Consider the following 324,428-nt stretch of genomic DNA (forward strand, 5'->3'; position numbering starts at 1 on the left):
CGAGCGGCAGGCACACGCGGGCCAGCGAGTCGAGCATCTCGGCCATGTCACCGCCGGGCAGGTCGGTGCGTCCGATGGAGCCGGCGAACAGCAGGTCGCCCGAGAAGAAGACCGGCGGGATGTCCGCCGCCTCGGGCATGCCGAAGGTCACCGACCCCTTGGTATGGCCGGGCGCGTGGGCGACGGTCAGCTCCAGGCCGGCCAGCTCCAGCCTCGCGCCGTCGGTCAGCTCCCTGACGTCGCCCGGCTCGCCCACGGTCAGCTCGCCCATCAGCGGCATCCCGATGGAACGCCCGAGGGCCTTCTCGGGGTCGCTCATCATGTAGCGGTCCTGGGGGTGGATCCACGCCGGCACGTCGTGCGCGCCGCACACCGGGACGACCGAGGCCACGTGATCGATGTGGCCGTGGGTGAGGACGACCGCGACGGGCTTGAGCCGATGCTTTCTGACCGCGTCCTCGACACCCTGGGCGGCCTGGTGGCCGGGGTCGATGATGACGCACTCCTCACCCGCGGCGGGGGCGACCAGGTAGCAGTTGGTCCCCCAGGCCCCGGCGGGGAACCCGGCAATCAGCACGATCGTCCTTCGTTGTGTCGTTCGGGGGTGACGGTCTGTGGGGCTGAGCCTACCGGCGATGCGGATTCCTCAGCGAACCCATATACGGTACGGGTCACGCGCCTGCGATCAGTACGGCACCCGCACGCGCACCGGTCCGCGTACCAGACTCATGAGGAGAAGACCCCGTGGTCAGCCAGGAGCAGCGGCGGCGGCAGCTCGCCCGAGAGAAGTTCTTGCGGCAGCAGCAGCGGCGTACACAGGCGCGGAGCAAGGCGCGCGTGCGCAATTCCGTGATCGGCTCGGTCCTCGGCGTGGCCGTGGTGGGCGGCCTGCTGGTGTACACGACGGGGGTGTTCGCCGGCGACGGCAACGCCAAGGACACCAAGGACACGAAGGCGGCGGTGTGCGGGACGCCCGCCTCGGGCAAGGCGAAGTCGCTCCAGTGGAAGAAGGAGCCGGCGATGACCATCGACAAGTCGGCGAAGTACTCCATGAAGCTGGCGACCACCTGCGGTGACATCGACATCGCGATGAAGACGGCCGCGGCCCCGCACACCGTGAACTCGTTCGCCTTCCTGGCGGGCAAGGGTTACTTCGACCACACCAAGTGCCACCGGCTCACCACCGAGGGCATCTACGTGCTCCAGTGCGGCGACCCGAAGGGCACGGGCATGGGCGGGCCGGGCTACACGATCCCGGACGAGAACCTGAAGGACAAGAGCCTGAAGGGGAACGTGTACCCGGCGGGCACCGTCGCCATGGCGAACACGTTCAACGCCCAGACGAACACGGGCCGCAACAGCGGCGGCAGCCAGTTCTTCCTCGTCTACCAGGACAGCCGGCTGCCGCCCGACTACACGCCGTTCGGCACCATCTCGGACGACGGCATGAAGGTGCTCAAGAAGATCGCGGCGGTGGGCGCCGAGCCCCAGGACCCGACCACGGGCAACACCGCTCCGAAGGCGAACGTGGTGATCGACAAGGCGACGGTGACGAAGTCCTGACGGCGAGGACGGCGAGCAGGTGAATTTCGCCCGCGCTGGATGCGGACAGCCCGCCCGCCATTCGCCTATGTTGGCCGTGACGAAACTGTGGACGATGCCCGGGGGCGCTGAGGCCCCTCGCAGGCATCATGTGGAGGAGGCGCTGTGAGCAGCGACCCGTGGGGCCGCGTCGACGAGACGGGGACTGTGTACGTGCGGACGGCCGACGGCGAGCAGGTCGTCGGTTCCTGGCAGGCCGGCTCCCCCGAGGAGGCGCTGGCCTACTTCGAGCGCAAGTACGAGGGCCTGGTGGTCGAGATCGGCCTCCTCGAGAAGCGGGTGAAGACCACCGACCTCTCGTCGAAGGACGCCCAGGTGGCGATCGGTCATCTGCGCGAGCAGGTCGAGGCCCATCACGCGGTCGGCGATCTTCAAGCGCTGCGGACCCGCCTGGACAAGCTGGTGGAGAACGTCGAGGCGCGCCGCGAGGAGCGCAAGGCGCAGCGGGCCAAGCAGTCCGACGAGGCGCGGCACGCCAAGGAGGCGCTGGTCGTCGAGGCGGAGGAGCTGGCGCAGTCCGACCAGTGGCGCGCCGCCGGTGAGCGGCTGCGGTCCCTGGTGGACACCTGGAAGGGGCTGCCCCGGCTCGACCGCAAGTCGGACGACGAGCTGTGGCATCGCTTCTCGCACGCCCGGTCGGCGTTCTCCAAGCGCCGCAAGGGGCACTTCGCGCAGCTCGACGCGCAGCGCGAGGACGCCCGCAAGGAGAAGGAGCGGCTGGTCGCCGAGGCCGAGGCTCTGTCGGGTTCGACGGACTGGGGTCCGACGGCCGCCCGCTACCGGGAGCTGATGGCCGAGTGGAAGGCCGCCGGCCGTGCCCAGCGCGAGCACGAGGACGACCTGTGGAACCGCTTCCGCGGCGCCCAGGACGTGTTCTTCGCGGCGCGCGGCTCGGTCTTCGCGGAGCGCGACGCCGAGCAGACGGAGAACCTGAAGCTCAAGGAGGAGCTGGCCGGGGAGGCCGAGAAGCTGCTCCCGATCAAGGACCTCAAGGCCGCTCGCGCCGCCTTCCGCTCGATCAACGAGCGCTGGGAGGCCATCGGCCATGTGCCGCGGGACGCGCGCCCGAAGGTCGAGGGCCGGATGCACGCGGTGGACCGGGCGCTCCAGGACGCGGAGGAGTCCGAGTGGCGCCGCACGAACCCGGAGGCGCGTGCGCGTGCCGAGGGGCTCACCGGCCAGCTCCAGGCGGCCGTCGACAAGCTGCGCGCCCAGATCGAGCAGGCCCGTGCCGCCGGCAACGGCGCGAAGGCCGACAAGCTGGAGAAGGAGCTGGCGGGCCGCCAGGCGCTGCTGGACCAGGCGCTGAAGGGCCTCCACGAGTTCGGCGGCTGACGTCCTGCCGCCCTGGCCGCCGGGGCACATGAGTGAGGGGGCTCCCGTACGTGGTGTACGGGAGCCCCCTCACTCGTGCGGGCGGCGCCTACGACGGGCGGCGTGCCGAGGTCACCCGGTACACGTCGTACACGCCCTCCACGCCCCGTACGGCCTTCAGCACATGGCCCAGGTGCTTGGGGTCGCCCATCTCGAAGGTGAACCGGGAGGTGGCGACACGGTCGCGGGAGGTCTGGACGGCGGCCGACAGGATGTTGACGTGCTGGTCGGACAGGACCCGGGTCACGTCGGACAGCAGCCGCGAGCGGTCGAGGGCCTCCACCTGGATCGCGACCAGGAAGACCGAGGACTGGGTGGGCGCCCACTCGACGTCCAGGATGCGCTCGGGTTCACGGGAGAGCGACTCCACGTTCACGCAGTCCGTGCGGTGGACCGACACACCGCTGCCCCGGGTGACGAAGCCGATGATGGGGTCACCGGGCACGGGGGTGCAGCAGCGGGCCAGCTTGACCCAGACGTCGTCGACGCCCTTGACCACGACGCCGGGGTCCTGGTTGCGGCGCCGCTTGCGGGCGCGGCCGCGGGCCGGCGGTACCGCCTCGTCGATCTCCTCGGTGGCCGCCTCCTCGCCGCCGAGCGCCTGCACCAGCTTCTGCACGACGTTCTGCGCGGCCACATGGCCCTCGCCGATCGCGGCGTACAGCGACGAGATGTCCGGGTAGCGCATCTCGTGGGCGAGGGTGACGAGCGAGTCGCCGGTGAGGATGCGCTGGATCGGCAGGTTCTGCTTGCGCATCGCGCGGGCGATGGAGTCCTTGCCCTGCTCGATGGCCTCCTCGCGGCGCTCCTTGGAGAACCACGCCCGGATCTTGTTGCGGGCGCGCGGGGACTTCACGAAGCCGAGCCAGTCGCGGGAGGGTCCCGCGCCGGTGGCCTTGGAGGTGAAGACCTCCACCAGGTCGCCGTTGTCCAGGGTGGATTCGAGCGGGACGAGCCTGCCGTTGACCCTGGCCCCGATGGTCCGGTGGCCGACCTCGGTGTGGACGGCGTACGCGAAGTCCACGGGGGTGGCGCCGGCGGGCAGTGCTATGACGTCGCCCTTCGGCGTGAACACGAAGACCTCGTTGCGCGACAGGTCGAAGCGCAGCGACTCCAGGAACTCGCTCGGGTCCTCGGTCTCCTTCTGCCAGTCCAGCAACTGGCGCAGCCACGCCATGTCGTTGACGGCGTCCTTGTCCCTGGTGTTCGAACGAGGCGCGTCGGTACGGACCTTGGAGGCACCCGCGACGGCCTCCTGCTTGTACTTCCAGTGCGCGGCGATGCCGTACTCGGCCCGGCGGTGCATGTCGAACGTGCGGATCTGGAGTTCGACGGGCTTGCCGTTGGGCCCGATCACCGTGGTGTGCAGCGACTGGTACATGTTGAACTTGGGCATCGCGATGTAGTCCTTGAACCGCCCCGGAACCGGGTTCCAGCGGGCGTGGACGGTGCCCAGTGCGGCGTAGCAGTCCCGCACGGTGTCCACCAGGACACGGATGCCCACCAGGTCGTAGATCTCCGCGAAGTCGCGACCGCGGACGATCATCTTCTGGTAGACGCTGTAGTAGTGCTTGGGGCGGCCGGTGACGGTCGCCTTGATGCGGGCGGCGCGCAGATCGGTCTGGACCTCGTCGGTCACTATGGCCAGGTACTCGTCACGCTTCGGTGCCCTCTCGGCCACCAGCCGTACGATCTCGTCGTACATCTTGGGGTAGAGGATCGCGAAGGCGAGGTCCTCCAGCTCCCACTTGATGGTGTTCATGCCCAGCCGGTGGGCGAGCGGCGCGTAGATCTCCAGGGTCTCGCGCGCCTTCTTCTCCTGCTTCTCGCGCTTGAGGTAGCGCATGGTGCGCATGTTGTGCAGCCGGTCCGCGAGCTTGATGACCAGGACGCGGGGGTCCTTGGCCATGGCGACGACCATCTTGCGCACGGTCTCCGCCTGCGCGGCCTCGCCGAACTTGACCTTGTCCAGCTTGGTGACGCCGTCCACGAGCAGGGCCACGGTGTCGCCGAAGTCGCGGCGCAGCTGCTCCAGGCCGTACTCGGTGTCCTCGACCGTGTCGTGCAGCAGGCCGGCCATCAGCGTGGCCGGGTCCATGCCCAGTTCGGCGAGGATGGTGGTCACGGCGAGCGGGTGGGTGATGTAGGGGTCGCCGCTCTTGCGCTTCTGGCCGCGGTGCCAGCGCTCGGCGACCTGGTAGGCGCGCTCGATCTGGCGGAGCGTCGCGTTCTCGATCTTGGGGTCGTTGCTGCGCACTATCCGCAGCAGCGGCTCCAGGACCGGGTTGTACGGGTTGGCGCGCTGGACGCCGAGGCGGGCGAGGCGGGCGCGCACCCGGTTGGAGGAGCCGGAGCGGGCCGAGGGTGCCGGGGCGGGGCGGACCGCCTGGTGGCGCTCGGGGGCCGGCTTGGGGCGAGGCTTGTCCGCGACGTGGTCGACGGGCGCGGACGGGGCGTGCTCGACCCCCGCGTCCGGTGCGTTCTTCGCGCCGGGCGCGGACGCGGCCGCGGCCTGCGCCGACGGGTCGGCTTTCGACGACGGGTCGGGCTTTGCGGCGGTCAGTGGCTGGGCCTCGTCTGGCAACAGGGCTCCTCGTGCGCGATCCGGGTCCCCCGGTCAGGCTCCGGAGACCCCATGGTAGCGATCCCGGGCTCCGGGCTCGCCTCCAGGCCGCCCGCGCGGCCCTCAACAGCACAAACACCGAAGGCGGCCACCGGATTCCTCCGGGTGGCCGCCTTCTGGGTGTCGCGAGGTGTCAGAGCTGGAGCAGCGCCTCCAGGGGTGCTCCCGCGAGGGCGGGTTCGAGGCGGGCGCGCCCGCCGAGGAAGCCCAGTTCCATGAGCACGCTGACACCGGCTATCTCGGCGCCCGCCCGGCGGACGAGGCTGAGCGAGGCCTCGGCGGTGCCGCCGGTGGCGAGGACGTCGTCCACGACCATCACGCGGTCGCCCGCGGCCAGGTCCTCGGCGTGCACCTCGATCTCGGCGGATCCGTACTCCAGGTCGTACGCCTGGCTCAGGGTGGCTCCGGGGAGCTTGCCCGCCTTGCGCACGGGGACGAAGCCGACGCCCGCCCGGACGGCGGCCGGGGCGCCGAGGATGAAGCCCCGGGCCTCCAGTCCGACGATCTTCGTGGCGCCGTGGCGCACGGCCAGCTCCGCCAGCGCGTCGGTGAGCGCCGCGAACGCCGCCGGGTCCGCGAGCAACGGGGTGATGTCCTTGAACATCACCCCGGGCTCCGGGTGGTCGGGGACGTCGCGGATACGGCTGAGCAGCAGGGCCTGTATGTCGCTCATCGGCGCTTCCCGGACGGCCGGCCGCGACCGCGGTTGCGGGAGGGGGGCTGGTTGCGCGGGCCCACGACGGCGGGCGCGGAGTCCTGCGCGTCGTCGTCCGCGGGGCCGGTGCCCTCCTGCTGCGCGGTGTCGCCCTGCGCGGCGGCCTGGGCGCGCTTGGCCATGACCCGCTTCCTGAGGGCCTTGTACTGCGGCTCGCGCTCCTTGAGGTCCGCGACGAGCGGCGTCGCGATGAAGATCGAGGAGTACGCGCCGGCCGCGAGACCGACGAACAGCGACAGGGAGATGTCGTTGAGCGTGCCCGCGCCGAGGAAGCCGCCACCGATGAACAGCAGGCCGGCGACCGGCAGCAGCGCCACCACGGTGGTGTTGATGGAGCGGACGAGGGTGCTGTTGATCGAGCGGTTGGCGATCTCGCTGTAGGTCCAGCGGGTCTGCTTGGTGAGGTCCTTCGTCTGCTCCTTGAGGCTGTCGAAGACGACGACCGTGTCGTAGAGCGAGTAACCGAGGATCGTGAGCAGACCGATGACCGTGCCGGGGGTGACCTCGAAGCCGACCAGGGCGTAGATACCGGTCGTGATGGTGATGTCGTGGATCAGCGCGACCAGGGCCGCGAGCGCCATGCGCCACTCGAAGGCGACCGCGAGGTAGATCACCACGAGCACCATGAAGATGGCCAGGCCCTCCCAGGCCTTGCCGGCGACCTGCTCACCCCAGCTGGGGCCCACCAGGTCGGCGTTGATGGACTCGCCGTCGACCTTGAGGTCCTTGGCGAGGTCCGCCTTGATCTGGTCGGCCTTGGCGGTGTCGATGCCGGCGATCTGGATGCGCAGGCCGCCCGAGCCGAGCTTCTGGACGACCGCCTGCTCCCCCGAGGAGCTCTGGGCGTAGTCCTCCGCCTGGGCGACGGAGGCGCTGGTCTTCGGGGTGGTGAAGACGGCACCGCCCTGGAACTCGATGCCCATGTTCAGACCGCGCACCGTCAGGCCGAGGATGGCCGCGATGGTGATCAGGATCGAGACGCCGTACCAGATCTTGCGGTTGCCGACGAAGTCGTAGCCGACCTCGCCTCGGTGGAGCCGGGCGCCGAGGTTGCCGAGCTTCGACATCTCTCACGCCTCCTTCGTGTCGACGGGGGCGGAGGGACGGCGGGTCCGGCGCAGCGGCGACTTGGCGCCGAGGCTCTTGGGGTCGAGTCCGGACCAGGGGTGGCCGTTCGCGAAGAAGGGGCGGCGGGCGAGGATCGTCATCAGCGGCTTGGTGAACAGGAAGACGACGACGACGTCCAGGATCGTGGTGAGGCCCAGCGTGAACGCGAAGCCCTGCACCTTGCCGATCGTGACGATGAACAGCACCGCGGCGGCCAGGAACGACACGAAGTCGGAGACCAGGATGGTGCGCCGGGCGCGCGGCCAGGCCCGCTCGACGGACGGCCGCAGCGAGCGGCCCTCGCGGATCTCGTCACGGATGCGTTCGAAGAACACGATGAACGAGTCCGCGGTGATACCGATGGCGACGATGGCGCCGCAGACCGCCGGCAGGTTCAGCGCGAACCCGATGGTGGGGCCGAGCAGCGACATGATCACGTACGTGAGGACCGCCGAGACCAGCAGCGAGGCGATCGCGATCATCGACAGACCCCGGTAGTAGGCCACCAGGTAGATCACGACCAGGGCGAGGCCGATCGCGCCGGCGATCAGACCGGCGTGCAGCTGCTCACCGCCGAGCGCGGCGGTGACCGTGGTGACGCTCTGCTCCTCGAAGGAGAGCGGGAGCGCGCCGTAGGACAGGACGTTGGCCAGGTTCTTGGCCTCGGTCTGGTCGAAGTTGCCGGTGATCTCGGCGTTGCCGGTGGTCAGCGCCTGCTGGACGTAGGGGCTGGAGACGACCGAGCCGTCCAGGACGATGGCGAACTCGTTCTGCGGCGACTGGTTCTGGGCGAGCTTGCCGGTGATGGCCGCGAACTTCTTGGTGCCACCGGACGTGAAGTCCATGGTGACCTTCCAGCCGCCGGCGCCCTGGGTGTCGTAGACCGCGGAGGCCTTGCTCACGTCCGTGCCCGCGACCTCGGCCGGGCCGAGCAGGTACTTCTGCCACTGCTTGCCGCCGTTCTGGCCGCAGGCGACGGTGGGCTGGTCGGGCTTGGCGCCCACGCCGGCCTTGGCACGGACGGCCTTGGAGGTGCAGTCGAGCGTGGCGTACTCGCTCTGCAGCTTGGCCGCCGAGTCGGAGGAGCCGGTGCTCGCCGAGGGAGAGGCGCTCGCGGCCGGGCTCGACTTGGCGCCGGCACCCGCGGAGGCGGAGGACGACGGGGAGGCGGAGCCGGACGGGTTCGCCGACGGGGTGGCCTTCAGGGCGTCCGTGACGGGGCGGCCCTGCGAGGTGGCGCCGCCCGAGGGGGAGGACGAACCGGAGAGCTTCGGCGAGCCCGACGAGGAGGCGCTGCCGGACGGCTGGGCACTGCCGGACGGGGCCGGCTTGCCGGAGGCCTTGCCCGAGGGGGAGGCGCTCGGCGAGGTGCTCGGCGAGGTGGCCGGTCCGGACACCTGGGTCTGCAGGACGGGGCGGAAGTACAGCTTGGCCGTGGTACCGACCTGCTGGCGGGCCTCGGCCGAGTTCGTGCCGCGGGGGATGTTGACGATGATGTTGCGATCGCCCTGCGTCTGGACCTCGGCCTCGGTCACACCCAGACCGTTGACACGGCGGTTCATGATCTCGACCGCGGTGTCCATGTTGGTCTTGTTGATCGCGGATTCCTGGCCGCTCTTCGCCTTCAGCGTGATGCTCGTGCCGCCGGCGAGGTCGATGCCGAGACGCGGAGTCGTCTGCCCGGAGGCGAACATCCCCCCGGTGAGCGCCGCGATGGCGATCAGGATGAGAGCCAGCGCGCGCCCAGGCTTGCTCTGGGCTTTGGCGCTCCGGCCCTTCTTCGGTGCTGCCACCTTCTCGTACTCCCTCTCGGGCCGCCGCGCGCGAGGTCAGCGCGCGGGCGGCCATGCCATTGTGTCGGGATTCCGTGCGAAAGCCGCACAATCCGGGCACCGGGCGCGTGTCCACACGCCCGGTGCCGGGGTACAGCTACTTCGCGCCGGTCTCGCCGTCGGTCTTCTTCGGCTCGCTCGCGTCCGGCTTCGCCTCGGCCGAGGTGTCCGCGGCGTCGTCCGCGTCCTTCTTGCCGAGGTCCACGGGCTTGTCGTCCGCGGTGTCGGAAGAGGCGCCGGCGGCGGGCTCGTCGGTCTCGGTGAGGGAGGAGGCGTCGTCCGGCACAATGGCGCCGTCCGCCTTCAGGTCGTGCTCGATGCCGTGAACGATGCGGTTGTACTCGTCGTCGGTGAGGACGGCGCCGATGGCGTTCTTCGCGAAGAGCAGCTCGACGCCGGGGCCCGCGTCAACGAGGACCGTGTCGTCGTTGACCTCCTTGACCGTCGCGTACATGCCCCCGATCGTGCGGACGCCGCTGCCGGGCTGCATCTCGTTGCGCATGGAGGAGGCCTGCTGCTGCTTGCGCTTGGCCGAGCGCGTCATCAGGAACATGGCCCCGATGAGGACGATGAACGGGAGGAGGGTCACGAGTTTCACGGGACGGAATTTTCCTTCGCACGACCGCTCGATCGGGCGGCCTGGTGGATGGTGGTGGTCGGCACCGCCCGCATGGGCGGCATCGGCGGAGTCTAAGCGAGTCCGCACACAAGGAACAACGCCCAGCATGGCACCCGGGTTCCTGGCCCGGGGAGTCCCGCGCCGTCAGGCGCCGAACAGGTCCCGCTGTCCGTTTGCCCCGGTGGTCCCGCGTGGTGCGGGCAGACCGAGGTGTGCCCAGGCGGCCGGAGTGGCGACCCGGCCACGCGGAGTGCGGGCGAGGAGGCCCTCGCGGACCAGGAAGGGTTCGGCCACCTCTTCCACGGTCTCACGCTCCTCCCCCACCGCCACCGCGAGCGTGGACAGGCCGACGGGTCCGCCGCCGAAGAGTTTCAGCAGGGCTTCGAGGACCGCGCGGTCGAGCCGGTCCAGGCCCCGGCCGTCGACCTCGTAGACGCTCAGCGCGGCCGAGGCGATCTCCCGGGTGATCGCGCCGTCCGCCTTGACCTGCGCGTAGTCCCGCACCCGGCGCAGCAGCCGGTTGGCGATACGCGGGGTGCCGCGGGAGCGTCCGGCGATCTCGGCGGCGCCCCGCGGGTCGATCGCGACGTCCAGGAGGGCCGCCGAACGGTGGATCACGCGCTCCAGCTCGGCGGGTCCGTAGAACTCCATGTGCGCGGTGAAGCCGAAGCGGTCGCGCAGCGGGGGCGGCAGCAGGCCCGCGCGCGTGGTGGCGCCGACCAGGGTGAAGGGCGGCAGTTCCAGCGGGATGGCGGTGGCGCCGGGCCCCTTGCCGACGATCACGTCGACCCGGAAGTCCTCCATCGCCATGTAGAGCATCTCCTCGGCGGGCCGGGACATGCGGTGGATCTCGTCGAGGAAGAGGACCTCTCCCTCCTGGAGGGAGGAGAGGATCGCGGCGAGGTCGCCCGCGTGCTGGATGGCCGGGCCGCTGGTGATGCGGATGGGAGCGGCCATCTCCGCCGCGATGATCATGGACAGCGTGGTCTTGCCGAGGCCGGGCGCCCCGGAGAGCAGCACGTGGTCGGCGGTGGCGCCGCGGGCGCGGGCCGCCCGCAGCACCAGGTCGAGCTGCTCGCGGACCTTCTCCTGGCCGATGAACTCGTCCAGGTCCTTGGGGCGCAGGGCGGCCTCGACGGCCTGGTCCTCACGGTCGGCGGACGCACCGACGAGCCGCTCGGCGGCGGGGGTGTCGGTCTCGTCGTCCCAGTTCATCGGTTCTTCTGCCTCGCGGTCTCGTGGGGGCGCGTGCGGTGCCGGCGGGCCCGGGGTGTCCCGGGGCTCACCGGGCCCGGTTCAGGGTCTGCAGGGCCGCCTTGAGCAGGGCGCCCACCGGCGGGGTGCCCCCGGCCGCCTCCGCCTGCGGGGCCACCGCCGTGACCGCCTCGTCCGCCTCTCGGGTCGCGTACCCGAGGCCGATGAGCGCGGCGTGCAGCTGGTCGCGCCAGCCCGCGGTGACCGGCGCGCCGACGGCGGGGGCGCCGAGCGGTTCACCGAGGCGGTCCTTCAGTTCGAGCAGCAGTTTCTGGGCGCCCTTCTTGCCGATGCCGGGGACGGCCGTGAGCGCCTTCTCGTCGCCGGTGATCACGGCGCGGCGCAGGGCGTCGGGGCTGTGCACGGCGAGCATCGCCTGGGCCAGGCGCGGGCCCACTCCGCTCGCGGTCTGGAGCAGTTCGAACACCTGGCGTTCGTCGTCGTCCGCGAAGCCGTACAGGGTGAGCGAGTCCTCCCGCACGACCAGGGACGTGGCGAGCCTGGCCGGCCGGCCGAGCCGGAGCGCGGACAGGGTGCCGGGGGTGCACTGGACGGCGATGCCGACGCCGCCCACCTCGACCACCGCGGAGTTGGGGGCGAGGGCGGCGACCGGGCCGCTGACGAAGGCGATCATGCGGTACGGCCTTTCGATGCGCGCAGGGCCACGGCCTGCTGGAGTCGGTTCTGGGCGGGCGCGCGCCAGATGTGGCAGATGGCCAGGGCCAGGGCGTCGGCGGCGTCGGCGGGCTTCGGGGGCGCGTCCAGTCGGAGCAGCCGGGTGACCATGGCGCCGACCTGCGCCTTGTCGGCGCGTCCGCTGCCGGTGACCGCGGCCTTGACCTCGCTCGGGGTGTGCAGGGCGACGGGGAGGCCGCGGCGGGCGGCGCACAGCATGGCCACGGCGCTGGCCTGGGCGGTGCCCATCACCGTCCGCACGTTGTGCTGGCTGAAGACCCGCTCCACGGCGACCACCTCGGGCCGGTGCTCGTCCAGCCAGGCCTCGATGCCCTGCTCGACGGCGACGAGGCGCCGGCCGAGCTCGGCGTCCGCGGGCGTGCGCACGACGCCGACGCCGAGCATGGTCAGGGGCCGTCCGGGAACGCCCTCCACGACACCGACACCGCATCGCGTCAGCCCTGGATCCACCCCCAGTACCCGCACGCGCGCCCCTCCCGTCCCGAGTTCTCGATCTCCTGTTCACGCAGGCTATCGGGTGCCACCGACAACCCACCGCACAGCGACGGGCCGACGGGGATGTCCCGTCGGCCCGTTCGGCTTGTCGCGGCGTTACGCGTCGACCTTCTCCATGACCTCGTCGCTGACGTCGAAGTTGGCGAAGACGTTCTGCACGTCGTCGCTGTCCTCCAGGGCGTCGATCAGCTTGAAGATCTTCCGGGCGCCGTCCTCGTCCAGCTCGACCTGCATGGTCGGGACGAAGTTGGCCTCGGCGGAGTCGTAGTCGAGCCCGGCCTCCTGCAGGGCGGTGCGGACCGCGACCATGTCGGTGGCCTCGCTGAGCACCTCGAAGGACTCGCCGAGGTCGTTGACCTCCTCCGCGCCCGCGTCGAGCACGGCCCCGAGCACGTCGTCCTCGCTCAGCTCACCCTTGGGGACGATCACGACGCCCTTGCGGTTGAACAGGTACGAGACGGAGCCCGGGTCGGCCATCGAGCCGCCGTTGCGGGTCATGGCTACCCGGACGTCGGAGGCGGCGCGGTTGCGGTTGTCGGTGAGGCACTCGATGAGCACCGCGACACCGTTGGGCCCGTAGCCCTCGTACATGATCGTCTCGTAGTCGGCGCCGCCGGCCTCCAGGCCCGCGCCGCGCTTGACCGCGGAGTCGATGTTCTTGTTCGGGACGGACTGCTTCTTCGCCTTCTGGATGGCGTCGAAGAGAGTGGGGTTGCCGTCGACGTCCGCGCCCCCGGAACGGGCCGCGACCTCGATGTTCTTGATCAGCTTCGCGAAGAGCTTGCCGCGCTTGGCGTCGATCACGGCCTTCTTGTGCTTCGTCGTAGCCCATTTAGAGTGGCCGGACATCTGCCTGTCTCCTTCGCGTAACCCAACTCTTTAACGAACGCCAGAGATCCTACAAGGACTCGGCGGTCCGTCCCGCGCGCACCATGTCGACGAACAGGGCGTGCACGCGGTGGTCGCCGGTCAGTTCCGGGTGGAACGAGGTGGCGAGCGCGTTGCCCTGGCGCACGGCGACGATGTGGCCCTCGTGCTCGGCGAGCACCTCGGTGTCCGCGCCGACGGACTCGACCCACGGTGCGCGGATGAAGACGCCCTCCACCGGCTCGCCCGCGACGCCCTTCACGTCGACCGCCGCTTCGAAGGACTCGTTCTGCCGCCCGAAGGCGTTGCGGCGCACGATCATGTCGATGCCGCCGATGGTCTCCTGGCCCGAGCGCGGGTCGAGGATCTTGTCGGCCAGCATGATCATGCCCGCGCAGGTGCCGTACACGGGCATACCGGCGCGCACGCGGGCGCGCAGCGGGTCCATCACTCCGAAGAGGATGGCCAGCTTGGAGATGGTGGTGGACTCCCCGCCGGGCAGGACGAGACCGTCGACCTCGGCGAGTTCCTCGGGCCGCCGCACCGGCCTGGCCACGGCGTCGGCCGCGGCCAGGGCGATGAGGTGTTCCCGGACGTCGCCCTGGAGGGCCAGGACGCCGATGACAGGAGTGTTCATGTCTTCCAGGGCCTCTTACCAGCCGCGGTTGGCGTAGCGCTCGGTCTCGGGGAGGGTGTCGCAGTTGATGCCGACCATGGCCTCGCCGAGGTTGCGGGACGCGTCCGCGATGATCTTCGGGTCGTCGTAGAAGGTGGTGGCCTTCACGATGGCGGCGGCGCGCTTGGCCGGGTCGCCGGACTTGAAGATGCCCGAACCGACGAAGACGCCCTCGGCACCGAGCTGGCGCATCAGCGCGGCGTCGGCCGGGGTGGCGACGCCACCGGCGGAGAACAGCACGACCGGCAGCTTGCCGAGCTCGGCGACCTCCTTGACCAGCTCGTAGGGGGCGCGCAGGTCCTTGGCGGCGGCGTACAGCTCGTTGTTGTCGAAGCCGCGCAGACGGGCGATCTCGTTCTTGATCTGGCGCAGGTGGCGCACGGCCTCCACGACGTTGCCGGTGCCGGCCTCGCCCTTGGAGCGGATCATCGCGGCGCCCTCGGCGATGCGGCGCAGGGCCTCACCGAGGTTGGTGGCACCGCAGACGAACGGCGTGGTGAAGGCCCACTTGTCGGAGTGGTTGACCTCGTCGGCCGGGGTGAGGACCTCGGACTCGTCGATGTAGTCCACGCCGAGCGACTGGAGCACCTGGGCCTCGACGAAGTGGCCGATGCGGGACTTGGCCATGACCGGGATCGAGACGGCGTCGATGATGCCCTCGATCATGTCCGGGTCGGACATACGGGCCACGCCGCCGTCCTTGCGGATGTCGGCCGGAACCCGCTCCAGCGCCATGACCGCGACGGCGCCCGCGTCCTCGGCGATCTTCGCCTGCTCCGGCGTGACGACGTCCATGATCACGCCGCCCTTGAGCTGCTCGGCCATGCCGCGCTTGACGCGTGCGGTACCGGTCTCGGGGTTCTGGGGGGTGGAGAGCGCGCTGGACACGGGTTCGACCTCATTCTGGCAAGAGGGGGAATGCTGCTCGACCGAGCAAACGGGATGCGGGCAGGCCACGGCAAGGGCCAATGGACAGGTGGTGGATCGTTTTCCCCGCGGCCCTCGTGCCGGACACGCCCGACGGCGCGTCAGACCGTCGTACGGTTCGTCAGTGCCGTCGGGGCCTCGTCGTCCATCTCGAAGGCCATCGGGAACGGCGCGTGCCCCGCGAGACGGAACACGCGCACCTTGCGGTGCGCCCGCAGGGCCCGTGCCGCGCCCACCGCGTCGTTGTGGAACCGCCGGGCCATCGGCACCCTGCGCACCGCCTCGGTCAGCTCCCGGGCGGCCTCCTCGCCGCCGGGCGCCCGCCGGACCGCCTCGATCTGCTGGCCCTCGGCGAAGACGGCGCGCAGCGCCTGGCTCAGCTCGCTCTCGGCCACCTCGCGCTGCTCCTCCTCGCACTGCCGGGCCGCGTGCGCGGCCTCGTACAGCACGATCGACGCGGCCGGGTCGAGCACACCGGAGGTGGCCACCTCCTGGGCCACCGAGGCCCGCCGCAGCAGCTGCGCGTCCAGCGCGGCGCGGGTGGCGTCGATCCGGGCGTGCAGGCGGTCCAGGCGGCCGGCGGTCCAGCTCAGGTAGAGGCCGATCGCCGCGAGGACTGCCAGGGCGACGAGGGTCCAGGTAAGGGTCACGGGCGGCAACCCTATCCGCCGCCGGGCTCAGGACTGTCCCGGCCGGCGGTCGCGCTCAGTCGCGGGCCAGTCCCCAGCGGGCCCGCAGGCCGGTGCGCTCGTCCGCGGCCACCGCCGCCGTACCGTCCGTCACCGTCTCGTAGACCGACAGGATGTCCGCGCCCACCGTCGACCAGTCGAAGCGCCGCACATGGGCGCTCCCCCGCTCGCTGAGCTCGGCGCGGCGCCGGGGGTCGCCGAGGAGCCGGATCGCCGCCGCGGCCAGCGCCTCGGCGTCCTCGTTGGCGAACAGCTCCCCCGCCGCGCCCTGGTCCAGGACCTGGGCGAAGGCGTCCAGGTCGGAGGCGAGCACCGGGGCGCCCGCGGACATCGCCTCGACCAGGATGATCCCGAAGCTCTCACCGCCGGTGTTGGGTGCCACGTACAGGTCGACGCTGCGCAGGAAGCGCGCCTTGTCCTCGTCGCTGACCATGCCGAGGAACTCCACGCGGGAGCGCAGCGGTACCGGGAGGGTCTCCACCGCCTCCTTCTCGTCGCCGCGCCCGGCCACCAGCAGCCGGGCCCCGGGGCGGGCGGCGAGGATCTCGGGCAGGGCCTTCATGAGCACCGGAAGGCCCTTGCGCGGCTCGTCGATGCGCCCGACGAAGCCGATGGTCCCGCCCTGCCACTCGGCCTTCGGCTCGGCCTTCGCGAAGAAGTCGACGTCCACGCCGTTGGGGATCACCACCGCGTCCCCGCCGAGATGCTCGACCAGGGTGCGCCGCGCGTACTCGCTCACCGCGATCCGCGCGCTGATCTTCTCCAGGGCCGCCTGGAGGATCGAGTACGCGGCCACCATCGCCCGGGAGCGCGGGTTGGAGGTGTGGAAGGTCGCCACGATCGGGCCCTGCGCCGCCCAGCAGGCGAGCAGGCCGAGCGACGGCGAGGTCGGCTCGTGGATGTGGATGACGTCGAACCGGCCGTCGTGCAGCCAGCGCCGCACCCGGGCCGCGCTCAGGAAGCCGAAGTTCAGACGGGCGACCGACCCGTTGTACGGCACCGGAACGGCGCGGCCCGCCGAGACGACGTACGGCGGCAGCGGGGTGTCGTCGTCCGCGGGGGCGAGCACGGACACCTCGTGGCCGAGGCGGATGAAGTACTCGGCCAGGTCGCGGATGTGGAACTGGACGCCGCCCGGCACGTCCCACGAGTAGGGGCAGACGATGCCGATCCTCATGACGCCCCCTTTCCGGGCCCCACCGGCGCCCTGGCGGGGTCGAGGTCGGCGAGCCACAGATGCTGGAGCATGTGCCAGTCCTGCGGGTGCTCGGCGATCCCCGTGGCGAAGGCGTCGGCCAGCGCCTGTGTCATGACGGACGTCTTCTCGGCCCGGGTACCCGCTCCCGGCACCTCGATCGGGGGATGCAGGCGTCCCCGCATGACGGGTGAGTCGTCGTACCAGAGGGTCACGGGCACCAGCAGCGCCCCCGTCTGCTGGGCGAGCAGCGCCGGGCCCGCGGGCATGCGGGCCGTCTCGCCGAAGAAGTCGACCTCGACGCCGGAGGCCGACAGATCGCGGTCGGCGACCAGGCAGACCAGGCCTCCGTCGCGCAGCCGCCGGGCCAGGGTGCCGAACGCGGAGCCTCCGCTGTGCGGAAGCACCTCCATGCCCAGGCCCTCGCGATAGGCGACGAACCGGTCGTAGAGCGTCTCGGGCCTGAGTCGCTCCGCGACGGTGGTGAACGGTGTCCTCAGTTCGGTCGTGACCCAGGCTCCGGCCAGGTCCCAGTTGGCCAGGTGCGGCAGGGCGAGGACGACGCCCCGGCCCGAGGCGAGGCCGTCGGTCAGGAAGTGCAGGTCCTCGGGGTCGAAGCCGCTCCTGACGCGTTCGGTGCTCCAGGCCGGGAGCCGGAAGGACTCCATCCAGTAGCGCAGGTAGGAGCGCATGCCCGCCCGGCTGAGTTCGGCCAGGCGTTCGGGGCTCGCGCCGGGTACCACACGGGCGTAGTTGCGCTCCAGGCGCAGCACGCCCTTGCCGCGGCGCTTCCACACCTGGTCCGCGAGGGTGCGGCCGAGCCGGGTCGCGACCGGCTCGGGCAGGTTCTTGACCGTGCTCCAGCCCAGGCCGTAGAGGGCGTCCGTCAGCCGTTCCCGGACGCGGCTCACCCCGACGCCCCGTTCCCCTGCCCGGACGCGGACGCGGCCGCGTCCGCCTCGGCGGACTCCCTGCGCACCGTCACGACCCGCTGGATCAGCGTGACCAGGCTGCCCGCGGCGACGATCCACAGGGCGACGGGCAGCAGCCACTGGATGCCGGGGACGCCGAACTTGTGCAGTCCGGCGAGGCCCGCCGCGACCAGCGAGATCACCAGGCGTTCGGCGCGCTCCACGAGTCCGTTGACGGCGACGGGCAGGCCGATCGACTCGCCGCGCGCCTTGGTGTACGACACCACCTGGCCGCTGGCCAGGCAGAAGATCGAGACCGCGCACAGGACCGTGTCGTGGCCGTTGCCCGCGTACCACAGGGCGAAGCCGCCGAAGATCGCGCCGTCGGCGACCCGGTCCAGCGTGGAGTCCAGGAAGGCCCCCCAGCGGCTGGAGCGGCCGAGCTGGCGGGCCATGTTGCCGTCGACGAGGTCGGAGAACACGAACAGGGTGATGACGACCGTGCCCCAGAAGAACTCGCCCCGTGGGTAGAAGACCAGCGCTCCCGCCATCACGCCGGCGGTGCCGATCAGCGTGACCGTGTCGGGGCTGACCCCCCGGCGGATCAGAAACGCGGCGAACGGCGTGAGGACACGCGTGAAGAATGCACGCGCGTACTTGTTCAGCATGGCCTTCCCGACGGTCGTGAGCCGCGCGGCCCCGCTGGCCACCGGCTGGCCCATCGTAGCCAGGCACGCGTTCACGTGATGTCCGGGCACCCGCTCCCCGGGCGTCGCCTCACCCGCGACGGCGCCGTGCCGGTCGCCGGCGCGGCCGGATCACGGCGGCCGAGGCCACCCGGGAGACGGGATCGCGTCGTTCGTATGGACGCACCGTGACGCGAGTGCAAAGCTCGAATTCACCGCGGGCGTCGTCCGAGCCGCCGTCGCCGGGGCTGCCTGCCCGGGCGGAGCGCGGACAGCGACCGTACGATCCGCGCCCGCGGGAACCTCACCGTCTTGGGAGGCAAGGCCATGGGCGACAAGGCGAACGCACATCCCGGAGCCGCCGGCAGGGCTACGGCGGCCGACCGACCCGCGTCCGTGCGGAACGTGGTGCTGGTCGGCCACAGCGGATCCGGCAAGACGACCCTGGTGGAGGCTCTCGCGCTGACCGCGGGAGCGGTGAACCGGGCGGGCCGCGTGGAGGACGGCGGCACCGTCTCGGACTACGACGAGATCGAGCACCGGCAGCAGCGCTCGGTGCAGCTCTCACTGGTTCCCGTCGACTGGGACGGGATCAAGGTCAACCTTCTGGACACCCCCGGATACGCCGACTTCGTCGGGGAGCTCAGGGCCGGTCTGCGCGCGGCGGACGCGGCCCTGTTCGTCGTCTCGGCCTCGGACGGGGTGGACGGTTCGACCCGCATGGTGTGGGAGGAGTGCGCGGCCGTCGGCATGCCGCGCGCCATCGTGATCACCCACCTGGAGTCCGCGCGCGCCGACTTCGAGGAGATGACCCGCATCTGTGCCGAGGCGTTCGGGGGTGAGGACCCGGACGCGGTGCTGCCGCTGTACCTGCCGCTGCACGGCCCGCGGTCGGCCGACGGGCACGCGCCCGTCACCGGCCTGACCGGGCTGCTGACCAAGCAGCTGTTCGACTACGCGTCCGGCGAGCGCACGGTGTCCGAGCCGGGGCCCGAGCAGCTGCCGCGGATCGAGGAGGCCCGCGCCCGGCTCATCGAGGGGATCATCGCGGAGAGCGAGGACGAGACCCTCATGGACCGCTATCTGGGCGGTGAGGAGATCGACCTCGGCACGCTCGTCCAGGACCTGGAGCGGGCGGTGGCGCGCGGGACGTTCTTCCCGGTCCTGGCCGCGGCGCCCGCCGTGGACGGCGCCCGCCAGGGCCTGGGCACCGTCGAGCTGCTGGAACTGGTCAAGGGCGGCTTCCCGACCCCGCTGGAGCGCGACGGGCTCACGGTCACCACACCGGACGGCAAGCCGCGCGAGCTCGCGCTGTGCGATCCGGGCGGGCCGCTGGTGGCGGAGGTCGTCAAGACGTCGTCCGACCCGTACGTGGGCCGCATCTCGCTGGTCAGGGTGTTCTCGGGCACCCTGCGCCCCGACGAGACCGTGCACGTGTCCGGGCACGGGCTGACCGACCGCGGGCACGAGGACCACGACGTGGACGAGCGCGTCGGCGCCCTGTCCGCGCCGTTCGGCAAGCAGCAGCGCCCCCTGTCGCACTGCATCGCGGGCGATCTGGCCTGTGTGGCGAAGCTGGGCCGGGCCGAGACCGGGGACACCCTGTCCGCCAAGGACGACCCGCTGCTCATGGAGCCCTGGCAGATGCCCGACCCGCTGCTGCCGCTCGCCATCGAGGCGCACAGCAAGCCGGACGAGGACAAGCTCAGCCAGGGGCTGGCGCGGCTGGTCGCGGAGGACCCGACCATGCGGCTCGAACACAACCCGGACACCCGCCAGGTGGTGCTGTGGTGTCTGGGCGAGGCGCACGCGGACGTCGCCCTGGAGCGGCTGCGCACGCGCTACGGCGTCCAGGTCGACGTGGTCGACCACCGGGTCTCGCTGCGGGAGACGTTCGCCGGCAGGTGCGCGGGACGCGGCCGCCACGTCAAGCAGTCCGGCGGCCACGGCCAGTACGCGATCTGCGAGATCGAGGTCGAGCCGCTGCCCGGCGGCTCCGGCATCGAGTTCGTGGACAAGGTGGTCGGCGGGGCGGTTCCCCGGCAGTTCATCCCGTCCGTCGAGAAGGGCGTCCGCGCCCAGGCCGCGCGAGGCGTCGCCGTCGGCCACCCCCTGGTCGACCTGAGGATCACGCTGCTCGACGGCAAGGCGCACTCGGTGGACTCCTCCGACGCGGCCTTCCAGACGGCGGGCGCGCTCGCCCTGCGCGAGGCGGCGGCCGACACGAAGATCCATCTCCTGGAGCCGGTCGCCGAGGTGAGCGTGCTGGTCGGCGACGACTACGTGGGCGCGGTGATGAGCGATCTGTCCGGGCGGCGCGGCCGGGTGCTGGGCACCGAGCAGACGCCCGGTGGCCGCACCCTCGTACGGGCCGAGGTGCCGGAGATCGAGATCGGCCGGTACGCCGTCGATCTGCGCTCCCTCGCCCACGGGACCGCGCGGTTCAGCCGCGTCTACGCACGGCACGAGCCGATGCCGGCGCAGATCGCGGCGAAGGTGCGGGAGCGGATGGAGGAGGCGCCGTAGTCACGAAGCGGGTTGGTGGGGACGCGTGTTCCCCTGCGTCGCGTGGGCGGGCGGCTTCTCGGCCGTCCGCCCACGGGCGCCGGCACCTGCGGATACGCTGGCCACCGGATCGAGTTGGGACTCGATCGGCGCGCGGGCCCGTTCAACAGGTGTGCGGCGCGGGGAAGTCGGGAAGGCCGCAGAAGCGGGTTCGGCGGCGAGGGGGCGGCAGTGACGGACGGATTCGATTTCACCCCAGGGGCGCAGGTGCCCCTGTCGGGCTCCGCCGGACAGACGGCGGCGACCCAGGCACTGGCCTCGGCCGCCTACCGGGACGCTCCGGTCGAGACCATTCTGAACGCGGACAACGAGTGGCATCAGTCGACGCTCGTCCCGGGCCGCTCCTGGGCCAGGCTCTTCCGGCCCAACCTGGGTGAGGCGTTCTCGCTGGCGGTAAGGGACCGGATGCTGGGCGCCGACCGCAAGCCGCTCATCCAGTCCTTCGGCACCGAGCCCCAGGTGGTGGTGGAGCACTGCCTGGCCGCCCACCGCATCCGCCGGCAGCGCGACAACTGGCTCACGGCGGTGACCGTGCTGTGCGGGGTGCTGTTCCTTCCGGGGATGCTGGTGTGGCTGCTGGTGTTCCAGATCCGGGCCACCGTGGCCCGGCGCGACGACCGGCGCACCTCCGCCCTCGGCACCGCCCTGCTGTTCGCGGTGGGCGTCCTCGCCGTGCTCTTCCTGGTCCGCATGCCCTTCCACGGCTTCTGGGGCTGGTACGCGCGGGCGTCGGTGCTGCTGCCGGTCGCCGGCTGGTTCTGGGCGCGGCAGATCTGCGAGCGGACCGCGCGGGACCTGCGCGACCGGTGGGACAGTCTGCTCGCCGGCGGCGGCCTCGGCGCCAAGATCCCGGAGGCGGTGCCGGGCAGCCCCGGCGAGACGGCCGCCGAGCGGCTGCGCCAGGCGCTCGCCCGGCTCAGCGCCGAGCAGCAGTCCAACTCGGTCTTCTACGCCGGCCCCAAGGGGATACTCGGCATGGGGACCCGCTGGGGCAGCTGGAATCTCGCGGAGGATCTGACCCCGCGCGACCCGGACAAGGAGATCCATCCCTTCCGCAGCTGGGACGTGATCAGGGCCATCCACGACCAGCTGCGGATGCTGGAGCGCGGCCCGCTGAACACCGGGGGCTTCCCGACCCCCTCGATACGGCACTGGGTCGTGAGCCCCATCGGGGAGAAGGCCAAGGAGGTGTCACGCCCCAGCGGCACGGACGTGGACGCGTACACGGTCAAGACCCACGCGATACAGGACATCTGCAACAAGCAGCAGTTCGGCAGCGGTGAGCGGCACTACCTGGGGGTCCAGTGGACGCTCTGGGACGGGCAGCTGGTCCTCACCATGCTGGTCACGGTGACGGTCCTGCACGAGACGCTGCGCATCGAGGTCACCGGGCACGCGCTGGGTCCCGTGAACGCCCTGTTCACGACCAAGCCGGAGGCGCCGACCAAGAAGGTGCAGAAGCAGGTCAGGTTCTGGGAGACCCGCGAGGTGAAGCTGCCGCTGATGACCCCGGACGAGGTGGTGCGCCTCGCGGTCCGCGCCCCACTCACCTGGTACCCGCCGGTGCTGAACTGGCTCGGCGGCACGCTGGTCCTGCCCGAGCCGTTCGGGCTGCGCCACGCGTGGGCGGACCAGCCGTGGCGGCACCGGTTCATGGCGGACGACGCGCTGCGTGCCGCCGCTCCGGTGCTGCGCGTGGTGCATGCCGCGGCCATCCGCGTGCTCCGGGAGAACGGGGTGGACACCGACAAGTTCGGGACGCGGTCCACGGTGATCAGCGGGCTGGTGCAGGATGTGGCGCCGCGGAAGGCGGACGTGTACGACGCGTAGGGCGACGGGTGCCGTGCGGGAGCCACCGCCCCCGCGTCCCCGGCTCGGGCCGGCCGCTCGATCAGGCCGCGGGCCAGGCCTCCGCCAGCATCTTCCTCGTGTCCGCCAGGAGCTGCGGAAGGATCTTGGTGTGGCCCACCACCGGCATGAAGTTGGTGTCGCCGCCCCAGCGCGGAACGATGTGCTGGTGCAGATGGGCCGCGATGCCCGCGCCCGCCACCGTGCCCTGGTTCATGCCGATGTTGAAGCCGTGGGCGCCGGAGGCGGTGCGCAGGGCGGTCATCGCCTGCTTGGTCAGCTCGGCGAGTTCCGCGGTCTCCGGGGCCGTGAGCTCGGTGTAGTCGGCGACGTGGCGGTAGGGCACGACCATGAGGTGGCCGCCGTTGTACGGGTACAGGTTGAGGACCGCGTACACCCGCTCCCCGCGCCGCACGACGAGTCCGTCCTCGTCGGACTGGGCCGGGATGGAGCAGAACGGGCAGCCGTCCCCGGCCTCCGGGCCGGTGGGCTTGTTCTCGCCCTGGATGTAGGCCATCCGGTGGGGTGTCCACAGGCGCTGGAACGCGTCGGGCGTCCCGACTCCGATCTGCTGCTCCGGCTCACTCGTCATGCAGTGCAGCATATGGCTTCGCCCGATCGGGGCGTGTCGCCGGGGCGTGGGGCGATCCGTCCCGCGCGAAGCTGGGCCGATGGACGACGACAGCCGTACGGCCCGCTGGGAGCGGCGGGCGGACACTCCGCTCGCGGTGGCGTCTTTGCTGTATCTCGGTTCGTACGCGGTACAGGTGCTGGGTGAGGACAGTCTGCCCCGGCCCCTGATCGTGCTGTGCCTCGTGGTGATGCTCACGAGCTGGGCGCTCTTCGTCGTCGACTACGCGGTGCGCTGGCGCCTGAGCGGCGAGGGGGTGCGGTTCGCCCACCGGCACTGGCTGGACACGGTGGTCGTGCTGCTGCCGCTGCTGCGGCCGGTGCGGGTCGTGCGGGTGTACGAGGCGGTGCAGCGCCGCCGCGGACAGCCCAAGATGTCCTTGCAGGCCCTGGTGATGTTGTACGCGGGCCTGTCGTCCCTGCTGCTCGGATTCGGCGCCGCGCTGTCCGTGTACCGCTTCGAGCACCGGGTGCCGGGCGCGACGATCCGCACCTTCGGGGATTCCGTGTGGTGGGTGTGCTCCACGCTCTCGACCGTCGGCTACGGCGACATGGTGCCGGTGACGGTGCCGGGACGGCTGGTCGCGGTCGTCCTGATGGGCTGCGGTCTGGCCCTGCTGGGGGCCGTGACCGGTTCGTTCTCCTCGTACCTCATGCAGCGGTTCGCGCGGCAGGACGAGACCCGAAGGCCCCCGGGGGTCTGAACCTCCCGGGGGCCTTCGCGGCGGGTGCGGGTCAGATCTGCGCCCGCTCCTCGACGACCTTCGCGATCTTGGCGAGGGCCTCGTCGAACGGGATGCCGTTCTCCTGGGAGCCGTCGCGGTAGCGGAAGGAGACCGACTCGGCCGCCATGTCCTCGTCGCCCGCGATGACCATGAAGGGCACCTTCTGCTTCTGGGCGTTGCGGATCTTCTTCTGCATACGGTCCGAGGACGAGTCCACCTCGACGCGCAGGCCCTTCCTGCGGGCCGCCGCGGCGAACCTCTCCAGGTACTCCACGTGGGCGTCGCCGATCGGGATGCCGACCGCCTGGACCGGGGCCAGCCACGCGGGGAACGCGCCCGCGTAGTGCTCCAGGAGCACCGCGAAGAACCGCTCGATCGAGCCGAAGAGCGCCCGGTGGATCATGACGGGGCGCTGCTTGGCACCGTCGGGGCCGGTGTACTCCAGGTTGAAGCGCTCCGGCAGGTTGAAGTCCAGCTGGACCGTCGACATCTGCCAGGTGCGGCCGATGGCGTCCTTGGCCTGGACGGAGATCTTCGGGCCGTAGAAGGCGGCGCCGCCCGGGTCGGGGACCAGCGGCAGTCCCTGCTTCTCGGCGACCTGGCGCAGCGTCTCGGTGGCCTCCTCCCAGATCTCGTCGGAGCCGACGAACTTCTCGGGGTCCTTGGTGGACAGCTCCAGGTAGAAGTCGGTCAGGCCGTAGTCGCGCAGCAGGTTCAGGACGAAGGTGAGCGTCTGGTCGAGCTCCTGCGCCATCTGCTCCTTGGTGCAGTAGATGTGCGCGTCGTCCTGGGTGAAGCCGCGGGCCCGGGTCAGGCCGTGCACGACGCCCGACTTCTCGTACCGGTACACGGTGCCGAACTCGAACAGGCGCAGGGGCAGTTCGCGGTAGGAGCGGCCGCGCGCGTCGAAGATCAGGTTGTGCATCGGGCAGTTCATGGGCTTGAGGTAGTAGTCCACGCCCTCGTCGAGCTGCATGGGCGGGTACATGCCGTCGGCGTACCAGTCCAGGTGGCCCGAGGTCTCGAAGAGCTTCCCCTTCGTGGCGTGCGGGGTGTAGACGAACTCGTAGCCCTCCTCCTCGTGCCGGCGGCGCGAGTAGTCCTCCATCACCCGGCGGACGATGCCGCCCTTGGGGTGGAACACGGCGAGGCCGGAGCCGATCTGCTCCGGGATGGAGAACAGGTCCAGCTCGCTGCCCAGCTTGCGGTGGTCGCGCTTCTCGGCCTCGGCGAGGAAGTCGAGGTGGGCCTTCAGCTCGTCCTTGGAGGGCCAGGCGGTGCCGTAGATGCGCTGGAGCATCGGGTTCTTCTCGCTGCCGCGCCAGTAGGCGGCGGCGTTGCGCATCAGCTTGAACGCCGGGATGTTCCGGGTGGAGGGCAGGTGGGGACCGCGGCAGAGGTCCTTCCAGCACAGCTCGCCGGTCTTGGCGTCCAGGTTGTCGTAGATGGTCAGCTCGCCCGCGCCGACCTCGACGTCCGCGCCGTCGTCGGAGGAGGCGGAGCCCTTGAGGCCGATCAGCTCCAGCTTGTAGGGCTCGTTCGCGAGCTCCTCGCGGGCGGCCTCGTCGGTGACCACACGGCGGGCGAAGCGCTGGCCCTTCTTCTGGATCTCCTGCATCTTCTTCTCGACGGCCTTGAGGTCCTCGGGCGTGAACGGCCTCTCGACGTCGAAGTCGTAGTAGAAGCCGTCCTTGACCGGCGGGCCGATGCCGAGCTTCGCCTCCGGGAACAGCTCCTGCACGGCCTGCGCCATGACGTGCGCGGCGGAGTGGCGCAGGATGTTCAGGCCGTCGTCGGAGGTGATCTCGACGCCTTCGACGCTGTCGCCGTCGCGCAGCTCGTAGGTGAGGTCCTTGAGCTCACCGGCCACGCGTGCGGCGATGACGGAGCGCTCACCGGGGAAGAGGTCGGCGGCCGTGGTGCCCGTCGTCACCACGCGCTCTTCCCGCTCGGAATCGCGTTGGATGATCACACGGACGTCTGACACCGGTCTCTCCTGACTGCTGGGGGTGCGGCGCCGTACCTGGAGCGCGCGCTGGCGCTGAGATCGTACCGATCCCGGGCCGCGCTCCGCGAAACGGTTTGCGCCGGGCAGGCCGGCCGTCAGTCCCCGCCGCAGGCCTCCTCGAAGAAGTCGAGGTTCTCCTGGAGCGACTTGAGCAGCCTGTCCCGCTCCGCCTCGTCGACCTGCACGGGCGTCACGGAGGAGGCGTCGGCCAGGCGGCGGAAGCCGCCCCTGCTCTCCAGTCGTCCGCGCACCCGCACGGGCAGCCCCACGAGGTGGGCGTGGCCGGCGATCCGGTACGACTCCTCGTCCAGGGTCATCCGCACATGCGGGACCTCGGCCCCGGCGATGACCTTCAGCCGTACGGTGCCCTCGCCGCGCGGGCCCGCCCTGCGCAGCCGCACCACGGCGCCGGTGATCCGCACCGGCACGGAGGGTTCCTCGCGCTGGTAGCGGGCCCCCGCCTCGCGCAGGACCGGCAGGTCGCCCGGGGAGAACTCGACCGGTTCGGCCGGTGCCGCGCAGCCCTTGGGGGTGCCCGCGCCGGGGGCCCACGCGACGGCGATCCGGGCGCCCTCGCTGCCGCGCACCAGGGTGACGAGCGCCTCGGTCAGCTCCTGGCTCACCCCCGCCTCGACGGCGGCGTCGAAGGCCTCCATGCCGCCGGTGGCGCGCTGGTAGTCGATGGCCTCACGGGCGGCGAACAGGGCCTCGTGCAGGCGCACGGCGAGCGGGCGGCCCGTCTCCACGGGGGCGAAGGCGGTGAGCTCCCGCCCGCCGGGAGCCGCGCCGACCAGGACGCGTTCCAGGGTCGCGGCGGCGGGCCTGCGGTGGCGCGCGCCGTAGTAGCCGGCGCGGGCGCGGGTGGCGAGCGCGGCGGCCAGCAGCATCTGCCGGGCGGCCGTGCGCAGCCGTTCCTCGACGGCCCAGGGCGCCGCGCCGGCGGGTCCTGCGGGCACGTCCCGCCACCAGTGGATCTCGTCGCTGGGCACGGCGAGCGAGAGCAGCACGTCCCGGGCCGAGGGTGAGCCGCTGCGGGCCAGCGCCACCAGGGCCTCGCCGATCAGGTCGTCGCTGTCGGGGAAGGCCCTGCTCTCCGGTATCAGCAGGCTTGTGCGGTGATCGCCCCGCCCGGGCGGCGTCCAGCGGCCGTAGCGTCCGGGGGCTCCGCCGCGGCGCCGCCAGCCGTGCCGCTCGAGCAGGGCCGCGAGCACGGCGGGGTCGACGTCGTCGGGTGCGGGCGGCTGGTTCCACGGCGGTTCGACCAGGTGCGGTCCGACGCTCCGGCCGACCTCGTCCAGGGGGCGGTGGGTCACGGTCTGCCTCCCGTTCCGACCCGGGTCATGATCTCGCACAGGGCGCGGTCGTCGAAGATGCGTGACGTCGGGATGCGTACGGTGGTGCGTCGCCGGCCGGTGACGGGGTGCCCGGCGAGGTTGGTCCAGTAGCAGCAGTGCCGCAGGTCCAGGCGGTCGTGGCCGGCCCTGAGCCACTGGTCCTGCGACCGGGGGACGATCATCACGACGAGGATCTTGTGCACGGACACCGGGGTGCGGGCGAGCTTCGCCAGGTGCGCGTTGTCCAGCGTGAAGGAGAAGGACCGTCCCGGTGGGTTCGGCGGTATCTGGTAGGTGCACTTGAGCTGCACCTTGATGGTGACCTCGTCGTCGACCGTGTGCCCGGCGGCGCTGTGGCTGACGTGCCAGTCGATGCCGTTGTCCGGAAAGGGCTGGGAGAGCGAGCAGCCGGCCGCGGCGGCGACCGCGTGCAGATAGCCGACCTGGAGGGTCTCCATGCAGGCGGTGGTGGCGAGCGTGCCACGACGGGGTGCCGCGCGCTCGGGTAGCAGCCCGCCCCGCTCGGGCTGCGCTATCGCCATGTGCCTCCAGCCTTCCCTGCCGGACCGGTCCCCGTGACGGGCCGCTGAACTGCAAAGACCCGTACTCCTGTTGTCTCCTTCCGGCGTACGCCGCAAACAGCCCGGGTATCACCGAATCGGCAGAAGACGGAGCGTCAGCCGCCGTGGGCGAACGAGGAGTTGTATTGCCATGTCATGCTGGTACGAGGGGCCGCTGGCCGCCTTCGACACGGAGACCACGGGTGTGGACGTCGAGACCGACCGGATCGTCTCGGCCGCCGTCGTGGTCCAGGACGCCCCCGGGACCCGTCCTCGGGTGGGCCGTTGGCTGGTGAACCCGGGAGTCCCGGTGCCCGCCGAGGCGACGGCGGTGCACGGGCTGACGGAGGAGCACCTGCAGCGCAACGGCCGCTGGCCGTCGCCGGTGATGGAGGAGATAGCCAGGGAGCTGGGCGATCAGGCGGCGCTGGGCCGGCCGCTGGTGGTGATGAACGCGCCGTTCGATCTCACGCTGCTGGACCGGGAGTTGCGCCGCCACCGGGCCTCCTCGCTGGAGCGCTGGTTCCCCTCCGAACCGCTGCGTGTGCTGGATCCGCGGGTGTTGGACAAGCATCTGGACCGCTACCGCAAGGGCCGCCGCACCCTGACCGACCTGTGCGCGCACTACGGGGTCGCCCTGGAGGGCGCGCACGACGCGGCGGCGGACGCGCTCGCCTCGCTGGAGCTCGTGCGGGCGCTCGGGCGCCGGTTCGCGAGCCGGTTGGAGCGGCTGACGCCGGCCGAGTTGCACATCCTTCAGACGGGCTGGCACGCGGCGCAGGCGCGCGGGCTCCAGGCCTGGTTCGCGCGCAGCGGCTCGGACGAGGCGGTGAGCACGGACTGGCCGGTGCGCCCGGAGCTGCCGGCGGCGGCCTGAGCGGAGCCGCCCGCCCGCGCATCGCCTTCGCCGGCCGGCGGGAGGGGCGGCCAACAAGAAGGGCCGGCCCGCGCATTGCGGACCGGCCCTCTCCCGGTGGGCGATACTGGGTTCGAACCAGTGACCTCTTCGGTGTGAACGAAGCGCTCTCCCACTGAGCTAATCGCCCGGGAACGCACCGAACAATACAGGTCCCGGCGGGCTCACTTCAAACCGCTTCGAGGCGGGCCGCGAGCCCGCGCCGTCCGGAGCGCATCATGAGCCGGTGGTTGGCCCGGAAGAACGGCCGTCCGGGCACCGCCAACCGTCGGAGCGAGGGCCTGGTCACCTCGACCTCCTGGTCGTAGCGGGCGCGGCAGCCGTGCTCGTCCCCGGTCAGGGTCCAGCGCGCCCAGCCCTCCATGTCGCCGGCCAGCTCGATCTGCAGCAGCCCGGCGGCGGGGTCGTGGCGCGTCTCGCGCGCGGTGAAGACCAGGGAGTACGGCAGCAGGGAGCGGACGGTGATCACGGCCGTGGTGTCGTCGACCCGGTCCACCCCGCGCACCTGCGGCCACCACCGGGGGTAGTCCTCGGCCTGTTCCAGCACGGCGTAGGCCCGCTCGGGCGGCACGGGCAGCGCCCACACCGTGCGGAAGCGGTAGTGGTTCCAGTCCATGGGCCGAGTCTTGCGCAGCCGCCGCTCCAACACTCCCGAAGGAAATCAAAAATGACGTTCCGGAATACTTCCGGTCGTTTCAGGTGGTGCGGCGTTCCGGAACTCGGAGTTCTCGGTGAATCATTTCAGCCGTCACCCTGGACATGCGACGAGGGTGGTGTGTGCACACGGTATCCGTGCGCACACACCACCCTCGTTTCTGTGGGCGATACTGGGATCGAACCAGTGACCTCTTCGGTGTGAACGAAGCGCTCTCCCGCTGAGCTAATCGCCCGGGCGCAGGAAGAACATTACCCCATGTCAGGGGGTGCCCCCGACCAGGTACCGGCGGGCCTCGGACGCCCCGGCTCACCCGCTCCGGACGCTCCAGGGAGCCACGAGGCCGAACTTCCAGACGTAGACACCGGCGAGCGCCGCCGCGATGGTCGCACCGGCCACCGTGAGGATGACGTTGCGGCGGCGGACCCGGGGGTCGAGGGCACGCCGCGTCGCCTCGGTGACCTTGCGTTTCGTCCAGCGCAGCACCAGCTGGGCCCAGACGAACTCGGTCGCCCAGATCGCCATGCCTGCGAAGATCACCAGCCAGCCCGGGCCGGGCAGCGGGAGCATGACCACGCCGGCGGCGACCACCGCGAGGCCGATCACGAAGACACCGACCTGCCAGCCGAGGTGCAGCGCGCGCCGGGCCCTGACGAACGCGGGCGCCCTGGACCCGAGAGCCCGCGGGGCGCCCGGCTCCTTCACGGGCGCGGCGATCTCGCCGTGGTCGTCACTCCCCGTATTCATACAGCCAAACTACCGGAGAGAAACCGGTCACCGGAATGGTGGTACGCGGCGGACGACGTCTCGGCCGGAAGAGCTACGTAAAGACAGGCAAAACTCCCAGAGGGGTTTACAACGGCACCGTAGGTGGCATGTCGATTTCGCCGACGTGCGAATCCCCGAGCGCACACTGAGCGAAAGGCCCTGGCGCTTATGAACACCACGGTCAGCTGCGAGCTGCACCTGCGCCTCGTTGTGTCGAGCGAGTCCTCACTGCCTGTACCCGCAGGACTGCGGTATGACACGGCCGATCCCTACGCCGTGCACGCCACCTTCCACACCGGAGCCGAGGAAACCGTCGAGTGGGTGTTCGCCCGCGACCTCCTCGCGGAGGGCCTGCATCGGCCCACCGGCACCGGCGACGTCCGCGTCTGGCCGTCGCGCAGCCATGGACAGGGCGTTGTCTGCATCGCCCTGAGCTCTCCGGAGGGAGAGGCACTGCTCGAGGCCCCTGCGAGGGCCCTCGAGTCGTTTCTGAAGCGGACCGACGCGGCCGTGCCGCCTGGCACGGAGCATCGCCATTTCGATCTCGACACAGAGCTCTCCCACATCCTGGCGGAGAGCTAGCGCAGCATCGCGAACCGCCCGGCGCCGTCCACTCGGGGAGACGGCTCGGGCCAGGACAACCGCATACGGCACTACCAGGCGCCGTCGCCGCGAGCCCCGCGGAGGCGGCGCTCCGGCGTGCGCGCACGCCCACCGGGGCGAGGCAGGGGCACACGGGGCCGGGACCCAGCCACTGGGCAAGCCGGGGGGCGCGGGGCGGGAAGCTCCCGCCGGGGCAAGCCGCGGGCCAGGCGAGGCCGACTAGCAGCCGGCAAGGCAAGCCGGGCCGCGCGGGGGCCAGGCCGCCGGGGCGAGCAGGAAGCCGCGTGGGGCCCGGGAGCGGCGTGGTCCTCGGGAGCGTGCGGGGCGTCGCGGCGCTCCTGGGCGGCCGCGCCGGTACCCCGGGCTCGAGAGGCCCGCGGCCTAGTGGTGGCGCCCGTCGGGGCAGCCGGGGGCCGGGTGAGGCCGGGGAGCAGCTGCCGAGGCGAGCCACGGGCCGCGCGGAGCCAGAGCAGCTACCGGGGCGGGCCGGGAGGGTGCGGTGCGGGGTGTTGTGGGGGTTCTGGGGGGCCGGGCCGGCGCTCAGGGTCCGCAAAGCCGTCGCGGGGCCCGCGGGCCGGGAGGAGGCCGCACGGGGCCTCCCCCGCGGTGGCGCCCGGGTCGCCCGCGGTCGTCGGTGAGCGGAAGCCGCTAGGCTCGGCGGGCATCGGCGGGCGCCCGTGCCCGACCCAGGCCAGGGAGCGACACGTGCTGATCACCCACGACACCCGGTGCGCTCTCGACCTCGTGGTGGACCTGGTGAACACCGTGCCGGAGGCCGAGGAGCCGGACCCGCTGCCGGACGCCGCCGCCCTCGACGCCTTCGCACGCGACCACGACCTGAGCGACGTCGGCGTCCTCTCCCCGCTCGACCTCGCCGCGGTCCACGAGATCCGCGGACGCTTCGCCGCCGTCTTCGCCGCGCCCGACGCGCGCACCGCGGCCAACCTGATCAACGAGCTGGTCGCCGCGGCGGGGACGACGCCCCGGCTGACCGACCACGACGGCTACGACTGGCACGTGCACTACTTCGCCCCCGGCGCGTCCCTCGCCGACCACATCGCCGCGGACTGCGGCATGGCCCTGGCCTTCTTCGTGGTCGCGGGCGAACAGGAGCGGCTGCGACGGTGCGAGGCCCCGGACTGCCGCCGTGCCTTCGTGGACCTGTCCCGCAACCGCTCCCGCCGCTACTGCGACAGCCGCACCTGCGGCAACCGCCTGCACGTCGCCGCGTACCGCGCGCGACGCAGGGAAGCGGCCGGCTGAGTGATCATCCGGTAAGAACCCGCGTGGAACCGACGGCCGCCGCGCCACGTCTTAAAACAAAGGGCGGGTCCACCACGCTCCGTCACCGGCGCCCCGAGGGTGACGGGCCGACGGAGCCCTCGGCGGGTGGCGCCAGGGGCTCCGCATACGGCTCAGAGCATCAGCAGGTCGTGCAGTGATGCCATGAGAAGCAGGCAGCCGATCACCGCAAGGAAGATCATCAGCGGTGGCTGGGATAGCGCGAAGAGACAACCCCGGCGCTCCTCGACAGGAGTGCCGGTGTCGCTCTGGGATCTGTCCAGCATCTCGCGGCGATGATGACGCAGCCCCGGCCCGCTGGTCGGTCAACACGCCCGCACTGCCAGGGAGTTCGCCCACTTGTGAGCCCTACGGAACAAGGTTGATCTTGTCTGCGCGACCTTGACCGCCCAGCCGCGCTCCGCGATCACTGTGTCGATTCAACGCCCCGCGCCGCCGCAGCGCCCCCGTGTCATATCCCGTGCTTCTTCAGGATGGCCTCGATATCGCTGAAGTCGTCCTTGGAATCGGCACGGGAACCGGACGAACCGGACGCCCGGGGCGCGGCCTCGGGCCGGGAGGCGGGCCGGTCCGCGATGCCCGGCGCGGGCGAGGCGGGCGGTGCGGGCGCGACCGACTCGCGCCCCGCGGCACGGGCCGCCCTGCGCTCCTTGCGGGTGCCGCCTCTGCGGCGCTCCACGGCCCGGGTGCCCGCGAACAGCAGCCAGGCGACGCCGAGCAGGACGAAGCCCGCCCAGGCCATGGGGCTGAACGCGGTGTGGGCGAGCCAGCCCACCGCTCCGGTCATCACCAGGGCCACCGGCACCAGCGAGTAGGCGGCGAGACGGGCGGCGGACACGAAGCGCCTGCGGTAGGCCGTGACCGCGGCGATGCCCAGGCCGGCCACGGAAACGGCGGAACAGAGTGTCTCGGCGATCATCCGGTCCTCCACGCGGGTCGGTCGGGCTGGGTCGGTTCGTCCCTTCCATCCTGCACCGCCGCCCGCCCGGCATGCCACGGTCCCGCCCGACCTCAGGGACATCTCCGGGTCGATCTCGGGGTTCCCCCCACCCGCCTGCGCCCCGGACGTCCCGTTCGGGGCGGTCGCCCGGTCCTGGGACACTGGGGTCATGAGTGACTCCCCCGCCGCCCGCACCGCCGTCCCCGTCCTGGACGTGTGGTGCGAACTCCAGTGCCCCGACTGCCGCACCGCCCTCGACGACCTGCGCGCGCTGCGCGCCCGCTACGGCGACCGGCTGGAGCTGCGGCTGCGGCACTTCCCGCTGGAGAAGCACCGGCACTCCTTCGCCGCCGCGCAGGCCGCCGAGGAGGCCGCGGAACAGGGCAGGGGCTGGCCGTACGTGGAGGCCGTGCTGGAGCGGGTGGCGGAGCTGGACCGCGAGGGCGAGCCGCTCCTGGTCCAGGTGGCCGCCGAACTCGGTCTGGACGCCGACGAGTTCGACACGGCACTGATCGACGGCCGGCACATGCTGATCGTGGACGCCGACCAGGCCGAGGGCAAGGCCATCGGCGTGACCGGCACCCCGACCTATGTGATCGGTGGCGAACGCCTCGACGGCGGCCAGAGCCAGGAGGGGCTGCGCGAGCGGATCGAGGAGATCGTGGACCGGCTGCTGGCGGAGCCGGGCGCCTGAACCGGCGGGACGCGGGGCCCGGATCTCACAGCAGCGGCTTGTACAGGGCGATCCGGGTCGTCTCGTAGCCGAGCGACTCGTACAGCCGCTCCGCCGGGGTGTTCCCGGCGAACACGTTGAGACCGAGGACCCCTCTTCCGGCGCCGATCGCCTGGCCCTCGGCCAGGAGCATGAGCGTACGGCCGTGCCCCCGGCCCCGGTGGGCGGCGTCGGCCTCGACGTCGAACACGAAGGCGTGCTCCTCGCGCAGCGCCACCCAGAGCGTGCCCACCCGTGTCCCCTCGTGCTCCAGCACGCTGAACAGCATGTTCTCGGTGGCGAGCCCCTGGGGCAGCAACTGCTCGTGGTCGCGTCGCGCCTTGGCGTACGCCTCGGCCCGCGGCACACCGCGCTCGATCCAGGTGCGCGCGTAGTGCTCGGACTCGTACGCGTACCAGGCGTCGTACTCGGCCCCGGTCATCGGGCGTCCGCGGCTGCCCTCGGCGAGTGCGGGCGGCCGGTCGCCGAGGCGCTTCTCCATGCCGCGGTTGCGCGGGGTGTAGCCCAGCACCTCCGCGAGCCGCAGGGCCGCCGCGGCGGCGGCCGGAACGGACATCTCCATCTGGGTGCAGCCCCAGCCGCGCGCCACCTCCTCTGCGGCGAGCGCGGCCACCGTGCCCCGGCCCCGCCGTCGGTCCGGTTCCTCGATCCGCAGGTCCAGGATCACGGCCACCGTGTCGCCCAGGGAGTGCGAGGTGCCCAGATGTACCGCGCCGACCGGACGACTGTTCACACACACCTGGTAGTGGCGTGAACGTGTCCCGTCGGCCGCGCGCTGAAGCGGCCCGGTGGGCCGCAGGGTCGTGGTCATCAGGGGAGTTCTACCCGCCCTGGAGATCGACTTCAGCCGAATTACGGGTGATCTCAGGGGTCGAGGTCGTCCGCGGACCGCTCGGCGAACAGCCGCATGGCCTTCGCGGCCACCGACCCGGGCGCCCCGGGCAGTGCGCGGCCGTCGACGCGGTGCACCGCCTGGACGTCGCGCAGGCTGGAGGTGAGGAAGACCTCGTCCGCGTCCTCCAGCACGCTCAGGGGCAGGTCGGTCTCCTTCGCACCGGTCCACTCGACGGTGAGCGCGCGCGTGATGCCCGCCAGACATCCCGAGGCGACCGGCGGAGTGTGGATCTCCCCGCCGAGGACGACGAAGACGTTGGACCCGGTGCCCTCGCAGAGCTGTCCGACCGTGTTGGCGAACAGCGCCTCGGTGGCGCCCTGTTGGGAGGCCCGGGCGAGCGCGACGACGTTCTCCGCGTACGAGGTGGTCTTCAGTCCCGCGAGCGCGCCGCGTTCGTTGCGGGTCCAGGGCACGGTGACCGCGGCGGTGGAGTCGGGGCGCCGGGTGGTCGCCCCTACGGCCACCATGAGCGTCGGGCCCCGGTCGCCGCGGTCGGAGCCGAGCGGGCCGTGACCGCCGGTGTAGGTGATGCGCAGCCGCCCGAGGGCCACCGGCTCGGCCTCCAGCACGGCGGTGCACGCGCGGCGCACCTCGTCCAGGTCGGGGTCCGGCAGGCCGAGGCCGCGCGCCGAGCGTGCGAGCCGTTCGAGATGCCGGGTGAGCGCGAACGGCCGGCTCTCGGTGACCTTGACGGTCTCGAAGATTCCGTCGCCGACGGTCAGTCCGTGGTCGAAGACGGAGACACGGGCGGTCTCGCCGTCCCGCAGCCCTCCGTCGAGCCAGATCCTCACGTGAGAGTCCTTTCAGTCGCCTCGTGGACCTCGGTCGCCTCGTGGGCCCCCGAAGCCACCTCCAGCAGGCGGGCCGCCTTCAGCTCGGTCTCCCGCCACTCGTCCTCGGGGTCGGAGTCCCAGGTGATGCCCGCTCCGGAGCCGAAGCGCAGCATCGCCGCGCCGGCGGCGGTCCGCTCCAGCCAGAAGGTCCGTATGCCGACGGCCAGCCCGCCCGTTCCCCGGTCCGCGTCGACCCAGCCGATCCCGCCGCAGTAGGGCCCGCGCGGGGCGGTCTCCAGGGCGTCGATGATCCGGAGCGCGCTCGACTTGGGGGCGCCGGTGATCGAGCCCGCCGGGAAGGTCGCGGCCAGCAGCTCGGGCCACCCGACGCCGGGGCGCAGCTCGCCGCGGACCGTGGAGACGAGGTGGACCAGGCCGGGGTGCTTCTCCACGGCGCACAGGTCGGGGACGGTCACGCTGCCGGTGGCGCACACCCGCCCCATGTCGTTGCGGACCAGGTCCACGATCATCACGTTCTCGGCGTGGTCCTTCTCCAGGAGGTCCGCCTCGGTGCGTCCCGTGCCCTTGATCGGGCCCGACTCGACCGTGCGGCCGTCGCGGCGCAGGAAGAGCTCGGGGGACGCGGTGGCGATCTCGACGCCGTGTTCGGGCAGCCGGATCGTCCCCGCGTACGGTGCCGGGTTGCCGCGCGCCAGCACGGCGGTCAGGGCGTCCACGTCGGCGTCCGGCGCCACCGGGGCGGCGAGCACCCGGCAGAGGTTCACCTGGTACACCTCGCCGGTCGCGATGTGCTCTCGGATCCTGCGCACGCCCGCCGTGTACGCGGCATGGTCGAGCGAGGACGTCCAGTCCTGCCGCGCCGGTCCGCGCCATCCGCCGGGCACCGGGGCCGGCACGGGCGCCGTCCGGACGTCCGCGAAGCGGGCGCAGGTCAGACGGCCCTCGTAGTCCGCGCTGACCGCCCAGAAGCCGCTGGAGTCGAGGGCCGCCGGGTCGCTGGTGACATCGAGGAGGCCGGTGGCGACGCGTTCACCGAAACGCGCGAGAGGGGGAAGGTGGGGCACAGTGCCGAGTCTAGGACGGGTGTCCCCATGGTTGCCCGGGGATGACCTCGCAGCGTCGCCCGGACACCCCGGCCGTGTCCTTCGCCGGGCGCAACGGCGCACGCTGCGTAAACGCGTTTTTGTACTGGCCCGGGAATCCGCTAGAGTTCAACACGTCGCCGGGACGCGAGAGCGGACCGAAACGACAGGCGGACGTAGCTCAGTTGGTAGAGCGCAACCTTGCCAAGGTTGAGGTCGCGAGTTCGAGCCTCGTCGTCCGCTCGTAGGAACACAGGGGATCTTCCCGAACCCCTGCACTCCTGGTGGAGTGGCCGAGAGGCGAGGCAACGGCCTGCAAAGCCGTCTACACGGGTTCAAATCCCGTCTCCACCTCCAAGGACGATTAGCTCAGCGGGAGAGCGCTTCCCTGACACGGAAGAGGTCACTGGTTCAATCCCAGTATCGTCCACTGGTCCCCCGAGGACCGCGGCCCGCGAGGGCCGGTATGATCCCTCAGGATCCCCGCGCGATTAGCTCAGCGGGAGAGCGCTTCCCTGACACGGAAGAGGTCACTGGTTCAATCCCAGTATCGCGCACGCAGCATCCCCGGACGATTAGCTCAGCGGGAGAGCGCTTCCCTGACACGGAAGAGGTCACTGGTTCAATCCCAGTATCGTCCACACACCGGAGCCCCCGGCCATCACGATGGCCGGGGGCTCCTTCGTGTCCGCCTCAGCTGGAGAACAGCATGTGGCCGAAGCTCTTGTGCCGGTGGTGACCGCCGTAGTGGCCACCGTGGTGACCGCCGTGCGGGGCGGGGGCGCCCCACGCGGGAGCGGCGGGGTAGGCCTGGGGGGCCGGCGCGGGCGGCGGGGCGGGCTGGGTCCACTGGGACTCCAGGCGGGTCAGCGCCTCGAGCTCCCCGTAGTCGAGGAAGATGCCGCGGCAGCCGCTGCACTGCTCGATCTGGACGCCGTTGCGGTTGTAGGTGTGCATCGGCGCATGACACTTCGGACACTGCATGCTCGGCTCAACTCCTCGCCGGTCGGTGGTGCTTCGCCAGGTAGGGACTCGCCTCTGCCCTGGTCGGTTGCAGCCTACGTGGTGCCGTCGCGCGCCAACTACGCCGGAAGGCCGACCATTCGGGCACAGGCGTCCACGACCGCCTCCTCCACCTCTTCCAGGGGGCGGCCCGCGGCGCCGGACCTGGTGATGGCCAGGGCCGCCGTCTGCACGGTGAGGGCGCGGGCGGGCACGTCGAGCGCCGGCCACGGGTCGCCGTCGCCGGGCACCGCCGGGCCGCCGCTCTCCCGGTAGGCGGTGAGGAAACGCGTCCAGTCCTCGGGCGGCAGCAGCCCGCACGCGTACCAGGCGGCCGGGCGGGCCAGGTCCCAGGCGGGCTCGCCCACGCCGAGGTCGTCGATGTCGATCAGGAGCCAGGGGCCCGCGGGGGTGGGGTCGCGTACGAGCTGGCCCAGGTGGAGGTCGCCGTGGCACAGGGCGCCCGCCGTCGGCATGGGGGCCTCGTCCCGGGCCCAGGCCGGCAGGGCCTCCCAGGCGCGGAGCACGGATCCGGCGGCCGGGTGCGGGTCCGCCGCGATCAGGCGCCGTACGGCGCGGGCCGACTTGGCGGGCCCGCGCATCGGCGGAAGGCCGACGGGGGCGGGCGCCCGGTGCAGGCGGGCGAGGAGGGTCGCCGCGGCCTCCCAGGGTGCGGCCTCGGGGTGATCGGGGTCCACGGGGGTGCCGTAGGGCCAGAGCGTCACCAGGCGGCCGTGCACGGCGGCGGGGGCGGGGTGGAGGGGGGCGAGGAGCACGTCGGGGAGCCGGGCGGCGGTGGCCAGGCGGAGCGAGAGGGCGGCCGGGTCGGTGCCGGGGGCGTGGGCCTTGGCGACGACCGTGCCGTGGCGGACGACGGTGGCGTCGCCCCGGTCCGCGAGGACCGCCTCGGGCCCAGGGCCGCCGACGTGCCCGGACCCCGGGAGGCGGCGTCCGTCACGGGCCCCCGGGAGGCGGCCGTCCGCGTCGCCGGCCCCCTGCGCGGCGGCGCGCGCCTTCTCGGCGAGCGCGGACAGGAGTGCGGTCACGGATCCCCCGGGAATAGATCGGACAAGCCCTGGGGCTGTCCGGGGAGCGTACGCGGGGCGGCAAGTAGAACGCCCGCGCGGCTCCCCAGCCGCGCGGGCGTTCTGCCGTCCGCCGCACCCCCGTCCCCACGGGGTTTCATGGGTGGATGTCCCCGCCCGGACCGCTCTTCCGGGCCTGGGGCGCCGCTCAGCGCCCCAGCATCACTCCCACGGACGACGCTTGTGCGACCACTGCCTCCCAGCCGCCGAAGGCGTACACGAGCAGGGTCGCCAGGGGGAGGACCATGACCGCCGCCACCAGCGGGTGGCGGCGACCGGGACGGGCGCCGAACGCGATGCCGTGCACCTTGCGTCCCTGCACGCGGATCGGTGTCCGCGAAGCCGTCCGGGCCATGGTCCCTCTCCTGACCGGTGTGCCGTTGTCTGATCTCCAATCTAGGAGGCGGGCGGGGCGAGGGCGTCATGCCCTCGTATGGAATGCCGGGCCTCCCGAAGGATGAGCGATCACCCGCGGCGTACTCCCCTGGGTGGAGACGGACGACCTGCGACTCAGGGTTGTCCCTGCCTCCCGGCCGGTCCCCACGGCCGGGGGCCGGTGGCGCGCCGGACGTGACTTCACTCACTTCCGCCACTCCTTCGCGTGCCGCCGCCCGCGCCCCGCGGGCCGCCCCAAGGGGCGCGGTCCCGTGGGCGCGCGGCGTGCTCCGCGCGGCGCCGGACTTCTCCTCGCAGCCGCCCGCGTCCGCTTCAACCCCCTTCGCCCAAAGGGTGGTTGACGACATTGCGGTAGGCAAGTCCGGCTGCTCGGCGCGGCTCTGACAGCCCTTCACCGCACCCCTTCGCCGTCGACAATCGATCGGGGTGAGAGGGCGCGGCCTATGCGCGCCCTCGGCCGTGGAAACGTAAGCTGTGGCGCGTCAGACGGACCGGGCAGCGGGGATGGACATGGCGATGATGCGCCTGAGGCGTGAGGACCCGCGTGTCGTCGGCTCGTTCAGGCTTCACCGGCGGCTCGGCGCGGGCGGGATGGGCGTCGTCTACCTGGGTTCGGACAAACGAGGTCAGCGGGTCGCACTGAAGGTGATCAGGCCGGACCTGGCGGAGGATCAGGAGTTCCGGTCACGGTTCGCGCGCGAGGTCTCGGCGGCGCGGCGGATCCGCGGGGGATGCACCGCGCGGCTGGTGGCCGCCGATCTGGAGGCGGACCGTCCGTGGTTCGCGACGCAGTACGTGCCGGGCCCCTCTCTGTACGACAAGGTCGCCGAGGAGGGGCCGCTGACGGCCGCCGAGGTGGCCGCGGTCGGGGCCGCCCTGTCCGAGGGGCTGGTGGCGGTGCACGAGGCCGGGGTGGTCCACCGCGATCTGAAGCCCTCCAACATCCTGCTGTCGCCCAAGGGGCCGCGGATCATCGACTTCGGCATCGCCTGGGCCACGGGCGCGTCGACGCTCACGCACGTCGGTACGGCCGTCGGGTCGCCCGGCTTCCTCGCCCCGGAGCAGGTGCGGGGGGCCGCGGTGACGCCGGCCACGGACGTGTTCGCGCTCGGCGCGACGCTGGCGTACGCCGCGACCGGTGACTCGCCCTTCGGGCACGGCAGCTCCGAGGTGATGCTGTACCGGGTCGTGCACGAGGAGCCCCATCTGCACGGGGTGCCCGACGCGCTGGCGCCGCTGGTCCACGCCTGCCTGGCCAAGGACCCGGAGGAGCGGCCGAGCACGCTGCAACTGTCGCTGCGGCTCAAGGAGATCGCCACCCGGGAGGCGCACGGTCTCGTGGACGTCCGGCCGCCCGCCCAGCGCGGGGAGCCGGACCGGCCCACGGGGCGGCTCGCGGAGCAGTACGCCGAGCAGCGCACCGTGCGGCGGCCTCCGGGGCCGGGTACTCCCCCGCCGCGCGGCAACGGCTCCCGGACGGGAGCGCGGCCGACGCCGGCGGCCGGGCGGGGGCCGTCCCGGTCGGGCAGCCGGGGGGCTCCGCGGGGCGGGCCGCGCAGTGGCACCCACGGGGGTACGCAGGGCGGCGCCGGTGGGCGGGGAGCGCCGCGGGCGACCGGGAGCGGGCTGCGGCCGGCCAATCCGCGGCTGCTGCGGCAGCGGCTGTTCGTGTTCGTCGTGGTGACGTTGCTGGTCGCGTTGGGGATCGCGGCGGCGCAGTGGGTTTCGTCGGGGTGAGGGGGTGTCGGCGGCGGGGTGGTCGACGGGATGTGCGCAGTTGCCCGCGCCCCTGGACGGGGGGACTCGCCGTTGTCGTGTGCGCGTTCGTCCGGGGGATTGCGCCGCTCCCGCGCCCTGAACGGGGTTCGCCGGGACCCTGGACTGCGGGTGGTGTCAGGTCAGGGGTGGGGGTGGGTTGTCGCGACTGCGTAGAACGCCACTGCCGCTGCCGCGCCCACGTTGAGCGAGTCGACTCCGTGGGCCATCGGGATGCGGACCCACTCGTCGGCGGCCACCAGGGCCTGGGTGGACAGGCCGTCGCCCTCCGCGCCGAGCATCAGGGCCACGCGGTCCATCCTGTGCGGGGCCGTCTCGTGCAGGATCTTCGCCTTCTCGTCCGGGGTGAGCGCGAGCAGGGTGAAGCCCGCCTCGCGGACGGAGTCCAGGCCCCTGGGCCAGGTCTCCAGGCGCGCGTACGGCACCGAGAAGACCGCGCCCATCGAGACCTTCACGCTACGGCGGTACAGCGGGTCCGCGCAGTCCGGGGACAACAGGACCGCGTCCATGCCGAGCGCCGCGGCGGAGCGGAAGATCGCCCCTATGTTGGTGTGATCGTTGACGGACTCCATGATCACCACTCGGCGCGTCGTCGCCAGGAGTTCGTCCGCCGTGGGCAGCGGCTTGCGCTGCATGGAGGCGAGGGCGCCACGGTGCACGTGGTAGCCGGTGACCCGCTCGGCGAGCTCCGGGGTGACCGCGTACACCGGGGCCGGGAGTTCGTCGATGACGTCCCGCATGACGTCGACCCACTTGGACGACAGCAGCATGGAGCGCATCTCGTAGCCGGAGGCCTTGGCGCGTCTGATGACCTTCTCGCCCTCGGCGATGAACAGGCCCTCGGCGGGCTCGCGCCTGCGGCGCAGCTCGACATCGGTCAGACCCGTGTAGTCGCGCAGGCGCGGGTCCTCGGGATCCTCGACAGTGATGAGATCGGCCACGGAGGTGATACTGCCTTGTCCTGGGAGTGGTGCCAACGGCTGAAACGGGCCGGGTTACCCCGGGTTACTGAGGGCCCGGCACAGGCGGGCCCCGGGGTCACCCGGCGGGGTGCGGGCCGGTCCGGACCACGTCGCCGACGACGATGACCGCCGGGGGCCGTACCTCCTGGTCCCGTACGACGTCCGCGACCGTCGCCAGGGTCGCGTCGACCCGGCGCTGCGAGGCCGTGGTGCCTTCCTGGACGAGGGCCACGGGAGTCTCGGGAGCCTTGCCGTGGGCGACGAGGGCCTCGGCGATCTTGCCGATCTTGTCGACGCCCATGAGGATCACCAGGGTGCCGGTGAGCCGGGCGAGCGAGGGCCAGTCGACCAGGGAGCGCTCGTCGTCGGGGGCCACATGGCCGCTGACCACCGTGAACTCGTGGGCGACCCCCCGGTGGGTGACGGGGATACCGGCCGCTCCGGGGACGGAGATGGAGCTGGAGATGCCGGGCACCACCGTGCAGGGGATGCCCGCCTCGGCGAGGGCCTGGACCTCTTCCATGCCGCGGCCGAAGACGAACGGGTCCCCGCCCTTGAGCCGTACGACCGACCTGCCCTGCCGCGCGTGTTCGATCAGCGCGTTGTTGATGGCCTCCTGGGCCATGAACCGGCCGTAGGGGATCTTCGCCGCGTCGATCACCTCGACGTGCGGCGGGAGTTCGGCGAGCAGGTCGCGGGGGCCGAGCCGGTCCGCGATGACCACGTCCGCCTCGGCGAGCAGCCGGCGTCCGCGGACCGTGATCAGGTCCGGGTCGCCGGGGCCCCCGCCGACCAGCGCGACGCCGGGGGTGTGGGTGCGGTGGTGGGGCGCGACGAGCGTGCCGTTGCGCAGGCCCTCCACCACCGCGTCGCGGACGGCGGCGGTGTGCCGGGGGTCGCGGCCCTCCGCGTCGGTGGTGAGGACGGCGACGGTGACCCCCTCGCTGTGGCCGGACGCCGGGGTCCACGCGGTGGCCTCGTCGGCGTCGTCCGAGCGCACGCACCACACACGGTGGCGCTCCGCCTCGACGGACGCGGCGGTGTTGGCCTCGTGGTCGCTGGTGGCGACCAGGGCGTACCAGGCCTCGGACAGGTCACCGGGCTCGTATCCGCGCCTGAGCCAGGTGATCTCGCCCGCGTCCGCCATGGCCTCGACCGAGGGGGTGGCCTCCGGTGAGATCAGCACGATGTCGGCGCCCGCGGCGATGAGGGCCGGAAGGCGTCGCTGGGCCACCTGGCCGCCGCCCAGCACGACCACGCGGCGACCGGGCAGGCGAAGCCCTACGGGGTAGGGAGGGTGTTCGGCCATGGAGGTTGCGGCTCCTCGTCCAGGCGGTGCGACAGGGGTACGGCGTCAGGGGCCCCTCCGGCGTCGGGGCGTACCTGACGTGCGATTTTACGGGGTAGGCGGCCGGCCCCCGGACCGGGTCCCGGTCCGGGGGAATTCCGACGGCCCGGGACCGCTCTACTTCTCCGTGACGCCCGCCGAGTCGAACGTCGCCACCTCGTGCATGGCCCGTGCCGCGCTCTGGACGAGCGGCAGCGCGAGGAGCGCGCCCGTGCCCTCGCCCAGGCGCAGGTCCAGGTCGACCAGGGGGCGCAGGCCCAGCTTGTTCAGGGCGGCGACATGGCCGGGTTCCGCGCTGCGGTGTCCGGCGATGCACGCCGCGAGCACCTCGGGAGCGATGGCGCGCGCCACCAGGGCGGCGGCACCGGCGCTGACCCCGTCCAGGATGACCGGCGTGCGCAGGGACGCGCCGCCGAGCAGCAGGCCCACCATCGCCGCGTGCTCCAGGCCGCCGAACGCGGCCAGGACACCGATGGGGTCGGCCGGGTCGGGCTGGTGGAGTTCGATGGCCCGGCGGACGACATCGGTCTTGCGGGCCAGCGTCTCGTCGTTGATGCCGGTCCCCCGGCCGGTGACCTCGGCCGGGTCGGTGTCCGTGAAGACCGAGATGAGGGCGGCCGAGGCCGTGGTGTTGGCGATGCCCATCTCACCGGTGAGCAGCGCCTTGTTGCCGGCCGCGACCAGGTCCCGCGCGGTCTCGATGCCGACCTCGATGGCCTGCTTGACCTCCTCGCGGGTGAGCGCCGGACCGGTCGTCATGTCGGAGGTGCCCGGGCGGACCTTGCGCGGCAGCAGGCCGGGGGTCGCGGGCAGGTCGGAGGCCACGCCCACGTCGACCACGCAGACCTCCGCGCCCACCTGGCTCGCGAACGCGTTGCAGACCGCGCCGCCACCGAGGAAGTTGGCGACCATCTGGCCGGTCACCTCCTGGGGCCAGGGAGTGACACCCTGGGCGTGCACCCCGTGGTCACCCGCGAAGATCGCGACGGCCGCGGGCTCCGGGATCGGCGGCGGGCACTGCCGGGACAGGCCGGACAGCTGCGCCGAGATGATCTCCAGCATGCCGAGCGCGCCCGCTGGCTTGGTCATCCGTTTCTGCCGCTCCCAGGCCTCGCCGAGCGCCTTGGCGTCCAGCGGCCGGATGCTCGCCACCGTCTCCGCGAGCAGGTCGTGCGGCTCCTCGCCGGGCAGCGCGCGGCGGCCGTACGTCTCCTCGTGCACGACCCAGGACAGGGGGCGCCGCTTGGACCAGCCCGCCTGCATCAGCTCGGGCTCCTCGGGGAACTCGTCGACGTAGCCGACGCACAGGTACGCCACGACCTCCAGGTGCTCGGGCAGTTCGAGGGCGCGGACCATCTCGCGCTCGTCGAAGAAGCTGACCCAGCCGACGCCGAGGCCTTCGGCGCGGGCCGCGAGCCACAGGTTCTCGACGGCGAGCGCGGAGGAGTACGGGGCCATCTGCGGCTGCGTGTGGCGGCCCAGGGTGTGGCGGCCGCCGCGCGTGGGGTCGGCGGTGACCACGATGTTGACCGGGGTGTCGAGGATGGCCTCGATCTTCAGTTCCTTGAACTGCTTGGCCCGGCCCTTGGGCAGCGACTTGGCGTACGCGTCGCGCTGGCGCTGGGCCAGTTCGTGCATCGTGCGGCGCGTCTCGGCCGACCGGATGACGACGAAGTCCCAGGGCTGGGAGTGCCCCACGGACGGTGCGGTGTGAGCCGCCTCCAGGACGCGCAGCAGCACGTCGTGCGGGATCGGGTCGCCGCGGAAGCCGTTGCGGATGTCGCGACGTTCACGCATGACGCGCAGGACGGCTTCGCGTTCGGCGTCGTCGTATCCGGGTGCCGCCGGGCCGGTGGACTCGGTCACTTCTTCCACTGCGGCCGTGCTCTCTTCCTGTTCGGCGGCCCTGGTGTCCAGGTCGTCCGCCTGCTGTACGACTACGGTTTCGGGCGCCGCGTCCTGCGCGCCCTCCCGCCGGGGGGCGGGGACGGTGGCGCCGGGCGCGGGAGCCGTCTGCGCGGCTTCGGGCTCCTGGTCCGGCAGGGGCGGCAGCCTGAGGGCGTGCGGCGGGGTCGGGGCGAGGTGGGGGGTGACCGGTACGACGCCTTCGACGGGCACGAACCGGCCGAGCGTCGCCTCCTCGGTCTGCTCCTGCGGCGCGTCGGCCGGTGACGGGGCGTCGTGTGCCGGTGCGGCGTGCGGCCAGGCGGCGGCCTGGGGCGTCATGGCGTGGGTGGCGGCGACCGGGACGGCTGTCTCGGGCTGCGCCGGCGGTTCCACCGCGGCCGGGAGGCCGCTCTCCGGGTCCGCGACGGGGAGGTGCGGCGCGTCGGACACGTGCGCGTCCTCCTCGGCGGCGGCCTCGGCGTGCGGGGTGGCGTCGGCCGCCGGCTCCTCGGGCTCCGTGTCCGGCAGATGCGGGACGCCGTGGGCGGGCGTGCCGTCGACGAGGGGGCCGCTCTCGTGGACCGGCATGGCCTGAGCGGAGGACACGGCCTCGGCGGCCGGCATGTCTTCGGCGAAGGGCACACCCTCGGCAGGCGGCACGGCTTCGGCAGGGGGCACACCTTCGCCGGGCGGGACAGCTTCTACAGAGGACACGCCCACGCCAAGCGGCACATCCTCGGCAGAGGACACAACCTCACCAGGCGGCACGCCCTCGCCGGACGGCACAGCTTCAGCAGAGGGCACGCCCTCGCCAAGCGGCACACCTCCAGCAGAAGGCACGGCTTCGCCGGACGGCATGGCTTCAGCGGAGGACACACCCTCGCCAGGCGGCACAGCCTCAGCAGAAGGCACGCCCTCAGTGGACGGCATGACTTCGCCCGACGGCACGCCCTCGGCAGACGTCACGCTCTCAGCAGAGGGCACGCCCTCGCCGGACGACACGGCTTCGACAGAGGGCACGCCCTCACCGAGCGGCACAGCCTCAGCGGAAGGCACACCCTCAGCAGACGTCACGCCTTCGCCCGACGGCACGCCCTCAGCAGAGGGGACGCCATCGCCAGGCGGTACAGCCTCAGCGGAAGGCACACCCTCGGCGCTCGGCATGCCTTCAGCCGAGTGCACACCCTCACCAGCCGAAACAGCCGCGGCGGACGGCGTGGTTTCAGCGGAGGACACATCCTCGCCGGACGACAAGGCTTCGGCAGAGGACACGCCCTCGGCGCCCGGCACGGCTTCAGCAGAAGCCACACCCTCACCAGGCGGTACAGCTTCAGCCGAGAGCACGTCATCACCAGGCGACACGGCCTCAGCAGAAGGCACACCCTCGCCGGACGGCACGGCTTCGCCGGAGGCTGCGGCGTCCGGTGTGCTCTCGGGCGAGGTCCCGGACGGGTCGGGGGCGGTGGGCGGGATGTGCGGCGGCTGCGCGCCGGGTTCCGCGTCCTCGGCCTGGGGCGCACCGGACTCGGGAAGCGGCTCGGATGCCGGCGCGTCCGGGTCCGGCACCGGCGCCGGTGCGGACTCGGTCACCGGGTGCGCCGGGGACGCCGGATCCGACGTCGCCGGAACGACCGTTTCTGCCTGCTGCGCCTCCTGGCCCGCCGACGGCACACCCGGCGTCTGCGGTACGGCGCTCCACGGCATCGCGCCGCCCTGCGAGGAGTCGTCCGCGGGAGGCGGCACGTCGAGGTACTCGGGGCCGGACGTCGGCGGCCCCAGCGGGCGCATCGGCGCGTCGGCGGGGCCCCGGTCGGCGAGGGAACGCACCAGGCTGGTGGAGGAGTCGGGGGTGGGCGGGCCGAGGTGCAGCGGACGGCGGGACGGCGTCTGGGGCGCCGGAGCCGCCGTACGGACCGCGCTCAGGTCGATCGAGCCGCTGTCACGGCCGGCCGTCTCGTGCGGTCCGGGCTCGGAACCGAAGGGCGCCGGAGCGGCCTGCGGCATCTCGTTGCCCCACGCGCCCTGCTGGCCCGGCATCAGAAGGAGGTCGTCGTCCTCGGCGGAGGTGTCGGAGCGGTCGAGGTAGGAGTACGCGTCCGGCGCGAGGACGCCCGGCTGCTCCGTCCCCAGGCCCTCGGCGGGCCGGGGAGGTACCCCCTCGCCCGCGTTCTCCGGCAGTCCCTCGCCCGGGACCCGGCCGGTGTCGGTCATGCGTATCCCTCGCCCCATCGGTTTAGTGCTTCTACGGCCGACTCGCCCGGATCGGCGTGCCGACCGCCCGCTATGAAGAACGAGCGTCCGCCCCCAGCGGCACGAACGACTCGCCAACAATGACGACAAAGCCATTGAACGGTATTGTCGCGGCCCCGGCGCCCGCTCGGCGGCATGAACCTTGACGGCCCGCTGTGGACTGCGCCACGTTGCGCGCCCTCCGGTCCTGGCCGTACCGCACCCGACCCGAGCGGGTCAGGGCGGCCCGGACGACCCGGGCGGGCCGCGCCTCCCGGACCCCGGCCGGCGAAGTGCCGGACCGGTCACGTGCGGTACAACGATCGGCCACCCTACCGCGCCGGTACGACAACCCGATCACGGGGAGCGCTCGGGCAAATGCCCGCTGAGCAGGAACGCGACACTCCGTTCCTTCTCCGTCCAGGCCCGCGTGTCGAGTTGTACGGACTGCAGGAGGGCGCACTCGACGTCGTAGCCGTGCTCCGTCAGGTCCCTGCCGATGAGTTCGGCCTCGTCACGGGTCGCCGCGTGTGCGACGACGCGCCGCGGGCGGCGGTCGGCGACGGCCGAGACGACCGCGACCCCGCCTCCGCCGACCCGCACAACGTCGGGTTCCGGCAGGTTCTCCAGGATGTGCGGGGCGGTGCCGTGCACGGTCTGGAGCTGCACGCCGAAACGGCGCGCGGCGGCTTCGATCCGCGCGCAGTTGTCCGGTCGGCGGTCGACGGCGATGACGGCCGCCCCGCAGCGGGCGGCCTCCACGGCGAACGCCCCGCTGCCGGCGCCGATGTCCCAGACCAGGTCGCCCGTGCGGGGGCCGAGGCGGGCGATCTGGGCGGCGCGCAGCAGGTCCGTCTCCCCCTCGCCGAGGCCCCCTCCGTACTCCTCGGCGGGCAGTGCCCAGCCGCGGGGCCCGGCGCCCGGGTCGCGGCCGGCGATCCAGCCGCCGTCGGCGGCGCTCACGGGGCCCCCGATGACGATGACGACGTTGGGGTCGCGCCAGGTGTGGTCGGCGGCGTTCTCGGAGGTGACGACGCTCACCTGCTCGCGCTCGGTGCCGAGTTCCTCGCAGATGACGAAGGTGCGGTGGACACCGTCCAGCAGCAGCCCGAGTTCGGCGGGGCCGGCGCCGGGCGAGGTGAGGACGGCGACCTTGGTGTGGGCGCGGCACACGTTCACGGCACGGCGCAGGGTGCGCGGGTGGGCGACCACCACCTGGGCGTCGTCCCAGGCCATCCCGGCGCGGGCGAAGGCCGTGGCGACCGGGGAGACGGCGGGCACGACCTCGACCTCCAGGCCGTACTCGGGAGCCCGCAGGGTGCGGACGACGCCGAAGAAGCCGGGGTCGCCGTCGGCGAGGACGACGGCGGTGCCGCGGTGGGCGGCGATACGGCGGGCTCCCAGCGCCACGCTGCCGAGGCGGACGCGTTCGGCGGTGGCCGGCACCTCGGTCAGGGCGAGGTGGTGGGCCGCGCCCGCGACGAGCGTGGCGGCGGCGAGGGCGGAGCGCGCGGCGGCCGTCAGCGGCGAGCCGTCCCAGCCGATCACCGTGACCCGGTCGGCCATCGTCGTCAGTCTCCAGGAGGTTCACGCGGGTCGTCAGGGGAAAGCCCGCTCGGCGGGCCCTCGTGAGGGTACCTGGTCCGGGTGTACGGGCGGCCCCGGGAGGCGAAACGTTCCGTCCGGCCGGTGTACGGGCGGGGGCGGCGGGAGGGGCTCCCCGGTGTCAGTTCCAGGTGGAGAACGACGTGAATCCGTCGGTGTCGGCGAATTCCTCGCCGACACCGTCGAGGTCCTCGGGCAGCAGGCTCCACACGATGAAGTCGGTCCGCACGTCGCTCCAGGTACCGTCGTCGCCGCGCACATGGGCTATGCACGCGTTCCGCAGGACTCCCTCGCTGATGCAGCCGATCTTCTGGGCGACCTGCTGGGAGGCGGTGTTGTCGGCCGCGGTGCGCAGCTCGATCCGTTCGAACTTCTGCTCGCCGAGGAGCCACTGAGCGGTGGCGAGCGCCGCTTCGCAGGCGTAGCCCTCGCCGCGCGCCCAGGAAGCGACGACGTAGGACAGTTCGGTGGACCTGACGTGCCAGTTGGTCCTGCCGAGCTGGATCACGCCGACGAGGCGCTGGGTGAGGAACTCGGTGACGGCGAGGTCGATGCCGCCGCCCGTCTCCCGCTGCTCGGGAGCGTACTCGGTGATCCAGGTGCGGGCGCCCGCCTCGGTGAACGGCTGGGGCACATCCGTCCAGGCGGCGACCAGTTCGTCGTTCATCATCTCCGCCAGCGCGGGGGCGTCGCCCTCCTCGAGCGGGCGCAGTACCAACCGCTCCGTGCTGATGGACACGTTGGGAAAGGTGCTCGTCATTGCCCCGCTCCGTAACTTCAACCTCGGAAACCGGCGGTTCCTGTTGAACCGTCAGTGCCTGCTGAACTGCCCAGCATGCAGCATGAACGCATCCGGACGCACGACGGGGTCCGCACCCGTCGGCGGGTGCGGACCCCGTCGGTCGAACGACCGGATCAGGAGGGCCGGATCAGAAGGAGGGGATCACCGATCCCTGGTACTTGTCCTCGATGAACTTCTTCACCTCGGGCGAGGTGAGCAGCGCGGCGAGCTTCTTGACCCGGGGGTCCTTCTCGCTGCCCTTCTTAACGGCGAGGAAGTTGCCGTACGGGTTGCCCTTCGCGGACTCCAGGAACAGGGCGTCCTTGGCGGGCTTGAGCCCGGAGGAGATGGCGTAGTTGCCGTTGACGACGGCGGCGTCCACGTCGTCCAGGGAGCGCGGGGTCTGGGCCGCCTCGAGTTCCTTGAACTTCAGGTGCTTGGGGTTCGCGGCGATGTCCTGCGGGGTCGCCTCGTTGCCCACGCCGCTCTTGAGGGTGATCAGGCCCTTGTCGCCGAGCAGCTTCAGTGCGCGCGCCTCGTTGACCGTGTCGTTGGGGATGGCGACGGTCGCACCGCTCTTCAGGTCGTCGGCCTTCTTCACCTTGTGGGAGTAGAGGCCGAGCGGCTCCAGATGCACCGTGACGACGGGCACGATGTGGGTGCCGCGCTTCTTGTTGAAGTCGTCCAGGTAGGGCTGGTTCTGGAAGTAGTTGGCTCCGACCGACCCGTCCTCGGTCGCCGTGTTCGGCGTGACGTAGTCGGTGAACTCCCTGACCTGGAGGTCGAGCCCCGCCTTCTTCGCCAGGTGGTCCTTGACGTAGTTGAGGATCTCGGCGTGCGGGGTCGGGCTCGCGGCGACGATCAGGGGGCCGCTGGTGTCGGCGGACGAGGAGGAGCCACCGTCAGGGCCGCAGGCGGTGAGCCCGAGGGTGAGGGCTCCGGCGGCGAGGAAGGTTGCGGTGATCTTGGCGGTGTTACGCACGAAAAGTGCCTTTCCTTAAGGGTGGTGCAAGGGTGGTGCGACCCCGTCGTGGGTGCTGACGGGGAGATCGGGGGGGACCGCTCAGGCGGCCTGGTCCACGTCGGCCGACGCGGGCCGGCCCGCCTTCAGCAGGCGGAGCCTTGGCACGGGTCCGGAGCGGGCGCCGCGGCGGTGCAGGGAGCGGGCCGCGTAGTCGCCGGCGAACTGGATCAGGGAGATGACGACGGCGAGGATCGCGACGATGATCCACATGAGCTCGGTCTCGAAGCGCTGGTAGCCGTACCGGATGGCGAGGTCGCCGAGACCGCCGCCCCCGACCGTGCCGGCCATGGCGGAGTAGCCGATGAGCGCGATCAGCGTGGTCGTGGTGCTGGAGATGAGCGAGGGCAGCGACTCGGGGACGAGCACCTTGCGCACGATGGTCCAGGTGTTGCCGCCCATGGACTGCACGGCCTCCACGAGCCCGTCGTCCACCTCGCGGACCGCCGTCTCGACCAGGCGGGCGAAGAAGGGGATGCCGCCGATGGCGAGGGGCACGATCGCCGCGTCGGTGCCGATGGTCGTCCCGGTCACCCAGCGGGTGAAGCCCATCAGGGCGACCATCAGGATGATGAACGGCATCGAGCGCAGGACGTTCACGATCTGGCCGATCACCTTGCTGGCGAGGACGTTGCGCAGCAGTCCGTCGCGGTCGGTCAGCACGAGCAGGACGCCGAGCGGGAGCCCGACCGCGACGGAGATCAGCGTGGACCACAGGACCATCCACAGCGTCTCGTAGCCCGCCTGGGACAGCAGCGGCTGCATCTCGGACCAGGTCACTTGGCACTTCCCTTCACCAGGACGGACTGCTGGTCGGTCGAGGCGCCGACGACGTCGATCTGCAGGCCCTTCTCCCTCAGGAAGCCGATCGGCACGACGTTGTCCACGTAGCGGCCGGGCAGTTCGATGCGCATGCGGCCGACCTGGAGGCCGCCGACGGTGTCGATGGCGGCGCCGAGGATCGATATGTCGATGTTGTAGGTGCGGGAGAGCTGGGAGACGACCGGCTGGGTGGCGGCCTCGCCGTGGAAGGTGATGTCGAGGACGGTGCGGTCGGCGCCGGTGGCCTCGCCGCCGACCGGGAACAGCGCGGCGGCCATCTCGGAGCCCGGGGTCGCGAGCAGTTCGCTGACCGTGCCGGACTCCACGATGCGGCCGTTCTCCATCAGGGCGGCGGAGTCGCAGACCGACTTCACCACGTCCATCTCATGGGTGATGAGCAGGACGGTGAGGCCCAGCCGGCGGTTGAGGTCGCGCAGCAGCTGGAGGATGGAGCGGGTGGTCTCCGGGTCGAGGGCGCTGGTCGCCTCGTCGGACAGCAGCACCTTGGGGTCGCCCGCGAGCGCCCGGGCGATGCCGACGCGCTGCTTCTGGCCGCCCGAGAGCTGTGCCGGGTAGGCCTTGGCCTTGTCCGCCAGCCCGACCAGGTCGAGCAGCTCCAGCGCCTTGCGGGAACGTTCCTTCCCGGAGGTGCCCAGGATCTCCAGCGGCAGCTCGATGTTGTCCTGGACCGTGCGCGAGGCGAGCAGGTTGAAGTGCTGGAAGACCATGCCGATACGGCTGCGCGCCTGCCGCAGCTCCCGGCCGGCGCGCGGCCCCCGCCCGGCGAGGGCGGTGAGGTCCTGCCCGGCCACGGTGACCGTGCCGGCGGTGGGGCGTTCCAGGAGGTTGACGCAGCGGATGAGCGAGGACTTGCCGGCACCGGACTGGCCGATGACGCCGAACACCTCGCCTTCGCGGACGTGCAGGTCGACGCCGTCCAGGGCGGTGACCTCGCGGCCGCGTGAGCGGTAGACCTTGGTCAGGCCCGATGTGGTGATCACTGGGTATTCCGTCACTGTCGAGCGCGCGGGCGTGGGTGTGCCCGGGCACAGGGGATTCGTTCACGGACGCGGCACGGTTCTCGCGAGGGCGAGCAGACCGGCGGAGAACATGCGCGCGGCGGGGTCCCCACGCCGTGCGGGCGGTGGGGGCGGCGTCTGTCGTGTACGGCGTTCACGGCGTACGGACGTGCCGCGGCACTCGCTTCGGGGCGCGAGGCTCAGATGGTGCGAGGGCCCTCTAGAAGGCGCGCATTCGACACAGACAACGAGCACCGGGCGTCAGGGTCGCCTCGGTCGCAAGGGTGCGGCTGCTCGTCGTGGTCATGGGTTCAGTAAAGCAGAAGCCCGGCCGGGACCCGCCCGGCCTGTCCGGATGCTGGACAGTCATGGACAGTCCTCGGCCCCGCGCGGACCGGTCGCGCGGCCGGGCGCTCGGCCAGCGGGCGCAAGGCCGGCCGCCCCCTCGGCACCGGCCGCGCGACCGGTCCGCGACCTGCCGCGTTGTGGTCAAGGCCACGGCGATCACGCGGGCGCGGCGGCCCGGCGGGGGCGAGGGCACGGAGCCCCTCGGAGCCGTAATACAGTCACGGCATGCTTGATGCCCTGACGCTGGCGACCGGTGTCGCCGCGCTGCTGCTCGCCGCCTGGTGCGGCTGGGCGGCCTACCGTGATCAGCCGACGAAGGACTGGCATTTCATCGGCATGGCCGTGGTGTCGCTGCTGGCCATGGTCCAGCTGGTCGTGGGCGTGGTCCAGCTGGCGCGCGGCGAGAAGCCGGAACAGGGCACGACGATCTTCGTGGCGTATCTGCTCGGGGCGTTCGCGTGCGTCCCCGCGGTGGCCTTCATGTCGCTGGCCGAGCGCACGCGGTGGGGTTCCGCGACGGTCGCGGCCGGCGGTGTGGTCCTGGCCGTGCTGGAAGTGCGGCTCTTCGACATCTGGGGAGGCTGAGATGACGGTCACGCGCGACGACACCCGCGAGGACACCGGGGGCGAGCCGTCGAGGGCGCGGCTCATCAGCGGGCCGGGCATGCTGCTGGTCTGGCTGTACGGCGTGATGGTGGTGGGCGCGGTGTCGCGCTCGGCGGTGCAGATCGCCATGGACTTCGGCAGGGCCCCGCTCGCGTACTCGCTGTCGGCCCTCGCCGGGCTCGTCTACGGCTTCATCACGTACTCGCTGGTGCGCGGTGGGGAGAAGGCCCGCAGGGCGGCGCTGGTGTGCTGCGCGGCGGAGCTGGCGGGGGTGCTGGTCGTGGGCACCTGGACCCTGGTCGAGCCGTCCGCCTTCCCCGACTCCACCGTGTGGTCCTACTACGGCGGGGGCTATCTGTTCATTCCGGTGCTGCTGCCGCTGTCGGCGATGTACTGGCTGCGCAAGGCCTCCGCCCGGCGGAGCGAAGCCGCCTGAGCGACGGTGGCCGCGCCCCCTGTGGGGCGCGGCGCCTCGTCGTCACGCGGTGGCTGCGTAGGCCTCCGCCGTGGCCTGCTTCTCCAGGAGGATCATCCGGACTCCGTCGGCGCCCTGCGCGGTGCCGACCGTCTCGTAGCCGACACGTCGGTACAGCCGCAGGTTGCCCTCGCTGCGGTGGCCCGCGCTGAGGCGGAACTTCTTCGCGCCGTGCTCCTCGACCAGCGCCGCCTCCGCCGTGCGCAGCAGCCGGGCGCCGATGCCGTGGCCCTGGAGGCGCGGGTGCACGCAGAGGGTGCCGATGGACGCCGCGCCGTCCTCGGCCACGCTGCCGCGCACCGAGCCGATGACCTCCTCACCGAGCCGCGCCACGAAGACGCAGTCGGCCGCGACCTCCGCGCGGACGGAGTCCAGGCTCTGGACGAGCGGGGCGATGCGGTAGTTGCCGTACAGCGCGGCCTCGCTCTGGAAACACAGGTACTGCAGTTGGAAGATCCGCTCCGCGTCCTGCGCGGTCGCCACCGAGATGGTCACGCTCATGCCCATGCGCGCACGCCTCCCGCTCACCTGATCACCGACAGTCCCTCACTCCTATCCCCGCGCTCAGCGGGCCGCAACCTCCGTCGCCAGCAAACGCCGCAGACAACCGAGGCATTTGGAGCGTTCGGGGCCGAGACTGCCCTGTGAGATACCCAACTCCCCCGCGATTTCCCGGTAGGTCGGATCCCGCGGGGACAGCAGCGCGCCGACGAGCCGCGGGCAGCGGCCGGGAAGCCGGTGGACGGCCGCGTGCAGCGCCCGGCCGCGTGCGGCCATCAGCGCCCGCTGCTCGGGGCCGGGGCCGGTGTCGTCCACGGGCTCGTCGGGGTAGGGCAGTTCACGCCGGGCGGTGCGGCGGCCCCTGCGCGCCTCGGTGCGGACGGCGCGCCGCAGCCATGCCGAGGGGTCGGTGGGCGCGCGGTTCGCCCGGAGCCGTTCCAGCAGCCGCAGCCACACCGCCTGTTCGAGGTCGCACGGCTCCATCCCGCAGGCCCGCGCCTCGGCGGCGGCCTCCGCGAGCAGCAGCGGACGCAGGTCCGTGAGCAAGGGGTGGGTCATATGCCACGGGACGCGGCCGCCCCGGCGACGGGTTGCCGGGGCGGCCGCGCGTCACCCCAACCGGGGTGATCTCCGCCTGGTGTTGACGCCGGGCGGCTCAGCGGCGCAGGTAGTCCTCGCGGGCGAGCACTCCGGTGTCGGCGTTGTCGGTGAAGACGCCGTCGATGCCCGTCTCGAAGTACCTCCGGAAGGCGCCGAAGACGTCGCCGTAGGCGTTCGGGTCGGTGCCCTTCTGGAAGTCGGTGGGCAGGAAGGTGTTCTCGTCGCGCATCGTGTACGGGTGCAGGAGGAGGCCCGCGGCGTGCGCGTCGGCGACGAGCGTGGTCGGCTCGGTGAGATTGCCCTTCGCGTCCTTCGGGATGACGAGGTCCAGGGTCGGACCGATGCCCCGCGCGTACGACGCGATCTCGGCGAGGCCCTTCGGGGTGACGAGGTCGGCGACGGTGCGCGGGTCGTGCGTCTCCACGAAGTCCCAGGGGCGGCTGTTCGCCGTGGACAGCAGGACGAGGAGCGGGTTGCCGACGAGCTTGTGCATCCGCTGGAGGCTGGTCGGTTCGAAGGACTGGACGGCGACCGGGGCGCGCCTGCCGTCCTTGCCGTGCCGGCGCAGGATCTTCGCGAGCCGCTCCTCGAGTCCGAGCCCCAGCTTGCGGAAGTACGTCGGGTGCTTGATCTCGGGGTAGATCCACACCTGCCTGCCGCGCTTGCGGGTCTGCTCGTCCTGCCAGTGGAGCACCTCCTCGAAGGTGGGTATCTCCCAGCGGCCGTCGTAGAGGGTGTTGCGCTGGCGGGTGGCGGGGATGCGCTCCACCGCGCGGAGGGTCTTGAGTTCGGCGAGCGTGAAGTCCTCGGTGAACCAGCCCGTCGTGGAGACGCCGTCCAGCACCTTCGTGGTCTTGCGGTTCGCGAACTCGGGGTGGTTCGCGACGTCGGTCGTGCCGCCTATCTCCGGCTCGTGACGGCACACCAGGTGGCCGTCCCTGGTGGGCACCAGGTCGCCGGCCTCGACGATGTCGGCGCCCAGGTCCAGCGCCAGCTGGTAGGAGCCGAAGGTGTGTTCCGGCCGGTATCCGCTGGCACCGCGGTGGCCGATGATCGTGGGGACGGGCAGGCCCTCCAGTCCGCCGCCGTGCCGCGCGCCCGCGCTCGCGGTGCCGGGCAGGCCGAGGACCGCCCCACCCGCGCCGAGGACGGCGGCGCCGAGCAGCGCCCGCCGTCCGGTCGCCGCCCGTCCCTGCTCGTGCCGTCCCTGCTCGTACGACTCCCGCGTTTCCATGGGTTCCTTCCGTCGCATCCGTCAGAAACGGTCTCGATCGTAGGGGGAAGGGCGTGACGGCCGGGAGGCCCCCTCGGGAACACGTCGTGCACGCGGATCGTCGTGCGGGGTGCATGGGTGAGGGAGGGCGGGGCAACCGGATTGACGGAGCGTCACCCCCGGCGCGACATGTGTCACAGCCGTCCGGGGGATGTCGGACGTGCGACACGACGCCGTCGCAGGTGAACAGTGGTCGACGGGGCGTATCCAGGACGTGACCTGATGTGCGTCCCGCCGCCTTCCCCGAGTATCGTCCTCACCTGCACAGACTCATACCGCTTCCCTTGACACCGGAGGACCCGTTGTCCCGCTTCGCGCTCATCAAGGCAGTGCTCGGACCGATCATGCGCCTGATGTTCCGCCCACAGGTGGAGGGCGCGGAGAACATCCCGGGCGAGGGGCCGGTGATCCTGGCCGGGAACCATGTGACGTTCATCGACTCGATGATCCTTCCGCTGGTCTGCGACCGTCAGGTCCTCTTCATCGGCAAGGACGAGTACGTCACCGGCAAGGGGTTCAAGGGCCGGCTGATGGCCTGGTTCTTCACCGGCGTCGGCATGATCCCCGTCGACCGCGACGGCGGCAAGGGCGGGGTCGCGGCGCTGATGACCGGGCGGCGGATCCTGGAGGAGGGCCAGGTCTTCGGCATCTACCCCGAGGGCACGCGCTCGCCCGACGGCCGGCTGTACCGGGGGCGTACGGGGATCGCCCGGCTCACGTTGATGACCGGGGCGCCGGTGGTGCCGTTCGCGATGATCGGGACGGATCGCATCCAGCCGGGCGGGGCGGGGTTGCCTCGGCCCAGCAAGGTGACGGTGCGCTTCGGCGAGGCGATGGAGTTCTCGCGGTACGAGGGGATGGACCGGGACCGGTATGTGCTGCGGGCCGTCACCGACTCCGTGATGACCGAGGTCATGCGGTTGTCCGGGCAGGAGTACGTGGACATGTACGCCACCAAGGCGAAGGCGGCGTAGCGGGGGGGCTGCGACCGGCGGGGGCGTTGTCGGGTGCGGGTGCGTTCTGCGTTGAGGTTTTTTGCGCAGTTCCCCGCGCCCCTTTTCGGCCCACGCAGCGGCGTTGTCAGGTGCGGGTGCGTCGTGGGTTTTCGCGCAGTTCCCCGCGCCCCCTTTCGATCCCCGCACGCGCGTTGTCGAGTGCGGGTGCGTCGTGGGTTTTGCGCGGTTCCCCGCGCCCCTTTTCGGCCCGCGCACGCGGGTCAGGTGTGGGGGTGGGATTCCAGGTGTTGGTTCTTCAGGAGGAACCAGGCCGCCACCGCTGTGGCCAGCAGGACTGCCGCTCCTGCGCCGGTGGCCAGGCGCAGGCCCTCCACGAAGGCGTCGCGGGCCGCGGTCAGGAGGGGCTCGGCGGTGCTCGTGGGCAGTCGGTGGGTCGCCTCCACCGCGCCGCCCAGGGACTCGTGGGCCGCGTCGGGTGTGCCCGGCGGGGCGGTGAAGCCCCGGTAGACGCCGGTCACGATCGAGCCGAGCAGCGCGATGCCCAGCGCGGCGCCCAGTTCGTACGCCGTCTCCGAGACCGCGGACGCCGCGCCCGCCTGGTCCTTGGGCACGCTGGAGAGGATCACGTCCGCGGTCACGGTGAACGACAGTCCCGCGCCGACACCCACGACCAGCAGGGCCGCCCCTATGAGCGGGTAGCCGGTGACCCGGTCGAGGACGGTGAGGGCGGCGAGCGCGAGCCCCACCGCCGCCAGCCCGCCGGAGACCACGGCCCGCACGGTGAACCGCCGGGCCGCCGCGCCCGCGACCAGTCCCGCCGCGACCGCGCCGACCGCGGCCGGGAGTTCGGCGAGCCCGGCCTCGAACGGCCGCATGCCCTGCACCAGCTGGAGGAACTGCGAGAGGAAGAAGACCAGCCCGGACATACCGAGGACGGTCAGCAGGTCCGCGAGCACGGCACCGCTGAAGCCGCGGTGGCGGAACAGCCGCATGTCCAGCAGCGGGACGGGCAGCGTCAGCTGGCGGCGCACGAAGCCGTACAGCGCGGCGGCCCCCAGCACACCGGTGGCCGCGGCGGGCCAGGTGAAGCCCTCGGCGGCGGCCTCCTTGACGGCGTACACGATGGCGACCATGCCGACGAGCGACAGCACCACACTGGCCAGGTCCCAGGGACCCGGGTTCGGGTTGCGGGACTCGGGCAGTGTCCTGACGCCGACGACGACGAGGACCACCATCACGGGCAGGTTGATGAGGAAGACCGAGCCCCACCAGAAGTGTTCGAGCAGGAACCCTCCGGTGATCGGGCCGATCGCCGTGCCGGCCGAGGCGGCGGCGCCCCAGACGCCCACGGCGAGGCTGCGCTCACGCGGGTCGTGGAAGATGTTCCGGATCAGGGCGAGCGTGGCGGGCATCAGCGTGGCGCCGGCGACACCGAGCAAAGCCCGCGCGCCGATCATCGTCTGCGCCGTCGGGGCGTACGCGTTGAGGACGGATATCAGTCCGAAGGCGGTGGCGCCGCAGAGCAGGATCTTCTTGCGGCCGATGCGGTCGCCCAGGCTGCCCATGGAGACGAGCAGTCCGGCGATGACGAACGAGTAGACGTCACCGATCCAGAGCAGCTGCGTGCCCGACGGTTCGAGGTCCTCGCTGATGTACGGGGTGGCGAGACCGAGGACGGTCGCGTCCACGGCCACCAGCAGCACGGCGAGCACGAGCACGCCGAGCGCGATCCACCGCCCCGGACGCCGCTCCTGCGACATCGTGACGGCAGGACGCAGAACGCTGCTCATGATTCCTCTCTCCGCAGTGCGCCGCCGAGCATCAGCTCGACGGTCAGGTAGGTGAAGTCCTTGGGGGCGACACGCCCCTCCGCGACCGACCAGGCGCCCGAGGCCAGGAGGCCGTAGAGGGCGTCGGTGAGCCAGGTGGGGGTGAGGTCGATGCGGAACTCCCCGCTCGCCTGCCCCCGCCGGAACAGCGCGGCGATCCGGGTGTCGATGCGGGTCCAGCCCGCGTTCTGCGCCTCGCCCTCGAAGAGCTGGTTCTCGCTGTACAGGAAGGCGAGCAGGGCCGCGGCGGGCTCGACCTCGGCCACGAAGCGGCGCAGGGCCTCCCGGGCCGGTCCCTCGTCGGTCCGGGCGGCGTCCAGCGCCGCCTCGCACTCGGCGATGCCGAGGTCCTCCAGCGCGCACACCAGCGCGTCGCGCCCGGCGAAGTGGCGGTGCAGCGTGGCCCGGCTGATCCCGGAGGCCTTGGCGACCTCGTCCATCGTGGCGGTGGACTTCCGGGTGAGCAGGGTGGCTGCGCTGCGCAGCACGTGGTCACGATCGACTGCCATGAGACAAGGGTAACGCACATGAGACATCAATGTCTCATGAGAGGCGCGTGAGTCTCATGGCTCGTCGCTGACCTGCGCTTTTGTCGGGTGTCGGGCTCAGCCCTCAGTGCCAGGGCAGGTGCCCGCGCCGCTCCCAGTACGTCCGCGGCTCCTCGGCCAGGCGGTCCAGGCGGGCGAGCTGCTCCTCACCGAGGTCGACCACGGCGGCGTGCAGATTGGAGCCGAGCTGGCTGACGGTGGCGGCGCCGGACAGGACCACGCCCGCCCAGGGCCGGCGCAGGACCATGGCCAGGGCGACCGCGTCATGGCCGAACGAGGTCTCCTCGGCCACGGACCTCAGCGCCTCGGGCACGTCCGGGCCGGTCAGCCGCCCGTTCGCCATGGCTTCCTTGACGATCACCGTGAGCCCGGCGGCGTGTGCCTCGGCCAGCGCGGGCGCGGCCGAGGTCTCCAGCAGGTTGTAGGTGGACTGGACGGTACGGAACAGGGGCTCCCCGTCGACCGTGACCGCCATCGCGGCGCGGATCGCCTCGGCCTGCGCCGGACCGCTGGTGGAGAAGCCGATCGTGACACCGTCCGCCGCCGCCTCGGCGAGCCGGGCGTGGAGCTTCGGGTCGGTGAGAGCCGGACTGTCCGGGGTCACCGAGTGGATCTGGTAGAGGTCGAGCCGGTCGCCGAGCAGCTCGGCCGTCTCGGCGCGCTGCCGCTCGTACGTCTCGACCCCGTGGTCCTTGACCTCGTGCCGCTCGGCTTCGGTGCTCCAGTCGGCGGTGTAGGTGTAGCCCCACTTGCTGCCGACCACGACGTCGGCGGCGTCGGGGCGCGCCCGGAGCCACTCGGCGAGGAACTCCTCGGAACGGCCGTAGGAGCGGGCCGCGTCGACGTAGCGGACGCCCTGCGCGTAGGCGGCGTCCAGCAGGTCGTGGGTGCGTTCGCGCAGCGCGTCCACGCTGCGCACGGACGGCAGGTCCCGGTCGCGGCCGAGGTTGATGTACCCCGGTCGGCCGACGGCGGCGAGGCCCAGGCCGATGTGGCAGGTGGGAGTCGTCGCCGAGGCCAGGCGTGAGAAGGGCATCGCGGGCTCCGTTTCGGTCGGCTCCTTGCGGCTGACGACCAACCTATCCCGCGACACCCCTCGTGTTCGGCAGCCGCTACCTGTTCCGCTTGGCGGTGGCCCAGGCGTGCTGGGCGGCCAGGTCCGCCTTCACCTCGGCGAGTTGCCGGGCGACGGCGGCGGGGGCCGTGCCGCCGCGGCCGTCGCGGGAGGCGAGGGCGCCGGGCACGCTGAGGACGGAGCGCACCTCGGGGGTCAGATGGACGGAGATCTTCGCGAACTGCTCGTCGGTGAGTTCGTCCAGTTCCTTGCCCTCGCCCTCCGCGACCTTCACGCACTCGCCGGCCACCTCGTGGGCGACACGGAACGGAACACCCTGCTTGACCAGCCACTCGGCGATGTCGGTGGCGAGCGAGAAGCCGGCCGGGGCCAGTTCCTCCATGCGCTCGCGGTGCACGGTCAGCGTGGCCGTCATCCCGGTGAAGGCCGGGAGCAGCACCTCCAGCTGGTCGATGGAGTCGAAGACCGGCTCCTTGTCCTCCTGGAGGTCCCGGTTGTACGCGAGAGGCAGGGCCTTGAGCGTGGCCATGAGCCCGATGAGGTTGCCGATCAGACGGCCGCTCTTGCCGCGCGCGAGCTCGGCGATGTCCGGGTTCTTCTTCTGCGGCATGATCGAGGAGCCGGTGGAGAAGGCGTCGTGGAGCGTGACGAAGGAGAACTCCTTCGTGTTCCAGATGATGATCTCCTCGGCGATCCGCGAGAGGTTGACGCCGATCATCGCGGTGATGAAGGCGAACTCGGCGGCGAAGTCGCGGGCGGCCGTGCCGTCGATGGAGTTGCCCGAGCTGCCGTGCTCGAAGCCGAGTTCCTCGGCGACCGCCTCCGGGTCCAGGCCGAGGCTGCTGCCCGCGAGCGCGCCCGACCCGTACGGCGACACCGCCGTGCGCTCGTCCCACTGGCGCAGCCGCTCCGCGTCCCGGGACAGGGCCTGGGCATGGGCGAGGACATGGTGCGCGAAGAGCACCGGCTGGGCGTGCTGGAGGTGGGTGCGGCCGGGCATGGCCACGTCCGAGTGGGCCTCGGCGAGGCCGACCAGGGCGTCCTGGAGTTCGGCGATCAGCCCGCCGAGGGTGCGGGCGTGGTCGCGCAGGTACATCCGGAAGAGGGTGGCCACCTGGTCGTTGCGCGAGCGGCCCGCGCGCAGCTTGCCGCCGAGGTCGGGGCCGAGACGCTCCAGCAGGCCCCGCTCCAGGGCGGTGTGGACGTCCTCGTCGGCGATGGTGCCGGTGAACTCGCCCGAGGCCACGTCGGCTTCGAGGCGGTCGAGCCCCTGGAGCATGCGTGTCAGCTCGTCGTCGTCGAGGAGCCCGGCCTTGTGCAGGACGCGCGCGTGGGCGCGGGAGCCGGCGATGTCGTAGGGGGCGAGCCGCCAGTCGAAGTGGACGGACGCGGACAGCTTGGCCAGGGCCTCGGCGGGGCCGTCGGCGAAACGGCCGCCCCAGAGCCGTACGTCGCCGCTGTTGCTGCTCACTTGCGATGCTCCTCGGGTGGTGGCGGTGTGCGACCGCCTCCCCACTCTCGGCGAGCGGGGAGGCGGTCGTCAGGCTAGCGGGTGGACGGGGGCCGGCCCCTGTCCCGCGCGGGGTCGCGGCCTCGCCGCTACGCCAGGTCGCGCTTGGCCGCGATCTTCGACGACAGGCTGTAGATGTCGATGAAGCCCTTGGCCGCGGACTGGTCGAAGGTGTCGCCGGTGTCGTAGGTGGCGAGGTTGAAGTCGTACAGCGACTCCTGGGAGCGCCTGCCGGTGACGACCGCGCGGCCTCCGTGCAGGGTCATGCGGATGTCGCCGGAGACATGCTGGCTGGCCTCGTCGATGAAGCCCTCCAGGGCGCGCTTGAGCGGGGAGAACCACTGGCCGTCGTAGACCAGTTCGCCCCAGCGCTGCTCGACCTGGCGCTTGTAGCGGGCGAGCTCACGCTCGACCGTGACGTTCTCCAGCTCCTGGTGGGCGGTGATCAGGGCGATCGCGCCCGGGGCCTCGTAGACCTCGCGGGACTTGATGCCGACCAGTCGGTCCTCGACCATGTCGATCCGGCCGACGCCCTGGGCGCCGGCGCGCTCGTTGAGCTGCTGAATGGCCTGGAGCACGCTGACGGGCTTGCCGTCGATCGCCACCGGGACGCCCTGCTGGAAGGTGATGACCACCTCGTCGGGCTCGCGGATCTCGGCCGGGTTGGACGTGTACTCGTAGATGTCCTCGATCGGGGCGTTCCAGATGTCCTCCAGGAAGCCCGTCTCGACGGCGCGCCCGAAGACGTTCTGGTCGATGGAGTACGGGGACTTCTTGGTGGTGGCGATCGGGAGCTGCTTGGCCTCGCAGAAGGCGATGGCCTTGTCCCGGGTCATCGCGTAGTCGCGGACCGGGGCGATGCACTTGAGGTCGGGGGCGAGCGCGACGATGCCGGCCTCGAAACGGACCTGGTCGTTGCCCTTGCCGGTGCAGCCGTGGGCGACCGTGGAGGCGCCGTGCTTCTTGGCGGCGGCGGCGAGGTGCTTGACGATGGTCGGCCGCGAGAGGGCCGAGACCAGCGGGTAGCGGTCCATGTAGAGGGCATTGGCCTTGATCGCCGGGAGGCAGTACTCGTCGGCGAACTCGTCCTTGGCGTCGGCGACCTCGGCCTCGACGGCGCCGCAGGCCAGGGCGCGCTTACGGATGACGTCCAGGTCCTCGCCGCCCTGGCCGACGTCGACCGCAACGGCGATGACCTCGGCGCCCGTCTCCTCGGCGATCCAGCCGATGGCGACGGAGGTGTCCAGACCGCCGGAGTAGGCGAGTACGACGCGCTCGGTCACGGGTTTCTCCCTCTCAGTGCATTCGCTGATATGCATGAGTATGCAGAAGTCTGCATGATTCGTCAACCAGGCCGGGCCGGAGCATTTCGTTAGACAGGCGAAAGAACGTGCCGCATGATCGGGGCATGGGAAAGACCTACGAGCGCATCGACGGCAGGCTCCGGACGTTCATCGAGGAACAGCCCCTCTTCTTCACCGCCACCGCCCCCTTGTCCGACGCGGGCACGGTCAACCTCTCTCCCAAGGGCCTCAAGGGCTCCTTCGCCGTCCTGGACGAGCGCACCCTTGCCTATCTGGACTTCGCCGGGAGCAACGCCGAGACCATCGCGCACCTGCGGGAGAACGGCCGCATCACCCTCATGTGGTGCGCTTTCCAGGGCCCGCCGAACATCGTGCGCGTGCACGGCGACGGCGAGCCCGTCTTCCGCGACGACCCCCGCTTCCCTGAGCTCCTCGCCCGGTTCCCCGACATCGACCCGGCCGCGCACGGGCTGCGCGCGGTCATCGTCGTGACGGCGCGGCTCATCCGGGACTCCTGCGGCTACGCGGTCCCCTTCATGTCGTACGACGAGGACCGCGATCTGCACGCCCGGCGGTTCTCCCGCGAGGACGACACCACCCTCGACGGGTACTTCCGGGGGAAAGAGCACATCGAACACAGCCTTGACGGACTGCCAGGATTGCCCCTTCCGCTGCCTCCTTCTACGTTGTGACCCATGCGTCCCGGTATCGCCGCCGCCCTCGCCTGCGCCTGCCTCCCCCTGCTCGCCGCCTGGGCGGGCACCGCCCGGCAGGTGCCCCTGCCGGACCGGATGGCGGACAGCGGCGGCGGTACACAGCTGATCACCGCCGTGGCGGCCTCGACCGACGCCACCACGGGCACCCTCACCTGGTGGGACCGGCGGGGCGGCCGGTGGGTCCGGACGGGATCCGCGCCCGCGCGGTTCGGGGCGCGCGGCCTGGCCGAGGGCGCCTCGCGGCGGCAGAACACGGACACGACGCCGACGGGGCTCTTCGATCTGCCCTTCGGATTCGGCGCCAAGGCGGCGCCGGCGGGAACGCGGGTGGCGTACCGGCGGGTGCGGGAGGACTCGTGGTGGTGCCAGGACAACGACTCGCTGTTCTACAACCGCTGGACGCAGCCGCTCGCCGGGGACTGCCGGGCGTCGGAGTCCGAGCATCTGGCCGCGTTCGTGCCGCAGTACGACCACGCGCTGGTGATCGGGTTCAACTACGCCGAGCCGGTGCGGGGACGGGGAGCCGGGATCTTTCTGCACGTCGACGGGAAGGGGGCGACCGCCGGGTGCGTGTCCGTCCCGGAAGGGGCGATGCGCGCGCTGCTGGGGTGGGTCGATCCCGGGCGGGGAGCGCGTATCGCCATCGGGACCCGGGGCGGGGCGACCGCGATCACCCGGTACTGAGGCCCCGCCGCCCGCACCGGGTCGGCACCGGAGTCGGTGACGGGTTGAACGCGCGGCTCCTCCGCCACGTACCTGAGGACCAAGGAGGCCGCTGGCCTCGCCCGTCCCACGCAGGATCACGGAGGAGACCGTGTCCACGATCGCCGGTGGCCGCGCCGCGCGGCGCCAGACGATGCGCGCCATCCGCCCACGCCGCTCCCCCGCCGTCCCGCTGCTCGCCGCCGTCTGGGCGGGCGCGGCGGGCGTCGTCTGGCTGTGGTGGACGAACACGCCGTCCATCGCCGACAACAACAGCAGAATCCTGAACGCGGGACGGATCACCGGCCTGCTCGCCGGCTATCTCATGGCGCTGGTCGTCCTCCAGATGGCCCGCGTCCCCGCGCTGGAACGCCGGGTCGGCTCCGACCGGGTGGCGCGCTGGCACGCGATGAGCGGCCGCTACACCATCAGCCTCGTCCTCGCCCACATCGTCCTGACCATGTGGGGCTACGCCCTCCAGTCGGGCAAGGGCTTCGGCGGGATCGTCCAGCAGACCGTCGACTCCGTCGAGCAGCTTCCGGACGTGGGCAAGGCGGCCATCGGCACCGGGCTGCTGGTGCTGATCGGGCTCATCTCGATGGGCCCCGTGCGCCGCAGGCTGTCCTACGACCTCTGGTACCACGTCCATCTGCTCACCTACGCGGCCACCTATCTGTCGTTCTGGCACCAGTTGTCGACCGGCAACGAGTTCGCCGGGCAGCCGGAGGCGAAGACCGCGTGGTACGCGCTGTACGGGACGGTGACCGCGCTGGTGGTCTGGTACCGCGTCCTCATGCCGGTCCGGCTGAACGTCCGCCACCGGCTGCGGGTGGAGGCGGTCATCGAGGAGTCGCCCGGCATCGTGTCGGTGCTGATGAGCGGCCGCAGGCTGCACCGGATGGGCGCGGAGGCCGGGCAGTTCTTCCGCTGGCGGTTCCTCGCGCCCGGCATGCGCTTCAGCTCCCACCCGTACTCGCTGTCGGCGGCGCCCCGCCCCACCATGCTCCGCATCACGGTCAAGGCGATCGGCGACCACAGCTCGGCACTGCGCGAGCTGGAGCCCGGCACCCGGGTCTGGGCCGAGGGGCCCTACGGGGCGCTGACCGCCTCCCGGCGCAGCCGGGGCAAGGTGCTGCTGGTGGCGGGCGGCGTGGGCATCACCCCGATGCGGGCGCTGTTCGAGACGCTGCCGGGCTCCGCGGGCGATCTGACCCTGCTGTACCGGGCCAACAGCACCCAGGATCTCGCCCTGTGGGACGAACTCGCCCAGATCGCCGAGGAACGCGGCGCCCGGCTGATGTACGCGGTCAACAGCCCCGAGGGCGAACGTCCGGACATCTCGGCGGAGACGCTGCGCCGGAAGCTGCCGGACATCGACGACCACGACGTCTTCATGTGCGGGCCGCCCGGGTTCGCGCAGCAGGTGTACGACGCACTGCGCGGCGCGGGAGTCCCCGCCCGCCGCATCCATCACGAGTCGTTCGAGATGTGAGCGACGGGATCTCAGGAGCTCAGGAACGATGAGGAAGAGCCATCCCCTTCGGCGCGCCGTGCTCGCGGGCGCCGCCACGGTCTCCGGGATCGTGCTGCTGCTGTCGCTGAAGCCGGCGTCCGGACCCGCCTCGGCCCAGGCCGGAGCGGCGCCCCAGCAGAACGCGGCGGCCCAGGAGGCGCCGCAGGGCGGCAGCGGCCCGCAGACCGGCGCGCGGACCGTCACCGGCGATGTGGCCCGGACCGAGTACGGTCCCGTGCAGGTGCGCCTGACGGTCAGCGACGGCAGGATCACCCGGGCCGAGGCGGTGCAGGCACCGAAGGGCGGCCTCAGCGACCAGAAGACCGCCATGGCCGTGCCCAAGCTCAACCAGGCGGCCGTGACCGCGCAGAACGCGCGGATCGACGCGGTCTCGGGCGCGACCTACACCAGCGGCGGTTACAAGCAGTCCCTCCAGTCGGCCATCGACAAGGCGAAGGCGGCCCCCACCGGGGGCTCTTCCGCGGGCGGCTCCGCGCAGGCGGGGGCCCGCACGGTGACGGGCACCGTGGCGCAGACGCAGTACGGCCCGGTGCAGGTACGGGTGACCCTCCAGGGCCGCAAGGTCACCAGGGCCGAGGCGGTGCAGGCGCCCAAGGGCGGCCTCAGCGACCAGAAGACCGCCATGGCCGTACCGAAGCTCAACCAGGAGGCGGTGACCGCGCAGAACGCGGACATCGACGCGGTCTCGGGTGCGACCTACACCAGCGGCGGCTACAAGCAGTCCCTCCAGTCGGCCCTGGACAAGGCCGATGGCTGAATGGGCACGCGGATGACCGGGCCGGCCGAGGCGTCGCCCGCGCTGCGCCACGCGGAAGAGGTGATGGGCACCGTCGTCTCCTTCGACGTGCGCGGCGGCGACCCCGAGGTGACGCGGTCCGCGCTGGAGCAGGCCGTCGCCTCACTGCACCGTGTGGACGCGGTGTTCAGCACCTACCGCGAGGACAGCCAGATCTCCCGGCTGGCCCGCGGGGAGATGAGCGTCGAGGAGTGCGATCCGGAGGTGGCCGAGGTGCTCGCGCTCGGTGCCGAGGCGGAGCGGCTCAGCGACGGCTGGTTCAGCACCCGGTACAGCGGGCGGATCGACCCGACCGGGATCGTGAAGGGCTGGGCCGTGGAACGGGCGGCCCGGGACCTGGCGGCGGCCGGGGCGAGCGGAGTCAGCGTCAACGGCGGCGGCGACGTGCAGATGTACGGCGCACCGGGCCCGCACCGGCCCTGGCGGGTCGGCGTGACGGATCCGCTGCGCCCCGGCGGGCTGGCGGCGGTGGTGTCGGCGGCGGGCGCGGACGCGTCGGCCGTGGCCACCTCCGGGACCGCCGAGCGGGGCGCCCACATCATCGACCCGCGCACCGGCGGGCCCGCCGTCACGGACCTGGTCGCGGTGACCGTGGTGGGCCCCCGGCTGACCTGGGTGGACTGCTGGGCGACGGCGGCGTTCGCGATGGGGTCGCGTCAGGCGCTGGACTGGCTGGAGTCGCTGCCCGACGTGGAGGCCCTGCTGATCACGGCGGGCGACGAGGTGCGCTGCACGTCGGGACTGGCCGCGCGCCTGGGCTGACCCGTCCGATGTCGCGGGCCCCGCCGGTTCGGCGGGGCCCGCGACATCGGTGTACCGGTTCGTTCAGTGGTTCTTCTGCGCCAGCCCCAGCAGATGGTCGGCCAGCGCCTGCCCGCCGGAGGGGTCACGGCTGATCAGCATCAGCGTGTCGTCGCCCGCGATCGTGCCGAGGATGTCGTGCAGTTCCGCCTGGTCGATCGCCGAGGCCAGGAACTGGGCGGCGCCCGGCGGGGTGCGCAGGACCACGAGGTTGGCCGACGCCTCCGCGGAGATGAGCAGTTCCTGGGACAGGCGCCGCATCCGCTCCTCCTTGGCCGACCCGCCGAGCGGTGCGCGCGGGGTGCGGAAGCCGCCCTCGCTGGGGACCGCGTAGATGAGGTCGCCGTCGGTGTTGCGGATCTTCACCGCGTTCAGCTCGTCCAGGTCCCGGGAGAGCGTCGCCTGGGTGACGTTCAGCCCGTCGTCGGCGAGGAGCTTCGCCAACTGGCTCTGGGAGCGCACCGGCTGGCGGTTGAGGATGTCCACGATCCGCCGGTGGCGTGCGGTGCGGGTCTGGGGCACGGCCGGCCCGGTGTGCTCCTGGTCCTGGTCCTGCTCCTGGTTCATCGTCGTCTCATTCCCCGGATCGTCCGTCCCCGTTCACTGCGCCGAGGACGCCGGGGAGCGCCCGGAGGAACGCCGCCACCTCGTCGTCGCCGAGGTTCAGCGGCGGCATCAGCCGTACGACGTGGGGGGCGGGCGCGTTCACCAGGAGGCCGGCGTCCTGAGCCGCCTGCTGCGTCTGTTGTGCGAGGGGCTCGGTGAGCACGATACCCAGGAGCAGGCCCGCGCCCCGGACATGGTCGATCAACGGGTGGCCCAGCGACTCGATCCCCTCGCGCAGCTTCTCGCTCTGCCGCTTCACGTTGTCCAGCAGGCTCTCGGACGCGATGGTGTCGACGACGGCCAGACCCGCGGCGCAGGCGACCGGGTTGCCGCCGAAGGTCGTGCCGTGCAGGCCGGGTCCCAGCAGGTCGGCGGCCCGGCCGAAGGCGACGGTGGCGCCCAGCGGAAGTCCCCCGCCGAGCCCCTTGGCGAGCGTGACCACGTCCGGCAGGACGCCCTCGTGGGCCTGGTAGGCGAACCAGTGCCCGGTGCGGCCGACGCCGGTCTGCACCTCGTCCAGGACGAGCAGCGCCCCGGTGGCGGCGGTGATCGCGCGGGCGGCCTTGAGATAGCCGGGGGGCGGGACGACCACCCCGTTCTCGCCCTGGACGGGCTCGATGACCACCAGGGCGGTGTCCTCGGTGACCGCTGCGGCCAGGGCCTGGGCGTCGCCGTAGGGGACGTGGGTGACGTCGCCGGGCAGGGGCAGGAACGGCTCCCGCTTGCCGGGTTGGCCGGTGAGCGCGAGGGCTCCCATGGTGCGGCCGTGGAAGCCGCCCTGGGTCGCGACCATGTGGGGGCGCCCGGTCAGTCGGCCGATCTTGAAGGCGCCCTCGTTGGCCTCGGCGCCGGAGTTGCAGAAGAACACCCTGCCGTCCCGGCCGAAGAGCTGGAGCAGCCGTTCGGCGAGGGCGACGGGCGGTTCGGCGATGAACAGGTTGGAGACATGGCCGAGGGAGGCCATCTGCCGGCTCACGGCGTCGACGACGGCGGGGTGGGCGTGGCCGAGCGCGTTGACGGCGATACCGCCCACGAAGTCGGCGTACTCCTTGCCGTCGGCGTCCCACAGCCGCGCGCCCCGGCCCTTGACGAGGGGCAGACTCGGGGTGCCGTAGGTGTTCATGATCGCGCCCTGCCAGCGCTGGGTGAGGCCGGCGTTGGTCTCGGTCCCGGTCATACGGCGTCCCTCTCGTCCCTCTCGTGCTTGTCGGGCACGACCATGGTGCCGATGCCCTCGTCCGTGAAGATCTCCAGCAGGATCGAGTGCTGGACCCGGCCGTCGATGACCCGGGCGGTGTTGACGCCGCCCCGCACCGCGTGCAGGCAGCCCCGCATCTTCGGCACCATCCCCGACGACAGGTCGGGCAGCAGCTTCTCCAGCTCGGAGGCGGTGAGGCGGCTGATCACCTCGTCGCTGCGGGGCCAGTCCTCGTAGAGGCCCTCGACGTCCGTGAGGACCATGAGGGTTTCGGCGCCCAGTGCCGCAGCGAGAGCCGCAGCCGCCGTATCAGCATTGACGTTGTAGACATGTCCGTCGTCCTGACTGCGGGCAATGGAGGAGACGACCGGGATACGGCCGTCGGCGAGCAGCGCTTCGATGGCGCCCGTGTCGATCGCGGTGATCTCGCCCACCCGTCCGATGTCGACGAGCTCGCCGTCGATCTCGGGCCGGTGCCGGGTGGCGGTGATGGTGTGCGCGTCCTCGCCGGTGAGGCCGACGGCGAGCGGGCCGTGCTGGTTGAGCAGTCCGACCAGTTCGCGCTGCACCTGTCCGGCGAGCACCATGCGCACGACGTCCATGGCGTCCTCGGTGGTGACGCGCAGGCCCGCCTTGAACTCGCTGACGATGCCGTGCCGGTCGAGCGCGGCGCTGATCTGGGGGCCGCCGCCGTGCACGACGACGGGCCTGAGCCCGGCGTGCCGCAGGAAGACGACGTCCTGGGCGAAGGCGGCCTTCAGTTCCTCGTCGACCATGGCGTTGCCGCCGAACTTGATGACGACGGTCTTGCCGTGGTGGCGGGTCAGCCAGGGGAGCGCCTCGACGAGCGTCTGGGCCTTGGGCAGCGCGGTGTGCCTGCGGGTCGCGGTCATGACGAGTAGGCGCTGTTCTCGTGGACGTAGTCGGCGGTGAGGTCGTTGGTCCAGATGGTGGCGGTCTCCGAGCCGGCGGAGAGGTCGGCCACGATGTGCACCTCGCGGTAGCGCATGTCGACCAGGTCGCGGTCCTCGCCGACGCTGCCGTTCTTGCAGACCCAGACCCCGTTGACGGCGACGTTGAGCTGGTCGGGATCGAACACGGCCTTCGTCGTGCCGATCGCGGAGAGCACCCGGCCCCAGTTGGGGTCCTCGCCGTGGATCGCGCACTTGAGGAGGTTGTTGCGGGCGATGGAGCGGCCCACCTCCACCGCGTCCGCCTGGCTCGCCGCGCCCACCACCTCGACCTTGATGTCCTTGCTGGCGCCCTCGGCGTCCCGGATGAGCTGCTGTCCGAGGTCGTCGCAGACGGCGCGGACGGCCTCGGCGAACTCGGCGGTGTCCGGGGCGATGCCCGAGGCCCCGGAGGCGAGCAGCAGCACGGTGTCGTTGGTGGACATGCAGCCGTCGGAGTCCACGCGGTCGAAGGTGACCTCGGTGGCGGCGCGCAGGGTGGCGTCCAGCATCTCGCTGTCGACGTCGGCGTCCGTGGTGAGGACCACCAGCATGGTGGCGAGGCCGGGAGCGAGCATGCCGGCTCCCTTGGCCATGCCGCCGACCGTCCAGCCCTCCTTGGCCACGACGGACGTCTTGTGGACGGTGTCGGTGGTCTTGATGGCGATGGCGGCCTTCTCGCCGCCGTGCTCCGACAGCCGGCCGGCGGCGGTCTCGACGCCGGGCAGCAGCTTGTCCATGGGCAGGTGCACGCCGATGAGTCCGGTGGAGCAGACGGCGACCTCGATGGCACCGACGCCGAGCACGTCGGCGGCCTTCTCCGCGGTGGCGTGGGTGTCCTGGAACCCCTTGGGCCCGGTGCAGGCGTTGGCGCCACCGGAGTTGAGGACGACGGCGGAGAGCCGGCCGGTCCTGAGCACCTGCTGCGACCACAGCACCGGGGCGGCCTTCACACGGTTGGAGGTGAAGACGCCCGCGGCGGCGCGGCTCGGCCCGTCGTTGACCACGAGGGCCAGGTCCGGGTTGCCGTTCTCCTTGATCCCGGCGGCGATGCCCGCGGCCCGGAACCCCTGTGCTGCCGTGACGCTCACGGTGCGACTCCGATCGTGGAAAGCCCGGTGGTCTCGTCGAGCCCCAGGGCGATGTTCATGCTCTGGACGGCACCGCCCGCGGTGCCCTTGGTCAGGTTGTCGATGGCGCTGATCGCGATGATGCGGTGCGCGGCGGCGTCGTACGCGACCTGCAGTTGAACGGCGTTGGAACCGTGGACGGACGCGGTGGCGGGCCAGCGTCCCTCGGGGAGCAGGTGGACGAACGGCTCGTCGGCGTAGGCCTTCTCGTACGCGGTGCGGACGGTCTCGGCGGTGACACCGTCGCGCGCCCTGGCGCTGCAGGTGGCGAGGATGCCGCGGGGCATGGGGGCGAGGGTCGGGGTGAAGGAGACCGTGATCCGCTCCCCCGCCGCGGCGCTGAGGTTCTGGACGATCTCGGGGGTGTGCCGGTGGAGGCCGCCGACGCCGTACGGGGACATCGAGCCCATGACCTCGCTGCCGAGCAGGTGGGGCTTGGGTGCCTTGCCCGCGCCGGAGGTGCCGGAGGCCGCGACGATCACGGCCTCGGGCTCGGCGAGCCCCGCGGTGTACGCCGGCAGGAGCGCGAGGGAGGCTGCGGTGGGGTAGCAGCCGGGCACCGCGATGCGCTTGGAGCCTGCGAGCGCGGCGCGGGCGCCGGGCAGCTCGGGGAGGCCGTAGGGCCAGGTCCCGGCGTGCGGGGACGCGTAGAACCGCTCCCAGTCGGCCGCGTCCCCGAGCCGGAAGTCGGCACCCATGTCGATCACGAGGACGTCGGGTCCGAGCTTTTCGGCCACGGCGGCGGACTGGCCGTGGGGCAGGGCCAGGAAGACGATGTCGTGCCCGGCGAGGATCTCGGGGCGGGTCTCGTCCAGCACCCTGTCGGCGAGGGGCGGCAGATGCGGCTGGAGCGCGCCGAGCTGCTGTCCCGCGTTGGAGTTCCCGGTCAGGGCGCCGATCTCCACCTGCGGGTGCCCGAGAAGCAGGCGCAGCAGCTCTCCCCCCGCGTATCCACTGGCCCCGGCCACCGCCGCGCGTACCGTCATCGAACCCTCCTCCTTGATGGCATGACTATACGTATTGCCGCAGCTTTATGCAATCACGTCGTCGGGGCCGGGCGCCCCCGTCAGCGGTGGCCGACGTAGGCGACGAGCCCTCCGGCGTTCAGGCCCATCGCGCATCCGCCGCGGAAGGCTTCATGGCGCATGAGCGGGGTGTGCTGTGCGTCGCTCATCGCGTACGGCGCGTGGATCCCCAGTTCCACGCCGCACAGGCACACGACGTATCCGTGCCGCAGGGCGGCCGCCTCCCACTCGGGGTCGTGCGGGACCCAGGTCCGGGAGTAGATCTCGCCGTCGGGTGTCCGCAGTTCCAGCCTGGAGTAGGTGTCTCCCGAGTAGTACGACGGTGCCGGCTGGTCATTGGGCGACTCGTGCAGTTCCCATCCGGGGACCGAGCACAGGTCGCAGCCGGGCGGCAGGCGCCGCATGCCGAAGTGGATCTCGTCGTCGTCGCGTCGCGGTGGTTCGGGTATGCACAGCTCGTCGAAGACGGCGTGCCGCCTCTCCTCGAGGCGGGCCCCGTCGTCGTCGGATCGCGGCAGGTCGGGGAACTCGGGCGGCAGGCGCCGCATGCCGAACAGGATGGCGCCTTCGAGCTGCGGCTCCTCGGGCACCTCGAGCACGGGCCCCCTCCCCATCGTGTACCACATCCCGAAGATGCCCCTGCCCCGGGCGCGCCTGAACTCGAAGAGCGCGACGGGCATGTGACGCGTGTGCGCGGGATCGAGGGTGACGGTGCCCTCCGTGGTCTCCAGACCCATCAGGACGCCCTCGAGCCGCAGCGCGGGGTCGTCGGTGAACAGGATTTGCCCGAGGTCGTCGACCTCTTCGTACTGACGCCCACTCATCTCTGCCGGCCCTCCGGTCGGTTGCCGTTCCATGTCCGGTCCGCGAGGCGGACAGGGGGGACTTGCATCATGCTATTGAAGGATCGTTGAACGATCCATACATTGGACGCGTGCACCACCAGGCCGGCGATGTCGTCGAGAGCAGGGGTGAGGGTGAACGCGGAGGAAGCGGGCAGGGAGCGGACGGGCGCGGGTCGGCGGGTGCCGGCGGTCGCCGCGAGCACCGGCGCGGCGTTGGCGCTGTGGGCGGCCTTACGTCTGATCGGGCACACGGCCTTCGTCACGCACGCCTCGTGGATCGAAGCGCTGTGCGCGGTGGCGATCCTCCTCGGCTGCGTGCTCCTGTGCACGTGCTGGTGGGTGGACTCCAGATGGCTGCTGGGTGCGGCGTGCCTCCTCGGGGTGCTGATCCTGCAGCACCTGGAGATGGACCAGCAGGCACTGCACCGGTACGGGCGTACCGAACACGTCAGGGTCCTGCGGATCGGGTGGTCCGCCGGTGACGGCATGGGCGACAGCGCCCGCCTCTACACGGTCACCGTCATCGACGGCCCCCCGTTGGCCCCGTTCGAGGAGAACGGGCTCATGGGCTGGAAGTGGGTGGTGGGCGGCACGTACACGGTGACCGTCGATCCGCAGGACCGTGTCCCGCTCAGGCGGGGGGACAGACCCGGCCCGCCGGTGGTCCAGCGGCTGCTGCAGGTCCCGCTCGGCCTCGGCCTGGCCATCGCCCTGTGGCGGCCGGCGGGCCTCCTCCTGCGCCGACGACGCGTCCCCTAGGGCCTGTCCCCCCGTACGGGCGTGGCCCGGCCCGGGAGAGACTGGGAGGGGGGCGCGTGATCGTCGCCCCCGATGCGCGGTCGTGCGGGACGTCGGAAGGGTGTGGATGAGCGGGTTCTGGCCGGTCGAGGACGTGCTGGCCCATCTCGCGGGCCGGTGGGGCGTCGAGCGTGTCGTGCGGGATCTCGGATCCGGTGCGCAGGGGCGGTTCAGCGGGACGACGGTGTTCTCCGCCGCCGCGGACGGCGCCGGGCTGGTGCACCACGAGTCGGGCACGTTCGTGTGGCAGGGCGTGGCCCGTCCCGCCGAGCGGACCCTGCGGTTCCTGCCCGGCCCCCGCGCCGGCACCTGCGAGGTGCGGTTCGCCGACGGGCGGCCCTTCCACGACCTCGATCTCACCGACGGCCGGCACGTGGCCCGGCATCCCTGCGCCGCCGACCTCTACCGGGGCGAGTTCACGGTCCTGGACGAGGACCGCTGGCGTACGGTCTGGCGGGTGGGCGGACCGGCGAAGGACCTGGTGCTGGCCACCGACTACACCCGCGAGCCCGGCCCCGCGTCAGGCGTTCAGGGGTGAGGCGGCCTCCAGGCGCAGGTTCCAGCGCCCGTTGCGGCCCACGAGCGTGAGGGTCGACAGAGGGCGGACGTCGACGCTCCAGTACATGACCGGCTGCGCCTTGAGCGCGTAGACCAGCGCGGCCCGCACCACCGACGGCTCCGCGACGGCGACGATTCGGCTGCCGTCGTCGACCGGCCGGGTGTCGAGCCAGCCGCCGACCCGGGAGATGAACGACACCAGCGGCTCTCCCCCGTGCGGGGCGGAACGGGGGTCGGCGAGCCATGCGTCCACCGCGGCGGGCTCCCGCGCCATGGCCTCGCCCAGGGTCAGACCGCTCCAGCGGCCCATGCCGCAGTCCCTCAGCGCGAGCTGCGCCAGGGGCGCGTAGCCGAGCGCGTCGCCGGTCGCACGGCTGCGCGGGGTCGGCGAGCAGTAGCGCAGCTCGGCCGCCCCGAGCGGCACCAGGTCGTGGGCGGCACGCTGCACCTCGTCCCAGCCCTCCTGGTCCAGCGGCCGGTCGTCCTCGAATCGCTCGGCGAGCAGCGAGGAACTGCGCGCGGCGGCGACGAACGTCACCCGAAGATGCATGCGCAGATCGTGCGGCGCCCGCGAGGACAGGTCAAGAAAAGTTACTCAGCGGTGACCAAGGGACGGCCGCGCCCTGGCGTTGCAGGGGGGTGCCGTCGCCGCCCACACTGGTGTGGTCGGTGGGGGACGACTCCGCGTGTGACGAGGAGGTCCATCAGATGCGCGCGACCAAGGGCGACAAGCTGGTGCAGCACGGCAGGACCGTCGGACAGCACGACAAGGTCGGCGAGATCGTGGAGGTGATGGGCACGAACGGGACGCCCCCGTACCGGGTCCGCTTCCAGGACGGGCACGAGGGTCTCTGCTCCCCGGGTCCCGACACCGAGATCCGCCACGGCAAGGACATCGGCCGGCCGGTCGGACCGTGAGCAGGCCCCCGGACCGTGAGCAGGCCCGCGGACGGTGGGCGGACCTCATTCGATGACGAAGCGTTCCTCCCGCTCGGACGCCGGGAGCGCGACCATGCCCGGGACCGCCACGAGCCCGCCCTCGGGCGGGCCCCAGCCGACCTGCCCGCCGTCCGACTCGGAATCCGAGGAGGGCGGGCTGCTGTCGATCAGCGGAGCGTCGATGTCCTCGCCCTTCCTGGGCTTGCCGGCCCGCTCGTTCCTCCTCTTGATCCCGTCCTGGAGCAGGTTGGGGTTGTCCAGGGGGATGCCGAACACGTTCGGGGCCGCTCCTCCGGTGGCGGCGGCGTAGACACCTCGGGCGAAGCTGGTGCAGTTGTACTTGGCCAGGTTGTACGAGTGGGCGTGGTTGTCGTCGATGTACTGCATCGCGTTCTCGTACTGCTCGAGGGTGAGATCGACGGTGTACCTGGCGCTCGCCTTGTCCGGCTCGTCCTTGTTCTTGTGCACGCCGCCCCGCACGGTCCGCAGGGGATTGCCCCCGCGCACGTTCTCCTGCGGGTAGAAGCCGAACGTCTTGACCCGCTCCCGGCCGCCCTCCGTCGTGTAGATGGCCACCCAGGCGTGCCCGAAGCGGCCCGCCCAGTAGGCGGGTTCGTAGCTGCTGGCCGGCTTGGAGACCTGGATCTGCATGCGGTAGGAGGGGCCGGCGGCCGCCGCCGAGGTGCCGGTGTCCGCGGCCGTCGTCGCCGTCTCCACACGCTGGACCGGGACGGCCGCGGACACGCCCGCGGCCGTGTTGCGCCCGAGGCCCGCGGAGTGCGGCAGGGAGCCCGTCCGCAGCGCGCGGGTCACCGCCGCGTTGCCGGCCGTGCGCTGGAGGTCGGCGAGCGGTACCGCGGCGAGGGGCCCGGCCGGCGCGCCCACGACATGAGAGCCGCCGCGCGGCACCTTCTTCTCCTCGCGTGCGCGCACCTGGTCCGCTCCGTTCCCCTCGGTCGCTCACGGCCGGGCCGACCAGGAGACCCCTCGCGCACCCCACCGCTCGCCGCCCGTTCTACCAGCGGGCCCGCGCCCCGGCAGGAGCCACCGGGGCAGACCTTCGGGCAGACGCCGGCGGTGCGCCGGCCGACGCGGCGGCGACCGGCGGGGCGGTGTTCAGTAGTGGTCGGCGACCACGTAGGCCATCGCGCCGATCCGGTCGGCGGCGACGTCCTTGGCGGCGAAGAACACATGGCCGCCCACCTGGGGGTAGCGCCTGGCCAGGGTGAGGTGCAGGGAGAGCTCCTCCGGGTCCTGCCAGGCGGCGGGCTGCGCGGGGTCGCCGGCCTTGTACAGGGCCTCGCCGATGTACAGGCGCACGCCGGTGCCCTGGGTGACCTGGGCCCACCAGCGGACCAGCTCCGCGTAGTCGGCGGGGGCGAAGCCGATGTTCCAGTAGAGCTGGGGGCAGATGTAGTCCAGCCAGCCCGACTTCACCCACGCCCGGGTGTCCGCGTGCAGGTCGTCGTAGCTCTGCAGGGCGCGGGTGGCCGAGCCGCGGCTGTCGGTCGCGGCGTTGCGCCAGACCCCGAAGGGGCTGATCCCGAAGCGGGCCGCGGGCCGCACCCGCTTGACGCGGGCCGCCACCTCCCGCACCAGGAGGTTGACGTTGTTGCGGCGCCAGGCCGCGCGGTCGGCGAAGCCCTTGCCGTACGCCGCGTACGCCGCGTCGTCGTCGAAGGTCTTGCCCGCGACGGGATAGGGGTAGAAGTAGTCGTCGAAGTGGACGCCGTCGACGGGGTAGCGGGCCACGGCGTCGAGGATCGCGTTCTCCACGAAGGCGCGCACCTCGGGCAGCCCCGGGTTGTAGATCATCTTCCCGTCGTGGGCCACGACCCAGCCGGGGTGCTTGCGGGCCGGGTGGGAGGCGGCCAGCCGCGACAGGTCGGTGTGGCCGGCGACCCGGTAGGGGTTGAACCAGGCGTGCAGCTCCAGCCCCCGCGCGTGCGCCTCCCGCACCGCCGTGCCCAGCGGGTCCCAGCCGGGGTTCCTGCCCTGGGTGCCGGTCAGGTACTGGGACCAGGGCTCGTAGGGCGAGGGCCACAGCGCGTCGGCGCAGGGGCGCACCTGGAAGAAGACGGCGTTCAGACCGTTGCTCACCGCCGTGTCGAGCTGCTGGAGCAGCTGGGCCCGCTGGGTGGCGGCCGTCAGACCGGGCCGGGAGGGCCAGTCGCGATTGGACACGGTGGCCAGCCACATGCCGCGCATCTCGGTGAGCGCCGCGCTCCTGGCCGGGGAGGGCGCCGCACCTCCGGGAGCGGCGGCCGCCCCACTGGCGGTGAGCGCCGACACGGCCGACAATGCGCCCACCGTGAACGCCCGACGCGACAAGCGGTCCATCTTCACCCCTCACACGCTGCGGATCCGCGCCGTCACGGACCGTCTTCGCGCCTCAGGATGCTCCCACCCGGACGATCGATCATCGATACTTGGGAGTAACGTGCACGAACGGAGCAGGCGACCGGCACCCGAACGGACCTGCCACAGCCGTACAACAACGAAAGGGACGATGTGACCGACATCGAACGCGTCGGAGTGGTCGGCTGCGGCCAGATGGGAGCGGGCATCGCCGAGGTCTGCGCCCGTGCCGGACTGGACGTGAGGGTCGCCGAGACCACCGGCGAAGCCCTGGAGTTCGGACGGACCCGCCTGTTCGGCTCCCTCGCCAAGGCGGCCGAACGCGGAAAGATCAGCGCGCAGGAGCACGAGGACGCGCTGTCCCGCCTCACCTTCACCACGGACCTCGGCGAGTTCGCGGACCGCGATCTCGTGATCGAGGCGGTCGTGGAGAACGAGCAGGTGAAGACGGAGATCTTCCAGGTGCTCGACCAGGTGGTGACCCGCCCGGACGCCATCCTCGCCTCCAACACCTCCTCGATCCCGCTCGTGAAACTCGCGGTCGCCACCTCGCGGCCCGACCATGTGGTGGGCATCCACTTCTTCAACCCGGCGCCGGTGCAGCAGCTGGTCGAGCTGATCCCCGCGCTGACCACCTCCGAGGGCACCCTCAGCCGGGCCCAGGGCTTCGCCGAGAAGGTCCTCGGCAAGCACGCGGTACGCGCCCAGGACCGCTCCGGCTTCGTGGTCAACGCGCTGCTCGTGCCGTATCTGCTCTCCGCGATCCGCATGTTCGAGTCGGGCATCGCGGGCCGCGAGGACATCGACAACGGCATGGAACTGGGCTGCGCCCACCCGATGGGCCCGCTCAAGCTCGCCGACCTGATCGGCCTGGACACCATCGTCTCGATCGCGAACTCGATGTACGAGGAGTACAAGGAGCCGCTGTACGCCGCTCCCCCGCTGCTCCAGCGCATGGTGGAGGCGGGACGGCTGGGCCGCAAGACCAGCTCGGGCTTCTACTCGTACTAGAGAGTCCGACGATGCCGCCAAGTGGCGCCGTTCCAGGGCGAATTCACCTGGATCGGCGCCCACGGCGGTAGTGCAGTCAGGTGGCCCTGGCGGCACCCACAGGCCCTCGTCCGCGCGTTGCCCCCGGCCCCGACGTGAACTGCAGGGGACATGGCGCGGTGAGCAGCGGCCACGGACAGGAATCTGGCCCTGACCTGGGGTTTTGCATCTTTCGAAGCTGTCAGGGCCTTTCCCTCTTACTCAGCGAAAAATCCCTGAAAAGTCCCTGGGACAGAGCTGAAAGTCCCTGAAAGTCCCTGGTCCCGAGCGGCCTGACCAGTACTTGTGAGCCCCACACCGGTGTCGTGCCTGGCTCACGCTGACCGAAGACGGTTCACGCCGCGTTGGCACGGAGGACTCCTCGCCGAAGATCTCCTGCGCGTGACGGACGGGTTCACCCCCGCGTCGGCGGGGAGCACCGATGCTGCTGCTCGTCCTCGCCGACAACTACCGGTGGTCCCCGCCGACGCGGGGGTGTTCCGCCGCCCACGGACCTGAAGGCGAGCGCGATCACGTGGTCCCCGCCGACGCAAGGTGTTCGGATCACTCCCTGATGAGCGTCCGCAGCAGCAGTGATACAGGACTCTCATGTGGAGTGCCGGAGCACGGCCGAGCACTTGAGCGTCTCCGAAACCCGATCCCGAGACCTACGCATTACGAGGGCCTGCAAGATCGTGACGGGTGCTACTCCGTGATCCCCCTCGGTCCAGTTTTCCCTGGTCAGGGACTTGCCAATCTCACTGACGTGCCGCGCAATCCAACAGGTGCTGCCCCGTCCGCTCACGCAATCCCGGCCCTACGCACGAGGTCGGCAGTTGACTTGAGCCGCTTCTGCATCTCCTCGTGGCGACGCCGTGTCGCCTCCGCTTTCTGCTCTTCGCGCTGGCGCTTCCTCTTGTGCTACGACCAGTTCCCCATTTGATCAAACGAGGTCGGCATGCCAAGCCGTGTTGCGGGTCAGGTATCGGTAGCCGACCCACTCCTGCGCCAGGCGCTGACCAGCGACGAGGAGGCCGACCACCTTCGCCCGGTGCGCCGCAGGCATCCACTGAACCAGAGCATGAGCCTCTCCTGCATCGATGGCCCTCTCCTTCGCACCCCGTGCGCGTCCAAGTTCCAGTAGCGCACCGTAAAGTCGCTCAGTGGGCTGGACCGTTGGAAGGCCCCGCTCACTGGCGGTCTTGGATGCCGCGTACGGGATTCGGATCCCGCTGAGGTCGAGATCGCCGAAGTAACGGATCTCCGCAATGCCATGCCTGTCCGCAAGCGTGTTGACCGATGCACGGAATGTGCCGCCGAGCCCCCAGGCGACGTACCCCAGCCGGTGGCTGTCGGGGAGACTGTGCACGAGAGACCACCAGGTAGCCGAGTTCTCGACCACGAGCAGGATGTCTCCGCCGCCGACACGTTGGTAGTAGCCGTCCCCGATTTCGGTCAGGAACGTCTCTGTGAGCAGCGGCGGGTGCGTCGTGAACGTACGCAGCGTCGTGTGCAGCCGGTCGGAGTCGCCGAAGATCGGCCCCGAGCGCAAGGTGTCGAAGGTCTTTTCCGGCATGGGAAAATCCGCTTCGCTCCCGTACGTTCCGAAGATCTCCAGAGCCCTCTCCCGGAGCGGCACAGGGAAAAGGTCCGGATCGCTCATCAGCCAATGGTTGACGGCGACGTACGCCGAGCGCTGCTTCGAGGTAGCCGTCGGCCACTCCCGGGCGAGCTGGTAGAGATCGGGGTGCCAATGCGGCATGGACGGTACGGGGGAGCGCGGGGGTGCAGTTGCGCAGAGCCAGATCTTGAGAGGCAGGGACACTTTGTCCCGGGTACGTTGTTTCATCTGCTCGATCAGGCTTTGCTCTTCGAGTTCGTCCAACAGCCTCGACATGAGCAGGGGTTCGAATTCGCCCTCCGGATTGCGGTTGTTCACCTTTCGGAACGCGATCCAGATGTCGTCCAGCACGACGCGCGTCCTGCGTGCGCCGTTCCAGCCTGCCTCGGTAGCACCGGCTCTGAGGTGCCGGATGAACTCACTCTGCCTGTGCTTCACGGGTGTCTCCGTCCTCCGTCTCTCGCTTGAAGACTCTGGTGGTGGTGACGTTGCCCGTGCCGTCCGGTTCTGCCAACTCGTCGAGCGCCTCCTGGACCCGCTCGGTCACGGTCAGGTACTTGCGCCCTGCCCGCAGATCAGCGTCGTTGCGCAACCTCAGGATGAGGGGAAAGCGTTTCAGAGTGCCGTCGTCGGACAGCCCTGTGGTGTAGATGAGTTGCACACCCAGTGCCTCGGCGACCTTGCGTTGGAGGGCGAGCAGGTAGTCCGCGTTGGCCCGGCCGATCGGGTTATCGAGGAACAGGACACCGGAGTACGTTTCCCTCTCCCTACCCCGGTTGCTCGCCCGCAGGGCGGCCATAGTGCAGTAAAGGAGGATGGCCGCCGTAAGGTGCTGGCCGCCCGAGAAGACGTCCTTGATCTCGGAGACTCTGATGCGTTCGTTACGCAGCACGGCGTCGGGCTTGAGCATGTCGATCCGGAACCCCCTGGGGACGGCTGCCCTCACACCGGCGAGCAGCAACGACATCCCGTCCCTACGCACAGACCGCCCATCCGCGGTGCGGCCCTTCGCCGCCTCGTCGATGACCTCCCCGATGTGCAAGTGCGCGGTATCTTCTTGTGCCGGGGTGAAGCGGAAGCGGAGGAATTCCTGAGCGGCCCAGTCGTCCAGGCTGGCCGGCAGCCGCGACATCCGCTGTGCCTGACGCAGCAGGGCCAGCGCCTTGTCGACCTGTGCCTTGAGGTTGCGCACGATCAACGTGCGGTGCCGCTCCGTCTGGTCGATCTCCTCGCTCAGGGCGCGCAGGCGCGGCCTGAGAGCGTCGGACCACTCCGTGGCACGGGCCGCCACCGTTTCCCAACCCGCGATGCGAATCTGTGTCTGCACCCGAACGTGCAGGTCTTTGAACTCCTCGGCGCCGGCATGATGTGTGAGCCTCTCCGTTGCCGCCCGTAGGGTCTGTTCGTCAGTGTGGGCATTAGCTTCGCGTGTCCTACGCTCCTTGGCCAGCCGGGTGGCAACGTCCTGGGCAGCATCCGCGTCCCCCTCGTAGGGGGCGATGTCAGCGGCTTCGCCGTCGCCCTCGGACACATCCTTGGTGAACCCGTCGACGATAAACTGGAATGCCTTGGCGGATGCCTCAGCACCCTCCAGTTGATGCCCGAGCCGGGTGTGCGCTTCCTGCTGGGCCGCCACCTTACGAACGCTCGACGTCTCCTGTCGGTCGGCCTCCTCAACAGCTCCGGAACAGGACTCGATATCGGCTGGGTATTCGGGAAGCTTCACCGGGGTCGTCATGCGGCCCTGAGCAGTTGCCAGTTCGTCCGCACAGCGCGACGCGGCCACTGCCGCCTTGCGTACCGCGGTCTCAGCTTCCCGCATCGCCTGGTCCGCGCTCTCCAGAGCCGTCGCCCGTGCCGCTTCGTCGGAGCCCTCGGGACTCTTCAGTAGTGTGGCCGCCCTGCCGCGCAGTTCCTCGGAAAGCTTGAAGTAGCCTTGCTTCGCTTTGGCGGCGCGTTCGTTGGCTCGCTCACACTCTTCCAACAAGTCGCTCCCGACCTGAACACGGAGATAGCGTTCCGCGGCCTGGTCGTACGTGCTCCGCAGCAACGCCGTGGAGAGTTCGGGGACAGGATCGGAACGGAGCACGTCCTCGCTCCCGGGCAGTTTGGCCCGTTCGTCGTTGACAGAGTGTACGGTGCGCTGGTACTCGTCAGCTCTGCGTTGATGCAATGTGACGAGCTTCTGCAGCTCGACGACTTCGTCCTCCGCCTGACCGGCGGCTTCCTGGCGCTCCCTCATCCTCTCCTTCTCGGACGAGGCATGTTTCGTCCATTCCGGCAGGTGGCTGTTACGGTCGGCGAGTTCTTTGAGCCGGTCAAGCCGTTTGGTGAGCGAGTCCCGAATCTCGCGTAGAGGTGGGAGCTCCTCTTTGATCTTCTGCCGGCGTTCCTGGAGCGTCCCCAGCACTTCCTTGCGTTCCGTCACCCTCGCATCGGCGGCCGCGAGCTCCCGCACCACGCCTGCGTGTTCTTCCGTCAGCTCGGTGATGCTGCCTTCGGGGTAGCGCGTGCACCAGTCCGTGAGAGCGTAGGTCAGGTTGCCGTCCTGCTCGATGCGAGCCGTCAACTCTTCGGCACGAGCGCTGCGCACGGCGTGCCGGGCAGCGATCGCCTCGTGTTCGGCGGCCGCCGCGTCCACGTCGTAGAGGGCGGGGTGAGGTGGGATCACCACCTCGACGCCGTCTGTCAGCGCGGCCTCGGGGTCGGTGAAGGTCCTGGTTGTCGCAACCGACACGAAGACAGTCGGTTGGGGACGCAGTGCCGTGAGCACGTCCCGGGCCCGGTCGATGTCAGCAGGATCATGGAGAAGGATGCCCGAGGCCAGGTGCGGCAGCCGCTCCACGATGTCGCGCCGCCGGTCGGTATCGGGGATGGCGGCGAGGTAGCGCCATCCCGGGACCGCAACCACTTTGGCGTCCTCAAGAGACTTACAGGCGTCGGAGACCACTTGGGCCGGCGGCAGGAGGTCGCCCGAGGCCAAGGCGTGGCGTGCCCGTTCGTCGATGGACTCGGCGACCCTCAGCTCGGTCCGTTCTCGTTCGGCCTCAAGGCGTGAGGCGTTCAACGCCTCCAGGAGCGCGGCGACGTCGCGTTCGAGGTCGATGCCCGGCACGTCGAGGAGCGCCACGAGCCGGGGGTTCGTCTCCAATCGCGCTGCCTGTGTCCGGACCTCGTCCAAGCGGCCCGAGAGCTGCTTACGGCGCCCACGCAGGTCACCCGACTCCGACTCGGCCTTCCGTAACTCGTCCTGCGCGAGGGCCTCTCGGTCTGCGAGTTCCGCCCATTCTCGTTCCAGGTCAGTCACGCGCTGGGCTGTGTTGTCGCATTGTTCCTGAACGGTCTCCACGGTCCGGGACAGCGCGGCGGCGTCATGGAGCAGACCGTCGGAAACAGCTGCTTCGATGTCCTTACGCAGACACGTGATCAGCTGGTCGAACTGGGCGGCCGCATGTTCGGCCGTCGTAGCGGCCCGGTGCGCCGCGCGGGCACGCTCTTGTGCCGCACTCTTCTCCTTCTCCCGAACCGAGACCTGCTTCAGGTCGTCGGAGGCGCTCTGAGCAGCCGCGTCAGCCGTCGCCCACAGGCTGCGGGCCAGACGGCGGGCTGCGCCGTCGCGCTCTTCTAGTGCCGGGCGTGCCTTCTCCTCTGCGGCTCCAATGAGTTCAGTCAGTGTCTTGACCTGGGCGGTGCTGTCCTCGTACTCATGCACGGTCGAGGTCTCTTGCCACGCCTTCACATGGTCTCGCGCCCGGGACAGTCCCTTCTCCCTCGCCGCCAGCTCCCGCTGAGCCCTCTCGTGTTTCAAGTCGGCCAAATGGCGACGGAGTTCAAGGACGATCGCCTTGGCGCGTTCAGCGGTGACCGTCAGCTTCTTAAGTTCATCTTCCGACTTGACGAGCTTTGCCCGCTGCCCGAGCACCACATCGTGCTCGTTTCTCGCACGTACCCGAATCCGTCCGCCCAGTTCCGCTACATCACGAGCGGCCTCCTCCGCTCGGCGCCGGGACTGCCGGGCGGCTTCGGCCTGTTCGGCGATCGGGCCCAGGAGTTCGAGTGCACGGGCGACGAACTCCCGCTCAGTGACGAGCAACCCACGGCCTGCGAGCCGCTCCACATGTTCGGTAACCAGCGCCGCTAGGTCGTCCATCTCATCGGCCTTGACGATGGCCCGCAGCAGAAAGTCGACGAACTTCACGTCCGAATCGAGCTTGAGCCAGTTCGCCGCTTCACCTTCGTCGACGTTCATCTCCCTCTGGTAGCGGAAGAGCTCGGGGTCGAGTTCGAGCAGCTGTAGCCGATTGGTCCAGTCGCCCTGGTGCCGTGTCCAATACAGGGCCAGGCTCTGGTCTGCCGCGTACGCCTCTTGAAGCTCGTCCCGGTATGTGTCCAAGGTGCGCGACTTCGCGCCGACCGCCATCGGGAGGGTATCGAGGTTGATCTCGTCACTGGGCTGCAGGCAGTACCAGCGTTCCCGCAGGTTGTCGGAGACTTCGGAGGCGATCTGGTTGCGCCAGGCCAGCACCTTTCCGGTGAGCAGCAGCTCCCCGGTCAGCGGGTTCATCCATTCGAGGACGATGTGGGAGACGTCCTTGGGCATGACGAACTTCTCCACGACGCGCGTGTTGGTCGTTCCCACTGTGTGGCGACGTCCGGGAAGGACGACGGAGAAGACGAGCTTGAGCAGAACGGACTTGCCGCCCCCGTTCTCCAACAGAATCAGGCTGGCAGGCGAGGGCCGATAGGTCGTGGCGGTAGTGTCGAAGAGGGCTCCTTGCTCGGCGCCCACTGGGCGCCCTGCGCCACTGAGGTCCATGGTGACGTCGTGGAAACGGGCACCGGCCGGTCCGACCGTTCTCAACCGGACACGGGACAGCTCGTACATGGATACGGTTCTCCTAGTCGTACAGCGTCTCGGCGCGGGTAGTGCGGAGCATCCCGGTCCCAGTAGCGGGAGGCAGCACTCCAATTTCCGTCAGTTCCTCATAGGCGCGCGTACTGGCGAGTTCACGCACATGAACCTGGTAGCGGTGGGTGGCGAGGAAGATTTTCTCCCCGTCCTCGGAGTCGGCTCTGCCCTGGTGGAACATTCCACGGTCGACAAGGTGCGCAAGAGCCCGGCCAATGAGGGTGCGGGAGGCTGATGCCCCTGATCGTCCGGCCTTGGTGGGGGCGACTTCAGGCCGACGCTCGTAAGCCCTCCAAGCCCTCTCCAATTCCAGGGCATCGGCCAGTGGATCCTGCGACTCCTCGCTCTCGGCAACGCGTTCCGCCAGAACCCGGCACACCGATCGCACGAGCCTGTCGATGGACGACACCCGGACCTTGCCCTGATAGCCATCATCGGCCAAGTCCTCGGGCCGGGGGAAGGCCAGGGCCGCGACGGCCAGGTGCGTGATGCCGTACAGAATGCGTTCGGCCTCACGGCCCTCCCGCATCCGCACCTGCCGAGCGTACTGATCCATCCGAGTCTCGAAGGCCGATCCCGGCAACGCGGTATGCACCATGCCAGCACGCGTGGTGACCGCTATAACCCTCAGCCCCATTCCCGCCGCGTACCGAGTGACGAGCGTCTCGAAGTCCGGATCCTCGGCGTAGCGCTTCACGAGTGCCGCGTAGGCACTGTCGCGCACGGGTCGAACCTTGGGTCTGAAGCCGTAGCCGATAAGCCTGCCCGCAGCCTCTGCGTCGTCGGCGATGGTGTCGGTGATCATGATCGTCTGCTGTCCCTCTCCAGACGGTCGGCGTCCAGAGCCGCTCGATCGAACGCCGCAGACGTCAGCAACAGGTCGTCGCCCTCGAACCCTTGACTGTTCAAGGGGGTTCCTGCCGATACGGCTAGCAGGACGCGGTCGGCCCCCTCACTTAACGCCGAACTCAGTTGCGGGCTGAAGGCCCGCAACGCCAACAACACCAGTAGGTCGGGAAGTTCTGGATCAAGCGTGGCAGCCTCCTCCAGCAGTTCGGACAACGGTCTTGCCTCGTCGGTCAGATCGAGCAGGAACTCGGCGACGCGCTGCTGCTCGTCGGTGTACCCGCGCACTTCCACGACCGGGACGAGCTCCGGCTCCTCCCCCTCGCCCGTGAACCGGGCTCGTTCGGGTGACGGAGCGAGCAACGCGGGAACCAGCGTGGTCAGGCAGAACTGGTCATCGACCGTCGGCCCCACGGAATGCTCGTAGAAGGACCGCACTGGACGGGAAGCATCGGCCAGCGTGAGCCCGAGCACCGGTTGAAGGAGGTCGCCGTACACGTCCACCGGAGCTCTAAGGGCCGTGCCGGAGAACTGTTGGCGATCCTGTTCGTCGAGAAAGAGTGTGCGAGCGCCACGCAGACGGGTCTGCAGCCGGGTGTGCCGGCGAACGCAGTCCTCCAAAATGCCTACGAGGTCGGCGGCCTGTCTCCTGCGGACCGGATCCTCGGACTGGTCACGTTCGGTAGAAACGGACCGGGCGATCGCGGACTCTTCCTGGAGCCGGTGGTCGACGTGGTCCAGAGCCTCGTTGAGGAGGTCCGGTATCTCGTCCGTCCAGTCGACCGTCGTCACATTGCGGCTTGTGGCGTCGAGCTGGGCACGGACGATCTCCGCGTACTGAATAGTGCGAATGCGGGCCTGCTCGGCCACGGCCTTCGCGTCGGCCAGCCGCCCTCTGCCGATGAGATTGCGCAACCTCACCTCGGCGGCGATCTGAGCTGATTCCACATCGGTGTCCAACGCACCGACCAGAACGTTCAACGCCTCGTTGGAAGCACGCAGATACAGGTCCCCATTGCTGTCCGAACGCTCCTCGATCAGCTTGAAGTCCCACTTCCTCAGCGCATACGCGCCCGCCCCGTCCACTTCTCCGTAGTAGCGGCGGAAGCCTCTGTCCGTGTCGCGAACGTTGATCAGAGAGTCGAGCACCCATCCGGCGACCCGCCTGTGCTCATCGGCCGGGCGGTCCGGCGCCTGCCAGCCGACGAAATCCGCAGCCCTGAGCAGGACCTGTTCGTGGTTCGCTCCAGTGTCGTAGTCCATCGCGATAGCCACGTGATCGATGATCTGCAGGGCCACCTCGGCCATCTGGTACTGAGCGCCGTTCAACCAGGGCTGCTTCGCCTTGCGAATGTCAAGGTCATGCAAGGGCGCCGTGCAGGCCAGGGCCTTGAGCCTCCGCGTGAGCCCTTCGTCGGCCCATACTTTCCGATCGCCCCCGTGATCATTCATGACGTCACTACACATGCACGAAGCCGCAGGTGTCACCTGATGCAAATAAGTTGGCGAGAATCAGGGCGGTACCCCCTCATCGCGACCCACCAGTAACATTGACTCCATAGGACCGTTTCCTGCAGATTTCCCCACCCCTTAGTCCTCGTACTCATCCGTAGCAACCTCGCCGCCAGTTGCAGACTTGTCCGAATCGCGATCTGCCAGGAGCTTCAGCCGAGACGTTCCGTGGATCAAGCTCGCCTTTTGGTGCCGCACCCCTCCCAACAGGGCATATGCAACGGTGGGCGCCAGACCCTCTCGATGAGCAGCGGCTTCGCCCCCACTGGCGAGCTCCCGCTGAGCGGGCGGGATGGTCCATCACGTCAGTGACCTGCTCACCGCATCGATCAGCGACGCCGCACGCACATCCTCGGAGCCACTGATGATGTGATTCATGGCGTAGCCAAAGGCAATGCCAATCTCTGGATCGGCGAAGCCCAGCGAGCCGCCTCGGCCGTTGTGGCCGAAGGCGTTCGGCCCTGTCATGGGGTTGTCCTCGGTAGGCAGTTGGTATCCGGAGCTGAACCGGCTTGGCGCCACCAGCACCTGATCCATTCCGGCTGCCTGCTCCTTGGTCGCCAGAGTGAGGGTTTCGGGGGCGAGCAGACGAGTGCCGTCCACCTCGCCGATCAAGGCCGCGTACATACGGGCCAGCCCCCGCGCGGTGCCGATGCCATTGGAAGCCGGGAGTTCCGCGGCCTGCACCTCGAGTGAGTTGAAGTCGATCGCGGCAGGGTCGGTCACCATGTACGCCCTGTTGCTGAACGAGTCCGGGTCGCTCCAGGCGGCGACCTGATCACGGAGTTTCTCGGGGACAAGCTCCGGAGCCACAGTCGTGAGGTCCACGGCAGGCTTGCTGTGCACCATGTGACTGACCCGTTCGCGTTCATGCGCCGGCAGCCCGATGAAGAAGTCGAGGCTCAGCGGGGCGGCGATCTCGTCAGCGAAGAAGCGGCCCGGCGTCCGGCCGGAGACCCGGCGGATCACCTCACCGACAAGCCAGCCCCAGGTGCGGCCGTGATACCCATGAGCGGTACCCGGAGGCCACACAGGTTGTTGCGCTGCCAGAGCCGCTGCCATCGGGTGCCAGGCCAACGCGTCGTTCAACGGAACCGGTTGATCCAGTGCGACCAGGCCAGCCTGGTGGGACAGGAGCCAGCGCACCGGGATGTCTACCTTGCCGTTCGCGGCGAACTCCGGCCAGTACGTGGCGACGGTCGCGTCCAGGTCCAGCTCGCCGCGCTGGGCCAGCAGGTGTACGGCGGTCGCGGTCGCTCCCTTGGTCGCCGAGTAGACGAGTTGCAGGGTGTCACGCGTCCATGGTCGGCCGGTGCGGGGGTCGGCGATGCCACCCCACAAATCCACTACCGGGTGGCCATCCCGGTACACGCACACCGCCGCGCCGATGTCTCCGTGCCTGGCGAAGTTCTCCGCGAACGCCTCACGCACCGGTTCGAAACCGGCCGCGACCTCACCGCCGATCACCGTCATGCTGTCCATCGTGACACTCCCGACGCCTGCTTCCGTGGGCGGCCTGGCTCTCGGCGTACGGGGCCGTACTAGCGTCAGGTAGCGACGGACAGTGCCTTGAGACGCTCGCGGAACTCGCGAACGGCTGGGACAGACGTGTTCGGTTCAAGCCGTGCGGAGAACTCGTTCAGGCGGCCCAGCGCTCGCATGGAGCTGACCTTGTCTTCCAGGAGTTCCGCTCCGCGGTTCGCCGCTTCGAGCGCTCCCTCCAGGTCGTTGCCGGCGAGCCGGGCTTCGGCCAGGCGCGCAGTCCGTACGGCCATGTCGCGGGGTGCTGCCCTGTTGACAGACGTCTCCAGTGCGCTCGTCGCGCGTTCCACCTGGCCCGCGCGCAGCAAGACCTTGCCCTCGGTTGACTTGAGCTGAGCCTCGCCGAACCAGTCAAGCCAGTCTGGGTCTTCTCCTTCTGTGTGATGCCCCCAGTGAGACGTAGCGCGGTTCAGCGCCACGCCGGCCCTCTGGTGGTCGCCATCGCGGGACAGCGCTTCGGACTTGTGCAGGTAGAGGAAGGACTGGGTGTAGGGCGACAACGTTCGCGGTGCGTTGTCGATGGCGGTGGAGATGAGGTCGACCCGCTCGGCGGTCCGGCCGGCCTCCGAGACCTGGACCCCCATCTCAGCCAGGACGAAGGCGCCGAAGGCGTCGTCCCCTGCCGTACGGGCGCTGCGCAGGGCTCCGATGTAATACCGCTGTCCTGCGGAGCGCAGCCCAGCGTCATAGGCCATCCAGCCGGTCAGATGTGACACGCGGGCGGCCAGTGCGTAGAGGCGGAGGCGGATCGTGTCCGTGTACCGCCCTGCGTCAAGGAGACCCGTGATCAGGGCGAGGTCGCCCCGCGCTTGCTCCAGGAGCCGAGCTCCGCCGAGTTCGTCGTCGAGCGCGCGGAGGGTGCTGATGCGCTGCTCGATCGTCGAGACCATCGTGTTGGTGACGCGATCTCCGTTGAGCGCCGAGGCGAAGGCGGAGGGTGCCTCGGCCCAACTCGCCGCCAGTCCTGTCAGGGCGACGCCGGTGATCGTGAGAAAGCCTCGGCGGTCCAAGCATCCACTCCCCACCAGATCTGTCAGCGCCTCGACGGTCCCGGCCTCGTTCCAGGGAGTGCTGAGCCCGGTCACTTCCCATACCGGGAGCCAGTATGGCCAAGCCGTGGCCTGCGCCCGCTCGTACGGCACACGCAACAGGGCGGCGAGGACGTATCGCGCATCGGCGTCCGGCTCCTGGCCCTGCTCCCATTTCCACACGGTGGTGCGGTTGGTCGCGAGCGGGACGCCGAGCGACTTCCCCTGAGCCTGCATGAGTCGCGCGAACTCGGCTTTCCCCCAACCGCGCGACTGACGGACGTAAGCCAGTGGGTGGACTGCTAAGGGCTCACCAGGCACATCAGCTCTCCCGTCATCCCCTTGCGGCGTCGCTCGGAGGCTACTCGCCACGCACGTGCGTGGGAGGGCGTCCCCAAGAGAAACCCCCTAGAAACATTCCCGGCTTGCCCGCTCCGGCCGTTGACTGAGATCAGCCGCCCAGGAGCAGCGCGTCGGCGCCCGTTCCGGACGGTCACCTCAGATCGGCGGCTCCATCTCTGTGTCCCCCCATCGGGGATGGAGCCGCTCTCCAGCTCTTCGGAGGCGTCCGCCATGCCCACGCTCGTGTCTCACTTCGCCCTCACGGGCACGAAGGAAGAGGTACCGCCCGCTCGCCGCAGGGTCGTTGCCCAGGTGCGTGAATGGGGCGTCTCTCTGAATGACGAGACAGCCGACACAATTCGCCTCGTCGCCTCCGAGCTCATCACCAACGCCGTGGTGCATGGCAGCGGGCCTATCACAGTCACCTTGTCCCACAGTTCGGGCAGCTTGGTGATCGACGTGCTCGACACCAACTCCAAGGTGCCGAAGCCGGTTTGCTTCGAGGCGGAGGACGAGGGTGGTCGTGGTCTGGTCCTGGTGGATTTCCTCGCAGCTCGGTCGGGTTGGAAACGCGTCCAAGGCGGGAAGCACGTGTGGGCCGAGATCGCTCTTCCGAAGTCGGATCCTGCCGATGAAGCTGCCGCCCTAAGCCAGTTCTCCGGGGCTCGATCACCGAGTCCTCGCGGCCGAACCGTGCCGTCGTCGCTCGCTTTGGCTATCGCCTGATGGGGCGGCATACGTTACGCCTGGCGACGATGACTGAGCCCGAAGTCGTATTCAGGCCGACGCGTCGAGACATCGACCCAGCCACAGGTGAACTCACTGCGTACGCGCTCTGGGACCGCCACAGCTGGGAGCCGAGCGGCGAGTGCTGGCTCTGGTGCGGACGGCACGGCGTCGAGGTGACGTGGATCGGGCCTGTCCTCTCCAGCGGCATGCACGCGGCCCTCTACTCCTGCCGCGCCTGCCTGTACGAGCTGGACCAGCGCGTCCTGCAAGCCAACATGCGCCAGGACCTTGCTCTCCCCCAGGTTGACGGACCGAGACCTTCGCGCTGAGAGCACCCCTCACGATTCCGCGGTCCCCGCATCTCCGTTCCCCCGCGGCCGTGGAGACGGCTTGCAGTACGCACGTCTGCCATCGCGCAGGCACCGCCGGAGCCTGCGCGATCCAAAAGGACTTCCCGCCGGAACCCCGGCGGGAGAACCGAAGAGGAAGGAGCACGAGGTGGCACAGAGTACGACGACAACGCCGCCGGCCCCGAGTGGCCTCCTGGTGGCGGTGGAGGAACTGACCGCCGTCCACGACCGGTACGACAGTCTCCGGTCCGACAACCAGGGAAGCTCCGGCGACCAGCCGTGGCCGGGCGGTGACGGGAACCTGACCGACACCGAGTAGCACCCAGGCGGCGGGGGCGACAGGGCCTTTCGTGTCGCCCCCGCCGCGTCCACGTTCACGTAACCGCAGTCAAGGAGGCAGTGATGGAACACCAACTGATCAGCGCCATCGAGAGGGCGCTGGGATGGAGTGGCCCGGAAGAGATCGGCAAGGGCTTCGCGCGCGGGAACATGGGCGACCCTGGCCTCCTCTCCCGCATCCTCACCCCGAACCGCCTGCTCGACATGGCCATGCGCAGGAGCCTCAGCCGCCCGCAGTTCCGGTGCTTCCAGAACGGTGACGAAGTCCATCCCGCCGTCTACTACACCGACAGTGTCAGTCCCCGCGGTCAGAGCATCCCCATGGTCAACATGCGCAGTCTGGGCCGACTGCTGGACGAAGGTGCGACGCTCATCCTCGACCAGGCCAACGTCTTCGACCCGACGATGGAGGTCGCCTGCCGGGCGTTGCAGTGGTGGTCGCACGAGCGGGTTCAGGTCAACGCGTACCTGACGACGAACGATGCGGCAGGCTTCCCTCTGCACTGGGACGATCACGACGTGGTGATCGTCCAGCTCGCGGGCGAGAAGGAGTGGGAGGTGCGAGGCACCTCTCGCCCGGCGCCGATGTACCGGGACGCCGACCCCAACAGCACGCCGACCGAAGAGATCGTCTGGTCCGGCGTGATGAGGACCGGCGATGTCATGCACATCCCGCGGGGCCACTGGCATCAGGCGACCCGGACCGGTAGCGGCTCGGGAAAGAGCCTCCACGTGACGTTCGGCATCACCAAGCGCACCGGAGCGAGCTGGCTGGCGTGGCTGGGTGACTGGTGCCGCGAGCAGGAGATCTTCCGGCACGACCTGGACCGCCGAGACCAGGTCGGCGGCCAGGCCCTGCTCGAAGCCGCCGCCCGACTGATCGGCGAGCGCTCCCCGGCCGACTACCTGGCAGCGTACGAGCAGGCGACGACGCTCCCCCGACACGTCCCGTACCTCGACATCTTGGCCCCGCTCGACACCGTGGTGTGCACCACCCACTTCCCGCCCCAGATCCACGAGAGCGGGGAGACCGTCACTGTCGTGGCTTCGGGTAAGCGGCTCACCCTCGCGGCCAAGGCCGTGCCCGCGCTGCGGCTGCTGCTCAGCGGCCGACCCGTCTCCCTGGAGCGCGCGGCGGCCCTCGTCGGGGCCGAGGTGGCGGAGGTGGCGGAGATCCTGGTGAAGGAGGAACTGTGCGCGACACTGACCCCCGAGTTGTCCTCGGGCTACACCGGTCTCGTCATGAACGTCGGCTCTTGATCGGCGCGTTGGACCTCGGTGTGACCGCGCTCGACACCAGCACCAACTACCTCCGCTTCCGTTCGCACGAGGTTCTGGCACGGGTCGCCGGCGACCTGCTGCCGAAGTTCCATCTCTCCACCAAGGTGGGCTACTTCCCGGGCATCAGCGGGGCCGAACACTCCCTAGCCCCTGAACGACTGCACAGCGCGGTGGAGGAAGCGGCCCGTGACCTCGGGCGGGAGCCGGATCTGGTGTTCCTGCACAACCCGGAACACTCGCTCACGCCGGGGACTGCCCGGTCGCGCGAGGCCCTGGCCGAGGCGTGCGCAGCCCTCGACAGTGCGACATCACGCGGGCTGTGCTCCGCGTGGGGCATCGCGACCTGGGACCCTACGGCGCTGCTACCTCTGGTCGACGCATCCGTACCGACCCCCTCCACGCTCATGGTGCGGGCCGGCTTGCTGGTGGGCGCCGGAACACTCGATGCCGCCGAGGCCCTGATGGAGGCTTGGGGCCTGGGCACGGGCGCGATGTGGGGGATGAGTCCCTTCGGCGGCAGCACCAAGGCATCGGTGTGGGCTCGGGTCGACCCCCGCGTCTTCCTCCGCGACGGCGGCGGGTACTCCCGTGCACAAGCGGCCTTCCGGGTGGCCTACCAACTGCCGAACGTCAGCGCCGTAGCCATCGGTACGGACGAACCCGCGCATCTCGGAGAACTCGTCGGCGCCCTGGCCGCCGTCTCCGACGAACAGGCGGTCGCCGAGTACCGCACGCTGCTCCGTGACCGCCCGCGCACTCAGTCCGTCTGAAGGTCTTGGACGATCTGTTCCGCCATGTGCCGCGCAGGCTCCAGCCGGGGGTCCTGCGGGTGAGCGTCCGGACCAAGGATCTTCGAGCACACGAAGAGCGTCATCAGCTTGCCGTCCCGGCTCGCGAAGTCTGCGCGCCGCTCCCGCAGCACGCGGTCAGCCAGAACCGGGACGACGAGCGAACTCGCCCACAGCGATGCGGAATCCAACCCACGAGGCGCGCTCCCCCAGTCCTCCCAGTCGAAGAGACAGAACGTCGGCGCGCTCATATTGGCCCAGTTCAGGTCCGCGTGCGCCGGTACCCACTGCTCGACGGTGGTGTCGAAGGAGCTGGGAAACGCGGCGCGGATGGTCCCGGTGACGAGGGCCTGCGTGATCGTCTCGGTGTCCGGTGAGGCCACGCGGCTCGTCCGCTGTCCGGCGAGGGCGTCCAGCGAGGAGCTGAACGCACGCCACCATTCGTCCGGGAGTTTGGGGTCTTCGCTCAGCACGGCGGTACCGATGGGGTCTCCGGGCAGGAGCTCTGTCTCGTCAGCCCGCCACATGACGGGCTCATCCGCGTCCCGCCACACTACGCACGCCTGCCATTCGGGCTGCGCGACGCCCTTCAGACGAGCGGCACACTCAGTGCCGTTCCACCCCTGATCGCCGATCTTGTCCACGAGGCGCCGCTCAACCCGGACCCAGGTGTCACGATCAGTTCGTGCCCCCACGGAACGACGCTTGCGCACCACTGTGTCCCGGTCGAGCCGTGTCTGGAGTGATCGCTCGACCTGATCAAGAATCGTGTCGACCGGTTGCGCTCGCAGATCGACAGCCTGACCGGTGGGAGCCGAGAGCGTCATAAGGCGACGGTAGCAGCGTGGGATACGCCGTGATGGTCCCTTTCGCACCGCCACTCGTAGTCGCTGTCCATCACCTTGAGCGGCGTGCCGGACTGCGCAGCACACCGCTGTCGGCGCAAGCTTGTCACCGCCCGAGTCGGCGATGCTGTCCTGGTTCGGCCACGGGATTGGTCGACTGCGTGAGCGATGTGCCGGCGCCCATTGCCGGTGTCCAGGTGGTCGTCTTCCGCCGTGCCGCTTCGGCTCGGCGGTTGGGCACGGGGTTCCGACCGCCGCCCCCATGCGCAGCAAGATCTGGAACCACATCATCCCGTTCCTGGGTACAACCGCGCTCCGGGACATCGACGCTGCCGTGCTGCGCGCCTGGAAGGCCCAGCTGCTGACACGGGTCGAGGCGTCCGCGGCCCAGGTGATCTGGATCCACCTTTCCACGATCCTCGAAGCCGCCGTCGACGACGGCCGCCTGGTCAAGAACCCCTGCAAGGGCCGCCGGACTGTCAAGGCGCCCAAACCCGCGAAGAGGAAGGCCAAGGCATGGGCCAGGCCGACCGTGGAGGCCGTCCGGGCGGGTCTCCAGGAGCGATACCGCATCGCGGTGGACCTCGGTGTCGGCCTCGGCCTGCGCCAAGGCGAGGCGTTCGGCCTCGGCGAGGAGGACTTCGACTTCGATGCCGGCGTCGTACACGTCCGCCGACAGCTGCGGTGAGACTCCAAGGGAAGGCCATACTTCTGCCTGTCTAAGGGCGGCAAAACGCGAGACGTTCCCCTCTCCCCCAACCTCGCCAAGCGTGTCCAGGACCATCTGCGCCGCTTTCGTTCGGTCGCCTGCACGCTCCCGTGGCGCAACCCTGAGCCGCCGACGACCGAGTTGGAAGCGCGACAGCGCAAACCGATCAGCGTCCGGCTGGTCCTGACCACCTCGCAGGGCAATCGAATCAACTACTCGATGTGGAACAGGCTGAGCTGGCGGCCCGCACTCGCAACGGCCGGTGTCCTGAAGAAGGCCGGCGAGAAAGTCAGGACGTACGGAGGCGTCAGCCGTCGGTACCCCATCTACGAACGCTCCCGGGAGGACATGTTCCACGTCCTCCGGCACACTTACGCGAGCAGGCGAGTCGATCGTGAGCGTGTCGGCGTGGCTCGGGCATGCTTCGCCGCAGACCACGTTGACGCACTACGCTCACTTCATGCCTGGAGCGGGCAAGCAGGGCCTCGCCGCCATGGACGAATGGTTCGGCCAAGATCCACAACCGAATGTCCCTGAGAAGTCCCTGGGCGCCCCGCAGGCCCGCAACAAGCCATGAAACCGCAGGTGAGGGCAGTACTCGCGCACACTGACAATGTGTACGAGGAGTACAAGGAGCCCCTGTACGCCGCTCCCCCGCTGCTCCAGCGCATGGTGGAGGCGGGCCGCCTGGGCCGCAAGACGGGGTCGGGCTTCTACAGCTACTCCTGACCTGCGCCACCAGGGAGAACACTGAAGGCCGCCACCGCGTGATCGCGGTGGCGGCCTTCATGATCAGTGCCGCGGGTGGTAGAGCTCCCGGGCGCGGGTCAGGTCGACGGGGGCTTCCTGGGGCAGGTGCAGGAAGTGGTCCCGCTGCCACGCCTGCGCGCTGCCGGCCTGGCGGTTGGTGGTGGTCACCCAGGGCGGGTAGACGCGGAAGGCTCGTTTCCCCCCGGAACCGTTCACCGATACGACACCGTGTCGGCGGAGAGCGTCCATGGGAAACACGAACTGGCCGAAGTGATCGTGGTCGCGGGTGCTGACGACGAAGAGGTCGACGGGGTCCGCGGCGTCGAAGGGCTGGATGGGCCCGGCCGGGGACCTCTTCCAGACCGTGACGAACTGTCCGACCTTGGTGGGGGTCGTCTTTGCCGCGCGGAACCGGACGGAGAGCCCGTCGAGAGTGAACTCGTGGGCGGCGTAGGCGGCACCCTCGGCTTCGGGCACCGGCTGCGAGCAGGTGAACCCGCAGGGGTCGTAGACGAGTGCCTTCGCCGCGAGGAGATCTCCGTGGGCCGGGGCGGTGTCCACCCACGGTTCGGGGCGGAGATCGGAGGGGTGCTCGCGGTTCGTGGGCATGCGTCCACCCTGTCATGGCTGCCTGGACGTGGTCGGCTCGGCCGGGGGGACGCCGCTCTCCGCTGGTTTCGTCGCGGGTGATCGGAGCACTCGCCGGGTGTGTCTGGTACCCACGGGGCACACGGCGGTCGTCCCACGGAACCCCTCGGCGCGACGGGTGCCGGGCACGCGCGGCTGTGTTTCCACGGCTGGATCATCGGGATCGGCACGGCGTCCGGAACCCGGATCGTGCTGGGGCACTGGGAACGCTCGCCGTTCGGGTCGTTCAGCGATGTCATGATCGAGTGGGAGAACGGACACCGGCTCCTGCTGGCGCCCTCCCGGCAGATCGCGGACTTCGTCTCCGCCACCTATGTCTTCGACGAGGTCCGGACCGTCCCCGTGACCGTGCGGAAGGCGGCCACGACCTGGTCCGTCGTGGCGGGCCCCCTGAGCCTGGGCCTCACCGTCGGCCGCCGCGGTCTCCTGGGACTGCTGCTGCGCGCCGTACCCGCCGCGATCGCGGTCCACCCCGCCTGGGCGGCGGTGACGGACCCGCTCGCCCGGCTGCTGCTGGGCGTGCGGACCCGGTGCAGCGCGGGCGGCGGCAGACAGGAGCGGTACGGGGTGACGGATCTGCACCCGGTCGTCTCCGCCACCGCCACCTACGGGCGCAGAAGCCTCGGCCCCCTCGCTCCGGTGCATCCCGCCGTGCGGTTCGGCGCGGGGTCGACGCCGCGCAGGCCCAGCGTCGTACGGATCAGGACCACCGTGCTGACCTGAGGGGTGGGCCCGGGGCGCGGTGTCGGCTGCGGAACCGTCGCGGGGATTTGCGCGGTTCCCCGCGCCCCCAGGAGGGCGCCCGGGGTGCGTCTCGACCGTAGGGGCGCGGGGGTGGCCCGCGCCCCTTGGGGGTCAGCTGCGGAGGGTTGCGCCTGTGCGGGTGGCTGCCAGGGACACTGCCGCGTCGCGGGCCGCCGTGGCCTCCTCCACCGTCAGCGTCCGGTCGGGCGCCCGGAACCGCAGCGCGTACGCCAGCGACTTCCGGTCCGCGCCGAGCTGCTCACTCTCGTAGATGTCGAACAACCGGATGGATTCCAGCAGTTCGCCGGCCCCCTCCCGCAGCGCGGCCTCGACCGCGGCGTGCGGGACGGACCGGTCGACCACGAGCGCGACGTCCTGGGTCGCCATGGGGAAGGCCGAGATGCGGGGGCCCTTCACCGGCCCCGTGCCCGCCTGCTCCAGCACGTCCAGGTTCAGCTCCATCGCGCAGGTCCGGGCGGGCAGCCCGAGCGTCTTCAGCACCCCGGGGTGCAGCTCCCCCGCGTATCCGACGACCCGCTCCGCACCATCCGCCACCACGGCGAGTTCGGCGCAGCGGCCGGGGTGCCAGGGGCCGTACTGCCCCTGGCGCACGACGAGTTCGGCCCCGGCCTCGCGGGCGATGGCGCGCGCGGCCTCGATGGCGTCCGCCCAGTCGGACGGCCGGCCCTTGCCCCACCAGCCGACCTGCTCGCGGGCGCCCGCGAGGACGACCGCGGCGTGCCGGGGCTGCTCGGGCAGCGCGGCCGTGAGCGAGGCGATCTCCTCGTCGGTCGGGCGGCCGTCGACGCGCAGGCGCTCGGCGGGACGCCGCTCCTCGCGCGGGTGGAAGACCAGCCCGGTCTCGAACAGCGCCAGGTCGTGCGAACCGCGCCCGTCGTTGCGGCGCAGCGCGCCGAGCAGGCCCGGCAGCAGCATGGTGCGGAGGGCGGGCTCCTCGTCGGAGAGCGGGTTGACCAGCTTGACGACCTGGCGGTTGGCGTCGTCCTCGGCCAGTGCGAGCTGGTCGAAGACCTTCTCCCCGAGGAACGGGTAGCTGAGCGACTCGACGTAGCCGGCGGCCGCCAGCGCACGGCCGACCCGGCGGTGCAGCCGCTGCCGCTCGGTCAGGCCACGGCCCGCCGGCGGCTTCGGCAGGGTGGAGGGCAGGTTCTCGTAGCCCTCCAGGCGGATGACCTCTTCGGCGAGGTCGTTGGGGTCGGTGAGGTCGGGCCGCCAGGACGGGACGGTGACGATGAGCTCGTCCTGCCCGTAGACGTCGCAGCCGACCTCCTGGAGGCGGCGTACGACGGTCTCGCGCCCGTAGTGGACGCCCGCGACGGTGTCCGGGTGGTTCGCCGGGATGGTGATGGTGTGCGGCGCGGAGGGCGCGATGACCTCGGTGACGCCGGGCTCGGCGGTGCCGCCGGCCAGGAGCACCAGCAGGTCGACCGTGCGCTGGGCGGCGGCGGGGGCCGCCAGCGGGTCCACACCGCGCTCGAAGCGGCGGGACGCCTCGGAGGACAGCCTGTGCCGGCGGGCCGTGCGCGCGATGGAGATCGCGTCGAAGTGGGCGGCCTCGATGACGACGTCGGTGGTGCCGCCGTTCTCGTGGTCGCGGTCGGCGATCTCCGTGTTCGCGCCGCCCATGACACCGGCCAGGCCGATGGGGCCCCGGTCGTCCGTGATGAGCAGGTCGCCGGGGTCGAGGGTGCGCGTGACACCGTCGAGCGTGGTGAGCTTCTCGCCCTGCTCGGCGCGGCGGACACCGATCGCGCCCTGGAGGGTGGAGCGGTCGTAGGCGTGCAGGGGCTGGCCCAGTTCGAGCATCACGTAGTTGGTGATGTCGACGGTCAGCGAGACGGGGCGCATGCCCGCCTTCTGCAGTCGGCGCTGGATCCAGATCGGGGAGCGGACCTCGGGGTCGATCCCGGTCACGGTGCGCGCGGTGAAGCGGTCGCAGCCGCGCGGCTCGGAGATCTGCACCGGGTGGCCGGTGGCGTTGGGCGCCGGGACGTCGATCAGCGCGGGGTCGCGCAGCGGCAGGCCGTAGGCGATGGCGGCCTCGCGGGCGATGCCGCGCAGCGACAGCGCGTAGCCGCGGTCGGGGGTGACCGCGATGTCGAGCACCTCGTCCACGAGTTCGAGCAGCTCGATCGCGTCGGCGCCCGTCTCGGTCTCGGGCGGCAGGACGATGATGCCCTTGGTGCCGTCGTCGCCCATGCCGAGCTCGTCGGTGGAGCAGATCATGCCGTGCGAGGTCCTGCCGTACGTCTTGCGCGCGGCGATCGCGAAGCCACCGGGCAGTTCCGCGCCGGGAAGGACCACGACGACCTTGTCGCCGACGGCGAAGTTGCGGGCGCCGCAGACGATCTCCTGCGGCTCACCCGTGCCGTTGGCCTGGCCGACGTCGACGGTGCAGAACCGGATCGGCTTCTTGAAGCCCTCCAGCTCCTCGATGGTGAGCACCTGGCCGACGACCAGCGGCCCCTTGAGGTCGGCGCCGAGCTGCTCGACCGTCTCGACCTCGAGACCGACCGTGATGAGCTTGGCCTGGACGTCGCGCCCGGTCTCCGTCGCCGGCAGGTCGACGTACTCCCGCAGCCAAGAAAGCGGGACCCGCATCAGATCTCCATCCCGAACGGCCGGGTGAACCGGACGTCACCCTCGACCATGTCTCGCATGTCTTCGACGTTGTGGCGGAACATCAGCATCCGCTCGATGCCGAACCCGAAGGCGAATCCGCTGTACTTCCGGGGGTCGACCCCGCAGGCGACCAGCACGCGCGGGTTGACCATGCCGCAGCCGCCGAGCTCGATCCAGCCCTCGCTGGAGCAGGTGCGGCAGGGGCGGTCGGGGTTGCCGACGGACTCGCCCTTGCAGACGTAGCAGAGCATGTCCATCTCGGCGGACGGCTCGGTGAAGGGGAAGTAGTTCGGCCGCAGCCGGGTCTTCATGTCCGCGCCGAACAGCGACTGGACCATGTGGTCCATCGTGCCCTTGAGGTCGGCCATGGTCAGGCCCTCGTCCACGGCGAGCAGCTCGATCTGGTGGAAGACCGGCGTGTGCGTGGCGTCCAGCTCGTCGGTGCGGTACACGCGGCCGGGGCAGACGATGTAGACGGGGGGCTCACGGTCGAGCAGGGAGCGCGCCTGCACCGGCGAGGTGTGGGTGCGCAGCACGACACCGGACTCGCCGTGCTCGCCCGCCGGGCCCTCGACGAAGAACGTGTCCTGCATCTGCCGGGCCGGGTGGTCCGGGGTGAAGTTCAGGGCGTCGAAGTTGAACCACTCCGCCTCCACCTCGGGGCCCTCGGCGACCTCGTAGCCCATGGAGACGAACACGTCCGCGACGCGCTCCATGAACGTGGTCAGCGGGTGCCGGGCGCCGGCGGGCACACGGTCGTAGGGCAGCGTGACGTCTACCGACTCCTCGACCAGCACCCGGGCGTCCCGGTCCGCCTCCAGTTCGCCCTGGCGGGCGGCGAGGGCCTTGTTCACGGCGCCGCGCGCCATGCCGACGCGCTTGCCGGCCTCGGCCTTCGCGTGCGGGGGCAGGGCGCCGATCTCGCGGTTGGCGAGTGCCAGCGGCGAGGCCGGACCGGTGTGGGCGACCTTGGCCTCGTGGAGGGCGTCGAGGGAGTCCGCGGCGGCGAAGGCGGCGAGCGCCTCGTCCCGCATGCGCTCGATCTCGTCCGGTTTCAAGGCCTCGACCTCGACAGGGTCGTACGACTTATTGGGTGCCGACATCTCTTCCCGTGCTTCCGATTGGCTGGCTGAAGGTCCCCGTCACTCATCCGATGACCTGTCCCGCATGAGGAATCTCATCCGATGACGCGTCGTGGCCGCTTCGGGACACAAACTTCGGGACACAAAGGTGCCAAAGGCCGAGTCTAACGGGGTGGGAGGGGCGACCGGACCGGGCGTCCGCACCGCGGACCCGCGCCGGCGTCCCCGGGGCGTGGTGAGAAGCCCGCGAGCGGCGCGGCGTGATCCGTGGTTACTGCAGATACGCCGGGGTGCTCACGGGCAACGTAAATCGGAACTCGGCCCCGCCGCCGCGGGCGCGGCCGACCGTGATGGTGCCGCCGTGGGCCTCCACGATGCCCTTGACGATGTAGAGCCCGAGCCCGGTGCCACCGCGCTTGCTGCCCCGCCAGAAGCGGGTGAAGACGCGGTTCATGGACTCCTCCGGGATGCCGGGCCCCTCGTCGCTCACCGTGACCGACGTGCCGGTGTCCTCCCCTTCGCGGGGGGACGCCGAGGGCGTGACGTCGATCGTGACAGTTCCCTCGCCGTGACGCACGGCGTTTTCGAGCAGGTTGCTCAGTACCTGGTCGATCTTGTCGGGGTCGGCCCAGAGCGCGGGCAGCGGGTGCTCCACGCGCAGCAGGAAGCGGTCGGCGCTCTGGCCCGCGGCGACATACGCCTGGATGTGCCGTCCCACGGCCGCTCCCATGTCGACGGGCTGGCGCCGCACCTCCAGTCGGCCGGAGTCGATCCGGGAGATGTCCAGCAGTTCGGCGATGAGCCGGGTGACCCGGTCCGCGTCGGCGTCGACGGTCTCCAGCATCAGCCGCTTCTGGTCGTCCGTGAAGCGCTCCCACTTGGCGAGCAGGGTGGCGGTGAAGCCCTTCACGGAGGTGAGCGGGGAGCGCAGTTCGTGGGCGACGGTGGCGATCAGTTCGGCGTGGCTGCGCTCGGTGCGGCGGCGCGCCTCGGTGTCGCGCAGGCCGACCATCACACGGCGTACGGGGCCGGTGGGCTCCTCGCGCAGATAGCGCGCCGAGACGAGCACCTCCCGGCCGCCCGGCAGGAGCAGGTTGCGTTCCGGCTGCCGCACCCGGATCGCGAGGCCGCCGTAGGGGTCGGTCAGCTGCCACCAGCGGCGCCCCTCCAGGTCCTCCAGCGGCAGCGCCCGCTCCAAGGGACGGCCGAGGGCCTGGGCGGCGGGGATCCCGGTGACACGGACGGCGGCGGCGTTGAAGCAGATCACCAGGCCGTTCTCGTCGGCGACGACGAGGCCGTCGGCGAGGTCGTCGGGGTGGACGTGGATGCCCGGTGCGGCGGGATCACCGTGCAGGGGGGCGGGCGCGCGCCGCGTGTCGCGTGCTCCGGGTGCCCTGCTCGTGCCGATCATGCCCCTGCCCCACCTCTCGTCCCCTGCCGGATCGCCTCCCCGCCCGCGGGCACCCGCCGTTCGGGCGCGGCCGTGGACGGCGCCCGGCCGAGGGCCGGGGAGAGGGCCCCGAGCCCGCCACCCTACTAGCCGGGGGTGACGCAGCGGCACCCTCCGGCGGCACGCTGTGCACGCGCGGACGCGTAGAGACATACGGCGGCGGCCGTCGCGAGGTTCAGGCTCTCGGCCTGTCCGTGGATGGGGACGCGTACGACCGCGTCCGCCAGCGCGCGGGTCTCCTCGGGGAGCCCCCACGCCTCGTTGCCGAAGACCCAGGCCGTGGGGCCGCCCATGGTGCCGTGGTCGAGTTCGTCGTCCAGGTCGTGCTCGCCCGCGCCGTCGGCGGCCAGGATCCGCACGCCCGCCTCCTTGAGGCCGGCCACGGCCTGCTCCACGGGGACGCCGACGGCCACCGGCAGATGGAACAGGGATCCCACGGAGGCGCGTACCGCCTTGGGGTTGTAGAGGTCGACGGAGGCGTCCGTGAGGACGACGGCGTCGGCACCGGCGGCGTCGGCGCAGCGCAGGACCGTCCCGGCGTTGCCGGGGTCCCGTACGTGCGCGAGGACGGCGACGAGCCTGGGGCGGGCGGCGAGGACGGCGTCGAAGGGGGTGTCGAGGAACCGGCAGACGCCGACGAGGCCCTGGGGGGTGACCGTGGTGGAGATCTCGGCGATCACCTCCTCGGCGGCGAGGTGGACGTGGGCGCCCGCGTCGCGCGCCCCGCCGATGATGTCGGCGTAGCGCTCCGCGGCCTCGGGGGTGGTGAACAGTTCGACCAGCGTGGGGGCGCCGCCCGTCCGGTGCGCCGCCGCCTCCCGTACGGCCTGCGGGCCCTCGGCGAGGAACAGCCGGTCCTTGCCCCGGAAGTTCCGCTTGGCCAGCCGCCGGGCGGCGCTCACGCGCGCGGAGCGGGGGGAGATGAGGTCTGGGGTGGCCGGGGGCATGCTCTTCACCTTCGGAAGTACGGGGGAGCTGTGGTCGGCGGTTCGTCACCGGGCGGGCGGCGCGCGCCGCACAACGCGACGGACCCGCAGGCCGCGAAGCCTGCGGGTCCGTACGTCACATCGGCGTGGAGCCGGTGCGGCGTCAGGCCGCCTTGGGGGCGTTGACGTCCGCCGGCAGCGCCTTCTGCGCGACCTCGACGAGGGCGGCGAAGGCGCCCGCGTCGTTGACGGCCAGCTCGGCGAGGATCTTGCGGTCGACCTCGACGTTGGCGGCCTTCAGGCCCTGGATGAAGCGGTTGTACGTGATGCCGTTGGCGCGGGCAGCGGCGTTGATGCGCTGGATCCACAGCTGACGGAAGTCGCCCTTGCGCTTCTTGCGGTCGTTGTAGTTGTAGACCAGCGAGTGGGTGACCTGCTCCTTGGCCTTGCGGTACAGGCGCGAACGCTGACCGCGGTAGCCGGAGGCCTGCTCGAGGATCGCCCGGCGCTTCTTGTGGGCGTTGACTGCCCGCTTGACGCGTGCCACTTGTTACTCCTTGTAGCGGGGCCGCGGTGGAACTCACGCGGCCCGGTATCGATGTGGGTCCCGGTCCAGACGTACGGCGCTCGCGCGCCGTGACGTCACTTGCCGAGAAGCTTCTTGATCTTCTTGGCGTCGCCCGGGGCCATCTCGGCGTTGCCGGTGAGGCGGCGCGTCACGCGGGACGACTTGTGCTCAAGCAGGTGGCGCTTGCCGGCACGCTCGCGGAGCACCTTGCCGGAGCCGGTGACCTTGAAGCGCTTGCTGGTACCGCTGTGCGACTTGTTCTTCGGCATAGCGCCGTTCTCTCCTCGTCGGTGGCGCTCTCGTGCCCGGTCGCGAAACCGGGCACTGGGGAGCGTCGCTCTTGTATCGGTTACATCCTGGGACTGGTGTCCCGGGCCTTTTCCGGGGCCCGTACGCCCCTCCGCCCGGCGGTTCACCGTGCGGCGGTCGTACGTCCGTACGTCCGGTGTTCCCCCGGGGCGTCAGCCCTGGGATCAGGCCTCGGCGGAAGCCTCGGCGTCGGCCGGGGTCTCCACGTCGGCCGGAGCCTCGGTGTCGACCGGAGCATCCTCGGCGTCGGCGGCGTTCTGCGAGCGGCCGGGGTTGGCCTTCGCGTCCGCCTTGCGGGCCTCCTGCGCCTGACGAGCCTCGGCCATCGCCTCGGTCTTCTTCTTGTGCGGACCGAGAACCATGATCATGTTTCGGCCGTCCTGCTTCGGGTTCGACTCGACGAAACCGAGGTCCTGGACGTCCTCCGCGAGACGCTGCAGCAGTCGGTAGCCCAGCTCGGGCCGGGACTGCTCGCGACCACGGAACATGATCGTGATCTTGACCTTGTCGCCCTGCTTGAGGAACCGAACGACGTGACCCTTCTTGGTGTCATAGTCGTGCGGGTCGATCTTCGGCCGGAGCTTCATCTCCTTGATGACCGTGTGCGCCTGGTTCTTGCGCGCCTCACGGGCCTTCATTGCCGACTCGTACTTGAACTTCCCGTAGTCCATGAGCTTGCACACGGGCGGACGGGCGTTCGCCGCGACCTCGACCAGGTCCAGGTCGTACTCCTGCGCAAGCTCCAGCGCCTTGGCGAGCGGCACGATACCGACCTGCTCACCGCTGGGACCGACAAGTCGCACCTCGGGAACGCGAATCCGGTCGTTGATGCGGGGCTCGGTGCTGATGGATCCTCCTCGGTAGCACCATACGGCCGCCTGGCGGACAGCCGTGCATGTCTGGCTGACATAAGGACCAACCCATCACGGCGCATGAAAAATGCCCCGGACGGTACACAGGCGGAACTCCGAGCTTTCCGGAGCACCGCCGCGAGTGAACCGCGGGGCGCGCTTTCGGGCGACTCCACCGTCCGTACGGAACGGTGGGGGCCGCCTGACCGGTGACCCGCCGTCCCGGAGGACGGTCAGGTGGGAGATCGGAGCCTCCACTTGTGGGCCGGGCACTACCGTGTCCGGCCGGTCGTCACACAAGGTTAGCAGCTCCCGGGAGGTGGTGCGAACCGGTGTGCACGGCCGCCCGGCAGGCCCCGTCCGTGGTGCGGGGCCGGGCCGCCTCCCGTGCGCGGGGGCGCAGGTGGCGGGGCCTATCGTGGGGGCCATGAGTGACACCTCCCCCGAGCAGACCCCGGCCTCCGCCGGGAACTCCGACTTCGACGCCATGACCCGTGACATCGCGGAGGTCCCCGCGGTCGAGGTGATCGTGACGGTCGCCGTCAACCTGATGAGCGCCGCCGCGGTGAAGCTCGGTCTGACCGAGGAGGGCGACAGCTTCAAGGACCTGGACGAGGCCCGCAAGCTGGTGCACGCCCTGGCCGGTCTGCTCGACGCGAGCGCGACGGAGATCAGCTCCTTCCACGCGGCGCCGCTGCGCGACGGCCTGAAGTCGCTCCAGCTGGCGTTCCGCGAGGCCTCGATCGTCCCGGACGAGCCGGGCCAGGGCCCGGGCGAGAAGTACACCGGTCCCGTCTACGGCTAGTGCCACGGCAGGCAATGTTTGCCCGTTAAGGAGCGGTGCTCGGTGCGTGCTGTCGGTGTGCCGGCCGGAAGCCCTCGTACTGGACGTACTCGGGTTTTCGGCCGGTGCGGCGAGAGTGCGTGCCGGGCGCCGCGACGGGGCGGACGTTGCCTGCCGCGGCACTAGTCACCCGCCGCACCACCGCGGGGCCGGTCCGCCGGCTGCCGGTCAGGCGCGTTCGAACAAGGGCTCGCCCGGTGGCGTGGTCCCGGCCGGCAGTACCGCCAGGTCGAGACCGTGCACCAGGCGGGCCCTCAGCGTCTCGTCGGCCGCCAGGCGCTCGGCGACCCCGCGCACGGCGTGCGACGGGTCGCACGCCGGATCGAGGACGAGCGCCAGGATGCCGCCGTCCCGCCCCGGGGCGAGATGGGCGCGCAGCACCGCGGGCTCGGCGGCGACGGCGGCCCGCACGGCACCGGTCACGGCCGGATCGGCCAGTGGATCCGCCGTCGTACGGCCCTCCGCGAGGGCGAGCAGGGCGGGACCCGTCAGTTCGAACGGCACCGGACCGGCCATGTCCAGCACGATCGTGTCGGCCTTCTCGTGCGCGGCGGCCTGCAGGGCCTGGTGCAGGGGCACGGCGACGGGGCGGGCCGCCGGGTCCCAGCGGGCCAGGGATTGCGTGGAGGTGAAGGCGGGCAGCGCGGTGCGGCCCGCCGCCTTCAGGGTCGGTACGGCCATGTCGCTGGTCTTCTCGCGGCGCAGACCGTTCTCGTCGACCTCGACCTCCCCCAGGATCGCGACGACGGGCACGAGCAGCCGCGCGCCCTTCAGCGCCTGCAGAACGGGCCCGACCGCGGTGCGGTCCCCGGCCCACGCGGCCAGCGCGGCGCTCAGCGCGGGGTCGGCGCCGCCGTCGTCGTGGGGGAAGGGGGAGTCGGGAATGTTCTTGTTCGCCACGGTCACCGACCCTAGTCCAGGCGGCGGGCGGCTCGTCGCGGACCCCGCGGGATCGGTCGTCCGGGCGGCGCGGACACCGTATCGTCGCGGTCGCCCTCGGCGTCGTCCGCGCCGGGGTCCGACAGCGCACCAGGAGGCGTCGGTGGACTCAGCAGCGCAGCGGCCGACGGGGTCGCGGCAGCCCGGGTCGCGGCAGCCCGCGAAGGACCGGGACGCACTGCTGGCGAGGGCTCTCGGGGCGGTGTCCGACGATCACGGCGCGCGCCTGGCGGTGGCCGTGCTCGACCGGGACTCCGGTCGGGGCGCGACCTGCGGCGCGGGCGCCTTCGACACGGCCAGCATCGTGAAGGTCGACATTCTCGCGGCGCTGCTGCTCCAGGCGCAGGACGCGGGCCGGCACCTGAGCGCGCGGGAGGAGTCGTACGCCGCCGCGATGATCGAGGACAGCGACAACGACTCCGCGTCGGCGCTGTGGGCCGTGATCGGGCGGGAGGAGGGGCTGGACCGCGCGAACCGGCGCTTCGGTCTGACGGACACCGCGGGGGGTGGTGAGGGGTTGTGGGGCCTGACGCGGACCACGGCCGCCGACCAACTCGTGCTGCTCGGGCAGGTGTTCGGGCGCGACTCCCTGCTGAGCGACGCCTCGCGGGCGTATCTGCGGGGTCTCATGAGCGCGGTCCGCGCGGACCAGCGATGGGGGGTGTCCGCGGCCGCCGACGCCGGTGCCGGGTGGGCGCTGAAGAACGGCTGGCTGCCGCGCGGTACGACCGGTCTGTGGGTCGTCAACAGCGTCGGTGCGATCACGGCCGGTGGCCACGACCTCCTGGTGGCCGTGCTGTCGAGCGGCAACCCCACGATGGGCGAGGGCGTCTCGCGGGTGGAGGCGGCGGCCCGGGCCGCGGTCTCGGTGTGCGGCTGACGGCCCGGCCGCCCCGCCGGCGGGCCTTCGGGGTCAGATCCCGGGGCTACGGCGTGCGCGTTCCCGGCCCCGCCACAGCACCACGGACGCCGCCAGCAGCGCGGTCCCGAAGCCCGCGGCGAGGTAGCCTGCCCAGCCGGAGGAGCCGGACCCGCCGGCCGCCGGGTCGGGGCCCCTGCCGAAGTACTCATGGCCGTACGACGCGGCGCGCGGGTTCTGCGGCTGGATGCGCGCCGCCGCCTTCACGGCCGCCGCGGGGTCGACGAGCCCGAACCCGCGTGAGTCGTCCCGGCCGCCGCTCGGGGCGTTGCGGGCCGTCCGCTCCAGCAGCTGCTTGATCTGGGCCGGTGCCAGGCCCGGACGGGCGGCCTTGACCAGCGCCACGGCGCCCGAGACGAAGGCGGACGCCGCGCTGGTGCCCCAGCCCTCGTAGTACTTGCGGTCGGGGTCGGCGATGACGACGTCGACGCCGGGCGCGCTGACGGTGGCGTACCAGCGGCGGGTGGAGAACGAGGCCGGGGTGCCGTAGCGGTCGACGGCGGTCGCCGTGATGACGCCCGGGTAGGCGGCCGGATAGGAGACGTGGTCGCCCTTCTCGCCGCCGTTGCCGGCCGACGCGACGACGGCGACGCCCTTCTTCAGCGCGTACTGCACCGCGTCGTCCTCGGCCGCCTCGGGATGCGCGGAGCTGGAGTCGTCGCCCAGGGAGAGGTTGATGACGTCCGCACCGTGGTCGGCGGCCCAGCGGATGCCCTCGGCGAGGGCGTTGCCGCGGGCGGTACGGGCCTGGGTGCGGGCCGGGTCGGTGTCCTCCAGGATGACGCGGACCGGGAGGATCCTCGCCTCGGGCGCGACGCCGATGATCCCGTCGTTGTCGCCGCCGCCATGGCCGTGTCCGGCGATGATCCCGGCCATGGCGGTGCCGTGCCGGGCCCAGGAGCGGTCGCCGCGGTGGGCGCCGAAGCCGACGAGGTCCTTGCCCGGCAGGACGTTGCCGGCCAGGTCGGGGTGGGTGGCGTCGACGCCGGTGTCGAGGACGGCGACGGTGATCCCCTTCCCCTTGGTCGTCTGCCACACCTGGTCGGTGTGCAGGGCCTGAAGGGCCCACTCCTGGGCGCGTATGCCGTCGGCGTGCGCCGCGGTGGACGGCAGCAGGGCGAGGGAGCCGGCGAGCAGCACGGTCAGGAGGCGGGCGCCGGTCACGCGGGCGCTCATGACGACTCCTTGGTGGCGGTGTCGACGGTCCTGCTCAGCGCGGCCTTGATCGGGTCGGCCAGTCCGGCCGCCTCGTGGCCGAGGCCGGCCTGGGCCGGTGCGCTGGTGGCGCCGGCGGCCATGGCAGCGGCGGCGGGCTGCGGGTCGGTGACGGGGCGGCCGTCGGCGAAGCCGGAGACGGTGTAGAGGACGACGGGCATGTCGGTGAGCACGGAGAGCGTCCAGGACGCGCGCTGGGCGTCGCCGAACTGCTGGGCGACGGTGCCCTTCGCGGCGTATGGGCGGGGTATCAGATCGGTGCGGTGGTCCAGCTTCTGGCGCGTGAAGCGGCGGCTGACGGCGCTCGTGGCCGCGGCGTCGGCCCGGGTGAACAGCAGGCCGACGGTGGTGACATGGCTGCGGGTCGCGTCGGTGTAGGTGGCCCGCAGCAGCCGCAGGCAGCCGAGCGGGGCGAGTGCCCTGGCCAGCAGCGGGTCGAAGGCGTTCCGGCAACCGGTGTCGGGGGCGACGGCGACGCGCGTCCAGGTGCGGTCGGCACCGCCGGGACCCGCGCCGGGGCCCTGGACCACGGGCGGGAAGAGCCGGTCGACGGGGACGCTGTGCCACAGGCCTCCGGTGACGGCGAACGCGCTGTGCGGGCCGTCGTCGGAGCCGCCCCCGGTGAGCCAGCTGCCGGCCGCGGCGCCGCCGAGGAGCCCGAGGCCCAGGACCAGGCAGGCGGCGGCCGCGGCGGTCCGCGAGTGCAGCCGTGTACCGAAGGGCGTCCGTCGGCCGGGGACGGTGGGGGTGTGCGGCGGGGCGGGCGGCGCCGCCCGCCAGGTCTCGTCCCGCTCGGGCCGTACGACCCGAAGCCGCGCGGTGGTCTCCACGATGCCCTCCGCGATCGGCGCGGTGCGCTGCGTGGGTACGGCGCGGGGTGGCGGAGGGGCGTCGGGGAAGCGCGCGGAGGGCACCGGCGGCGGTTCGGCGGGCTGCGCGGCGGTGCGGTCCAGACGAAGGTTCGGGAACCGGGGGGAGGCCGGCGCCCGTCCCGGAACAGCGGCACCGGAACCGGCCGAGCCGGGGTGGGACCCACTCGCGGGGCCCGGGGCGGGTTGCCGGGGGAAACCACCGGTCGGGGCCGACGGAGCCGGGGTCGGGGTTGCGGGGCCGGATCCCGCCGAGCCGGGATTGGACCCACTCGCGGGGCCCGGGGCGGACTGCCGGGGGAAACCGCCGGGCGCGGCCGACGGGGCCGGAGCCGGGATGCCAGTGCCCTCCGGGCCGGGGTGGGACCCACTCGCGGGGCCCGGGGCGGGTTGCCGGGGGAAACCACCGGTCGGGGCCGACGGGGTCGGGGTTGCGGGGCCGGGGCCCGTCGGGCCGGGCTGGGACGCGCCCTCGGTACCCGGGGCGGGCTGCCGAGGAAACCCATCGGGCGCGGCCGACGATGGCGGAGCCGGGATGCCAGGGCTCGCCGAGCCAGGGTGGGACGCACTCGCGGGGCCCGGGGCGGACTGCCGGGGGAAGCCGCCGGGCGCGGCCGACGGGGTCGGGGTTGCGGGGCCGTGCGGGGCGTCCGGTGCCGGTGTCGTCGTCGGGGGTGCGGGGGGCGTGGGTATGCCTCGGCCGGCTGTCGGTGGCTGTGGGGGCCGGGGCGGGACGCCCGGGGCGGTGGACGGATCGCTCGCGGGGACCGGCGGGAACGCGGGGCGCGGCGGAACGGGGACGCGGCGCGCTTCCGTGCTCATGCACCCCCCGTTTCGTGACTGGCCGGGCCACCCCGGAACCACCGGGTCGCTTCAGCGTGGTGCGGGACCGCCCGTCCGCCCTGGGCAGGCATACCCGCGCGGACGGACCCCCATCCCAGACGCACATGCCCGGGCGGAGCCCCACTCCCGCGTGCGCGTCACTCTACGGGTTGAACCACCGCGCACGGGAACCAGTCCACGACGCCGGGGCATCTGCCCGTATCGTCCCTCTACCCCGCGGTAATCCCGTCTGGCAGGCTGCGTCCATGACTGCCCGCGCCGCAGACCGGGCCCGTTACGACCGGGCCACCGCCCACCTCGACGCGCCCGTCGCGATCGTGGATCTGGAGGCGTTCGACGCCAACGCCGAGGACATCCTGCGCAGGGCCGGCGGCAAGCCGGTCCGCGTCGCCAGCAAGTCCGTGCGCTGCCGTGCGCTGCTCGAACGCGTCCTGGCGCGGGAGGGGTTCGCGGGCGTGATGGCGTTCACGCTCGCTGAGTCGCTGTGGCTGGCCCGGTCCGGCTTCGACGACGTCCTGCTCGCCTACCCCTCGGCCGACCGGCGGGGCTTCACCGAGCTGACCGGCGACCCGAAGCTGGCCGCCGGGGTCACGGTGATGATCGACGACCCGGCCCAGCTGCGCCTGATCGACGACGCGCGCCGGGGCGGCACCGAAGAGGTGCGGGTCTGCGTCGAGTTGGACACCTCGCTGCGGCTGCTCGGCGGCCGGGTCCGCGTCGGCGCACGGCGCTCCCCGCTGCACTCCCCCGCCCAGGTCGCGGAGCTGACCCGCACGGTGGCCCGTACGCCCGGGTTCCGGCTGGTGGGGATCATGGCGTACGAGGGGCACATAGCGGGGGTCGGTGACGCGGTGGCCGGGCGGCCGGTGCGGTCGCGGGCCATCCGGCTCATGCAGTCCACGGCACGCCGGGAGCTGGCCCGGCGGCGCGCCGAGGTGGTGCGCGCGGTGCGCGCCGTCGCGCCGGATCTGGAGTTCGTCAACGGCGGCGGCACGGGCAGCGTGCAGTACACGGCCGCCGAGGACGCGGTCACCGAGATCGCGGCGGGTTCGGGGCTGTACGTGCCGCGCCTGTTCGACAACTACACGTCGTTCTCGGGCCGTCCGGCCGCGCTGTTCGCGCTGCCGGTCGTGCGCAGGCCGGGCGTCGGGGTGGTGACGGTGCTGGGCGGCGGCTATCCCGCCTCGGGCGTCGCGGGCACCGACCGGCTGCCCGTCCCGCATCTGCCCGAGGGGCTGCGCTACGACCCCCAGGAGGGACCCGGCGAGGTGCAGACCCCGCTCCTTGGCGCGCCCGCCGACGACCTGCTGATCGGCGACAAGGTGTGGTTCCGGCACGCCAAGGCGGGCGAGCTGTGCGAGCGTTTCGACACGCTGCACCTGGTCGAGGGCGACCGGGTGACGGCGGCCGTCCCGACGTACCGCGGTGAGGGCCACACGTTCCTGTGACACGGACGCCGGGCGCAGGGGCCGACAGGCTCCCGCACCCGGCGCTCCCGTCCGCGGCTACTGCGGCGTCACGTACGCGCCCGCGATGCCACCGTCCACCAGGAAGTCGGTGGCGTTCACGAAGGAGGAGTCGTCGCTGGCGAGGAAGGCCACGGCGGCGGCGATCTCCTCGGCCTCGGCGAACCGGCCCACCGGGATGTGCACGAGGCGGCGTGCCGCGCGCTCCGGGTCCTTGGCGAACAGCTCCTGGAGCAGGGGCGTGTTGACGGGCCCGGGGCACAGGGCGTTGACCCGGATGCCCTCGCGGGCGAACTGCACGCCCAGTTCCCGGGACATGGCGAGGACGCCGCCCTTGGAGGCCGTGTAGGAGATCTGCGAGGTGGCCGCGCCCATGCGGGCCACGAACGACGCCGTGTTGATGATGGATCCCCGGCCCTGGCGGCGCATGTAGGGGATGGCGGCCTTGCAGCACAGGAAGACGGAGGTGAGGTTGACCTCCTGGACCCGCTTCCAGGCCTCGAGCCCGGTGTCCAGGATGGAGTCGTCGTCCGGCGGCGAGATGCCCGCGTTGTTGAAGGCGACGTCGACGCTGCCGTAGGTGTCGTAGGCCGCCTTGAACAGGGCCTCCACCTGCTCCGGGTCGGTGACGTCGACCTTCACGAACAGCCCGCCGACCTCGTCGGCGGCGGCCTTGCCCCGGGTGTCGTCGACATCGCCGCACACGACGTGCGCGCCCTCGGCGGCGAGCCGGCGCGCGGCGGCGAGGCCGATGCCGCTGCCGGCTCCGGTGATGACGGCGGTCCTCCCGACGAGACGTCGGCAGACGTTGCCCGCGTTCCCGGTGCTCTCGGCGGTCTCGGCGTTCTGCGTGGTGTTCTGTGCGCTCACTGTGCGGGGCCCTCCGTGCTGATGAAGACGTTCTTGGTTTCGGTGAAGGCGCTCAGGGCGTCCGGACCGAGCTCTCGGCCGATCCCCGACTGCTTGAAGCCGCCGAAGGGGGTCCAGTAGCGGACGCTGGAGTGGGAGTTGACGGACAGGTTGCCCGCGCGGACGGCCTGGGAGACGCGCAGGGCCCGGCCCACGTCCCGGGTCCAGATGGAGCCGGAGAGCCCGTAGGGCGTGGCGTTGGCGAGGCCGATCGCGTCGGCCTCGTCCTCGAACGGCAGCACCACGGCGACCGGCCCGAAGACCTCCTCGACGGCCACGCGGGCGCGGGGGTCGACCCCGGTCAGGACGGTGGGCTCGAACCAGAAGCCGGGGCCCGTGGGGGCCGTGCCGCGGAACCCGGGCGCGTCGGCGTCGACATAGGAGCGCACCCGGTCCAGCTGGGCGCGTGAGATCAGCGGACCCATCTGGGTCTTCTCGTCGGACGGGTCGCCGACGCGGACGGACGCGACGGCGGGGGCGAGCCGTTCGAGGAAGCGGTCGTAGACCGAGCGCTGGACGAGGATGCGGGTGCGGGCGCAGCAGTCCTGGCCGGAGTTGTCGAGGAACGACATGGGCGTGGCCGCCACGGCGGCGTCGAGGTCCGCGTCCGCGAAGACGATGTTCGGGCTCTTGCCGCCGAGTTCGAGGGTGACGCGCTTGAGCAGGGCGGAGCCCTTGGCCAGTACCTGCTTGCCCACGGCGGTGGAGCCGGTGAACACGATCTTCGCCACACCGGGGTGCTCGACCAGGGCGTCGCCGGCGACGGGGCCCGCGCCCGGCAGCACCTGGAACAGGTTCTCGGGCAGTCCGGCCGCCAGGGCCAGCTCGGCCAGGCGCAGGGCCGTGAGCGGGGTGGTCTCGGCGGGCTTGAGGATCACCGCGTTGCCCGCCGCGAGCGCGGGGGCCGTGCCCCAGGCGGCGATCGGCATGGGGAAGTTCCAGGGCGCGATGACGCCGACGACGCCGAGCGGTTCGAGGATCGTGACGTCCAGGCCGCCGGGCACCGGGATCTGCCGGCCGGTGAGCCGTTCCACTCCCCCGGCCGCGTAGTCGAGCAGGTCGCGGACGTTGCCCGCCTCCCAGCGGGCGTTGCCGATGACGTGCCCGGCCTCGCGCACCTCCAGCAGGGCCAGTTCCTCCAGGTGCTCGTCCACGGTGGTGGCGAACCGGCGCAGCAGGCGGGCCCGGTCGCCGGGAGCGAGCGCGGCCCACGCGGTCTGGGCCTTCGCGGCCCGCGCGACGGCCGCGTCCACGTCGTGCGCCGTGGCGGCGGGGACGGTGGCGAGGAGTTCCTCGGTGGCCGGGTTGAGGACACGCAGTTCGTGCTGGTCGCCGGTCGGGGCGTCGTGCTGGTTCGACAAGGGAAGACCTCTCACAGGCGTTCGAAGGAGCGGCGCAGCTCCCAGTCGGTCACCGCGGCGTCGTAGGCGGCCAGTTCGACGCGCGCCATGTTGCGGTAGTGGGCGACCACCTCGTCACCGAAGGCGGCCTTGGCGATGGGGCTGTTCTCCCAGAGTTCGGCGGCCTCGCGCAGCGTGGTGGGCACGTGCGCGTAGTCGCCGGTGTACGCGTTGCCAGCGCAGGGCTCGGGCAGCTCCAGCCGCTGTTCGACGCCGTACAGTCCGGCCGCGATCAGCCCGGCGACGGCCAGGTGCGGGTTGACGTCGCCGCCGGGGACCCGGTTCTCGAACCGGGTGGAGCGGCCGTGGCCGACGACCCGGAGGGCGCAGGTGCGGTTGTCGTGCCCCCAGGCGACGGCGGTCGGGGCGAACGAGCCGGGCTGGAACCGCTTGTAGGAGTTGATGTTCGGCGCGTACAGGAGTGAGAAGTCGCGCAGGGCGGCGAGCTGGCCGGCGAGGAAGTGCCGCATCGTCTGCGACATCCCGCCGTGCTCGCCCTGCGGCCCGGCCATGACGTTGGTGCCGTCCTGGTCGGTGAGGGAGAGGTGGATGTGGCAGGAGTTGCCTTCGCGCTCGTTGAACTTGGCCATGAAGGTGAGCGACATGCCCTCCTGCGACGCGATCTCCTTGGCACCGGTCTTGTAGACGGCGTGCTGGTCGCAGGTGACGAGCGCCTCGTCGTACCGGAAGGCGATCTCGTGCTGGCCGGGGTTGCACTCGCCCTTCGCGGACTCGACGGTCAGGCCCGCCGCCGCCATCTCGTTGCGGATACGGCGCAGCAGCGGCTCGATACGGCCGGTGCCGAGGACGGAGTAGTCGATGTTGTACTGGTTGGCGGGGGTGAGCCCCCGGTAGGCCGCGTCCCAGGCCTGCTCGTAGCTGTCCTTGAAGACGATGAACTCCAGCTCGGTGGCGACCTGGGCGGTGAGCCCGAGGTCGGCGAGGCGGTCGAGCTGGCGCCGCAGGATCTGGCGGGGCGCGGCGACGACGGGTGAGCCGTCGCTCCAGGCGAGGTCGGCGATGAGCAGGGCCGTGCCCTCGTTCCAGGGCACCCGGCGCAGCGTGTCCAGGTCGGGGCGGAGCGCGAAGTCGCCGTAGCCGCTCTCCCAGGAGGACATGTCGTAGCCGTCGACGGTGTTCATCTCGGTGTCGACGGCGAGAAGGTAGTTGCAGCCCTCCGTGCCGTGTTCGAGGACCTCGTCCAGGAAGAAGGGCGCGGCGAACCGCTTGCCCTGGAGCCGCCCTTGCATGTCGGGGAAGGCCAGGACGACAGTGTCGATCTCACCGCTCGCGACGAGGGTACGCAGTTCCTCGACTGCGAGCGGGGCTGTGCGGTGTGCCACGGGAGGTCTCCTTAGGTCCGCCGAGAGCCATAAGGTATTTCCGAGAACCATTGCTTGGGAAGGGGGTACGGCCAGATGTCACAGAACGGATCCGCCGACGCCGACGACAGGACCCTGGACCGGCTCACGCCGGTGCTGCGTCCCGTGCGGGCCGGCAACGGCTTCGAGGAGGCCCTGGAGCAGATCCTCCAGGTGGTCCGGCTCGGCCTGGTGCCGGGCGGCGAACGGCTGCCCTCGGAGCGGGAGTTGGCGGAGCGCATGGGCATCAGCCGGGTGACGCTGCGCGAGGTGCTGAAGGTGCTCCAGGACCAGGGCCTGGTCGAGGCCCGGCGCGGGCGCTACGGCGGCACGTTCGTCCGTCCGCGCGCCGACGGCGGCGGCGGGGACGAGCTGCGGCGGCGCGTCGAGAAGGTCGACATCGAGGACGTCCTGCGCTTCCGCGAGGTGCTGGAGGTGGGCGCGGCGGGGTTGTGCGCGGCGCACGGGCTCACCGACGAGCAGGCCGGACGGTTGCGGGACGCGCTGGCGCGCACCCAGGACGCGCCGCTCTCGGAGTACCGGCGCCTGGACACGCTGCTGCATCTGACGATGGCCGGACTGTCCGGGTCGCCGACGCTCGCGGCGCAGTACGCGGCCGTACGGGCGACGGTGAACGACCTGCTCGACTGCATCCCCCTGCTGGTGCGGAACCTGGAGCACTCGCAGCGGCAGCACGAGGCCCTGGTGGAGGCGGTGCTGGACGGGGACGCGGACGGCGCGCGCGAGATGATGCGGGAGCACTGCGCGGGCACGGCGGCGCTGCTGCGGGGTTTCCTGGCGTGAGGGCCGGGATGCGGACCGGGGGGCTTGAAGCCGAGCCTCGGTTCGGTAATGGTATTCCTGTATGCCATTAAGGCCCGGGGAGGCTCGTATGACCGGACGACCGCTGGTCGGTGTCAGTACCTATTGGGAGGCGGGGGCGCGCTGGGGCGTCTGGGAGCTGGACGCGGCACTGCTCCCGGCCGGGTACCCGCGGCTGGTGCAGCGCGCCGGCGGGCTCGCCGCGCTGCTGCCCCCGGACGACCCGGCGCGGGCGGAGGAGACGGTGGCACGGCTGGACGCCGTGGTGATCGCGGGCGGCCCGGACGTCGACCCGTCCCGGTACGGCGCGGAGCGCTCGCCGCGCACCGGGCCGCCGGCGCCGGAGCGGGACGCCTGGGAGCTGGCCCTGATCGAGGCGGCGCTGGCGTCGGGCACCCCGCTGCTCGGCGTCTGCCGGGGGATGCAGCTGCTCAACGTGGCCGCCGGCGGCACCCTCGTCCAGCACCTCGACGAGCACACGGGGGGCGTGGGGGTCTTCGGCCGGCACGGGGTGAAGCCGGTGCCGGACACGCTGTACGCCTCCGTGGTCGCCGAGGAGACGTCCGTGCCGACGTACCACCACCAGGCGGTGGACCGCCTCGGCGAGGGCCTGGTGGCCTCGGCGTACGCGGCGGACGGCACGGTCGAGGCGATCGAACTCCCGTCCGCCGCGTGGGCCCTGGGGGTGCAGTGGCATCCGGAGGCGGGCGAGGATCTGCGGGTGATGGAGGCGTTGGTACGGGCGGCTGCCGACGGGTGACGCACCCCTGCCCGCTACCCCCGGGTCAGCCCGAGCAGATCCCGTCCCGGGCCCGCCGGCCGGTGCCCCGTGCGCCAGACCGCTCGCAGTGCCCGGTCCAGCCGTACACCCTCGACCGGGACGCTCACCAGGCGGCGGGCGGCGAGTTCCTCGCCGACGGCCAGTTCGCTCAGGACCGCGGGGCCCGCCCCGCTCACCGCCGAGGCCTTGACGGCCGTGGTCGAGGACAGTTCCAGGAGGGGGCGGGCCAGACCGCCCAGGGCCGCGTCCAGCACCTGGCGGGTGCCGGAGCCCTCCTCCCGGAGGATCAGGGGCGCCTCGGCCAGTTCCGCGGCCGCCAGCGGTCTGCGGCGCCGCGCCCAGGGGTGTCCCGGTGCCGTCACCACGATGAGGCGGTCGTGCGCGACGACCACCTCATCGAGACCCGCCGGTACGGACAGCCCCTCCACGAAGCCCAGGTCGACCTCGCCGGCGAGCAGGCGTTCCACGACCGCTGCGGAGTTCCCGGCCAGGAGCGAGACCGCCGTGTCCGGCCGCTGGGCCCGCAGCGCGATCAGCCAGCGGGGGAGCAGGTACTCCGCGATCGTCATGCTCGCGGCCACCTTGAGCCGCGAGTCCCGCCGGGCCCGCAGCGCCTGCGCACCCGCGTCGAACGCCTCCGCCGCCTCCACGACCCGCCGCGCCCAGTCGGTGACCAGTGCCCCGGTGTCGGTCAGCCGTGAACCGCGCGGCGAACGGTCCACGAGCGCGACCCCCAGGTGCCGTTCCATCGACCTGATCCGGCTGCTGGCGGCGGGCTGGGTGATGCCCAGCTCCCGGGCCGCCCGCCCCAGACTGCCCAGCCGGGCCACGGCGAGCAGCAGTTCCAGGGCGCCGAGATCCGGGACCCGGTGCGCCAGCCCGGCCACCGGCGACCGCCCGCCCTCGGCTCCGCCGGAGCCCCCGCTCCCGATCCCGCCACCGGTCCCGCTCCCGACCTCACTCATCAACCCAGCTTATGCCCTCATAGGAACGTAGTCCCTGGTGAGGGGCGCTCTCCGGCGGCAGGGTGGCCGGTATGGCCACCGCAGTCCGCCCCCTCGCCCCGACCTCCGCCCCCGCCGCCTTCGCCGCGACGCCCCCCACCACCTCCTCCTCCCCTCCCCGCCGTGCCGCCGCCGTCCGGCATCTCGGGCCCAACTGGTACGCCTGCGTCATGGGCACCGCGATCGTCGCCACGGCCGGAGCCGGTCTGCCGGCGGCCGGGGGGATACCCGCGGTGCGCACCGCCTGCGCGGGCGTCTGGGCGCTGTCGCTCGCGCTGCTCGCGGTGCTGCTCGTGGCCCGCGCGACGCACTGGATCCACCACCGCGACCAGGCACGCGCTCATCTTCTGGACCCCGCCGTGGCTCCCTTCTACGGCTGCCTGTCCATGGCACTGCTCGCCGTGGGCGGGGGCGGCATGGTCGTGGGCCGGGACTGGATCGGGGCGGGCGCGGCGCTGGCCCTGGACACCGTCCTCTACACCACCGGTGCGGTCATCGGTCTGGCCACCGCTGTCGTGGTGCCGTATCTGATGATCGTCCGCCACCGTGTGGAGCCGGGCCAGGCGGGTCCCGTCTGGCTGCTGCCGATCGTCCCGCCGATGGTCGCCGCGGCCCAGGGTCCGCTGCTGGTGCCCCATCTGCCCGCGGGCCAGCTCCGCGAGACCCTGCTGCTCGCCTGCCTCACGATGTTCGGGACGAGCCTGCTGGCCACCTTGGTGATGCTGCCGCTGATCCTGGCGCGGCTACTGGTCGTGGGCCCGTTGCCGCAGGCGCTGACCCCGTCCCTGTTCCTGGTCCTCGGCCCGCTGGGGCAGTCGGTGACCGCGCTCGCCGCGGCGGCGGGCGCGGCGACCGGCGCCGTCCCGGACCCCTACGCCCGCGGACTCGGTGTCCTCGCCCTCCTCTACGGCGTCCCGGTGCTCGGGTTCGCTCTGCTGTGGCTGAGCCTGTCCGTGGTGCTGACGGTGCGGGCCCGGCGCGGGGGCATGAGGTTCTCGATGACCTGGTGGGCCTTCACCTTCCCGATCGGCACGTGTGCCACCGGCGCGGAGGCGCTGGCGCGGCGGACCGGGCTCGTGGCGGCCGACGCGCTCGCGATCGGTCTGTTCGCGCTGCTGGCGGCCGCCTGGGCCGTGGCCGCGTCGGCCACGGGCCGGGGGGTGGTCAGCGGCGCGCTGCTCGCAGCTCCTCGGCGATGAGGTGCGGCGCCTCGGCCAGCGACGGCCCGTACCAGGTGAGGTGGCGCCCGCCGACCAGCGCGCAGGGTGTCCCGGCGAACGCCTCCGGGCCGTCGGCGGCGGTGAAGCGGTAGGGCTCGTCGGGGAGGACGACGAGGTCGGGCCCGACGTCCCGCAGTTCGTCCAGGGGGATGCGCGGATAGCGCTCGGGATGCGTCGCGTACACGTTGTCGACGCCGAGCCGGGCCAGGACGTCGCCCGCGAAGGTGTCCCGGCCCAGCACCATCCAGGGTCTGCGCCAGACGGGGATCACGGCCCTCGTCCGCGTGTGCGGCTCGGGCAGCCGGGACCAGGCGGCGCGGGCCTCCTCCAGCCAGCGCGGCGGGGCGCCCGCTCCGCACGCCGCCACCACCCGCTCCAGTTCGCGGAAGGCCGCCGGGACGTCGCGCACCTCGGTGACGAGCACCTCGATGCCCGCCTCGCGCAGGGCGGCGAGGTCCGGTGCGCGGTTCTCCTCCTCGTTGGCGAGGACGAGGTCGGGTGCGAGCCGGACGATCCGCTCGACGGCGGGGTTCTTGGTCCCGCCGATCCGGGGGACGTCGAGGTCCGCCGGACGGGTGCACCAGTCGGTCGCGCCGACCAGGGCGCCGGGCACGGAAGCGGCGACGGCCTCCGTCAGCGAGGGCACGAGCGAGACGACCCGCGTCATGGTGTCAGCGCCGTCCCGGGGGGTTCTCGAACGCCTCGATGTGGTCCGCCACGGCGACGACGACCACGCGGGTCTCCGGTTCCGTGGCCCGCCAGCGGTGGCGGACTCCCCCGCTCAGGTACAGCGTGTCGCCGCGCCCGAGCCGGTGCGCCCTGCCCTCCGCCTCGACCTCGACGGCGCCGTCCACGACGTACATCAGCTCGTCGTTGCGGTGCTGCGTCTCCCGGCCGCCGTCGTGATCGCCGATGAACTCCATCCCGTGCAGCTGGTGGTGACCGCGGACCAGGGCGCGCACGCGCGCCTGACCCGGTGGCGGCTCGTCGTCGTCGGCGCGCAGGACGTCCACGCTGCACGCGGGGTCGGCGGCGGCGAGCAGCGCGACGGCGGTGGTGCCGAGCGCGTCGGCGATCCGCTCCAGGGAGGGCCGGCTGGGGCGCGCCCGCTCGTTCTCCACCTGGCTGAGGAAGGGGACGGACAGGCCACTGCGCTCGGCCACCGCGGCAAGCGTCAGCTCCAGCTCGCGGCGTCGCCGCCGTACGGCCGCGCCCACCCGAAGGGGCTGTTCTTTGTGGTCGCCCATCGCTCCGGCTCCCTCCCTGGCTCGCTCCTGTTGAGTTGTCTGCACCCTACGCATGTTCGGCAAACCGTTTCATGCGCCCGTCACATCACTGCCCCGCAAGAGGGGTGAGAGCGAGGGTTCGCGCCACCTGACGAGCCGCCCCGCCTCCGGGCGCGCGCCTGCCCCGTCGGGGGATGAAGGAGCTGACCAGGGGTACGGAGCCGGGGGCGCCGACAGGTGTTCGACGCCCCCGGAGGGTACTGCGTGCGGGCCGGCCGGGCCACGGGTTGTCCGAATCCCTCCTCGCACGCCAGTGCGCAGGCGGGTCGGCCCCGTGGGCCTTCCGGGCCGGGGGTGCGGCGGGCTACTGCGGGGTCATCCGTCGCACCATGTCCGGGTGCCGCTTCAGCCACGCGGAGACGGCGGCCTCCTCATGGCCGTGGCCGGCGTCCTTGAACGCGCTCTCCAGGCTGCCGAGTTCAGCCTCGCTCATCCGGAAGTTCTTGATCCATCCGGTGAGCCGGGGGTAGCGGCCGGGGAAGTCGCGGTTCGAGATGGTGCGGATCGTGTTCCCCTCGCCGAACAGCTTCTTGTCGTCCGTCAGCTTGGTGAGCCGGTACTGGTTGTAGGCCCAGTGCGGGGTCCACAGGGCGACCGCGACGGGCTGCTTCGCGGCGTAGGCGCGCTTCAGCTCGGTGAGCATCGCGGGCGTGGAGCCGTCCACGACCTTGTACTCCTTGTCGAGGCCGTAGCCGGGCATGACCTTCGTCTTGAGGAGGTTCATCTCCCCGGTGCCGGGCTCGATGCCGATGATCCGGCCGCCGAAGGTCTTCGACCTGCCCTTGAGGTCCTGAAGGGAGTGCACGTCCTTGACGTAGGACGGTACGGCGATCTCCAGCGAGGTCGGCCGGTACCAGGTGCCGAGGTCGTCGAGGCCGTCCTTGCTCTTGTCCCAGTAGTTCTTCTGGGCGTACGGCAGCCAGGCGTCGAAGTTGAGGTCGAGGTCGCCGCTCGCCAGTCCGGTGTAGACGGGGCCGACGTCCATCTGCTTCAGATCGATCCGGTAGCCGCGCCGCTGGAGGACGTCCTTCCACAGGTAGGTCACGGCGACGTCCTCGTCCCAGGGGAACCAGGCGACGTTCACGGGACGCTTCGTCTCCGCCGCGGCGGACGCGGGGACGGGGGCGAGCTTGTCCACCACGCCGGGGTTCTTCTTCAGCCAGGCGCGCACGGCGTCCTGCTGCCTGCCCTGGTCCGCCTTGTTGATGTCCGCTTCCAGGCCGGTGAGCTGCTTCTCGTCCATGTGGAAGTTCTTCAGCCACCGGGCGACGACCGGGTCGTCCTGCGCGAAGCCCTTGCGGGCCAGGGTGTGCACGGCATCGCCCTTGCCCCAGGCTCCCTTGGGGTCCTTGAGCTTCTTCAGGTCGTAGTCGTTGTACGCCCAGTGCGGCGACCAGAGCGTGGCGACGATGGGGGCCTTCTTGCCGTAGGCCCTCTTGAGCTCGGCCAGCATCGCCTGGGTCGAGCTGTCGACGACCTTGTACTCCTTGTCGAGGCCGTACGCCTTGAGGACCTTGTCCTTGAGCAGGCCCATCTCGCCGGCGCTGGACTCGATGCCGGTGATCTTCCCGCCGAAGGTGGCGGACCTGCCCTTGAGGTCGTCCAGGGAGTCGATGCCCTTCATGTACGAGGGCACGGCCAGCTCCAGCGAGGTCGGCCCGTACCAGCTGCCGAGGTCGTCCAGCCGGCTGCCGTACTTCTTCCAGTACGGGCCGGAGGTGGTCGGCAGCCAGGAGTCGGTCTGGAAGTCGACGTCGCCCTGGGCGACGGCGGTGTAGAGCGGTCCCGGGTCGAACTGCTTGACGTCGACCGTGTAGCCGCGCCGCTCCAGGATCTCCTTCCACAGGAAGGTGGAGGCGACGCCCTCGTCCCAGGGGATGTAGCCGATGCTGATCTTCCTGCCCTGGCCGACGTTCTGCGCGCCGTTCGCGGTGTCCGCCTTGTCACCGGTGCCGACGAGGCCGGGGACCGCAGCGAGGAGGGCGAGGACGATCACGCCGATCACGGCCACGGCGGGCCGGGGGCGGTAGGACCAGATCCGGAAACCCCGGGCGGCGCGCAGACGGGCGGCGGCGCGGCGCCCGAGCGGCGAGACCTCGGTGCCCAGCGCGCTGGTCATGCGGTCCAGGTAGATCGCGAGGATGACGATGGCGACGCCGGCTTCGGAACCGAGGCCCACGTCGAGCTGTCCGATGGCCTCGTTGACGTCGCCGCCGAGGCCGCCGGTGCCGACCATGCCGGCGATGGCCGCCATGGACAGGCCCAGCATGATCACCTGGTTGACGCCGGCCATGACGGTGGGCAGGGCGAGCGGCAGCTGGACGCGCAGCAGGGTGTCGCGCGGGCTGGTGCCGAAGGCGTCGGCCGCCTCGACGAGTTCCTTGTCCACCTGGCGGATGCCCAGTTCGGTCATGCGGACGCCGGGCGCGAGGGCGAAGATCAGGGTGGCCACGATGCCCGCGGGGGCGCCGGTGCCGAAGAAGAGGATCGCCGGGATGAGGTAGATCATCGCGGGCAGGGTCTGCATGAAGTCGAGCACCGGCCGCACGATGCCGCTGATCCTGGCGGAGCGTGCCGCCGCGATGCCCACGGGCACCGACACCACCAGCGCGATGAGGGTCGCCACCAGGACCAGGGACAGGGTCGTCATCGCGTCCTGCCACAGCTGCAGCGAGTCGATGAAGGCGAACCCGGCGAAGGCGAGCAGAGCGGCGGACGTACCGCGCAGCCAGAACGCGATCACGGCGAGGATGCCCGCTAGCAGCAGCGGCTGGGGGGCCTGGAGGACGGCGTCGACGGCCTCGAAGGCGCCGTCGAAGACCGTCTTGCAGAAGTCGAACAGCCACCCCATGTGGTGCAGCAGCCAGTCGACGGCGGAGTTGACCCAGTCGCCGAACGGGATCCTAGGCACGGGCGATCACCTTCCCGCCCTTGCCGTCCTCGCGGCTCGGGGAGTCGCAGGGTTCGGGTTCGCCCGTCCGGTCGCCGAGGAAGCCCACGAGGCGCCCGCGGGGGACGACGCCCACGACCTCGCGGGTCGTCGGGTCGAGCACCGCGACCGGGTGGGTGATCCCGGCGCTGATCGCGCACAGGTCCACGAACGGCGTGTCGGTCGTCGCGGTCGGGCAGCCGCAGTCCGCCTCGTCTCCGGTGACGTGGGTGTCCATGACGGCGCCCGCGGTCAGCACACGGGAGCGGTCGACGTCCTGGGTGAAGGAGGCGACGTAGTCGTCCGCGGGGCGCACCAGGATGTCCTCGGCGGTGCCGATCTGCACGATGCGGCCGTCCCGCATGACGGCGATGCGGTCGCCCAGGCGCATGGCCTCGTTGAGGTCGTGCGTGATGAAGACGATGGTCTTCTTCAGCGTCGTCTGCAGTTGGAGGAGCTGGTCCTGCATGTCGCGGCGGATCAGCGGGTCGAGCGCGCTGAACGACTCGTCCATCAGCAGCAGGTCGGCGTCCGTGGCCAGCGCGCGGGCCAGACCGACGCGCTGCTGCATTCCGCCGGAGAGCTCGTCGGGCCAGGAGGCCTCCCAGCCGGCCAGGCCGCACAGGGCGAGCGCCTCGTCGGCGCGTCGTACGCGCTCGGCGCGGGGCACGCCCTGCACTTCGAGGCCGTAGGCGGCGTTCTCGCGGACGCTGCGGTGCGGGAAGAGCGCGAAGTGCTGGAAGACCATGCTGATCTTGCGGGAGCGGACCTCGCGCAGGGCGCGGCCGCCGAGCGCGGTGAGGTCCTGGCCGTCGAAGCGGACGTGTCCGGCCGTGGGTTCCAGCAGCCCGTTGAGCATGCGCAGCAGGGTGGACTTGCCGGACCCGGACAGCCCCATGACGACGAAGATCTGGCCCGGCTCCACGGTGAAGGAGGCGTCGATCACGGCCGCGGTGGTGCCGTCGCCGCGCAGTTCCTCGCGGTCGGCTCCTTCCCGTAGCCGCTCCACCGACGCGTGCGGTCTTCTGCCGAACACCTTGTACAGGTGCTCGGCCTCAAGCCTGGATGACACGGGTACCTCTCGTCTCGAAGCCTGCGAGCCGAGGGCGGCAGGCGTTGGCGCATCGCCGCACGCAAACGGTTGAACATGCAACGGGCAGCGCTCCGGAGGCGCGCCTGCCCGGCACTCACCGGCGCAAACGCGCACGTGGCCCGCTTCACATCGCGTCGCGGCGCGGGCGCCGCATCGTGTTCCCGGCGTTCGCGGCTGCCACGGGAGGGGCCGGGTCGGGCGTCGCCGCGTCGCTGTCGGTGCCGTGCGGCATGATGCGCAACGTGACCCGACGACTGATGCTCCTCGACACCGCCTCGCTCTACTTCCGCGCCTACTTCGGCGTGCCGGAATCCGTGCGGGCCCCGGACGGCACCCCGGTGAACGCGGTGCGCGGTCTGCTCGAATTCGTCGACCGCCTGGTGAAGGACCATCGGCCGGACGATCTGGTCGCCTGCATGGACGCGGACTGGCGCCCGGAGTGGCGGGTCGCCCTGATCCCCTCCTACAAGGCGCACCGGGTGGCCGAGGCGCACGAGAGCGGCCCGGACGAGGAGGAGGTGCCCAACACGCTGTCGCCGCAGGTCCCGGTCATCGAGGAGGTGCTGGACGCGCTGGGCATCGCCCGCGTGGGCGTCGCGGGCTACGAGGCGGACGACGTCATCGGCAGCTACACGGCGCGCGCGGCCGGCCCGGTGGACATCGTCACCGGCGACCGCGACCTCTACCAGCTGGTCGACGACGCCCGCGGCATCCGCGTCCTGTATCCGCTCAAGGGGGTGGGCACGCTCCAGCTCACCGACGAGGCGTTCCTGCGCGAGAAGTACGGGGTGGACGGCCCGGGTTACGCGGATCTGGCGCTGCTGCGCGGCGACCCCAGCGACGGGCTGCCGGGGGTGCCGGGCATCGGCGAGAAGACGGCGGCGAAACTGCTCGCCGAGTTCGGGAACCTGGCCGGGATCATGGCCGCCGTCGGCGATCCGGCCTCGAAGCTGACTCCGGCCCAGCGCAGGAGGCTGGACGAGGCGCGGCCCTACGTGCGGGTCGCGCCCGAGGTGGTCAAGGTCGCCGCCGACGTGCCCCTGCCCGAGGTGCGGACGGCCCTCCCCCGGGCGCCGCGCGACCCGGCTGCCGTGGAGGACCTCGCCGCCCGCTGGGGCCTGGGCGGCTCGCTGCGGCGGCTGCTGACCACGCTGGAGGCCTGACGGCAGCGGGAATGTCCCGAAAAAACGTGTACGGACGGGGGGTTCTCCATGAGGTACCGACACGCTCCGGGTGCTAACTTAGGTAAACCTAACGAAGCAACTGGGAGGCCACCATGGCAGAGCGCCCGGCACGGGGGGCCCGCAAGATCCACTCCGCGCACGTCGTCCGCACCGAGCGGCTGACCCCGCACATGCAGCGCGTGGTGCTCGGCGGCGCGGGCTTGGCCGACTTCACCGCGGGCACCTGCACCGACCACTACGTGAAGCTGCTCTTCCCGGCCGAGGGCGCGGTCTACCCCGAGCCCTTCGACCTTCAGCGCATCCGCGAGGAGTTCCCGCGCGAGCAGTGGCCCGTGACCCGGACGTACACGGTGCGCGCCTGGGATCCCCGACAGCGTGAGCTGACCCTGGACTTCGTCGTCCACGGCGACGAGGGCCTCGCCGGCCCCTGGGCCGCGCGCGCCGAGCCGGGCGACACCGTGCGCTTCATGGGCCCCGGCGGCGCCTACGCCCCGAACGGCGACGCGGACTGGCATCTGCTCGCCGGGGACGAGAGCGCGCTGCCGGCCATCGCCGCCGCCCTGGAGGCACTGCCCGAGGGCGCGAAGGCCCATGCCTTCGTGGAGGTCTCGGGGCCCGAGGAGGAGCAGGAGATCGACTGCGACGTGGACGTGGTCTGGCTGCACCGCGGGCACCGACCGCAGGGCGAGGCCCTCGTGGAGGCGGTGCGCGCCCTGGAGTTCCCCGAGGGCCGTGCGCATGTCTTCGTGCACGGCGAGGCCGGCTGCGTGAAGGAGCTGCGCCGTCTGCTCCGGGTCGAACTCCAGATCCCCCGCGAGGATCTGTCGATCTCCGGCTACTGGCGCCTGGGCCACAACGAGGACGGCTGGCAGGCGTCGAAGGGCGAGTGGAACGCCCGCATCGAGGTCGAGCAGGAAAGCGTCCGGCAGGAGCACGCGGCGCCGGCCGCCTGAGCCTCCGGGTCCGGGCGGTTCAACGCCCGGACCGGGCCGTGGTCCTGGGGCCGGGCCGTGGCCCTAGGGTCGCTCGTCGTCCTGGAGGCGGGCGTGCAGGTGCATGTCGTGCCAGCCGTCCTGGTGGAGCAGGGCGCTGCGCTTGACGCCCTCGAACGCGAAGCCGGTCTTCTCCGCGACACGGCAGGACGCCTCGTTGGCCTCGGCGTGCGTCAACTCCAGGCGGTGGAAGCCGATGTCGTCGAAGGCCCAGCGGGTCAGGGCCCGCACCGCGCGCGGGGCAACGCCCGACCCCCGGGCGGCCGGGAGGGTCCAGTAGGCCACCTCGGCCACGCCGTCGCCGAGCAGCATGTCGCGCAGCGCGACCCGGCCGAGGAGCCGGCTCCCGCCGGTGTCCGCCACGGCCCACTGGGCGGCCCGCTCCGTGCGCCAGACCCGGGTCCACTGCTCGATCCAGCCGCGCACCTCCTCCTCGGAGTCGGCGGAGCGGATGGCCCACAGGTGCATCACCGGGTCCTGGAACGCCTCGTACACCTGCGGCGCGTCGGCGGCGGTCCAGGGACGCAGCACCAGCCCGTCACCGGATATCTCGGGTTGAGGGGAGCGGGCGAGGGTTCCGGGGGTCAGTACGTCGCCGCGGGTGAAAGGCATGATCGTCATCCTGCCAGGGGGCCGGCCGCACCGACCAGCGGCCCGTGGGACTCGTAGGCTGGAGGGCGATGAGACGCCGATCCCGCACCCCCGCCTCTCCCCTGCCGCAGCGCGACGGAGTCGATCCCGTGCGGGTCCGGCTGCCGCAGGACGGGCGGTGGGCCACCGTACGGGACCACCTGGTGGCACGGCTGGCCGCCGGGGACGGGGTGATCGACGGGATGATCGAGGCGGGGCTGATCGTCACGGCGGACGGGCGGCCCCTCGCCCGGGAGGCCGCGTACGTGCCGGGCCTGTACGTGTGGTTCCACCGGGAGCTGCCCCCCGAGGTGCCCGTGCCGTATCCGGTCGAGGTGGTCCACCGCGACGAGCACGTCGTCGTCGCCGACAAGCCGCACTTCCTCGCCACCACACCGCGCGGCAGCCATGTCGCCGAGACCGCCCTGGCCCGGCTGCGGCGCGACCTCGGCCTTCCCGCGCTGTCCGCCGCGCACCGGCTGGACCGGCTCACCGCCGGGCTCGTGCTGTTCGTGGTGCGCCCCGAGGAACGCGGCACCTATCAGGCGCTGTTCCGCGACCGGCGGGTCGTCAAGGAGTACGAGGCCGTCGCACCCCACGACCCCGGCGTGGACCTGCCGCGCACGGTGCGCAGCCGGATCGTCAAGGAGCGCGGGGTGCTGACCGCGCGGGAGGTGCCCGGCGAGCCCAACGCGCTCAGCCGGGTCGAACTGCTGGGGCACCGCGCCGGCCTCGGACGCTACCGGTTGCTGCCCCGCACCGGGCAGACCCATCAACTGCGCGTGCACATGAGCGCCTTGGGCCTGCCGATCCTCGGCGATCCGCTCTACCCGGTGGTGACCGCCGCCGGACCGGGCGGCGACCCGCGCCGGCCTCTGCAACTGCTGGCGCGGGTGCTGGAGTTCAACGATCCGGTCACGGGGTGCGCCCACCGGTTCGTCAGCGGCCGGGAACTCGAGGCCTGGTCGTCGTACGCGTCGTACGGGTCGTGAGAGGCCCCCGGGCCGCCGGGGGCGCTCCGGCACCGCGCCTGGCCCGCGACGCCGCGAGGACCGGGGCACCTCCGCTCACTCGCCGCGCCACCAGCGCAGCAGCCGCTGCCACGGTCCCGGGCCCCGTCGCGGTGCGGCGGACGAGTCGGGCCGGGTCGGTGCCGCGTCCGGAGGCGTGTGCTGCCGTGGCGTCGCCGGCGGGTCGGCCACCGGCCGCGGCGCCGAGGGGGACGCGGGCCCCGGTGAGCCGATCAGCCACCCGGGGCGCTGCCGGGGCGTCGTGCGGAGTGCCGGCTTCTGGGTGACGTCCTGCGGCGGCCTGGGCTCGAACCGTACCGGCAGCTCCACCAGATGACGTGAGGCCAGGGTGGCCGTCCAGCGCAGTTCGTCCTCCTCGCAGTCGAGCCGGATGTCCGGCAGCCGTGTCAGCAGGGCGTCGATGCCCGTGTCGGCGATGGCGCGGCCGATGTCCTGGCCCGGGCACTCGTGCGGGCCGCCGCTGAAGGCGAGGTGGGAGCGGTTGCCCTGCATGTTCGCCGAGAGGTCGGGACGTACCCGGGGGTCGACGTTGCCGGGTGCGATGCCGAGCAGCAGCCCGTCCCCCTTGCGGATGCGCTGCCCGCCCAGCTCGATGTCCTGCTTGGCGAAGTAGCCGAGGATGCTGCCGAAGGGCGGCTCGTCCCACAGCGACTGCTCCACCGCCTCGGGCACGGTCATCTGACCGCCGTTGAGCTGGGCCCGGAAGCGGGGGTCGGTGAGCACCACGCGCAGGACGTTGGACAGGAGGTTGGCCGTCGCCTCGTAGGACGCGATCAGGACGAGCCGCAGATGCTCCCTGATCTCCTCGTCGCTCAGGCGCGCGGGATGGGTGACCAGGTGGCTGGTGAAGTCCTCCTGGGGCTCGGCCCGTCGGCGGGCGGTGAGCCGGGTCAGCGCGTCCACGATGTACTGGTTGCTGGTGATCGCGGTCTCGGTGCCCATGAGCATGTCGCGGGCGGCGTGCACGATGCGGTCGCCGTACTCGTCGGGCATCCCGAGGACCTCGCACATCACCGCCATCGGCAGGTGGTCGGCGAACCGGCTCACGAGGTCGGCCCGGCCCTCCTCGCAGAACCGGTTGACGAGGGTCTGGGTGGCCCGGTTGATGTACCGGCGCAGACCCCGGTGGTCGATGGTCGAGATGGCGCCGTTGACGGCCCCCCGCAGCCGCAGGTGCTCGTCGCCCTCGGCGTAGGAGCAGATGGGCTGCCAGGCGAAGTGCGGGGTGAGCGGGTGGTCGGGGGCGACGGCGCCGGAGCGCAGCGCGGCCCAGGTGCGGCTGTCCCGGGTGAAGTGCGCCGGGGACCGCACCATGTGCAGGTTCTCGCCGTGCCCGAGCACCACCCAGATCGGCACGTCGTCGTGGAGCAGCCCGGGGGCGACGGCGCCGTGTTCGGCGCGCATCTTCTCGTACAGGGCGCCCAGGTCGGCCGCCTCGGGACCGTACAGCCGATGGACGCCGCCGGGGCCGCGGCCGTGCGCCGGGCAGCCGGGGGGCGGCGTGGGGGCGGGGCCGTCCGTACCGGTGAGGTCCCTGCCGGTCAGGAAGTGGGATTCAGAGGTCACGGTGATCTCTTTCGAGGCTGAGGGGTTCCGGTGTACGGGGTGGGAGCGGGGGCTCGAAGGGCCTGTCAGACCGGCGCGCGGCTCACCGCCAGGCCGTACAGGAAGCGCATCAGCGTCATCAGGGTGTCGCGGCTGGAGGCCCGGCGCCGTGCGTCGCATTCCACGATGGGGATCTCGGGGGCCAGGTCGAGCGCGAGCCGGAGTTCCTCCACCGGGTAGCGGGGTGCGTCGGGGAAGGAGTTGACGGCGATCACGAAGGGCACCCCGCGTTCCTCCAGCCGTCCGATCACGTCGAAGCTGACCTCGAGGCGGCGGGTGTCGAGCAGCACGACCGCGCCGAGCGCCCCCTCGAACAGGCCGTTCCACAGGAACCAGAAGCGCTCCTGGCCGGGGGTGCCGAACAGGTACAGCACCAGTTGCTCGGTGATGCCGATCCGGCCGAAGTCCATGGCGACGGTGGTGGCCGTCTTGCTGTCGGAGCCGTAGTCGTCGTCGACCCCGATGCCCGCCTGGGTCATGGTCTCCTCGGTCGTCAGCGGCCTGATCTCGCTGACGGAACCGACCATGGTCGTCTTGCCGACCCCGAAGCCGCCCACGATCACGATCTTGACGGCGGCCTGGGTCGTGTGCGGCAGCTGGTCCTCGGCCCGCGGACCCGGGTCGGTGTCAGAGCTTTTGCAGTCCATGCATCACCGCTTCGAGAAGGGAACGGTCGGGCAGCGCCTTGCGGACGATCGGGGCGCGCGCCTGGACCAGTTCGGCCGCCAGCAGGTCGGTGAGCAGGGCGGTCACCACGCTGAACGGCAGGCTGAGGTAGGCCGAGATCTCGGCCGCGGACAGAGGGGTGCGGCACAGCCGCAGCAGCGCCGACTGCTCCGGTGACGCGGTGGGCGGGGCCTCGGCCCTGGCCACGATCAGGGTGACCAGGTCGATGGGGGCCCGTGCGTCGCCGTCCGCCGCGCCGGTGAGGATGTAGAGCCGTTCGGGATTCCTGCGCTGCCGGCTCTTGCGCTCGGGGGCTCTTCCCTCGGGGCCGGCCCCCTCGGAGGTCGTCCGTCCCGGGTTGTCCAGCGGGTCCGGGGTGTTCCGCCGGCGCTCGGTGCGGCGCCGGCGTCGTTGCGGAGGAGTCATACGGTCTGTCCGTTGCGCCGCGGCGGGCTCGTGAGGTGGGAGCCGATACGGATGACCAGGTCACGCATGCGGTTGCTCATGAGACCGGCCTCCGCGACCGTGTCGGCGAGCACCGCGAGGTAGGCGCCCGGACCGGCCGCCATCATGTAGAAGTAGCCGCCGTCGATCTCGATGATGACCATGCGCATCCGGCCGTCGCTGTCCGGGATCTCGGCCGCGACCGCCCCGGCCAGGCTCTGCAGCCCGGCGCACGCGGCGGCCAGGCGGTCGGCGCCGTCGGGGTCGCCGCCGTAGCGGGCGATGCGCAGCCCGTCGGCGGAGAGCACCACGACCTGGTGGACGCCCGGTACCCCGTCGGCGAGTTCCTTCAGCAACCAGTCCAGGTTGCCTCGCTGCTGGATCACGTGAAGTCCCCCTCGTCGTCGGCCTGGGCCGGGGCCGGTTCGTCGTTGATGAATGCGTGCGGGTCGCCGGCCGGAGGCCCGGCGGAGAAGGCGTTCGGGTCCGGGGCGGTCTTGAGGCCGTTCATGAACGCCTCGACCCACAGCCCGGGCGCGGGCTCCTCCTCCTTCGGCTCGGGCTCGGGCGTCCAGGGGGCGTGCGTGGCGGCCTCGACGGCCTGCGCGGCCGCCTCGGCCGCCTGCGCCTCGGCGATGCGCCGGCTCAGCGGGACCTTGACCTTGCTGCGCCGCTGCGGCAGGCCGCCCGGTGTCCACTCGGTGACCACGGGGACGTCGTCCTCCATGGCGAGCCGGTCCGGGATGCGGGGTCCGGTCGTCGGGTGCCGCTTCTTGGCCCTGCGGTCGGGGCCCTTGACCCCGTCGTTGTCCAGTGTCGGGACGGAGGTGGCGCCGATGCCGTGGGCGAAGCCGGGGGCCGGCTCGGTGGTGAGCATGTCGTTCGGGATGACGAGAATGGCGCGCACACCGCCGTACGCGGACTGCCTCAGCGAGACATGCATGTCGAACATGGACGACAGGCGTCCGACGACGGCGAGGCCGAGGCGCGGGGCCTCGCCCATCTCCTGGACGTCCACGCCCTCCTGTGCCTCGGCGAGCATCCGCTCGACCTTGGCGCGGTTCTCCTCGCTGAGGCTGATGCCGCCGTCCTCGATCTCGACGGCGATGCCGGTCTGCACCTCGGTGGCGGTGACGTGCACCTTGGTCTGCGGCGGGGAGTAGCGGGTGGCGTTGTCGAGGAGTTCGGCGGCGGCGTGGATGATCGGCTCGACCGAGACGCCCTTGATGTTGACCTGGGCGATGGAGTGCAGCTCGATGCGGCGGTACTCGAGGATGCGGGACATCGCCCCGCGCAGCACGCTGTAGAGCGGTACGGGCGCGGGCCACTGGCGGCCGGGCCGGCCGCCGCCGAGGACGGCGATGGAGTCGGCCAGGCGTCCGATCAGCGCGGTGCCGTGGTCGATGCGCAGCAGGTCGTCGAAGACCTCGGGGTTGCGGCCGTGGTCCTCCTCCATCTCCCGCAGCTCGGCCGCCTGTTGGTGGACGATGGCCTGGACACGGCGGGCGATGTTGACGAAGGCGCGCTGCATGGAGTCGCGCATCGCGGTCTCACGGTCGACGATCTTCAGCACGGCGCGCAGCAACTGCCGCTGCGGCTGGGGCAGTCCGCGGAACTGGGGGCTGCCGTCGACGACCGTCCGCATCACCTCCCGGGGCGGGACGCCGCCGCGCAGGCCGTGGAGGGCCTGCGGCAGCACCTCGGTGCGGAAGTACTCGATGTCCTCGTCCTGGGAGGCGATGCGCTGTTCCAGGTAGGCGGCGCGCTGCGCGAAGTCGGCGCGCAGGCGGCGCAGAGTCCGGCCGCGGCGCGCGGCGACGGTCGCGACGACGGTGACGAGGACCGTGGCGACGGCTCCGCACAGTCCGACGGCGATCCGGGCCCGGTCGGCGACCAGGGCGACGGCGGCGCCGGTGGCGGCTCCCATCAGTATGGCGGGCAGCAACACCTCGCGCGCGTAGGGAAGTTCACGGCCACCGGGAGGCGATTGAACACTCACCATGTATGCCCTCTGAGACGAATCGGCAGGATCGAGGATCTATAGGATCTTCTGGAAATCTGGGAACATGCGCACGATTTTGTCTCAACCTGGTGCGCCGCGGGCGAGCCTAGTCCGACCGGGTCATGGCTGCGTCACCTTCGGCAACCGCCTGAAACGCGCACCGCACCGGAGTACGCTCGACCCTATTTGCACAGTGGGCCATGATTCGAACACGTACCGTCACATCGCACAGGCGCACGAACGCGAAGAGCGCCCCGCGGTGTCGCGGGGCGCTCGGCCGGGTGCGGGGCGTCGCACCCGAAGGGCTCAGGGACTCAGGGACCCGGGGAAGGGCTACCCCACGGACGAGTACGCCACCACGCCACGCAGCACCCCGTCGACCGCCTTGCGCGCGTTCTTCGCCACGGTCGACCCCTCCCGGGACGGCGCCGCCGCCGCGATCTGCCCGAGGACGTCGATGACCTGCTTGCACCAGCGCACGAAGTCCCCGGCGGGCATCTCGGCCTCGCGCAGCACCTCGTCCAGGCCTTTGCCCTCCGCCCACATGTACGCCGCCCAGGCGAAGCCCAGATCCGGCTCCCGCTGGCCGACGCCCTCGGTCTGGGTGATCCTGAAGTCCTCCTCCAGCGCGTCCAACCGGCCCCAGATGCGCACCATCTCGCCGAGCGCGGCCTTGGCCCGGCCCGAGGGCAGCTTCGGCGCCATCGCGTCGTCACCCGCCCGCGCCTCGTACACCAACGCCGAGACGCAGGCTGCCAGTTCGGCCGGGGACAGCCCCTCCCAGACGCCCTCGCGCAGGCACTCGCCCGCCAGCAGGTCCAGTTCGCCGTACAACCGCGCGAGGCGCTTGCCGTCCTCCGTCACCTCGTCGCCGCGCAGGTAGTCGAGCTCGGTGAGCAGCGCGACGATGCGGTCGAAGGTGCGGGCGATGGTGTTCGTCCGGCCCTCGATACGACGCTCCAGCTGGGAGGTGTCCCGCATGAGCCGGTGGTAGCGCTCGGCCCAGCGGGCGTGGTCCTCGCGGTCGTCGCACCCGTGGCAGGGGTGCGCGCGCAGGGCGGTGCGCAGTCGGGCGATCTCCCGGTCGTCCGCGGCGGCGGCCCGCTTCTTGCGCTGCCGCTCCGGCGGGATGTGGCCGGCCTTGGTGCGCAGGGCGGAGGCGAGGTCGCGCCGGGACTGCGGGGAGCGCGGGTTGAACGACTTCGGGATGCGCATCCGCTCCAGAGGCTCGACGGGCACCGGGAAGTCCATCGCCGCCAGCCGCTTGACCTGCCGTTCGGCGGTGAGGACCAGGGGGCGCGGCCCGTCGTGGTGGTCGAAGCCGCGGTGGCCGTTGGAGCGGCCCGCGGGCAGGCCCGGGTCCAGGACCAGGGCGAGGCCCGCGTACTTGCCGGTGGGGACGTGGATGACGTCGCCGGGCTTGAGCTTCTCCAGGGCCACGGCGGCCTCGGCACGGCGCTGGGAGACGCCCTGCCGGGCCAGTTCCGTCTCACGGTCCTTCAGGTCGCGGCGCAGCCGCGCGTACTCCTGGAAGTCGCCGAGGTGGCAGGTCATGGACTCCCGGTAGCCGTCGAGGCCCTCCTCGTTGCGCTGGACCTGGCGCGAGATGCCGACGACCGACTTGTCCGCCTGGAACTGCGCGAAGGAGGTCTCCAGGAGTTCGCGCGAGCGGTGCCGGCCGAACTGCTCGACCAGGTTGACGGCCATGTTGTACGACGGCTTGAAGCTGGAGCGCAGCGGATAGGTGCGGGTGCCCGCGAGACCGGCGAGATGCTCGGGGCTCATGCCCCGCTGCCACAGCACCACCGCATGGCCCTCGACGTCGATGCCGCGCCGGCCCGCACGACCCGTCAGCTGGGTGTACTCGCCGGGGGTGATGTCGGCGTGCTGCTCGCCGTTCCACTTGACGAGCTTCTCCAGCACCACCGAACGCGCGGGCATGTTGATGCCGAGCGCGAGGGTCTCGGTCGCGAACACGGCCTTGACCAGGCCGCGCACGAACAGCTCCTCCACGACCTCCTTGAAGGTGGGCAGCATGCCCGCGTGGTGGGCGGCGATGCCCCGCTCCAGGCCCTCCAGCCACTCGTAGTAGCCCAGGACGTGCAGGTCCTCGGTCGGGATGGACGCGGTGCGCTCCTCGACCAGGGTGCGCACCTCGTGGCGCGCCTCGTCGTCGTTGAGCCTGAGGCCCGCGTACAGGCACTGCTGGACGGCGGCCTCGCAGGCGGCCCGGCTGAAGATGAAGGTGATCGCGGGCAGCAGTCCCTCGGCGTCCAGCCGCTCGATGACCTCGGGCCTGCCGGGCGTCCACACCCGCGAACGCTGGCGTCGCTCGCGCTCCCGGTCGGCCTCCCGCATCGAGCGCCCACGCCTGCGGTCCGCGTAGGAGGGGCGGCTGGCCTCCATCCGGGCGAGCCGGGTGAGATCGGGGTTGACGGCCTTCTTGTGGCCCTCCCCCTCCTCGAACAGGTCGTACATCCGGCGCCCCGCCAGCACGTGCTGGAACAGCGGGACGGGCCGGTGCTCGGAGACGATCACCTCGGTGTCCCCGCGGACGGTGTCGAGCCAGTCACCGAACTCTTCCGCGTTGGACACGGTGGCGGACAGCGACACGAGCGTCACCGACTCGGGCAGGTGGATGATCACCTCCTCCCACACGGCGCCCCGGAAGCGGTCGGAGAGGTAGTGCACCTCGTCCATGACCACGTATCCGAGGCCGAGGAGGGTCTGGGAGCCCGCGTACAGCATGTTGCGCAGGACCTCGGTCGTCATCACGACGACCGGGGCGTCGGAGTTCACGCTGTTGTCGCCGGTGAGCAGGCCGACCTTGTCCGCGCCGTAGCGGCGGCACAGGTCGGAGTACTTCTGGTTCGACAGCGCCTTGATGGGGGTCGTGTAGAAGCACTTCTTGCCCTGCCCGAGGGCGAGGTGCACGGCGAACTCGCCGACGATCGTCTTGCCGGAGCCGGTGGGCGCGGCCACCAGCACGCCCTTGCCCGCTTCGAGCGCGTGGCAGGCCTCGATCTGGAAGGGGTCGAGGCCGAAGTCGTACATCTCGCGGAAGGACGCGAGGGCGGTGGCCTGCTCGGCAGCGCGCTTGCGTGCTGCCGCGTACCGCTCGGCCGGTGAGAGATCCTCTGTCATCGTGCTTTCGAGCGTACCGGGCCCCACTGACAACAGGACGATCATTATCGGGATCGGGCGGCGCACCGGTGCGCGAACGGCGGCGGGCCCCACCGGTGCGCCCGGTGGGGCCCGTGGATCACGCCGTCAGGGCGCGTTCCGTGTCCGTTCGCTCACGTCACGTCGTCGTATCCGTTGACCCGCTCGCCGGCGCTCTGCCCGGGCAGGGAGCGGCTGGAGGAGACGCCCTCGACGTCGCCGATGTCCTCGGGGGTGAGGTCCAGCTCGGAGGCCTCGTCGTCGGCGGGGCCCTGGACCTCGCGGCGCTTGCGGCGGTGGTCGTTGAGCAGCGAGAAGGCCACGGCCACGAAGTACAGCGCCCAGATCGGGGCGGCCAGCGCCAGCATCGTCATCGGGTCGGCGCTGGGAGTGGCGACGGCCGCGAACGCGGTGATGCCCACGATCATGCCGCGCCACCAGCCGAGCATGCGCCGGCCGGACAGGATGCCCGTGAGGTTGAGCATGACGAGCAGCAGCGGCATCTCGAAGGAGAGGCCGAACACCACCACCATGCGTGTGACCAGGTCGAGCAGGTTGTCCAGCGGCAGCAGGTTCTCCGCGCCGGGCGGCGTCAGGTCGATGAACACCTTCGCCGTCTTGGGCAGCACCTTGAAGGCGATGTAGCCGCCGCCGAGGAAGAGGGGGAAACCGAACCCCACGAACGCGTACGCGTACTTCTTCTCATGGCGGTGCAGGCCCGGCGCGACGAACCCCCACAGCTGGTAGAGCCAGATCGGGGCGGCGAGGACGACACCGGCGGTCAGGGAGACCTTCAGCGCCAGCGTGAAGGGCGTCAGCAGGCCGCTGACGGTGATGTGCGCGCAGTGGACGCTCTTCGACTTCGCCAGTTCCCCGAAGCTCTGCGAACAGCCGACGGCGTCCAGCACCGGCCTGGTGATGAAGTCGATGATGTGCTGGTAGAAGAAGGCGGCGGCGATGGTGACGACGATGATCGCCAGCACACTCTTCGCGAGCCTGTTGCGCAACTCACGAAGGTGCTCCGCGAGCGGCATGCGCCCCTCGGGATCCCTCTCCTGTTTGCGGGCGGGCTTGAGCAACCCACATCCTCATCTCGTGCGGTGGACCGGGGTGCTCCCGGTCCTCACGTCAGCGCTGGCTCGTGGTGTCCGTCGGCTCCGCGACCGGCCGGGAGCTGGTCACGTCGCCGGGAGAGGCCTTAATGGTGCGCTGCGCCTGGCCCTGCTCCTCGGCCGGCTGGGTGGAGGAGGCCGGCTGCTTGCCGTCGTCCTTCATCGCCTTGGCCTCGCTCTTGAGGATCCGCGCGGACTTGCCGAGCGACCGCGCCATGTCCGGGAGCTTCTTGGAGCCGAACACGAGGACGATCACCAGAACCAGGAGCACCAGGTGCCACGGCTCAAGTGCGTTGCGGAACATAGTCTTCACCTTCTCACTGAGGCGGGGCAGCGGGGCAATGTCCGACTGGTCGGACACACGTCCGACCATCGTGCTGCCAGCGATCGTATCGCCCGGGGGTGAACACCAGACCATCCCCGTGCGTACGTGAGCCTGCGGACCGCGCCTCGTTCTCCGGGCCGCGCTCAGAGCGTACCTGTCCGTGACGGGAACAGACAGGGCGAAGCCCCCCATCCCGCCATCCCCGGCCGTGTCCGGCGCGGGTCATGCCCGGTCGGCGGCCCGCGCGGCGCGCACCGTCGCGCGCTCCAGGTCCTCGGCGGCCCGGTCGATGCGGCGGGCGGAGTCCGCGACCTGCCGCCCGAGCCGCCGTGTCTCCACGAACACCCGGACAGCGAGCACACCCAGAACGGCGAGCCCCAGGAACCCCAGGGCGACAGCGAGCATCGGCCAGAACATGACGTCGAGCCTAGTACCCCGGCCGCGTCACGCCGTCGAGTGGAGGCGCAGGGTCCGCACCCCGCCGCCGGTGAGCAGTTCCACGATGCGCTCACCGGCCGGCTTGCGGACCGCCGCGCCGCACTCGGGACAGGTGAAGGAGTAGAAGGTGGTCCTGCTGCTCGCGCCGATCGCGAGCCGCAGCGCGCCCGCCCCCAGCTCGAAGCGCGCCCGGCAGTCGGGGCAGCCCGCCCGGAACACCACGTCGGCCACCCGCCTCATCCCGGCGAACGCCGTGCGCACCGACATCGGCGCGGGTTGGGCCGCTGCCGGACGGGGCGCGGCGAGGGGCGGCTCCGGCCGCTCCGGCGCGCCGTTCGGTGCCGATGTGCTCACAGCGCCTGCTCCTGTCCGTCGAAGCCCGTCCCTGCCGTGCGATGCGATCATGCCCCGTCCGCTCCCCTCGACCGCCCGTCCGCGCCGTCCGGCGCCTCGCGGGGCGCCTCGTAGGCGGCGAGCGCCTCGGTGGCCGCGCCGCGGGCGCTGTCGGCGAGCTCCGCCGGCGACACGATGCGGCCGTCGGCCCCGAGCCGCAGCGCGAGCCGGCGCAGCGACGCCGGATCGGGGGTCCGCAGGGTGATGCGCAGCCCGCCGTCCGCGAGCTCGTCCGCGCTGTCGTGCGGGTAGTACTCGGCGACCCAGCGGCCGCCGGGGCCGACCTCGACCACCACCTCGGGGTCCTCGACCGCGGGCTGCACCAGCGACTCGGACAGATCGCGCAGCTCGACCTCCGGCGGCGCCGACGGCTCGTCGAGGATCCTGATCTCGGCGACCCGGTCGAGCCGGAAGGTGCGGCGCGCCTCCGAGCGGCGGCACCAGGCCTCCACATAGGTGTGCCCCACGCTGACCAGGCGGATCGGGTCGATCTCGCGCTCGGTGACCTCGTCACGGGCCGGCGAGTAGTAGCGGATCCACAGCCGGCGCCGCTCGGAGATGGCCCGGTCGACGTCCGCGAACACACCGCCCTCGGACTCGAAGGTCACCGAGAGCCGCGCACTGGCGCCGGCGGCCTCACCGGCGGCGGTCTCCACCTTGGCGGTGGCTCTCAGCAGCGCCTGGCGGTCGCTCTCGCGCAGCCCCGGCAGGGTGGCGACGGCGCGCGCCGCCACCAGCAGCGCCGTGGCCTCGTCGGCCGCCAGCCGCAGCGGTTCGGCCGCGTCGGCGCCGAGCGCGGCCGGATTGTGCCACCAGATCCGCTCGCCGTCGGTGTCGATGTCCAGCAGATCGCCGCCGCGAAAGCTCGTGCCGCACATGGGCAGCACGTCGAGGTCGGACACCAGCTCGTCCTCGGTGATCCCGAAGGCCCGGGCCACGTCCTCCACGCGGGCACCGGGGCGCTCGCGCAGATAGGTCACCAGGGACAGCATCCGCCGGGTCTGGTCGATGGCGTTCGCCGGCCTCGCCGGTCTGCCTGCCACTGTCGAACCCCTCCCCCTCAGCCCTTGGCCACGGCGCGCAGCCGGTCCACCACGTCCGCGCGCAGCTCGGCGGGCTCCAGGACCACCACGTCGGGCCCGAACTCCACCAGCCACGCGTCCAGGCCGTGCCCGTACGGAATCTCCAACTCGTCCCAGCCGTCACCGAGTTCCCGAACGGTGGTGGCCTTCGCCCGAAGGGGGTAGCCCGAGCCCGTCCGCAGCCGGATCCTGGCGGAGCGGTCGGCGATCTCGCCCGCCCAGCTCGCGACGGTCTCACGGACGGTCACCACGTCGGGGACCTCGGCGGTGAAGCCGCCGACGCGGGAGCGCACCTTGCCGGTGATCCGGGAGAGCCGGAAGACCCGCTCGGCGTTCCGGTCGCGGTCCCAGCCCGCCAGGTACCAGTGTCCGCGCCAGCACTCCAGCGCCCACGGCTCCACGTGCCGGGGCTCGGGGCGGGCCGCGGTGGCCTTGCGGTAGTCGAACACGACGGGGCGGCGGTCGCGGCAGGCCAGCATCAGCGGTTCGAAGGCGGCCTCGTGGACCGGGATGCGCGGCTCCAGCGCGCCGTGGCCGCCGTAGGGGTCCACGTCCTCGGGGAGGCCCGCCGCGCGCAGCTTCTGCAGGGCACCGTTCGCCGCCCCGGCGAGCCGCGCCTGCTGCCACACCTTGGCGGCGAGACCGAGGGCTGCGGCCTCCTCGGCGTCGAGCGTGATGGCCGGGAGGCGGTTGCTGTCGCGCCGGGCGAGATAGCCGACCTCGCCGTCCAGGTTCTCCACGGTCTCGATGACGAGGCCGAGTTCGCGCAGATCGTCCTTGTCGCGCTCGAACATGCGGTTGAAGGAGTCGTCGGATCCGGTCGTGCTCCTGTCCGGTCCGAAGGCCTCGACGTACGCCTCGATGGACTCGCGCAGTTCGCGCTTGCTGAGTGGGCGGCGTGTCCCGAGCAGACACAGCGCCAGGTTCATCAGCCGCTCAGCCTTGGCAATGGCCATCGGCGCCCTTCGTCTTCCCCATGATGCTCACGACGGACGACCGTACCGCCCTGGCCTGCCCCGGCAAAAGCCGAGCCCTCGGGCGGGCGTGGACGTGAGGGCGGCGCGGGGAGCCGTGAGGGGCCCGCGCCGCCCCGCGCGTCAGACTCCGACCAGGTCGCAGACGAAGATCAGCGTCTCGCCCGGCTTGATGCGGCCACCGGCGCCCCGGTCGCCGTAGGCCAGGTGCGGGGGAATGGTCAGCTGGCGGCGGCCGCCGACCTTCATGCCCTGCACACCCTGGTCCCAGCCCGGGATGACCTGGCCCACGCCCAGCTGGAAGCGCAGCGGAGTGCCGCGGTTCCAGGACGCGTCGAACTCCTCACCGCTGGAGAACGCCACACCCACGTAGTGCACGGAGACGGTGTCGCCCGCCTTGGCCTCCGGGCCGTCGCCCTCCCAGATCTCCTTGATCTCAAGGTCGGCCGGGGGCTCGCCGCCCGGGAAGTCGATCTCGGGCTTCTCGATGCTCACGTCAAAAGCTCCTGCTTGTTCAAGTTGGGCCATTACGGCACGACCGACACTCTCACATCCCCGCGACGGTTACATCTTGGCCAGGATGTCGACGGAGAAGACGAGCGTGGAGTTCTTGCTCAGGCCGCTGCCCTGCGGGGGGTTGTCCCCGTACCCCAGCTTCGGCGGGACGACGATGAGCACGCGGCTGCCCACCTTCTTGCCCGTCAGGCCCTGGCCCCAGCCCTTGACGACCTGCTGGAGGGGGAACATGGCGGGCTGGTCACGGCTGTACGAGGAGTCGAACTCCTTGCCGGAGTCCCACAGCACGCCCTTGTACTGCACCAGGACGGTGCTGTCGGCCGCGACCACCGGGCCGTCGCCCTCCAGCACGTAGGTGGCGACCAGACCCGTGGGGGCCTTCGCCTTCGGCACGTCGATGGACGGGGCCTTGCCGTCGGTGTTCGTGCCCACCTTCGGCAGCGACGCGTTGTTCTGCGCCACCGCCTTGCCCTTGGCGGAGCTCTTGCCGTTGAACGTGTTCACCACGTCCACCACGAACACCAGCGTGTCGGTGCCCTTGATGCCCGCCCGGCTGTTGCCCTGCGTGCCGTATCCCCAGGTCGGCGGTACGGCCATCTCGACGCGGCTGCCGGTCTTCTTGCCCGTCAGCGCATACCGCCAGCCGTCGATGACGCTGCCCTGCGCCAGCTGGATCACCAGCGAGGTCTTCCGGTCGAAGGAGTTGTCGAAGACCTTGCCCGTGGACCAGACCTGACCCAGGTAGTTCGCCTCGAGGAAGTCGTTCTCGGCGACGGTCTGCCCGTTGCCCGCGATCACCGTCTTGACCGCCAGGTCCTTCGACGGGGTGCCCGACCCCTTGGCCACGGTCGGCTTCTCGCCGAACTTCGCGCCCGCGGTGATGGCCGGCACGGGACCATCGACGATCTTCGGCGGCGGAGCGGCGGAGGGTGTCGGAGCCGCCGAGGAGGGAGCCTGCGAAGAAGAGGACGGGCTCGCACTCGCCTTGCTGGAGCTGGACTTGTCGTCACCGCACCCGGAGAGGGTGACCAGTCCGGCGGGCACAGCGGCGAGAATGAGGGAACGTCGGCGCACGATGGGGCCTCGTATCGATCGATCTTGAATGTTGGCGTGCGCGCAACTCTACGGCGTGACACGGGCGCCGTACGGCAAACGTACGGCGCCCGCGTTGCGATCCGCTGATATGCCCCGGGCCGACGTCCGAGCCCGGGGCACCGCGCGACCCGCGTATGTCACATTCCGGCGATCAGCTTCTCCACCCGGTCGTCCACCGACCGGAACGGGTCCTTGCACAACACGGTGCGCTGCGCCTGGTCATTGAGCTTGAGGTGCACCCAGTCCACCGTGAAGTCACGGCGCTGCTCCTGAGCACGGCGGATGAAGTCGCCCCGCAGCCGCGCCCGAGTCGTCTGCGGTGGAACCGACTTGCCTTCGAAGATCTTCAAGTCGTTGCAGATCCGGGTGGCTTGGCCCTTCCTCTCCAGCAGGTAGTACAGGCCCCGGCGGCGGTGGATGTCGTGGTAGGCGAGGTCTATCTGCGCGACCCTCGGGTGCGACATCGTCATGTTGTGCTTGGCCCGGTACCGCTCGATGAGCTTGTACTTCATCACCCAGTCGATCTCGGTGCCGATCCGGTCCAGGTCCTCCGACTCGATGGCGTCCAGCGTGCGGCCCCACAGCTCCAGGACCTGCTCCACGGTGCCCGTGCGGATCCCGCGGCGCTCGCAGAAGTCCACGGCCTTCTCGAAGTACTCCCGCTGCACCTCCAGGGCGGAGGCCTCACGGCCGCTGGCCAGCCGCACCTTGCGGCGGCCCGTGACGTCGTGGCTGACCTCGCGGATCGCCCGGATCGGGTTCTCCAGTGTCAGGTCGCGCATCACCGTGCCCGCCTCGATCATGCGCAGCACCAGGTCGGTGGCACCCACCTTGAGCAGCATGGTCGTCTCGGACATGTTCGAATCCCCGACGATCACATGCAGCCGGCGGTACCGCTCGGCGTCCGCGTGCGGCTCGTCACGCGTGTTGATGATGGGGCGCGAACGCGTCGTCGCGGAACTGACGCCCTCCCAGATGTGCTCCGCCCGCTGACTGACGCAGTACACCGCGCCACGCGGCGTCTGGAGCACCTTCCCGGCCCCGCACAGCAGCTGCCGCGTCACCAGGAACGGGATCAGGATGTCCGCGAGCCGGGAGAACTCCCCGTGACGTGCCACCAGATAGTTCTCGTGGCATCCGTAGGAGTTGCCCGCCGAGTCGGTGTTGTTCTTGAAGAGATAGACATCGCCCGCGATTCCCTCCTCATGCAGACGGCGCTCCGCATCCACCAGGAGCCCCTCGAGAATGCGCTCGCCGGCCTTGTCGTGGGTGACCAACTCGGTCACATTGTCACATTCGGGAGTCGCATACTCCGGATGTGATCCCACGTCGAGATACAGGCGGGCACCGTTCCGCAGAAAGACATTGCTGCTGCGGCCCCATGACACGACACGGCGGAAGAGGTACCGCGCCACCTCGTCAGGCGACAGACGGCGCTGTCCCCTGAACGTGCACGTGACGCCGTACTCGTTCTCCAGCCCGAAAATGCGGCGGTCCATGACTGAACATTACGCCCGATCCCCCGACCTGAAACGGGGTTCGGCAGCACGGTTTGGATCATTTTCCGGTGAACCCGCAACCACCGCGCCTCCGACGGGAACCGCGAGAGCCTTCCCCGTCACCAGCAGCACCGCCAGTGACACCGCGCCGGCGGCACCCGGCAGGGCGAAACCCCATGCCGCGCCACCCGCCTCCACCACCGGCCCGGCGAGCCCCGTGCCCACCGACGCCCCCACCGTGAACGTCGTGACCAGCCACGAGAAGGCCTCCGTCACCGTCCCCGACGGCGCGTGCCGGTCCACGATGATGAACGCGCACGCGATGCACGGAGCCAGGAAGACGCCGGCGAGCCCCGTCAGGGCCCCCATCGCGGCCGCCCCGGGCATCAGCGTCAGCGGCACGTAACACACCGCCAGAAGCCCCACCAGCACGCGCAGTCGCCGCTCCGGCGCGCCCGGCCACTCGCGCGCCCCGTACGCCGTGCCACCGGCCAGGGCGCCCAGGCCCAGGGCGGCCATCAGCCACCCGTACACCCCGTCGCCCCCATGGCCGTCCGCGTAGGACACCGCCGCCACCGTGATGGAGCCCAGCGCGATCCCCACGAACAGGAACGCGGCCAGCAACGCCAGCAGCCCCCGCGACCGCAGCGCCCCCAGCCAGTGCGCCTCGCGCGGCGCCGAACGCCACGCCCGCGACGGCTGCGACACCACCACCGAGAGGGCGCCGAGGACACCCAGCACGTTCAGCGCGATCAGCGCCACCCGCGCGGACCACAGCGACGCGCACACGGTCAGCAGCAGCGGCCCGACCGTGAACATCACCTCCTGCGCCACCGCGTCCAGCGCGTACGCGGTCGGCACCTGCTCCGCCCGGCCCAGCACCGTGGGCCACAGGGCGCGCAGGCCGCCCTCCAGCGGCGGCGCGAAGAGCCCCGACACCACCATCGCCGCGTACGCCAGAACGGGTGACCCGATGCCGGCCAGGGCGAACACCGTCATCGCGGCGGCCGACAGCACGGACGCCGGCAGCTGCACCCTCGGCTGCCCCCGCACGTCCACCAGCCGGCCCAGCAGCGGCTGCCCCACGGCGTTCGCCACGCCGTAGGCGCCGGCCAGCGCCCCGGCGAGGCCGTACGAACCGCCCTGGGAGCGCACGAACAGCACGGTGCCGATCGCCGCGACGGCGTTCGGCAGCCGACCCACCAGTGTCCCGACGAGCAGCCGCGACGCGTGCCTCGCCCTGAGGATCTCCAGGTAACCCGCCGCCATGACCGCCCTCACACACCTTCCACCCACGTCGCCCGCCCCGTGTCCCGCGACCGGCGACGAGCGACGTTTTACGTATAACTTCCGCCGTCATACGTACCATGTGCGCTGTCCGCGCGTCCACACGAAAGAGGCACCCCCACCGTGGCCCGAGGCAGTACCCGCCCCACCAGCCGCGACGTCGCCCATGCCGCGGGCGTCTCCCAGGCCGCGGTGTCCCTCGTCCTCGGCGACAAGTGGCGCGGCCGCGTCTCGGAGGCCACCGCCGAACGCGTGCGCCGAGCCGCCCACGACCTCGGCTACCGCCCCAACCTCGCCGCCCGCAACCTCCGCCTCGGGCACACCCGCACCGTCCTCCTCGTCGTCCCCGCCCTCACCACCGAGTTCTTCGCGGGCGTCTACACCGGCGCCGCCCGCGTCGCCGCCCGGCACGAGTTCGGCGTCGTCCTCTACCCCTCCCCCGAAGGGGTCGGCCCCGCCAGGGACCCCTTCCACTCGGCCCGGGCCGCCGTCGACGGCGTCATCGCCTCCTCCATGGCCGCCGACGCCCTCACCGCCATCCGCGGCGACCAGCTCCCGCTCGTCATGCTCGACAGCGACCCCCAGGGCAGCCACGGCGCCACCACCGTCAACCTCGACATCGCCGACGGCGTCCGCCAGGTCACCGACCACCTCCTGGCCCTGGGCCACCGCCACTACCTCCACCTCGGCGCCGACATCCCCTCCTGGACCTTCGAGACCCGGGCGCACGAACTCGCCACCCGCCTCGCCCAGGTCCCCGGCACCACCCTGCGCACCGCCCGCGCCCCCATCTCCATCGACGGCGCCCGCGGTGCCGCCGAGACCGCCCTGGCCGCCCCTGGCCCCCGCCCCACCGCCCTCGTCTGCGACGACGACAAACTCGCCGCCGGCGCCTACAAGGCCGCCCGCCGCCTGGGCCTGCGCATCCCCGACGACCTCTCGGTCACCGGCATCGACGATCTCGCCCTCGCCACCGCGCTCGACCCCGAACTGACCACCGTCCGCCTCGACGCCGAGCTCTTCGGCGAACGCGGCATGGGCGCCCTTCTCACCGTCCTGGACGGCCAGGACCCCCACAAGGACGACATCCCGGTGGAACTGGTGGTACGCGGCTCCACCGCCCCACCGCCGCCCCACCCCTGACCTGTGAAAGCCGTGTGCCCCGGCCGGGTCGGCCGGGGCACACGGCACCGCTGTCAGCGAGTGACCGCAGCGGTCACTCCTCGTCGTCCGACCCGTCGGCCTCGGCCTCCGCGGCCGACGCCGCGCCCGAGCCCTCCAGCAGCCGCGCCAGCTGACGGCCGACGATCCGCCGGAACTTGCGCTTCTGCGGACGTGTCCGGTCCAGCACCGCGACCTCCAGCCGCTCCGCCGGGATCTCCCGCTCGCTGCCGTTGGTGTCCCGCGACAACGCCTGCACCGCCAGCTTCAGCGCCTCCGCCAGCGTCATCCCGTCCCGATGGCGCTGATCCAGAAACGTACTGATCTGCTCCGCGTTGCCGCCCACCGCGACCGAGCCGTGCTCGTCCACGATCGAGCCGTCGTGCGGCAGCCGGTAGATCTGGTCGCCGTCCGGGGTCTCCCCCACCTCGGCCACCACCAGCTCCACCTCGTACGGCTTCTCCGCCGCGCTGGAGAAGATCGTGCCCAGTGTCTGCGCGTACACGTTCGCCAGGCCGCGGGCGGTCACGTCGTCCCGGTCATAGGTGTATCCGCGCAGATCCGCGTACCGCACACCCCCGATCCGCAGATTCTCGTACTCGTTGTACTTGCCGGCCGCGGCGAAACCGATGCGGTCGTAGATCTCACTGAACTTGTGCAGCGCGCGGGACGGGTTCTCGCCGACGAACACGATGCCGTCGGCGAACTGCATCACGACGAGGCTGCGACCACGCGCGATTCCCTTGCGGGCGTACTCCGCCCGGTCGGCCATCGCCTGCTGAGGGGATACATAGAACGGCGTCGACACCGGTTATCCGTCCCTTTCTGTCAAAGTCACACGATCACCTGCACCACTGCCGGGAGCCCGGCCCCGCCTCAGAGCAGAGCCGCCCTCGGCCCGTCCGGCTGCTCCAGACGCCGCTCCAGGACCGCGCGCGCGATCCCGGACGCCTCGTCCTCGCTCAGCCGGCGGTAGCCGTCCTCGGTGATCACCATGACGATCGGATAGATCCGGCGGGCGACATCGGGACCACCGGTCGCCGAGTCGTCGTCAGCCGCGTCGTAGAGGGCCTGCACCACCAGTGTGGTCGCCTGCTCCTCCGTCAGGTCGTCGCGGTAGAGCTTCTTCATGGCCCCGCGCGCGAAGATCGAACCCGAACCCGTGGCCGCGAAGCCGTGCTCCTCCGAGCGGCCGCCCGTCACGTCGTAGGAGAAGATGCGGCCCTTGTCCCGGTCCACGTCGAACCCGGCGAAGAGCGGCACCACGGCCAGGCCCTGCATGGCCATCCCGAGGTTCGAGCGAATCATCGTCGACAGGCGGTTCGCCTTGCCCTCCAGCGACAGCTGGACGCCCTCGACCTTCTCGAAGTGCTCCAGCTCCAGCTGGAACAGCTTCACCATCTCCACGGCCAGACCCGCCGTGCCCGCGATCCCGACCGCCGAGTACTCGTCCGCCGGGAACACCTTCTCGATGTCCCGCTGCGCGATCACGTTCCCCATGGTCGCCCTGCGGTCACCGGCCAGCACCACGCCCCCGGGGAACGCGACGGCCACGATGGTCGTGCCGTGCGGAGCCTCGAGCACGCCCTGGGTGGGGGGCAGCTGCCGCCGGCCGGGCAGCATCTCGGGCTGGTGGTCCGACAGGAAGTCCATGAAGGACGAGGAGCCAGGCGTCAGGAAGGCAGCCGGTAGACGCCCGGTGCTACGAGTGTTGGCTTCCACGCGTTTCCTTCCAGGTAGTCGGCGGCTCGGCGGATCGCGTCGGGTTCGCCCCCAACTTGCCGATGGCCGAATTGCAGTTGAAGCACAGTACGCCACGGACCCTACCCGTCTTACGGCAGTGATCCACATGCTCGGCCGGAGCGTTCGAAGACCGCGCACGCCGTGCGGCCACCTGCCGCCGCTGAGGGCAGGTGGCTGCGCGCCCCCGGCCGTGCGTCCGCGTGGACGCCGCTCGCGGCGGCCGGTACCGCCTGCACCGCGAGCAGCGCCGCACGTCTTCTCCGGTCAGCAACCCCACACCCCCACTACCTGTGATTCGCAGGGAGGGTTACTGTCCGCCCTTCTGAACGAAGGACTTCACGAAGTCCTCCGCGTTTTCCTCGAGGACGTCGTCGATCTCGTCGAGAACCGAGTCCACGTCGTCGCTCAGCTTCTCCTGCCGTTCCTTCAGGTCGCCCTGGGCCTGCGCGTCCTGCGCCTGCTCCTCGACCTCCTCCGTGGAGCGCGTGGCCTTCTGCTGCCCGCCCTCGGTGTCCTTGGTCGCCATAACCCTCACCCCGCTCAGATCGCCCGACATGGTCGGCATGGTCGGCCTTTCGGCCGATCGGTGATGATCAGACCCTACTCGCCCGGTCCGACATCGGCCCCGCAGTTACTCCAACGTACGGGGGCCATCTCGATGATTCCCGGCCGCCGGGGTTTCCACCCCGCCGGACCGGGACTGGGTCCGGAAGTCCTTCTCAGTTGCCCGAGAGGACCCGGACCAGGTCCTCCGCGGTACGGCAGCGGTCGAGGAGCTCCTTGACATGGTTCCGCGTGCCGCGAAGGGGCTCCAGGGTCGGGACCCGCTGGAGCGAGTCCCGGCCGGGGAGGTCGAAGATCACGGAGTCCCAGGAGGCCGCGGCGACGTCGTCGGCGTACTGTTCCAGGCAGCGCCCGCGGAAGTACGCCCGGGTGTCCTCCGGCGGCTTCGTGCGGGCCCTCTCGACCTCTGACTCGTCCAGGAGGCGCTTGATGCGGCCGCGGGCCGCGAGGCGGTTGTAGAGGCCCTTCTCGGCGCGCACGTCGGCGTACTGGAGGTCGACGAGGTGGAGGCGCGCGGCGTCCCAGTCGAGGTCGTCGCGGCGGCGGTAGCCCTCCATGAGCTCGCGCTTGGCCACCCAGTCCAGTTCGCCGGCCAGGCTCATCGGATCCCTCTCCAGCCGGTTGAGGGTGTCCTCCCAGCGGGCCAGGACGTCCTTGGTCTGATCGTCGGCGTCGGCGCCGAAGCGCTCCTCCACGTACTTGCGCGACAGCTCGTAGTACTCCATCTGGAGCTGGACGGCGGTGAGTGTCCGGCCGCTGCGGAGGGTGACCAGGCGTCCCAGCGTCGGGTCGTGGGAGACCTGGTGGAGGGTGCGCACGGGCTGGTCGACGGCCAGGTCGACGGCGATGAAGCCGTCCTCGATCATGGACAGGACGAGGGCGGTGGTGCCGAGCTTGAGGTAGGTGGAGATCTCCGAGAGGTTGGCGTCGCCGATGATCACATGGAGGCGGCGGTACTTCTCGGCGTCGGCGTGCGGCTCGTCGCGGGTGTTGATGATGGGGCGCTTGAGTGTGGTCTCCAGGCCCACCTCGACCTCGAAGTAGTCGGCGCGCTGGCTGAGCTGGAAGCCGTGTTCGTGGCCGTCCTGACCGATGCCGACACGGCCCGCGCCGGCGAAGACCTGCCGGGAGACGAAGAAGGGCGTGAGGTGGCGCACGATGTCGGAGAAGGCGGTCTCGCGCTTCATGAGGTAGTTCTCGTGCGTGCCGTAGGAGGCGCCCTTGTTGTCCGTGTTGTTCTTGTAGAGGTGGATGGGCTGGGCGCCGGGGAGCTGAGCGGCCCGCTCGGCGGCCTCGGCCATGATGCGCTCGCCGGCCTTGTCCCACAGGACGGCGTCGCGGGGGTTGGTGACCTCCGGGGCGCTGTACTCGGGGTGCGCGTGGTCGACGTAGAGCCGTGCCCCGTTGGTGAGGATGACGTTGGCGAGGCCGATGTCCTCGTCGGTGAGCTGGCTGGAGTCGGCGGCTTCGCGGGCGAGGTCGAATCCTCGTGCGTCGCGGAGCGGGTTCTCCTCTTCGAAGTCCCAGCGGGCCCGGCGGGCCCGGTGCATCGCCGCGGCGTACGCGTTGACGATCTGGGACGAGGTGAGCATGGCATTGGCGTTGGGGTGGCCGGGGACGGAGATGCCGTACTCCGTCTCGATGCCCATTACTCGCCGTACGGTCATGCGGCCCTCCTTGCCCGGCGGCGCCCTCGGTCGGGGGCGGCGCTCAAGTACCGCTGGTGCTCCGGTGCGCGTGCGGTGCCCGTCCCCGCGCTGCGCGACGTGGTGGCAGGAATGAGCCTAGAACGCCTCTGCGCTGGTGGGGAGATCATTTGCGTCTTTGCCTTGCCGGGGCGTGGCCCGGAAAAGCAGTGGGCTGCGGGTACCCGGTGGGGGCACCCGCAGCCTCCCTGTGCCTTACAGGTACTGGCCGGTGTTCGCCACCGTGTCGATGGAGCGTCCGGTGTCCGCGCCCTGTTTTCCGGTGATGAGGGTGCGGATGTAGACGATCCGCTCGCCCTTCTTTCCGGAGATCCTGGCCCAGTCGTCGGGGTTGGTGGTGTTGGGCAGGTCCTCGTTCTCCTTGAACTCGTCCACGCATGCCTGGAGGAGATGGGAGACGCGAAGGCCCTTCTGGCTGTGCTCCAGGAAGTCCTTGATCGCCATCTTCTTGGCGCGGCCCACGATGTTCTCGATCATGGCGCCGGAATTGAAGTCCTTGAAGTAGAGGACTTCCTTGTCGCCGTTGGCGTAGGTGACCTCGAGGAAGCGGTTCTCGTCGGATTCGGCGTACATCTGTTCGACGGCAGTCTGGATCATGCCGTGAACGGTGGCGCCCTTGTCGTTCCCGTGCTCGCTGACGTCGTCGGCGTGCAGCGGGAGCCGCTCGGTGAGGTACTTGCCGAAGATGTCCTTGGCCGCTTCGGCGTCCGGACGTTCGATCTTGATCTTCACGTCGAGGCGGCCTGGGCGCAGGATGGCGGGGTCGATCATGTCCTCGCGGTTCGAGGCGCCGATGACGACCACGTTCTGCAGGCCCTCCACACCGTCGATCTCGGCGAGCAGCTGGGGGACGATGGTGTTCTCCACGTCCGAGCTGACGCCGGAGCCGCGGGTGCGGAAGAGGGACTCCATCTCGTCGAAGAAGACGATGACGGGGGTGCCCTCGCTGGCCTTCTCACGGGCCCGCTGGAAGACGAGCCGGATCTGCCGCTCGGTCTCGCCGACGTACTTGTTCAGAAGCTCGGGGCCCTTGATGTTCAGGAAGAAGCTCTTGCCCGAGGCCTGGCCGGTGACTTCGGCGACCTTCTTGGCCAGCGAGTTGGCCACCGCCTTGGCGATGAGCGTCTTTCCGCATCCGGGGGGCCCGTACAGCAGGACGCCCTTGGGCGGCCGCAGTTCGTGCTCCTTGAACAGGTCGGGGTAGAGGTACGGGAGCTCGACCGCGTCGCGGATGGCCTCGATCTGACCGGCGAGTCCGCCGATCTGCTCGTAGCCGATGTCGGGGACCTCTTCGAGGACGAGTTCCTCGACCTCGCTCTTCGGTACGACCTCGTAGACGTAGCCGGAGCGGGGTTCGAGCAGCAGGGCGTCGCCGGGCCGGATGGTGACGTCCAGCAGCGGCTCGGCGAGCCGTACCACCCGTTCCTCGTCGGTGTGCCCGAGTACCAGGGCGCGCTCGCCGTCCTCAAGGACCTCCTTGAGGGTGACGATGTCCCCGACGCGCTCGAACTCCATGGCCTCGACCACGTTGAGCGCTTCGTTGAGCATCAGTTCCTGGCCGCGGCGGAGCTCGTCGAGGTCCACACCGGGGCTGACGTTCACCCGGAGCTTGCGGCCCCCGGTGAAGATGTCGGCCGTGCCGTCCTCGTTGGCCTGCAGGAAGACACCGAAGCCGGCCGGCGGCTGTGCGAGCCGGTCCACTTCCTCCTTGAGGGCCACGATCTGGTCCCGGGCCTCACGGAGCGTGTTTGCGAGCCGTTCGTTCTGTGCGGACACGCCTGCCAGGTTGGTCTGCAGCTCGACGATCCGCTCCTCGAGAATCCTCGTGTGCCGCGGAGAGTCGGCGAGCTTGCGGCGCAGGACGGCGATCTCCTGCTCAAGGTAGGCAATCTGCCCGGCCGGGTCTTCGGACCCCCGTCCCGGGCGGATGCCGCGGTTCATGTCGTCGTCGTGGGCTGCCACGGTCCTCACCTCCTCCAAGGGGAGCTGGACGCTTCCAGACCCTACCTGGGTGGGTGTCGATTGAAACCCCTAGATCACAAAGACTGTCGAGGTGTGTCCGATCTTCACCCTTGCGCTCTCCCTCGTGCCAGGGGGATACCCACCGAACATGATTGGAAAGCGGCCGAAGGTAGGGTCGCAGTGTTCAACACCCGTCAGAGCCTGCCGGATTCCCGGCGGCTCTGCGCAGGAGATGTCAGGAGAGATGATCGTGGGACAGACCGGAGTCGGGAGCGGGGCACTGGAGGTCTGGATCGATCAGGATCTGTGCACGGGTGACGGGATCTGTGCGCAGTACGCCCCGGAGGTCTTCGAGCTGGACATCGACGGCCTGGCGTACGTGAAGGGTCCGGACGACGAGCTCTTGCAGGCCAAGGGGGCGGTAACGCCGGTTCCGCTGCCGCTTCTCACGGACGTGGTGGACTCGGTGCGGGAGTGCCCGGGCGAGTGCATCCACGTGCGTCGGGCCTCGGACGGCGTGGAGGTCTACGGCCCCGAGGCGGACGGCGACGCGTAGTGATGGCCGGATCGCGCCCTGTCACGCCTGTCCGCTTTCCCGCGTGATGTCCGCGGGCACCGGGCCGCGCGGTCTCACGCGTTCCCGGTGTCCGCGGTGCCCGCCGGGGTGGAGCGGATGAACGCGCCGCCCTTCCACTGCCATTTGACCGCGGCCTTGGTGTCGGGGCAGCAACTGGGCACGTCGGGCGTGGAGTAGCCGAGGAGCGTCGCGGTGACCGCCGCGTCGCGGACGGCGAAGTCGGTGACGGTGAGGCGGTCCTTGGGGTCGACCAGGGTGGCGACCACGCGCGGCGCCGGGTCCGTGGCGGCCTGGGTGAGGACGTAGACGCCGTCGGGCGGGGTCCCCATGCTCGTGTCGCAGCGCACGACCGCCACGGTCTCCGGGCGGCCGTCGCCGTCGAGGTCGCCCGCCGCCTTCTTGCGGACGAGGAGTCTGGTGGAGCGGCCGCAGTCGAGGGGGAAGTCGGCCCTGGCGGCGTCGGGGGGCGTGCGCGGGGCCGGGGCGGCCTTGGTCTCGACGCGGGGCGGGGCCGCCGTCGCGGTGCCGGGCTGCAGCACGGAGGACACGAGGATCACGCCGTAGAGGGCGGTGGCCGTGGCGACCCAGTGGATGGGGCGGGCGGCGGTGTGAGCGAGTTCCGGAACGGCTGGGTGCTGCACGCGAGAAGTGTCTCCTGTGAGAGCTGCGCCGGTGGGGGTGTCCCGCATCGTGCCACACGTCACATCGCGGGGGAAACGGCGGGGGGAGCACTTCCGCGTCCGCCGGGGACGCGTGGGGGGATGGCCGGGCGCCTGCGCCCCGGGCGGGCCGCCTCCGGCGTGGTCCAACGCGAAAGCGCCGTGGCCGAGTTCCGCGGTGTGCGGGGGAACTCGGCCACGGCGCTCTGCCGTTGCACGGGTGCGGGGTCGGCTCAGCGGCCGGCGCCTCCGTCGGCGTTGGGTCCTTCGTAGTCCTCGCCGTAGGCGCCCTTGGCGGGGCGCCTACGGCGCATGGGCGGCTCGACGCCGTCGGCGAGGCGGCGGGCGGTGAGGAGGAAGCCCGTGTGGCCGATCATGCGGTGGTCGGGGCGGACGGCGAGGCCCTCGATGTGCCAGTTGCGGATCATCGTCTCCCAGGCGGTCGGCTCGTTGAAGCAGCCGATCTCGCGGATGGACTCGACGGTCCTGGCGAGCTGGGTGGTGGTGGCGACGTAGCAGCACAGGATGCCGCCGGGGACGAGCGCCTTGGAGACGGCGTCGAGGCACTCCCAGGGGGCGAGCATGTCGAGGATGACCCGGTCGACGTCGGTGTCGCTGAGGTTGTCCTGGAGGTCACCGACGGTGAGCTGCCAGGCCGGGTGGGGGCCGCCGAAGTAGCGTTCCACGTTCTGCTGGGCGATCTCGGCGAAGTCGGCGCGCCGCTCGTAGCTGTGGAGCATGCCCTGGTCGCCGATGGCGCGCAGCAGGAAGCTGCTGAGCGAGCCCGAGCCGACGCCCGCCTCCACGACGCGCGCGCCGGAGAAGATGTCGGCGAAGGCGAGGATCTGCCCCGCGTCCTTGGGATAGACGACGGCTGCCCCGCGGGGCATGGACAGGACGTAGTCGGGGAGCAGGGGACGCAGCGCGAGGTAGGCGACGTTTCCGGTCGTGCGGACAACGCTGCCCTCGGGTGCGCCGATCAGCTCGTCGTGCGGGAAGGAACCCTTGTGGGTGTGGAAGTTCTTCCCCGCTTCGAGCGTGAACGTGTAGTGGCGGCCCTTGGGGTCGGTCAGCTGTACCTGGTCCCCGACCTTGAAGGGCCCGCGTCGGCGGGCGGCACCGGTCGGTTCGGACATGTGACCAGCCTACCGGTCGCGGAAGGGGCGGCCGACCACGGCCGGGGGAGCCGGTCAGCTGGGGCGGGCCATGGCGTTGACGAAGGCGCGCTCCACGTCGGCGGCGGACAGGACGCCGTAGATCTCGCCGGTCTCCTCGATGACGAGGTACTCGGTGGCGGGGGTGGCGCGCAGGACGTCGAGGAGGTCCTCGCCGGCGAGTTCGGCGGAGACGCGCATGCCGTCGGTGAGGTCCTGGGCGAGACCGCCGACGGGGACCCAGGGGCGGCGGTGTTCGGGGACGCCGACGATGGCGGCCTCGCGGACCAGGGAGAGGGGCCGGCCGCTCGCGTCGACGACGACCAGGGCGCGGGCGCCGACGGCGTTGGCGCGGCGCAGCGCCTCGGACAGGGGGGTGTCGGCCTCGACCGGTACGGCACGGCGGGTGAGGGCGCGGGCGCGCAGTTCGGGGAGGTGTTCGCGCAGCCGGGCCATGCGCAGGCTGTTGCCGGCGCCGGTCCAGATGATCGCGGCGAGGATCGCGGCGAGCAGGGCGTCGGTGACGGTGTCCATGCCGGTGTTGTCCTCGGCGTTGGGGCCGAGGACGCCGGTCTGGGTGAGGAGGGGGAGGCCGATGAGGACGGTGACAGCGAGGGCGCGGCCGACCCAGGCGGCGGCGACGGTGCCGCTCATGGGCTTGCCGGTGATCTTCCAGACGACGGCGCGGAGCATGCGTCCGCCGTCCAGGGGCAGGCCGGGGAGCAGGTTGAAGATGGCGACGATCAGGTTGGAGACCATGAGCCCGGCCAGCAGGACACCGGGGACGGTGCCGGCCCGTACGGGCTGCATGGCCAGGTAGAAGACGCCGGCGAGGACGAGGGACAGGAGGGGTCCGACGAAGGCGAGGACGAACTCGCGGCCGGGGGTCTCGGCGTCCTTCTCGATCTCGGAGACGCCGCCGAAGAACTGGAGCTGGATGCGGCGTACGGGGAGCCGGAAGCGGAGCGCGGCGACGGTGTGGGCGAGTTCGTGGATGAGGACGGAGGCGTAGAAGGCGATGGCGAAGAAGAGGGAGACCAGGTAGCGGGCCGCGCCGAGCTCGGGCAGCACGCGGTCGAGCTGGCCGCCGAAGACCCAGGTGATGAGGGCGGCGACGAGGAACCAGCTGGGGGCGACGTAGACGGGGACGCCGAAGGGGCGGCCCATGAGGATGCCGCCGCCCGGTTCCCTGGGCCGCCGGGGCGGTCGCCCCGGGCCGGGGGCGCCGGCGGGCCGCACGCTGTCGGGGGTGCCGGACGCGTCGGAGGGGGCGGGGCCGCCGCTGTGGGCGAGGCTGCGGTGCGGGTGTCCGTCGGGGTCGCCGTGCGGGTCGGGGGCCGCTGCGCCGTTGGAGTGGTCGGGCGGCGTCGCGGGCGCGGGGTGCCCGTCCTGATCCTGTCGCCGGTGTACGGTCCCGGGTTCGTGCGCCGAGGCGTCGGGGTCGGTCTGTCGTGGCCGCTCGGGGCGTACGGGATCGACGGTGGGGGCCGGGGCGGCCGTGGGGGCCGTCTCGCCGCCGGTCGCCTCGCCGCCGCCCGGGTGCGGCTGTCCGCTTCCGCCGCTCTCGTCCACGATGTCCCCTCGTCAGATGCGTCTCCCGGGCCCGGGTGGTGTGCGGCCGGGAGGTCCTGTGGTCGATGGTATGCGTCCGCCGGCCGCTGCTCCGCCCCGGCGTCCCTTCTGCTGCCTGGGACGTCGGGGGCGCGTCGGGGGTTGTCCGGGGCGGCCGGCGCCGTCACCGGGCGGGGCGGCGCGGGGAGGGTGGGTGTCACTGTCAGTGGCGGGCCGTAGGGTTCGTCGTCATGGAACCGAGTACCGAGGGCGCCGTGGAGCCGTCCGCCGTGACCGCCGCGCCGCCGAGGTCGCTGTCGCCCTCGCGGGCGAGCGACTTCATGCAGTGCCCGTTGCTGTACCGGTTCCGGGTGATCGACAGACTGCCCGAGAAGCCGAGCGAGGCGGCGACGCGGGGCACGCTGGTGCACGCGGTGCTGGAGCGGCTCTTCGACGCCCCGGCCGTCGAGCGGACGGCTCCGCGGGCGCGTTCGCTGGTGCCGGGGCAGTGGGACCGGCTGCGGGAGAGCCGGCCGGAGGTCGACGATCTGTTCGCGGACGACCCGGGCGGCGAGCGGCTGGCGCGCTGGCTCGGCGAGGCGGAGCGGCTGGTGGAGCGCTGGTTCTCGCTGGAGGACCCGACGCGGCTGGAGCCCGCCGAGCGGGAGCTGTTCGTGGAGGCGGAGCTGGAGTCGGGGCTGCGGCTGCGCGGCATCATCGACCGCGTGGACGTGGCGCCCACGGGCGAGGTGCGGATCGTCGACTACAAGACGGGCAAGGCGCCCCGACCCGAGTACGCCGAGGGCGCGCTGTTCCAGATGAAGTTCTACGCCCTGGTCGTGTGGCGGCTGAAGGGCGTGGTGCCGCGGCGGCTCCAGCTGGTCTACCTGGGCAGTGGCGAGGTGCTGACGTACGACCCGGTGATGGCCGATCTGCGGCAGGTGGAGCGCAAGCTGCTGGCGCTGTGGGAGGCGATCGGGGCGGCGACGCGGTCGGGCGACTGGCGGCCTCGGCCCAGCAAGCTGTGCGGCTGGTGCGATCACCAGGCGGTGTGCCCGGAGTTCGGTGGCACTCCCCCGCCGTACCCGCTGCCGGTCGGGGCGCCGGAGTCGGGCGGCGGCGAGCAGGGCAGAATGGGGCCGGACTAGCGAAGGAGACTTGTGTGGCCATCCGCGTCCTACTGGTCGACGACCAGCCGCTGCTGCGCACGGGCTTTCGGATGATCCTGGAGGCCGAGGGGGACATCGCGGTCGTCGGGGAGGCCGGTGACGGCCTTCAGGCGCTCGACCAGGTGCGTGCTCTGCAGCCCGATGTGGTGTTGATGGACATCCGCATGCCCCGGATGGACGGGGTGGAGGCGACCCGGCAGATCACGGGCCCGGGGCGGGACGGACCGGCCAAGGTGCTGGTGCTGACGACGTTCGATCTCGACGAGTACGTGGTGGAGGCGCTGCGCGCCGGTGCCAGTGGCTTTCTGCTCAAGGACGCCCCGGCGACCGAGCTGGTGCAGGCGATCCGGGTGGTGGCGGGCGGCGAGGCGATGCTGGCGCCGAGCATCACCCGCCGGCTGCTGGACAAGTACGCGGGGCATCTGCCGTCGGGGGACGAACCGGTGCCGGACACCCTGCACACGCTGACCGAGCGGGAGGTGGAGGTGCTCAAGCTGGTGGCACGGGGGCTGTCGAACGCGGAGATCGCCGCCGACCTGTTCGTGAGCGAGACCACCGTCAAGACGCACGTGGGCCATGTGCTGACCAAGCTGGGGCTGCGGGACCGGGTGCAGGCGGCGGTGTACGCGTACGAGAGCGGTCTGGTGCGGCCCGGGGCGCCGGGGGCGTAGTGACCGGGTCCGCGCGGAGTGCCCCGTGACGGGGCGCCCCGCGCGTCTCGGTGACGAGGAGCCCGCTCAGCCCTTGCTGATCTCCCAGAACCGGAAGACCGTGGAGGCGTCGAGGCAGTACTCGAGCCCGTAGACGTCGTCGCCGGCCAGGGCGTACTGCTTGGCCTGCCACACGGGCAGGAGCGGGATGTCCCTGGCGACGATGCTCTGGAGCGTGCCGAAGTCGTCGACGGTCGCGGAGCGGTCGCTCTGGGCGGCGCTCGCGGGTAGGAGCCGGCCGGTGATGGTGCTGTTGTCGTAGCGGTTGTCGAGGACGTTGCCCTTGCCGAAGAACGGGGCGGTGAAGTTGTCGGGGTCGGGGTAGTCGGGCACCCAGCCCTTGACGTAGACGCCGTACCTGCCGGCGGCGATGTCCTTCTCGTACCGGTCGAAGGGGACGGACCGCATGGTCGCGTCGAACAGCCCGCTGCTGTTGAGCTGCTCGGCGATGGCGCGCAGTTCGTCGTCGGTGGCGGGTCCGTAGCGTGACGGGGTGGACCACAGGGTCAGCTTCACCTTGCCGGTGATGCCCTCGCCGCGCAGCGCCGCGGCCGCCCTGGTACGGGAGGGGCGGGCGCCGTAGGTGTCGAAGAACGACGTGTCGTGGCCGGTGATACCGGCCGGGATGATCGAGTAGAGCGAGGTGGCCGTGTTGTCGTACACCTTGCTGACGAGGGCGTCGCGGTCCAGGAGGTAGGCGATGGCCTTGCGGACGCCGAGCCTGCCGGTGACCGGGTCGTCCATGTTGAAGACGAGGTCCTGGACCTCGGCGCTGGTGCCCTCGGTGACGTCGATGCCGTTGCCGGTGGAGGTGGCGTTGTCGATGCCGGCGATGTCGGCGGCGGCCAGACCCCGGTAGGCCAGGTCGACGCGGTGGGCGAGGAGGGACTGCTTCAGTGCCTTCTGGTCGCCGTGGAAGAACCTGAGGGTGACGCCGGAGTTGTGGGTCCGGGCGGTGCCGCGGTATCCCGTGTTGAGGGAGAAGACGGCCTTGTCGTGGCCGAAGTGGTCCAGCTTGTAGGGGCCGGAACCGACGGCCTTGCCGTCCTTGCGCAGGGTGGCGGCGGGGTACTGCCGGTGGTCCACGATGGAGCCCGCGCCGGAGGCGATCTTGCTGGGGAAGGTGGCGTCCGGGGACTTCAGGTGGAAGACGGCGGTCCTGGCGTCGGGGGTGGTCACCGAGCCGAGCATGGGGAACATGACGGCCGGGCCGGAGGGGTCGTCGATCCTCAGCATGCGGTCGAAGGAGTACTTGACGTCCTTCGAGGTGAGCGGGTCCCCGTTGCTGAAGCGGAGTCCGCTTCTGAGGGTGCAGGAGTAGACCTTGGCCGAGGTGTCCGTGAAGGAGCACCGCTCGGCGGCCTCGGGCACGGGTTCGGTGCCACCCTTGGGGAAGCTCAGCAGGGTCTGGAAGACGTTGTCGAACAGCATCCAGGAGCCGGGGTCGTAGCCGGAGGCCGGGTCGGTGGCCAGGACGTCGTCCGACATCCCCATGACGATGGGCCGGGCACCTCCCGCGGAGTCGCCCGAGGAGGTGGTGCATCCGGTGAGCAGGCCCGCGGCGAGCGTCGCGGCCAGGAACAGGGACAGGACGGGCCCCTTGGTGCGTAGGTTCACGTGCATGGCGCCTTGTCTTCGGTTCTTGAGCCCCACGGGACGCGGCGTGATCCGCTGCCGTGCGGAAGAGCCCCGAAATCCTATCGTGCACATGCCGAGACCCCCGGGCTCGCGCCCGGGGGTCTCGGTGGATGAGACGTGTCAGTTGCCGACGCCGCGGCCCAGCTCCCACAGCTGAAGGGTGGAGGAGGAGTTCATCGCGTACTCGCTGCCGGTGATGTTGTCCCGGGTGGCGACGTACTGCTTGCCCTGCCACAGCGGGAGGACCGGGACGTCGTCGGCGACGTGGTCCTGGATGTCGGTCAGCGCCTTCGACGCGGTGAGGCGGTCGGCCTCACGGCGCGACTGCGGGATCAGCTTCTCGCTGATGTCGGCGTTGTAGTAGGGCGAGTTGAGGAAGTTGTCCCGGTCGAGGAACGGCGCCAGGTAGTTGTCGGCGTCCGGGAAGTCGGGGAACCAGCCCATGCCGTACGCGTCGTAGGCGCCGTGGCGCTGGGCCGGGGAGAACTGCGCCCACGGGGTGCCCTGCAGGGTGACGTCGAACAGCCCGCTGTCGTTGAGCTGCTTCTTGAGCACCTCGAACTCCTTGGCGGTGGCGGAGCCGTAGTGGTCCGTCGTGTAGTGCAGGGTGAGCTTCACCGGGGAGGTGATGTTCGCCTTCGCCAGCAGCGTGCGGGCCTTGGCCACGCTCGGGTCGCCGTACTTGTTGAAGAACGAGTTGGAGTGGCCGGTGATGGTGGCCGGCACGAGCGAGTACAGGGGCTCGGCCTGGGTGCCGTACACCTGGGAGACGAGCTGGCCCCGGTCGATGATCTGCGCCATGGCCTGGCGGACGGCCTTGTCCCGCACCGTGGGGGCGTTGGTGTTGAACGCCAGGTAGCGGATCTCCAGACCGGGCATCTCGACCAGGTTGACGTCGCCCTTGGTGTCGTCCTGGAGGGTGCGGATCTGCTCCGGGGACATCTGGCGGGTCATCACGTCGATGTCGCCCTTGCCCAGCGCCGTGCTCATGGCGGCGGAGTCCTTGAAGCTCTCCAGGACGACCTTGTCGTTCTTGGGCGCGAGAAGCCCCTTGTAGGTGGGGTTCTTGGTGAAGGTGGCCTTCACCATCTCGTCGTTCCTGACCTCGGCCTGCATCGTGTAGGGACCGGAACCGTCGACCTTGAAGCCGTCGCGCAGCTTGCCCTTGTCGTAGTCCTTGGGGTTCAGGATGCCCGCGACCGGCGTGGAGAGCTTGTACGGGAAGGTCGCGTCGGCGTTCTTGAGGTGGAAGATGACCTCGTCGTCACCCTGCGTCTCGACGGTGTCGATGGTGGACAGCAGGGCGTAGACCTCACTCTCCGCCTTGATCGAGCGGGCGCGGTCGATGGAGAACTTCACGTCGGCCGCGGTGACCGGGTCGCCGCTCGCGAACTTGAGGCCCTTGCGCAGCTTGCAGGCGTACCGCTCGTCGCCGGTGTCGGTGAATCCGCAGCTCTCGGCGGCCTCGGGCTCGGGCTCGCCCTCGCCACGGGTCTGGGTCATGAGCGTCTGGACGGTCTGGCGAAGGACGTTCCAGGTGCCCACGTCGTACGCGTACGCCGGGTCGAGAGGCGCGGGGATGTCGCTGGAGGCGGTGAACCGGTCGGTGGTGCCGACGACGATGGCGTCACCGCTGTTGCCCCCGCTGCTGGACCCGCCGCAGGCGGCGAGGACGGGGGTGAGCAGGCCCAGGACGGCCGACAGCACCAAAGTCTTACGGTTCATGCTCGAGTTTCTCCAGAGCTGTTCGAGTCCGTGTATCCGGCACGCATGGATGGTGCGGCGGTTGACGGGGGTGTGGCGAGGTTCTCGCGACGAGATTAGTGCGCGCCCGCAGAAAGGTTCACAGCAACCGGAGTTGAAGGTTCCTCACGCTGCGGAACCGGTTGCGGACGCACCGGAAAACCCGTCGGGGAAGGATTGGTGCACCCTCTCACCAATCGGGACACAAAGGTGGGTCCATGCCGCCCGAGCGGGGTGGACCTGCACGCCCCGGGACCCCTGTCGACCCCCCGGTGCGTGAGGAACGTCACAGCCGCAACGGGGCTTCGGAGCCGCAATTCCGGCTGGGCGCCCGGTATTAATTCATCCGCTTGGACAGGGGACGGTAATCCGTCCATTCAACCGGCACGCTAAGTGAACGGTCAACGCATGTCCGTCATCAAAGCGCGCAGGAATTGCAGGTCGACCTCTTCGAGCGAGGTCACCACGGTGCGGCCCGCCGCGGGGGCGATGGGGGCGACCGACGGGACGGCGACCACCTTGCAGCCGGCGGCCTCGGCCGCCGCGACCCCGGTGGCCGTGTCCTCGATGACCGCGCAGCGGCCGGCCTCGGCGCTCAGGCCCGAGGCGGCCAGCAGATAGGGGTCGGGGAACGGCTTGGTCCGCTCGACCTCGTCGCCCGCGACGGTCAGCGCGAAGTACTGGGGGCCGATGGAGGCCAGGACGCGGTCGATGATGCGCCGGTGGGACGCGGAGACCAGTGCGGTGGGGATGTCGTGGGCCGCCAGCTCCGCCAGCAGGCGGGTGGCTCCCGGCATCAGGGGCAGCCGGCTGTCGATGCGGGCCTCGAACCCGTCGTTGAGCAGGACGGTGATCTCGTCCAGGGTGATGTCGGCGCCCGTCGCCTCGATCAGGAAGCCCGCGCTGCGGGTCATGGGGCCGCCGACGACGACATGGCGCCACGACTCGTCCAGGGCGTGTCCGAGACCGGCGAAGACCTCGACCTCGACGTCCCACCAGAATCCCTCGGTGTCCACCAGGGTGCCGTCCATGTCGAGGAGGACGGCCTGGAGTGCGGAGCCTTCGGCCGTACGGGTTCCGAGTGCGGGGACCGTGGTGGTCATCCGGCGACCTCCTTCGAGGGACGACCAGGCCGGTTCCCACGAGGAGAACCGGCCTGCGGTGGACCGACCAGTGTACGTCGGCCGCGGAGAAAGTGCAGGGTGACGCGGCAGCGGAACCGCGCGGGCACCCTCTGACCAGGGGCGTCGCCCCCGATGCGGGACAGCCCTCAGCGGGCGTTGAAGTACTTCGCCTCCGGGTGGTGGATCACGATCGCGTCGGTGGACTGCTCGGGGTGCAGCTGGAACTCCTCGGAGAGGTGCACGCCGATCCGCTCCGGCTCGAGGAGCCGGGCGATCTTGGCGCGGTCCTCCAGGTCGGGGCAGGCGCCGTAGCCGAGGGAGAAGCGGGCACCCCGGTACTTCAGGGCGAACATGTCCTCCATGGCGGCCGGGTCCTCACCGGCGAAGCCGAGTTCGGAGCGCACCCGCGCGTGCCAGTACTCGGCGAGGGCCTCGGCGAGCTGGACGGACAGCCCGTGCAGTTCGAGGTAGTCGCGGTAGGAGTCCGACGCGAACAGGCGGCCGGTCTCCTCGCCGATGCGGGAGCCGACGGTGACGACCTGGAGGCCGACCACGTCCGTCTGGCCGGACTCCTCGGGGCGGAAGAAGTCGGCGAGGCACAGCCGGCGGCCGCGGCGCTGGCGCGGGAAGGTGAACCGGGTGCGTTCGTTGCCCTGTTCGTCCAGGATGATCAGGTCGTCGTCCTTGGACACGCACGGGAAGTAGCCGTAGACGACGGCGGCTTCGAGGAGGTTCTCCGTCTGGAGCCTGTCCAGCAGGCCGCGCAGCCGGGGGCGGCCCTCGGTCTCGACGAGTTCCTCGTAGGTCGGCCCGTCCCCGGCGCGGGACTGCTTCAGCCCCCACTGCCCCTTGAACAGGGCGCCCTCGTCCAGCCAGGAGGCGTACTCCTTGAGCTGGATGCCCTTGACGATGCGGGTGTCCCAGAACGGCGGGGCGGGCACCGGGTTGTCGGTGGCGACGTCGGAGCGCACGTGGCCCTCCTCGGGGCGCTCCTCCACCTGGGCGGCGGCACTCGCGCGGACGCGGCGCTGCTTCAGCTCCGGCAGGCTCGCCCCTGCCACGCCCCGCTTGACGCCGATGAGGGCGTCCATCAGGCGCAGTCCCTCGAAGGCGTCGCGGGCGTAGCGGACCTCGCCCTCGTACAGCTCGTGCAGGTCCTGCTCGACGTAGGCGCGGGTGAGGGCGGCTCCGCCGAGGATGACGGGGTAGGAGACGGCGAGACCGCGCTGGTTGAGCTCCTCCAGGTTCTCCTTCATGATCACCGTGGACTTGACGAGGAGTCCGGACATGCCGATGACGTCGGCGCGGTGCTCCTCGGCGGCCTCCAGGATCGCGGAGACGGGCTGCTTGATGCCGAGGTTGACGACGTTGTAGCCGTTGTTCGACAGGATGATGTCCACGAGGTTCTTGCCGATGTCGTGGACGTCGCCGCGCACGGTGGCCAGCACGATGGTGCCCTTGCCCTCCGCGTCCGACTTCTCCATGTGCGGTTCGAGGTGGGCGACGGCGGCCTTCATGACCTCGGCGGACTGCAGCACGAACGGCAGCTGCATCTGGCCGGAACCGAACAGCTCACCGACGACCTTCATGCCGTTCAGGAGGGTGTCGTTGACGATGTCCAGGGCCGGGCGGTCCTCCAGGGCCTGGTCCAGGTCGGCTTCCAGGCCGTTGCGCTCGCCGTCGATGATGCGCCGCTCCAGGCGCTCGTCCAGGGGCAGCGCGGCCAGCTCCTCGGCCTTGCCCGCCTTCAGCGACTTGGCGGTGGCGCCCTCGAACAGCGCCATCAGCTTCTGCAGCGGGTCGTAGCCCTCGGCGCGCCGGTCGTGGATGAGGTCGAGGGCGGTCCGCACCTCCTCCTCGCTGAAGCGGGCGATCGGGAGGATCTTGCTCGCGTGCACGATCGCGGAGTCCAGGCCCGCCTTGACGCACTCGTCGAGGAAGACGGAGTTCAGCAGGATGCGGGCGGCGGGGTTGAGACCGAAGGAGATGTTCGACAGGCCCAGCGTGGTCTGCACGTCGGGGTGGCGCCTCTTCAGTTCGCGGATCGCCTCGATGGTGGCGACGCCGTCGCCCCGGGACTCCTCCTGACCGGTGCAGATGGTGAAGGTCAGGGTGTCGATGAGGATGTCCTCCTCACGGATGCCCCAGTTCCCGGTCAGGTCGTCGATGAGCCGTTCGGCGATCTCGACCTTCTTCTCGGGGGTGCGGGCCTGGCCCTCCTCGTCGATGGTCAGCGCGATCAGGGCGGCGCCGTGCTCGCGGGCCAGCCGGGTCACCTTCGCGAACCGGGACTCGGGTCCGTCGCCGTCCTCGTAGTTGACGGAGTTGATGACCGCGCGCCCGCCGAGCTTCTGCAGCCCCGCCTCGATGACGTCGACCTCGGTGGAGTCCAGGACGATCGGCAGGGTGGAGGCGGTGGCGAAGCGTCCCGCGAGTTCCTCCATGTCGGCGACGCCGTCACGGCCCACGTAGTCGACGCACAGGTCGAGCATGTGGGCGCCCTCGCGGATCTGTTCGCGGGCCGTCTCCACGCAGTCGTCCCAGCGGCCCTCCAGCATGGCCTCGCGGAACTTCTTGGAGCCGTTGGCGTTCGTGCGCTCACCGATGGCCAGATAGGAGGTGTCCTGGCGGAAGGGCACGCTCTGGTAGAGGGAGGCGGCGCCGGGCTCGGGCTGCGGGCTGCGCTCGGGCGGGGTCACACCCCGGACCCGCTCCACGACCTGGCGCAGATGCTCGGGGGTGGTGCCGCAGCAGCCGCCGATCAGGGAGAGGCCGTACTCGCGGACGAAGGTCTCCTGGGCGTCGGCGAGTTCCGGGGCGGTGAGCGGGTAGTAGGCGCCGTCCTTGGTGAGTTGGGGCAGCCCCGCGTTCGGCATGCAGGACAGGGGGATGCGCGAGTGGCGCGCCAGGTAGCGCAGGTGCTCGCTCATCTCGGCGGGGCCGGTGGCGCAGTTCAGGCCGATCATGTCGATGCCGAGCGGTTCGAGCGCGGTGAGCGCGGCGCCGATCTCGGAGCCGAGCAGCATCGTGCCGGTGGTCTCCACGGTCACCGACACGATCAGCGGGACGGTGAAGCCGAGGCTGTCCAGGGCACGCCGGGCGCCGAGCACGGACGCCTTGGTCTGGAGCAGGTCCTGGGTGGTCTCGATGAGCAGGGCGTCGGCGCCGCCGGTGACCAGCCCTTCCGCGTTGCGCTGGTAGGCGTCGCGCAGCGTGGTGTACGGGGCGTGGCCGAGGGTGGGCAGCTTGGTGCCGGGTCCCATGGAGCCGAGGACCCAGCGCTGCCTGCCGTCGCGCGCGGTGAAGCCGTCGGCGACCTCGCGGGCGACGCGGGCGCCGGCCTCGGAGAGTTCGTGGACGCGCTCGGCGATGTCGTACTCGCCGAGCGCGGAGTGGTTGGCCCCGAAGGTGTTGGTCTCGACGCAGTCGACGCCCACGGCGTAGTACGCCTCGTGGACGGAGCGGACGATGTCGGGGCGGGTCAGGTTGAGGATCTCGTTGCAGCCCTCCAGGCCCTGGAAGTCCTCCAGGGTCGGGTCCTGGGCCTGGAGCATCGTGCCCATCGCTCCGTCGGCGACCACGACACGGGCGGCGAGGGCTTCCCTGAGGGCTTCGATTCGGGTCCGGCTGTCCGTCGGGGCGGACGATCGGGCGTCGGAGACGGAGGAAGGGGACGAGTTCGGCTGCGAGGCCATGGAAGATGCTCCCTGGAGTGCGACGGCTGTCGGCTTTGCGCTTCCCACGGAAGGCGCACGCCGCCAGGGTAGCCCGGAGCGCGTCACGCCGTCGGAGGCGTCCACGAGCCGGACGGGTGCGACCTGGACGGCCCGTCGGAGGATTTCGTCCGAACGGATGGCGACCACCCATTAGCAAGACGACGGTCCTGACCGGTAGTGTTCGGCATTGCCGAACGCCGGTTGACGTATGACGGCCGGTGACGGGAGAGGACGGAGGGCGGAACGGGGATGGCACGGAACATCCAGTCGCTCGAACGAGCGGCCGCGATGCTGCGACTGCTCGCGGGCGGCGAGCGGCGGCTCGGCCTGTCCGACATCGCGTCCTCCCTGGGCCTGGCCAAAGGCACGGCCCACGGCATACTCCGCACACTCCAGCAGGAGGGGTTCGTCGAGCAGGAGGCGGCCTCGGGCCGCTATCAGCTCGGTGCCGAACTGCTGCGACTGGGCACCACCTACCTCGACGTCCACGAACTGAGGGCCCGGGCCCTGGTGTGGACGGACGACCTGGCCCGCTCCAGCGGCGAGAGCGTCCACGTGGGGGTGCTGCACCAGCAGGGCGTGCTGATCGTGCACCACGTCTTCAGGCCCGACGACAGCAGGCAGGTCCTGGAGATCGGGGCCATGCAGCCGCTGCACTGCACGGCGCTCGGCAAGGTGCTCTCCGCGTACGACCCGGTCGCGCACAGCGAGGCCCTGGAGGCGGAGCGGAAGCCGTTCACGGACCGGACGGTGTGCGATCCGGCGGACTTCGAGCAGGTCCTGGACCTGACCCGGGCCCGCGGGTACGCGGCCGACGTCGAGGAGACCTGGACCGGCGTCGCCTCGGTCGCCGCGCCGATCCACGACCGGCGGCGGATGCCGGTCGGCGCGGTGGGCATCACCGGCGCCGTCGAACGCCTGTGCAGGGACGGCGAGCTGCGGCCGGAGATGATCGCGGCGGTCCGCGACTGCGCCCGCGCGGTGTCACGGGACCTGGGCGCCGGTCGGTTCTGAGCCCTGCCCGGGTTCCTCGTCCCACATCCGGAATCGAAGGTTCCGAATCTCACATCCCCACGCCCGCGGGGCCGGCCCGCCGCGCCGTGACGCCCTCTCCACGCAAGCGGAAGGTGAACGGCGGGGCCCCCGCGGCCGAACCGCCCCTCCCCCGCCCCCGTGGGCGCCCCACCCCCTCGACCAGGGGGTACGGCCCCCTGACGTGCCTGCTCGCGCGTGGTGCGTCCGTTCGGGGGGCAGAACCTTCCAGGCGATCAGTAACGATCGGGCTTTCGATTGTCGAAGTCTTGACGTCCCGCTGAACCGGAAGCGAGACTCCCGTCCATCGGTCGGCATTGTCGAACACCTACCGGCAATACGCGCTAGAGTGTGGCAACGCCAAGGGCCGGGATCGCTCTCACCCCCGAGGGCGCGGACCACCGGAGGGACCCGGGGTTCGCCTTCCCCTGGACGAAGGACAAAGGAGTCGCGGGTGTCCAGCTCCGACATCTTCATCGGCGAGACCATCGGTACCGCCATACTCATCCTGCTTGGCGGCGGCGTCTGTGCCGCCGTGACGCTGAAGGCCTCCAAGGCCCGCAACGCCGGCTGGCTGGCCATCACCTTCGGGTGGGGCTTCGCCGTTCTCACGGCCGTCTACACCTCGGCACCCCTGTCGGGTGCGCAACTGAACCCGGCCGTGACGCTGGCGCTCGCCATCAAGGACGGCGCCTGGGGCAACGTCCCGTACTACTGGGGCGGACAGCTGCTCGGCGCCATGATCGGCGCGGCTCTCGTGTGGATCGTCTACTACGGCCAGTTCCAGGCCCACCTCACCGACAGCGAGATCGTCGGTGGACCGGGCGCGCAGGACACCAAGGCCGCCGAGGCCCGGGAGGCCGCGGCCGGCCCGGTGCTCGGCATCTTCTCGACCGGCCCCGAGATCCGCAACGCGGTGATGAACCTCGCGACGGAGATCATCGGCACGGTCGTGCTGGTCCTCGCCGTGCTCACGCAGGGCCTGAACGACAAGGGCAACGGCCTCGGCACCCTTGGCGCCCTGATCACCGCCCTGGTCGTCGTCTCCATCGGTCTGTCGCTCGGCGGCCCGACCGGATACGCGATCAACCCCGCCCGCGACCTCGGTCCGCGCATCGTGCACGCTCTTCTTCCCCTGCCCAACAAGGGTGGCTCCGACTGGGGTTACGCCTGGGTCCCCGTCGTCGGCCCGCTGGTCGGCGGCGCGATCGCCGCAGGCATATACAACGTCGCCTTCGCCTGAGAAGACTGATTCCCTCCGGGCATCGCCCTCAGCACGACGTCACACCGTACTGAGCACTCAGCACCGCGCCGTAAGAACCGCCCCGTCACACACGGACTCAGGAATTTCAGGAGCAGACAGTGACCGACGCACACACCGCCGGCCCGTTCATCGCCGCCATCGACCAGGGCACGACGTCCTCGCGCTGCATCGTCTTCGACCGGGACGGCCGTATCGTCTCCGTCGACCAGAAGGAGCACGAGCAGATCTTCCCGAAGCCGGGCTGGGTCGAGCACGACGCCACCGAGATCTGGACCAACGTCCAGGAGGTCGTCGCCGGAGCCGTCGAGAAGGCCGGGATCACCCGCGACGACATCAAGGCCATCGGCATCACCAACCAGCGCGAGACCACCGTGCTGTGGGACAGGCACACCGGTGAGCCCGTCCACAACGCCATCGTCTGGCAGGACACCCGCACCGACGGGCTCTGCAAGGAGCTGGGCCGCAACGTCGGCCAGGACCGCTTCCGCCGGGAGACCGGCCTGCCGCTGGCCTCGTACTTCGCGGGCCCCAAGGCGCGCTGGCTGCTCGACAACGTCGAGGGCCTGCGGGAGCGCGCCGAGGCCGGCGACATCCTCTTCGGCACCATGGACACCTGGGTCATCTGGAACCTGACCGGTGGTACCGACGGCGGCAAGCACGTCACCGACGTGACCAACGCCTCCCGCACCATGCTGATGAACCTGCACAACCTGGCGTGGGACGACAAGATCTGCGAGTCCATCGGCGTCCCGACGGCGATGCTGCCCGAGATCCGCTCCTCCGCCGAGGTGTACGGCGAGATCACCGGCGGCCGCCTCGGCGACCTGCTCGGCGGCATCCCGGTCGCCTCCGCGCTCGGCGACCAGCAGGCGGCCCTGTTCGGCCAGACCTGCTTCTCCGAGGGCGAGGCCAAGTCCACCTACGGCACCGGCACCTTCATGCTGATGAACACCGGCGAGAAGGTCATCAACTCCTACTCGGGCCTGCTGACCACGGTCGGCTACCGGATCGGCGACCAGAAGCCGGTCTACGCCCTGGAGGGCTCGATCGCCGTCACCGGCTCCCTGGTGCAGTGGATGCGCGACCAGATGGGCCTGGTCAAGACCGCCGCGGAGATCGAGACGCTCGCGCTCTCGGTCGAGGACAACGGCGGCGCCTACTTCGTGCCGGCCTTCTCCGGCCTGTTCGCCCCGTACTGGCGCTCCGACGCCCGCGGTGTGATCTCCGGCCTGACCCGGTACGTCACCAAGGCGCACCTGGCCCGCGCCGTCCTGGAGGCCACGGCCTGGCAGACCCGCGAGATCACCGACGCCATGACCAAGGACTCCGGCGTCGAGCTGTCGGCGCTCAAGGTCGACGGCGGCATGACCTCCAACAACCTGCTGATGCAGACCCTGTCCGACGTCCTGGACGCGCCGGTGGTGCGTCCGATGGTCGCCGAGACCACCTGCCTCGGCGCCGCCTACGCCGCCGGTCTCGCCGTCGGCTTCTGGAACAGCACCGACGACCTGCGCGCCAACTGGCGCCGGGCCGCCGAGTGGACGCCCCACATGGACGCGGAGACCCGCGACCGTGAGTACAAGAACTGGCTCAAGGCCGTCGAGCGGACCATGGGCTGGATCGAGGACGAGGAGTAACACGCGATGACCACCCTGCAGAGTGCCCCGGCTCTGGGGACCCACCCGGCCCACGGCTCCACCCCGAGCCGCGCCGAGACCCGGGAGCAGTTGTCGAAAGCGACGTACGACCTCCTGGTGATCGGTGGCGGGATCCTGGGTATCTCCACGGCCTGGCATGCCGCGCAGTCGGGCCTGCGGGTGGCGTTGGTGGACGCCGGCGACTTCGCCGGCGCCACGTCCTCCGCCTCCTCCAAGCTGCTCCACGGCGGTCTGCGCTACCTGCAGACCGGCGCGGTGAAGCTGGTGGCGGAGAACCACTTCGAGCGCCGTGCGGTCTCCCGCCAGGTGGCCCCCCACCTGGCGAACCCGCTCACGTTCTACCTCCCCGTCTACAAGGGCGGGCCGCACGGCGCCGCGAAGCTCGGAGCGGGCGTCTTCGCCTACTCCGCGCTCTCGGCGTTCGGTGACGGCGTCGGCCACCTGCTGTCGCCCTCCAGGGCGCAGCAGGACGTGCCGGAGCTGCGCACGGAGAACCTCAAGGCGGTCGCCGTCTACGGCGACGACCAGATGAACGACGCCCGTATGGCGCTGATGACGGTGCGCGCGGCCGTGGACGCGGGCGCGGTCGTCCTGAACCACGCCGAGGTCACCGGGCTGCGCTTCACGCGGGGCCGGGTCACCGGTGCCGAGCTGAAGGACCGCCTGTCCGGCGACGAGTTCGGCGTCGACGCGCGGCTGGTGCTCAACGCCACCGGCCCCTGGGTCGACCACCTGCGCCGTCTGGAGGACGCGAACGCGGCGCCCTCCATACGCCTGTCCAAGGGCGCGCACCTGGTGCTCAAGCGCACCTCGCCCTGGAAGGCGGCGCTGGCCACCCCGATCGACAAGTACCGCATCACCTTCGCCCTCCCCTGGGAGGACATGCTGCTGCTCGGCACCACCGACGAGGAGTACGAGGGCGATCCGGCCGATGTCGCGGTCAACGACAAGGACATCACGCAGATCCTCGACGAGGCGGCGTTCTCGGTCCGCGACCAGCAGCTGGACCGCGATCTGATCACCTACGCCTTCGCCGGTCTGCGGGTGCTGCCGGGCGGCCCCGGCGACACCTCCAAGGCCAAGCGCGAGACCGTCGTCACCGAGGGCCGCGGCGGCATGCTGTCCGTCGCGGGCGGCAAGTGGACGACGTTCCGCCACATCGGACGCACCGTCATGAAGAAGCTGGAGTCCCTGCCGGGCCGTCCGCTCGGCGACGACTTCGAGCCGATCTCGTCGCTGCCCAAGCGCATGCCGCTGCCGGGTGTCGCCAACCCGCGCGCGGTCGCGCACCGGCTGGTGGTCGACGGTCCGGCGCCCGGCCCGCGCATGGCCGCCGACACCGCGAAGCACCTGGCGACGCACTACGGTTCGCTGGCCTTCGACATCGCCCGGATCGCCAACGAGAACCCGGAGCTCGGCGAGCGCGTCCACCCGGACGCACCGGAGATCTGGGCCCAGGTCGTCTACGCCCGCGACCACGAGTGGGCGTCCACGGCGGACGATGTGCTGCGCCGCCGTACGACGCTGACGATCCGTGGCCTGGCCACGGACGAGGTGCGCGGCAAGGTGCAGGACCTGCTCGGCAAGGAGTAGGCACCACCCGGACGCGAGGGGCGGCTCCTTCGGGGGCCGCCCCTCGCGGCGCTCGGTCGCGGCGGCGGCCGACGGTCGGCGGCCTGTGGCGATCATGGGTGTTCGAACGCCCCGTACGGGGCAGTCATCCGTTCACTCCCCCGTGCAAGGGGGCTGCGGGCTCCCCCGTGGCACGCCGTAAGGTTGGGACGTACGCGAGGGAACGTCGGAAGGAGGCGCTGGGTGATCGAGCTCGAGGGGGTTCCCGAGCTGGTCGACCCGGTCATGGTGGCCGCGTTCGAGGGCTGGAACGACGCCGGTGACGCCGCCTCCGCCGCGGTCGCGCACCTGGATCGGGAATGGAAGGGCGAGGTGTTCGCGGCGCTGGACGCCGAGGACTACTACGACTTCCAGGTGAACCGCCCCACCGTGTTCATGGAGGCCGGAGTCCGCAAGATCACCTGGCCCACCACACGGCTGTCGGTGGTCCGCGTGGGCGGCGACAAGCCCCGGGACCTGGTGCTGGTCCGCGGTATCGAGCCGTCGATGCGCTGGCGGTCGTTCTGCAACGAACTGCTGGGTTTCGCCCACGAGCTGGGCGTGGAACTGGTGGTGATCCTCGGCGCGCTGCTCGGCGACACCCCGCACACGCGCCCGGTCCCGATCAGCGGGACCACCTCCGATCCCGACCTGGCGCGCCGGATGGACCTGGAGGAGACCAAGTACGAGGGCCCCACGGGCATCGTGGGCGTCCTCCAGGAGGCGTGCACGCACGCGGGGGTCCCGGCCGTCTCGCTGTGGGCCGCGGTCCCCCACTACGTGTCCCAGCCGCCGAACCCGAAGGCGACGCTGGCGCTGCTGAACCGGCTGGAGGACCTGGTCGATCTGCGTATCCCCCTCGGCGATCTGCCGGAGGACGCGCGCGCCTGGCAGGTGGGGGTGGACCAGCTGGCGGCGGAGGACAGCGAGGTCGCCGAGTACGTCCAGACGCTGGAGGAGGCCCGGGACACCGCCGAGCTGCCGGAGGCGTCGGGTGAGGCGATCGCCCGCGAGTTCGAGCGGTATCTGCGCCGGCGTGACATGAACCCACCGGGTGGGCACGCCACGGCGGACGGCGGCGACGGCTCGTTCCGGCGCGACAAGGACGCCTCGGGCGGCCGTACGAAGCCTCCGAAACCGCCGAGGACCGACGACGAGGACGAGGACACCTCGGGGGACTGAGGGGCCGGCCCGGCGCCTCGGGGGCGGAACGCGTGGAAGCGGCGCTGGACGGGATCGGATCCCGTCCAGCGCCGCTTCCGTGCGTTCCGGGCCACGCCCGTCGTCCGTCAGCGGCGCCGTCGTGGCTGGTCGCGCGGTTCCCCGCGCCCCTTGGAGGGCGCTCCCTAGAGGGCCACGCCCAGCAGTGCGTCCACGGCGCGCGAGACCACTCCGGGCGCCCCCGTGTCGGTGCCGCCGTCGCGCTCCTGGAGCGCCGCCCAGCGGTCCACGGCGGCGAGCGCCGCCGGGGCGTCCAGGTCGTGGGCGAGCGCCTCGCGGAGCTCCTCCACGAGCGCCTCGGCGGGCGGGCCGTCCGGCCGGGAGACGGCGGCGCGCCAGCGGTCGAGCCGCGCCACGGCGTCCTGGAGCACCTGGTCGGTCCACTCCCAGTCGGAGCGGTAGTGGTGGGCGAGCAGCGCGAGCCGGATGGCCGCCGGGTCGACGCCGTCGCGCCGCAGCTGGGACACGAAGACGAGGTTGCCCTTCGACTTCGACATCTTCGCGCCGTCCAGCGCGACCATCCCGGCGTGGACGTACGCCTTGGCCATCGGGAACTCGCCGGTCAGCGCCTGCGCGTGCGAGGCGCCCATCTCGTGGTGCGGGAAGGCGAGGTCGCTGCCGCCGCCCTGCACGTCGAATCCCATGCCCAGGTGGTCCAGGGCGATGGCCACGCACTCGATGTGCCAGCCGGGCCTGCCGCGGCCCAGCGAGGCGCCGTCCCAGCTCGGTTCGCCCTCGCGGGCGGCCATCCACAGCATCGGGTCGAGCGGGTTCTTCTTGCCGGGGCGGTCCGGGTCGCCGCCGCGCTCGGCGGACAGCAGGCGCATGGCCTCGGCGTCCAGGTGGGACACCTGCCCGAAGTGCGGGTCGGACTCGACCGAGAAGTAGATGTCGCCGTCGAGTTCGTACGCCGCTCCGGCGTCCCTGAGGCGCTCCACGAGCGGCACGATCCCGGGTATGGCCTCCACGGCGCCTATGTAGTGCCGGGGAGGCAGCATCCGCAGGGCGGTCATGTCCTCGCGGAAGAGGGCGGTCTCCTTCTCGGCGAGGGCCACCCAGTCGACGCCGTCGCGGTCCGCGCGCTCCAGGAGCGGATCGTCGACGTCGGTCACGTTCTGGACGTAGTGCACCTGCCGCTTGGTGTCCAGCCACACGCGCTGGACGAGGTCGAACGCGTTGTACGTCGCCGCGTGCCCTATGTGGGTGGCGTCGTAGGGGGTGATGCCGCACACGTAGATGCGGGCGACGGGACCGGGGGCGAGGGTGACCTCACCGCCGGTCGCGGTGTCGTGGATCCTGAGGTCGCGGCCCTGGCCTGGCAGGGCGGGGACCTCGGAAGCGGGCCAGGCATGCATGCCCTGAGCCTAACCGGCCGGAAGTTCGGTGGACGAACCGGACGGTGCGTGTGACCGAGAAGGCACTCTTGCGTGGGGGCGGACGGTGTGCAGAGCGCGGGTGCGCGGTCAGCGCCCGTCGGCACCGGGCACCGGCCGCCGGGACTACACGGGGGGCCAGGGAATGGCCGGCCAGTCGCCGTTCGGCCGGGGGTGTCTGCCCGACTCCAGGAGGTCGTCGACGCGTGCCCGGGTGGCCTGGACCTCGTCGGCGGTGAGCAGCCCTGCGAGCCGCTCGGCCAGCGCCGCGCCCTCCCGCAGGTCCTCGCGCAGCCTCTTCAGCACCTCGACCGCCTCGCCCGTCAGCGGGTCCCCCGCCCATCCCCACAGCAGGGTGCGCAGCTTGTTCTCGGTGTTGAAGGTCACCCCGTGGTCGATGCCGTACAGGCGTTCACCGGCGCCGGGCAGCAGATGGCCGCCCTTGCGGTCGGCGTTGTTGATGACCGCGTCGAGCACGGCCAGGCGCCGCAGCCGCTCGTCGTCGGCGTGCACGAGCAGTGCGGTCCTGCCCTCCCCGACGTCGGCGAGGCCGATGGCCTTCCAGCCCTCCCCCGGCTCCTCGCCGTCCACCAGGGCGAGCAGCTCCGGCCCCGTACCGCCCTCGATCCACAGCTGGCACATGCCCGTGCCGTGGGGTCCCTCGCGCAGCACGGTGGGCGGCACCAGGCCCCAGCCGGTGGCCTCGGACACCTCGTAGGCGGCGACCTCGCGCTCGGCGAGCGTGCCGTCGGGGAAGTCCCACAGGGGCCGCTCCCCGGCGACGGGCTTGTAGACGCAGCCGGCTTCCCTGCCGTCGTGGGAGACCGTGCAGTACAGCGCCGTGTTGGACGCGTCGCGAATGCGCCCGACCACGGTCAGCTCGCCCTCGGCGAGCAGTTCGGCCGTGGTCACGCTCCGCGGCGGTATCCGTTCTGGCGCGGACATACGTGTCCTTCCGGGTCGAGCGGGAGGCTGCACAGCGGGCACGGCGGCCGCCCGGCGTTGACGACGTCGAGGGCGCGCTTGGCGAAGGCCCGGGCCTGTGCGCCGGTGAGGCGGACCCGGAGCATCGGGGGGCCGTTCTCCTCGTCCTGGAGCAGCCGTTCCTCGGCCTCGGCGAGGTCCTCCTCGGAATCGGCGTCCAGCTCGACCAGGGCCTGCGCCTCGACGATCATGCGCTGTTCGTCGCCGTCCCAGGCCAGGGCCATGGTGCCGACGCGGAACTCCTCCTCGATGGGGGTGTCCAGGGGGGCCGTGTCCGAGACGTCCGTGGGGGCCACCGCGGGCACGGGCGTACTGCCGCCGCTACGGCGCACCACCTCGTCGAGCAGTTCGTCCATGCGCTCGGCGAGCGCCGCGACCTGGGTCTTCTCCAGAGCGACGCTCGTCACCCGGGGTCCGGACGAGGCCTGCAGGAAGAAGGTACGGCGCCCGGGCAGCCCGACCGTCCCGGCCACGAAGCGGTCCGGGGGGTCGTAGAGGAACACCTGACGGGACACGTCCTGTCTCCATGGGATCGGGAACGGGACCGGCCGACGGAACCGGCCCGCTTCGGTGACTGACAACTACTGACAACTGCTGCGCTCGTGCGCCCGCTTCACCCTACTGCGGCCGACGATCACGGGGCGCCCGCGCCGCCCCCGACCGTGGCGTCGGAACCGGAGGGTTCCGCACGCGGCATGAGGGAGGTGAAATCGCCGGTGTCGCCGAGGCGAACGAGAAATGGCCTCAGACGGGTGTAACGGATCGCTGTGATGGAACACGGTTCCACGGAGATCCGCTGGAACAGGTCGAGATGAAGTCCGAGCGCGTCCGCGACGAGCGATTTGATGATGTCACCGTGCGAGCACATGAGGTACACCGCGTCGGCGCCGTGCTCGCGCTCGACCCGTTCGTTCCACTCCCGCACCGCCTCCGCGGCACGGGTCGCCATGGCCCGCATCGACTCGCCGCCGGGGAAGGCGGCGGCCGAGGGGTGCGACTGGACGACCTCCATCAGGGGCTCGTCGGTCAGTTCGCCGAGCTTGCGGCCGGACCAGTCGCCGTAGTGGCACTCACCGATCCTCTCCTCGGTGTGGGACCGCAGCCCGGGGCGGGCGTCCAACAGCGGCTGCACGGTCTCCTGGCAGCGCTGCAGCGGGCTCGCGACGACCTCGCGGATCGGCAGCCCGGCCAGGCGTCCGGGCAGGGCCGCGGCCTGTTCGGTGCCGCGCTCGTCGAGGGCGACGCCGGGTGTCCAGCCGGCGAGGAGTCCCGCGGTGTTGGCGGTGGAGCGTCCATGGCGGACGAGGAGCAACGTGGGCATGCCGCCCAGCGTAAACGGCCGTCTCCCCTGCCGGGGCGGTCACCGGAATGCACCACCCTTCACCTGACGGGAGAATACGCTCCGTGATCATCGACTGTGCCGTGTACCGCGACGGACGCCGGACCGAGGGGCCCGACGACCTCTCCGACGCCCTGGCCGAGGCGCGCGCCTCGTCCGACACCTTCCTGTGGATCGGTCTGCACGAGCCGACCGAGAAGGAGTTCGAACTGGTCACCGAGGAGTTCGGGCTGCATCCGCTGGCCGTGGAGGACGCGCTCAACGCCCATCAGCGGCCCAAGCTGGAGGTGTACGACGACTCGCTGTTCGTGGTGCTCAAGCCGGTGTCGTACGACACGGACAGCGACAGCGTCTCCACCGGCGAGCTGATGATCTTCCTCGGCGACTCCTTCGTGGTCACCGTGCGCCATGGCGAGAACATGCCGCTGGGGTCGGTCCGGCGGCATCTGGAGGAGCAGCCCGAGATGCTGCGGCACGGGCCGACGGGGGTGCTGTACTCGATCGCCGACTCGATCGTGGACCACTATCTGGAGGTGGCGACCGAGCTGCAGACCGACCTCGAGGAGGTGGAGACCGAGGTCTTCTCGCCCGCCGCGGGCGGCTCGCGCCACACGGCGTCGCGGATCTACACCTTCAAGCGGCAGGTCCAGGAGTTCCGGCGGGCGACGGTCCCGCTGGGGCCTCCGGTGGCGCGGCTGGCGGGCCAGGGCGCGTACGGGGCGCCGGTGCCGTTCGTGCAGGAGAAGTCGCGTCCCTTCTTCCGCGACGTCAACGACCACCTGATCCGGGTGAACGAGTCGGTGGAGGCGCTGGACCGGCTGGTCTCCGACGTCCTGTCGGCGCATCTGGCGCAGATGAGCGTCCGGCAGAACGACGACATGCGGAAGATCTCCGCGTGGGCGGCCATGGCCGCGGTGCCCACCATGATCGCGGGGATCTACGGGATGAACTTCGAGCACATGCCCGAGTTGCACTGGATCTGGTCCTACCCGGTGGTGATCGGGGTGATGGCGGCGCTCGAAGTCGTGCTGTACCGGACGTTCAAGCGGCGGGGGTGGTTGTGAGGGGCCCGGGCTCGCCCAGCGCGTCGCGCCGGGGCGGCATCACCAGGGTCACCATGCGCCGCCATCCGAGGAGCCGCTCGTAGGCGTACGCCGCCCGGATCGCGGCGGCCAGCAGCGCGGACCTGGTCCGGGACCAGCCGAGGACGCGGCCCATGCGGGCCATGACGGCGAGGCTGACGTCGCGGTGGACGCGGATCTCGGTGAGCGCGCACGCGCGCAGCGTCCGCTGGATGAACCGGCCGTGGCCGGCGTGAGCGAAGCGCAGCAGTTCCTCGTGGCAGTACGCGAGGTGGTTGTCCTCGTCGGCGGAGATCACGCGGACGGCCCGGCCCACGTCCGGATGCTCGGCGAAGTGCCTGCGGAGCATCGCCATCTGCTCGGCGGCACGCTGTTCGGTGACCCTGCTGTGTGCCAGGTAGGTGATGACGTCGGGCACGGTGAGCGGCTCGTCGCGGCGCAGCTTCTCGTGCGCGAGACCGATGCCGTGGCGCTCCAGGAGCATCGTGTAGTCGGTCTCCGGGGGCACCGGGACGGGGGTGAGGCCGCGCCTCCTCATGAGCCCCGTGAAGATCCGGCCGTGCTTGTCCTCGTCCGCGCCGTGGCGGGCGATCCGGGGAGTGAGCCGCTCCTGCCCCACCGGGACGAGTGCCGCGATGCGCCCGTTCTCCCAGCCGCCCTGCGACTCGCCGGCGGCCGCGATCGAGCAGAACAGCCGGAAGGACTCGTCGTGGGCGAGGATCTCCTCGAACAGGCTCTTGGCTGACAGCATCGCGCGCACCTCTCCGCGGGTCCCGCGGGTCTGCGGGGCTCCGCGAAGAACGAGTCAAGTGCGGGCCCGGACGGGCCGCAACAGCTGTGCGCGGCGCCTGAGCCGAACGGAGGACGGGGGACCCGTAACCCCCGGCGGCTCCGCGCGTTGTTCCCGGTGCCGGCCGTGGCGGGGAGGACCCCCGAGCCCCCACCACGGCCGCGGAGACCTCCCCGGCCAGGTCGCCCGGGTCAGCCCGGGACGCCCGGTCGCCGTGCCGGGACCCGCGTCGCGGTCAGGCCACTCCGGCGCGCTCCAGGGCCTCGGCGCCGGCGCGCAGCGCGGCGATCCGCTCCTCGAGCGTCCATCCGGCCGGAGCCAGGGTGAGCGTGGTGACACCCGCCCCCGCGTACTCCTTCATGCGGTCGGCGATGCGCTCCACCGAACCCAGCAGGGAGCAGCGGTCGATCATCTCGTGCGGCACGGCGGCGGAGGCGCCGTCCTTGTCGCCGGACAGGTACTTGTCCTGGATCTCGGCCGCCTCCTTCTCGTAGCCCATGCGCTGGGCGAGCTGGTTGTAGAAGTTCTGCTTGCGGCTGCCCATCCCGCCGACGTAGAGGGAGGTGTAGGGCCGGAAGGTGTCGGCCAGCGTCGCCAGGTCCTTGTCGTCGCCGAACGCCAGGGGCAGCGTGGGGCACAGGTCGAAGCCGTCGAGCGTCTTGCCCGCCTTCTCCCGTCCGGCACGCAGATGCCGCAGCGCGGTCTCCTCCAGGAGGTCGGCCGAGCTGAAGACGAGCAGGGCGCCGTCGGCGATCTCGCCGGTCTGCTCCAGGTTCTTCGGGCCGATCGCGGCGATGTAGACCGGGATGTGCTCGCGCTCCGGGTGGACGGTCAGCTTGAGCGGCTTGCCGGGGCCGCCGGGCAGCGGAAGCGTCCAGTGCTCGCCCTCGTAGGACAGGCGCTCGCGGGTCATCGCCTTGCGGACGATCTCGACGTACTCCCGCGTGCGGGCCAGCGGCTTGTCGAACTTGACGCCGTACCAGCCCTCGGAGACCTGCGGCCCGGAGACGCCGAGGCCGAGGCGGAAGCGGCCGCCGGACAGCGAGTCGAGGGTGGCGGCGGTCATCGCCGTCATCGTCGGCTGGCGGGCCGGGATCTGGAAGATGGCGGAGCCCACGTCGATGCGGTCGGTGTGGGCGGCGACCCAGGAGAGCACGGTGGCCGCGTCGGAGCCGTAGGCCTCGGCGGCCCAGCACACCGAATATCCGAGCCGGTCCGCTTCCTTGGCCACGGCGAGGTTGTCCGTGTCCATTCCGGCGCCCCAGTAACCGAGGTTGATCCCGAGCTGCATGCCCGATTCCCCTTACCGATCAGTAACGTGCCTTGTGGGCAGACCATAGCGCGCGGGCACCGCTGGTGGGGAGGGCTGTGGACAGGGTGTCGGACGGCCCGCCCCCACCGGAATCCGGTTGTCCACAAGCCCCCCACGCGGCAGGTCCAGGCCGTAATCTCGGCGTCCATGGAGCAGAGGCATCTCGGCCGGACCGGCCTTCGCGTGTCGCGGATCGGGCTCGGCACCCTGACATGGGGACGCGACACGGACGAGCACGACGCCGCGGAGCAGCTGAAGGTGTTCTGGGAGGCGGGCGGCACCCTCGTGGACACGGCGGACGTGTACGGGAACGGGGAGGCCGAGTACCTGCTGGGGCAGCTGATGGACGGTCTGGTGCCCCGCCGCGACCTGGTCGTCTCCACCAAGGCGGGCAGCATCCCCGATCCCGAGCGCCGCTCCGACGGTTCGCGCGGCCATCTGCTGGCCGCCCTGGACGCCTCGCTCACCCGTCTCGGCACGGACTACGTGGACGTCTGGCACCTCCACGCCTACGACCCCGACACTCCGCTTGAGGAGTCCCTCCAGACACTGGATCTGGCGGTCAGCAGCGGCCGGGCGAGATACGCGGGCGTGTCGAACTACTGCGGATGGCAGCTCGCGAAGGCGGCGACCTGGCAGCTCGCCGCGCCGGGGGCGAGGACACGCCTGGCCAGCGCGCAGATGGAGTACTCGCTGCTGCAGCGCGGCGTGGAACGCGAGGTGCTGCCCGCCGCCGTGGACCTCGGGGTCGGGCTGCTGCCGTCCTCGCCGCTGGGCCGGGGCGTGCTCACCGGCAAGTACCGCCAGTCGACACCGGCCGGCTCACGGGGCGCGTCGGACCACATGGCCCCGTTCGTCGAGCCGTACCTCGACGACACGGCGAGCAGCATCGTGGACGCGGTGCGCACGGCCGCCGACGGACTGGCCACGACACCGCTCCAGGTGGCCCTCGCCTGGGTGCGCGACCGGCCCGGCGTGGTCGCGCCGATCGTCGGCGCGCGCACCGCACAGCAGCTCATGGCGGCGTTGTCAGTGGAGACGCTTAGTCTTCCGGACGAGATCTGCCGGGCGCTGGACGATGTGTCGGCCCCGGTGCACCGCTACCCCGATCACGACTGGAGCACGCTGTGAGCACGGACCCGGAGACCACGCGGACGGAAGCCCGGCCGGCGGAGCCGGAGGACGGGACGACAGCGGAGGCGGCGACCGCCGGCGAGGAAGCCGCCGACCCCGGCGCGGGGGGCGAGGCACCGGAGGTCTCCTCGGCCGAGGAGGCTCCCGCGGCCGGCGAAGGCGACACGGACGCCTCCGGGGCCCGGCTGTCCGAGGCGGGGGCCGAGTTGGCCGCTCAGCAGGTCGAGCGGGAGCGGATCGCGCGGCGGAAGGCCGAGAAGGCGGGCCCCATCGAGGCGGGCGGCAAGCTCAGCGGGCAGGCGGCGGATCTGCTCGCGGCCGTACGGGCCGTCGAGAGCGGCCGGAATCCGCGGTCGAGTGTGTTCAGCGATCCGGCGCCCACCGCCGCGCCCCAAGGTTCGGCGCCGGCCCCGGCCCCGGCACCCGCGCCCGAGCGGCCCGCACAACCCCTGGCGCCGCCCACGTCGGCACCGGCCGCCGAGGCCGTGGGCGCCGTGCGCGGCGTGCTGGCCGAGGGGGGCGCCCCCGAGGCGCTCGCGTCCCGGGTCGCCGTGACGCTGGGCGAGACGGCGGACGTGCGCTTGCGGGAGGACCCCTGGCTGCTGCTGCGGGTCCCCGGAGTCCGGCCGGAGCAGGCCGACGGCTTCGCCCGTGCGCTGCTCGGCGCCGAGTGCCGCCCGGACGACGCGCGGCGGGCCTGTGCGCTGACGGTCTGGCTGCTGGAACAGGCGGCCCTGGCCGGGCACACCGCGCTGGAGGTCTCGGCCCTGGAGCAGGCGCTCGCCCAGCGGTCGGTACCGGACCCCGGGGAGGCCGTGCGGAGCGCCGTCGGCGACGGTGAGGCCCTCGCCTTCCAGGACCCCCTGGACCCGGCCGCGCGGGACGACGAAACGCGGGAGGCGGCGGACGGGGACGAGGAGGACCGCCCGGTGCGTGTCCTGGTCGGGCTCGAACGCCATGCCCTGGCCGAGGAGAGCCTCGCCGACCAACTGGCCCGGCTGATCACCTCGGTGCCGAAGGAGAGCGGTCGGGCCGAGGACTGGGAGCGGGCGGCCGGCTCGGCGCGGGGCTCCGCCGGTGAGCTCATCCGCGCGGTCGCCGCGCACGGCCTGGTGCTCCACACCGGCGGTCAGGCATCGCGCGCCGAGGCGGCACGGCTGCTGCACGAGGCGCGCGGCCTCGGGGTCCGCGCCTGGGCCGCGGTGCACGGCCCGGCCGCCCGTGAGGCGTTCGCCGAGTCGGCCGGCCTGCTCGCCCCGCCGGAGCCCACCGCCGAGCCGTCGCAGCCCGCGGTGGCCACGCTGGCGGGTCTGCTGTCCGGGGCCGAGGGCCCTGAGCGGGACGCGGAGGGCGCGCTGGACCTCGATCTTCTGGTGGTGCTGGACGCACCTCAGCTGGATGTCGAGACTGCCGCGCTGCTCACCGAGTCGCTGCCCGACGGGGCGCGCCTGGTGCTGAGCGGCGACCCCGGCGTGCTGTGGTCGGCCGGTCCCGGGCGGGTGTTCGCCGATCTGCTCGCCACCGGGTCCTGCCCCCGGATCGCCTCGCGGACCCCCGATCCCGGTCCGCTCGGCGAGTTGGTCTCCGCGGTCGGCATCGGTGAGCTGCCGCAGGTCGAGGCGCCCGGCAAGGAGGTCGTGATCGTGCCGGTGCGGGATGCCGGGGAGGCGGTGCACCGCACCGTGCAGCTGGTCGCCGACTCGGTGCCCAGGGCCATCGGCATCCCGGCGCGGGAGACCCAGGTGATCACGCCGGGCCATGGCGGGGCCGCGGGCACACGGGCGCTCAACGCCGCGCTCAAGGAGCGGCTCAACCCCGGTCCGGGGCGTTTCGGTGGCTTCGACCCCGGTGACCGGGTCGTCTACTGCCCGGCTCCGGGCCGGGTCCTTCCCGGCGAGGTCGTGCGGGCGGACGCCGAGGGGCTGCATCTGGAGTGCGCGGGCGCCCCTGTCGTCGTGGCGAAGGAGCAGGTCGAGCAGTCCGTACGCCACGGGTGGGCTCTGACCGCGCACCAGGCGGCGGGCCTGCGGTGGCCCGCGGTGGTCGTGGTCCTCCCCGGCGACGCCGCACCGATGCTCTCGCGCCCCTGGGTCTACACGGCGTTCAGCAGGGCGACCCGTCACCTCTCCGTGGTCCACGGGGTGGAACAGGCCCTGCCCCGGGCCGTCTCCGACACCCCGCCCAAGCCCCGCACCACCCGCCTGCCGGCCCTGCTCCACCCCCAACTGCCCCCTCGGCCCGAGGGGTCCCCGTAGCGCACCCGACGGTCCCCGGGCCCCGACCTGGGGCCCGGGGAACCGCGCGAAGCCTCCCGGCCCGCGCGCGACAGCCGCTAACGCTCCGCGTCCAACGGCTCCAGATCCTCGTCGTCCAACTCCGGCCCGCTCCCGAAGTCCTCCAGGTCGTCCTCCACCTCGTCGTCGAAGACGGCGCTGACGTCGAACCGGCACACCACCCGCTGCGGGTCGGCCAGGTCGAACGGGCTCTCCAGCCACTCCCCCGGCTCGGACGGCTCGTCCTCCGCCGCCACCCACAGCGTGGAGTCACCCTCCTCCAGGCCGAACTCCCGGTGCCGGGAGGCGATCTCGTCGGGTTCGAACTCCCCGAAGAGCACGCCGAGCGCCCCGTGGACGGTACCGGCCGACGACACCTCCCCGCGCTCCTGGTCGGCGGCCTCCACACGCTGTGCCTGCGCGAGCAGCCGATGCGGTTCGGCCACGGCGTAGTCCCGGCGGATCAGCACGCTGACCGCGTTCGGTTCCTCGGGGCCCGTGTACGGCGGCAGCGGCTCGTCCACACCCGGGATCTCGAAGGGCGTGACCTCGTCGTAGCGGTCGTACAGCAGCTCGTCGTACTCCTCGGCCGCCGCGGCCAGCTCGTTGAACGCCTCGTGGACGGCCGGGTCGTCCTCACCAGTCCTGCGCTCCACCGCGGCCAGGTGGCGGTCGAGCGCGGTCTTGACCGCCTCGGCGGCGGCGCGTACGTCGGCAGCTGTGGGCTGCGCAGCATCAGACATAGTGCAGACGCTATCCGTACCGGGCCGCAGCCCGCACAATAGATGCGATGCCGGAATACGAATTTGTCGATGTGTATGTGCCTCGCGGGGTGTCCCGCAGGGAGGCCACACGTCTGCTGACCGACCATGCCGAGTACGGACACTGGGAGCTGGACCGCCTGAGCCTGATGCGCGACGGCAGCCGCCGGGTGCGGCTGCGCCGCCGGATCATCCGCCAGGTGCGCGCCACATGGTGAGCGAAGGTGACGGACAACGGATCGGGCCCCGCCGCGGCGGGGCCCGATCTGTGTGTGTACCCGTGCTACCTGCTCGCGCGCGCCCTGCGGTAGAGCAGCGTGCCGCCGAGCAGCGCGCCCGCGCTCGCGGGCAGCAGGGTGCCCAACCCCTCGCTGCCGGTGTGGGCGAGCTGCGGGGAGGAGTCGCTCTGGACGGTGCCCTGCGCTCCGGTGTGGACGACCTGCGTCCCGCCACCGGGCCGCACCGGGGTGGTGGGCTGTCCCGGCTGGGTGGGCGTGCCGGGCGTCGTGGTGCCGCCGCCCGGAGGGGTCGTGGTGCCACCGGGGGGAGTCGTGGTGCCGCCACCGGGAGGCGTGGTGGTCCCGCCGCCGGGAGGCGTGCCTCCACCGCCGCCGTGTGACGGCGGGCAGTCGTGGCCGTGGTGGTGACCGTGCGGGGGCGTGTGGTGGTGGCCGCCGGGCGGGGTGACGACGTGACCGCCGTGACCGCCGCCGTTGCCGCAGTGGTCGCCCGTGGCTCCGTTGCCGAGCCCGATCACGTTCACCGAGTTGCCGCAGGCGTTGACGGGGACGTCCACCGGCACCTGCACGGTGTTGCCCGAGCCGACCCCGGGCGAGTGGTGGGTGTGCCCGCTCGCGTGGGAGCCGGTGGTGGCCCCGGTGTGGCCGCCGCCGGTGTTGCCGCAGGCGTTGCCCGCCGACGGGTTGAGCAGTCCGAGCACGTTCACGGTGTTGCCGCAGACGTTCACGGGGACGTGCACCGGGACCTGGACCACGTTGCCCGACAGCACGCCGGGTGAGTCGGTGGCCGATCCGATCGCCCCCGAGTCGGCGTGCGCGTAACCGCCGGTGACGGCGAGGACACCGGTCGCCGCCGCCACCGTCATCAGGCCCTTGCGGGTGACCTGTCGCATTGCTGATTCCCTCCCTCTACATGGACCTTCTGGAACGCGGTCCGCACCCTGCGGGGCGGACGCGCGGGAACCGCGGACGGCCCCGGAGTGCGTGAGGCGCACTCCGGGGCCCGCGCGCGGCGCGGCGTCAGCCGTTGACGCAGGTGTTGCCGAAGGCGGGGTTCAGCAGCCCGATCACCGAGATCGTGTTGCCGCAGACGTTCACCGGGACGTGCACCGGGACCTGAACGACATTGCCGGACAGCACGCCCGGGGAGCCCACGGCGGCACCCTGGGCGCCCGAGTCGGCAGCGGCCATACCCGCACCCGCGAGAACCAGACCACCGGTGCAGACGGCGGCAGCGACGACCTTCTTGATCATTTTTTCTTCCTCCTTGTTGGCAAGTGCGATCCAAGCCCCGGATCACATCAGCTGTAACGAGGAGGGAGTAATGGGGATACGAGCTTATGGTCGCATTCACCCGTCCCGGTCGGTCCCCGTACGTGCTGCCGAATACTTCGACGGCGTTTGAGCACGCAAACCGGAACGGGTGAAGCGGAGTTCAGGACGCGTCGATGAACCGGTCGAGAACGCGGACGCCGAACTTGAGGGCGTCCACCGGCACCCGCTCGTCGACGCCGTGGAACATGCCCGCGAAGTCCAGCTCCGGCGGGAGCTTGAGCGGCGCGAAGCCGAAGCAGCGGATGCCGAGGTCGGCGAAGGACTTGGCGTCGGTGCCGGCGGACAGCATGTAGGGCACGGCGCGCGCGATGGGGTCCTCCGCCGACAGGGCGGTCTGCATGGCGTCGACCAGGGCGCCGTCGAAGGTGGTCTCCAGCGCCTTGTCCGTGTGCACGTCCTCGCGCTTCACACGGGGGCCGAGGATGCGGTCGAGGTCGGCGAGGAACTCCTCCTCGTGGCCCGGCAGATAGCGGGCGTCGACATGTGCGGTGGCCTGGCCCGGAATCACGTTGACCTTGTAACCGGCGCCCAGCTGGGTCGGGTTGGCGGTGTTCTGCAGCGAGGCGCCGATCAGCTTGGCGATGCCGCCGAGCTTGGCCAGGGTCTCGTCCATGTCCTCGGGGTCGAGTTCGGTGCCGAGGGCGTCGCCGAGCTCGTCCAGGAAGTGGCGCAGCGTCTTGGTCACACGGACCGGGAACCTGTGCCGCCCGAGGCGTCCGACGGCCTCGGACAGCTCGGTGATGGCGTTGTCCCGGTGGATCATCGAGCCGTGGCCGGCGGTGCCGTCCACGGTCAGCTTCATCCAGTGCATGCCCTTCTGCGCGGTCTCCACGAGGTACAGCCGCAGCTTCTCGTTGACCGTGAAGGAGAACCCGCCGACCTCGCCGATCGCCTCGTTGACGCCCTCGAAGAGGTCGGGGTGGTTGTCCACCAGATGGCGGGCGCCGTACGTGCCGCCCGCCTCCTCGTCCGCGAGGAAGGCGAGGACGATGTCCCGGGGCGGCCTGCGCCCGCTGCGCAGCCGGTCGCGGACGACCGCCAGCGTCATGGCGTCCATGTCCTTCATGTCGACCGCGCCGCGCCCCCACACGCATCCGTCGGCGATCTCCCCGGAGAACGGGTCGTGCGTCCAGTCCACCGCGTTGGCCGGCACGACGTCGGTGTGGCCGTGGATCAGCAGGGCGGGCCGCGAGGGGTCCTCGCCCCGGATGCGGGCCACGGTGGAGGCGCGGCCCTTGTGCGACTCGAAGATCTGCGGTTCCAGCCCCACCTCGGCGAGCTTCTCCGCCACGTACTCGGCGGCGGCGCGCTCGCCGGGTCCGGAGTGGTCGCCGTAGTTGCTGGTGTCGATCCGGATCAGGTCGCGACAGAGGTCCACGACCTCGTCCTCGCCGGTGACGCCCCTGGCCGTGTCCTTGTCGGTCACGCTGCTTCCTCCCGCTGTCGCTGCTGGTGGTCCTCCCATCCTGCCCCGACACCCGCCGCACCCCAAGGCCGTGTCCGGCCCGTCACAGGCGGTTTCCCCGGGGCGGGTGCGCGGAACAGGGTGTGATCGAACGCCCCCGAAAGCCTGGTAATGTTTCCTTCGTCGCCGCGAGGGAGACCTCGCACGGCAGACACCCTGTCCGGGTGGCGGAATGGCAGACGCGCTAGCTTGAGGTGCTAGTGCCCTTTATCGGGCGTGGGGGTTCAAGTCCCCCCTCGGACACCAGCTGAGACCCCTGTTCATCAGGGGTTTTCTGCTTTCCAGGACTGTGGCGTGACCAACCACGTGACCAACAGCCTGGAAATTCCCCAGGTCAGACCAGAGATGACAGGCCGAGTCGGCCCGCACCGGAGGCGGCGAGCTTCCGAGCTCCGTCCTTACGAGAGTGGCCGTACTTGGCCATGGTGTAGTCCGGCGAGCGATGCCGGACGTTCGCAGACACCTCTACGGAGCCCTCCCCGGCTTCCAGATCGTTTGTGACCTTGTTGTGCCTCCAGTCGTGGATACGGAAGTCATCGGGCAGGTGCAGGCGGTTGCGCAGGGTGCGCCACCGTGCCGACACCTTCTCAGGGGCCTGCGGGCCGCCCGCCTCGCACCGGTAGAACTTGAAGCCGTCACGGGCGAACACCAGGTCATGATCGCCCCAGGCGGAGCCGAGACGTGCCCGCTCGGCGTCCTGGCGCTGGTTCTGCCACTTGGAACCGAGGCAGATTCTGAGCTGCTAAGACACGGCGGTGCGACCTTGCCGGCCAGGGGGTCATACCCCATTCCAGGCGCTACTCAGACGGCGGCTCGGTCACCTGCGTGCGCCGCAGTTGCCACATCAGCGCCTGGCGTCCGCGCCGGGGGCGTCGTCGTGCCCCAGCGGACAGGGTCAGAGAGCTACCGCACGAACGAGCATCGTGCCTACGGCCCTGCCTTCCGGCGGGTCGATGACAGATGCGGACGCACCAGTGAATCCGTGGCCGGTGAGGAGTCGTTCCCATGCGCTTGGGCTGTGGTCGAACCGCATAACCGCCCTGCTTGGTCGCGGGCTCCGGCTTCCGGCAGGGAGGTGCGAGAACGCCAGAATGCCGCCCGCTGTCATGCGGGCCCGGATCAGTGGGAGCAGAGTCCCCGGATCGACGAACCAGACTGCGCCGAAGATCGAGAGCACGACATCGAATGTCTGATCCGTCCCGCTCAGGAACGCCGTCGCCTCCATTGTGCGGAACTCAAGTCCCGGCAGATCACCCCAGCGCTCCCGTGCCACAGCCTCACGAGCGGGGGCGATGTCCACCCCGAGACCAGACGCGCCGAGGGTCACCAGATGTGCCAAGTTGCTTCCGCTGCCCGAGCCGAGTTCCAACACCCGGCGCCCGGCGACGGGACCTAGAAGACCCTCGTTCGGCCCGTGATCGGCGTACTGAGTCCAGTTCAGCCAGGTCGTGTCTCCGTTGGCGTTCTCGGCCCTACGGGGCGTACTCCCGACCGCGTACCTGTCCCAGGACTCAGCCAATGACATGCAGTGTTCCTCTCCGGGAGTGGGGCCCACCCCCAACGTACGGGGATGAGCCCCAACCCACTCGCTGTCGGGCCTACTTGGGCGAGTCGTGGCACCCCGCGTGGCACTGGTTGCAGTCGGCTGCACTCTCCATGCCCCACAGGTCGGGGTCGATCTCGAACCCGGCTGCCTTGATGGCGTTGATCGTCCACTCCAGAACGAGGGGGCCGCCGGCATCGGCATCGCGCCCGTCCTGCTTCACCTCGTCGTCGGCGGAGGACGAGACTCCCGGCGCCGCCGGAAGCTCCGGAACGTGGTGGATGTACCGGCCAAAGTGCCGGTCCGTGAAGTGGTGGTACGAGACCGAGTCCAGCATGAACGAGTGCCACGCCTCGTCCACCTGCTTGGACGGACCCATGAGCAGGTCCGGGTTCTCGCCGCACGTGACCAGGTAGGCGACGGCCTGCCCGAACTTGGCCTCAGCCAGTTCGCGGGTGTTCTCCGGGTTCCGGAGGAGAAGGGCTACCTCCCGCTCCCACACTTCCGGCGTGACGTACGCCTTCGGGTCGCGGATCACTACTGCCGTACTCATGCTGGCTGGCCTCCACGCAATCGGGGGTCGGATGTGCTCCGGTCCTGTCGTCCGCCTCGGCACTTGGGGCACAAGCACGGGGGCATCAAGCCGGTAGCGAGGGGTTCCCCGCCCTCTCCCTCGTAGAGGCTCCGCGGCTCGGTCTGCGTACCGTCTGCTCTCACCTTGTAGGTGCTGATGCGGATGGACATGACGACCATGTTCCGGATCGGCCATGACCATCGCGGCGACGTTCAAGGCGTCCCTCGGGCGTCATGTCGGCGTCGCGCCGATGGCGTCAAACCGGTGTCATTGGAGGCGCAGCGTGGCTAGCCTCAGATCATGACGACCACGGCCGAGCGTGAGCGAATCCCTAACGGCGTGCTGACCTCAGTACGCAAGTCGATGAAGCTCAGCCAGGACGAGTTTGCCCAGGGCCTCCGGGGCGCGGGCGAGGAACTGGGGGAACCCAACGACGCCTCCAAGCGACTCGTGCAACGCTGGGAATCCGGGGAGACCAGGACATGCCGCCCGCTGTACGCGCGGGCGCTGAAGCAGTTCACCGGCCGCGCCCCCGAGTCCCTGGGGTTCGCCATCCCTATGGCTCGCGTCCACTCGGACGGCGCAGGAGGACACGACATGGAAGCTGGGGAAGTCGGCACCGCCGACGCCGTCACAAGCCCAGAGGCGGAGATGCAGGGCGAGTACGCGGGTATCTGGCTGTCCCGGTACGAGTTCTACTCATCCAGCCGTGACGAGACGTTCGACTGTAAGCACCACGTAGTGATCGTCCAGCACGGCAACCGGTTGACAGCTCAGAGCCTGCCCGGCGCGTCGACTAATCCGGACAGCCCCCTGCCTCTGGATCTCACCGTGGACCGGAACGTCATCACGGGCACGTGGACCGAACAGACCGCGACCGATGGCTACTACCAGGGGGCCCGCTATCACGGCGCCATTCAGCTGCTGATCGAGCCGACAGGCCGACGCATGGCGGGCAAGTGGGTCGGGTTCGGCAAGGACTTCGACGTGAACACAGGGCCGTGGGAGCTGCGCCTACTCGACCGGTCCACGGGCCGAGCGAGCATTGAGCGGTACTCGACTCTTGCGTCATGAGCGGGACGGTTGGTCACGTGACCAACGCATGACCAACAGCGCCCGGAAGTCGCAGGAAAAGGCAGGAGAGAGCCGGAGGAACACCCGCCGAAATGCCGCCGTTCGGCGTATGTTTCCCCAGGTCAGAGCACACAAAGGCTGATGCCCGAGGCGAGAGTTCAAGTCCCCCCTCGGACACCAGCCAAGACCCCAGTTCACCTGGGGTCTTTCTGTTTTTCGGGCTGTGCCGGAGCATGCCGTTCGCGAACGACGGGGAACGTCACACCGGTGAGGTCCTCGGAGGCGGCCCACAGTCGCTGTTGGACGGCCACCTCGTACGACTGCGGGCTGGAGGTGACCGGCCGGGGGTGGCCCTTGATCCCGTTGCGCCCGCCGGGCCCGTAGTACTGGCCGCCGAGCACGCCGGGGTCGGTGGCGGCGCGCAGGGTGGGGAGGGCGCCCATGGCCGGCGTCTGGGTGATCAGCGGCGCGAGCCAGGTGACGGGCAGGCGGAGCGCGGCGGGGGTGTTGCGGATGAGGTCGGTGTTGGACATGCCGGGATGGGCGGCGACCGCGAGGGTGGCGCCGTGCGAGGCGAGCCGGCGCTGCAGCTCGTACGTGAACATCAGGTTGGCCAGCTTGGACTGACCGTAGGCGGCGGCCCGGCCGTACGACCGCTCCCACTGCAGGTCGTCGAAGTGGATCGCGGCCCGGATGCGGTGGCCGGTGCTGCTGACCGTCACCACGCGCGAGCTGGGCACCGGCAGCATCAGGTCGAGCAGCAGCCCGGTGAGCGCGAAGTGGCCGAGGTGGTTGGTGCCGAACTGCATCTCGAAGCCGTCGGCGGTGGTCTGCTTCGGGGTGTACATCACGCCGGCGTTGTTGATCAGCAGGTCGAGCCGGTCGAACCGGGACCGCAGCGCCGCGGCCGCGGTCCGCACGGAGTCGAGCGAGGTCAGGTCCAGCGCCTGCACGGTCACGTCGCCGCCCATCCGGGTCGCGGCCCGCAGGCCCTTGTCGACGTCGCGCACGGCGAGCACCACGGACGCCCCGCGCTCGGCGAGCGCCTTGGCGGTCTCGTACCCCAGTCCGGTGTTGGCCCCGGTCACCACGGCCACCCGCCCACGCTGGTCAGGAATGTCCGCTACCGTCCACTTATCGCCCATGCCAGGCTCCCAGTTCGCTAACGTACCGAAGGTATCTTGCGTCGTCGACGTTAAAGTACCTTCGGTATGTTGTCAACGTACCGAAGGTACCTAATCTAGACTGGCGATCGTGACTTTCCACCGGGCGCGAACCGAAGAGCAGCGGGAGATCCGCCGACGGGCGATCCTCGACACGGCATCGGCGATGCTCGACGAGATGCCCGTGGCCGCGGTCACCCTGAACGAGCTCAGCCGCCGGGTGGGCCTGGCGAAGCCGAACGTGCTGCGCTACTTCGAGTCCCGCGAGGCGGTGCTGCTGGAGCTGCTCGACCGCTTCCTGCGGGAATGGCTGACGGAACTGGCGGGGGAGTTGGCCCGCGGCGTCGACGAAGATCTCCCCATGCCCGAGCGCGCGGCAGCGGTGGCCGAGATCCTCAGTCGCTCACTGTCCGACCGCAGGGTGCTGTGCGAGCTGTTCGGCGCACAGGGCAGCGTCCTGGAACACAACGTCTCCGTCGAGGTCGTGGCACGCTACAAGCGCGCCTCCCTGGACCACCTGACGACCATGGCCGACCTGATCCGGACATGCCTGCCGGAGCTGGGCGAGGACGCGACCCTGTTCAGCCTGCAGACCGTGGTCATGGCCGGCGCGCTGTCGGCGTACAGCACGCCCCCACCCAGCCTGCAGGCGGCCTACGAGGCCGAGCCCGACCTGGCCCGCTTCCACCTGGATCTGAAGGACTACCTGAGGCAGGCCCTGACCGCCACCCTCCTGGGCGTGCTACCCCGGGGCTGACCAGCGTCGAGCCGGTGGCGCTACACGTGGGCCGGGGCCATGTGGTCGGTGAACCAGTCGCGGGCCAGCGTCGTCACCGCCTCCAGGGCGCCGGGCTCCTCGAACAGGTGGGTGGCGCCGGGCACGATCGCGAGATGGTTCTCGCAGCGCAGCCTGGTCTGCGCCTCGCGGTTGAGGTCGCGCACGTCCGGGTCGGCGCCGCCGACGACCAGCAGCGTCGGGGCCGTGACCTCGGGCAGCCGCGGGCCGGCCAGGTCGGGTCTGCCGCCCCGGGAGACGATCGCGGCGATCCGCGCGGCCGGGTCCGCCGCGGCCAGCAGCGCGGCGGCGGCGCCGGTGCTGGCGCCGAAGTACCCGAGGGGCAGCCCCTGCGCCTCGGGGCGCCGGCGCAGCCAGCCGGTGGTGTCGGTCAGCCGCCCGGCCAGCAGGCCGGTGTCGAACACGTTGGCCCGGTCCGCTTCCTCGTCCTCGGTCAGCAGGTCGAACAGGAGGGTGCCGAGCCCGGCCCCGTTCAGGCCCTCGGCGACGAACCGGTTGCGCGGACTGCGCCGTCCGCTGCCGCTGCCGTGCGCGAAGACCACGATCCCGGACGGCCCGGCGGGCACGGTCAGCCGCCCCCGCAACCGGACGGCGCCCGCCGCGATCTCGACCTCCTCCTCGCCGGACCCGGGCCGTCGCGCGCCGGCGAGGCAGGCGGCCACCTCGTCGTCCTCGACCTGCTCGAAGTCGATGTAGAACTGGCCGACGGCGTAGAAGTCGCGGGGTGTCTCCAGGCTGACCAGTTCGTCGGCCTCGTCCCCCAGGCGCTCGGTCCAGTCGTACGGCGCGACGGGCACCGCCAGCACGATCCGCCGCGCCCCGCGGGCTCGGGCGATACGGCAGGCGGCGCGGGCGGTCGACCCGGTGGCCACCCCGTCGTCGACCACCACGACCGTCCGCCCCCGCACCGAGGCCGGTGCGCCCTCGCCCCGGTAGCGGCAGGCCCGGCGCCGCAGCACCGCGCTCTCCTCCTCCTCGACCGACGCCAGTTGTGCGGGCGTGACCTGCGCATCCCGCAGCACCGCGTCGTTGATCACCCGCACCCCGCCCTCGCCGAGCGCCCCCATGCCCAGCTCCGGCTGGTAGGGCACGCCCAGCTTGCGGACCAGGCAGACGTCCAGGGGCGCGCCGAGCCGCCGCGCCACCTCCGCGGCGACCGGTACCCCGCCCCTGGGCAGCCCCAGGACGACCACGTCCTCGGCCCCGTGCGGGAGGTGGCCGAGCCGCGCGAGGTGCTCGCCCAGGCGCCGGCCCGCCTCGAGACGGTCCATGAAGACCACGGCGGCCTCCTCACTGCCTCCGGCGCGTCCTCGCGGGTGCCGGACCGGGTGCGCTCACTCGTCCCTGCGGTCCCACAGCGGGTGGGGCGAGGGCTCCTCGACGGCTCCGGCCGCCGAGATGTCGCCTTCGGCGGCGCGCAGCAGCTGTCGGCCCAGGGAGATCAGGGCCCGCCCGGCCGCGAGTTCGTCGCCGATCTCGGGGATGTCCATGTCCTCGGGGTTGCGGTGCGCCCGCGCACAGCACTCCAGCAGGTTGTCCCCGGTGTCCAGGACGACCCGGGCCGTGGTGCCGGGGTCGTGTTCGGACAGGTAGAGCTGGAGCCGCCATTCCTTGGCGGACGGAGGGCGGCTGCCCGCGGCTGACGTCATCTTCCGTCCTCCTCGTGCCGGGGCGGAGCAACCGGCTACTGGGGTGCTCGGCTCCCTTCCACTGTGGACCCATCGGGGCGCCGGCGCACGGTGCCTGCGGCACTCCGTCGGCGGGAGGGCAGAATGTCGGCCATGACGACGCGTTCCTGCCCGTGCGGACTGCCCGAGGCGTACGAGAAGTGCTGCGGCCGCTTCCACACCGGTGCCGCCGCCGCGCCGACCGCCGAGGCGCTCATGCGGTCGAGGTACAGCGCGTTCGTCCGGCAGGACACGGGATATCTGCTGCGGACCTGGCATCCGCGCACCCGGCCGGCGCGGCTGGAGCTGGACCCGGGGACGCGTTGGAGCGGTCTGGAGGTGCTCGAGACGTCGGACGGGTCGGCGTTCCACACGCGGGGCACGGTGACGTTCCATGCCTCCTACCGGGGCGGCAGTCTGCTGGAGCGCAGCCGGTTCGAGCGGGTCGACGGGGCCTGGGTGTACGTCGACGGGGAGTTCCTGGACTGAGCGGCGTCGGTCCCGGTGCCGCTACGGCGCCAGGATGTCCAGTTCGTGCAGCGCGCCGACGGTGATCTCGCGGGTGAGCCGTTCGGCGCGGGCTGCGTCGCCCTCCCGTACCGCCTCCGCGACCTGGACGTGCAGGGTGACCGCGCCCGGGTGGGGGTCCGCGAACATCACGTCGTGATGGGTGCGGCCGGACAGGACCTCGGCGACGACGTCACCGAGCCGGGCGAACATCTCGTTGCCCGACGCGGTGAGGATCACCCGGTGGAAGGCCACGTCGTGGACGAGATACCCCTCCAGCCGGTGCCCGCGCGAGTGGGCGACCATGCCCAGCGCGCACGCGGTGAGTTCGGCGCACTGCTCGGCGGTGGCGTGGCGCGCGGCCAGTGCGGCGGCGGCCGGTTCGACGGCGGAGCGCAGCACGGTCAGTGAGCGGAGCTGGTGGGAGCGGTCGGAACCGGCCAGCCGCCACCGGATGACCTGCGGGTCGTAGACGTTCCAGGCGGCCTTGGGCAGGACCGTCACGCCGACGCGGCGGCGGGACTCCACCAGGTGCATCGACTCCAGCACCCGTACCGCCTCGCGCATCACGGAGCGTGAGACCTCGAAGCGCTGGGCGAGTTCGTCCGTGCGCAGCACACTGCCCGCCGGGTACTCGCCCGCGGTGATCGCGGGCCCGAGGGTGTCCAGTACATGGCCGTGCAGCCCCCGGCCCGGTGTGCTCATGCACTCAGCGTACGAGGAAGGTCACGCGAAGAAAAAGTCAGACTTAAATGTCACAGACTCTTGAATTCGTCGTACCTAATCGGTTTCAGTGACGTCGGCATCGGTCGGCACCGGTCCGGCATCCATGAACGAAGACATGAACGAGACAACGACCAGGACAGTGAGGAAACGATGACCACCCCCCGCGTCGTCGTGGTGATGGGCGTCTCGGGCACGGGCAAGACCACGATCGGTCCCCTGCTCGCGGCCCGGCTCGGCGTTCCGTACGCCGAGGGCGACGACTTCCATCCCCCGGCCAACATCGCCAAGATGTCGGCCGGTGTCCCGCTGGCCGACGAGGACCGCCGGCCCTGGCTCGACGCCATCGGCGCCTGGGCGCACCGGCGCGCGGGCCTCGGCGGGGTGGTCAGCTGCTCCGCGCTGAAGCGGTCCTACCGCGACCGGCTGCGGGCGGCGGCTCCCGATCTCGTCTTCGTGCACCTCCTGGGCGACCGCGCACTCATCGAGGACCGGATGGCGCAGCGGCGCGGGCACTTCATGCCCGCGGCCCTGCTGGACTCCCAGTTCGCCACGCTCCAGCCGCTCCAGCCGGACGAGGCGGGGGTCGCGGTGGAGGTCTCGGGCGGTCCCGAGGCCATCGCCGACCGTGCGGCACGGGCGCTGCGGAGCCTCGAGAGGTCCGCGAGCACGTAGCCGGACAGCCGCACCGACGCCGGGAGTTCCCCCTCCCGGCCCTCCTCGTCCCCTCGCCCTCCTCGTCCCCTCGCCCTCACCCTCACCCTCACCCTCACCCAAGGAATCCCTCCGTGACCAGACTCAGCGTCGAGATGCTGGCAGCGGACCCCGTCGCACCGATCACCTCGGCGGGCCACGCTCAACTCGGCATCGCGGTACTGACGGGCATCGCCGTCATCGTCGCCCTCATCACCCGGTTCAGACTCCACGCGTTCCTCGCCCTGACCATCGGCTCGCTGGTGCTCGGCGCCGTCGCCGGGGCACCGCTCGACAAGGCGATCCTCAGCTTCACCACCGGGCTCGGCGCGACCGTCGCCGGCGTGGGCGTGCTGATCGCCCTGGGTGCCGTCCTGGGCAAGCTGCTCGCCGACTCCGGCGGCGCCGACCAGATCGTGGACACCATCCTCGCCAAGGCGGGCGGACGCGGGATGCCGTGGGCGATGGTGCTGATCGCCTCGGTGATCGGGCTGCCCCTGTTCTTCGAGGTCGGCATCGTGCTGCTGATCCCGGTGGTGCTGATGGTCGCGAAGCGCGGCAACTACTCGGTGATGCGCATCGGTGTCCCGGCGCTCGCGGGTCTGTCCGTGATGCACGGCCTGATCCCGCCGCACCCCGGCCCGCTCGTCGCGATCGACGCGGTCAAGGCCAACCTCGGGGTGACCCTGGCGTTCGGTGTGCTGATCGCCGTTCCCACCGTGATCGTCGCGGGTCCGCTCTTCTCGCGGGTCGCCGCCCGCTGGGTGGACGTCCCGGTGCCCGACCGCATGGTCCCGGCCCGCCCCTCGGAGGACCTGGAGCACCGCCCGGGCTTCGGTGCCACGCTGGCCACCGTGCTGCTGCCGGTCGTCCTGATGCTGTCCAAGGCGCTGGTGGACATCGTCGTCGACGACCCGGGCAAGGAGGTGCAGCGCGTCTTCGACGTGGTCGGCTCGCCGCTGATCGCCCTGCTCGCCGCCGTGCTCGTGGGGATCTTCACGCTCGGCCGCCCGGCCGGGTTCGGCAAGGAGCGCATCTCGGGGATCGTCGAGAAGGGGCTCGCGCCCATCGCCGGGATCCTGCTCATCGTGGGCGCCGGCGGCGGCTTCAAGCAGACCCTGATCGACTGCGGCGTGGGTCAGATGGTGCTGGACATATCCAGGAGCTGGAACATCCCGGCGCTGCTGCTGGCCTGGCTGATCGCGGTGGTGATCCGGTTGGCGACGGGTTCGGCGACCGTGGCGACCGTCTCGGCCGCGGGCCTGGTCGCGCCCCTGGCGGCGGACATGTCGACCACCCACACCGCGCTGCTGGTGCTGGCCATCGGGGCCGGTTCGCTGTTCTTCAGCCATGTCAACGACGCCGGGTTCTGGCTGGTCAAGGAGTACTTCGGGCTCAGCGTCGGGCAGACCGTCAAGACCTGGTCGGTGATGGAGACGATCATCTCGGTGGTCGCCGGGGGCCTGGTCCTGCTGCTGTCGCTCGTCGTCTAGGGCGGGCGGGGCGGGCACCCGCCGGGGTGGTCAGGGCCGCCACAGCGGGTGTTCGCGCTCCGCCCACTCGCGGCTGACCAGTCCGCTGCGCAGCCCCCGGCGCGCCTCCGGATCGCCGAGGGCCATCCCGATGTGTCCGGCCAGGACCACGCCGATGGTCAGGGCGAGCCAGTCGTGCACGAAGGTCGCCGAGGTGCGCCACCTCAGCGGAGTCAGGTGCGTGAACCACATCAGCACCCCCGTGCCGAGCATGACCAGGGTGGCGCCCGCGATCCAGGCCGCGTAGGTCTTCTGGCCCGCGTTGAACTTGCCCGCGGGCCGTGAGCCGCGCCGGCGGTCGCGGCGCAGGGCGGCGCGCAGCCAGACCCGGTCGTGCGGCCCCCAGCGGTTGAGGTGGCCGAGGTTCGCGCGCAGCGACCGGGAGACCAGCCCCGCCAGGACGGGGACCGGGAGCGCCACTCCGGCCCACTCGTGCAGGGTGGTCACCAGTTCGCGGCGCCCGACCAGTTCCGCGAAGGCGGGGATGTACAGGCAGGCCGCGGTGGCCACGCACACACCCATCAGCGCGGCCGTCAGACGGTGCACCCAGGTCTCCACGCGGGTGAAGCGCCGGACCCGGCCGGGGGACGCGGGTGCGGAGGCGGCGGCGGGCGGCTGGGTGTCAGCTCGTGGGGGCATCGTCTCGTCCGTTCGAACGGCCGACCCACGCGTCCACGTCGTAGCCGCGTTCCTCCCAGTACCCGGGGCGCACCTCGCGCGTCACGCTGATACCGGAGAGCCACTTGGCCGACTTGTAGAAGTACATGGGGGCGACGTAGAGGCGGACCGGGCCGCCGTGATCGTGGCCGACCGGCTTGTCCTGCATCCTCAGGGCGACCAGGACGTCGGAGCGGCGCGCCTGGTCGAGGGTCAGGCTCTCGGTGTACGCCCCGTCGAAGCAGGTGAAGCGGACCGCGCCCGCGGACGACCTGACGCCCGCGGCGTCCAGCAGGACGGACAGCCGTACCCCCTCGAACGCGGTCCTGGGCACGCGCCAGCCGGTGACGCACTGGACGTCGTGCACGAGCCGGGTCTGCGGCAGGGCGCGCAGGTCGGCGAGGGTGTACGACGTCGGGTGATCGACCAGGCCGCCGATGCTGAGCCGGTAGTCCGCCGGGCTCACGTGCGGGACGGAGGCCGTCACCGAGTAGTAGCGGAACCCTCCCCCGTTGGGCAGGAGCCCGGTCAGGCCCGTGGGGTCCTTGCCGGATACGCCGCCCAGGAAGCCTTCGAGTCCGCGTTGCAGGGTGGGCGCGGCGGCGACGCCGAGCGCGCCGAGGCCGAGGGTGCCCAGCAGGACCCGGCGGCCGACGGGGGTGCCGCTCGCCGGGGTCTCCGGCTCCCTGGGCTGGGGACGTTCAGGGTTCACCCTGTGATTCGACCACCCCGCACCCGCTCGGGGCCAGCGCCCGGGGGTCACCGTCAGAGTTCTGTAATGACCTTCTCATCGGGCGCCGCGCGGGCTCTGCCCGAGCGCCCTACCCAAACGCCCTTCCCGAGCGCCCTACCCGACCGCCTTCGCCGCCGCCCGGCCCGCCGTGCGGCCCGAGAAGAGGCACCCGCCGAGGAACGTGCCCTCCAGGGAGCGGTAGCCGTGCACTCCCCCGCCGCCGAAGCCCGCCGCCTCCCCGGCCGCGTAGACGCCGGGCAGCGCGTCGCCGCCCTCGGTCAGGACGCGCGAGGACAGGTCGGTCTCCAGGCCGCCGAGGGACTTGCGGGTGAGGATGTTCAGCCGCACCGCGATCAGGGGGCCCGCCCCGGGGTCGAGGATGCGGTGCGGGGCGGCGGTGCGGATCAACCGGTCGCCCAGGTAGGTGCGGGCGCCGCGGATCGCGGTCACCTGGAGGTCCTTGGTGAACGGGTTCGCGATCTCCCGGTCGCGGGCGACGATCTCGCGGCGCAGGGCGGCCTCGTCGATGAGGGGCTCCTTGGTGAGCGCGTTCATGCCGCGGACGAGTGCGCCGAGGTCCCTCTCCACGACGAAGTCGACGCCGTGCTCCATGAACGCCTTGACCGGCCCGGGCACGTCCGCGCGGGCCCGTCCGACGACGTCCCTGACCGACCGTCCCGTCAGGTCGGGGTTCTGCTCGGAGCCGGAGAGCGCGAACTCCTTGCCGATGATCTTCTGGTCGAGCACGAACCAGGTGTGGTCGTACCCGGTGCCCATGATGTGTTCGAGGGTGCCCAGCGTGTCGAAGCCGGGGAAGAGCGGGACGGGCAGCCGCTTGCCGCGTGCGTCGAACCAGAGCGAGGAGGGGCCCGGCAGGATGCGGATGCCGTGGTTCTCCCAGATGGGGTTCCAGTTGTGGAGCCCCTCGGTGTAGTGCCACATCCGGTCCCGGTTGATCAGGCGGGCGCCGGCCTCCTCGGCGATGCCGAGCATCTTGCCGTCGACGTGCGCGGGCACCCCGGCGACCATCCGCTCGGGCGGCCTGCCCAGGCGGCTGGGCCAGTTGGCGCGCACCAGGTCGTGGTTGCCGCCGATACCGCCCGAGGTGACGATCACGGCCTGGGCCCTCAGTTCGAAGGCGCCGGCGACCGTACGGCTGCTGGCCTTGCCGCGCTGGACGTCGGAGGGTTCCAGGATCTCGCCGGTGACCGTGTCCACGACGCCCGCGCCGGGGGTGAGGCCGGTGACGCGGTGGCGGAACCGCAGGTCGACCAGACCGCGCACGGCCCCGGCCCTGACACGCCGTACGAACGGTTCGACGACGCCGGGCCCGGTTCCCCAGGTGATGTGGAAGCGGGGGACGGAGTTGCCGTGCCCGGTCGCGTCGTAGCCGCCGCGTTCGGCCCAGCCGACCACCGGGAAGAAGCGCATGCCCTGCGCGTGCAGCCAGGACCGCTTCTCGCCGGCCGCGAAGTCGACGTACGCCTCGGCCCACCGGCGTGGCCAGTGGTCCTCCGGGCGGTCGAACCCGGCCGTGCCCATCCAGTCCTGGAGGGCGAGCGCGTGGCTGTCCTTGATCCGCAGCCGCCGCTGCTCCGGGGAGTCGACGAAGAACAGGCCGCCGAAGGACCAGAACGCCTGGCCGCCCATCGACTGCTCCGGCTCCTGGTCCAGGAGGATCACCTTGCGGCCCGCGTCCGCCAGTTCCGCGGTCGCCGCGAGCCCGGCGAGGCCCGCCCCGATCACGATCACATCTGCGTCGTAGGCCATGCGCCGTCCTCCCACGGTCCGGTCCACGCGACTACCGGTCGGTAGCGCGCCTGACGGGCCAGATCCTTCTGCCACAGGCGCGACGCAGTCAACCGTCCGGCGGTGCCGGGACGCGGCCGAGCGCGGGCGGTGCCCACCGGGGGGCGCTACAGTCGGCGTGATACGCCTCCGTGACTCCGCCGCATCGAGGTACAGCGTGTCCGTACTGGTCATGGCCCTGGCTCTCGGTGCCGCCTGCTGTCTGGGCACCGGCTTCGTGCTCCAGCAGAGCGCGGCTCAGCAGGCGCCGCTCAGCGACTTCCTGACGCCGCGGCTGCTGCTGGACCTGATGCGGATGCCGCGCTGGCTGGGCGGCATCGCCCTGATGGTGGCCGGCATGGTCCTGAGCGCGACGGCCCTGGCCCACGGTGAGATCTCGCTGGTCGAGCCGCTGGTGGCCACGAGTCTGCTGTTCGCGCTGGCGGAGTCGCGCAGGCGGACCCGTCAGCCGATCGGGCGTCAGGGCTGGGCGGGGCTCACGCTGCTCGCGTTCGGGGTCACGGCGTTCATCGTGGGGGGCCGCCCCAAAGGGGGCAACGCGATCACGGATCCGCTGCGGCACTGGCTCATCATCGGTGTGGTGGTCGGCCTGGCGCTGCTGCTGACGGCCTGCGCGAAGAAGTCCCGGCTGACGTTCGGCCCGGTGCTGCTGGGGCTGGCGGCCGGACTGCTCTACGGCGTCCAGGACGCGCTCACCCGGGTGAGCGGTCAGCTGTTCGCGGACGACGGGTGGGCCGATCTGGTCACGGGCTGGCAGCCCTACGGTGTCGTGGTGCTCGGCGTGGCGGGGCTGATCCTGGTGCAGAGCGCGTTCGAGACGGCGCCGCTGCGGATGTCCCTGCCCGCGCTCACCGCGGCCCAGCCGCTGGCCGGGATCCTGTGCGGGGTGGGCTTCCTCGGCGACCGGTTGCGCACCGACACGGGCGCGCTCGCCTGGGAGGCGGCGGGCCTGGCCGCGATCGTGCTCGGCATCGTGTTCCTCGGGCTGCATCCGGCGATGCCGCGGGGGCTGGCCGAGCCGGAGCGGGAGAAGGACCTCCAGTCGCGGTGAACGGCCCCGTGCCGCGGCGGGCTGTGGTGCGCGGCGGCCGCCTGCTTGGATGGGGGCATGAGTGCCGCCGACGAACTCCTCGACATCGTGGACGAGAACGACAGGGTCATCGGGCAGTCCCCGCGGGGTGAGGCCTACGCGCGGGGACTGCGCCACCGGTGTGTGTTCATCGAGGCGCGGGACGCCCGGGGGCGCCTGTTCGTGCATCGCCGCACCGCCACCAAGCTGGTCTTCCCGTCCCGGTACGACATGTTCGTGGGGGGTGTGGTCGGCGCGGGCGAGTCCTACGACGAGGCCGCGCTGCGCGAGGCCGAGGAGGAGCTCGGGGTCGACGGGCTGCCGCGGCCCGAGCGGCTGTTCACGTTCCTGTACGACGACGGCGCCGGCGCGAGCTGGTGGTCCGCGGTCTACCAGGTGCGCTGCGAGCTGCCCGTCAGCCCCCAGGTGGAGGAGGTCGCCTGGCACGCCTTCCTGCCCGAGGACGAGGTGGACCGCAGGGTGTCCGGCGCGTCCGGCGCCGCCGCCTGGGACTGGGTCCCGGACGGGCTCGCCGCCTGGGAACGGCTCAGGAGGCACCGCCGGTCCGCGGGCTGAGCCGTGCCCGCGCTCCCTGGCACCGCCGGGGACGGGGCGGCCCGGTAGGGTCCTGGACGTGATCGAATTCGTACGGAAGGCCCGGCTGTGGTTCGCGCCCCAGGAGGTCCGGAAAGAAGGCCGTACGCCCGACTACCGCTTCTCCCTGGCGAACGAGCGCACCTTCCTGGCCTGGCTGCGCACCGCGCTGGCGCTGATCGGCGGCGGGTTCGCCGTGGACCAGTTCCTGCCGCACCTGCGCTGGGCCTGGCGCGCCGGGCTCGCTCTCGCGCTGCTCGCCGCGGGCGTCCTGTGCTCGCTGCGCGCCATCAACCACTGGGTGCGCTGCGAACGGGCGATGCGGCGCGGCGAGGACCTGCCCGTGTCCCGCTTCCCGGCACTGCTGAGCATCGTCGTCGCGGTGGTGGCCGTCGCGATGGTGCTGGTGGTCCTCATCGGCTGGGCGGGATGACCGCCCCGGCCGCGGAGCGCGACCCGGGGCTTCAGCCGGAGCGCACCCGGCTGGCCTGGCGGCGTACGACGCTGTCGAGCACCGTGGCCGCCGTCCTGGCGGCGAAGGCGGCGCTGCACAGCGGGTCGGGGGCGGGGTTCGCCGCGGCGGGGCTGTGCTGTCTGCTGTGGCTGGGGTTCCTGGCGCTGGCGCACCGGCGCATCCGCGCCCTGGCCGTGGCCCCGGCGGGCCGTCCACCGCGTCTGGCGCCCCGGCACGCCACCGCGGCGACGCTGTGCACGGTGGCGCTCGCCGTGTGCGCGGCCGGGTTGGTGTTCGTCTGAGGACGGTGGCGCCCGTCACGTTCGGCTCATCCACTGGACGGCATACCGACCGGTCGGCATCATGATGCCCGTACCGCATTCCCCTCTTGTTCCCCGCCGTTCCCCGCTTGGAGGAGCCACCATGAGCCCAGACCACCCGCCGGGTCTCGACCTCGACCAGCTGCGGGGCCTGCTGGACAGGGAGCGGCCCGGCCTGGTCGACGGCCCCCTGACCGGCCGGCTGATCGAGGGCGGCCGGTCGAACCTCACGTACGCCGTCACGGACGGCACCGCCCGGTGGGTCGTACGGCGCCCCCCGCTCGGCCACGTCCTGGCCACGGCCCACGACATGCGGCGCGAGCACCGGGTGATCAGCGCGCTGCACCCGACGGCCGTGCCGGTGCCGCGCCCCGTGCTGCTGTGCGAGGACGACGCGGTCCTCGGCGCCCCCTTCTACGTGATGGAGTTCGTGGAGGGCACCCCCTACCGCACCGCCGGGCAGCTCGCCCCGCTCGGCGCCGAGCGCACCCGGCAGGCGGTGCTCGGCCTGGTGGACACGCTGGTCGAGCTGCACGCGGTGGACCCCGACGCGGTGGGCCTCGGCGACTTCGGCCGTCCGGACGGCTTCCTGGACCGCCAGCTGCGTCGCTGGGGCAAGCAGTTGGACGCCTCCCGCAACCGCGAGCTGCCCGGCGTCGACGAGCTGCACGCGGCGCTCGGCCGTTCGCTGCCCGCCTCCCCCGAACCGACCGTGATCCACGGCGACTACCGCCTGGACAACGTGCTGCTCGGTGACGACGACCGGATCACCGCCATCCTGGACTGGGAGATGTCCACGCTCGGCGACCCGCTCACCGACCTGGGCCTGCTGGCGATGTACAGCGTGCCGCTGGAGCTGCCCGGCTCCCCCATCTCCACGACCGCCACGGCCGCCGGACACCCGGCGCCGCGCGAGCTGATCGAGCGGTACGCCGCCCGCTCCGGACGGGACGTGGGTGCCGTGTCCTGGTACACGGCGTTCGCCTGGTTCAAGCTCGCGGTGATCCTGGAGGGCATCCACTACCGCTACACGCTGGGGCAGACGGTCGGCCGGGGCTTCGACCGCATCGGCGAACTCGTGCCCGTCTTCATCGAACACGGCCTGACCACCCTTCAGGAGGACTGACCGCCATGGACTTCGCATTCGACGCGCGCACCGAGGACCTGCGCGCCAAGCTGCTCGCCTTCATGGACGAGCACGTCCACCCGGCGGAGGCCGTCGCCGAGGAGCAGCGGGCGCGGCTGGCCTCGCCCTGGGACACGCCCGCGATCGTGGGCGAGCTGAAGGCCGAGGCCCGCCGCCAGGGCCTGTGGAACCTGTTCCTGCCGGACGCGGAGCACGGCGCCGGGCTGACCAACCTGCAGTACGCGCCGCTCGCCGAGATCACCGGCCGCTCCCCGCATCTCGCCCCCACCGCGACGAACTGCGCGGCGCCGGACACGGGCAACATGGAGGTGCTCGCGCAGTTCGGCGACGAGCGGCAGAAGAAGCAGTGGCTGCAGCCGCTGCTGGCCGGTGAGATCCGGTCCGCGTTCGCGATGACCGAGCCGGAGGTGGCCTCCTCGGACGCCACCAACATCACCACGCGCATCGAGCGGGACGGCGACGACTACGTCATCACGGGCCGCAAGTGGTACATCTCCGGGGCGATGAACCCCGACTGCGGGATCTTCATCGTGATGGGCAAGACGGACCCGGACGGCGCGGACATCCGCCGCCAGCAGTCCATGGTGCTGGTCCCGCGCGACACGCCCGGTGTGCGGGTCGAGCGGGCGATGCGGGTGTACGGCTACGAGGACCACTCGCACGGCGGTCACGCCGAGGTGGTCTTCGACCACGCCCGCGTGCCCGTGTCGAACCTGATCGGCGAGGAGGGCGGCGGGTTCGCCATCGCCCAGGCCCGGCTGGGCCCGGGGCGCATCCACCACTGCATGCGGCTGATCGGCATGGCGGAGCGGGCGATCGAGCTGATGTGCCGGCGGGCGGTGGCACGGACGGCGTTCGGCAAGCCGCTCGCCCAGCAGGGCGTGGTGCAGAACCGGATCGCGGACGCCCGGGTGGCCGTGGAGCAGTTGCGGCTGCTGGTCCTGAAGACGGCGTGGATGATGGACACGGTCGGCAACAAGGGCGCCCACACCGAGATCCAGGCCATCAAGATCGCCACTCCGCGCACGGTCCTGGACATCCTCGACAACGCGGTCCAGCTGTACGGGGCGGGCGGCGTGAGCCAGGACTCGCCGCTGGCCGAGCTCTGGGCGGCGGCCCGGACGCTGCGCATCGCGGACGGGCCGGACGAGGTGCACCAGCGGTCGCTGGCACGGCGGGAGCTGAAGAAGCATAGGTGAGGCATGGGGCGGTGGGGCGGACCGGTGGCGTCCGCCCCACCGCCCGCCGCGTCACGGCCGCAGGGCCCGCAGCAGCAGGTCGGCGAGGTGGTCGGCGACCTGCTGGGGGGTCAGGGGGCCGCCCGGCCGGTACCAGGTGGACAGGTGGTGCACCGAGCCGAAGTGGTAGTCCACGACGAGGTCGGCGGGCGTGGCGGTGGAGAAGACGCCCGCCTGCTGCCCCTCCTCGATCAGGGCACGGAAGCGCTCGTGGTAGCGGCGGCGCTCGGAGCGCACCTGCTTGAGTTTCTCCGGGCCGAGATGGTGCATGGACCGGAAGAAGATCATCGCGTCGTCGAGGTTCTCGATCGTGGTGACGACGACGTCGGCCGCCGCGTCCCGCAACCGCTTCTCGACCGGTTCGTCCGCGTCCGCGAACGTGTCGAGGCGCTCCTGCTGGACGCGCAGCACCCGTGCGTACACCTCGTGCAGCAGATCGTCCTTGGACCCGAAGTAGTGGTACAGCGCGCCCTTGGTGACGCCCGCCGCCTCCACGATCTCCTGTACGGACGTACGGTCGTAGCCCTGGTCGGCGAAGAGCCGGGTGGCGGCGGCCAGGAGCCGCCGCGGGACGGGCGTACCGTCCCCGTCCGTCGTTCTGGGCACTGCCGCCACCTGCCTTTCTCGTGACCGCCAGGGCTTCGGTGTCTACCCCGGCGTCTGTGTCCGGGAACGCAGTTCCCGACGAAGGATCTTCCCACTCGTCGTCTTGGGCAGCTCGGGCAGGATCTCCACCTGCCGCGGATACTTGTAGGCGGCCAGTCGTTCCCTGCAGTACGCGGCCAGTTCGTCCGGGGCGGTCTCCCGGCCCGGGCGCAGGCTGACGTAGGCCTTCACGGTCTCCCCGCGGTAGCCGTCCGGCACCCCGACGACGGCCGCCTCGCGCACCGCGGGGTGCGTGTACAGGACGTCCTCGACCTCGCGCGGCCAGACCTTGAAGCCGGAGGCGTTGATCATGTCCTTCTTGCGGTCCACGACGTACAGCCAGCCCTGTTCGTCCATGAAGCCGATGTCACCCGTGCGCAGCTCGCCGTCCGGGAAGGCCTCCGCGGTGGCCTCGGGGCGCCGCCAGTAGCCGGGGACGACCTGCGGCCCCCGTACGACGATCTCGCCCTGCTCCCCGAACGGCACCTCCTCGCCGCGTTCGTCGAGGATGCGGACGACCGTGTCGGCGCCCGGCACCCCCACGGCCAGGGTCCCGGAGACGGGGTCCACGGGGGCCTCCCGGCCGGGCGGCACGGAGGCGCAGGGGGCGGTGCACTCGGTGAGGCCGTAGCCGTTGCGGACGTAGGGGCCGAAGGTGGCCCGGAACGTCTCCACGAGGGCGGGCGGCAGCGGGGCCCCGCCGGAGGCGATGACCTCGAAGGAGGAGAAGTGGTCGCGCGTGGCGCCGGGGTGGGCGGCCAGGGCCATGAAGGCGGTGGAGGGGCCGACGGTGTAGTGCGGGCGGTGCTCGGCGAACGCGTCGAGGACGACGCCCGCGTCGAACCGGTAGGCGAGGACGAGGGTGCCCCCGCTGTTGAGGCAGGCGGTGAGCTGGCTGACCATGCCGGTGATGTGGAACAGGGGGGCGAGTGCGAAGTAGACGGGCGCCTCGGGCAGGGCGAGGCCCGTGCGCTGCCGCTCGGCGATGTACATCATGTTGGCGTGGGTGTTGGTGGCGCCCTTGGGGGTGCCGCTCGTGCCCGAGGTGTAGCTGATGAGCGCGATGTCGCAGGGCCGGGGGTCGCGGCCCTCGGGGGCCGGCCGGCCCTGGCGGGCGACGGTGACGAGATCGTCGGTGTCGGCGGCCGGCGCCGACCGCTCGAAGGCCAGGACACGTGTGTCGCCCCGGGTCTGGAGGTCCAGTTCGCAGGCGGTGAGCACGACGCGCACGGACGTCCCGGCGGCCGTGTCGCGCAGGTACTCCTCCCAGGCCCGGTCCGCGCACACCAGGGCGGCCACCTCGGCGTCCTTGAGGACGTGGGTGACCTCGCCCGACTTGTACATCGGGTTGACGGGCACCACGGTGGCTCCCGCCTTCCAGGCGCCGATCAGGGCGAGCACGAAGTGCGGGCTGTTCTGCAGCAGGATCGCCACCCGGTCGCCGCGCTCCAGGCCGCGGGCGGCCAGGTGGCCGGCGACGGAGTCGGTGAGCGCGTCGAGTTCGGCGTAGGTGACACGGCCGTCGAAGTACGACAGGGCGGTGCGCTGTCCGGGGGCCGCGCGCAGGGCGTGCACCAGGGAGTCCGCGGGGTCCACCGGGGCTCGCTGGGCGTCGCCCAGCAGGTGGAGCCAGGGCTTGGCCGCGTAGCGCGAAGCGCTCACCGGGTTTCCTCCCATTTCTGCTGAATGTGGTTCATGCCGGTCAGCCAGCGGTCCGGTTCGGTGGCTCGGGCCTGATAGTAGGCGGCGACCTCGGGGTGGGGCAGGATCAGGAATCTGTCCTGCGCCATGCCCGCGAAGAGGGCGTCGGCGACGTCCTCGGGTTCGATGGCGGTCGGGGTGAGGACGAGGGCGCCGGCGCTGCCGGTGGCGTCGAGCATGCCGGTGCGCACGCCCTGGGGGCAGATCGCGTGGACCTTGAGGCCGCGGTGGCGGTAGGTCAGGGAGAGCCACTCGGCGAAGGCGTGGGCGCCGTGCTTGGTGACTCTGTACGGCGCGGCGCCGATCATGGTGAGCAGTCCGGCGGCGGAGACGGTCGAGACGAACCGGCCGCTGCCGCGTTCCAGCCACGCGGGCAGGAGGGCGTGGGCGGCGCGGACGTGCGCCATGACGTTGACGTCCCAGGCCTGGGCCCACACCTCCTCGGGGGCGGCCTCGGTGCCGCCGGAGCCGAGGCCGGCGTTGGCGCAGTAGACGTCCACGGTGCCGCCGAGGGCGTCGCGCGCGGCGGGGACGATCCCGGAGGCGTCGCCGGGGACCGCGATGCCGCCGATCTCCTCGGCCACGGCCTCGGCCAGGGCGGCGTTCAGGTCGTTGACGACGACGCGGGCGCCTTCGGCGGCGAAGCGGCGGGCCAGGGCCGCGCCGATGCCGGCTCCCGCGCCGGTGACGATCACTCCCGCGTCCTTCATGGGTTCCACCGGGGGGCTCCTTTGGTGCGGGGGTGAGTCCGGGCGCCGTCAGACTAACCGGTCGGTATGTGCTGGGGGAAGGGTGTGCGCCATGCGGTGCGACGCGGGTCCTGGTCAACTCGCGCCACCGGCAGGACCATGCGGACATGGCCGAGGCGGATGTGCGTGTGCGCCCCTACTGGGAGCTGACCTTCGACGGTGACGGCGACGTGGACGGGGGCGAACGGGAGCGGCTGGTCGGGGAGGTGGGCGACCGGGGGGTGCGGGACCTGATCGTCTTCGCGCACGGGTGGAACAACGAGCGGTCCGACGCGACCCGGCTCTACAGCCGGTTCTTCGCCCCCGTCCCCGCCCTCGCGCCCCGGGCGCGCCTGGGGTACGTGGGGGTCATCTGGCCCTCCGTGATGATCCCCGACGAGCCGATCCCCGACTTCCCGCGCGACGCGCTCCTCCGGGTGTTCCCCGACCGGGCGGGCGTGGTGGAGGGCATCGCGGAGCTGCTGGAGCGCCGGCCGGAGGGGGCCCGGCCCCTTCGGGAGTTCGGGCGGCTCGTACGGCTGCTCGTCGAGGTGCCGCCGCACGGGCCGCAGGCCTTGTGCGCCGAGGACGTGCCGGTACCCGGCGGGGCCGGGAGCGATCCGCTGATGCTGACGGGGGACACGGAAGAGGTGTGCCGTGACTTCGCGCGGGCGCTCACGGGGCTGGAGGGGGTGCAAGGGCTGTCGTTCACGCCGAAGGGGGTGTGGGACGGGGCGCGTGAGCTGCTGCGGCAGGCCACCTACTTCGCGATGAAGCGGCGCGCGGGCACGGTCGGGGAGCGGGGGCTCGGGCCCGTGCTCGGGGCTCTGGCCCAGGCGGCCCCGGAGGTACGGGTGCATCTGGTCGGGCACAGCTTCGGCGGCCGGCTGGTGTCGTTCGCGCTGCGGGGGCTGCCCGAGGGGGTACGGGCGGTGAAGTCGCTCACGCTGCTCCAGGGCGCCTTCTCGCACTACGCGTTCGCCGACCGCCTGCCCGGCGACCCGGACACCGGTGGCGCCCTCGGCGGCCGCCAGCACCGCGTCGACGGCCCCCTCGTGTGCTGCTGGTCGCGGTTCGACTCGGCGCTCGGCACGCTGTACCCGCTGGCGTCCCGGATGGCCGGGGACGACCGGTCGATGACCGGTGGGGCCGCGGACGGCGCGCGGGAGTACGACACGGAAGGGTTCGACGTCGGGCGGCTGCTGGGGGCCAGGTGGGGTGCGATGGGGCACGACGGGGTGCGGTCGGTGGACGGCACCCGCGCTCTCACGCTGGCGGACGCCCTCGCGGGCGGGCTGCCCTCCTCGGGCTGCGTGAACGTCGACGCCTCCGCGGTGGTCCGCCGGGGCGGTCCGCCGTCCGGGGCGCACAGCGACATCCTCCACCCGGAGCTGGCGCGGGTGGTGCTGGCGGCGGGCCGGGTGATCCGACCCGCCGCCGGCACCGGTACGGCCGACGGTGCCTGATGCGGTACCAACGGTGCCCGATGCGGCCTAGCGGTGCGAGGTGTACTCGACCACCTGCTGGAACGTCGGCCGGTTCTGCCAGCTGATCCTGCCGTGCTTGATGCCGCCCAGCACGCGCTGCGTGATCGAGTCGGCACACCACTGGTCGCCCGCCGAGCACTGGTCGTCGCCCGGGTAGACCTGCGCCGCGGTCATGCCCGCCGCCTGCTTGAGGGTGCTGATCAGGGTGTCGCGGCAGGCGCTGAGGCTGCCGTCGCCGCAGTAGGTGTGCGCCAGCGGGCCCTGCACCCGCTCACCCAGCACCGTGCGGATGTCCTTGTCGACATAGCTCCACCAGCCGTACTGGAAGGAGCTTCCCGCGTGCGATCCGGTCGGGCCGTGCCCGGCCGAGGGTGCCTCGTCGATCGGCAGGTCGCCGGTGAAGGCGGTGTAGAGGTCGCTGCCGAGGCCGGGTTGGAACTCGGCCTTCACCAGCAGCGGCCACCAGGCGTCCAGGGTGCGGATCGCGTCGGCGTCGGCGTACGTCTTGGAGCCGGCCGAGGTCTCCGTGCGCCGGGCGCCCGCGGACACCCAGGCGGACAGCCTGCTCACCGCCGCGGCGGCCGTGGGGTCGGTGACCGGCGAGCTGTTCACGACCCTGAGCAGGGTGGGCAGGACGTCCTCGCCGCGCAGGTCGGTGAGTCCGGCCTCCTCCATCGCCTTCACCAGGGAGGTCCGGGTCACGCCGCCGGCCGCCACCAGCCGCTTCACCCGGTCCTCGAGCAGGTCTCCGCGATGGACCGAGCCGTCGCCCCAGGACGCGGTCGTGTAGTCCTTGGCCTGCTTGTTGTTCCAGGAGATGTAGTAGTCCTGGTCGACGGAGTTGGGGTGCTCGGAGGGGGGCGTGTAGTCGGCGGTGTTGGTCGCCGGGTCCCAGTTCCGCCACTCGTACGCCGGCTGCGCCCACGTCGGGAACTCCGCGTCGACGCCGGCGGCGCGTACGGGGTTGTCGCCGCTGTTGTAGTAGGCGGTGTGCTGGGAGTCGGCGTAGAACCAGTTGAACGTGTAGTTGATGTGCTGGGCGGCGCTCTGGAAGTCCTGCGGGCCCTTGACGTAGTCGGGGTCGTTCAGCATCTGGAAGCCGATGATCGAGTCGGCCTCGTGCAGATAGGACGAGCGCAGGGTGGTGTAGGCGACCTTCTTGCCACCGACGGTGGCGCGATAGGCCACGGGGCCGTACTTGGTGCGCCAGGCCCGCATCGTGTAGGAGCCGGCCGCGGTGGAGTCGGCGAGCGTCGGCTTCCAGGCGTTCTTCTGCTCGATCTCGTCCATGGCCGTGCAGGTGCCGTGGTAGAGGTAGTGGTGGTCGTCCTGGCACAGTTCGACGGCGTAGGTGTCGATGATGTCCTGGCCGGAGGTGGTGGCGCTCCACGAGTAGTCCTGCCCGCGGCCGAGTTCGACGTACATGCTCAGACCCGCGAAGGAGGCGCCTCGGGCGCTGATGCCCGGCCCCTGGATCTCCTGGAGCATCAGCAGCTGCGGCGCGAAGTAGCCGGTCTGCGGCCCGAAGACGGCGACCGGGTGGCCGCTGGCGGTGTGCTTGCCGCTCACCACGAGGGCGTTGGACATGCCGCGCCGTGCGGAGCTGAGCGCCGTGGTCGCGGCGGACGTCGAGGCCTTGGCGGCACCGGCCGTCGCGGCGCTGCCGGTGCGGTCGTAGACGAGCGGCTCCGGGGTCACCGAACCGGCGTCGGGCAGTGCCTCGCCCTGCGGGCTGTCCGGCTTGGACGCGTAGGGGAAGCTGCGGCCGTCGTGGACGGTGAGGGCGGCTTCGGGGTCGTTGCGCTCGCGGAAGGACTCCCAGACCTTGGTGCCCTCCTGCACGCCGTACTTGGACTGCGCGGCCAGCAGGGAGACCGCGTTGCTCACCTCACCGCCGCCACCGGACCCGAAGAGCGAGCCGATGACGGCGGCGAGCGCCACCAGGTCGGTCGGCTTGAAGTGGTCGATGGTGCCGGCGTTGGTGATGGCGTCCTTGTGGCCGGTCAGGTCGTACTCGCCGGGGAAGTAGCGGCCGCTGTCGGAGGCGTCGATGTAGGCGTTGACGCCCGCGAGGTACGCGTTGACGTCGTCCATCGCCTGCCGGCCCCGGTCGCCAGCGGAGGAGACGGCCCGGTCGATCTGCGCCTGGAGGTCGGCCTCGCTGTAGGGGGCGTTGCGCCAGAACTCCTGCTCGAGTCCCTGGTTCGCGGCGGCACCGCCGGCGAACGAGGTCAGCTGCCCGCGGCCGACGTGCCGGAAGACGTCCATGAGCCACAGCCGGTCCTCGCCCGCGGCGTAGCCGGCGCCGAACTCGGTGCCGTACCTGGTGGTTCCGGTGATGTGCGGGACGCCCGTCTTCTTGTCGCGGACGATCGTCACGTCACTGCGGCCCGCGGGCTTCTCGGTGGAGGCGATCTGGTTGGAGGGCACCCCGAACGACGCGTCGTTGAAGAAGTCGTTGATCTTCGCGTCGGTGACCGAGGAGTAGCCGGTGGCGAGTCCGGCGTAGGGGCCGAGCTGGTCCTCGGCGTGGCCGGGCTGGGTGCCGAAGGCCTGGTTGAGGAGGATCTGGGCGAGGGTGGCGTTGCCGTTCTCGCCCGGTGGGAGGACGTCCGAGCACTGTCCGCCGCAGTAGTCGTTGGCGGCGGCGGCCGAGGTCGCGGTGGCCGCCGCCTGGGCGCTGCCCGTGACGGCCGGGGACAAGAGACCGGCGACGAGCACGCATAGAGACGCGGTCTTGAGGAACTTGGGGAATCTGCGAGGAGTTCTCAGTCTGGCGAGGGTGGTGCGTGGGGTGCGCTGTGACATGGCAGCCTCTCCCGACGTTGGTGGGCGGGATGTTACCGCCGGTATGGCCGCGATTGAACATGAGCAGACGTCAACTTTTTGCCGGATCAACGACGTTGGGACCCGACATGGAGCAGGAAAGCGGATGGAGCCGATCCGCTTGTCGATACGTCCATTCGGCGACGTCCTTATGACGACGCCGAAGTGACCGCGGTACGGATGCAGGTGTGACGGAGGTGCAGGGCGATGGCCGGTTTCCGGAGTCTGGCGAGACAGGTGCGCGATCCGCGGTGCGATCTGGCACTACGGCGCTACTCGCTGCGCAAGTGCCTGGAGAAGTTCGCCCCCTACGGGCATCGGGCGACATGGGACCATCTGTGCTCCCGGGCCGGCTTCGGCCCGGAGGACCGGTCCCCCGATCCGGCGCGGCTCGTGGCCGCACTGGTCGAACTGGAGGAGGCCCGCTCCGTCTGGCTGGCGTACGAGGCGGACTTCACGCAGCGCCGGCGGAAGGAGAAGCACGACGGACTGCGCAGGCCGGGCAGCGTGGACGACTGGCACCGGCTGACCTGGGGAGGTTTCGGGGTCGCCTGGTGCGACGACCCGCGCGTCCATCCGCACGAGCCGCTGGCCGAGGTGCTGCGGCAGCTCATCGCCGCGCTGGAGCGTGAGCCGGGCACGGCCTGCCCGGTGTGCGCCGGGGGGCGCCTGGTCTGGAACGACGAGCTGGACCACGAGCCGTCCTCGGGCCCCGTCTGCGCGGACTGCGGCATCGTGGTCCCGGCTCCCGTGCTGACACCCGAGGCCCTGACGGGGGCCCGGAGGGCCCGGCTGCTGGTCTCGGCCTGAGTGCCCGAGTGGGGGGTGCAGGGGTGCGCCGGAGACGCCGCGCCCCCGTACCGCGAACCCCTCGCCATGTCCCGTCATCGTTGACACGGACGGCCGCGACGACCATGCTAAGCAGTTGCTTAGGGTTGTTGACTTCGTGACGCGAAAGGCCGGGAGCATGGCAGAGCCGAGGATCTTCATGTCCGCCGACGAGCTCAAGTCGGCGGTGGGCGAGCAGCTGGGGTACACCGACTGGCTGGAGGTCGACCAGAAGCGGATCGACCTGTTCGCCGAGGCCACGGGCGACCACCAGTGGATCCACGTGGACCCGGAGAAGGCCGCCTCGGGCCCCTTCGGCACGACCATCGCGCACGGCTATCTCACCCTGTCGCTGCTCCCCCTGTTCGGGCCTCAGCTGATGCGGGTCGACGGCGTGACGATGGGCGTCAACTACGGCACCAACAAGGTCCGCTTCCCCGCCCCCGTACCGGTCGGCTCCCGACTGCGCGCCACCGCGAAGGTGACGGGCGTGGAGGACGTACCGGGCGGGGTGCAGGTGTCGGTGGGCTTCACCGTGGAGCGCGAGGGCGGCGACAAGCCGGTGTGCGTGGCCGAGTCGGTGGCGCGCTACTACTTCTAGCCCCGAGCCCGGCCGGGGCTCAGGTCGCGGGACCCTTGCGCGCCCCCACCATGCGGAGCACGAGGTCGGCGTAGAGCGCGCCGACCTCGTCGGGCGTGCGGGGGCCCTCGGCGCTGAACCAGCGGGCCACGTCGATGCACAGCGAGAGCACGGCGAGGGTGGTGCCGCGCACGTCGGGCACGTCGAACTCGCCCGCCGCCACCCCGTCCTCGATGATCCCGCGGGTCTCGGCGTCGACCTGGCGGCGCAGCGCGACGATCTCGGCGCGCGACTCGGGGCCGAGCGCGTCCAGCTCGTACTGTACGACCCGCGCGACCGTGTGCTGGGCCGCGTGCCAGCGCACGAAGGAGCTCACGGCGTCGGCGAGCCGCTCGGCCGCGCCGCCCGGGCCGCGCGCCGCGGTGCGCAGGATGTCCAGCGCCTTCTCGTGCCCGATCCGGCTGATGCGGTGGAGCAGCTCTTCCTTGGTCTTGTAGTGGATGTAGAGCGCGGCGGGGCTCATGCCCGCGCGGCCCGCGATGTCACGCGTCGTCGTGGCGTGGTACCCACGCTCGGCGAAGGCGTCCACGGCGGCGACCAGCAGCCGCCGGGCCGCGTCCGGGGTGACCTCGCCCCACGGCTGCGCCTCGCCACCGGTCGTCTCCTGCGCCGCAGTCATCGCTCGCCCCTTCCCATGCCAGGACGCACACCATACCTCCGAAGCTGAGCGAGCGCTTAGTCCGCTCGCCCGCTTCGGCGTGAAACAGGCTCAGCGCTTCTCGAAAGGATCGTGCGCGGCCAGCAGGTTCTCCAGGCGGGCCTGATCCACCCGGCTGACGATCTGGCCGGCCTCCTGCCGGTCGCGGATCACCTTGGCCAGGGTGAAGGCCGAGGTCACCAGGTAGAGGACGGCGATCCCGAGGAAGGCCCGCACCCAGGCGTCGGCGTGGAGCCGGAAGATCCCCACCGCGCTTGCCGTCAGGGCGATGGAGAAGGACGCGACGGCCTGACCGTAGTAGGCGGCCGTACTGGTCTGTCTGACCGGATTCTCACTCATGCGGACAGCATCACCCCGGCCCGCCCCGGGCCTCATCCGCGCGCGTACTCAGGTGCGTACTCAGGCTCAGAACGCCGAGACCCCGGTCAGGGAGCGGCCGATGAGCAGCTTCTGGATCTGGCTCGTGCCCTCGTAGAGCGTCATCACCCGGGCGTCGCGCAGCAGCTTGCCGACCGGGTACTCGTCGATGTAGCCGTAGCCGCCGAAGACCTGGAGGGCGTTGTTCGCGGCGCGCACGGCGGCCTCCGAGGAGAAGAGCTTGGCCTTGGAGGACTCGGCCGCGAACGGCCGGCCGCGGTCGATCAGATCGGCCACCCGCCAGGTCAGCAGCCGCGCCGCGTCCACGTCCACGGCGATGTCGCTGAGGAGTTCCTGGACGAGCTGGTGGTGGGCGATGGTCCGGCCGAACTGCTCGCGTTCGCCGGCGTGGCGCACGGCCGCGTCCAGGGCCGCCTGGGCGATGCCGACGCAGCCCGCCGCGACCGACATGCGCCCCTTGGCGAGCGCGGACATGGCCACGGAGAACCCCTTGCCCTCGGGCGCGAGCATCGCGGAGGCCGGGACCCGGACATCCTTCAGGACCAGTTCGGCGGTGGTCTGCCCGCGCAGGCCGAGCTTGCCGTGGACGGCCCGGCGGCTCAGGCCGGGGGTGTCGGCCGGTACGAGGAAGGCCGAGACGCCCTTGTGGCCGGGCGCCTGTGTGGAGCGGGCGAACAGGAGCACCACGTCGGCCCACATGCCGTTCGTGATGAACATCTTGCTGCCGTTGATCACGTAGTCGTCGCCGTCGCGCACGGCGCGCGTGGTGAGGTTGCCCGCGTCGGAGCCGGTGCCCGGTTCGGTGAGCCCGAAGCACCCCACGTACGCGCCGGAGGTCAGTCCCGGCAGCCAGCGCCGCTTCTGCTCCTCGTCGCCCCACGCGGCGATCGTCTTGGCGACGAGCCCCAGCGACACGGAGACGATGCCGCGCACGGACGAGTCCCCCCGGCCCAGCTCCTCGGTGACCAGGCAGTACGCGAGGTGGTCGCCGCCCGAGCCGCCGTACTCCTCGTCGACGGTGAGCCCCAGGAACCCGACGCGGCCCAGCTTCGCGACGATGGACCGGTCCACTTCCTCGGCCCGGTCCCAGGCCGCGACGTGCGGGGTGATCTCGCGGGCCACGAAGTCCTCGGCCAGGCGCCGCACGGCCGCCTGCTCCTCGCTGAGCTCCAGGTTCACGACGCCTCACCTCGGGGAAGTCACGGAAACATGCATCGTTAAATTAACACTGCTAGTTTCTCGCCGGCAGCCCTACTATGTGCGCCATGGCCCGACCGCACAAGCCCCTCCTGAGCGCCGACCGCATCGTGACCACGGCGCGTGCCCTGGTGGACGCGGAAGGCCTCGCGGCCGTCTCCACCCGCCGGCTCGCGGCGGAACTCGGGGTCAGCGGCCCCTCCCTCTACAACCACTTCCGCACCAAGGACGACATCCTGGAGGCGGTCGCGGACTCGGTCAGCGCGCAGGTCGACCTGTCGATGTTCGAGTCGTGCGGATCCTGGCGGACCGCGCTGCGCGACTGGGCGGCCTCCTACCGGGCGGCGCTGCGCGACCACCCCAACATCGTGCCGGTGCTGGCCCGCGGGCCCGGCCGCCGCCCGGCCGGACTGCGCCTGGCGGACGCCGTCTACGGCGCGATGGTCGAGGCGGGCTGGCCGCCCGCGCAGGCCACCTCCATCGGCGCGCTGATGCGCTACTTCGTCCTCGGATCCGCGCTCGGCTCGTTCGCGGGCGGGTTCGTGGACGACGAGCGGGCCTACGACCCCGCCGACTACCCGCACCTCGGGCAGGCCCACCTGCTCTCCGAGCGGCAGAGCAGGATCGACGAACGGGCCTTCGAGACGGGCCTGACGGCGCTGCTCGACGGCCTCGAGCAGCAGTTCGCGCAGGTGAGGCGCCCGGCACAGGGCACCGCCTGACGGCGCGGGATGAGGGACAGCACCCCTAGAACACCACGAGGGACCTGCCGCCCCTGCCCCTGAGCATGTTGTCGAACGCCGCCGGGATCTCGTCGAGCGTGATCCGCTCCGTCACCAGGGCGCCCAGGTCCAGTCGGCCGGCCCGCACGTGCTCCGCGAGCACCGGGAGGTCCACGGCCGGGTCGCAGTCGCCGTAGACGCAGCCGGCGAGCGTGCGGCCCCAGTGGAAGAGCTCCAGGGCGTTGAACGTGACCTGCTGGTCCTTGCCGCCGATCCCGACGACCGTCGTACGGCCCCCGCGCCGCGTGGAGTCCCATGCGGCGCGGATGGCGACCGCCCGGCCCGCGCATTCCACGGCCACGTCCACGCCCTGCTTGTCCGTGAGAGCGCGGATCTCGCGGGGCGTGGTGTCGCCGGCGAGGACGAAGTCCGTGGCGCCGGCCCGCCGCGCCAGTTGCTCCTTCTCGGGGGACACGTCCACGGCGATGATCCGCTCCGCGCCGGCGATCCGCGCGGACTGGAGTGCCGCGAGGCCGACGCCGCCGGCGCCGAACACCGCGACGCTCTCCCCCGGCCGCACCTTCGCCGAGTGGTGCACCGCGCCGTAACCCGTGAGCACGGCGCAGCCCAGCAGGGCCGCGTCGGTCAGCGGCACACCGTCGGGCACCGGGAGGACGCAGGACGCGGCGACCACCGTCTCCTGCGCGAAGGCGGCCACGTTCAGGCCGGGGTAGAGGTCCGTGCCGTCCTCGCGGCGGGCGTGGACCTCTCCCGCGCCGCTGAGCGCGTTGGCGCACAGCCACACCTCCCCGCGCGCGCAGGCATGGCAACCTCCGCAGGAGGGGGCCCAGTTCAGGACCACGTCGGTGCCGGGCGCGACATGGTCGACACCCTCCCCCACCGCCACCACGGTGCCCGCGCCCTCATGGCCGAGGACCGCGGGGACCGGCACCCTCATGGTGCCGTTGGACAGGGACAGGTCCGAGTGGCAGACCCCGGCGGCGGCCAGCCGGACGCGGACCCGGCCGGGGCCGGGCTCGGGGAGTTCGATGCCGGTGACCTCCAACGGGGCACCGACGGCGGGCAGTACGGCGGCACGGACCATCTCGGTCATCGCTCCTGGAACTGAAGGGACTTGGTCTGCAGGTACTCGGCGAGGCCGTGCGCCCCGAGTTCGCGGCCCACCCCCGACTGCTTGTAACCGCCGAACGGGGCGGAGGGGTTGAAGCGGCCGCCGTTGATGTCGACCTGGCCGGTGTCCAGCCTGCGCGCGAACGCGGCGGCCTCGGCGTCGTCGGCCGCCCACACGGCACCGGCGAGGCCGTACACCGTGCCGTTGGCGATGCGCACGGCGTCGTCCTCGTCCTCGTAGGCCAGGATCGAGAGCACCGGGCCGAAGATCTCCTCCTGGGCGATCGTCATCCCGGGGGTCACGTCGGCGAAGACCGTGGGCCGGACGAAGTAGCCGCGTGCGACGGGGGGTTCGGTGCCGCCGACGACCAGGCGGGCGCCCTCCTCCAGGCCCTTGTCGATGTAGCCGCGCACCCGGTCCCGCTGCCGGGCGTTGACCACGGGGCCGATGCGGTCGCCGTACTTCGCCGCCGCGGCGGCGGCGAGTTCGACGGCCTCCTCGTAGCGCTCCCGGTGCACCAGCATCCGGGTCCAGGCGCTGCACGTCTGGCCGGAGTTGGACATGACGTTGGCGACGCCCACGTTCACCGCCTTGACGAGGTCGGCGCTCGGCAGGATGACGTTGGCGGACTTGCCGCCGAGTTCCAGGGCCACCTTCTTCACGGCCGCGCCGGCCGTCGCACCGATCCGCCGGCCCACCGCGGTCGAGCCGGTGAACGACACCAGGTCCACGCCCTCGTGCTCGGCGAGCGCCTGGCCGGCGACCGGGCCGAGCCCCGTGACGAGGTTGAAGACCCCTGCCGGCACGCCCGCCTCGTGGACCGCCTCGGCGAAGAGCCGCGCGGTCAGCGGGGTGTCCTCGGCGGGCTTGAGGACGACCGTGCAGCCGGCCGCGAGGGCGGGGGCGACCTTGGCGACGATCTGGTGGAGGGGGTAGTTCCAGGGCGTGATGGCGCCCACGACACCGATCGGCTCCTGATGGACGACGGAGTGGCCGACCTTCTCCTCGAAGGGGTGGCTCGCGGCCAGTTCGGCGTACGAACCGGCCACCAGGATCGGCAGACCGACGTGGACGGCCTGGGAGAACGCCGGCGGCGAGCCCAGTTCCGCCGTCACGGTCTCGGCGATCTCGTCCTTGCGGGCCGCGAGGGCGTCCCTGAGCGCGGCGAGGCGGGCGGCGCGCTCGGCGGGCGGGGTGGCGGCCCAGGCGGGGAGGGCGGCGCGGGCCGCTCGTACGGCGGCGTCGACGTCCTCGGCGGTGCCGGCCGGAACGTGGGCGATGACCTGCTCGTCGGCCGGGTTGACGACCTCCAGGACGTCCTCGCCGGCGGCGGGGCGCCAGGCCCCGGCGATGTACATGCCCTCGTGTGCCTTCATCGTCCTCGTCTTCCTCCCGGCCGTGCGCGTCGCGACCAAAACTAGCGGTGTCAGTTTTGCGCCGCCAGGCCCTCAGCTCGGCTCGCTCCGGCCGCCCAGCACCCTTCCCAGATACGCCCTCAGCAGCAGTCGCATCTCGGTGATGATCTTCTCGTCGCCCTCCGGGTCCACCCGGAACGCCAGGTGGACCAGCGTGTCCGCGGTTTCCACCGCGATCAGGACGGCGCGCCGCAGATCCTCGTCCGGCTCCCGCCCCAGCCGCGCCGCGAGCAACCCCGTCAGCCGGTCGGCGACGAGGTGATTGGGCTCGGCGTGCCGCGCGCCGACCGGGATCTGGTTGCCGAAGTCGACGAGCGAGAAGCCGGGCGCCGTGCGCTTCATGTCGAGGTACTCGTCGAGCACCACGTCCATGTCGGCCACCCAGCCGCCCCCCGCGCCACCGGCGGCCAGACGCAGCGCCACGCGCTCGGTGTAGCGCTCCAGGTTGCGCTGCGCGAGAGCGTCCACCATCGCCCGCTTGTTGCCGAAGAAGCGGTACACGGAGCCGATGGGCACCCCGGCGCGCAGGGCCACGGCCCGGGTGGTGAGGTCGTCGTAGCCGACGTCGTCCAGCAGGGCGGCGCAGGCGTCGAGAATCCTGGTCAGCCGCTCAAGACTGCGGCGCTGGACGGGCGCGCGGCGCAGCGTGGTCGCTCGGGGCACGGGTTTCATGATGCCTCTCCGCCGGGATCCGGTGAACCTCGCCCCTGTGTACGAGGTTCGACACCGCGAACACTCAGCCGGCCCACGCCACCCCCTTGCGCACCCACCCCCGGAATCCTACGGTGATGCAGAGGAATCACTGTGGCGAGGGAGCGGCGATGAACGGGGACGCGAGGAAGATCGCGGAGGGGCTGTCCTATCTCTCCGGCTTCGGCAACGAGCACGGCTCGGAGGCGATCCCGGGCGCGCTGCCCGAGGGCCGCAACTCGCCGCAGCGCGCCCCGCTCGGGCTGTACGCGGAGCAGCTCAGCGGCTCGGCGTTCACCGAGCCGAGGGCGCACAACCGCCGCTCGTGGCTGTACCGCATCCGTCCCTCGGCCGCCCACCCGCAGTTCAGCCGCGCGGACAACGGCGCGACTCGCTCGGGACCGTTCACGGAGACGGTGCCCGACCCCAACCGGCTGCGCTGGAACCCCCTGCCCGAGCCCCCGCCGGGGACCGACTTCCTGGGCGGCCTGTGGACCCTGGGCGGCAACGGCGACGTCACCCAGCGCACCGGCATGGCCGTGCACCTGTACCACGCCAACGCCTCCATGCACCGCGTCCTCAGCGACTCCGACGGCGAACTGCTGATCGTCCCCGAGCACGGCGGCCTGCTGCTGCGCACGGAGTTCGGGATGCTGCGCGTGGAGCCCTCCGAGGTGGCGCTCGTCCCGCGCGGTGTCCGCTTCCGCGTGGAGCTGCTGGACGAGTGGGCGCGCGGCTATGTGTGCGAGAACTACGGTGCCCCCTTCCGGCTGCCCGACCTCGGCCCCATCGGCGCCAACGGCCTAGCCTCCGCCCGTGACTTCCGGGCGCCGGTCGCCGCGTACGAGGACGTGGAGGGCCCGGTGGAGGTGGTGAACAAGTTCTGCGGCAACCTCTGGACGGCGATGTACGACCACTCGCCGCTCGATGTCGTCGCCTGGCACGGAAACCACGTGCCCTACGTCTACGACCTGCGCCGCTTCAACGTCATCGGCAGCATCAGCCACGACCACCCGGACCCCTCCATCTTCACGGTGCTGACCTCGCCGAGCGACACCCCCGGCCTCGCGGGGGTCGACTTCGTCGTCTTCGCGCCGCGCTGGCTGGTGGGCGAGGACACGTTCCGGCCGCCGTACTTCCACCGCAACGTGATGAGCGAGTACATGGGGCTGATCGAGGGCGCCTACGACGCCAAGGCGGAGGGCTTCGTGCCGGGCGGCGGCTCGCTGCACAACATGATGTCGGCGCACGGCCCGGACCGGGAGACGTTCGAGAAGGCCAGCGCCGCCGAGCTGAAGCCCCAGAAGATCGACGACGGGCTGGCGTTCATGTTCGAGACCCGCTGGCCGCTGACCCTGACGCCGCACGCCGCACGCGCGGACCATCTGCAGCGCGGCTACGACGATGTGTGGCAGGGTCTCGAGCGCCACTTCCGCCCCTCGCGCTGAGCCGCGCGGACCGCTACGGACAGCCCCGTGACCTCCTTCGCCCCCGACTCGCTCGTCCTGAACCGCAAGCTGCCGCTGTGGTACCAGGTGTCCCAGTCGCTGCGCGCCTCCATACTCGGCCGCTCGCCCCGGGCCCCGCTGCGCCTGCCCACCGAGGAGCAGTTGGCGGGGCACTACGGGGTGAGCGTGCTGACCATGCGGCAGGCGCTCAAGGAGTTGGAGGCCGAGGGTCTCATCACCCGTCACCGCAGACGGGGCACGTTCATCGAGCCCGGCGCGGTCCAGGGCGCCCCGGTGCGGCTGCTGGGCTCGGTGGACGCGATCGTGGCCCAGCAGTCCGGGATGACGACCGAGCTGCTGGAGCACGGCACGGCGCCGGTGCCGACGGAACTCGCCGAGTACTTCCCGGACCTGACCGAGGTGGCGACGTACCACCGGCTGCGCGGCGACGAGAAGACCGGCGAGCCGACCAACCACGCCCGCAACTACGTCCGTCCCGAACTGGCCGAGCGCATCGACCACGAGGACCTCCTGCGCTGGCCCATGACCAAGGTGCTGCGCGACGCCGTCGGGGCGGACATCGGGCGCATCACGGACACCGTGCAGGCGCGGCTGGCCGATCCGGACACGGCCCGGCTGCTCGACGTGCCGCTGCTCAGCCCGATCCTGCACTACACGGGCATCACCTACGACGCCGCGGGGCGCCCGCTGGACGTCGCCGTGATCCACTACCGCGGGGACCGGTTCTCCTTCACGGTCACCCTCGAAGCGACCTGACCACCGTCGTACGATGCCCAGCGTGACGCACGACGACGCTCCGCTGCTCGCGGACCTCATGCCGTGGTCCGTCGCCCCACTGCGACCGGGACGCGCCTGGCCGTCGGCGCCGGACGCGGCCTCGCTGAAGGCGCGGTGGGACGCCCTGATGCGGGCCGAAGGAGACGACCGGGAGGCGCTGTTCGAGCCCACACGGGCCCGCACACCGCACTCGGCGGTGGGGCAGCTGCCGGGCCGCCCCTCGGGCGGCACCCGGAAACTGGCCCGCGCCGAGGGCCCCTGCCCGGAGCCGGAACGCGTACTGCTCGCGCCGTTCGACGAGCAGTGGCTGATCCCCGACCACCGCCTGATCGACGTGGCGCGGCCGGAGTTGTGGCGGGTGGCGGACGAGCACCAGGTCTTCGCGGTGGAGACCTCCCCTCCGCCCGGCGCCACCGGCCCGCTCCTGCTGGCGACGTCCCTGCCGCCCCTGCTGCGCACCGGGCTGATCCGCCCGCTGTACCGCCGCCCCGGCGGCACCGAACCGAACCTGGCACCGGGCCTGTTGGATCTGCTGGGCGCCCGGCTGGGCCTTCCCGTGGCACCCGTGGACGTCCTCGCGTGGATCGTGGCGGCGGCGCGTCCCGGACCGGGCGGTGCGGCCGTCCCGCTCCCCGAGGACCCGGACCTGTTCGGGCGCGGGGTGGAACTGGGCCACCGCATGCTCTGGCTGATGCGCCGGGACGGCGAACGCCCGAAGCTGCCGGGCGGCCGCCGCCCGTACGTGCGCGCCCCGCTGCCCGCGCGCCCCCCGACACTCCACTACGACCGGGACGAGGAGGCTCTGTGCGTCGGCGAGGGCCGGATCAGCCCGGTGCCGGCGGCCGCCTGGGACTTCGAGGTGAGCGGGGCGCGGGTGCTGGAGCAGTGGTTCGCGGGCAGGACCGCCGAGGCCGCTCCGGGCACCCTGGAGGCGATCCGCCCGACCGCCTGGCCCCAGTCCTGGACCTCCGAACTCCTCGACCTGATCACGGTCCTGGCGCTGCTGGCGGAGCTGGGCCCCCGGCAGGCGGATCTGCGCCCGGCGGCCTGCCTCACGGCCGAGGAGCTGCACGCGGCGGGCGTCCTACCGGTACCGGCGCCCGCGCGCCGCCCGGCCTCCGTCCTGGACCACCAGGAGGAAGGCCCCGAGGGCCAGTTCGCCCTGCTCTGACCCCTCCCGCCCGTCCCCGCGCTCACCCGCCCCCGAAGCCGTCCAGCACCCGTGCGACGGCACGCTCGAACACCGCCTCGGGATCGACGGCCCCCGCGGCGGCCCCCTCCGCGAACACCGCCGCCAGCCTCGGGTAGGCGCCCGAGGCGATCCGCTCCCGGAGGTACTCCCCCCGCATCGCGCTCTCCCGTTCCGGCGACCACGGCAGCGACCGCGCGCGCTCGGCGGTGGCCAGCTCGTTCGCCACGAACATGGTGACCACGCTGTTGAGCATCGCGAACAGTTCCACCCTGGTGCCGCCGGACACGTCGAGCGGGTCGAGGCACGCCAGGCAGTGCTCCACGTACCGCAGCGCGTTGGGGCTGAAGCCGTAGAAGGACGACATCAGGCGCGGCAGCCAGGGATGGCGCCGCATGAGACCGCGCGTCTGGTGCGCGACCCTCAGCATGTCGGCGCGCCAGTCCCCCGAGGGCTCCCACAGCTCGTGCTCACCGCTGACCGCGTCGACCATCAGCTCGTACAGGTCCTCCTTGCGGGGGACGTAGTTGTAGAGCGACATGGTGCCGCAGCCCAGTTCGGCCGCGACATGCCGCATCGAGACCGCGTCGAGGCCCTCGGCGTCGGCGATGCGCACCGCGGCCGCCGCGATGTCGGCGCGACTGTGGGCCGGCCTGGGGCCTCGGCCCGCCCGCTCGGGACGGGTCCAGATCACTTGGGGTTCGGCCGCTCGGCCCGCCATCGGTCATCACCTCACCCCCATCCTAGTTACGTACAGCGTACGTAGTGCGCTATGGTCGACCCATGATTACTACGTACGCTGTACTTAGTGAGGGTCTGGAGAAGCGCTTCGGCGACGTCCGCGCCGTACGGGGGTTGGATCTGGCCGTCGCCGAGGGCACCGTCTGCGGGCTGCTCGGCCCGAACGGAGCGGGCAAGACCACGGCCGTCAGGCTGCTGACGACGCTGCTGCGCCCGGACGCGGGGTCGGCCCGGGTCGCGGGGCACGACCTGGTGCGGCAGCCGGCTCGGGTGCGCCGCGGGATCGGTGTCACCGGCCAGCACGTCTCGGTCGACGGGGACCTGACGGGGCGGCAGAACCTGCGGTTGTTCGCGCGGCTGCACCGGGTGCGCGACGCGGCGGCGCGGGCCGAGGAGCTGCTCGGCCGGTTCGGGCTCGCCGAGGCGGCCGACCGGCCCGCGTCCACCTACTCCGGCGGTATGCGGCGCCGCCTGGACCTGGCGGCGAGCCTCGTGCGCCGCCCCGACGTCCTGTTCCTGGACGAGCCCACGACCGGTCTCGACCCGGAGAGCCGGAACCGGATCTGGGAGGAGGTGCGCGCCCTCACGGCGCAGGGCACGAGCGTGCTGCTGACCACGCAGTACCTGGAGGAGGCCGACCGGCTCGCCGACGACATCGCGGTGCTGGACCAGGGCCGCGTCGCCCACACGGGAACGCCCGCGCAGCTCAAGGGACTCATCGGGACGTACGCGGAGGTGGTCGTCTCCCACCGGGACGCTCTGGCGCGGGCGGCGGGCGTGATCGACCGGCTGACGGGCGGCGAGCCCGCACTCGACCACGACCGCAACACCGTCGGCGCCCTCACCACGGACACCACGCTGACGCTGCCCCGCCTGGTGCGCGAACTCGACGCGGCGGGCGTCCCCCTGCTCGACGCGACCCTGAGACCGCCGACGCTGGACGACGTGTACCTGCGCCTGACCGGCGGCCTTCCCGACGCCCCCGGAAGCAGGAAGTTCGCGGCATGAGCACATGGGCGTACGACGGTCGGGCGATGCTCGGCCGCCGACTCAGGCAGGTCCGCAACAACCCGGGTCTGGCCGTCCTCGGTCAGACCATGCCGATCATGATGCTGCTGTTCTTCGGGTACGTCTTCGGCAGCGCGGTCGCGATGCCCCACCAGGAGTACCGGAACTTCCTGGTGTCCGGGCTGCTGACCGCGACCGCCGCGGGCGGGGTCATGACCGGGATGTTCCAGGCGGCCCAGGACTCCCACCGCGGCGTGACGGACCGGCTTCGCACCCTGCCGATCAGCCGGGCCGCGGTGCCGCTCGGGCAGGCGGTGGCCGACCTCGTCGTCACCGCCGCCGGCACGGTGCCGCTGCTGCTGGTCGGGCTCGCCATGGGCTGGCGCGTGACCGGGTCGGCCCCCGAAGTGGCGGGAGCGGTGTGCTTGTTGCTGCTGTTCCGGTTCGCCTGCACCTGGGTGGGGATCCTCCTCGGGCTGCTCAGCCGGAGCGAGGAGGCGGCCGGGCAGCTGGGCGGCGCGACCTTCGTCCTGCCCCTGCTGTCCAACGCCTACATCCCGACCGACCGGCTGCCGGGCCGGCTGCGCGTGCTCGCCGAGTGGAACCCGATCAGCGCGGTGGCCACGGCCCTGCGCGACCTGTTCGGGACCTCCCCGGTGCCGCACGGCGCCGCCTGGCCGGTCGCGCATCCGGTCGCCGGATCGCTGGCCTGGTGCGCGGCGCTGCTCCTGGTGTTCTGCCCGCTCGCGGTCCGCCGGCACGCGCGCGAAGGGCGCTGACGGCCGCCGGGAGTGCCGGCGCCTGCTGACAAGGGCGTGGCGCACGGGACATGATCCAGGGCATGGATCAGCTCCCCCTGCCCCTGGAGGGCATCACCGTGGTCGCCGTCGAGCAGGCCGTGGCCGCGCCGTTCGCCACCCGTCAGCTCGCGGATCTCGGGGCCCGGGTGATCAAGGTCGAGCGGGTCGACGGCGGCGACTTCGCGCGCGGCTACGACACCGCCGCGCACGGGCTCGCCTCGCACTTCGTGTGGTGCAACCGCGGCAAGGAGTCGATCGCGCTGGACCTCAAGGATCCGCGGGGACTCGACGCCGTACGGCGGCTGGTCGAGGGCGCCGACGTGTTCGTGCAGAACCTCGCGCAGGGGGCCGCGGCCCGGCTCGGGCTGGACGCGGCCACCCTGTGCGCGGCGCACCCGCGGCTGATCGCGGTGGACATCTCGGGCTACGGGGCGACGGGACCGTACGCGGACAAGCGGGCCTACGACATGCTCGTGCAGTGCGAGGCGGGCCTGGTGTCGGTCACCGGGACCCCGGAGCGGCCCACCAAGGCGGGAATCCCCGCGGCGGACATCGCCGCGGCCATGTACGCGTTCTCGGGTGTGCTCGCGGCGCTGGTGCGGCGGGGTGCGACCGGGCGCGGCGGGCCGGTGGAGATCTCCATGCTGGAGGCGCTCGCCGAATGGATGGGGCATCCGCTGCACCACACGATGCACGGCGGTACCGCCCCGGCGCGCACCGGCCTGGCGCACGCCGTCATCGCCCCGTACGACGCCTATGGGACGGCGGACGGCGGGCGGGTCCTGCTGAGCGTGCAGAACGACAGGGAGTGGCAGCGGCTCGCGACCCGGGTGCTCGGGCGGCCTGACCTCGCGACGGACCCGGCGTACGCGACGAACGCGGCCCGGGTCGCCCACCGGGCCGACACGGACGCCCTGGTCGGGAAGGCGTTGGGGGCGCTGGGCACGGACGAGGCCGTGGCCCGGCTGGAGGACGCGGGTATCGCGTGCGCGCGGCTGCGGGACCTGCGGGAGGTGGCCGGACATCCGCAGCTCGCCGCCCGGGAGCGGTGGCGGGAGACGGGAACGCCGGTGGGGCCGCTGAAGGCGCTGCTGCCTCCGATCACGCTGCCAGGCGGGGAGGAGGCGCGTATGGGGGATGTGCCCGCGCTCGGGGAGCACACCGAGACGCTGCTGCGTGCCGTGGGGATGACGGGCGAGGAGATCGCAGCGCTGCGCCGGGACGGTGTGGCGGCCTGAACGCGGGTCCTCGCCTCGCTCGAGCGCCCGCTGCTCGCGGGCGCCTCACGCGTGCGGCGCCCCGGTACGGGCGCCGTGCGGAACGCCGGTGCTCAGTGCCCGCCGAACAGCGAGCGGCGCAGTCGACGCAGCGGAGCGAAGAGCGAGACCTTGCTCACCCGCGAACTCCTGCTGCCGTGGTCGCGCGCACGGTCACGTGTGGTCAGCTCACGCATCAGCAGCGTCGCCTCGGCCACGTCGCGCTGCGGAACGGCCGGGCCGCCCAGTATCGCGAGATGGCGGTCGAGGCGCGAACTGGTCGCGCTGCTTCCGCAGGTGATCGCAGGGACCCTCGCCCTGCTACGCATTGCTATCTGTTCCATGTCACTCCCCACCCGTACGAGTCCACCCGGCCCGGGCAGAGTAACCCTATCGCTCCACCACGGCACTCGTGTATCTCGGGCACGGGATTCACCTTCCGGATAAGGGTGTTGACGATCACTCGACGATTACTGTCCGAATCCGACGGACTGCAGGGCGAGTTGGACAACCGGCTGGCTGGTGGGTTGCGCCGAGCCGCCGTCGGGTTCCACGGTCACGGCGAGTGACGTCGCCGCCTTCGTCAAACCGTTCGCCACCACAGGCGTGTCGCCGTGGAACAGCCCGAGGGAGCGCGGGTGGGCGCCCGGGCGCATGAGCCAGAGCTGGTGCACGCGCCCGCCGGGCGGCGCGCCCACTCCGCTGAGGGTGACGACCGCGCGCCCCTCGGAGGCGGAGGCGATCACTCCGATTCCCCGGCCGCCGGAATCCCTCCCGCTCGTCGCGCGGACGTCCGGCGCGGCGAGAACGTGGGCGATCTCACGTGCCTGGGCACGCTCGGCGGCGAGTTCCTCGCGTGCCCGCGCGGTCTGGACGGCGAAGAGCCCGGCGACCACGAGAGCCGCCGCGGCCGTCGCGGTGACGAGCGGAGCGAACAGGGGGCGCGCACGGCGCGTTCGGGCGCGGGCGGGCAGCGGTCCCGTGCCCCACACATGCGGCGGGAGACGGGTTTCCGGTCCCCGTGCGGCGCCGGGAGCGGGCGCGGCGTCCTGGGGTGTCTCGCGTACGGCCAGGAGCACGCGGTCGCGCAGTCCGGGCGGGGCGAGGGCCGAGGTGGACCAGGCCAGGCGTACGGCGTCCTCGGCCAGGTCGCGCACGTCGGCCGCGCAGCGCGCGCAGTGCGCCAGGTGCTTCTCGAACCGCCGCCGCTCGCGGGGTTCGAGGGCGTCGAGCGCGTAGGGCGCCGCGAGCGAGTGCGGATCACCGGAGCGCAGCCGGGAGAACAGACTCATGCGGCACTTCCCAGGCATTCGCGCAGCCGGGTCAGCCCGTCGCGCATCCGTGTCTTGACCGTGCCGAGCGGCAGCGAGAGCCGCTCCGCGACCTCACGGTAGGTGTAGCCGTCGTAGTAGGCGAGCGTGACGGACTGGCGTTGCAGGGCGGTGAGCCGGTCCAGGCAGCGCCGCACCCACTCGCGCTCGAGACCGGCCTCCACCTCCTCCGCGACCTGGTCGAAGGCGGGGTGATGGGCCCGCTGCGCCTCGCGCTGCTCCCGTTCGCCGGCCGCGCGGGCGCTGCGCACCCGGTCCACGGCACGGCGGTGCGCGAGGGTGAGGACCCAGGACAGGGCGCTGCCGCGGCCAGGGTCGAACCGCGGGGCGGAGCGCCACAGTTCGAGCAGCACCTCCTGAGCCACCTCCTCCGACTGCGCCGGGTCCCGCACCACGCGCCGCACCAGGCCGAACACCGGCCCGGACACCAGTTGGTACAGCTCCTCGAAGGCCTTCTGATCGCCCCTGGCCACCAGCACCAGAAGTTCGTCCGCCCCCACCCGTCCCCTCCTCCTCGCGCTCACGCGTCCGACAGGGACACGCCGCATCGGGAGGGGATACGGATCGGCGGCGCGAAAACGCGGGTCGCGCGGGCACGGAAAGATTTTTCCCGTCCGGCCAATCCGCCCGCGGCGGTGCTCCGAATGCAGGTGCGTCAGGCAACTCGGCACGGAGGACGGACGGGATGACATCAATCTCCAGGAGCGGCCCGGGGCGCCGCGGCATCGTGGCCCTCATATGCGGCGCGCTGGCGGCCGGGGGTCTCGCGGCCGCCGGCGTGAGCGTGCTGGAACCCGGGACGGCCTCGGCCTCCTCGCACCGCGAGGCACCGCTGATCTCGGGGCAGCCGCAGTACGACAACACCGACCTGTACGCGTTCGTGAGCCCCGACAAGCCGGACACGACGACGCTCATCGCGAACTTCGTGCCGTTCGAGGATCCCGCGGGCGGCCCCAACTTCTACACGTTCGCGGACGACGCCCAGTACGACCTCCACGTCGACAGCGACGGCGACGCCCAGGGGGACCTGCTCTTCCGCTACACCTTCACGACGCACCGGAAGAACGGCGACACCTTCCTCTACAACACGGGGCCCGTCACCAGCCTCGACGACCCGGACCTGAACATCACGCAGACGTACGACGTCGACATGATCAGGCTGCACAAGCAGAAGGTGATGTCGCGCACGAGGATCGCCGACGACGTGCCGGTGGCGCCCTCCGACGTCGGCAAGGCGTCCATGCCGGACTACGGCTCGCTGCGCGACCACGCCGTCCACCCGCTCGCGAACGGCGCGACGACCTTCGCCGGGCAGGCGGACGACCCCTTCTTCGCGGACCTGCGCGTCTTCGACCTGCTGTACGGCGGGAACCTGTCGGAGGTCGGCCGGGACACGCTGAAGGAGTACAACGTCAACTCCCTCGCCCTGCAGGTGCCGAACGACCTCATCCGGGAGTCGGCGCACCAGCCCGTGGTCGGCGTCTGGTCGACGGTCCAGCGCAAGGACGCCCGCGGGGACTGGTCGCAGGTCTCCCGGCTCGGCAATCCGCTCGTCAACGAGGTCGTCAACCCGCAGAAGGACAAGGACAAGTTCAACGCGTCCGCGCCGTGGGACGACGCGCAGTTCCTGAAGAACGTGACCGAACCCGAACTGCCCAAGCTCATCGAGGCGATCTACAAGATCAAGGCGCCGGCCGAGCCGCGCAACGACCTCGTGGACGTCTTCCTCAAGGGTGTGAAGGGGCTGAACCAGCCGCCCCATGTGAAGCCCGCGGAGGAGCTGCGGCTCAACACCTCCGTCAAACCCACCGCCGAGCCGAAGCGGCTCGGGGTGCTCGACGGTGACAACGCCGGCTTCCCGAACGGGCGGCGGCTCGGTGACGACGTGATCGACGAGGCGCTCCAGGTGATGGAGGGCGAACTGGTCGGGTCCAAGAACGACCTCGGTGACGCGGTCGACGCGAACGACCAGAAGTTCGGGCACTCCTTCCCGTACCTGGCCGAGCCGACCTCCGGTTCTCGGGGTCCGCTCGCCAAGGGCACCGGCGACAGCGTGCGCAACCAGCTCGGGGACGGGCTGCTGCCGACCGGCTCCCAGGGCCCCGACACCGCGCTGATCGCGAGTTCCGCGGCGGCGGGCGTGGCGGGGGTGCTGCTGATCGGCACCGCGGTGATGTGGTGGCGGCGCCGCAGCACCCGCTACCGCGCCTACTGACCCGCCTCGACCGGCGCGGCCCGTCCCCCCATCCCCTCACGGCGCGGGCCGCGCCCCCCTTCCACGGACACCTGCCAGACAGAGGAGAGGGATGTCCCCGCGCACGACCGACCCCACCCCCGAGCCCGTCACGAAGCCCGCCCCGGAGGACACTCCGGCAGGCGGCGCCCGGGCCGACGAGCCGACGCCCCCGCCGGTGGAGCCGCCGGAGACCACGCCCGCCCCGCCCCGCGCCCCCGACGACCTGCCGGCGGCCACACCGCAGCACACGCCGACGGCCGCGACCGCGGGCCCCCGAACGGGCGGCCCGACTGGCGCCGCAGGCAACCTGTCGGCCGAGCCGAAGGACACGTCCTCCATCGCGACCACGGGTACCCGAACAGGTGGACCGGCGACCGAACGCACCGACGCCTCGGCGCCCCCGCCGGCAGGCGAACCCACCGACACCCCGGCGGACGGCACGACTTGCGGCCCCGGCGACCTGTCGGCCGAGCCGAAGGACACGTCCTCGGGGGCCGAGTGTGCGGGCGGGGGCGGGGCCGCGCGGGTGGACGTGTTGCGGCGGTACGCCGCCTCGGCGCGGCGGTGGCGGCTCGGGGGCCTCGCCGCCCTTCTCGCCGTGGCCCTCACCGCCGGCGCGGTGGCCGTCTCGACCGCGCGGGACGGCGGCGGCGCGGCACCCCTCGCCGCCTCACCCGACGGGATCTCACCCGAACTGCTCGCCGGGAACGACCTCGACGCGAGCATCCGCGCGCTCCAGGCCCATCTGCGCGCCCAGCCGCGCGACCACGGCGGCTGGGCGACCCTGGGCCTGGCCTACGTCGAACAGGCCCGCACCAAGGGCGACCCGTCCCGCTACCCGCAGGCGCAACGCGCACTCGACCAGGCACTCAGGCTGAGCCCCGACAGCGACGCCGCCCTGTGCGGCCGGGCCGCCCTCGCCGCGGCCCGCCACGACTTCACCGGCGCCCTCGCCTACGCGGACCGGGCCCTCGCCCAGAACCCCTACAGCGAGCGCGCCCTGTCCTCCCGCATCGACGCGCTCGTCGAACTCGGCCGCTACGACGAGGCGTCGAAGGCCGCCGACCTGGCCGACTCACGCCACCCCGGTGTCCCCGTCTTCACCCGCTACGCCTACGTCCACGAACTGCGCGGCGACGTGACGACCGCCCGCCGCGTCCTCGAACAGGCCCTGTCCTCCGCCACCTCGCGCGGCGACATCGCCTACGTGGCGGCCGCGCTCGGACAACTCGCCTGGAACCAGGGCGACTACACGAGCGCGCGGCGCCACTACGCCCGCGCCCTGGCCGCCGACGACACCTATCTGCCCGCGTTGGAGGGCCGCGCCCGTACCCAGGCCGCCCTGGGCCACCCGGCGGACGCCATCCGCGGCATGGAGCAGGTCGTGGAGCGCTATCCGCTCCCTCAACCGTTGGTGGAACTGGGTGAGTTGTACGAGGCGCGCGGACGGGCGGGGGACCTGGCCAAGGCCCGCGACCAGTACTCCCTCGTGGACGCCTGGGTCGCGTTGGCGCGCGCCAACGGTGTGGACGCCGACCTGGACACCGCCCTGGCCGCCGCCGACCACGGCGACCGCACGGCCGCGCTGAGGGCCGCGCGCGCCGAGTGGGCGCGCCGGCACACCGTGCACACGGCGGACGCCCTCGCCTGGGCGCTGCACGTCAACGGCCTCGATGAGCAGGCCCTCCCCTACGCCCGCCGGGCCACGGCCACCGGCTTTCGCAACGCGACGTTCCTCTACCACCGCGGCATGATCGAGCGGGCCGCCGGCCACCCCGGCCAGGCCCGCGCCGCACTCGCCGCGGCTCTGCGGCTCAACCCCGGTTTCTCGCCGCTGGGCGCGCGGACGGCCCGCAGGACGCTGGAGGCGATGAAGTGAGCCCTCGGCGTCTGTTCGCCTCCGCTGCCGCCGTCCTGACGGCCCTGTGCGCCCTCGTCCTCGTCCCGGCCGGCACCGCGAGCGCCCATCCGCTGGGCAACTTCACCGTGAACCGGTACGACGGCCTGATCGTCGCCCCTGGGCGGTTGCGCGTGGACCATGTGGAGGACCTCGCGGAGATCCCGGCGACCCAGGCCGAGCCGGACATCTCCCGGCTCGGCCTGACCGGGTGGGCCCGGCAGCGGTGCGCGAGGGCGGCCGAGGGCGGCCGGGTCACCGTGTCGGGCCGTACGGTCGCGCTGGGCGTCGGCACGAGCCGCGCCCGGGTCCGGCCGGGTCAGGCGGGTCTGCACACCCTGCGCGTCGAGTGCGCGCTGACGGCGCCCCTGCCCGGGAGCGGCGCCCTGACGCTCGGCTTCCGCAGCGCCGGCGTGGCGACGGGACCGGGCTGGCGGGAGATCACGGCACGCGGTGACCGTACGACCCTCGCCGCGTCGAACGTGCCGAGGACCTCCGTGTCGCACGAACTGACCAGCTACCCGGCCGGGTTGCTCTCCTCCCCCGCGGACACGGTCGCGGCGTCCCTGCGGGTGCGGCCCGGCGGGCCCGCCCTCGCGGACTCCGCCGCCGACCGGCGACGGGACGCACCGGCCGCGTCCGTCCTGCCGCGCGGCGCCGACCGCTGGACCATGGCGCTCGACCACCTGGTCGCCCGGCACGACCTGACCGTCCGGTTCGCCGCGCTGGCCCTGGTCATCGCGATCGGCCTCGGCGCTCTGCACGCGCTCGCACCGGGCCACGGCAAGACCCTGATGGCGGCCGCCGCGGCGGCGCGCGGCGGCCGCGCGGGGCTCAGGGACGTCCTGCCGCTCGCCGCCTCGGTGACGGTCACCCACACCCTGGGCGTCGTCGCCCTCGGCCTGCTGGTGACGGCCGGCTCGGCCGCCGCGCCCTCGGTGATCGCCTGGCTCGGCCTGGCCAGCGGTGTGTTCGTCACCCTGGCGGGCGCCTCCCTGCTCCGCCGTGCCCTGCGCAACCGCGCCCGGGAACACGCCCTTGACCACCACCCGCACGGCCACAGCCACAGCCACGAGCACACGCACGAGGAACACGAGCACGGCCACGGCCACGGCCACAGTCATGAGCACGGCCACGAGCACCCCCACGCCCATGGCGTCCCCCACACCCACGGCGGCGTCACCCACACGCACCCCGTCGCCCCCACGCTCCGGGGCACGCTCCTGCTCGGCTTCGCCGGAGGTCTGGTGCCCAGTCCCTCCGCCGTCGTGGTCCTCGTCGGTGCCGCCGCCCTGGGCCAGGCCTGGTTCGGGCTGCTGCTCGTCGTCGCGTACGGCGCCGGGCTCGCCCTGACGCTGTCGGCGGCGGGGTTCGCGGTGGTCAAGCTGGGCAGCGGGGTGAACCGCGTACTCGACCGGCGCCCGCGCTGGGCCTCGGGACCCCTGGCCGCGCTGGTGCGCCGGACCGCTCCCCTGGGCTCCGCCGTCGCCGTCGTGGTCCTCGGGGCCGGGCTCGTGTTCAAGGGGGCGGCATCCGCACTCGGTTGAGCTACTTTTCCAAGGAGAAGGCACGCGGAACGGATCCGCTGGGCGGGGACGTCGCGCGATGGCGACAGGGGGACGCCCGTGTCCGAAGAACGAGACCGTGAACGTGTGGTCGCGGGACGCTACCGGCTGCTCTCCCCTCTCGGGCAGGGCGGTATGGGGACGGTGTGGCGCGCCCGGGACGAGGTGCTGCGCCGCGAGGTCGCCGTCAAGGAGGTGCGGGCCCCGGCCGGGCTGCCGTCGCCCGAGGTCGAGCGCATGTACACCCGGCTGGAGCGCGAGGCCTGGGCCGCCGCCCGGGTGGCGAACCGGAACGTGGTGACCGTCTACGACGTGGCCCACGAGGACGGCCGCCCCTGGATCGCGATGGAGCTGATCCGCGGCATCTCCCTGTCGGACCAGCTGGACGCGGAGGGCCCCCTGTCCCCGCAGCGCGCCGCGCACGTCGGTGCGGAGGTGCTGTCCGCGCTGCGCGCGGCGCACGCGGCGGGGGTGCTGCACCGCGACGTGAAGCCGGGCAACGTGCTGCTGGCCAACGACGGCCGGGTGGTCCTGACCGACTTCGGGATCGCCACGGTCGAGGGAAGCTCCGCGCTCACCATGACCGGCGAGGTCATCGGCTCCCCCGAGTTCCTCGCGCCCGAGCGCGCTCTGGGCCGCACCCCGGGCCCCGAGTCCGACCTGTGGTCGCTCGGCGTGCTGCTGTACGCGGCGGTGGAGGGCGCTTCGCCGTTCCGGCAGAACACCCCGCTGAGCACCTTGCGGGCGGTCGTGGACGAGGAGTTGCCGCCGCCGCGCCGGGCCGGGCCGCTGGCCCCGGTGATCGGGGGCCTGCTGCGCAAGGACCCCGCCGAGCGCACGTCGGCCGCGGAGGCCGAGCGGGACCTGCGGCTGATCGGCGCGGGCGGCACCCCGCGCACGGGGTCGCCCGGGTTCGCGGCGACGGTCGCGGCGCACCCGGGCGGACCGCCGACGCCCCCGCGCCCGGCCCCGGTGGCCGGCTCCACCGCCCGCCTCCCGGGACCGGCCGCCGCCCCGCCGCCCTCGCGCGGGCGAGGCGCCACCGTGTTCCTGATCGCGGGTCTGGCCGCGCTCGTGCTCGCGGTGGCGGGGCTGACGTACGCCCTGGTGGACCAGGGTGCCGGCGGCGGCGCGCACGGGAGTGCGGGCGGCGCCTCGCCGCGCCACGAGAGCACCGCGGCCACCGGTGGCGGGAGTTCCCCGCCCGACCCGTCACCCAGCCGCGGTCCCACGGACGCGAGCGGCGGCGGTCAGGGCCGGACGACGCGTCCGGCCGCACCGTCGGTCCAGGTGTCCGTGACGGGCACGCACACCGACTACTCCGGCACCTGCCCTCCGCCGGACGCCGAGGCCCCGCGCTTCACGGCGGTCTTCACCGTGAGCCGGGTGCCGGCCGAGGTGTCGTACCGCTGGGTGACGGCGTCCGGGCAGGTCTCGGACGCGGGATGGAAGACGCTGTCGTTCCCGGCGGGCGGCGGGCGGACCCAGCAGCGGCAGATCGTCGTCACCACCTATGACGCGGGCGGTTCGGTGCACAACGAGATCGGTGTCGAGGTGCGCGCACCGGTCCATGTCACCTCCGCCACCGTGCCGTTCTCGGTCACCTGCGCGACGGGGACCCCGTCGGTCGGAGCCTCCCCGTCGGTGTCGTGACGGACCGGACGCCGCCGACAACTCTCGTACCGGTGTTCCCTGTTCGCACCACGGTTCCCGACAGGTCGCCCGATCGCGGGGAACACGTGTTCAGAGCGCACCGAGAACGTGCGGGGGTCGCCTCCGCGTCTTGACGACGCCCCGCCCGCTGCGCGACATTGAAGCCCGGCATCCGGCGCTTCGGGGGGCAAAGTCGCCAATGCAGACCTTAGGCATCAACCCACCGTCATCAGGCGAGGACGGGCGGCCGGAACCGGGTCCGAAGAGGGATCCGGGCAGGGACCCGCTTCCTCTGCTCGGGGGCGCGGCGCTCGCCGTCGCGGGGATCGGCGCGAGCCTCGCCCTCGCCGACGTCGACTCACCTCTGCGCGGCCCGTTCACGCTGTTCTTCCTGCTCGCCGCACCGGCGACCGCCATCGGCGCGGCCCTGCGGGGCGTCGACCCGTTCGCCCGCGCGGTGGTGTCCGTCGCGGGGGCGATGGCACTGGACCTGCTGGTCGCGCAGGGCATGCTGGCGGCCCACCGCTGGTCGGTCGACGGTGGGGTCGCCGCGGTGACCGTGATCAGCTCCCTGGTTCTCCTGCTGGTACTGGTACGGCGGCGGCGCGGCCGTACGGCGAGAAGACGGGCCTGACAGACGTGGACATCAGCGTGTACCGCCCCGGCGAGCTCACCGCCGCCGACCGGACGGCGTGGACGGCCTTGCAGTCGAAGGCCCACCTCAACGGCTCGCCCGAGCTGGCGAACCCGTTCCTGTCCCCCGAGTTCACGCTCGCCGTCGGGCGTGCGAGACGGGGGACGCGGATCGCCGTCGTACGGGAGGACGGGGAGCCGGCCGCCTTCTTCCCGTTCCAGAGAACCGCGGCCGGCGTCGGCCGGGCCATCGGCCTCGGCGTCTCGGACTGCCAGGGTCTCGTGCACCGGCCCGACTTCACCTGGGACGCGCGCCAACTGCTGCGGGCCTGCGGGCTCTTTGTCTGGGAGTTCGACCATCTGGTCCAGGGCCAGCCGCCGTTCGAGGCCTCGGCCTCCGGCAGCTTCCCGTCCCCGGTCATGGACGTCGACCGGGGGTACGACGTCTATCTGCGTGAACTGCGCGCGAAGTCACCGAAGTTCACCCGTACGACGCTCGCCAAGGAGCGCAGGCTCGGGCGCGACGCGGGCGAGGTGCGCTACGTCCACGACGAGCGCGACCCTGCCGCCCTGAACACCCTGACGGCCTGGAAGTCCGCGCAGTACCGCCGGACGGGGCGCAGCGACCGCTTCGCGCACCCCTGGATCAACGAGCTGGTGCAGCAGCTCTTCCACACCCGCTCGGAGCCCTTCGCGGGCGTCCTGTCGGTTCTCTACGCGGGCACGCGGCCGATCGCCGCGCACTTCGGGCTGCGCACCGAGCGGGTGCTGGCCTGCTGGTTCCCGGCCTACGACCCGGCGTACGCGAAGTACTCGCCCGGACTGATCCTGCATCTGCGGATGGCCGAGGCGGCCGCCGCCGACGGCATCGCCTATCTGGATCTGGGGCGCGGCCAGAAGGAATACAAGGACTCCCTCAAGACACGGGACATCATGGTGTCGGAGGGGTGGGTGACCAGACGTCACCCGATCGCGTTCGGACACAGGGCGCGCCGCGCCCCGGTCCGGGCACTGCGCAATGTGGTGCTGTCACGGCCGGCGCTCTTCGAACCGGCCGACAAGATCCTGAAAAGGGTTGGGGAAATCCGTTCGAAGGGTTGACTTGGGTCCGTCCCGCCAAAAGCGAGGGACGCGTTCCGGGTATTGCCCTAAAGTCGCCATCGTCAATACCGTCATACATCAACCCGGATCGGGCCATCATCAAGCGGCTCCAGGGGAGGGCTCAGGTTCCGCGATGGTTCCGGACGGGGCGCGGTAGGGGGGTGCCGTGCTCGGCGACGGAAGTCGTACGAGTCGTGCCGCGCGGTCGACTGCCGCTTTTCCGGCAGACGGCAAGCTTTGCCAGCTCACCAGTCGGCGTGCACGGAGATCCATTTCGGCATGCCGTCGGTGAGAGACCCCCCTTTCGAACCGGACCAATAACCGGACCTTCCGGGGGCGGACGGTCCACCGGACGAGAGGGACAAGAATCATGAGTTCAGTTCTGCGCCCTGCGGTTTCGGATCAAGGCACTTTGACGCAGGGCCCGTACCGACCGATCTCCTCCCACCTGGCCATCGCGCCGCCGGTGAGCGTGGTGATTCCCGCCATGAACGAGGCGGAGAATCTCCCCTACGTCTTCAAGACACTTCCCGACTGGATTCACGAAGTGGTTCTCGTGGACGGCAATTCCACCGACGACACCGTCGACGTCGCCCGCGCTCTGTGGCCTCAGGTGCGGGTGGTCGCACAGCGCGGCAAGGGCAAGGGGGACGCCCTGATCACCGGCTTCGAGGCGTGCACCGGCGACATCATCGTCATGGTCGACGCCGACGGCTCGGCCGACGGCCAGGAGATCGTCAGCTATGTGTCCGCGCTGGTGTCGGGCGCCGACTTCGCGAAGGGCTCGCGCTTCGCGAACGGCGGGGGCACCTCCGACATGACACCGATCCGCAAACTGGGCAACCGGGTGCTGTGCGGACTCGTCAACGCCAAGTTCGGCGCCCGCTACACCGATCTCTGCTACGGCTACAACGCGTTCTGGCGGCACTGCCTCGACAAGATCGACCTCGACTGCACCGGCTTCGAGGTCGAGACGCTGATGAACATCCGGGTGGTCAAGGCCGGCCTGAAGGTGCAGGAGATCCCGAGCCACGAGTACCTCCGCATCCACGGCGCGAGCAACCTGCGCGCGGTGCGGGACGGGCTGCGGGTGCTCAGGGTGATCCTCAGGGAGCGGTCCAACCGGCGTGCCCTGCGCCGCCGGCCGCGCGCCGTGGCGCTCGACTCCGGCCGGGGAGAGCTGACGTGAGCGACGCGGACATCTCCGTGGTGATCTGCGTCTACACCGAGGACCGCTGGGAGGACATCCTCGCGGCGGTCTCCTCGGTGCGGGCGCAGTCCCGTCCCGCGCGGGAGACGCTGCTGGTCGTGGACCACAACGTGGCCCTCCTGGACCGGCTGGCCCGGGAGTACAAGGAGGACACGGCGGTCCGGGTGCTCGCCAACGCGGGCCCCCGCGGCCTCTCCGCGGGCCGCAACACCGGGATCGCGGCCTCCCACGGCGGGATCATCGCGTTCCTGGACGACGACGCCGTGGCCGAACGGGACTGGCTCAGGCACTTCGCCGAGGGCTACGAGAACCCCGCCGTCATGGCGGTCGGCGGCCGGACGGTGCCCGTGTGGGCGTCGGGCCGCCGGCCCCTGTGGTTCCCGGAGGAGTTCGACTGGGTGGTGGGCTGCACCTACCGGGGCCTGCCGCCCGGCCGGGTCCGGGTGCGCAACGTGCTGGGCGGCAACGCGTCGTTCAGACGTACGGCCTTCGAGGCGGCGGGCGGCTTCGCCACGGGCATCGGGCGCGACGGCGACAGACGCCCGCTGGGCTGCGAGGAGACGGAGCTGTGCATCCGCCTCACCCGGGCCAGACCCGACGCGATCCTGCTCATCGACGACCGCGCGGTGATCCACCACCGGGTGCCGGAGCCACGCGAGCACTTCGCCTACTTCCGCACCCGCACCTACGCCGAAGGCCTGTCCAAGGCCCTGGTGGCCCGCAGCGTCGGCTCCGCCAAAGGCCTGGAGTCGGAACGCCGCTACACCACCCGTGTCCTGCCCCGGGCAGTCGCCCGCGGGCTGCGCGACTTCCTCGTGGCCCGCCCCGGCGGGGCGGCCCGGGCCGGCGCGATCGTCGCCGGGGTGCTCACCGCCGCCGGCGGCTACGCCCTCGGAACCGTCCGGGCGGCACGCGGCGGCACCACCTTCTCGGTGGCCGCGATACCGGACGGCACACCAGGAGGCCACGGGACGGCGAACGGCGGGGCACCCGGCGGCAGCGGCGAGGGGGGCGGCCGATGAGCAGGCAGGCGGTGCCGATCCTGATGTACCACTCCGTCGCCACGGCACCCAGCGACCTGACCCGGGAGCTGTCCGTGGCCCCCGAGGCGTTCCGCGAGCAGATGGCCCAGCTCGGCGACCTGGGCTGCACCCCCCTGACCACCGCGGACCTGGCACGGCACTGGCGCCGCGATGCCCCGCTGCCGCCACGCCCCGTCCTGATCACCTTCGACGACGGCTACGAGGGCGTGCACCGGCACGCCCTCCCCGTCCTGGCCGAACACGGCTTCGCCTCCACGCTGTTCGTCTCGACCGGCTGGATCCGGGGGGAGCACGAGGGCGGGGGCGCACTGGACACCATGCTCGACTGGGACCAGGTCCGCGCCCTCGCCGCCGCCGGCACCGAGATCGGCGGGCACAGCCACACGCATCCCCAGCTCGACCAACTCGCCGACGAGGAGCTGTGGTTCGAGCTGCTGCGCTGCAAGGAGATCATCGGCGCCGAACTGGGCGCCGCCCCCGCCTCGTTCGCCTACCCGTACGGCTACTCCAGCCACCGGGTGCGCCGCACGGTGCGGGAGGCGGGCTTCGCCCAGTCCCTGGCGGTCGGCAACGCCCTCGCGCTGCGCCGCCAGGGCCCGTACGCGCTGCGCCGGGTCACCGTGCGCCGCGGCACCGGGGCCGAGGAGTTCGAGAGACTCGTGCGGGGCCGCGCCATCGCCCGCACCTTCGCCAGGGACCGCGCCCTGACCAAGGGGTACGCCGTGGTCCGCAGAGCACGACAGGTTCGCCGGAAGGCCATGCGTTCCCGTGTCTGACACGACCACCACAGCCCGGGCCCAGGACACCACGACCGAGGCCGCCCGCGGCCGGCGCCTGCGCCTGCCCGGACGCGGAGTCGGCGCAGGCGCGGGCAGCGGCAGCCCGCTGTTCCGCAACGCCTACGCGCTGATGCTCAACACCGGTATCTCCGCGGTGCTCGGCCTCGGCTACTGGCTGCTCGCGGCCCACTACTACTCGGATGCGGCGGTGGGCCAGGGCAGCGCCGCCATCGCCGCGATGAAGCTCCTGGCCGGGCTGACCGCGGTGACCCTCACCGGGGCCCTGGCCCGCTTCATCCCGGTCTCGGGGCGCGGCACCGGGCGGCTGATCTTCCTCACGTACGCGGGCAGTTGCCTGGTGGTGGCGCTCGCGGCGGGGGTCTTCCTGCTGACGCTGAACGCGTGGGGCTCCTCGTACCGGTTCCTGCACGGGCCCGGACCGGCCCTCGTCTTCGTGGTCGCCGTCGTCGCCTGGAACCTGCTCACCCTCCAGGACGGTGTGCTCACCGGGCTGCGCAACGCCCCCTGGGTGCCCGTGGGCAACACCGTGTTCTCCGCGGTCAAGCTCGCGCTGCTGGTCGCGTTCGCCGCCGCGGTCCCGGTGCTGGGTGTCTTCGTCTCCTGGGTCGCCGCCATCGCCACCTCGGTGCTGCCGCTCGGCTGGCTGGTGTTCCGGCGCCTGGTGCCCCGGCACGTCAGGGCCACCGAGGCACAGGCGAGACCGCCGACGCCGAAGGAGATCGGCCGCTTCCTGGCCGGCGACTACACCGGCTCGCTGTTCTCCCTGGCCGTGGTCTACCTCGTCCCGGTGATCGTCGCCTCGCAGGTCAGCGCCGCCGACAACGCCTACTTCTACATCACCACCACCATCGGCGGCACCACCAACCTGCTCGCGATCAACATGGGCGCCTCGCTCACCGTCGAGGGCTCGCACGACCCGGCGCGGCTCGCCGCCGACACCCGTGCCGCGCTCGGGCGCATGGCGCGGATCATGCTGCCGGTGTGCGGGCTGCTGTTCCTCGGCGCGCCCTTGATCCTGCGCGTCTTCGGCGAGGGCTACGCCCACGCGGCGACCCCGCTGCTGCGCTGGTTCGCGGTGGGAGCACTGCTGCGGGTCGTCATGGAGACCTACTTCGCGGTGCTGCGCGCCCAGAGCCGCACCCTGGGACTGGCCTGCCTCCAGGGCCTGTTGTGCGTGCTGGTCCTCGGGCTGACGCTGCTTCTCCTCCCCCGCACGGGGCTGACCGGGGCCGGGGTCGCGGAGATCTCCAGCCTCGCGGTGATCGTCGCGATCGCCGCCCCGAAGCTGTTCGGGATCGTGCGCGGCACGCCCGCGGCGCGCCAGGACGCGGCGGCGGACGGCGACCTCGCCGACCTCGGGGTGCGCGACGTCCCGGGTGCCGACCGCGCTCCCGGCCCGTCCTGGGCGAAGAAGAGGCCCGACACCGACACCCTCACGCTGGGGGTCCACGCCGACCTCGACCACCAGGAGCGCCGCCCGGACGTCCGCCCCGGACCGGGCACCGCGCCCGCCGGGACACCCGTGGCGGCCACCGGGCACGAGCCGCCGCGCCCGCCGGCCGCCGGGCGCCCGGGAGCGCGCCGGTTCCGCCCGACCCGCGCCGGGCTGCTGCTCGGCTGCCTGCTGGTCGGCGCCCTGCTGCTGTACTGGGTGCCGGCGCTCCGGCTCGACGACGCCGCCCTGGACCGGATGGGCGGGCTCGGGCTGGTCTCGGTCCTGCCGCCGCTCACCCTGGCGGGTGCCGCCGCGCTGGTCGTGGTGTTCGCCGCGCTGCTGGCGCGCGGCCGCGAGTCCCGGTTCCTGCTGGTGGCCACCCTGCTCGCCACGGTGGTGTCCCTGCACGCGCTGCCCGCCGTGATCGAGACCGAGCCGCGGTTCGCCACCGCCTGGCAGCACCTGGGGTTCCTGGACTACATCGACCGCACCGGCTCGGCCGTACCCGACCTGGACGCCCGCTGGAGCTGGCCGGGCTTCTTCGCGGCGGCGGCGTTCGTCGCCCGTGCCTGCGGGGTCGGCGATCTCACCGAGGTCATCCGCTGGTGGCCGCTGACCATCCAACTCCTCTACCTGGCGCCGATGTTCCTGCTGACGCGCTCACTCAGGGCGAGCTGGCGCGCCAGATGGGCCGGGATCTGGATCTTCGTGCTCAGCGGCTGGGTCGGCCAGGACTACTTCTCCCCGCAGGGCTTCACCTTCCTGTTCTACCTGGTGTTCGTGGCGATCCTGCTGGTGTGGTTCCGCGCCCCGCGGATGCTCTGGACGACGGTGCGGCCGGGCGAGGCCGAGGTCCAGCCGGCCTCGCGCGGGCAGCGGGCCGTGCTGCTGCTGGTGCTGACCGGGCTGTACGCGGCGAGCGTCACCGCCCATCAGCTCACCCCGTTCGTGATGCTGGGCGTGCTCGCCGTCCTCGTCCTGGTCGGCCGCTGCGAACTGCGCGGCCTGCCCGTGCTGTTCGCGGTGCTCGTCGCGTTCTGGGTCGGCTTCATGGCCGAGCCGTACTGGTCCGGGCACTTCGACGAACTCTTCGGCGGGGTAGGCGGGGTAGGCGGCAACGTGTCGACGTCCGTCTCCGGGCGCATCCAGGGCGGCGACACGACGCACAAGCTGGTGCTGTACACGCGGGTGCTGCTCGCGGGCGGTGTCATGGCCTTCGCCTGCCTGGGCTGGCTGCGGCGCCGCACGAACCGGTACCGCGAACGCTCGCTGCTCGTGCTCACCTTCGTGCCGTTCCTCGGCTTCGGCATGCAGTCGTACGGCGGTGAGATGGCTCTGCGCGTCTTCATGTTCGCGGTGCCGGGCGCGGCCCTGCTCGCCGGGCTGGCGCTGTTCCCGCGCGCCGAGGGGACGCCACGGGAGGGGACCCCGAGGCGCGCGGTCCTCGCCCCGCTGGCGGCGCTCCTGGCGGGACTGGTGCTGATGGGCGGCTTCCTGGTGGCCCGCTGGGGCAACGAGCCCTTCGAGCGGACCCGCCCGGGCGAGGTCGCGGCGATGGACTACGTGTACGCGCACGACGACCCGACGGTACGGCTGCTGTGGCTGAGCGACGACCCGGTCGAGAACGTCACGCCGGCGATGCCGTGGGGCGCCCGGGACATGGAGAAGGTGGCCTACGTGCCGGTGCTCGCGCCCCTCGATCCGGCCCGGGTGTCGAGCCTGGTCACCTCCCTCAGGGACGCGGGCCCGAACTCGTATCTGATGGTCGATGCCGGTCAGGCGACCTATCTGCGGATGGACGTGGGCTACCCGGCGGGCTGGGAGTCCCGGCTCGTCCGGGCCCTGGACGGGCGGCCTGAGCTGAGGAAGGTCCTCGCGGGCGGCGACGCGACCCTGTACGCGCTGCGCGAGCGGCCCGCGGGCGCCGTCGCTCGGCCGCGTCCGGGTCCCGTCGGGCCCCGGGTGACCTGGACCGCGTGGTCGGTCGTCGGCGGGCTCGCGGCGGGCGCGCTGGTGCTGCTGCTCATGGCGCGGGAGGTCGTACGGGTCGCGGTGCGGCCCGGGGTGCGACGGCTGCGGTGGCTCCAGGCGGGCTTCTGGTTCTCGCTGCCGCTGCTGGCGGTGCTGGTCGTGTCGCTGGTGCAGCGGTTCTGGACCCTGGGCAAGGGCTGAGCCCGGGCGGGGCTCGCGAGGGTCAGCGTCCGATCCACCGCACGCCGTACGGCTTCAGGTCGACCCGTCGGCCGTCGACCTCGGCGCTGATCGACCGGTTCAGGGTGTTCACCACGAGGGCGGTCCTGTCGGTGGCCAGGACGCGCACGTCCGAGGCGTCGTCCTTGGCCCCCGGCACCGTCCGGTACGCGGTGCCGGGCGGGAACTCCTTTGCGAACCGGGACACCAGGTCGTACATGGGCAGGGCCCCGCCGCCGCCGGGGGTGCCGGTCGGCGTCCACAGGCAGCCGGGGCAGGAGGTGCCCTGCTCGTTCTCCGGGTTCCAGTAGAAGCCCGAGGAGGCGCCGCCCTTGACGAGGGCGATCATCCCGGCGGCCTGCACGGCGACCCGGTGGTCCTCGGTCCAGCCCTTGCGGTCGTCGTCGCCGTCGGCGGGTTCGACGTAGTACTCGGCCCACCACAGCGGCAGGCCCCGGGTCCGCTGCCGCACCCAGGCGCCGACGGCGGTGAACTTGTCGGTGGCCGCAAACTCGTCGGGCCGCAGGGCGTCGTCCTTGGTGTAGCTGGAGCCGTCCACGACGACGAAGTCGGCGCCCGCCTTGTGCCGGTTCCAGTAGTCGAACGCGTCGAGGACCCGCTGGTCCAGGGCGCCCCAGGGGCCGTGCAGGGACGTCGAGGCGTGCGGCTGCCGCGGGTCGACGCTGTCCATGACGAGGTAGGGACCGCCCACCATGATCCGCGGGTCCACCCGCTTGAGCGCCGCGTAGACCAGGTTGTAGAGCCGGGTGTAGCCCTCGTAGTCCCAGCGGTCCTCGGCGTCGTTCCAGAAGCCCTTGAACTCGTTCCAGACGACGAAGTGGCGTACGTCCGGGTACCGCCTGGCGACGGTGGCGGCGAGCGCCGCGAAGTCCTTGTAGTGGTCGGGGGTGGGGGCGGTCTCCAGGGCCGACCGGCTCCAGTCGGTGCGGTCGGCCCCCGCCTTGCCGCCCTTCATCCAGTCCGGGGAGCAGCACAGGGTGACGACCGGGGTGCCGTGCGTCCTGCGGACGAAGTCGACGCGGCGGTCCATGTCCTCGAAGTCGTAGTGGCCCGGGACCGGTTCGGGGTTGCCCGCGCCCCACCCCATGATGTGCTGGTTCTGCGGCATCCCGGTCCCGGACAGCAGACCCGCCACGCGCGCGGTGGCGACCGCGCCGCCCTCGTCCGCGCTGAACTGGGTGTGGGTGAAGCCCCAGCCGACGTCCGGGTCCGTGCGCGCGGGCGGGGTGGCCGGCGTGCCGTGCACCTTGTCCCCGTCGGGCGTGGTGCCCCGGATGTCCGGGGTGCGCCCGGGCGGGGCGCCGAGCAGGGCCACCGCCAGGACCGCGACGGCCGTGACCACGCCGAGCAGCGCGATCAGGCGCCACCGCGCGGACCCCGTGTCCCACCCTTGACGTCCCATCAGGGGTCACCCTAACGGCGGGGGTCGGCCCGCGGACGGGTTTCGCCGTACGGCGGGGGTGGACCGTCCCGCGCCGGGCGTACGGGGCGCGTGGGGAGCACGGCGGGCACGGCCGGGACGGGCGGGGAGACCGACACACCCGACGCACCGCGGAAACCGGGTGCACCGAGGGGCCTCGTGCCGGATCATGGCGGCATGTCCGCGAACCCATACGAGGCTCTGCCGGTCCGGCTCACCGTAGACGACAGCGATTCGCCGTCCGACGTCGTCGACGCGCTGTTCCTCGGCCGTTTCGCGGCAGGCGAGCAGCCGTACTCGCACGCGGCGAACATCGACCGGGTGCGCTCCGGCGCCACACTGCTGCCCCCGGGCGCGCGGCTGCTGCGCGTCGCCCGCGACGAGGACCGCAGCGCGACGCTCGCGGAGGGCGACGGCTGGACGCTGCTGGTGTCCCGCTGGAACCGGGGCGCGGACGTCACGGTCACCGCGACCAGTGCCGAGCTGGCCGAGAAGGTGCTCGGCGAGGCCACGGACGGCGCGGCCGACGAGCCCGACCCGCAGCCGGAGAACGTGACCATGGGCTTTTGGTACGTGTCGCCGAGGCGCGGCCCGCACCGTACGACCCGGCAGATCTCGGCGGGCACCTGGGAGGAGGTCCGACCGAACTACACGGCGCCGGTCGCGGACGCCCTGGACCGGCTGATGGGGACGACACCCGAGGACATCGCGGGCCGTCTGCTGCTGCTCCACGGTCCGCCGGGCACGGGCAAGACCTCGGCGCTGCGCACCCTGGCCCGCTCGTGGCGCGACTGGTGCCAGGTGGACTGCGTCCTGGACCCCGAGCGGCTGTTCTCCGACGTCGGCTATCTGATGGACATCGCGATCGGCGAGGACGACGGGGCGGGCAAGGGCCGTTGGCGGCTGCTGCTGCTGGAGGACTGCGACGAACTGATCCGGGGCGAGGCGAAGCACACGGCGGGGCAGGCGCTGTCCCGTCTGCTGAACCTGACGGACGGGCTGCTGGGGCAGGGCAGGAACGTTCTGGTGGGTGTCACGACGAACGAGGACCTGGAGCGCCTGCATCCCGCCGTGGTCCGTCCGGGCCGCTGTCTGGCCCGTATCGAGGTCGGCCCGCTGACCCGGTCGGAGGCGGTGGACTGGCTGGGCCAGGAGGAGGGCGTGAGCCGCGACGGCGCGACCCTCGCGGAGCTGTACGCGCTCCAGCGGGGCACGTCGCCCGCGTCGGTGCCGGACCCCCGCACGGGCGCGGACTCCGGGCTGTACCTGTAGCCGAGCCTGCGGGGTGTCCGCGCTGCCGGACGCCGGGGTCCGGTGCTTTGATGGAGCCATGGCCCTGTTCGTCGGCACGTCGGGGTGGCAGTACCGGGACTGGCGCGACGTCCTGTACCCGGCCGACGTGCCCGTGCGGCTGTGGCTGGAGGCGTACGCGGCCCGGTTCGCCACGGTCGAGGTCAACAACGCGTTCTACCGGCTGCCGTCCCGCGAGACCTTCGAGGGCTGGCGGGAGCGGGTGCCGGGGGACTTCGTGGTGGCGGTGAAGGCGAGCCGCTTCCTGACGCACGTCAAGCGGCTGCGGGACCCCGAGGAGCCGGTGCACCGCCTGATGGGCCATGCGGCGGGCCTCGGCGACCGGCTCGGCCCGGTGCTGCTCCAGCTCCCGCCCACCCTGCGCGCCGACCCCGCGCTGCTGGACGCCTGCCTCGCCTGCTTCCCCGCCGGCACCCGGGTCGCGGTGGAGCCCCGCCACGACTCGTGGTGGACGCCCGAGGTGCGCGCGGTGCTCGAAGGCCGAGGTGCGGCGCTGTGCTGGGCCGACGTGCTGTCCCGCCCGGTCACTCCCCTGTGGCGGACCGCCGGCTGGGGTTACGTCCGCTTCCACGCGGGTCGTGCCCGGCCGTGGCCGCGCTACGGCCGGCAGGCCCTCACGTCCTGGGTGCACCGCCTCGACGCCGTCTGGCCCGACGGGCAGGACGTGTACGCGTACTTCAACAACGACCCGCACGCGGCGGCGGTCCTGGACGCGACGGCGTTCGCGCACGTCGCGGACCGTGCGGGGATGACGGTGACGCGTACACCGCGCGCCGGGCGGACGGCGCGGGCGGCACGGTCGCGCCCGGCCCCGGCCGTCGCTCGGGCTCAGGGACGGTAGGCCGCGCGCAGGGCCTCCCGGACGGCGGTCAGCGCCTCGTCCTCGCCGAGCCCCAGTCGCCGTACCCGCTCGGCGTACGCCTGCGCGGCACCGGCGGCCTCCCGCTCCGCGGCGGACCCGGCGGCGGCCACGAAGGTGCCGTTGCGGCCCCGTGTCTCGATCACTCCGTCGCTCTCCAGGGCGCGGTACGCCTTGGCCACGGTGTTCGGCGCGAGGGCGAGCGACTCGGCGAGTCCGCGGACGGTCGGCAGCCGGTATCCCACCGGCAGCGCACCCGACCGGGCCTGCTCGGCGATCTGGGCACGCACCTGCTCGTAGGGCGCGGGCCCTTCCACGATATGGATCTTCAAGGTCACGGGCCGATTGTCCCGCAGCGAGAAGAAATCCGGAGGCATTCGTCCGGGCGGCCGCCTAGCGTGTGCCGCGTGAGGGTGTTGCCGAACCCCAAGTGCCGGAGGTGCTGCATGTCCCTGAACGGACCCGGCCGCGCGGGCCAGGTGGACGTGGTCCTGGTCAAGGCGGGCCGTACGAAGATCCGTTACCCGGCGGAGCTGGTGGCGGACGACGGCGCGCGGATCGTGGTGCGCGCGCCCTGGGCGGGTGAGGGGGTCCGCGACTTCGGCTTCGTACGGTTCGTGCCCGGGGACGTCTTCACCGAGTACTACTGGCGCGACCGGTGGTACGCGGTGAAGGAGGTCCGTGACGGGCGGGGCGTGCTGAAGGGCTGGTACTGCGACATCGCCCGGCCGGCCGTGGTCCGCGGCGGTGAGCTGGTGGTCGAGGACCTCGATCTGGACCTGTGGCGTTCGGCGGACGGCCGGACCGTACTGCGCCTGGACGAGGACGAGTTCGCGGCGAGCGGGCTCGCGGCGGCGGACCCGGCCGCCGCCGCGGCCGCCGTACGGGCGCTGGACACGCTCGAACTCCTGGCCCGCGAGGGCGGATTCGAGGAGCTGACGGCCTGAGCCGGCCGTCAGAGCGTCGCGGTCACCGCGTACCGCTCGTCCCGCACCTCCTTGCCCCACAGGCGGGTGTCGTCCGACAGCCGCTCGACGTGGACCTCACCGGTGAGCGGTGCGAGAAGGGCGCTCACCTCGCTCGCGGGCATGCCGACCGGGTTCCGCGTTCCCCACACGCCCTCGACGAGGACGAGGCGCCCGCCACCGGGGCGGAGCAGTCCGCGCCAGTGCCGCAGGGCCCGTGCGGGATCGGGCAGGGCCCAGAGCACATGGCGCACGAGGACGGTGTCGAAGAGGCGCTCGCCGACCGGCGGAGACGCGGCGTCACCGAGGAGGAACACCGCGTCACATCCGGCCAGCTTGGCACGGGCCCGTTCGAGCATGTTCGGGGACAGGTCCACGCCGGTCACCCGGTGCCCCCGCTCGGACGCGAGGAGCGAGAGGCTGCCGGTGCCGCAGCCCAGGTCGAGGAGGTCGCCGGGCCGCGGTGGCAGCCACCGCTCCAGCCGGGCGGCCCACGCCCGGCGCACGGCGGGATCGCGCAGCCCGTGGTCCGGTTCGTCGTCGAAGGTGGCGGCCTCGGCGTCCCAGTCCACTTCCGCGCTCCCCCCTCGCGATGTTTCGGATCGCTGGTTCTTGGCCATGTTCCTGGTCATGTACCTGGTCACGACGCCATCGTGACAGCGACCACTGACAACCCGATCGTGACAGCCGCCACAGACAGAACGTGAACCGATGAGCAACCCTCGCTGAACAGGTCTACCTCCGCACAAACGCGAAACCCGGTAGGCACAAGGAGGCAGCCATGCGCCGAGTGACTGTGCACAAGCCCCTGAAGAGGACCGACTCCCGCCGGGTGCGGGAGGAGGCCGACGAGCGTCCCGTGGACCGCCCCGAGGTGCGCAAGGACATCGCGCGCGTCTGGTGGCCTCAGGGCTGAGCCCTCGCGCCCCGTCAGCCCGGTTCCGGCTCCGCACGGCAGCGCACACCCCCGTCCGACTCGGCCGCCCCCGCGCGTGACCGCGCCTGTGATCATCAGCGCGCCGGCAGAGGCGACAGCCTCCGCCCGGCGCGCTTTCGCATGCCCCGCGCACCCGGCCCCTCCGTGTCCTTCGCCCCCCGGGCCGGGCGCGCGCCCTCTTCTTGCTGAGCGTTCCTGAGCGCGCGGTTAGCCGTGCCTTAACGGCGCCATAAAGATCACCTTCGACCGCCTCCGACCCGCGCTTCCGCCGTTTTCCGGGGCTAGCTTGATGAGGAGCGCCCCCACGGGACCACGCCGAGGTCCGGGGCCTGCCCGGCGGCTCAGGTCGGACAGGCCCCGGCGGCGGCCGCGGATGCTGGGGACAACCACGGACGCCCGTTCGTGGCCCGGCAGCGTCAGCTGAACACGGACGCGCAGGTGCTGGCGGTGGCGTGGGCCGGATCGAGGGCGTTGGCCACCTCGTGGAAGGCGATCCGGTCGAGCAGACCGATCGCCACGTGCTCGGAGAGGTCGACCGCGCACAGGTTCTGCAGCAGGATGTTGTGGACGTCGGGGCCGCTCAGGAACTGCGAGCCGTACGGCGTGACCACCTCGTCGTGCCGGGTGGCGATGACCGTGTAGTGGACGCCGGGCACGGTGTCGCCGCCGGCGTTGAGCTTGGTCAGGAACGCCGATCCGACGAGCTGGTCGGCGAGACCGGGCGTGGCCGCGGAGAGCAGGGCCTCGGCACCGGGGAAGTACGGCAGCAGGTTGGCGAGGCCGCTCAGGGTGGTGCCGTGGTTGTCGGGCGCGAGGCCGACGAGGGCGTTCACCTTGGCGGCGCCGCCGAGGAACTTGAGGTAGTAGCGGGGCATCATGCCGCCCTGCGAGTGGCCGACGAGATCGACCTTGGCGGCGCCGGTCGCGGCGAGCACCTTGTCCACGAAGACCTGGAGCTGCCCGGCCGAGGCGTCGATGGGGCCGAGGCCGTGGAAGAGCGGGACTCCCGGCAGCTGGCCGTAGTCCAGCGAGAAGACGCAGTAGCCGCGCGCCTCCAGATACGGGGCGAGGGACAGCCAGTTGTCGACGGAGTTGCCGAGCGTCCCGTGGACGAGGACGACGGGGCGGGGGTGCGCGGCGGACGGCTCGCAGGAGTAGTCGTTCCAGCCGGAGGACGGCGCGGCGGCCTCGGCGGTGGCGGCCGGGACGACGGCGAACGCGGCGGCCAGCAGCATCGCTGCGAGCGGTCTGAGCAGGCGTTTCCAGGGCAGCATCGGGTGATCTCCTTGCGGCTCACGGGAGGTGCGACGACTTGCCTCTGTGATCCGGATCACGAGGATGCTGTTCACTCGTCAAGTTACGAACGAGTAGCCACCCATGGGAAGTTACGCGTCGGTAAAAACTTCCCGCCACGGCCACGCACGGATGCGATTCCTGGTAACGGCCTCAGCGCATGTGACGACGCATCACCATGTGGGCCGCACGGGCCCACCGGGCGCGATGCGCAGCAACTGCCCCTGGAGCGAGCGGATCTCCCCTTCCCCGAGCAGCTCCGCCCACGGCCGCACGGCCTCCGCGGCGGCCTCCTCGGCGGCCCGGGCGCACGCCCAGCCCCGCTCGGTCAGCACGATCAGCCGGGCGCGCGCGTCCTCGGGGTGGGGCCGGCGCTCGGCGAAGCCCTTGCGCACGATCTCGTCGACGAGCTGGCTCGCCGCCTGCTTGGTGACCCCGAGATGGGACGCCAGCTCCGTCACGGTCGCGCCGTCGGGAGCGAGCCGGACGAACGCGAAGCCGTGCGCGGGCCGCAGCCCCCCGAAGCCGCGCGCGGCGACCCCGTCATGGATGCGCTGCGTCAACTCGCCCGCCACGGCGAGCAGGGCGGCGGACAGGGCCATGGCCTCGGAGTTCCTCACGCGGACATTGAACACCTTGACAGAATGGTCAAGCTGCTTGACCATGAGAGTGGTCAAGTCGCTTGACCATATCGACCGACCCCCTCACCCACCTCGATCCCCCGGGAGCCCCTCATGCCCGTCGTCCACCCTCGCGAAGCCGTCACCCACGAGATGCACGGCGCCCGCTTCGTCTCGTACGTCACCCCCCGGACCGGCGGCAGGGAGCTGTGCGCCTGGCGCGGCGAACTGCCCGCCGGACTGCGCGCACCCCTGCACACCGTCACCCGGGAGGAGGTCTTCCATCTGCTGAGCGGCGAGCTGCTCGTCACCCTCGACGGCCGCACCGAGCGGATCGCCGCGGGCGACACGGTGATCGTCAACGCCGGCACGCTCTTCGGCGTCGAGAACCCCACCGCCGAGACCGCCGTCTCCTGGGTCACCACCTCCCTCGGCCTGGAGGCGGAACTGGCCGACGGCACCCGGATCACTCCCCCGTGGGCCGCGTGAGCGGACCTGGACGGGGACGACACCCGACCGCCTCACCCTCGGGGCCCGGCCGCGGCAGGCGGTGCCAAGGGCTGTCCCGTAATCCCCGGCGGATCAGCGCGGATCACGGGACAGCCCTCAGCGGATCCAGACCCGCAGCGGGCCGATCGGTTCGAAGCCGTGGCGTACGGCGGCCTCCAGATCGTCGCCGTGTTCGTAGCCGACCACCGGCAGGGCGGGGAACAGGTGGTGCACCGCGGCCAGCACGAGCGGCCAGGCCGTGTCGGGGCCGCCGTCGAGGGCGAAGACGTTGGAGACGCCGACCACCGGGCCGCCGATGCTCGCCACCGCTCCGGCGACCACCCGGCCGTCGGCGGAGTGCCCGGCGAGCAGGCGGGTGGCCGGGTCGGCGAGCAGTCCGGGGCGGAACAGATCCGCGTCGCCACCCCCGTCGTCCCAGGCCGACGCCCAGGCGCGCAGCGCGGCCGCGTCGTCCACCACGCCCCAGTCGAGGGCCGGGAGGACGGCGGGCGGACGCGGCGGGCGGTGGATCCACTGTGCGTCGAACAGGACCCGGAAGCCGGCCTGCGTCAGATCCAGATCCGCGAAGCTGTCCTTGACACTGGCGCCGGGCGCGGCGGTGTCGATGCGGGCCAGCAGCGCGGCCGGGTCGGCGCCGGGCGCCAGCGTCACCGCGTCCGGGTAGTACGGCGGTGTGCGGGCCGGGGCGGCCCACGCCTGTTCGAGGAACTCCCCCGCCACCCCGTGCGCCCGGCTCATCACCGCGCACCACTCGGCGTTGTCGCGGGCGGCCGCCCGGACCATGGACTGCTTCGACATCGTCACGAGTACGGATCCTGACCCGGCACGACCCGACCGGGCAACTCCTTTGTCCAGCCCTCGCTGGCCCCCTGCCGGGACCGGCGAGGGCTGTATCACCGATCATTGAATCGCTCATGTGTTCTAAGACATGTTCGAGCCAGCCCCCTCACCCTGCCTGGTGAGGCTAGAGTAATCGAACGAGCGTACGATGCACGTATCGGACATCCGACGAAAAGGGGGCAGAGTGAGGGAGGTGCGGCATGACGGGCTTCGCTCATCTGCACGTCGCCTCCGGTTACTCCGCCCGCTACGGCGCCTCCCACCCCGAGCACCTCGCCCGAAGGGCGGCCGAGCGGGGCATGGCGGCGCTCGCGCTCACCGACCGGGACACGGTCACCGGGGCCGTGCGGTTCGCGCGGGCCTGCGCGAAGGAGGGGGTCCGGCCGCTCTTCGGCATCGACCTCGCGGTGGCGGCCCTCGCGCCGTCGCCACCGGTCCAGCGCCGCCGCACCCCGGCGCGCGGCGGCGCCCATGTGGCCGAACCGCCGCTGCGGTTCACTCTGCTCGCACGGAACCGGGCGGGCTGGGCCCGGCTGTGCCGCATCACCTCGGCCGCCCATGCCGACGCCCTCGGGGGTACGCCACCGGTGGTGCCCTGGGAGGCGCTGCGCGCGTACGGCGGCCCCGGCCTGACCGTGCTGCTCGGGCCCCTCTCGGAGCCGGTACGGGCCCTGGCGGCGGGCCGGGAGGACGTCGCGATGAGACTGCTGGCGCCCTGGGTGGAGGTCTTCGGGAGGGAGGTCCGGCTGGAGGTGGTCGCGCAGAAACGTTCCGGCACAGGTCCGGGCTCCCTCCGGACGGCCGCCCGGACCCTGGCGCTGGCCGACCGCACCGGCATCACCGCCGTGCTCTCCAACGCCGTCCGCTACGCCGATCCCGCACAGCACCGGCTCGCCGACGTCCTGGACGCCGCGCGGCTGCTGCGCCCGGTCGACCGGCGCCGTCTGGACAGCGGGCAGCGCTGGCTCAAGGACGGGGAAGCCATGGCCGGCGTGGCACGGCTGGTCGCCGAGTGCGCCGGAGCGGACGCCCGGCGGGCCCACCGCCTGCTGGCGGACACCGCCGCCACCGCCGCCGCGTGCGCCGTGGACCCGGCGGCGGACCTCGGGCTCGGCGCCCACCACTTCCCGGAACCGTCCCTCTTCGGCGCCGGGCCCGCGGCGGGAGAAGCCGCCCACCTGCTGCGCCGGCAGTGCGCGGAGGGCCTGGCCCGGCGCGGGCCGGACCGCGACCGGGCCGCGCGGGAGCGGCTGGACCAGGAGCTCGCGGTCATCTCCCGGCTGGGCTACGACGCGTACTTCCTCGCCGTGAGCCAGGTCGTGGCCGACATCCGGGCCAAGGGGATCCGGGTCGCGGCCCGCGGCTCCGGTGCCGGTTCACTGGTCTGCCACGCGCTGGGCATCGCCACCGCCAACCCGCTCGACCACCACCTGCTGTTCGAACGCTTTCTGAGCACGCGCCGGGCCTCGCTGCCCGACATCGACATCGACGTGGAGTCCGCCCGCCGCCTGGAGTGCTACGACACGATCTTCGAACGGTTCGGCAAGGAGCGGGTGGCCGTCACCGCGATGCCCGAGACCTACCGGGCGCGCAGGGCCCTGCGGGACACCGGGCTCGCCCTCGGCATCGCGCCCGCGGACGTCGACCGGATCGCCAAGAGCTTCCCGCACCTGCGGGCCTGCGACATCACCGGCGCCCTCGCCGAACTGCCCGAACTGCGGCAACTGGCCGCCGAGGCAGACCGGTACGGGCCGCTGTGGGAACTCGCGGAGGGCCTCGACTCCCTGGTCCACGGCATGGCCATGCACCCCTGCGGTGTCGTCATCAGCGACGCGACCCTCCTGGACCGGCTTCCGGTGCAGCCCACCCCGCAGGGCGAGTACCCGATGGCCATGGCGGCGAAGGAGGAGATCGAGGCGCTGGGCAACATCAAACTCGACGTCCTGGGCGTGCGGATGCAGTCCGCCATGGCCCACGCCGTCGCCGAGATCGAACGGGCCACCGGCGACCGCGTCGACCTGGACGACCCCCGGCAGGTTCCGCTGGACGACGTCCTCGCCTTCAAGCTCATCCAGGAGAGCCGGACCCTCGGCCTGTTCCAGCTGGAGTCGCCCGGCCAGCAGGACCTCCTGTCCCGGCTCCAGCCCCGCGACGTCCAGGACGTCATCGCCGACATCAGCCTCTTCCGCCCCGGCCCGGTCGCGGGCGGCATGCCCGAGCGGTACATCGCCGCCCGGCACGGCGGCACACCGTCGTACGCCCATCCGGACCTGGAGCCGGTGCTCGCCGACACCTACGGCGTGACCATCTGGCACGAGCAGGTCATCGAGACCCTGTCGGTCATGACCGGCTGCGACTACGCGCTGGCGGAGATCGCCCGGCGGGCGCTCGGCGACAAGGACCGGCTGCCGAGGATCAGGGACTGGTTCCACCGCCTGGCCCGCGCGCGCGGCTACAGCGAGACCGTCCGCGACGAGGTCTGGAGGACCGTGGAGGCCTTCGGCGCCTACGGATTCTGCCGGGCCCACGCGGTCGCCTTCGCCGTGCCCGCGCTGCAGAGCGCCTGGCTCAAGGCGCACCGTCCGGCGTTCCTGCTCGCCGGCCTCCTCGAACACGATCCCGGGATGTGGCCCCAGCGGGTCCTGGTCGCGGACGCCCGGCGGGGCGGTGTGCCGGTGCTTCCTGTCGACGTCAACGACTCCCGGGTACGGCACACCGTGGAGAGGACGGACGGGGAGCGGTGGGGCGTGCGGCTCGCCCTCTCACAGGTGCACGGGATCCGTGCGGAGGAGTCCGCGCGGATCGAGGAGGGGCAGCCGTACGGATCGCTGGCGGACTTCTGGCAGCGGGCCCGTCCCAGCAGGCCCGTCGCCGAACGCCTCGCGGAGATCGGCGCCCTGGACTCCCTCCACGACGGACGCCTCACGCGCCGCGATCTGCTGCTGCAGATCGCCGAACTCCACCGGCAGTCCCGTAGCCGAACCGCGGGGTCGGGGCAACTGCCCCTCGACGGGGGCGCGGTGGGCGGCGCGGAACCGAGCGGTCTGCCGGAGATGACCGGACGCGAGGCGCTGAGCGCCGAGTTGAACACCCTCGGCATCGACGTCTCCCGGCATCTGATGGATCACCATCACCGGCTGCTGCGGGAGGTCGGCGCGACCGACGCGGCGCACCTGCCCCGGATGCGCGCCGGCCGACAGGTGCTCGTCGCCGGCGTGCGGGCCTCCACCCAGACCCCGCCGATCGCGAGCGGCAAGCGGGTCGTCTTCGTCACCCTGGAGGACGGTTCCGGCCTGATCGACCTCGCGTTCTTCGAGGACTCCCACCCTGCCTGCGCCTACACCGTCTTCCACAGCGGACTGCTGCTGGTGCGCGGCACGGTCCAGGTGCGCGGCACCCGCCGCACCGTCGTCGGCACCATGGCCTGGGACCTGGACGAGATCGCCGCCGCCCGCCGAGACAACGGCCCCGAGGCCGCGCTCGCCCTCCTGGGGGAGAGCCACCCGCACCCGACCCCCGCTCAGCCGCAGCGCACCTTGGCCAACAGCACCACAGGCGCCCGCCTCCACCCCTACGCCGACCTCCAGCCCGCCGGCACTCGCTCGGCCGACCTGAAGAAGTTCGGCTACACCAGCCCGGGGAGCGCGGGATGACCACACGGCAGCGGCACATCGCTCACCTCCATTTGCGTGGCTCGCTGACCGAGGATCAGTACGCCTCTGCGATCGAACCAACGTCTGGTGTCACGCCCCATATCCCCCTTATGACGTCGCCCAGCTGGCAAAAGCTCAGACTGAAGGCCCTCTACAGTAAAGAAAGCAGCGCCGGGCTTGCGGGCAACCGCATGATGGCGGCCGACGCGTCCGCGCCGGGAGAGACCACTTGGGTTCCCGCCAAGCAGGCTGCCGCCTGGCTGTATCCCCGCCCGGTCACCGCACTTCCGGGGATCGGCCGTACCGCAGCGGAAACGCTCAACCGATATAAAATGGACCCCATCGGCCAGGTGGTCGAGATACCCGCGGCGACCCTGCAACGACTCCTCGGCGCCGCCCTCGCTCGGCTGCTGGCCGAACGCGCCCGCGGCCACGACCCCCGCCCGGTCATCCCGTCGGAAGCGGCGGCTTATCTGACCGCCGGCCTCGTGCGGACCGGGACTGTCTTGACCCGGCGCGGCATCACCGAGCCGTTTTGGGACTTGCCGAGCAGATCGGGCAACGCCTGCGTGGCGAGAGTCAGGTCGCCAGCCAGCCACCCTCACGGTGAGGTACGCCGACCGCAGCTCCACTACGCGCACCCGCACGCTGCCGGAACCGACCAACCACTCGCCCCCTCCGCGACCGCCCTGGCTCTACTTACCTCCTTGGGGCTGCAGGGAGCGCGCGTCCGCGCCTACGCGATCCGTGTCGACGACCTGCTGCCGGCCGACAACGTCTACTGCCAGCTCTCTCTGGATCCTGGTGATGCCCGCGCCCCGCAGCCGAAGCCGCCGCAGATCGGGCCCGTCGACGCTTCGGGCTTGAGGCTGGGCATCCAGCCGCTTTGGCTGACTGCATCAACCCCGGGCCGAGGATCGCATGACGCTCATCCCGGCCACCGAACGGATTCCCTGTCATGTTCGGCCATCCAGCCTTTCACGGCTGCGAGGCCGAAACGCCGACCCCGGAATACTGCGGGCTCAACCGGGCAACCCGCTTTGACCCATTTGTCGACCATTCAGTCGGAGACCCCGTAGTAGGTCATCAGCTGAGCGGTGCCAGAAGCGCGGCGAGTCCGGGCGGGAGCGGCGTTCGGTGACGATCGCTGGCGTTCACGGAGCGTATCCGCCAGGCCCAGAACGGGCGCATCCCGCACCAGCCCTCGACGCGCTCGCTCTCGTGAACCCGGCGGGTGCACAGCAGTCCGGGACAGTCCCCAAATGTGACACACGACACTATTGACCGATGCGTTCGACCCGCACATGATCACCACAGTTTGTAAGGAAATTTTAAGAGAATGGGTGGGGTGTGTTGACGCACAGACGTCGGCGCGGCTGGCGCCGGGCGATCGGAAGCGGCACGATAGCCGTCGTTCTCCTGGGGGGTGCGATTCCGGCGATCGGGGCCGCGGCGTCCCCGGCGTTCGCCGATGAGGGAGGGACCTCAGCAGCGGCTGATCACAATCCGGAGTCGGAGGCCAGCGCCCTCGCGGCGAAGACCGGTGAGCGCGTGGAGGTGACAGCCAAGACCACTGAGTCCGCGCAGCTGTTCGCCAACCCGGACGGCACCTTCACTCAGGAAATGAACGCGGCGCCGGTCCGCGCCCAGGAGGACGACGGCCGCTGGGCTGCCATCGACACCACCCTCGAGCGTGATGCCGACGGCTCCGTGCGGGCCAGGAACACCACGGCGGACGTCACCTTCTCGGGCGGCGGCAGCGGCAGCGGACTGGTCACCCTGGAGGACGACGGGCACCGGTTGAAACTCGGCTGGCCCGGCCCGCTCCCCGCGCCCCGCCTCGACGGCGCCACCGCCACCTACTCCGACGTCCTCCCCGACGTCGACCTGCGACTGACCGCGCTGAGCACCGGCTACACCTCCGTGCTCGTCGTCAAGACCGCCCAGGCGGCGAAGAACCCGGCGCTCGCGACGATCAGGATGACCACCTCCGGCGCCGGCCTGGACATCGCCCCGACAAGCGACGGCGGTTTCGTCGCGCGAGACGGCGACGGCACCCCGGTCTTCGAGAGCCCGGCGGGCCGGATGTGGGACTCGGCAGGTGACATCGCGGACGCCGACACCGCGGGCGTCAGCACGCAGCTCGCACGCACGGCCCAGGTCGACCCCGAGCCCACGCCGACCGCACCCGTCCCGCTGCCCGATGCCGGGGGTGAGCCGGCCCCCACCGAGGGCCCCGGCACCGGTGACGCGGCGGCAGATCTGCCACTCCACATCACCGGAACCACCCTGGAGATCACCCCGGACCCAGCCCTTCTGCACGGCGAGGACACCGTCTTCCCGCTGTACATCGACCCGCCGACCAAGGGCATCTCCCTGGGCGACTGGACGGCGCTAGCCTCCAACGGCACCAAGTACTGGAAGTTCAGCGGTGACAAGGGCGTGGGGCGCTGCTCCAACTACGCCGGCTACCTCTGCTCCAACAGCCCGTACACCCAGCGCATGTACTTCGAGTACCCGCTCTCCTCGATCCATGGCAAGAAGATCCTGGACGCGACCTTCGAGGTGTACCAGGTGTGGACGTTCACCTGTGATGCGCACTGGTACGACCTGAGCCACGTGACCAAAGGCATCTCCGACAGCACCACGTGGTCGAGCCGCCCCAGTGCGGACGACCTGATGGGCGACCGCTACGTGTCCTACGGGCGCGGCAGCCTGTGCAGCCCGTCGCAGCCGGCCAACTGGGTGCGGTTCAGCGACAACGTGGGCGAGGAGACCAATGAGAACCTGACGACGACGCTTGCCTCGCACGCCGCGAACAAGGACGCGCAGATCACCTTCTCGTTGACCGCGCACGACGAGTCCGACGCTGGAGCGTGGGCGCGGTTCCGCAACGACGCGAAGCTGTCGGTGACTTACGTGTCATACCCAGACAAGCCGACGTCGTACGGCGTCCAGCAGGGCACCACGGGGCGGACCTGCAACGCCTCGACGCTGCCCTTCGCCACCAGCGACACCTCGCCGAAGATGCTGGGTACGGTGCAGTCGGTGGACGGCAGCCAGGCCCAGCTGCGCGCCGACTTCGAGGTGTGGAAGGCCGACGGCTCCAGCCGCGTGTGGACCGCGAACTCGCCAAGCGGCGCCTGGGTGGCCGACAACGCCGTCCGTGATGCCAGCACCAGCACGCTGACGGCGCAGACGAACTACCGGATGCGGGTCAGGACGCAGGCGTACTACATGACAGACCGGGGCGACTCGGGTGTCCTGGACTCGGCCTGGTCGTCCTGGTGCTACTTCCGCGTCGACACCGACTCGCCGCCGTCGCCCGTCATCAGCAGCACCGATGGCCTGTACAAGCCAGCCGACGCCTATCCGGCGGCGGGCGGTGTGGGTACCCCGGGCAAGTTCACCTTCACTCCTGCGGACACCAACCCCACCACGGCCGGCATCCAGTCCGACGTCGTCAGCTACAAGTGGAAGCTGAACAGCGGCGCGATCTCCTCGCCGATCAACGTGGCCACGGGCACGGCCACCACCCTGTCGATCACCCCGAACCAGCCAGGTGAGAACACCATCCAGGTCTGGGGCTTCGACGCGGCTGGGCACAGCTCCCTCACCGGCTACTACAGCTTCCTGGTTCTGGGGGCCGAACTGCCCTCGGGAATCTGGCACCTGGACAACGCCGTCACCGACGCCACCACCGCGACCCAGCACCCGCTGACCAACGCGGGTGCCACCTGGGACACCCTGGCCCGCAGCGGTCCCGGTGCGGCGAAGCTGAACGGCACCACAGCCTATCTGTCCACCTCCGGCGCGGTCCTGGACACCACCAAGTCCTTCACCGTCTCAGCCTGGGCGCGGCTGACGAAGAACGACGTCAACTACACCGTCCTGTCCCAGGCGGGCACCAACGCCTCCGGGTTCCAGCTGTACTACTCCAGCTCCTACAAGGCCTGGGTCTTCAACCGCCACCAGTCGGACGTCGTCAGCCCCGGCATCACCCGCTCGATCGGCACCAAGCCGCCGGTCCTGAACGCCTGGACCCACCTGGCGGGCGTCTACGACGCGGCGAACCAGACCGTCCAGCTCTACGTCAACGGTGTCCCGCAGGGCGCCCCGGTGGCGTTCACCACACCGTGGAAGGCGTCGGGCAACCTCCAAATCGGGCGGCTGTGGTACGACGGCGGCAGCAAGGAGAACTTCTCCGGCACCATCGACGAGGTGAAGGTCTGGTCCCGCGCCCTCGCGGACACCGAGGTCACCCATGATGCCTGGCTGGAGGACGAGGACCTGAGCGACGGCACGGCCGGCGACCCGGTCCCGGCGCTCGTCGCCAAGTGGGACGCCACCGACATGGCGAACGCCACCGGCACCACCGTCAAGGACACCAGCGGCTTCGGCCGGAACCTCACCCTGAATGGGGCGACGCTCACCCAGGTCAGCATCGGTGACCCGGACATCGGCGAAGAGGTCACGACCACGCAGACGATGGCCTTGAACGGCACCAGCGCGTACGCCACCGCCACCGGCCCGTTCATCGACGACACCGGCTCGTTCACCGCGACCGCGTGGGTCACGCTGAACCCGGCCAAGTTCACCGACACCACCAAGTCGTACGCAGTGCAGGTCTTCGGCCAGTCGGGCACCAGCCAGTCCTCCTGGGGCGTCTGGTACGAGCAGCCGGCCGGCAGCATACAGGGCCGCTGGACGTTCGGCCGTCCCGACAAGGACGGCACCGGCGCGGTCTGGACCACGAGCGCATCCAACGCGTTCACCACAGCCCAGCTGGGCGTCCCGGTCATGCTGACGGTCGTCTACGACGCCCAGGCGGCGGCCGACCCCAACGACGCCTCCAAGCTCGGCGCGCTCAAGCTGTACGTCGACAGCGCCCTGATGGGCGACGAGGACGGCGTGTCCTACCCGGCCCCCTGGCAGAGCGGGGGGGCGTTCGAGATCGGCCGGGCGAAGATCGACGGCGCCACCGCGCGCTACTTCCCCGGGACGATCGACAGCGTCCGCGTCTGGGCCGGAGCCACCTCCACCGACACGATCGCCAACCGGCGCAACGCCGAGCAGCGATAGCTGCGAGGGCAGGGGGAGGACAGGCTGAATCCCCGTCCTCCCCTGCCCTGCCTGTCCTTTCTTCTTTTCTCTCCTATCCCCTTTCTCCTCCCTTTTCGACAACCGGGATATCACCGTGTCTTCATCACCCTTCCGCAGACGCGTGCCAGCGGCGGTCGTACGCCGCTGGCTCGGTCGTGGCGGACTCGTTCTCTCCCTCTCCCTGTTGTCGCAGGTGGTCGTGCCCTCGGGCTACGACTTCGCGGCACAGGCTCAGTCAGCGGCGTCCCGCAAGCTGGAGGACCGGCCCGACGCGAAGATCGACAAGGTGGGCGTGCTCAAACCGGGCACATCCAAGGCACCCAAGGACAAAGCCGTCCCGGCCGTCACGCAGACGCGTGAGCGGCTGAAGCGAGCTGCCTGGCCGACGGCCAGCAAGGCCACCGCCGAGGTCCCGGTGGTCGGCAAGGCGTCCGTCGCCGTGGGCGGCCTGGGCCTGAAGCTGGCCCAAGTGCCAGCGCCCAGGGCCGCGCAGCGCAAGGCGGTCGCCACGGGTCCGGCCGCGCGGGTGACGCTCGACGTCCAGTCCCGGTCGGCCGCGCAGAAGGCGGGTGTCAGCGGTGTGCTGCTGACCGTGGCCCCGTCCAAGACCGCGTCCGCCATCGGCACCGGAAAGCTTCGGGTCTCGCTGAGCTACGCCTCGTTCAAGGACGCCTACGGTGGTAACTTCGGCCCCCGGCTGCGCCTGGTAACGCTGCCGGCATGCGCGCTGACCACGCCGCAGAAGAAGGCGTGCCGCACCCAGACCCCGGTGGCGGGTGCGGACAATGACGCCGCGGCGCAGACCGTGATGGGCACCGTCTCCGCCCGCACGCCAATGCTGCTGGCGGCGTCGACCGACGGTTCGGGCAGCGGTGGCGGCAGCGACTACAGCGCCACCTCGCTCTCCCCGACCTCGACCTGGGAGGCTGGCGGCAGCACGGGTGACTTCACCTGGAACTACCCGCTACGGGTTCCTCCGGCGACCGCCGGCCCGTCACCGAACCTGTCGATCTCCTACAACTCCGCCTCGGTGGACGGCCGTACGGCCGGGGAGAACAACCAGACATCGGTGATCGGTGAAGGCTTCTCGCTGACCGAGTCCTACATCGAGCGCAAGTACGGCTCGTGCAAGGACGACGGGCAGACCGGCAAGGGCGACCTGTGCTGGAAGTACGCCAACGCCACCCTCGTCCTCAACGGCAAGGCCGTCGAGCTGGTCAACACATGTGCGGACAAGACGGCCTGCGACAGCGCGGCCTTGTCCCAGGCCTCCGGCGGGAGCTGGAAGCTGAAGAACGAGGACGGCACTCGCGTCGAACATCTGACCGGGGCCACCGGCAACGGTGATGACAACGCCGAGTACTGGAAGGTCACCGACGCCTCCGGCAACCAGTACTTCTTCGGCAAGCACCGCCTGCCCGGCTGGAGCGACAAGGGCACCACCGACACCTCCGACGACGACCCGGTCACCAACTCCGTGTGGACCGTGCCGGTCTTCGGCGACGACTCCGGCGAGCCCTGCTACAAGTCGACCGGCTTTGCCGACTCCTTCTGCAACCAGGCATGGCGCTGGAACCTCGACTACGTCGTGGACACCCACGGCAACGCCTCCACGTACTGGTACACCAAGGAGACGAACTACTACTCGAAGAATGCCGACACCACGGCCAACGGCACGAGCTACACCCGAGGCGGCTACCTCAACCGCATCGACTACGGCCTGCGCAACGACCTGCTCTACAGCAAGCCGGCCGCGCAGCAGGTCCGCTTCGCCTACGCCGAGCGGTGCCTGTCCTCGTGCACGAGCCTGACGCCGACGACGAAGGCCAACTGGCCCGACGTGCCCTTCGACATGATCTGCGCGTCCGGCACCAAGTGCACCACCCAGATCGGCCCGTCCTTCTTCACCCGCAAGCGCCTGACGGACGTGACCACGTCGGTGTGGACCGGCAGCGGCATCACACAGCGGGACGTGGACACCTGGCACCTCGACCAGGACTTCCCCGACACCGGTGACGCCTCCTCGCCGAGCCTGTGGCTGAAGTCCATCCAGAACACCGGCAAGGCCAACAGCACCGCGGCCGCGATGCCGCCGATCGTCTTCGGCGGCATCCAGATGCCCAACCACGTCGAAGGCAGCGGCCCGGACACCCTGCGCTACATCAAGTGGCGCGTGCGCACCATCAAGACCGATACCGGCTCGACCATCACCGCCAACTACTCCGACCCCGACTGCGTCTGGGGTTCGAGCATGCCGACGAACATCGACAAGAACACCCGCCGCTGCTTCCCCGTCAAGTGGTCCCAGTCCGGGGCGACGCCGGTCACCGACTGGTTCCACAAGTACGTAGTCACCTCGGTCTTCCAGGACGACCCCTACGGCCACGGCGACACGGCCGAGAAATACTACGACTACCAGGGCGGCGCGGGCTGGGGTTACGCCGACGACGAAGGCATCACCAAGGTGTCCAACCGCACCTGGTCGCAGTGGCGTGGCTACGACAAGGTCGTGGAGACCTCCGGCGACACCGAGGGCCCGCGCTCGAAGAAGTCCACCCTCTACATGCGCGGTCTGAACGGCGAGAAGGAACTCGACGGCACCCCCCGCACGGAGAAGGTCACCGACTCCACCGGCGCCGCCATCGACGACTCCCGCCAGTATGCCGGTTTCATCCGCGAAACCATCATCTACAACGGTGCCGACGAGGACAGCGGCACCATCAACACCCCGTGGTCGTACCGGACCGGAAGCCACACCTACAGCTGGGGCACCACCGATTCCTGGATCGTCCAGGCCGGCGAGACCAGCACCCGCACCAAGACCTCCACCGGCACCCGCACGGTCAACCAGAAGACCACGTACGACACCACATACGGCATGCCGATCACCGTGGAGGACAGCGGCGACACCGCCAAGAGCGGTGATGAGTCCTGCGTGCACACCAGTTACGCCCGCAACACTTCGGCCTGGCTGGTGAACCTGGCCTCGCGCACCGAGACGTACTCGGTGCCGTGCACGACCATCCCGACGATCCCCGACGACGTCGTTTCCGACGTCACCACCGCCTACGACAACCAGGCGGTCGGGGTGGCGCCAACCAAGGGCGACAACACCGCCTCCTACCGGGTCGCGAGCTACGGCGCGGTCGACAAGAAGCCGGTCTACCAGCAGGTCGCCGGTGCCACCTACGACAAGCTGGGCCGCCCGCTCACCGCGACCAATGCGCTGAACCAGACGGTCCGTACCACCTATGTCCCCGACGACACCGGCTACGGCCCGCTGACGTCCAAGACCACCCAGGACCCCAAGCTCTACACGACCACCACCGTGGTGGACCCGGCGTGGGGCACCGCCACCAAGTCCACCGACGCCAACGGCAACGCCACCGAGTGGGCTCTCGACGCGCTTGGTCGCCTCAAGTCGGTCTGGAAGCCGGACCGTTCACGCTCGCTCGGTGACGCCGCCAGCATCATCTACGCCTACGGTGTCAACAACGACAAGGAGACCTGGATCCGCACCGACGCCCTGAAGGCGGACGGAAAGACGTACAACAGCTCGTACGAGATCTTCGACGGTCTGCTGCGGTCCCGGCAGCAGCAAGTCCCCGCGCCTGACGGCGGCCGGGTGATATCCGAGACCCTCTACGACGACCGCGGCCTGGCCTACGTGGCCAACTCCCAGGTCCACGACAACAACGCGCCCTCGGGCACCCTGGCCAACACCTTCCAGGGCTCCGTCCCCGCCTCCACCGAGACGGTCTTCGACGGCGCCGGGCGCGCCACCGAGTCGATCTTCCGGGTCTACGACCAGGAGAAGTGGCGGACCAAGACCGACGACCAGGGCGACCGCGTCGCCGTCACCGCAGCCGTGGGCGGCACCGGCACCCTGACGGTCAATGACGCCCGCGGCCGGGTCACCGAGCGCCGCGAGTACGGCGGCCCCAACCCGACCGGCAGCGACTACACGCGCACGCTGTACGAGTACACGCCCGGCGGCCAGCTCAAGAAGGTGACCGGCCCCGACGGGGCGGTGTGGACGTACGACTACGACCTGCGCGGCCGCAGGACCGTCTCGACCGACCCGGACAAGGGCAGGAGCGACACCACCTACAACGACACCGACCAGCCGCTGACCGTCACCAGCACCCTCGACGGCACCTCGCGCACCCTGATCACCGACTACGACGAACTGGGCCGCAAGACGGGTACCTGGGACGGAGTCGAGGACGACTCCCACCGCCTGACCAAGTTCACCTACGACAGCCTCGCCAAGGGACAGCCGACGGCCTCCATCCGCTACGTCGGCGGCACCACCGGCAAGATCTACTCCCAGGTCATCACCGGCTACGACGCACTCGGCCGCCCCAAGGGGACCAAGACCGTCATCGCCGCCACTGACCCCCTGGTCGTCGCCGGTGCACCGCAGACATTCACCACGTCGACGACGTACAACATCGACGGCACCATCCAGTCCACCTCGATGCCTGCGGCAGCCGGCCTGCCCGCCGAGACCGTCACCAACAGCTACAACGGCCTCGGCATGCTGACCGGCACGGACGGCCTGACGGACTACGTCCAGAACATCGGCTACTCCCCGTACGGCGAGATCGAGGAGACCCGCCTCGGCACCTCCACCGGCGCCAAGCAGCTCCAGATCCTCAACCAGTACGAGGACGGCACCCGCCGCCTCGCCAACACTCACACCGTCGACCAGACCAACACCGGCTACACGAGCGACGTCGACTACGTCTACGACGCCACCGGTAACGTCAAGTCGGTCACCGACAAGGCGAACGGCAAGGACACCCAGTGCTTCGCCTACGACGGTTACCGCCGCCTGACCGAGGCCTGGACCCCATCTTCCAACGACTGCTCCACCGCCCGCTCGGCGGCCGTCCTCGGCGGCCCGGCCCCGTACTGGACCAGCTGGTCCTACAAGCCCGGTGGCCTGCGTGACACCCAGACCGAGCACAATGCGACGGGCGACACCAAGACCAGTTACGGCTACCCAGCCGTCAATGCCAACGGGACCGGCCAGCCCCACACCATGACCTCGGTCACGGTCGACGGCGGTACCGCCAAGTCGTACGAGTACGACGAGCAGGGCAACACCACCAAGCGTTACAGCCCCACTGGCACCGCGCAGAGCCTCGACTGGGGCATCGAAGGAGAGCTGACCCACCTCACCGAAGGGTCGAAGAACACCGACTACCTGTACGACGCCAACGGGGAACTCCTGATCCGCCGCGGCCCCAGCAAGACCATCCTCTACCTGGCCGGCCAGGAACTCCACTACGACACCGCCGCCAAGAACTTCACCGCCCAGCGCTACTACCCATCAGGCGACGCCACCGCCGTCCGTACCGAGACCGGCCTGTCCTGGATGGTCGACGACCACCACGGCACCGCCTCGATGACGGTGGACGCCACCACCCAGGCGGTCGCCCGCCGCTACATCAAGCCGTTCGGCGAAGAACGCGGCGCGACACCGCCGGCATGGCCCGACGACAAGGGCTTCCTCGGCAAGCCCGCCGACGCCGACACCGGACTCACCCACGTCGGCGCCCGCGAGTACGACCCGGCCACCGGACGCTTCCTGTCCGTCGACCCGATCCTCGCCCCAGACGACCACGAATCCCTCAACGGCTACGCCTACGCCAACAACACCCCGGTCACCAAGTCCGACCCGACCGGCCTCAGGCCGATCACGGACTGCGAGATCGGGTGCAGCGACGGCAAGGGCGGCGCGTACCGGGACTACATGACAATGGGTCCCAACGGGACGTGGGTGTACCACTCCACGAAGACGTACAGCACGACGGTCGAGTACCGAGCCTCGAACGGCGCCACCGGCACCGGGAGCATGACCATCACGGTGCACACGGACGGCGGCGTCAAGTCGGCGCAGATAGTGTTCAAGAAGGGTCCCGAGCCGGAACCTGAAAAGAAGGAGCAGCCCCGATTTAACTTGCTCGCGGGTAGCTACCCTGTCCCGGCCAACCAGAGTGCCAAGGACCTCCTCACCGACCGGCCCAAGCTCGCCACCTGGCAGAAGGTCGTACTGGGTGTCATCACCGCCGTGGCGGTGGCGGTGGTCGGCGCCCCGGTCGTCGCGGCCGCCGGACCGGAGATCACCACGGCCTGTCTGGCCAATCCCGCGGGCTGCGCCGAGGTCGTGGCCGAGATCGGGACGGGCGGCGCCGCGGGCGGAAGCATGCCGTCCGGCTCCGCGTACGGCGGCGCGGCGAACGCCGCCAACGGGGTGCGTCTCGGGAAGCAACTGGAGTACGAGGCGGATGCGGCCGCGGCGTCCAAGATGTTCACTACGGACGGAGACCTCACTGCGGAGACCATCGCGCGTTCCCACAAGATCCAGGAAGGAACCAAGATGAAGAACCCGCACTTGGAGGAGTACTTCGCGGCGCACGGCGGAGCCGAGCAGTGGGGCAAGTACGGCACCCCGCGCCTCAACACTCCCGGAGGCGAGGGAACGCTCGACATTCACTTCTACAGAAACAAAGTGACCGGAGAGATCTACTACTACGACTACAAGGTGAAGCTGGGCGGAGGTGACCGAAGTTGAGAGTTCGCTATCTGGGCGTTCCGGACACGCCGCCCGACCCGCTCGACGGCAGGTACTACTTCACTCCGGAGCAGGAATACGTCGTACTCGAACTCCATGTCCACAGCGACGGGTCCTTCGAGCTGCGCATCGAGCATTCGCCGCGCGACCTCGCCGGTCTGTTCGACGGGAAGTACTTCGAGCAGGTGTCCGATGTCATTCCGTCCCAGTGGAGCGTGGAGATTCATCCCTGGGGCGGGCTGAGCATGGGCCCGAAGGAATGGATCGAGGGGGACTTCTGGGAGCGCATGATGGAGCGCGATCCGGATGCGGAAGCCGCCTTCGCGGCGGTCCGTGACGCGATCCTGGCAGAGGATCCGATCACCTGATCCAGCGACCTCCGCGCCCGGTGTGGACGTCCCTTCATGGACGTCCACACCGGGCATCCGCATTGTTGCGGAACGAGTTCGCCGCCGCCCGCCGCGACAACGGCCCCGAGGCCGCGCTCGCCCTCCTGGGGGAGAGCCACCCGCACCCGACCCCCGCTCAGCCGCAGCGCACCTTGGCCAACAGCACCACAGGCGCCCGCCTCCACCCCTACGCCGACCTCCAACCCGCCGGCACCCGCTCCGCCGACCTGAAGAAGTTCGGCTACACCAGCCCGGGTTCGGCGGGATGAGCGCCCGTCGGGGGCGCATCGCCCGCCCTCACCCGCGGCCCTGTCCTGCAGGCCCGTCACTCGGGCAGCGGGCCCGCCAGTGCCTTCTGGTGCTGCATCCGGGTCAGCCGCAGCACGAGGGCGATGGCGAGCAGTGCGCTCACGATGTCGACGCTGTCGGAGAACAGCATCGTGCCGGCCGCGTGGTGGAGTTCCGAGGGGGTCTTGGCGTGCCGGTCCGCGGTGAAGGCGGCCCGGTCGGCGGCGAGCGAGAGGATCCACAGCCCCCACCAGGCGTTGACCAGTGCGTGCGAGGGACGCCGGCCCCAGGGGGTGCTGGCGTCCCAGATGTCGAGGGTGACCCGGCGCGGGAACCAGAGGTTCGCGACGGGGACGAACCAGCCGCCGATCGCCCAGCCGCGCGCCTTGCTGTGGGCGGACTGGTCGAACACCTCGGCGTTGACCCGTACCCGGTAGAACCAGCAGAGGTACACGGCGATGGCAGCCACCAGCGTGGCGACCTGGGCCAGGCCCGCCACACCGGAGAGGGTGTCGGCGCGTTCGGCGCGCCGGACCATGTCGGTGCCGGCGACACCCTTCATGAGGTCGTCCGTGACGTCGATCGACACGAGGTCCGACCAGACGGCTGCCAGGTCCGCGGCGACGACGAGCCCGAGCGCCGCTGCGGCGGCCCGCCCGAGCCCGACCGGTGATCGCAGCCAGGCCGTGGGGGCGGGAGGCACGTAGGGCACGGCCGCGGGAGGCGGCGGGTCGGACGGGGCCGGTGCGACGGCGCACTGGGCGCACAGGGTGTCGTCGGGCTTGGCGGCGTAGTGGTCGCAGCGGGCACAGATCATGCGGGTCCCCCGGGAAACGAGCGAGAAGAGCGAACGAGAAAGGCGAACAAGAAGCACACAGAGGTGAAGTCGCCGTGCACAGCCCTCCCCAAGGCATCACACAGCCTCCGGAAGATACGTTTCCTCGGCCCCATACGTCCACTTCGATCCCGCCTGGCGCATCGGGGCCCGCCGAGCGCCCGCCGGCCACGCCTCGACGACCGATCACACCACGAAGAGTCGCACAAATATTCGAACAAGGTCTACGGTGGAGGCGAGGGAGCGCCCGAGGGACCGAGAGGACACCCGAGGCGCCTGGTGCACCCAGGGAGCGCGGGATGACCACACGGCAGCGGCACATCGCCCACCTCCATCTGCACGGCCCGCCGACCGAGGACCGGTACGGCGACGCGGTCGAACTGATGCGCGGAGTCACGCCGCACACCCAGGCCGTCCCGCCGGACGCCGTCCACCTCGATCTGACCTCGGCACTCCGGTACTTCGACCTGTCCCCCTACGACGTGGTCCAGCTGGCGAAGATCCGGCTGAAGGCGCTGTACGGCATCGACAGCAGCGCGGGGCTCGCGGGAAACCGCATGCTCGCGACCATGGCGGCCGACGCGTCCGCGCCGGGGGAGACCACCTGGGTCCCCGCCGAACGGGCCGCCGAGTGGCTGCGTCCCCGACCGGTCACCGCGCTGCCCGGCATCGGGCGCGCCACGGCGGCCACCCTCGCCAGACACGGCCTGCACACCATCGGCCAGATCACCGCGCTGCCCCCGTCGACCCTGCAACGACTCCTCGGCACCGGCCAGGCACGACTGCTGGCCGAGCGCGCCCGGGGCCACGACCCCCGCCCGGTCACCCCGAGGGAGCCGGCGGCGCATCTGAGCGTCGACCTCGTGTTCGACCGCGACTGCCTCGACCCCGCGGAGCAGCACCGGGCGGTCCTGGAGCTCGCCGACCAGACCGGCCGGCGCCTGCGCGGCGAGGCCCAGGTGACCGGTCGGCTCACCCTCGTCGCGCGATACGCCGACCGCAGCTCCACCACGCGGACCCGCGCGCTGCCGGAGCCCACCGACCACTTCCCCGCCCTCGCCGACACCGCCCTGGGCCTGCTGGGCACCCTCGGGCTCCAGCGCGCACGAGTGCGTTCCTTCGCGATCCGCGCCGACGACCTCTCCCCGGCAGGCACCGCCCACCGTCAGCTCTCCCTGGACCCTCGCGACATCCGGGCCCGCGCGGTCGAAGCGGCCGCGGACCGGGCCCGCCGGCGCTTCGGCCCGCAGGCCGTGCGCCCCGCCGCCCTGACGGACGGCCACCGGGACCGAGGCCGGACCCCGACCTCGACCCCGCCCTCGCCCCCGAGGTAGCCGGACCGGCCGACTGGACAGATCCGAGTAGACACGGTGCGGCACTCGCTGCCCGCGTCCGTGCACATCGCGCTGCGCTCGACCGTCCGAGGCGTACAGGGGGCTCACGAGGTCGACATCAGGTCGTGTGTGCGACAACCGGCCCCTGCCGCAGGGCGGATGATCCTCGCTGGTCCCCACTGGTCCTCACCGGCCGTTTCCCGCCGCGCATGCCGGCCGAGGGTTGCCCCTCCCCGGCCGTCGAGGTCTGGTCCTGGCCGAATCTCGACCCTTCGATGTGCGTGTCGGCCGTACGGGAGTGTCCGCGGACAGGAGCGAGCCCCCGTGCACGAGATGCACGGGGGCTCGCCCGCCGCCGGTCGCGGGACCGGGACGGAGGTGGGGGTGGGGTGGGATCAGCCGACGCTCACGCCGTACGCGCTGAGCGCCTCGGTGACCGGCTGGAAGAAGGTCGTACCGCCGGAGCTGCAGTCACCGCTGCCGCCGGAGGTCAGACCGTAGGCGGTGCTGCCCGAGTACAGAGGGCCGCCGCTGTCGCCGCCCTCGGCGCAGACCGTGGTCTGGATGAGGCCGTAGACGATGTCGCCGCTGCCGTAGTTGACCGTGGCGTTCAGCGCGGTGACCCTGCCGCTGTGGGTGCCGGTGGTGGAGCCGCGCCGGTAGACGGTGGTGCCGACGCTCGGGGTGGCGGCACGGGTGATGCTCTGGCTTCCGACCGCGCTCGGGTGCGCGACGGAGGAGTTGGTGTAGCGGACCAGGGCGTAGTCGTTGCCCGGGAAGCTGTAGCCGACGTTCGTGCCCAGGACCGTGGTCTTGCCGGAGTTGGAGTACCAGGTGGAGGCGACCTCGCCGCAGTGGCCGGCGGTCAGGAAGTAGTAGGTGCTCCCGCTGTGCACGTTGAAGCCGAGCGAGCAGCGGTACTGGCCGCCGTAGATGGCGTCGCCGCCGGAGATCAGCTTGTTGAACCGGCCCGTGGTGTGCTTGATCGTGAGGGCCGAGGCGTTGCCGCCCGCCGCCTTCTCGATCTTCGCGATGTCGGCCTGGGAGACCCTGCTGTCGGCGGTGACGACGACACGGCCCGTGGCGGCGTCGACCGACCAGGCGGTGCCCGCGATGTCGGAGGCGAGCACCGCGTCGCTCGCCTGGGCGAGTTGGTTCGCGCTGAAGGTGTGCGCGGCGCTCGCGCTCGCGTTCGCGGTGGGGACGGCGAACGCGGCTGCGGCCGCGAATCCGGTGACCACGGCGAACAGCCGGGTCCGTCTCGCGAGACGACCGGTGGGGCTCGTGGGGGTGGTGCGCTTGATCCTCACTTTTCGTTCCCTCCAAGGGAAGTCGGGGGCCCGCGTGGGGATCGGGGGCCCGTGAGGCGCAGCCAGGGGCGAGGCTCGGCCGGCTGGCCAAAGTCGTGCCCCTGACAAGCGCTGTGGGGAGTATTCGGCCGCCCGGCCGACGGGCACAAGGACGCTTTCGGCCGTGCAGCGTTCAACTGACCCAGGTCCCGGGGAGGGTGGGGAGGGCGGGGTGGGGATCGCGGGACGGCCCTCAGCGCAGGGTCCGCTCCCCCGCCTCGATCGCGACGCCCAACGTGTTGCCGGGCGGGGGGAAGGGGCAGACGAAGTGGTCGCTGAAGGCGCACGGCGGGAGCAGGGCGCGGTTGAGGTCCACCGTCGTGCGCCCGTCGCCGTCCGGCGCGGGCGGGCGCAGGAACCGGAAGCGGTAACTGCTCTCCCGGCTGGTGGAGTCGGCGAAGACGGCCCACAGCGAGCCGTCGTCGTCCACCGACACCTGGAGCGTGAGGTCCTGCTCGTCCAGGGTGAACGCGAGGACACCGCCGAGGGCGAGCCCGCGGTGCCGCCCGTCGGCGTTCTCCACGTGCACCGTGCGGTGCTCCCCGTACGGGGTGAAGTGGCCCTCGACGATCCAGCGCGGGTCGTGGGGTGTGGCGTCGATGCCCTTGAAGGCCCGGCGTGCCGGGGCGGCGGGGTCGTAGACGCGCACCCCCCACTCGCCCTCGCGCACGAGGACGACCAGCCGGCGCTCACCGGTCGCGACCCGGGCCGCGGTCACCGGGCCCGGGTCGGCCTCGAGCCGGACCCTCCCGGTGAACGGCTCGCCGTCGAGGGTCAGGCCGTCGTACTCGGCGGCGGTCAGGAGCACCGCGCCGTCGTCGGCGGTCCATCGCCCCGGGACACCCGGGACCTCCCCCTCGGGGCAGTCCTCCAGCCAGTGGGTGCCGGTCAGGGCGAGCGGCCCATAGGGCGCGGACACCTGTGCGGTGCGGTGCTCGTGCCACTGCTTCCACTCGTCGGATGCGTCCGTCGTCATGTGAGGAACCCTCGCACACGACGGGCCCCGTCCCGGCGCACGGGCGCGACGCGATGGCGGTGCGCCGCCGGGGCCGGCGGCCGCTCAGCAGCCGCAGTCGCACCCGCAGTCGCAGCAGTCACAGCCGTCGCAGCAGTTCCCGCAGTCGTTGCCGCACGAGCAGCACTCCCCACAGCCCTCGCAGCAGTCGCAGCAGTCACCGCAGTCCTGGCAGAACCCCTCCTTGCGCTGCCTGGTCCAGGGGTCCTCATAGGTTCCGCAGCACATCTGGCAGGTGCAGGCGAGGCCCAGCCAGACGGCACAGCCCGCGAGCAGTCCGCGCCCCCGGCGGGGCGGCCGAGGCGGCCCACCGGGGCCGCCCGGGCCTGGGGGGCCGCCGGGTGCGTGCGGGTCGCCGGGCGGGTACGGGCCGGTGGGCGCGTGGGGTCCGGACGGCGCCGGTCCGTACAGCTCGGGCGGGTGCGCGCACGACGTCGTACCGAAGGCGCGGTCCACGGAGTTGCGCAGTTCGTGCGCGAGCAGGACATGCGCGAGGTGCCCGTCGGTGAACTCCGCGTCGCGCAGCGCGAGACGTATCCCGCGCAGCGCGTCGTCGGCGAGACGGCGCGCCTCGGCCAGGGAGGTCCCGGTGGCCGTCAGCGGGTTCCAGGCGCCCGACGCGGCGTCGGCCTGCCTGTCCTCCACCGCGTCCAGCAGATGCGCGAGCCGTCCGAAGAGCCGGCCCGCCTCGGCGAGCGGCCCGGCGTTGCCGGGGCGCCCGGCGAGGACCGCGGTGTGCGCGAAGGCCGCGGCGGTGGCGGTCTCGGTCGGCTCGGTGACGGTCAGCAGGGGGGTGCCGGGACCGGCCAGGGCCTCGATGCCGGCCTGGCGGTCCACGGCCGCCACGAGCACGGCGGTGTCGAACCCGACGTCGGAGCCGGTGCGCGCTCCGGCGCTGTCCCACCGCGCGGCCACCCGGCGCGCGGCGAGGGCCATCGGGCGGCGCGCGAGCAGTCCGTCACCGTCGGCGAGGTGGTCGCGCATCTTGGCGGAGGCGAGCACCAGCGACACGGCCGCCGCGAGCCGCGCCCCCTCGCCCCGTGCGACGGAGGCGGTGCGCATGCCGCGCAGCGGGCAGGGCCCGGCGGTGCGCCGGCCCTCGGCGGCCGGGCCCGTCTGAGCCTCCGTCAGAACCGAGACGAGCAGGCCGTCGTAGTTGGTGACGAGCCGGGCGAGCTGCCCGTGGTCGCCGCGCAGCGCGAGGCACAGCCCGCAGAGGTGCGCCATCCACTGGCTTCTGAGCCCCTTGGTCAGTCGGTGCCGACAGGGCCGGACCATCCCGAACACAAAACTCCCCCGTGCCTGGTACGACGTTGAGCTGTGGCAGCGTAACTGCCCCCTCGTTCACCCGTACGCACCGGCCGTCACCCAAACGCCGACGAAGATCCTATTTCACTCTTAGTCAGCAGCCGTACACGGTACGCCCCTTGGGGCGCCCGGGCTCTCGACGTCAGCGTCGTGCACCAGTACCGTCACGAAACCCCCGTGAGGTGTCTAACCCCTTGGCGCTGCATCCGCATCATGGACGACCATGGGACCGGACCGCGGAACGTTTGAAGGAAGACCGCTGTGAGAGGAGGCGTCCATGGGATCAGTACGCAAGGCGAGTGCCTGGCTCGGCCTCGTCGACGACAACGATGACGAGCGTTACTACGACGACGACTACGCCGAGGGCCAGGAGCACGGCGACGCCTGGGTGACCGACCCCCGTGTGCAGATCGCCACCGACACGGCCGAGGAGGAGGGCCGCCGGATCGGCACGGTCACCCCGGACAGCTTCCGGGACGCCCGCGTCATCGGCGAACTGTTCCGGGACGGCGTCCCGGTCATCATGAACCTCACGAACATGGAGGCGGGGGACGCCAAGCGGGTGGTGGACTTCGCGGCCGGGCTGATCTTCGGTCTGCGCGGTTCGATCGACCGGGTCTCCACCCGTGTCTTCCTGCTGACGCCCGCGCACACGGAGATCGTCAGCGGCGACCCCGAGGGCCGTCGCAAGGACGGTTTCTTCAACCAGAGCTGAGGCGGGGCCGCCTGGCGGCCCTGCCCGTCTCGGGCCCGCCCCCGCCTCCCACGGCGGGCCCGACATCCGTCACCCGTCGCCCGTCACCGAAAGGCGTCGAGACCGGTCAGCGCCTTGCCCAGGACGAGTTGGTGCATCTCCACCGTGCCCTCGTAGGTGAGCACCGACTCCAGGTTGGTGGCGTGCCGCATCACGGGGTACTCCAGCGAGATGCCGTTGGCGCCGAGGATGGTGCGCGCGGTACGGCAGATCTCGATCGCCTCCCGCACGTTGTTGAGCTTGCCGAAGCTGACCTGCTCGGGCCGCAGCCGCCCCGCGTCCATCCGCCGCCCCAGGTGGTGGGCGAGCAGGACCCCCTTGTGCAGTTCGACCGCCATGTCCGCCAGCTTGGCCTGGGTGAGCTGGAAGCCGCCGATGGGGCGGCCGAACTGCTCCCTGGTCCTGGAGTACTCGACGGCGGTCTCCAGGCAGGTCCTGGCCGCTCCCATGGCGCCCCACACGATCCCGTACCGGGCGTGGGAGAGGCAGCTGAGCGGGCCCTTGAGCCCCACGACGTCGGGCAGCACGGCGTCGGCGGGCAGCCGGACGTCGTCCAGGACGAGTTCGCTGGTGACGGAGGCCCGCAGCGACCACTTGTGCCTGATCTCCGGGGCGGAGAAGCCCGGGCGGTCGGTGGGGACGACGAAACCGCGGATGCCCTCGTCCGTCCGGGCCCACACCAGGGCGACATCGGCGACGGAGCCGTTGGTGATCCACATCTTGCGTCCGCTGAGGACCCAGTCCCCGCCCGCGTCGCGCTTGGCGTGGGTGCGCATGGAGGCGGGGTCGGAGCCGATGTCGGGCTCGGTGAGCCCGAAGCAGCCGATGAGTTCACCGGCGGCCATCCCGGGCAGCCAGCGCTGCTTCTGCTCCTCGCTGCCGAACCGGTGGATCGCGTACATGGCGAGGGATCCCTGGACGGACATCAGCGAACGCAGGCCGGAGTCCGCGGCCTCCACCTCCAGGCAGGCCAGTCCGTACTGCACGGCGCTGGCTCCGGCGCATCCGTAGCCGCTGAGCGACATGCCGAGCGCCCCGAGGGAGCCCAGCTCCCGGGCGAGCTCCCGCACGCCGGGCAGCTCGCCCTTCTCGAACCACTCCGCGACATGGGGCAGCACACTCCGGGCCGCCCAGCCGCGCACGCTGTCGCGGATCGCGAGGTCCTCGGGCTCCAGCAGATCGTCGATCCCGAGCGGATCTGCGGGGTCGAAGGGCGGCATCGTCGAGGACGCGGACATGGAGCAGCCTCCGTGACACTGAAAACTAGCAACGCTAACCGAACCGGACGGCCCGACCGTACGACGGGTTCGCGCGCGCGTCCAGTACCGGGCGGCCGCCCGGGGCCTCAGGCCGAGACGCGTGACTCCGCGGCCTCGCGCGGTGCGGGGACCCCGGTCGCGCCCGCCGCGGACGGAGGCGGCGACGGGGTCTCGCAGTTCATGATCCGCGGCAGCCGCAGCGCCATGACCGCACCCAGGAGCAGCAACCCGGCACTGACCAGCAGCGTCACGTGCAGGCCGTGGACGAAGGAGTCCCGCGCCGCGTGCCGCAGGGCCTCGCCCCGTGCGCCGCCGAGCCGGCCGGCCACCTCGTAGGCCTCGCCCAGGGAACGGCCCGCGTCCCTGGACGCCGCGGCCGGAACCCCCGGCACCGACGACAGGCCCGGCGTGTACGCCGCGTTCATGACGCTGCCGAGCAGCGCGATGCCCATGCCCGCGCCGAGCTGGTAGGAGGTCTCGCCGATCGCCGCCGCCCCGCCGGCCTGCTCCTGGGGTGCCTCGCTGAGCATCGACTCGTAGGCGCCGAAGAGCGTGGTCTCCAGGCCGAAGCCCAGCAGGACGAAGCCGGACAGCAGCAGGGCCGTGTCGTCCCGTCCGCCCATCTGCGTCAGGAAGAGGACCGCCGCGGCGGTCAGGCAGAAGCCGGAGGCGACCATGCGGCGCGGGCCGAAGCGGTGCAGCATCTTCGAGCCGAGGAGTCCGGCCGCCATCGCCGCGAAGGTCAGCGGAAGCAGGCGCAGTCCCGTCCGGAGCGGCGAGAGGTGCAGCACCAGCTGCAGGTACTGGGCCGCGATCAGTTCCAGGCCGACCAGCGCCAGCATGGCCAGCACGATGCAGCCGACCGAGGTGCTGAACGCCGGACGTGCGAACATCCGCAGGTCGACCAGGGGGTGCGCGCGACGCCGCTGGCGCCGCACGAAGGCCGCCAGCAGGGCGCCGCCCGCCACCAGGGGCAGCAGGGTGAACATGCTCAGCGGGGACTCGCCGCCGCCGAGCCGCTTCACCGCGAAGACCATCCCGAACAGGCCGAACGCCGCCATGAGGGCGCCGGCCACGTCCCAGGGGCCGTCGCCGTCGCCTCTCGACTCGGGCAGCAGCAGTCGGCCGACCGGGAGGCTGACCAGCATCAGCGGGATGTTGATGAGGAAGACCGAGCCCCACCAGAAGTGCTCCAGCAGGAAGCCGCCCAGCAGGGGTCCGACGGCCGCCCCCACCGCGGCCACCGCGCTCCAGATGCCGATGGCGAGCGCCCGTTCACGGCGGTCCGGGAAGACATGGCGCAGGATGGACAGCGTCGCCGGCATGATCATCGCGCCGCCGACGCCGAGCAGCGCCCGCGCCGCGATCAGCAGCTGCGGGTCCCGGGCGAGGGCCGCGAGTCCGGAGGCGATGCCGAACAGGCCGTAGCCGAGCAGCAGGACCCGCCTGCGGCCGATCCGGTCGCCGAGCGTGCCGAAGAGGATCAGCAGCGAGGCGCAGACCAGGGGGTAGGTGTCGACGATCCAGAGCAGTTCGATGCTGCCCGGGTCGAGGTCCGCGGCGACCGCGGGCATCGCGACGTGCAGCACGGTGGCGTCGACGGCGACGAGCAGCAGGCTGACGCAGAGGACGACGAGTACGACCCAGCGGTTGGCACCGGCCCCGGCCGCCCGACGGCGCAGCCGGACGGCAGCCGAGGCCGTCCCGGTCGTGCCGGACATGTACGTACCTCCCAGGTGTCCCTCGTTTCGGCGGATCCACGGGGTGGGGACTTCCCCGCGGCTGCGCTCGGAAGCGTGAGGAGCGGTGCTTCCGGGGCCACGCCACGAAACGAGTGAGTCGACAGCGTACGCGAGTCCCCTTCGGCGTCGCGTGGTGGACCTCTCACGTCCCCTCGCAGGGCATGTGGTGTACGCCACGCGTTCCCCGTGCGTCACGGCGCCGCTGACGGCCCCGGTTCCGTCCGCCCTCGATAATCGAGCGCGTGACCGATCTTGGAACGCGCCCGGAGCCTCCCCTCCTGACCGCCGCGCGCCGGGCCGCTCCCGCTCTGCTCGGGTACGCGGCCGTCCGCGCCCTGGGCCTTGTCGTGCTCGCGGTGTGGAGCGCGGCGCGCGGCGCCCGTGCGCACACGCTGCTGTCCGCCCGCTGGGACTCGCTCTGGTACAGCCGGGTCGCGGCGGGCGGATACGGCTACGAGGTGCGCCTGCCGAACGGCGACGTGCATCGCGACCTCGCCTTCTTCCCGCTGCTGCCCTGGCTGGAGCGGCTCGGCGCGGCGCTGACCCCGCTGTCGTACGCCGACGCGGGACTGCTCGTCTCGGCGCTCGCCTCGCTCGCCGCGGCCTGGGGGATCTTCGCCGTCGCCGACCGGCTGTACGGGCGCCGGGTGGGAGTCTGTGCGGCCGTGCTGTGGGCGGTGCTGCCGGTGGGTGTCGTGCAGTCGATGGCGTACAGCGAGTCCCTGTTCACCGCGCTCGCCGCCTGGGCCCTGTACGCGACGATCACCGGCCGCTGGGTGACGGCGGGCGCGCTGGCCTCGCTGGCGGGGCTGACCCGCCCGGGGGGGGCGGCGGTCGTCGCGGCGGTGTGGGCGGGCGCGCTCTGCTCGTACGCGCGGGAGCGGCGTGCCCGGGTGCGGGACGAGGGCGGACGCGCGCCGGCGGGGGCCGGACGGTCGGGGGCGTCGGCGCGCCGGGCGGTGGGTGTGCTGCTCGCCCCGCTCGGCGCGGCCGGGTACGTCCTGTGGGTCGGCCGGCGCACCGGCCGGGGCCCGCTCGGCTATCTCGACGTTCAGGCGGGCTGGCGCAACGGCTTCGACGGCGGCTACGCCTTCGCCCGCTTCGTCGCCGCCAGGTTCACCTCCCTGCCGTCCGCGGCGGCCGGGGTCGGACTGGTCGTCGGGGTGGTGCTGGTCCTGTGGCTGTACGTCGTGTGCGTACGGCAGCGGCAGCCGCTGCCGCTGCTCGTGTACGCGGGCGTCGTCCTGGCGCTCGCGCTCTGCGCCTCCAGCTACTTCGGCTCCAAGCCCCGCCTCCTGATGCCCGCGTTCCCCCTGCTGCTGCCCCTCGCCCGGCCGGCGGCCCGGATGCGCCCGGCGCGTGCGGCGGCGGTGCTCGGCTCGATCGCGGTGGCCGGTGCCGTCTACGGGGCGTTCTGGCTGAACGGCTCCGGACCGCCCTGATCGCGGTGCGCCCCGGCATTCGGTGAACGAATAGGCAATGCGCATTAAACGCGCCCCGCCATCCGTCAATGGAATTGAACGAAGGACACGCCGGTGATGACGAAATCCTTAGAATTCAGCGCCCTGTTGAGAGGAATCCCACATCACATCGTCATCACAAACCCGGTGATTCGGCTGGGCCCGCAGCTCACTCGCTGTAACGTCGATTGAGTGCGTACCGAACGAAAGCTGAGCCGTCTGGACCGGGTCTTCGCCCGGTTGGACCGTGAGCCGGAACGACCGGCTCACATCGACGTGCCCAGGATGAGCCGGCACCGGGTGGTGCTGTTCTCGGCGACGCTGGCCTTCTACACGGCGATCGTGTGGGCCGTCGTGGTCTCCTCCTGGCTGGTCCGGCTCGACTGGCAGGTCATGTTCTTCCGGCCGTACCAGCAGTGGCCGCAGATCCACGCGTTCCTCGACTACTACGTGGTGCTCGGCCAGCGCGGCCCCACCGCGGTGATGGTCGCCTCGTGGCTCGGCTGGCGCTCCTGGCGCCAGCACACCCTGCGACCGCTGCTCACCCTGGGCACCGCGCTACTGCTGCTCAACATCACCGTCGGCGCCGCCAAGTACGGGATGGGCCGCCTGGGGCCGCACTACGCGACCGTCATCGGCTCGAACGAGATGTGGCGAGGCGGCGATATATTTCCCTCGGGTCACACCGCCAACGCCGTGGTGACCTGGGGCATCCTGGCCTATCTGGCCTCGACGCCGCGGGCCAGACGCTGGCTGTCCGCGCTCTCCGCGGTGACCTCGCTGGGCGTCGGCCTGACCACGGTCTACCTCGGTACGCACTGGCTGAGCGACGTGCTCCTCGGCTGGGCCGCGGGGCTGCTGATCATGCTGGCGCTGCCCTGGTGCGAGCCTCTGATCGCCCGGGCCGAGACGGAGATCCTCGCGGTCCGCGACCGCAGCCGCTCCCGCCGTGCCACCGCGCCGGTGCCCGCACCGGTGGGTGCGTCTTCGGTCGGGGCGCACCCGGCCGCCCTGGCCGCGCATCCGGCCCGGAACGAGGACGTCCCGGTCCTCGAACCGGTCGGCGCCGCCCGCGCGTCGCGCTCGACGGCCCATATGGCGCCGGGCCCGCACACGAGCAGAGGCGAGCGCACCCCGGTCACCCCGGCGGGCAGCCGCCGCCCGCCGCACCCGGACCGGCTGCCGCGCGGCACCGCGCCGGCCCGGCCCCTGGCCGGCGGCTGAGCGCGGCCGCGCAGGCGGCGAACGGACGGACGCGGGATCGGTACACGCACTCCCCCGCGCAGGGCGAAGGCCCCGGCTCACACCGAGCCGGGGCCTTCGCCGTGTGCCGGGGCGCTCAGCCCTTCCAGCAGCGGCTCACCGTGCCGTCCACGACCTCGAAGTTCAGCCGTCCCGCGCGGTACTCCATGGTGATGATCGTGCCCGGCGCCAGGGAGCGCACCGCGCTCCAGCCCCGGTCGCGGGCGAGCCGCTCGGCCCGCTCCGCGTCCAGGCCGACGTAGCTCTCCGGGGTGTCGTCGGGCTCGGGGCCAGGGGTTCGCGGGCTTCCTGGGGTTCCTGGGATGGGATCGGGTGCCATACCGCCACGTTAGGCGGCCCGCCCGCACGGTGGAAGCGCAGAGCCACCGCTCCCGCCCCACATCCCCGACCGGTCACGCTTCTGTCACAGAACCACGACGCCCGCCCCCCTTCGGGGGTGTCACACGTACGGGCGGTTCCGCGCGCGCCGCGCACCCCCTCGAACGCAATTCGGAGCGCCTTGCCCGTAAAAGCGCGGGAAAGACCTCGGCGAGTTCACGGGGGATCAATTCCCGGCCGTTCGGGAAGGAGATCACCATTCGACCACGCATAAGTCGCGCATAAGAAGCGCACGATCCCGGCACGCAATCCCCGGCGCCCCCGCGGCCCCGCCGGCGCCCCTGTCGTGCTGCGACACCCGTTCGAGAGGCATGACATGAATCACCCTCACGAATCCGCTCAGCGCACGGCGCTGACCGTCACCGAGAGGTCGTTGTCGACCGTGAAGTACGGCCAGGCCTCCACCTCGCCGTGCTCGGCGCTGACCGCCGCCCTCGGGTAGCGGAACACCGGCTCCTTGTCCGCGACGTCGTCGAGCAGCCGCGCGATCCTCACCCGGGGCCCCTCCTCCCCGGCGGGTCGCAACCACAGGTCCCAGATCCCGGGGGCGAGCGGCGCGTAGCGCACCGTGAAGCCGAACTCCGCCTCCCCACCGGTCACCTCGGCGCGCAGGACGGCCTGGGGGCCGCCGCGCTCGCGCACCTCGGCGTAGGCCTGCGGGGCCAGGCCCGTGCCGTACACCCGGCCGCTCACCTTCAACCCGTTCTCGCCGACCCGCAGTTCCGCCGCCTCCGCGTGCGGGGCGCGCAGCCAGCTGCGGACGGCGACCGTGCCCTCCTCGGTGGCGTAGGGAATGCGGACGGCGATCCGGGCGGACGCCTCGCCGGGCACGCGGCCCGCGAGAGCCCGCAGATCCGTGACGCCCGGCGCGAGGCGGTGCGGCGCGCCGTCGGCGAAGATCGCGTAGGCGTCCCAGCGGCCCTCGGGCAGGTCGACGCTGCTGGGCAGGGCGGCGCGCAGCCGGCCGGGCTCGGCCGGTGCAAGCGGCAGCGCGACCTCCTCGCCGTCGCCACGGCGCAGCACGAGGTGGGCGGCGCGGGTGTCACCGGTGCAGGCGATGTCGAACGTAAGCCCTCCCGCGGTGTCCGCGACGCTGTCGGCACTCAGGGGCGGGGGTTCACCCTTCCGCCCGGTCCGCGGGCCCTTCGTCATCATGCGCGCGCTCCGGCTCAGCCTCCCTTGCCGTTCTCCCAGCCTGCCACGGACGGGCGGCTCCTGCGCGCTGTTCGGCGAGAAGGCCCGCGCGACGGACATGGGGCCGCCGCTCGTGCGAACGCCCTCGGGCCCCGGAGCGCCGTGGCGGCTCCGGGGCCCGAGGACCGGCTCCGGGTCAGAGGTCGAGCCGCTGCCCGGGCATGATCAGGTCGGGGTCGCCGCCGATGACGTCCCTGTTCCGGGTGTACAGCTCACGCCAGGTGGTCTGGTGCCGTGCCGCGATGACGCTGAGGGTGTCGCCCTCCCGCACCGTGTAATCGCCGCGGGACGCCCCTCGGGCGGCGTGCTCCGTGGGGGCGTGCGACGCGGTCGACGGCTCGGAGGTGTGCCGGGACGTGCCGTTCGAGGTCCGTTCCGACGCGCTCGGCGACGTCCGCCGCGACCGCGTGGTCTCCAGGGCGCCGTCTCTGGGGACGCGCGTCCCCGCCGAGGCGCCCGACGCCTCGGGCGCGCCGCCGGAGGCTCCCGCGCGCCCCGAGCAGACGGGCCACGCCCCCCAGCCCTGTGCGTGCTGGACCTTGGTGGCCACGGCGATCTGCGCGTCCCTGGACGCGTCGGCGGCACTCGGGGCGTAGGCGGTGCCGCCGTACGCACGCCAGGTACCGGCGGAGAACTGGAGTCCTCCGTAGTAGCCGTTGCCGGTGTTGATGTGCCAGTTCCCGCCGCTCTCGCACTGGGCGATGCGGTCCCACACCCCGCCGTCCGCCGCGGTGGCGTCGCCGGTCGCGGCGAGCAGTCCGAGCGGGGCGAGCAGGGCCGCCCCGGCGAGGACCGCCGTCGTTCGGGCCGTACCGGTCGTACGGGTGGTGCGCTTGCCGCGGGTGCTATCGGCACATTCAGACATGTAGTTCCCTCTCCACGAACCCGAGGTCCCCCAAGGCGGACACGTCGGCCCGCGGGAGATCGCGGGTCGGCGCGCTCCGCCCCGTCCACCGGAGATGGTGACCGCGCGCCGGCTGTGCGGCGCGGCCGGTGGACGTACCCGGGCGGTGCTCGTTGCACACGGCGGAGGAATCTATGGAGGTCGGCCGCCCGACTCAACCAACTACCCGTCGCTCCAGGCCAGTTCGTGGTTACCCGAGGTATCGGCGATTTCCGGACACCCACTTGATGTGCCTATTTCATGACTTATCAACCACGCCCCCGCGTGATCTGTGAGTCACTTCACGTCACCAACTCTCTTGACCAACCCGCCAGTTGACGCTGAGTGACGAATTCCGCGGGCGTCCTCACCGAACGCGTCGGATGGTTCGATTCCGTTCGCTCCCGAGCGTGACTCCGGCCACAGATCGCCCGTTGTCATCTTCATGAGCCGGGGACCACCGGACTCATGGGCCGGGAAGCCACCCGGCACCGCCACGCACCGCATCCCGAGGGAGCCACCCGTGCCGCGCATGCTCGACCTCAGCGACGCCGTACGCGCCGAGATCGGCGACGAAGAAGCCGACCGGCTGCTCGCCGGAGAGAACGCCCCGGGCAGTTACGACTGCACCTCCTGCCGGACTCCGGGCGACTCCGCACAGGAGCGCACCAGCACCGTCCTCTTCATCGGCGAGGAGACCGCCGTCCTGGCCTTCGCCCACGCCACCTGCCTGCCCTCCCAGGTCGTCCAGGTCACCGAGGAGCAGCTCCAGGGCGCCGTACGCTCCTTCGCCGCCGACCGCGGCGTCCCCGCCCCGGCCCCGGCCCCCGCCGACGGGGGGTACGGGTACTCCGCCCACGCCCAGACGCACGCCCCGGCCCACACGCACACCCAGGCCCCCGCGCCCGAGCAGGCGGTGCTGGGCGTCACCAGTGGGCTCGTCCTCATCTCCGGGGAACTGCATCCGGCGCTCGTCGTGGAGCCGACCGCGCCGATCGCCCGCCCGGGCACCATCAGCGCGGGCGACGACTTCCTGCCCCTGCTGATCGAGCAGGGCTTCATGCCGCTCACCCTCATCGACGCGGTGCCGCCGGTGCTGCACGGCTGGTCGGTGCTGCTCGCCGTCGGCCAACTGCACGCGGTGCTCCAGCCCGGCGCCTACGGCGGGCAGCCCGTCGCCTGGTGGCAGGCGCACCAGCCGCTCCAGGTCACCGACGGCTGGCGGGCCGCCGCCAACAAGCACCAGCAGGTGCTGCTGTTCGCCGCGCCGGTCGGCTCGATCGGCCGCCAGCCCCGCGAGGACCTGCTGCGCGACGCGCTGGACAAGGCGGCCGCCAACGGAAAGCTCGTGGCCGCCGCGCTGCCGCTCGCGGGCACCTGAGCCGCAGCCCCCTCCCCCGCCGGGCCCACACCCGACCGCGTGCGAGCCGTGCCCGGGGCGCCGACCCCCCACGGCCGGCGCGCGGTCCGGCATGCCCGGACGGGGGTGCGGCGCACCGGGCGAAGGGCGCCCCAATTGCCCAGGAAGTGCATGAATTGCCCGCATCTCCCGGACGGCGGGGTCGTTGGCACCTACGTGCACGCATACGACGCCCCCCATCGCCAGACCTACCAGCCGATCCCCTCCGGACGGGCAGGTCAGGACCCGTCCGGAGGGTTCTCGACCACGCCGATCTACGACGCCCTGTGCGCCGAGTACGTCAGGGCCTTCAGGACGCTTCCGGGCGACCGCGGCGGCGAGCAGGACATGGCCTTCAGGGCGTTCTCCGACTTCTCCGCCGTCGCGCACGACCCGGGCGCGTACGACTCCGGCTCCTACTCCTCGGGAGCCGCGGGGTCGTACGGGACGGGCGCGTACGACACGGGCACCTACGGGACCGGCTCCTACGCGACGGGCTCGTACAGCGCCCTCGGTGCCCACGGCGCGCGCCAGACCGCCCCGCAGCACGGCGCCGGCCGACCGGTCGCCGGGCACGGCGCCCCGGAGACGCAGAAGGGGGTCTGGCAGCAGGTGGCGCGGCGCGGCATGCAGCATGTGCCCGCGCTGCCGCCGGCCCCGCGCAGAGGGCTGTGAGCGGCACGGAGACGGCACGGGAAAGGGGCGGCTCCCGAGGGAGCCGCCCCTTTCCCGGTCACGTCACGCGGGTCACTTCTTCTTGCTGCGCTTCTCGCGCACGCGGACGGAGATGTGGATCGGCGACCCGTCGAAGCCGAACTCCTCGCGCAGGCGCCGCTCGATGAAGCGGCGGTAGCCCGCCTCGATGAAGCCGGAGGCGAAGAGCACGAACCGCGGCGGCTTGGTGCCCGCCTGGGTGCCGAAGAGGATGCGGGGCTGCTTGCCTCCGCGGACCGGGTGCGGATGCGCGGAGACCAGTTCGCCCAGGAAGGCGTTGAGGCGGCCCGTGGGCACCCGGGTCTCCCAGCCGGCGAGCGCGGTCTCGATCGCCGGGACCAGCTTCTCCATGTGGCGCCCGGTGCGCGCCGAGACGTTGACCCGCGGCGCCCAGGCGACCTGGCCCAGCTCGGTCTCGATCTCCCGCTCCAGGTAGTAGCGGCGCTCCTCGTCCAGGGTGTCCCACTTGTTGAAGGCGAGGACGATCGCGCGGCCCGCGTCCACCGCCATGGAGAGGATGCGCTGGTCCTGGATGGAGATGCTCTCGGAGCCGTCGATCAGCACGACGGCGACCTCGGCCTTCTCCACGGCGGCCGCGGTGCGCAGCGAGGCGTAGTAGTCCGCGCCCTGCTGGAGGTGGACGCGCTTGCGGATGCCGGCCGTGTCCACGAACTTCCAGGTCACACCGCCGAGTTCGATGAGCTCGTCGACCGGGTCGCGGGTGGTCCCGGCGAGTTCGTTGACGACGACGCGCTCTTCGCCCGCGACCTTGTTCAGCAGGGACGACTTGCCGACGTTGGGGCGGCCGATCAGGGCGATCCGGCGCGGACCGCCGATCCCGCCGGCGCCGAAGGTCTGGACGGGCGCCTCGGGCAGGGCCTCCAGGACGGCGTCCAGCATGTCGCCGGTGCCGCGGCCGTGGAGGGCCGAGACGGGGTGGGGCTCGCCGAGGCCGAGGTTCCACAGGTGGGTCGCGTCGGACTCGCCGCTCTGGCCGTCGACCTTGTTGGCGCACAGCACCACGGGCTTGCCGGCCTTGCGCAGCAGCCGGACGACCGCAGCGTCGGTGTCGGTCGCGCCGACCTTGGCGTCGACCACGAAGACGACCGCGTCGGCCGCCTCGATCGCGTACTCCGCCTGAGTGGCCACCGAGGCGTCGATACCGAGGACGTCCTGCTCCCAGCCGCCGGTGTCCACGACCTTGAAGCGGCGGCCCGCCCACTCGGCCTCGTAGGTGACACGGTCGCGGGTGACGCCGGGCTTGTCCTCGACCACGGCCTCGCGGCGGCCGATGATCCGGTTCACCAGGGTCGACTTGCCGACGTTGGGGCGCCCGACCACCGCGAGCACGGGCAGCGGGCCGTGCCCGGCCTCCTCGATGGCGCCCTCGACGTCCTCGAGGTCGAAGCCCTCTTCCGCGGCGAGCTCCATGAACTCCGCGTACTCGACGTCGCCGAGTGCCCCGTGCTCGTGCTCGTGCGCGGCCGAGCCGTCGGGCTGGATCTGGTCGTTCATGAAGTGCGTACCTCGTTCATCGTGGTGATCGGTGGAGCACCGCGTCCACGGTGATCCACTACTCAAGTGTCGCTTAGCGGCCGGTGAGGCGCCTGGCGTCTTCCAGGTGCGCGGTCAGCTGCTTCTGGATGCGCTCGGTGGCCTGGTCCAGTGCGGAGCGGGTCCGCCGCCCGGTGCCGTCGCCCGCGTCGAAGGGGTCTCCGAAAACGACGTCGACACGGCTGCGCAGCGGCGGCAGCGCCTTGACCAGCCGACCGCGCCGGTCGGTGCTGCCCAGCACCGCGACGGGCACGATCGGCGCCCCGCCGCGGAGGGCGAAGTAGGCCAGGCCCGCGCGCAGCGAGGCGAAGTCGCCCTGGCCCCGGGTGCCCTCGGGGAAGATGCCGAGCGCTCCGCCGTTCTCCAGCACGCTCAGCGCCCGGGTGACCGCGGTGCGGTCGGCGCTCCTGCGGTCCACCTCCAGCTGGCCGATGCCGCGCAGGAAGCTGCCGAGCGGGCCGACGAAGGCCTCCTTCTTGATCAGGAAGTGCGTGGCGCGGGGCGCCACGCCCATGACCATCGGCCCGTCGATGTTGTGGGAGTGGTTGACCGCGAAGATCACGGGACCGCTCGCGGGGACCTTCCAGGCCCCGAGGACTCTGGGCTTCCACAGCCCGTACATGAGACCGACGCCGATACGCCGCCCGACGTCGGCGCTCCGCTCGGTGGGAGCGTCGCTCACTTCCCCGCCCGCTTCTCCTCGACGAGGGTGACGACGCACTCGATGACCTGCTGGAGCGTGAGCTCGGTGGTGTCCACCTCGACGGCGTCGCCCGCCTTGGCGAGCGGGGAGGTCTTGCGACTGGAGTCGGCCTGGTCCCGCTTGACCAGTGCCTCGCGGGTGGCGTGCAGGTCCGCGCCCTTGAGCTCGCCGCTGCGGCGGGCCGCGCGCGCCTCCGGGGAGGCGGTGAGGAAGATCTTGAGATCGGCGTCGGGCAGCACCGTGGTGCCGATGTCGCGGCCCTCCACGACCATGCCGAGGTCGGCGGAGGCCGCCAGCGAGCGCTGCAGCTCGGTGATGCGGGTCCGCACCTCGGGCACGGCGCTGACCGCGCTGACCTTGGAGGTGACCTCCTGGGTGCGGATCGGGCCGGAGACGTCCGTGCCGTCCACGGTGATGGTGGGCGCGGACGGGTCGGTGCCGGAGATGATCTCCGGCTTGCCCGCCACGGCCGCGATGGCCGTGGGGTCCGTTATGTCGATGCCGTTGGCGACCATCCACCAGGTGATCGCCCGGTACTGGGCGCCGGTGTCCAGGTAGCTGAGCCCGAGCTGCGCGGCCACGGCCTTCGAGGTGCTCGACTTGCCCGTGCCGGAGGGGCCGTCGATGGCGACAATCACTGCCGGGGCGGTCCGGGCGGCGCCGTTTTCCACGGTGAGGACACCTTCCTGGTGCGGGGTGGCGGGTACGGGCGGGGCGCGGACGGTTGCGGGGCGCCCCGCACAAGGTTACTGGCTTCCGGGACCCGGTATGACGGACGGACGGCGGGGCCGCCCCTCGCCCGACCGGCGCCCGCGCCTCTACTGCCGGATCGTCCAGCCCCGCTCCCGCAGGGCCGCGGTCAGCGCCGGGGCCGCCTTCTGCTCGACCATGAGCTGCACCAGGCCCGCCTGCTGCCCGGTCGCGTGCTCGATGCGGACGTCCTCGATGTTGACGCCGGCCACCCCCGCGTCCGCGAAGATCCGGGCCAGCTGCCCGGGCTGGTCGTCGATGAACACCGCGACGGTCTCGTACGCCCGCGGGGCGCTGCCGTGCTTGCCGGGCACCCGGACCTGGCCCGCGTTGCCGCGGCGCAGCACCTCGTGGACGCCGTCGGTGCCCCGGCGGCGCTCGGCCTCGTCGTCGGACTGGAGGGCGCGCAGGGCGCGCACGGTGTGGTCCAGGTCGGTGGCGACCTCGCCGAGCAGGTCGGCGACCGGGCCGGGGTTCGCGGACAGGATGTCGATCCACATCCGGGGGTCGGAGGCCGCGATCCGGGTCACGTCCCTGATGCCCTGGCCGCACAGCCGCACGGCGGAGTCCTCGGCGTGCTCCAGGCGCGCGGCGACCATGCTGGAGACCAGGTGGGGCATGTGGGAGACCAGTGCCACGGCCCGGTCGTGGGCGTCGGCGTCCATGACGACCGGCACGGCCCGGCAGTGCGAGACCAGCTCCAGGGCGAGGTTCAGCACCTCGGTGTCGGTGTCCCGGGTCGGGGTGAGCACCCAGGGGCGGCCTTCGAAGAGGTCGGCGGTGGCCGCGAGCGGGCCGGACTTCTCGCGGCCCGACATCGGGTGGGTGCCGATGTACCGCTCCAGCAGGGCCGGGTCCAGGCCGAGCGCCTCCAGTTCCCGTCGCGGGCCGCCCTTGACGCTGGCGACGTCCACGTAGCCGCGTCCGAGGCCGCGCCGCATGGCGTCGGCGAGCGCGCCCGCCACGTGCGCGGGCGGGGCCGCGACGATCACCAGGTCGACGGCGCCCTCGGGCGCCTCGTCGGTGCCGGCGCCGAGGACGACCGCGGTGCGGGCCTGCTCGGGGTCGTGGTCGGCGAGGTGGACGGCGACCCCGCGCGCGGTGAGCGCCAGGGCCGCCGAGGTGCCGATCAGGCCCGTGCCGATGACGAGTGCGGACCTCACCGGGCGATGTCCTTCGTGTCCTGGCCGACCGCCACGGTGCTGCTCCTCGCTGGGTACGGGATCGTCTGATCGCCTGCGTCTGTGGCATCAGGCTAGTGCCCCTCAGGAGAGCGCCGTGCCGTCAGACGTCCCAGAGGGCTCCCAGGGTCTGCAGTTCGCCCGCGTACTCGATCCGGTCGGCCCATGCGCGCGGCCAGGCGTCGACGCCGAGATGGGCTCCCGCGAAGGCGCCCGTCAGGCAGGCGATGGAGTCGGAGTCGCCCGCGGTGCAGGCCGCCCTGCGCAGGGCGGTGAGGGGCTCGTCGGGGAACAGCAGGAAGCACAGCAGCCCGGTGGCGAGGGCCTCCTCGGCGATCCATCCCTCACCGGTGGCCAGGCAGGGGTCGGTCTCGGGGGACGCGCCGCGCACGGCCGTCCGCAGGCGTTCGAGGGCCGCCAGACACTCGTCCCAGCCGCGGGCGATGAAGTGCTGCGGCGTGGGGTCCTGGGCGCGGGTCCACAGGTCACCGAGCCACTGCTCGTGGTAGCGGGTGCGGTTGTCGTACGCGTACGAGCGCAGCAGTCCGACCAGTGCGGTCGGGTCGGCACCCCGCACCAGCAGCCGTATGGCGTGGGCGGTCAGGTCGGAGGCCGCGAGCGCGGTGGGGTGGCCGTGGGTGAGTGCGGCCTGGAGCTGGGCGGCACCGGCGCGCTGTTCGTCGCTCAGGCCCGGAACGAGGCCGATCGGGGCCACGCGCATGTTCGCCCCGCAGCCCTTGGAGCCGATCTGGCTGGCCTCCTGCCAGGGGCGGCGCTCGTCGCCGAGCAGGTTGCAGGCGACCAGGCAGGTGCGGCCGGGGGCCCGGTCGTTCTCCGGGGAGTGGTACCAGTCCACGAACTCCTCGCGCACCGGCCGCGCCATCCGCAGGGGGGCCAGCACCCCGCGGTCCATGGCCGTGCGCAGGCCCCGGCCGAGGGCCAGGGTCATCTGGGTGTCGTCGGTGACGATCGCCGGGCGCGGCAGGTCCATCTGCCGCCAGGGCCCGAACGAGGCGAGGATGGACGGCACGTCCTTGAACTCGGTCGGGTAGCCGAGCGCGTCACCGAGGGCCAGCCCGATCAGGGAACCGGTGGCGGCGCGCCTGGCGAGGGTCGTGGCGGTCATGAGGGCCGTCCTTCCGTGGCGGTGGTGGGGCGGAGCAGGGGCGGGTGCAGGGCGGTGGCGCCGCCCGCGCGGTACACGGCGGCGGGCTTGCCGCGGCCACCGGTCAGCCGGGAGGCGCCCGGGACCGGGGCGACGAAGCCAGGGGTGGCGAGGACCTTGCGCCGGAAGTTGGGGCGGTCCAGGGCGGTGCCCCAGACGGTCTCGTAGACCTCCTGGAGCTCGCCGAGGGTGAACTCGCCGGGGCAGAAGGCGGTGGCCAGGGTGGTGTACTCCAGCTTGGCTCCGACGCGGTCGTGGGCGTCGGCCAGGATCCGGTCGTGGTCGAAGGCCAGCGGGCCGGCCGCGGCGTGGGGCAGCCAGCGCGCCTGGGCGGCGTCACCGCCGCCGCGCGGCTCGGGGGCGTCGGGGAGCAGCGCGGCGAAGGCGACGGAGACGACCCGCATCCGGGGGTCGCGGCCGGGGTCGCTGTAGGTGCGCAGCTGCTCCAGGTGCAGCCCCGTGACGTCGGTCAGGCCGGCCTCCTCGGCCAGCTCGCGCCGGGCAGCGTCCTCGGCGGACTCCTCGGGCCTCACGAAGCCGCCGGGGAGCGCCCAGCGGCCCGCGTACGGCTCCTGTCCGCGCTCGACGAGCAGCACCTGGAGCTCGTCGCCGCGGATCGTGAGGACGGCGAGGTCGACGGTGACCGCGAAGGGTTCGAAGGCGTACTTGTCGTAGCCCAGCACCACACCCACCCCCTTTAATAGTCGTTCTGACTATAAACGGTGGCGGGCGGGGAGCACAAGCCGGTGCGCGAGGCGGTGGGAAAAGCGAAGCGGCCGGCCCCCGTCGGTATGACGGGGGCCGGCCGCGTCCACGCGGTGCCGGGGGCCTACAGGTCGACTTCCTGCATCAGCATGCCGACCTCGGTGTTGGAAAGCCGGCGCAGCCAGCCCGACTTCTGGTCGCCGAGGGTGATCGGGCCGAAGGCGACGCGCACCAGCTTGTCGACCGGGAAGCCCGCCTCCGCGAGCATGCGGCGCACGATGTGCTTGCGACCCTCGTGCAGGGTCACCTCGACCAGGTAGTTCTTGCCGGTCTGCTCGACCACCCGGAAGTGGTCCGCGCGCGCGTACCCGTCCTCCAGCTGGATGCCGTCCTTGAGCTGCTTGCCCAGGTCGCGCGGGATCGGGCCCACGATGTGCGCGAGGTAGGTCTTCTTCACGCCGTACTTGGGGTGGGTCAGGCGGTGCGCCAGCTCGCCGTGGTTGGTGAGCAGGATGACGCCCTCGGTCTCCGTGTCGAGCCGGCCGACGTGGAACAGCCGGGTCTCGCGGTTGGTGACGTAGTCCCCGAGGCACTGGCGGCCCTCGGGGTCCTCCATGGTCGACACCACGCCCGCGGGCTTGTTGAGGGAGAAGAACTGGTACGACTGCGTGGCCACGGTCAGCCCGTCGACCTTGATCTCGTCCTTCTCGGGGTCGACCCGGAGGCCCTGCTCCAGGACGATCTCGCCGTTGACCTCGACCCTGGCCCGCTCGATCAGCTCCTCACAGGCGCGCCGGGAGCCGTAGCCCGCGCGGGCGAGCACCTTCTGGAGCCGCTCGCCCTCCTGCTCGGCCCCGGGGAAGGTCTTGGGCAGCTTGATGTCCTTCTTGCCCGCGTAGCGCTCGCGGTTGCGCTCCTCGGCGCGCGTCTCGTACTCGCGGGACTGCGCGGGGGCGGTACGGCCCCCGCCGCGCTGCGGGGACTGCCGGGGGCCGCCCTTGGCGCCGCCGCGCGCGGACCCGCCCCGTCCGGACCTGGGCCCGTCCGGGGAGGCGCCGGGACCCACGTCGTAGCGGCGCTCCTCGGGGCGGGGCTTCTTGGGACGGCCCTGGCCCTGGCCCTGCTTCTCGTCCCTGCTGTTGCCGGCGCCGCGGAAGTTGCCCCGCCCGCCGTTCCTGCCGCTGCCGCTACCGCTGCTTCGCATCAAAATTCCGTCGTCGTGTCAGTCGTGTCGGTCGTCTTCGTCGAGTGACCGCGGTCCGTGTCCGGCGCGTCGTCGGCGTCCGGGTCGAACGACGGAACACCCTCCTGGGTCTCGGCCTCGATCGCCTCCGCCTCCGGGAGGAAGGGCGCGAGTTCCGGGAGCTCGTCCAGGCCGCGCAGGCCCATCCGTTCCAGAAAGTAGTTCGTCGTCGTGTACAGGATCGCACCTGTTTCGGGTTCCGCGCCCGCCTCCTGGACCAGACCGCGCTGAAGGAGGGTGCGCATGACCCCGTCGCAGTTCACTCCGCGCACCGCCGAGACCCGGCTGCGGCTGACCGGCTGGCGGTAGGCGACCACAGCCAGGGTCTCCAGGGCGGCCTGGGTGAGCCGGGCCTGCTGGCCGTCCAGGACGAAGCGTTCCACGGCGGGGGCGTACCGGGCCCGGGTGTAGAAGCGCCAGCCGCCGGCGACGAAGCGCAGCTCGAAGCCGCGGCCCTGGACGGTGTACTCGTCCGCCAGCTCCCGCAGCGCGTCCGCGATCACGCGCCGGGGGCGCTCCAGGATCTTCGCCAGGTGCTCCTCGGTGGCGGGCTCGTCCACGACCATGAGGACGGCCTCCAGGGCGGGTCTGAGGGCGAGGTCCGCGACCGTGTCCAGGCCGGCGGGCATGTCGGCGGTGTGCTCGCTCACACCATCTCCTCCGTCTTCTCGTCCGTCCGCGTGCCGTTCTCGCGGCTCTTGTCGGGGTCCTCGGGCGGGCGGTCGAACTCGTCCGTCACCACCGGCGCCTCGTCCCCGTCCCCGCCCGTCCAGCGCACGGTGAGCTCGCCGAGGGCGGCCTCCTGCTCCAGCGCCACCGCCTTCTCCCGGTACAGCTCCAGCAGGGCGAGGAAGCGCGCGACGACGGTGAGGGTGTCGTCGGTGTCCTCGATCAGCGCGCGGAAGCTCGCCTCGCCCAGCACCCGCAGCCGCTCGACCACGATCCGGGCCTGCTCCTGCACGGACACCAGCGGTGCGTGGATGTGGTCGACGTACACCTGGGGCTTGGGCCTGGGCTGCATCGCCTTCACCGCGAGCCGGGCGAACCCCTCGGGGCCGATGCTGATGACCACCTCGGGCAGCAGTTCCGCGTGCTGCGGTTCCAGGCCGACGGTGCGGGGGTAGCGGCGGCCCTCGTCGTCGGCGCGGCGGGTGAAGATCTCGGCGATCTGCTTGTACGCGCGGTACTGCAGCAGCCGCGCGAAGAGCAGGTCGCGTGCTTCGAGGAGCGCGAGGTCCGCCTCGTCCTCGACCTCGGCGGCGGGCAGCAGCCGGGCGGCCTTGAGGTCGAGCAGGGTCGCGGCGACGACCAGGAACTCGGTCGTCTGGTCGAGGTCCCAGTCGGGCCCCATCGCGCGGATGTGCGCCATGAACTCGTCGGTGACCTTCGACAGCGCGACCTCGGTGACATCCAGCTTGTGCTTGGAGATCAGCTGCAGGAGCAGGTCGAAGGGGCCTTCGAAGTTGTCCAGCCGCACCGTGAAGACGCCGTCACCGGGCTCGGGCGGCTCCGGGGAGGCGGTGGGCGCCTCGGGGGCGGGAGCCTCGGGCGCGGGCGGCGGCGTGCCGGGGCCGCGGCCGAGCGCACGTCGGCGACCCGGTGGGCCGGGGGTGGGTGCGAAGCCGTCGTACGAGGTCATAGCCGTGGCAGGCTACCTGGTCACCGACCGCGCAGACGCCGTACGAGGATGCTCGCGTCCCCCCGGGACTCCAGATCGGCCAGCACGACGGCGACCGCCTCGCGCACGATCCGGCCGCGGTCGACCGCGAGCCCGTGCTCCCCGCGCAGCACGAGGCGCGCGTGCTCGAGGTCCATCAGTTCCTCGGCGGACACGTACACGGTGATCTTCTCGTCGTGCCGCTCGCGTCCGCTGGGCCGTCGTCCGGCCCCGCGCCCCCGCTTGCGCGGCTGGGCGGCGGCTGAACCTTCCTGCGCCGTCTGGCGCCGCCCGGTGCGCTCCTCGGGCGCCGGGCGTGCGTGGGGCTCCCCCGCCTCGGACTGGGCGGTGTCCGCGGCGACGTGCTCGTCGCCCTCGCCGTCACCGCCCTGGACGGGCACGGACTGCGGTGCGTCCGCGGTGGTGGCCGTCGCGTCGCTGTCCGACGCGGGAGCCGGCACCCGGGCCTCGCCGTTGGCCTGGCGCCTGGGGGTCGACGCCTGGAGCGCCATTCCCCCGGTGGTGCGGAACAGTTCGTCGGCCCCCGGCAGACTCACTCGGCGTGACACCGGGCGAGCACCTCCCTGGCGAGCTGGCGATAGGCGGCGGCACCGACGGAGTTGGAGGCGTACGTGGTGATCGGCTCACCGGCGACCGTGGTCTCCGGGAAGCGGACCGTGCGGCCGATGACCGTGTGGTAGACGTGGTCGTCGAACGCCTCGACCACACGGGCCAGGACCTCGCGGCTGTGCACGGTCCGGGAGTCGTACATCGTGGCGAGGATGCCGTCGAGCTCCAGCTCCGGGTTGAGCCGCTCCTGGACCTTCTCGATGGTCTCGGTGAGCAGCGCGACACCGCGCAGCGCGAAGAACTCGCACTCCAGGGGCACGATCACCTTGTGCGCGGCGGTGAGCGCGTTGACCGTGAGCAGGCCGAGCGAGGGCTGACAGTCGATCACGATGTAGTCGTAGTCGGGCAGCAGCGGCTTCAGCGCCCGCTGGAGCGTCGACTCGCGCGCGACCTCGGAGACCAGCTGGACCTCGGCCGCCGACAGGTCGATGTTGCTGGGCAGCAGGTCCATGTTGGGGACGGCGGTCTTGAGCAGCACCTCGTCCGCCGACATGCCCCGCTCCATGAGCAGGTTGTAGACGGTGAGGTCCAGCTCCATCGGGTTGACGCCGAGGCCCACCGAGAGGGCGCCCTGCGGGTCGAAGTCGACCAGGAGCACCCGGCGGCCGTACTCCGCGAGCGCGGCACCCAGGTTGATGGTCGACGTCGTCTTGCCGACGCCGCCCTTCTGGTTGCACATCGCGATGATCTTCGCGGGACCGTGGTCGGTCAGGGGGCCCGGGATCGGGAAGTACGGGAGGGGGCGGCCGGTCGGGCCGATGCGCTCGCGGCGCTGTCGGGCCGCGTCGGGCGCGAGCGTGGCCGCGTACTCGGGATCGGGCTCGTACTCGGCGTCGGGGTCGTAGAAGTGCCCTTCGGGCAGTTCGTCGTAGTCGGCGAAGTGGTTGTGGACCCCGCCACTTCCGTTGCCGGCCATGGCGTTCACGTGTTGGCCATCCAAGCTCTGGGGTGCTGTCTGAGCCAGGTGGGGGCTCTGGCTCTGGTGGGCAGCGAAGGTACGGACAGCGACGGAGCCGACAGCCTCGAACCCCGTGGGGCCCGTGCCCCGCGCAGGCGCTCCTGGTTGACCGCCCCCGGGAGAAAATGTCGACTCATTCACAAGTCGTCTTACCTCCTTGGTGACCAGGAAACTTCTAGATAGGTCAGCGTGGCACCATGCCGACGGTTGGCGACTCTATGGCGTGTCGGCGGTCCGCAGCAACACAATCCGCCGGACCCGGCCCGATGTGTCGGCAATGAAACATCCCGCTGTCAAGGGTGTCCGGACTCCGTTCGCCAGGTTTCACCGGTGTGCGAAACGGTTGAAGGGGTGCGTTCGAGGCGAGTTGAACGAGTGTCGCAAAGTGACCATACACACATCCGGCCGGACCTTGTCGGGCAAGGTCCGGCCGGACGACCGGTGTTGACGAGGCGGGTTGACCTGTCGCCTTGTAGCACCGGGGAGGTCGGCACTCAGCCGATGAGGGTGTCCAGTTCGACGTGCTCCAGGCCGTGCGCCTCGGCCACCTCGCGGTAAACCACCTTGCCCTCATGGGCGTTGAGACCCTTGGCCAGGGCGGCGTCGCGGCGCAGCGCCTCCACCCAGCCGCGGTTCGCGAGTTCCACGATGTAGGGCAGCGTGGCGTTCGTCAGCGCGTAGGTGGAGGTGTTGGGGACGGCGCCGGGCATGTTGGCGACGCAGTAGAAGACCGACTCGTGGACCTTGAAGGTCGGTTCGGCGTGCGTGGTGGCACGGGAGTCCTCGAAGCAGCCGCCCTGGTCGATCGCGATGTCGACAAGGACACTTCCGGCCTTCATCCGGGACACCAGCTCGTTGGTGACCAGCTTCGGGGCCTTGGCACCGGGGACGAGGACGGCGCCGACGACGAGGTCCGCCTCCAGGCAGGCCTTCTCCAGCTCGAAGGCGTTGGAGACGACGGTCTGGATCTTCGTGCCGAAGACCTTGTCCGCCTCCTTGAGCTTGTTGATGTCCTTGTCGAGCAGGGTGACGTGGAAGCCGAGGCCGATGGCGATCACCGCGGCGTTCCAGCCGGAGACGCCGCCGCCGATGATGACGGCCTTGCCGGCCGGCACGCCGGGGACGCCGCCGGGCAGGACACCGCGGCCGCCGGCCGCGCGCATCAGGTGGTAGGCGCCGACCTGCGGGGCCAGCCGGCCCGCGACCTCGGACATGGGGGCGAGCAGCGGGAGCGCGCGGTTCGCGAGCTCGACCGTCTCGTACGCGATCGCCGTGGTGCCGGACTCCAGGAGGGCGTCCGTGCACTCCTTGGACGCGGCCAGGTGCAGGTACGTGAAGAGGATCTGGTCCTTGCGCAGCCGGTGGTACTCCTCGGCGATGGGCTCCTTGACCTTCAGCAGCAGGTCGGCGGTGGCCCAGACCTCGTCGGCGGTGTCCAGGATCCGCGCGCCGGCGGCGACGTACTCCTCGTTCGGGATCGAGGAGCCGATGCCGGCGTCGCGCTCGACGACGACCTGGTGGCCATGGCGCACGAGCTCGTGCACACCAGCAGGGGTGATGGCCACCCGGAACTCGTTGTTCTTGACCTCGCGGGGGATACCGACCTTCACGTCGATCACGGTCCTTGACTCAGAGAATGTGGGGCATGGAACGACATACCCGGGCGCACTGGGCACACCAGGAGACACCGCAGGGGAACGAGCGGCAGAGCCAGTCTAATGAAGGCGTTCCTGCTGTCTAGCCTTTCATTGCATCAATCTTCATCAGATGTACTGCGGATTTCGCAGGAATCGATCTCCTGCTCCTGCTCCAGGGCCCTGTCGGCGCCGTCGGGGCCGCCCTCGGGCCCCTCACCCAGCATGCGCTCGGCCACTCCGCGCTGCAGGCGCGCGGCCGCCGGGTCGCCGAGCCGCTCCAGGGTGTCGGCGACCCTGAGCCGCAGCGCCACCTGGAGCCGGGTGTCCTCGGCGCGGCGCGCGTACTCGATGGCCTCGTGGCAGGTGCGCATCGAGTCCGCCGGGCGGCCCGCGTGCTCCTGGAGGCGGGCGAGCTCGCTCAACGCCCGCGCGTGGGCGGCCACATCACCCGCCCTGCGGTGCACCGCGACCGCGGCGCGCCCGTTGCGCAGCGCCTCGTCGTGGCGACCCGCACGACTCTGGACGGTGGCCAGGCGGCCGTACAGCCGGGCGGCGTCGGCGTGCTCGTCGCGGGCCAGCCGCTGGGCGAGCGCCCGGCCGTACCAGTCGGCGGCCCGGTCGTGGTCCCGCAGCTCCTGGTGGGCGGCGCCCACGGATTCCATCGCGCGGCCCGTCGCGTACGGGTCGTTCCCCCGCCGCCCGGCGTCCAGCGCGTCCCGGTAGCGGCGCAGCGCCTGGGCCGTACGGCCGGTGCGCGCGTCCAGGTCCGCGAGGTTCAGCAGCGCCGCCGCCTCCTCCCGGGGCAGGTCGCGGCGCTCGGCCACATCGCGGACGAGCCCGTGGACGAGATACAGCTCGGGCGCCGCGGCCTCGGTGCCGAAGTGCGCGACCAGGGCCCTGACCAGGGCGGCCATGAGCCGCCGGGCCAGCGTGTCCAGCTCTCCGTCGGCGACCGCGAGCCGGGCCGCGGCCAGCAGGGCGGGCTGCCGGGTGCGCAGCCAGTCCTCGGCGGCCCGGGGACCGGAGAAGCGCAGGGTCCCGGGCAGCGCGGCGAGCTTCTCACGGGCCTGGGGGCTGTCGGTCTCGGTGATCGCCCGGCAGGACTGGAGCAGCCGTACGGTCCGCTCCAGCATGCGCGCGCGGGCCAGCTGGAGCTCGGCGGGGCGGTCCTGGCTGCGCGCCCGGTCCCGCAGCAGGGGCAGCAGGCAGCCGGGGACCTCGTACCGGGGCCGGTCCGAGGTCCGCGCCTCGTCCCGGGCGCGGTCCTCGGGGCCGGGCGCATCGGTCCTGCTCGGGCCGGTCCCGGGCGGGTCGGCGCGCCGCAGGAAGGACTGGGCGGCGAGGCCGTCGAGAAGGGCGGCCGCGTCCCGGGGCGAGCAGCCAGCCAGCGCGGAGGCCGTGTGCGCGTCCACGAGGCCCGCGGGCGCCAGGGACAGCAGCCGCAGCAGCCGCTGCGTCAGGGCGGGCAGCCCCTCGTACGCGAGCTGGAAGAGCCGGGCCGTCGGCGGCCCCTCCTCCCCCGCCGAGCGCAGGTGCCTGGCGAGGTCGGCGACCGCGGCCTCGGGGCGCGCGGCGAGCCAGCCGCCCGCCAGCACGAGTGCGGCGGGCTGGCCGGCGCACTCCTCCACGAGCCCTTCGGCGGCACGCGGGTCGACGGTGACGCGCACCGCCCCGGTGAAGCGGGTGAGCAGGTCAAGGGCCGACTTGGTGTCGAGGCCGCCGAGGGTGCAGGGCCGCACGTCCGAGATCCCGGTCAGCGGCCCCTCGGAGACGGCGACGACCAGGCAGTCCGGTGTGTCGGGCAACAGCGCGTCGACCTGCTCTGCGGACACCGCGTCGTCCAGCAGGAGCAGCGCGCGGCGGCCCGAGAGCGCCTCGCGCACGGCCTGGCCGAGTTCGTCCGGCGGGGCGCCCGCGGGGACGGGCAGGCCGAGGGCGTCCAGCAGTTCGCGGGCGGTGCGCTCGGTGGGGACGGGGGTGCCGTCGGGTTCGCTGAGGCGGGTGCGCAGCACCCCGTCCCCGTAGCGGTGCCCGACCTGGCGCACCAGTTCGCGCGCGAGGGCCGTACGGCCGAGGCCGGGCCGGCCCGCGATGAGCAGGACACGGGCGCGGGGCGCCTTGCGGCCGGAGAGGGTGTCCAGGCCCGCGCGTTCGATGTCGGCGAGGAGTTCCTTCAGCTCCCGGGTGCGTCCGAGGAAGGGTCCGTCCGCGGCGGAGGGGCGCCGGGCGCGCTGGGACAGCTCGGCACCGTCTGTGTCCACCGCCTGATCCGCCACGGGCCACGCTCCCGTCCCACCGCGCCAACAGGGCCGCCACCATGGGGCGTGCCGCGCTCAGAGCCTAGTTGACGACCTGCGGCGTTCCGGGCGGAGCGGGGCCGACACATCGCCCAATCGGATCAAGCGATCGTAGGACCGTCATGCGGCCAAGGAGGACGGGAGCGAGGCGCGTGGCCGAGACCGCTCAGGCCTCGAACGGCCGTGCGGGCCAGGGCGCCTCCGCCGGGCGCAGGGCGTCCAGGCCGTCGCCGCCGCGCGCCGCGACCAGGGACAGGGCACCGACGACGAGGCAGTTGTTGTGCAGCTCACCGGCCAGCACCCCGCGGACGAGGTCGGCGAGCGGCACCCGGGCCACCTCCATGTCGGCCTCCTCGTCCTCCACCTCGAAGCGCCGCCCCTCGGCCTCGGACAGGCCGCGGGCGAGGAAGACGCGCACGGCCTCGTCGCAACCGCCGGGGGTGGTGTAGACGTCGGTCAGCACCCGCCAGTCCTCGGCCTTGACGTGCGCCTCCTCGTACAGCTCGCGCTGCGCGGCGTGCAGCGGGTTCTCGCCGGGGACGTCGAGAAGTCCGGCCGGGATCTCCCAGAGCTTGTGGCGCACGGGATGGCGGTACTGGCGGATCACCAGCACGCGGTCCTGGTCGTCCAGGGCGAGCACGGCCACCGAGCCGGGGTGGACCTGGTAGTCGCGGCGGGCGACGGAGCCGTCGGGCATGACCACGTCGTCGGTGCGCACCGAGGTCTTGTTGCCGACGAACGGGGTCTCGCTCGCCCTGACCCGCCACTGCTCGGGGGTGTCCTTGATCGCCATCTCGCGCTGTCCTCCCACGTCCTCGCACACGACCGGGGTGCGCCTCCCGCAGGACGCGCACCCCGGTCACCGTACCTTCTGGGCTACTTGCCGTTCTTGGCGCCGCCCTTGCCGGCTGCCGCCTGCTGCTGGCGCTCGACGGCGGCCTTCACCAGGCCGGCGAACAGCGGGTGCGGCCGGGTCGGGCGGGAGCGCAGCTCGGGGTGCGCCTGCGTGGCCACCAGGTAGGGGTGCACCTCGCGCGGGTACTCGACGTACTCCACGAGCTTGCCGTCCGGGGAGGTGCCGGAGAACTGGATGCCGGCCTTCTTCTCCAGCTCGGCCCGGTAGGCGTTGTTCACCTCGTACCGGTGGCGGTGGCGCTCCTCGACGTACTCCTTGCCGGCGTACACCTCGCGCACGATGGAGCCCTCGGCCAGCTTGGCCGGGTACATGCCCAGCCGCATGGTGCCGCCCATGTCGCCCTCGCCCGCCACGATGTCGAGCTGCTCGGCCATGGTGGAGATCACGGGGTGCGCGGTGACGGCGTCGAACTCGGTGGAGTTGGCGTCCGCGATGCCGGCGAGGTTGCGCGCCGCCTCGATCACGATGCACTGGAGGCCGAGGCACAGGCCGAGCAGCGGGATCCTGTTCTCACGGGCGTACTGGATGGCGCCGACCTTGCCGGACACGCCCCGGTCGCCGAAGCCGCCGGGCACGCAGATCGCGTCCACGTCGCCCAGCTGCTGCGCGGCGTCCGCCGGGGTCCTGCAGTCGTCGGACGTCACCCACTTGATCTTCACCCGGGCCCGGTTGGCGAAACCGCCGGCGCGCAGGGCCTCGGTCACCGACAGATAGGCGTCGGGCAGGTCGATGTACTTGCCGACCAGGGCGAGGGTGACCTCGTGGTCCGGGTTGTGGACGCGGTCGAGCAGGTCGTCCCAGGTCGTCCAGTCCACGTCGCGGAAGGGCAGGTCCAGCTTGCGGACGACGTACGCGTCCAGGCCCTCGGAGTGCACGACCTTGGGGATGTCGTAGATCGAGCGGGCGTCGGGGCAGGCCACGACCGCGGCCTCGTCCACGTCGCACATCAGGGAGATCTTGCGCTTGATGGCGGTCGGGACCTCGCGGTCGCAGCGCAGGACGATCGCGTCCGGCTGGATACCGATGTTGCGCAGCGCGGCGACCGAGTGCTGGGTCGGCTTGGTCTTCAGCTCGCCGGACGGGCCGATGTAGGGCAGAAGAGAGATATGAACGACGAAGACGTTGTCCCGGCCGACCTCGTGGCGGACCTGCCGCACGGTCTCCAGGAACGGCAGCGACTCGATGTCACCGACCGTGCCGCCGACCTCGGTGATCACGACGTCGACCTCGTCCGTCGCCATACGGCGGATCCGGTGCTTGATCTCGTTGGTGATGTGCGGGATGACCTGCACGGTGTCACCGAGGTACTCGCCGCGCCGCTCCTTGGCGATCACCGTGGAGTAGACCTGCCCGGTGGTCACGTTGGCGGAGCCGTCGAGGTCACGGTCGAGGAAGCGCTCGTAGTGCCCGATGTCCAGGTCGGTCTCGGCGCCGTCGTTGGTGACGAACACCTCACCGTGCTGGAACGGGTTCATGGTGCCCGGGTCCACGTTGAGGTACGGGTCGAGCTTCTGCATGACGACGCGCAGGCCCCGCGCCTTGAGCAGCATGCCGAGGCTGGAGGCCGTCAAGCCCTTGCCGAGCGAGGAGGCGACACCCCCGGTGACGAAGATGTGCTTGGTCGTCGTGGCTGTGTTGTTCCGGAAGGGCGGCATGGCCAAGAGGGGGCTCCCGTGGTCGCGTTCTGTCGTGCGTTCCGGCCTGCCCACCGGGGATTTCCGGGGGTGCCGTCGCTGCGGTTCGGGGGTTTTTCTCCCACCGGTCCACGGGCTACCAGCGTATCAGCGCCCGAGAGGGGCTGCTTCCGGCCACGCTCCGCGCACAGATCGAGACAGTCACCGGACCTTCACCCTTGGCCCACTCGTTCGGCGCACTCGCGTTGTCCTTCGGGGCACGCGGATCATCGAGGTGCGTCGTATCCTGCTCGGACACTCTGTGCCGAGCAGAACCGGAAAACGACACCACCCCCGTCTGTCACCGGAACAACAAGGGCTTGTCGGTTCGTTGAACATCGACCGCTTCATTTCCGAATGAGCGGGTGAGCGACGACCTTCTCACCGACCCCATTGACCCCAAGACCGCAAAGAGCGACCGCCCCTCGTGGGCGACGTGGCCGTTCGACTGGAGTTGCATTGGCCGGGCGCATCGAAGACTACGCACTCATCGGAGACATGCAGACCGCGGCGCTGGTCTGCCGGGACGGCACCGTGGACTGGTTGTGCCTGCCCCGGTTCGACTCCCATGCGGTCTTCGCGGGGCTGCTCGGCACCGAGGAGCACGGCTTCTGGCGGCTGGGCCCGGCCCACGCGCCGGACGCCGGGCCGCCGGCGGCCACCCGGCGCTCCTACCGCGGGGAGTCGCTGATCCTGGAGTCCGAGTGGGACACCCCGCGCGGCACGGTCCGGATCATCGACTTCATGCCCCCGCGTGACGGCGCCCCGCAGCTGATCCGGATCGTGGAGGGCGTCACCGGCCGGGTGCCGATGCGCTCCGCGCTGCGCATGCGGTTCTCGTACGGGCGGGTTGTGCCCTGGGTGCACAAGCACGAGGGGCGGACGGTGGCCGTGGCCGGCCCGGACTCCGTGTGGTTCGACACACAGTCCGAGACGTACGGCAAGGGGCTGACCACCTACGCGGACTTCACGGTCGCGCCCGGTGACCGGATCGCCTTCACGATCTCCTGGCAGCCTTCGCACAAGAACCCCCCGGCGCTGCCGGAGCCCGAGCAGTCGCTGACGGCGACCGAGGACTTCTGGCGCGAGTGGGTGGACCACTGCACGTACCACGGTCCCTACCGTGAGGCCGTGGTGCGCTCGCTGATCACCCTGAAGGCCCTGACGTACGCGCCGACGGGCGGCATCGTGGCCGCGCCGACGACCTCCCTGCCGGAGGAGATCGGCGGCGTACGCAACTGGGACTACCGCTACACCTGGCTGCGGGACGCCGCGATCACCCTCTCCTCGCTGCTGCGCACCGGCTACCGCGACGAGGCCCGCGCCTGGCGCGAGTGGCTGCTGCGGGCGGTGGCGGGCGACCCCGAGAACCTGCAGATCATGTACGGCATCGCGGGCGAGCGGGAACTGGGCGAGGCCGAGCTGGACTGGCTGCCGGGCTACGAGAACTCGGCGCCGGTGCGGGTGGGCAACGGCGCCGCGCACCAGTTGCAGCTGGACGTGTACGGAGAGGTCACGGAGGCGCTGCACCTGGCCCATATGACGGGCCTGGCGCGCAACGACTACGCGTCCCTGCTCCAGCTCAAGCTGATCCGCTACCTGGAGCAGCACTGGGACGAGCCGGACGAGGGCATCTGGGAGGTGCGCGGGCCGCGCCGCCACTTCGTGCACTCCAAGGTCATGGCCTGGGTCGCGGTCGACCGCACGATCAAGCTGCTGGAGTCCGGGGACGCGGACGGGCCCCTGGAGAAGTGGCGCGAGCTGCGCGACGACATCCACCGGGACGTGTGTGAGAAGGGTTACGACAAGGAGCGCAACACCTTCACCCAGTCGTACGGCTCCAGGGAACTGGACGCCTCGCTGCTGCTGATCCCGCAGATGGGGTTCCTGCCGCCGGACGACAAGCGGGTGATCGGCACGATCGAGGCGATCCAGCGGGAGCTCTCCACGGCGGACGGGTTCATCCTGCGCTACCCGACCTCGGGTGAGGAGGAGGGCGTGGACGGGCTGCCGGGCGACGAGGGGGCTTTCCTCGCCTGCTCCTTCTGGCTGGCGGACGATCTGGCGATGATCGGGCGCGTCGACGAGGCGCGCAAGCTGTTCGAGAAGCTGCTGGCGTTGCGCAACGATCTCGGGCTGCTCGCCGAGGAGTGGGACCCGCGGCTCCAGCGCCAGGTGGGCAACTTCCCGCAGGCGTTCAGCCATGTGCCGCTGATCGACACGGCGCTTCGGCTGACGGCGTCCGGAGCGTATGGCGGGTGAACCGCGGGCGGGGCCGGCCGGGTGCGGCACCGCCACAGATCTCGCGCAGTTCCCCGCGCCCCTGATAAGGGGCGCGGGGAACTGCGCGGACGGTCACCACGCTGCCGTATGCGGCCTGAGGAGGGGCGCGGGCCGGGGGGTGTTGCCTACCCTGGAGTCGGGGTCTCGTGGAAGGGGCCGTTGGCGTGGGGAAGGCCGCGGCGGCGTTGAGCGGACTGCGTCGGGAGCTGGACGGCGACGTCCTCGCCCCCGGTGACCCCGGCTACGACCAGGCGCGGGCGGTGTTCAACGCCCGCATCGACCGGCACCCGGCGGTGATCGCCCAGTGCGAGGGCACCCCGGACGTCGTCCGGGCCGTACGGTTCGCCCGGGAACTGGATCTGAAGATCGCCGTCCGCGGCGGCGGCCACAGCGTCACCGGCACGGCGGTGTGCGACAACGGCCTCGTCGTGGACCTGCGCCGGATGCGGACCGTCGCGGTCGACCCGCGCTCCCCCTCGGTACGGCTCGGCGGCGGCACCCTGACCGCGGAACTGGACCGCGCCACCCTGCGCCACGCCCTCGCGGCCGGCGCTGGCCGGTTCTCGGCCACCGGGGTCGCCGGCACCGTGCTCGGCGGCTGCACCGGCTGGCTGGACCGGCCCTTCGGCCTCGCCGCCGACGCCCTGCTCGCCGTGGACGTGGTGACCGCCGACGGCGACACGGTCGCGGCGACCCCCGAGCAGGAGCCCGACCTCTTCTGGGCCCTGCACGGCGGCGGCGGGAACTTCGGCATCGCCACCGCGCTCACGCTCAGGCTGCACGAACTCCCCGCGTTCTCGGCCGCCCTGCTGACGTTCCCGCCCGCGACGGCCCCCGAGGCGGTTCGGGCCTACCGCGACCTCGTCGAGGCCGGCCCCGCACGGCTCGGCGGCGCGGTGCTGTACACGGCGGACCGGCCGTGGTCACCGGTGTGCGGTGTGCTCGTCACCTACGCGGGCGCCGTGGCGGACCTGCGCGCACTGATCCGGCCGCTGTCGGCGCTGCCGCACCGGGCCGCGATCGTCTCCCCGATGCCGTACCCCGGTGTCCGTCGGCTGCTCGACGTCCCGCCAGGACTGCGCGGCCACGGATCGGCCGCACATCTGACCGCTCTGCCGGACGAGCTGGCCGACCTCTTCTGCGCCCGCGCCGCCGCGATGCCCGCGCCCACGTACTGCCGGTACGCGCTGTTCCCGCTGGGCGGCGCCCTCGCCCACGGGCCAGCCGGGCACCCCGCCCCCTGCCAGGACGCGGCGTGGAGCGCGCACCCGCTCGGCGCCTGGGCGGACCCGGCGGACGACGAGCGCGCGCTGCGGTGGGCCGACGCCGTCCACGACGACGTGCGTCCCTGGCGGACGGGGGCGGTGTACGCGGCGCCCGTCGCGGACACGGGCGGGGACCGATTGGTGGCCGGTCTGGACACCGGGACCCTCGCCCGCCTGGAACGCGTCAAACGGCGGTACGACCCGGACAACGTGTTCCGCTACAACCACAACGTCAGGCCCGCCTGACCACCGCCCGACGGTGCGCCCGGAGCTCCGGCACAGGTAGCGTCGCCGCATGGACAGCCGTTTCCCCCCGCAGAACACCCAGGGCACCGGGATCACCGTGCAGCGGGCCCTGGAGCTGCCCGGGCTGCGCGGCGGGCTGCCGGAGGTGCTGGCCGGCGCCGACCGGCTCAGCCGCACCGTGCGCTGGGTGCACGCGGGCGAGGTCCCGAACATCGCCTCGCTCCTCAAGGGCGGCGAGCTGCTCCTGACCACGGGCTACGGCCTCGGCACCCGCCCCGCCGAGCAGCGCGCGTTCGTCCGCACCCTGGCCGAACGCGGCATCGCGGCGCTGGTGGTGGAACTGGGCCCGCGTTTCTCCCGGTTGCCCGCCGCCCTGGTCGAGACGGCCCGGGCCGCCGGGCTGCCGCTCGTCCAGCTGCACCGCGAGGTGCCGTTCGTGGCGGTCACCGAAGAGATCCACACCGAGATCGTCAACGGCCACTACGCCCTGCTCCAGAGGGCCGAGGAGGTGCACCGGCGCTGCACCGAGGCGCTGCTCGGCGGCGGCGGGGTACCGCAGGTCCTCGGCATCCTGTCCGACTTCTGCGGCAACCCGGTGTTCCTGGAGACCCCCGACGGCCAGTTGCTGTACGCGACCGGCACCGGGCCCGCGGACACCGACCCGCTCCAGGTGTGGGAGGGGCTGCGCGACCAGCACCAGGACGAACCCCCGGCCGGCACGACCCTCGTGGACGTCCCCGGCGGCGGTCCGGGCGGCGCGGGTTCGGTACGGGCCCGGCTGGTGCTGCTGCCGGTCAGCGCGCCGATGACCCCCGTGCACCGGATGGCCGCCGAGCGGGCGGCGGGCATCCTGGCCGTGGTCCTGATGCAGGCCCGGCAGGAGGAGGAGCTGGCGGCACGCGGGCGGGGCGACTTCCTCACCGACCTCGCGGAGGGCCGCATCGCCGCCGAGGACGCGCCCGCGCAGGCCCGGGTGCTCGGGTTCCGGCCGGGTTCCGGCCCGCTGCTCCCGGTGGTGATGCGCCTGGCGGACGGGATGTCGCCGGGCGGCGGTGGCTGGGCGGTCCTGGCACGGGCGGTGGCGGAGGAGCTCGCCTCGGTCGGCGTGCCGGTGCTGCTCGGCGTACGCCCGGTGGAGGGCCGGGTCCCTCTGCTGCTGGGGCTGCGCGCGGAGGCGGAGGGTCCGGCGGTCGCCGACCGGGTGGCCACGGCGCTGCGGGCGGGAGTGGAACGCGCGGGCATGCACCGGCCCGGGGCCCGGCCGCCGGTCGTGGTGGTCGCCGCCGCGGGAGGCTGGGCGGCGGCGTCGGCGGGCCTGCGGCACGCGGCGGAGACGGCGACGGCGGCGCAGGGGCTGCCGGAGCATCCCTGGTACGACGCCCGGCGTCTCGACATCGACCTGCTGCTGTGGCGGCTGCGCGACCATCCGGACCTGGCGGCCTTCGTGGAGCGCGCGATCGGCCCGCTGCGCGACCACGACCACCGCTCGAAGCCACCGCTGCTGCCCACGCTGGAGACCTATCTGGCCCACGCGGGCCGCAAGGCGGAAACGGCCCGCGAGCTCCACCTCAACCGCCAGACCCTCTACAACCGCCTGGCCCGCATCGCCGAACTGCTGGGCACCGACCTCGACGACCCCCAGACGGTCCTCACCCTGAGCCTGGCCCTGAGAGCCCGCCGCCACGTCCCCTGAGTCCGGGGCCGCGGGGAACCGCGCAACGCCTCAAGCCCCCACCGTCAGGGGCGCGGGGAACCGCGCACAACCCACCACGCGCCCGCGGCCGAACAACGCACCGCACCGGAAAGCCGCCCGGCCGCGCGCGGCGCTACGCGTACGGCAACACCCGGGTCAACTCGTCGTAGACACTGAGCACCTGCGCCACCGTCTCGTCCTCGGTCGGCCACCCCGCGGCCTGCCGACCCCCCAGCCGCCGCAGCTCCTCCCGCCGCCCGGCGTCCCCGAGCAGGCGCACCACCGCGGCGGCCAGTGCCCCCGCGTCGCCGTACGGGACGAGTTCCGCCGCGTCCCCCACCAGCTCCCGCATGCCCCCGACATCGGTCGCGACCAGCGGCACCCCGGCGTGCAGGGCCTCCTGCGCCAGCACGGACCGGGACTCCCAGCTGCTGGGCAGCAACGCCAGATCCGCCGCGGCGAGCAGTTCACCGGCGTCCGCGCGCCGCCCCAGCAGCCGTACGGGCAGCTCCTCGTCCTCGATACGCCGCCGCAGCACCGTCCGCAGTGTCCCCTCCCCCGCGATCACGACCAGCGGCTGAGGATCGAGGTCGCGCCAGGCGCGCGCGGCGTCCAGCAGGACGTCGTAGCCGCGATGCCGGTCCAGGGTGCCGACGGCGATGAGCAACGGGCGGCCGACGGCCCCGAGTTCGGCGCGGACCTTGGTGCCCGGACCCTCCTGGTCGTCGCGGTCCACGGCGGCACGCGGCCCGGGCAGCGACACCGCGGCGAGCCGGGCGTCCCGGGCGCCGCGACGGCGGGCCCGGTCGACGAGGTCGGACGACGTGCCGAGGACCACGGACGCGGCTCTGGCCACCCGGCGTTCGAGCAGCCGCACCAGATGGGCGCGGGCTCCTTCGGCGTGCGCCCGGGTGTGCCAGGTGACGACCAGGGGGACGCGGCGGCCGCTGAGCGCGAGCACGGCGCGCAGCCCGGCGTGCAGCCCGTGCGCGTGCACCAGGTCGGCGTCCCCGCAGGCGACGCGCAGGGCGGCCAGCGCCGTGGGGTCCGTGCTGCGGGACACCGGGACGTGCCGTCCGCCGACGCCGGTGAAGTCGTAGGCGTGCTCGGCCTCGGCGGGGGCGCACACGGTGACCTGCACGCCCCGGGCGACCAGTCCCGAAGTCAGCGTGCGCACATGGGCGCTGCTGCCGGCGCTGCCCCCGCCGAGCACCTGCACGGTGCGCAGCGGCGACCGGCCGTGCGGTGAGTGGCTGCTCGCGAGGCTCACGTGGCCGGGGCTCCTGGTTCGGCGTCGGACGGTCACGAAGAAACGTACAGAAGGATCACGCGGCAGGGGTGGACCGCGCGACATGCCCGGCTTGGTGCGCCGGGCCGAGCCAAGCATGCCAGGACCGGGAGCCCGGCGTGACCCGGGACAGCCCTCAGGGGCGGTCCGTCCGGGCCGTCGCCAGCAGTTCCTCCGCGTGGGCTCGGGCCGTCTCGGAGTCCTCCTGGCCCGCCAGCATCCGGGACAGTTCACGGACGCGGTCCTCGCCTTCGAGCACCTTCACACCGGAACGGGTCACCGAGCCGTCGTTCGTCTTCTCCACCAGCAGCTGCCGGTCGGCGAACGCCGCCACCTGCGGCAGATGGGTGACGACCACGACCTGCGCGGTCTTCGCGAGCCGGGCCAGGCGCCGGCCGATCTCGACCGCCGCCTTGCCGCCGACGCCCGCGTCGACCTCGTCGAAGAGGTAGGTGGGCACGGGGTCCGTCCCCGCGAAGACCACCTCCACGGCGAGCATCACACGGGAGAGCTCACCGCCGGAGGCGCCCTTGGCGATGGGCCGGGGCGGTGCGCCGGGATGGGGTGCCAGCAGCAGTTCGACCTCGTCGACGCCCGAGGGCCCGCACGCGACCGCGCGTCCGCCGACCTCGACGCCCTCGGGGTCCTCGGTCTGCCGGATGTCGAACGACACGCGTGCGTGCGGCATGGCGAGGGAGGACAGTTCCGCGGTGACGGCGGCGGCGAACCGTTCGGCCGCGTCCGTGCGGGCGTTCGACAGCGCCTGGGCCAGGTCGCCCAGCTCGGTCCGCAGCCCGTCCCGCTCGGCGGTCAGCTCCTCGACCCGGTCGTCGTCGCCGTCCAGCTCGGTGAGCCGCGCGGCCCCCTGCTCGGCCCACTCCAGGACGGAGCCCACGTCCTGGCCGTACTTGCGGATCAGGGCGTTCAGCACCGCGCGCCGTTCCTCCACGGCCGTCAGCCGCAGCGGGTCGGCGTCCAGGTCGTCGGCGTACCCGGCGAGCTCACCGGCCACGTCGCCGAGCAGGATCCCGACCTCGCCGATCCGGTCGGCCAGCGCCGCCAGCGCCGGGTCGTGCGACCGCACTGCCTCCAGGGCGCGGTGGGCGCCCGCGACCAGCGTGGCCGCGTCGATGCTCTCGGGGTCCTCCGGGTTGCCCGCCAGGGCGGCGTGCGCGGCCGTCGCGGCGGACGCGAGCGCCTCCGCGTGTCCGAGCCGCTCCGCCTCCTCGGCCAGTTCCAGGTCCTCGCCGGTCCTCGGCTCCACGGCCGCGATCTCGTCGAGCCCGAAGCGCAGCAGATCGGCTTCCTGGGCCCGTTCCCGGGCGCGGGTGGTGATCTCCTCCAGCTCGGTGGCCACGGACCGCAGCCGCCGGTAGGCCTGCGCGTACTTGGTGAGCGGCACGGCGACCGCGTCGCCGGCGTACCGGTCCAGGGCCTGGCGCTGCCGGTTCGGTTTGAGCAGGCCCTGCTGGTCGGTCTGCCCGTGCACGGCCACCAGTTCGTCGGCCAGCTCCGCGAGCACGCCGACGGGGACGGAACGCCCGCCCAGGTGCGCCCTGGAACGTCCCTCGGCGGACACGGTGCGGCTGATCAGCAGCGCCCCCTCGTCGAGCTCGGCGCCGGCCTCCTCGGCGCGTACGGCGGCCGCGGCGCCCTCGGGCACGGCGATCCGCCCCTCCACGACCGCGTTCTTCGCCCCGATCCGCACGAGCGCCGGGTCGGCACGGCCGCCGAGCAGCAGGCCGAGACTGGTGACGACCATGGTCTTGCCCGCGCCGGTCTCACCGGTCACGGCGGTGAAGCCGGGCGACAGCTCCACGACCGCGTCGTCGATGACCCCGAGCGACCGTATCCGCATCTCCTCCAACACGGACACGACCATACGAGGTCGGCCGCCCACCGTGCGACGCCACCCGCCCCGCTGGGGCGAACCTGCAGGTAAGGACCCGCCACGAACCCCCCATATCACCCCGCCGAGCGAACACCCTCACCCTCCAAGGACCGCAGGGAACCACGCAACCACCCCAAGCCCCACCTCCCCAGGACCGCAGGGAACCACGCAACCACCCCAAGCCCCACCTCCCCAGGGGCGCGGGGAACTGCGCAAAAAGCCCCACCCACCCGCAGGTCCAGACACACCCCAGCCCCCACCCCCCAAGGGGCGCGGGGAACTGCGCAAAACCCCCCACTCACCCGCAGGTCCAGACGCACCGCCCTCGCGCGGAGCGCTAGTGCGGTGCCCCCCGCCACCCGGAAACAGGCAGCGCGAACTTCGCGACCAACCGGTCCGTGAACGAGGCATGGTGCAGCCGAGCCAACCGCACCGGCACCGCACCCCGCCGCACCTCCACCCGCGCCCCCACCGGCAGCTCCACCATCCGGCGCCCGTCGCACCACAGCACCCCGTGCGGGGTGTCCGGCTGCACCTCCACCGCGAGCACCGAGTCCGGCGACGTCACCAGCGGCTTCGCGAACAGCGCGTGCGCGCTGATCGGCACCATCAGCAGGGCCTCCACCTCCGGCCACACCACGGGTCCGCCCGCCGAGAAGGCGTACGCCGTCGACCCGGTGGGCGTGGCGCACACGATGCCGTCGCAGCCGAACCCGGTCACCGGCCGGCCGTCGATCTCCAGCACGACCTCCAGGAGCTTCTCCGCGGAGACCTTCTGCACGGCGGCCTCGTTGAGCGCCCAGTCGGTGTGCACGATGTCGCCGTTCCTGTGCACGACGACGTCGACGGTCATGCGCTCCTCGACCTCGTAGGCCTTCATCACGACCCGGTCCACGACCCGGTCGAGATCGTCGCGCTCGGCCTCCGCGAGGAAGCCGACCCGGCCGAGGTTGACGCCGAGCATCGGCACCCCGGAGGCGCGGGCGAACTCGGCGCCGCGCAGCAGCGTGCCGTCACCGCCGAGCACGATGAGCAGTTCGCAGCCGTCCAGGCACTGCGGGGTGGCCTCCTTGACCAGCTGCACCTCGTCCGGCAGCGGCAGGTCCTGCGCCTCGGCCGCGAGGACGCGCACGCCGATCCCGCAGTTCAGCAGTCCCTTGACCACGAGTTCCGCGCTCCGGATGGCCGCGGGCCGCCCCGTGTGGGCGAGCAGGAAGACTGTACGAGCTCGGTTCTGTGTCAACGCGGCCCCTCCGCCACTGCACGGTCAACGTCGGCCGGGTCCAGAGCGGGTGCCCCGGCTCGCAGCCACAGAAAGTACTCGACATTGCCCGACGGGCCGGGCAGCGGGCTGGCCGTCACGCCGTTCACGCCGAGCCCGAGTTCCGCGGCCCGTTCGGCCACCTGGCACACGGCCTCCGCGCGCAGCTGCGGGCTGCGGACGACACCGCCGCTGCCCAGCCGTTCCTTCCCCACCTCGAACTGCGGTTTGACCATCATCACCAGATCGGTGTCCGGTTTCGCGCACCGCACCAGAGCGGGCAGGACCAGTCCGAGCGGGATGAACGACAGATCCCCCACCACAAGATCCACAGGCTCCCCATCGATCGCTTCGAGCGTCAACTCCCGTACGTTCGTACGGTCCTTGACGGTGACGCGTTCATCGCTCCGCAGGGACCAGGCGAGTTGTCCGTATCCGACGTCGACGGCGACGACATGGGCGGCGCCCGCGCGCAGCAGGACGTCGGTGAAGCCCCCGGTGGACGCCCCGGCGTCCAGGGCCCGTCGGCCCGTGACCGCCAGGCCCTGGGGGACGAAGGCCGCGAGCGCGCCGGCGAGCTTGTGGCCGCCGCGCGAGACGTAGTCGGGGTCGCCGTCGTCCTGGGCCACGACGATGGCCGCCGCGGTCTCCACCTGGGTGGCGGGCTTGGTCGCGACGGTCTTGCCGACGGTGACCCGGCCCGCCGCGATCAGCTGGCCGGCATGCTCGCGCGAGCGCGCCAGCTTCCGGCGCACCAGCTCCGCGTCCAGACGGCGGCGTGCGACTCCTGCCACGTTCGGTTCAGCTCCTGTGTCGGTGGTGCGAGGGGGGCGCCGGAGGTCCCGGGCGGGCGTCGAGCGCGGTCAGCGCGTCACGCAGCCCCCTGTGTACATCCTCGTACACCTCCGCGTGCCCGTCGGTGGCGAGGTGGTCGGCGTCGGCCAGCCGCCGCAGCTGGGCGTCGACCTCCGCGTTGCCGGTGGGCGTGCGCTGCACGTTCAGCGGCGAGGGCGCGGCGGGGTCGTCCTCCGGCTCCCGGGCGAGGCCCTGCGGGACGTCGGGGTCCGCCACGGGGGCCTCGCTCTCGGACACAGTGTCGCTCATGCCCCGACGCTACCTCGAAGCACGGACGAGCACTGGGGTACCGTCGCTCACGATGGCGACCATGCAGGAGTGCCGCCGCGCACTCGACACACTCTCGGACAACCTGGCGGGCGCCGACGGGGACGTACGCGACGCCGCGGCCCTGAACCGCTCGCTCAGCTGCCGTATCACCGACCTGGACATCACGTTCGTCGGCCGGCTCGTGGAGGGCCGCATCGAGGTGCTCGACACGGTTTCGGGACCGCCGCCGCACAAGGCCCAGATCCGGTTGGCCATGGCGGGCGACGACCTGGTGGCGATGGTCGACGGCGAGCTGAACTTCGCCAAGGCCTGGGCTTCGGGCAGGGTGAAGCTGGAGGCGGCGGTCCTGGACCTGTTCCGCCTCAGAAAGCTCCTGTAGCGCTCAGGCACGGCCCTGGACCGGCACCCGTGCGCGGCTCGCGCGGGCCGCCGGCACCACCAGGGGGGTGCCCGTCTCCGGGTCCTCGATGACCTGGCAGCGCAGCCCGAACACCTTCTCGACCAGCGCGGCGGTGACGATGTCGCCGGGGGCGCCCTCGGCGATCACCTTCCCGTCGCGCAGGGCGATGAGATGGGTGGCGTAGCGCGCGGCGTGGTTGAGGTCGTGCAGCACGGCGACGAGCGTGCGCCCGTGCTCCTCGTGCAGTTCGGCGCACAGGTCGAGCACGTCGATCTGGTGCTGGATGTCGAGATAGGTCGTCGGCTCGTCGAGCAGCAGCAGCGGGGTCTGCTGGGCGAGCGCCATGGCGATCCAGACGCGCTGGCGCTGCCCGCCGGAGAGTTCGTCCACGTACCGGTCGGCGAGTTCGGCGACGCCGGTGCGCGCCATCGACTCCTGGACGACCTTCTCGTCCTCGCCCGACCACTGGCGCAGCACGCCCTGGTGCGGGTAGCGGCCGCGGCCCACGAGGTCGCCGACGGTGATGCCGTCGGGCGCGATGGAGGTCTGCGGCAGCAGGCCGAGGGTCCGCGCCACCTTCTTCGCCGGCATCGACTGGATGACCTGGCCGTCCAGGAGCACCTGTCCCCGGGTCGGCTTGAGCATCCGGGACAGGGCACGCAGCAGCGTGGACTTGCCGCAGGCGTTCGGTCCGACGATCACGGTGAAGGAGTTGTCGGGGATCTGAACGGACAGCTGTTCGGCGATCACGCGCTGGTCGTAGGCGAGAGTGACGTTGTCTGCGCGCAGACGGTTCACGGTGCTCCTCTTGTCGTTCGCTTCCACCCCGTTGCGGGCGCCGTTCGCGGCGCTCGTGTGCGGCCCGCCGCTCATATACGGCCCGCCCTGCGCTCGGTGACCAGCAGCCACAGCAGATAGACGCCGCCGAGGGTGCCGGTGACCACGCCGACGGGCAGTTGGTCCGCGCCGAAGAGCCACTGCGAGAGCCAGTCCGCGACGATCAGCAGGGCGGCGCCCATCACCATGGAGGGCACGAGGTTCGGTCCGGGCGACCTGGTCAGGCGGCGGGCGAGCTGGGGCGCGGTCAGCGCCACGAACCCGACCGGCCCGGCCGCGGCCGTGGCACCGGCGGTGAGCAGCACGGCGGAGACCATCAGCAGCAGCCGTACGCGTTCCACGCGCACCCCGAGGGCGTAGGCGACGTCGTCGCCCATCTCCAGCGTGCGCAGCCCGCGGGCGTTGCCGAGCACCAGCGGGACGAGGACGGCGCACAGCCCGAGCAGCGGCCAGACCTGGTCCCAGTCGCGTCCGGCCAGGGAACCCGTCAGCCAGGAGTACGCGCGTGCCGCGTCGACCAGGTCGGCCTTGGTGAGCAGGTACCCGTTGACGGCCGAGGCGATGGCGCTGACGCCGATGCCGACCAGGACCAGCCGGTATCCGTGCACGCCCTGTTTCCAGGCGAGCAGATGGATGGCGGCACCGGTGACGAGGCCGCCGACGAGCGCGCCCACGGCGACCTCGGTGGCGCTCCCGGAGAACAGCACGATCATCACCAGGGCGCCGGCCGTCGAGCCCTGTCCGAGGCCGAGGACGTCGGGACTGCCCAGCGGGTTGCGGGAGACGGACTGGAACAGGGCGCCGCCCAGTCCCAGCGAGGCGCCGACGAGCAGGCCGACGAGCGCGCGGGGCAGCCGCAGTTCGGTGACGATGAACTCCTGGCCCGGATCGCCGTTCCCGGCCAGCGTCCTGAGGACGGCCCCGGCCGGGATGGGGAAGTCGCCCGTGCCGACGAGGGCGACGCCCGCGGCGAGGGCCGCGGCCAGGAGCAGGGCGGCGACGACGACCGCGCGGACGTCCAGGCGCAGGGAGAGTCCGCCGGGCGCGCGCAGGGTGCGGGAGCGCCGTAGGGTGCGGGCCCGGCTCGGGGCGGGGGTGGCCTTGGGCTTCACGGTGGCCTTCACAGCTGCGTCGTCCTCCGCCGTCGTACGAGGAAGATGAAGACCGGGCCGCCGACGACCGCGGTCACGATGCCGACCTGGATCTCGGCGGGCCGGGCGACGACCCGGCCGAGGACGTCGGCGCCGAGCAGCAGCACGGGCGACAGGACGGTCGCGTACGGCAGGATCCAGCGCATGTCGGGGCCGGTGAAGGACCGTACGACGTGCGGCACCATCAGCCCGACGAACACGATCGGCCCGCAGGCGGCCGTCGCGGCCCCGCACAGCAGGGTGGCGGCGACCATGGACAGGGCGCGGGTGCGCGGGAGGTTCGCGCCGAGGGCGCGCGCGGTGTCGTCGCCCATGGCGACGGCGTTCAGCGGCCGGGCGAGACCCAGGGCGAGCAGGGTGCCCGTCACGAGGAACGGCAGGACCTGGGTGATGGTCGCGTCGGTGGCCGAGGCGATGGAGCCGACCGTCCAGAAGCGCATCTTGTCGAGGGCCGCGTCGTCCGTGATCATGACGGCCTGGAGATAGCCGTAGAGCGCGGCGCTGATCGCCGTTCCGGCCAGCGCCAGCCTGACCGGCGTGGCGCCGCGGCTCCCGCCGAGGAACCACACCAGCGCGCCCACGACCGCCGCGCCGGCGAACGCGAACCACACATAGCCGCTCAGGCTCGTGACGCCGAAGAAGGTGATGGCGGTGACGACCGCGGCGGACGCGCCGGCGTTGATGCCGAGGATCCCCGGGTCGGCCAGGGGGTTGCGGGTGAGGGCCTGGAGGACGGCGCCGGCGAGCCCGAGCGCGGCACCGGCGAGCAGCCCGAGGACCGTACGCGAGATCCGGTCACCGACCACGACGTCGTCGTACGTCCCCGTATCGTGGAACAGACCGTGCCAGACCTGCTCCGGGGACAGGGCCTTGGCCCCGATCGCGATGCTGGCCAGCACGACGAGCGCGAGGACCGCGACGGAGGCGAGGAGGCCAAGGGAGCGTATCGCCCAGCGGGTTGGGGGCACGGGGGCGGTCTCCGCGCGTGGTTCGGGAGGACTGTCGACCAACACAAGGTTAGGTTAGCCTACCCTCGCCACTGGGCTCGATGCCGTCGCCCGCACCGCCCGGCCGCCGGGCTCACAGACCCAGTCGCGCCAACGCCTTCCCGCTCTCCAGCTCGCACACACCGTCACCGGCCGCCGTCCAAGCCGCCGCGCACAGCGCGCGCAGCCCGTCCATCGGCTCCCCCTCGCCCGCCAGCTCCAGACGCTCCGAGGACGCCGTCGCCGTCCAGCCGCCGCAGCGGAACCCGGCGTCCGCCTCGACGACGTCGGGCTGACCGGCCGACAGCCCGCGCAGGTCCGCGTCCACGTACGAGGGACGGTGGTGCGGGGGCGCGGCGAGCAGCTGGGCGCCGTCCGTCACCCCGGTCAGCACGAGCAGCGAGTCGACACCGCCGTTGAACGCGCCCTCGATGTCCGTGTCCAGCCGGTCCCCGACCACCAGGGGCCGCTCGGCGCCGGTCCGCAGGATCGTCTCCCGGTGCATGGGCGGCTGCGGCTTGCCCGCCACCTGCGGCTCGGCGCCCGTGGCGATCCGCACGACCTCGACCGCCGCGCCGTTGCCCGGCGCGATACCGCGCCCGCTCGGGATCGTCAGATCCGTGTTGGACGCGAACCACGGCACCCCGCGCGCGATGGCGTACGACGCCTCCGCGAACCGGCCCCAGGCCAGCTCCGGCCCGCCGTAGCCCTGCACGACCGCCGCAGGCTCGTCGTCGGCCGACTCCACGGGCACCAGCCCCCGCTCCCGCAGCGCCACCCGCAACCCCTCACCGCCCACGACCAGAACCCGCGACCCGGCCGGCACCTGCTCGCCGATCAGCCGCGCGACCGCCTGCGCCGAGGTGATGACGTCCGAGGCCTCGGTCGCCGTCCCCAGCTCGGTGAGATGCGCGGCCACCGCGTCGGGGGTGCGCAACGCGTTGTTCGTGACGTACGCCAGATGCATGCCCTGCTCGCGAGCGGTTCCCAGCGACTCCATGGCATGCGGGATCGCCCGCCCGCCCGCGTAGACCACACCGTCGAGATCGAGCAGCGCCGTGTCGTAGGCCTCGCTCAGGCGGCGCGCACTGCCCTCGGGCCGCGTCCTGACGGTCTGGCTCATTACGCATCGCTCCTCGTTCGTTCGCTTTCCCCCGATCATCGCGCATGCCACTGACACACTTACGATGCATCAATGAACACTGCAGGTCCCGGGGACGTACCGGCGCGCACGGGTCTGGAGCTGGCCCCCTTCCGAGGGCTGCGCTACGACCCCGACCGTGTCGGCAGCCTCGCCGCCGTCACCTCGCCGCCGTACGACGTCGTCGTACGGCCGGACGGGCTGCACCAGCTCGAATCGGCCGATCCGCACAACATCGTCCGCCTGATCCTTCCCCAGGCGTCCGACCCGGCGGCACGCAACAAGCAGGCCGCCGAGACGCTGCGCCGCTGGCTGGCCGACGGCATCCTGACGGTCGACGCCGAGCCCGGCCTCTACGTCTACGAGCAGCGAGGCGGCGGACTGCTGCAACGCGGCGTCATCGGCGCGCTGCGCGTCTCCCCTCCCTCGGACGGCGTAGTCCTCCCCCACGAGGACGTGATGCCCCATGTGGTCGCCGACCGCGCGGCCCTGATGCGTGCGACGTCCGCCAACCTCGAACCGCTGCTGCTCACCTATCGCGGCAACACCTCCGGCACCGGGGCGACGGCTGTCATCGAACGCACGGCCGAGCGCCCGCCGCTGCTGTGCACGACCACGGAGGACGGATTCAGCCATCGTCTCTGGGCCGTCACGGACCCCGCGGAACTCGCCGAGATCGAGGCGGACCTGAAGCGGCACCAGGCCCTGATCGCCGACGGCCACCACCGCTGGGCGACGTACCTGCGTCTTCGCGCGGAGCACACCTCGCCCAGCCCCTGGGACTACGGTCTGGTCCTCCTCGTGGACACGGTCCGCTACCCGCTCCGGGTCCGGGCGATCCACCGGCTGCTGCACCGGCTGCCCGTGGCGGACGCCCTGTCCGCCGTGACGGGGCTGTTCCGCGTGCGGAAGCTGGACGCCTCCCTGCCGCAGGCCCTGGAGGCACTCGCCGACGCCGCCTGCGCCGGCACCGCGTTCCTGCTCGCGGGCGAGGGCACCTTCCATCTGCTGGACGAGCCGTCCCCCGAGCTCGTGGCCCGCACCGTCCCGGCGGACCGGCCGGAGGCCTGGCGCACCCTGGACGCCACGGTCCTGCACGCCACGCTGCTCGGCCATGTCTGGAACATCCCCGACGACTCCCCCGAGCACATCGCCTACATCCATGACGCCGCCGCCACCGTCGAGAAGGCGGAGCGCGACGGAGGCACGGCCGTGCTGCTGCACCCCGTCCGCGAGGACGTCGTACGGGAACTGGCCCGGCAGGGCGTGACGATGCCCCGCAAGTCGACGTCGTTCGGCCCGAAGCCGGCTTCCGGCCTGGTCCTGCGCATGCTGATGCCGCACGGCTCGCTCTGACGGAAAACAGGGCGGGATCCGGATGTGGATCCCGCCCCGTCACCTGCCGAGGATGGCCGGCTCAGCCTTCGGCGGCCTCGTTCCGAGCCTCGTCCTTGGCCGCGCTCTCCGCCTCCGCCGGGACGTCGTCCCCGGCGCCGTCAGCCTCGTCGTCGTCGTTCTCGACCTCGACGTCGTTCTCGGGCGTGCCCTCGCCGGCGTCGTCGCTCTCGTCGAGGTCACCGAGCGCGTCCACGAACTCCACCCCGTCCAGCTCGGCGAGCCGGTCGGAGGCGTCCGTGCTGCCGTCCTTGTCGGCCTCGACGGCCTTGGCGAACCACTCGCGCGCCTGGTCCTCGCGGCCGGCGGCCAGCAGGGCGTCGGCGTACGCGTACCGCAGGCGAGCGGTCCACGGCTGGACGGAGTTGGACGCGAGCTCCGGGCTCTGCAGAGTCACGATGGCGGCGTCGAGCTGCTCCATGTCCCGCCGCGCACCGGCCGCGACCAGCCGCATCTCGACCTGGCCGGCCTTGTCGAGCTTGTGCACCTCGGGGGCGCCGGCCATGTCGAGCGCCTTCTCGGGCCGACCCAGACCCCGCTCGCAGTCGGCCATGACGGGCCACAGCTCGGAGCTTCCGGTCATACGGCGGGCGGCACGGAACTCGGCGAGCGCCTCGCTGTACTTCTCGTTGGCGTACGCGGCGAATCCGGCCGCCTCACGCACGGCGGCGACACGGGACGCGAGACGCAGCGCCACCCGGGAGTAGCCGTAGGCCTGCTCGGGATCCTCGTCGATCAGCCGGGCGACCATCACCAGGTTCCTGGCGACGTCCTCGGCGAGCGTCTTCGGCAGGCTCTGGAGCTGCTGGCGTACGTCGCCGTCGATCTCCTCGCCGGTGACGTCCTGCGGGATCGGCAGGCGCTTGATCGGCTCACGGTTCGGGTCGCGGTCCTCGCGGAAGCCACCGGGGCGTCCGCCGCGGTCGTCACGGCGGTATCCGCGGTCGCGGTCGTCGCGGCGGTCGTCCCGTCCGCGGTAGCCGCCGGGGCGGCCGCCCCGGTCGTCGCGGCGGGGGCCGCGAGCACCACGGTCGTCGCCACGCCGGTCGTCGCGTCCGCGGAAGCCACCGCGGTCGTCCCGACGGTCATCTCGCCGGTCGTCACGGCCGCCGAAGCCGCCGCGCTCGCCGCGCTGGTCGTCACGGCGGCCGTAGCCGGCACGGTCACCGCGCTCGCCGTCCCTGCGGTCGTCGCGGCGGAAGCCGCGGTCGTCCCCGCGCCGGTCGTCGTCGCGGCGGCCGAAGCTGGGACGGTCGTCGCGGCGGTTCCCGTAGCTGGGACGGTCGTCGTCGCGGCGGCCGTAGCCGGGGCGGTCGTCGCGGCGGTTCGCGAAGCCGGGGCGGTCGTCGTCACGGCGCTGGGCCGGACGGTCACCGTCACGCCGGAACCCACCACGGTCATCGCGGCGGTCGTCACGGCGGTCATCGCGTCCGCGGAAACCGCCGGGGCGTCCGCCTCGGTCGTCGCGGCGGAAGCCGCGGTCGTCCCCGCGCCGGTCGTCCCCGCGCCGGTCGTCGTCGCGGCGGCCGAAGCTGGGGCGGTCGTCGCGGCGGTTCGCGAAGCCGGGTCGGTCGTCGTCACGGCGCTGGGCCGGACGGTCACCGTCACGCCGGAACCCACCACGGTCGTCACGACGGTCATCGCGGCGCGGGCCACTCGGGCGGTCGTCGCGGCGGAAGGCGGGACGAGCCCCGCGGTCGCGGTCGTCGCGACGGAAGCCACCACGGTCGCCGTGGTCGGCACCGCGCTGGTCGTCGCGCCGGCCGTCCCGGCGGTCATCTCGCCGGTCGTCACGGCCGCCGAAGCCGCCGCGCTCGCCGCGCTGGTCGTCACGGCGATCGTCGCGTCGGAACCCACCACGGTCGTCGCGGCGGAAGCCGCGGTCGTCCCCGCGCCGGTCGTCGCGCCGGCCCTGACCGCCCCGGTCGTCCTCGCGGCGACCGCCGTAGCTGGGGCGGTCGTCGCCCCGGCGGGGGCCCCCGCGATAGCCACCACGGTCACCACTGTCCCGGCGGCGCTGGTCGCGCTCAGGACGCTCGTCGGGAGAGTTGGGGGACATGGTGACTCCTGTCTTCGGTACCGCAAAGTCATTCTCGCGCAACCGGGTATCCGGCGCGCTCCGGAAAAAAGAAAGGACCCCTGGTCCCAGCGAGTGCGCTGGGACCAGGGGTCCTCCAAAGATTGTTCGGCGGCGTCCTACTCTCCCACAGGGTCCCCCCTGCAGTACCATCGGCGCTGTAAGGCTTAGCTTCCGGGTTCGAAATGTAACCGGGCGT

At 71.8% G+C, this 324,428-nt stretch carries 288 protein-coding genes, 8 tRNA genes, 1 rRNA gene and 3 pseudogenes (1 of these 300 cut by a window edge); 111 read left to right on the forward strand and 189 right to left on the reverse strand.

What is annotated here, in order from left to right:
* Positions 1-577, reverse strand: the 5' portion of a protein-coding gene (locus tag AB0C59_RS03915; RefSeq protein ID WP_363000729.1) for an MBL fold metallo-hydrolase. It extends 131 nt beyond the left edge of the window; the window shows 577 of its 708 coding nt (coding positions 1-577); it begins with the start codon at positions 575-577; the stop codon falls past the left edge of the window.
* Positions 578-744: 167 nt separating this feature from the next.
* On the opposite strand from AB0C59_RS03915, the gene AB0C59_RS03920 reads away from it, so the two are divergent.
* Both AB0C59_RS03920 and AB0C59_RS03925 read left to right on the forward strand, forming a co-directional pair.
* Positions 745-1,563 (forward strand): peptidylprolyl isomerase, encoded by an 819-nt coding sequence (locus AB0C59_RS03920; protein WP_363000731.1) that lies wholly within the window; start codon positions 745-747, stop codon positions 1,561-1,563.
* Positions 1,564-1,707: 144 nt separating this feature from the next.
* Complete coding sequence (locus AB0C59_RS03925; protein WP_363000733.1) at positions 1,708-2,937, forward strand: DUF349 domain-containing protein; 1,230 nt, start codon at positions 1,708-1,710, stop codon at positions 2,935-2,937.
* Positions 2,938-3,025: 88 nt separating this feature from the next.
* Here AB0C59_RS03925 and AB0C59_RS03930 read toward each other — a convergent pair whose 3' ends face one another.
* The 15 genes from AB0C59_RS03930 to pgsA all read right to left on the reverse strand — a co-directional run bounded on the left by AB0C59_RS03930 (position 3,026) and on the right by pgsA (position 18,304).
* On the reverse strand, positions 3,026-5,560 hold the full coding sequence (locus tag AB0C59_RS03930) for a bifunctional (p)ppGpp synthetase/guanosine-3',5'-bis(diphosphate) 3'-pyrophosphohydrolase (protein WP_363000734.1): 2,535 nt from the start codon (positions 5,558-5,560) through the stop codon (positions 3,026-3,028).
* A 172-nt stretch (positions 5,561-5,732) separates the two neighbouring features.
* On the reverse strand, positions 5,733-6,272 hold the full coding sequence (locus tag AB0C59_RS03935) for an adenine phosphoribosyltransferase (RefSeq protein WP_363000736.1): 540 nt from the start codon (positions 6,270-6,272) through the stop codon (positions 5,733-5,735).
* Positions 6,269-7,381, reverse strand: coding sequence for a protein translocase subunit SecF (gene secF, locus AB0C59_RS03940; protein WP_363000738.1), 1,113 nt, complete (start codon positions 7,379-7,381; stop codon positions 6,269-6,271). The genes AB0C59_RS03935 and secF overlap by 4 nt, the downstream gene beginning before the upstream one ends.
* A gap of 3 nt (positions 7,382-7,384) precedes the next feature.
* A complete protein-coding gene (gene secD / locus AB0C59_RS03945; RefSeq protein WP_363000740.1) occupies positions 7,385-9,214 on the reverse strand; it encodes a protein translocase subunit SecD in 1,830 nt (609 codons plus the stop codon).
* Between the two features lie 136 nt (positions 9,215-9,350).
* Positions 9,351-9,851: a preprotein translocase subunit YajC gene (yajC, locus tag AB0C59_RS03950; RefSeq protein ID WP_363000742.1), complete on the reverse strand. Its 501-nt coding sequence runs from the start codon at positions 9,849-9,851 to the stop codon at positions 9,351-9,353.
* A gap of 165 nt (positions 9,852-10,016) precedes the next feature.
* Positions 10,017-11,087 (reverse strand): Holliday junction branch migration DNA helicase RuvB, encoded by a 1,071-nt coding sequence (ruvB, locus tag AB0C59_RS03955; RefSeq protein WP_363000744.1) that lies wholly within the window; start codon positions 11,085-11,087, stop codon positions 10,017-10,019.
* A gap of 67 nt (positions 11,088-11,154) precedes the next feature.
* Complete coding sequence (gene ruvA, locus AB0C59_RS03960) at positions 11,155-11,760, reverse strand: Holliday junction branch migration protein RuvA (RefSeq protein WP_363000746.1); 606 nt, start codon at positions 11,758-11,760, stop codon at positions 11,155-11,157.
* On the reverse strand, positions 11,757-12,287 hold the full coding sequence (gene ruvC, locus AB0C59_RS03965) for a crossover junction endodeoxyribonuclease RuvC (protein ID WP_363000747.1): 531 nt from the start codon (positions 12,285-12,287) through the stop codon (positions 11,757-11,759). The genes ruvA and ruvC overlap by 4 nt, the downstream gene beginning before the upstream one ends.
* Positions 12,288-12,413: 126 nt before the next feature.
* Positions 12,414-13,166 carry a YebC/PmpR family DNA-binding transcriptional regulator gene (locus AB0C59_RS03970; RefSeq protein ID WP_363000749.1) on the reverse strand — a complete coding sequence of 251 codons (753 nt, stop codon included), beginning with the start codon at positions 13,164-13,166 and terminating at the stop codon, positions 12,414-12,416.
* 49 nt (positions 13,167-13,215) lie between these two features.
* Complete coding sequence (gene pdxT / locus AB0C59_RS03975; RefSeq protein ID WP_363000751.1) at positions 13,216-13,821, reverse strand: pyridoxal 5'-phosphate synthase glutaminase subunit PdxT; 606 nt, start codon at positions 13,819-13,821, stop codon at positions 13,216-13,218.
* A gap of 15 nt (positions 13,822-13,836) precedes the next feature.
* A complete protein-coding gene (gene pdxS, locus AB0C59_RS03980) occupies positions 13,837-14,748 on the reverse strand; it encodes a pyridoxal 5'-phosphate synthase lyase subunit PdxS (protein WP_363000753.1) in 912 nt (303 codons plus the stop codon).
* 140 nt (positions 14,749-14,888) lie between these two features.
* Positions 14,889-15,446 carry a hypothetical protein gene (locus AB0C59_RS03985; protein ID WP_363000755.1) on the reverse strand — a complete coding sequence of 186 codons (558 nt, stop codon included), beginning with the start codon at positions 15,444-15,446 and terminating at the stop codon, positions 14,889-14,891.
* 46 nt (positions 15,447-15,492) lie between these two features.
* On the reverse strand, positions 15,493-16,653 hold the full coding sequence (locus AB0C59_RS03990; protein WP_363000757.1) for a glycosyltransferase family 4 protein: 1,161 nt from the start codon (positions 16,651-16,653) through the stop codon (positions 15,493-15,495).
* Positions 16,650-17,582, reverse strand: coding sequence for a phosphatidylinositol mannoside acyltransferase (locus AB0C59_RS03995; protein WP_363000759.1), 933 nt, complete (start codon positions 17,580-17,582; stop codon positions 16,650-16,652). Before AB0C59_RS03995 ends, AB0C59_RS03990 begins: the two co-directional genes overlap by 4 nt.
* Entirely contained in the window at positions 17,579-18,304 is a 726-nt protein-coding gene (gene pgsA, locus AB0C59_RS04000) for a phosphatidylinositol phosphate synthase (protein WP_363000761.1), read from the reverse strand. Before pgsA ends, AB0C59_RS03995 begins: the two co-directional genes overlap by 4 nt.
* 291 nt (positions 18,305-18,595) lie before the next feature.
* Between pgsA and AB0C59_RS04005 the strand changes: the two genes are divergently transcribed.
* Positions 18,596-20,794, forward strand: a complete 2,199-nt coding sequence (locus tag AB0C59_RS04005) for an elongation factor G-like protein EF-G2 (protein WP_363001242.1) — start codon at positions 18,596-18,598, stop codon at positions 20,792-20,794.
* 210 nt (positions 20,795-21,004) lie between these two features.
* Entirely contained in the window at positions 21,005-22,663 is a 1,659-nt protein-coding gene (locus tag AB0C59_RS04010) for a hypothetical protein (protein WP_363000763.1), read from the forward strand.
* A 61-nt stretch (positions 22,664-22,724) separates the two neighbouring features.
* Here AB0C59_RS04010 and AB0C59_RS04015 read toward each other — a convergent pair whose 3' ends face one another.
* The gene (locus AB0C59_RS04015; protein WP_363000765.1) at positions 22,725-23,285 is read right to left on the reverse strand and encodes an HIT domain-containing protein; all 561 of its coding nucleotides are present in this window, start codon (positions 23,283-23,285) and stop codon (positions 22,725-22,727) included.
* A 67-nt stretch (positions 23,286-23,352) separates the two neighbouring features.
* Here AB0C59_RS04015 and AB0C59_RS04020 point away from each other — a divergent pair, with 67 nt between their 5' ends.
* A complete protein-coding gene (locus tag AB0C59_RS04020) occupies positions 23,353-24,015 on the forward strand; it encodes an ion channel (protein WP_363000767.1) in 663 nt (220 codons plus the stop codon).
* A 31-nt stretch (positions 24,016-24,046) separates the two neighbouring features.
* On the opposite strand, the gene thrS is transcribed toward AB0C59_RS04020, so the two are convergent.
* The 3 genes from thrS to AB0C59_RS04035 form a co-directional block, all read right to left on the reverse strand.
* Positions 24,047-26,023 carry a threonine--tRNA ligase gene (thrS, locus tag AB0C59_RS04025; RefSeq protein WP_363000769.1) on the reverse strand — a complete coding sequence of 659 codons (1,977 nt, stop codon included), beginning with the start codon at positions 26,021-26,023 and terminating at the stop codon, positions 24,047-24,049.
* A gap of 116 nt (positions 26,024-26,139) precedes the next feature.
* Positions 26,140-27,357 carry a hypothetical protein gene (locus AB0C59_RS04030; RefSeq protein WP_363000771.1) on the reverse strand — a complete coding sequence of 406 codons (1,218 nt, stop codon included), beginning with the start codon at positions 27,355-27,357 and terminating at the stop codon, positions 26,140-26,142.
* Positions 27,354-27,920, reverse strand: a complete 567-nt coding sequence (locus tag AB0C59_RS04035; protein ID WP_363000773.1) for a DUF4365 domain-containing protein — start codon at positions 27,918-27,920, stop codon at positions 27,354-27,356. Before AB0C59_RS04035 ends, AB0C59_RS04030 begins: the two co-directional genes overlap by 4 nt.
* 169 nt (positions 27,921-28,089) lie before the next feature.
* Between AB0C59_RS04035 and AB0C59_RS04040 the strand changes: the two genes are divergently transcribed.
* Entirely contained in the window at positions 28,090-28,815 is a 726-nt protein-coding gene (locus tag AB0C59_RS04040) for a 3'-5' exonuclease (protein ID WP_363000775.1), read from the forward strand.
* Between the two features lie 97 nt (positions 28,816-28,912).
* Here AB0C59_RS04040 and AB0C59_RS04045 read toward each other — a convergent pair.
* The 4 genes from AB0C59_RS04045 to AB0C59_RS04060 all read right to left on the reverse strand — a co-directional run bounded on the left by AB0C59_RS04045 (position 28,913) and on the right by AB0C59_RS04060 (position 30,256).
* Positions 28,913-28,984: transfer RNA gene (locus AB0C59_RS04045), tRNA-Val, on the reverse strand.
* A gap of 39 nt (positions 28,985-29,023) precedes the next feature.
* Positions 29,024-29,470, reverse strand: a complete 447-nt coding sequence (locus tag AB0C59_RS04050) for an SRPBCC family protein (RefSeq protein WP_363000777.1) — start codon at positions 29,468-29,470, stop codon at positions 29,024-29,026.
* 202 nt (positions 29,471-29,672) lie between these two features.
* A tRNA-Val gene (locus AB0C59_RS04055) sits at positions 29,673-29,744 on the reverse strand.
* Positions 29,745-29,818: 74 nt separating this feature from the next.
* Entirely contained in the window at positions 29,819-30,256 is a 438-nt protein-coding gene (locus tag AB0C59_RS04060; protein WP_363000778.1) for a TIGR02611 family protein, read from the reverse strand.
* 189 nt (positions 30,257-30,445) lie between these two features.
* Here AB0C59_RS04060 and AB0C59_RS04065 point away from each other — a divergent pair, with 189 nt between their 5' ends.
* A complete protein-coding gene (locus AB0C59_RS04065) occupies positions 30,446-30,859 on the forward strand; it encodes an SsgA family sporulation/cell division regulator (RefSeq protein WP_003959770.1) in 414 nt (137 codons plus the stop codon).
* A 726-nt stretch (positions 30,860-31,585) separates the two neighbouring features.
* Positions 31,586-32,143, forward strand: a complete 558-nt coding sequence (locus tag AB0C59_RS04070) for a CGNR zinc finger domain-containing protein (protein WP_363000780.1) — start codon at positions 31,586-31,588, stop codon at positions 32,141-32,143.
* 152 nt (positions 32,144-32,295) lie between these two features.
* Here AB0C59_RS04070 and AB0C59_RS04075 read toward each other — a convergent pair whose 3' ends face one another.
* Entirely contained in the window at positions 32,296-32,448 is a 153-nt protein-coding gene (locus tag AB0C59_RS04075; protein WP_363000782.1) for a hypothetical protein, read from the reverse strand.
* Positions 32,449-32,633: 185 nt separating this feature from the next.
* Positions 32,634-33,101 carry a hypothetical protein gene (locus AB0C59_RS04080; RefSeq protein WP_363000784.1) on the reverse strand — a complete coding sequence of 156 codons (468 nt, stop codon included), beginning with the start codon at positions 33,099-33,101 and terminating at the stop codon, positions 32,634-32,636.
* A gap of 190 nt (positions 33,102-33,291) precedes the next feature.
* Between AB0C59_RS04080 and AB0C59_RS04085 the strand changes: the two genes are divergently transcribed.
* The gene (locus tag AB0C59_RS04085; protein WP_363000786.1) at positions 33,292-33,816 is read left to right on the forward strand and encodes a DsbA family protein; all 525 of its coding nucleotides are present in this window, start codon (positions 33,292-33,294) and stop codon (positions 33,814-33,816) included.
* Positions 33,817-33,841: 25 nt separating this feature from the next.
* On the opposite strand, the gene AB0C59_RS04090 is transcribed toward AB0C59_RS04085, so the two are convergent.
* Genes AB0C59_RS04090 through AB0C59_RS04100 form a run of 3 tightly spaced genes read right to left on the reverse strand, consistent with a single transcriptional unit; the run spans position 33,842 to position 36,608 of the window.
* Complete coding sequence (locus AB0C59_RS04090) at positions 33,842-34,666, reverse strand: GNAT family N-acetyltransferase (protein WP_363000788.1); 825 nt, start codon at positions 34,664-34,666, stop codon at positions 33,842-33,844.
* 53 nt (positions 34,667-34,719) lie between these two features.
* Positions 34,720-35,541 carry an aminodeoxychorismate lyase gene (locus AB0C59_RS04095; RefSeq protein ID WP_363000790.1) on the reverse strand — a complete coding sequence of 274 codons (822 nt, stop codon included), beginning with the start codon at positions 35,539-35,541 and terminating at the stop codon, positions 34,720-34,722.
* A complete protein-coding gene (locus AB0C59_RS04100) occupies positions 35,538-36,608 on the reverse strand; it encodes a chorismate-binding protein (RefSeq protein ID WP_363000792.1) in 1,071 nt (356 codons plus the stop codon). The genes AB0C59_RS04095 and AB0C59_RS04100 overlap by 4 nt, the downstream gene beginning before the upstream one ends.
* Before the next feature lie 188 nt (positions 36,609-36,796).
* Here AB0C59_RS04100 and AB0C59_RS04105 point away from each other — a divergent pair.
* The 5 genes from AB0C59_RS04105 to AB0C59_RS04125 all read left to right on the forward strand — a co-directional run bounded on the left by AB0C59_RS04105 (position 36,797) and on the right by AB0C59_RS04125 (position 37,267).
* A tRNA-Gly gene (locus tag AB0C59_RS04105) sits at positions 36,797-36,869 on the forward strand.
* A 40-nt stretch (positions 36,870-36,909) separates the two neighbouring features.
* Positions 36,910-36,983: transfer RNA gene (locus AB0C59_RS04110), tRNA-Cys, on the forward strand.
* Position 36,984: 1 nt separating this feature from the next.
* A tRNA-Val gene (locus AB0C59_RS04115) sits at positions 36,985-37,056 on the forward strand.
* Positions 37,057-37,111: 55 nt separating this feature from the next.
* Positions 37,112-37,183, forward strand: a tRNA-Val gene (locus tag AB0C59_RS04120).
* A gap of 12 nt (positions 37,184-37,195) precedes the next feature.
* Positions 37,196-37,267, forward strand: a tRNA-Val gene (locus AB0C59_RS04125).
* A gap of 52 nt (positions 37,268-37,319) precedes the next feature.
* Here the strand turns inward: AB0C59_RS04125 and AB0C59_RS04130 are convergent.
* From AB0C59_RS04130 to AB0C59_RS04140, 3 genes are all read right to left on the reverse strand, one after another.
* The gene (locus tag AB0C59_RS04130; protein ID WP_363000794.1) at positions 37,320-37,610 is read right to left on the reverse strand and encodes a zf-TFIIB domain-containing protein; all 291 of its coding nucleotides are present in this window, start codon (positions 37,608-37,610) and stop codon (positions 37,320-37,322) included.
* Between the two features lie 98 nt (positions 37,611-37,708).
* Complete coding sequence (locus tag AB0C59_RS04135) at positions 37,709-38,674, reverse strand: aminoglycoside phosphotransferase family protein (protein ID WP_363000796.1); 966 nt, start codon at positions 38,672-38,674, stop codon at positions 37,709-37,711.
* A 187-nt stretch (positions 38,675-38,861) separates the two neighbouring features.
* Entirely contained in the window at positions 38,862-39,068 is a 207-nt protein-coding gene (locus AB0C59_RS04140; RefSeq protein WP_363000798.1) for a hypothetical protein, read from the reverse strand.
* Between the two features lie 545 nt (positions 39,069-39,613).
* Here AB0C59_RS04140 and AB0C59_RS04145 point away from each other — a divergent pair.
* A complete protein-coding gene (locus tag AB0C59_RS04145; RefSeq protein ID WP_363001244.1) occupies positions 39,614-40,846 on the forward strand; it encodes a serine/threonine-protein kinase in 1,233 nt (410 codons plus the stop codon).
* Between the two features lie 161 nt (positions 40,847-41,007).
* Here AB0C59_RS04145 and AB0C59_RS04150 read toward each other — a convergent pair whose 3' ends face one another.
* From AB0C59_RS04150 to AB0C59_RS04185, 8 genes are all read right to left on the reverse strand, one after another.
* The gene (locus AB0C59_RS04150) at positions 41,008-41,826 is read right to left on the reverse strand and encodes an RNA methyltransferase (RefSeq protein WP_363000799.1); all 819 of its coding nucleotides are present in this window, start codon (positions 41,824-41,826) and stop codon (positions 41,008-41,010) included.
* A gap of 97 nt (positions 41,827-41,923) precedes the next feature.
* The gene (gene cobA / locus AB0C59_RS04155) at positions 41,924-43,156 is read right to left on the reverse strand and encodes a uroporphyrinogen-III C-methyltransferase (protein WP_363000800.1); all 1,233 of its coding nucleotides are present in this window, start codon (positions 43,154-43,156) and stop codon (positions 41,924-41,926) included.
* A 156-nt stretch (positions 43,157-43,312) separates the two neighbouring features.
* On the reverse strand, positions 43,313-47,293 hold the full coding sequence (gene cobT, locus AB0C59_RS04160; protein ID WP_363000802.1) for a nicotinate-nucleotide--dimethylbenzimidazole phosphoribosyltransferase: 3,981 nt from the start codon (positions 47,291-47,293) through the stop codon (positions 43,313-43,315).
* A 375-nt stretch (positions 47,294-47,668) separates the two neighbouring features.
* Positions 47,669-48,877 (reverse strand): precorrin-6y C5,15-methyltransferase (decarboxylating) subunit CbiE, encoded by a 1,209-nt coding sequence (cbiE, locus tag AB0C59_RS04165; RefSeq protein ID WP_363000804.1) that lies wholly within the window; start codon positions 48,875-48,877, stop codon positions 47,669-47,671.
* 160 nt (positions 48,878-49,037) lie between these two features.
* Positions 49,038-49,676 carry a GNAT family N-acetyltransferase gene (locus tag AB0C59_RS04170; RefSeq protein WP_363000806.1) on the reverse strand — a complete coding sequence of 213 codons (639 nt, stop codon included), beginning with the start codon at positions 49,674-49,676 and terminating at the stop codon, positions 49,038-49,040.
* A 169-nt stretch (positions 49,677-49,845) separates the two neighbouring features.
* Positions 49,846-50,679, reverse strand: coding sequence for a MetQ/NlpA family ABC transporter substrate-binding protein (locus AB0C59_RS04175; protein ID WP_363000808.1), 834 nt, complete (start codon positions 50,677-50,679; stop codon positions 49,846-49,848).
* A gap of 81 nt (positions 50,680-50,760) precedes the next feature.
* Positions 50,761-51,498, reverse strand: a complete 738-nt coding sequence (locus AB0C59_RS04180) for a methionine ABC transporter permease (protein WP_363000810.1) — start codon at positions 51,496-51,498, stop codon at positions 50,761-50,763.
* A complete protein-coding gene (locus AB0C59_RS04185; protein ID WP_363000812.1) occupies positions 51,495-52,541 on the reverse strand; it encodes an ATP-binding cassette domain-containing protein in 1,047 nt (348 codons plus the stop codon). The genes AB0C59_RS04180 and AB0C59_RS04185 overlap by 4 nt, the downstream gene beginning before the upstream one ends.
* Before the next feature lie 591 nt (positions 52,542-53,132).
* On the opposite strand from AB0C59_RS04185, the gene AB0C59_RS04190 reads away from it, so the two are divergent.
* The gene (locus AB0C59_RS04190; RefSeq protein ID WP_363000814.1) at positions 53,133-53,492 is read left to right on the forward strand and encodes a hypothetical protein; all 360 of its coding nucleotides are present in this window, start codon (positions 53,133-53,135) and stop codon (positions 53,490-53,492) included.
* Position 53,493: 1 nt separating this feature from the next.
* Positions 53,494-53,949 carry a hypothetical protein gene (locus tag AB0C59_RS04195; RefSeq protein ID WP_363000816.1) on the forward strand — a complete coding sequence of 152 codons (456 nt, stop codon included), beginning with the start codon at positions 53,494-53,496 and terminating at the stop codon, positions 53,947-53,949.
* Between the two features lie 42 nt (positions 53,950-53,991).
* On the opposite strand, the gene AB0C59_RS04200 is transcribed toward AB0C59_RS04195, so the two are convergent.
* From AB0C59_RS04200 to AB0C59_RS04210, 3 genes are all read right to left on the reverse strand, one after another.
* Positions 53,992-54,495, reverse strand: coding sequence for a GNAT family N-acetyltransferase (locus AB0C59_RS04200; RefSeq protein WP_363000818.1), 504 nt, complete (start codon positions 54,493-54,495; stop codon positions 53,992-53,994).
* Between the two features lie 57 nt (positions 54,496-54,552).
* On the reverse strand, positions 54,553-55,047 hold the full coding sequence (locus AB0C59_RS04205) for a sigma-70 family RNA polymerase sigma factor (protein ID WP_363000820.1): 495 nt from the start codon (positions 55,045-55,047) through the stop codon (positions 54,553-54,555).
* Positions 55,048-55,144: 97 nt separating this feature from the next.
* Entirely contained in the window at positions 55,145-56,323 is a 1,179-nt protein-coding gene (locus AB0C59_RS04210; RefSeq protein WP_363000822.1) for a glycerophosphodiester phosphodiesterase, read from the reverse strand.
* 341 nt (positions 56,324-56,664) lie between these two features.
* On the opposite strand from AB0C59_RS04210, the gene AB0C59_RS04215 reads away from it, so the two are divergent.
* Positions 56,665-57,336, forward strand: a complete 672-nt coding sequence (locus AB0C59_RS04215; RefSeq protein ID WP_363001246.1) for a lysophospholipid acyltransferase family protein — start codon at positions 56,665-56,667, stop codon at positions 57,334-57,336.
* Positions 57,337-57,578: 242 nt separating this feature from the next.
* Here AB0C59_RS04215 and AB0C59_RS04220 read toward each other — a convergent pair whose 3' ends face one another.
* From AB0C59_RS04220 to AB0C59_RS04240, 5 genes are all read right to left on the reverse strand, one after another.
* The gene (locus tag AB0C59_RS04220) at positions 57,579-59,108 is read right to left on the reverse strand and encodes an MFS transporter (protein ID WP_363000824.1); all 1,530 of its coding nucleotides are present in this window, start codon (positions 59,106-59,108) and stop codon (positions 57,579-57,581) included.
* Positions 59,105-59,656, reverse strand: coding sequence for a TetR/AcrR family transcriptional regulator (locus AB0C59_RS04225; RefSeq protein ID WP_363000826.1), 552 nt, complete (start codon positions 59,654-59,656; stop codon positions 59,105-59,107). The genes AB0C59_RS04220 and AB0C59_RS04225 overlap by 4 nt, the downstream gene beginning before the upstream one ends.
* 103 nt (positions 59,657-59,759) lie before the next feature.
* Positions 59,760-60,731, reverse strand: coding sequence for an aldo/keto reductase (locus AB0C59_RS04230; protein ID WP_363000828.1), 972 nt, complete (start codon positions 60,729-60,731; stop codon positions 59,760-59,762).
* A 76-nt stretch (positions 60,732-60,807) separates the two neighbouring features.
* A complete protein-coding gene (argH, locus tag AB0C59_RS04235; protein ID WP_363000830.1) occupies positions 60,808-62,241 on the reverse strand; it encodes an argininosuccinate lyase in 1,434 nt (477 codons plus the stop codon).
* Between the two features lie 128 nt (positions 62,242-62,369).
* Positions 62,370-63,563, reverse strand: a complete 1,194-nt coding sequence (locus AB0C59_RS04240) for an argininosuccinate synthase (RefSeq protein ID WP_363000832.1) — start codon at positions 63,561-63,563, stop codon at positions 62,370-62,372.
* 125 nt (positions 63,564-63,688) lie between these two features.
* Between AB0C59_RS04240 and AB0C59_RS04245 the strand changes: the two genes are divergently transcribed.
* The 5 genes from AB0C59_RS04245 (at position 63,689) to AB0C59_RS04265 (ending at position 68,094) form a co-directional block, all read left to right on the forward strand.
* The gene (locus AB0C59_RS04245) at positions 63,689-64,276 is read left to right on the forward strand and encodes a pyridoxamine 5'-phosphate oxidase family protein (protein WP_363000834.1); all 588 of its coding nucleotides are present in this window, start codon (positions 63,689-63,691) and stop codon (positions 64,274-64,276) included.
* Between the two features lie 3 nt (positions 64,277-64,279).
* A complete protein-coding gene (locus tag AB0C59_RS04250; protein WP_363000836.1) occupies positions 64,280-64,984 on the forward strand; it encodes a L,D-transpeptidase family protein in 705 nt (234 codons plus the stop codon).
* Between the two features lie 172 nt (positions 64,985-65,156).
* Positions 65,157-66,494, forward strand: coding sequence for a ferredoxin reductase family protein (locus AB0C59_RS04255; protein ID WP_363001248.1), 1,338 nt, complete (start codon positions 65,157-65,159; stop codon positions 66,492-66,494).
* A 28-nt stretch (positions 66,495-66,522) separates the two neighbouring features.
* Positions 66,523-67,293 (forward strand): FMN-binding protein, encoded by a 771-nt coding sequence (locus AB0C59_RS04260; protein WP_363000838.1) that lies wholly within the window; start codon positions 66,523-66,525, stop codon positions 67,291-67,293.
* Between the two features lie 12 nt (positions 67,294-67,305).
* Positions 67,306-68,094, forward strand: coding sequence for an FAD:protein FMN transferase (locus AB0C59_RS04265; RefSeq protein ID WP_363001250.1), 789 nt, complete (start codon positions 67,306-67,308; stop codon positions 68,092-68,094).
* Positions 68,095-68,157: 63 nt separating this feature from the next.
* On the opposite strand, the gene AB0C59_RS04270 is transcribed toward AB0C59_RS04265, so the two are convergent.
* The 6 genes from AB0C59_RS04270 to AB0C59_RS04295 all read right to left on the reverse strand — a co-directional run bounded on the left by AB0C59_RS04270 (position 68,158) and on the right by AB0C59_RS04295 (position 73,866).
* On the reverse strand, positions 68,158-68,700 hold the full coding sequence (locus AB0C59_RS04270) for an arginine repressor (RefSeq protein ID WP_363000840.1): 543 nt from the start codon (positions 68,698-68,700) through the stop codon (positions 68,158-68,160).
* 7 nt (positions 68,701-68,707) lie between these two features.
* Positions 68,708-69,916 carry an acetylornithine transaminase gene (locus AB0C59_RS04275; protein ID WP_363000842.1) on the reverse strand — a complete coding sequence of 403 codons (1,209 nt, stop codon included), beginning with the start codon at positions 69,914-69,916 and terminating at the stop codon, positions 68,708-68,710.
* Complete coding sequence (gene argB / locus AB0C59_RS04280) at positions 69,913-70,830, reverse strand: acetylglutamate kinase (RefSeq protein WP_363000844.1); 918 nt, start codon at positions 70,828-70,830, stop codon at positions 69,913-69,915. Before argB ends, AB0C59_RS04275 begins: the two co-directional genes overlap by 4 nt.
* On the reverse strand, positions 70,827-71,978 hold the full coding sequence (argJ, locus tag AB0C59_RS04285) for a bifunctional glutamate N-acetyltransferase/amino-acid acetyltransferase ArgJ (RefSeq protein WP_363000846.1): 1,152 nt from the start codon (positions 71,976-71,978) through the stop codon (positions 70,827-70,829). Before argJ ends, argB begins: the two co-directional genes overlap by 4 nt.
* Positions 71,975-73,003, reverse strand: a complete 1,029-nt coding sequence (gene argC / locus AB0C59_RS04290; protein ID WP_363000848.1) for an N-acetyl-gamma-glutamyl-phosphate reductase — start codon at positions 73,001-73,003, stop codon at positions 71,975-71,977. Before argC ends, argJ begins: the two co-directional genes overlap by 4 nt.
* Positions 73,004-73,083: 80 nt before the next feature.
* Positions 73,084-73,866, reverse strand: a complete 783-nt coding sequence (locus tag AB0C59_RS04295; RefSeq protein ID WP_363000850.1) for a hypothetical protein — start codon at positions 73,864-73,866, stop codon at positions 73,084-73,086.
* 153 nt (positions 73,867-74,019) lie between these two features.
* On the opposite strand from AB0C59_RS04295, the gene AB0C59_RS04300 reads away from it, so the two are divergent.
* Together AB0C59_RS04300 and AB0C59_RS04305 are read left to right on the forward strand one after the other, a co-directional pair.
* Positions 74,020-74,646, forward strand: a complete 627-nt coding sequence (locus AB0C59_RS04300) for a hypothetical protein (protein WP_363000851.1) — start codon at positions 74,020-74,022, stop codon at positions 74,644-74,646.
* Between the two features lie 106 nt (positions 74,647-74,752).
* A complete protein-coding gene (locus AB0C59_RS04305; protein ID WP_363000853.1) occupies positions 74,753-75,223 on the forward strand; it encodes a DUF6314 family protein in 471 nt (156 codons plus the stop codon).
* Here AB0C59_RS04305 and AB0C59_RS04310 read toward each other — a convergent pair.
* Positions 75,206-75,793: a histidine phosphatase family protein gene (locus AB0C59_RS04310; RefSeq protein WP_363000855.1), complete on the reverse strand. Its 588-nt coding sequence runs from the start codon at positions 75,791-75,793 to the stop codon at positions 75,206-75,208. The genes AB0C59_RS04305 and AB0C59_RS04310 overlap by 18 nt on opposite strands.
* Positions 75,794-75,951: 158 nt before the next feature.
* Here AB0C59_RS04310 and AB0C59_RS04315 point away from each other — a divergent pair, with 158 nt between their 5' ends.
* Positions 75,952-76,161, forward strand: coding sequence for a DUF1918 domain-containing protein (locus AB0C59_RS04315; protein ID WP_363000857.1), 210 nt, complete (start codon positions 75,952-75,954; stop codon positions 76,159-76,161).
* Positions 76,162-76,206: 45 nt separating this feature from the next.
* On the opposite strand, the gene AB0C59_RS04320 is transcribed toward AB0C59_RS04315, so the two are convergent.
* Positions 76,207-77,115: a hypothetical protein gene (locus AB0C59_RS04320; protein ID WP_363000859.1), complete on the reverse strand. Its 909-nt coding sequence runs from the start codon at positions 77,113-77,115 to the stop codon at positions 76,207-76,209.
* Positions 77,116-77,298: 183 nt separating this feature from the next.
* A complete protein-coding gene (locus AB0C59_RS04325; RefSeq protein ID WP_363000861.1) occupies positions 77,299-78,522 on the reverse strand; it encodes a family 10 glycosylhydrolase in 1,224 nt (407 codons plus the stop codon).
* A 171-nt stretch (positions 78,523-78,693) separates the two neighbouring features.
* Between AB0C59_RS04325 and AB0C59_RS04330 the strand changes: the two genes are divergently transcribed.
* Positions 78,694-79,551 (forward strand): 3-hydroxybutyryl-CoA dehydrogenase, encoded by an 858-nt coding sequence (locus AB0C59_RS04330; RefSeq protein WP_363000863.1) that lies wholly within the window; start codon positions 78,694-78,696, stop codon positions 79,549-79,551.
* A gap of 961 nt (positions 79,552-80,512) precedes the next feature.
* Here the strand turns inward: AB0C59_RS04330 and AB0C59_RS04335 are convergent.
* The 6 genes from AB0C59_RS04335 to AB0C59_RS04360 form a co-directional block, all read right to left on the reverse strand.
* Complete coding sequence (locus AB0C59_RS04335) at positions 80,513-81,628, reverse strand: hypothetical protein (RefSeq protein WP_363000865.1); 1,116 nt, start codon at positions 81,626-81,628, stop codon at positions 80,513-80,515.
* Positions 81,609-86,075, reverse strand: a complete 4,467-nt coding sequence (locus AB0C59_RS04340) for a hypothetical protein (protein WP_363000867.1) — start codon at positions 86,073-86,075, stop codon at positions 81,609-81,611. Before AB0C59_RS04340 ends, AB0C59_RS04335 begins: the two co-directional genes overlap by 20 nt.
* 13 nt (positions 86,076-86,088) lie before the next feature.
* Positions 86,089-86,904, reverse strand: coding sequence for a hypothetical protein (locus AB0C59_RS04345; protein ID WP_363000868.1), 816 nt, complete (start codon positions 86,902-86,904; stop codon positions 86,089-86,091).
* On the reverse strand, positions 86,901-88,397 hold the full coding sequence (locus tag AB0C59_RS04350; RefSeq protein WP_363000870.1) for a hypothetical protein: 1,497 nt from the start codon (positions 88,395-88,397) through the stop codon (positions 86,901-86,903). Before AB0C59_RS04350 ends, AB0C59_RS04345 begins: the two co-directional genes overlap by 4 nt.
* A 360-nt stretch (positions 88,398-88,757) precedes the next feature.
* Positions 88,758-89,930, reverse strand: a complete 1,173-nt coding sequence (locus AB0C59_RS04355; protein WP_363001251.1) for a serine hydrolase domain-containing protein — start codon at positions 89,928-89,930, stop codon at positions 88,758-88,760.
* Positions 89,931-90,004: 74 nt separating this feature from the next.
* On the reverse strand, positions 90,005-91,348 hold the full coding sequence (locus AB0C59_RS04360; protein ID WP_363000872.1) for a transcriptional regulator: 1,344 nt from the start codon (positions 91,346-91,348) through the stop codon (positions 90,005-90,007).
* A 252-nt stretch (positions 91,349-91,600) separates the two neighbouring features.
* Between AB0C59_RS04360 and AB0C59_RS04365 the strand changes: the two genes are divergently transcribed.
* The 5 genes from AB0C59_RS04365 to AB0C59_RS04385 all read left to right on the forward strand — a co-directional run bounded on the left by AB0C59_RS04365 (position 91,601) and on the right by AB0C59_RS04385 (position 94,838).
* On the forward strand, positions 91,601-92,095 hold the full coding sequence (locus AB0C59_RS04365; RefSeq protein WP_363000873.1) for an ATP-binding protein: 495 nt from the start codon (positions 91,601-91,603) through the stop codon (positions 92,093-92,095).
* Between the two features lie 29 nt (positions 92,096-92,124).
* A complete protein-coding gene (locus AB0C59_RS04370) occupies positions 92,125-92,427 on the forward strand; it encodes a hypothetical protein (RefSeq protein WP_363000875.1) in 303 nt (100 codons plus the stop codon).
* A gap of 169 nt (positions 92,428-92,596) precedes the next feature.
* The gene (locus AB0C59_RS04375) at positions 92,597-92,767 is read left to right on the forward strand and encodes a hypothetical protein (RefSeq protein WP_363000877.1); all 171 of its coding nucleotides are present in this window, start codon (positions 92,597-92,599) and stop codon (positions 92,765-92,767) included.
* An 83-nt stretch (positions 92,768-92,850) separates the two neighbouring features.
* Entirely contained in the window at positions 92,851-94,047 is a 1,197-nt protein-coding gene (locus tag AB0C59_RS04380; RefSeq protein ID WP_363000879.1) for a cupin domain-containing protein, read from the forward strand.
* Positions 94,044-94,838, forward strand: a complete 795-nt coding sequence (locus AB0C59_RS04385; protein ID WP_363000881.1) for an aldo/keto reductase — start codon at positions 94,044-94,046, stop codon at positions 94,836-94,838. The genes AB0C59_RS04380 and AB0C59_RS04385 overlap by 4 nt, the downstream gene beginning before the upstream one ends.
* Here AB0C59_RS04385 and AB0C59_RS04390 read toward each other — a convergent pair.
* The gene (locus AB0C59_RS04390) at positions 94,826-95,683 is read right to left on the reverse strand and encodes a hypothetical protein (protein WP_363000882.1); all 858 of its coding nucleotides are present in this window, start codon (positions 95,681-95,683) and stop codon (positions 94,826-94,828) included. The two genes, AB0C59_RS04385 and AB0C59_RS04390, sit on opposite strands and share 13 nt — an antisense overlap.
* A 280-nt stretch (positions 95,684-95,963) precedes the next feature.
* Here AB0C59_RS04390 and AB0C59_RS04395 point away from each other — a divergent pair, with 280 nt between their 5' ends.
* The gene (locus AB0C59_RS04395) at positions 95,964-96,389 is read left to right on the forward strand and encodes a hypothetical protein (protein WP_363000884.1); all 426 of its coding nucleotides are present in this window, start codon (positions 95,964-95,966) and stop codon (positions 96,387-96,389) included.
* 615 nt (positions 96,390-97,004) lie between these two features.
* Positions 97,005-97,139 (forward strand): annotated as a pseudogene (locus AB0C59_RS04400) (3-hydroxyacyl-CoA dehydrogenase family protein); the annotation flags it as partial.
* A 63-nt stretch (positions 97,140-97,202) separates the two neighbouring features.
* On the opposite strand, the gene AB0C59_RS04405 reads toward AB0C59_RS04400, so the two are convergent.
* The gene (locus AB0C59_RS04405; RefSeq protein WP_363000886.1) at positions 97,203-97,769 is read right to left on the reverse strand and encodes a MepB family protein; all 567 of its coding nucleotides are present in this window, start codon (positions 97,767-97,769) and stop codon (positions 97,203-97,205) included.
* A gap of 174 nt (positions 97,770-97,943) precedes the next feature.
* Here AB0C59_RS04405 and AB0C59_RS04410 point away from each other — a divergent pair, with 174 nt between their 5' ends.
* Positions 97,944-98,531: a hypothetical protein gene (locus AB0C59_RS04410; protein WP_363001253.1), complete on the forward strand. Its 588-nt coding sequence runs from the start codon at positions 97,944-97,946 to the stop codon at positions 98,529-98,531.
* A gap of 132 nt (positions 98,532-98,663) precedes the next feature.
* Here AB0C59_RS04410 and pheT read toward each other — a convergent pair whose 3' ends face one another.
* The 7 genes from pheT to infC all read right to left on the reverse strand — a co-directional run bounded on the left by pheT (position 98,664) and on the right by infC (position 106,378).
* Positions 98,664-101,174 carry a phenylalanine--tRNA ligase subunit beta gene (gene pheT, locus AB0C59_RS04415; RefSeq protein WP_363000887.1) on the reverse strand — a complete coding sequence of 837 codons (2,511 nt, stop codon included), beginning with the start codon at positions 101,172-101,174 and terminating at the stop codon, positions 98,664-98,666.
* Positions 101,174-102,298 (reverse strand): phenylalanine--tRNA ligase subunit alpha, encoded by a 1,125-nt coding sequence (pheS, locus tag AB0C59_RS04420; RefSeq protein ID WP_363000889.1) that lies wholly within the window; start codon positions 102,296-102,298, stop codon positions 101,174-101,176. Before pheS ends, pheT begins: the two co-directional genes overlap by 1 nt.
* Before the next feature lie 250 nt (positions 102,299-102,548).
* The gene (locus AB0C59_RS04425; RefSeq protein WP_363000891.1) at positions 102,549-103,688 is read right to left on the reverse strand and encodes an ATP-binding protein; all 1,140 of its coding nucleotides are present in this window, start codon (positions 103,686-103,688) and stop codon (positions 102,549-102,551) included.
* A 125-nt stretch (positions 103,689-103,813) separates the two neighbouring features.
* A complete protein-coding gene (locus AB0C59_RS04430) occupies positions 103,814-104,674 on the reverse strand; it encodes an RNA methyltransferase (protein WP_363000892.1) in 861 nt (286 codons plus the stop codon).
* A gap of 142 nt (positions 104,675-104,816) precedes the next feature.
* On the reverse strand, positions 104,817-105,200 hold the full coding sequence (gene rplT / locus AB0C59_RS04435; protein WP_055492778.1) for a 50S ribosomal protein L20: 384 nt from the start codon (positions 105,198-105,200) through the stop codon (positions 104,817-104,819).
* A 95-nt stretch (positions 105,201-105,295) separates the two neighbouring features.
* Positions 105,296-105,490, reverse strand: coding sequence for a 50S ribosomal protein L35 (gene rpmI, locus AB0C59_RS04440; protein ID WP_363000894.1), 195 nt, complete (start codon positions 105,488-105,490; stop codon positions 105,296-105,298).
* Positions 105,491-105,694: 204 nt separating this feature from the next.
* Positions 105,695-106,378: a translation initiation factor IF-3 gene (gene infC / locus AB0C59_RS04445; protein ID WP_363001255.1), complete on the reverse strand. Its 684-nt coding sequence runs from the start codon at positions 106,376-106,378 to the stop codon at positions 105,695-105,697.
* A gap of 430 nt (positions 106,379-106,808) precedes the next feature.
* Here infC and AB0C59_RS04450 point away from each other — a divergent pair, with 430 nt between their 5' ends.
* Positions 106,809-107,186: a DUF1844 domain-containing protein gene (locus AB0C59_RS04450; protein ID WP_363000896.1), complete on the forward strand. Its 378-nt coding sequence runs from the start codon at positions 106,809-106,811 to the stop codon at positions 107,184-107,186.
* 207 nt (positions 107,187-107,393) lie between these two features.
* Here AB0C59_RS04450 and AB0C59_RS04455 read toward each other — a convergent pair whose 3' ends face one another.
* A complete protein-coding gene (locus tag AB0C59_RS04455) occupies positions 107,394-108,125 on the reverse strand; it encodes an SseB family protein (RefSeq protein WP_363000898.1) in 732 nt (243 codons plus the stop codon).
* 142 nt (positions 108,126-108,267) lie between these two features.
* Here AB0C59_RS04455 and AB0C59_RS04460 point away from each other — a divergent pair, with 142 nt between their 5' ends.
* Positions 108,268-109,044, forward strand: a complete 777-nt coding sequence (locus AB0C59_RS04460; RefSeq protein ID WP_363000900.1) for a serine hydrolase — start codon at positions 108,268-108,270, stop codon at positions 109,042-109,044.
* Between the two features lie 33 nt (positions 109,045-109,077).
* Here AB0C59_RS04460 and mycP read toward each other — a convergent pair whose 3' ends face one another.
* The gene (gene mycP / locus AB0C59_RS04465) at positions 109,078-110,259 is read right to left on the reverse strand and encodes a type VII secretion-associated serine protease mycosin (RefSeq protein WP_363000902.1); all 1,182 of its coding nucleotides are present in this window, start codon (positions 110,257-110,259) and stop codon (positions 109,078-109,080) included.
* The gene (locus AB0C59_RS04470) at positions 110,256-111,128 is read right to left on the reverse strand and encodes a hypothetical protein (RefSeq protein ID WP_363000904.1); all 873 of its coding nucleotides are present in this window, start codon (positions 111,126-111,128) and stop codon (positions 110,256-110,258) included. Before AB0C59_RS04470 ends, mycP begins: the two co-directional genes overlap by 4 nt.
* A gap of 1,127 nt (positions 111,129-112,255) precedes the next feature.
* On the opposite strand from AB0C59_RS04470, the gene AB0C59_RS04475 reads away from it, so the two are divergent.
* Positions 112,256-113,458, forward strand: coding sequence for an amino acid deaminase/aldolase (locus AB0C59_RS04475; protein ID WP_363000906.1), 1,203 nt, complete (start codon positions 112,256-112,258; stop codon positions 113,456-113,458).
* 57 nt (positions 113,459-113,515) lie between these two features.
* Here AB0C59_RS04475 and AB0C59_RS04480 read toward each other — a convergent pair whose 3' ends face one another.
* From AB0C59_RS04480 to AB0C59_RS04490, 3 genes are all read right to left on the reverse strand, one after another.
* Complete coding sequence (locus tag AB0C59_RS04480; protein WP_363001257.1) at positions 113,516-114,250, reverse strand: 3-oxoacyl-ACP reductase; 735 nt, start codon at positions 114,248-114,250, stop codon at positions 113,516-113,518.
* 92 nt (positions 114,251-114,342) lie between these two features.
* Positions 114,343-115,746 (reverse strand): aldehyde dehydrogenase family protein, encoded by a 1,404-nt coding sequence (locus AB0C59_RS04485; protein WP_363000908.1) that lies wholly within the window; start codon positions 115,744-115,746, stop codon positions 114,343-114,345.
* An 11-nt stretch (positions 115,747-115,757) separates the two neighbouring features.
* The gene (locus tag AB0C59_RS04490) at positions 115,758-117,128 is read right to left on the reverse strand and encodes a glutamine synthetase family protein (protein WP_363000910.1); all 1,371 of its coding nucleotides are present in this window, start codon (positions 117,126-117,128) and stop codon (positions 115,758-115,760) included.
* Positions 117,129-117,203: 75 nt separating this feature from the next.
* Between AB0C59_RS04490 and AB0C59_RS04495 the strand changes: the two genes are divergently transcribed.
* Both AB0C59_RS04495 and AB0C59_RS04500 read left to right on the forward strand, forming a co-directional pair.
* Positions 117,204-117,950, forward strand: a complete 747-nt coding sequence (locus AB0C59_RS04495) for an FCD domain-containing protein (protein ID WP_363000912.1) — start codon at positions 117,204-117,206, stop codon at positions 117,948-117,950.
* 88 nt (positions 117,951-118,038) lie between these two features.
* Entirely contained in the window at positions 118,039-118,728 is a 690-nt protein-coding gene (locus tag AB0C59_RS04500) for a gamma-glutamyl-gamma-aminobutyrate hydrolase family protein (RefSeq protein ID WP_363000914.1), read from the forward strand.
* Between the two features lie 14 nt (positions 118,729-118,742).
* Here the strand turns inward: AB0C59_RS04500 and AB0C59_RS04505 are convergent, their stop codons facing one another.
* Positions 118,743-119,717: a LysR family transcriptional regulator gene (locus AB0C59_RS04505; protein ID WP_363000915.1), complete on the reverse strand. Its 975-nt coding sequence runs from the start codon at positions 119,715-119,717 to the stop codon at positions 118,743-118,745.
* 68 nt (positions 119,718-119,785) lie between these two features.
* On the opposite strand from AB0C59_RS04505, the gene AB0C59_RS04510 reads away from it, so the two are divergent.
* Positions 119,786-120,952 carry a TDT family transporter gene (locus AB0C59_RS04510; protein ID WP_363000917.1) on the forward strand — a complete coding sequence of 389 codons (1,167 nt, stop codon included), beginning with the start codon at positions 119,786-119,788 and terminating at the stop codon, positions 120,950-120,952.
* On the opposite strand, the gene AB0C59_RS04515 is transcribed toward AB0C59_RS04510, so the two are convergent.
* From AB0C59_RS04515 to AB0C59_RS04530, 4 genes are all read right to left on the reverse strand, one after another.
* Positions 120,918-121,640, reverse strand: a complete 723-nt coding sequence (locus AB0C59_RS04515; protein WP_363000919.1) for a helical backbone metal receptor — start codon at positions 121,638-121,640, stop codon at positions 120,918-120,920. The two genes, AB0C59_RS04510 and AB0C59_RS04515, sit on opposite strands and share 35 nt — an antisense overlap.
* 4 nt (positions 121,641-121,644) lie before the next feature.
* Entirely contained in the window at positions 121,645-122,220 is a 576-nt protein-coding gene (locus AB0C59_RS04520; protein WP_363000921.1) for an XRE family transcriptional regulator, read from the reverse strand.
* A 343-nt stretch (positions 122,221-122,563) separates the two neighbouring features.
* Positions 122,564-125,170, reverse strand: coding sequence for an ABC transporter permease/substrate binding protein (locus AB0C59_RS04525; protein ID WP_363000923.1), 2,607 nt, complete (start codon positions 125,168-125,170; stop codon positions 122,564-122,566).
* Positions 125,163-126,260, reverse strand: a complete 1,098-nt coding sequence (locus AB0C59_RS04530; protein ID WP_363000924.1) for a glycine betaine/L-proline ABC transporter ATP-binding protein — start codon at positions 126,258-126,260, stop codon at positions 125,163-125,165. The genes AB0C59_RS04525 and AB0C59_RS04530 overlap by 8 nt, the downstream gene beginning before the upstream one ends.
* 254 nt (positions 126,261-126,514) lie before the next feature.
* On the opposite strand from AB0C59_RS04530, the gene AB0C59_RS04535 reads away from it, so the two are divergent.
* Positions 126,515-127,444, forward strand: coding sequence for a 5'-3' exonuclease (locus AB0C59_RS04535; RefSeq protein WP_363001259.1), 930 nt, complete (start codon positions 126,515-126,517; stop codon positions 127,442-127,444).
* Positions 127,445-127,557: 113 nt separating this feature from the next.
* The gene (locus AB0C59_RS04540; protein WP_363000925.1) at positions 127,558-128,418 is read left to right on the forward strand and encodes a siderophore-interacting protein; all 861 of its coding nucleotides are present in this window, start codon (positions 127,558-127,560) and stop codon (positions 128,416-128,418) included.
* A gap of 63 nt (positions 128,419-128,481) precedes the next feature.
* On the opposite strand, the gene AB0C59_RS04545 is transcribed toward AB0C59_RS04540, so the two are convergent.
* Positions 128,482-129,069 (reverse strand): GNAT family N-acetyltransferase, encoded by a 588-nt coding sequence (locus tag AB0C59_RS04545; protein WP_363000927.1) that lies wholly within the window; start codon positions 129,067-129,069, stop codon positions 128,482-128,484.
* 68 nt (positions 129,070-129,137) lie between these two features.
* Between AB0C59_RS04545 and AB0C59_RS04550 the strand changes: the two genes are divergently transcribed.
* Positions 129,138-130,079, forward strand: coding sequence for a pseudouridine synthase (locus AB0C59_RS04550; RefSeq protein ID WP_363000929.1), 942 nt, complete (start codon positions 129,138-129,140; stop codon positions 130,077-130,079).
* Between the two features lie 75 nt (positions 130,080-130,154).
* Here the strand turns inward: AB0C59_RS04550 and AB0C59_RS04555 are convergent, their stop codons facing one another.
* The 16 genes from AB0C59_RS04555 to AB0C59_RS04630 form a co-directional block, all read right to left on the reverse strand.
* Entirely contained in the window at positions 130,155-131,663 is a 1,509-nt protein-coding gene (locus AB0C59_RS04555; protein ID WP_363001261.1) for a cytochrome P450, read from the reverse strand.
* An 86-nt stretch (positions 131,664-131,749) separates the two neighbouring features.
* Positions 131,750-132,370, reverse strand: coding sequence for an ATP/GTP-binding protein (locus tag AB0C59_RS04560; RefSeq protein WP_363000931.1), 621 nt, complete (start codon positions 132,368-132,370; stop codon positions 131,750-131,752).
* On the reverse strand, positions 132,351-132,815 hold the full coding sequence (locus tag AB0C59_RS04565) for a DUF742 domain-containing protein (protein WP_363000933.1): 465 nt from the start codon (positions 132,813-132,815) through the stop codon (positions 132,351-132,353). The genes AB0C59_RS04560 and AB0C59_RS04565 overlap by 20 nt, the downstream gene beginning before the upstream one ends.
* Positions 132,812-133,219, reverse strand: coding sequence for a roadblock/LC7 domain-containing protein (locus AB0C59_RS04570; protein WP_363000935.1), 408 nt, complete (start codon positions 133,217-133,219; stop codon positions 132,812-132,814). The genes AB0C59_RS04565 and AB0C59_RS04570 overlap by 4 nt, the downstream gene beginning before the upstream one ends.
* A complete protein-coding gene (locus tag AB0C59_RS04575) occupies positions 133,216-134,835 on the reverse strand; it encodes an ATP-binding protein (RefSeq protein WP_363000937.1) in 1,620 nt (539 codons plus the stop codon). The genes AB0C59_RS04570 and AB0C59_RS04575 overlap by 4 nt, the downstream gene beginning before the upstream one ends.
* A gap of 333 nt (positions 134,836-135,168) precedes the next feature.
* Positions 135,169-138,024 carry a DEAD/DEAH box helicase gene (locus AB0C59_RS04580; RefSeq protein WP_363000939.1) on the reverse strand — a complete coding sequence of 952 codons (2,856 nt, stop codon included), beginning with the start codon at positions 138,022-138,024 and terminating at the stop codon, positions 135,169-135,171.
* Positions 138,025-138,131: 107 nt separating this feature from the next.
* A complete protein-coding gene (tatC, locus tag AB0C59_RS04585) occupies positions 138,132-139,076 on the reverse strand; it encodes a twin-arginine translocase subunit TatC (RefSeq protein ID WP_363000941.1) in 945 nt (314 codons plus the stop codon).
* Between the two features lie 49 nt (positions 139,077-139,125).
* Entirely contained in the window at positions 139,126-139,413 is a 288-nt protein-coding gene (tatA, locus tag AB0C59_RS04590) for a Sec-independent protein translocase subunit TatA (protein WP_363000942.1), read from the reverse strand.
* Positions 139,414-139,656: 243 nt separating this feature from the next.
* Entirely contained in the window at positions 139,657-139,851 is a 195-nt protein-coding gene (locus AB0C59_RS04595; protein WP_363000944.1) for a hypothetical protein, read from the reverse strand.
* 27 nt (positions 139,852-139,878) lie between these two features.
* The gene (locus AB0C59_RS04600; RefSeq protein ID WP_363001263.1) at positions 139,879-140,139 is read right to left on the reverse strand and encodes a hypothetical protein; all 261 of its coding nucleotides are present in this window, start codon (positions 140,137-140,139) and stop codon (positions 139,879-139,881) included.
* A gap of 134 nt (positions 140,140-140,273) precedes the next feature.
* Positions 140,274-141,308, reverse strand: coding sequence for a WYL domain-containing protein (locus tag AB0C59_RS04605; protein WP_363000946.1), 1,035 nt, complete (start codon positions 141,306-141,308; stop codon positions 140,274-140,276).
* A gap of 17 nt (positions 141,309-141,325) precedes the next feature.
* Positions 141,326-142,303 carry a WYL domain-containing protein gene (locus tag AB0C59_RS04610; RefSeq protein ID WP_363000948.1) on the reverse strand — a complete coding sequence of 326 codons (978 nt, stop codon included), beginning with the start codon at positions 142,301-142,303 and terminating at the stop codon, positions 141,326-141,328.
* 141 nt (positions 142,304-142,444) lie between these two features.
* Positions 142,445-142,816 (reverse strand): FKBP-type peptidyl-prolyl cis-trans isomerase, encoded by a 372-nt coding sequence (locus AB0C59_RS04615; RefSeq protein ID WP_363000950.1) that lies wholly within the window; start codon positions 142,814-142,816, stop codon positions 142,445-142,447.
* A 69-nt stretch (positions 142,817-142,885) separates the two neighbouring features.
* On the reverse strand, positions 142,886-143,911 hold the full coding sequence (locus AB0C59_RS04620) for an FKBP-type peptidyl-prolyl cis-trans isomerase (protein ID WP_363000952.1): 1,026 nt from the start codon (positions 143,909-143,911) through the stop codon (positions 142,886-142,888).
* A 158-nt stretch (positions 143,912-144,069) separates the two neighbouring features.
* Complete coding sequence (pafA, locus tag AB0C59_RS04625; protein WP_363000954.1) at positions 144,070-145,431, reverse strand: Pup--protein ligase; 1,362 nt, start codon at positions 145,429-145,431, stop codon at positions 144,070-144,072.
* 9 nt (positions 145,432-145,440) lie between these two features.
* Complete coding sequence (locus AB0C59_RS04630) at positions 145,441-146,700, reverse strand: MFS transporter (protein ID WP_363000956.1); 1,260 nt, start codon at positions 146,698-146,700, stop codon at positions 145,441-145,443.
* Between the two features lie 141 nt (positions 146,701-146,841).
* On the opposite strand from AB0C59_RS04630, the gene AB0C59_RS04635 reads away from it, so the two are divergent.
* The gene (locus AB0C59_RS04635) at positions 146,842-147,861 is read left to right on the forward strand and encodes a LacI family DNA-binding transcriptional regulator (protein ID WP_363000958.1); all 1,020 of its coding nucleotides are present in this window, start codon (positions 146,842-146,844) and stop codon (positions 147,859-147,861) included.
* A 73-nt stretch (positions 147,862-147,934) separates the two neighbouring features.
* Here AB0C59_RS04635 and prcA read toward each other — a convergent pair whose 3' ends face one another.
* The 6 genes and pseudogenes from prcA to arc form a co-directional block, all read right to left on the reverse strand.
* The gene (prcA, locus tag AB0C59_RS04640) at positions 147,935-148,687 is read right to left on the reverse strand and encodes a proteasome subunit alpha (RefSeq protein WP_363000960.1); all 753 of its coding nucleotides are present in this window, start codon (positions 148,685-148,687) and stop codon (positions 147,935-147,937) included.
* Between the two features lie 68 nt (positions 148,688-148,755).
* Entirely contained in the window at positions 148,756-149,601 is an 846-nt protein-coding gene (gene prcB / locus AB0C59_RS04645; protein WP_363000962.1) for a proteasome subunit beta, read from the reverse strand.
* Positions 149,553-149,743, reverse strand: a pseudogene (locus tag AB0C59_RS04650) (endonuclease domain-containing protein); the annotation flags it as partial. The gene prcB and the pseudogene AB0C59_RS04650, both read right to left, overlap by 49 nt.
* Before the next feature lie 186 nt (positions 149,744-149,929).
* Positions 149,930-150,148 (reverse strand): ubiquitin-like protein Pup, encoded by a 219-nt coding sequence (locus AB0C59_RS04655; protein WP_363001265.1) that lies wholly within the window; start codon positions 150,146-150,148, stop codon positions 149,930-149,932.
* 193 nt (positions 150,149-150,341) lie between these two features.
* Positions 150,342-151,853 carry a depupylase/deamidase Dop gene (gene dop / locus AB0C59_RS04660; RefSeq protein ID WP_363000964.1) on the reverse strand — a complete coding sequence of 504 codons (1,512 nt, stop codon included), beginning with the start codon at positions 151,851-151,853 and terminating at the stop codon, positions 150,342-150,344.
* Between the two features lie 234 nt (positions 151,854-152,087).
* On the reverse strand, positions 152,088-153,854 hold the full coding sequence (arc, locus tag AB0C59_RS04665) for a proteasome ATPase (RefSeq protein WP_363000966.1): 1,767 nt from the start codon (positions 153,852-153,854) through the stop codon (positions 152,088-152,090).
* Between the two features lie 250 nt (positions 153,855-154,104).
* Here arc and AB0C59_RS04670 point away from each other — a divergent pair, with 250 nt between their 5' ends.
* Positions 154,105-154,410, forward strand: a complete 306-nt coding sequence (locus tag AB0C59_RS04670) for a ferredoxin (RefSeq protein ID WP_363000968.1) — start codon at positions 154,105-154,107, stop codon at positions 154,408-154,410.
* A 74-nt stretch (positions 154,411-154,484) separates the two neighbouring features.
* Here the strand turns inward: AB0C59_RS04670 and AB0C59_RS04675 are convergent, their stop codons facing one another.
* The 3 genes from AB0C59_RS04675 to AB0C59_RS04685 form a co-directional block, all read right to left on the reverse strand.
* On the reverse strand, positions 154,485-155,072 hold the full coding sequence (locus AB0C59_RS04675) for a hypothetical protein (RefSeq protein ID WP_363000970.1): 588 nt from the start codon (positions 155,070-155,072) through the stop codon (positions 154,485-154,487).
* Positions 155,073-155,323: 251 nt separating this feature from the next.
* Positions 155,324-156,226, reverse strand: coding sequence for a tRNA (adenine-N1)-methyltransferase (locus AB0C59_RS04680; protein ID WP_363000972.1), 903 nt, complete (start codon positions 156,224-156,226; stop codon positions 155,324-155,326).
* Positions 156,227-156,280: 54 nt separating this feature from the next.
* Positions 156,281-157,816, reverse strand: a complete 1,536-nt coding sequence (locus AB0C59_RS04685) for a site-2 protease family protein (RefSeq protein WP_363000974.1) — start codon at positions 157,814-157,816, stop codon at positions 156,281-156,283.
* 230 nt (positions 157,817-158,046) lie between these two features.
* Between AB0C59_RS04685 and AB0C59_RS04690 the strand changes: the two genes are divergently transcribed.
* Both AB0C59_RS04690 and AB0C59_RS04695 read left to right on the forward strand, forming a co-directional pair.
* The gene (locus AB0C59_RS04690; RefSeq protein WP_363000976.1) at positions 158,047-158,943 is read left to right on the forward strand and encodes a PD-(D/E)XK nuclease family protein; all 897 of its coding nucleotides are present in this window, start codon (positions 158,047-158,049) and stop codon (positions 158,941-158,943) included.
* Between the two features lie 14 nt (positions 158,944-158,957).
* Positions 158,958-159,635, forward strand: a complete 678-nt coding sequence (locus AB0C59_RS04695; RefSeq protein ID WP_363000978.1) for a response regulator transcription factor — start codon at positions 158,958-158,960, stop codon at positions 159,633-159,635.
* A gap of 66 nt (positions 159,636-159,701) precedes the next feature.
* Here the strand turns inward: AB0C59_RS04695 and AB0C59_RS04700 are convergent, their stop codons facing one another.
* The 4 genes from AB0C59_RS04700 to metH all read right to left on the reverse strand — a co-directional run bounded on the left by AB0C59_RS04700 (position 159,702) and on the right by metH (position 167,874).
* The gene (locus AB0C59_RS04700; protein ID WP_363000980.1) at positions 159,702-161,291 is read right to left on the reverse strand and encodes an ABC transporter substrate-binding protein; all 1,590 of its coding nucleotides are present in this window, start codon (positions 161,289-161,291) and stop codon (positions 159,702-159,704) included.
* Positions 161,292-161,432: 141 nt separating this feature from the next.
* Positions 161,433-163,037: an ABC transporter substrate-binding protein gene (locus AB0C59_RS04705; protein WP_363000982.1), complete on the reverse strand. Its 1,605-nt coding sequence runs from the start codon at positions 163,035-163,037 to the stop codon at positions 161,433-161,435.
* Positions 163,038-163,456: 419 nt separating this feature from the next.
* Entirely contained in the window at positions 163,457-164,158 is a 702-nt protein-coding gene (locus AB0C59_RS04710) for an HAD family phosphatase (protein ID WP_363000984.1), read from the reverse strand.
* Between the two features lie 167 nt (positions 164,159-164,325).
* Positions 164,326-167,874: a methionine synthase gene (gene metH, locus AB0C59_RS04715; protein ID WP_363000985.1), complete on the reverse strand. Its 3,549-nt coding sequence runs from the start codon at positions 167,872-167,874 to the stop codon at positions 164,326-164,328.
* A gap of 270 nt (positions 167,875-168,144) precedes the next feature.
* Here metH and AB0C59_RS04720 point away from each other — a divergent pair, with 270 nt between their 5' ends.
* From AB0C59_RS04720 to AB0C59_RS04740, 5 genes are all read left to right on the forward strand, one after another.
* Entirely contained in the window at positions 168,145-168,909 is a 765-nt protein-coding gene (locus AB0C59_RS04720; protein ID WP_363000987.1) for an IclR family transcriptional regulator, read from the forward strand.
* Between the two features lie 472 nt (positions 168,910-169,381).
* Positions 169,382-170,170, forward strand: a complete 789-nt coding sequence (locus AB0C59_RS04725) for an MIP/aquaporin family protein (protein WP_363000989.1) — start codon at positions 169,382-169,384, stop codon at positions 170,168-170,170.
* Positions 170,171-170,289: 119 nt separating this feature from the next.
* A complete protein-coding gene (glpK, locus tag AB0C59_RS04730) occupies positions 170,290-171,828 on the forward strand; it encodes a glycerol kinase GlpK (protein ID WP_363000991.1) in 1,539 nt (512 codons plus the stop codon).
* Between the two features lie 6 nt (positions 171,829-171,834).
* On the forward strand, positions 171,835-173,442 hold the full coding sequence (locus AB0C59_RS04735) for a glycerol-3-phosphate dehydrogenase/oxidase (protein ID WP_363000993.1): 1,608 nt from the start codon (positions 171,835-171,837) through the stop codon (positions 173,440-173,442).
* Positions 173,443-173,664: 222 nt separating this feature from the next.
* On the forward strand, positions 173,665-174,642 hold the full coding sequence (locus tag AB0C59_RS04740) for a PAC2 family protein (RefSeq protein ID WP_363000994.1): 978 nt from the start codon (positions 173,665-173,667) through the stop codon (positions 174,640-174,642).
* Between the two features lie 164 nt (positions 174,643-174,806).
* Here the strand turns inward: AB0C59_RS04740 and mshC are convergent, their stop codons facing one another.
* From mshC to AB0C59_RS04760, 4 genes are all read right to left on the reverse strand, one after another.
* Positions 174,807-176,036, reverse strand: coding sequence for a cysteine--1-D-myo-inosityl 2-amino-2-deoxy-alpha-D-glucopyranoside ligase (gene mshC, locus AB0C59_RS04745; protein WP_363000996.1), 1,230 nt, complete (start codon positions 176,034-176,036; stop codon positions 174,807-174,809).
* A 144-nt stretch (positions 176,037-176,180) separates the two neighbouring features.
* Positions 176,181-176,999, reverse strand: coding sequence for an SCO1664 family protein (locus AB0C59_RS04750; protein ID WP_363000998.1), 819 nt, complete (start codon positions 176,997-176,999; stop codon positions 176,181-176,183).
* The gene (locus tag AB0C59_RS04755) at positions 176,963-177,553 is read right to left on the reverse strand and encodes a DUF3090 domain-containing protein (RefSeq protein ID WP_363001000.1); all 591 of its coding nucleotides are present in this window, start codon (positions 177,551-177,553) and stop codon (positions 176,963-176,965) included. The genes AB0C59_RS04750 and AB0C59_RS04755 overlap by 37 nt, the downstream gene beginning before the upstream one ends.
* Before the next feature lie 119 nt (positions 177,554-177,672).
* Positions 177,673-178,359, reverse strand: coding sequence for a histidine phosphatase family protein (locus AB0C59_RS04760; RefSeq protein WP_363001002.1), 687 nt, complete (start codon positions 178,357-178,359; stop codon positions 177,673-177,675).
* 83 nt (positions 178,360-178,442) lie between these two features.
* On the opposite strand from AB0C59_RS04760, the gene corA reads away from it, so the two are divergent.
* The gene (corA, locus tag AB0C59_RS04765) at positions 178,443-179,441 is read left to right on the forward strand and encodes a magnesium/cobalt transporter CorA (RefSeq protein WP_363001004.1); all 999 of its coding nucleotides are present in this window, start codon (positions 178,443-178,445) and stop codon (positions 179,439-179,441) included.
* Here corA and AB0C59_RS04770 read toward each other — a convergent pair.
* Together AB0C59_RS04770 and AB0C59_RS04775 are read right to left on the reverse strand one after the other, a co-directional pair.
* A complete protein-coding gene (locus AB0C59_RS04770; protein ID WP_363001006.1) occupies positions 179,419-180,210 on the reverse strand; it encodes a ferritin-like domain-containing protein in 792 nt (263 codons plus the stop codon). The genes corA and AB0C59_RS04770 overlap by 23 nt on opposite strands.
* A 274-nt stretch (positions 180,211-180,484) precedes the next feature.
* Complete coding sequence (locus AB0C59_RS04775; protein WP_363001008.1) at positions 180,485-181,540, reverse strand: LLM class F420-dependent oxidoreductase; 1,056 nt, start codon at positions 181,538-181,540, stop codon at positions 180,485-180,487.
* A 168-nt stretch (positions 181,541-181,708) separates the two neighbouring features.
* On the opposite strand from AB0C59_RS04775, the gene AB0C59_RS04780 reads away from it, so the two are divergent.
* Both AB0C59_RS04780 and AB0C59_RS04785 read left to right on the forward strand, forming a co-directional pair.
* Positions 181,709-182,692 (forward strand): aldo/keto reductase, encoded by a 984-nt coding sequence (locus tag AB0C59_RS04780; RefSeq protein ID WP_363001010.1) that lies wholly within the window; start codon positions 181,709-181,711, stop codon positions 182,690-182,692.
* Positions 182,689-184,950 (forward strand): ATP-dependent RecD-like DNA helicase, encoded by a 2,262-nt coding sequence (locus AB0C59_RS04785; RefSeq protein WP_363001012.1) that lies wholly within the window; start codon positions 182,689-182,691, stop codon positions 184,948-184,950. The genes AB0C59_RS04780 and AB0C59_RS04785 overlap by 4 nt, the downstream gene beginning before the upstream one ends.
* A gap of 77 nt (positions 184,951-185,027) precedes the next feature.
* On the opposite strand, the gene AB0C59_RS04790 is transcribed toward AB0C59_RS04785, so the two are convergent.
* Entirely contained in the window at positions 185,028-185,711 is a 684-nt protein-coding gene (locus tag AB0C59_RS04790; protein ID WP_363001014.1) for a hypothetical protein, read from the reverse strand.
* A 47-nt stretch (positions 185,712-185,758) separates the two neighbouring features.
* Here AB0C59_RS04790 and AB0C59_RS04795 point away from each other — a divergent pair, with 47 nt between their 5' ends.
* Positions 185,759-185,947, forward strand: coding sequence for a DUF5703 family protein (locus tag AB0C59_RS04795; protein WP_053654750.1), 189 nt, complete (start codon positions 185,759-185,761; stop codon positions 185,945-185,947).
* A 65-nt stretch (positions 185,948-186,012) separates the two neighbouring features.
* Here AB0C59_RS04795 and AB0C59_RS04800 read toward each other — a convergent pair whose 3' ends face one another.
* The 3 genes from AB0C59_RS04800 to AB0C59_RS04810 all read right to left on the reverse strand — a co-directional run bounded on the left by AB0C59_RS04800 (position 186,013) and on the right by AB0C59_RS04810 (position 188,729).
* On the reverse strand, positions 186,013-186,861 hold the full coding sequence (locus AB0C59_RS04800) for a chaplin (RefSeq protein ID WP_363001016.1): 849 nt from the start codon (positions 186,859-186,861) through the stop codon (positions 186,013-186,015).
* A 127-nt stretch (positions 186,862-186,988) separates the two neighbouring features.
* Positions 186,989-187,222 (reverse strand): chaplin ChpH, encoded by a 234-nt coding sequence (gene chpH / locus AB0C59_RS04805; RefSeq protein WP_363001018.1) that lies wholly within the window; start codon positions 187,220-187,222, stop codon positions 186,989-186,991.
* 181 nt (positions 187,223-187,403) lie between these two features.
* A complete protein-coding gene (locus AB0C59_RS04810) occupies positions 187,404-188,729 on the reverse strand; it encodes a M20/M25/M40 family metallo-hydrolase (protein ID WP_363001020.1) in 1,326 nt (441 codons plus the stop codon).
* 197 nt (positions 188,730-188,926) lie between these two features.
* Here AB0C59_RS04810 and AB0C59_RS04815 point away from each other — a divergent pair.
* A tRNA-Leu gene (locus AB0C59_RS04815) sits at positions 188,927-189,014 on the forward strand.
* 88 nt (positions 189,015-189,102) lie between these two features.
* On the opposite strand, the gene AB0C59_RS04820 is transcribed toward AB0C59_RS04815, so the two are convergent.
* From AB0C59_RS04820 to AB0C59_RS04830, 3 genes are all read right to left on the reverse strand, one after another.
* Complete coding sequence (locus AB0C59_RS04820; protein WP_363001022.1) at positions 189,103-189,417, reverse strand: hypothetical protein; 315 nt, start codon at positions 189,415-189,417, stop codon at positions 189,103-189,105.
* A gap of 246 nt (positions 189,418-189,663) precedes the next feature.
* Entirely contained in the window at positions 189,664-190,293 is a 630-nt protein-coding gene (locus AB0C59_RS04825; protein WP_363001024.1) for a class I SAM-dependent methyltransferase, read from the reverse strand.
* 73 nt (positions 190,294-190,366) lie between these two features.
* The gene (locus AB0C59_RS04830; RefSeq protein ID WP_363001026.1) at positions 190,367-190,864 is read right to left on the reverse strand and encodes a hypothetical protein; all 498 of its coding nucleotides are present in this window, start codon (positions 190,862-190,864) and stop codon (positions 190,367-190,369) included.
* 321 nt (positions 190,865-191,185) lie between these two features.
* Here AB0C59_RS04830 and AB0C59_RS04835 point away from each other — a divergent pair, with 321 nt between their 5' ends.
* The gene (locus tag AB0C59_RS04835; RefSeq protein ID WP_363001028.1) at positions 191,186-191,959 is read left to right on the forward strand and encodes an XRE family transcriptional regulator; all 774 of its coding nucleotides are present in this window, start codon (positions 191,186-191,188) and stop codon (positions 191,957-191,959) included.
* 194 nt (positions 191,960-192,153) lie between these two features.
* Here AB0C59_RS04835 and AB0C59_RS04840 read toward each other — a convergent pair whose 3' ends face one another.
* Positions 192,154-193,104, reverse strand: a complete 951-nt coding sequence (locus AB0C59_RS04840) for an SDR family NAD(P)-dependent oxidoreductase (RefSeq protein WP_363001030.1) — start codon at positions 193,102-193,104, stop codon at positions 192,154-192,156.
* Between the two features lie 109 nt (positions 193,105-193,213).
* On the opposite strand from AB0C59_RS04840, the gene AB0C59_RS04845 reads away from it, so the two are divergent.
* On the forward strand, positions 193,214-193,879 hold the full coding sequence (locus AB0C59_RS04845) for a TetR family transcriptional regulator (RefSeq protein ID WP_363001032.1): 666 nt from the start codon (positions 193,214-193,216) through the stop codon (positions 193,877-193,879).
* A 20-nt stretch (positions 193,880-193,899) separates the two neighbouring features.
* Here AB0C59_RS04845 and AB0C59_RS04850 read toward each other — a convergent pair whose 3' ends face one another.
* A complete protein-coding gene (locus AB0C59_RS04850) occupies positions 193,900-195,198 on the reverse strand; it encodes a phosphoribosyltransferase family protein (RefSeq protein WP_363001034.1) in 1,299 nt (432 codons plus the stop codon).
* Between the two features lie 54 nt (positions 195,199-195,252).
* Positions 195,253-195,567 carry a dsRBD fold-containing protein gene (locus AB0C59_RS04855; RefSeq protein ID WP_363001036.1) on the reverse strand — a complete coding sequence of 105 codons (315 nt, stop codon included), beginning with the start codon at positions 195,565-195,567 and terminating at the stop codon, positions 195,253-195,255.
* 132 nt (positions 195,568-195,699) lie between these two features.
* Between AB0C59_RS04855 and AB0C59_RS04860 the strand changes: the two genes are divergently transcribed.
* Positions 195,700-196,074: a YchJ family metal-binding protein gene (locus AB0C59_RS04860; protein ID WP_363001038.1), complete on the forward strand. Its 375-nt coding sequence runs from the start codon at positions 195,700-195,702 to the stop codon at positions 196,072-196,074.
* Positions 196,075-196,095: 21 nt separating this feature from the next.
* On the opposite strand, the gene AB0C59_RS04865 is transcribed toward AB0C59_RS04860, so the two are convergent.
* A complete protein-coding gene (locus AB0C59_RS04865) occupies positions 196,096-196,797 on the reverse strand; it encodes an FCD domain-containing protein (RefSeq protein ID WP_363001040.1) in 702 nt (233 codons plus the stop codon).
* A gap of 171 nt (positions 196,798-196,968) precedes the next feature.
* Between AB0C59_RS04865 and AB0C59_RS04870 the strand changes: the two genes are divergently transcribed.
* Both AB0C59_RS04870 and AB0C59_RS04875 read left to right on the forward strand, forming a co-directional pair.
* Positions 196,969-197,490 (forward strand): gluconokinase, encoded by a 522-nt coding sequence (locus AB0C59_RS04870; protein WP_363001042.1) that lies wholly within the window; start codon positions 196,969-196,971, stop codon positions 197,488-197,490.
* A gap of 113 nt (positions 197,491-197,603) precedes the next feature.
* Entirely contained in the window at positions 197,604-199,001 is a 1,398-nt protein-coding gene (locus AB0C59_RS04875; protein ID WP_363001044.1) for a gluconate:H+ symporter, read from the forward strand.
* Between the two features lie 30 nt (positions 199,002-199,031).
* Here AB0C59_RS04875 and AB0C59_RS04880 read toward each other — a convergent pair whose 3' ends face one another.
* The 3 genes from AB0C59_RS04880 to AB0C59_RS04890 form a co-directional block, all read right to left on the reverse strand.
* The gene (locus AB0C59_RS04880) at positions 199,032-199,679 is read right to left on the reverse strand and encodes a cytochrome b/b6 domain-containing protein (RefSeq protein ID WP_363001046.1); all 648 of its coding nucleotides are present in this window, start codon (positions 199,677-199,679) and stop codon (positions 199,032-199,034) included.
* Positions 199,663-200,409, reverse strand: coding sequence for a molybdopterin-dependent oxidoreductase (locus tag AB0C59_RS04885; RefSeq protein ID WP_363001048.1), 747 nt, complete (start codon positions 200,407-200,409; stop codon positions 199,663-199,665). The genes AB0C59_RS04880 and AB0C59_RS04885 overlap by 17 nt, the downstream gene beginning before the upstream one ends.
* A gap of 135 nt (positions 200,410-200,544) precedes the next feature.
* Complete coding sequence (locus AB0C59_RS04890; protein ID WP_363001050.1) at positions 200,545-202,200, reverse strand: FAD-binding dehydrogenase; 1,656 nt, start codon at positions 202,198-202,200, stop codon at positions 200,545-200,547.
* Positions 202,201-202,396: 196 nt separating this feature from the next.
* Here AB0C59_RS04890 and AB0C59_RS04895 point away from each other — a divergent pair, with 196 nt between their 5' ends.
* The 6 genes from AB0C59_RS04895 to AB0C59_RS04920 all read left to right on the forward strand — a co-directional run bounded on the left by AB0C59_RS04895 (position 202,397) and on the right by AB0C59_RS04920 (position 207,022).
* Positions 202,397-203,290, forward strand: a complete 894-nt coding sequence (locus AB0C59_RS04895; protein WP_363001052.1) for a DMT family transporter — start codon at positions 202,397-202,399, stop codon at positions 203,288-203,290.
* A 57-nt stretch (positions 203,291-203,347) separates the two neighbouring features.
* The gene (locus tag AB0C59_RS04900; protein ID WP_363001054.1) at positions 203,348-203,884 is read left to right on the forward strand and encodes an NUDIX domain-containing protein; all 537 of its coding nucleotides are present in this window, start codon (positions 203,348-203,350) and stop codon (positions 203,882-203,884) included.
* Between the two features lie 58 nt (positions 203,885-203,942).
* Positions 203,943-204,335 carry a DUF202 domain-containing protein gene (locus AB0C59_RS04905; protein WP_363001056.1) on the forward strand — a complete coding sequence of 131 codons (393 nt, stop codon included), beginning with the start codon at positions 203,943-203,945 and terminating at the stop codon, positions 204,333-204,335.
* Positions 204,332-204,658, forward strand: coding sequence for a DUF202 domain-containing protein (locus AB0C59_RS04910; RefSeq protein WP_363001058.1), 327 nt, complete (start codon positions 204,332-204,334; stop codon positions 204,656-204,658). Before AB0C59_RS04905 ends, AB0C59_RS04910 begins: the two co-directional genes overlap by 4 nt.
* Positions 204,659-204,779: 121 nt before the next feature.
* Entirely contained in the window at positions 204,780-205,802 is a 1,023-nt protein-coding gene (locus AB0C59_RS04915; RefSeq protein ID WP_363001060.1) for a phosphotransferase family protein, read from the forward strand.
* 5 nt (positions 205,803-205,807) lie between these two features.
* A complete protein-coding gene (locus tag AB0C59_RS04920) occupies positions 205,808-207,022 on the forward strand; it encodes an acyl-CoA dehydrogenase family protein (RefSeq protein WP_363001062.1) in 1,215 nt (404 codons plus the stop codon).
* 51 nt (positions 207,023-207,073) lie between these two features.
* Here the strand turns inward: AB0C59_RS04920 and AB0C59_RS04925 are convergent, their stop codons facing one another.
* From AB0C59_RS04925 to AB0C59_RS04935, 3 genes are read right to left on the reverse strand one after another with little or no spacing between them, the layout of a single operon-like run.
* Complete coding sequence (locus tag AB0C59_RS04925) at positions 207,074-207,667, reverse strand: TetR/AcrR family transcriptional regulator (RefSeq protein ID WP_363001064.1); 594 nt, start codon at positions 207,665-207,667, stop codon at positions 207,074-207,076.
* Between the two features lie 42 nt (positions 207,668-207,709).
* Positions 207,710-209,368, reverse strand: a complete 1,659-nt coding sequence (locus tag AB0C59_RS04930) for an AMP-binding protein (protein ID WP_363001066.1) — start codon at positions 209,366-209,368, stop codon at positions 207,710-207,712.
* Positions 209,365-210,117 (reverse strand): SDR family oxidoreductase, encoded by a 753-nt coding sequence (locus AB0C59_RS04935; RefSeq protein WP_363001266.1) that lies wholly within the window; start codon positions 210,115-210,117, stop codon positions 209,365-209,367. Before AB0C59_RS04935 ends, AB0C59_RS04930 begins: the two co-directional genes overlap by 4 nt.
* 146 nt (positions 210,118-210,263) lie before the next feature.
* Here AB0C59_RS04935 and AB0C59_RS04940 point away from each other — a divergent pair, with 146 nt between their 5' ends.
* Positions 210,264-211,601 carry a serine-threonine protein kinase gene (locus AB0C59_RS04940; protein WP_363001068.1) on the forward strand — a complete coding sequence of 446 codons (1,338 nt, stop codon included), beginning with the start codon at positions 210,264-210,266 and terminating at the stop codon, positions 211,599-211,601.
* A 27-nt stretch (positions 211,602-211,628) separates the two neighbouring features.
* On the opposite strand, the gene AB0C59_RS04945 is transcribed toward AB0C59_RS04940, so the two are convergent.
* Positions 211,629-214,430 (reverse strand): penicillin acylase family protein, encoded by a 2,802-nt coding sequence (locus AB0C59_RS04945; RefSeq protein WP_363001070.1) that lies wholly within the window; start codon positions 214,428-214,430, stop codon positions 211,629-211,631.
* 225 nt (positions 214,431-214,655) lie between these two features.
* Here AB0C59_RS04945 and AB0C59_RS04950 point away from each other — a divergent pair, with 225 nt between their 5' ends.
* Positions 214,656-215,258 carry a hypothetical protein gene (locus AB0C59_RS04950; protein WP_363001072.1) on the forward strand — a complete coding sequence of 201 codons (603 nt, stop codon included), beginning with the start codon at positions 214,656-214,658 and terminating at the stop codon, positions 215,256-215,258.
* A 157-nt stretch (positions 215,259-215,415) separates the two neighbouring features.
* Positions 215,416-215,877, forward strand: a complete 462-nt coding sequence (locus tag AB0C59_RS04955; protein ID WP_363001074.1) for a MaoC family dehydratase — start codon at positions 215,416-215,418, stop codon at positions 215,875-215,877.
* A 19-nt stretch (positions 215,878-215,896) separates the two neighbouring features.
* Here the strand turns inward: AB0C59_RS04955 and AB0C59_RS04960 are convergent, their stop codons facing one another.
* The 3 genes from AB0C59_RS04960 to AB0C59_RS04970 all read right to left on the reverse strand — a co-directional run bounded on the left by AB0C59_RS04960 (position 215,897) and on the right by AB0C59_RS04970 (position 218,131).
* Complete coding sequence (locus AB0C59_RS04960; RefSeq protein WP_363001075.1) at positions 215,897-216,535, reverse strand: TetR/AcrR family transcriptional regulator; 639 nt, start codon at positions 216,533-216,535, stop codon at positions 215,897-215,899.
* A 90-nt stretch (positions 216,536-216,625) separates the two neighbouring features.
* Positions 216,626-216,913, reverse strand: a complete 288-nt coding sequence (locus AB0C59_RS04965; RefSeq protein WP_363001077.1) for a YiaA/YiaB family inner membrane protein — start codon at positions 216,911-216,913, stop codon at positions 216,626-216,628.
* A 66-nt stretch (positions 216,914-216,979) separates the two neighbouring features.
* Complete coding sequence (locus AB0C59_RS04970; RefSeq protein ID WP_363001079.1) at positions 216,980-218,131, reverse strand: acyl-CoA dehydrogenase family protein; 1,152 nt, start codon at positions 218,129-218,131, stop codon at positions 216,980-216,982.
* 86 nt (positions 218,132-218,217) lie between these two features.
* Here AB0C59_RS04970 and AB0C59_RS04975 point away from each other — a divergent pair, with 86 nt between their 5' ends.
* Positions 218,218-218,871, forward strand: a complete 654-nt coding sequence (locus AB0C59_RS04975) for a TetR/AcrR family transcriptional regulator (RefSeq protein WP_363001081.1) — start codon at positions 218,218-218,220, stop codon at positions 218,869-218,871.
* Positions 218,872-218,896: 25 nt separating this feature from the next.
* On the opposite strand, the gene AB0C59_RS04980 is transcribed toward AB0C59_RS04975, so the two are convergent.
* The 3 genes from AB0C59_RS04980 to AB0C59_RS04990 form a co-directional block, all read right to left on the reverse strand.
* Positions 218,897-219,976, reverse strand: coding sequence for a Zn-dependent alcohol dehydrogenase (locus AB0C59_RS04980; protein ID WP_363001268.1), 1,080 nt, complete (start codon positions 219,974-219,976; stop codon positions 218,897-218,899).
* A gap of 5 nt (positions 219,977-219,981) precedes the next feature.
* On the reverse strand, positions 219,982-221,379 hold the full coding sequence (locus AB0C59_RS04985; protein ID WP_363001083.1) for an aldehyde dehydrogenase family protein: 1,398 nt from the start codon (positions 221,377-221,379) through the stop codon (positions 219,982-219,984).
* A 72-nt stretch (positions 221,380-221,451) separates the two neighbouring features.
* Positions 221,452-222,090 carry a TetR/AcrR family transcriptional regulator gene (locus AB0C59_RS04990; protein ID WP_363001085.1) on the reverse strand — a complete coding sequence of 213 codons (639 nt, stop codon included), beginning with the start codon at positions 222,088-222,090 and terminating at the stop codon, positions 221,452-221,454.
* A gap of 149 nt (positions 222,091-222,239) precedes the next feature.
* Between AB0C59_RS04990 and hmgA the strand changes: the two genes are divergently transcribed.
* From hmgA to AB0C59_RS05005, 3 genes are read left to right on the forward strand one after another with little or no spacing between them, the layout of a single operon-like run.
* On the forward strand, positions 222,240-223,556 hold the full coding sequence (hmgA, locus tag AB0C59_RS04995) for a homogentisate 1,2-dioxygenase (protein WP_363001087.1): 1,317 nt from the start codon (positions 222,240-222,242) through the stop codon (positions 223,554-223,556).
* A 27-nt stretch (positions 223,557-223,583) separates the two neighbouring features.
* Positions 223,584-224,333 carry a GntR family transcriptional regulator gene (locus AB0C59_RS05000; RefSeq protein WP_363001089.1) on the forward strand — a complete coding sequence of 250 codons (750 nt, stop codon included), beginning with the start codon at positions 223,584-223,586 and terminating at the stop codon, positions 224,331-224,333.
* A gap of 13 nt (positions 224,334-224,346) precedes the next feature.
* Positions 224,347-225,525, forward strand: a complete 1,179-nt coding sequence (locus tag AB0C59_RS05005; RefSeq protein ID WP_363001091.1) for a type ISP restriction/modification enzyme — start codon at positions 224,347-224,349, stop codon at positions 225,523-225,525.
* A 22-nt stretch (positions 225,526-225,547) separates the two neighbouring features.
* On the opposite strand, the gene AB0C59_RS05010 is transcribed toward AB0C59_RS05005, so the two are convergent.
* Positions 225,548-226,264 (reverse strand): TetR/AcrR family transcriptional regulator C-terminal domain-containing protein, encoded by a 717-nt coding sequence (locus tag AB0C59_RS05010; RefSeq protein ID WP_363001093.1) that lies wholly within the window; start codon positions 226,262-226,264, stop codon positions 225,548-225,550.
* A gap of 62 nt (positions 226,265-226,326) precedes the next feature.
* Between AB0C59_RS05010 and AB0C59_RS05015 the strand changes: the two genes are divergently transcribed.
* The 3 genes from AB0C59_RS05015 (at position 226,327) to AB0C59_RS05025 (ending at position 229,330) form a co-directional block, all read left to right on the forward strand.
* Positions 226,327-227,292, forward strand: a complete 966-nt coding sequence (locus AB0C59_RS05015) for an ATP-binding cassette domain-containing protein (RefSeq protein WP_363001095.1) — start codon at positions 226,327-226,329, stop codon at positions 227,290-227,292.
* A complete protein-coding gene (locus tag AB0C59_RS05020) occupies positions 227,289-228,071 on the forward strand; it encodes an ABC transporter permease (RefSeq protein WP_363001097.1) in 783 nt (260 codons plus the stop codon). Before AB0C59_RS05015 ends, AB0C59_RS05020 begins: the two co-directional genes overlap by 4 nt.
* Before the next feature lie 62 nt (positions 228,072-228,133).
* Positions 228,134-229,330, forward strand: coding sequence for a CaiB/BaiF CoA-transferase family protein (locus AB0C59_RS05025; RefSeq protein ID WP_363001099.1), 1,197 nt, complete (start codon positions 228,134-228,136; stop codon positions 229,328-229,330).
* Between the two features lie 92 nt (positions 229,331-229,422).
* Here the strand turns inward: AB0C59_RS05025 and AB0C59_RS05030 are convergent, their stop codons facing one another.
* From AB0C59_RS05030 to AB0C59_RS05040, 3 genes are all read right to left on the reverse strand, one after another.
* Positions 229,423-229,692: a hypothetical protein gene (locus tag AB0C59_RS05030; protein WP_363001101.1), complete on the reverse strand. Its 270-nt coding sequence runs from the start codon at positions 229,690-229,692 to the stop codon at positions 229,423-229,425.
* 126 nt (positions 229,693-229,818) lie between these two features.
* Positions 229,819-230,640 carry an anti-sigma factor gene (locus tag AB0C59_RS05035; RefSeq protein WP_363001102.1) on the reverse strand — a complete coding sequence of 274 codons (822 nt, stop codon included), beginning with the start codon at positions 230,638-230,640 and terminating at the stop codon, positions 229,819-229,821.
* The gene (locus tag AB0C59_RS05040) at positions 230,637-231,179 is read right to left on the reverse strand and encodes a sigma-70 family RNA polymerase sigma factor (protein ID WP_363001104.1); all 543 of its coding nucleotides are present in this window, start codon (positions 231,177-231,179) and stop codon (positions 230,637-230,639) included. The genes AB0C59_RS05035 and AB0C59_RS05040 overlap by 4 nt, the downstream gene beginning before the upstream one ends.
* A gap of 185 nt (positions 231,180-231,364) precedes the next feature.
* Here AB0C59_RS05040 and AB0C59_RS05045 point away from each other — a divergent pair, with 185 nt between their 5' ends.
* From AB0C59_RS05045 to AB0C59_RS05090, 10 genes are all read left to right on the forward strand, one after another.
* Positions 231,365-232,894, forward strand: a complete 1,530-nt coding sequence (locus AB0C59_RS05045) for a DUF4331 domain-containing protein (protein ID WP_363001106.1) — start codon at positions 231,365-231,367, stop codon at positions 232,892-232,894.
* A 91-nt stretch (positions 232,895-232,985) separates the two neighbouring features.
* Positions 232,986-234,794, forward strand: a complete 1,809-nt coding sequence (locus AB0C59_RS05050) for a tetratricopeptide repeat protein (protein WP_363001108.1) — start codon at positions 232,986-232,988, stop codon at positions 234,792-234,794.
* Positions 234,791-236,359 carry a nickel transporter gene (locus AB0C59_RS05055; RefSeq protein ID WP_363001110.1) on the forward strand — a complete coding sequence of 523 codons (1,569 nt, stop codon included), beginning with the start codon at positions 234,791-234,793 and terminating at the stop codon, positions 236,357-236,359. Before AB0C59_RS05050 ends, AB0C59_RS05055 begins: the two co-directional genes overlap by 4 nt.
* A 78-nt stretch (positions 236,360-236,437) precedes the next feature.
* Positions 236,438-238,030 carry a serine/threonine-protein kinase gene (locus tag AB0C59_RS05060; protein WP_363001112.1) on the forward strand — a complete coding sequence of 531 codons (1,593 nt, stop codon included), beginning with the start codon at positions 236,438-236,440 and terminating at the stop codon, positions 238,028-238,030.
* 199 nt (positions 238,031-238,229) lie between these two features.
* Positions 238,230-238,664 (forward strand): hypothetical protein, encoded by a 435-nt coding sequence (locus tag AB0C59_RS05065; protein ID WP_363001114.1) that lies wholly within the window; start codon positions 238,230-238,232, stop codon positions 238,662-238,664.
* 5 nt (positions 238,665-238,669) lie between these two features.
* Positions 238,670-239,764 (forward strand): GNAT family N-acetyltransferase, encoded by a 1,095-nt coding sequence (locus tag AB0C59_RS05070; RefSeq protein ID WP_363001115.1) that lies wholly within the window; start codon positions 238,670-238,672, stop codon positions 239,762-239,764.
* A 370-nt stretch (positions 239,765-240,134) separates the two neighbouring features.
* A complete protein-coding gene (locus tag AB0C59_RS05075) occupies positions 240,135-240,953 on the forward strand; it encodes a glycosyltransferase family 2 protein (RefSeq protein ID WP_363001117.1) in 819 nt (272 codons plus the stop codon).
* Entirely contained in the window at positions 240,950-241,996 is a 1,047-nt protein-coding gene (locus AB0C59_RS05080; protein ID WP_363001119.1) for a glycosyltransferase family 2 protein, read from the forward strand. The genes AB0C59_RS05075 and AB0C59_RS05080 overlap by 4 nt, the downstream gene beginning before the upstream one ends.
* Positions 241,993-242,793 carry a polysaccharide deacetylase family protein gene (locus AB0C59_RS05085; protein WP_363001121.1) on the forward strand — a complete coding sequence of 267 codons (801 nt, stop codon included), beginning with the start codon at positions 241,993-241,995 and terminating at the stop codon, positions 242,791-242,793. The genes AB0C59_RS05080 and AB0C59_RS05085 overlap by 4 nt, the downstream gene beginning before the upstream one ends.
* Entirely contained in the window at positions 242,786-246,424 is a 3,639-nt protein-coding gene (locus AB0C59_RS05090) for a lipopolysaccharide biosynthesis protein (protein ID WP_363001123.1), read from the forward strand. The genes AB0C59_RS05085 and AB0C59_RS05090 overlap by 8 nt, the downstream gene beginning before the upstream one ends.
* A 22-nt stretch (positions 246,425-246,446) precedes the next feature.
* On the opposite strand, the gene AB0C59_RS05095 is transcribed toward AB0C59_RS05090, so the two are convergent.
* Positions 246,447-247,865 (reverse strand): xylan 1,4-beta-xylosidase, encoded by a 1,419-nt coding sequence (locus AB0C59_RS05095; RefSeq protein ID WP_363001125.1) that lies wholly within the window; start codon positions 247,863-247,865, stop codon positions 246,447-246,449.
* Positions 247,866-248,060: 195 nt separating this feature from the next.
* Here AB0C59_RS05095 and AB0C59_RS05100 point away from each other — a divergent pair, with 195 nt between their 5' ends.
* Together AB0C59_RS05100 and AB0C59_RS05105 are read left to right on the forward strand one after the other, a co-directional pair.
* Complete coding sequence (locus tag AB0C59_RS05100; protein WP_363001127.1) at positions 248,061-249,155, forward strand: DUF5925 domain-containing protein; 1,095 nt, start codon at positions 248,061-248,063, stop codon at positions 249,153-249,155.
* A gap of 58 nt (positions 249,156-249,213) precedes the next feature.
* Positions 249,214-250,035, forward strand: coding sequence for a DUF72 domain-containing protein (locus tag AB0C59_RS05105; RefSeq protein ID WP_363001129.1), 822 nt, complete (start codon positions 249,214-249,216; stop codon positions 250,033-250,035).
* Here AB0C59_RS05105 and AB0C59_RS05110 read toward each other — a convergent pair.
* Complete coding sequence (locus tag AB0C59_RS05110) at positions 250,023-250,391, reverse strand: GntR family transcriptional regulator (protein ID WP_363001131.1); 369 nt, start codon at positions 250,389-250,391, stop codon at positions 250,023-250,025. The two genes, AB0C59_RS05105 and AB0C59_RS05110, sit on opposite strands and share 13 nt — an antisense overlap.
* Positions 250,392-250,499: 108 nt before the next feature.
* On the opposite strand from AB0C59_RS05110, the gene AB0C59_RS05115 reads away from it, so the two are divergent.
* Positions 250,500-251,000, forward strand: coding sequence for a DUF402 domain-containing protein (locus AB0C59_RS05115; protein ID WP_363001133.1), 501 nt, complete (start codon positions 250,500-250,502; stop codon positions 250,998-251,000).
* Positions 251,001-251,008: 8 nt separating this feature from the next.
* Here AB0C59_RS05115 and AB0C59_RS05120 read toward each other — a convergent pair whose 3' ends face one another.
* A complete protein-coding gene (locus AB0C59_RS05120; RefSeq protein ID WP_363001270.1) occupies positions 251,009-251,638 on the reverse strand; it encodes a class I SAM-dependent methyltransferase in 630 nt (209 codons plus the stop codon).
* 161 nt (positions 251,639-251,799) lie between these two features.
* Between AB0C59_RS05120 and AB0C59_RS05125 the strand changes: the two genes are divergently transcribed.
* Positions 251,800-251,934, forward strand: coding sequence for a hypothetical protein (locus AB0C59_RS05125; RefSeq protein ID WP_363001135.1), 135 nt, complete (start codon positions 251,800-251,802; stop codon positions 251,932-251,934).
* Between the two features lie 437 nt (positions 251,935-252,371).
* Here AB0C59_RS05125 and AB0C59_RS05130 read toward each other — a convergent pair whose 3' ends face one another.
* A complete protein-coding gene (locus tag AB0C59_RS05130) occupies positions 252,372-253,229 on the reverse strand; it encodes an alpha/beta fold hydrolase (protein WP_363001137.1) in 858 nt (285 codons plus the stop codon).
* Between the two features lie 192 nt (positions 253,230-253,421).
* Positions 253,422-253,868: a MarR family transcriptional regulator gene (locus AB0C59_RS05135; protein ID WP_363001139.1), complete on the reverse strand. Its 447-nt coding sequence runs from the start codon at positions 253,866-253,868 to the stop codon at positions 253,422-253,424.
* Between the two features lie 114 nt (positions 253,869-253,982).
* On the opposite strand from AB0C59_RS05135, the gene AB0C59_RS05140 reads away from it, so the two are divergent.
* Positions 253,983-254,357, forward strand: a complete 375-nt coding sequence (locus tag AB0C59_RS05140) for a cupin domain-containing protein (protein WP_363001141.1) — start codon at positions 253,983-253,985, stop codon at positions 254,355-254,357.
* Between the two features lie 117 nt (positions 254,358-254,474).
* On the opposite strand, the gene AB0C59_RS05145 is transcribed toward AB0C59_RS05140, so the two are convergent.
* A complete protein-coding gene (locus tag AB0C59_RS05145) occupies positions 254,475-255,182 on the reverse strand; it encodes a hypothetical protein (RefSeq protein ID WP_363001143.1) in 708 nt (235 codons plus the stop codon).
* A gap of 236 nt (positions 255,183-255,418) precedes the next feature.
* Between AB0C59_RS05145 and dnaE the strand changes: the two genes are divergently transcribed.
* The 6 genes from dnaE to AB0C59_RS05175 all read left to right on the forward strand — a co-directional run bounded on the left by dnaE (position 255,419) and on the right by AB0C59_RS05175 (position 271,215).
* Positions 255,419-258,871 (forward strand): DNA polymerase III subunit alpha, encoded by a 3,453-nt coding sequence (dnaE, locus tag AB0C59_RS05150; protein ID WP_363001145.1) that lies wholly within the window; start codon positions 255,419-255,421, stop codon positions 258,869-258,871.
* The gene (locus tag AB0C59_RS05155) at positions 258,868-259,950 is read left to right on the forward strand and encodes an ImpB/MucB/SamB family protein (protein ID WP_363001147.1); all 1,083 of its coding nucleotides are present in this window, start codon (positions 258,868-258,870) and stop codon (positions 259,948-259,950) included. Before dnaE ends, AB0C59_RS05155 begins: the two co-directional genes overlap by 4 nt.
* A 472-nt stretch (positions 259,951-260,422) precedes the next feature.
* A complete protein-coding gene (locus AB0C59_RS05160) occupies positions 260,423-263,953 on the forward strand; it encodes a LamG domain-containing protein (protein ID WP_363001149.1) in 3,531 nt (1,176 codons plus the stop codon).
* Positions 263,954-264,068: 115 nt separating this feature from the next.
* The gene (locus AB0C59_RS05165; RefSeq protein WP_363001151.1) at positions 264,069-270,557 is read left to right on the forward strand and encodes an RHS repeat-associated core domain-containing protein; all 6,489 of its coding nucleotides are present in this window, start codon (positions 264,069-264,071) and stop codon (positions 270,555-270,557) included.
* Positions 270,554-270,925 carry a hypothetical protein gene (locus AB0C59_RS05170; RefSeq protein ID WP_363001153.1) on the forward strand — a complete coding sequence of 124 codons (372 nt, stop codon included), beginning with the start codon at positions 270,554-270,556 and terminating at the stop codon, positions 270,923-270,925. The genes AB0C59_RS05165 and AB0C59_RS05170 overlap by 4 nt, the downstream gene beginning before the upstream one ends.
* A gap of 62 nt (positions 270,926-270,987) precedes the next feature.
* Positions 270,988-271,215: a hypothetical protein gene (locus AB0C59_RS05175; RefSeq protein ID WP_363001155.1), complete on the forward strand. Its 228-nt coding sequence runs from the start codon at positions 270,988-270,990 to the stop codon at positions 271,213-271,215.
* A 56-nt stretch (positions 271,216-271,271) separates the two neighbouring features.
* Here the strand turns inward: AB0C59_RS05175 and AB0C59_RS05180 are convergent, their stop codons facing one another.
* Positions 271,272-272,051 (reverse strand): DUF4328 domain-containing protein, encoded by a 780-nt coding sequence (locus tag AB0C59_RS05180; RefSeq protein WP_363001157.1) that lies wholly within the window; start codon positions 272,049-272,051, stop codon positions 271,272-271,274.
* Between the two features lie 317 nt (positions 272,052-272,368).
* Here AB0C59_RS05180 and AB0C59_RS05185 point away from each other — a divergent pair, with 317 nt between their 5' ends.
* Positions 272,369-273,403 (forward strand): ImpB/MucB/SamB family protein, encoded by a 1,035-nt coding sequence (locus AB0C59_RS05185; protein ID WP_363001159.1) that lies wholly within the window; start codon positions 272,369-272,371, stop codon positions 273,401-273,403.
* Between the two features lie 395 nt (positions 273,404-273,798).
* Here AB0C59_RS05185 and AB0C59_RS05190 read toward each other — a convergent pair whose 3' ends face one another.
* The 3 genes from AB0C59_RS05190 to AB0C59_RS05200 form a co-directional block, all read right to left on the reverse strand.
* Complete coding sequence (locus AB0C59_RS05190; protein ID WP_363001161.1) at positions 273,799-274,713, reverse strand: S1 family peptidase; 915 nt, start codon at positions 274,711-274,713, stop codon at positions 273,799-273,801.
* Positions 274,714-274,945: 232 nt separating this feature from the next.
* Positions 274,946-275,728 carry a DUF1684 domain-containing protein gene (locus AB0C59_RS05195; protein ID WP_363001163.1) on the reverse strand — a complete coding sequence of 261 codons (783 nt, stop codon included), beginning with the start codon at positions 275,726-275,728 and terminating at the stop codon, positions 274,946-274,948.
* A gap of 84 nt (positions 275,729-275,812) precedes the next feature.
* Positions 275,813-277,054, reverse strand: a complete 1,242-nt coding sequence (locus AB0C59_RS05200; RefSeq protein WP_363001165.1) for a DUF5685 family protein — start codon at positions 277,052-277,054, stop codon at positions 275,813-275,815.
* A gap of 298 nt (positions 277,055-277,352) precedes the next feature.
* On the opposite strand from AB0C59_RS05200, the gene AB0C59_RS05205 reads away from it, so the two are divergent.
* Positions 277,353-277,790, forward strand: a complete 438-nt coding sequence (locus AB0C59_RS05205) for a cell division protein SepF (protein WP_363001167.1) — start codon at positions 277,353-277,355, stop codon at positions 277,788-277,790.
* 83 nt (positions 277,791-277,873) lie between these two features.
* Here AB0C59_RS05205 and AB0C59_RS05210 read toward each other — a convergent pair whose 3' ends face one another.
* Together AB0C59_RS05210 and AB0C59_RS05215 are read right to left on the reverse strand one after the other, a co-directional pair.
* On the reverse strand, positions 277,874-279,067 hold the full coding sequence (locus AB0C59_RS05210) for an acyl-CoA dehydrogenase family protein (protein WP_363001169.1): 1,194 nt from the start codon (positions 279,065-279,067) through the stop codon (positions 277,874-277,876).
* Between the two features lie 107 nt (positions 279,068-279,174).
* Entirely contained in the window at positions 279,175-280,809 is a 1,635-nt protein-coding gene (locus tag AB0C59_RS05215) for an MFS transporter (protein ID WP_363001171.1), read from the reverse strand.
* Between the two features lie 263 nt (positions 280,810-281,072).
* On the opposite strand from AB0C59_RS05215, the gene AB0C59_RS05220 reads away from it, so the two are divergent.
* Entirely contained in the window at positions 281,073-282,272 is a 1,200-nt protein-coding gene (locus AB0C59_RS05220; RefSeq protein WP_363001173.1) for a glycosyltransferase family 39 protein, read from the forward strand.
* Positions 282,273-282,482: 210 nt separating this feature from the next.
* Entirely contained in the window at positions 282,483-283,514 is a 1,032-nt protein-coding gene (locus AB0C59_RS05225) for a phosphatase PAP2 family protein (protein ID WP_363001175.1), read from the forward strand.
* A gap of 115 nt (positions 283,515-283,629) precedes the next feature.
* On the opposite strand, the gene AB0C59_RS05230 is transcribed toward AB0C59_RS05225, so the two are convergent.
* From AB0C59_RS05230 to AB0C59_RS05240, 3 genes are all read right to left on the reverse strand, one after another.
* Positions 283,630-283,872: an I78 family peptidase inhibitor gene (locus tag AB0C59_RS05230; RefSeq protein WP_363001177.1), complete on the reverse strand. Its 243-nt coding sequence runs from the start codon at positions 283,870-283,872 to the stop codon at positions 283,630-283,632.
* Between the two features lie 398 nt (positions 283,873-284,270).
* Positions 284,271-285,086 carry a hypothetical protein gene (locus tag AB0C59_RS05235; RefSeq protein ID WP_363001179.1) on the reverse strand — a complete coding sequence of 272 codons (816 nt, stop codon included), beginning with the start codon at positions 285,084-285,086 and terminating at the stop codon, positions 284,271-284,273.
* Positions 285,087-285,261: 175 nt separating this feature from the next.
* Positions 285,262-285,990 (reverse strand): transglycosylase family protein, encoded by a 729-nt coding sequence (locus tag AB0C59_RS05240; RefSeq protein ID WP_363001181.1) that lies wholly within the window; start codon positions 285,988-285,990, stop codon positions 285,262-285,264.
* Positions 285,991-286,531: 541 nt separating this feature from the next.
* Between AB0C59_RS05240 and AB0C59_RS05245 the strand changes: the two genes are divergently transcribed.
* Together AB0C59_RS05245 and AB0C59_RS05250 are read left to right on the forward strand one after the other, a co-directional pair.
* Positions 286,532-287,389 carry a hypothetical protein gene (locus AB0C59_RS05245; RefSeq protein ID WP_363001183.1) on the forward strand — a complete coding sequence of 286 codons (858 nt, stop codon included), beginning with the start codon at positions 286,532-286,534 and terminating at the stop codon, positions 287,387-287,389.
* Between the two features lie 195 nt (positions 287,390-287,584).
* Positions 287,585-288,082: a hypothetical protein gene (locus AB0C59_RS05250; protein WP_363001185.1), complete on the forward strand. Its 498-nt coding sequence runs from the start codon at positions 287,585-287,587 to the stop codon at positions 288,080-288,082.
* A 72-nt stretch (positions 288,083-288,154) separates the two neighbouring features.
* Here the strand turns inward: AB0C59_RS05250 and der are convergent, their stop codons facing one another.
* From der to AB0C59_RS05325, 15 genes are all read right to left on the reverse strand, one after another.
* The gene (gene der / locus AB0C59_RS05255) at positions 288,155-289,636 is read right to left on the reverse strand and encodes a ribosome biogenesis GTPase Der (RefSeq protein WP_363001187.1); all 1,482 of its coding nucleotides are present in this window, start codon (positions 289,634-289,636) and stop codon (positions 288,155-288,157) included.
* Between the two features lie 73 nt (positions 289,637-289,709).
* Positions 289,710-290,357, reverse strand: coding sequence for a lysophospholipid acyltransferase family protein (locus tag AB0C59_RS05260; RefSeq protein WP_363001188.1), 648 nt, complete (start codon positions 290,355-290,357; stop codon positions 289,710-289,712).
* On the reverse strand, positions 290,354-291,049 hold the full coding sequence (gene cmk / locus AB0C59_RS05265) for a (d)CMP kinase (RefSeq protein ID WP_363001190.1): 696 nt from the start codon (positions 291,047-291,049) through the stop codon (positions 290,354-290,356). The genes AB0C59_RS05260 and cmk overlap by 4 nt, the downstream gene beginning before the upstream one ends.
* 147 nt (positions 291,050-291,196) lie before the next feature.
* Positions 291,197-292,291 (reverse strand): prephenate dehydrogenase, encoded by a 1,095-nt coding sequence (locus AB0C59_RS05270; RefSeq protein ID WP_363001192.1) that lies wholly within the window; start codon positions 292,289-292,291, stop codon positions 291,197-291,199.
* A 121-nt stretch (positions 292,292-292,412) separates the two neighbouring features.
* Positions 292,413-293,435, reverse strand: coding sequence for an ADP-ribosylglycohydrolase family protein (locus tag AB0C59_RS05275; protein WP_363001194.1), 1,023 nt, complete (start codon positions 293,433-293,435; stop codon positions 292,413-292,415).
* Positions 293,432-294,157: an NUDIX domain-containing protein gene (locus tag AB0C59_RS05280; RefSeq protein WP_363001272.1), complete on the reverse strand. Its 726-nt coding sequence runs from the start codon at positions 294,155-294,157 to the stop codon at positions 293,432-293,434. The genes AB0C59_RS05275 and AB0C59_RS05280 overlap by 4 nt, the downstream gene beginning before the upstream one ends.
* Before the next feature lie 146 nt (positions 294,158-294,303).
* Positions 294,304-295,383 carry a pseudouridine synthase gene (locus AB0C59_RS05285; protein ID WP_363001196.1) on the reverse strand — a complete coding sequence of 360 codons (1,080 nt, stop codon included), beginning with the start codon at positions 295,381-295,383 and terminating at the stop codon, positions 294,304-294,306.
* Positions 295,383-296,072 carry an SMC-Scp complex subunit ScpB gene (gene scpB / locus AB0C59_RS05290; RefSeq protein WP_363001198.1) on the reverse strand — a complete coding sequence of 230 codons (690 nt, stop codon included), beginning with the start codon at positions 296,070-296,072 and terminating at the stop codon, positions 295,383-295,385. Before scpB ends, AB0C59_RS05285 begins: the two co-directional genes overlap by 1 nt.
* On the reverse strand, positions 296,069-297,061 hold the full coding sequence (locus AB0C59_RS05295) for a segregation/condensation protein A (protein WP_363001200.1): 993 nt from the start codon (positions 297,059-297,061) through the stop codon (positions 296,069-296,071). Before AB0C59_RS05295 ends, scpB begins: the two co-directional genes overlap by 4 nt.
* Positions 297,062-297,081: 20 nt before the next feature.
* Entirely contained in the window at positions 297,082-297,648 is a 567-nt protein-coding gene (locus tag AB0C59_RS05300) for a hypothetical protein (protein ID WP_363001202.1), read from the reverse strand.
* Positions 297,633-298,808, reverse strand: coding sequence for a ParA family protein (locus AB0C59_RS05305; protein WP_363001203.1), 1,176 nt, complete (start codon positions 298,806-298,808; stop codon positions 297,633-297,635). The genes AB0C59_RS05300 and AB0C59_RS05305 overlap by 16 nt, the downstream gene beginning before the upstream one ends.
* Positions 298,809-299,161: 353 nt before the next feature.
* A complete protein-coding gene (gene ald / locus AB0C59_RS05310; RefSeq protein ID WP_363001205.1) occupies positions 299,162-300,286 on the reverse strand; it encodes an alanine dehydrogenase in 1,125 nt (374 codons plus the stop codon).
* 134 nt (positions 300,287-300,420) lie between these two features.
* On the reverse strand, positions 300,421-302,580 hold the full coding sequence (locus AB0C59_RS05315; RefSeq protein WP_363001207.1) for a tetratricopeptide repeat protein: 2,160 nt from the start codon (positions 302,578-302,580) through the stop codon (positions 300,421-300,423).
* A gap of 187 nt (positions 302,581-302,767) precedes the next feature.
* Entirely contained in the window at positions 302,768-303,394 is a 627-nt protein-coding gene (locus AB0C59_RS05320; protein WP_363001209.1) for an NUDIX hydrolase, read from the reverse strand.
* Between the two features lie 83 nt (positions 303,395-303,477).
* Positions 303,478-305,172 (reverse strand): CTP synthase, encoded by a 1,695-nt coding sequence (locus AB0C59_RS05325; protein WP_363001274.1) that lies wholly within the window; start codon positions 305,170-305,172, stop codon positions 303,478-303,480.
* Between the two features lie 477 nt (positions 305,173-305,649).
* On the opposite strand from AB0C59_RS05325, the gene AB0C59_RS05330 reads away from it, so the two are divergent.
* The 3 genes from AB0C59_RS05330 to AB0C59_RS05340 all read left to right on the forward strand — a co-directional run bounded on the left by AB0C59_RS05330 (position 305,650) and on the right by AB0C59_RS05340 (position 310,677).
* Positions 305,650-307,452 carry a glycoside hydrolase family 15 protein gene (locus tag AB0C59_RS05330; RefSeq protein ID WP_363001211.1) on the forward strand — a complete coding sequence of 601 codons (1,803 nt, stop codon included), beginning with the start codon at positions 305,650-305,652 and terminating at the stop codon, positions 307,450-307,452.
* A 185-nt stretch (positions 307,453-307,637) separates the two neighbouring features.
* Positions 307,638-308,984 (forward strand): FAD-binding oxidoreductase, encoded by a 1,347-nt coding sequence (locus AB0C59_RS05335; RefSeq protein WP_363001213.1) that lies wholly within the window; start codon positions 307,638-307,640, stop codon positions 308,982-308,984.
* Positions 308,985-309,033: 49 nt separating this feature from the next.
* A complete protein-coding gene (locus tag AB0C59_RS05340) occupies positions 309,034-310,677 on the forward strand; it encodes a PucR family transcriptional regulator (protein WP_363001215.1) in 1,644 nt (547 codons plus the stop codon).
* A 133-nt stretch (positions 310,678-310,810) separates the two neighbouring features.
* On the opposite strand, the gene AB0C59_RS05345 is transcribed toward AB0C59_RS05340, so the two are convergent.
* From AB0C59_RS05345 to AB0C59_RS05365, 5 genes are all read right to left on the reverse strand, one after another.
* The gene (locus AB0C59_RS05345; RefSeq protein ID WP_363001217.1) at positions 310,811-311,947 is read right to left on the reverse strand and encodes a glycosyltransferase family 4 protein; all 1,137 of its coding nucleotides are present in this window, start codon (positions 311,945-311,947) and stop codon (positions 310,811-310,813) included.
* A 154-nt stretch (positions 311,948-312,101) separates the two neighbouring features.
* Positions 312,102-313,847 (reverse strand): DNA repair protein RecN, encoded by a 1,746-nt coding sequence (gene recN, locus AB0C59_RS05350; protein ID WP_363001219.1) that lies wholly within the window; start codon positions 313,845-313,847, stop codon positions 312,102-312,104.
* A 346-nt stretch (positions 313,848-314,193) separates the two neighbouring features.
* Positions 314,194-315,099, reverse strand: a complete 906-nt coding sequence (locus tag AB0C59_RS05355; protein ID WP_363001221.1) for an NAD kinase — start codon at positions 315,097-315,099, stop codon at positions 314,194-314,196.
* Positions 315,096-315,911: a TlyA family RNA methyltransferase gene (locus AB0C59_RS05360; RefSeq protein ID WP_363001223.1), complete on the reverse strand. Its 816-nt coding sequence runs from the start codon at positions 315,909-315,911 to the stop codon at positions 315,096-315,098. Before AB0C59_RS05360 ends, AB0C59_RS05355 begins: the two co-directional genes overlap by 4 nt.
* A 7-nt stretch (positions 315,912-315,918) precedes the next feature.
* Positions 315,919-316,221, reverse strand: a complete 303-nt coding sequence (locus AB0C59_RS05365) for a hypothetical protein (protein WP_363001225.1) — start codon at positions 316,219-316,221, stop codon at positions 315,919-315,921.
* Positions 316,222-316,273: 52 nt separating this feature from the next.
* Here AB0C59_RS05365 and AB0C59_RS05370 point away from each other — a divergent pair, with 52 nt between their 5' ends.
* On the forward strand, positions 316,274-316,621 hold the full coding sequence (locus tag AB0C59_RS05370) for an SCP2 sterol-binding domain-containing protein (RefSeq protein ID WP_363001227.1): 348 nt from the start codon (positions 316,274-316,276) through the stop codon (positions 316,619-316,621).
* Positions 316,622-316,624: 3 nt separating this feature from the next.
* On the opposite strand, the gene AB0C59_RS05375 is transcribed toward AB0C59_RS05370, so the two are convergent.
* The 4 genes from AB0C59_RS05375 to AB0C59_RS05390 form a co-directional block, all read right to left on the reverse strand.
* A complete protein-coding gene (locus tag AB0C59_RS05375) occupies positions 316,625-317,515 on the reverse strand; it encodes an ABC transporter ATP-binding protein (RefSeq protein WP_363001229.1) in 891 nt (296 codons plus the stop codon).
* Positions 317,512-318,591, reverse strand: coding sequence for an iron chelate uptake ABC transporter family permease subunit (locus AB0C59_RS05380; RefSeq protein WP_363001276.1), 1,080 nt, complete (start codon positions 318,589-318,591; stop codon positions 317,512-317,514). The genes AB0C59_RS05375 and AB0C59_RS05380 overlap by 4 nt, the downstream gene beginning before the upstream one ends.
* An 8-nt stretch (positions 318,592-318,599) precedes the next feature.
* Positions 318,600-319,643 (reverse strand): iron chelate uptake ABC transporter family permease subunit, encoded by a 1,044-nt coding sequence (locus tag AB0C59_RS05385; protein ID WP_363001231.1) that lies wholly within the window; start codon positions 319,641-319,643, stop codon positions 318,600-318,602.
* A 67-nt stretch (positions 319,644-319,710) separates the two neighbouring features.
* Complete coding sequence (locus AB0C59_RS05390) at positions 319,711-320,739, reverse strand: HAD-IIA family hydrolase (RefSeq protein ID WP_363001233.1); 1,029 nt, start codon at positions 320,737-320,739, stop codon at positions 319,711-319,713.
* 72 nt (positions 320,740-320,811) lie between these two features.
* On the opposite strand from AB0C59_RS05390, the gene AB0C59_RS05395 reads away from it, so the two are divergent.
* Entirely contained in the window at positions 320,812-322,113 is a 1,302-nt protein-coding gene (locus AB0C59_RS05395; RefSeq protein ID WP_363001234.1) for a DUF1015 domain-containing protein, read from the forward strand.
* Between the two features lie 61 nt (positions 322,114-322,174).
* On the opposite strand, the gene AB0C59_RS05400 is transcribed toward AB0C59_RS05395, so the two are convergent.
* The 3 genes and pseudogenes from AB0C59_RS05400 to rrf form a co-directional block, all read right to left on the reverse strand.
* Positions 322,175-323,011, reverse strand: a complete 837-nt coding sequence (locus AB0C59_RS05400) for a hypothetical protein (RefSeq protein WP_363001278.1) — start codon at positions 323,009-323,011, stop codon at positions 322,175-322,177.
* Positions 323,012-323,266: 255 nt separating this feature from the next.
* A pseudogene (locus AB0C59_RS05405) lies at positions 323,267-324,211 on the reverse strand (hypothetical protein); the annotation flags it as partial.
* 124 nt (positions 324,212-324,335) lie between these two features.
* Positions 324,336-324,428, reverse strand: a 5S ribosomal RNA gene (gene rrf / locus AB0C59_RS05410); the annotation flags it as partial.

The sequence above is a fragment of the Streptomyces sp. NPDC048664 genome (assembly GCF_040650555.1).
Lineage (GTDB): Bacteria > Actinomycetota > Actinomycetes > Streptomycetales > Streptomycetaceae > Streptomyces.

What these genes read in the sequence shown, in the direction of transcription:
- AB0C59_RS03935 (WP_363000736.1), bottom strand. Translation starts at nt 6,272, where the DNA reads ATGAGCGACATACAGGCCCTGCTGCTCAGCCGTATCCGCGACGTCCCC.
- secF (WP_363000738.1), bottom strand. Translation starts at nt 7,381, where the DNA reads ATGTCGAAGCTCGGCAACCTCGGCGCCCGGCTCCACCGAGGCGAGGTC.
- ruvB (WP_363000744.1), bottom strand. Translation starts at nt 11,087, where the DNA reads ATGAACTGGGACGACGAGACCGACACCCCCGCCGCCGAGCGGCTCGTC.
- ruvA (WP_363000746.1), bottom strand. Translation starts at nt 11,760, where the DNA reads ATGATCGCCTTCGTCAGCGGCCCGGTCGCCGCCCTCGCCCCCAACTCC.
- AB0C59_RS03970 (WP_363000749.1), bottom strand. Translation starts at nt 13,166, where the DNA reads ATGTCCGGCCACTCTAAATGGGCTACGACGAAGCACAAGAAGGCCGTG.
- pdxT (WP_363000751.1), bottom strand. Translation starts at nt 13,821, where the DNA reads ATGAACACTCCTGTCATCGGCGTCCTGGCCCTCCAGGGCGACGTCCGG.
- AB0C59_RS03990 (WP_363000757.1), bottom strand. Translation starts at nt 16,653, where the DNA reads ATGAGGATCGGCATCGTCTGCCCCTACTCGTGGGACGTGCCGGGCGGC.
- pgsA (WP_363000761.1), bottom strand. Translation starts at nt 18,304, where the DNA reads ATGGGCCAGCCGGTGGCCAGCGGGGCCGCGCGGCTCACGACCGTCGGG.
- AB0C59_RS04005 (WP_363001242.1), top strand. Translation starts at nt 18,596, where the DNA reads ATGGGCGACAAGGCGAACGCACATCCCGGAGCCGCCGGCAGGGCTACG.
- AB0C59_RS04015 (WP_363000765.1), bottom strand. Translation starts at nt 23,285, where the DNA reads ATGCTGCACTGCATGACGAGTGAGCCGGAGCAGCAGATCGGAGTCGGG.
- AB0C59_RS04020 (WP_363000767.1), top strand. Translation starts at nt 23,353, where the DNA reads ATGGACGACGACAGCCGTACGGCCCGCTGGGAGCGGCGGGCGGACACT.
- AB0C59_RS04035 (WP_363000773.1), bottom strand. Translation starts at nt 27,920, where the DNA reads ATGGCGATAGCGCAGCCCGAGCGGGGCGGGCTGCTACCCGAGCGCGCG.
- AB0C59_RS04040 (WP_363000775.1), top strand. Translation starts at nt 28,090, where the DNA reads ATGTCATGCTGGTACGAGGGGCCGCTGGCCGCCTTCGACACGGAGACC.
- AB0C59_RS04050 (WP_363000777.1), bottom strand. Translation starts at nt 29,470, where the DNA reads ATGGACTGGAACCACTACCGCTTCCGCACGGTGTGGGCGCTGCCCGTG.
- AB0C59_RS04060 (WP_363000778.1), bottom strand. Translation starts at nt 30,256, where the DNA reads ATGAATACGGGGAGTGACGACCACGGCGAGATCGCCGCGCCCGTGAAG.
- AB0C59_RS04065 (WP_003959770.1), top strand. Translation starts at nt 30,446, where the DNA reads ATGAACACCACGGTCAGCTGCGAGCTGCACCTGCGCCTCGTTGTGTCG.
- AB0C59_RS04075 (WP_363000782.1), bottom strand. Translation starts at nt 32,448, where the DNA reads ATGCTGGACAGATCCCAGAGCGACACCGGCACTCCTGTCGAGGAGCGC.
- AB0C59_RS04080 (WP_363000784.1), bottom strand. Translation starts at nt 33,101, where the DNA reads ATGATCGCCGAGACACTCTGTTCCGCCGTTTCCGTGGCCGGCCTGGGC.
- AB0C59_RS04085 (WP_363000786.1), top strand. Translation starts at nt 33,292, where the DNA reads ATGAGTGACTCCCCCGCCGCCCGCACCGCCGTCCCCGTCCTGGACGTG.
- AB0C59_RS04090 (WP_363000788.1), bottom strand. Translation starts at nt 34,666, where the DNA reads ATGACCACGACCCTGCGGCCCACCGGGCCGCTTCAGCGCGCGGCCGAC.
- AB0C59_RS04130 (WP_363000794.1), bottom strand. Translation starts at nt 37,610, where the DNA reads ATGCAGTGTCCGAAGTGTCATGCGCCGATGCACACCTACAACCGCAAC.
- AB0C59_RS04140 (WP_363000798.1), bottom strand. Translation starts at nt 39,068, where the DNA reads ATGGCCCGGACGGCTTCGCGGACACCGATCCGCGTGCAGGGACGCAAG.
- AB0C59_RS04145 (WP_363001244.1), top strand. Translation starts at nt 39,614, where the DNA reads ATGGACATGGCGATGATGCGCCTGAGGCGTGAGGACCCGCGTGTCGTC.
- cobA (WP_363000800.1), bottom strand. Translation starts at nt 43,156, where the DNA reads ATGGCCGAACACCCTCCCTACCCCGTAGGGCTTCGCCTGCCCGGTCGC.
- cobT (WP_363000802.1), bottom strand. Translation starts at nt 47,293, where the DNA reads ATGACCGACACCGGCCGGGTCCCGGGCGAGGGACTGCCGGAGAACGCG.
- cbiE (WP_363000804.1), bottom strand. Translation starts at nt 48,877, where the DNA reads ATGGCCGACCGGGTCACGGTGATCGGCTGGGACGGCTCGCCGCTGACG.
- AB0C59_RS04170 (WP_363000806.1), bottom strand. Translation starts at nt 49,676, where the DNA reads ATGACGAGCACCTTTCCCAACGTGTCCATCAGCACGGAGCGGTTGGTA.
- AB0C59_RS04190 (WP_363000814.1), top strand. Translation starts at nt 53,133, where the DNA reads ATGCTTGATGCCCTGACGCTGGCGACCGGTGTCGCCGCGCTGCTGCTC.
- AB0C59_RS04195 (WP_363000816.1), top strand. Translation starts at nt 53,494, where the DNA reads ATGACGGTCACGCGCGACGACACCCGCGAGGACACCGGGGGCGAGCCG.
- AB0C59_RS04200 (WP_363000818.1), bottom strand. Translation starts at nt 54,495, where the DNA reads ATGGGCATGAGCGTGACCATCTCGGTGGCGACCGCGCAGGACGCGGAG.
- AB0C59_RS04205 (WP_363000820.1), bottom strand. Translation starts at nt 55,047, where the DNA reads ATGACCCACCCCTTGCTCACGGACCTGCGTCCGCTGCTGCTCGCGGAG.
- AB0C59_RS04210 (WP_363000822.1), bottom strand. Translation starts at nt 56,323, where the DNA reads ATGGAAACGCGGGAGTCGTACGAGCAGGGACGGCACGAGCAGGGACGG.
- AB0C59_RS04220 (WP_363000824.1), bottom strand. Translation starts at nt 59,108, where the DNA reads ATGAGCAGCGTTCTGCGTCCTGCCGTCACGATGTCGCAGGAGCGGCGT.
- AB0C59_RS04225 (WP_363000826.1), bottom strand. Translation starts at nt 59,656, where the DNA reads ATGGCAGTCGATCGTGACCACGTGCTGCGCAGCGCAGCCACCCTGCTC.
- AB0C59_RS04230 (WP_363000828.1), bottom strand. Translation starts at nt 60,731, where the DNA reads ATGCCCTTCTCACGCCTGGCCTCGGCGACGACTCCCACCTGCCACATC.
- AB0C59_RS04245 (WP_363000834.1), top strand. Translation starts at nt 63,689, where the DNA reads ATGGGAAAGACCTACGAGCGCATCGACGGCAGGCTCCGGACGTTCATC.
- AB0C59_RS04250 (WP_363000836.1), top strand. Translation starts at nt 64,280, where the DNA reads ATGCGTCCCGGTATCGCCGCCGCCCTCGCCTGCGCCTGCCTCCCCCTG.
- AB0C59_RS04255 (WP_363001248.1), top strand. Translation starts at nt 65,157, where the DNA reads ATGCGCGCCATCCGCCCACGCCGCTCCCCCGCCGTCCCGCTGCTCGCC.
- AB0C59_RS04260 (WP_363000838.1), top strand. Translation starts at nt 66,523, where the DNA reads ATGAGGAAGAGCCATCCCCTTCGGCGCGCCGTGCTCGCGGGCGCCGCC.
- AB0C59_RS04265 (WP_363001250.1), top strand. Translation starts at nt 67,306, where the DNA reads ATGACCGGGCCGGCCGAGGCGTCGCCCGCGCTGCGCCACGCGGAAGAG.
- AB0C59_RS04270 (WP_363000840.1), bottom strand. Translation starts at nt 68,700, where the DNA reads ATGAACCAGGAGCAGGACCAGGACCAGGAGCACACCGGGCCGGCCGTG.
- AB0C59_RS04275 (WP_363000842.1), bottom strand. Translation starts at nt 69,916, where the DNA reads ATGACCGGGACCGAGACCAACGCCGGCCTCACCCAGCGCTGGCAGGGC.
- argB (WP_363000844.1), bottom strand. Translation starts at nt 70,830, where the DNA reads ATGACCGCGACCCGCAGGCACACCGCGCTGCCCAAGGCCCAGACGCTC.
- argC (WP_363000848.1), bottom strand. Translation starts at nt 73,003, where the DNA reads ATGACGGTACGCGCGGCGGTGGCCGGGGCCAGTGGATACGCGGGGGGA.
- AB0C59_RS04295 (WP_363000850.1), bottom strand. Translation starts at nt 73,866, where the DNA reads ATGAGTGGGCGTCAGTACGAAGAGGTCGACGACCTCGGGCAAATCCTG.
- AB0C59_RS04305 (WP_363000853.1), top strand. Translation starts at nt 74,753, where the DNA reads ATGAGCGGGTTCTGGCCGGTCGAGGACGTGCTGGCCCATCTCGCGGGC.
- AB0C59_RS04310 (WP_363000855.1), bottom strand. Translation starts at nt 75,793, where the DNA reads ATGCATCTTCGGGTGACGTTCGTCGCCGCCGCGCGCAGTTCCTCGCTG.
- AB0C59_RS04315 (WP_363000857.1), top strand. Translation starts at nt 75,952, where the DNA reads ATGCGCGCGACCAAGGGCGACAAGCTGGTGCAGCACGGCAGGACCGTC.
- AB0C59_RS04325 (WP_363000861.1), bottom strand. Translation starts at nt 78,522, where the DNA reads ATGGACCGCTTGTCGCGTCGGGCGTTCACGGTGGGCGCATTGTCGGCC.
- AB0C59_RS04340 (WP_363000867.1), bottom strand. Translation starts at nt 86,075, where the DNA reads ATGTACGAGCTGTCCCGTGTCCGGTTGAGAACGGTCGGACCGGCCGGT.
- AB0C59_RS04345 (WP_363000868.1), bottom strand. Translation starts at nt 86,904, where the DNA reads ATGATCACCGACACCATCGCCGACGACGCAGAGGCTGCGGGCAGGCTT.
- AB0C59_RS04350 (WP_363000870.1), bottom strand. Translation starts at nt 88,397, where the DNA reads ATGAATGATCACGGGGGCGATCGGAAAGTATGGGCCGACGAAGGGCTC.
- AB0C59_RS04355 (WP_363001251.1), bottom strand. Translation starts at nt 89,930, where the DNA reads ATGACGGTGATCGGCGGTGAGGTCGCGGCCGGTTTCGAACCGGTGCGT.
- AB0C59_RS04365 (WP_363000873.1), top strand. Translation starts at nt 91,601, where the DNA reads ATGCCCACGCTCGTGTCTCACTTCGCCCTCACGGGCACGAAGGAAGAG.
- AB0C59_RS04370 (WP_363000875.1), top strand. Translation starts at nt 92,125, where the DNA reads ATGACTGAGCCCGAAGTCGTATTCAGGCCGACGCGTCGAGACATCGAC.
- AB0C59_RS04380 (WP_363000879.1), top strand. Translation starts at nt 92,851, where the DNA reads ATGGAACACCAACTGATCAGCGCCATCGAGAGGGCGCTGGGATGGAGT.
- AB0C59_RS04390 (WP_363000882.1), bottom strand. Translation starts at nt 95,683, where the DNA reads ATGACGCTCTCGGCTCCCACCGGTCAGGCTGTCGATCTGCGAGCGCAA.
- AB0C59_RS04395 (WP_363000884.1), top strand. Translation starts at nt 95,964, where the DNA reads ATGCGCAGCAAGATCTGGAACCACATCATCCCGTTCCTGGGTACAACC.
- AB0C59_RS04405 (WP_363000886.1), bottom strand. Translation starts at nt 97,769, where the DNA reads ATGCCCACGAACCGCGAGCACCCCTCCGATCTCCGCCCCGAACCGTGG.
- pheT (WP_363000887.1), bottom strand. Translation starts at nt 101,174, where the DNA reads ATGCGGGTCCCGCTTTCTTGGCTGCGGGAGTACGTCGACCTGCCGGCG.
- pheS (WP_363000889.1), bottom strand. Translation starts at nt 102,298, where the DNA reads ATGTCGGCACCCAATAAGTCGTACGACCCTGTCGAGGTCGAGGCCTTG.
- AB0C59_RS04425 (WP_363000891.1), bottom strand. Translation starts at nt 103,688, where the DNA reads ATGATCGGCACGAGCAGGGCACCCGGAGCACGCGACACGCGGCGCGCG.
- AB0C59_RS04430 (WP_363000892.1), bottom strand. Translation starts at nt 104,674, where the DNA reads ATGCCCCCGGCCACCCCAGACCTCATCTCCCCCCGCTCCGCGCGCGTG.
- rpmI (WP_363000894.1), bottom strand. Translation starts at nt 105,490, where the DNA reads ATGCCGAAGAACAAGTCGCACAGCGGTACCAGCAAGCGCTTCAAGGTC.
- AB0C59_RS04450 (WP_363000896.1), top strand. Translation starts at nt 106,809, where the DNA reads ATGAGTGACACCTCCCCCGAGCAGACCCCGGCCTCCGCCGGGAACTCC.
- mycP (WP_363000902.1), bottom strand. Translation starts at nt 110,259, where the DNA reads ATGAGCGCCCGCGTGACCGGCGCCCGCCTCCTGACCGTGCTGCTCGCC.
- AB0C59_RS04475 (WP_363000906.1), top strand. Translation starts at nt 112,256, where the DNA reads ATGACTGCCCGCGCCGCAGACCGGGCCCGTTACGACCGGGCCACCGCC.
- AB0C59_RS04495 (WP_363000912.1), top strand. Translation starts at nt 117,204, where the DNA reads ATGTCACAGAACGGATCCGCCGACGCCGACGACAGGACCCTGGACCGG.
- AB0C59_RS04500 (WP_363000914.1), top strand. Translation starts at nt 118,039, where the DNA reads ATGACCGGACGACCGCTGGTCGGTGTCAGTACCTATTGGGAGGCGGGG.
- AB0C59_RS04510 (WP_363000917.1), top strand. Translation starts at nt 119,786, where the DNA reads ATGGCCACCGCAGTCCGCCCCCTCGCCCCGACCTCCGCCCCCGCCGCC.
- AB0C59_RS04515 (WP_363000919.1), bottom strand. Translation starts at nt 121,640, where the DNA reads ATGACGCGGGTCGTCTCGCTCGTGCCCTCGCTGACGGAGGCCGTCGCC.
- AB0C59_RS04520 (WP_363000921.1), bottom strand. Translation starts at nt 122,220, where the DNA reads ATGGGCGACCACAAAGAACAGCCCCTTCGGGTGGGCGCGGCCGTACGG.
- AB0C59_RS04535 (WP_363001259.1), top strand. Translation starts at nt 126,515, where the DNA reads ATGCGCAACGTGACCCGACGACTGATGCTCCTCGACACCGCCTCGCTC.
- AB0C59_RS04540 (WP_363000925.1), top strand. Translation starts at nt 127,558, where the DNA reads ATGGCAGAGCGCCCGGCACGGGGGGCCCGCAAGATCCACTCCGCGCAC.
- AB0C59_RS04545 (WP_363000927.1), bottom strand. Translation starts at nt 129,069, where the DNA reads ATGCCTTTCACCCGCGGCGACGTACTGACCCCCGGAACCCTCGCCCGC.
- AB0C59_RS04550 (WP_363000929.1), top strand. Translation starts at nt 129,138, where the DNA reads ATGAGACGCCGATCCCGCACCCCCGCCTCTCCCCTGCCGCAGCGCGAC.
- AB0C59_RS04560 (WP_363000931.1), bottom strand. Translation starts at nt 132,370, where the DNA reads ATGGACTGCAAAAGCTCTGACACCGACCCGGGTCCGCGGGCCGAGGAC.
- AB0C59_RS04565 (WP_363000933.1), bottom strand. Translation starts at nt 132,815, where the DNA reads ATGACTCCTCCGCAACGACGCCGGCGCCGCACCGAGCGCCGGCGGAAC.
- AB0C59_RS04575 (WP_363000937.1), bottom strand. Translation starts at nt 134,835, where the DNA reads ATGGTGAGTGTTCAATCGCCTCCCGGTGGCCGTGAACTTCCCTACGCG.
- AB0C59_RS04580 (WP_363000939.1), bottom strand. Translation starts at nt 138,024, where the DNA reads ATGATCGTCCTGTTGTCAGTGGGGCCCGGTACGCTCGAAAGCACGATG.
- tatA (WP_363000942.1), bottom strand. Translation starts at nt 139,413, where the DNA reads ATGTTCCGCAACGCACTTGAGCCGTGGCACCTGGTGCTCCTGGTTCTG.
- AB0C59_RS04595 (WP_363000944.1), bottom strand. Translation starts at nt 139,851, where the DNA reads ATGTTCTGGCCGATGCTCGCTGTCGCCCTGGGGTTCCTGGGGCTCGCC.
- AB0C59_RS04600 (WP_363001263.1), bottom strand. Translation starts at nt 140,139, where the DNA reads ATGTCGGTGCGCACGGCGTTCGCCGGGATGAGGCGGGTGGCCGACGTG.
- AB0C59_RS04610 (WP_363000948.1), bottom strand. Translation starts at nt 142,303, where the DNA reads ATGGCCATTGCCAAGGCTGAGCGGCTGATGAACCTGGCGCTGTGTCTG.
- pafA (WP_363000954.1), bottom strand. Translation starts at nt 145,431, where the DNA reads ATGGACCGCCGCATTTTCGGGCTGGAGAACGAGTACGGCGTCACGTGC.
- AB0C59_RS04630 (WP_363000956.1), bottom strand. Translation starts at nt 146,700, where the DNA reads ATGGCGGCGGGTTACCTGGAGATCCTCAGGGCGAGGCACGCGTCGCGG.
- AB0C59_RS04655 (WP_363001265.1), bottom strand. Translation starts at nt 150,148, where the DNA reads ATGGCGACCAAGGACACCGAGGGCGGGCAGCAGAAGGCCACGCGCTCC.
- dop (WP_363000964.1), bottom strand. Translation starts at nt 151,853, where the DNA reads ATGACCGTACGGCGAGTAATGGGCATCGAGACGGAGTACGGCATCTCC.
- AB0C59_RS04680 (WP_363000972.1), bottom strand. Translation starts at nt 156,226, where the DNA reads ATGTCCGAACCGACCGGTGCCGCCCGCCGACGCGGGCCCTTCAAGGTC.
- AB0C59_RS04690 (WP_363000976.1), top strand. Translation starts at nt 158,047, where the DNA reads ATGGAACCGAGTACCGAGGGCGCCGTGGAGCCGTCCGCCGTGACCGCC.
- AB0C59_RS04705 (WP_363000982.1), bottom strand. Translation starts at nt 163,037, where the DNA reads ATGAACCGTAAGACTTTGGTGCTGTCGGCCGTCCTGGGCCTGCTCACC.
- AB0C59_RS04710 (WP_363000984.1), bottom strand. Translation starts at nt 164,158, where the DNA reads ATGACCACCACGGTCCCCGCACTCGGAACCCGTACGGCCGAAGGCTCC.
- metH (WP_363000985.1), bottom strand. Translation starts at nt 167,874, where the DNA reads ATGGCCTCGCAGCCGAACTCGTCCCCTTCCTCCGTCTCCGACGCCCGA.
- AB0C59_RS04720 (WP_363000987.1), top strand. Translation starts at nt 168,145, where the DNA reads ATGGCACGGAACATCCAGTCGCTCGAACGAGCGGCCGCGATGCTGCGA.
- AB0C59_RS04735 (WP_363000993.1), top strand. Translation starts at nt 171,835, where the DNA reads ATGACCACCCTGCAGAGTGCCCCGGCTCTGGGGACCCACCCGGCCCAC.
- mshC (WP_363000996.1), bottom strand. Translation starts at nt 176,036, where the DNA reads ATGCATGCCTGGCCCGCTTCCGAGGTCCCCGCCCTGCCAGGCCAGGGC.
- AB0C59_RS04750 (WP_363000998.1), bottom strand. Translation starts at nt 176,999, where the DNA reads ATGTCCGCGCCAGAACGGATACCGCCGCGGAGCGTGACCACGGCCGAA.
- AB0C59_RS04760 (WP_363001002.1), bottom strand. Translation starts at nt 178,359, where the DNA reads ATGCCCACGTTGCTCCTCGTCCGCCATGGACGCTCCACCGCCAACACC.
- AB0C59_RS04770 (WP_363001006.1), bottom strand. Translation starts at nt 180,210, where the DNA reads ATGCTGTCAGCCAAGAGCCTGTTCGAGGAGATCCTCGCCCACGACGAG.
- AB0C59_RS04775 (WP_363001008.1), bottom strand. Translation starts at nt 181,540, where the DNA reads ATGCAGCTCGGGATCAACCTCGGTTACTGGGGCGCCGGAATGGACACG.
- AB0C59_RS04780 (WP_363001010.1), top strand. Translation starts at nt 181,709, where the DNA reads ATGGAGCAGAGGCATCTCGGCCGGACCGGCCTTCGCGTGTCGCGGATC.
- AB0C59_RS04790 (WP_363001014.1), bottom strand. Translation starts at nt 185,711, where the DNA reads ATGTCTGATGCTGCGCAGCCCACAGCTGCCGACGTACGCGCCGCCGCC.
- AB0C59_RS04795 (WP_053654750.1), top strand. Translation starts at nt 185,759, where the DNA reads ATGCCGGAATACGAATTTGTCGATGTGTATGTGCCTCGCGGGGTGTCC.
- AB0C59_RS04800 (WP_363001016.1), bottom strand. Translation starts at nt 186,861, where the DNA reads ATGCGACAGGTCACCCGCAAGGGCCTGATGACGGTGGCGGCGGCGACC.
- chpH (WP_363001018.1), bottom strand. Translation starts at nt 187,222, where the DNA reads ATGATCAAGAAGGTCGTCGCTGCCGCCGTCTGCACCGGTGGTCTGGTT.
- AB0C59_RS04825 (WP_363001024.1), bottom strand. Translation starts at nt 190,293, where the DNA reads ATGTCATTGGCTGAGTCCTGGGACAGGTACGCGGTCGGGAGTACGCCC.
- AB0C59_RS04830 (WP_363001026.1), bottom strand. Translation starts at nt 190,864, where the DNA reads ATGAGTACGGCAGTAGTGATCCGCGACCCGAAGGCGTACGTCACGCCG.
- AB0C59_RS04835 (WP_363001028.1), top strand. Translation starts at nt 191,186, where the DNA reads ATGACGACCACGGCCGAGCGTGAGCGAATCCCTAACGGCGTGCTGACC.
- AB0C59_RS04840 (WP_363001030.1), bottom strand. Translation starts at nt 193,104, where the DNA reads ATGGGCGATAAGTGGACGGTAGCGGACATTCCTGACCAGCGTGGGCGG.
- AB0C59_RS04855 (WP_363001036.1), bottom strand. Translation starts at nt 195,567, where the DNA reads ATGACGTCAGCCGCGGGCAGCCGCCCTCCGTCCGCCAAGGAATGGCGG.
- AB0C59_RS04860 (WP_363001038.1), top strand. Translation starts at nt 195,700, where the DNA reads ATGACGACGCGTTCCTGCCCGTGCGGACTGCCCGAGGCGTACGAGAAG.
- AB0C59_RS04865 (WP_363001040.1), bottom strand. Translation starts at nt 196,797, where the DNA reads ATGAGCACACCGGGCCGGGGGCTGCACGGCCATGTACTGGACACCCTC.
- AB0C59_RS04870 (WP_363001042.1), top strand. Translation starts at nt 196,969, where the DNA reads ATGACCACCCCCCGCGTCGTCGTGGTGATGGGCGTCTCGGGCACGGGC.
- AB0C59_RS04880 (WP_363001046.1), bottom strand. Translation starts at nt 199,679, where the DNA reads ATGCCCCCACGAGCTGACACCCAGCCGCCCGCCGCCGCCTCCGCACCC.
- AB0C59_RS04890 (WP_363001050.1), bottom strand. Translation starts at nt 202,200, where the DNA reads ATGGCCTACGACGCAGATGTGATCGTGATCGGGGCGGGCCTCGCCGGG.
- AB0C59_RS04900 (WP_363001054.1), top strand. Translation starts at nt 203,348, where the DNA reads ATGAGTGCCGCCGACGAACTCCTCGACATCGTGGACGAGAACGACAGG.
- AB0C59_RS04910 (WP_363001058.1), top strand. Translation starts at nt 204,332, where the DNA reads ATGACCGCCCCGGCCGCGGAGCGCGACCCGGGGCTTCAGCCGGAGCGC.
- AB0C59_RS04915 (WP_363001060.1), top strand. Translation starts at nt 204,780, where the DNA reads ATGAGCCCAGACCACCCGCCGGGTCTCGACCTCGACCAGCTGCGGGGC.
- AB0C59_RS04920 (WP_363001062.1), top strand. Translation starts at nt 205,808, where the DNA reads ATGGACTTCGCATTCGACGCGCGCACCGAGGACCTGCGCGCCAAGCTG.
- AB0C59_RS04935 (WP_363001266.1), bottom strand. Translation starts at nt 210,117, where the DNA reads ATGAAGGACGCGGGAGTGATCGTCACCGGCGCGGGAGCCGGCATCGGC.
- AB0C59_RS04940 (WP_363001068.1), top strand. Translation starts at nt 210,264, where the DNA reads ATGGCCGAGGCGGATGTGCGTGTGCGCCCCTACTGGGAGCTGACCTTC.
- AB0C59_RS04945 (WP_363001070.1), bottom strand. Translation starts at nt 214,430, where the DNA reads ATGTCACAGCGCACCCCACGCACCACCCTCGCCAGACTGAGAACTCCT.
- AB0C59_RS04950 (WP_363001072.1), top strand. Translation starts at nt 214,656, where the DNA reads ATGGCCGGTTTCCGGAGTCTGGCGAGACAGGTGCGCGATCCGCGGTGC.
- AB0C59_RS04955 (WP_363001074.1), top strand. Translation starts at nt 215,416, where the DNA reads ATGGCAGAGCCGAGGATCTTCATGTCCGCCGACGAGCTCAAGTCGGCG.
- AB0C59_RS04960 (WP_363001075.1), bottom strand. Translation starts at nt 216,535, where the DNA reads ATGACTGCGGCGCAGGAGACGACCGGTGGCGAGGCGCAGCCGTGGGGC.
- AB0C59_RS04965 (WP_363001077.1), bottom strand. Translation starts at nt 216,913, where the DNA reads ATGAGTGAGAATCCGGTCAGACAGACCAGTACGGCCGCCTACTACGGT.
- AB0C59_RS04975 (WP_363001081.1), top strand. Translation starts at nt 218,218, where the DNA reads ATGGCCCGACCGCACAAGCCCCTCCTGAGCGCCGACCGCATCGTGACC.
- AB0C59_RS04980 (WP_363001268.1), bottom strand. Translation starts at nt 219,976, where the DNA reads ATGGTCCGTGCCGCCGTACTGCCCGCCGTCGGTGCCCCGTTGGAGGTC.
- AB0C59_RS04985 (WP_363001083.1), bottom strand. Translation starts at nt 221,379, where the DNA reads ATGAAGGCACACGAGGGCATGTACATCGCCGGGGCCTGGCGCCCCGCC.
- AB0C59_RS04990 (WP_363001085.1), bottom strand. Translation starts at nt 222,090, where the DNA reads ATGAAACCCGTGCCCCGAGCGACCACGCTGCGCCGCGCGCCCGTCCAG.
- hmgA (WP_363001087.1), top strand. Translation starts at nt 222,240, where the DNA reads ATGAACGGGGACGCGAGGAAGATCGCGGAGGGGCTGTCCTATCTCTCC.
- AB0C59_RS05005 (WP_363001091.1), top strand. Translation starts at nt 224,347, where the DNA reads ATGCCCAGCGTGACGCACGACGACGCTCCGCTGCTCGCGGACCTCATG.
- AB0C59_RS05010 (WP_363001093.1), bottom strand. Translation starts at nt 226,264, where the DNA reads ATGGCGGGCCGAGCGGCCGAACCCCAAGTGATCTGGACCCGTCCCGAG.
- AB0C59_RS05015 (WP_363001095.1), top strand. Translation starts at nt 226,327, where the DNA reads ATGATTACTACGTACGCTGTACTTAGTGAGGGTCTGGAGAAGCGCTTC.
- AB0C59_RS05020 (WP_363001097.1), top strand. Translation starts at nt 227,289, where the DNA reads ATGAGCACATGGGCGTACGACGGTCGGGCGATGCTCGGCCGCCGACTC.
- AB0C59_RS05025 (WP_363001099.1), top strand. Translation starts at nt 228,134, where the DNA reads ATGGATCAGCTCCCCCTGCCCCTGGAGGGCATCACCGTGGTCGCCGTC.
- AB0C59_RS05030 (WP_363001101.1), bottom strand. Translation starts at nt 229,692, where the DNA reads ATGGAACAGATAGCAATGCGTAGCAGGGCGAGGGTCCCTGCGATCACC.
- AB0C59_RS05035 (WP_363001102.1), bottom strand. Translation starts at nt 230,640, where the DNA reads ATGAGTCTGTTCTCCCGGCTGCGCTCCGGTGATCCGCACTCGCTCGCG.
- AB0C59_RS05045 (WP_363001106.1), top strand. Translation starts at nt 231,365, where the DNA reads ATGACATCAATCTCCAGGAGCGGCCCGGGGCGCCGCGGCATCGTGGCC.
- AB0C59_RS05050 (WP_363001108.1), top strand. Translation starts at nt 232,986, where the DNA reads ATGTCCCCGCGCACGACCGACCCCACCCCCGAGCCCGTCACGAAGCCC.
- AB0C59_RS05065 (WP_363001114.1), top strand. Translation starts at nt 238,230, where the DNA reads ATGCAGACCTTAGGCATCAACCCACCGTCATCAGGCGAGGACGGGCGG.
- AB0C59_RS05075 (WP_363001117.1), top strand. Translation starts at nt 240,135, where the DNA reads ATGAGTTCAGTTCTGCGCCCTGCGGTTTCGGATCAAGGCACTTTGACG.
- AB0C59_RS05085 (WP_363001121.1), top strand. Translation starts at nt 241,993, where the DNA reads ATGAGCAGGCAGGCGGTGCCGATCCTGATGTACCACTCCGTCGCCACG.
- AB0C59_RS05095 (WP_363001125.1), bottom strand. Translation starts at nt 247,865, where the DNA reads ATGGGACGTCAAGGGTGGGACACGGGGTCCGCGCGGTGGCGCCTGATC.
- AB0C59_RS05100 (WP_363001127.1), top strand. Translation starts at nt 248,061, where the DNA reads ATGTCCGCGAACCCATACGAGGCTCTGCCGGTCCGGCTCACCGTAGAC.
- AB0C59_RS05105 (WP_363001129.1), top strand. Translation starts at nt 249,214, where the DNA reads ATGGCCCTGTTCGTCGGCACGTCGGGGTGGCAGTACCGGGACTGGCGC.
- AB0C59_RS05115 (WP_363001133.1), top strand. Translation starts at nt 250,500, where the DNA reads ATGTCCCTGAACGGACCCGGCCGCGCGGGCCAGGTGGACGTGGTCCTG.
- AB0C59_RS05120 (WP_363001270.1), bottom strand. Translation starts at nt 251,638, where the DNA reads ATGGCCAAGAACCAGCGATCCGAAACATCGCGAGGGGGGAGCGCGGAA.
- AB0C59_RS05125 (WP_363001135.1), top strand. Translation starts at nt 251,800, where the DNA reads ATGCGCCGAGTGACTGTGCACAAGCCCCTGAAGAGGACCGACTCCCGC.
- AB0C59_RS05130 (WP_363001137.1), bottom strand. Translation starts at nt 253,229, where the DNA reads ATGCTGCCCTGGAAACGCCTGCTCAGACCGCTCGCAGCGATGCTGCTG.
- AB0C59_RS05140 (WP_363001141.1), top strand. Translation starts at nt 253,983, where the DNA reads ATGCCCGTCGTCCACCCTCGCGAAGCCGTCACCCACGAGATGCACGGC.
- dnaE (WP_363001145.1), top strand. Translation starts at nt 255,419, where the DNA reads ATGACGGGCTTCGCTCATCTGCACGTCGCCTCCGGTTACTCCGCCCGC.
- AB0C59_RS05155 (WP_363001147.1), top strand. Translation starts at nt 258,868, where the DNA reads ATGACCACACGGCAGCGGCACATCGCTCACCTCCATTTGCGTGGCTCG.
- AB0C59_RS05180 (WP_363001157.1), bottom strand. Translation starts at nt 272,051, where the DNA reads ATGATCTGTGCCCGCTGCGACCACTACGCCGCCAAGCCCGACGACACC.
- AB0C59_RS05185 (WP_363001159.1), top strand. Translation starts at nt 272,369, where the DNA reads ATGACCACACGGCAGCGGCACATCGCCCACCTCCATCTGCACGGCCCG.
- AB0C59_RS05195 (WP_363001163.1), bottom strand. Translation starts at nt 275,728, where the DNA reads ATGACGACGGACGCATCCGACGAGTGGAAGCAGTGGCACGAGCACCGC.
- AB0C59_RS05205 (WP_363001167.1), top strand. Translation starts at nt 277,353, where the DNA reads ATGGGATCAGTACGCAAGGCGAGTGCCTGGCTCGGCCTCGTCGACGAC.
- AB0C59_RS05210 (WP_363001169.1), bottom strand. Translation starts at nt 279,067, where the DNA reads ATGTCCGCGTCCTCGACGATGCCGCCCTTCGACCCCGCAGATCCGCTC.
- AB0C59_RS05215 (WP_363001171.1), bottom strand. Translation starts at nt 280,809, where the DNA reads ATGTCCGGCACGACCGGGACGGCCTCGGCTGCCGTCCGGCTGCGCCGT.
- AB0C59_RS05230 (WP_363001177.1), bottom strand. Translation starts at nt 283,872, where the DNA reads ATGGCACCCGATCCCATCCCAGGAACCCCAGGAAGCCCGCGAACCCCT.
- AB0C59_RS05235 (WP_363001179.1), bottom strand. Translation starts at nt 285,086, where the DNA reads ATGATGACGAAGGGCCCGCGGACCGGGCGGAAGGGTGAACCCCCGCCC.
- AB0C59_RS05240 (WP_363001181.1), bottom strand. Translation starts at nt 285,990, where the DNA reads ATGTCTGAATGTGCCGATAGCACCCGCGGCAAGCGCACCACCCGTACG.
- der (WP_363001187.1), bottom strand. Translation starts at nt 289,636, where the DNA reads ATGAACGACCAGATCCAGCCCGACGGCTCGGCCGCGCACGAGCACGAG.
- AB0C59_RS05275 (WP_363001194.1), bottom strand. Translation starts at nt 293,435, where the DNA reads ATGACCGCCACGACCCTCGCCAGGCGCGCCGCCACCGGTTCCCTGATC.
- AB0C59_RS05285 (WP_363001196.1), bottom strand. Translation starts at nt 295,383, where the DNA reads ATGCGAAGCAGCGGTAGCGGCAGCGGCAGGAACGGCGGGCGGGGCAAC.
- AB0C59_RS05295 (WP_363001200.1), bottom strand. Translation starts at nt 297,061, where the DNA reads ATGACCTCGTACGACGGCTTCGCACCCACCCCCGGCCCACCGGGTCGC.
- AB0C59_RS05320 (WP_363001209.1), bottom strand. Translation starts at nt 303,394, where the DNA reads ATGGCGATCAAGGACACCCCCGAGCAGTGGCGGGTCAGGGCGAGCGAG.
- AB0C59_RS05325 (WP_363001274.1), bottom strand. Translation starts at nt 305,172, where the DNA reads ATGCCGCCCTTCCGGAACAACACAGCCACGACGACCAAGCACATCTTC.
- AB0C59_RS05340 (WP_363001215.1), top strand. Translation starts at nt 309,034, where the DNA reads ATGGACAGCCGTTTCCCCCCGCAGAACACCCAGGGCACCGGGATCACC.
- recN (WP_363001219.1), bottom strand. Translation starts at nt 313,847, where the DNA reads ATGGTCGTGTCCGTGTTGGAGGAGATGCGGATACGGTCGCTCGGGGTC.
- AB0C59_RS05365 (WP_363001225.1), bottom strand. Translation starts at nt 316,221, where the DNA reads ATGAGCGACACTGTGTCCGAGAGCGAGGCCCCCGTGGCGGACCCCGAC.
- AB0C59_RS05370 (WP_363001227.1), top strand. Translation starts at nt 316,274, where the DNA reads ATGGCGACCATGCAGGAGTGCCGCCGCGCACTCGACACACTCTCGGAC.
- AB0C59_RS05375 (WP_363001229.1), bottom strand. Translation starts at nt 317,515, where the DNA reads ATGAGCGGCGGGCCGCACACGAGCGCCGCGAACGGCGCCCGCAACGGG.
- AB0C59_RS05390 (WP_363001233.1), bottom strand. Translation starts at nt 320,739, where the DNA reads ATGAGCCAGACCGTCAGGACGCGGCCCGAGGGCAGTGCGCGCCGCCTG.
- AB0C59_RS05395 (WP_363001234.1), top strand. Translation starts at nt 320,812, where the DNA reads ATGAACACTGCAGGTCCCGGGGACGTACCGGCGCGCACGGGTCTGGAG.